The 358,237-nt window shown below is 72.0% G+C and carries 331 protein-coding genes, 3 tRNA genes and 2 pseudogenes (1 of these 336 running past the window's edge); 117 read left to right on the top strand and 219 right to left on the bottom strand.

Annotated features, from left to right (window positions below; all coding sequences use genetic code 11):
• The 3 genes from KZQ38_RS06100 to dxr form a co-directional block, all read right to left on the bottom strand.
• Window positions 1-201: flavodoxin-dependent (E)-4-hydroxy-3-methylbut-2-enyl-diphosphate synthase (locus tag KZQ38_RS06100; protein ID WP_219439190.1), on the bottom strand; the 201-nt coding region annotated here is incomplete at its 3' end.
• Between the two features lie 13 nt (window positions 202-214).
• Entirely contained in the window at window positions 215-1,408 is a 1,194-nt protein-coding gene (locus tag KZQ38_RS06095) for a M50 family metallopeptidase (protein ID WP_219439188.1), read from the bottom strand.
• A gap of 4 nt (window positions 1,409-1,412) precedes the next feature.
• On the bottom strand, window positions 1,413-2,633 hold the full coding sequence (dxr, locus tag KZQ38_RS06090; RefSeq protein ID WP_372452210.1) for a 1-deoxy-D-xylulose-5-phosphate reductoisomerase: 1,221 nt from the start codon (window positions 2,631-2,633) through the stop codon (window positions 1,413-1,415).
• A gap of 154 nt (window positions 2,634-2,787) precedes the next feature.
• Here dxr and KZQ38_RS06085 point away from each other — a divergent pair, with 154 nt between their 5' ends.
• Window positions 2,788-3,054, top strand: a complete 267-nt coding sequence (locus KZQ38_RS06085) for a GlsB/YeaQ/YmgE family stress response membrane protein (protein ID WP_219439184.1) — start codon at window positions 2,788-2,790, stop codon at window positions 3,052-3,054.
• Window positions 3,055-3,391: 337 nt separating this feature from the next.
• Here the strand turns inward: KZQ38_RS06085 and KZQ38_RS06080 are convergent, their stop codons facing one another.
• From KZQ38_RS06080 to KZQ38_RS06050, 7 genes are all read right to left on the bottom strand, one after another.
• Complete coding sequence (locus tag KZQ38_RS06080) at window positions 3,392-3,640, bottom strand: hypothetical protein (protein ID WP_219439182.1); 249 nt, start codon at window positions 3,638-3,640, stop codon at window positions 3,392-3,394.
• Window positions 3,637-4,287, bottom strand: coding sequence for a response regulator (locus tag KZQ38_RS06075; RefSeq protein WP_219439180.1), 651 nt, complete (start codon window positions 4,285-4,287; stop codon window positions 3,637-3,639). The genes KZQ38_RS06080 and KZQ38_RS06075 overlap by 4 nt, the downstream gene beginning before the upstream one ends.
• 57 nt (window positions 4,288-4,344) lie before the next feature.
• Window positions 4,345-5,985: a sensor histidine kinase gene (locus KZQ38_RS06070; RefSeq protein WP_308258257.1), complete on the bottom strand. Its 1,641-nt coding sequence runs from the start codon at window positions 5,983-5,985 to the stop codon at window positions 4,345-4,347.
• Between the two features lie 40 nt (window positions 5,986-6,025).
• On the bottom strand, window positions 6,026-6,835 hold the full coding sequence (locus KZQ38_RS06065) for an ABC transporter permease (RefSeq protein WP_219439177.1): 810 nt from the start codon (window positions 6,833-6,835) through the stop codon (window positions 6,026-6,028).
• Window positions 6,832-7,680, bottom strand: coding sequence for an ABC transporter permease (locus KZQ38_RS06060; protein WP_219439175.1), 849 nt, complete (start codon window positions 7,678-7,680; stop codon window positions 6,832-6,834). The genes KZQ38_RS06065 and KZQ38_RS06060 overlap by 4 nt, the downstream gene beginning before the upstream one ends.
• Window positions 7,681-7,866: 186 nt before the next feature.
• Window positions 7,867-9,012, bottom strand: a complete 1,146-nt coding sequence (locus KZQ38_RS06055) for a polyamine ABC transporter substrate-binding protein (protein ID WP_219439173.1) — start codon at window positions 9,010-9,012, stop codon at window positions 7,867-7,869.
• Window positions 9,009-10,172: an ABC transporter ATP-binding protein gene (locus KZQ38_RS06050; protein WP_219439171.1), complete on the bottom strand. Its 1,164-nt coding sequence runs from the start codon at window positions 10,170-10,172 to the stop codon at window positions 9,009-9,011. The genes KZQ38_RS06055 and KZQ38_RS06050 overlap by 4 nt, the downstream gene beginning before the upstream one ends.
• 140 nt (window positions 10,173-10,312) lie before the next feature.
• On the opposite strand from KZQ38_RS06050, the gene KZQ38_RS06045 reads away from it, so the two are divergent.
• Window positions 10,313-10,582, top strand: a complete 270-nt coding sequence (locus KZQ38_RS06045; RefSeq protein WP_219439169.1) for a DUF2631 domain-containing protein — start codon at window positions 10,313-10,315, stop codon at window positions 10,580-10,582.
• 250 nt (window positions 10,583-10,832) lie between these two features.
• Window positions 10,833-11,321 carry a beta-class carbonic anhydrase gene (locus KZQ38_RS06040; protein ID WP_219439167.1) on the top strand — a complete coding sequence of 163 codons (489 nt, stop codon included), beginning with the start codon at window positions 10,833-10,835 and terminating at the stop codon, window positions 11,319-11,321.
• 64 nt (window positions 11,322-11,385) lie between these two features.
• Here KZQ38_RS06040 and rlmN read toward each other — a convergent pair whose 3' ends face one another.
• Complete coding sequence (gene rlmN / locus KZQ38_RS06035) at window positions 11,386-12,495, bottom strand: dual-specificity RNA methyltransferase RlmN (protein WP_219439165.1); 1,110 nt, start codon at window positions 12,493-12,495, stop codon at window positions 11,386-11,388.
• 107 nt (window positions 12,496-12,602) lie between these two features.
• Here rlmN and KZQ38_RS06030 point away from each other — a divergent pair, with 107 nt between their 5' ends.
• Window positions 12,603-13,223, top strand: coding sequence for a PadR family transcriptional regulator (locus KZQ38_RS06030; protein ID WP_257900610.1), 621 nt, complete (start codon window positions 12,603-12,605; stop codon window positions 13,221-13,223).
• A gap of 1 nt (window position 13,224) precedes the next feature.
• On the opposite strand, the gene KZQ38_RS06025 is transcribed toward KZQ38_RS06030, so the two are convergent.
• Together KZQ38_RS06025 and KZQ38_RS06020 are read right to left on the bottom strand one after the other, a co-directional pair.
• Complete coding sequence (locus tag KZQ38_RS06025; RefSeq protein WP_219439163.1) at window positions 13,225-14,199, bottom strand: aldo/keto reductase; 975 nt, start codon at window positions 14,197-14,199, stop codon at window positions 13,225-13,227.
• Window positions 14,200-14,208: 9 nt separating this feature from the next.
• On the bottom strand, window positions 14,209-14,970 hold the full coding sequence (locus tag KZQ38_RS06020; RefSeq protein WP_219439161.1) for a class I SAM-dependent methyltransferase: 762 nt from the start codon (window positions 14,968-14,970) through the stop codon (window positions 14,209-14,211).
• A 166-nt stretch (window positions 14,971-15,136) separates the two neighbouring features.
• On the opposite strand from KZQ38_RS06020, the gene KZQ38_RS06015 reads away from it, so the two are divergent.
• Entirely contained in the window at window positions 15,137-15,892 is a 756-nt protein-coding gene (locus KZQ38_RS06015) for a VOC family protein (protein ID WP_308258256.1), read from the top strand.
• Between the two features lie 288 nt (window positions 15,893-16,180).
• On the opposite strand, the gene KZQ38_RS06010 is transcribed toward KZQ38_RS06015, so the two are convergent.
• The 5 genes from KZQ38_RS06010 to rpsB all read right to left on the bottom strand — a co-directional run bounded on the left by KZQ38_RS06010 (window position 16,181) and on the right by rpsB (window position 20,416).
• Window positions 16,181-17,029, bottom strand: a complete 849-nt coding sequence (locus KZQ38_RS06010) for a phosphatidate cytidylyltransferase (RefSeq protein ID WP_219439157.1) — start codon at window positions 17,027-17,029, stop codon at window positions 16,181-16,183.
• A 152-nt stretch (window positions 17,030-17,181) separates the two neighbouring features.
• Window positions 17,182-17,739, bottom strand: coding sequence for a ribosome recycling factor (gene frr / locus KZQ38_RS06005; RefSeq protein ID WP_219439155.1), 558 nt, complete (start codon window positions 17,737-17,739; stop codon window positions 17,182-17,184).
• Window positions 17,740-17,785: 46 nt separating this feature from the next.
• On the bottom strand, window positions 17,786-18,496 hold the full coding sequence (pyrH, locus tag KZQ38_RS06000) for a UMP kinase (RefSeq protein ID WP_219439442.1): 711 nt from the start codon (window positions 18,494-18,496) through the stop codon (window positions 17,786-17,788).
• A gap of 150 nt (window positions 18,497-18,646) precedes the next feature.
• Window positions 18,647-19,462, bottom strand: coding sequence for a translation elongation factor Ts (gene tsf, locus KZQ38_RS05995; protein WP_219439153.1), 816 nt, complete (start codon window positions 19,460-19,462; stop codon window positions 18,647-18,649).
• Window positions 19,463-19,552: 90 nt separating this feature from the next.
• Window positions 19,553-20,416: a 30S ribosomal protein S2 gene (gene rpsB, locus KZQ38_RS05990; protein ID WP_219439152.1), complete on the bottom strand. Its 864-nt coding sequence runs from the start codon at window positions 20,414-20,416 to the stop codon at window positions 19,553-19,555.
• A 359-nt stretch (window positions 20,417-20,775) separates the two neighbouring features.
• Here rpsB and KZQ38_RS05985 point away from each other — a divergent pair, with 359 nt between their 5' ends.
• The gene (locus KZQ38_RS05985) at window positions 20,776-21,240 is read left to right on the top strand and encodes a M23 family metallopeptidase (RefSeq protein WP_219439150.1); all 465 of its coding nucleotides are present in this window, start codon (window positions 20,776-20,778) and stop codon (window positions 21,238-21,240) included.
• 276 nt (window positions 21,241-21,516) lie between these two features.
• Here KZQ38_RS05985 and KZQ38_RS05980 read toward each other — a convergent pair whose 3' ends face one another.
• The 5 genes and pseudogenes from KZQ38_RS05980 to KZQ38_RS05960 form a co-directional block, all read right to left on the bottom strand.
• Window positions 21,517-22,344 carry a FliA/WhiG family RNA polymerase sigma factor gene (locus tag KZQ38_RS05980; RefSeq protein ID WP_219439440.1) on the bottom strand — a complete coding sequence of 276 codons (828 nt, stop codon included), beginning with the start codon at window positions 22,342-22,344 and terminating at the stop codon, window positions 21,517-21,519.
• Between the two features lie 181 nt (window positions 22,345-22,525).
• On the bottom strand, window positions 22,526-23,500 hold the full coding sequence (locus KZQ38_RS05975; protein WP_219439148.1) for a tyrosine recombinase XerC: 975 nt from the start codon (window positions 23,498-23,500) through the stop codon (window positions 22,526-22,528).
• 33 nt (window positions 23,501-23,533) lie between these two features.
• Window positions 23,534-24,679, bottom strand: a complete 1,146-nt coding sequence (dprA, locus tag KZQ38_RS05970; protein ID WP_219439146.1) for a DNA-processing protein DprA — start codon at window positions 24,677-24,679, stop codon at window positions 23,534-23,536.
• Window positions 24,672-24,878 carry a hypothetical protein gene (locus KZQ38_RS05965; protein ID WP_219439143.1) on the bottom strand — a complete coding sequence of 69 codons (207 nt, stop codon included), beginning with the start codon at window positions 24,876-24,878 and terminating at the stop codon, window positions 24,672-24,674. Before KZQ38_RS05965 ends, dprA begins: the two co-directional genes overlap by 8 nt.
• 685 nt (window positions 24,879-25,563) lie before the next feature.
• Window positions 25,564-26,445: pseudogene (locus KZQ38_RS05960) on the bottom strand (ATP-binding protein); the annotation flags it as partial.
• 163 nt (window positions 26,446-26,608) lie between these two features.
• Between KZQ38_RS05960 and KZQ38_RS05955 the strand changes: the two are divergent.
• Genes KZQ38_RS05955 through KZQ38_RS05945 form a run of 3 tightly spaced genes read left to right on the top strand, consistent with a single transcriptional unit; the run spans window position 26,609 to window position 30,593 of the window.
• A complete protein-coding gene (locus tag KZQ38_RS05955; protein WP_308258255.1) occupies window positions 26,609-27,733 on the top strand; it encodes a tyrosine-type recombinase/integrase in 1,125 nt (374 codons plus the stop codon).
• Window positions 27,730-28,068 carry a helix-turn-helix domain-containing protein gene (locus KZQ38_RS05950; RefSeq protein ID WP_219439141.1) on the top strand — a complete coding sequence of 113 codons (339 nt, stop codon included), beginning with the start codon at window positions 27,730-27,732 and terminating at the stop codon, window positions 28,066-28,068. Before KZQ38_RS05955 ends, KZQ38_RS05950 begins: the two co-directional genes overlap by 4 nt.
• Window positions 28,065-30,593, top strand: coding sequence for a site-specific integrase (locus KZQ38_RS05945; protein ID WP_219439139.1), 2,529 nt, complete (start codon window positions 28,065-28,067; stop codon window positions 30,591-30,593). The genes KZQ38_RS05950 and KZQ38_RS05945 overlap by 4 nt, the downstream gene beginning before the upstream one ends.
• Before the next feature lie 32 nt (window positions 30,594-30,625).
• Here KZQ38_RS05945 and KZQ38_RS05940 read toward each other — a convergent pair whose 3' ends face one another.
• A complete protein-coding gene (locus tag KZQ38_RS05940; RefSeq protein WP_219439137.1) occupies window positions 30,626-31,933 on the bottom strand; it encodes an AlbA family DNA-binding domain-containing protein in 1,308 nt (435 codons plus the stop codon).
• 175 nt (window positions 31,934-32,108) lie between these two features.
• Here KZQ38_RS05940 and KZQ38_RS05935 point away from each other — a divergent pair, with 175 nt between their 5' ends.
• From KZQ38_RS05935 to KZQ38_RS05925, 3 genes are read left to right on the top strand one after another with little or no spacing between them, the layout of a single operon-like run.
• The gene (locus KZQ38_RS05935) at window positions 32,109-32,435 is read left to right on the top strand and encodes a PadR family transcriptional regulator (protein WP_257900609.1); all 327 of its coding nucleotides are present in this window, start codon (window positions 32,109-32,111) and stop codon (window positions 32,433-32,435) included.
• 16 nt (window positions 32,436-32,451) lie between these two features.
• Window positions 32,452-32,946, top strand: coding sequence for a hypothetical protein (locus KZQ38_RS05930; protein WP_219439135.1), 495 nt, complete (start codon window positions 32,452-32,454; stop codon window positions 32,944-32,946).
• The gene (locus KZQ38_RS05925; RefSeq protein ID WP_219439134.1) at window positions 32,943-33,227 is read left to right on the top strand and encodes a hypothetical protein; all 285 of its coding nucleotides are present in this window, start codon (window positions 32,943-32,945) and stop codon (window positions 33,225-33,227) included. Before KZQ38_RS05930 ends, KZQ38_RS05925 begins: the two co-directional genes overlap by 4 nt.
• 67 nt (window positions 33,228-33,294) lie before the next feature.
• On the opposite strand, the pseudogene KZQ38_RS05920 reads toward KZQ38_RS05925, so the two are convergent.
• The 21 genes and pseudogenes from KZQ38_RS05920 to KZQ38_RS05820 all read right to left on the bottom strand — a co-directional run.
• A pseudogene (locus KZQ38_RS05920) lies at window positions 33,295-33,927 on the bottom strand (magnesium chelatase domain-containing protein); the annotation flags it as partial.
• Window position 33,928: 1 nt separating this feature from the next.
• Window positions 33,929-34,285, bottom strand: a complete 357-nt coding sequence (locus tag KZQ38_RS05915) for a YraN family protein (protein ID WP_219439130.1) — start codon at window positions 34,283-34,285, stop codon at window positions 33,929-33,931.
• Window positions 34,286-34,494: 209 nt separating this feature from the next.
• Window positions 34,495-34,818 carry a DUF2469 domain-containing protein gene (locus tag KZQ38_RS05910; protein WP_015104440.1) on the bottom strand — a complete coding sequence of 108 codons (324 nt, stop codon included), beginning with the start codon at window positions 34,816-34,818 and terminating at the stop codon, window positions 34,495-34,497.
• Window positions 34,818-35,612, bottom strand: a complete 795-nt coding sequence (locus KZQ38_RS05905) for a ribonuclease HII (protein ID WP_219439129.1) — start codon at window positions 35,610-35,612, stop codon at window positions 34,818-34,820. The genes KZQ38_RS05910 and KZQ38_RS05905 overlap by 1 nt, the downstream gene beginning before the upstream one ends.
• A 9-nt stretch (window positions 35,613-35,621) precedes the next feature.
• Window positions 35,622-36,530, bottom strand: coding sequence for a signal peptidase I (gene lepB, locus KZQ38_RS05900; RefSeq protein ID WP_219439127.1), 909 nt, complete (start codon window positions 36,528-36,530; stop codon window positions 35,622-35,624).
• A gap of 4 nt (window positions 36,531-36,534) precedes the next feature.
• The gene (gene lepB / locus KZQ38_RS05895; protein WP_219439125.1) at window positions 36,535-37,446 is read right to left on the bottom strand and encodes a signal peptidase I; all 912 of its coding nucleotides are present in this window, start codon (window positions 37,444-37,446) and stop codon (window positions 36,535-36,537) included.
• Between the two features lie 34 nt (window positions 37,447-37,480).
• On the bottom strand, window positions 37,481-37,840 hold the full coding sequence (rplS, locus tag KZQ38_RS05890; RefSeq protein ID WP_219439123.1) for a 50S ribosomal protein L19: 360 nt from the start codon (window positions 37,838-37,840) through the stop codon (window positions 37,481-37,483).
• 161 nt (window positions 37,841-38,001) lie between these two features.
• Window positions 38,002-38,742, bottom strand: coding sequence for a tRNA (guanosine(37)-N1)-methyltransferase TrmD (trmD, locus tag KZQ38_RS05885; RefSeq protein WP_219439121.1), 741 nt, complete (start codon window positions 38,740-38,742; stop codon window positions 38,002-38,004).
• Entirely contained in the window at window positions 38,732-39,250 is a 519-nt protein-coding gene (rimM, locus tag KZQ38_RS05880; RefSeq protein ID WP_219439120.1) for a ribosome maturation factor RimM, read from the bottom strand. Before rimM ends, trmD begins: the two co-directional genes overlap by 11 nt.
• Window positions 39,251-39,258: 8 nt before the next feature.
• Window positions 39,259-39,498 (bottom strand): RNA-binding protein, encoded by a 240-nt coding sequence (locus KZQ38_RS05875; RefSeq protein WP_219439118.1) that lies wholly within the window; start codon window positions 39,496-39,498, stop codon window positions 39,259-39,261.
• A complete protein-coding gene (gene rpsP / locus KZQ38_RS05870) occupies window positions 39,495-39,923 on the bottom strand; it encodes a 30S ribosomal protein S16 (protein WP_219439116.1) in 429 nt (142 codons plus the stop codon). Before rpsP ends, KZQ38_RS05875 begins: the two co-directional genes overlap by 4 nt.
• Before the next feature lie 151 nt (window positions 39,924-40,074).
• On the bottom strand, window positions 40,075-40,830 hold the full coding sequence (locus tag KZQ38_RS05865) for a LamB/YcsF family protein (RefSeq protein ID WP_219439114.1): 756 nt from the start codon (window positions 40,828-40,830) through the stop codon (window positions 40,075-40,077).
• On the bottom strand, window positions 40,827-41,603 hold the full coding sequence (locus tag KZQ38_RS05860) for a CPBP family intramembrane glutamic endopeptidase (protein ID WP_219439112.1): 777 nt from the start codon (window positions 41,601-41,603) through the stop codon (window positions 40,827-40,829). The genes KZQ38_RS05865 and KZQ38_RS05860 overlap by 4 nt, the downstream gene beginning before the upstream one ends.
• 14 nt (window positions 41,604-41,617) lie before the next feature.
• The gene (locus KZQ38_RS05855) at window positions 41,618-42,328 is read right to left on the bottom strand and encodes a CPBP family intramembrane glutamic endopeptidase (protein WP_219439110.1); all 711 of its coding nucleotides are present in this window, start codon (window positions 42,326-42,328) and stop codon (window positions 41,618-41,620) included.
• A gap of 71 nt (window positions 42,329-42,399) precedes the next feature.
• Complete coding sequence (locus KZQ38_RS05850; RefSeq protein ID WP_219439108.1) at window positions 42,400-43,473, bottom strand: amidohydrolase family protein; 1,074 nt, start codon at window positions 43,471-43,473, stop codon at window positions 42,400-42,402.
• The gene (gene ffh, locus KZQ38_RS05845; protein ID WP_219439106.1) at window positions 43,470-45,011 is read right to left on the bottom strand and encodes a signal recognition particle protein; all 1,542 of its coding nucleotides are present in this window, start codon (window positions 45,009-45,011) and stop codon (window positions 43,470-43,472) included. The genes KZQ38_RS05850 and ffh overlap by 4 nt, the downstream gene beginning before the upstream one ends.
• A 35-nt stretch (window positions 45,012-45,046) precedes the next feature.
• On the bottom strand, window positions 45,047-45,604 hold the full coding sequence (locus tag KZQ38_RS05840; RefSeq protein ID WP_257900608.1) for an ATP-binding protein: 558 nt from the start codon (window positions 45,602-45,604) through the stop codon (window positions 45,047-45,049).
• A 350-nt stretch (window positions 45,605-45,954) separates the two neighbouring features.
• Window positions 45,955-48,228, bottom strand: a complete 2,274-nt coding sequence (locus KZQ38_RS05835; RefSeq protein WP_219439102.1) for a [protein-PII] uridylyltransferase — start codon at window positions 48,226-48,228, stop codon at window positions 45,955-45,957.
• Window positions 48,229-48,236: 8 nt separating this feature from the next.
• Window positions 48,237-48,575, bottom strand: a complete 339-nt coding sequence (locus tag KZQ38_RS05830; protein ID WP_219439099.1) for a P-II family nitrogen regulator — start codon at window positions 48,573-48,575, stop codon at window positions 48,237-48,239.
• Window positions 48,514-49,836 (bottom strand): ammonium transporter, encoded by a 1,323-nt coding sequence (locus KZQ38_RS05825; protein ID WP_219439097.1) that lies wholly within the window; start codon window positions 49,834-49,836, stop codon window positions 48,514-48,516. The genes KZQ38_RS05830 and KZQ38_RS05825 overlap by 62 nt, the downstream gene beginning before the upstream one ends.
• Before the next feature lie 169 nt (window positions 49,837-50,005).
• Window positions 50,006-51,550, bottom strand: coding sequence for an alpha/beta hydrolase (locus KZQ38_RS05820; protein ID WP_219439096.1), 1,545 nt, complete (start codon window positions 51,548-51,550; stop codon window positions 50,006-50,008).
• A 249-nt stretch (window positions 51,551-51,799) separates the two neighbouring features.
• Between KZQ38_RS05820 and pucL the strand changes: the two genes are divergently transcribed.
• Window positions 51,800-52,660, top strand: a complete 861-nt coding sequence (pucL, locus tag KZQ38_RS05815; protein WP_219439094.1) for a factor-independent urate hydroxylase — start codon at window positions 51,800-51,802, stop codon at window positions 52,658-52,660.
• Between the two features lie 14 nt (window positions 52,661-52,674).
• On the opposite strand, the gene KZQ38_RS05810 is transcribed toward pucL, so the two are convergent.
• Genes KZQ38_RS05810 through aceB form a run of 3 tightly spaced genes read right to left on the bottom strand, consistent with a single transcriptional unit; the run spans window position 52,675 to window position 57,416 of the window.
• Window positions 52,675-53,211, bottom strand: a complete 537-nt coding sequence (locus tag KZQ38_RS05810) for a hypothetical protein (protein WP_219439092.1) — start codon at window positions 53,209-53,211, stop codon at window positions 52,675-52,677.
• Between the two features lie 5 nt (window positions 53,212-53,216).
• Complete coding sequence (locus KZQ38_RS05805) at window positions 53,217-55,826, bottom strand: CHAT domain-containing protein (RefSeq protein WP_219439090.1); 2,610 nt, start codon at window positions 55,824-55,826, stop codon at window positions 53,217-53,219.
• Window positions 55,827-55,886: 60 nt separating this feature from the next.
• Window positions 55,887-57,416 carry a malate synthase A gene (gene aceB / locus KZQ38_RS05800; protein ID WP_219439088.1) on the bottom strand — a complete coding sequence of 510 codons (1,530 nt, stop codon included), beginning with the start codon at window positions 57,414-57,416 and terminating at the stop codon, window positions 55,887-55,889.
• Between the two features lie 81 nt (window positions 57,417-57,497).
• On the opposite strand from aceB, the gene KZQ38_RS05795 reads away from it, so the two are divergent.
• Both KZQ38_RS05795 and KZQ38_RS05790 read left to right on the top strand, forming a co-directional pair.
• Complete coding sequence (locus KZQ38_RS05795) at window positions 57,498-58,250, top strand: IclR family transcriptional regulator (protein WP_219439086.1); 753 nt, start codon at window positions 57,498-57,500, stop codon at window positions 58,248-58,250.
• A gap of 47 nt (window positions 58,251-58,297) precedes the next feature.
• Window positions 58,298-58,663, top strand: a complete 366-nt coding sequence (locus KZQ38_RS05790; protein WP_219439084.1) for a hypothetical protein — start codon at window positions 58,298-58,300, stop codon at window positions 58,661-58,663.
• A gap of 9 nt (window positions 58,664-58,672) precedes the next feature.
• Here the strand turns inward: KZQ38_RS05790 and ftsY are convergent, their stop codons facing one another.
• Window positions 58,673-60,118: a signal recognition particle-docking protein FtsY gene (gene ftsY, locus KZQ38_RS05785; protein ID WP_219439082.1), complete on the bottom strand. Its 1,446-nt coding sequence runs from the start codon at window positions 60,116-60,118 to the stop codon at window positions 58,673-58,675.
• A gap of 114 nt (window positions 60,119-60,232) precedes the next feature.
• Between ftsY and KZQ38_RS05780 the strand changes: the two genes are divergently transcribed.
• Complete coding sequence (locus KZQ38_RS05780; protein WP_219439080.1) at window positions 60,233-61,354, top strand: anhydro-N-acetylmuramic acid kinase; 1,122 nt, start codon at window positions 60,233-60,235, stop codon at window positions 61,352-61,354.
• Complete coding sequence (locus KZQ38_RS05775; protein WP_219439078.1) at window positions 61,341-62,870, top strand: sodium:solute symporter; 1,530 nt, start codon at window positions 61,341-61,343, stop codon at window positions 62,868-62,870. Before KZQ38_RS05780 ends, KZQ38_RS05775 begins: the two co-directional genes overlap by 14 nt.
• 1 nt (window position 62,871) lies before the next feature.
• Here KZQ38_RS05775 and KZQ38_RS05770 read toward each other — a convergent pair whose 3' ends face one another.
• Entirely contained in the window at window positions 62,872-63,807 is a 936-nt protein-coding gene (locus KZQ38_RS05770) for a GNAT family N-acetyltransferase (RefSeq protein ID WP_219439076.1), read from the bottom strand.
• A gap of 479 nt (window positions 63,808-64,286) precedes the next feature.
• On the opposite strand from KZQ38_RS05770, the gene KZQ38_RS05765 reads away from it, so the two are divergent.
• Both KZQ38_RS05765 and KZQ38_RS05760 read left to right on the top strand, forming a co-directional pair.
• On the top strand, window positions 64,287-64,619 hold the full coding sequence (locus KZQ38_RS05765) for a hypothetical protein (protein WP_219439074.1): 333 nt from the start codon (window positions 64,287-64,289) through the stop codon (window positions 64,617-64,619).
• A 27-nt stretch (window positions 64,620-64,646) separates the two neighbouring features.
• Window positions 64,647-65,348 carry a lysophospholipid acyltransferase family protein gene (locus tag KZQ38_RS05760; RefSeq protein ID WP_219439072.1) on the top strand — a complete coding sequence of 234 codons (702 nt, stop codon included), beginning with the start codon at window positions 64,647-64,649 and terminating at the stop codon, window positions 65,346-65,348.
• Here KZQ38_RS05760 and smc read toward each other — a convergent pair.
• Window positions 65,345-68,947, bottom strand: a complete 3,603-nt coding sequence (gene smc, locus KZQ38_RS05755; protein ID WP_219439070.1) for a chromosome segregation protein SMC — start codon at window positions 68,945-68,947, stop codon at window positions 65,345-65,347. The genes KZQ38_RS05760 and smc overlap by 4 nt on opposite strands.
• Window positions 68,948-69,031: 84 nt before the next feature.
• Window positions 69,032-69,328 (bottom strand): acylphosphatase, encoded by a 297-nt coding sequence (locus KZQ38_RS05750; protein ID WP_219439068.1) that lies wholly within the window; start codon window positions 69,326-69,328, stop codon window positions 69,032-69,034.
• Window positions 69,329-69,365: 37 nt separating this feature from the next.
• Between KZQ38_RS05750 and KZQ38_RS05745 the strand changes: the two genes are divergently transcribed.
• The 3 genes from KZQ38_RS05745 (at window position 69,366) to KZQ38_RS05735 (ending at window position 71,225) form a co-directional block, all read left to right on the top strand.
• Window positions 69,366-70,070 (top strand): CAP domain-containing protein, encoded by a 705-nt coding sequence (locus tag KZQ38_RS05745; RefSeq protein ID WP_308258254.1) that lies wholly within the window; start codon window positions 69,366-69,368, stop codon window positions 70,068-70,070.
• Window positions 70,071-70,082: 12 nt separating this feature from the next.
• Complete coding sequence (locus tag KZQ38_RS05740; RefSeq protein WP_219439066.1) at window positions 70,083-70,619, top strand: hypothetical protein; 537 nt, start codon at window positions 70,083-70,085, stop codon at window positions 70,617-70,619.
• A 111-nt stretch (window positions 70,620-70,730) separates the two neighbouring features.
• A complete protein-coding gene (locus KZQ38_RS05735) occupies window positions 70,731-71,225 on the top strand; it encodes a hypothetical protein (RefSeq protein ID WP_219439064.1) in 495 nt (164 codons plus the stop codon).
• A gap of 4 nt (window positions 71,226-71,229) precedes the next feature.
• Here the strand turns inward: KZQ38_RS05735 and KZQ38_RS05730 are convergent, their stop codons facing one another.
• Window positions 71,230-71,790: a GNAT family N-acetyltransferase gene (locus KZQ38_RS05730; RefSeq protein WP_372452208.1), complete on the bottom strand. Its 561-nt coding sequence runs from the start codon at window positions 71,788-71,790 to the stop codon at window positions 71,230-71,232.
• A gap of 39 nt (window positions 71,791-71,829) precedes the next feature.
• Complete coding sequence (locus KZQ38_RS05725) at window positions 71,830-72,507, bottom strand: response regulator (RefSeq protein ID WP_219439062.1); 678 nt, start codon at window positions 72,505-72,507, stop codon at window positions 71,830-71,832.
• Window positions 72,508-72,762: 255 nt separating this feature from the next.
• On the opposite strand from KZQ38_RS05725, the gene KZQ38_RS05720 reads away from it, so the two are divergent.
• Window positions 72,763-73,200: a MarR family winged helix-turn-helix transcriptional regulator gene (locus KZQ38_RS05720; protein WP_219439060.1), complete on the top strand. Its 438-nt coding sequence runs from the start codon at window positions 72,763-72,765 to the stop codon at window positions 73,198-73,200.
• A gap of 30 nt (window positions 73,201-73,230) precedes the next feature.
• On the opposite strand, the gene mutM is transcribed toward KZQ38_RS05720, so the two are convergent.
• The 10 genes from mutM to KZQ38_RS05670 all read right to left on the bottom strand — a co-directional run bounded on the left by mutM (window position 73,231) and on the right by KZQ38_RS05670 (window position 82,737).
• Complete coding sequence (gene mutM, locus KZQ38_RS05715) at window positions 73,231-74,094, bottom strand: bifunctional DNA-formamidopyrimidine glycosylase/DNA-(apurinic or apyrimidinic site) lyase (RefSeq protein ID WP_219439058.1); 864 nt, start codon at window positions 74,092-74,094, stop codon at window positions 73,231-73,233.
• Window positions 74,095-74,103: 9 nt separating this feature from the next.
• Entirely contained in the window at window positions 74,104-74,322 is a 219-nt protein-coding gene (locus tag KZQ38_RS05710; RefSeq protein WP_219439056.1) for a hypothetical protein, read from the bottom strand.
• A gap of 5 nt (window positions 74,323-74,327) precedes the next feature.
• Window positions 74,328-75,128 (bottom strand): ribonuclease III, encoded by an 801-nt coding sequence (gene rnc, locus KZQ38_RS05705; protein WP_219439054.1) that lies wholly within the window; start codon window positions 75,126-75,128, stop codon window positions 74,328-74,330.
• A 28-nt stretch (window positions 75,129-75,156) separates the two neighbouring features.
• Complete coding sequence (rpmF, locus tag KZQ38_RS05700) at window positions 75,157-75,339, bottom strand: 50S ribosomal protein L32 (protein ID WP_219439052.1); 183 nt, start codon at window positions 75,337-75,339, stop codon at window positions 75,157-75,159.
• A 2-nt stretch (window positions 75,340-75,341) separates the two neighbouring features.
• Window positions 75,342-75,929 carry a YceD family protein gene (locus KZQ38_RS05695; RefSeq protein ID WP_219439050.1) on the bottom strand — a complete coding sequence of 196 codons (588 nt, stop codon included), beginning with the start codon at window positions 75,927-75,929 and terminating at the stop codon, window positions 75,342-75,344.
• Window positions 75,930-76,047: 118 nt separating this feature from the next.
• Window positions 76,048-76,776 (bottom strand): DivIVA domain-containing protein, encoded by a 729-nt coding sequence (locus KZQ38_RS05690; protein ID WP_219439048.1) that lies wholly within the window; start codon window positions 76,774-76,776, stop codon window positions 76,048-76,050.
• Between the two features lie 188 nt (window positions 76,777-76,964).
• Window positions 76,965-77,447, bottom strand: a complete 483-nt coding sequence (coaD, locus tag KZQ38_RS05685) for a pantetheine-phosphate adenylyltransferase (protein WP_219439046.1) — start codon at window positions 77,445-77,447, stop codon at window positions 76,965-76,967.
• 37 nt (window positions 77,448-77,484) lie between these two features.
• The gene (gene rsmD / locus KZQ38_RS05680) at window positions 77,485-78,057 is read right to left on the bottom strand and encodes a 16S rRNA (guanine(966)-N(2))-methyltransferase RsmD (protein WP_219439044.1); all 573 of its coding nucleotides are present in this window, start codon (window positions 78,055-78,057) and stop codon (window positions 77,485-77,487) included.
• 97 nt (window positions 78,058-78,154) lie between these two features.
• Window positions 78,155-79,237 carry an MBL fold metallo-hydrolase gene (locus KZQ38_RS05675; RefSeq protein WP_219439042.1) on the bottom strand — a complete coding sequence of 361 codons (1,083 nt, stop codon included), beginning with the start codon at window positions 79,235-79,237 and terminating at the stop codon, window positions 78,155-78,157.
• Window positions 79,238-79,359: 122 nt separating this feature from the next.
• Window positions 79,360-82,737 carry a pyruvate carboxylase gene (locus KZQ38_RS05670; protein ID WP_219439040.1) on the bottom strand — a complete coding sequence of 1,126 codons (3,378 nt, stop codon included), beginning with the start codon at window positions 82,735-82,737 and terminating at the stop codon, window positions 79,360-79,362.
• A 421-nt stretch (window positions 82,738-83,158) separates the two neighbouring features.
• On the opposite strand from KZQ38_RS05670, the gene KZQ38_RS05665 reads away from it, so the two are divergent.
• Window positions 83,159-84,547, top strand: a complete 1,389-nt coding sequence (locus tag KZQ38_RS05665) for a coiled-coil domain-containing protein (RefSeq protein WP_219439038.1) — start codon at window positions 83,159-83,161, stop codon at window positions 84,545-84,547.
• 182 nt (window positions 84,548-84,729) lie between these two features.
• On the opposite strand, the gene KZQ38_RS05660 is transcribed toward KZQ38_RS05665, so the two are convergent.
• From KZQ38_RS05660 to KZQ38_RS05645, 4 genes are read right to left on the bottom strand one after another with little or no spacing between them, the layout of a single operon-like run.
• Window positions 84,730-85,530, bottom strand: coding sequence for an SCO4651 family lipoprotein (locus KZQ38_RS05660; RefSeq protein WP_219439036.1), 801 nt, complete (start codon window positions 85,528-85,530; stop codon window positions 84,730-84,732).
• A 19-nt stretch (window positions 85,531-85,549) separates the two neighbouring features.
• Window positions 85,550-86,200, bottom strand: a complete 651-nt coding sequence (locus KZQ38_RS05655) for a hypothetical protein (RefSeq protein ID WP_219439034.1) — start codon at window positions 86,198-86,200, stop codon at window positions 85,550-85,552.
• A 2-nt stretch (window positions 86,201-86,202) separates the two neighbouring features.
• Window positions 86,203-89,094, bottom strand: a complete 2,892-nt coding sequence (locus KZQ38_RS05650; protein ID WP_219439032.1) for a helicase-related protein — start codon at window positions 89,092-89,094, stop codon at window positions 86,203-86,205.
• A gap of 14 nt (window positions 89,095-89,108) precedes the next feature.
• Window positions 89,109-90,698, bottom strand: coding sequence for a DAK2 domain-containing protein (locus tag KZQ38_RS05645; protein WP_219439030.1), 1,590 nt, complete (start codon window positions 90,696-90,698; stop codon window positions 89,109-89,111).
• Window positions 90,699-90,844: 146 nt separating this feature from the next.
• Between KZQ38_RS05645 and rpmB the strand changes: the two genes are divergently transcribed.
• On the top strand, window positions 90,845-91,036 hold the full coding sequence (rpmB, locus tag KZQ38_RS05640) for a 50S ribosomal protein L28 (protein ID WP_015804671.1): 192 nt from the start codon (window positions 90,845-90,847) through the stop codon (window positions 91,034-91,036).
• Window positions 91,037-91,119: 83 nt separating this feature from the next.
• On the opposite strand, the gene KZQ38_RS05635 is transcribed toward rpmB, so the two are convergent.
• On the bottom strand, window positions 91,120-91,701 hold the full coding sequence (locus tag KZQ38_RS05635) for a DUF3515 domain-containing protein (protein ID WP_219439028.1): 582 nt from the start codon (window positions 91,699-91,701) through the stop codon (window positions 91,120-91,122).
• A gap of 20 nt (window positions 91,702-91,721) precedes the next feature.
• The gene (locus KZQ38_RS05630; protein ID WP_219439026.1) at window positions 91,722-91,955 is read right to left on the bottom strand and encodes an Lrp/AsnC family transcriptional regulator; all 234 of its coding nucleotides are present in this window, start codon (window positions 91,953-91,955) and stop codon (window positions 91,722-91,724) included.
• 97 nt (window positions 91,956-92,052) lie between these two features.
• Between KZQ38_RS05630 and KZQ38_RS05625 the strand changes: the two genes are divergently transcribed.
• Entirely contained in the window at window positions 92,053-93,018 is a 966-nt protein-coding gene (locus tag KZQ38_RS05625) for a thiamine-phosphate kinase (protein ID WP_257900604.1), read from the top strand.
• Between the two features lie 14 nt (window positions 93,019-93,032).
• The gene (locus tag KZQ38_RS05620) at window positions 93,033-93,503 is read left to right on the top strand and encodes a GNAT family N-acetyltransferase (protein WP_219439025.1); all 471 of its coding nucleotides are present in this window, start codon (window positions 93,033-93,035) and stop codon (window positions 93,501-93,503) included.
• A gap of 45 nt (window positions 93,504-93,548) precedes the next feature.
• On the opposite strand, the gene KZQ38_RS05615 is transcribed toward KZQ38_RS05620, so the two are convergent.
• Window positions 93,549-94,151: a TetR-like C-terminal domain-containing protein gene (locus KZQ38_RS05615; protein ID WP_219439022.1), complete on the bottom strand. Its 603-nt coding sequence runs from the start codon at window positions 94,149-94,151 to the stop codon at window positions 93,549-93,551.
• 161 nt (window positions 94,152-94,312) lie between these two features.
• Between KZQ38_RS05615 and KZQ38_RS05610 the strand changes: the two genes are divergently transcribed.
• From KZQ38_RS05610 to KZQ38_RS05600, 3 genes are all read left to right on the top strand, one after another.
• Window positions 94,313-95,470, top strand: coding sequence for an MFS transporter (locus KZQ38_RS05610; protein WP_257900603.1), 1,158 nt, complete (start codon window positions 94,313-94,315; stop codon window positions 95,468-95,470).
• Between the two features lie 10 nt (window positions 95,471-95,480).
• A complete protein-coding gene (locus KZQ38_RS05605) occupies window positions 95,481-96,266 on the top strand; it encodes an alpha/beta fold hydrolase (protein ID WP_219439018.1) in 786 nt (261 codons plus the stop codon).
• Between the two features lie 75 nt (window positions 96,267-96,341).
• The gene (locus KZQ38_RS05600) at window positions 96,342-97,016 is read left to right on the top strand and encodes a uracil-DNA glycosylase (RefSeq protein WP_219439016.1); all 675 of its coding nucleotides are present in this window, start codon (window positions 96,342-96,344) and stop codon (window positions 97,014-97,016) included.
• 259 nt (window positions 97,017-97,275) lie between these two features.
• Here KZQ38_RS05600 and KZQ38_RS05595 read toward each other — a convergent pair whose 3' ends face one another.
• A complete protein-coding gene (locus tag KZQ38_RS05595) occupies window positions 97,276-98,343 on the bottom strand; it encodes a D-alanine--D-alanine ligase family protein (RefSeq protein WP_219439014.1) in 1,068 nt (355 codons plus the stop codon).
• 24 nt (window positions 98,344-98,367) lie between these two features.
• Window positions 98,368-99,762, bottom strand: coding sequence for a MocR-like pyridoxine biosynthesis transcription factor PdxR (gene pdxR / locus KZQ38_RS05590; RefSeq protein ID WP_219439013.1), 1,395 nt, complete (start codon window positions 99,760-99,762; stop codon window positions 98,368-98,370).
• Between the two features lie 67 nt (window positions 99,763-99,829).
• Between pdxR and KZQ38_RS05585 the strand changes: the two genes are divergently transcribed.
• Complete coding sequence (locus KZQ38_RS05585; protein WP_219439011.1) at window positions 99,830-100,477, top strand: pyridoxamine 5'-phosphate oxidase family protein; 648 nt, start codon at window positions 99,830-99,832, stop codon at window positions 100,475-100,477.
• Here KZQ38_RS05585 and KZQ38_RS05580 read toward each other — a convergent pair.
• The 4 genes from KZQ38_RS05580 to KZQ38_RS05565 all read right to left on the bottom strand — a co-directional run bounded on the left by KZQ38_RS05580 (window position 100,461) and on the right by KZQ38_RS05565 (window position 104,090).
• On the bottom strand, window positions 100,461-100,928 hold the full coding sequence (locus KZQ38_RS05580) for a cysteine dioxygenase (protein WP_219439009.1): 468 nt from the start codon (window positions 100,926-100,928) through the stop codon (window positions 100,461-100,463). The genes KZQ38_RS05585 and KZQ38_RS05580 overlap by 17 nt on opposite strands.
• 396 nt (window positions 100,929-101,324) lie before the next feature.
• Entirely contained in the window at window positions 101,325-102,389 is a 1,065-nt protein-coding gene (locus KZQ38_RS05575; protein WP_219439007.1) for a cystathionine gamma-lyase, read from the bottom strand.
• Window positions 102,386-103,372 carry an NAD(P)H-dependent glycerol-3-phosphate dehydrogenase gene (locus KZQ38_RS05570; protein ID WP_219439429.1) on the bottom strand — a complete coding sequence of 329 codons (987 nt, stop codon included), beginning with the start codon at window positions 103,370-103,372 and terminating at the stop codon, window positions 102,386-102,388. The genes KZQ38_RS05575 and KZQ38_RS05570 overlap by 4 nt, the downstream gene beginning before the upstream one ends.
• Before the next feature lie 19 nt (window positions 103,373-103,391).
• A complete protein-coding gene (locus tag KZQ38_RS05565; protein ID WP_219439004.1) occupies window positions 103,392-104,090 on the bottom strand; it encodes a lysophospholipid acyltransferase family protein in 699 nt (232 codons plus the stop codon).
• Window positions 104,091-104,161: 71 nt separating this feature from the next.
• On the opposite strand from KZQ38_RS05565, the gene cofC reads away from it, so the two are divergent.
• On the top strand, window positions 104,162-104,767 hold the full coding sequence (gene cofC / locus KZQ38_RS05560; RefSeq protein ID WP_372452207.1) for a 2-phospho-L-lactate guanylyltransferase: 606 nt from the start codon (window positions 104,162-104,164) through the stop codon (window positions 104,765-104,767).
• An 18-nt stretch (window positions 104,768-104,785) separates the two neighbouring features.
• Here the strand turns inward: cofC and KZQ38_RS05555 are convergent, their stop codons facing one another.
• Window positions 104,786-106,354, bottom strand: a complete 1,569-nt coding sequence (locus KZQ38_RS05555) for an LVIVD repeat-containing protein (RefSeq protein WP_219439001.1) — start codon at window positions 106,352-106,354, stop codon at window positions 104,786-104,788.
• Window positions 106,355-106,444: 90 nt separating this feature from the next.
• Here KZQ38_RS05555 and KZQ38_RS05550 point away from each other — a divergent pair, with 90 nt between their 5' ends.
• From KZQ38_RS05550 to KZQ38_RS05540, 3 genes are all read left to right on the top strand, one after another.
• The gene (locus KZQ38_RS05550; protein WP_219438999.1) at window positions 106,445-106,666 is read left to right on the top strand and encodes a hypothetical protein; all 222 of its coding nucleotides are present in this window, start codon (window positions 106,445-106,447) and stop codon (window positions 106,664-106,666) included.
• Window positions 106,667-106,762: 96 nt separating this feature from the next.
• Window positions 106,763-109,027, top strand: a complete 2,265-nt coding sequence (locus tag KZQ38_RS05545) for an RNA degradosome polyphosphate kinase (RefSeq protein ID WP_372452206.1) — start codon at window positions 106,763-106,765, stop codon at window positions 109,025-109,027.
• Window positions 109,027-109,938, top strand: a complete 912-nt coding sequence (locus KZQ38_RS05540; protein WP_308258266.1) for an NUDIX hydrolase — start codon at window positions 109,027-109,029, stop codon at window positions 109,936-109,938. The genes KZQ38_RS05545 and KZQ38_RS05540 overlap by 1 nt, the downstream gene beginning before the upstream one ends.
• A 714-nt stretch (window positions 109,939-110,652) precedes the next feature.
• Here the strand turns inward: KZQ38_RS05540 and KZQ38_RS05535 are convergent.
• The 3 genes from KZQ38_RS05535 to leuC all read right to left on the bottom strand — a co-directional run bounded on the left by KZQ38_RS05535 (window position 110,653) and on the right by leuC (window position 113,556).
• On the bottom strand, window positions 110,653-111,327 hold the full coding sequence (locus KZQ38_RS05535; RefSeq protein WP_219438993.1) for an HU family DNA-binding protein: 675 nt from the start codon (window positions 111,325-111,327) through the stop codon (window positions 110,653-110,655).
• 208 nt (window positions 111,328-111,535) lie between these two features.
• Window positions 111,536-112,138: a 3-isopropylmalate dehydratase small subunit gene (gene leuD, locus KZQ38_RS05530; RefSeq protein ID WP_219438991.1), complete on the bottom strand. Its 603-nt coding sequence runs from the start codon at window positions 112,136-112,138 to the stop codon at window positions 111,536-111,538.
• Window positions 112,139-112,143: 5 nt separating this feature from the next.
• Entirely contained in the window at window positions 112,144-113,556 is a 1,413-nt protein-coding gene (leuC, locus tag KZQ38_RS05525) for a 3-isopropylmalate dehydratase large subunit (protein ID WP_219438990.1), read from the bottom strand.
• A 69-nt stretch (window positions 113,557-113,625) separates the two neighbouring features.
• On the opposite strand from leuC, the gene KZQ38_RS05520 reads away from it, so the two are divergent.
• On the top strand, window positions 113,626-114,327 hold the full coding sequence (locus KZQ38_RS05520) for an IclR family transcriptional regulator (protein ID WP_219438988.1): 702 nt from the start codon (window positions 113,626-113,628) through the stop codon (window positions 114,325-114,327).
• Window positions 114,328-114,964: 637 nt separating this feature from the next.
• Here KZQ38_RS05520 and KZQ38_RS05515 read toward each other — a convergent pair.
• The 4 genes from KZQ38_RS05515 to gltX form a co-directional block, all read right to left on the bottom strand.
• Window positions 114,965-115,037 (bottom strand) — tRNA-Glu (locus tag KZQ38_RS05515).
• Between the two features lie 84 nt (window positions 115,038-115,121).
• Window positions 115,122-115,193: transfer RNA gene (locus KZQ38_RS05510), tRNA-Gln, on the bottom strand.
• Between the two features lie 113 nt (window positions 115,194-115,306).
• Window positions 115,307-116,044, bottom strand: a complete 738-nt coding sequence (locus KZQ38_RS05505; protein ID WP_308258253.1) for an HAD family hydrolase — start codon at window positions 116,042-116,044, stop codon at window positions 115,307-115,309.
• 104 nt (window positions 116,045-116,148) lie between these two features.
• On the bottom strand, window positions 116,149-117,627 hold the full coding sequence (gltX, locus tag KZQ38_RS05500; RefSeq protein ID WP_219438987.1) for a glutamate--tRNA ligase: 1,479 nt from the start codon (window positions 117,625-117,627) through the stop codon (window positions 116,149-116,151).
• An 88-nt stretch (window positions 117,628-117,715) separates the two neighbouring features.
• Here gltX and KZQ38_RS05495 point away from each other — a divergent pair, with 88 nt between their 5' ends.
• On the top strand, window positions 117,716-118,960 hold the full coding sequence (locus KZQ38_RS05495; protein ID WP_219438985.1) for an FAD-dependent oxidoreductase: 1,245 nt from the start codon (window positions 117,716-117,718) through the stop codon (window positions 118,958-118,960).
• Window positions 118,961-119,012: 52 nt separating this feature from the next.
• On the opposite strand, the gene KZQ38_RS05490 is transcribed toward KZQ38_RS05495, so the two are convergent.
• Window positions 119,013-119,783 (bottom strand): fumarylacetoacetate hydrolase family protein, encoded by a 771-nt coding sequence (locus KZQ38_RS05490; protein ID WP_219438983.1) that lies wholly within the window; start codon window positions 119,781-119,783, stop codon window positions 119,013-119,015.
• Window positions 119,784-119,839: 56 nt separating this feature from the next.
• On the opposite strand from KZQ38_RS05490, the gene KZQ38_RS05485 reads away from it, so the two are divergent.
• Window positions 119,840-120,430 (top strand): S1 family peptidase, encoded by a 591-nt coding sequence (locus KZQ38_RS05485; RefSeq protein ID WP_219438981.1) that lies wholly within the window; start codon window positions 119,840-119,842, stop codon window positions 120,428-120,430.
• Here the strand turns inward: KZQ38_RS05485 and cimA are convergent.
• The 8 genes from cimA to KZQ38_RS05445 form a co-directional block, all read right to left on the bottom strand.
• Window positions 120,420-122,006 (bottom strand): citramalate synthase, encoded by a 1,587-nt coding sequence (gene cimA, locus KZQ38_RS05480; RefSeq protein ID WP_219438979.1) that lies wholly within the window; start codon window positions 122,004-122,006, stop codon window positions 120,420-120,422. The genes KZQ38_RS05485 and cimA overlap by 11 nt on opposite strands.
• A 1,051-nt stretch (window positions 122,007-123,057) precedes the next feature.
• Entirely contained in the window at window positions 123,058-124,050 is a 993-nt protein-coding gene (locus KZQ38_RS05475) for an ABC transporter substrate-binding protein (RefSeq protein WP_219439425.1), read from the bottom strand.
• A gap of 5 nt (window positions 124,051-124,055) precedes the next feature.
• Window positions 124,056-124,820, bottom strand: coding sequence for a heme ABC transporter ATP-binding protein (locus KZQ38_RS05470; protein WP_219438977.1), 765 nt, complete (start codon window positions 124,818-124,820; stop codon window positions 124,056-124,058).
• Window positions 124,821-124,866: 46 nt separating this feature from the next.
• Window positions 124,867-125,889 carry a FecCD family ABC transporter permease gene (locus KZQ38_RS05465; RefSeq protein WP_308258252.1) on the bottom strand — a complete coding sequence of 341 codons (1,023 nt, stop codon included), beginning with the start codon at window positions 125,887-125,889 and terminating at the stop codon, window positions 124,867-124,869.
• Between the two features lie 370 nt (window positions 125,890-126,259).
• On the bottom strand, window positions 126,260-127,300 hold the full coding sequence (locus KZQ38_RS05460; RefSeq protein WP_219438973.1) for a 3-isopropylmalate dehydrogenase: 1,041 nt from the start codon (window positions 127,298-127,300) through the stop codon (window positions 126,260-126,262).
• Window positions 127,301-127,568: 268 nt separating this feature from the next.
• A complete protein-coding gene (locus KZQ38_RS05455; protein WP_219438971.1) occupies window positions 127,569-130,901 on the bottom strand; it encodes a S8 family serine peptidase in 3,333 nt (1,110 codons plus the stop codon).
• Between the two features lie 268 nt (window positions 130,902-131,169).
• Window positions 131,170-132,759, bottom strand: a complete 1,590-nt coding sequence (serA, locus tag KZQ38_RS05450) for a phosphoglycerate dehydrogenase (protein ID WP_219438970.1) — start codon at window positions 132,757-132,759, stop codon at window positions 131,170-131,172.
• Between the two features lie 213 nt (window positions 132,760-132,972).
• Window positions 132,973-134,103 (bottom strand): serine hydrolase domain-containing protein, encoded by a 1,131-nt coding sequence (locus tag KZQ38_RS05445; RefSeq protein ID WP_219438968.1) that lies wholly within the window; start codon window positions 134,101-134,103, stop codon window positions 132,973-132,975.
• Between the two features lie 187 nt (window positions 134,104-134,290).
• Between KZQ38_RS05445 and KZQ38_RS05440 the strand changes: the two genes are divergently transcribed.
• The gene (locus tag KZQ38_RS05440; RefSeq protein ID WP_219438966.1) at window positions 134,291-135,016 is read left to right on the top strand and encodes a GbsR/MarR family transcriptional regulator; all 726 of its coding nucleotides are present in this window, start codon (window positions 134,291-134,293) and stop codon (window positions 135,014-135,016) included.
• Window positions 135,017-135,020: 4 nt separating this feature from the next.
• Here KZQ38_RS05440 and KZQ38_RS05435 read toward each other — a convergent pair whose 3' ends face one another.
• From KZQ38_RS05435 to KZQ38_RS05420, 4 genes are all read right to left on the bottom strand, one after another.
• Window positions 135,021-135,290: a DUF397 domain-containing protein gene (locus KZQ38_RS05435; RefSeq protein ID WP_219438964.1), complete on the bottom strand. Its 270-nt coding sequence runs from the start codon at window positions 135,288-135,290 to the stop codon at window positions 135,021-135,023.
• 65 nt (window positions 135,291-135,355) lie between these two features.
• The gene (ilvC, locus tag KZQ38_RS05430) at window positions 135,356-136,369 is read right to left on the bottom strand and encodes a ketol-acid reductoisomerase (protein WP_219438963.1); all 1,014 of its coding nucleotides are present in this window, start codon (window positions 136,367-136,369) and stop codon (window positions 135,356-135,358) included.
• Between the two features lie 27 nt (window positions 136,370-136,396).
• Window positions 136,397-136,903 (bottom strand): acetolactate synthase small subunit, encoded by a 507-nt coding sequence (gene ilvN / locus KZQ38_RS05425; protein ID WP_219438961.1) that lies wholly within the window; start codon window positions 136,901-136,903, stop codon window positions 136,397-136,399.
• Between the two features lie 33 nt (window positions 136,904-136,936).
• Window positions 136,937-138,775 (bottom strand): acetolactate synthase large subunit, encoded by a 1,839-nt coding sequence (locus KZQ38_RS05420; protein ID WP_257900601.1) that lies wholly within the window; start codon window positions 138,773-138,775, stop codon window positions 136,937-136,939.
• 287 nt (window positions 138,776-139,062) lie between these two features.
• Between KZQ38_RS05420 and KZQ38_RS05415 the strand changes: the two genes are divergently transcribed.
• From KZQ38_RS05415 to ilvD, 3 genes are all read left to right on the top strand, one after another.
• Entirely contained in the window at window positions 139,063-139,614 is a 552-nt protein-coding gene (locus KZQ38_RS05415; protein WP_219438959.1) for a PH domain-containing protein, read from the top strand.
• A complete protein-coding gene (locus KZQ38_RS05410; protein ID WP_219438957.1) occupies window positions 139,611-140,045 on the top strand; it encodes a vitamin K epoxide reductase family protein in 435 nt (144 codons plus the stop codon). Before KZQ38_RS05415 ends, KZQ38_RS05410 begins: the two co-directional genes overlap by 4 nt.
• Before the next feature lie 79 nt (window positions 140,046-140,124).
• Window positions 140,125-141,969 carry a dihydroxy-acid dehydratase gene (gene ilvD / locus KZQ38_RS05405; protein WP_219438956.1) on the top strand — a complete coding sequence of 615 codons (1,845 nt, stop codon included), beginning with the start codon at window positions 140,125-140,127 and terminating at the stop codon, window positions 141,967-141,969.
• A 959-nt stretch (window positions 141,970-142,928) separates the two neighbouring features.
• On the opposite strand, the gene KZQ38_RS05400 is transcribed toward ilvD, so the two are convergent.
• Together KZQ38_RS05400 and KZQ38_RS05395 are read right to left on the bottom strand one after the other, a co-directional pair.
• Window positions 142,929-143,609 carry a DoxX family protein gene (locus tag KZQ38_RS05400; RefSeq protein ID WP_219438954.1) on the bottom strand — a complete coding sequence of 227 codons (681 nt, stop codon included), beginning with the start codon at window positions 143,607-143,609 and terminating at the stop codon, window positions 142,929-142,931.
• 72 nt (window positions 143,610-143,681) lie between these two features.
• On the bottom strand, window positions 143,682-144,599 hold the full coding sequence (locus tag KZQ38_RS05395; RefSeq protein WP_219438951.1) for a 2-hydroxyacid dehydrogenase: 918 nt from the start codon (window positions 144,597-144,599) through the stop codon (window positions 143,682-143,684).
• Between the two features lie 29 nt (window positions 144,600-144,628).
• Between KZQ38_RS05395 and KZQ38_RS36910 the strand changes: the two genes are divergently transcribed.
• Together KZQ38_RS36910 and KZQ38_RS05385 are read left to right on the top strand one after the other, a co-directional pair.
• The gene (locus KZQ38_RS36910) at window positions 144,629-145,414 is read left to right on the top strand and encodes an alpha/beta fold hydrolase (RefSeq protein WP_308258251.1); all 786 of its coding nucleotides are present in this window, start codon (window positions 144,629-144,631) and stop codon (window positions 145,412-145,414) included.
• 10 nt (window positions 145,415-145,424) lie between these two features.
• Window positions 145,425-146,609, top strand: coding sequence for a PQQ-dependent sugar dehydrogenase (locus tag KZQ38_RS05385; RefSeq protein WP_219438949.1), 1,185 nt, complete (start codon window positions 145,425-145,427; stop codon window positions 146,607-146,609).
• A 5-nt stretch (window positions 146,610-146,614) separates the two neighbouring features.
• Here the strand turns inward: KZQ38_RS05385 and KZQ38_RS05380 are convergent, their stop codons facing one another.
• From KZQ38_RS05380 to gatC, 6 genes are all read right to left on the bottom strand, one after another.
• Entirely contained in the window at window positions 146,615-149,230 is a 2,616-nt protein-coding gene (locus KZQ38_RS05380) for a CHAT domain-containing protein (RefSeq protein ID WP_219438948.1), read from the bottom strand.
• Window positions 149,231-149,297: 67 nt separating this feature from the next.
• The gene (locus tag KZQ38_RS05375) at window positions 149,298-149,606 is read right to left on the bottom strand and encodes a hypothetical protein (RefSeq protein WP_219438946.1); all 309 of its coding nucleotides are present in this window, start codon (window positions 149,604-149,606) and stop codon (window positions 149,298-149,300) included.
• An 848-nt stretch (window positions 149,607-150,454) separates the two neighbouring features.
• Window positions 150,455-151,957, bottom strand: coding sequence for an Asp-tRNA(Asn)/Glu-tRNA(Gln) amidotransferase subunit GatB (gene gatB, locus KZQ38_RS05370; protein ID WP_219438944.1), 1,503 nt, complete (start codon window positions 151,955-151,957; stop codon window positions 150,455-150,457).
• The gene (locus KZQ38_RS05365; RefSeq protein WP_219438943.1) at window positions 151,954-152,145 is read right to left on the bottom strand and encodes a hypothetical protein; all 192 of its coding nucleotides are present in this window, start codon (window positions 152,143-152,145) and stop codon (window positions 151,954-151,956) included. The genes gatB and KZQ38_RS05365 overlap by 4 nt, the downstream gene beginning before the upstream one ends.
• Window positions 152,142-153,641 carry an Asp-tRNA(Asn)/Glu-tRNA(Gln) amidotransferase subunit GatA gene (gatA, locus tag KZQ38_RS05360; RefSeq protein ID WP_219438941.1) on the bottom strand — a complete coding sequence of 500 codons (1,500 nt, stop codon included), beginning with the start codon at window positions 153,639-153,641 and terminating at the stop codon, window positions 152,142-152,144. The genes KZQ38_RS05365 and gatA overlap by 4 nt, the downstream gene beginning before the upstream one ends.
• Complete coding sequence (gene gatC / locus KZQ38_RS05355; protein WP_219438939.1) at window positions 153,638-153,937, bottom strand: Asp-tRNA(Asn)/Glu-tRNA(Gln) amidotransferase subunit GatC; 300 nt, start codon at window positions 153,935-153,937, stop codon at window positions 153,638-153,640. The genes gatA and gatC overlap by 4 nt, the downstream gene beginning before the upstream one ends.
• Window positions 153,938-154,146: 209 nt before the next feature.
• On the opposite strand from gatC, the gene KZQ38_RS05350 reads away from it, so the two are divergent.
• On the top strand, window positions 154,147-154,800 hold the full coding sequence (locus KZQ38_RS05350; protein ID WP_219438937.1) for an ACT domain-containing protein: 654 nt from the start codon (window positions 154,147-154,149) through the stop codon (window positions 154,798-154,800).
• On the opposite strand, the gene KZQ38_RS05345 is transcribed toward KZQ38_RS05350, so the two are convergent.
• The 5 genes from KZQ38_RS05345 to KZQ38_RS05325 form a co-directional block, all read right to left on the bottom strand.
• The gene (locus tag KZQ38_RS05345) at window positions 154,801-155,502 is read right to left on the bottom strand and encodes a 3-keto-5-aminohexanoate cleavage protein (protein ID WP_219438935.1); all 702 of its coding nucleotides are present in this window, start codon (window positions 155,500-155,502) and stop codon (window positions 154,801-154,803) included.
• A gap of 281 nt (window positions 155,503-155,783) precedes the next feature.
• Window positions 155,784-156,290, bottom strand: a complete 507-nt coding sequence (locus KZQ38_RS05340; RefSeq protein WP_219438933.1) for a GNAT family N-acetyltransferase — start codon at window positions 156,288-156,290, stop codon at window positions 155,784-155,786.
• A gap of 275 nt (window positions 156,291-156,565) precedes the next feature.
• The gene (gene ligA, locus KZQ38_RS05335; protein WP_219438931.1) at window positions 156,566-158,800 is read right to left on the bottom strand and encodes an NAD-dependent DNA ligase LigA; all 2,235 of its coding nucleotides are present in this window, start codon (window positions 158,798-158,800) and stop codon (window positions 156,566-156,568) included.
• Between the two features lie 31 nt (window positions 158,801-158,831).
• A complete protein-coding gene (locus KZQ38_RS05330; protein ID WP_219438930.1) occupies window positions 158,832-159,476 on the bottom strand; it encodes a hypothetical protein in 645 nt (214 codons plus the stop codon).
• Window positions 159,473-160,366: a LysR substrate-binding domain-containing protein gene (locus KZQ38_RS05325; RefSeq protein WP_219438928.1), complete on the bottom strand. Its 894-nt coding sequence runs from the start codon at window positions 160,364-160,366 to the stop codon at window positions 159,473-159,475. The genes KZQ38_RS05330 and KZQ38_RS05325 overlap by 4 nt, the downstream gene beginning before the upstream one ends.
• A 70-nt stretch (window positions 160,367-160,436) precedes the next feature.
• Here KZQ38_RS05325 and KZQ38_RS05320 point away from each other — a divergent pair, with 70 nt between their 5' ends.
• Window positions 160,437-161,225: a YeiH family protein gene (locus KZQ38_RS05320; RefSeq protein WP_372452205.1), complete on the top strand. Its 789-nt coding sequence runs from the start codon at window positions 160,437-160,439 to the stop codon at window positions 161,223-161,225.
• Here the strand turns inward: KZQ38_RS05320 and KZQ38_RS05315 are convergent.
• The 3 genes from KZQ38_RS05315 to KZQ38_RS05305 are packed head-to-tail and all read right to left on the bottom strand — an operon-like array spanning window position 161,201 to window position 164,485.
• Window positions 161,201-161,947: a succinate dehydrogenase/fumarate reductase iron-sulfur subunit gene (locus tag KZQ38_RS05315; RefSeq protein ID WP_219438926.1), complete on the bottom strand. Its 747-nt coding sequence runs from the start codon at window positions 161,945-161,947 to the stop codon at window positions 161,201-161,203. The two genes, KZQ38_RS05320 and KZQ38_RS05315, sit on opposite strands and share 25 nt — an antisense overlap.
• Entirely contained in the window at window positions 161,944-163,854 is a 1,911-nt protein-coding gene (locus KZQ38_RS05310; protein WP_219438924.1) for a fumarate reductase/succinate dehydrogenase flavoprotein subunit, read from the bottom strand. The genes KZQ38_RS05315 and KZQ38_RS05310 overlap by 4 nt, the downstream gene beginning before the upstream one ends.
• Before the next feature lies 1 nt (window position 163,855).
• Window positions 163,856-164,485 carry a succinate dehydrogenase cytochrome b subunit gene (locus KZQ38_RS05305; RefSeq protein ID WP_308258250.1) on the bottom strand — a complete coding sequence of 210 codons (630 nt, stop codon included), beginning with the start codon at window positions 164,483-164,485 and terminating at the stop codon, window positions 163,856-163,858.
• A gap of 72 nt (window positions 164,486-164,557) precedes the next feature.
• Between KZQ38_RS05305 and KZQ38_RS05300 the strand changes: the two genes are divergently transcribed.
• Together KZQ38_RS05300 and KZQ38_RS05295 are read left to right on the top strand one after the other, a co-directional pair.
• Window positions 164,558-165,463 carry a LysR family transcriptional regulator gene (locus tag KZQ38_RS05300; protein WP_219438921.1) on the top strand — a complete coding sequence of 302 codons (906 nt, stop codon included), beginning with the start codon at window positions 164,558-164,560 and terminating at the stop codon, window positions 165,461-165,463.
• A gap of 9 nt (window positions 165,464-165,472) precedes the next feature.
• Window positions 165,473-165,976 carry a GNAT family N-acetyltransferase gene (locus tag KZQ38_RS05295; protein WP_219438918.1) on the top strand — a complete coding sequence of 168 codons (504 nt, stop codon included), beginning with the start codon at window positions 165,473-165,475 and terminating at the stop codon, window positions 165,974-165,976.
• 691 nt (window positions 165,977-166,667) lie between these two features.
• Here the strand turns inward: KZQ38_RS05295 and KZQ38_RS05290 are convergent.
• A complete protein-coding gene (locus KZQ38_RS05290; RefSeq protein ID WP_219438916.1) occupies window positions 166,668-168,506 on the bottom strand; it encodes a glycoside hydrolase family 9 protein in 1,839 nt (612 codons plus the stop codon).
• Between the two features lie 85 nt (window positions 168,507-168,591).
• Window positions 168,592-169,602, bottom strand: a complete 1,011-nt coding sequence (locus tag KZQ38_RS05285; RefSeq protein ID WP_219438915.1) for a methionine synthase — start codon at window positions 169,600-169,602, stop codon at window positions 168,592-168,594.
• A gap of 207 nt (window positions 169,603-169,809) precedes the next feature.
• Here KZQ38_RS05285 and KZQ38_RS05280 point away from each other — a divergent pair, with 207 nt between their 5' ends.
• Both KZQ38_RS05280 and paaI read left to right on the top strand, forming a co-directional pair.
• Window positions 169,810-171,162 (top strand): cellulose binding domain-containing protein, encoded by a 1,353-nt coding sequence (locus KZQ38_RS05280; protein ID WP_219438912.1) that lies wholly within the window; start codon window positions 169,810-169,812, stop codon window positions 171,160-171,162.
• A 130-nt stretch (window positions 171,163-171,292) separates the two neighbouring features.
• On the top strand, window positions 171,293-171,685 hold the full coding sequence (paaI, locus tag KZQ38_RS05275) for a hydroxyphenylacetyl-CoA thioesterase PaaI (RefSeq protein ID WP_257900599.1): 393 nt from the start codon (window positions 171,293-171,295) through the stop codon (window positions 171,683-171,685).
• Here paaI and KZQ38_RS05270 read toward each other — a convergent pair.
• Both KZQ38_RS05270 and KZQ38_RS05265 read right to left on the bottom strand, forming a co-directional pair.
• Window positions 171,682-172,056 carry a hypothetical protein gene (locus KZQ38_RS05270; RefSeq protein WP_219438910.1) on the bottom strand — a complete coding sequence of 125 codons (375 nt, stop codon included), beginning with the start codon at window positions 172,054-172,056 and terminating at the stop codon, window positions 171,682-171,684. The two genes, paaI and KZQ38_RS05270, sit on opposite strands and share 4 nt — an antisense overlap.
• Before the next feature lie 83 nt (window positions 172,057-172,139).
• Window positions 172,140-173,324, bottom strand: coding sequence for a hypothetical protein (locus tag KZQ38_RS05265; RefSeq protein ID WP_219438908.1), 1,185 nt, complete (start codon window positions 173,322-173,324; stop codon window positions 172,140-172,142).
• 41 nt (window positions 173,325-173,365) lie between these two features.
• Between KZQ38_RS05265 and KZQ38_RS05260 the strand changes: the two genes are divergently transcribed.
• From KZQ38_RS05260 to KZQ38_RS05250, 3 genes are all read left to right on the top strand, one after another.
• Window positions 173,366-173,866 (top strand): DUF6584 family protein, encoded by a 501-nt coding sequence (locus tag KZQ38_RS05260; RefSeq protein WP_219438906.1) that lies wholly within the window; start codon window positions 173,366-173,368, stop codon window positions 173,864-173,866.
• Window positions 173,867-173,881: 15 nt separating this feature from the next.
• Window positions 173,882-174,748, top strand: coding sequence for a serine/threonine dehydratase (locus KZQ38_RS05255; RefSeq protein ID WP_219438904.1), 867 nt, complete (start codon window positions 173,882-173,884; stop codon window positions 174,746-174,748).
• Window positions 174,749-174,826: 78 nt separating this feature from the next.
• Window positions 174,827-175,501 (top strand): hypothetical protein, encoded by a 675-nt coding sequence (locus tag KZQ38_RS05250; RefSeq protein ID WP_219438902.1) that lies wholly within the window; start codon window positions 174,827-174,829, stop codon window positions 175,499-175,501.
• On the opposite strand, the gene mnmA is transcribed toward KZQ38_RS05250, so the two are convergent.
• The 7 genes from mnmA to KZQ38_RS05215 form a co-directional block, all read right to left on the bottom strand.
• A complete protein-coding gene (gene mnmA, locus KZQ38_RS05245; protein ID WP_219439416.1) occupies window positions 175,485-176,567 on the bottom strand; it encodes a tRNA 2-thiouridine(34) synthase MnmA in 1,083 nt (360 codons plus the stop codon). The two genes, KZQ38_RS05250 and mnmA, sit on opposite strands and share 17 nt — an antisense overlap.
• A 5-nt stretch (window positions 176,568-176,572) precedes the next feature.
• Complete coding sequence (locus tag KZQ38_RS05240; protein WP_219438900.1) at window positions 176,573-177,748, bottom strand: cysteine desulfurase family protein; 1,176 nt, start codon at window positions 177,746-177,748, stop codon at window positions 176,573-176,575.
• Window positions 177,748-179,127, bottom strand: coding sequence for an MFS transporter (locus tag KZQ38_RS05235; RefSeq protein WP_219438898.1), 1,380 nt, complete (start codon window positions 179,125-179,127; stop codon window positions 177,748-177,750). The genes KZQ38_RS05240 and KZQ38_RS05235 overlap by 1 nt, the downstream gene beginning before the upstream one ends.
• A gap of 94 nt (window positions 179,128-179,221) precedes the next feature.
• Window positions 179,222-180,100: a lysophospholipid acyltransferase family protein gene (locus KZQ38_RS05230; protein ID WP_219438883.1), complete on the bottom strand. Its 879-nt coding sequence runs from the start codon at window positions 180,098-180,100 to the stop codon at window positions 179,222-179,224.
• The gene (locus tag KZQ38_RS05225) at window positions 180,097-180,867 is read right to left on the bottom strand and encodes a GNAT family N-acetyltransferase (protein ID WP_219438881.1); all 771 of its coding nucleotides are present in this window, start codon (window positions 180,865-180,867) and stop codon (window positions 180,097-180,099) included. Before KZQ38_RS05225 ends, KZQ38_RS05230 begins: the two co-directional genes overlap by 4 nt.
• A 155-nt stretch (window positions 180,868-181,022) precedes the next feature.
• Window positions 181,023-181,982 carry an electron transfer flavoprotein subunit alpha/FixB family protein gene (locus KZQ38_RS05220; RefSeq protein ID WP_219438879.1) on the bottom strand — a complete coding sequence of 320 codons (960 nt, stop codon included), beginning with the start codon at window positions 181,980-181,982 and terminating at the stop codon, window positions 181,023-181,025.
• A 17-nt stretch (window positions 181,983-181,999) separates the two neighbouring features.
• On the bottom strand, window positions 182,000-182,782 hold the full coding sequence (locus tag KZQ38_RS05215) for an electron transfer flavoprotein subunit beta/FixA family protein (RefSeq protein WP_219438877.1): 783 nt from the start codon (window positions 182,780-182,782) through the stop codon (window positions 182,000-182,002).
• Between the two features lie 302 nt (window positions 182,783-183,084).
• Here KZQ38_RS05215 and KZQ38_RS05210 point away from each other — a divergent pair, with 302 nt between their 5' ends.
• Window positions 183,085-183,969, top strand: a complete 885-nt coding sequence (locus KZQ38_RS05210) for a DegV family protein (protein WP_219439414.1) — start codon at window positions 183,085-183,087, stop codon at window positions 183,967-183,969.
• 22 nt (window positions 183,970-183,991) lie between these two features.
• The gene (locus KZQ38_RS05205; protein ID WP_219438875.1) at window positions 183,992-184,135 is read left to right on the top strand and encodes a hypothetical protein; all 144 of its coding nucleotides are present in this window, start codon (window positions 183,992-183,994) and stop codon (window positions 184,133-184,135) included.
• On the opposite strand, the gene KZQ38_RS05200 is transcribed toward KZQ38_RS05205, so the two are convergent.
• Window positions 184,136-184,411, bottom strand: a complete 276-nt coding sequence (locus KZQ38_RS05200; RefSeq protein WP_219438873.1) for a hypothetical protein — start codon at window positions 184,409-184,411, stop codon at window positions 184,136-184,138.
• 7 nt (window positions 184,412-184,418) lie between these two features.
• Entirely contained in the window at window positions 184,419-184,883 is a 465-nt protein-coding gene (locus KZQ38_RS05195; protein ID WP_219438872.1) for a hypothetical protein, read from the bottom strand.
• Between the two features lie 397 nt (window positions 184,884-185,280).
• On the opposite strand from KZQ38_RS05195, the gene KZQ38_RS05190 reads away from it, so the two are divergent.
• From KZQ38_RS05190 to KZQ38_RS05180, 3 genes are read left to right on the top strand one after another with little or no spacing between them, the layout of a single operon-like run.
• Window positions 185,281-186,027 (top strand): class I SAM-dependent methyltransferase, encoded by a 747-nt coding sequence (locus KZQ38_RS05190; RefSeq protein ID WP_219438870.1) that lies wholly within the window; start codon window positions 185,281-185,283, stop codon window positions 186,025-186,027.
• Window positions 186,024-187,493, top strand: a complete 1,470-nt coding sequence (locus KZQ38_RS05185) for a 1,4-alpha-glucan branching protein domain-containing protein (RefSeq protein ID WP_219438868.1) — start codon at window positions 186,024-186,026, stop codon at window positions 187,491-187,493. The genes KZQ38_RS05190 and KZQ38_RS05185 overlap by 4 nt, the downstream gene beginning before the upstream one ends.
• A 37-nt stretch (window positions 187,494-187,530) precedes the next feature.
• The gene (locus tag KZQ38_RS05180; protein WP_219438866.1) at window positions 187,531-188,781 is read left to right on the top strand and encodes a glycosyltransferase family 4 protein; all 1,251 of its coding nucleotides are present in this window, start codon (window positions 187,531-187,533) and stop codon (window positions 188,779-188,781) included.
• A gap of 6 nt (window positions 188,782-188,787) precedes the next feature.
• Here the strand turns inward: KZQ38_RS05180 and KZQ38_RS05175 are convergent, their stop codons facing one another.
• Window positions 188,788-189,534: an acyltransferase gene (locus tag KZQ38_RS05175; protein WP_219438865.1), complete on the bottom strand. Its 747-nt coding sequence runs from the start codon at window positions 189,532-189,534 to the stop codon at window positions 188,788-188,790.
• A 432-nt stretch (window positions 189,535-189,966) separates the two neighbouring features.
• Between KZQ38_RS05175 and KZQ38_RS05170 the strand changes: the two genes are divergently transcribed.
• Entirely contained in the window at window positions 189,967-190,911 is a 945-nt protein-coding gene (locus tag KZQ38_RS05170) for a nucleoside hydrolase (RefSeq protein WP_219438863.1), read from the top strand.
• Here KZQ38_RS05170 and KZQ38_RS05165 read toward each other — a convergent pair.
• Genes KZQ38_RS05165 through KZQ38_RS05150 form a run of 4 tightly spaced genes read right to left on the bottom strand, consistent with a single transcriptional unit; the run spans window position 190,885 to window position 194,602 of the window.
• Window positions 190,885-192,039 carry a THUMP-like domain-containing protein gene (locus tag KZQ38_RS05165; RefSeq protein ID WP_219438861.1) on the bottom strand — a complete coding sequence of 385 codons (1,155 nt, stop codon included), beginning with the start codon at window positions 192,037-192,039 and terminating at the stop codon, window positions 190,885-190,887. The genes KZQ38_RS05170 and KZQ38_RS05165 overlap by 27 nt on opposite strands.
• Window positions 192,040-192,042: 3 nt before the next feature.
• Entirely contained in the window at window positions 192,043-192,993 is a 951-nt protein-coding gene (locus KZQ38_RS05160; RefSeq protein WP_308258249.1) for a methyltransferase domain-containing protein, read from the bottom strand.
• Window positions 192,994-193,006: 13 nt separating this feature from the next.
• On the bottom strand, window positions 193,007-193,786 hold the full coding sequence (locus tag KZQ38_RS05155; protein ID WP_219438859.1) for an enoyl-CoA hydratase/isomerase family protein: 780 nt from the start codon (window positions 193,784-193,786) through the stop codon (window positions 193,007-193,009).
• A 39-nt stretch (window positions 193,787-193,825) separates the two neighbouring features.
• On the bottom strand, window positions 193,826-194,602 hold the full coding sequence (locus tag KZQ38_RS05150) for an ABC transporter ATP-binding protein (protein ID WP_219439410.1): 777 nt from the start codon (window positions 194,600-194,602) through the stop codon (window positions 193,826-193,828).
• Between the two features lie 143 nt (window positions 194,603-194,745).
• On the opposite strand from KZQ38_RS05150, the gene glgX reads away from it, so the two are divergent.
• From glgX to KZQ38_RS05130, 4 genes are all read left to right on the top strand, one after another.
• On the top strand, window positions 194,746-196,863 hold the full coding sequence (gene glgX / locus KZQ38_RS05145) for a glycogen debranching protein GlgX (protein ID WP_219438857.1): 2,118 nt from the start codon (window positions 194,746-194,748) through the stop codon (window positions 196,861-196,863).
• Window positions 196,864-197,124: 261 nt separating this feature from the next.
• Window positions 197,125-197,703, top strand: a complete 579-nt coding sequence (locus tag KZQ38_RS05140; RefSeq protein WP_219438855.1) for a cysteine dioxygenase — start codon at window positions 197,125-197,127, stop codon at window positions 197,701-197,703.
• On the top strand, window positions 197,700-198,086 hold the full coding sequence (locus KZQ38_RS05135; RefSeq protein WP_219438853.1) for a rhodanese-like domain-containing protein: 387 nt from the start codon (window positions 197,700-197,702) through the stop codon (window positions 198,084-198,086). The genes KZQ38_RS05140 and KZQ38_RS05135 overlap by 4 nt, the downstream gene beginning before the upstream one ends.
• Before the next feature lie 110 nt (window positions 198,087-198,196).
• Entirely contained in the window at window positions 198,197-199,441 is a 1,245-nt protein-coding gene (locus KZQ38_RS05130; protein WP_257900597.1) for a tetratricopeptide repeat protein, read from the top strand.
• Between the two features lie 122 nt (window positions 199,442-199,563).
• On the opposite strand, the gene KZQ38_RS05125 is transcribed toward KZQ38_RS05130, so the two are convergent.
• Complete coding sequence (locus tag KZQ38_RS05125; RefSeq protein WP_219438851.1) at window positions 199,564-199,902, bottom strand: hypothetical protein; 339 nt, start codon at window positions 199,900-199,902, stop codon at window positions 199,564-199,566.
• 503 nt (window positions 199,903-200,405) lie between these two features.
• A complete protein-coding gene (gene glgP / locus KZQ38_RS05120) occupies window positions 200,406-202,976 on the bottom strand; it encodes an alpha-glucan family phosphorylase (protein WP_219438849.1) in 2,571 nt (856 codons plus the stop codon).
• A gap of 637 nt (window positions 202,977-203,613) precedes the next feature.
• On the opposite strand from glgP, the gene KZQ38_RS05115 reads away from it, so the two are divergent.
• The 4 genes from KZQ38_RS05115 (at window position 203,614) to glgB (ending at window position 210,978) form a co-directional block, all read left to right on the top strand.
• Complete coding sequence (locus KZQ38_RS05115; protein ID WP_219438847.1) at window positions 203,614-205,593, top strand: alpha-1,4-glucan--maltose-1-phosphate maltosyltransferase; 1,980 nt, start codon at window positions 203,614-203,616, stop codon at window positions 205,591-205,593.
• A 92-nt stretch (window positions 205,594-205,685) separates the two neighbouring features.
• Window positions 205,686-207,497 carry a maltose alpha-D-glucosyltransferase gene (gene treS, locus KZQ38_RS05110; protein ID WP_219438845.1) on the top strand — a complete coding sequence of 604 codons (1,812 nt, stop codon included), beginning with the start codon at window positions 205,686-205,688 and terminating at the stop codon, window positions 207,495-207,497.
• A 5-nt stretch (window positions 207,498-207,502) separates the two neighbouring features.
• A complete protein-coding gene (locus KZQ38_RS05105; RefSeq protein WP_219438843.1) occupies window positions 207,503-208,834 on the top strand; it encodes a maltokinase N-terminal cap-like domain-containing protein in 1,332 nt (443 codons plus the stop codon).
• Entirely contained in the window at window positions 208,831-210,978 is a 2,148-nt protein-coding gene (gene glgB / locus KZQ38_RS05100) for a 1,4-alpha-glucan branching protein GlgB (RefSeq protein WP_219438841.1), read from the top strand. The genes KZQ38_RS05105 and glgB overlap by 4 nt, the downstream gene beginning before the upstream one ends.
• Here glgB and KZQ38_RS05095 read toward each other — a convergent pair.
• From KZQ38_RS05095 to KZQ38_RS05085, 3 genes are read right to left on the bottom strand one after another with little or no spacing between them, the layout of a single operon-like run.
• A complete protein-coding gene (locus KZQ38_RS05095; protein ID WP_308258248.1) occupies window positions 210,965-211,696 on the bottom strand; it encodes a TolB-like translocation protein in 732 nt (243 codons plus the stop codon). The two genes, glgB and KZQ38_RS05095, sit on opposite strands and share 14 nt — an antisense overlap.
• Window positions 211,697-211,710: 14 nt before the next feature.
• Complete coding sequence (locus KZQ38_RS05090; protein WP_219438839.1) at window positions 211,711-212,898, bottom strand: MFS transporter; 1,188 nt, start codon at window positions 212,896-212,898, stop codon at window positions 211,711-211,713.
• Window positions 212,898-214,463, bottom strand: coding sequence for a discoidin domain-containing protein (locus tag KZQ38_RS05085; RefSeq protein WP_219438837.1), 1,566 nt, complete (start codon window positions 214,461-214,463; stop codon window positions 212,898-212,900). The genes KZQ38_RS05090 and KZQ38_RS05085 overlap by 1 nt, the downstream gene beginning before the upstream one ends.
• 482 nt (window positions 214,464-214,945) lie before the next feature.
• Here KZQ38_RS05085 and KZQ38_RS05080 point away from each other — a divergent pair, with 482 nt between their 5' ends.
• Together KZQ38_RS05080 and KZQ38_RS05075 are read left to right on the top strand one after the other, a co-directional pair.
• Entirely contained in the window at window positions 214,946-216,331 is a 1,386-nt protein-coding gene (locus KZQ38_RS05080; protein WP_219438835.1) for a neutral zinc metallopeptidase, read from the top strand.
• Between the two features lie 188 nt (window positions 216,332-216,519).
• Window positions 216,520-217,959: a neutral zinc metallopeptidase gene (locus KZQ38_RS05075; RefSeq protein WP_219438833.1), complete on the top strand. Its 1,440-nt coding sequence runs from the start codon at window positions 216,520-216,522 to the stop codon at window positions 217,957-217,959.
• 244 nt (window positions 217,960-218,203) lie between these two features.
• Here the strand turns inward: KZQ38_RS05075 and KZQ38_RS05070 are convergent, their stop codons facing one another.
• The 3 genes from KZQ38_RS05070 to KZQ38_RS05060 form a co-directional block, all read right to left on the bottom strand.
• A complete protein-coding gene (locus KZQ38_RS05070; protein ID WP_219438831.1) occupies window positions 218,204-219,157 on the bottom strand; it encodes a tetratricopeptide repeat protein in 954 nt (317 codons plus the stop codon).
• Window positions 219,158-219,282: 125 nt separating this feature from the next.
• Window positions 219,283-220,128 (bottom strand): SCO6745 family protein, encoded by an 846-nt coding sequence (locus KZQ38_RS05065; protein WP_219438829.1) that lies wholly within the window; start codon window positions 220,126-220,128, stop codon window positions 219,283-219,285.
• Between the two features lie 25 nt (window positions 220,129-220,153).
• The gene (locus KZQ38_RS05060; protein WP_219438827.1) at window positions 220,154-220,459 is read right to left on the bottom strand and encodes an MTH1187 family thiamine-binding protein; all 306 of its coding nucleotides are present in this window, start codon (window positions 220,457-220,459) and stop codon (window positions 220,154-220,156) included.
• Between the two features lie 38 nt (window positions 220,460-220,497).
• Between KZQ38_RS05060 and KZQ38_RS05055 the strand changes: the two genes are divergently transcribed.
• Window positions 220,498-221,001, top strand: a complete 504-nt coding sequence (locus tag KZQ38_RS05055; protein ID WP_219438825.1) for a MarR family winged helix-turn-helix transcriptional regulator — start codon at window positions 220,498-220,500, stop codon at window positions 220,999-221,001.
• 2 nt (window positions 221,002-221,003) lie between these two features.
• Here KZQ38_RS05055 and KZQ38_RS05050 read toward each other — a convergent pair whose 3' ends face one another.
• The 5 genes from KZQ38_RS05050 to KZQ38_RS05030 form a co-directional block, all read right to left on the bottom strand.
• Window positions 221,004-221,300, bottom strand: a complete 297-nt coding sequence (locus KZQ38_RS05050; protein WP_219438823.1) for a DUF3817 domain-containing protein — start codon at window positions 221,298-221,300, stop codon at window positions 221,004-221,006.
• A 396-nt stretch (window positions 221,301-221,696) separates the two neighbouring features.
• Entirely contained in the window at window positions 221,697-222,740 is a 1,044-nt protein-coding gene (locus tag KZQ38_RS05045; RefSeq protein WP_219438821.1) for an ABC transporter permease, read from the bottom strand.
• Complete coding sequence (locus tag KZQ38_RS05040) at window positions 222,737-223,651, bottom strand: ABC transporter ATP-binding protein (protein ID WP_219438819.1); 915 nt, start codon at window positions 223,649-223,651, stop codon at window positions 222,737-222,739. Before KZQ38_RS05040 ends, KZQ38_RS05045 begins: the two co-directional genes overlap by 4 nt.
• A gap of 159 nt (window positions 223,652-223,810) precedes the next feature.
• Window positions 223,811-226,087, bottom strand: coding sequence for a GH92 family glycosyl hydrolase (locus KZQ38_RS05035; RefSeq protein WP_308258247.1), 2,277 nt, complete (start codon window positions 226,085-226,087; stop codon window positions 223,811-223,813).
• A 51-nt stretch (window positions 226,088-226,138) separates the two neighbouring features.
• Window positions 226,139-229,348 carry a GH92 family glycosyl hydrolase gene (locus KZQ38_RS05030; RefSeq protein WP_308258246.1) on the bottom strand — a complete coding sequence of 1,070 codons (3,210 nt, stop codon included), beginning with the start codon at window positions 229,346-229,348 and terminating at the stop codon, window positions 226,139-226,141.
• 209 nt (window positions 229,349-229,557) lie between these two features.
• On the opposite strand from KZQ38_RS05030, the gene KZQ38_RS05025 reads away from it, so the two are divergent.
• The 5 genes from KZQ38_RS05025 to KZQ38_RS05005 are packed head-to-tail and all read left to right on the top strand — an operon-like array spanning window position 229,558 to window position 234,282.
• Complete coding sequence (locus KZQ38_RS05025) at window positions 229,558-230,541, top strand: LacI family DNA-binding transcriptional regulator (protein ID WP_219439400.1); 984 nt, start codon at window positions 229,558-229,560, stop codon at window positions 230,539-230,541.
• Window positions 230,538-231,533: a class I mannose-6-phosphate isomerase gene (locus KZQ38_RS05020; RefSeq protein WP_219438817.1), complete on the top strand. Its 996-nt coding sequence runs from the start codon at window positions 230,538-230,540 to the stop codon at window positions 231,531-231,533. Before KZQ38_RS05025 ends, KZQ38_RS05020 begins: the two co-directional genes overlap by 4 nt.
• 1 nt (window position 231,534) lies before the next feature.
• Window positions 231,535-232,296 carry an ATP-binding cassette domain-containing protein gene (locus KZQ38_RS05015; RefSeq protein ID WP_219438815.1) on the top strand — a complete coding sequence of 254 codons (762 nt, stop codon included), beginning with the start codon at window positions 231,535-231,537 and terminating at the stop codon, window positions 232,294-232,296.
• Entirely contained in the window at window positions 232,293-233,297 is a 1,005-nt protein-coding gene (locus KZQ38_RS05010) for an ABC transporter permease (protein ID WP_219438813.1), read from the top strand. Before KZQ38_RS05015 ends, KZQ38_RS05010 begins: the two co-directional genes overlap by 4 nt.
• A gap of 19 nt (window positions 233,298-233,316) precedes the next feature.
• Window positions 233,317-234,282: an ABC transporter substrate-binding protein gene (locus KZQ38_RS05005; RefSeq protein WP_219438811.1), complete on the top strand. Its 966-nt coding sequence runs from the start codon at window positions 233,317-233,319 to the stop codon at window positions 234,280-234,282.
• 130 nt (window positions 234,283-234,412) lie between these two features.
• Here KZQ38_RS05005 and KZQ38_RS05000 read toward each other — a convergent pair whose 3' ends face one another.
• A complete protein-coding gene (locus tag KZQ38_RS05000; protein WP_308258245.1) occupies window positions 234,413-235,417 on the bottom strand; it encodes a hypothetical protein in 1,005 nt (334 codons plus the stop codon).
• 129 nt (window positions 235,418-235,546) lie between these two features.
• Here KZQ38_RS05000 and KZQ38_RS04995 point away from each other — a divergent pair, with 129 nt between their 5' ends.
• Complete coding sequence (locus KZQ38_RS04995) at window positions 235,547-237,070, top strand: alpha/beta hydrolase (RefSeq protein WP_219438810.1); 1,524 nt, start codon at window positions 235,547-235,549, stop codon at window positions 237,068-237,070.
• A 38-nt stretch (window positions 237,071-237,108) separates the two neighbouring features.
• On the opposite strand, the gene KZQ38_RS04990 is transcribed toward KZQ38_RS04995, so the two are convergent.
• From KZQ38_RS04990 to KZQ38_RS04965, 6 genes are all read right to left on the bottom strand, one after another.
• Complete coding sequence (locus KZQ38_RS04990) at window positions 237,109-237,762, bottom strand: response regulator (RefSeq protein ID WP_219438808.1); 654 nt, start codon at window positions 237,760-237,762, stop codon at window positions 237,109-237,111.
• 9 nt (window positions 237,763-237,771) lie between these two features.
• A complete protein-coding gene (locus tag KZQ38_RS04985; RefSeq protein WP_219438806.1) occupies window positions 237,772-239,337 on the bottom strand; it encodes a sensor histidine kinase in 1,566 nt (521 codons plus the stop codon).
• Window positions 239,338-239,370: 33 nt separating this feature from the next.
• Window positions 239,371-239,769, bottom strand: a complete 399-nt coding sequence (locus KZQ38_RS04980) for a pyridoxamine 5'-phosphate oxidase family protein (RefSeq protein ID WP_219438804.1) — start codon at window positions 239,767-239,769, stop codon at window positions 239,371-239,373.
• A gap of 117 nt (window positions 239,770-239,886) precedes the next feature.
• Window positions 239,887-240,468 (bottom strand): hypothetical protein, encoded by a 582-nt coding sequence (locus tag KZQ38_RS04975; RefSeq protein WP_219438802.1) that lies wholly within the window; start codon window positions 240,466-240,468, stop codon window positions 239,887-239,889.
• The gene (meaB, locus tag KZQ38_RS04970) at window positions 240,465-241,424 is read right to left on the bottom strand and encodes a methylmalonyl Co-A mutase-associated GTPase MeaB (RefSeq protein ID WP_219438800.1); all 960 of its coding nucleotides are present in this window, start codon (window positions 241,422-241,424) and stop codon (window positions 240,465-240,467) included. Before meaB ends, KZQ38_RS04975 begins: the two co-directional genes overlap by 4 nt.
• 10 nt (window positions 241,425-241,434) lie before the next feature.
• On the bottom strand, window positions 241,435-242,616 hold the full coding sequence (locus KZQ38_RS04965; protein WP_219438798.1) for an acetyl-CoA C-acetyltransferase: 1,182 nt from the start codon (window positions 242,614-242,616) through the stop codon (window positions 241,435-241,437).
• Between the two features lie 125 nt (window positions 242,617-242,741).
• On the opposite strand from KZQ38_RS04965, the gene mce reads away from it, so the two are divergent.
• On the top strand, window positions 242,742-243,182 hold the full coding sequence (mce, locus tag KZQ38_RS04960; RefSeq protein ID WP_219438796.1) for a methylmalonyl-CoA epimerase: 441 nt from the start codon (window positions 242,742-242,744) through the stop codon (window positions 243,180-243,182).
• Here the strand turns inward: mce and KZQ38_RS04955 are convergent.
• Window positions 243,176-243,715 carry a TetR/AcrR family transcriptional regulator gene (locus tag KZQ38_RS04955; RefSeq protein WP_219438794.1) on the bottom strand — a complete coding sequence of 180 codons (540 nt, stop codon included), beginning with the start codon at window positions 243,713-243,715 and terminating at the stop codon, window positions 243,176-243,178. The genes mce and KZQ38_RS04955 overlap by 7 nt on opposite strands.
• Before the next feature lie 67 nt (window positions 243,716-243,782).
• Entirely contained in the window at window positions 243,783-244,169 is a 387-nt protein-coding gene (locus KZQ38_RS04950) for an SPW repeat protein (protein ID WP_219438792.1), read from the bottom strand.
• Window positions 244,170-244,357: 188 nt separating this feature from the next.
• On the opposite strand from KZQ38_RS04950, the gene ccrA reads away from it, so the two are divergent.
• Window positions 244,358-245,689 (top strand): crotonyl-CoA carboxylase/reductase, encoded by a 1,332-nt coding sequence (gene ccrA / locus KZQ38_RS04945; RefSeq protein WP_219438789.1) that lies wholly within the window; start codon window positions 244,358-244,360, stop codon window positions 245,687-245,689.
• Window positions 245,690-245,758: 69 nt separating this feature from the next.
• Window positions 245,759-246,979 (top strand): coiled-coil domain-containing protein, encoded by a 1,221-nt coding sequence (locus KZQ38_RS04940; RefSeq protein WP_219438787.1) that lies wholly within the window; start codon window positions 245,759-245,761, stop codon window positions 246,977-246,979.
• A gap of 8 nt (window positions 246,980-246,987) precedes the next feature.
• On the opposite strand, the gene KZQ38_RS04935 is transcribed toward KZQ38_RS04940, so the two are convergent.
• On the bottom strand, window positions 246,988-247,713 hold the full coding sequence (locus tag KZQ38_RS04935; RefSeq protein ID WP_219438785.1) for an alpha/beta fold hydrolase: 726 nt from the start codon (window positions 247,711-247,713) through the stop codon (window positions 246,988-246,990).
• A gap of 37 nt (window positions 247,714-247,750) precedes the next feature.
• Between KZQ38_RS04935 and KZQ38_RS04930 the strand changes: the two genes are divergently transcribed.
• On the top strand, window positions 247,751-248,281 hold the full coding sequence (locus tag KZQ38_RS04930) for a GNAT family N-acetyltransferase (protein WP_219438783.1): 531 nt from the start codon (window positions 247,751-247,753) through the stop codon (window positions 248,279-248,281).
• Here the strand turns inward: KZQ38_RS04930 and KZQ38_RS04925 are convergent.
• On the bottom strand, window positions 248,274-249,002 hold the full coding sequence (locus KZQ38_RS04925; protein ID WP_308258244.1) for an alpha/beta hydrolase: 729 nt from the start codon (window positions 249,000-249,002) through the stop codon (window positions 248,274-248,276). The genes KZQ38_RS04930 and KZQ38_RS04925 overlap by 8 nt on opposite strands.
• A gap of 523 nt (window positions 249,003-249,525) precedes the next feature.
• Window positions 249,526-249,819, bottom strand: a complete 294-nt coding sequence (locus KZQ38_RS35860) for an Rv1322 family protein (RefSeq protein WP_308258243.1) — start codon at window positions 249,817-249,819, stop codon at window positions 249,526-249,528.
• Window positions 249,820-249,871: 52 nt separating this feature from the next.
• Here KZQ38_RS35860 and KZQ38_RS04920 point away from each other — a divergent pair, with 52 nt between their 5' ends.
• Together KZQ38_RS04920 and KZQ38_RS04915 are read left to right on the top strand one after the other, a co-directional pair.
• Window positions 249,872-250,270, top strand: coding sequence for a hypothetical protein (locus KZQ38_RS04920; RefSeq protein WP_219438781.1), 399 nt, complete (start codon window positions 249,872-249,874; stop codon window positions 250,268-250,270).
• Between the two features lie 4 nt (window positions 250,271-250,274).
• Window positions 250,275-250,484, top strand: coding sequence for an FmdB family zinc ribbon protein (locus tag KZQ38_RS04915; RefSeq protein WP_219438779.1), 210 nt, complete (start codon window positions 250,275-250,277; stop codon window positions 250,482-250,484).
• Between the two features lie 273 nt (window positions 250,485-250,757).
• On the opposite strand, the gene KZQ38_RS04910 is transcribed toward KZQ38_RS04915, so the two are convergent.
• The 10 genes from KZQ38_RS04910 to KZQ38_RS04865 all read right to left on the bottom strand — a co-directional run bounded on the left by KZQ38_RS04910 (window position 250,758) and on the right by KZQ38_RS04865 (window position 261,010).
• Window positions 250,758-251,336 (bottom strand): DUF3558 family protein, encoded by a 579-nt coding sequence (locus tag KZQ38_RS04910; RefSeq protein WP_219438777.1) that lies wholly within the window; start codon window positions 251,334-251,336, stop codon window positions 250,758-250,760.
• A 37-nt stretch (window positions 251,337-251,373) separates the two neighbouring features.
• A complete protein-coding gene (locus KZQ38_RS04905) occupies window positions 251,374-253,143 on the bottom strand; it encodes a 3-hydroxyacyl-CoA dehydrogenase family protein (RefSeq protein WP_219438775.1) in 1,770 nt (589 codons plus the stop codon).
• Between the two features lie 125 nt (window positions 253,144-253,268).
• Entirely contained in the window at window positions 253,269-253,988 is a 720-nt protein-coding gene (gene dhaM / locus KZQ38_RS04900; RefSeq protein WP_219438773.1) for a dihydroxyacetone kinase phosphoryl donor subunit DhaM, read from the bottom strand.
• Window positions 253,985-254,614, bottom strand: coding sequence for a dihydroxyacetone kinase subunit DhaL (gene dhaL, locus KZQ38_RS04895; RefSeq protein WP_219438771.1), 630 nt, complete (start codon window positions 254,612-254,614; stop codon window positions 253,985-253,987). Before dhaL ends, dhaM begins: the two co-directional genes overlap by 4 nt.
• Complete coding sequence (gene dhaK / locus KZQ38_RS04890; RefSeq protein ID WP_219438769.1) at window positions 254,614-255,615, bottom strand: dihydroxyacetone kinase subunit DhaK; 1,002 nt, start codon at window positions 255,613-255,615, stop codon at window positions 254,614-254,616. Before dhaK ends, dhaL begins: the two co-directional genes overlap by 1 nt.
• Window positions 255,616-255,669: 54 nt before the next feature.
• Window positions 255,670-257,175 (bottom strand): aldehyde dehydrogenase family protein, encoded by a 1,506-nt coding sequence (locus tag KZQ38_RS04885; protein WP_219438767.1) that lies wholly within the window; start codon window positions 257,173-257,175, stop codon window positions 255,670-255,672.
• Window positions 257,176-257,244: 69 nt separating this feature from the next.
• On the bottom strand, window positions 257,245-258,243 hold the full coding sequence (locus KZQ38_RS04880; RefSeq protein WP_219438765.1) for a DUF3558 domain-containing protein: 999 nt from the start codon (window positions 258,241-258,243) through the stop codon (window positions 257,245-257,247).
• Between the two features lie 261 nt (window positions 258,244-258,504).
• A complete protein-coding gene (locus tag KZQ38_RS04875) occupies window positions 258,505-258,777 on the bottom strand; it encodes a hypothetical protein (protein WP_219438763.1) in 273 nt (90 codons plus the stop codon).
• Window positions 258,778-258,788: 11 nt separating this feature from the next.
• Complete coding sequence (locus KZQ38_RS04870; RefSeq protein ID WP_219438761.1) at window positions 258,789-260,474, bottom strand: sodium:solute symporter family protein; 1,686 nt, start codon at window positions 260,472-260,474, stop codon at window positions 258,789-258,791.
• Window positions 260,475-260,608: 134 nt separating this feature from the next.
• Entirely contained in the window at window positions 260,609-261,010 is a 402-nt protein-coding gene (locus tag KZQ38_RS04865; RefSeq protein WP_219438759.1) for a hypothetical protein, read from the bottom strand.
• A gap of 273 nt (window positions 261,011-261,283) precedes the next feature.
• Here KZQ38_RS04865 and KZQ38_RS04860 point away from each other — a divergent pair, with 273 nt between their 5' ends.
• Complete coding sequence (locus KZQ38_RS04860; protein WP_219438757.1) at window positions 261,284-261,985, top strand: hypothetical protein; 702 nt, start codon at window positions 261,284-261,286, stop codon at window positions 261,983-261,985.
• 10 nt (window positions 261,986-261,995) lie between these two features.
• On the opposite strand, the gene nucS is transcribed toward KZQ38_RS04860, so the two are convergent.
• Window positions 261,996-262,655 (bottom strand): endonuclease NucS, encoded by a 660-nt coding sequence (nucS, locus tag KZQ38_RS04855; RefSeq protein WP_219438755.1) that lies wholly within the window; start codon window positions 262,653-262,655, stop codon window positions 261,996-261,998.
• Between the two features lie 57 nt (window positions 262,656-262,712).
• On the opposite strand from nucS, the gene KZQ38_RS04850 reads away from it, so the two are divergent.
• Together KZQ38_RS04850 and KZQ38_RS04845 are read left to right on the top strand one after the other, a co-directional pair.
• Window positions 262,713-264,083 (top strand): amino acid permease, encoded by a 1,371-nt coding sequence (locus KZQ38_RS04850; RefSeq protein WP_308258242.1) that lies wholly within the window; start codon window positions 262,713-262,715, stop codon window positions 264,081-264,083.
• 2 nt (window positions 264,084-264,085) lie between these two features.
• Entirely contained in the window at window positions 264,086-264,622 is a 537-nt protein-coding gene (locus KZQ38_RS04845; protein WP_219438751.1) for an NUDIX domain-containing protein, read from the top strand.
• On the opposite strand, the gene KZQ38_RS04840 is transcribed toward KZQ38_RS04845, so the two are convergent.
• Together KZQ38_RS04840 and KZQ38_RS04835 are read right to left on the bottom strand one after the other, a co-directional pair.
• Window positions 264,619-265,392 carry an enoyl-CoA hydratase-related protein gene (locus KZQ38_RS04840; RefSeq protein ID WP_219438750.1) on the bottom strand — a complete coding sequence of 258 codons (774 nt, stop codon included), beginning with the start codon at window positions 265,390-265,392 and terminating at the stop codon, window positions 264,619-264,621. The two genes, KZQ38_RS04845 and KZQ38_RS04840, sit on opposite strands and share 4 nt — an antisense overlap.
• A 28-nt stretch (window positions 265,393-265,420) precedes the next feature.
• Window positions 265,421-266,362 carry a GlxA family transcriptional regulator gene (locus KZQ38_RS04835; RefSeq protein WP_219438748.1) on the bottom strand — a complete coding sequence of 314 codons (942 nt, stop codon included), beginning with the start codon at window positions 266,360-266,362 and terminating at the stop codon, window positions 265,421-265,423.
• A gap of 82 nt (window positions 266,363-266,444) precedes the next feature.
• On the opposite strand from KZQ38_RS04835, the gene KZQ38_RS04830 reads away from it, so the two are divergent.
• A complete protein-coding gene (locus KZQ38_RS04830) occupies window positions 266,445-266,966 on the top strand; it encodes a cysteine hydrolase family protein (RefSeq protein ID WP_219438746.1) in 522 nt (173 codons plus the stop codon).
• 350 nt (window positions 266,967-267,316) lie between these two features.
• Here the strand turns inward: KZQ38_RS04830 and KZQ38_RS04825 are convergent, their stop codons facing one another.
• A complete protein-coding gene (locus KZQ38_RS04825; protein WP_219438744.1) occupies window positions 267,317-269,308 on the bottom strand; it encodes a methylmalonyl-CoA mutase family protein in 1,992 nt (663 codons plus the stop codon).
• Window positions 269,309-269,408: 100 nt separating this feature from the next.
• On the opposite strand from KZQ38_RS04825, the gene KZQ38_RS04820 reads away from it, so the two are divergent.
• The gene (locus KZQ38_RS04820) at window positions 269,409-269,696 is read left to right on the top strand and encodes a hypothetical protein (RefSeq protein ID WP_219438742.1); all 288 of its coding nucleotides are present in this window, start codon (window positions 269,409-269,411) and stop codon (window positions 269,694-269,696) included.
• Window positions 269,697-269,725: 29 nt separating this feature from the next.
• Window positions 269,726-270,298: a DinB family protein gene (locus KZQ38_RS04815; protein ID WP_219438740.1), complete on the top strand. Its 573-nt coding sequence runs from the start codon at window positions 269,726-269,728 to the stop codon at window positions 270,296-270,298.
• A gap of 120 nt (window positions 270,299-270,418) precedes the next feature.
• On the opposite strand, the gene murA is transcribed toward KZQ38_RS04815, so the two are convergent.
• The gene (gene murA, locus KZQ38_RS04810) at window positions 270,419-271,681 is read right to left on the bottom strand and encodes a UDP-N-acetylglucosamine 1-carboxyvinyltransferase (RefSeq protein WP_219438738.1); all 1,263 of its coding nucleotides are present in this window, start codon (window positions 271,679-271,681) and stop codon (window positions 270,419-270,421) included.
• A gap of 87 nt (window positions 271,682-271,768) precedes the next feature.
• Between murA and KZQ38_RS04805 the strand changes: the two genes are divergently transcribed.
• Window positions 271,769-272,350 carry a cob(I)yrinic acid a,c-diamide adenosyltransferase gene (locus KZQ38_RS04805; protein ID WP_219438736.1) on the top strand — a complete coding sequence of 194 codons (582 nt, stop codon included), beginning with the start codon at window positions 271,769-271,771 and terminating at the stop codon, window positions 272,348-272,350.
• 392 nt (window positions 272,351-272,742) lie between these two features.
• Here KZQ38_RS04805 and KZQ38_RS04800 read toward each other — a convergent pair whose 3' ends face one another.
• Together KZQ38_RS04800 and KZQ38_RS04795 are read right to left on the bottom strand one after the other, a co-directional pair.
• Window positions 272,743-273,177 carry a DUF2550 domain-containing protein gene (locus tag KZQ38_RS04800; RefSeq protein WP_219438734.1) on the bottom strand — a complete coding sequence of 145 codons (435 nt, stop codon included), beginning with the start codon at window positions 273,175-273,177 and terminating at the stop codon, window positions 272,743-272,745.
• Between the two features lie 22 nt (window positions 273,178-273,199).
• Window positions 273,200-273,565 carry a F0F1 ATP synthase subunit epsilon gene (locus KZQ38_RS04795; protein WP_219438732.1) on the bottom strand — a complete coding sequence of 122 codons (366 nt, stop codon included), beginning with the start codon at window positions 273,563-273,565 and terminating at the stop codon, window positions 273,200-273,202.
• Between the two features lie 233 nt (window positions 273,566-273,798).
• Between KZQ38_RS04795 and KZQ38_RS04790 the strand changes: the two genes are divergently transcribed.
• Window positions 273,799-274,539, top strand: a complete 741-nt coding sequence (locus tag KZQ38_RS04790) for an IclR family transcriptional regulator (RefSeq protein WP_308258241.1) — start codon at window positions 273,799-273,801, stop codon at window positions 274,537-274,539.
• A gap of 123 nt (window positions 274,540-274,662) precedes the next feature.
• Here the strand turns inward: KZQ38_RS04790 and atpD are convergent, their stop codons facing one another.
• From atpD to rpmE, 15 genes are all read right to left on the bottom strand, one after another.
• Window positions 274,663-276,099 carry a F0F1 ATP synthase subunit beta gene (gene atpD, locus KZQ38_RS04785; RefSeq protein ID WP_219438728.1) on the bottom strand — a complete coding sequence of 479 codons (1,437 nt, stop codon included), beginning with the start codon at window positions 276,097-276,099 and terminating at the stop codon, window positions 274,663-274,665.
• Window positions 276,092-277,003, bottom strand: a complete 912-nt coding sequence (locus KZQ38_RS04780; protein ID WP_219438726.1) for a F0F1 ATP synthase subunit gamma — start codon at window positions 277,001-277,003, stop codon at window positions 276,092-276,094. Before KZQ38_RS04780 ends, atpD begins: the two co-directional genes overlap by 8 nt.
• Before the next feature lie 7 nt (window positions 277,004-277,010).
• Window positions 277,011-278,657 (bottom strand): F0F1 ATP synthase subunit alpha, encoded by a 1,647-nt coding sequence (gene atpA / locus KZQ38_RS04775; protein WP_219438724.1) that lies wholly within the window; start codon window positions 278,655-278,657, stop codon window positions 277,011-277,013.
• Between the two features lie 61 nt (window positions 278,658-278,718).
• Window positions 278,719-279,546 (bottom strand): F0F1 ATP synthase subunit delta, encoded by an 828-nt coding sequence (locus KZQ38_RS04770; protein ID WP_219438722.1) that lies wholly within the window; start codon window positions 279,544-279,546, stop codon window positions 278,719-278,721.
• A 10-nt stretch (window positions 279,547-279,556) separates the two neighbouring features.
• Entirely contained in the window at window positions 279,557-280,105 is a 549-nt protein-coding gene (locus KZQ38_RS04765) for a F0F1 ATP synthase subunit B (RefSeq protein WP_308258240.1), read from the bottom strand.
• Window positions 280,106-280,134: 29 nt separating this feature from the next.
• Complete coding sequence (locus KZQ38_RS04760; RefSeq protein WP_219438720.1) at window positions 280,135-280,386, bottom strand: ATP synthase subunit C-like protein; 252 nt, start codon at window positions 280,384-280,386, stop codon at window positions 280,135-280,137.
• Between the two features lie 61 nt (window positions 280,387-280,447).
• A complete protein-coding gene (gene atpB / locus KZQ38_RS04755; protein ID WP_219438718.1) occupies window positions 280,448-281,227 on the bottom strand; it encodes a F0F1 ATP synthase subunit A in 780 nt (259 codons plus the stop codon).
• Between the two features lie 149 nt (window positions 281,228-281,376).
• Window positions 281,377-281,814, bottom strand: coding sequence for a Cg1360 family ATP-synthase-associated protein (locus KZQ38_RS04750; protein ID WP_219438716.1), 438 nt, complete (start codon window positions 281,812-281,814; stop codon window positions 281,377-281,379).
• 290 nt (window positions 281,815-282,104) lie between these two features.
• Window positions 282,105-283,283: a glycosyltransferase family 4 protein gene (locus tag KZQ38_RS04745; RefSeq protein WP_219438714.1), complete on the bottom strand. Its 1,179-nt coding sequence runs from the start codon at window positions 283,281-283,283 to the stop codon at window positions 282,105-282,107.
• Window positions 283,284-283,353: 70 nt separating this feature from the next.
• On the bottom strand, window positions 283,354-284,004 hold the full coding sequence (locus KZQ38_RS04740) for an L-threonylcarbamoyladenylate synthase (RefSeq protein WP_219438712.1): 651 nt from the start codon (window positions 284,002-284,004) through the stop codon (window positions 283,354-283,356).
• 170 nt (window positions 284,005-284,174) lie between these two features.
• Complete coding sequence (gene prmC, locus KZQ38_RS04735; protein ID WP_219438710.1) at window positions 284,175-285,038, bottom strand: peptide chain release factor N(5)-glutamine methyltransferase; 864 nt, start codon at window positions 285,036-285,038, stop codon at window positions 284,175-284,177.
• A gap of 21 nt (window positions 285,039-285,059) precedes the next feature.
• The gene (gene lpdA / locus KZQ38_RS04730) at window positions 285,060-286,445 is read right to left on the bottom strand and encodes a dihydrolipoyl dehydrogenase (protein WP_219438708.1); all 1,386 of its coding nucleotides are present in this window, start codon (window positions 286,443-286,445) and stop codon (window positions 285,060-285,062) included.
• Between the two features lie 10 nt (window positions 286,446-286,455).
• Window positions 286,456-287,526 (bottom strand): acyl-CoA thioesterase/bile acid-CoA:amino acid N-acyltransferase family protein, encoded by a 1,071-nt coding sequence (locus KZQ38_RS04725; RefSeq protein WP_372452204.1) that lies wholly within the window; start codon window positions 287,524-287,526, stop codon window positions 286,456-286,458.
• A gap of 249 nt (window positions 287,527-287,775) precedes the next feature.
• Window positions 287,776-288,831 carry a peptide chain release factor 1 gene (prfA, locus tag KZQ38_RS04720; protein WP_219438704.1) on the bottom strand — a complete coding sequence of 352 codons (1,056 nt, stop codon included), beginning with the start codon at window positions 288,829-288,831 and terminating at the stop codon, window positions 287,776-287,778.
• A gap of 88 nt (window positions 288,832-288,919) precedes the next feature.
• Complete coding sequence (rpmE, locus tag KZQ38_RS04715) at window positions 288,920-289,135, bottom strand: 50S ribosomal protein L31 (protein ID WP_219438702.1); 216 nt, start codon at window positions 289,133-289,135, stop codon at window positions 288,920-288,922.
• Window positions 289,136-289,502: 367 nt separating this feature from the next.
• Here rpmE and KZQ38_RS04710 point away from each other — a divergent pair, with 367 nt between their 5' ends.
• Window positions 289,503-289,928, top strand: a complete 426-nt coding sequence (locus KZQ38_RS04710; RefSeq protein WP_219438700.1) for a hypothetical protein — start codon at window positions 289,503-289,505, stop codon at window positions 289,926-289,928.
• Window positions 289,929-290,452: 524 nt separating this feature from the next.
• On the opposite strand, the gene rho is transcribed toward KZQ38_RS04710, so the two are convergent.
• From rho to argS, 6 genes are all read right to left on the bottom strand, one after another.
• Window positions 290,453-292,657, bottom strand: coding sequence for a transcription termination factor Rho (rho, locus tag KZQ38_RS04705; protein WP_308258239.1), 2,205 nt, complete (start codon window positions 292,655-292,657; stop codon window positions 290,453-290,455).
• Window positions 292,658-293,001: 344 nt separating this feature from the next.
• Window positions 293,002-293,877, bottom strand: coding sequence for a homoserine kinase (gene thrB / locus KZQ38_RS04700; RefSeq protein ID WP_219438698.1), 876 nt, complete (start codon window positions 293,875-293,877; stop codon window positions 293,002-293,004).
• Complete coding sequence (thrC, locus tag KZQ38_RS04695) at window positions 293,874-294,950, bottom strand: threonine synthase (RefSeq protein WP_219438696.1); 1,077 nt, start codon at window positions 294,948-294,950, stop codon at window positions 293,874-293,876. The genes thrB and thrC overlap by 4 nt, the downstream gene beginning before the upstream one ends.
• Complete coding sequence (locus tag KZQ38_RS04690) at window positions 294,947-296,245, bottom strand: homoserine dehydrogenase (protein ID WP_219438694.1); 1,299 nt, start codon at window positions 296,243-296,245, stop codon at window positions 294,947-294,949. Before KZQ38_RS04690 ends, thrC begins: the two co-directional genes overlap by 4 nt.
• Window positions 296,246-296,248: 3 nt before the next feature.
• On the bottom strand, window positions 296,249-297,673 hold the full coding sequence (lysA, locus tag KZQ38_RS04685) for a diaminopimelate decarboxylase (protein WP_219438692.1): 1,425 nt from the start codon (window positions 297,671-297,673) through the stop codon (window positions 296,249-296,251).
• Window positions 297,673-299,322, bottom strand: coding sequence for an arginine--tRNA ligase (gene argS, locus KZQ38_RS04680; protein ID WP_219438690.1), 1,650 nt, complete (start codon window positions 299,320-299,322; stop codon window positions 297,673-297,675). Before argS ends, lysA begins: the two co-directional genes overlap by 1 nt.
• A gap of 183 nt (window positions 299,323-299,505) precedes the next feature.
• Here argS and KZQ38_RS04675 point away from each other — a divergent pair, with 183 nt between their 5' ends.
• Complete coding sequence (locus tag KZQ38_RS04675; protein ID WP_219438688.1) at window positions 299,506-300,324, top strand: thioredoxin-like domain-containing protein; 819 nt, start codon at window positions 299,506-299,508, stop codon at window positions 300,322-300,324.
• 2 nt (window positions 300,325-300,326) lie between these two features.
• On the top strand, window positions 300,327-301,013 hold the full coding sequence (locus KZQ38_RS04670) for a DUF305 domain-containing protein (protein ID WP_219438686.1): 687 nt from the start codon (window positions 300,327-300,329) through the stop codon (window positions 301,011-301,013).
• A gap of 310 nt (window positions 301,014-301,323) precedes the next feature.
• On the opposite strand, the gene KZQ38_RS04665 is transcribed toward KZQ38_RS04670, so the two are convergent.
• Window positions 301,324-302,679, bottom strand: a complete 1,356-nt coding sequence (locus KZQ38_RS04665) for a cytochrome P450 (RefSeq protein ID WP_219438685.1) — start codon at window positions 302,677-302,679, stop codon at window positions 301,324-301,326.
• Between the two features lie 165 nt (window positions 302,680-302,844).
• Between KZQ38_RS04665 and KZQ38_RS04660 the strand changes: the two genes are divergently transcribed.
• The 4 genes from KZQ38_RS04660 to KZQ38_RS04645 all read left to right on the top strand — a co-directional run bounded on the left by KZQ38_RS04660 (window position 302,845) and on the right by KZQ38_RS04645 (window position 308,222).
• On the top strand, window positions 302,845-303,663 hold the full coding sequence (locus KZQ38_RS04660) for an SAM-dependent methyltransferase (RefSeq protein ID WP_219438682.1): 819 nt from the start codon (window positions 302,845-302,847) through the stop codon (window positions 303,661-303,663).
• A 183-nt stretch (window positions 303,664-303,846) separates the two neighbouring features.
• Window positions 303,847-305,955: a putative bifunctional diguanylate cyclase/phosphodiesterase gene (locus tag KZQ38_RS04655; protein WP_219438680.1), complete on the top strand. Its 2,109-nt coding sequence runs from the start codon at window positions 303,847-303,849 to the stop codon at window positions 305,953-305,955.
• 263 nt (window positions 305,956-306,218) lie between these two features.
• Entirely contained in the window at window positions 306,219-306,986 is a 768-nt protein-coding gene (locus KZQ38_RS04650) for an MHYT domain-containing protein (protein WP_308258238.1), read from the top strand.
• Between the two features lie 204 nt (window positions 306,987-307,190).
• Window positions 307,191-308,222, top strand: coding sequence for a TRM11 family SAM-dependent methyltransferase (locus KZQ38_RS04645; protein WP_308258237.1), 1,032 nt, complete (start codon window positions 307,191-307,193; stop codon window positions 308,220-308,222).
• Between the two features lie 118 nt (window positions 308,223-308,340).
• Here the strand turns inward: KZQ38_RS04645 and KZQ38_RS04640 are convergent, their stop codons facing one another.
• Together KZQ38_RS04640 and KZQ38_RS04635 are read right to left on the bottom strand one after the other, a co-directional pair.
• Window positions 308,341-310,155, bottom strand: coding sequence for a hypothetical protein (locus KZQ38_RS04640; RefSeq protein ID WP_219438678.1), 1,815 nt, complete (start codon window positions 310,153-310,155; stop codon window positions 308,341-308,343).
• A gap of 5 nt (window positions 310,156-310,160) precedes the next feature.
• Window positions 310,161-310,958, bottom strand: coding sequence for a hypothetical protein (locus tag KZQ38_RS04635; protein ID WP_219438676.1), 798 nt, complete (start codon window positions 310,956-310,958; stop codon window positions 310,161-310,163).
• A 245-nt stretch (window positions 310,959-311,203) separates the two neighbouring features.
• Between KZQ38_RS04635 and KZQ38_RS04630 the strand changes: the two genes are divergently transcribed.
• The 11 genes from KZQ38_RS04630 (at window position 311,204) to KZQ38_RS04580 (ending at window position 320,630) form a co-directional block, all read left to right on the top strand.
• Window positions 311,204-311,728 (top strand): M15 family metallopeptidase, encoded by a 525-nt coding sequence (locus KZQ38_RS04630; RefSeq protein WP_219438674.1) that lies wholly within the window; start codon window positions 311,204-311,206, stop codon window positions 311,726-311,728.
• A 53-nt stretch (window positions 311,729-311,781) separates the two neighbouring features.
• Complete coding sequence (locus KZQ38_RS04625; protein ID WP_219438672.1) at window positions 311,782-312,471, top strand: response regulator; 690 nt, start codon at window positions 311,782-311,784, stop codon at window positions 312,469-312,471.
• On the top strand, window positions 312,468-313,877 hold the full coding sequence (locus KZQ38_RS04620) for a sensor histidine kinase (protein ID WP_308258236.1): 1,410 nt from the start codon (window positions 312,468-312,470) through the stop codon (window positions 313,875-313,877). Before KZQ38_RS04625 ends, KZQ38_RS04620 begins: the two co-directional genes overlap by 4 nt.
• A gap of 82 nt (window positions 313,878-313,959) precedes the next feature.
• Complete coding sequence (gene alr / locus KZQ38_RS04615; RefSeq protein WP_257900595.1) at window positions 313,960-315,096, top strand: alanine racemase; 1,137 nt, start codon at window positions 313,960-313,962, stop codon at window positions 315,094-315,096.
• Window positions 315,089-316,075, top strand: a complete 987-nt coding sequence (locus tag KZQ38_RS04610; RefSeq protein ID WP_219438670.1) for a D-alanine--D-alanine ligase family protein — start codon at window positions 315,089-315,091, stop codon at window positions 316,073-316,075. The genes alr and KZQ38_RS04610 overlap by 8 nt, the downstream gene beginning before the upstream one ends.
• Before the next feature lie 241 nt (window positions 316,076-316,316).
• The gene (locus KZQ38_RS04605; RefSeq protein ID WP_219438668.1) at window positions 316,317-316,703 is read left to right on the top strand and encodes a hypothetical protein; all 387 of its coding nucleotides are present in this window, start codon (window positions 316,317-316,319) and stop codon (window positions 316,701-316,703) included.
• 401 nt (window positions 316,704-317,104) lie between these two features.
• The gene (locus KZQ38_RS04600) at window positions 317,105-317,290 is read left to right on the top strand and encodes a hypothetical protein (protein WP_219438666.1); all 186 of its coding nucleotides are present in this window, start codon (window positions 317,105-317,107) and stop codon (window positions 317,288-317,290) included.
• A 51-nt stretch (window positions 317,291-317,341) separates the two neighbouring features.
• Complete coding sequence (locus KZQ38_RS04595; protein WP_219438664.1) at window positions 317,342-318,034, top strand: hypothetical protein; 693 nt, start codon at window positions 317,342-317,344, stop codon at window positions 318,032-318,034.
• The gene (locus tag KZQ38_RS04590) at window positions 318,031-318,936 is read left to right on the top strand and encodes a DUF6895 family protein (RefSeq protein ID WP_219438662.1); all 906 of its coding nucleotides are present in this window, start codon (window positions 318,031-318,033) and stop codon (window positions 318,934-318,936) included. The genes KZQ38_RS04595 and KZQ38_RS04590 overlap by 4 nt, the downstream gene beginning before the upstream one ends.
• On the top strand, window positions 318,933-319,922 hold the full coding sequence (locus KZQ38_RS04585) for a serine hydrolase domain-containing protein (RefSeq protein ID WP_219438660.1): 990 nt from the start codon (window positions 318,933-318,935) through the stop codon (window positions 319,920-319,922). Before KZQ38_RS04590 ends, KZQ38_RS04585 begins: the two co-directional genes overlap by 4 nt.
• Before the next feature lie 42 nt (window positions 319,923-319,964).
• A complete protein-coding gene (locus KZQ38_RS04580) occupies window positions 319,965-320,630 on the top strand; it encodes a DNA alkylation repair protein (protein ID WP_219438658.1) in 666 nt (221 codons plus the stop codon).
• Between the two features lie 6 nt (window positions 320,631-320,636).
• On the opposite strand, the gene KZQ38_RS04575 is transcribed toward KZQ38_RS04580, so the two are convergent.
• A complete protein-coding gene (locus tag KZQ38_RS04575) occupies window positions 320,637-321,035 on the bottom strand; it encodes a MerR family transcriptional regulator (RefSeq protein WP_219438656.1) in 399 nt (132 codons plus the stop codon).
• Window positions 321,036-321,084: 49 nt separating this feature from the next.
• On the opposite strand from KZQ38_RS04575, the gene KZQ38_RS04570 reads away from it, so the two are divergent.
• Window positions 321,085-321,951, top strand: coding sequence for an NAD(P)-dependent oxidoreductase (locus KZQ38_RS04570; RefSeq protein ID WP_219438654.1), 867 nt, complete (start codon window positions 321,085-321,087; stop codon window positions 321,949-321,951).
• A gap of 18 nt (window positions 321,952-321,969) precedes the next feature.
• On the opposite strand, the gene KZQ38_RS04565 is transcribed toward KZQ38_RS04570, so the two are convergent.
• The 15 genes from KZQ38_RS04565 to KZQ38_RS04495 form a co-directional block, all read right to left on the bottom strand.
• Window positions 321,970-324,366, bottom strand: a complete 2,397-nt coding sequence (locus tag KZQ38_RS04565; RefSeq protein WP_219438652.1) for a protein kinase domain-containing protein — start codon at window positions 324,364-324,366, stop codon at window positions 321,970-321,972.
• Window positions 324,363-325,343, bottom strand: coding sequence for a patatin-like phospholipase family protein (locus KZQ38_RS04560; protein ID WP_219438650.1), 981 nt, complete (start codon window positions 325,341-325,343; stop codon window positions 324,363-324,365). Before KZQ38_RS04560 ends, KZQ38_RS04565 begins: the two co-directional genes overlap by 4 nt.
• Before the next feature lie 174 nt (window positions 325,344-325,517).
• A complete protein-coding gene (locus tag KZQ38_RS04555) occupies window positions 325,518-325,997 on the bottom strand; it encodes a TY-Chap domain-containing protein (protein ID WP_219438648.1) in 480 nt (159 codons plus the stop codon).
• A gap of 104 nt (window positions 325,998-326,101) precedes the next feature.
• Window positions 326,102-326,383 (bottom strand): hypothetical protein, encoded by a 282-nt coding sequence (locus KZQ38_RS04550; protein WP_219438646.1) that lies wholly within the window; start codon window positions 326,381-326,383, stop codon window positions 326,102-326,104.
• 47 nt (window positions 326,384-326,430) lie between these two features.
• On the bottom strand, window positions 326,431-326,889 hold the full coding sequence (locus KZQ38_RS04545) for a hypothetical protein (RefSeq protein ID WP_219438644.1): 459 nt from the start codon (window positions 326,887-326,889) through the stop codon (window positions 326,431-326,433).
• 105 nt (window positions 326,890-326,994) lie between these two features.
• Window positions 326,995-328,680, bottom strand: a complete 1,686-nt coding sequence (locus KZQ38_RS04540; protein WP_219438642.1) for a hypothetical protein — start codon at window positions 328,678-328,680, stop codon at window positions 326,995-326,997.
• A gap of 10 nt (window positions 328,681-328,690) precedes the next feature.
• Window positions 328,691-329,128 (bottom strand): hypothetical protein, encoded by a 438-nt coding sequence (locus KZQ38_RS04535; RefSeq protein ID WP_219438640.1) that lies wholly within the window; start codon window positions 329,126-329,128, stop codon window positions 328,691-328,693.
• Window positions 329,125-332,658 (bottom strand): hypothetical protein, encoded by a 3,534-nt coding sequence (locus KZQ38_RS04530; RefSeq protein WP_219438638.1) that lies wholly within the window; start codon window positions 332,656-332,658, stop codon window positions 329,125-329,127. The genes KZQ38_RS04535 and KZQ38_RS04530 overlap by 4 nt, the downstream gene beginning before the upstream one ends.
• Complete coding sequence (locus tag KZQ38_RS04525) at window positions 332,655-334,817, bottom strand: hypothetical protein (protein WP_219438635.1); 2,163 nt, start codon at window positions 334,815-334,817, stop codon at window positions 332,655-332,657. The genes KZQ38_RS04530 and KZQ38_RS04525 overlap by 4 nt, the downstream gene beginning before the upstream one ends.
• 6 nt (window positions 334,818-334,823) lie before the next feature.
• Complete coding sequence (locus KZQ38_RS04520; protein ID WP_219438634.1) at window positions 334,824-339,071, bottom strand: DUF6603 domain-containing protein; 4,248 nt, start codon at window positions 339,069-339,071, stop codon at window positions 334,824-334,826.
• A gap of 24 nt (window positions 339,072-339,095) precedes the next feature.
• Entirely contained in the window at window positions 339,096-340,769 is a 1,674-nt protein-coding gene (locus KZQ38_RS04515) for a hypothetical protein (protein WP_219438632.1), read from the bottom strand.
• A 225-nt stretch (window positions 340,770-340,994) separates the two neighbouring features.
• Window positions 340,995-341,372, bottom strand: a complete 378-nt coding sequence (locus tag KZQ38_RS04510) for an SGNH/GDSL hydrolase family protein (protein ID WP_219438630.1) — start codon at window positions 341,370-341,372, stop codon at window positions 340,995-340,997.
• A 239-nt stretch (window positions 341,373-341,611) separates the two neighbouring features.
• Entirely contained in the window at window positions 341,612-342,355 is a 744-nt protein-coding gene (locus KZQ38_RS04505) for a metal-dependent hydrolase (RefSeq protein ID WP_219438628.1), read from the bottom strand.
• A gap of 16 nt (window positions 342,356-342,371) precedes the next feature.
• On the bottom strand, window positions 342,372-342,899 hold the full coding sequence (locus tag KZQ38_RS04500; RefSeq protein WP_219438626.1) for a hypothetical protein: 528 nt from the start codon (window positions 342,897-342,899) through the stop codon (window positions 342,372-342,374).
• Between the two features lie 42 nt (window positions 342,900-342,941).
• Window positions 342,942-343,943, bottom strand: a complete 1,002-nt coding sequence (locus KZQ38_RS04495; RefSeq protein ID WP_219438624.1) for a LacI family DNA-binding transcriptional regulator — start codon at window positions 343,941-343,943, stop codon at window positions 342,942-342,944.
• Between the two features lie 212 nt (window positions 343,944-344,155).
• On the opposite strand from KZQ38_RS04495, the gene KZQ38_RS04490 reads away from it, so the two are divergent.
• Genes KZQ38_RS04490 through KZQ38_RS04465 form a run of 6 tightly spaced genes read left to right on the top strand, consistent with a single transcriptional unit; the run spans window position 344,156 to window position 349,548 of the window.
• Window positions 344,156-345,190, top strand: a complete 1,035-nt coding sequence (locus KZQ38_RS04490) for an asparaginase (protein WP_219438623.1) — start codon at window positions 344,156-344,158, stop codon at window positions 345,188-345,190.
• The gene (locus KZQ38_RS04485) at window positions 345,187-346,065 is read left to right on the top strand and encodes a polysaccharide deacetylase family protein (RefSeq protein WP_219438621.1); all 879 of its coding nucleotides are present in this window, start codon (window positions 345,187-345,189) and stop codon (window positions 346,063-346,065) included. The genes KZQ38_RS04490 and KZQ38_RS04485 overlap by 4 nt, the downstream gene beginning before the upstream one ends.
• A 41-nt stretch (window positions 346,066-346,106) precedes the next feature.
• Complete coding sequence (locus KZQ38_RS04480; RefSeq protein ID WP_219438619.1) at window positions 346,107-347,453, top strand: MFS transporter; 1,347 nt, start codon at window positions 346,107-346,109, stop codon at window positions 347,451-347,453.
• A gap of 11 nt (window positions 347,454-347,464) precedes the next feature.
• The gene (locus KZQ38_RS04475) at window positions 347,465-348,262 is read left to right on the top strand and encodes an SDR family NAD(P)-dependent oxidoreductase (protein WP_219438617.1); all 798 of its coding nucleotides are present in this window, start codon (window positions 347,465-347,467) and stop codon (window positions 348,260-348,262) included.
• Window positions 348,263-348,288: 26 nt separating this feature from the next.
• A complete protein-coding gene (locus tag KZQ38_RS04470) occupies window positions 348,289-349,044 on the top strand; it encodes an SDR family NAD(P)-dependent oxidoreductase (RefSeq protein ID WP_219438615.1) in 756 nt (251 codons plus the stop codon).
• Between the two features lie 3 nt (window positions 349,045-349,047).
• Window positions 349,048-349,548, top strand: coding sequence for a hypothetical protein (locus KZQ38_RS04465; protein WP_219438613.1), 501 nt, complete (start codon window positions 349,048-349,050; stop codon window positions 349,546-349,548).
• 247 nt (window positions 349,549-349,795) lie between these two features.
• On the opposite strand, the gene KZQ38_RS04460 is transcribed toward KZQ38_RS04465, so the two are convergent.
• From KZQ38_RS04460 to KZQ38_RS04450, 3 genes are all read right to left on the bottom strand, one after another.
• Complete coding sequence (locus KZQ38_RS04460) at window positions 349,796-350,128, bottom strand: hypothetical protein (RefSeq protein WP_219438610.1); 333 nt, start codon at window positions 350,126-350,128, stop codon at window positions 349,796-349,798.
• A 210-nt stretch (window positions 350,129-350,338) separates the two neighbouring features.
• Window positions 350,339-351,673 (bottom strand): serine hydrolase domain-containing protein, encoded by a 1,335-nt coding sequence (locus tag KZQ38_RS04455; RefSeq protein ID WP_219438608.1) that lies wholly within the window; start codon window positions 351,671-351,673, stop codon window positions 350,339-350,341.
• Between the two features lie 195 nt (window positions 351,674-351,868).
• Window positions 351,869-351,940, bottom strand: a tRNA-Arg gene (locus KZQ38_RS04450).
• Between the two features lie 341 nt (window positions 351,941-352,281).
• On the opposite strand from KZQ38_RS04450, the gene KZQ38_RS04445 reads away from it, so the two are divergent.
• On the top strand, window positions 352,282-353,190 hold the full coding sequence (locus KZQ38_RS04445) for a cation diffusion facilitator family transporter (RefSeq protein WP_219438606.1): 909 nt from the start codon (window positions 352,282-352,284) through the stop codon (window positions 353,188-353,190).
• Here KZQ38_RS04445 and KZQ38_RS04440 read toward each other — a convergent pair.
• On the bottom strand, window positions 353,139-353,909 hold the full coding sequence (locus tag KZQ38_RS04440; protein ID WP_219438604.1) for an AraC family transcriptional regulator: 771 nt from the start codon (window positions 353,907-353,909) through the stop codon (window positions 353,139-353,141). The two genes, KZQ38_RS04445 and KZQ38_RS04440, sit on opposite strands and share 52 nt — an antisense overlap.
• A 63-nt stretch (window positions 353,910-353,972) precedes the next feature.
• Between KZQ38_RS04440 and KZQ38_RS04435 the strand changes: the two genes are divergently transcribed.
• The gene (locus tag KZQ38_RS04435) at window positions 353,973-354,533 is read left to right on the top strand and encodes a TIGR03086 family metal-binding protein (protein ID WP_219438602.1); all 561 of its coding nucleotides are present in this window, start codon (window positions 353,973-353,975) and stop codon (window positions 354,531-354,533) included.
• 7 nt (window positions 354,534-354,540) lie between these two features.
• Here KZQ38_RS04435 and KZQ38_RS04430 read toward each other — a convergent pair whose 3' ends face one another.
• Window positions 354,541-358,237, bottom strand: the 3' portion of a protein-coding gene (locus KZQ38_RS04430) for a GH92 family glycosyl hydrolase (protein WP_308258235.1). The gene runs 32 nt beyond the window's last position; 3,697 of the gene's 3,729 nt are visible here — the last part of the coding sequence; its start codon lies off the right edge, out of view; it ends in the stop codon at window positions 354,541-354,543.

Below are 358,237 nucleotides of genomic sequence, written 5' to 3'. Positions count from 1 at the left end.
ACACCCCGCCGCCGTCAACTCCGCGATCTGCTGCAACGTCGCGTTCACATCCGCCGTCACCGTCGTCGTCATCGACTGCACCGACACGGGGAACTCGCTGCCCACACCCACCGACCCGACCATCAGCTGCCGAGTCTTCCGACGCTCGGACAACACGGGAGGCGGCAATGCCGGAATCCCGAGCATCACGCCGTCACTCATGAACAAACACCTCTCACTGGAGCCGGATCGGGTTGACGATGTCCGCGGTCACGGTCAGCAGCGTCACGGCGCCACCGACGAAGATCACGAAGTAGGTGAGCGGCAGCAGCCGCAGGTAGTTCACCGGCGCGCCGGCGGGCATCCCGCGCAGCTTCCGGATCCAGTTTCGCACCCGCTCGTACAGGTTGACGGCGATGTGACCACCGTCAAGCGGCAGCAGGGGCAGGAGGTTGAACACGCCGACGAAGAAGTTCAGGCCGGCGAGCATCAGCCAGAAGAACGGCCACAGGCCCCGCTCGACCGCCTCACCGCCGAGCCGCGAGGCCCCGACCACGCTGACCGGCGACTCCAGGTCCCGCTCCGCGCCGCCGATGGCCTTGACCACGGCCGGGATCTTCTCCGGGAACTTCAGCAGCCCGTGCCAGGTGTTCACGAACATGTCACCCGTGTACCGGGCGGCACCGCCGACGGCCGTGAGCGCGTTGTACTGGAACTCGCGCTGCTGGACGACGCCGATCGCGCCGATCTCCCTGGTGTACACGGTGCCGTCTTTGCGCTTGTACTGACGGTCGACGCGCTCGACGTCGGCGGTCAGCGCCAGCGTCTCGCCGTCGCGCTTCACGGTGAACTCGGTCGGCCCGAACTTGTCGCGGGTCATGGTGAGCACGTCGGCCCAGTCCTTCGCCTGCGTGCCGCCGACCGCGACGATCTCGTCACCGGGCCGGAACCCGGCGCGCTGCGCGGGCGACGAGTCGCCGGGCGCGCAGTCGGCCTTGCTCACGCTCTGCACGCAGGGCGCCACCGACTCGATGACCGCCGTGTTGCGCAGGTTGGGCATACCCATCGTGGCGGCCATCACGTACAGGATGATGAAGCCGAGGATGAAGTGGGTGATGGAGCCCGCGGACAGCACCACGACCCGCTTCCAGGTCTTCTGCCGGTAGAAGGCGCGCTTCTGGTCCTCGGGCCGCACCTCCTCCAGCGCGGTCATGCCGGTGATCTCGCAGAACCCGCCGGCCGGGATCGCCTTCAGCCCGTACTCGGTCTCGCCGCGCCGGAACGACCAGATCTTCGGGCCGAACCCGATGAAGTACCGGGTCACCTTCATCCCGAACATCTTCGCGGTCGCGAGGTGGCCCAGCTCGTGCAGCGCGATCGAGATGCCGATCAGCAGCGCGAAGAGCAGAATGCCCAAAAAGAAGACCACGGTTTCAGTCCCTTCCAGACCTTACCGAAGCGGCCACCAGCTCCCGCGCGCGTGCGCGGGCCCACTCCTCGGCGGCGAGCACGTCGGCGACGTCGGCCGGTTCCCGCCGCCAGCCCTCCGCTTCCGCGAGCACCCGTTCCACCGTGTCCACGATGGACGTGAACGACGTGCCGCCGGCCAGGAACACCGCGACGGCCTCCTCGTTTGCAGCGTTGTAGACGGCGGGCAGGCAGCCCCCGCCGGAGCCCGCCTCCCGCGCCAGCCGGACCGCGGGGAAGACGGAGTCGTCCAGCGGTTCGAACGTCCAAGAGGTCGGTGAGTCGAAGGTACACGCGGCAGCGGCGCCCGGGACGCGGTCGGGCCACCCCAGGCCCAGCGCGATCGGCAACCGCATGTCCGGCGGGCTGGCCTGGGCGAGCGTCGACCCGTCGGTGAACACCACCATCGAGTGAACGATGGACTGCGGGTGAACCACCACGTCGATCCGCGGGTAGGGCACGCCGAACAGCAGGTGGGCCTCGATCAGCTCAAGGCCCTTGTTGACCAGCGTGGCCGAATTCACGGTGACCACGGGCCCCATGGACCACGTCGGGTGCGCCAACGCGTCCGCGGCCGTGACACCGGCCAACGACTCCCGCGTGCGCCCCCGGAACGGCCCGCCGGAGGCGGTCAGCACCAGCCGCGCCACCTCGTCCGGGCTCCCGCCGCGCAGGCACTGCGCGAGCGCGGAGTGCTCGGAGTCGACGGGCACGAGCTGCCCCGGCCGGGCCGCCTTGAGCACCAGCGGGCCACCGGCGATCAGGGACTCCTTGTTGGCCAGCGCCAGCGTGCCGCCGCGCTCCAGCACCCGCAGCGTCGGTTCCAGGCCGATGGACCCGGTGATGCCGTTGAGCGCCACATCAGCGGGCGCCGCTTCGACCAGGTCGACCATCGCCGAGGGCCCCGCGAGGATGCGGGGCAGCCGGAACTCGCCCCGCGAGTAACCGCGCTTCTGCGCCTCGGCGTACAGGGCCAACGTGACGTCCTCGACCGCGGTGGCCTTCGCCACGGCGATGACGGGAACCCCGAACTCGACGGCCTGCGCCGCCAACAACCCGGGATCGGAGCCGCCCGCGGCGAGCCCGACCACCGAGAAGCGGTCCCGATTGGCAGCGATGACGTCGAGAGCCTGGGTGCCGATGGAACCGGTCGACCCGAGGACCAGGACCGTTCGTGGAGTGCTCATCGCCACCATTGTTCCGGAACCAAGCTGATAGCCCGCACAGCGGTACTCAGGTCACAGAACGATAACGCAGGCGTGGGCTCACTCGAACGTGGGCAACCCCTGATCAAGCGCCCCACGGATTCCGCTCGTGGCGGCCCTCAGGAAGGAGACCCCCGTGGGCATCTTGGGTTGGATCGTCCTCGGCCTCATCGCAGGCGCCATCGCCAAGGCCATCATGCCTGGTCGCGACCCCGGCGGCATCATCATCACCATGCTGCTCGGCATCGTCGGCGCCATCGTCGGTGGGTTCATCGGACAAGCGCTGTTCAACACGGACATCAACACGTTCTTCAGCCTCAGCACTTGGCTCCTGGCCATCCTGGGCTCGCTGGTCGTACTGGGCATCTACCGCCTGGTGACCGGCAACCGTGCTCGCGCCTAGCGCGTCCCCCCCTCGCGCAGCGCGACCCCCAGCGCCCCCTCGACAACGCCGTCGAGGGGGCGCTCCCCACGCAAAACATCAACAGGCACCACGCGTGGGGAATACCCCGCACACGAGTCCCCCCGTCGTGTTCTCCCCGTATGGCCTGCGCGCCAGCGAACCGCGCTTTGCCAGGGAGGGCAAGCACGCTTTTCGCTTGCCCTCCCTGGCAAAGGGTGGTTGTCTCTGACCAGGCCATACGGGGAGAACACGACGGCGCTCTTGAATGTTCTCCTTGGCGGTCTGCCCGTCCGGCGAGGACGCTTTTAATCCCCCACCACAAACTCAATCGTCATCTTCATCCCACGTCATCTTCATCCCACCACCGAAACCGCGCCCGCCCGCCGGAGACCTCCAGATAAAACCCGCCAACAGCACCTTCGTCGTCAACCAGCCGGAACCCGCTCCCAGAGGAGCCACCGGAAAACACCTCGGCCACTCCTTCCACCCTCTCCACGAACACCCCGGTCATCCACGGGAAATCCCCGCCATCCACCAGGATCTCCGCGACGACCTCCCCCTCCCGGACCAGAGACCAGGCGCTCACCCGCTCAACCCGGCATCCCGGGCGAGCAACGCGGCCTGAACCCGGTTGGTCAACCCCAACTTCGCCAACAACCGGCTCACGTACGTCTTCACCGTGGCCTCACTCATGTGGAGCCGCTGACCCACATCGGCGTTGGACATCCCCAACCCCAACAACGCCAACACCTCCACCTCACGCTCCGTGAGCCCTTCGACCTGCCTCATGGCTTCCTGCCGCCGAGGCTGACCGACCTGCGCCACCATGCCGACCACCCGACTGGTCACCATGGGTGACAGGTACGCCTCCCCGGCGTGCACCGCGCGCACCGCGCGCAACAACTCCTCCGGCGCGGAGTCCTTCAGCAGGAACCCGGCCGCGCCGTCCGCCAACGCCCGCACGATGTTGTCGTCCTCGCCGAACGTGGTCAGCATGACGACCCGCACCCCCGGCGCGACGGCCCGCAACTCCCGCGCCGCGCCCAACCCGTCCAGCCGCGGCATCCGGATGTCGAGCACCGCGACGTCGACCCGCCGTTCCAACGCGAACTGGACGGCTTCCCGCCCGTCCCCCGCCTCGGCCACCAGCTCGATGTCGTCGGCGGTGCCGAGGATGGCTTTGATGCCCGCCCGCATCAACGGCTCGTCGTCGGCGATAAGTACCCGAATCACGCTCTCTCCTGTCGACAACCAGCCCCACCCCCCAACACACCCCCTAGAACACTTCGCTCACTGCCCTTCCAGATGGGTGCCCTTCTCCACGAGCTTCCCGTCCTTGAAGCAGAACCTCACCACCTTGACCGACGAACTGGAGAACTTCTGCTCGTCGGCCACCACGTACTCGCACCGCGACCCCGCGGGCTCCGGCGGCGCGTCGTCACGCAGTTTGGTTATCGGCGGCTCGGCACCCGTGGGGAGCTTCGCCCGCACAGCGCCCTCGTCATCCCCGACCTGCACCGACGCGTACATCTCGGGCGTCACGACCTTCGTCACCGTCTGCACGCCGAACCACGTGTAGCCGACCATCACCGCCACCACCACCAAGGCGGCGAGCACCATCGACCCGACACCGGCCCACTTGCGCACACCACGCGGCTTTTCCCGCTCGCCGGGCTCGTCCTCGACCGGCTCCGGCTCGTCACCGGCCGCCGGGCTCTCCTCGTACGGCAGCACGGCCGCGATCCGGAACCCGCCCGTGGGCAGCTCGCCGACGTGCAGCATCCCGCCCGCCAGCCGCACGCGCTCGCCGAGCCCGATCAACCCGAACCCGGCCCCGTCGGACGGCTTGTGCTGCCGCGGCGGGTTGTTGCGCACCTCGACCACCAGCGCGTCCGGCTCGTACTTGACGGTGACCTGCACGCTCGCGCCGGGCGCGTGCTTGCTGGCGTTGGTCAGCCCCTCCTGCGCGATCCGGTAGGCGGCGTGGCTGACCTTCGCGGGCAACGCGCGTGGCTGACCGCCACGCACGAGGCTGACCCGCACACCCGCCCGCCGCGCTCCCTCCACGAGTTCGTCGATCGCGTCGACGGTCCGCCGCGCCTGGTCCTCCTCGGGCTCGTCGCGCCGCAGCACGCCGATCACCCCGCGCAACTCCTCCATCGCCGTCAGCGCGGCGCTGCGCAACACCTGCACGGCCTCCCGCTGCCGCTCGCCGAGACCGGTGTCCAGCGCCAGCGCGCCCGCGTGCACGGAGATCAGGCTCAGCCGGTGGCCGAGGCTGTCGTGCATGTCCTGCGCGATCCGGTTGCGCTCCCGCAGCCGCACCTGCCGCGACACCATCTGGCGTTCCCGGACGAGGGTGCGCTCGCGGTCCTGCAACGCCGCTATCAACGCGTTCCGCTGCGCCGTGTACCGACCGACGAGGAACGGCAACGCCACCAGCATCCCGAACGCGGTGAACATCACCCACGCCCCGAACGGCCCCGACATCCCCGGCGCGGACGCGTCCCAGGTGACCACTCCCAGCCCCATGCCGAGGGCCGCGGTGGCGAGGGCGCGCTGCCACGACGCGATCCGGCAGCCGGCGGCGTAGGCCAGCATGATGGTCGTCACGACGCCACCGCGGTCGATGGTGAAGACCATCCATATCCCGATCAGCAGCGCTATCGCCGGGAAGGGCAGGCGCAGCAGGTAGATCGCGACGTACGCCACGCCGAGGCCCACGACCCACCACTGCACGGACCGGTCCTCGCCCACGAGCCAGCCCGGGTACACGTCGCACACCACGATCACGACGAGCGCCAGCAGCTCGCGCACCACGCGCTTCCAGGTCAGCTCGCGCAGGCGTGCCACGTGGGTGCGGAAGAACGCGGCGGGTGCCGTCCGGATGTCCAGGCCCTCCGGGCGCAGGCGCTGCGCAACAGACGTCACAAGGGACAACGTTAAAGAACCTCCCGGCGACCTGCGGCTTTCATTGGTCGCGGATCGCGCCGACGAAAGTTGACGCGCGTGCGCGCCTGCTCGCGATGACGACACCCGCGATGAGCAGGGTCGCGCTGACCGCCACCATGAGCGTGGACAACGCCACGATCTCCGGTGACACCCCGCGCTTGCTCGCTTGCGCGTAGACGAACACCGGCAACGTCGTCGACCCGACGCCCGTCAGGTAGCTGGACGTCACCACGTCGTCGAACGACAGCAGGAACGCGAACGCCGCACCCGCCGCCACGGCGGGTGCCACCAGCGGCAGCGTCACGGTGCGGAACGCGACCAGCGGTCCCGCGCCCAGGTCGGCGGCGGCCTCCTCCAGCCGGGCGTCCATACCCGCGACCCGCGCCCGCACGACCACCACCACGAAGCTCAGCGAGAACGCGACGTGCGCCGCGAGCAAGGCCCCGAAACCGAGCGGGATGCCGGCGAGCTTCACGCAGAACCCGAGCAGCGCGACACCCAGCACCACCTCGGGCACCACCAGCGGCAGGCTGAGCAGCACCGTCCACAGCCCGCGTCCCGGGAACGCGCGCCGCAGCCCGAACGCCGCCAACGTGCCGATGACCGTCGAGATGAGGGCGCTCGCGCCCGCCAGCCGCAGCGTCAGCCCCAGCGACTCCAGCACCCGGTCGTCCTCGAACAGCTCCGCGTACCACCGGGCCGAGAAGCCGGTGATCCGGCTCAGCGACCGCGACTCGTTGAAGGAGACCAGCGCCAACCACAGGATCGGGGCGTAGAGGAAGGCGAACACCAACCCCGCGACACCGGCCAGGACCCTCCGCCCGTTCACAGCACGTCCTCCCCGCGCCTGCCGCGCAGCACCAGCACGACCGCCACCAGCACCAGCAGCAGCACCGCCATCGCCGAACCCAGCGGCCAGTTGTTGCCGCCCCGGAACTGGTCGTCGATGACGCTGCCGAACGTCGACTGGTCCACCCCGCCCAGCAGCCGGGGCGTCACGAAGTCACCCGCCGCGGGCACCAGCACCAGCAGGGACCCGGCCAGCACGCCCGGGTACACGCCGGGCAGCACGATCCGCAGGAACGTCGACGCCCGCCCGTGGCCGAGGTCGTAGGACGCCTCCACCTGCCGGTGGTCGAACCGCTCGCACGCCACGTACAGCGGCAGCACCATGAACGGCAGGAACCCGTAGGTCAGCCCGAGCACGACCGCGCCGTGGGTGAGCAGGAACCCGCCGTCGCGGTCCAGCCCGACCACCCCGAGCAGCCGGTTCACCAGGCCGTCCCCGTCGAGCAACGCCTTCCACGCGTAGATCCGCGCCAGGTAGCTCGACCAGAACGGCACCAGCACGGCCGCCAGCAGGACCGTGCGGTACCGGCCGCCGTGCCGCGCGATGAACCACGCCAGCGGGAAGCCGAGCAGCAGGCACAGGGCGGTGGTGGCGGCGGCGTACGCCAGGGTGCGCCCGAAGATCGGCAGGAACGCGGGGTCGAGCGCGGTGAGGTACGCCCGCGTGGTCCACGGGAGCACCGCCCGCGCCACCCCGGTGTCGCGGGTGGCGAAGCTGAACTGGACCACCAGCGCCAGCGGCGCGATGAGGAACACGCCCAGCCAGAGGCCGGTGGGGGCGAGCAGACCGGTGGCGACGAGCCACCTGCGCCGGGTCGGGAGCACGAGGGCACATGATGCCACTCGCTCTGGCCACGCACCCCCGTCCGGCTCGGCCTCTCATCCAGCCCGGCCTCTCACCCAGCCCGACGTCCCACCCAGCCCGACGTCCCACCCAGCCCGGCCTCCCACCCAGCCCGGCACACACACCGTGCTTCCAGCCGGCGCGGGCCGCACCGGCCCCAACACGGATCAGCCCGTCTTGACCTTCGTCCAAGCGTCCGCGTACCGCGCCTCGACCTCCGGCCCGAGGTCCTTGGTGAACGGCAGCTTCGCGAGCTGCTCCGCCGGCGGGTACACCAGCGGGTCGTCCAGCAGCTCCCGGTCGATGTGTGCTTTGGCGGCCTCGTTGGGGCTGCCGTACCGGACGGCGTTGGCGAGCGCCGCGCCGACCTCCGGCCCGAGGACGTAGTCGATGAACTTGTGCGCGTTCGCGACGTGCGGCGCGTCCTTCGGGATGCACAGCAGGTCCACGTAGGACAACCCACCCTCGGTGGGGATGGCGTAGGCGATGTCCGGGTTGGCCCCACGCGCCTGGAACGCGTCGCCCGAGTACGCCTGCGCCAGCGGCACCTGCCCGCCGGTCAGCGGCTCGATCACGTCCGAGTTGATCTGACCGATCTTCTTCTTCAGGTCCAGCAGCACCGCGACCGCCTCGTCGAGGTGCTTCGGGTCGGTGGTGTTCGGGTCGTGCCCCGCCTTGAGCAGGCCCAGGGCGAGCGCGTCCCGCGCCTCGTCCAGGATGGTGCTGCGGCCCTGCGCGGCGGGCAGGTCGTAGGCCCCGAACCCGGTCACCTCGCCGAGCTGCGACTTGGCGTAGGCGAGACCCGTGGTGCCCCACGCCCACGGCACGGAGTACCTGTTGCCGGCGTCGTAGTCGGCTTCGGTGAACCGCTTGTCGAGGTTCTTCAGGTTCGGCAGCAGGTCGTGGTCGAGCGGCGTCAGCAGACCCGACCGCAGGAACCGCCGCAGGAAGTTGTCGCTCGGCACGACGAGGTCGTACCCCGCCGCGCCGGAGGCGATCTTGGCCTCCATCTCGTCGTTGGTGCTGAAGTTGTCGTAGGTGACCTCGATACCGCTGGCGGTCTTGAAGCCGGACAGGGTGTCCGGCGCGATGTAGTCCGTCCAGTTGTAGAAGTTGAGCTTCGGCTCGTCCTTGGCGTTGGTGGCCTTCGCGCCCGACGTGGGCGTGTTGTCCGCGTTCGGCGCTTCGCCGACACCGCACGCGCCCGTCGCGGCCAACGCGAAGAACGCCGTGGAGCGCAGCATGGTCCGGCGGGTGACCCGCGGGCTGTCCACGTCCCACAGGCGGGCGATCCGGAGGTTACGTCGAGTCATTCCGCTTTCTCCAACAGCACGGTGAAGTCGGGGTCCCAGGCCATGCGCACGGGTTGTCCCGGTGCGCCCGCGTCGTCGATGCGCCGGGTGTTCTGCACGAACGCGACCAGCTCGCCGCCACCGGGCACGTCGACCACGTACTGCGTCGATACCCCGGTGTACACGACGTCGCGCACCGTGCCGTTGAACACGCACCAGCCTGACGGCGGTTCACCGGCCTGGTCGTACAAGTGCACCTTTTCGGGGCGCACGGTCGCCGCGACGCGCTGACCGTGCCGCACTCCGCCGTTCAGCGGGGCACGCAGGCGCGTCACACCCGGCGCGGACAGCTCGACCCAGCGGCCGTCCACTCCGGACACCTCGGCGTCGAGGATGTTGGAGGTGCCGATGAACCCGGCCACGAACCGGGTCGCCGGGCGTTCGTACACGTCTTCCGGGTAACCGACCTGTTCCAGCTTCCCGGCGTTCATGACGGCGATCCGGTGCGACAGGACCAGGGCCTCTTCCTGGTCGTGCGTCACGTACAGGAACGTCGTGCCCACCTCGCGCTGGATGCGCATCAACTCGATCTGGAGTTCCTTGCGCAGCACGGCGTCCAGCGCGCCGAGCGGTTCGTCCAGCAGCAGCAGTTGCGGTCCGGCGGCGAGCGCGCGGGCGATCGCGACGCGTTGCTGCTGGCCGCCGGAGAGCTGCGCGGGCCTGCGCTTGGCGAACGGGCTGAGCCGCACCAGCTCCAGGTGCTCGCCGACGGTCTTCTTCAGCGCATCACCGCGGATGCCCTTGCGCTTCACCCCGTACGCCACGTTGTCCCACACGGACATGTGCGGGAACAGGGCGTACGACTGGAACACCGTGTTGACGTCCCGCCGGTACGGCGGCACGCCCACCATGTCCACGCCGTCCAGTTCGATGCGACCGGCGTCGGGGTGCTCGAACCCGGCGACCATGCGCAACAGCGTGGTCTTGCCGCAGCCGGACGGCCCGAGGACGGAGAAGAACTCGCCCTCGTGCACGCGCAGCGTGATGTCGTCCACCGCGGTCTGGTCCGCGAACCGCTTGGTCACCCCGTACAGGCCCACCTCCACGGGGGCGAACGTGTCGGGCGTTGGCTCCTCGGCCGGGTGGAACTCCGGTTCCGCGGAGCCGGGCTGGTCGGTCAATTCGTCGCCTTTCCGTGGTCAAACAGGCGGTGAGGGTAGACGCCGGTGCGGTGCCGCGCACCTCACGTCTCGCGCGCGCCCATCATGTGCGACGATTGGCCCCGTTGGTGACCGTGATCGGGTAGGAAGGTCGTGCGGCTGTGTCTACGTCGTCTTCGTCCACTGGACTGGACAAGCGTCCGACCGTCGACCCCCACGACGAGCCGTCGGCCGAGTGGGGTTGGCACGGCACCTTCCCCAAGGGCATCAGGATCGCGGGCTGGCTGTCGGTGCTCGCGACGTTCGCGCTGCTGATCGGCAACCACCACGGGCGCACCGAGGACATCTGGGTGATCGCGTTCGGCGCCGGCATGGCGTTGCTGCTCATCTGGGAGCAGGTCCGCAGCCGCACGTCCTGGCGCAAGCGGTAAGCCCACCGGCACCACCGACCTCGGATCGGCCTGGAATCACCTCGGCCACCGACTCACCACAACCCGAGGACCGTTCGGTAACAGGCCGTGACCAGCGGGTCCGGCTTCCCTCTCCTCGTCATCACGCATCCACCGCCCGGCGGAATTTCCCACCTCGTGAACGCCGGTTGCGCGGAAGTGCGTACGACAGTTGGCTCAGTGTCGCGCAGCGCACCCACCAACTCGCTCTCCGTGAGAGGAAGCACCCGCCATGTCCGTCACGGACGAACTCCTGGCCAACAACGCCGCCTACGTGGAGCAGTTCACGGGCCCGCTGCCGCTGCCGCCGTCGAAGCACGTCGCCGTCGTGGCGTGCATGGACGCCCGGCTCGACGTGTACCGCGCGCTGGGCTTGAACGAGGGCGAAGCACACGTGATCCGCAACGCGGGCGGTGTCGTCACCGAGGACGAGATCCGGTCGTTGGCGATCAGCCAGCGCCTGCTCGGCACCAAGGAGATCATCCTCATCCACCACACCGACTGCGGGATGCTGACGTTCACCGACGACGAGTTCAAGCGGGCGATCCAGGACGAGGTGGGCGTGAAACCGCCGTGGGCGGCGGAGGCGTTCAAGGACGTCGAGGAGGACGTGCGGCAGTCCGCGGCACGCATCCGGAACAGCCCGTACATCCCGGTGAAGGACTCGGTCCGCGGCTTCGTGTTCGACGTGGCCACCGGGAAACTGGCCGAGGTGGTCTGACCGCCTCCGCGGCGGCCGGCCCCCGACACCGGCCGCCGCACCCCGCAACACGAACCACCCCGCGTTACACGCCTTCCGCGGCGAGCTGACCACACGCCGCCGCGATCTCCTGACCGCGGGTGTCGCGCACGGTGCACTCCACGCCCTGCTCCTTGACCCGGCGGACGAACTCCCGCTCCACCGGCTTGGGCGACGCGTCCCACTTCGACCCCGGCGTCGGGTTCAGCGGGATGACGTTGACGTGCACGAGCTGCCCCAGGTGCCGACGCAGCACCTTGCCCAGCAGGTCCGCACGCCACCCCTGGTCGTTCACGTCCCGGATCAGGGCGTACTCGATCGAGACCCGGCGCCCGGTCCGGTCGGCGTACCCGCGGGCCGCCTCCAGCACCTCGGCGACCTTCCACCGCGTGTTCACCGGCACCAGCGTGTCGCGCAGCTCGTCGTCCGGCGTGTGCAGCGACACCGCCAGCCGGACCTGGAGGTTCTCCTCGGTCAGCCGGCGGATCGCGGGCACCAGCCCGACCGTCGACACCGTCACCGACCGCTGCGAGATGCCCAGCCCGGCGGGCGCGGGATCGCAGATGCGGTGCACCGCCTCCACCACGCGCTTGTAGTTCGCCAACGGCTCGCCCATGCCCATGAACACGATGTTCGACAGGCGTCCGGGGCCACCGGGCAGCTCGCCGTCCCGCATGGCCGCCGCGCCGCGGCGGACCTGGTCCACGATCTCCGCCGTCGACAGGTTCCGGGTCAGGCCGCCCTGCCCGGTGGCGCAGAACGGGCACGCCATGCCGCAGCCGGCCTGCGAGGAGATGCACAGCGTCGCCCGGTCGGGGTACCGCATGAGCACGGACTCGACCAGCGTGCCGTCGTGCGCGCGCAGCAACGTCTTGCGCGTCGTGCCGCCGTCGGCCTCGACGGCCCGCAGCTCGGTCCACAGCGGTGGCATGAGGTCGTGCACGAGCCGGTCCCGCGAGCCGGCCGGGATGTCGGTCATCTCGGCCGGGTCGACGGTCAGCCGGCTGAAGTAGTGGTTGGACAGCTGGGTGGCCCGGAACGGCTTCTCACCCAGCGCCGCAACAGCCTCTTTCCGCTGGTCGGCGGTGAGGTCGGCGAGGTGGCGCGGCGGCAGGCCGCGCTTGGGCGCGTCGAAGACGAGGGGAAGTGCAGTCATGACGTCATCCAGTGTCCCACGTCCGACCGACCAGTCTCACCGTTGCATCGCGACCCGTTCCGATATATCGTCGACACGTCACAAGGTATCGGAAACAAGGAGACGACATGCACCACGACCACCACTCCCACCACCACCGCCTGCTGCGCGACCGCGGTTTCGGCGATCCGCGCCGCGGCTTCGGCGGCTTCGGCCCGTTCGGGGGTCCGCCACCGCCGCCCGCCCCACCCGGGTTCTTCCCGGGCGGTCGCGGTCGCGGCAGGCAGCGCAAGGGGAACGTGCGCGCGGCAGTCATGGCCCTGCTGGCCGAACGCCCGATGCACGGCTACGAGATGATCCAGGAGATCGGCCAGCGCACGGACGGCCTCTGGCGGCCGAGCCCCGGTTCGGTCTACCCGACGCTGCAACTGCTGGCGGACGAAGGTCTCGTCGCGTCCAGCGAGGAGGCGGGCGGCAAGAAGCTGTTCACGCTCACCGAGACCGGGCAGGCGGAGGCCGCCAAGCTGGAGGGCGCGCCGCCGTGGCAGCAGGTCAACGACGAGATCGACCTGCACGCGGCCAAGCTGCGCACCGCGTCGCGGCACCTGGGCTCCGCGCTGGAGCAGATGGCCCACGCGGGCACGCGTGAGCAGAAGGCACGTGCCGTCGAGGTCCTCAACGAGTGCCGGCGCAAGCTCTACGCCATCCTCGGCGAGCTGGACGTCGAAGAGGACACCGACGACGAGTGAGCTACCAGCGGTCGTGCACCAGTGGCCGCACCAGCTCGTCGTAGACGGCGCGGACCTCGTCGTCCACCGACAGCGGCGCGAGACCCGCGGCGGCCGAGTTGGCGATGGCCTGCTCGGCGCCGCGGGCGCCGGGGATCACCACGGTGACGCCGGGCTGGTCCACGATCCACCGCAACGCGAACTGCGCCATGGTCATCCCCTCGGGCACCAACGCGCGCAACCGCTCCACGGCGGCCAGGCCCACCTCGTAGGGCACGCCGGAGAACGTCTCGCCGACGTCGAACGCCTCGCCGTTCCGGTTGAAGTTCCGGTGGTCGTCCGCGCCGAACACGGTGTCCACCCGGTACTTGCCGGACAGCAGCCCGGAGGCGAGCGGCACGCGGGCGATCACCGCCACCCCGGCCTCCGCCGCCGCGGGCAGCACTTCCTCCAACGGCTTGAGGCGCAACGCGTTCAGGATGATCTGGACGCTCGCCACCCCCGGCCGCGCGATGGCGGTCAGCGCTTCCGCGGTGGTCTCCACCGAGACGCCGTAGGCGGCGATCCGCCCGACGTCCACCATCTCGTCCAACGCGTCGAACACCTCGTCCGTCGAGTAGACGGGCGTCGGCGGGCAGTGCAACTGCACCAGGTCGAGCGTGTCGACGCCGAGGTTGGCCCGCGAGCGGTCGTTCCACGCCAGGAAGTTCGCCCGGTTGTAGTTCTCCGGCACCTGGTCGACCCGACGCCCCATCTTGGTGGCGACGAAGAGGTCTTCCCGCCGTTCCCGCAGGAATTTGCCGATCAACGCCTCGCTGCGGCCGTCGCCGTACACGTCGGCCGTGTCGAGGAAGTCGACCCCGGTGTCGACGGCGGCGTGCAGCACCGCCAACGCGTCGGGCTCGGCCACCTGCCCCCAGTCCGCGCCGAGCTGCCAGCAGCCCAGGCCGACCACGCCGAACCGCCGTCCCAACCTGCCCGCGTCGCGCGTCTCCACGCCCGAATCCTAGGCACGCGCCCCGCCCGGCAGCACGAGGCCGACCGGTTTACGTCGGGTGTGCACCCGGTACCCGACTTCGAACGACAACCCGGGAACGGCCGCGATGGCCCGTTCGGCGATCTTGGCCGAGAACTCGATCCGCAACACGGCCTCCAGGTCGTCCCGGCTCTCGAAGCGCCACAACGCCCGCACCCGTCGCATCGAGAACCCTTGGGCGACGAAGAACTCCTCGACCTCCGACGGCCGGTAACGCGGTTCGTCGGCGCACAACCACGGCCCATAGGGCTCAGCCGTACCATCGAGATCCACGATCGCCAACGTCCCACCCGGACGCAACACCCGGTCCGCCTCCCGCAGCCCGGGTTCACAGCCGGGACCGAAGAAGTACGCCGTGCGGGCGTGCACCAGGTCCGCCTCGCCGTCCCCCAGCGGCAACCGCTGCGCGGGAGCCGCGACCACGGAGGCGTTGGGCACCCCGACGACCCGCTCCCGCGCCCGCCGGACCAGCGGCGGATGCGGCTCGACCCCCACCACCCGCCGGGCCGTCCGGGCGAACACCGGCAGGTGGAACCCGTCGCCGCAGCCGACGTCCACGACGAGCCCGCCGGCCCAGTCGCACTCCTCGGCGAGCGCGGCCCAGATCGCGCCCGAGACGTCCTGCGCCCGGTTCTCGACCTCGTAGACCTCGGGCCAGTGCCAGATGTTCGGACTGGGCAGCACATCGGCGGACCGCACAGCCGCCAACGCGGCACGGACAATCCCTCTCACAACCCAGCACCCCTCACAACCCGACGCCCTTCACCAAGCAACACCCTTCACGAACCATCTCCAGAAGTCGTAGCGTGATCTTCCACCCAGCACGCAGGAGGCAACGGTGTCAATCGTCCCGAACACCCCCGCTCTCGCCGAACGACACCACGGGACGCCCTGCTGGGTGGAATTACCGACCGCCGACCTCCAGGCGTCGATCGACTTCTACACGGGCCTGTTCGGCTGGACCTACGCCGACGTCCAGGGGAGAGCGGTGGCCGTCGTGGGCGGGCTGCCGGTGGCCGAACTCCTGCCGGCCGACGGCGGTTTCGGCTGGACGCTCTACCTGCACACACCACACGCCAGAGCGACCGCGGAAAAGGCCCACGCCCTCGGCGGCCACGTGCTGCGCGAACCGGACGAGACCAGCACGCTGGTAGCGGACCCGACCGGCGGCATCATCGGCTTCCGCCACGTGCTGGCCGACTGGCTGTTCGCCACCAACGGCCACGGCACCTACGCCTGGGCGGAGCTGAACACCCGCGACGCACCCGCGGCGGACCACTTCTACCAGGAACTGTGCGGCTACGAGATAACCCAGATCGGCGACGGCCAAGCCGTCGACTACACCACCTGGTCGGTAGCCGGCACCCCAACCCTGGGCAGGCAACGCATGGGCAGGGCCTTCCCGGCCAACACCCCGGCCCACTGGATGACCTACTTCACCGCCGCGCCGGAAATCGGCACGGACTCGGTCGCCACCCGCGTGCTGGAACTGGGCGGACGCATCTCGGTAGAGCCCTACGACACCCCGTACGGCCGCGTAACAGCCGTAGTAGACCCCTCAGGCGCAACGTTCTCGGTAATCGACCCAACCCGAGCCGTCCCCTTGACCGACCAGGAAATCGGCGCCCCAGTAGACGACCCGTACGACGACTAACCCGCACACGCAGCAAGCACTCACACACACAGCAAGCACTCACAAACAGCAAGCACTCACAAACAGCAGCTCCGCTGCACACTCCAGCTCGCTGCGTGTCATCCCCGTATGGCCTGCGCGCCAGCGAACCGCGCTCGTTCCCAGGGCGCAAACACGCTCTTCGTTTGCGCCCTGGGAACGAGGGTGGTTGTCTTGACCAGGCCATACGGGGATGACACGCAGCCCGCCCTTCAAGGTCATCCTTGGCGGCCTGCCAAGCGGCGAGCGTCCGCTCTTAAACCCCGCACCTCACGGCACAAAGGCGTGCAACAACAACCACGACACCACAGCGGACGGCAGCAACGAGTCCATCCGATCCATCAACCCACCGTGGCCGGGCAACAGCGTCCCCATGTCCTTCAACCCGAGATCCCTCTTGATGAGGGATTCCACGAGATCCCCGGTCGTCGCGGTGACCACGAGCGCGGCCCCGAACAACGCCCCGTGCCACCACACGCCGTCCAACAGCAGGCCGACCGAGAGCCCGCCACCCACCATCCCGGCCACCATGGAGCCGGCGAAGCCCTCCCAGGACTTCTTGGGGCTGATCGACGGCGCCATCGGGTGCTTGCCGAAGAACACGCCCGCGGCGTACCCGCCGGTGTCCGAGAGCACCACTCCGATGAGGAAGCACAACACCCGCGCCACGCCGTCGTCGGCGACCACGAGCATCACCGCGAACGACGCGAACACCGCGACGTACACGACGGTGAAGATCGACGCGGTGACGTCCCGCAGATAACCGTCCGCGCCGTCCTTCAACCGCCAGATCAGGCACACGATGACGGTCACCACGAACGCGGCCAGCACACCGTCCCGACCGAACGGCCAGGCGAGCCACACCACCGCCTGGCCGCCGAGGAGGACGGGCACCAGCGCGACCCGGATGTCCGCGCCGCGCTTCAACGCCCCGGTCAACTCGTACATCGACACCGCCACGGCGACCGCGACGATGCCGACGAACAACTGCCGCACCGTGAACAACGCGAACAGGATGACCGCGCCCAGACCGACGCCCACGGCGATGGCCGAGCGCAAGTCCCGACCCGCGCGTGAAGCGCTCTTGCCGGCCGCGCCCTGCTCGCCACCGCCTGACACCTGTGCTCCTATCACGGCCGCCGGCCGAGGAAACCACGCGACGGCCCTCCGGACCGACCGCTCCTACCCGAACACCCGGGAACAGCCGAACACCCGGGAACAGCCGAACGCCCAAGCAGCACCCGAGCGCCCAGCCGCACCGCACCGCACCGTCAGACTTCCAGCAGCTCGGCTTCCTTGTGCTTCACCAGCTCGTCGACCTGGCCGACGTACCGGTGCGTCACGTTCTCCAGCTCCTTCTCCGCGCGGACGCCGTCGTCCTCGCCGACCTCGCCGTCCTTGACGAGGCGGTCGAGTTCCTCCTTGGCCTTCCGCCGGATGTTGCGGATGGAGACCTTGGCGTCCTCGCCCTTGCCCTTGGCGACCTTGACCATCTCGCGGCGGCGCTCCTCGGACAGCGCCGGGATGACCACGCGGATGACCACGCCGTCGTTGCTGGGGTTGACGCCCAGGTCGGAGTCCCGGATGGCCTTCTCGACCGAGTTGAGCTGGCTGGTGTCGTACGGCTTGATCACCGCCATCCGCGCCTCCGGGATGGCGACGCTGGCCAGCTGGTTCAACGGGGTCGGCGAACCGTAATACTCGACGACGATGCGGGAGAACATGGCGGGTGTAGCGCGGCCGGTGCGCACCGACGCCAGGTCTTCCTTCGCCACGGACACCGCTTTTTCCATTTTCTCCTCGGCGTCGAGGAGGGTCTCGTCGATCACGGCTGACTCCCTTGGTGTGCGAAGTTCTGCTCGAATCCCAGCAGGTCTAGAAGGACGGGCGACCACCGGGGGTGCTCACCAGCGTGCCGATCTTCTCACCACGCACGGCGCGCGCGATGTTCCCCTCGGTCAGCAGGTTGAACACCATGATCGGCATGTTGTTGTCCATGCACAGGCTGAACGCGGTGGCGTCCGCGACGTTCAGCCCCCGTTCGAGGACTTCGCGGTGGGTGATGTGGTCGAACATCAGCGCGTCCGGGTCCGTCCTGGGGTCGGCGGTGTAGATGCCGTCGACGGCCTTCGCCATCAGGACGACCTCGCAGCCGATCTCCAGCGCGCGCTGGGCGGCGGTGGTGTCGGTGGAGAAGTACGGCATACCCGCTCCGCCGCCGAAGATGACGACGCGCCCCTTCTCCAGGTGGCGCATGGCGCGGCGGGGGATGTAGGACTCGGCGACCTGGCCCATCGTGATGGCGGTCTGCACGCGGGTCTCGATGCCGTGCTCGCGTTCCAGGAAGTCCTGCAACGCGAGGCAGTTCATGACCGTGCCGAGCATTCCCATGTAGTCGGCCCGGCTGCGGTCCATGCCGCGCTGCTGGAGTTCGGCGCCCCGGAAGAAGTTGCCGCCACCGATGACGACGGCGACCTGGACCCCTGTTCGGACGACCGCGGCGATCTGGCGTGACACGGTCTGGACGACGTCGGGATCGACGCCGACACCGCCTCCGCCGAACATCTCGCCACCGAGTTTGAGCATGACCCGGCGGTAGCCGTGGCCTGGCTCCTCGTCAACCTCTGCGCTCACAGGTCCTCCTTTGGACACGGCCCCTCAACCCGGCCTCCGCACACGGCCCCGGACACGGCAAGGGCGGGGTTGCATCCTCGCGCAACCCCGCCCTCACGCGGATCAGACCTCGCCGACCTCGAACCGGGCGAAGCGGGTCACGGTGACACCGGCCTCGTCCAGCACCGCCTTGACCGTCTTCTTCGTCTCGGTCACGGACGGCTGCTCCAGCAGCACGACGTCCTTGAAGAAGCCGTTCACGCGGCCCTCGACGATCTTCGGCAGCGCGGCCTCCGGCTTGCCCTCCTCGCGGGAGGTCTCCTCGGCGATGCGGCGCTCGTTGGCGACCACGTCGGCCGGGACCTCGTCGCGGGTCAGGTAGCGGGGGCGCATCGCGGCGATCTGCATCGCGGCGCCACGCGCGGCTTCCTCGTTGTCACCGGTGTACTCGACCACGACGCCGACGGCGGGCGGCAGGTCCGCGGCACGGCGGTGCAGGTAGACGGTGACGGTGCCGTCGAAGACCGCGACCTTGGCCAGCTCCAGCTTCTCGCCGATCTTGGCGGAGAACTCCTGGACCACGGCGTCGACGCTCTTGCCGTCGAGGTCGGTGGCCTTGAGGACCTCGACGTCGGCCGGGCGGGCGGCCTGGGCGACCGCGATGATCTTGGAGGCCAGCTCCTGGAAGTCGGCGTTCTTGGCGACGAAGTCGGTCTCGCAGCGCAGCTCGATCATCACACCGTTCTCGGCGGCCACGAGGCCGTTCGAGGTGGTGCGCGCGGCGCGCTTGTCGACGTCCTTCGCACCCTTGATGCGCAGGATCTCGACCGCCTTGTCGAAGTCGCCGTCTGCCTCTTCGAGCGCCTTCTTGCAGTCCATCATGCCTGCGGCGGTCAGCTCGCGCAGGCGCTTCACGTCAGCGGCGGTGTAGTTCGCCATCGTGCGGTTGTCCGTTCCTTCTGCGGGATACGCGCGGGGGGGTGGATGCGGTTGCCGCGCCCCCGGAGCGGGGGCGCGGCACGCCGCGGGTCAGGACTGGGCGCTCTCGGTGCCCTCGGCGGGCGCGGCGGCAGGCGCGGCGGCGGCGGGCGCCTTCTCCGCGTCGGCGCCGACCAGCAGCTCCTGCTCCCACTCGGCCAGCGGCTCGTCGGTGCCGACACCCGGCTCGGGCTTGTCGGCGCCGTCCGCGACGTTGGTCCGCGCGCCGGAGCGGGCCATGAGGCCGGCGGCGGCGGCCTCGGCCACGACCTTGGTCAGCAGGGCGGCCGACCGGATGGCGTCGTCGTTGCCCGGGATCGGGTAGTCGACCTCGTCCGGGTCGCAGTTGGTGTCGAGGATCGCGACGATCGGAATGTTGAGCTTGCGCGCCTCACCGACCGCGATGTGCTCCTTCTTGGTGTCGACGATCCACACCGCGCTGGGCACCTTGGACATGTCGCGGATACCGCCGAGCGTGCGCTCCAGCTTGTCCTTCTCGCGGTTCATCATCAGGATTTCCTTCTTGGTGAAACCCTGGAAACCGCCGGTCTGCTCCATCGACTCCAGCTCCTTGAGCCGCTGGAGGCGCTTGTGCACCGTGGAGAAGTTCGTGAGCATCCCGCCCAGCCAACGCTGGTTCACGAAGGGCATGCCGACGCGCAGGGCCTCGTTGGCGATGGCCTCCTGCGCCTGCTTCTTCGTGCCGATGAACAGGATCGACCCGCCGTGCGCGACCGTTTCCTTGACGAACTCGTAAGCCCGGTCGATGTAGGTCAGCGTCTGCTGGAGGTCGATGATGTAGATGCCGTTGCGCTCGGTGAAGATGTAGCGCTTCATCTTCGGGTTCCAGCGGCGGGTCTGGTGCCCGAAGTGCACGCCGCTGTCGAGCAGCTGCTTCATGGTGACGACGGCCATGGCCGGGTTCGCACCTCTTCGATCAGGCGTGTCGGCTCTCGCCGGCACGCGTTCCGGTTCGTCGCGGCGGACCGGGTCGGGCCGCCGCCCTGGTGCCCCTGCCGCCGTCCGAACCGGAGTTGACCTCAGGACCGCCGGACGCCGTGACCCGACCACGGAAGTGATCAAAGTCTGCATTGGCACGCGAAGTCGCCCCGCACTCAGACGGGCCGCGGACCGAGTGTACGCCGACCCTCAGCCCGCACACGAACCGGCCTGGCGCTGTTCACCCGTCGAGTTGTCCACAGCCCGAGTCACGGCCATCCACAGGCCGACAAATTCTTCCCCGCCGGTGGCCGGCCCGGGGCAGGGTCGTACCCATGTCCCTGCTGCTGGCCCTGCTCCTGACCACCCTCCCCGCGCCCGCGCGGGTCGTGCACACCTGGCCCCTGCCGCCGCCTCACCCGGTGGTGAGGGCGTTCGAGCCACCCCCGACCCCGTACGGCCGCGGCCACCGGGGCGTGGACCTGGCGGCCCCGGAGAACACCGAGGTCCTGGCGTCCGCCGACGCGGTGGTGGCGTTCGCCGGGCGCGTGGGCACGCGCCAACTCATCTCCCTGTCCCACCCGAACGGCCTGCGCACCACCTACGAACCAGTGGTCCCGCTGGTCAAGGCCGGGCAGCCGGTGACCAGGGGCACCCGAATAGGCACCCTCACCCCGGGCCACCGGGGCTGCCGAACACCGTGCCTCCACTGGGGTGCGCACAAACCCAAGCCACCGCACCGCGAATACCTGAACCCCTTGAACCTCCTGGCCCGGGTCCGGCTGCTGCCCGCCTCCTGAAAAGTGTGCCGAGCCGGATCGGGCAGGGAGAGCCGACGCAATGCAAGGCACATCGAGCCGAGTCGGACCGGCCGAGTCGCCCTGACTTGGCATGATCGGCCCGCCCCACCGCGGTTCGATTCCAGTGCGCCCCGCCCAACGCGGTTTGATTCCAGTGCGGCTTGCTTCCAGTGCGACCCGGCGCGGCCCGGCCCACTCGGCCCGCCCCACCCGGTCCAGCCAAGCCCGACCGAGTCACCTCGACTCAGCCGACCTCTTCCCACCCAATGCGATCAGTCAACCCTCTAACTGCTCGTTCAACTTCGTCCGCAACCGGAGCACCGCCCTCGTGTGGAGCTGGCAGACGCGGGACTCGGTGACGCCCAGGACCTTGCCTATCTCGGCCAACGTCAGGTTCTCGAAGTAGTACAGCGTGACCACCACCCGGTCCCGCTCGGCGAGTTGCGCGATGGCGTCGGCGAGCTGCCGCCGGCTGTCCTGGTCGACCAGCGTCGCGATCGGGTCCTCCGCACCCTCGTCCGGCAGGGACTCGGCCAGTGACGCCCCCGCGCCACCCGCCGCGCGCCCGGCGGCGATCAGCTCGTCCAGCGCGACCACGCTGGTCAGCTGGAGCTGCGCGTACAGCTCACGCAGCTCACCGAGCCCGATCTTCAGCTCGGCGGCCAGCTCGCGGTCGGTCGGCGTCCGCTGCAACCGCGCGCCGAGGCGTTCCAACGCCCGCTCCACGTCCCGCGCCCGGCTGCGGACGGACCTGGGCACCCAGTCCTGCGACCGCAGGTCGTCGAGGATCGCGCCCCGGATGCGTTGCATCGCGTACGTCTCGAACTTGAGCCCTCGTTCGGGTTCGAACTTCTCGATCGCGTCGACCAGCCCGAAGATGCCCGACTGGATCAGGTCCGCCACGTCGACGTGCGCGGGCAGCCCGGTCCCGACCCGGCCCGCCACGTACTTGACCAGCGGCGCGTAGTGCAGGACCAACCGGTCCCGCAGGGCTTGTTCGCGGGAATCGCCATAGGTGTGCCAGAGCGCGATGATCCCGGCCTCGACGTCGTCCGCGGTGCGCGACTCGGACGCCGGGTGTGCGGGGCGGGCGGTCGAGGTCATGGTGTGCCGGTTGCCCGGGGGCTCGTCGTCGCCGGGTCCGGTGGTCGGGTCGTCGTCGGTGTGGTGACCGTTCGTCCGGGTCGGGGCGTGCGTGACCGAGCAGTGCGCCGCCGACGGCGTCCCGACGTGCGCGGCGGGTGGAGAGGTCACGGTTGCGGTCCGCGAACCTCCCCCTGCGACATCAGGAGCGGGGGTGGGTTCGGTCATGGATCGCCTTCAGCCGTTCGACAGTGACGTGTGTGTAGAGCTGAGTCGTTGCGAGCGTAGCGTGACCAAGAAGCTCTTGGACGGTGCGCAGGTCCGCTCCCCCTTCCAACAGGTGCGTAGCCGCGGAGTGCCGTAGGCCGTGCGGCCCGATGTCGACCGACTCGGGTACCGCACCCACTACATCGTGAACAACTCTTCTGGCGGTACGCGTGTCCAGCCTCCCGCCACGCGCGCCGAGCAGGAGTGCTCGCTGCGAACGCTCGTTGACCAGCGCCGACCTGCCGTGTTCCACCCAGCGCCGTACTGCCCGTTCGGCCGGTACGCCGAACGGCACAGTGCGTTCGCGCTTGCCCTTGCCCAGAACCCGTATCACCCTTTGGGAGTAGTCGATGTCGTCGAGGTCGAGACCGCACAACTCGGCGACTCGGACACCCGTCGCGTACAGCAACTCCACCACGGCTCGGTCACGCAGCGCAACCGGATCGCCCTGTTCCGCAGATACTTCCGCGATCGTCATCGCGGCCTCCGCCTGGTCCGGCCGCAGCACTGCGGGCAGGGTCCGGTGGGGCCGCGGAGCGACCAGCCGCGGGGCCGGGTCGTCCGCGAGCCGACCGGTCCGGGCCGCCCACGCGGTGAAGGTGCGGGCGGCGGCCGCGCGCCGCGCCAGCGTGGTCCGGCTCGCGCCCGCACCGCGCTGAGCGGCCAGCCACGAGCGCAGGCCGGCGAGGTCGATGGACTCCACGGCGACGTCGGCCGGGGTGCCGCCGGCCAGGTGGACCAGCAACGACACCACGTCGGAGAGGTACGCGCGGACGGTGTGCGGGGAGAGCGCCCGTTCCATCGCCAGGTGGCGTTCGTAATCGGCCAGGACCGATTCCACGTCGCCGGGCAGCTCACGGCGCAGCCCGACCAAGTCGACACGACGACCACGGCTGTGCGGCGGAGGCATAGCCCCTGACGCTGCGCCTCCGGGCGCTCTTGGTCAAGTAGCGCCACGCCAAGTCCCTTCGTGAGAGCGCTTCCACCCGGCGCCGTCCTCTTCCGCCAGGTCGACCTGCACGAGCTGCGGGAGCAGGCTCCGCACGCGTGCCGGGTCGACCCCGGACTCCACCGCGATCGCCTCCGGGGCCGCTCCCCGGTCGAGGGGCAGGGCCTCGAACACCCGCAGCGCCTCGCCCTGCGGCAGCCCGACCTCGGTGTTGCGCCGCGCCTCGACCAGGTCCACCCCGAGCCGCCCGGTGGACTCGATGACCTCGGCGACGCTGCTCACCGCCAGCGCCTCCCCGGACCGCAGGAGTTCGTGGCACCCGGACGAGGTCGCGGACGTGACCGGCCCCGGCACCGCCATCAGGACGCGGCCGAGCGCGGACGTCGACGCGGCGGTGTTCTTCGCACCGCTGCGCCGCCCGGCCTCGACCACGACGGTCCCCTCCCCGAGGGCCGCGATGAGGCGGTTCCTGGTCAGGAAGCGGTGGCGGGCCGGTTGCAGGCCGGGTGGGTACTCGCTCACCACCAGCCCCTGCTCGGCGATGCGGTCGAGCAGCCCCTTGTGGCCACGCGGGTAGGCGACGTCCACCCCGCACGCCAGCACCGCGATGGTCGGCCCGCCCGCCGCCATCGCGCCGCGGTGCGCGGCGCCGTCGATGCCGTACGCCGCGCCGGACACCACCGTGACACCCGCGTCGGCCAGGCCGTGCCCGAACTCGGCCGCGACGTGCTGCCCGTACCCGGAGGCCGCCCGACTGCCCACCACCGCGACCGCGCGCTCGGCCAGCACCGCCAGCTCGGCCTTCCCGCGCACCCACAGGGCCAGCGGCACGTGACCGCAGCGGAGGCCGTGCGCGGCGGCGATCTCCAGGGCGTTCAGCGACCACCGGGGCCACTCGTCGTCCTCGGGGACCACGAGCCGCCCGCCGACCGCGGCCACGGCGGCGAGGTCGGCTTCGGCCCGGTCCTCGGCACGCCGCGCGGCGATCTGGCTGGTCACCGCGGAGGGCACCTGACCACGCCGGACGCGGTCGGCCGCACGCACCGGACCGACCTCGGCGATGAAGGAGGCCAACGCCCCGGCCGGGGGTTCGGCCACGCGCGACAGGTAGGCGCGGGCCAGTCGCAGCGCGTCAGTCACCCCACACCCCCGAGGGCACCGGGCCGCACACCGGCCACCGCGTCCGGTCGCGTGGCACGCACCACCGGCAGCGGTGTGGCGCGGGGCGGCGCATCATCCGGAGAACGGCCAGCCACTCCCCCACGACCACACCGCACAGCCAGCCCTTGCGGCGGGTGCGGTGGACGTCGAGGTCGACGCACGCACGGGTACCGCGCACCGGCCCGCACTCGACCGGCCGAGCCACGCACCCGCAGGACAACGCGCTCTCCGGCTCGGAGCAGCACCTGTCGGCAGCACGCCGGGCGGCCGACCGCGCGCACCCGCGGACCGGTTCACCGGCACTCCTGGTCCGCCGGTTGGACGCCGAGCCGTGGTGATGGTGGCTGTCGGCCGCGGAACCGCAGGTCCTGCGCTGCCGGCAGTGGAGGGGAGCGGTGCGGTCGGACGGGTGGTCGGCGGGCGGGGTGGGCCGACGGCGCTCGGCCGGTGGGTCTTCGCCGGGCGGGTCCTGGTCGGGCGGGGGCTTCCGGAGTGGCGCGTGGTCGGGGGTGGCTTCGGCAGCTCCGGTTTCGGCGGGCGCGGTGAAGGGCTGTTCGGGGATGTGCCAGTCGAACGGGTGGGTTGCCGGGCGGGGGTTGATCGGGGTGGGGGTGGTCACGGGGTCGCTCCAGTGGTGAGTGGGTCGGTGGTCGGGGGTTCGGTGGTCGGGGGTTCATCGGCAGGGGCGCGGTGGGCTCCTACGCGCAGGCGTTCGCCCTGCCAGCCGAGGACCCAGCGGTTCAGGTCTTGGGGCGTGGCCAGGGGGCGGAGGCTGGGTTTGCGCTTCTCGCGGCGGGGTTCGGGTGGGGTGAAGCGGGGTGGGGGTGGGAGGCGGGTGATCTTCGGGAACGGGCGGGGTGGGGTCACGCCGTTCTCCTCTCGCGGAACTCCAGGGCGGCTGTCACGTGGTCCGGGGTGGGCTCGTCGGTTTCCGCCAGGTCGGCCAGGGTCCAGGCGACCCGCAGGCACCGGTCGGCGCCGCGACCGGTCATGGCGCCCGTCGCCAGCGCCCGGTCCACGGCGCGGGTGGTGGACCTGGGCAGGCCGAACTCCCGGCGCAGCGCGGGACCCGGCACCTCCGCGTTGGTGCGCCAGCCGTGTGCCGCCCAACGGCTCGACGCGCGGTCCCGCGCGCGGCGCACGCGTTCCCGCACCACGGCCGTCGTCTCGGGCGGCGACAGCTCCGGGCCGAGCATCACGGTCAGCGGGCGCATGGTGACCCGCAGGTCGACGCGGTCCAGCAGCGGACCGGAGAGCCTGCTCTGGTAACGGCGTTTCGCAGCGGGCAGGCAGACGCAGTCGACGTCCTTCGGCGGCGCGCACGGGCACGAGTTGGTCGCCAGCACGAGCTGGAACCGCGCCGGGTAGCGGGCTATGCCGTCACGCCGGGCGATGCGGACCTCGCCGTCCTCCAAGCACGTGCGCAACGCGTCCAGGCAACGCGTCCCGAACTCCGACGCCTCGTCGATGAACAACACACCCCGGTGCGCACGGCTCACCGCACCCGGTTTCGCCAGACCACCGCCGCCACCCACCAGGGCCTCCGCGGACGTCGAGGAGTGCAGCGACACGAACGGCGGCGCCGCCACCAGCGGTGTCTCCGGCGTGAGCAGACCGGCCACCGAGTGGATCGCCGTCACCGCGATCGCGTCCTCGCCCGACAACGGCGGCAGGAGGCCCACCAGGCGCTCGGCCAACATCGTCTTGCCCGTGCCCGGCGGCCCGCTGAGCAGGATGTGGTGCCCGAACCCGGAGAAGTTGCATCAGATGCGCGAGCCAACTGGCCGCAACTCGATGAACTGGACGGACATTAGCAGTCCGTATCACGCACGATGCAAGGTCCTGAACAGCAAGTTTGCACTGCATCAGTCATCAGATGCATGATTCGGTCGCTCTACGACGAGGCGGGTGGGCGTGGCGACAGAGACGTACGAGCCAGAGGGGTCGGCACGGTTGGTGCTGGTCAGCGGCGTGTCGCTGCTGCACGAGGAGGATGCAGTCGTCGAGGCGATGCTGACCGGGTGGGCCAGGCAGCAGGTGGGCGGGCGCGGGCTGGCGGACAAGACCGTCAAGAGGCGGGCGGGGGTGGTCCGCCGGTTCATGGAGTTCACCAACGAGTACCCGTGGAACTGGACCGCGGCTCATGTGGACGAGTGGTCGGCAGACCTGGTGGGAGTGTTGCGCCGGTCGAAGTCGACGATCCGCAACTACCACGACGCGCTGCGGTCGTTCGAGGGCTACCTGATCGCGCCGCAGTATCGGTGGATGCAGGAGTGCGAGGCGCGGTTCGGGACGCACCCCGCCCGGATCTGCTTCGAGTCGAACACGAGGGCCCACCTCGTGGACTACGAGGGCCGGCCCGAGCGGCGACCGATGACGCGGGAGGAGTTGCAGCGGTTCTTCGACTACGCCGACGACCGAGTGGACCGTGCTCTCAGGTCCGGCCGCAAGGGCGCGTTGACCGCCTACCGGGACGCCACCCTGTTCAAGGTCGCCTACGGCTGGGGGCTGCGCTGCACCGAGACCAGCAAGCTGGACGTCACCGACTGGCATCGCAACCCCAAGGCACCGGAGTTGGGCAAGTTCGGCGTATTGGAGGTCCGCTACGGCAAGGCGACGCGGGGTTCGCCGCCGAAGCGGCGCACCGTCCACAGTGTCATGCCCTGGGCGGTGGAGGCGGTCGAGGACTACGTGCTCAACGTCCGGCCGCGGTTCGGGTTCCCCGACCAGTCCGCGCTCTGGGTGACCGAGCGGGGCGGGCGGGTCCGGCCTGACGGGATCGAGCAGCGGTTCGCGGAATACCGTGACGCGCTCAAGATGCCGAAGGAACTGGTCCCGCACTGCCTGCGGCACTCTCACGTCACGCACCAGATCGAGGACGAGGCCGACCCGGGCTTCGTCCAGCGGCAGGTCGGGCACGCCTACCAGTCGACGACGGCGATCTACACCGGTGTCAGCGACGACTGGATGAACACGATGATGCGGCGGACGCTGGACAAGGCGTTGGCCACAGACGAGGAGCGGACGCGATGACGGCCAAGCTCGACTACTCCTGGAACCTGCGCAAGGTCATGGCCGATCGCGGCATGTTCTCGACCACCGACCTGCGGCCCCTGCTGGTCGAGCGGGGGATCGTGCTGTCGGCGAGCCAGGTCTATCGGCTGGTGGTCGACAAGCCCGAGCGGCTCAACCTCAAGGTCCTGGTCGCGTTGATGGACATCCTGGACTGCCAGATGACCGACCTGGTCGAGCCAATCGCCGCCCGCGCCGCCAAGCCCCGTAAGGCCGCCTCGGGGTCGGGCGGCGACACGGTCGCCGGCGGTCTGGGCACGTTGCGGCCGAAGCGGGCACGGATCGTCCCGGAATGACGGCTCGCATCCCGGGCTCCGGTCCGGGTTTCCTCGACGACCCCGATGCGGTGGTCCTGGCCCTGGTTGCCGAGGTCGAGCCCGCGCTCGACCAGGCCGCGGTCGCGGAGGCGCTCGTCCTGGCCGCGCCGACCAGGGCGCAGCGGCGCCGACTGGCCGCCGCGCTGCTCGAAGATCCCGACCTGCTCGTCTCGGGCCGCCCTCACGGGCCGCCGCAGATCGAGCGGTTGATCCGCGCGCTGCTGCCGCTGGGCGGCCGGGCTTTGGCGCTGCCGCGTTGCGGGCACTGCGGGCGGACGCAGAAGCTGTCCCAGCGCGACGGGGCGTTGAGGATCTGCGGCACCTGCGACCGGCGGCGGCGAGGCAGGGCGGAGCCCTGCACCTGTTGCGGGTCCACGGCCCAGGTCGCGGGCCGGGACCGGGACGGCCTGGCGCGCTGCCGGAACTGCCTGTCCCGTCCGGACGAGGACCCGGTCGCGGGGATCACCTCGGTGATCCTCCGGCTAAGCCCCGTCCACGACCCGCAGGGTTTGGAGGACCTCGTCCGCGCTGCGGTCCCGCAGCGGTTCCAGCTCCACCGGGTTCTCGCCGAACTGCGGGAACGTCCTGCTCTGCTCACCGGCGAAGGCGCGCACGGCTCGCCCCGGGTCAACGCGCTGATCCGCGCGCTGGTCGACGGAGGCGTCGACGGCGTCCTGCCGCCGCGCTGCCCCGGCTGCGCCCGCAGGACCGCGTTGACCCACCGACTGGACGGCCTGCGCTGCTGTCGACGCTGCTACGACGACCGCAATACCTGCACGGCCTGCGTCCGCTGCGGCCAACTCCGAGCGGTCGCCTCCCGCACTGCGAGCGGGGAGCCCGTCTGCGGGCCCTGCTATCGCAGCGACCCCGCCAACCACGAACCCTGCGCAGGCTGCGGGCGGGTCGCCCTGGTCCACCGGCACGACGGCGGGCCACCGTTCTGCCGCGCCTGCTTCCGGGCACCAACGGCGACCTGCTCGATCTGCCGGCGGGACAAGCCCTGCCACTTCGCCGACACCGACCACCCCCGCTGCGAACACTGCACGCGCATGGCACACCGACTCCCCTGTGGCCGCTGCGCTCGCACGCTGCCCATCTGGGCCAGGACCGAGGACGGGAAACCCCTCTGCAACTCCTGCAGCACCGTCCGCGCGCCCTGCCACGACTGCGGCCGCACCATGACGGTCAAAGGCCGGTCAGCCCAAGGGCCGCTTTGCGCGACCTGCTACCGACGGCACCCGGTGTCCTTCCGGCCCTGTGTCGACTGCGGGTCGACCGAACGCCTGCACCACCACGGCCTCTGCCCTGGCTGCGCGGCCCGCCAGCAGCTGTTGGCACTGCTCACCGGACCCGAGGCCACCCTGCCCGGCCACCTCGAACCGGTCTTCCACCTCCTCGCCGCAAGCGATCCGACAGCGCTGCTGCCCTGGCTCGGGAAGTCGGCCGCCCGCGCTGTCCTGGCCGCGGCAGCAAGCTCAGACAGGCCACTGACCCACGACGACCTGGACCGGCACCTGCCCAGCAAGGCCGTCGACCACCTGCGCAAGATCATGGTTGCGGGCAAAGTCCTGCCCGGTCGGGACGAATACGTCGTCCGGTTCGAGCAGTGGACCGCGACCGTCGTCACCGGGGTCGAGGACCCTCACGATCGGCGGGTGGTCCGCAGTTTCGCCACCTGGCACGTCCTGCGCAGGCTCCGCGCCCGCTCCGAGACACGTCATCTCCTGCAAGGGCAGGTCGACCAATGCCGAGCCGAGGTCCGCGCAGCCGTCGCCCTGGTCGTCTGGTTGCGGGCCAACGACAGCACGCTGGCCGACTGCACCCAGCACCACATCGACCGCTGGCTCACAGACGAACCCAGTACCACCCGACACGCCCGCGCCTTCCTGACCTGGGCACACCAGCACAAGCACGCCGGCGATGTCGAGATCCCGGCCCACTCCCCCGACGGCCGGATCGGCGACCGCATCGCCGACGACCACCGATGGGAACTGGTCCGGCAACTGCTGCACGACGACACGTTCGCGCTCGAAGACCGCGTCGCCGGCTTGATGGTCCTGCTCTTCGGCCAGACCCTGACCAGGATCGCCCGCCTGCGACGGGACCAGATCACCACCGACCGGACCGGGACCACCCGCATCAGGCTGGGCCAGTCACCGCTGGACCTGCCCTCGCCGCTCGATGACCTCGCCCTCCGCCTGGCGGGCGGGCACCACGGCCGCTACGTCCTCGGGCACCCCCCGGACCACCACTGGCTCTTCCCGGGCGCCCCAGGCCGCCCGCTCAGCACCGGCCGTCTCCGGGACCGACTGGCACACATCGGAGTCCGGGCACGCGCCGGGCGCAACGCCACCCTCATGGACCTGGCCGGACAGCTCCCCGCAGCCGTTCTCAGCAAGCTGCTCGGCATCCACATCAGCACGGCGGTCCACTGGACGAACCACGCCAGCGCACGCGACGCCGCCTACGCCGCCGAGGTCAGCCGCCGGAACCGCACCCACTGACAACCGTGTTGCGGCCCGGCAGGACGGCAGGCTCATTCGGGAATGCTCGAACCGCGCATCCCGAACTGCTGGCTGAGATCATCCGCGAGTTGACGGGCTACCCCCCGCAGCGCTGCAACGTCGTCATCGGCAGAGAACGACGCCTCCACAGCCAACAGGTGCCGGACCCCACGCGCCTCTTCAACAGGGGAATACCGCGAGTCCCGCGTCCCTCCGATCATCCGGTTGTCGATCGCCATCAGAGGGCGGATCGGCTGCACAGGACCGTAGTCCCACAGCACACTCGCAGAGGTCAAGATCGTCCCGACCCCACCGAGCTCGCGGACATGGGTCGACACCAACGCGATCGTCTCCGCGATCGCCGCATCGACGAGTCTGACTGGCACCGGCCTTGCATCGACGACACCCGAGACGCGGCCACGCAGGAACGTTGACATGCCCATCGCCACAGCGACGGAGCCATCGTGATGCAACTCCACGATGGCTCCATCGACCAGCTCACGGGGGTCGACCGAGGAGTGATTCGACCGGATGACCCAGCGACGCAGACCATTCCTCGGGTTGAGGATCGCACCCCTCGGCAGCAGTTCGTTCAACACCGGCACCCGGCCTTGCGACTTCCCGAACACCTCGTTGACCAGCTCTTCAGCCTTCACCACCGTCGCGGTTACCTGCTCGCGTTCCGGACGCCCGCTCAGCAAAGCCAATGGCGCGACGGGCCGAGCCGCCACCGCAACCCAGACCCCCTTCAGCAGGTCGATCTCAGGACGCAAGCCGTCGATCAACGCGCTCAGCGCCGCCCGATCGTCGCCCCGCCGGGTGAAGCGATCACGATAGGCACGCTCAAGTTGGCCCTCCGACATCCAGTTCGTGTCTGTCCCATAGCGATACGGCACACCCATCTCGTTCTTCTCGCCGATCACATGGGGCGCGTCCGGACTCGGCGGCACGAACACGACGATCAGGCCGGGAGCTCCGTCTTCGCCGTCGAGCGCCTCGATCCGCAGACCGTCGACCAACGGCCGCACATACCGGTTGGCGAACGACCTCAGAGCCTGCCGATCCCGCTCGCCATTCGGCACGCCGGTCAGCCCCACGGCGCGCTCGTTCTTCTCACGAACCCCATGAACGATCAGCCCGCCGCGGGTGTTGGCCATCGCCGCAACGTCCTTGGCGAACTCCAAGCGCTTCTTCTCGACCTCGGGAGGCAGCGCCTGTTTCCAGTCGAGGTCGTCAGCCTCGGCCACTCCCGCCTCGACCGCCTGGACCACCATGGCATGCGTCAGCGGAGTCGGCGAAAGACCCAACTCCGCATGGAGCCGTGACCACATGATCGGCATCACACGATGCTAACTGTCCCGGCCTCCGACCCTGCCCCACATCGAGCGAACTGCAGCAGATCGAATTCCGATGGTTACCCAAGCAAGGCGCGGAGTGGGTCACGAGCGATAACCCCTGGCCAGAACCTTCTCTAGCTAGGTAGCGATTTGAAGTCTAGTTAGGTAGAGTGAGTGCATGATCGGACCACGGATGACACCGCAGACGATCGCGGTGCTGCACGTGCTGCTGGAGGACCCGGCAACACCGCGCTACGGGCTCGACATCGCCCGCCAGGCCGGGCTCAAGACCGGCACCCTGCACCCGATCCTTCACCGCCTCCAGCAGGCCGGGCTGATCGAGAGCTTCTGGGAAGACCCCGCCGACCACGAAGACCAGGGCCGCCCGCGACGTCGTTACTACCGCTTCGTCGGCGAGGGAGCCACCCTGGCCTACCAGGCCATCGCACGAGCCGAAGCCACCGCCAGCAGCGTCCTGACGCTGCGTCCCCAGCCCGGACGCTGAGGAGAGGCACGGACCCATGCCGCACACCTCGCTGCGCATACAAGCGATCGTCTCCCTGACCTACTTCATCCTCAGCAGCGTTTGCTGCGGGCTTTTCGCCGTCATAATCCTCGATGGCGGGCTCGTCTTTGACGGCGATGGGGCGGGCAACGTTGCGTTCCCCACCGTCATGGCCGTCGGCCTGATCATCGTGAGCATCGCCAGTGGCCACACCTTCATCGTCACCCGCAGGATGAGAAGGGCCAGCAGCAACCCAACGAGAGCCCGCGGGGCATCAACGGCGATAGGTTCTGCATCTTCCAGGACTGAGCAGTCTCCGGAGTCCAGCGCTGTCGCGGTCGTCAGCCGACTACTTCCTGCAGATGTCAGGGACGAGTACCGCGAAGAGTGGACCGCATGGATGCTCGACCTGCGGGCCTGCGGCACACCCCGCGGCCGACGATGGATCGAACTCCTCACCATCCTGAACGCCGCCCTCCGGCATGCGGCACGGCGAGTGGTGGACCGATGAGGCGACCGTCGGCCAGGGTCGTTAAGACCATCGGCATGACCGGTGGCGCTGGTGGAATGGTGGCCGCCGCCCTGGCAGCGGGCTGGATCGGCGCCGCCCTGCTGATCATCGCCATCCTCGCGCCGATCATCGCGATCTGCTGGATCCTCGCCGACCCCGACCGCCCGCAACGACTCGCCCTGCTCGTCACCACCTGGCGCCACGGCACCACCACACCACCCCGACGAGCCACCACTACAAAGCCTCGGCACGCGAACAACGAACCATCTGCCACGAGCTGACGCCCGACACCTGGAACGAGCGTCAAAGCACCGAACTCCGCAAGGTCGAATATCCGGGGTTACCAACACCCGCCGCCGCGACCTCCAGCGCCCACCTGGCCTCCGGCTGACCCACCACGTCGGCCAGCTCCTTGCCCGGCGGCGCGGGCGGCGGGCCGGTCGCGGGCGCATCCGCCAACGCCGCGTCGTCACCGTTCAGCCAGGCGATGACGTCGGCCAACGTCGCCGCGCCACGCACCTCCACGCCCGCCACCAGCGCCGCCTCCGGCAGGGACGCCTCGGGCACCACCGCCCGCGCCAGACCCGCCCGCCGCGCCGCCAGCAACGCGGGCAGCACGCCCCGCACGGTGCGCAGCCGACCGTCCAACGCCAGTTCGCCGAGCAGGGCGGTGCCGCCCAGCCGCTCGCCCGGCACGGCCTGCGCCGCCGCCAGCACGACGCACGCCAACGCCAGGTCGTAGCCGGAACCGCCCTTGGGCAGGGTCGCCGGCGACAGGCCGAGGGTCACCCGCTGGGTCGGCCACGCGTGCGCGCTGTTGCGCACCGCGGCCCGGACGCGGTCCTTCGACTCGTGCAACGCCGCGTCGGGCAGGCCGAGCAGCTGGGTCCGGACCGAGCCCGCGCCCACGTCCGCCTCGATCTCCACCGGCACGCCGTCCACGCCGAACAACGCCACCGACCACGCACGCGCCAACGCCATCTCAGGCACCCCGCACGTGGTGCAGGCGGATCGGACCGGACCGCGGCCACAGGATGCCCACCAGGTCGCACCGGATCTCCAGGTGGTGCAGGCCGTGCGCGGCCCGCCAGCGGGCGGCCAACCCGCGCACGCGGGCCAGCTTGTCCGGTGTCACGGCCTCCAGCGGACCGTCGCGCCCCGTCCCGGACCGGCACTTGACCTCGCACACCACGAGCCGCGCGCGGTCGGTCGCCACGATGTCCAGCTCACCGGCCGGGCACCGCCAGTTCCGGGCCAGCACGGCCAGCCGCTCGCGCTCACGCAGGTAGCGGCACGCGACCTGCTCGCCCAGGCGCCCCAGTTGCTGCTTGGTCGGCATCACACTGCTCCGTTCGGTCGAACCGGTTGATCCGGTGTCGACTCTGCCGAAGCTGATCAGGTGTGGCCAACAGGTAATCGCAACCTGTGGATGCCGCCGGCGGGGCCTGTGGACAACTGCGCGGGAACCGCCGCCGAGCTGCGCAAACGGGTCGGGAAAGTCGAAAAGGGGCCCATCCGGTCAGGACGTGCCCCTCGCGACTGGGACGGTCAGGAGTTGAACGGACCGTCCTCCGGGAGCCGCAGGTCGGGCTTGTCCAGCTCTTCGACGTTCACGTCCTTGAACGTGATCACCCGGACGTTCTTCACGAAACGGGCGGGACGGTACATGTCCCACACCCACGCGTCGGACATCCGCACCTCGAAGTAGACCTCGCCGTCCGCGTTGCGGACCTGCACGTCCACCGAGTTGGCCAGGTAGAACCGCCGCTCGGTCTCCACGACGAACGAGAACTGGCTGACGATGTCGCGGTACTCCTTGTACAGCGACAACTCCATCTCGGTCTCGTACTTTTCGAGATCCTCTGCACTCATTACGCCTCCGCGCGGGTGCTCATCGAATCCGCGCCCCTCCTCGTCGCGAGCCTGCCACCGCTGATCTGCGGCGAGGTTCCATTCTGGACCACGCCGGCGGAAAGCACGTCACGCGCCACCCGGTGCGGCGCGGTCAACCCGTGCCGCGCCCCTGCCGAAGCCACGTTCGCATACGACCAGCGGTGCTCCGCGCTCGGCCCGTGTGCCCGCAACGCCGCGGTGTGCTCGGCCGTGCTGTACCCCTTGTGCACGTCGAACCCGTACACCGGGTACTGCTCGTGCAACTCCGCCATGATGCGGTCCCTGGTCACCTTGGCCAGCACGGACGCCGCCGCCACGCACGCCGCCACCCGGTCGCCCTTGACCACCGGCACGTTCGGCGCGGTCAGCCCCGGCACCGGGAAGCCGTCGGTCAGCACGTAGCCGGGGTGCTCGGACAACCGCGCCACCGCGCGCCGCATCCCCTCGATGTTCGCCACGTGCACGCCGAGCAGGTCGACCTCCCACGCCGGGAAGATGATCACCGCGTGGTCCACGGCGCGCTTGAGCACCAGGTCGTACATGCGGTCACGCGCCGCCGCCGTCAGCAGCTTGGAGTCGGTGAGCCCCTCGAACCGGGCCGCGTCACCGGGTCGGAGCACGCACGACGCCACCACCAGCGGTCCCGCGCACGCGCCGCGCCCGGCCTCGTCCACCCCGGCCACCGGGCCGAGGCCGCGCCGGTCCAGCGCGGCCTGGAAGGCCCAGATGCCCGCGGTCTGGCGGACCTGCGCGCGCGGCGGCTTGCGGATCACCACCCGACCCTATCCCAGCCGCGAACCGCGGAACCGGGACCTCACCCGCCTGCCCAGCAGCAGCACGGGCCAGGCCGCCGCCACGCCGATCCCGGCGGGCAGGACGTCCTGCCACGCGGGCGCGCCCAGCGCCACGGCCTGCGGGTCGTGGTCGTCCACCCCGCCCCACCGGGACGGCGGCAGCACGATCAGCCGGGCCTTGCCCACCACGTTGTCCACCGGCACCAGGCCGCCCAGCCGCCGGTCGCCCTGGCACCGCGAGTCGCACGAGTCGTTGCGGTTGTCGCCCATGACGAACAGGAAGCCCTCGGGGATCTTCAGCTCGTCGAACGACTCCTGGAACGTGCCGCGACCCGGCTCCCAGTAGATGTAGGGCTCGTCCAGCGGTTTGCCGTCCACCAGCACGCGGTTCTGCTCGTCGCAGCACTTGATGGTCTGGCCGCCCACGGCGATGATCCGCTTGACGAAGTCCTCCTTGCTCGCCGTCGGGATGCCGATCAGCGAGCCGAGCCCCTGGAAGAAGCTCGCCACCGGGTTGCTCGGCTCGGCGGGCGCGAAGTCCTGGTTGTTCCAGCTGTCGGGCCCGTGGAAGACGACGACGTCGCCGGGTCCGGGTTCGGTGAAGTCGTAGGTGAGCTTGTCGACCAGCACGCGGTCGCCGAAGCACGGCGCGGCGCAGCCGTGCAGCGTCTGCGCCATCGACTCCGACGGGATCATGTACACCCGCGCGAGGAAGGTCTGGATCAGGATCGCGAGCACGACGGCCACCACGATCAGGATCGGCAGCTCACGCCAGAACGACCCCTTCCGCTTCTTCTTCTGCGACCGCTTGCGGAACCAACCGCGCTTCTCCTCGTCGGGGGAGGAGTGCTCGGGGTCCTCGTCGGACGAACCGCGGGAAGGTGCGACGTCTACCACGCGGTCAGCGTACCGATCCGGTCTGTGAGGCCCTGGTCAACCGGGCCCGCAACCGGCGGCCGAGCAACAGCACCGGCCACGCCGCGGCGAGCCCGGCGCCAGCCGGGAGACCCGCCTGCCACGCGGGCGCGCTCAACGCCACGACCTGCGGGTTGTGGTCGCCCACCCCGCCCCACCTGGACGGCGGCAGCACGATCGCGCGTGCTTTGCCGATCACGTCGGACTCCGAAATCGTGCCGTTCACGCCGCCACCGCCCTGCCTGCGGGAGTCGGTGGAGTTGTTCCGGTTGTCCCCCATCACCCAAAGGTGTCCTTCGGGGACTTTCACCGGTTCGAACGAATCCTGCGCCTCCGGACCGATTCCGGGCTGCCAGTAGATGTACGGCTCGTCGAGCGGTTTGCCGTCCACGACCACGCGACCGCGCTCGTCGCAGCACTCGACGGTCTGGCCGCCGACGGCGATCACGCGCTTGACGAAGTCCCGCTCGTCCGGCGGGGCGAGGCCGATCAGGGACAGGCCCGATTGGAGGACGCGCACCACGGGGTTCTCGGACCGGTTGGACGTGAAGTCGTTGGCGGTCCACGCGGGCGGGCCCCGGAAGACCACCACTTCGCCGGGCTCGATGGCGCTGAAGTCGTAGACCAGCTTGTCGACCAGCACGCGGTCGCCGAAGCACGGGGAGGTGCAGCCGTGCAGCGTCTGCGCCATGGACGCCGACGGGATGACGTACACCCGTGCCAGGAACGTCTGGATCAGGACGGTGAGCACCAGCGCGGTGGCCAGCAGCACGAGGATCTCACGCCAGAGCGGAGCTTTTTTCTTCTTCCGGCCCCGAGCGCCCGATGCCGAGTCCGGAGTGGACTCGGCATCGGGTTCCTGACCGTCATCGGCGGAGTTGTGCGCTGGTTCTGCCACGGGGGGCAGGCTAGCGGTAAGGCGGGCAGCGGCCTCAGGAGGCCGGCTTGGCCTCGCGCTTCTCCTTGATCTTGGCGGCCTTGCCGCGCAGGTCGCGCAGGTAGTACAGCTTCGCGCGACGCACGTCGCCGCGGGAGGCGACCTCGATCTCGGCGATGTTCGGGGAGTGCACCGGGAAGGTGCGCTCGACGCCGACGCCGAACGAGACCTTGCGGACGGTGAAGGTCTCGCGGATGCCGCCGCCCTGGCGGCGGATCACGACGCCCTGGAACACCTGGACCCGCTCGCGGGAGCCCTCGATGACGCGGACGTGGACCTTCAGCGTGTCGCCCGGCCGGAAGCCCGGGATGTCGGAGCGCAGCGACTGGGCGTCAAGAGCGTCCAGGGTGTTCATCGGTGGTCCGTCCTCGTCCTCACGTGTATTGCGTACTCCCCCTGGGCACGTTCTAAGTCAAGTAACCGGCAAGGGGGCTGGCTTACGGCGCACGCCGGACGACCCGGGTGCAGCAACCTGTCCAGTGTGCCAGACGGGCGGCGTCCTGACGAAATCGGGGGTTAGCGCAACTCGTCCAGCAACTTCCGGTCGTGCTTGTCCAACGCGTCCTCGGGCAGGGCGTCGAGCAGTTCCGGCCGGCGTTCCCACGTGCGGCGAATGGCCTGGTCACGCCGCCAGCGGTCGATCAACCGGTGGTTGCCCGACCGCAGCACCTCGGGCACCGCCAGGTCGCGCCACACCTCCGGTCGGGTGTACGAGGGACCCTCCAGCAGGCCGTCGGAGAACGAGTCCTGCGCGGCCGAGTCCGGGTTGCCGAGCACGCCGGGCAGCAGCCGGACCACGGCCTCCACCACGACCAGCACCGCGACCTCGCCGCCGACCAGCACGTAGTCGCCGATGGACACCTCGTCCACGCGCATCCGGCGGGCCGCGTCGTCCACCACCCGCTGGTCGATGCCCTCGTACCGGCCGCACGCGAACACCAGCCGCGGTTCCGCGGCCAGCTCGTGCGCCAGCGCCTGGGTGAACGGCCGGCCGGCGGGCGTCGGCACGACCAGCCGCGGCGCGGGCTCGCCCGCGCACACGTCGTCCAGCGCGGCGCCCCACACCTGGGGTTTCATCACCATGCCGGGACCGCCGCCGTAGGGGCTGTCGTCGACGGCCTTGTGCACGTCGTGCGTCCAGTCCCGCAGGTCGTGCACGTCGACGCTGATCAGGCCCTTGTCGATGGCCTTGCCGAGCAGCGCGGCCCGCAGCGGGTCGAGGTACTCGGGGAAGATGGTGACCACGTCAATGCGCATCGAGCAGGCCCTCTGGCGGGTCCAGCACCACGCGCCCGCCCGTCACGTCGACGGTGGGCACGATCTGCCGCACGAACGGCACCAGCGCCTCGCCACCGCCCTCGCGGCGGAGCACCAGCAGCTCGCCGCCCGGACCGTGCACGACGTCCTGGACGGTGCCGACCACGGTGCCGTCGGCCAGCTCGGCGCGCAGACCGGCGAGCTGGTGGTCGTAGAACTCGTCCGGGTCACCGGTCGGCGGCAGGTCCTCGGTGCCCGCGAACAGCAGCGTCCCGCGAAGCGTCTCGGCGACGTCCCTGGTCAGGACCTCCTCGAAACGCACCAGCAGCCGCCCGGAGTGGTTCCGGGCGGCTGCGACGGTGAGGGTGCGGGACGTGCCGTCACGCAGCTTCGCGACCAGCGCCGAGCCACGCGCGAACCGCAGTTCGGGCGAGTCGGTGCGCACGTCCACGGCGAGTTCGCCGGTGATCCCGTGCGCCTTGGCCACACGGCCGACGACGACGTCCATGTGCGCGCTCAGCGGTCGGTGTCGACCACGTCGACGCGCACGCCACGACCACCGATACCGGCCATCACGGTGCGCAGGGCGTTCGCGGTGCGACCGCTGCGGCCGATCACCTTGCCGAGGTCGTCCGGGTGGACGTGCACCTCGAGCGTGCGCCCGCGCCGGGTCGTGACCAGGTTCACCCGGACGTCGTCCGGGTGGTCGACGATGCCCCGGACGAGATGTTCCAGGGCGTCAGCCAACAAGCTCACGCCTCGTCCTTGGGGGCCTCGGCCTCGTCGCTCTTCTTGGCGGCCTTCTTCTTCGGCGTGGTGGCCTCGGTCGACGGCGCGTCACCCGCGGCGGCGAGCGCGGCGGCGAACAGGTCCGCCTTGCTCGGCTTGGGCTCCTTGACCTTGAGGGTGCCCTCGGCGCCGGGCAGGCCCTTGAACTTCTGCCAGTCGCCGGTGATCTCCAGGATGCGCTGGACGGATTCGGTCGGCTGCGCGCCGACACCCAGCCAATACTGCGCCCGGTCGGTGTTCACCTCGATGAACGAGGGCTCTTCCTTCGGGTGGTACTTGCCGATCGTCTCGATGGCCTTGCCGTTGCGACGGGTGCGCGCGTCGGCGACGACGATCCGGTAGTACGGCTGACGGATCTTGCCAAGCCGCTGAAGCTTGATCTTGACGGCCACGGGTGTGGGTACTCCTCAGGCTCTCGTTTGCTCAGGTGCGGACACTCCTCGCCCGCGTGGGGCACGGGTGGGAGGGCCCAAAGGTCTGGGCGCCATGGCACGGTGAGAGGGACCGACCGCGGCGAACAACAGGCCATTCTGCCAGACGGGTCTACTCGGCCACGAATCGGCCCACGGCGACGCCCGCCCCCAGGAGTGCTTCCCGCACCGCTCGGGCGTGTTCCACGGCTCCTGGAGTGTCCCCGTGCAGGCAGATGGAGTCCACCTCGGTGGTGAGGGTCTCACCCGAAATCGCCACCAGTTCACCGCGCCGGGCAAGCCGCAGCACCTGCGTGAGCACCTGCTCCGTGTCCGTGAGGACCGCACCCGCCGTGCCGCGGGGCACCAACGCGCCTTCCGCCGTGTACGCGCGGTCGGCGAACGCCTCGCGCACCGCCCGCAACCCCGCCGCCGACGCGTGGTGCAGCAGGCGTGAGCCGGGCAGCCCCAGCACGGGCAGGTCGCCGAACGCCCGCACACCGCGCACGACGGCCTCGGCCTGCCTGTCGTGGTGCACGGTCGCGTTGTAGAGCGCGCCGTGCGGCTTCACGTAGGCCACCCGCGTGCCGGCCGCGCGGGCGCACGCGTCCAGGGCGCCGATCTGGTACAGCACCTCGTCCGCCAGCTCCGCGGGGTCGGCGTCGATGAACCGGCGGCCGAAGCCCGCCAGGTCCCGGTAGGACACCTGGGCGCCCACCGCGACACCGCGCTCGGCCGCCCGCGCGCACACCCGCCGCATGGTCGACGGGTCGCCCGCGTGGAAGCCGCACGCGACGTTCGCGCTGGTCACCACGTCCAGCAGGGCGTCGTCGTCGCCGAGCCGCCAGATGCCGAAACCCTCGCCGAGGTCGCTGTTGAGGTCGATCACCCCGGCATCACCCCCAATGACACGAGCAGCAGCGTAAGACCCGGCAGGAAGTTGTTGATCACGTGCGCCACGACGCTCGCCGTGAGCCGCCTCGTGAGCAGCCGCGCGATGCCGATCGGCAGGGCGATCACGATCAGCAGCGACGTGCGCAGCGGCTCCAGGTGGCTGGCCGCGAAGATCAGCGTGGTGAGCACCAGCGCCGCCCACTGGCTCCAGCCCTGGCGCTCGATCGCGCCCCACAGCAGGCCCCGGTAGATCAGCTCCTCGCAGATCGGGCCCACGAAGCACACGTAGACGAACATCGCGATGGCCGCGCCCGTCGGCAGCGCCGCGCCGTCCACCAGCTCGCCGATGGCGGACGTCGCGTTCTGGTCGCCGACGACGCGGGACCAGATCAACGCGGCCAGGTAGGTGAGCACCAGGCCGAGCAGGCCGAGCTTGAGGCCGATCTTGACGTCGGCCCAGTTCCAGCTCAGCCGCAGGTCGACCAGCGGCCCGTTGCCGCGCACGCGGGTGATCACCACGGCGACCGCGGCGGCCAGCACCGTCGGCACCATGGAGCCGATGAGGATGAACGGGACCGACGCGCCGAAGTCCGTGCCGTTGGTGCTCGCGATGGCGGTGATGAACACCGCCGAGAGCACGAACACCGCTTCGACCAAGAGGAACGCGCCGAACCCCCACCGCTGCCCCGCCCGCTCGGGCGACGGTTCGCGGCCGACCGCGCGGACTCCGGCGATCAGTCCGGTCGGGGGTTCATCCGGTGGGTTCACAGCAAACACCCTAGTCAGGAGGCGCCTACGTACAGGTAGACGGCGGGGAGCAGGTTGTTGGTCGCGTGTGCGACGACGCTCGCCGAGACGCGTCCGGTGATCATGCGCGCCGCGCCCAGGGCGAGCCCCTGGGCGAACAGGCTGATCGTGCGCCACGACTCCTCGTGCAGGAACGCGAAGATCAACGCGGTTAAGCCGAGGATGGCGAGCTTGGGGACCTTGTAGTGCTCCAAGGCGTTCCACAAGGCCCCGCGTGCGAGCAGTTCCTCCGTGAGAGGCGCTCCGACGAAGACGAACAGGGCCGCGATCGCCAACCACACCGAGCGACCGCCGGACAGCGATTCCACCCGGTCCAGGGAACTCCCGGACTCCCGGTAGAAGTGCAGCAGCACAACCCCGAGTACCCAGGCGGCCAGCAGCGACACACCACCGCACAGCAGGCCGACCTTGACGTCCCGTGCGCGGGGCACGAGGCCGTAGTCCCGGTTCGGGCCGTCACCACGCAGCCACGACACCACGACGGGGCCGAGGCCGAGCAGGACGTTGGGCAGGAAGAGCAACAGCAACAGCGGCCCGAGCACCGGTGGGTCGGTGATGTCGACCTCGGCGAACCGGTCGGCCGTGACCGCGGTGAAGACCAGCGTGGACAGGTGGTACCCGGCCAGGCCGGCGAAGAAGGCGAGGAAGCCCCAGTGCGCCCGCCCGGTGTCCCGCTGTTCTCCCACCCCTCCGAACGTAGCGCCCCGACCACGGGGCGCATCGCCCAGGGCGGCTCAAGATCACCCCGACGGACGGGTCAGAGGATGCGGCCCCGAAGCATCACCAGCGACGGGTGGCGCAACGCCGCCAGGTCCTCCCGGGGGTCTTCGTCGTACACCACGACGTCCGCCGCCGCGCCCTCCACCAACGACGGGAAGCCGAGCCACGCGCGTGCCGACCACGAGGCGGCGGCCAGCGCGTCGGTGCGCGACATGCCGATGCCGTGCAGCGCCTGGATCTCGTCCACGATCCGGCCGTGCCGGATGCCGCCGCCCGCGTCGGTGCCCGCGTAGACCGGGATGCCCGCCTCCACGGCCGCGGCGATGGTCGCCTTGTTGCGGGCGTGCAGGTCACGCATGTGGGCCGCGTACACGGGGTACTTGTCCTCGCCGGACGCCGCGATGTCGGGGAAGTTCTCGATGTTGATCAGCGTCGGCACCAGCGCCGTGCCCGCCGCGGCCATGGTGGCGATGGTGTCGTCGGTGAGGCCGGTGCCGTGCTCGACGCAGTCGATGCCGGCCGCGAGCAGGCCGGGCAGGGCGTCCTCGCCGAACACGTGGGCGGTCACCCGCGCGCCCGCCTCGTGCGCCACCTCCACCGCGCGCGCCAGCACGTCGTCCGGCCACAGCGGGGCCAGGTCGCCGGTCGCGCGGTCGATCCAGTCGCCGACCAGCTTCACCCAGCCGTCGCCGCGCGCGACCTGCTCGGCGACCACCGACGGCAGGTCCCGCACGTCCTCGACCTCGACGCCGAGGTACCTGATGTACCGCTTGGGGCGGCTGATGTGGCGCCCCGCGCGGATCAGCCGCGGCAGGTCCAGGCGCTCCTGGAGCGGCCGGGTGTCGATCGGCGAGCCGCAGTCGCGGATCAGCAGCGTGCCGGCGGCGCGGTCGAGCAACGCCTGCTCCACCGCCTCCGGCAGGTCCACCGCGCCCTGCGGGCCGAGGCCGACGTGGCAGTGCGCGTCGACCAGGCCCGGCACCAGGTACCCGCCGTCCACGACGGTCCGCGCGCCGGGCACCTCCTGCGTGCGGATGCGCCCGTTGACCACCCACAGGTCACGCGGTTCGCCGTCGGGCAGCACGACGCCGCGCAGGTGCAGGCCGGTCACTTCTTCGGGAACTTCAGCTTCGACGGGTCGAACCCGGGCGGGAGCTGGTCGAGGCCGCCCAGCCCCGGCGGCAGCTCGGGCACGCCGCCCGGCACGCCACCACCCGGCACGCCGCCGCCCGCGAACAGGCCGGGCGGGAACCCGCCGCGCACCTTCGGCGGCGTCGGGCCGCGGCCCTTGCCCTTCTTGCCCTTCTTCCCCTTGCCCTTCTTGGTGTTCCGGGCGCCCGGCAGCCCGAAGCGGCCGGCCATCTGGGACATCATCTTGCGGGCCTCGAAGAACCGGTTCACCAGGTCGTTGACATCGCTGACCCGGACGCCGGAGCCGTTCGCGATGCGCAGCCGGCGCGACGCGTTGATGATCTTCGGGTCGTCCCGCTCGGCGGGCGTCATGCCGCGGATGATCGCCTGCACGCGGTCCAGGTGCTTCTCGTCCAGGTTCGCGAGCTGGTCCTTCATCTGCCCCGCGCCGGGCAGCATCCCCAGCAGGTTCGCGATGGGGCCCATCTTGCGCAGGGTGAGCATCTGCTCCAGGAAGTCCTCCAGCGTGAGCTGGCCGGAACCCATCTTGACCGCGGCGGCCTCGGCCTGGTCCGCGTCGAACGCCTGCTCGGCCTGCTCGATCAGGGTGAGCACGTCACCCATGCCGAGGATGCGGGACGCCATCCGGTCCGGGTGGAAGACGTCGAAGTCCTCCAGCTTCTCGCCGTTGGACGCGAACAGGATCGGCTGGCCGGTCACCTCGCGCACGGACAGCGCGGCGCCACCGCGCGCGTCGCCGTCGAGCTTGGTGAGCACCACGCCGGTGAAGCCGACGCCGTCGCGGAACGCCGTCGCCGTGTTCACGGCGTCCTGGCCGATCATCGCGTCGACCACGAACAGCACCTCGTCGGGCTGCACGGCGGCGCGGATGTCGATCGCCTGGCGCATCATCTCCTCGTCGACGCCCAGGCGGCCCGCCGTGTCGACCACGACGATGTCGTGCTGCGCCCGCTTGGCCTCCTCGATGCCGCGGCGCGCCACGTCCACCGGGTCGCCGACGCCGTTGCCCGGCTCGGGTGCGAACACCGGCACACCGGCCCGCTCACCGACCACCTGGAGCTGCGTCACCGCGTTCGGGCGCTGCAAGTCGCACGCGACCAGCATCGGCGTGTGGCCCTGGCCCCGCAGCCACTTCGCCAGCTTGCCCGCGAGCGTCGTCTTGCCCGCGCCCTGGAGGCCCGCGAGCATGATCACGCTCGGCGGGTTCTTGGCCAGGTTCAGCCGCCGCGTCTCGCCGCCGAGGATCGCGACCAGTTCCTCGTTGACGATCTTGACGACCTGCTGGGCGGGGTTCAGGGCCTGCGAGACCTCCGCGCCCTTGGCCCGCTCCTTGACCTTGGCGATGAAGGTCCGGACGACCGGCAGCGCGACGTCCGCCTCCAGCAACGCCACCCGGATCTCCCGCGCGGTGGCGTCGATGTCGGCGTCGGACAGCCGCCCCTTGCCCCGCAGGTTCTGGAGGACCGAGGTGAGCCGGTCGGAAAGGGTGTTGAACACGTTGCCGCCAGACCTCGCACGTCGTTCGGACCGAATTACCACCCGCCAGGGTAGCCGCTCGGCACCACGGACAGCCGCAGCCGGTCGCCCCGGCGCAGCACGGTCAACCCGTGGAAGCCGCGGGGCGCCTGCCCGGCGGCGAAGCGCCGGCGCAACCGCCCGGCCCGCCGGACGTGCCGCGCGAACGACCCGCTGCGGATCACCCGACCGCGCCGCACCTGGCCCGCCAACGCCTCCTCGGCCGGGACGTCCAGCCACAGGAAGTGCCGGGGACGGCGGCCGACCAGCCCGGCGACGACCAACCCGGCCCGCGTGGAAGGGCGCGTGGAGGGCTCGTGGACCAACAGCAACCCGACCCCGAACACCGTGAACCACAGGATCCGGAACCGGTGGACCAGGTGCACCAGCGGCCGGTACAGCCGATACGGGACGCCGGGCAGCACACCCCTGAGGTAGCCGCGGACCTGGTCGGAGTCCAGCACGACGGCCGACGAGCCCCCCAGGTCGACCCCGGCCAACATCGTCGTCTTGCCCGCTCCGGGCAACCCGGCCAGCACGACCAGCGCACGCGGCGCTACGGCGACGGCGGTCATCGCATCCATACTAAAGAGACGTATCGGGCGCGTGGCAGTTCCCGCCACGCACTTGTTCCGCCCGTGGTGCGCTGTTGATCACTTCGCGCGGACGGACCGCGCGTGCGGCGCCTCGGCTTCGCGGTTGTCCCGCGCCCGGTCGTCGGTCTGCCCGTAGAGGTGGACGGCGACCACGGAATCGTGTCCCGACCCAAGGGCGGCCCAACCCCTCGATGGACCGCCCCCGGGCCATTCACCAGGTGACGCTCCCGCCCCCCTGCGCGGGACCCCCGCGTCACGGCATGAAGCCTGCCCTCCCCCATAGGGGTGAAGGCAGCGTGACCACCCGCATCGGTCCTGCGTAGACCTACTCACCGGGCCGCCGCGAGGACCGCCCGTTCCACCTCCCGCCGCCGACCGGCACCCAGCCCCGCGATGGCGAACGAGTCCACGACCGTCGTCCCGAGCGTGGCCACACGTGCCCACACCACGTCCACCCCGCACCGCTCCAACGCGCACGCCACGCGGTGCAGCAGGCCGATCCGGTCGGCCGCCCGCAGTTCCAGCACCACGGCGCCGGTCGCCTCGTGGTCGAACCACAGCACGCGTGGCGGGGGCGAATCGCGGGGCGGGCCGCCGTAGTCGCGTTCCTTCGCGGCCAGCCGGTCGGCCAGCGGGAGCGTCCCGTCGAGCGCACGCGCCAACTGCTCCCGCAGCAACGCCACGTCCGGCGGTGAGCCGAAGCGCGGCGCCGCCGCGAACACGTCCACCGCCACGCCCGCGTGCGCACGCAGCACCGCCGAGCGCACCTCCAGCGAGTGCAACGCCAGCACGCCTGCCGCCTTGGACAGCAGGCCCGGCCGGTCGGGCGCCACCACCGCGTACCCACCCCCGATCGCCCGGACGACCGGTCCACCGGCGGTGCGGGCCAGGGCACGCAGGTCCGGCGTGAGCGGTTCCGGCGGCGGGAGGGGTTGGCCGGCCATCGCGGCCCGGCAGCGGTTCACCAGGTCGCCGACCAGGGCCGCCCGCCAGTCCGTCCACGCGCCGGGACCGGTGGCGCGGGCGTCGGCTTCGGTGAGCGCGTGCAGCAGCTCCAGCAGCACCGGGTCGCCACCCAGCACGTGGACCACGCGCCGCACCGTCGCCTCGTCCGCGACGTCCCGCCGGGTCGCGGTGTGCGGCAGCAGCAGGTGGTGGCGCACGAGGGCGGCCAGCGTCGCGACGTCCTGCGACCGCAGGCCCAGCCGCCGCCCGACCTGCCGGGCGAGCGCCGCGCCGACCACCGAGTGGTCCCGGTCGCGGCCCTTGCCGAGGTCGTGCAGCAACGCGCCGAGCAGCAGCAGGTCGGGCCGGGACACGCGGGTCGCCGACCGGGCCGCGCACACCGCGGTCTCCACCAGGTGCCGGTCCACGGTCCACACGTGCGCGGCGTCGCGGGGCGGCAGGTCGCGGACCGCGCCCCACTCGGGGAACAGCCGACCCCACAGCCCGGTGCGGTCCAACGCCTCCACCACGTCGACCAGGCCCGCGCCGCTGCCGAGCAACGCCACCAACCCGTCCAGCGCCGCACGCGGCCACGGGCCACGCAGCTCGGGCGCGGACTCGGCGAGCCGCGCCAGCGCGCCCGGCGCGATCGGGCGCGAGCCACGCGCCGCCGCGGCGGCCACCCGCAGCAGCAGCACCGGATCGCGGTGCGGCACGGCGTCACGCGCCAGCGCCACCTCGTCACCGTGCAGCACGACGCCCTCGGCCAGCGGGCGGCGCGTCGGGACCCGTCGCGCCGGGAGCGCACCGGCACGCAACGCCACGTCCACCGCGTACCCGATGGTGCGTGCCGCCGACGACGTGGCGCGGGCCAGCGCGTACCGGTCCGCCAGGCCCAGCGCCGCCGCCACCTCGTCGCCGTCCTGCGCCCGCAGCACGTCCCGCGGCCCGCCCGCGACCCGGCGCAACTCGGTCCGCACGTCCAGCAGCAACCCGCGTGCCGCGTCGACCTCCGCCGGTGGCCGGTCGGTCAACCGCGCCACGGCCAACGCGTCGAGCAACGCCACGTCACGCAGCCCGCCCCGCCCGTGCTTGAGGTCCGGTTCCGCGCGGTGCGCGACCTCGCCGCCACGCGCCCACCGCCGCCGCGCCGACTCGACCACCTCGTCCAGCCTGGACCGCACGCCGGCGCGCCACGCCTGGCGCGCGCCCGCGGCGAGCCGGCCGCTGATCTCCGGGTCGCCCGCGACGTGCCGCAGCTCCAGCAACCCCAACGCGGTGCGCAGGTCGTCCGCCGCGACGCGCAACGCCTCGCCGACCGTGCGCACCGAGTGGTCCAGGCCGATGCCGGAGTTCCACAGCGGGTACCAGAGCCGCTCCGCCACGGCCTCCACGCCCGCACGGCCGTCGTGCACCAGCACGAGGTCCAGGTCCGAGTACGGCACCAACTCGCGTCTGCCCAGCCCGCCGACGGCGACCAGGGCGAGCCCGCCCGCCACGACACCGGACCGCGCCGCGTGCCCGACCAGCCAGAACTCGTGCAGGTCGACCAGCGCCGCACGCAGGGACCGCCCGGTGCGCCGGTGCGGTCCGGGCGCGAGCAGCCGGTCGCGGGCCCGCACCAGGTCGTCCGCCGCGGCGGCCTCCTCGTCACGCATCACGGCCGCTACAACGCGTCGGTCCCGCGCTCGCCGGTGCGCACCCGCACGACCGACTCGACCGGGGTCACCCAGACCTTGCCGTCGCCGATCTTGCCGGTCCGGGCGGCGTCCACCACGGCGTCGAGGACCTTCTCCACAACCGTGTCCTCGATCAACGCTTCCACGCGCAGCTTCGGGATGAAGTCCAATGTGTACTCCGCGCCCCGGTAGACCTCCGTGTGCCCCTTCTGCCTGCCGTAGCCCTGCACTTCGCTCACGGTCATGCCGAGCACGCCCAGTCGCTCAAGCGCCGCTTTCACCTCGTCCAGCGTGAACGGCTTGATGATCGCCGTGACCAGCTTCATGACCAGTCGCTCCCTTCAGGGGCGTGCCGCCACGCAACCCGAACTCGTAGGCGGTTTCCGCGTGCTCCGCCTCGTCTATGCCCGTGATCTCCGCTTCCTCGTCCACGCGGAAGCCGACCAGGGACTTCACCAGGTGGCCCAGCGCGAGGCTGACGACGAACGAGTAGGCGAGGACCGCCGACGCGCCGACCACCTGCCGCCAGAGCTGGTCCACGCCGCCGCCGTGGAACAGGCCCGCCACGCCCGCCGGTGCGCGGGGGTCGGCGAACAACCCGATCAGCACGGTGCCGGACAGCCCGCCGACCAGGTGCACGCCGACCACGTCCAACGCGTCGTCGAACCCGAACCGGTACTTCAGGCCGACCGCCAGGGCGCACAGCGCGCCGGTGACCGCGCCGATCGCGATCGCGCCGACCGGGGTGACCGCCGAGCACGCGGGCGTGATCGCGACCAGCCCCGCGACGACGCCGGACGCCGCGCCGAGCGTGGTGGCGCGGCCGTCGCGGACCCGTTCCGCGGCGAGCCAGGCGAGCACGGCCGCGGACGTGGCGACCAGCGTGTTGACGAACGTGACGCCGGCCGTGGTGTTGGCGGCGACCGCCGAGCCCGCGTTGAAGCCGAACCAGCCGAACCACAGCAGGCCCGCGCCGAGCACGACCAGCGGCAGGTTGTGCGGTTTCGGCCGGTCCCGCGGCCAGCCGACGCGCCTGCCGAGGACCAGCGCCAGCGCCAGCCCCGCGGCGCCCGCGTTGACGTGCACCGCCGTGCCGCCCGCGAAGTCGACGGCACGCAGGCCCCGCACGATCCAGCCGGTGGGGTCGAACACCCAGTGCGCCACCGGGAAGTAGGCGACGAGCGCCCACAGCGCCGCGAACAGCAGCCACGGCCCGAACCGGGCGCGGTCGGCGACCGCGCCGGAGACCAACGCCACCGCGATGATCGCGAACATCGCCTGGAACGCGGCGAACACCGTGGTCGGGACGGTGCCGGTGCGCGCGTCCGGACCGAGCAGCCCCTCCAGGCCGAAGAACTCGAACGGCCCGCCCAGCAACCCGCCGCCGATGTCCGGGCCGAACGCGGTCGAGTAGCCGACCAGCACCCAGAGCACACCGACGACGCCCATCGCGCCCAGGCTCATCATCATCATGTTGAGCACGCCCTTGGACCGGACCATGCCCCCGTAGAAGAAGGCGAGGCCCGGTGTCATCAGCAGCACGAGCGCGGCGCTGGTGAGCATCCAGGCGGTGTCCCCTGTGTCCACTGCGACCTCCACCTCGTATCGGAGATGCAGGGAGCATCGGGACCGCCTGTTTCCACGGGCCGCGCCGCGTGTTTCGCGGGCGTGAACTGTCCGGGTGCGGGTGTTACGGGTGCGTTTCACACGACGGAGGGCCGCCCCGCGGCAGTGGGACGGCCCTCCGCGTCGGGTGTCAGCCGAGCCAGCCCGGCACCGCCGGGTTCGGGCCGACCGGCACGCGCGGCACGCTCGTGGCACGCGCGACCGACGGCTGCGGTTCGACGGCGGCACAACGCGTCCCGTTGCGCGGAACCTCGCGGTCGATCAGGTAGGCGTCACTCGCGTTCACGGTGCAGTCGCTGCGGTCGTAGACGCCGTGGCCCCAGCCCTCGTAGGTGAGCAGGACCGTGGTGTCGCGGCTCTGGCGATGAGCTTCGACGGCCCACTCGTAACCCGTCGCCGGGTCGTGCAGGGCGTTCAGCATCAGGATCTTCGGGGCGTCCTTGATGCGCAGGCGGTGCTGCGGGTTGTTCACCTTCTCCGGCAGGCCGATGCAGCCGGAGATCGCGGTCTGGCCGAGGGTCGAGCCACGCATGTGGGGCGCGAGCCGCGTGGCCCGCCGGGTGAGGGCGGAGAACTCGCCGTAGCTCCGCACGCGCACGTTCCAGTCCTGGCAGAACACCGCCGGGAACGGGTTGTGGACCGCCTCGGCCGTGAACGCCTTCGGCACGGACCTGCCCGCGCCGATCGACACCAGCGCCTCGGACAGCTCCTGCCAGTTCGGGCCGTAGAACGCGCCGAACGCGGCGCCGATGATCGTGTCGGCGGTGATCTTGACGGTGGGGTCCTGGGGGTCGACGACCTCGCCGCGGTCCGCCTTGGCCAGCAGGGCGTCCCACGCCTTCGCCACGTCCTGTCCGTGCAGCGCGCAGGACGTGGTGCGGTCACACCACTTCACGAACTCGTTGAACGAGTCCTCGGCGGTGCGCGCCTCGGTCTCGTTGAACCCCCACGTGTCGATGCTGTGGTCCATGTTGGAGTCGATGATCATCGACCGGATGTTGCGCCCGTAGCGCTCGGCGTACTGCTGGCCGATGAGCGTGCCGTAGGAGACGCCGTAGTAGTTGATCTGGCGCTCACCGAGGGCGCGGCGCAGGGCGTCGATGTCGTTGATGACGCCGATGGTGTCGGCGTGGTCGTACATCGGCCCGCTCTGCGCGCGGCAGTCGGCGGCCAGCTCCCGGTTGTACCGGCCGAGCGCCTCGAAGCTCGCCCGGTCGGTCGGGGTGGCCGGCTGCCGGCGCAGGACGTCGAGCGAGCACTTGATCGGCTGACTGCGCGCGACACCACGCGGGTCGAAGCCGATGATGTCGAACCGCTCCTGGACCCGCTGACTGAAGTAGTTGTTCGCACCGAGGGCGAAGTCGACGCCGGAGCCGCCGGGACCGCCCGGGTTGATCAGCAGGACGCCGATCCGCTTGCCGGGGTCGGTGGCCTTGCGCCGGGCCACCGCGAGGTCGAAGCGCGCACCCCGCGGTTTCGACCAGTCGACGGGGAGGTTCACCGTGCCGCACTCGACGTCGGCGAGTTCGGGGCACGGTCGCCAGTCGATCGGCGCGGCGGTGAACGCCTCCGCCTCGGCCGTCCCACCCGGCTCGGCGGACGCGAACGACGTCATGCCGGCGACGAGCGCGATGGCCGTGCCCGCACCGCCTAACGCTCGGAAGATCAGTCTCACAGCTTCCACCCTCTCTCCTGATCACCCATTCGGGTTTTCGCAGGCTGTCAGGGCTTGTGATGACACACAACCGACTGAAGTCGGACGTGGAGTCCCACCGCAGGCTGACTACAAGACCGCCGTCGTGTGATCTCCCCGTAACGCCGCGTTATCACGCGTCACCAGCCGCGTCGTGGGAGTCCACATCGGACACGCGACGAAGCCCGCGAACCCGGGACAGGTGTTGACACGCCCTGGGAGAGTGGGTCGATGGGCATCGTCCTGGGACCGAACCAGTACGGGAAAGCCGAAATCCGACTCGTCACCGTGACCCGCGACGGCCCGGTGCACACCATCCGCGACCTCACGGTCACCACGTCGTTGCGAGGCGACCTCGCGGACGCCCACCTCAACGGGGACAACGCCGACGTCCTCCCCACGGACACGCAGAAGAACACCGCCTACGCGTTCGCGAAGGAAGCACCGGTCGGCGAGATCGAGGATTTCGCGCTGCGGCTCGCCCGGCACTTCGTGATCACGCAGCAGGCGATCACCCGTGCACGCGTCCTCGTCGAGGAGCACTCGTGGCAACGCATCAACGGCCACGACCACGCGTTCGTCCGCGGCAGCGGGGAACGGCGCACCGCCACCGCGACGGTCGACGGCGACCGGAGCAGGGTGGTGTCCGGGCTGACCGACCTGGTGGTGTTGAAGTCCGCCGGCTCCGAGTTCCACGGCTTCCCGCGTGACGGGTACACGACCCTGGCCGAGACCGACGACCGCGTCCTGGCGACGTCCGTGACCGCGCGCTGGCGGCACCAGGGTCCGGGTGTCGACTGGACCGCGAGCTTCACGCGGGTCCGCGCGGCGTTGCTGCGGACGTTCGCCGACCGGCGCAGCCTGTCGTTGCAGCAGACCCTGTACGAGATGGGGCGCGCGGCGGTGGAGACGGGCCCGGAGATCGCCGAGATCCGCATGTCGATGCCGAACAAGCACCACTTCGCGGTCGACCTGTCACCGTTCGGGCTGGAGAACCACAACGAGGTGTTCCACGCGGTGGACCGCCCGTACGGGCTCATCGAGGGCACCGTGCTGCGTGACGACGCCGAGGAACCCGGTGCCGCGTGGTGAGCGCACGCCCGCGTTCAGGCGTCCGTTTCCATCGCGCCGTGGAAGAGCACGCGGCGGCAGTGCGGCGGCTGCCCACCCGCACGGGGCAGGTGGAACGACGGTGGCGCGCACTTGCGGCACACGTAGCGCGGCACGGGCGCGTCCGGGTCGCCGACGCCCACCCCGTCCAGCAGGTCCAGCGGCAGGACCGCGGCGACCGCCGCGCGCGGCACCACGCCCACCGGCTGGTCGTCCCGCTCCACCAGCACGGACCGCAGCCCCTCCCGGCCCAGCAGCTCGGCGAGGTCGAGCAGTTCCGCCGCGGTCAGCTCGTCGGGATCGCCGCCGACCACCACCAGCGCCGGGAAGCGGTCCGCGACGGACGACAGCGTCCCGGTGAGGTCGCCCAGCTCGTCCAGCTCCCGCTCGCCGAGCACGCCCAGCGGGTTGCCGTCGGCGGTGACCACCACGATGAACTCGGCGTGCACCCGCTCGCGCGCGGCCTCGGCCTGCGGCAGCACCACGTCGTCCCGCACCACCACGTGGGTCCTGGTCAACGAAGACAACCGCACCGCCCTCACCGCCAATCACCGACGAGCACGAACGCCGCCCAATGGTAGGGATGCGCGAAGGGGCGCGCGGCGTAGTCCACGGGCGGTACCGATTCGGCTTTCACCACCAGCGCGGCACGCAGCCGGGCGGCCCGGGACCGCAGCCGCCGCGCCGGGTCGCCACGCGCTCCCGCGAGCACCGGCCCGACCTCCCCGCACGTCACCAACGCCGCGGCCACGTCGCCCGCGCCCGCCTCCGCGCCCGCCCGGTCGAGCAGCAGCCCGGCCACCGCGACCGGGTCGTCGGCGTGCGCCAGGCGTGCCTCGCAGTACGCCACCACACCCCGCGCGGTGGTCGCCGCGAGCGCCGACTGCGCGTCGCGCAACGCGACCGCGAGGTCCGCACCGCCACGCACCCGCGCGTAGAAGTCGGTCATCAGCAACGCCGTCGACAGGTGGTCCACCACCCACAGGCTCATCACCAGCGAGGGCACGCCCGCGTGCAGCACGGCCCGGACCAGGCCGGTCGACTCGTCGCCCGCGCGGGTGGCGCTCAACGTCACCAGGTTCGCGACCGGGCCGAGCCGGTCGAGGTCGTCGGCGCCCAACTCGCGCCCGTCGGCGAACCGGCCGCGGCACGCCAGGTGCACCAGGTCCGGCCCGGGTCCGGCGACGGCGGCCAGCAACCCCTCCCGGGACGCCGCCGCGCCCACCGCGGGCCGCGCGCCGAACAACGCCGCCACGAGACCCGCCTCGTACCGGGCGTGGGTGTGGTCGTCGTGCGGGTCGCCGAACACCACCGCGCTCCGCCACCGCCGGTCCGGCGCCTGTCGCCGGCACCGCAGCGACGACGCGCTCGGCACGTGGCACACCGGGTTGCGCGCCGACATCAACGCGTGCAGCGGAACGCGGTGCAACGGCCCGTGCGGCACGAGCAGCACGACGTCACCGGGCGCGCAGTGCTCGGCGATCGGCTCCACCAACGCGCCGAACGCCTCCGCGAACCCGACGTCGTCCATGGCCCGCACCGGGCCGTCGAAGAAGCGCCCGACGAGGTCGGCGAGGTCGGCGGCGGCCAGGTCCCACGCGTACACCTCGGGTACCGGGTCGTCCGGCGTCATCACGAACAACAGCGTCCGGTCCTCGGCGACGAAGAACTCCGCCAGCACGCAGTGGCCGTCCTCGGCGAGCAACGCGTGGATCTCCGCGCCCGACAACGTCGACACGGGCTCCCCGCCCGCCACCCGCCGCGACGCCCGGAACCGCTCGACCAGTTCCAGCGCCGCCGTGTGGTGGTCCTCCGCCAACGCCATCGCGACCGCTTCCGCGTACGCGGCCTGGAAATGCGCGTCGGGGCCGGGGGTGTCGGGCACCGGGTCCGCCGTGCCCGGCCGCCGCGCCGCCGGCAGCGCGTGGCCGAGCGCCGCGCGCACCGCCGCGTGACCGGGGTGGCGGTCGGCGAGCCGGGTGAGCGCGCGCACGGCGGCTTCGGCGTCGCCGTCCCGCGTGGCGAGGGCGTCCAGGTCGGCGATCGCGTCGTCCAGCCGCCCGGCCGCCTCGAACGCGGCGGCCCGCGCCAGCCGGGCCGAGGCGGACGCGTGCCGGTCGAGCTGCGCGCCGAAGTGGTGGGCGGCGGCGGTGAAATCGCCCTCCGCGAAGGCGATCTCGCCGAGCACGGCGTGTGCCGCGCCCGCGGCCGGCGGGTCGGCGGTGGCGGCGACGGCCAGCGCGGCGGTCCGCGCCTCGGCGGCGCGACCGGCGTCCAGCAGCACGTGCAGGCGCGTGATCCGGGCGTGGTCGGCGAGGTCCCGCGCCGCGCCCGCGTGCTCCACCACGGCGTCCAGGTCCGCCAACGCCGCGTCCGGCCGACCCGCGGCGATCAGCAGCCGGGCGCGGGCGTACCGGTAGTGGAGGTCGTCGGGCCGGCGGGCGATGGCGTCGCCGACGACGGCCAACGCCTCGTCCACGCGGCCCAGGGCGTGCAGTGCGCGACCCAGGTCCATCAACGCGCCGGGTCCGGGCGCGAGTTCGGTGAGGCGCGTGAACGCGCGGGCCGCCTCCTCGTGGTGCTCCTGCCGGGCCGCGGCGTGGCCGAGGAGGTGCCACGCCGTCGGGGCGTCCGGGAACGCCTCCGCCATCCGGTGGGCCAACGCCTCGGTCTCGACCAGTTTCCCGTGCCGGTGGTGCAGCAGGTCGGCGACGGCGGCCAGCACGTCGTGCACGGCGTCCGGCCGCGGCCCGGCCACCTCGAACCCGTCACCGCGGACACACCCGTTGTGCGGCAACAGGTCCAGGACCAGCTCGGCGTCACGCGCGGCGGCGTCCGCCCGGTCGGCCCGCACGTGCAACGCGGCCAGCCGCAGTGCCGCGCCGAGTTCCGCCGGGCGCGCGCCGGCCCGCTTCGCCAGCAACCGCAACGCCTCCCACGGCCCGGTCCGCTCGGCGGGCGGCAGCACGTCCTCGGTGAGGTCGTCCAGCTCACCGGTCAGGACCATCGCCCACGCCAGGGCGTCGTGGTCGCCGCGCCCGGCCCGGAGACGTGCTTCGACCAGTGCCCCGCCGACGATCAGCACGGCCTGGTCGTGGTTCCCCGCGGCGAGCGCCTGCCGCGCGCTCTCCAGGCGATCGGCGAACATGGGACCTCCGACGGGTGGTCGTCGCCCGTTGGTCGCCCACGGCCCGCAAGCCGTTACGCCTCAGTCGATCCGCTCGTACGCGGGGAGGGTCAGGAAGTCCACGAACTCGTCGGCCAGCGCGACTTGCTCGAACAGCTCGCACGCGAGGTCCAGGTGTTCGCCCGACAACGCCGCGCGGGTGTCCCGCAGCACGGAGCGGACCAGGTCGGCGGTGACCGGCGTGCCGTCCTCCAGCACGACGCCGTTGCGCACCCACTGCCACACCTGGGAGCGGGAGATCTCGGCGGTCGCGGCGTCCTCCATGAGGTCGTGGATCGCCGCCGCGCCGTTGCCGCCCAACCACGACAGCAGGTACCGCACGCCGACGTCCACCGCGCTCACCAGGCCCGCGCGCGTGACGCGACCGCCCGCCGACCCGAAGTCCAGCAACTGCTCGGCGGTCACCCGCACGTCCGCGCGCGTCACCCCGAGCTGGTTGGGCTCCGCGCCCAACCGCTCGTCGAAGACCTCCCGGCACACCGGCACCAGGTCCGGGTGGGCCACCCAGCTGCCGTCGAAGCCGTCGCCCGCCTCGCGGCGCTTGTCGTCGCGGACCTTGGCGAGCGCCCGTCGCGTGACCTCCGGGTTCCGCCGGTTGGGGATGAACGCCGCCATGCCGCCCATCGCGAACGCGCCGCGCTTGTGGCACGTGTGCACCAGCAGATCGGTGTAAGCACGCATGAACGGCGCCGTCATGGTCACGCTGTCGCGGTCCGGCAGCACGTGCTCCGGCCCGCGATCGCGGAAGTGCTTGACGATGCTGAACAAGTAGTCCCACCGGCCCGCGTTCAGACCCGAGGCGTGGTCGCGCAGCTCGTAGAGGATTTCTTCCATCTCGAACGCGGCGGGGATCGTCTCGATGAGGACGGTGGCGCGGATCGTGCCGTGCGGCACGCCGAGCCGTTCCTGGGCGTGGGTGAAGACGTCGTTCCAGAGCCGGGCTTCGAGGTGGCTCTCCAGCTTCGGCAGGTAGTAGTACGGCCGGCCGAGCGCGCCGTTGTGGAAGAAGTGCAGGCCGAAGTCGACCAACGCGCCCACGGCGGGCCGTCCGTCGATCTCGACGTGGCGCTCGGGCAGGTGCCAGCCACGCGGGCGGACCACGATGGTCGGGCGCTCGCCGTCGGTGAGCGCGTAGTGCCTGCCCTCGGGCGAGCGGTACTCGACCACGCCGCGTGCGGCGTCGCGGAGGTTCACCTGGCCGGCGACGACGTTGCGCCAGTGCGGCGTGTTCGCGTCCTCCAGGTCCGCCAGCCACACCTTCGCGCCCGAGTTGAGGGCGTTGACCGTCATCTTGCGCTCGGTCGGCCCGGTGATCTCGACGCGGCGGTCGCGCAGCGGCTCCGGCGCCTCGGCGACCCGCCAGTCGCCCTCGCGCACGGCGCGGGTCTCCGGCAGGAAACCCGGCGGCCGGCGCTCGGCCCGACGCGCGAGCAGGTCGTCGCGGGTGGCGGCGAAGGCGCGGTGCAGGTCGGCGACGAACGCCAGCGCCTCCGGCGTCAACACCTCCGCCCCGCGCTCCACATCGCCACCGAGCACGCGGACACCGGTCATGGGAACCCACCCTCCCTTGCGGCGACTTCTACCTAGCGGACTATAGTTTCCGCTGCGCGGAACGGCAAAGGGGTGGTCGGGATGGCACGGGAGTCCACGGGCGTGCAGTCCCTGCAACGCGCCTTCGGCCTGCTGGAGAGCCTGGCCGACGCGGGCGGCGAGGCGGGTCTGTCCGAGCTGGCCGCCACCACCGGCCTGCCGCTGCCGACCATCCACCGGCTCATCCGCACCCTCGTCACGCTCGGGTACGTGCGGCAGAACAGCAACCGCCGCTACGCGCTCGGCTCGCGCCTGATCAGGCTCGGCGACGGGGCGTCCCGGCAGTTCGGCACGTGGGCGCGGCCGTTCCTGGCACGCCTGGTGGACCAGGTGGGCGAGACCGCGAACCTGGCCGTGCTGGACGGCGACGAGGTGGTCTACGTGGCGCAGGTGCCGTCACGGCACTCCATGCGCATGTTCACCGAAGTCGGCAGACGGGTGCTCCCGCACGGCACGGGCGTGGGCAAGGCGATCCTGGCGCAACTGCCGCGTGACGACGTGCGGGCGCTGCTCCGGCGCACCGGGCTGCCCCCGTTCACCGCCAACACCATCACCGACGCCGCCGAGCTGCTGGCGGCGCTGGACCGGATCGCCGCGCGGGGTTACGCGCTGGACGAGAGCGAGCAGGAACTCGGCGTGCGGTGCGTCGCCGCGCCGCTGACCGGCGGGCCCGCACCGGCGGCGGTGTCGGTGTCCGGGCCGGAGGGCAGGCTCACGCCGGAGACCGTCGAGCGGATCGTCCCCGAGGTGCTGGCCGCCGCGCGGGAGCTGTCCGCGCACGCCGCTTCGGCGTGACGCACCCGGCCCGACCGCCCGTGCGCGGGCACGCGATGATCTCCGCCGTGGGAACGACGCATGAAGGGCGCACGCTGACCCTGCACTGGGACGACCGGCAGGTGGTCGGCAGGTGGAGCGACGGCGCCGAACTCGACCCCGTGCCGACCGCCGAGCCGGCGGACCGCGTGCGGTGGCTGGTGGAGCTGATCTCCGACTACCGCCGGGCCTACCCCGGCGCGCGGGTGCGGGCGACCAACCGCGCCGGGTGGCGGGAACCGGCCCGCGGCGTGGTGCGCCGGGCGACGCCCCGGCGGCAGCCGCCGCCCGCACCGCCCGCCCACGTCGTGTGGTCGGCCCTGCCGCCGCTGCACTACCACGTGACGCCCGAGTTCGGGCAGGTCAAGGAGTGCTGGCACCGCTGCTCCCCCTGACCGGGGTGCTCAGCCGAGCAGGGCGTCCACGAACGCCTCGGGCTCGAACGGCGCCAGGTGGTCCGCGCCCTCGCCCAGCCCGACCAGCTTCACCGGCACGCCCAGCTCGCGCTGGACCTGGAACACGATGCCGCCCTTGGCGGTGCCGTCCAGCTTGGTCAGCACGATCCCGGTCACGTCCACCACCTCGGCGAACACGCGCGCCTGGGTCAGGCCGTTCTGGCCCGTGGTGGCGTCCAGGACGAGCAGCACCTCGTCCACCGCGGCCTGCTTCTCCACGACCCGCTTGACCTTGCCCAGCTCGTCCATCAGGCCGGTCTTGGTGTGCAGCCGGCCCGCCGTGTCGACCAGCACCGTGTCGACGCCCGCCGCGACACCGCTCTTCACGGCCTCGAACGCGACCGACGCCGGGTCCGCGCCCTCCGCGCCGCGCACGGTGGTCGCGCCGACGCGCGAGCCCCACGTCTCCAGTTGGTCGGCCGCCGCGGCGCGGAACGTGTCCGCCGCGCCCAGCAGCACGGTGCGGCCGTCGGCCACCAGCACCCGGGCGAGCTTGCCCGTGGTGGTCGTCTTGCCGACGCCGTTGACGCCGACGACCAGCACCACGGCCGGCTTGCCGCCGTGCGGCACGGCGTGCACGGCGCGGTCCATCTCCGGGTGCAGCGCCTCGACCAGGACCTCCTTCAGCAGCGACCGCGCGTCGTCGGCCGAGCGGATGCCCCGCGCCGCGATCCGCTCCCGCAGGGCGGTCACGACCTGGTCGGTGACCGCCGCGCCGAGGTCCGCCAGCAGCAGCGTGTCCTCGACGTCGGTCCACGAGTCCTCGTCCAGGTCGCCCGCGCCGAGCAGCCCCAGCAGCCCCTGGCCGAAGGTCGACCGCGACCGGGCGAGCTTGCCCCGCAGCCGCTCCAACCGGCCCGTCGTGGGCTCGATCTCCTCGATCTCCGAGGACTCCTCGGGCAGCGGCACGTCCACGAACCCGCGCTTGACGGAGTCCCTGGGCACGGCGGCGTCGTCACCGACACCGGGCTGGCCGTCCACCTCGGTCCGGTCCGCGACCGGGTGGCGGACGGGCTCGGGCTCGGGCTTCACCGTCGGCTCGGGCTTCGCGGTCGGCTCGGGCTTGGCCGTCGGTTCAGGCGTCGGCTCAGGAGTCGGCTCGACCGGCGTCGGCGCGGCCTCGGGCTCGGCGGTCGGCTTCGGCTCGGCCTTCGGCTCGACCACCTCCGGCTTCGGGGCCGCGACGCCGCCGTCCACCGGTTCCGCCGGGCGCGTCGGCGGTGCGAAGGTGACCCCGCCCCCCGCCTGGTAGCCCTTGGGCTTCTCGATCCCTTCCCGCTCGGGTTCGGTCAGGCTGATGCGCCTGCGCTTGCTGAGCACGACGCCCGCGACGAGGGCGACCGCGAGCAGCGCCGCGACGACGACGACGATCCAGATCAAGAGCGTGGTGGACACCGCGCAATCCTCCCACGCCCCGACCGGTGACCCTCCAACGAACCAGGTCGACATCCGGCAACTTCTCAACAGAGACCCTTGCGCCTGCGGGCAGTGTGGAATAGGACACAGTGCGTGAGGGTGATCGGGCTCATCTCCGGCACGTCCATGGACGCCGTCGACGTGGCCGTCGGCGACTTCGAGCTGCACGACGGCGTCATCGTCCTGACGCCGGTGACGCACACCGAGGTCCCGTTCCCCCCGGACCTCCGCGAACCACCCACCTCCCCGGCCGCCCTGTGCGTGCTGGACACCCGCCTGGGGCAGCTGTTCGCCGAAGCCGCCCGGCCGCACGCCGCCGACCTGGTCGCCTCGCTGGGCCAGACCGCTCACCACCACGTCGAGGACGGCCGCTGCCTCGGCACCCTGCAACTCGGCCAGCCGGCCTGGATCGCCGAGGCGACCGGACTGCCGGTGGTCGCCGACTTCCGGGTCCGCGACGTCGCCGCCGGCGGGCACGGCGCGCCGCTCGCGAGCACCCTCGACGCGCTCTGGCTGGCCGGGCTGCCCGAACCGGGCACCGTCGCGCTCAACATCGGCGGCATCGCCAACATCACCCGAAGAACACCCGACCGTGTGATCGCCTACGACACCGGTCCGGGCAACGCGCTCATGGACGCCGCGATGACCGCCCTGTCCAACGGGCTGCGCACCCACGACACCGACGGGGAGTTCGCCGCCCGTGGCCGCGTCCACGCCGAACTCCTCGACCGCCTGCTGGCCGACCCGTACTACGCGCGGCCCGCGCCGAAGTCCACCGGCAAGGAGCACTTCAACCGCGCCTACCTCGACCGCGTCGCGGACGGGCTGGTGCTGCCCGCCGAAGACCTCCTCGCCACCCTCGTCGAACTCACCGCGCGCACCATCGCGGCCGAGTGCGCCGACGCGCCCGCCGTGCTCGGCTCCGGCGGCGGGATGCGCAACCCCGTCCTGGTGGACGCCCTGCGGACCAGGGTGAACCTGCGCACCAGCGACGAGCACGGCCTGCCCGCCGACGCCAAGGAGGGCTACCTCGCGGCCCTGCTCGGCTTCCTGGCCTGGCACGGGCTGCCCGCGAACGTGCCCACCGCGACCGGCGCGTCCGGTCCGCGACTGCTCGGTTCGCTCACGCCCGGCCGAGGCCCCCTGCGCCTGCCCGACCCTGCGGACACCCCTGTCACCGGGCTCAGAATCGGAGGAGACCGTGCGCGCACCTGATGTCGCCATCATCGTGGTTTTCCTGGTGGGAATGCCGTTGCTGGGGGTGTGGATCGGCGGCCGGCAGCGGTCCGCCGCGGACTACTTCGTCAGCGAGCGGCGCATCTCGTGGTGGGTCGTGTGCGTGTCCGTGGTGTCCGCCGAGACGTCGACGCTGACCGTGCTGTCCGTGCCGACCGTCGCGTACGGCGGGACGATGACGTTCCTGTCGCTGGCCGTCGGCTACCTGCTCGGCCGGATCGTGGTGTCGTTCGTGCTGCTGCCCAAGTACATCGCGGGGAACCTGGTCACCGCGTACGGGTTCCTCGGCACGCGGTTCGGCGACGGGCTCCGGAGCACCGCGTCCGTCACGTTCCTGGTGACCCGGCTGCTCGCGGACGGCCTGCGGCTGTTCGCCACCGCGATCCCGGTGAAGGTGGTGCTGGCCGCGTACGGCGTGGACGCCTCCTACTGGGCGATCATCGTCGTCCTCGGCCTCGCCATGGTCGTGTACAGCTTCCTGGGCGGTGTTCGCGCGGTCGTGTGGGTCGACGCCATCCAGATGCTCTGGTACGTGCTCGGCGCGGCGGTCGTGATCGTCGTGCTGGCCGGGCGGCTGCCGACGGGCTGGTTCTCCTCCGCCGCCGACGCCGGGAAGTTCCAGTTCTTGGACCTCGCCGCGAGCCCGTTCACGTCGCCCTACGCCATCGCCACCGCGTTCATCGGCGGTGCGGTGCTGTCCATGGCCTCGCACGGCGCGGATCAGCTGATCGTGCAACGGTTGATGGCCACCCGCGACGTGCGCGCGGCGCAGAAGGCGTTGATCGCCAGCGGCGTGGTGGTGTTCCTCCAGTTCGCCCTGTTCCTGTTCATCGGCGTGATGCTCTGGGCGTTCTACGGCGGTCTCGACCCGGTCAAGGGGCTCGGGCTGGCCAACGGCGACGAGTTGTTCGCCGGTTTCATCGTGCGGGACATGCCGTCCGGGCTGTCCGGCTTCGTGATCGCCGGCATCCTCGCCGCCGCGCTCAGCTCCTCGCTCGGCGCGCTCGCGTCGTCCACCGTCACGGACGTCTACCAACGCGTGGTGCGCCGTCCGCTGTCGGAGCGCGAGGTGTTGCGGCAGGGGCGCGTCTGGACGGTCGTGTGGGCCGGCCTGCTGATCGTGTGCGCCGGGTTGTTCGCGTCGTTGGCCAAGCGCGGCAACCCGATCGTCGAGCAGGGGTTGTCGATCGCCGGGTTCACCTACGGCGCGCTGCTCGGCGCGTTCCTCCTGGGCCTGCTGTTCCGGCGCGCGGCGCAAGCGGACGCGGTGGTGGCGTTCGTGGTGACCGTGGCGGTCATGGCGTTCGTGATCCTCGGTGTGAAGTTCGCGGGCACTTCGCCCGTGCTCGACTTCTCCACCACGACGAGCGCGAAACCGCTCGCCTATCCGTGGTACACCCCGTTGGGCGTGTTGGTGACGCTGGTCGTCGGCGGCCTGCTCTCGTTGCGGCACAAGGGACGCGTGTCACCGGAGCAGACCGCCGCGACCCCTTGACTCACGCCGCGCGACCGGCCCGGTACGCCACCAGCTCCAGGTGCAGCCGGAAGCCCAGCCGGTCGAACATCCGCCGCGAGGAGGCGTTGCCGACCAGGATCGACGCGGCGGCCTGCGGTCGCGCGCCGAACCGCTCGGCGAGCTTCCAGACCAGTTCGGTGACCAGCGCGGCGCCCACCCCGGCGCCGCGCACATCGGGCTCCACGGCGACGAAGTCCACGTAGAACTCACCGGGCTCGGCCTTGCCGGCGGCGTACCCGAGGACGCGCTCGCCGTCCATCGCCACCACCACGGTGTGACCGCGGCTCTCGTCCACCAGCTGTCGCCCGGACAGGTAGGTCTTGGGGAAGCAGCGCTCGTGCAGCACGGCCACGGCCTGGTGCACCGAGGCGTCGGTCGGCAGCACCCGCATCTCCCGCGCCGGGCCGGTGCGCGGACAGCCCGCGTCACGCAGCAGGAGGTTGCGCAGCCCGTCACCCGCCAAGACGTGGATGCCGCTCGCCCGTCCCGCCGTGAACCCGTGCCGCTGGGCGAACGCGGCGAGGCGGCGGTGCTCGGTGTGGCCGTAGACCTCGCGGTCGGCGATGTCGCGCAGCAGCGGCTCGGCCCGCGCGTACAGCGCATCGGCCGTCTGGTCCCAGATCCGGCTGCCCGCCGGGTGGTTCACCGGTACGTCCACGAACGGGCCGTGCAGGAACACGCGGCGCAGCTCGGTGTCCACCTCCACGCTGAGCACACCGCACAGGCGGCCCGAGTCGTCGGTGGCGACGACCGTGCACGACGGCCAGTCGGGTTCGAATTCGGCCAGTTCCTCGGTCAGCTCGCCGAGCGTCTCACCTAGGTAGCCGATGTGGTGCGCGGTGTCGGCTTGGAGCCGGACGAGCAGCGCCAGCACGGCGTCGAGGTCGTCCTGGCCGGCGAAACGGATGTCATACATGTCCGGAATAGTCACTCGCGGCGGGGTTGAACGCGAGGGAGTTTTCCACCCGCCCGGCCGGCACCACCCGGACTCGTTACCGCAGGCCCACCCCACCGCACACCCCGATCACGGCCCGCAGCCACCCGTTCACCGCCCGCCGATCCACCACACCACACCGCCCGCCGCCGCCCCCCGCCGATCCACCACCTCGCACCGCCCGCCGCACCGCGCCCGCCGACCCACCGCCGCACCCGCGCCCCACCCGCGCCGCCGCGACCGCCGACCCACCGCACCCCTCGCACCACACCGCCCAGCGCGCCCGCCGATCCCGCACCCCCCGCCGCGGATCACCCGTGCCCGCAACGCCAACCGCCCGCTCCGCACAGCGATCACCAGGTCACCGCCACCGTCCGGCGTGGCCGACGCGACGCCGCACCGCACACCCGAACAGCGCACCATCTCTTGCCGCACGACCTGGGGTGGTGGACCCTCAAAGGGTGAGTGAGGAAACGATCCAACTCGAACTCAACGACAGCGGGGTGGCGGTAGACCTGCCGATGCCTGCCAACCAGCGGGACCACGTGCAAGACGTCCCCTACCGGCCGGTGGAGTTCCGGGACGACGACCTGCCCAGCGCGCTCGAACGAGCATCGTCCTGGCTGCGGCAGACCCAGGACTGGCTGGGCGAGCCGGTCGACGTGATCGCGGTCCACCTGGACTACGACGACACCCAGGGTTCGCCCTACTACAACCTCAAGCTGCTGTGCAACGACGAGGATCTCGCCGGCGTGCCCCGCGTCGTGCGTGAGCACACGGTTACCCGCCAGTAGCGTACCGTCTGGGGTATGCCCCCAGGTGTGCCAGACCGCGTGTACCCGCCGGTGATCGCCGCGGCCAAGCTCATGTTCCGCGTGCTCGACCTCCGCATCACGGTGGACGGAGCACGGCACGTGCCGGCCACCGGCGGGGCGGTCCTGGCCGCCAACCACGTCAGCTACCTCGACTTCATCTTCGCCGGTCTCGCGGCGCAGCCGTCCCGTCGCCTGGTGCGGTTCATGGCCAAGCACGAGGTGTTCGAGCACCGCGTGTCCGGTCCCCTGATGCGTGGGATGCACCACATCCCCGTGAACCGGGCCGCCGGTCAGGACTCGTACCGGCAGGCGCTGGCGGCGCTGCGGGCCGGCGAAGTGGTCGGGATCTTCCCCGAAGCGACGATCAGCCGGTCGTTCACCGTGAAGGACGTCAAGAGCGGCGCGGTGCGCCTCGCCGCCGAGGCGGGCGTGCCCCTGCTGCCCACCGCCATCTGGGGCACGCAGCGGCTGTGGACCAAGGGCCGGCCCAAGCACCTCACGCAACGCCACGTGCCGGTGACGATCGTCGTCGGCGAACCCGTCGCGCCCACCACCGAGCACGACCTGCGCACGCGGATGCAGGAACTGCTGGACCAGGCGCAGGAGCGCTACCCGGACCCCGGCGAGGGCCGGTGGTGGCAGCCCGCCCACCGGGGTGGTCTCGCGCCGACCCCCGAGGAGGCCGCCGAGCTGGACGCCCGGCGTTAATCCCCGACCGGGGCCTTCGGCTTCAGCTCCTCCCGACCACGCAGGCGCTGCGAGATGACCTGGCTGATGCCGTCACCACGCATCGAGACGCCGTACAACGCGTCGGCGATCTCCATCGTCGGCTTCTGGTGGGTGATGATCAGCAGCTGCGAACGCTCGCGCAGCTGCTCGAACAGGCCGATCAGCCGGTGCAGGTTGGTGTCGTCCAACGCCGCCTCGACCTCGTCCATCACGTAGAACGGCGAGGGCCGCGCCCGGAAGATCGCCACCAGCATCGCCACCGCCGCCAACGACTTCTCCCCGCCCGACAGCAGGGACAGCCGCTTGACCTTCTTGCCCGGCGGACGTGCCTCCAGCTCGATGCCCGTGGTCAGCATGTCGTCGGGCTCGGTCAGCACCAACCGGCCCTCACCGCCCGGGAACAACACCTTGAACACGACCTCGAACTCACGCGCCACGTCCTCGTAGGCCGACGTGAAGACCTCCAGGATCTTGTCGTCGACCTCCTTCACCACGGTCAGCAGGTCGCGGCGGGTGGCCTTGATGTCCTCCAGCTGGTTGGACAGGAACTTGTACCGCTCCTCCAGCGCCGCGAACTCCTCCAGCGCCAACGGGTTCACCTTGCCCAGCAGGGAGAGGTCGCGCTCGGCGCGCTTGGCCCGCCGCGCCTGGGTGTCCCGGTCGAACGGGATCGGCTGCGGCGGCGTGACGGCCTCGCCCCGCTCCTTCGCCGCCTCGTACTCGGCGACCTCCTGCGTCGACGGCGGGATCGGCACGTCCGGGCCGTACTCGGCGACCAGGTCCTCCAGGCCGATGCCGAACTCCTCGGCGACCTTGGTCTCCAACTGCTCGATGCGCAGCCGCTGCTCGGCACGCAGCACCTCGTCCCGGTGCACGGCGTCGGTCAGCTTCTCCAGCTCCACCGACATCTCCCGCACCAGGCCGCGTACCTGCGCCAGGAACGTCTCGCGCTGCGCCTTGCGCTCCTGGGCGGCGTCGCGCTCCCGCGCCGCACGCGCCAGCGACACCGCGATCCGCTCCAACGCGGTCTCGCCGCCACGCACCACGGCCTTCGCCACGACCGCGCCACGCGCGCGGGCGGCGTGGGCCCGCCGCGCGCGCTCCCTGGCCTCCCGCTCGGCACGCGCCGCCCGCCGCAGGCCGTCCGCCTTGCCCTGCAACGCCCGCGCGCGCTCCTCGGCGGTGCGCAGGTGCAGCCGGGCGTCCACCTCGCCCTGCCTGGCCGCGGCCAGCTCGGCGGCGGCCTCGTCGCGCTGGGCCGTGTCGGGCTCGTCGTCCAGCGGCTGCTCCTCGGCGACCAGCAGCCGTTCCTCCAGCTCGCCGAGCTTGAGCAGGTTCTCCTCGCGGGACGCCTCGACCTTCGCCCGCTGGGCACGTGCCCGCTCCGCCTCCGCCTCCGCGGACCGCACGGCCGCCGCGAGCCGGTTCAGCCGCTCCGACGACCGGGCACGCCGCACCTTGGCCTCGTTGAGCTGCTCCTTGAGCGCGTTGACCTCGGCACGCCGCGCCTGCTGCTCGGCACGCGCGCCCGCCAGCGCCGCGGTCGACTGCTCCAGGGCGCGCTCGGCGAGCGCCAACGCCTCGGACGCCTCGTCGACGGCCGCCTGCACCTCGATCACGCTCTGGCTGCGGCCGGTGCCGCCGGCCGCCCAGTCCACGCCGAAGACGTCGCCGTCACGGGTCACCGCGCGCACCCGCGGGTCCGCCTCGACCAGCGACCACGCCGCGGGCATGTCGTCCACCACGGCCAGCCGGTCCAGCGCCCGGTCCAGCGCGGGACGCAACGCCTCGGGCGCGCGCACCAGCTCGACCGCCCACCGCGCGCCCGGCGGCAGGGCGGGCCACCCGGTCCGGTCCACCCGCCCCGGTCCGCCGACCAGCAACCCGGCCCGGCCCGCGTCCTGCTCCTTGAGCAGCTCCAGCGCGGCCAGCGCGTCCGCGCCGGACGACACCGCGACGGCGTCGGCGACCGGCCCGAGCGCGGCGGCCAGCGCCACCTCCTGCCCGGGCTCGACGGTGAGCAGCGCGGCCACCGAGCCGAGCAGGCCGGGCAGCCGGGACGCGAGCAACGCGCCCGCGCCGTCCTTGCGGGTCAGGCCCAGCGACAACGCGTCGACCCGCGCCTGCCACGACGCGATGTCGCGCTCGGCGGCGCGCTCGGCCTTCACCAGCTCCTCGACCCGGCCGCGGGCCGCCGCGTCGGCCTCCGCCGCCTGCCGGTGCCGCTCCTCGACGCCCGCGTCGTCCTCGTCCTCGGCACCGGTGGCCTCGCGTGCCTCGGCCAGCTCCTCCGCCGCCGCCTCGGCCCGCTGCACGGCCTCGGCGAGCACGGCCGACATCCGCTCGATCTCCTCGCCGGTCGCGGAGGTCTTCGAGCGCAACGCCTCCACCTGGCCGGACAACCGGGCCAGGCCCTCACGCCGGTCGGCGATGGCCCGCACGGCGGCCAGGTGCGCCTTCTCCGCCGCCTGCACCACGCGCTCCAGCTCGGCCCGCGTCTCGACGGCCTCGGCGAGACCGACGCGGGCCTCCGTCACGCCCTCCTGGAGTTCCTGCTCCAGCAGCGCCGTCTGCTCGGCCTCCGCCTCCAGCTCGTCCGGGTCGCGCCCGCCGCGTGGCGCGTCCACCACCGCCGACAGGTGCCGCTCGCGCTCCGCGGCCAGCCGCACCGTGCCACGCAGCCGCTCCTCCAGCGCGGACAGCCGGTACCAGGTGTCCTGGGCGCGCTGGAGCCTCGGCGCGTCGGCCGCGACCTGGTCCTCCAGCTCGTTCTGCTGCACCTGGGCCTGTTGCAGCGCCTGCTCCACCTCGGTGCGGCGGGCACGCGCGGCGGCCTCGTCCTGCTCCTCGCGGGCCAGCGCGGCGCGGCGCGTGACCAGGTCGTCGGCCAGCAGGCGCATCCGCGCGTCCCGCAGTTCGGACTGCACGACCTGCGCGCGGCGCGCGATCTCCGCCTGCTTGCCCAGCGGCTTGAGCTGGCGGCGCAGCTCGGCGGTCAGGTCGGTGAGGCGGGTCAGGTTGGCCTGCATCGCCTCCAGCTTCCGCAGCGCCTTCTCCTTGCGCTTGCGGTGCTTGAGGACGCCCGCGGCCTCCTCGACGAACGCCCGGCGCTCCTCCGGTTTCGACTCCAGGATCGCGGAGAGCTGGCCCTGGCCGACGATCACGTGCATCTCGCGGCCGATGCCGGAGTCCGACAGCAGCTCCTGGATGTCCATCAGGCGGCAGGAGCTGCCGTTGATCTCGTACTCGGTCGCGCCCTCGCGGAACATCCGGCGGGTGATCGACACCTCGGTGTACTCGATCGGCAGCACGCCGTCGGAGTTGTCGATGGTCAGCGTCACCTCGGCCCGACCGAGCGGCGCGCGGCCGGACGTGCCGGCGAAGATCACGTCCTCCATCTTGCCGCCGCGCAGGTCCTTCGCGCCCTGCGTGCCCATCACCCAGCGGAGCGCGTCGAGGACGTTGGACTTGCCGGACCCGTTCGGCCCGACGACGCAGGTGATGCCGGGTTCGAAGCGCAGCGTGGTAGCCGAGGCGAAGGACTTGAAACCCTTCAGCGTCAGGCTCTTGAGGTGCACCGGGGCAGAGTACCCGCGGGGGTGCCGCGAACGGCGGCAGGCACGCCGCCACGTGGCCCGCGGACCCACCGCGACCAGCGGTTTTCAGCGCTCCACGAAGCCGGTCAACCCGCCACGCGCCGCCGTCCACCGCTCCACGACGGAATCCACCCGGCCGGGTGCGCCGCCGGAGCGCAACGCGTCGACCAGCGCGCGGCACGCCGCCTCCGGCCCCTCGGCGTTGACCTCGACCCGGCCGTCCCGCAGGTTCGACGCGCTGCCGACCAGGCCCAGCTCAAGCGCCCTGGCCCGGGTCCACCACCGGAAACCGACCCCTTGGACGTGTCCGCGCACCCACGCGGTGAGCCGCACGTCCCGCTCTGCTCCAGCCACGGAACCCATCCTGACATTTCACCCGATAGTGGTACGGTGCGCGACCGTGACTGCGCGGCGCGTGAACCGACCCGTCGTGGGCGGACTCGTCGGGCTCCTGCTGGGCGCCGCGGGCGCGACCGGTGCGGCGTTCGCGAGCCCCGACCGGCTCGCCCCTTTCATCGCGCCCACCACAGCACAGGAGCCGCAGGTCGACAACCCGGGCATGGGTGGCGTCGGGTTACCCGCGCGCGAACCGGCCCCGAACACGCCCACGGCACCCACCGCCGCCGTTTCGCCCACCACGACGACGGTGGAAACCACGACCACCACGGCCGAGCCCACCACGACGACGGTGGAGACGACGACCGCGCCGACCACCACCGCCACACCGCCCAAGCCCGCGTCGGACGTGGAACGCGTCGTGAACCTGGTCAACGACGCACGCGCCGAGGCCGGCTGCGAGCCGCTGACGGTGGACGAACGGGCCGTGCGGTCCGCGCAGGGCCACAGCGACGACATGTCCGCCCGCGACTACTTCTCGCACACCACGCCGGAGGGGGTGGACTTCGCGCAGCGGATGCGCGAGGCGGGCCACCCCGGTCCGGGCGGCGAGAACATCGCGAAGGGCCAGCGGACGCCGGAAGCCGCCATGAAGTCGTGGATGAACTCGGACGGCCACCGCCGCAACATCCTGAACTGCGATTTCACCACCATCGGCGTGGGCGTGGCGACCGACGGCTGGTACTGGACGCAGAACTTCGGCTGGTAACGAGGAGCGCGTGTGACCGACGGGCTGTACGAGACACCGGAACCCGACCACCGCCGGTCGCGCGTGGCGCCGACCGCACTGCTGGCCGCCTCCGGCGTGCTGGTGGCGACGATCTTCGCGTCCGTCGCCTCGATCGCGGGCGCGACCGGCGAGAGCGCGTCACCGAGACCGACCACGCGCGAGAACGTGACGTCCCGCAACACCCTCACGACGGTGACGTCGACGCCCACGACGTCCGTCACGGCCACCACGACGTCGGAGAGCACCACGTCGTCCAGCGGGACGACGACCACCACGACCACGCCTCCGAGGCGACGCGTGACCACCGTGACCAACCCGGACGGCACGACGACCACCACGACCGTTGAGGACTCGGCACCGCCGCCGAAGGTCGAGCAGCCCACCACGACCACCACCAAGACGCCGGTGGTCACCACGACCACCACGCCGCCGGTGGACCCCACCTCGTCCACTCCGCCGCCCAGCGAGCCGCCGCCCGTGAGTGGAGCGGACGGGAGCACGCCCAACGAGGACGCCGCGGATCAGTGACGCTCCACCACACGAAGGTGTGGAGGATCGCTCGGATGATGCGGCGTCCCGCGCTTCTCGCCGATAACTCGAACAGTTGACCATCAAGCCGGGTTCCCACAGGGAGATGGTGTGTTCGAGCAAGATCGTCCGGCGGCGCCGAAGAGGAAGATCCCGTCGACGGCGCTGCTGGCGGGCGGCGGCGCGCTCGTCGCCACCGTCATCGTCACCCTGGCGTCCATGCTGGCCACGAACGGCGAGCCGGAGACCGCCCCGCCGCAGCCGCGCGCCGACCTGGAGGCGACCGCCGAGACCACGGTGCGCGTCGCCGCCGACGGCACCCCGTCCACGGTCGTGATCACGGTGTCCACGCGGGCCGGCAAACCGACCACCACCGAGCCGCCCGGCCCGGCGAAGCAGACGGGCGACGCCGCCGCCGCGCCGCGCCCGGTCGAGTCGCCGGCGCGGCCGACGGCGCAGGTGCCGGCACCGACCACCCGGACCGAGGAGGCCGCGCCGACGACGTCCCAACCGCAGAGCAACCCGCCGACGTCGTACCACCCGACCACCGAGCCGCCGTCGTCCGCCGCGACGACACCCGTGCCGACGTCGGAGGCGAAGCCGTAGCGGGCTACCAGACGTCGCCGCCGCGCCAGTCGCACGCGATCGGGCCGTCCAGGTCCGGCGCGGCGGTCACCGGCAGCACGAACAGGCCGCCGTCGTCGTCCGCGGTGCGCACCGGCCCGTCCGGGCCGAGCACCGACGTCGGCCCGCGCCACGGCACCCACCCGCGTGCGGCGTAGAAGTCCACCGCGTCCTCCGCCGCGCCCAGCGCGCCCACCTCGTACGCCCGCCGCAGCACGCCCTCCAGCGCGGTCATCACGGCCGCGCCGTGCCCGCGACCCCGCCGGTCGGCACGCACCGCGACGGCCTCCACGTAGCCCGTGCGCAACGCCCGACCGCCGGCCAGCAGCCGCCGCTGCACCACCGAACCGTGGCCGACGAGTTCGCCGTCCTCCCACACCAGGGCGTGCACACCGCCCAGCGCGTGGTCCCAGTCGTCGTCGCTGAACTCACCGTCGAACGCGTCGTCGCACAGCCGGCGTGCCGCCGCGAGCACCGCCGGGTCGATCTCGGCCGTGTGCGCCGTCGTGATCTCCATCAATCCGCCAATCCACTCGTTCGCCGTCATGATCACGCTACGTCGGCCGCGCAAGTGGAATGGCCCCCGTCACAGCTCGAACCGGTACCCCATGCCCGGCTCGGTCACCAGGTGCCGGGGGTGCGACGGCTCCGGCTCCAGCTTGCGGCGCAGCTGCGCCAGGTACACCCGCAGGTAGTGGGTCTCCTTCGCGTACTGCGGCCCCCACACCTCCTGGAGGAGCTGCCGCTGCGCGACCAGCCGACCCCGGTTGCGCGCCAGGACCTCCAGCAGGCCCCACTCGGTCGGCGTGAGGTGCACCTCCACGCCCTCCCGCACGACCTTCTTCGCCGCCAGGTCCACCGTGAACGACGAGGTCTCCACGACCGCGTCCTCCCCCTCGGTCACCGCGGAGCGCCGCACGGCCGCCCGCAGGCGGGCCAGCAGCTCGTCCATCCCGAACGGCTTGGTGACGTAGTCGTCGGCGCCCGCGTCGAGCGCCTCCACCTTGTCGGCGGAATCGGTGCGCGCGGACAGCACGATGATCGGCACCGACGTCCACCCGCGCAGGCCGGCGATGACCTCCGTGCCGTCCACGTCGGGCAGGCCCAGGTCGAGGACGACGACGTCCGGCTTGCCCTCGGCCGCGGCTTTCAGGGCGCCCGTGCCGTCGTGGGCGGTGAGCACCGAGTAACCACGCGCGGACAGGTTGATCCGCAACGCGCGCACGATCTGCGGTTCGTCGTCGACCACGAGCACCTTCGTCACGGTGTGACACTACTTCGGTCACGCGGTGAAGTGGCGGTAACGAGCGGGATTCTCACCTTCCTGATGGCGTCTTGACGCCCCTGAACAAGGCTTTTATGACGTTCTAACGCTTTGCTCACCGCACCGGTGCGGACAGCTTGAGTACATCCGGGTGCGAATGAATCAGTTCGCTGGACACCGGCGCGGCGATAGTGCGAATGTCCTGTCCGAATTCGGACGACTGCTCACGGTGGGTGAGCCGCGAGGAGGTCCTCGATGACCACAAGTGTGACCGACCAGGACGCGTTACAGCTCGTGGTCGCCGTGCACCGGCTGATCCGCAGCCTGCGCCTGTCCGCACCGGTGCGCCGGTTGCAGCCCACCCAGCTCCTGGTGCTGGCGGAGCTGGCCACGCAGGGACCGATGCGGATCGGCGAGATCGCGGTGCGGGCCCTGTGCTCGCAGCCGACGGCGACCACGGTGGTGACCGGCTTGGAATCCGGCGGTCTGGTGCGACGCGAGGCGGACCCGGCCGACGGGCGTGCCACGATCGTGGAACTGACCGGCGCGGGCCGCGAGACCATCGCGTCGCTCGCGCACGGCGAGGCGGAACTGCTGTCCCAGCGGTTGTCGCGCATGTCCGAAGAGGAACGCGACCACGTCCGCTCGGTCACGCCGCTGCTGCGCCGCCTCGCCGAACCGAAATCACGCTGAGCGGGCGACCGGGAACCGATCGCGCGGCGATCACGACGTGCCGCGTGGTCGGGGCTGGCAGCGCGGGCACGAGTAGGAAGACCGGTTCATGAACGGTTCGCGCACAATGGCCGTCCCGCACCGGGCGCACGGCTGGTTTTCCTGTCCGTAAACGTTCAGCGATCGGTCGAAGTACCCCGACTGCCCGTTGACGTTCACGTACAGCGCGTCGAACGACGTCCCGCCCTGCCCGAGCGCTTCCCGCATCACGTCCGTGGCGTGCGTGAGCAGTTCGGCGGCCTTCGGCCGGGTCAGGCGGTCGGTGGGCCGCAGGCTGTGCAGGCGGCTGCGCCACAACGCCTCGTCGGCGTAGATGTTGCCCACCCCGGACACCAGGGTCTGGTCCAGCAGCGCGCGCTTCACGTCGGTGCGCCGCCGCCGCAGCGCGGCCACCGCCGCGGCCGGGTCGAACAACGGGTCCATCGGGTCGCGCGCGATGTGCGCGACCGGTTCCGGCAGCGGCGTGCCGTCGACCTCCACCACCTCGGCGAGCAGGAGCCCGCCGAACGTCCGCTGGTCCACGAACCGCAGTTCCGAGCCGTCGTCGGCGAAGCGCACCCGGACCCGCAGGTGCTTCTCGTCGGGCGCGCCGACCGGCTGCACCAGCAGCTGGCCGCTCATCCCGAGGTGGGCGAGCACCGCGTCGCCGTCGGACAGGTCCACCCAGAGGTACTTGCCGCGCCGCCGGGCCGCGAGCATCGTGCGACCGGCCAACCGGGACGCGAAATCCACCGCACCGGGCAGGTGGCGGCGGATGGCGCGGGGGTGCAGGACCTCGACGGCGGCGACGGTCCGGCCGGCGACGTGCTCGTGCAGACCTCTGCGGACTACTTCGACCTCGGGCAGCTCGGGCACGTGCGGCGGTCAGTCCTCGGTCTCGTCCGCGGACTCCAGGTCCTCCAGCAGCTCGTACGCGGCGGCCTGGGGCTTGGTGGGCTTGAGCACCCAGCCACCGGCCTGCGCGGTGTCGCGGACCAGGACGAGGCCCTGGATGCCGCCGCTGCGGGTGGCGTTCAGCGGTCGGAGGGAGGAGTGGCGGTGGTCGCGCACGCGCCGGTTCGTCCGGACGTTCGTGGCATACATCGGCGTCAGTCTTCCTCGGTGGGTGAGGTCTGCGGCTTCGCCGAGCCCTTGGCGTGACCGTTCCCGGCAGCGGCTTCCTGCTCCGCCCGGACGCGCTCCGACAGCACGCGGTAGGCGGCCTCGGCCGCCTTCTGCTCGGCTTCCTTCTTCGTGCGACCGTCGCCGGTCCCGTGGGGCTGCCCGCCCACGAGCACCGTGGCGGTGAACTCCTTGCGGTGATCGGGGCCCTGGTCGTCGACCCGGTACTCGGGCACGCCCAGCCCCGCCGAGGCGGTGAGTTCCTGAAGACTGGTCTTCCAGTCCAACCCCGCACCCCGCAGCGGCGCCTCCGCCAGCAGCGGGTCGAACAGGTGGTGGACCAGTTGACGCGCGGTGTCGATGCCGAACTGGAGGTACACCGCGCCGATGACGGCTTCCAGGCCGTCCGCGAGGATGCTCGCCTTGTCCCTGCCCCCGGTCAGCTCCTCGCCGCGACCGAGCAGCAGGTGCCCGCCCAGGCCGTCGTCGCCCAGCCCGCGGGCCACGCCCGCCAGCGCGTGCATGTTCACCACGCTGGCGCGGAGCTTCGCGAGCTGACCCTCGGGCAGCTCGGGGTGCGTCCGGTACAGGTGGTCGGTGACGACCATCCCGAGCACCGCGTCCCCGAGGAACTCCAGTCGCTCGTTCGGCGGCAGGCCGCCGTTCTCGTACGCGTACGACCGGTGTGTCAGAGCGAGCGTCAGCAGCTCGGCGTCCAACTGGACGCCGAGCGCTTCGAGCAACGGGGCGCGGTCGGCGGACCGACCGCGCGACGACCTACCCCCCACTGTGCGGGCTACCTTCGCCTAGGAGGAATCAGGCCGACTGGACGACCTGGCGGCCGTCGTACTGGCCACAAGCCGGGCAGGCGACGTGCTGCGGCTTCGGCTGGCGGCACGCCCGGTTCGAGCAGGCCACCAGGTGCACGGCAGCGGTCTTCCACTGAGCGCGGCGCGAGCGCGTGTTCGAGCGCGACATCTTCCGCTTCGGGACGGCCACGACTAGTTCTCCTCTGGATTGTCACGATTCCCGCCGAACCGCTCCTGGAGAGCGGCCCAACGGGGGTCAATCGTCTCATGCCCGTGATCGGGGCCGAGATCGGCCAGCCTGCCGCCGCAGTCGACGCACAACCCGGGGCAGTCCGGCGAGCACAGCGGCACCTGCGGGAGGGCGAGCACGATGGCGTCCCGCACCACAGGTTCGAGGTCGACCAGGTCGTCGTGCAGCCGACTGACCTCGTCCTCCTCGGTGGTCTCGTCGGTGGTGCTGTCCGGGTAGGCGTACAACTCGGTCAGCTCCACCTCGACCTCGGCCGACAGCGGTTCCAGGCAGCGCGAGCACTCCCCTTCGACCGTCGTCGCGGCCGTGCCGGACACCAGCACGCCCTCGACCACCGATTCCAGCAGGAGGTCGAGTTCGACGTCGCCGCCCGGCGGCACCGCGATCACGCCGAGCAGGCCGAGGCCCGCCGCGGGGACCGAGCGCCGGAAGGTGCGGCTGGCGCCCGCGCGACGCCCGAGGTCCCTGGTGTCGATGACCCAGGGCCCGGTGGCTGCGGGACGCGCGGAGGCGTAGTGGTGTTCAGTCATGATTTCGGTGTTTGCCGTCGGGTGACTTACCACGACCAGCCGGTCAAGGGTACGGGACGAGGGGCGCGGACGTGAAATCGACCGGTCCGACGTCGTGCGGTCCGGAGGTCGTCGCAGGTCAGGAGCGCGCGGTCTCGTGGTAGTCGAACGGGGCCGCCGCACCCGTCACGGCCGGGCCGCGCAGGTGCGAGCGCCCCTTGCCGACCGAGCGGAGCGTGTGGGCGAGCAGGTCCTCGAAGTCGGCGAGCTTGCCGTCCACGTAGGCGTCGCACTCGCTGCGCAGCCGGGCCGCCTCCGCACGCGCCTCGTCCAGCACGCGCGCGGCCTCGGCGTGCGCGGCCCGCGTGACCTCGGTCTGGTCGACCAGCCGCGCCTGCTCGGCACGGCCCTCCTCCAGCGCGCGCTCGTAGTTGGCGCGGCCGGCCTGCACCATCCGGTCGGCCTCGGCGTGCGCGCGGCCCACCAGGTCCTCGTACTCCTGGCGGCCCGCCCCGATGGTGCGCTCGGCCTGGTCGGTCGCCTCGGCCACCATCCGCTCCGCGCGCGAACGCGCCTCGGACAGCATCCGCTCGGCCTCGTGCTGCGCCTCGGCGACCATCCGCTCCGCGTCCGAGCGGGCCTTGCTGGTGGCGGACTCCAGCTCGTGCTGGGCCTTGCCGATCAGCTCGTCGCGGTGGTCCAGCACGTCCTGGGCGTCGTCCAGCTCGGCCGGGATCGCGTCCCGCACGTCGTCGAGCAGTTCGAGCACGTCACCGCGCGGCACGACGCAGCCGGAGGTCATCGGCACGCCACGCGCTTCCTCGACGATCGTGACCAGCTCGTCGAGGGCCTCGAACACCCGGTACACGGCACACTCCCCACGCCCACACAGCGGTACCCGTCCTAGTGTGCCCTGCCGATCACCCGCTCGCGGGTAGATCGGCAAGGCGTGTCCCGGCGTCGGCGGGAGATGTCGACCATGACGCGGCCCGCGGCGGTGTGGTGACGGCCGGGTGGTGGTCCTCGTGCCGGCGAACGGTGCCCGCACGTGACCGGTCAGCGGCGCTCCGCGAGCCGGTGGGTGAGCCGCGCCATGATCGACGGCGGCAGCAGCGACGACACGTCGCCGCCGTACGTGGCGACGTCCTTGACCAGCGAGCTGGCCAGGAAGCTGTAGATGGGGTTGGTCGGCATGAAGAGCGTCTCGACGCCGGTGAGCTGGTGGTTCATCTGCGCCATCTGCAACTCGTAGTCGTAGTCGCTGACCGCGCGCAGGCCCTTCACGATGGCCCTGATGTCGTTCTCGCGGCAGTAGTCGACCAGCAGCCCGTGCCACGAGTCCACCCGCACGTTGGGCCACTGGGCGGTGACCTCGCGCAACATCTCGGTCCGCTCCTCGACCGAGAACAAGGTCTTCTTGTTCTTGTTGATGAGCACGGCGACGACGACCTCGTCGAAGAGCTTCGCCGCTCTCCCGATGATGTCCAGGTGTCCGTTGGTGGCCGGGTCGTAGGAGCCGGGGCACACGGCACGCGTCATGGTTTCGGACGGTAGCACCCGATCGGACGCGCCCCCTTCACTCGTGGTCCGCATCACCCGGGTACTCCGCCCAGAACAACGCCGTGTCCCCGTAACGCTTGCTGCGCAACGGTTCCAGCCCGGCCGGCCAGACCGGTTCGGCACCCCGCGCGGCCCGCTCCACGACCACCAGCGAGCCCGGCCCGACCCACCCGTTGCCGACGAGGTCGGCGAGCACCCGGCCGAGTTGCGCATCGGTGACCGCGTAGGGCGGGTCGGCGAGCACGACGTCGTAGGGCACGTCGGCGGGCGCGGAGACGGCGGCCTCGGCCGAGCGGTTGACGACGGTCGCGCCGGGCAGCCCGAGCGCCTTGGCGTTGCTCTTCAGGACGTCGGAGGCACGCTTGTCGGCTTCCACGAACGTGGCCGCCGCCGAGCCGCGCGACAACGCCTCGAACCCGAGCGCGCCGGAACCGGCGTAGAGGTCGAGCACCCGCGTGCCGTCGAGGTCGAGCACGGTTTCCAGCGAGCTGAACAACGCCTCCCGCACCCGCTCCGACGTGGGGCGCGTGCCGCGCGGCGGTACGAGCAGACGACGGCCACCGGCCGAGCCCGCGACGATCCTGGTCACCGCCCCATCCTCCCAGCCCGACCGGACCCCGCGCGCCCGACGCCCCCGGCCGAGCGGGTTCGGCGGACCGGAGAAGCCGACCCGCCGCGGTCCGCCGTCACGCCAGCGCCTGCCACCACCCGTCCACGGCGGGCGGGTCGGCCACGTCCACCCGCTCACCCGGCCGCGGCACCGCCAGCGGGACGTCCAGGGCCTTCGCCTCGCGCCACACCCGGTCCACCGGTTCGGTCCAGTCGTGGAACGCCAGGTTGAACGTCGCCCAGTGCACGGGGATCAGCAGCCCGCCCCGGACGTCGCGGTGCGCGGCCACGCCCTCCTCCGGCGTCATGTGGATGTCCGGCCACCCCGGCCCGTACGCGCCGATCTGGACCAGCGACGCGTCGAACGGCCCGTACCGCTCCCCGATCCGCCGGTAGCCGTCGAAGTAGCCGGTGTCACCGCTGTAGTACACGCGGTGCCGCGGCCCGATGACCGCCCACGACGCCCACAACGTCGGGTCGCGCCGCAGACCACGCCCGGAGAAGTGCTGCGCGGGCGTGGCGACCAGCCGCACGCCGGCCACCTCGTGGGACTCGTCCCAGTCGAGTTCGACGATCCGCTCCGCGGGCACCCGCCACCGCCGCAGGTGCGCCCCGATGCCCAGCGGCACGACGAAGACCGCCCGACCGGCCTCCGCCAGCACGCGCACGGTCGCGCGGTCCAGGTGGTCGTAGTGGTCGTGGGAGATGACCACCGCGTCCACCGGCCCGACCTCGCCGAGTTCGTGCGGCACGGGGTGCATCCGCTTCGGCCCCACCAACCGGGACGGCGAGCACCGCTCGCTCCACACCGGGTCGATCAGGATCCGCGCGCCGTCGATCTCCACCAAGGACGAGGCGTGCCCGTACCACGTGATGTGCAGCCCGTCCGCCGCGCCGACCGACGGCCGCACCAGGGGCACCTCGCCGACCGGGTGCCGCCGCTGGTCGCCGAACAGCAGCTCCCGCACCGTTTCCGCCGCACCGCCGGACGGCATGGTGCGGGTGGGCGCGGGGTTGCGGAACTTGCCTGCCCGGTACTGCGGTGAACGCCGCACGCGCTCCCCGCCCGGCCGCCCGCCCAGCGCGGCCGGCACGTCGCGCAACGCCCACGCGACCGCGCCCGCCGTCACGCCGAGCAGCGTTGCGGTGACCTTCTTCATGGCTCCTCCAACGGCTTCGGCCGGCAACCGGTTCCCGAGGCCCGGTTGATCGACCGGTCGGGTGAACCGCCGCGGGCCGGGCGCCCCGAGGGGACACCCGGCCCGCGGCCGACCAGGAGCGGTCAGTCCAGGACGATCAGCAGGTCGCCGCCCTCCACCTGCTGCACGCCGCCCACGGCGAGGCGCTTGACCACGCCCGCCCTCGGCGCGGTGATCGCGGCCTCCATCTTCATGGCCTCGATGGTCGCCACCGTCTGGCCGGCGTCGACCTGCTCGCCCTCCTCGACGTTGGGCGTGACCACGCCCGCGAACGGCGCGGCGACGTGGTCCGGGTTGCCCCGGTCGGCCTTCTCCGCCACCGGCACCTCGGCCGCGATGGACCGGTCGCGCACCTGGATCGGCCGCAGCTGCCCGTTCAGCGTCGCCATCACGGTCCGCATACCGCGCTCGTCGGCCTCGCCGATGGCCTCCAGCCCGATCAGCAGCCGGACGCCCGGCTCCAGGTCGACCGAATACTCCTCACCCGGTCGCAGGCCGTAGAAGAAGTCCTTGCTCCGCAGCACGCTCGTGTCGCCGTACGCCTCGCGATGCGCCAGGAACTCCTTGGTCGGCGCGGGGAACAGCAGGCGGTTGAGGGTGGCGCGGCGCGACCGCACCAGGCCCTCCTCGTCCTCCGGCGTCAGCTCGGCGACGCGCTTGGGCGCGGTGCGCCCCTGCAACGCCTTGGTGCGGAACGGCTCCGGCCAGCCGCCGGGCGGGTCGCCCAGCTCGCCGGACAGGAACCCGACGACCGAGGCGGGGATGTCGAACCGGTTCGGCTCCGCCTCGAAGTCCTCCGGCGACACGCCCGCGCCGACCAGGTGCAGCGCCAGGTCGCCGACCACCTTGGAGGACGGCGTCACCTTCACCAGCCGACCCAGGATGCGGTCGGCCGCGGCGTACATGGCCTCGATCTCCTCGAACTTCTGCCCGAGGCCGAGCGCGACCGCCTGGGTGCGCAGGTTGGACAGCTGCCCGCCGGGGATCTCGTGGCGGTACACGCGGCCGGTGGGACCGGGGATGCCGGACTCGAACGGCGCGTACACCTTGCGCACGGCCTCCCAGTACGGCTCCAGGTCGCACACCGCCCGGAGGTCCAGCCCGGTGGCGTGCTCGGTGTGGTCGGTGGCCGCGACGATCGCCGACAGCGGCGGCTGCGACGTGGTGCCCGCCATGGACGCCGCCGCGCCGTCCACCGCGTCCACACCGGACTGGATGGCCGCGAGGTACGTCGCGAGCTGGCCGCCCGCCGTGTCGTGCGTGTGCAGGTGCACGGGGAGGTCGAACTCCTTGCGCAGCGCGGTGATGAGCCGTGCCGCGGCGGGCGGGCGCAGCAGGCCCGCCATGTCCTTCACGGCCAGCACGTGCGCGCCCGCGCCCACGATCTGCTCGGCCAGCTTCAGGTAGTAGTCGAGCGTGTAGAGGCGCTCCTCCGGGTCGGACAGGTCGGCCGTGTAGCACAGGGCCACCTCGGCGACGGCCGTCCCGGTCTCGCGCACGGCCTCGATGGCGGGCCGCATCTGCTCGACGTCGTTGAGGGCGTCGAAGATGCGGAAGATGTCGATGCCGGTCTTGGTGGCCTCCTCGACGAACGCGGTGGTCACCGCCTCCGGGTACGGCGTGTAGCCCACCGTGTTCCGGCCGCGCAGCAGCATCTGGAGGGTGATGTTGGGCACGGCCTCCCGCAGCGCGGCGAGCCGTTCCCACGGGTCTTCGGCGAGGAAGCGCAGCGCCACGTCGTAAGTCGCGCCGCCCCACGCCTCCAACGACAGCAGTTGCGGCGTCATGCGCGCCACGTGCGGCGCGACGGCCAACAGGTCCTTGGTGCGCACACGGGTCGCCAACAGCGACTGGTGCGCGTCGCGGAACGTGGTGTCGGTGACGGCGAGGGTCTTGGACTCGCGCAGCCACCGCGCGAAGCCCTCCGGCCCGAGTTCGGTGAGCTTCTGCCTGGACCCGGCGGGCGGTTCGGCGGCCAGGTCGATGACGGGCAGCTTGTCCTTGGGGTCCACGGCGGACGGGCGCGGGCCGTTCGGCTTGTTCACCGTCACGTCCGCCAGGTACGTCAGCATCCGCGTGCCGCGGTCGGCGGAGTGCCGGGCGGTCAGCAGGTGGGGCCGCTTCTCGATGAACGACGTGGTGACGCGGCCCTCGTAGAAGTCCGGGTCGTCCAGCACCGCCTGGAGGAACGGGATGTTCGTGGACACGCCCCGGATGCGGAACTCGGCGACCGCGCGGCGGGCGCGGGCGACGGCGGCGGAGAACGTGCGACCGCGGCAGGTCAGCTTCACCAGCATGGAGTCGAAGTGCGCGCCGATCGCGGTGCCCGCGCCGGTCGTGCCGCCGTCCAGCCGGATGCCGGAGCCGCCGGGCGAGCGGTAGGCGCTGATCATGCCCGTGTCGGGGCGGAACCCGTTGGCCGGGTCCTCGGTGGTGATGCGGCACTGGAGGGCCGCGCCGCGCAGTTGCACGGTGTCCTGGCTGAGGCCGAGGTCGTCCAGGGTCTCGCCGGACGCGATGCGCATCTGGGACTGCACCAGGTCGACGTCGGTGACCTCTTCGGTGACCGTGTGCTCCACCTGGATGCGGGGGTTCATCTCGATGAAGACGTAGTTGCCGTTGGGGTCGAGCAGGAACTCGACGGTGCCCGCGTTGCGGTAGCCGATGTGGCGGGCGAACCGCACGGCGTCGCCGCAGATCCGCTCGCGCAGCTCCGGCGACAGGTTCGGGGCGGGCGCGATCTCGATGACCTTCTGGTGCCGGCGCTGCACCGAGCAGTCGCGCTCGAACAGGTGCATCACGTGGCCCTCGCCGTCGGCGAGGATCTGCACCTCGATGTGGCGGGGTTCCACCACGGCCTGCTCCAGGAACACGGTCGGGTCGCCGAACGCGGACTCCGCCTCGCGGGAGGCCGCTTCCAGCGCCTCGCGCAGCGCGGCGGGCTCGTCCACCTTGCGCATACCGCGGCCACCACCGCCCGCGACGGCCTTCACGAACACCGGGAAGTCGATGTCCTCGGCGGCGGCCAGCAGGGTGTCGATGTCGCTGGACGGTTGGCTCGACCTGAGCACCGGCAGGCCCGCCTCGCGGGCGGCGGCGATGGCGCGCGCCTTGTTGCCGGTCAGCTCCAGCACGTCGGCGGGCGGGCCGACGAACGTGATCCCGGCCTCGGCGCACGCCTTGGCGAGTTCCGGGTTCTCCGACAGGAAGCCGTAACCGGGGTAGACCGCGTCCGCGCCCGCCTTGCGCGCGGCCTTGATGATCTCCTCCACGGACAGGTAGGCGCGCACCGGGTGACCGGGCTCGCCGATCTCGTAGGACTCGTCGGCCTTCAGCCGGTGCAGCGAATTCCGGTCCTCGTGGGGGAAGACGGCAACCGTGCCGGCGCCCAGCTCATAGGCAGCGCGAAAAGCCCGGATCGCGATCTCGCCGCGGTTGGCGACAAGAACCTTGCGGAACATTCGGCGTTCCCTCCCAGGTCACTCGGCGGTCAATCAAGGCACGCTACCGTGCACGTCCCGCCCCTCGGGAGTTCCATCTCACGTGACGGACGTCATCGTGATCGTTCACTCATCCGGTCAAGGGCTGCGCCACCCGGGACGACCCGAGGATTGTCCCTTGCCGGACCGCCCGGCGCACCTCTCTGCCGAAGTGCTCACACTCCCGGCCGTGGACGTTCCGGTGAGTTCACGCTCGTTCACCCCTTCGAGCGACTTGCGGCACGCTCGAACACGTGTTCGAATAGACGCAACGTCGCAGGTCTGAGTACCTCCCACCACTGGTGGCGGTGTCATCGTCAGGAGCGGACGATCACCGAGCCGTTACACTGCGTTCGCTGTATCGGGTGACGGACCGTGTCGACTTCTCGGTAGGGTTGGGTGCATGGCCGGGGCTGAAGGGACTGGGCAGCCTGCTGCCCGCACCCACTTCGACGTTGTTCTGCGCGGTTACAACCAGCGGCAGGTCAACGAGCGCGTGACACGTCTCGAGTTCGACCTCAAGAACTCCACGAGATCACGCGACGCGGCCGTGGCCCAGGTGACCGAGCTGACCAAGGCGCTCAACAGCACCCGCGCCGAGCTGGACAAGGTCAAGTCCCAGCTGACGAGCCTCGCCAACAGCCCGGTCAACGCCTCCAACGTCACCGAGCGCGTCCAGGTGATGATGACCCTCGCCGAGGAGGAGATCGCCGACATCCGCCAGGCCGCGGTCGACCAGGCGAACGCCACCAGGGCCGAGGCCGAGCGGTTCGCCGCCGAGGGCCGTGCCGCCCACCAGCGGGCCATGGGCGAGCTGGAGGAGCGCCGCAAGCAGTTGGAGTCCCGCCACCAGCAGCGCGCCGCCGAGCTGGAGCAGCAGTACCAGGACCGCCGCGCGGAGTTGGAGCGGTCGCACGAGGAGCTGCGGGCCAAGCTGTCCGCGGAGCACGAGGCACTGGTCGCCGAGGCGACCGCGGAACGCGAACGCGCCGCCGCCGACCACGAGGCCAAGGTAGCCGCCCTCGACGCCCGCCGCGTCGAGCTGGACGCCAAGTACAAGGGCTACCACGACGACTTGGACAAGGAGTACGACGAACTCCGCACCACGCTCCGCAAGGAGCACGAGGCACACGTGGTGGAGGCCAAGGCCCAGGCGGCGAAGCTGCTGGAGCAGGCGCGGGCCGAGGTCGACGCGCTGAAGGCCGAGTCGGCGAAGCAGGTCGCCGAACTGGAGTCGGAGGCGCTGGCCAAGGCGGAGAAGGCCGTCGCCGACGCCAACGCGTACGCGGAGAAGACCACCACCGAGGCCGACGAGAAGGCCAAGCAGACCGTCACCGAGGCCGACGCCAAGGCCGAGCAGACCGTCACCGAGGCGAACGCCAGGGCAGAGCAGACGGTGGCCGAGGCGAACGCCAAGGCCGAACAGACCATCGCGGACGCGAACACCAAGGCCGAGCGAACCATCGCGGACGCGGACGCGAAGGCCGAGCAGACCGTCACCGAGGCGAACGCCAAGGCGGAGCAGACGATCGCCGACGCGGACGCCCACGCCGACCGCCGCATCACCGCCGCGGAGCGCAAGCTCACCGAGATGCACTCGGCGCACCAGGCCCTGACCGAGCAGTTCACCGCGGCCCAGGAGGCCGTCCGACGAGCGGTCGCCACGCTGGCGCCCCTGGACCTGGCCGCCGTGGACGCCGAACCGACCACCACGCCGACTCAGGACCCCGAAGGCGACGACCCGACCGGCGAACAGCCGACCGCGCAACTCCCGGTCCCCCAGGCGAAGTAGCCCCACCGGCCCCAGCACACCCACCGGGCCACCGGCAGCAGCGACCAACAGCGTCCCCTGCCTCGACCCATTCCGGCCGCGTCCGTCCGCGCGCAAAACCCACCCAGACCGCGGAACCCGCTTCCCCTGGAAGCCGGCGAACCGCACAGCCATCACCACAAGGCGTCCGCCGCCACCACCGGCTACTTGGGGAGCTGGTCGGCCGGCACGACCTCGGCCGCCGGCGGGGCGGTGACGTCGACCGGCTCGCCCCACCCGCTGAACCGCGTGGTGGACTGCTTGACCACCTTGCCGTTCAGCTCGAACCGGTACTCCGCCTTCAGCGGCGCGGAGGTGTCGTCCACCCAGGCGGTCGCGCGGATGGTCACGCCGTACTCGGCCAGTTGCGTGTGCTGGAGCTGGATGTCCGGGTCCTCGATGGCCTTCGCCATCTTCATCGGGTCCACCACCAGCTCGTACCGCGTGGTCGGGACGCCGTCCAGCTGCTCGCCCGCGCGGTTGGCGATCAGGGCGGCACGCGGCTGCACGTAGTCGAGTTCCGCCCCGACCTTCCCGCTCGGACCGAAACCACGCAGCAGGGCGTCGACCTCACCACCGCTCTGCGGCGAGTAGAAGCCCCACTTCTTGCCCTCGGGCATCGGGGCTCCCTCGACGTGCACGTACAAACCGTCCCGGGCGACCACCAGGTCCATGTCACGGGTCTGGCCGCCGGTGGTGACGCGCATCCGCATGGCGGCGGTGACGCCGTCCGGGTCATGGCGCAGCACGCCGTCCACGATGCTGCGCACCTCGGTCGCGTCACCGTCCGAGGCGAAACCCTCGGTGTGGAACCGGGCCGTCTTCAGGTCGGACCGGCGCTGCTCGACGTGTTCGGCCAGCACGGCCAGGTCGCCCTTCGGCGGCGTGGTCGGCGGTGCCGCCGCCTCACCGGACGAGCACGCGACCAGCGCGAACGGGACCAGGGCGAGCAGCAGACGGCGCACAGTGGGCCGACGATACCGCTCAGCCGACCAGGACCTGCCACTCGGGTCGCAACGGCGGCAGCACCAAACCCTCCTGCGCCAGGAAATCCGCCCGCCAACGGCCGATCTCGCGGGCCGAACGCAGGTAGCAGACCGTCGCCGCCACCACGCACCCCACGGCCAGCACCGCGGCGATCCCCGCCGGCCACCCGTCGTCACGCCACGCCCGCACCGCCGCCAACACCGGCAGCACCAGCACGGCCACGTCCAGCAACCGCCCCAGCAGGTTGCGCCACCACGGCCGGGTCGTCACGCGCACCCCGGCCGCCACCGCGGTGTCGTACTCGTCGGGCCCGTGCTCACGCAGCCGCGTCGCCTCCGCACGGCGGTCGCGCACCTCGACCAGCACACCCCACGACGTCGCCACGCCCAACGCCAGCAGCAGCACCGTCACGAGCTGGTACCCCCACGGCGCGCCCAGGTTCGCCCCGAACGACGCGAGCGCCGCGCCCAGCATCAGCACGCCCGCCTTCTTGCGCTCCGCCAGGTACCTCGTCGCCAACCACGCGGGCAGCAGCGACTCCACCACCATCCCGCGGACGTCGGGCCGGTCGTCCCGCAGCGCCCGCAGCTCGGCGCGCGCGTAGGCGATCTCCAGGGCACGGGCACGGGCTGGCGACAGTGGGCGCATGGCTATGCCTTCTCCAGGTATTCCGCCCGTTCCGCGTCGAGCAGGCCCTGCACGAGCGACGCGAGACCGGGGTGCCGGTCCAGGTCCGGGTCGTCGTCCACGACCCGCTGCGCGACCACCCGGGCGTCGGCGATCACGTCCTCGTCACGCAACAGCGACAGCATCTTCAACCCCGACCGCGTGCCCGACTGCGCCGCGCCGAGGACGTCGCCCTCGCGACGCAGCTCCAGGTCGAGCTGCGCCAGCTCGAAGCCGTCCAGGCTGGACTCGACCGCGCGCAGCCGCGCCATCGTCGGCGTGCCCCCGGGCAGCTCGGTGACCAGCAGGCACAGGCCCGGCGCGCTGCCCCGGCCGACCCGACCGCGCAGCTGGTGCAGCTGGCTCACGCCGAACCGGTCCGCGTCCATGATCACCATGACGGTGGCGTTGGGCACGTTCACGCCGACCTCGACCACGGTCGTGGCGACCAGCACCTGCACCTCGTTGCCGGCGAACGCCCGCATCACGGCGTCCTTCTCGTCCGGCGGCATCCGGCCGTGCAGGACGTCCACCCGCAGGCCGCGCAACGGGCCCTCGGCCAGGCGCTGCGCCACGTCCACCACGGCCAGCGGCGGCCGGCGGTCGGCACCGTCCTCCTTCGGCGGCTCGTCGCCGGACGGGTCCTCGGCCTCGCCGTCGCCGATGCGCGGGCACACCACGTACACCTGGTGGCCCTTGCCGACCTCCTCGCGGATGCGCTGCCACGCCCGGTCCAGCCACGCGGGCTTCTCCGCCACCGGCACCACGGACGTGCTGATCGGCGAACGCCCCCGCGGCAGCTCGCGCAACGCGGACACCTCCAGGTCGCCGTACACGGTCATGGCGACCGTCCGCGGGATCGGGGTCGCGGTCATCACCAGCACGTGCGGCGTGGACCCGCCGGGCCGGGCGCTGAGCGCGGCCCGCTGCTCGACGCCGAACCGGTGCTGCTCGTCCACCACGACCAGGCCGAGGTCGGCGAACTCCACCTTGTCCTGGATCAGGGCGTGCGTGCCGACCACGATCCCGGCCTCACCGGTGACGATCTCCAGCAACGCCTTCTTCCGCTGCGCGGCGGGCATCGAGCCGGTCAGCAACGCCACCCTGGTCGCGTGCTCCGCGCCACCCAGCTCACCGGCCCGGGCGAGGTCGCCGAGCAGCTCCCGCAGCGACCGCGCGTGCTGCGCGGCCAGCACCTCGGTGGGCGCGAGCATGGCGGCCTGCCGGCCCGCGTCCACGACCTGGAGCATCGCCCGCAACGCCACCATCGTGTTGTGCGTGACGATGAAGTGGTCGGTCACGTAGAGCCGCGACGGGTGCGCGACCGCGATGCACTGCACCGGTTTCACACCCACGTACTCGACGCGCTCGACGTAGCGGGCGGGCGGCGCGGTGCGGTCCAGCGCGTCGCGGAACGGCGGGAACTCCTCCGGCAGCCGCACGGTCACCTCGTGCGTCTCGTAGCCGTACCGCACGACCCCGGTGCCGCCCAGCGACTCCGCCAGCTCGCTCACGTACTCGACCAGGTGGGTGGACTCGGTGCGGAACACCACGTCCGTCCCGTCGCACCGGCCGCCGGTGGTGAGCAGGCCCTGCAACAGCTCGTGCCGCTCCTTGACCGGCGCGAGTTCCACGCAGTCCACGTCCGGCGCGACGACCATGGGCAACCGCCAGCGCGACGGGTCGTCGTGGCGGAGCAGGTCCTCGCGGATCTCGCGGAGCGCGACGACCTCGCCCGCGTGCGTCGCCCACAGGTGGTCCAGGTCGCACTCGACGGACTTCCCGTCGGACAGCACCACCCGGTAGACCTCGCGCTCGCCCTGCGGGAACACGCCGGTCACGGTGGTGGCCGAGCCGTCCTGGGTGATCACCTCGGTGCCGATCTCGACGTCGCCCATCGGCACGAAGCCCTCGGTGGTGAGCACCAGCGCGTCCAGCGGCTGCGCCTTGCCCGAGCCCACCTCGCCCTGGAGCAGGCGGTTCATCGGGTGCTCGCCGGACAGGTCGAGCGCGATCCGCTCGCCCACCTCCCGCTGGCCGGCCGTCAGCTCGAACGGCAGCCGCGCGTCGAACGCGTCCCGCACCAGCCCCGGCACGGGCGGGCACGCGGGCGCGGGCCGGGCGGTCGCCGAGCGGCGGCGGCGTGCCAGGGCCAGCTGCACGGCCATCGCCTCGTCCCACTTGAGGCGCTGCTGCGCCACGGCGATCGCGGCCCACCCGTCCGGCCGGTGGATGTCCCGCAGCGCGCGCTCCAGCGGCACCAGGCCGTGCTCGGCACGCAGGTCGGCGGGCAGCGGGTCCTCCTCCTCGGGCACGCCGTCCCACACCGCGAGCACCTGCTCGACGCAGTTGGACACGTTCCACGACTGGATGCCCTGCGCCGCCGGGTAGACGGGGATGAACGCGCCCGCGAACCGCGCGACCGCGTCGCCCTCGGCACCTCCAGCGCCCTCCGGGTCCCCTCCGTCGAGCACCTGGTAGTCGGGGTGCGCGAGCTGGAGCTTGCCGTTGAACACGCCGACCTTCCCCGCGAACATCGCCTCCCGACCGGGCAGCAGCTCCCGCTCGACCTTCCGCGACCCGCGCCCGAAGAACACCAGGTGCAGGTCGGACGAGCCGTCGGTGATCACCGCCTCCAGCAGCTCCCCGCTGCGGCTCTTCATCCGCCGCTGGCGCGCGCTCTTCACGCGGGCCTGCACGGTGACGTGCTCGCCCAGCTCCAGCCCCTTGATCTCGGTGAGCTTGCCGCGCTCGTCGTACCGCCGGGGGTAGTGCCGCAGCAGCTCGCCGACCGTGGTCAGCCCGAGGCCGCTCTCCAGCGCGTCGGCGCTCTTCTTCCCGAGCACCGACACCAGCTTTTCGTCGAAGGTCGTCATCCCGGCCTATTCAACTACTCGACTCCGACAACCAGGACAGCACCGGGCTGTCCGCCTTGGTACGCCGCCAGTTCCACCTCCGGGTGGGCGACCCGCAGGTGCTCCTCCAGCAGGTCGGCGAGCCCGTCCGGCGCGCCCTCGCCGAGCAGCGCGGTGACCAGCTCGCCACCGGCGGCCAGCATCCGGTCCACCAGGCGGCGGGACAGCCCGAGCGGGTCGCCCGGCCCCGGTTCGACCGCGACCACCTCGCCGTCCAGCATGGCGAGCAGGTCGCCGGGGCGGCAGCGGCCCGCCCAGGTGATCGCGTCGCGGTCGGACACCCGGACCTCACCGCGACGCGTCGCGGCGGCGGCCTCGGCCATCGCCACCACGTCGTCGCCGGGCCGCCGCGCCGGGTCGTGCACGGCCAGCGCGGACAACGCCTGCACCGGGGAGAACGTCGGCACCACGACCACGTCCTGACCCGCCTCGGCGGCCTGCGCCACCACCAGCTCCAGCGGTTCACGCAGCGCGGGGTCGCCGGGCAGCACGGTGACGTGCCGGGCACGCGTGCTGACCACCAGCGCCAGCAGGTCGGCCGGGTCGGCGGTGGGCGCGGCGGCCACCGCGCCCTCGGAGCGGAACAGCTCCAGCGCGCCGGCGCCCTCCACCAGCACCACCACGGCGCGGTCGCGGCCGAACCGGGGCGCCTGCGCGGCGATCTGGTCGGCGAACCGCGCCACCGTGATCCGGTGCGGCCGACCCGCCTCGACACCCGCCTCCACGGCCGCGCCGATGTCGTTGCAGTGCACGTGGACGGTCCACAGTCCCGCACCGTCGCCCACGACGGACACGCAGTCGCCCAGCGCGCTCAGCCGCCGCTTGAGCGCCGCCACGTCCGGTGTGCCGTCGAGCAGGTACATCACCTCGTACTCGAACTCGCCCGACCCGGCCTCGCGTGCCGTGGTGAGCGCTTCACGGGAGCGTGGCGGCGGCGCCGCGGTGGTCGTCTCGACCGGCTGCCCGGTGATCACCGCGACCAGGCTGTCCAGCAGCACCACGAGGCCCTTCGCACCCGCGTCCACGACACCGGCCTTGGCCAGCACGGCGAGTTGGCGCGGCGTGTCGGCCAACGCCTCCGCACCCGCCTTGGCGGCGGCCGTGACCACCTCGTCCAGGGCGTCGGACGGGCAGTCGCGGGCGGCCTCGGCGGCGGCGTGCAGGACGGTCAGCACGGTGCCGGGCACCGGCTTGGACACGGCGGCCGTGGCCAGTTCGTCGGCGCGGTGCAGTGCGCGGCGGATCGCCTGGCCGCCCGCCGTGGACGCGCCCTGCGCCGCCTCCGCGAGCCCGCGCAGGACCTGCGAGAGGATGACGCCGGAGTTGCCGCGCGCGCCCGCCAGCGCGCCCCGCGCGAGCGCGGCCAACGCCTGCCCGGCCGAGTCGGCGGGCGTCCGGAGCAGCGAGTCCTGCGCCGACCGCATGGTCTGGGACAGGTTGGTGCCGGTGTCGCCGTCCGGGACCGGGAACACGTTGATGCGGTCGATGTCGTCGCGGTTCGCATCCAGGGAACGGACGCAGGCGTCCGCCCACCGGCGCACCGCCACCGCGTCGAGTGCCTGCATGGCGGGGAGGGTATTCGACCCGGTTTGGTGGCGTCGCGGCCCACCGGCTACCCTGTCTGGGTTGCCATGCCCGGCTGAGGCTTGTGCACGCTTGCGCGCCCGCCGGGGCGTGAGTACCGCTGGAGAAACCTTAAGGAGTGGCTGACGTGGCTGCCGTGTGCGACGTCTGTGGCAAGGGGCCGGGCTTCGGCAAGTCGGTCTCGCACTCCCACCGACGCACCAACCGCCGGTGGAACCCGAACATCCAGACCGTGCGCGCGAAGGTGTCCTCTTCGCAGCGCCAGCGGCTGAACGTGTGCACCTCGTGCCTGAAGGCGGGCAAGGTGGTGCGCGGCTGAGGCCGCGTGCGGAAGCGTTGTCGAAGGCCCCCGGAACGCGTTCCGGGGGCCTTTCGGCGTGTGCCGCGTCGGCGTGTGCTCCGTCAGGAACCCTTGGTGTCCAACGGCACGGCGGGCAGCGCGTCCCGGACCGTGGTGGAGATGTCCTGGAGCGGGCCGGTGCCCGCGTCGGACGGCACGGTCAGCGCCACGTACACCGGGCGGTCCACGACGTACCAGGTGGCGTTGCCGCCCTCGGTGATCTCCAGCCACTGCACGTCGGAGATGACGCGCAGGGACGAGGTGGGCGTGAGGTCGCCCGGCCGGTCGAGGCCGCACCGCAGCACGATCGGCTCGTGCCGCGCGTCACCCCACGCGACCGCGCCGGGTGGCGCGGGCGACGCGAGTTCGCGGCGGGGCAGCGTCGCGCCGTTGGAGACCAGTTGCATGGGCAGCTTGCTCAGCAGGCCCCGGCACTCGTCGGCCTCCGCCCGCGGCGCGGGCACCGGCACGAGGGCCAGCGGGCCGGAGCGGTCCGAGGACGGGTCCGCCGGCTGTTCCTGACCGCCCGTGCCCAGGAAGAGCCCGACGGCCGCCACGCCCGCCGCCAGCAGCGCGGGCAGGCCGACGGCCACCGCGAGCAGGGGGCGGGGCAGCAGTGGGGTGGGTTCGGGTTCGGGTGCCACCCGGCTATGACAACACGGCGCTACAGGTGGACCACCGGGCAGGTCAGTGTTCGGGTGATGCCCTCCACGTTCTGGATGCGGGCGACCACGAGCTGTCCCAGCTGGTCGACGGTCTCGGACTCGGCGCGCACGATCACGTCGTACGGACCGGTGACGTCCTCCGCGGTGGTCACGCCGGGGATGCCGGAGATCTCGGCGGCCACGGCGGCTGCCTTTCCGACCTCGGTCTGGATGAGGATGTATGCGTGCACCACGGCGTGCCCCTTCGTCGTGACAGGTCAGGTCGGGGTAGGAACGTGTTCAGCAACGTACCCCAGTTGGGGTTCCGAATGCTCAGAACGGGAGGCAATCTTGCGTCCGGAGCCGCCGCAGAACGCGGACACGGTCGCTGAAGTGGGTGAGTTCGGTCTTATCCGCCGGGTGACGGCAGGTCGGACGCAGCCACCTACGACCCTCCTGGGGCCCGGTGACGACGCGGCCGTCGTGGCCGCGCCGGACGGGCGCGTCGTGGTCTCCACGGACGTCCTGGTGGAGGGCGTCCACTTCAGGCTCGACTGGTCGACTCCCGAGCAGGTGGGCCGCAAGGCGGCGGCCGTGAATTTGGCCGACGTGGCGGCCATGGGCGCCATGCCGACCGCTTTGCTGGTGGGGCTCGCGTGCCCGCCGGACACGCCGTCGTCGTTGATCGAGGGCGTGACGGCCGGGTTGTGGCAGGAGGCGAGCGCGGCGGGCGCGGGCGTGGTGGGCGGGGACATGGTGTCGTCCGCGACCCTGGTGATCTCCGTTACGGCGTTGGGCGACATGGGCGGCTACGAGCCGATCACCCGGTCGGGAGCCCAAGTGGGTGATGTTGTGGCGGTGTGCGGGCGGCTGGGTTGGGCGGCGGGCGGGCTGGCGGTGCTGGGGCGTGGTTTCCGGTCGCCGGTGGCCGTGGTCGGGGCGCAGCGGAACCCCGAACCGCCGTACTCCGCGGGACCGCAGGCGGCGGCGGCCGGCGCCACGGCGATGATCGACGTGTCCGACGGGTTGCTGGCCGACCTCGGGCACATCGCGGAGGAGTCGGGCATCGGCATCGACATCCGGACCGAGCTGCTGGAGGTCCACCCGCGACTGCTGGACGTGGCGTCGGCGCTGGGCGCGGACGCGCGGCACTGGGTGCTGACCGGGGGCGAGGACCACGCGTTGGCGGCGACGTTCCCGGAGCCCGCGGCGGTGCCCGAGGGGTGGCGCACCATCGGCACCGTGCGGCACGGCGGCGGCGTCACCGTGGACGGCCGCGCGTACGAGAAGCCCCCTGGTTGGGAGCACTGGCGGTAGGTAGCCTGACCGGTGTGGAAATATTCACGCGCGCGTATGATCATCCGGACTCGGCGAAGCTGATCGCGGACCTCCAGCAGGTCTTCGTGGTCCGCTACGGCGAGGCGGACCACACGCCCGTCGACGCCGCCCAGTTCGCCGCACCCCGCGGCCACTTCGTCGTCGGCTACCTCGACGGCGTGCCCGTCGCGTGCGGCGGGTGGCGGGCGCACGACGTGGCGGACGACCCGATCCGGCCCGGTGACGCCGAGATCAAGCGCATGTACACGGTGGACGCCGTGCGCGGCCGGGGCCTGTCGCGCCGGGTGCTGGCCGTGCTGGAGGACGCGGCGCGGGCCGCCGGCCGCACCCGCGTGGTCCTGGAGACCGGGCAGCGGCAGCCCGAGGCGATCCGGTTGTACGAGACGAGCGGGTACGCGCGCATCGACAACTTCGGCGTCTACCGGCACCACCCCGAGAGCCTCTGCTACGCGAAGGAGCTGTAGGGGGCCGCGCACCGCCGAACCGACCACGCGGTCTTCCCGGACGACCTACGTGGTGGTGCCACCGGGGCCGGCGTCGGCCGCTTCCGGCAGCAGGTGGGCCACGAGGGTGCGCGCCCATTCGGGAGTGGGGACGCGGTCGGTGAACACGGCCCGGTAGTAGAGCGGCGCGAGCAGGGCGTCGATGGTGCGGTCGACCTCCGGGACCTCGTTGCCCCGGCTCCGCTCGCGTTCGAGGATGGCTTCGAGCTGGTCCTGGCGCTCCTTGCGGCACACGGCCGCGCCCTGCTCGCCGCCGACGCCGATGGTGGCGCGCACGAGGGCCAGCGTGTCCGGGTCGCCGAGGTCCTTGGCGAGGTCCGCCGCGTACCGCTCCAGGTCGCCGCGGAGGCTGCCGGTGTCCGGGACCACGAAGCCGCCGGAGAAGCGACTGGTCGCCACGTCGGCGAGCAGGTCGCCCACGGAGCCCCAGCGGCGGTAGACCGTGGTGGCGTGCACGTCCGCGCGGGCGGCGATGAGCGGGATCGTCAGCTGGTCGGTGGTCCCGTCGGCGAGCAGGTCCCGGACGGCCTGGTGGACGGCCGAGCGAACCCGTGCCGACCGACCGCCGGGTCGGCTGTCGGCGCGGGATGCGGAGGTCGCGGCGGACATGTGGCCATTGTTGCACTGATCGCTGCGTTTTAATCGCAGCGATCAGTGCGTTTGTGTTAGCGTGGCCCCGCTAACGCAACGATCACTGCGAGGCTCGCATGTCCGTCCACGCGCTCGCCCCCTCCCCGCTCCGCCCACCGGCGTGGAAAGGCGCCTTCCCCATGGTGGCCGCCGTCCTCGTGCTCTTCCTGGCCGCGTCCAGCGCGCCGTCCCCGCTCTACGTGGTCTACCAGCAGCAGTGGCACTTCCCGGCCTGGGTGCTGACGCTCGTCTTCGCCCTCTACGTGTTCGGCCTGCTGGGCTCGCTGCTCGTCGTCGGAGCCCTGTCGGACCACCTCGGCCGCCGACCGGTGCTCGCCGCGGCGATCGCCCTGGAGGCGGTCGCGCTCGTGCTGTTCCTGGTCGCCGGGGACGTGGGCGTGCTCGCCGTCGCACGGGTGGTGCAGGGCATCGCGACCGGAGCGGCGACAACGACCCTGAGCGCCACCCTCGTCGACCTCGAACCGTCACGCGGGCGGGCCGGCGCCGTCACCGCCGTGGCGCCCCTGACCGGGCTCGCCCTCGGGGCCCTGGGCAGCGGCGTGCTCGTGCGGTTCGGCCCCGCGCCGACCCGGCTGGTCTACGCGGTGCTGCTGGGCGGGGTGCTGGTGGCGGCGATCGTCGTCGCCCGGCTGCCGGAGACGTCGCTCAAACGGCCGGGAGCGCTCGCGTCCCTGCGCCCGCGCATCGCGATGCCCGCGCACGTGCGCGCCGACGTCGTCCCGGTGGTGCCGGCGATGATCGCCACCTGGGCGCTGGCCGGCATGTACCTCTCGCTGGGCCCGTCCGTCGCGGCCGAACTGCTGGGCCTGCACAACCGCTTGACCGGCGGCGTCGTCGTGACGCTCCTCGCGGGCACCGGCGCGCTCACGGTCCTGCTCCTCCGCTCCCGCCCGGCGTCGTCGCTGCTGGCCCCGTCGTCCGCGGTTCTCGGGCTGGGCACCCTGGTGTCGCTCGCCGGGACGACCGGGGGCCTCGCCTGGCTCGCCGCGCTCGGCACGGTCGTGGCGGGCGTCGGTTTCGGCGCGTCGATGCTGGCGACGTTCGGCGTCGTCGCCGGGGCAGCCCGGCCGCACGAGCGCGGCGCGGTGTTCGCCATGGCCAACACGATCAGCTACCTGGGCAACAGCGTGCCCGCGGTGCTCGGCGGGATCGCGGTGACAGCACTGGGGTTGCGCACCGCCACCGTGATCTACGCGGTGGCGGTCGTGCTGATCACCTCGTCCGCCTTCGCCCTCCGCCTCAACCAGACCAGGACCCGGCGTCCTGCCGACAAGTGACGGGAAAACCATGACCACCAAGGAAAACCGCGAAGTGCGGCGCGCGGGCCACACGACGATCCGCTACACCGCGAGCGGCCCGGCCGGCGGGCCGACCCTGGCGCTCGTCCACGGCTGGGCCTGCGACCGCACCGACTTCGACGCGGTGGCCGACCACCTGCCCGAGCACCACCGCGTCCTCGCGATCGACCTGGCGGAGCACGGCGAGTCCCGCTCCACCAGGGACGTCTGGACGATCGAGGAGTTCGCCCGCGACGTGGCCGCGGTGCTGGAGGCGGAGTCCGCGGCGGACGCGGTCGTGGCCGGGCACTCCCTCGGCGGCGCGGTGGCCGTGGAGGCCGGCCGACTGCTCCCGGACGCGGTGGCGCACGTGGTGGCGCTCGACGCGTTGCACTACGACCTGTTCCCGGCGATGAGCGCGGACCGGGCCGACGCGGTGATCCGCCTGTTCCGCGACGACTTCCCGACGGCGGTGCGGCGACTCGTCGAGGGCGGCACCCCGGCGGGCGCCGACCCCGCTCTCGGCGAGCGGTACTTCCGGAAGATGGTCGCGGTGCGGCAACCCGCGGGCCTGCGTGCCATCGAATCCCTGATCCGCTGGGACATGGACGCTGTGCTGCGCGAGACGAGGCAGCCGGTCACCGCGTTCGCGATCCGCGATCTCGTCGCGCCGGCGGCGGTCGAACGCTACGCCGACCGCGTCGAGTTCGTCCTGGTGGACCTGGGCACCCACCACTTCCCGGTGGAGTCACCGGAGGGCACAGCGAAGCTGTTGGCCGGCGTGGTGACCGGCTAGCGGCCTTTCGCCGCCGAGGAACGTCTTGACCCACCGCGAAAATCTCCGCCGGACCGACTGGGATAGGGTCCCGCCGTGGCACGTCCGCTTGAGGAAGTCGTGGAAGCAGGCTGGGCGCGGGCACTCGCGCCGGTAGCCGATCGGATCGCCGAGATGGGCGAGTTCCTGCGCGCCGAGGTGGCCGCCGGGCGCACATACCTGCCGGCGGGGGAGAACGTGCTGCGCGCGTTCCAGCAACCGTTCCACTCGGTGCGGGTGCTGATCGTGGGCCAGGACCCGTACCCGACACCGGGGCACGCGGTGGGGTTGAGCTTCTCGGTGTCGCCGGAGACCCGGCCGATCCCCAAGAGCCTGACCAACATCTATCGCGAGTACATGGACGACCTGGGGCACCCCAAGCCGACCAACGGCGACCTGACGCCGTGGACCGAGCAGGGCGTGCTGCTGCTCAACAGGGCGCTCACCGTGCAGCCGGGCAAGTCGAACTCCCACCAGGGCAAGGGTTGGGAGGCGGTGACCGAACAGGCGATCAAGGCCCTGGCCGCGCGGGAGGAGCCCCTGGTGGCGATCCTGTGGGGACGCAACGCGCGCAACCTGAAGCCGATGCTGGCGCCGTTCCCGTGCGTCGAGTCGGCCCACCCGTCGCCCCTCTCGGCGGCGGCCGGGTTCTTCGGCTCGCGCCCGTTCAGCCGCGCCAACGAACTCCTCGTGCAGCAGGGCGCGGAACCGATCGACTGGAAGCTGCCCTAGCCGTCGGGGGCTCGACCACCACGCCGGGGTGACCGCCCCGGCGAGCCACCGGCCGGACAGTTCCCGGGGCGGGCACCCCCGCCCCGGAACCCCGCCCACTCCCCTGTCCGGGGTTGTCGAGCGGGCACCGGTGTGACGCTTGAGGAACAAGCGCGCCCCCGACCCCGCTGCCGGCGCCGATCCCGAACACCGGAACCGGTCCGCCGGCACCACTCCCGGACCCGCGACCCGGTCGTGGCGCACCAGCCGCCGGTGCGCCTCAGCGCAACCCCGTCCCCCGGGCGATCGCGGTCTCGACGAGGGTCGTCAGGAGGGTCGGGTAGTCCACCCCGGTCTCGGTCCACATCCGCGGGTACATGGAGATCGGCGTGAACCCGGGCATCGTGTTCACCTCGTTGATCACCAACTCGTCCCGCTCGGTGACGAAGAAGTCGACCCGCGCGAGCCCCTGGCAGTCGAGCGCGCGGAACGCCGTCACCGCCATCTCCCGCAACTCCCGCGCGATCGCGTCGTCCAGCTTCGCCGGGATGTCGAACTCGCACACGTCGTCCAGGTACTTGGCGTCGAAGTCGTACCAGTCGACCGCTCCCCCGACGATCCGCAGCTCCGCCGGCACGGACGCCTCGACGCGGCCGTCCGGGAACTCCAGCACGCCGCACTCGATCTCGCGCCCGACCACCGCCGCCTCGATGATGACCTTGGGGTCGGTCTTCCGGGCAAGCGCGATGGCGGCGTCCAACTGCGACCAGTCGACCACCTTGGAGATGCCGACGGACGACCCGGCACGCGCGGGCTTCACGAAGACCGGCAGGCCGAGGCGGTCGCGGTCGTCGGCCGACAGCGTCTCCTCGTCCCGACGCAGCACGGCCCACTCGCCGACGGGCAGACCCGCACCACGCAGCAGCCGCTTGGTGAACTCCTTGTCCATCGACACGGCGGACGCGAGCACGCCGGGCCCCACGTACGGGACGGACGCCAGCTCCAGCAGCCCCTGCACGGTGCCGTCCTCACCCCACGCCCCGTGCAGCACGGGGAACACCACGTCGACGTCCGCAAGCACCTCGTCGGGCGCGACGGGGACCAGCCGCCCGCCGGACACGGGCACCAACGCGTCGACGGTGGGCAGCTTCCGGTCGCGGACCTCCAGCGCCTTCGTGTCGTCGGCGCCGATCACCCAACGGCCCTCGTCGTGGGTGATGCCCACGGGCACGACCTCGAACCGGTCGCGGTCCAGGTGCGGGAGGATGCTGCCGGCGGACAGGCAGGAGACCATGTGCTCGCTGCTGCGCCCGCCGAACACCACGGCGACCTTGGTCTTTCGCGTCATGAACGCCGACCCTACCCGGATGGCTCAGCGCGCCGCCCGGACGGGACGCAGCAGGTCGGCCAGCACCGGCAACGCGGCGTGCAGCTGCTCGCGCGAGCACGCCCCGTACCCGATGGCGACCCCGAACACCCTGGGCCGCGCGGCGTGGTGCCGGGCGAGGCCGTCCAACCGCAGGCCGCGCTCCTCGGCCCGCACCAGCACCTCCCGCTCGGCACGGGCGTCCTCCAGCAGCACGACGACGTGCGCGCCGGCGTCGTCGCCGAGCACCGGCACGTCCGCGGCCTCCAACGCGGACGCCACCAGCGCACGCCGCTCCGCCAGCTCGCGGCGCAGCTTGCGCAGGTGCCTGCCGAGGTCGCCGGTGCGGGCGAGTTCCACCAGCACGCGCTGGCCGGCGGCGGACGGGCTGGTGCCGGTGCGGTCGCGGTGCGCGAGGATTTCGGCGGCGATGGGCTCGGGCGCGACCATCCACCCCGCGCCCAGCGTGGGCGTCAGGATCTTGCTGGTGGTGCCGAGGTGCACGACGACGTCCGGGGCGAGCGCCGCGAGCAGCGGCAGCGGCGCGACGTCGTAGCGGAGTTCGCCGTCGTAGTCGTCCTCCACGACCAGCCAGCCCTCGCGTCGTGCCCGTTCCACGAGGGCGACCCGGCGGGCGGCGGACATCCGACCGCCCATCGGGTACTGGTGGGCGGGCGAGCAGTACACGCCGCGCACGCCGTCCGGCACGCCGTCCACGAGCAGCCCTTCGGCGTCCACGGGCGCCTGGACGACCTTGATCCGCGCCGACCGCAACGCCCCGACGGCACGCTGGTAGCCGGGTTCCTCGACGGCGATCACGTCACCGGGCCGCAGCACGGTCGCCGCCAGCTCCACCAGCGCGGCGGTGGTGCCGCCGGTCGCCAGCACGAGTTCGGCGCTCAACCCGCCGTGCACGGCGAGCCCGCGGTGACGCAGCAGGTGCTCGGCGACGACCGCCCGGTACTCGGGCAGGCCACCGCGGTGCGGCCGGAACAACGGCAACGCGTCCGCCGCCGCCCGCCACGCCCGCCGCCACGCCGCCCGGTCGAGGCCCTCGGTCCACGGCGCGCCGGGTGCGAAGTCCACGAACTCCGGCGCGGGCGGCTGCGTGACGGCGCGACGCGGCCTGCCCTTGAGCGCGCCGGGCGGGGTGGTGGTGACGTAGGTGCCCGACCCGTGCCGACCCGCGATCCAGCCCTCGGCGTGCAGCTGCTCGTACGCCGCGGCGGTCACCGTGCGGCTGACGCCGAGCCGTTCGGCGAGGGCGCGGGTGGACGGCAGCCGGTCGCCGCTGCGCAGCCGCCCGTCCGCCGCCGCGGCGCGCAGGGCGTCCGCGAGCTGCACGGCCAGCGGTTCGCCCGAAGCGCGGTCCAGGGTCACGGGCAGCGCCGTCTCCACCAAAGTGGACTCCTCGAATACCTGGTAATTGGATCTTGAGGAGGTCCACTTTACCCGTGATGCTGAGCGGATGACGTTGTCACCGACGCCCCGCAGCACGGTGCGGCGAGGCCGCAAGCGCGCCGTGACCGAACGGGACGCCCTGCACGCCGTGCTCGACGCCGCCCTCGTCTGCCACCTCGCGGTGGTGGTGGACGGTGCGCCGCTGGTGCTGCCGACCGGCTTCGGCCGGGACGGCGACACCATCTACCTGCACGGTTCGACCGGCGCGCGCAGTATGCGCGAGGCGGCGACCGGCATCCCGGTGTGCGTGGCGGTCACGCTCGTGGACGGCGTGGTCTACGCGCGCTCGGTGTTCGACCACTCCATGAACTACCGGTCCGCGGTCATCCACGGCACGGCCGTCCCGGTCACCGACCCGGCGGCGAAGACCCACGCGCTGCGGGTGCTGACCGAGCACATAGCGCCCGGCTCGTGGGACTACGCCCGGCAGCCGAGCGCCAAGGAACTGGCCGCCACCACCGTGCTGGCCGTGGACCTGGCGGAGGCGTCGGTGAAGATCCGCACCGGCCCGCCCGGTGACGAGGACGAGGACGTCGCCGCCAACCGGGCGTGGGCCGGCGTGCTGCCGCTGCACACGTCGTGGGGCACTCCGGAGCCGGACCCGCTGCTGGTGGGCGAGTGGGACGTGCCGCCGCACGTCAGCGGGCGGAGGTAGCCCCGGCCACCGGGTCGTACCGGTAGGGGCGCATGGTGCGCCCGCCGTCGCGGTAGACGTGGATCGAGACGGCGGGGTCCGGTCCGTCGTTGCGCACCTGGTGCACGTAGTCGGGACCGAACACACGCGACTGGCCGGCCGTCAGGTGGTGCAGCACCTGGGTCCGGCCGGGCGCGACGATCTCCGTCAGCGAGCCGCTGACCAGGGTGAACGCGCCGGTGGACGGACCGTGGTCGTGCAGGTCGGTGTGCTGGCCGGGCAGCCAGCCCAGCAACCACACCTCCTGCTCGGCGGTCCGCTCGACCAGCGTCGAGAAGCGGTGCTCGGGGTCGTAGCGCAGCAGGTGGGCCCAGCGCTCGCGCCGTGCCGCCATGTCGAGCGCGATCCGCACGGGGTGCAGCGCGGCGTGCGACTGGGGCAGGGCGATCGTGTTCTCCGGGACGGCGAACATGGTTCCTTCTCGGGGTGTGCGGTTGGCGCGGGCGTCAGCCGCCCGCCGGTCGCGAGTCGCTCACCGGGAAGGACAGAGCGCGCTGGCCACCAGGCGGAGGTCGATGTGACCCCGGCCGGCGTTCAAAGCGCGGGAAGACATGCCGCAGAGGGTGGCAGGGACGTCCCGCACCGGCAACCGCGTCCCAGGGACTGGAACGCGGCTGCCCTCAGGCACCCGCGTCCCCACCACCGGGGCGGCAAGGCCGGCGCGGTCGGCACCCCGCGGCGCTCGAACGGGACTGTTCGGCCGGCCCGAGGAGAGGCCGGGCTCCAGGCGGAAGCGGCCGGGGCGACGACGTCCGGCCCGGCAGTGCCCGAGGGCCGCCGTTGCGGGCGGGAGACGGGCTTGTGGCGGTCAGAGGGCTGCCAGCACGTCCGCCACGAGGTCGGCCGTGTCCTCGCACCCCGCCGACAGCCGCACCAAGCCCTCGGGGACCGGGTCGCCCCACTGGGCCCTGCGGTCCAACGTCGTGTGCAGGCCGCCGAAGCTGGTCGACGCCGCCACCAACGCCGACCGGGACAGGAAGTCCGCCACCGCCGCCGCGTCACGCAACCGGAACGTCAGCACGCCGCCGAACCGGCGCATCTGCCGCGACGCCACCGCGAACGCCGGATCGTCCGGCGCACCCGGCCACCGCAACCCCGTCACCTCCGGCCGCCCCCGCAGCGCCGCGTACAGCGCCGCCGCGTTCTCCGCCTGCCGCGCCAACCGCAAGTCCAACGTGCCCAACCCGCGGTGCGCCAACCACACCTCGAACGGCCCGGGTATGGCGCCCGACGTGGTCCGCTCCGCCCGCACCCGCGCGGCCAGCTCGGCATCCACAGTGGACACGTGGCCGAGCAGCACGTCGGAGTGCCCGGCCACCGCCTTCGTGTCGCTGCTCACCACGACATCCGCCCCCAACGCCAACGGCCGCTGCCCGAGCGGGGTCGCCGTGGTGTTGTCGACGGCCACCAACGCACCCGCCGCGTGCGCCGCCGCCGACAACGCGGCGATGTCGCAGACGTCCATTCCGGGGTTCGACGGCGTCTCCAGCAACACCAACCGCACGCCCTCGAACGACGGGTACGGCCCGACCGTCGGCGCTTCCACCACCCGCACCGGCAACCCGGCCACCAACGTCCGGGTCAGGTAGTACCCGTCCGACGGGACCACCACCACGTCACCCGGCGCGAGCACCACGCGCGACAACGCCGAGATCGCCGCCATCCCGGACGGGAACAGCACGGCTTCACCGCCGTCCAACGCGCCGAGCGCCCCCTCCAACGCCTGCCACGTCGCGTTGTCCGACCGGCCGTACGCGTTCCCGCCGCCGAGGTGGTAGGCCGACGCGAACACCGGCCCCCCGAGGAACGGCTCGCCCGCCGCCGCCCGCACCGAGTGCACGACCCGCGTGCCGTCCCCGTACTCCGCGCTCACTGCCGCTCCGCCTTCCGCTCCCGCTCCAGCAGCGCGGCCGTCAGCGCGCGCGGGTCCAACCCCTCGTGGCACACCCGGTGCACCCCGTCGGTGATCGGCATGTCCACACCGATGCGCGCCGCCAGCTCCCGGATGGACGAGCACGACTTCACGCCCTCGGCGACCTGGCCGTGCGCGGCCTCCTGCGCCTGCGCCACGGTGTCACCACGCCCCAACCGCTCGCCGAACGACCGGTTTCGCGACAGCGGTGACGCGCACGTCGCCACCAGGTCGCCCAACCCGGCCAGGCCCGCGAAGGTGAGCGGGTCGGCGCCCAGCGCGGCGCCCAGCCGGGCGGTCTCGGCCAGGCCGCGGGTGATGATGGAGGCCATGGTGTTGTCGCCGAAACCCAGCCCGGCGGCCATGCCGCACGCCAGCGCGATGACGTTCTTGCACGCACCGCCCAGCTCGCAGCCCACCACGTCGGTGTTGGTGTAGGGCCGGAAGTACGAGTTGGAGCACGCGTGCTGGAACGCGACCGCCCGGTCGTGGTCGGTGCACGCGATGACCGTGGCGGTCGGCTGCCCGGCCGCGATCTCCTTCGCCAGGTTCGGCCCGGACACCACCGCCACGTGGTCCTCGGGCACCCCGGCGACCTCGCGGACCACCTCGCTCATCCGCTTGAGCGTCCCCAGCTCCACGCCCTTCGCGAGGCTCACCAGGGTCGCGCCGCGCGGCAACGCCGACCGCCACCGCTCCAGGTTCGCCCGCAGCGTCTGGCTGGGCACGCCGAGCACCACGGCGTCGGCACCCGCCAGCGCCCGCTCGGCGTCGTGCGTGGCGGACAGGTTGTCCGGCAGCACCGCGCCCGGCAGGTAGCCGGAGTTCACCCGGGTCCGCGTGACCTCCTCGGCCACCTCCGCCCGCCGCGCCCACAGCACGACGTCCGTGCCCGAGTCGGCCAGCACCTTCGCGAAGGCCGTGCCCCACGACCCCGCGCCCATCACCGCGACCCGCTCCACGTCAGCCCTTCTTGTAGAAGCCGTCGGGCGCGGTCTCCTGGCGGACGTCCGCCAGGAGGTCCTTCACCTCGCCCATGAGCAGGTCGGTCACCTCGCGCAGCAACGCCAGCGACTCGGGCTTGTCCCGGTGGGCGGACAGGTCGACCGGCGCGCCGACCCTGGTCACCACGGTCTTGCGCGGGAACGGCCGGAACTTCTTGCGGTAGTGGTCGTAGATGTCCCGGGTGCCCCACCGGGCGACCGGGATGACCGGGACGTCGTGCTGGAGCGCGAGCCGCGCCACGCCGGTGCGCGAGTTCATCGGCCAGCCGTCCGGGTCCTTGGTGATGGTGCCCTCCGGGTAGATCACCACCAGCAGGCCCTGCTCCAGCGCGGCGTGGGCGGCGCGCAGGCTCTGCTGCGCGTCGGCGGTGCCCCGGTAGACGGGGATCTGCCGCGCGCCCTTGATCACCGTGCCGAGCAGCGGCACGTTCCACAGGCTGTGCTTGGCCAGGAAGTGCGGCACGCGGCCCTGCTTGTGGGTGAACACCGCGTCGTACACCGGGTCCAGGTGGGACACGTGGTTCATCACGACCAGCGCGCCGCCGGTCCTCGGGATGCGTTCGGCGCCCTCGTTGCGCCGCCGCGCCAGCAGCGCGGTCGCCGGGTAGAAGACCGCCGCGGCGAGCCCCACCCAGAAGCCGCCCTTCTCCTTGGCCACCTGTTCTCCTCCGTGTCCGGTCGCACGCGGTCACCTGGAAGCCGCGAGCCCGTCAGGGGAGTATGGCTGTTGTGCGTGCCGACGTGGACCTCGTGGTGCCGGTGAAGACCCTTCGACGGGCGAAGACGCGGCTGGTCGGCGTGACCGACGACCGGCCCGCGCTGGCGCTCGCGTTCGCCCTGGACACCATCTCCGCCGCGTTGCCGGTGGTGCGCGGTGTGCTGGCCGTCACGGACGACCCGGAGGTGGCGGCGCGGTTGCGGGCCATCGGCGTGCCGTCGCTGCCCGGTCCGGAGGGGTTGAACGAGGCGCTGCGGTTCGGCGCGGGCGTGCTGCGCGCGCGGGACCCGCGCTCGGTGGTGGGCGCGCTCCAGGCCGACCTGCCCGCGCTGCGGACCGACGAGCTGAAGCTCGCCCTGGCCGCCGCGGACGGGCGGGCGTTCTGCCCGGACCGCCAGGGCACGGGCACGACGCTGCTGCTGTCCGCGCCCGGCGGCGACCTCGACCCGCGGTTCGGCGCGGGTTCGGCGCAGGCGCACGCGAGCGACGCGCGCACGCTGCTCGGGCCGTGGCCGTCGCTGCGCAACGACGTGGACACCGCGGAGGACCTGGAGCTGGCGACCGGCCTCGGGCTGGGGCCGCACTCCTCGGCGGTGCTGTGCCCGGTGGGCGGCTGAGGCCCACCGGGCGTCACCTCAGCAGCAGGCCGCGCCGTCCCCGCAGCCGCCGCCCCGCAGCATCGGGCACGCGAACCCGTAGTCCGGGTCCGGCGCCAGCGGCAAGCGCTTGCGCGGCGCGTCGGTGGACCGGAACGACGCCTGCGCCGGCGCCGTCTTCAACGTCACGTTGGTGTGGGTCTCCTGCGCGTCGTACGCGCCCTTGGAGAGCTTCAGCACCTCCACGCCGCGGCCGAAGTCGGCCACGAACACGCGGTCGCGGTGGAAGTACGGCGCCCACGACACCGCGCCCTCGGGCCGCCAGTACGCCACCTGGATCGGCTTGGTCGGGTCGGTGATGTCGAGGAACCGAGTGCCCTGCTCGTACCAGGAGTAGGCGACGATCCGCTGCTTCACGTCGAAGTAGTGCGCCGAGCAGAACACGTCCGGACCGGGCAGCGTGCCCTCCTGGTCGTCCGGGCTCCACACGCCGACCGTCTTCAGCGTGAACGGCTTGTCCGGGGTGGCCCGCCACGACTCGCCGCCGGTCGAACCGGTCAGCGACGAGATCACGAACCGGCCCTGGTCCTTGCACGTGGCCGACTCGAACGCCTCCTCGGTGTGCAGCAGGAGGCTGCCCGCCGGGTGCGCGCGGCTCGGCCGCGGCCCGTCCGCGAGGGTCCGGCCGACCGGGCGGAACGAGTTGTGCGCGAACGAGGTGGGCATGTCCAGCTTCGGCGCCGCGCCACCCGCGTACGCCACCGGGTCCACCGGGGTCGCCTCACGCCACTTGCCGCTCAACGGGTCCTTGTGCCACCCGCTCGTCCAGTACCCGCGGGTGCCGCCGGTGCCCGCCACCCACGCCACGCCCGCCGCGTCCACCTGGACGTCGTGCGTCATGTGCGTCTCGCCCTGGTTGCGGTTGAGGTCGACGTAGGTGGGCAACGTCTTCGGGTTGCGCGGGTCGCGCAGGTCGGTGACGAACACCTTGCCGGAACGGCGGTAGGTGTCCGGGTCGGTGGACGGCGTGCCGTCGTAGCCGGTGGTCCACAGGTACGTGCAGTCGTTGATGCACGTGGTGATGTGCCCGGTGCCCATCGACGCGAAGTTCAGCAGTTCGAGGTTGCCCGGGTCGGCGGCCGAGATGACGTACACGCCGGTGGGCCGCTCGCCGGGCGCCTGGCGGCCGAACGCGGTGCGCTCGCGGGCCAGGAACACCAGCTTGCGCTTGGCGTCGACGGTGACGTCCTCGTTCTCCCAGAACCGCTGCTCCGGGTCGTCACCGGGCAGCGCCAGCTCCTTCTTGGTCAGGTGGTCGAGCAGCTTCGGCTCGTCCGCCTTGGTCACGTCGTAGGTCTTGAGCCCGAACGTCCCGCTGACGAACGCCACGTCCCGGTGCCGGTACTGCGCGAAGTTGATGGAGATCGCGCCGGCGGTGTCCGGGATCGTCTTGCGCAGCTCGACGTTCTTCGCCGCCGGTGCGAGCCCGTTGCCCTGAGCCGCGACCGGCCGGTCCACGGGTGCGTCGGGGACTGGTGCCGCCGTCGCGCTGCCCAGGCCGACGAAGCCCAGCACCACCCCGGCGACCACCCCTGCCAGAACCCTCATGCCCCCACTCCTCTCGGTAATGGGCCTATCGCGGAGCGTCGCAGGTGCGCGACGCGGGCCACCACCCCCGATCGGCTAGCGTTGTCCGCCGTGGCGGAGCGGGAACCTCGGCAGCGGGCGGCCGAACAGGCGACGGTGAGCACGCACCACGCGGACGGCTCGGCGACCGTGCTGCGTGACGACGGCGTGCTCGTCGACGTGCCGGCGGACGCGGTCGCGGCGGGCGGCTGGCGGGTGCTGCGACCCGGTCAGCGGGTGACCGTGGAACGCGCGCCGGGAGGCGCGGTCACGGCGGTGCGCCGTCCGGTCTGACGCGGCTGCGCCGACCGCTCACATGTGACGCGGAGTTCATCCGCTCGTCGGTCGCGATGAGCGCGGCGCCCTCCAATGTGAGGGACAATGCGCATCGTGAGCACGGACAACAACCCCGACCAGCCCGCGCCGAAGCGACGCACGAGGACGCCGCGGACCCAGACCTCCGCGAGCACGCCACGCCGTCGTCCCCGTCCCGCCGCCCGCCGCGCCACCCCCGCGGCCGCGGCGCCGCCGGCCGAGTCGACGCAGCGGTCGTTCCCGAGTTCACCGCCGGCCGCCACCGCCTCCACCGAGCAGCAGGCGGACCTGCCGGACGACCGGTACTTCAACCGCGAGCTGTCGTGGCTGGACTTCAACGCCCGCGTGCTCGCGCTCGCCGAGGACTCCTCGCAACCGCTGCTGGAGCGGGCGAAGTTCCTGGCGATCTTCGCGTCGAACCTGGACGAGTTCTACATGGTGCGCGTGGCGGGCCTGAAGCGCCGCGACGAGACGGGCCTGTCGGTGCGCAGCGCGGACGGCCTCACGCCGCGCGAACAGCTCGCCGCCATCTCCAAGCGCACGCAGGAGCTGGTCGAGCAGCACGCCCGCGCGTTCCTCGACCACGTGCGGCCGGAGCTGGAGAAGCACGCCATCAGCATCGTGTCGTGGACGCAGCTCACCGACTTCGAGAAGCTGCGGCTGGCCAACTACTTCACCGACCAGGTGTTCCCGGTGCTGACGCCGCTCGCCGTGGACGCCGCACACCCGTTCCCCTACATCTCCGGCCTGTCGCTGAACCTGGCCGTGACGGTGCGGGACCCCGAGGGCGGCGCGGAGCGGTTCGCGCGCATCAAGGTGCCGGACAACGTGCCGCGCCTGGTCCGCGTCGAGCACGACCGGACCAGTCCGACCGCGACGTTCCTGCCGCTGGAGGAGCTGATCTCCGCGCACCTGGGCGAGCTGTTCGCGGGCATGGACATCATCGAGCACCACGCCTTCCGGGTCACCCGCAACGCGGACCTGGAGGTCGACGAGGACCGCGACGAGGACCTGCTGAAGTCGCTGGAGCGGGAACTCATGCGGCGGCGGTTCGGCCCGCCGGTCCGGCTGGAGATCGCCGACGACATGACCGAGCACATGCTGGAGCGGCTGCTGCGGGAGCTGGAGGTCGACCCGCACGACGTCGTCCAGGTGCCCGGCCTGCTGGACCTGTCGTGCCTGTGGCAGCTGTACGGCGTGGACCGCAAGCAGCTCAAGGACGCGCCGTTCGTGCCCGCGACGCCGCCCGCGTTCGGCGAGCGCGAGACCCCGAAGAGCATCTTCGCCACCCTGCGCGAGGGTGACGTGCTGGTGCATCACCCGTACGACTCGTTCTCCACGTCCGTGCAGCGGTTCATCGAGCAGGCAGCCGCCGACCCGCAGGTGCTCGCGATCAAGCAGACGCTCTACCGCACATCGGGTGACTCCCCGATCGTGGACGCGCTCATCGACGCCGCCGCGGCGGGCAAGCAGGTCGTCGCGCTGGTGGAGATCAAGGCCCGGTTCGACGAGCAGGCGAACATCAAGTGGGCGCGGGCGCTGGAGAAGGAGGGCGTGCACGTCGTCTACGGCCTCATGGGGTTGAAGACGCACTGCAAGACGTCGTTGGTGGTGCGCCAGGAGGGTTCGCGCATCCAGCGCTACTGCCACATCGGCACCGGCAACTACAACCCGAAGACGGCGCGCCTGTACGAGGACATCGGTCTGTTCACGGCGGAGCCGACGATCGGCGCGGACCTGACCGACCTGTTCAACGTCCTCACCGGTTACGCGCGCCAGGACCACTACCGCAGCCTGCTGGTCGCGCCCTACGGCGTGCGGCGCGGCATCGTGGAGCGCATCGAGCGGGAGGTGGAGCTGGCGCGCGCGGGTGAGCGCGCGGGCGTGCGGCTCAAGGTGAACTCGCTGGTGGACGAGCAGATCATCGATTCCCTCTACCGCGCGTCCCAGGCGGGTGTGCCGGTGGAGGTGGTGGTGCGCGGGGTGTGCGCGCTCAAGCCGGGCATCAAGGGCCTGTCGGAGAACATCCACGTGCGGTCGATCCTGGGCCGGTTCCTGGAGCACTCGCGGGTGGTGCACTTCGTCGGGTGCGGCGAGCACTGGATCGGCAGCGCCGACATGATGCACCGCAACCTGGACCGCCGGGTCGAGGTGATGCTGCGCGTGACGGACCCGAAGCTCACCGCGCAGCTGGACGACGTGATGGACTCGGCGCTGGAGCCGACCACCCGGTGCTGGGTGCTGCGACCGGACGGCGAGTGGGAGGCGTTCCCCTCGGACGGCACGCGGGTGCGCGACCACCAGACCGAGCTGCTGCGCGCGCACCGCGCACTCGCGTGATCCGCGCGGCGGGCGCGGTCCTGTGGCGGGACGGCCTCGTGGCCGTCGTGCACCGGCCGCGGTACGACGACTGGTCGCTGCCCAAGGGGAAGCTCGACGCGGGCGAGACGACGCCCGCGGCGGCCGTGCGGGAGGTGTGGGAGGAGACCGGTTACCGCGGTGTCCTCGGCAGGCACCTGAAGACCGTGTCCTACTCCGCGTTCGGCAAGCCGAAGGTGGTGGACTTCTTCAGCGCGCGGGCGGTCGACGGCGCGTTCGAGCCGAACGACGAGGTGGACGAGCTGCGCTGGCTGCCGGTGGCGGAGGCGGCGCGACTGGTCACCCGGGACACCGACCGCGCGGTGCTGGCGGAGTTCGCCGCGCAGCCCGCGGACCTGGCGACCGTGCTGCTGGTGCGGCACGCCAAGGCGGGCAAGCGGGACCACTGGCCGGGCGACGACGACCTGCGCCCGCTGAGTTCGGCCGGCTGGCGGCAGGCGGAGGGCCTGCGCGCCCTGCTGCCGCTGTGGTCGCCGTCCCGCGTGCACTCCGCGCCGCGGGTGCGGTGCGTGGAGACCGTGCAGGGGGTGGCGGACGACCTCGGCGTCGGCGTGCTGCTGGAACCCCGGCTGTCCGAGGAGGGCTACTGGCCGGACCGCGAGGCGGGCCTGGTGCGGTTGCTGGAGGTGGCGGACGGCGTGGGCGTGCCGGTGGTGTCCAGCCAGGGCGGCGTCATACCGGACCTGGTGTCGGCGCTGGCGTCGTTGTCCGGCCTGGCGGTGGGCGACGTGCCGTGCAAGAAGGGCAGCCTGTGGCTGCTCGCGTTCCGCCGGCCGGAGCCGGGGTGGTCCACTTCGGACGACTCGTCCGGGTGGCCCCGCCTGGTCGGCGCGCACTACCTCCCGAGCCCCCTGCCCGCGCCCCGTCCGTAGTCGACGCCGACCGCCCACCGGGTTCGTTCGCGGTACGCGCTGGGCCGAACGAGTGCGCCCGCGGGCACGCTCCGGAATGCGGCCTCAGCGACCCGCAGGCGCTCCCGTGCGACCCACCCGCTCTCCTTGTCCGGCACGTGCCCCCGGCGCCGCCCACAGGCCACCCAGCCCGACTCCACCACGCCGCGCGGAACGCGCCCGCGCGGCGCGGGTGCGTGGCGGGAATGTCCCGGCGCGACCGGTCGGAACGCCGCGGGCACGACCGGGGAACGTCTCGGTTCCGATTTGGTGTGCGGGCACTCCCGCCGCCACAACGGTGTGTTCCCATCGGCGGCTGATGGGTTACCGCCGAGCGGGCCCGAATGCCCCGGCACCCGAATGGCCGGTCGGCCGAATGCTCCGGCAACCCGAATGGCCCGGCGCCCCCGAATGCCCGATGAGACCGCGGAGCACGGACCCGAATGCCGGTCCGCGGGCAGACCCGATGTCCGACACCCCGGGCACGACTCCGTTGTCGGCACGGCTCCGCCATGCGGTTGCCGGCACAGCTCCACCGTGCGGTTGCCGGCACAGCTCCACCGTGCGGACACTCTTGGGGCTCCTTGGTGCGGACACGCTTAGGGCCCGGTACGCGTCCGCACCGGGCCCTGAGCGCGTGGGCACCGCTTGCCGTGCCGGGCCGAAGCCCGGCGTGGCGTCACTTCCGCCTCGGCCTCACTTCTTCGGCGCGGCCTTCCGGGTGGCCGGCTTCTTGGCCGCGGTGGTCTTCGCCGCGGTCGTGGTGGCCTTCGCCGTCGTCGCCTTGGCGGCGGCGGGCTTCTTCGCCGCCGCGGCCTTCGGGGCGGCGGCCTTGGTCGTGGCCGCCTTGGCCGTGGTCGCCTTCGCCGCGGCCGGGGCCTTGGCGGCGGCCGGCTTCGTGGCCGCGGTGGTCCGGCGGGTGGCCGGCGCCTTGGTCGCGGCCGCGGCCGTGCGCGCGGTGGTGCTGCGCGTCGCGCGCGTCGTGGTGGTGCGCGCGGTGGTGCTGCGGGTCGCCGGAGCCTTGGTGGAGGCGGCGGACTTCGCAGCGGCGGCCGTCTTGGCCGCGGGCTTGGCGGCGGCCACCTTCGGCAGCTTCTTCGTACCGCTGATGACGTCCTTGAACATCGTCCCGGCGCGGAACGCGGGGACGTTGGTCTTCTTGACCTTCACGGTCTCACCGGTGCGCGGGTTGCGAGCGGTGCGGGCCGCGCGGGCACGCTTCTCGAAGACACCGAAGCCGGTGATGTTGACCTTCTCGCCCTTGTGGACGCTGCGGACGATGACGTCGACGATGCCGTCAACGGCGGCGGCGGCGTTCTTCTTGTCGCCAAGGCGCTCGGCGAGCGCCTCGATGAGCTGGGCCTTGTTCACCTTCAGTCCCTCCCAGGACGCTCACGGCCCTAGTCGGGCCGACTGATTGCCCACGGTAAGCCCATATGCAAGGAAATACCAATCGCCACGCCAGATTTTTCGTTGTGGCGTGGGCAATTACGACCTGTCGAGGGACGCCGGATGGGCCCCGGACGGCCGGTCCGGGACCGGATTCCCGCTGGCAGGCGGAGAATCCGGCCCCGTCCGGCTACCGCACGGGCACCGGTTCGGTGGTGGGCAACCAACCGGCCCGGTTCCGCTCGAACGTGGTGATGTCATCGGCGTGCCGCAGGGTCAGGGCGATGTCGTCCAAACCCTCCAGCAGCCGCCAGCGGGTGTACTCGTCGATGGTGAAGGGGGCGGTGAAGTCCTTCGCCACAACGGTGTTCTTCGTCAGGTCGACGGTCACCGGGGTGCCGGGGTCGTTCTCCAGGACCTTCCAGAGCAATTCGACATCGGACTGCTCGCACTGGGCGGCCACGAGGCCCTGCTTGCCGGCGTTGCCCCGGAAGATGTCGGCGAACCGGGAGGAGATGACCACCCGGAAGCCGTAGTCCATCAACGCCCACACGGCGTGCTCGCGGGACGAACCGGTGCCGAAGTCGGGCCCGGCGACCAGCACGCTGCCCGCCCGGAACGGCTCCTGGTTGAGGACGAAGCCCTCGTCGCCGCGCCAGGCGGCGAACAGGCCGTCCTCGAACCCCGAGCGGGTGACGCGCTTGAGGTAGACGGCGGGGATGATCTGGTCGGTGTCCACGTTGGACCGGCGCAGCGGCACGCCGACCCCGGTGTGGGTGGTGAACGCTTCCATGCGGGCTAGCTCCTCGAAACCAGGTCGGCGGGGGACGACAGGGTGCCGCGCACGGCGGTCGCGGCGGCCACGAGTGGCGAAACCAGGTGGGTGCGGCCACCCTTGCCCTGCCTGCCCTCGAAGTTGCGGTTGGAGGTGGACGCGCTGCGCTCACCGGGCTTGAGCTGATCGGGGTTCATGCCCAGGCACATCGAGCACCCCGCCTGCCGCCATTCGGCGCCGGCGGCCAGGAACACCTCGTGCAGGCCCTCGGCCTCGGCCTGCGCCCGGACCCGCATGGAGCCGGGCACCACCAGCATCCGGACGCCGTCGGCGACCCGCTGACCGCGCAGGACGTCCGCCGCCGCACGCAGGTCCTCGATGCGGCCGTTCGTGCACGACCCGAGGAAGACGGTGTCGACGTGGATGTCGCGCAGCGGCGTGCCGGGCGCCAGCCCCATGTACGCCAGCGCCTTCTCCGCGGCGACCCGCTCGTTCTCGTCGACGATGGTCTCCGGGTCGGGCACGCGGTCGCCCAGCGGCAGGCCCTGGCCGGGGTTGGTGCCCCACGTGACGAACGGCGTCAGCTCGTCCGCGTCGAGGACGACCTCGGCGTCGAACTCCGCGCCCTCGTCGGTGCGCAGGGACTCCCAGTACGCGACGGCGGCGTCCCAGTCCGCGCCGGTCGGGGCGTGCGGACGCCCCTTGAGGTAGTCGAACGTGGTGCGGTCCGGCGCGATCATCCCGGCACGCGCGCCGGCTTCGATCGACATGTTGCAGATGGTCATGCGGGCTTCCATGGACAGCGCCTCGATCGCGCTCCCCCGGTACTCCAGCACGTACCCCTGACCGCCACCGGTGCCGATCTTCGCGATGACCGCGAGGATGACGTCCTTCGCCGTGACACCGGGCTTGAGGGCGCCCTCGACGGTGACGGCCATGGTCTTGAACGGCCTCAGCGGCAACGTCTGCGTGGCCATCACGTGCTCGACCTCGGACGTGCCGATGCCGAACGCCAGCGCGCCGAACGCGCCGTGCGTGGACGTGTGGCTGTCACCGCAGACGACCGTCATGCCCGGCTGGGTCAGGCCGAGCTGCGGCCCGACCACGTGGACGATGCCCTGCTCGGCGTCGCCCATCGGGTGCAGCCGGACGCCGAACTCGGCGCAGTTCTTCCGCAGCGTCTCGACCTGCGTCCGCGACACCGGGTCGGCGATCGGCAGTTCGATGTCGACCGTGGGGACGTTGTGGTCCTCGGTGGCGATGGTGAGGTCGGGGCGGCGGATGCGGCGGCCCGCCAGGCGCAACCCGTCGAACGCCTGTGGGCTGGTCACTTCGTGCAGCAGGTGGAGGTCGATGTAGAGCAGATCGGGCTCCGCACCACTGCCGTGGCGCACCACGTGTGCTTCCCACACCTTCTCCGCGAGCGTGCGGCTCATCGCTTCTCCCAGGATCTGGACGGCCGATAGATCTGGACTTCCCAGACAGTGGGAAGTTAGTATCGACTTGTGGGACAGCATAGCGGGATCGGCGTGCTCGACAAGGCAGTGGCTGTCTTGACCGCCGTGGCGAAGGATCCGTGTGGGCTCGCCGAGTTGTGCAACCGGACGGGCTTGCCCCGGGCGACCGCGCACCGGTTGGCCGTGGGGCTCGAAGTCCACCGGCTGCTGCGGCGCGGTTCGGACGGCCGGTGGCGTCCGGGCGCGGCGTTGGCGGAATTGGCGGGCGGGGCGACCGACCCGCTGCTGGACGCGGCTTCCTCGGTGCTGCCGAGGTTGCGCGACATCACGGGCGAGAGCGTCCAGTTGTACCGCCGGGATGGAATGCAGCGGATCTGCGTGTCGTCCGCGGAGCCGCCGAGCGGGCTGCGCGACACCGTCCCGGTTGGAGCGAGGCTGCCGATGACGGCGGGTTCGGGCGCGAAGGTGCTGGCGGCGTGGGCCGACCCGGGCACCCAGCGCTCGCTGCTGGCCGACGCGGTCTACGGCGAGCGAACCCTCCTGGAGGTCCGCCGCCGCGGCTGGGCGCAGAGCGTGGCGGAACGCGAGCCGGGCGTGGCCAGCGTTTCGGCCCCCGTGCGCGACAGCACGGGCTCCGTCGTGGCCGCCGTCTCCGTCTCCGGCCCCATCGACCGAATGGGCAGACGCCCGGGCGCCCGCTGGGCCGCCGACCTACTGGCCGCGGCAGAAGCCCTTCAGTCCCGCCTATAACCACACCCCATCCCCCAGAGCCTCGGAGTGCCCGCACTCCGAGGCTCACGCACACCCAGGGAACAGAAGGCCACACGCCAGCCAGCCACCAGCACTCACACCCGCCCCGCGCCCACCCGCCCCCGCGCCCACGCGGCAAGGACGGCCGCGACGGCCAAGACGGCCAAGACGGCCAAGGCAACGGCGGCGCGACGACTGCGGCGCGAGGGCGGCGCGGCGGCGAGGACGCGGCGGCGCGGCGGCGAGGGCGAGGCGCGGGCAGCGGCGAGGGCGAGGCGGCGCGAGCGGGGCGAGGCGGCGAGGGCGAGGCGGCGAGGGCGAGGCGCGGGCGGCGCGAGCGGGGCGGCGCGAGCGGGGCGGCGCGAGCGGGGCGCGGGCGGCACGGGCGCGGCGGCGGGGGTGGCCAAGGCAACCCTTGCAACCAATGTGGCGATCGCAACAAGGGATGCCAATGGGGCCAAGCAAACTCATGATGCCAATGGGACCAAGCCATCTCCAGATGCCAAGCCCACCCAGCACCCCCGACCACCCACCCCTCGGCGAAGCCGAGGAAAAAGGCGGGGTCCGGGGGCTCCGCCCCCGGTGTAATAGCGAAAGATCCCCGTGTCGCGCAGCGACACAGGGATCCCCCAATCTGTAGCCCCGATGGGATTCGAACCCACGCTACCGCCTTGAGAGGGCGGCGTCCTAGGCCGCTAGACGACGGGGCCCTAGGTTTTCGACCGGATCAAGCCCGGTCATTCAGTTTTTCGTACCTGCGGTAGCTTACCACATCTCTTTTCCACCGCCGGCAGCTGGGGTACCAGGACTCGAACCTAGACTAACTGAACCAGAATCAGTCGTGCTGCCAATTACACCATACCCCATTGGCTTTCCGATCAACTTCCCGTCCGCCTGGGCTTCGGGGGGCTGTCCGTTCCGCCGGGAGGAATAGTAGACCAAGAGCCCGGCGGAACGGAAATCGGGGGTCACCCGGGGGTCACGCGGTGGCCGCGGACAGCTCGCAGACGAGCAGTTCGGGCAGCTCAGACAGGCTGCTGATGGAGGTGATGCCCGCGGGCAGCGCTCCCTCCCGCGGTCCCTGCCGGTTGAGCCAGACGCCCTTCATGCCGGCGTCGCGGGCCCCGATCGCATCGGCGTGCAGGCGGTCCCCGATGTGCACCGTGTCGCACACGGGCACCCCGAGATCCGCACAAGCGGTGTCGAAGATCACGCGGTCCGGTTTCGCGGCGCCGACCTCACCCGCGATGAGGACGGTGTCGAAGTATTCGGCGAGGCCGAGCGCGGCGATCTTCACGCGCTGGTGCCTGCCGGAGGCGTTGCTCACGGCGGCGAGGGGCAGGCCGGTGGCGCGCAGCCACTCCAGGCACGGCACGACGTCGGGGAACAGCCGCCAGCCGGACGCGAGCACTTCCTGGCGGTGCAGCTCGCGCCGGGTCGCCTCGGCCAGGTCGATCTCCTCGCCGAGGGCGGCGAAGAAGGCGCGCGTGCGGATGTTGCGCATCGACTCGTATTCAAGTTCGCCCGCGAGCAGGCGGGCGCAGTGCTCGTCGGTGATGCGCTGCCACAACGACCAGTTGTCGGCGTTGCCGACCATCGCGGCGAGCGCGGCGCGCGACGAGGTGCTGTAGTCGACCAGGGTGTCGTCCACGTCGAGGCTCACCGCGCGGATCTCGCCGGTTCTCCGGGGGGTGAAAGTCGGGGCTGCGGTTGTCACCCAGTGAGGCTAGGTGCGACCGCCCCCCGTCCGACTCGACCAGAGAGGTGATATCTAGCGGTTCTTGCACGGTCAAGCACCCCTGAACCGCCCGAACGCACCAGTCACATTGCCCCGAGCGCCTTGCGCAATCGCCCGATCGAGCGGTCCCGACCGACCAGTTCCATGGACTCGTACAGGGGTGGCGAGACGGTGCGACCCGTCACGGCGACGCGCACCGGCGCGTACGCCTTGCGCGGCTTGAGACCCAATCCGTCCACAAGGGACTCCTTGAGCGCGGCCCCGATCGCGGCGGCCGTCCACTCCGGCAACGACTCCAACGCGGTGATGCTCGCCGTCAACACCGGACGCGCGTCCGCACCCAGCACCTGGGCCGCCGATTCCCCCTCCGGCGCGAACTCCGCTTCGTCCGCGAAGAGGAACCGCACCATCCCGGACGCCTCGGCCAGGACCACCAAACGCCCCTGCACCAGGGGGGCCACTTCGCGCAGCGCGGCCAACTGCTCGTCGGTCGGGTCCACCAGGACGCCGTCCTCCGCCAGCCGGGGCAGCACGCGCGCGATGAACTCCTCCACGGGCATCGCGCGCAGGTGCGCGGCGTTGACCGCCTCGGCCTTCTTCAGGTCGAACCGGACCGGTTTCGCGCTGATCCGCGCCAGGGAGAACATCGCCGCGAACTCGGCCGCGGTGAAGACGTCGTGGTCGTCCGCGGTGGACCAGCCCAGCAGCGCCAGGTAGTTCAGCAGCCCCTCGGGGAGGAATCCGCGACGTCGGTAGTAGGACAGGTCGGCACGCGGGTCCCGCTTGGACAGCTTCCGGTCGCCGTCGCCGAGCACGTGCGGGAGGTGGCCGAAGCGCGGCGTGGAATCGGCCGCGCCGATCCGGCGCAACGCGGCGTGCAGTCCCAGTTGGCGTGGCGTGGACGGCAGGTGGTCCGCGTCGCGCAGCACGTGCGTCACGCGCATGAGGGCGTCGTCGACCGGGTTGGTGAACGTGTGGAGCGGGTCGCCGTTCGCGCGGAACAGCACCGGGTCGGGCGTCGCGCCCGCCTTGACCGCCATCGCGCCGTGGACCAGGTCGTGCCACGCGATGTCCTCGTCCGCGAGGCGCAGGCGCAGCACCGGCGCACGCCCTTCCGCGCGGAACGCGGCCTTCCGCGCGTCGGTGAGGTCGCGGTCGTGGTTGTCGTAGCCGAGCTTCGGGTCCTGCCCGGCGGCCACGCGCCGGGCCGCGACCTCCGAGGCGGTGGAGAAGGACTCGTACAGCTCGCCCGCGTCGAGGAGGCGGCGGGCCAGGTCGGCGTAGATCGCGCGGCGCTCGCTCTGCCGGTACGGCCCGTGCGGTCCGCCGACCTCCGGGCCCTCGTCCCAGTCCAGGCCCAGCAGGCGCAACGCGTCCAGCACCCGCTCGCCCGACTCGCCGGGCGCGTCGACGTCCTCGATCCGGAGCACGAGCCGCCCGCCCGTGCGCCGGGCGTACGCCCAGTTGAACAGCGCCGTGCGGAGCAGGCCCACGTGCGGGGTGCCGGTCGGTGACGGGCAGAAGCGGACGCGGGCCTCGGTGACGACGGCCGGTGTGCTCATGACCCGGTCAGCGTATCCGCCTTGACCGGGGCCGGGGACAGGAGCATCCTAAGGTTATTCAACCCCTGTTGAAAATGAGGTGGGGACGATGGAGAGGACCACGATCGCCGTCGTCGGGGGCGGCCCGGCGGGCATGGTGCTGGCGTTGCTGCTGGCACGGGCGGGTGTCGACGTCACGGTGCTGGAGAAGCACGGCGACTTCCTGCGGGACTTCCGGGGCGACACGGTGCACGCGTCCACGCTGACGCTGCTGGACGAGCTGGGGCTCGGCCCGTCGTTCGCGGAGGTGCCGCACCAGATCGTCGAGAAGGCGCAGCTGCTGACCCGCGACGGGGTCGCCACGATGGCCGACCTGACGCGGTTGCCCGGCCCGCACAAGCACATCGCGTTCGTGCCGCAGTGGGACTTCCTGGACCTGCTCGCCGACGCGGCCAAACTAGAAAAGTCGTTCACGTTAAGGATGAACGCGGAGTTCACCGGTCTCCTGCGGAGCCGCGGTCGGGTCACCGGCGTCCGCTACGACTCGCCGGACGGGCCGCGGGAACTCGCCGCGGACCTGGTCGTCGCCGCCGACGGGCGCGGCTCGCTGGTGCGCCAGGAGGCCGGTCTGCCGACCCACTCGTTCGGCGTGCCGATGGACGTCTGGTGGTTCCGCCTGCCCCGGCACGAGGGCGAGCCGAACGCGGGCACCGGCCGGTTCGCCGCCGGCACCGCGATGGTGCTGATCCCGCGCGGCGACTACTTCCAGTGCGCGTTCCTGATCGGGAAGGGCGCCGACCGCAGGCTGCGCGCGCAGGGCGTGCAGGCGTTCCGCGACCGGGTCGGCCGGCTGATCCCGTGGCTGGCGGACCGCATGGCGACCGTCGAGTCGCTGGACGACGTGAAGCTGCTGGACGTGAAGCTGGACCGCCTGCGGCGCTGGCACGCCGACGGCGTGCTGTGCATCGGCGACGCGGCGCACGCGATGTCGCCCATCGGCGGCGTCGGCATCAACCTCGCCGTGCAGGACGCCGTGGCGGCGGCCCGCGTCATCGCCGGTCCCGCCCGGCGCGGCCGGATCACGCCGGACGTGCTGGCGAAGGTGCGGCGCAGGCGCTGGTTCCCGACCGTCGTGACCCAGGCGGCACAGCGGCGCATCCAGGACTCGTTCCTGCGGAACACCCTGACGGCGGAGGAGGGGGAGGTCCCGGACGTCCTGCCCCGGCCGCTGCGGGTCATGCAGCGCTTCCCGTGGCTCCAGGTCGTGCCGGCCTACGTCGTGGGCATCGGCCTGCGCCCGGAGCACGCGCCCGACTTCGCCCGCCGCGCGCCGAGCCGGATCGCGCGCACCTGAACCACCGGACACCTCGGGCGACCCCCGCGGGGGCCGCCCGAACCCACGTCCGCTACCGGTTCGCCACCGAGTTGGTCAGGGTGCCGAGGCCCTCCACCGTCACCGACACGGTCTGCCCGGCCGTGAGCGGCCCGACCCCGGCCGGCGTGCCGGTGAGGATCACGTCGAGCGGGCGCAGGGTCATCACCGACGAGATGTGCTCGATCAGGGCCGGGATGTCGTGCAGCAGCAGGGAGGTCCGCGAGTCCTGGCGCACGACGCCGTCGACCTCGGTCCGGATGGCGACGTCGGAGGCGTCGAACTCGGTCTCCACCCACGGGCCGAGCGGGCAGAAGGTGTCGAAGCCCTTCGCGCGCGTCCACTGGCCGTCGGCCTCCTGGAGGTCGCGGGCGGTGACGTCGTTCGCGATGGTGTAGCCGAGGATCGACTGCCGGGCGCGGTCGGCGGGGATGTCCCGGCCGCCGACACCGATGACGACCGCCAACTCACCTTCGAAGTCCACCCGCTCGGACGCGGCGGGCAGCTTGATGTCGGCGTTGGGCCCGATGACCGCCGTGTTCGGCTTGAGGAACATCAACGGGTGGTCCGGCACCTCGTGGCCGAGTTCGGCGGCGTGCTCGGCGTAGTTGCGGCCGATGCCCACGATCTTGGGCGGCAGGAAGGGCGCCAGCAGGCGGACGTCCGCGAGCGGCCACCGGCGGCCGGTGAACTTCGGGTTCGCGAACGGGTCGTCGGCGATCTCGACCGCGGTGAGGTCGTCACCGTCTCCTTCGATCGCGGCGAAAGCGAGGCCATCTGGCTGAGCGATACGGGCGATGCGCACGACAATCACCCTAACCGGCGGCTTGCCACACCACCCGGCGTGCCTAGCGTCGAACCATGAGAACCCTGCTCACCACCCTGGCCGCCCTGCTGCTGGCCATCACCGCGCCCACGGCCACCGCCGCGCCCGCCGCGGCCCCCGTCAAGCTGGAGGCAGGCAGCCAGCTACCCGGGACGCGTTGCGTGAACGGCTTCAACACCCACGGGCACCTCCTGGTGTCGCCGACGTGCGCCCGCGCCAACTCCACCCTGCCCGGCGTCGGTCCGGTCGTCGCGGTGCGCGACGCGTACGCCGTGGTGCGACTCGCCGAGCCGGAGAAGTGGTACCAGTCGCCCACCGTCGCGGGACGACCGGTGACCGGCAGCACGCCGGCCACCGTCGGCAGCAGCGTCTGCACGTCGTCCCGGACCTCGGGCTGGCACTGCGGGACCGTCCAGGCGCTGAACCAGTCCGTCTCGTACCCCGACGGGGTCGTCACCGGGCTGACCCGCACGAACCTGTGCGTGCAACCCGGTGACAGCTGGAACCCGGTCATCAGCGGCGGCAACGCGCAGGGCCACATCATCGGCGGCTCGCACTGCACCGCCTACTTCCTCCCGCTGAACCGGATCCTCAGCGCCGAGCAGCTCACCCTCGTCACGGCCTGACCCGGGTCGCCTTGTGCACGAGGGCATCGCAAAGGGCGAGCCAGCTGGCTTCGACGATGTTCCCGTGCACGCCGACCGTCGTCCACTCGCGCTCGCCGTCGGTGGACTCCACCAGTACGCGGGTGACGGCGTCGGTGCCGTGCTGGTCGGTCAGGATGCGCACCTTGTAATCACTCAGGTGAACACCGTCCAACCAGGACAGGTGCGGCAGCAACGCCTTGCGCAGAGCCGCGTCCAGCGCGTGCACCGGCCCGTTGCCCTCGGCGGTCGCGATGACCCGTTCCCCCGCCACGTGGACCTTCACCGTCGCCTCGGACACGATCGCGCCGTCCACCGCGTGGTCCAGCACCACCCGGTAGGACTCCAGCCGGAACGGCGGGGTGTCCAGTTCGGACACCTCGTTCTTGAGCAGCAGCTCCAGGGAGGCGTCGGCGGCTTCGAACGACCAGCCGCCCGCCTCCAGCTCCTTCACCTTCCGCACCGCGTTCGTCAGTGCTTCAGGCCGGCGGGCCAGGTCGATCCCGAACTCACGTCCCTTGAGTTCGAGACTGGCCCGACCCGCCATCTCGGTGACCAACACCCGCATGTCGTTGCCGACGGCGCCCGGGTCGATGTGGTTGTACAGCTCCGGGTCCACCTTGATCGCGCTCGCGTGCAGCCCCGCCTTGTGGGCGAAGGCCGAAGCCCCGACGTAGGCCTGGTGGGTGTCGGGTGCGATGTTCGCGATCTCGGCAACGGCATGGGAGACGCGGGTCGACTCGGCCAGGCTGTCGTGCGGTAGCACGTCCAGGCCGAGCTTGGTCACGAGGTTCCCGACGACGGCGAACAGGTCCGCGTTGCCCGCTCGCTCGCCGTAGCCGTTGGCGGTGCACTGGACGTGGGTCGCCCCCGCCTGCACCGCGGCGATCGTGTTCGCCACCGCGCAGGACGTGTCGTCCTGGCAGTGGATGCCGACGCGGAAGCCCGTGCGGGCGATCACGTCGGCGACGGTCTCCGCCAGCCCCAGGGGGAGCTGGCCGCCGTTGGTGTCGCAGAGGACGACGACGTCGGCGCCACCCTCCACAGCGGACTCCAGCGTCCGCAGCGCCGTGTCCGGGTCGAACGCGAAGCCGTCGAAGAAGTGCTCGGCGTCGAGGAAAACGCGCCGCCCCTCGTCCACGAGGAACTTGACGGTGTCGCGCACCATGGCGAAGTTCTCGGCGACGTCGGTCCGCAGCGCCAACTCCACGTGCCGCCGGTCGGACTTGGCGACCAACGTCACCACCGGTGCCTGCGATTCGACCAGGGCGCGCACCTGCTTGTCGTCCTGCACGCGGACACCCGGCTTGCGCGTGGACCCGAACGCCACCAACCGCGCGTTCTTCAGGGTCAACTCCCCGGCGGCGGCCCGTGCGAAGAACTCGGTGTCCTTCGGCATGGCGCCCGGCCAGCCGCCCTCGATGAACCCGACGCCGAACCCGTCCAGCAGCCGCGCGACGGCCAGCTTGTCCGTCACCGAGTAGGAGATGCCCTCGCGCTGGGCACCGTCTCGCAAGGTCGTGTCGTAGACGTGGAAGGAATCGCCGAGCGTGGTCACGGAGGGTCTCCTAGAAGAACGTGGAAAACAAAAAGACCCCCCGCAGGATGCGAGAGGTCAGCGCGCCGGGTGCTTGGGAAGCACCTACCCGGCGCGCTCGGAAATAATGATCACAGCGTGGAGAGCCACACCCCGATACTGCCACACCCTCCGACGCGCTACCAACCTGCGGACCCCTCTTCCCACAGTCTGAGCACACGCAAACGCCCGCCAACCGCCGGACTGGGGCGATAACGGGAGTTCGGTTCACGAATCGGGCGCATGGGCTGGGCTGGGAGGTGAGCGACAGGGCGGCCGAAGAGTCGCGGGGCACGAGCGGGGACGGAGCAGAGCGGAGGGGCGGGGGCGGGGCGGACCACGGGGACGCACCGGGGGCATGGGGGCACGGAGAGGTACGGGGGCACGAGGAGCGCGGAGAGGCGCGGGGGCAAGGAGTAGTGGGGTGCGAGGAGGCGGCCGAGGGGCGCACTCCGGAGCGGGACAACCCCAGGCGGAGGTCGGCCGGGCCGGAGCGGGACCGGGCGGCAGAACGGGCGGGGCTCCGGAACGGGCCGGGCGGGCGGGGCCGGGCGGAGCGGGGCCAGGCGGCAGAACGGGCCAGGCGGCAGAACGGGCCGGGCGGAGCAGGGGCCGGGCTGCGGATCGGACAGGCTGCGGAACGGGCGGGGCGGCAGAACGGGCGGGCGGAGCGGGGCCGGGCTGCGGAACGGACAGGCTGCGGAACGGGCGGGGCGGCAGAACGGGCGGGCGGAGCGGGGCCGGGCTGCGGAACGGACAGGCTGCGGATCGGACGGGCCGCAGTAAGGGCGAAGGGGGCAAGCCCGAAGCGGCCAGCGGGGAATCAGCGATCAGCTATGGGTCACCCCGTCGTGTTCTCCCCGTATGGCCTGCGCGCCAGCGAACCGCGCTTGGTCAGGGAGGGCAAGCACGCTTTTCGCTTGCCCTCCCTGACCAAGGGTGGTTGTCTCTGACCAGGCCATACGGGGAGAACACGACCCCACACTTCTCCTTGGCGGCCTGCCAAGCGGCGAGCGTCGCTTTTACCCCGCACTCACTCACCCGCAGCGAGGAACCGCGCAAACGCCTCAATGGCCGCCGCGTTGCGGGGACTCTCGACCAACGCCGTGTACGGCAGGACGAAGAACCTCTTGTCCCGCACCGCGGGCACCTCCCGCAACGGCGGGTACGACTCCAAGAACGCACGCTTCTGGTCGGACGTGCTCGCATCCCCGTCCGGGTAGTCGTTGATCAGGATGACCTCCGGCGCGCGGGACACGACAGCCTCCCACCCCACCGTCGTCCAACTGTCGTCCAGGTCGCCGAACACGTTGTCACCACCCGCCTTGCTGATGATGTCCTGCGGGGCGGCGTTGCGGCCGGAGGTGTAGGGCTGGTCCAGGCCGCTGTCGTACAGGAACACCTTGGGCCGCGGCTTGCCCGCCATCAGCCCCTCCGCGTCGGCGACCTGCCGCTGGTACCCCTTGATCAACTCCTCCGCCCGCTCGCTCACGCCGAACAACCGCCCGAGGTTGCGCAAGTCCGTGTACAGCGCCTCCAACGGCGGCATGATGCCGCGTTGCTTGCCCACCCCGTTCCGGCACGCCTCGGTGAGCTGGTAGGTCGCCACTCCGATGTCCTTCAACGCGTCCGGGGTGAACCCCGTGCTCTCGGAGAACCCGTAGCTCCAACCGGCGAACACGAAATCCGCCGACGCGCCCTGCACGACCTCTTTGTTGATCTTCGTGGCGAGCTTCGGCACCTTCGCGAAGTCGTCCTTCCACGGCGAGTCCGTGACGTCCTTGCTGTCGGCGATGACGTAACCGGCCATCCGATCCGCCAACCCCAGGGCGAACATCAGCTCGGCGATCCCCGTGTCGTTGGTGACGACCCGCCGCGGCGTCTTGTCGTAGGTGACGTCCACACCGCAGTTCCGGAGGGTCACCTTCTCCTCTCCCCCCGCCTCCTCGGCGACCGTCGCACCGCACCCGGCCGTCGTCGCGAGCAGCAGGGCGACCACCACCGCGGACCGCTTCCCGAAACGCACCGCACTCAAGGCAGAACCTCCTGGTGTTCGAACAACAACTGGGGCACCCCGCTCACCGGGTGGCGCACGACGTGCGCACGCACCCGGAAGACATCCGCCAGCACCTCGGGCGTCAGCACTTCCTCCGCCGTCCCGGACGCGACCACCCGCCCGGCGTCCAGCACGTGGATGCGGTCGCAGTACGCCGCCGCCAGGTTCAGGTCGTGCAACACCGCCAGCACCGTCACGCCCAACCCGCGCACCAGCGCCAGCACCGCCAACTGGTGGTTGATGTCCAGGTGGTTGGTGGGCTCGTCGAGCACCAGCACCCTGGGCTCCTGCGCGAGCGCCCGCGCGATCAGCACCCGCTGCCGCTCACCGCCGGACAGGCTGAGGAAGCTCCGGTCGGCCAGGTGCGCGGCGTCCACCCGGGACAACGCCGACGCGCAGACCTCCCGGTCCCGGGCGGTCTCGCGGTCGAACCCGCTCTGGTGCGGCAGCCGGCCCATCGCGACCACCTCGGCCACCGTGAAGTCGAACTCCACCTGGCTGTCCTGGGTGAGCGCGGCGAGCTGCCGGGCGGTGTCGCGGATCGACATCGCCGCCAGCGGGCGGCCGTCCAGCCGCACCGCGCCGCCGGACGGCGTCAGCGCCCGGTACACGCACCTCAACGTGGTCGACTTGCCGCTCCCGTTGGGACCGACGATGCCGTGCACCTCCCCCTTCCGCGCCGCGAACTCAACGCCACGCAGAATCCCGTCGACCACAACCCCGTCGACTTCGACGTCCATCCCCCCGCCAGAACCCCCACCAGAACTCCCACCAGAACCCCCCACGTCACTTACCTCCGAACACGTAGCCACGCCCCCGCATCAGGAACACGAAGCACGGCACACCCAACGCCGCCGTGATCACGCCCAACGGCAGTTCCTCCGGAGCGGCGAGGAGTCGGGCGGCGACGTCCACCCAGATCAGGAAGCACGCGCCGGCCAGCGGGGCGATGGTCAGCACGCGCCGGTGGTCCGCGCCCACGACCAGCCGGACGAGGTGCGGCAGCATCAACCCGACGAACCCGACCGCGCCGCTCACCGCGACCAGCACCCCCGTCATCGCGGCGGTCACGACGAACAACGTCTTCCGCGTCCGGGTCACGTCCACGCCGAGCGTCGTCGCCGTCTCGTCACCCATCGACATGGCGTTGAGCTGCTTGGCCCGCGTGCGCAGGTACACGGTGCCCGCGACGACCGTCACCGCCGCGGCGGGCAGCGACGCCCACGTCACGCCGCCGAGACTGCCCAGCAACCAGAACATCGCCGCCCGCGCCGCTTCGCCCCGCGGGGCCTGGAACACCAGCAGCATCGCGATCGCCGAGAACCCGTAGGCCATCGCGGTCCCGGTCAGCACCAGCCGCAACGGGGTCAGGCCACCACGCCGCGCGGCCAGGTACACCAGCGCCATGGCGATCAACGCCGACAGGAACGCCGCCGTCGACAACGCGTAGATGCCCAGGGACGCGAACAGGCCCATGGTGGCGACCGCGGTCGCGCCGACGCTCGCCCCGGACGAGATCCCGAGCACGTAGGGGTCGGCGAGGGCGTTGCGCACCATCGCCTGGATCGCGACGCCGACGACGCTCAACCCGGCCCCGACGACGGCCGCCAGCAGCACCCGCGGCAGCCGGATGTCCCAGACGATGCGGTAGGCGCCCGCCTCCGCGGCCTGGATGACGTCACCCACGACCGCGGCCTTCAGGAACCGGACGACGTCCGTGAACGGGACGCTCACCGGCCCGAGCGCGACCCCGCACACCACGGACAGCAGGAGCAGCGCGGTCAGCCCGGCGCACAGCCGCTTGGTCACCCGGTCACCTCTCGAACAGGTGGCCGTGCGGCACGCGGCCCGCGGGGACCGGCGCATCCGTCCCGCAGACCACGGCAGGAGTGGAGCTTCCTTCCACCGCCCGCGGGTGATCGGGCTCGCCCCCTCTCGGGGGCCTACCGTTGCGGGTCAGCGCCGGAATTCGACCGGACTTCCCCCACGGGCGGCTCCGGTGACCCTACGGCCTCTCCCCGCCAAAAGCCCAGCCACTCCCCTCAGATCACACGCGCTCTCTCACAGCCAACCCACCCGCACACACAGCCAACCCACCCTCACACACCAGCCAACCCACCCCCGCACAACGCGAAGGGCCGCCCCGACCCGCAGGTCGAGACGGCCCTCCGGCCAAAAATCAGGCCCCGGCGCGTGCGTTGGAGCTGACCAACGCCGCCAACCGGTCACCCACCGCGTACGTCGCACCCGGCGACGCGTGGTCACGCGTGGCCAGGTCGAACGCCACCGACGCCTCGATGCGCCGGGACGCCTCGTGCTCGCCCAGGTGGTCGAGCATGAGGGCCACGGACAACACCGCCGCCGTGGGGTCGGCGATGCCCTGCCCCGCGATGTCCGGCGCGCTGCCGTGCACCGGCTCGAACATGCTGGGGTTGCGCCGCGTCACGTCCAGGTTGCCGCTGGCCGCCAGTCCGATCCCGCCCGTCACCGCCGCCGCCAGGTCGGTGAGGATGTCGCCGAACAGGTTGTCGGTCACGATCACGTCGTACCGGGCCGGGTCGGTGACCAGGTGGATGGTCGCCGCGTCCACGTGCTGGTACGCCACGGTCACGTCCGGGTGCTGCAAGGACACCTCCTCCACCACGCGGGACCACAGGGACCCGGCGTGGGTGAGGACGTTGGTCTTGTGCACGAGCGTCAGGTGCTTGCGCGGCCGGTTGGCCGCTCGGGCGAACGCGTCCCGGACGACCCGCTCCACGCCGAACGACGTGTTGATCGACACCTCGGTGGCGATCTCGTGCGGGGTGTCCTTGCGCAGGAGGCCACCGTTGCCCGCGTACAGGCCCTCGGTGCCCTCGCGCACCACCACCATGTCGATCTCCGGTGGGTCGGCGATCGGGCTGCGCACGCCGGGGTACAGCCGGGCCGGGCGCAGGTTCACGTGGTGGTCGAGTTCGAAGCGGAGACGGAGCAGCAGTCCGCGTTCCAGGATGCCGCTGGGCACCGACGGGTCGCCCACGGCGCCCAGCAGGATCGCGTCGTGCTGGCGGAGTTCACCGAGCACGGACTCCGGCAACAACTCACCTGTGGCGTGCCAACGCGCCGCGCCGAGGTCGTAGCGGGTGATCTCAGCCGCTGGAACGACCTCACCGAGCACCTTCAGGGCTTCGGCGACGACCTCGGGCCCGATCCCGTCCCCTGGGATCACTGCGAGCCGCATCCACACACCTCCCAGGTATCAGTCCCATTGCGCGGGACTAGTTTCCTTTGCGAAAGGCTACCGGTCGCCGCCCCGTTCGCCGCACTCGGAACACACTTCAGTGGTCATGTCTCCCGTACTGCGGGACACCCGAACGGTTCAGTCGCCCCGAACGGGCGTCACCCGATGCGCGTAAACGGCTCTGGCCGGCCGGGAGCAGTCCCGACCGGCCAGAGCGGTGAACCGAGAACGACCGCCGGGCTCACGCCCCCGGTCGGCCGCTCGGGCGTCAGTCCGCCGAGCGGTTGTTCTTCGTGGCCTTCACCTTGACCACGTCCGCCTTGTCACCGGTGGCGTTGTGGTGGTTGAGCACGAGCAGGCTGTCCGTGCCGTCCTTCGCCAGCGCCGCCGCGTCGCGGTTGACGACCAGCGCGGTGCCCGGCCGGGCGAGGTAGGACAGCGCGGCGTCGCCGCCGCCCTGCACCCACAGGCCCGGCTTGAGCGGGTCGAACGACGCGGGCTCGTCGATCGAGTCGATCAGCCCGTTCGACGTGCCCGGCGCGACGTAGAAGCCGGAAACACCCGAGGTGTAGGAGATCCGCGAGGTGTCCGCGTTCGCGTCGACGCCCAGCGCGCTCAGCAGGACCGGCAGCACCACGACGTTGGTGTCGAAGACGTTGGTGTCCACGTCGCCGAACTGCCCGTTGACGGGCTGGATGTCGACGGTCGCGCCGGTGCGCAGGTCCTGCGTCACGGCCACCAGCAGGTCGGTGTCGGTCAGCTTGTTCGCGTACACCTCGTAGTCCGGCACACCGTCGCCCGTGGTGTCGATGTCGACGAACGGGATGGTGTTGTTGCCCAGGTTGTACCAGTTGCCCCAGGTCGCGATGCCGAACGCGAGCAGCGCGTTCTCCGGCTCACCCTGCGCCTTGGCCAGCGGCGCGGTGGACGTGACGCCCACGTACCGCAGGTCACCGCCCTTGGCGGTGTCGTTCAGGGTGCAGTTGGTGGTCACGTTGCGGCGGCACTCGCGCAGCTTCGGCGAGGTCTGCTGCAACTCCAGCACCGACACCAGCGACCGGTAGCCGGCCTGGTTGACGCCCCGGCCGGTCAGGTTCAGCACCGCCTGGGCGTCCTTGCCGCGGAAGGTCACCTTGTCCGGCGTGCTGATGTCCGCCGCCGGCTTCGGGGCCGAGTACACCGGCACGCGCAGCGCGACGGTCGAGCCGTTCTTCGGCGTGAAGACGACCCGCCCGGACGCGTCGGCCAGGAACTGGCGCGGCACGTCGAGGTGGTTGGCGACGACCGTCGGGTCGACCGTCTTGCGCAGGTCGCCCGGCTTGTCGATCTTCAGCGTGACCTTGACCCGCGCGACGCCCCGCGGCGACAGCCGGACGGTGCTCTGCGACAGCTCGTAGCGCACGCCCGGGATGGACGTGAGCTGCTCGTAGTTCACGGTGTAGTCGACCGTCTTGGTGGACTTGTTGACGACCTTGATGGTCTTGGAGAGCGACACCGGCTTGGACACCTCGACCACGCCGAACGACGCGCTCACCGCGCCCGGGTCGTCCTGCACGTACGCCAGCACCTGGTTGTCCAGGGCCGCCTTGCCGTCGATCCGGCCGGCGCCGACGCGGTTGGGCGCGTAGGTCTTGCCGTCGGCCTTCACGTCGGCGGACGCGCTGTTCATGATCCCGGCCTTGACCTCTTCCGGCGTCCAGTCCGGGTGGGTCTGGCGGACCAGGGCGGCGATGCCCGAGGTGTGCGGCGCGGCCATCGACGTGCCGCTGAGCACGGACGTCTTGTTGCCGGAGCCCACGGCGGCCGAGGCGATGGTGTCGCCGGGCGCGGCCACGTCGGGCTTCACGACCGGGCCGCGCACGCCGCGCGAGGTGAACGAGCTGGGCGTGTCGGTCAGCGCCGGGTCGGTGGTCGGCAGCACGGTGCGCAGGTCGCCCGCGAGGCGGACGGTCAGCGTGCCCGCGGCCAGCGCCGGCCGGACCGAGGCGGTCGCGGAGCCGGTGAGCTGGATGACCGGGATGACGGCGTTGCCCGCGATGCCCGCGCTGAAGTTCTCCAGCGTGGAGCTGAAGATCGAGCCGACCGCGCCCGCGTCGCTCACGTTGTTGGCGCGCGCGCCGGAACCGCAGCGGCGGCTGGCGTCGTTGTCGTCCCACTCCAGCCACGCGATCTTGCCCGCGACGGCGGCCTTGTCGGCGGCCGACAGCGGGAGGCAGCCGTCCAGGTTGTTCGGGTCGCTCAACGGCACCACGGGAGCGGTGACCTGCTTGCCCTCGTAGCCGTAGTTCTGGCTGTACTGACCCGCCTTGCGACCGGCGACACCCGCCGGCGCGGTCACCTCGGCCGCGTCGCGCAGCACATACGCGTCCCGCGTGCTGGCCACGGTCAGCGCCTCGGGGGTGCTGCCCGGCGAGCCGCCGACGTCGTACAGGTCGCCGCCGTTGCCCGCGGAGAACACGGTCACCACGTTGGAGGCGTTGAGCTTGCGGACGAACAGCGAGTCGGGGTCGTCCGGCGAGCCGTAGTCCTGGCCCAGCGACAGGTTGACCACGTCGAGGTGGTCGGAGAAGTCGCCGTCGCCGTCCGGGTCGAGCGCCCAGTCCAGGGCCTGCCCGGTGACGTTGGTCGAACCCTCGCAGCCGAACACCTTCAGCGCGTACAGCAGCGCCTTCGGCGCGGTGCCGGGTCCGATGCGCAGCGCGTCGAGCGCGGGACCGGTGAGCTTGGTGTAGTCGCCCTTGAAGGTCGAGCCGTCGGCGTTCACGCCGAAGCCCGCCGTGGTGCCGGCGACGTGCGTGCCGTGGCCGTTGCAGTCGATCGGGTTCGGGTCCGGCTTGGGCGTGTTGACGGCCGGGTCCGTGCTCGCGCCGTCGTAGCCGTTGCCCACGAAGTCGTAGCCGCCGACCACCTTGGCGGTCGGGAAGTACGACGCGTCCACCTTGGTCTCGTCGATGGCGCGGAACGCCTCGATGGTGCCCGGACCGCCGAAGTCGGCGTGCGTGTAGTCGATGCCGGTGTCGATGATGCCGACCCGGACGTCGTCACCGAGCTTGCCGTACCGCTCCCACGCCTTGAGCGTGTTGGTCAGCTGCACGGCGGACGAGTTCTGGCGGGACTTCGGCACCACCGTGCGCACCGACTTGACGTCGTCGCGCTGCGCCAGTTCGCGGACCTTCTCCGCGTCGGCCCGCACGACCACGCCGGGCACGCCGTTGGCGGTCCGGTAGACCTCCTTGGTGGCGCCGTCCTTGCCCTTCAGGTCCCGCACCACGGAGTCGGTCACCTTGGCGGTGTCGTTCTTCGTGGCCTTCGCGGCTTCCTTGGCCTGCTGCTTGGTCGCGCCCTGGTTGGTCTTCTCGGCGAAGGTGTCGACGGCCGGCTTGGCCTCCAACTCCACGAACGCCGTGACCTGACCTTGGGCCGCGGTCAAGCGCTTGCCCACCTTCAACCCCAGCTTGCCGGCGTCCAGTCCGCGTGCCGCGGGGACGGACTGGGCCGGCGGATCCTCCGCGGCCAGCGCCGTGCCGGCGGTCGAGCCCGCGACGAGTATCGCGGCCAACACCGGTACGGCTGATCTGGCGACAACGCGAGATCGACTCACAACGTGCCCCAACCGAGGTCTGGTACGACCCTGGCAGGCAGCGTCGCGTGCATCCGGTAGGGGTGGAGCCGCCCGCGTGGTGTCGTGCCCTCTACGACACCGGGTCAACCTCGTGGGTGGAACCTAATCGGTTCGCCGACCCTCGCGTTTAGACCGATCGAGTGACGGCACCAACAGATTTGGCCAGCAACGGTCAACCACCGACCCCGCCCGAGACCTGCGAATACACGCACGGGGCGGCCCGGTGGGCCGCCCCGGTCCGCCGACCTCAGTCGAAGTTGACCGAACGCGCGGTGTGGGCGCCCACGGCCGCGCCGATCGGGTTCAGCACGGCGGTGTCCACCGGCCGGTCCACGCGCAGCAGCATGTACGCGTCCGCACCGTCCTTGGACTGGCTGATCTGCGCCGCCTCCACGTTCACGCCCGCCTCGCCGAGCAGGGTGCCCACGGTGCCCATCACGCCCGGCCGGTCCGGGTACTCCAGCAGCAGCACGTTGCCCTCGGCACGCAGGTCGAACCCGCGACCGTTCACGCCCACCAGCTTCTCCACCTGGTCCAGGCCGCTCAGCGTGCCGGACACGGTGATCACCGCGCCGTCGGCCTGCACCGCGCGCACCGTCACCAGGCTGCGGTGGTTCGCGCTCTCCGGCTCCTTCACCAGGTCCACCGAGACGCCCAGCGACGCGGCGAGGCTCGGCGCGTTCACGAACGTCACCTGCTCCTCCACCACGCTGGAGAACACGCCGCGCAACGCGGCCAGCGGCAGCACCGCGACGTCCTCGTTGGACAGCTCGCCACGCACCTCGACCGTCACGCTCGTCGGCGCCTTCGCCGACAACGCCGCCACGACCGCGCCCAGCTTCTGCACCAGCGGCAGGTAGGGGCGGACCTCCTCGCCGACCACGCCGCCGCCCTGCACGTTCACCGCGTCGGGCACGAAGTCGCCGCGCAGCGCGAGCAGCACGGACTTCGCGACGTCCGTGCCCGCGCGGTCCTGCGCCTCGGCGGTGGACGCGCCCAGGTGCGGGGTGACGACCACGTTCGGCAGGCCGAACAGCGGGCTCTCGGTGGTCGGCTCGGTGCTGAACACGTCGATGCCGGCGGCGCCCACCCGGCCCTCCTTGAGGGCCTCGGCGAGCGCTTCCTCGTCGATCAGGCCGCCACGCGCGGCGTTCACGACGAGCACGCCGGGCTTGACCTTCGCGAGCTGCTCCGCCCCGATCAGTCCCTTGGTCTCGGGCGTCTTCGGCAAGTGGATGGAGATCGCGTCGGCGCGCTCCAGCAGCTCCTCCAGCGTCACCAGCTCGATGCCGAGCTGCGCCGCGCGCTGCGGGCTGACGTACGGGTCGTAGGCGATGAGCGTGGTGCCGAACGCGGCCAGGCGCGCGGCGAACAGCTGGCCGATCTTGCCGAGGCCGACCACGCCGACGGTCTTGCCGTTGATCTCGACGCCGTTGAACTTGCTGCGCTTCCACTCGTGGTTCTGGAGAGTGGCGTGCGCCTGCGGGATCTGGCGGGCCGCGGCGAGCAGCAGGGCCACCGCGTGCTCGGCGGCGCTGACGATGTTGGACGTCGGCGCGTTGACCACCATGACGCCCCGCTCGGTCGCGGCGGGCACCTCGACGTTGTCCAGCCCGACGCCCGCGCGGGCGACGACCTTGAGCTTCGTGGTGGCCGCGAACACCTCGCGGTCCACCTTGGTCGCGGAGCGGACCAGCAGCGCGTCGGCGTCGGCCACGGCCGCGAGCAGCGCCGGGCGGTCGGTGCCGTCGACGTGGCGCACGTCGATGTCCTCGCCGAAGACGTCGAGCACGGACGGGGCTAGCTTCTCGGCGATCAAGACAACGGGCTTGGTCACGGACGTGCTCCCGGGGGTCTGCGAACGGGTGGGGAGCGCGGGGCCGTCACAGCGAGCCGAGACCCGCGCGGCCGGCCACGGCGATGTGTCCGGGTTGTTAACGAGCATAGTCGGCGGGGCGACGCGTCCCGCCACCCGGGTGCCCTGTCCCACCTGCTGGTTTCCGGTACGAGCGTCCTGCTTCACCGGTCCGGGAGGGGGCGGCCACCGGCCTCATCCGCCGAGCGGAACGCCGAACCCCGCCGCGAACAGCCGGCGGACGACCTCCCAGGACCGCAGCTCGGTGTTGGTGTGGACGGAGATGGTCCGCCCGCGCTCGGGGTCGGCCACCGTGAAGAACATGGTCCCCCAGTAGCTGCCGCCCACGCCGCGCAGCACCCGGCCGTCGGTGACCGCGCGGTCGAACTCCAGCAGGCCCAGGCCGTACCGGGTGTGCGGCAGCCAGCCGGCGCCCTCGGTGGTCACCGTGGTCCACATCCGGCGGTGCTGGGCGGGCGGCAGCAGGTCGCCGCCGGCCAGCGCGCCCACCACGCGGATCATGTCGCCGGTGGTGGAGACGATGTTCGCGGGGAGCCACGAGGTGTCGAACTCGGTGACGTCGAGCGGTTCGAGCCCGGGGTCCTCCATGAACGACGCCCAGTTGTCCGGGGTGACCGCGGCGACGTCGGTGCCGTCCACGAAGAACTGCCAGGAGTACCCGCGCGCGTGCGGCTCGCGCAGGCGCACGTCCCCGGCGGAGCGCACGTAGGTGTCGGTGAGGCCGAGCGGTTCGACCACGCGGCGCTCGACCTCCTCGGCGAAGCTGTGGCCCGTGACCTTCTCGATGATCGCCTCGGCGAGGTAGAAGCCGCCGTTGGCGTACACGAAGCGCTCGCCGGGCGCGCCGACCGGCGGGCGAGACACCGTGATCCGGAACAGCTCCTCCGCGGTGAACGCCGCGAAGCGGTGCTCCTGGAAGGCGGCCCGGGTCGCGTAGCGGCGGGTGATCTCCGGCGCCAGACCCGTGGGGTGCAGGCCGGCGGTGTTGCCGAGCAGGTGCGCGATGGTGATCTTGTCGCCGTCGTAGCCGTTGACGTCGAGCACGCCCGGCAGCCACGTGTGCACCGGGTCGTCGACGCTCAGCCGGCCCTCGGCCTCCAGGCCCAGCAGCACCGCGGCCGTGAACGCCTTGCCGCCACTGCCGACCTGCGCGTGCTCGCCCCGCCGCCGCGGCGCGCCGGTGCCGAGGTCGGCCACGCCGGCGGTGCCGAACCAGGTCCGGTCGCCGTCCGCGACCTCCGCCACGATGCCCGGTACGCCGAACTCGGCCACCGCCTCGTCCAGCACCCGCCGCACGTCGATCATGTCCGCCCCCTTGTTGCTCCGATGCCTTTCCAACACCGCGAAAGTTATGTTGCATACACCGGGCGGTCAATCAGACTTTCTTGAAGCAACGCATGTTTCGGCAGCTCAACGGCCGGAATTCGTTGCGCGGTGCTGTGCGCTAATGCAATGATCGCGTTGCGTGAGATCACGACGTGGAGGAGTGCGGATGCCCGGGGAGCGGCTGACCCAGCAGGACCGGCGGCAGATCGCCGCCGGGTTGCGCGACGGGCTCACCTACGCCGCGATCGGCCGCCGCATCGGCCGGCCGACCTCGACCGTCACCCGCGAGGTGATGCGCAACGGCGGGCCGAACGACTACCGCGCGGACCTCGCCCACCGGGCGGGCACGCGCACCGAGCGGCGCACCGGCGCCGCACCGGTGCCGGCGGACCGCGCCGGCTTCGGCGGTCGCGACCCGCGGGTCGTGCACGGCGTGGCCGCGCACAGCGCTGAGCTGTTCACGCGGACCGGGTTGCCGAGGATGGCGGCACGGGTGCTCGCCGCGCTCCTCACCACCGACAGCGGGAGCCTCACCTCGGCCGAACTCGTGCGACGCCTGCGCGTCAGCCCGGCCTCCGTCTCCAAGGCGGTCAACTACCTGGAGGCGATCGGGGTGCTCCACCGCGACCGCGACCCACGAGGCCGCGCGGAGCGCTACGCCGTCCACGACGACGCGTGGTTCCAGGCCATCACGGTCGGTTCACGCATCGACGCCGAGATCGCCGCCGCCTGCCGGGCCGGTGCGCGCAGGCTCGGCGCGTCCACGCCCGCCGGCACGCGGCTCGATCACATGGGCCGCTTCCTCCAGCACGTCAGCGACGACCTGGTCCGCTCGGCCGAGCACTGGCGCGGTGTCCTCGCGGCGCGCCCCGACGACACCGCGACCCGCTGAGCGGCTACCACGGCTCGTCGAACTCGCCGTCCTTCACGCCCAGGATGAACGCCTCCCACTCGGCCGGGGTGAACACCAGCACCGTGCCGTCGGGTTGGGCGGAGTTGCGCATCGCCGTGTAGGTCACGCCGTCCGTGTGCTCGACGAACGCGATCTCGACGTGCTCGTCCTCGTCCTCCGCGCCCTCGTCGCTGCGGATCCAGTTCGCGCCGCTCAGGTCGAGGTTGCCACGCACGTGGGCCTTGTCGTCGTAGATCGGGGCGCTGTCGCTCATGCGGCTAGGTATACCGGAGCCCGCGGCGTCGGTGAACACCGCGGGCTCCGTCCTGCGAAACGGGATCAGGCCGTCTCGGTGATGGGCCGGTCGACCCACGACATGAGGCCGCGCAGCTTCTTGCCGACCTCCTCGATCGGGTGCTGCTCACCCTCCTGCTGGAGCTTCTTGTAGTTGCCGCGACCGGCGTCGTCCTCGTTCACCCACTCGGTGGCGAACGTGCCGTCCTGGATCTCGCCGAGGATCTTTCGCATCTCCTCCTTGACCGCGGGCGTGATGACGCGCGGGCCGCGGGTGAGGTCGCCGTACTCGGCGGTGTCCGAAATGGAGTACCGCATCCGCGCGATGCCGCCCTCGTACATGAGGTCGACGATCAGCTTCAGCTCGTGCAGGCACTCGAAGTAGGCGACCTCGGGCGCGTAGCCCGCCTCGGTCAGCACCTCGAAGCCCGCCTGCACCAGCGCCGACGCGCCACCGCACAGCACCGCCTGCTCACCGAACAGGTCGGTCTCGGTCTCCTCCTTGAACGTCGTCTTGATGACGCCCGCGCGGGTGCCGCCGATGCCCTTGGCGTAGCTCAGCGCCAGCGCCTGCGCGTTGCCCGAGGCGTCCTGCTCGACCGCGATCAGCGCGGGCACGCCCTTGCCGTCCACGAACTGCCGCCGCACCAGGTGGCCCGGCCCCTTCGGCGCGACCATGGCGACGTCCACGTTGGACGGAGCCTCGATCAGGCCGTAGCGGATGTTGAAGCCGTGGCCGAAGAACAGCGCGTCGCCGTCCTTCAGGTTCGGGGCGATGTCGTTGGCGTAGATGTGCCGCTGCGCGGTGTCCGGCGCCAGGACCATGATCAGGTCGGCCTCGGCCGCCGCCTCCGCCGGGGTGCGGACCGGCAGGCCCTCCTCCTCGGCCTTGGCGCGGGACTTCGAGCCCTCGGGGAGACCGATCCGCACGTCGACGCCGGAGTCGCGGAGGCTCAGCGCGTGCGCGTGGCCCTGGCTGCCGTAGCCGATCACCGCGACCTTGCGGCCCTGGATGACGCTCAGGTCGGCATCGTCGTCGTAGAAGATCTCGACGCTCACTGGTGGTACTTCCTTCCTACAACGGTTTCAGCGCACCGCGGTCGCGGTGATGGAGCGGGCGCCACGGCCGATGGCGACCATGCCGGACTGGACGATCTCGCGGAGCCCGTACGGCTCCAGCATCCTCAGCAGCGCGTCGAGCTTCTCGGACGTGCCGGTCGCCTCGACGGTGACCGCCTCCGGGGAGACGTCGACGACCTTCGCGCGGAACAGCTGCACGGTCTCGAGGACCTGGCTGCGGACGGTCGCGTCGGCGCGGACCTTCACCAGCAGCAGCTGGCGCTGGACCGACGCGGACGTCTCCAGCTCCACGATCTTGATCACGTTGATCAGCTTGTTGAGCTGCTTGGTGACCTGCTCCAGCGGCAGTTCCTCCACGGACACCACGATGGTCATCCGGGAGATGTCGGGGTGCTCGGTGCGGCCGACGGCGAGCGACTCGATGTTGAAGCCGCGCCGGGAGAACAGGCCCGCCACCCTGGCCAGGACACCGGGCTTGTCCTCGACCAGGACGCTCAGGGTGTGCCTCGTCATCTCACTCGTCCTCGTTCGTTCGGTACACGGGGCTCACTCGTCCTCGTCGAACAGCGGGCGGATGCCGCGGGCGGCCATGATCTCGCTGTTGCCGGTGCCCGCCGCGACCATCGGCCACACCTGGGCGTCCTTGCCGACCACGAAGTCGATCACCACCGGGCGGTCGTCGATCGCCATGGCCTGCTCGATCACCGCGTCCACCTCCTCCTTCGACTCGGCACGCAGCCCGGCGCAGCCCAGCGCCTCGGCCAGCAGCACGAAATCGGGGATGCGGTGCTTGTGCGTGCCCAGGTCCGTGTTGGAGTAGCGCTCGCCGTAGAACAGGGTCTGCCACTGGCGGACCATGCCCAGGTTGCCGTTGTTGATGACGGCGACCTTGATCGGGATGTTCTCGATGGCGCAGGTGGCCAGTTCCTGGTTGGTCATCTGGAAGCAGCCGTCGCCGTCGATCGCCCACACCTGGACGCCCGGCACGCCCGCCTTCGCGCCCATCGCCGCGGGCACCGCGAAACCCATCGTGCCCAGGCCGCCGGAGTTGATCCACGTGCGCGGGCGCTCGTACTTCACGAACTGCGCCGCCCACATCTGGTGCTGGCCGACACCCGCCGTGTACAGGGTGTCCGGCGGGGTCAGCGCACCGATCCGCTCGATGACGTACTGCGGCGACAGGGTGCCGTCGTCGGGCCAGTCGTAGCCCAGCGGGAACGTGCCGCGCAACGCGTCGAGCTGCTCCCACCACGCGGTGAGGTCGGTGGCGCGCCTCGTGTGCTCGCGCTCGGCGCGCACCGCGTCGATCAGCTCGGTGATGATCTCCTTGCAGTCGCCCACGATCGGCACGTCCGCGCGGCGGTTCTTGGAGATCTCCGCCGGGTCGATGTCGGCGTGCACCACCCGCGCGTCCGGTGCGAACGACGAGAGCTGGCCGGTGACCCGGTCGTCGAACCGCGCGCCCAGCGCCACCAGCAGGTCCGCCTTCTGCATCGCGGCCACCGCGGCGACCGTGCCGTGCATACCGGGCATACCCAGGTGCTGGCGGTGCGAGTCGGGGAACGCGCCACGCGCCATCAGCGTCGTGACGACCGGGATGCCGGTGTCCTCGGCCAGGCGCAGCAGCTCCTCCGACGCGTTCGCCTTGATCACGCCGCCACCCACGTACAGGACGGGTCGCCGTGCGGCGGCGATCAGCTTCGCCGCCTCGCGCACCTGCTTGCCGTGCGGCCGGGTGGTCGGGCGGTAGCCGGGCAGGCGCAGCTCCGGCGGCCAGGAGAAGGAGGTCATCTCCTGGAGCACGTCCTTGGGGATGTCCACCAGGACGGGGCCGGGCCGCCCGGTGGCCGCCAGGTGGAACGCCTCGGCGATCGCCCGCGGGATGTCCGCCGCGTCCGTGACCAGGAAGTTGTGCTTGGTGATCGGCATCGTGATGCCGCAGATGTCCGCTTCCTGGAACGCGTCGGTGCCGATCAGCGGGCGGGACTGCTGGCCGGTGATCGCGACCACCGGCACCGAGTCCATGTTGGCGTCCGCGAGCGGCGTCACCAGGTTCGTCGCGCCGGGGCCGGACGTCGCCATGCACACGCCGACCCGGCCGGTGGCCTGGGCGTAGCCGGTCGCGGCGTGACCCGCGCCCTGCTCGTGGCGCACCAGCACGTGGCGCACCTTCGTGGAGTCGAGGAGGGGGTCGTACGCAGGCAGGATCGTGCCGCCGGGAATGCCGAAGACCACCTCGCAGCCGACCGCTTCGAGCGAGCGGACGAGGGACTGGGCGCCGGTCACGCGGATCGGGGCGCCGCTCGGCGGGGCCGGTTTCGGCCGCGGTCCAGGGCGGGGCGACGGCGGCTCACCGGGAGCCGGTCGCGAGGTTGCGCTGGTCATCTGTCTGCCTCGTGGGTGTGGAGAATGCACGGTCCGGGCACGAAAAAACCCCCGCCAACCCGTACGGGTCGGACGAGGGTCGCGCGTCGACGCAGCTTGGTACCGCCTAGGCGTCGACGCGCCTGGGAAGTACGAGGACGAGGGTGCGCTGCATGGCGGTGACGTTAACCGTCAAACCGGAGGGGCGTCAACTGTGCGGGACGGCACTCCCGGATGGTGGACGCCTCGACCGGGTGAAGCCGGCCCGCCCGGGAAGCCCCCGCGCACCGGTGGCACCATGCCTGGACGTGGAGAAACTCATCTTCCGGATCCCCTCGCCGGCGCTGATCGCGGCCGGTGTCATCGCGATCTGCGCGACGCCGTTCGCGTGGGCCGCGCCCGGTCTCCAGGCCGTGTACCTGCTGCCCGCGGGTTTCGCGGTGTGGGTGCTGCGCAACCGGACCACGGTGGACCGGGAGCGGATCGCGGCCCGCGGCACGTTCCGCAAGCGGGTCGTGGCGTGGGACGACGTGCGGGCGATCAAGGTCGTGCCCAAGGGGTGGCTGAGCGCCGTGCTGGCGGACGACGAGCTGGTGCGCCTGCCCGCCGTCCGGGCCGGTCACCTGTCCGCGCTGGCCGCGGTGAGCGGTGGCCGCGTGCCCGACCCGAAGGCCACCACGCCCGATCCGCAGGCCACCGCCGAGCCGGACCCCGAGGCGACCACCACGCCGGACCCGGCGACCACCGGCCCGAAGGCCGCCGCCGAGCCTGGCCCGAAGGCCACCGCCGAACCCGGCCCGAAGGCCACCGCCACGCCTGCCCCGGAGGCGACGGCGCCGTCCGTAGAGTCGGCGGAGTGACTTCGCACACCCGGCCCCGCTGGGCGCCCGTCGTCAGCCTGGTGCTGTCGGTGGCGGGCCTCGCGGTCTCCGCCTACCTGACCGTCGCCCACTTCTCGGCGGACGCGTTGCTGTGCGCCGAGGGCGAGATCCTCGACTGCGGCACGGTCACCACCAGTGAGCAGTCGGTGTTCCTCGGCATCCCGGTGGCCATCCTCGGCCTCGCGTTCTTCGCGTTCCTGACGCTCGTGTGCCTGCCCGTGGCGTGGCGTGACCGCCGGCTGCGCTGGGTGCGGCTGGGCGCGGTGGGCGTCGGGGTGCTGTTCGTGGTGTACCTGGTGGCGGCCGAGTTCGTGCTCATCGGCAAGATCTGCCCGTGGTGCACGGTCGTGCACGTCATCACACTCGCACTGGCGGGTGTGCTGGTAACGGCGGCGATGCGGGAAGAGTAGCCTCTCAAGCACCGCTCCCGGACTCACGGCACCCACCACGTGCCTTTTCGCGACACAGCATTGAGAGACTGGAGGAGCCGTGCCACCGCTCCGTTCCCGCACGACGACCCACGGCCGCAACGCCGCCGGTGCCCGCGCCCTGTGGCGTGCGACCGGCATGACCGACGGTGATTTCGGCAAGCCGATCGTGGCCATCGCCAACTCGTACACGCAGTTCGTGCCGGGCCACGTGCACCTCCGCGACCTCGGCGACATCGTGGCGGAGGCCGTGCGCGAGGCGGGCGGCGTGCCGCGTGAGTTCCACACCATCGCCGTGGACGACGGCATCGCCATGGGGCACAGCGGGATGCTGTACTCGCTGCCGTCGCGCGAGATCATCGCCGACTCCGTGGAGTACATGGTCAACGCCCACCAGGCGGACGCGATCGTGTGCATCTCCAACTGCGACAAGATCACCCCCGGCATGTTGAACGCCGCCATGCGCCTGAACATCCCCGTGGTGTTCGTGTCCGGCGGGCCGATGGAAGCCGGCAAGGCCGTCGTGGTGGACGGTGTGGCCGTCGCGCCGACCGACCTGATCACGGCCATCGCGGCGTCCGCGTCCCCGCAGGTGGACGACGAGGGCCTGGCCACCGTGGAGCGGTCGGCGTGCCCGACGTGCGGGTCGTGCTCCGGCATGTTCACCGCGAACTCGATGAACTGCCTCACCGAGGCGCTCGGCCTGGCGCTGCCCGGCAACGGCTCGACGCTCGCGACGCACGCCGCGCGGCGGGAGCTGTTCGCGGAGGCCGGCCGGACCGTCGTGGAGCTGTGCCGGCGGTACTACGGGGAGGACGACGAGTCGGTCCTGCCGCGGTCCATCGCGAACCGCGCGGCGTTCGAGAACGCGATGGCGCTGGACATGGCGATGGGCGGCTCGACCAACACGGTCCTGCACATCCTCGCCGCCGCGCGGGAGGGCGAGATCGATTTCACGCTCGCCGACATCGACGCGGTGAGCAGGCGCGTGCCGTGCCTGTCGAAGGTCTCGCCGAACTCGGACTACCACATGGAGGACGTGCACCGGGCCGGCGGCATCCCCGCGCTGCTCGGTGAGCTGTGGCGGGGCGGGCTGCTCAACGAGGACGTCCGGTCCGTGCACTCGCCGGACCTGGCGTCGTGGCTGTCGGCGTGGGACGTCCGCGCGGCCGAGCCGTCCGACCGGGCCGTCGAGCTGTTCCACGCGGCGCCCGGCGGTGTCCGCACGACGCAGGCGTTCTCGACCACCAACCGCTGGTCGAAACTCGACACCGATGCCGCCGGTGGGTGCATCCGGGACGTCGAGCACGCGTACACGAAGGACGGCGGGCTGGCCGTCCTGCACGGCAACCTGGCCGAGCGCGGAGCCGTCATCAAGGCCGCCGGGGTGGACGAGGAGCTGTGGCGGTTCGAGGGGCCGGCTCGCGTCGTGGAATCGCAGGAGCAGGCCGTTTCGGTGATCCTGAACAAGGAAATCCAGCCGGGTGATGTCCTGGTCGTGCGTTACGAAGGCCCGGCGGGTGGTCCGGGAATGCAGGAAATGCTGCACCCGACGGCGTTCTTGAAGGGTGCCGGACTGGGCAAGAAATGCGCCCTCATCACCGACGGCCGCTTTTCCGGCGGGACGTCGGGCCTGTCCATCGGTCACGTCTCCCCCGAAGCCGCCGGTGGCGGTGTGATCGGGTTGGTGGAGGACGGGGACCGGATTCTGGTCGACGTGCACGAGCGCAAGCTGGAACTACTGGTGTCGGACGAGGTGCTGGCCGAGCGAAGGGCCAAGATGGAGGCGTCCGAGCGCCCCTGGCAACCCACCGACCGCGTCCGCCCGGTGACAGCCGCCCTGCGGGCTTACGCGCTGCTGGCCACTGACGCGTCGATGGGCGCGGTGCGCGACGTGAACCGGTAGCTGGGTCCTGAAGATCACCCCGTTCAGCGACATACACCACTCTGGACGGGGTGGTCTTCTTTTTTGCTTCGGGTTTCCCGAGCTTTGTGCGACTATAAGTTCGCCCTGGTGGGGGACGGTTTTCGGGCATATATCACGGGATGATTACGTTGCCGTAAACAAGGAGCGCGGCCACGGCGGGCGTCCCATCGCCACCCAGGCCCCCGGTCCACACCAGTCGCCTCCGCAGGCCCCCTCCGGGCCTCGCCGGGCCAGAGCCCCAGGGGCCTCGCCGGTCACCGCCAAGACCGGTCGGTCCCTGAAGGCGCGCGGGTACGTGGAGTCGGTGCCGCCCTCGGCGGACGGCTAGGCGGGCCAGTCAGCCGACGAGGTCGGCCTAGCCACGCTCCGGCGAGCCCACGCGAGCCTGGCCGGGCCGTCCTGCTCGCGCGCCCGGCCCGAGCGGCGCGGAGGCTCGGAGGCAGGTCGTCGGTCGAGCCCCGGCGCCAAGGCCGAAGGAGAGCCGGGTTTCGGCGGCCCGTTCCGCCGCCTGGCCGGGCTCCGGCTGGCATGAGCGCGTTGAGTGGGACAGCCCTTGGTTGGAGAGGCAGCTGCGGATGCCCACGCGCTGGGAGCGGTGCGGTGGGAGGCGACACGCGTCGCGGGGCGAAGCGGGCCGCAGGAGCGGAACGCGGGACCGGGCAGGAGCACGCGGGCAGAGCCAGCGGGGGGCGGAGCCAGCGGGGGGCGGAGCCAGCGGGGGGCGGAGCCAGCGGCGAGGGGAATCGGCGGTGGGGCGGGAAGCGGCGGCGTGGACCGGTGGCGGCTGGCGGGGCAGACGTAGCGGCAAGCGGGGCCAGTGGGGGCGGATGGAGGGCGGGATGCCGCGTGGGGCGGGAGGCGGAGCGGCAGGAGCGGAGGGCGGAGCGGCAGGGTGCGGGGTGGACGGGAACGGGAAGGTCGGGAACGGGGAGGTGGGGTTAGCGGAAGAGGAGGAGGGTCGTTGCGGTTGCGCCGGCTGTCAGCAGGAAGCAGAGGATGCCGCTCAGCAGGGGGCGGCGGAACCAGGGGCGGTTGTTGTCCAGGGACGCTCGGCCCGGGCCGGCGAACAGGAGGGCGAAGGCCATGGCCGCGTAGGCGACCTGTTGCTCCACCCCGTCCGGGTTCAGGAAACGGCGCGCCCCGTCAGGCGGGATCAGCTGCCCGCCGTACCTGATCGCCACCACGTTCGCCATCACGCCGAGCACCCCGGCCGCGGCCAGCGGGGTGAACAGGCCCAGCACCAGCAGACCGCCGCCCGCCAGCTCGGTGATCCCCACCACCCACGCGAACACCCCCGCCGACCGGTACCCCAGCGCCTCCAGCTCGGCGGCGAAACCGTCGATGCCCGGACCACCGAAGACGCCGAAGACCTTCTGCGCCCCGTGCCCCAGGAACACGCCGCCCAGCGCCACCCGCAACACCAGCAACCCCAGGTCGGCGCTGCCCGTCCACCGGAACGGCCGCCGCTCGACGGGCTCGTCCACAGGCACCGGCGCGAACCCGGACGTGTCGAACGTGTTCGTGTCCCGGTCGAACGGGCTCGCCGCGCTGAACGGCGTGGTACCCCGGCCGTAGCTGTCGTCGAAGTGGTGGGCGCCGCCCACGTCGTGACTGGTCACGCACCCGCACGCTAGGAGGTTCGGCGGACGAGCGCGAGCGTCCGTGCAGCCCCCTCCACTACGCCGAACGGCTCAATACTCGCCACGCACCAGGTTGCGCGGCTCCTCCCCGCGCGCGAACCGGGCCACCTCGTCGGCCACGACGGCGTACGCGCGCTCCCCCTGCCCGGCACACGACCCGGCCACGTGCGGCGTCAGGAACAACCCCGGCGCGCTCCACAGTGGATGGTCGGCGGGCAGCGGCTCGGGGTCGGTCACGTCCAGGGCGGCACGCAGGCGGCCCGTCGTCAGTTCCGCCAGCAACGCCCCGGTGTCCACGACGGCGCCCCGCGCGGCGTTCACGAGGATCGCCCCGTCCTTCATGCGGGACAGGAACGCGGCGTCCACCATGCCCTCGGTGGCGGCGGTGAGCGGGACGAAGAGCAGGACCGCGTCGTGGTCGCCGAGCAGGTCGGGCAGTTCCTCGAAACCACGCACGCCGTCGCGGGCGGTGCGCGCGACGAGGGTGGCGGTGGCGTCGAACGGCTCCAGCCGCCGCCGGAACTGCTCGCCGAGGTCGCCCGCCCCGACGACGAGGACCTTCTTGCCCTGCAACGTGTCCGTCGCGTGGTAGGCCCAGCGCCGCTCCACCCGGGCCCGTTCGAACGCCGGGAAGTCGCGGTACAGGGTGAGCAACGCGCCGATGGCCCACTCGGCGGTGCTGCCGCCGTGCGCGCCGCGGCACGTGGACAGCATCACCCCATCGGGCACTGTTCCGATGAACCGCTCGGCACCGGCGCTGAGCAGCTGCACGAGGCGCAGCTTGGGCAGCCGGGCGTAGAACGCGCGGGGGTCCGTGCTCTGCAAGAACTTGGGTACCAGCACTTCGGCGTCCTCGGCGCCGGGCGGCAGCTCGCTGTCGGCGGGCGAGTAGTGGACCGCGCGCACACCGGGGATGTCGGCCAGGGCGCGGACGCCGAGTTCGTCGGGGACCAGCACGGTAAGCGTCACACCCGCACGCTACGGCACACTGTCGGACCATGCGGGAGCGTGACGTGGTCTCCGCGGACGGCACGCGGATCCGGTCGGGTCGCACGGGCACGGGCCCGGACGTGTTGCTGGGCCCGGGTTTGGGCGCGGTGCCCGAGGTGCGGGACGGGCTGCCCGCGCGCGTGCACACCTGGCGCCCGCGGGAGGGCCCGCGCGTGGCGTTGGCGGACCACGTGGCGGACGCGCTGGCCGTGCTGGACGACGGCGGTGTGGAGCGGTGCGTGGTGGCGGGCTGGTCGCTGGGCGTGCCGGTGGCGGCGGAGCTGGCGGTGCGGCACCCGGCGCGGGTCTCGGGGCTGCTGCTGGTGGCGGGCGACCCGTTCGCGGCGCTGCCCGCCGGTGTGCGGCGGCTGGTGGGCGTGTCGGCGGCGACGGCGTTGCGGTTGGCGGGTCCGCTGCTGCACCGGGTGAAGGTGCCGGACGTGTCGTTGTCGCCGGTGGACGTGGTGCGCCGGTTCGCGGGGCACGACTGGGGCTGGTACTGCGCGCTGGCGTCGGCGCTGGACGACGCACCGCCGCGCCCGGACCTGACGGGCGTGACGTGCCCCACAACGGTGCTGGCGGGCCGGTTCGACCTGCCGTCGCCGCGCTGGTCGCTGGGCGCGGTGGCGGGGTTGCCGCAGGCACGCGTGCGGGTGCTGCCGAACACGCACTTCCTGCCGCTGGAGAACCCGCGGGCGGTGGCGGAGGAGTTGGCGCTGCTGCTGGTCCGGGCACGCGGGGTGGAGCGGGCGGTGGCGGACCTGCTCACCTCACGTTCACGGCGGCGCGCCTAGCCTGGGCGTCGTGCGTCGTCTCCGTGGACTGCTGATCGGCTCCGCCGTCGGCCTGCTGGCCGTCGGCTGCGCGAGCTTCCCGGAGCAGCCCGCGCCGACCGGGTGGAGCGCCGCGCCGCAGCTGACGCCGCAGGCGGGCCCGAAGCCGGAGCTGCCGGGCGAGATGCCGAAGGGCCCGGCGCAGGGCCAGCAGCCGGGGCAGTCGCCGACGCCGGTGCCGCCGCCGCAGGGCTGCAAGGACTTCAGCCCGGCCGTGGTGGGCACGTGCCTGTCGCCGGTGTCGGGTGTGGCGATGACGGACGTGAACCAGACGACGGGCGCGGTGACGGCGCTGGCGACGGAGCGGACCACGGGCCGGCTGGTGCGGGTGACGAAGGACGTGGACCCGGTGGTGGTGCACACGTTCGACGTGGACGCGTCGGGTGACGGTGGCCTGACGTCGTTGACGTTGTCGCCGACGTACCCGGAAGACCAGTTGGTGTACGTCTACCTGACGACGGCGACGGACAACCGGGTGGTGCGGATCGCGCCGGGTGACGTGCCGAAGGCGGTGTTGACGGGCATCCCGAAGGGACCGTCGAACAACCGCGGTTCGCTGGCCTACGACCGGACGGGCGCGTTGCTGGTGGCGACCGGCGACGCGGGCGACCCGGCGGCGGCGGCCGACCCGGAGTCGTTGGCGGGCAAGGTGTTGCGCATCGACTCGGCGGGGCAGCCGGCACGCGGCAACCCGACCGCGGGTTCGCGGGTGCTGTCGTCGGGGCTGCGCGCGCCGTCCGGGTTGTGCGTGTCGGGTGACGGCACGAAGACGTGGGTGACGGACGTGGGCGCGTCGGCGGACCTGCTGTACCGGGTGGAGGGTGGTAAGCCGCTGGGCGACCCGGCGTGGTCGTGGCCGGACAAGCCGGGGGTGACCGGCTGCGCGTCGCTGTCGGACGTGATGTGGGTCGGCACGGCGAAGACCGCGGGCACGCAGGTGATGCCGATGAGCCCGGACGGGAGCTTCACCGGCAAGCCGGAGCCGTACCTGGACAAGGAGACCGGTTTCGGGCGGGTGGGCGCGATGGTCATGGTGGACGACAACACGGCGTTGATCGGCACCGTGAACAAGGACCCGGGTGGTGCGCCGGTGTCCAGCGACGACCGCGTGGCGGTCATCGTGCGCATGAGCGGCCAGGACCGCGGCAAGGACTGAGCCGGTCAGCCCGAGCCGAGGCAGACGAACGGCCGGCGCAGCGGGTCGACGGCGATCGCTTCGGCGAGGGCGACGGCGGGTGACGCGCCCGCGGCGAGGTTGTGGTGGAAGTCGGCCATGGCTTCGGCGGACGGCGTGTCGCCGACGCGGCTGGACGCGGCGATGACGGTGCGCGCGCCGTTCGCGAGGAGCGCCCCGGCGAACCCGAGCGGTTCGTCACCGGGCCGGACGCGGTTGAGGGCGAGTTCGCAGGCGGCGAGCACGACCTGCCGGGGTGGGTGGCGGACGCTGCCGATCTCGTGGGCGAACAACGCTCCGTCGACGAGTTCGAGGCGGGAGAACAGGGCGTTCTCGGGTTCGTGCTCGCCGTGGGCGGCGATGTGGGCGAGTTCGACGCCGTCGAGGGCTTCGAGGACGACGTCCACCTTGGCGTCGACCTCGTCGAGGGTCTTGGCGTCGCGGTGGTAGCCGGCGAGGCGGTCGATCTCGCCCTGCGCCGCCTGGAGGTCGGGGCCGCGGACGAGGAGGACGCCGCTGACGGGTTCGCGGTCGGCGCGGGTGGTGGACAGCCAGGACGTGGCCGACGGCACGGCGGTGGTGGGCCGGTTGGCGCACGTCGGCAGCACGCCCCAGGGGACGACGTGGAGCGCGCCGGTGGGCACGACGACGAGTTCCCGGTCACCGATCATCGGCGCGAGGGGTCCCAGCAGGAACTGGTCGAGCTTCTCGGCCTCGCGGCGCGCGGAGGCGGAGATGACCTCGGCCAGCGGTGGCGGCAGGTGGTCGGGCGCGAGGGCGTTGAGGTCGGCGTGCAGGCGGCGGGCGCGTTCGGTGGCCTCGTCGGCGGAGCCGAGCCGCTTCATGCGGACCCGCCCGCCGGCCAGGACGACGGCGACGAGTTCTTCGCCGGACGCGGCGAAGCTGACCATGGCGCGGTCGCCGAGGCGGGCCATCACCTCGTCGGCGGTGGCGACGGGGCGGGGCCTGCCCCACGGGCTCTCGCTCCAGCCCAGGCGCATGGCGTCGCGCTGGCTGGCGGCGAGGCGTTCCTCCAGCTTGGCGGTGGGCAGTCCGTCGAGGCGGGCGCGCAGCAGGGCGCGGCTGAGCTGCCGCACCTCGGCGATCTTCTCGCGGAGCGCGGTGTCCGTTGTGGACTCGACGGGGTCGTAGCGGTAGAGCTGGGCGCGGGTGCGTTCCAGCCAGGTGAACAGGCGTTTGGCGACGGTGGGCGAGTCGCCGTCCTCCAGCACCAGGCGGACGGCGAGTTCGCCGAGTTCGCGGCCGTGGAGGGCGGTGCCGGAGACGAGTTCCAGGCCGCCCATGCGGTCGCGCATCCGGCCGAGTTCGGCGAGGCCCGCCTTGGCCTGGGCGAGCGCGACGCGCTTGTTGCCGCGGGCGAGCGCGAGTTCGGCGCGGCACAGGCGCAGCAGCATCCGGTGGTCGATGGGCGCGAACCGGCGGGTGTTGGCGACACCGCGCAGGAGGTCGGCGGCGCGGTCGACGTTGCCGTGCCGCACCTCGACCCGCGCGGCGAGCACGGTGGCGAGCTTGGCCTGGTCGTGCAGCTTGAGCGCGCTGAGCCGGGCGGCGAGTTCGAGGGCGCGGGCGAGCACGGACGGCGAGGAGCGGCGTGACTCGACGGCGCGGGTGCTGTCGACGCGCAGTTCGATGAGGCCGGCGACGGCCGCCCACGCGGGGCTGCCGCGCCGCACCAGGCGGCGTTGCGCGGAGCGCGCCATGCGGCGGGCCAGCACCAGGTCGCCGTCGGCGAGGGCGGCGGCGCCCCGGTACAGCTCGGCTTCGGCGACGTCCTGCCCGATGCGCTGCCTGCGCAGCTCGGGCAGGACCTCGTCCAGCAGGCGGCCCGCCTCGTCGGCGAGGCCGACGCTGATCATCGCCTCGGCCTGGTCGATGTTCAGGCGCAGCAGCAGGCCGGGTTCGAGGTCGCGGAACGCCCGGTTCGCCTCCTGGTAGCGGCGCAGCGCCTGCGGGATGTCGCCCGCCAGGCGCAGCACGTTGCCCAGCGCGTGGGTGCAGATGGCGGCACGCAGCGGCAGGTCGTGCTCGGCGGCGAGGTGGACGGCGCGGTTGAGGTCGCGCACGGCGTCGTCGATGCGGTGGATCTCGCCGTAGGCGTTGCCGCGGTTGGTGAGCGTGGTGACGAGGGACTGCACGACCTGGCCCGGGTCGCCGCCGTCGGCTTTGGTGCGCTCCAGGAGGCGTTCGTGGTGGGCGACGTCGAGGTCGACGTAGACGATGCCCTCTTCGATGCGGCCCACGCGGAACAGCAGGAAGCCCTGGACGCCGTTGACGAGGCTGGTCAGCTCGTCACGCAGCGGCCCCTCGGGCAGGCCGGTCAGTTCGGCGCGTGCGGCGGCCAACTGGCGCAACCCGTCCTCCAGGCCGTTGGTCTCGGCGAGGCAGAAGGACAGCGTGATCAGCAGCCGGATGCGGACCTCCAGCCGGCCGACCGGGTCCGCGTCCGCCCGTTCCAGCACCGCCAGGCCCCGGCGGAGGATGCGGGTCGCGGTCAGGTAGCGGTTCGCGGATGCGTTCGCCTTGCCCTTGCGGTGCAGTTCACGGGCATCCCCCACGGGATCGGCGGCCAGAGGCACTCTCATATGAGAGCACAAGCAGGCGAACCGCACTGCCACCCGTCCGGGTTCGGCAGTGCGGTCCGCCGGTTGTTCAGTTCTGCGCGGTGACCGGTTCCGTCTTGTGCGTCTGGTACGGGCCGCCCGCGGGGCGGACCGGACCGGTCTTCGCGGGCTCCGGCTCGTGCGGCTGGTACGGACCACCGTCGGGGTCGTCACCGCCCGCCGGCTCGCTGTGGGTCTGGTACGGGCCGCCCTGCGGGGTGACGCCGTCGGTGCCCACGGTCTGGACGCCCGCCCTCGCCGCGGTCAGCGCCACGGCGTCCGGCTCGACGCCGGTGTCGATGTCGGTGGCGATCGAGTCGATCTCCTCGACCAGCCTGGGATCGGTTTCAGCTGACATGCGTTGTCCTCCCCTACAACGGACTCCGGTGATCCCGGAGTGCCGGCTGTGATCTTTGATCATTCGGTGGCCCCCCGGCCCGACCGAACGGCTTAAGCCTGACACAGATGGACGCATCTTTGCGGGGCTAATTCACCGAGAGCGACCAGAACACGTACTTCTGACGGCCCTGACCTGGGCTAAGCGCTCTTTCGAGGATGCCTTTATCACTCGAACGGAGGAACGTGTTAACACAGAGAAGGCGACTCTCGGTCCGCAATAAGGGGGTGCACCGAACGACCGGTCATGTGGAATCACCACCGTCGGCACCCCCTCGGTCACTGTTCGCCACCCCCGGTCACGGGGTAGGCGGCGGCTTCGTGGTGAAAGACCGGGCGGGAGATCGTCAGATACCGGCGAGTGCCGTGTGGACGGTCACTTCGACGGATTTCCAAGCCCTGGCACACGACCGCGGAGCGGGCCCGTGAGCCCGCCCCGCGGTGGATGCGCATGTGGACCGCTCACTTGCGGACCGGGTCGACGGCGGCGCACCGCCTCGGAACCACCGGCTCGTGCGCCGTTCGGGGCAACGCGCCGAACGCGGTGGCCGTGTCGACGGCTCACCGTTCGGAGCAACACGCCACCCACGGGCAATCCGCATCGGTGGCCCGCCATCCGGAGCAAAGCGCCGGGTGCGGGAGCCCGCGCCGGAGGCACGCCGTTCAGGGCAACGCGCTGCCCGAGGCGGCCGTGTCGACGGAGCGCCGTCAGGAGCACAGGCCGTCGAGGCAGGGCACCGCGCGTGGCACGACGTTCGGAGCAACGGGCGGCACGCTGCTCGGAGCAACGCACCGCCCGCCGCGGCTCGGTCAGGAGCAGCGCGCGATGACCAGGTCGCGGACCTTCTTGGCGTCCGCCTGGCCCTTGGTGGCCTTCATGACCGCGCCGACGATCGCGCCCGCCGCCGCCACCTTGCCGTCGCGGATCTTCGCCGCCACGTCCGGCTGCGCCGCCAGCGCCTCGTCCACGGCCCGCTCCAGCGCCGAGTCGTCCGACACGACCTTCAGGCCGCGTGCCTCGACCACCGCTTCCGGCTCGCCCTCGCCCGCCAGCACGCCGGTCACCACCTCGCGCGCGAGCTTGTTGGTCAGCTCACCCGCGTTGACCAGCGCCACGACCCGCGCGATCTGCTCCGGGCTGATGCCCAGCTCGCCCAGCTCGACACCACGCGCGTTGGCCTCCTTGGTCAGGTAGGCCACCCACCACGAGCGGGCCTCGGCGGGTGTCGCGCCCGCCGCCACGGTGGCCGCGACGAGGTCCACCGCGCCCGCGTTCACCAGGTCCCGCAGCTCGGCGTCGGTCAGCGACCACTCCTGCTGCACCCGCCGGCGGCGCTCCCACGGCAGCTCCGGCAGGGTGCCGCGCAGCTCCTCGACCCAGTCGCGGGACGGGGCGATCGGCACCAGGTCGGGTTCCGGGAAGTACCGGTAGTCCTCGGCGGTCTCCTTGGTGCGGCCGGACGACGTGCCGCCGGTCGACTCGTCGAAGTGCCGCGTCTCCTGGACGACCGAGCCGCCGGAGGCCAGCACCGCCGCCTGCCGCGTCATCTCGAAGCGCACGGCGCGCTCCACGCTGCGCAGCGAGTTGACGTTCTTGGTCTCGGTGCGGGTGCCGAACACCTCGGCGCCCTTGGCCATCAACGACACGTTGGCGTCGCAACGCAGCGAGCCCTGGTCCATCCGCACGTCCGAGACGTCCAGCGCCTTGAGCAGGTCGCGCAGCGCGGTCACGTAGGCGCGGGCCACCTCGGGCGCGCGCGCGCCGGTGCCGGGGATCGGCTTGGTGACGATCTCGATCAGCGGCACGCCCGCGCGGTTGTAGTCCAGCAGCGAGTGGTCCGCGCCGTGGATGCGGCCCGTCGCGCCACCGACGTGGAGGGACTTGCCGGTGTCCTCCTCCATGTGCGCGCGCTCGATCTCGACCCGCACCACCTCGCCGTCGTCCAGCGTCACGTCGAGCCAGCCGTCGAACGCGATCGGCTCGTCGTACTGGGACGTCTGGAAGTTCTTCGGCATGTCCGGGTAGAAGTAGTTCTTCCGCGCGAACCGGCACCACTCCGCGATGGAGCAGTTCAACGCCAGCCCGATGCGGATCGCCGACTCCACCGCCTTGCCGTTGACGACCGGCAGCGCGCCCGGCAGGCCCAGGCACGTCGGGCAGACGTGCGTGTTGGGCTCGCCGCCGAACCTGTTGGCGCAGCCGCAGAACATCTTGGTGGCGGTGTGCAGCTCGACGTGCACCTCCAGGCCCAGCACCGGGTCGAACCGCTCGACGACCTCGGCGTAGTCCATCAGCTCGTCCACCGACGTCATGCCTTGCCGTCCTTCCGCAGGCTCCGGACGGCCAGCGCCGCACCGGTGATCGCCACCAGGATGCTCGCGACGGCGTTGGCCAGCGCCAGCTTGTCGTTCTTGCCGCGCGCCGCCTTCAGCGTGGAGAACGCGCTCGTCGCCGCGCCCACCGCGCCCGCCAGCGCGAAGATCCCGCGTGCCTTCTTCATCGCGCACCCGCCAGTTCCGGCACGCTCGCGAGCACGGTGCCGCGAGCCGCCTCGTAAGCCGCCGCCACCCGGTACATCCGGTGCTCCTGCAAGGCGGGCGCCATGATCTGGAGACCCACCGGCAGACCGTCCTCGTCGGACAGTCCGCTGGGCACGCTCATCGCGGGCGTGCCGGCCAGGTTCGCCGGGATCGTGCAGAGGTCCGCCTTGTACATCGCCATCGGGTCGTCGGCGCGCTCGCCGATCTTGAACGCCGTGGTGGGCGTCGTCGGCGACACCAGCACGTCGACCCGGCCGAACGCCTGCTCGAAGTCGCGCGTGATCAGCGTCCGCACCTTCTGCGCCGAGCCGTAGTAGGCGTCGTAGTAGCCCGACGACAACGCGTAGGTGCCGATCATGATGCGCCGCTTGACCTCCGCGCCGAAACCGCGGTCGCGGGTGATCGCCATGACCTCCTCGGCGCTGCGGGTGCCGTCGTCGCCGTGCCGCGCGCCGTACCGCATGGCGTCGAACCGGGCGAGGTTGGACGACGCCTCGCTGGGCGCGATCAGGTAGTAGGCGGGCAGCGCGTAGTCGAAGCTCGGGCACGACACCTCGACGACCTCCGCGCCCAGCTGCTTGAGCTGCGCCACGGCCGCCTCGAACGACCGCAGCACGCCCGGCTGGTAGCCGTCGCCGGAGAACTGGGTGACGACGCCGACCCGCACACCGGACAGGTCGCCGGTCACGCCCTCGCGCACCGCCGCCACGACCGGCGGGACGGGCGCGTTGATGGACGTGGAGTCCATCGGGTCGTAGCCGCCGATGACCTCGTGCAGCAGCGCGGCGTCCAGCACCGTGCGGGCGCACGGGCCGCCCTGGTCGAGGGACGACGAGAACGCCACCAGGCCGTAGCGGGACACGCCGCCGTAGGTGGGCTTCACGCCGACCGTGCCGGTGACCGCGCCGGGCTGGCGGATCGAGCCGCCGGTGTCGGTGCCGATCGCGAGCGGCGCCTCGAACGCGGCGAGGCTCGCCGACGAGCCGCCGCCCGACCCGCCGGGGATGCGGTCCAGGTCCCACGGGTTGCGGGTCGGGCCGTAGGCGGAGTTCTCGGTGGAGGAGCCCATCGCGAACTCGTCCATGTTGGTCTTGCCGAGGATCACCACGCCCGCCTCCCGGAGGCGGCGGGTGACCGTGGCGTCGTAGGGCGGGACCCAGCCTTCGAGCATCTTCGACCCGCACGTGGTCGGGATGCCCTCGGTGGCGAACACGTCCTTGAGGGCCAGCGGGACGCCCGCCAGCGGGCCGACCTCGCGGCCGGCGGCGACGTCGTCGTCGACCCGCCGGGCGGCGGCCAGCGCGCCCTCGGCGTCGACGTGCAGGAACGCGTGGACCGAGCCGTCGACCTCGGCGATCCGGTCGAGGTGGGCCTGCGCGACCTCCACCGCGGACACCTCACGGGCCGCGATCTTGGCCGCCAGTTCGGCGGCGGTGCTGCGGATCAAGTCGCTCATGCTTCCTCACCCAGGATGCGCGGAACGCGGAAGCGGCCGTCCTCGGCGGCGGGGGCACCCGCGAGCGCCTGCTGCTGACCGAGGCTGGGACGCACCACGTCCTCGCGGAACACGTTGGTCAGCGGAACGGCGTGCGAAGTGGGCGGGATGTCCGCGGTGGCGATGTCGCCCACCGTGGCCACCGACTGGAGGATCACGTCCAACTGGCCGGCGAACAGGTCAAGCTCGTCCTCGGTGACGGCGAGCCTGGCCAGGCGGGCCAGATGCGCGACCTCGTCGCGGGAGATGCTGGGCACCTCGTCAACCCCCGTGGGTCGTTTTAGCTCGGATTGGGACCCGACGAGTCTATGGGCAGGTCAGCGTCGGGTCTGACCGGGTTGTCGCGCCCGCGCGCGTGAGGGCGGGATTTTACCGCTCCGCCACGCGCCCGGTGGGTCGGAAAGCGAAGCCGCGTCTGCGAGAATCAGCGGCCGGTATGTCCGCGATACCTTGGAGGCGTTGCGCCGTGTCCTTCCTGATCCGGGTCCAGCTCCCGGACCGTCCCGGCACCCTGGGCGCGGTCGCTTCCGCGCTCGGCGAGATCGGGGCCGACATCCTCAGCGTGGACGTGGTGGAGCGCGGGCCCGGCCTGGCCATCGACGACCTGGTGGTGGAGTTGCCGTCCGGCCGGCTGCCGGACGTGCTGATCACCGCGGCGGAGTCCATCGAGGGTGTCGAGGTGGACGCCGTCCGGCCGTACGCGGGCGTGCTGGACACCCACCGGGAGCTGGAGCTGGTGGAGGAGGTCGCGGAGGAGCCGGCGCGGGGCCTGGAGGTGTTCACCGAGGGCGTCCCGAAGATCATCCGCGCCGGGTGGGCGGTGGTCCTGACGTCGGGCAGCTCGGGCGTGCACCGGCTGACCTCGTCCACGGCGGCGCCGGAGACCCGCATGGACGACCCGCCGTGGATGCCGCTGGCGCGGGCCACGGTGCTCGACGGCGAGGAGTCGTGGGTGCCGGAGACGTGGCGCGAGCTGGGCACCGAGCTGGCCGCCACGCCGCTCGGCAAGCCCGACCGGGTGCTGCTGGTCGGTCGGCCCGGCGGACCCATGTTCCGCGCCGCCGAGGTGGCGCGGCTGGCGCACCTGGCGGGCATCGTGTCGGTGGTCCTGCCCGACTGATCAGCGGGTGGCGTGGGCGACCAGTTCGGCGTTGTCGCGGGCCGGTGAGCCGTCCGGGTTGCGGAGGGTGTCCTCCAGGCCGATGCGGGTGTCCAGGCCCAGGCGGGCCGCGTGGGCCAGCACGGGCCAGGCGCTGTCGTCCTCGCCGTGCAGCAGGATCGGCACGTCGAGCGGTTCCAGGACGTTCAGCAGGGTCTCGACCTCGGCCGGGCCGTCGTCGGGTCGTGCTTCGGCGAGGACGCGCCGGGTGCCCGCGGGCAGGCCCGCGGCGACCAGGTCCCGCGCGGCGCGGGCGTGGAAGACGCCCAGTTCGATCCCGATGCCCGCCTCGTGCAGGGCGTGGGCCGTGTGCTGCCAGCCGTCCTCGTGGACGTTGACCGAGGCGACGTCCGGGCGGCCCGCCGCGAGGCCCGCCCAGCCGGCCACCAGCTCCGCCCGCCGCACCGCGTCGGGGACGATCCACGCGCCGGTCGTCACGCCCAGCTCGGCGGTCGGCACGGCGGCCCGCACCACCGCCACCGCGGTCGCCACCTCCGGGCCGGCCAGCACCTCCAGGCCGACCGCGTCGCGCGGGTGCAGGTGGAAGTGGCGGATGCCCAGTTCGGCGAGGGCGGCCACGTCGGCGGCGAGCTGCTGGGGCGTGACGGGCAGCGCCGGGTGGGCGCCGGGTGGGCGGGAACCGTTCAGGCAGACCTGGAGCACGCCGCTCAGCCTGGCATGGTCGACTGCCCGGGGCGAGCCCGGTCGGGGGTGGGACGCCCACCTGGCGGCGGCTCGGTCAGGGGTGGCCAGTTGTGGGAGGTCGGGGCCGGTCGGCGGTGGTCGGGGGCGGCGGGCAGGAGTCGGCGGGTCGGCGGCGGCGGAAGACAGCCGGGGTGACCGGCGGCGGTCGGGGCCGGCGGTGGTCGGCCGGGGTCGGTGCGCGGTCGACCGGGGGCGGGTCGGTCGGGCCGGATCGGGGCGACCGGTGGCCGGGCGTCGGCTCAGTCCAGTTCGAGGGCGAACGCGTAGGCGACGAGTCGCAGTTCCGGCACGGGGTTCCAGTCGCGCTCCGGGAACCGCCGGAACCCGAGCCGCCGGTACAGGCGGTGCGCCGTGGTCATGGTCTCGGCGCTGCTCATCACCACCCGACGCGCGCCCGCCTCCCTGGCACGCGCGACGACGGCACGCACCAACGCCTCCCCCACACCCCGACCGCGGGCTTCGGGGCGCACCGCGAGCATCCGGAACTCCAGTTCCCCGTCCCGGCTGACCTCGGCGTACGGGGAGCCGGGTCGGGCGATGGTGACCGTGCCGAGCAGGGTGTCCGCCACGTCCACGGCGACCAGCAGCTCCGCCTCCCGCGCCCGCGCGGTCGCGTCGGCCAGCTCGTCGGCGTACCCGCCGGTGTGGCTGTCGACGTACCGGTCGGCGTGGTAGGCGGCCACGGTGAGCACCCCGGCCTCCACCCACTCATCCGCACGCGCCGCCCTCACCACGACCTCGCCCATCACCCCGCCCCTCCCGCCGGTAACCGGTCCAGCCAAACGCCACCGGGGGGTTCGATCAAGGCACTTCGACCAACTCGGTCGAGCCGCCCGCCGAACACCGCGCGACGGCCCACCCGACACCCCCGACGGCCGCCTCGGCAGCCCGCCACTCGGCCCCACCACCGACCTCCCGGCTCGACGACCCGCACTCAGCCCGACCACGCCGATGCCCCGGCTCACGGTCCGCTGCGAGTTCGGCAGCCCGGCCGGGGCGGGCGGGGCCACCCGCACCTGGCCTAGGTGGGTTGTTCGGCCGGCGCGTCCGCCGGAGCCTTCACCGTCGCGTCACCGGCCGCCCCGGCCTCGTCCGCGGCGGGCGTGGCCGCCGCGTCCTCAGCCGCCGGCTCCTCCGCCACCACCGCCACGGCGCGGGCCGCTTCCGGACCCTCCGCCAGCAGCACCCGGAAGCCCGCCTCGTCGAGCACCGGCACCTTCAGCTGCACGGCCTTGTCCGCCTTGCTGCCCGGCGCCTCACCGACCACCACGAACGCCGTCTTCTTCGACACCGACCCGGCCGCCTTCCCGCCACGCGCGAGGATCGCCTCCTTCGCCGAGTCACGCGAGAAGCCCTCCAGCGAACCCGTCACCACGACCGACAACCCCTCCAGGTTGCGGGGCACCGAGTCGTCCCGGTCCTCGACCATGCGGACGCCCGCGGCGGCCCACTTGTGCACGATCGCCTGCCGCCACGGGGTTTCCACCCACTCCCGCACGGCCAGCGCGATCGTCGGGCCCACGCCCTCGGCGGCGGCCAGTTCCTCCTCCGTCGCGGAGCGGATGCGGTCCAGGGAGCCGAACTCGTGCGCCAGCGCGCGGGCCGCGGTGGGGCCGACGTGCCGGATGGACAACGCCACCAGCACCCTCCACAGCGGACGTCGCTTGACGGCCTCCAGGTTGTCCAGCAGCTTCACGGCGTTCGCCGTCAGCTCGCCGTGGATGGTGCGGAACAGGTCGACCTCGGCCAGCTTCGCCGCGTCCAGCCGGAACAGGTCGCCCTCGTCGGCGTACACGGGCGACTCGACCAGCGCCGTCGCGCCCTCCATGCCGAGCACCTCGATGTCCAGCGCGGACCGGGACGCCAGGTAGGCCAGGCGCTCGCGCAGCTGACCGGGGCACCCCTCGGCGTTGGGGCACCGGATGTCGACGTCGCCCTCCTTCATCGGCCGCAGCGCGTGGCCGCACTCGGGGCACGCCGCGGGCATCTCGAACTCCCGCGCGTCCTCCGGCCGGGCCGCCAGCACGGGGCCGAGCACCTCGGGGATGACGTCGCCCGCCTTGCGGATGACGATGCGGTCGCCGATCAGCACGCCCTTGCGCTTGACCTCGCTCGCGTTGTGCAGGGTCGCGCGCGCCACGGTGGAACCGGCCACCTTCACGGGCTCCATCACGGCGAACGGCGTGACCCGCCCGGTCCGCCCCACCTGGACCTTGATGTCCAGCAGGGTGGTCGTCGCCTCCTCCGGCGGGTACTTGAACGCGATCGCCCACCGCGGCGCGCGGGACGTGGTGCCGAGCCGCCGTTGCAGCGCGACCTCGTCGACCTTCACCACCACGCCGTCGATCTCGTGCACGGCGTCGTGGCGGTGCGCGCCCCAGTGCTCGACGTGCGCGTTGATCTCCTCGAACGTCTTGAGCACCGTGGTGTGCGAGGAAACCGGCAGCCCCCACGCGCGCAACGCCTCGTACGCCGCGGACTGGCGGGTCAGCTCGAAGCCCTCGCGCTTGCCTAGGCCGTGGCAGATCATCCGCAGCCGCCGGGACGCGGTGACCTTCGGGTCCTTCTGCCGCAGCGAGCCGGCCGCGGTGTTGCGGGGGTTCGCGAACGGCGGCCGGCCCGCCTCCACGAGCTTCGCGTTCAGCTCCAGGAAGTCCTCCACGGCGAAGAACACCTCGCCGCGCACCTCGACCAGCTCGGGCACGGGGTACTCGTCGGTGCCGGTGAGCACCTCGGGCACGTTCTCCAGCGTGCGGACGTTCAGCGTCACGTCCTCGCCGGTCCGCCCGTCGCCGCGAGTCAGCGCGCGCACCAGCCTGCCCCGCTCGTAGAGCAGGTTGATCGCCAACCCGTCGATCTTCAGCTCGCACAGGTAGTGCGCGTCGGACCCGACCTCCTTCTCCACCCGCTCGACCCACGCGCGCAGCTCGTCGGCGGAGAACACGTTGTCCAGGCTGAGCATCCGCTCCAGGTGGTCCACGGCGCGGAAGTCGGTGGAGAACGTGCCGCCGACCCGCTGGGTCGGCGAGTCGGGCGTGGCCAGCCCGGGGTGCTCGGCCTCCAGCGCCTCCAGCTCGCGCAGCAGCACGTCGAACTCGCCGTCACTGACCGTCGGCGCGTCCAGCACGTAGTAGCGGAACTGGTGGCCGCGGACCTCCTCGGCGAGCGCGGCGTGGCGGTCCCGCGCGGCGGCGGGCACGTCCTCCACGCCCTGCGCGGCACCGTTGGTCTGGTCGGGTGAGTCGCTGCTGGTCACGGGGTGAGCCTAACCAGGGGGTACGACATTTTCAGGCGGGCTCCGCGCCCAGCCCGCGCACGAGGTCGCGGAACTCCAGCAGGCCGATCGCGCCCACCGGCTCGGCGGGCGCGGTCTCCACGCGGCCCAGGCGCTCCGCCGCCAGCCTCTCACCGAGCGTGACGTCCAGCGGGAGGAACGTCATGGTGCGGCGTTGCGCCTCGTCCAGTTCGGCGAGCAGCGGGTGGAACACCGCCACGTCCACCAGGCCGTCGTCCACCAGGGCGGCCACGCGCACGTCGGCGAGCCGGATGCGGCGCGGACCCAGGTTGACCGTGACGCCGGTCGGGTCCGGCACGGGCGGCACCGAGTCGTGGTACTCCCAGATCATGTCCTCCGGCGGCGCGGCGGCCCGCCAGGCGTCGGTGTAGGGGCGCAGCCGCGGGTCCTCCTGCCCGCTGACGACCAGGGCGTAGATGGCGCGTTGGCCGCGCTCCAGGGTGAAGTGCAGGTCGGGGTGCACCGCGGCGACGAGGTCGCACAGCTCGTTCTCCACGCGGTGCGGCTCGTTGTCGCCGAGCGCCGCGCTCACCACCGGCAGCAGCTCGGACCACCGCCGCCAGAACGCCTCCGCCGCCTCGACCGGGTTGGGCAGGTGCACGGGTGACGGCTCGGTGCGGCGGCGGAACCAGCTCATGGGCCCATTGAACTACGGCGGACGGCCACCGCGAGGAGTTCCGCGGCAGGTCCCACCAGCCGCCGCCCGCCGGGCCACACGGCACGCAGCACGCGGCGCAGGTCCAGCCCGGCCACCGGCACCTCGACCAGGCGGCCGTCGGCCAGGTCGGCGGCCGCGGCGAGCACGCTGAGCACGGCGGGCGCGACACCCGCGACGACCGCGCCGCGCACGGCCGTCGTGGAGCCGAGTTCGAGGGCGGGCGGGCACGCGCCGGGCAGCGCCCGGTCCAGGGTGTCGCGGGTGCCGGAGCCGCGTTCACGCACCACGAGCGGGGTGGCGGCGAGTTCGGCGGCGGTCACCGGGCGCCTGGCCCAGCGGTGCCCCGGCGGCACGACCACGGCGAGCCGGTCGGTGGCGACCACGCGTGACGAGAGCCCGCGCAGCGGTCCGGGCGCCTCCACGAACCCGAGGTCGACCGCCCCTTCGCGGAGCAGCACCAGCACGGTCTCCGAGTTGGTGACGCGCAGGCCGACGTGCAGGTCGGGGCGGTCGCGGCGCAGTTCGCCGATCCACGTGGGCGCCAGGTGCTCGGCGACGGTCATGCTGGCCGCGACCCGCAGCTGCGCCGCGTGCTCCCGGCGCAGCGCCTCCGCGCCCGCGAGCAGCCCGGAGACCTCGTCCAGCACGCGTCGCGCCCGTTCGGACACGACGACACCCGCCGGGGTGAGCGCCGAGCCGCGCTTGCCCCGGTCCACCAGGACCAGGCCGAGCCGGCGCTCCAGGGTGGACAGCCGCTTGCTGGCCGACGGCTGCGCCACCCCGAGTTCCTGCGCGGCACGCCCGAGGCTGCCCAGCTCGCCGACCAGCACGAGCAGGCGCAACGACGCCAGGTCGGGTGGTTGGGTCATAGCCCGAGGGTATGACTTCATCGCCGATGTCCGCCTACCGGCGGCACGCCGCGGGGCAGAGCCTGGACCAGTGCTCATCGCCGCGCTCGTCCTGGGTGTCCTGGTCGGAGGGCGGGTGCCGGACCTCTCGTCCCCCACCCGCCGGCTGCTGCGCGCGGGGGTGGTGCTGCTCGGGTTGCAGTTGTCGCTGCCGCAGCTCGTCGCGCTCGGGCCGGGTGTGCTGGTGGCCGCCGTGGTGACGGTGGGCGCGACGTTCTTCGGCACGCTGTGGCTGGGTGCGCGGCTGCGGTTGCCGCGCGGGTTGACCCTGCTGGTGGCGAGCGGGTTCGCGATCTGCGGCGCGTCGGCGATCGCGGCCGTGTCGTCCGAGCGGGACGAGGAGCACGTGGCCACCGGGGTCGCCCTGGTCACGTTGTTCGGCACGGCCACCATGCTGGTGCTGCCGCTGCTCGGCGCGTCACCGGAGTGGATCGGGTTGAGCGTGCACGAGGTGGCGCAGGTCGCCGCCGCCGCGCCCGCCGGCGGCCTGGCCACGGCGATGGCGGTGAAGCTGAGCCGGGTGGTGCTGCTCGCGCCGATCGCGGCGGGCGTGAACCGGCGGCGCGGGCCGGTGGTGCCGTTGTTCCTGGTGGGTTTCCTGGCGATGGTGGCGGTGCGCTCGCTGGACGTGCTGCCGGGCGGCGCGCTGGAGTTCGCCAAGACCTCCGCCACCGTGCTGTTCGCGTTGGCGATGTTCGGGCTGGGCACGGCGGTCCGGCCGCGGAGCCTGCTCGCGACCGGACCCCGTGCCCTGCTGCTGGGCTTGGCGGCGACGCTGCTGGTGTGCTCGGTGTCCTACCTGTCGCTGCGGGTGGTGTGAGCACGCAGCAGGTCGGCGTTCAGGCGGGCGATGGTGGTCAGCGGGATGCCCTTGGGGCACACCGTCGTGCACTCGCCGGTGTTGGTGCAGCCGCCGAAGCCGAGGGCGTCGTGCTCCGCCACCATGTCCCGCGCCCGCGAGTACCGCTCCGGCTGACCCTGCGGCAGCACGCCGAGGTGGGTGGCCTTCGCCGCGGTGAACAACATCGCCGAGCCGTTCGGGCACGCCGCGACGCACGCGCCGCACCCGATGCACGCCGCCGCCTCGAACGCCGTGTCCGCGTCGGGCTTCGGCACGGGCGTGGCGTGGGCTTCGGGCGCGCTGCCCGTCGGCACGCTGATGTACCCGCCGGCGGCCACGATCCGGTCGAACGCACCCCGGTCCACCACCAGGTCGCGCACCACCGGGAACGGGTCGGCGCGCCACGGCTCCACGGTCAGCACGTCGCCGTCCTTGAAGTGCCGCAGGTGCAGTTGGCACGCCGTGGTCGCCTTCTGCGGGCCGTGCGCGACGCCGTTGATCATCACGCCGCACATGCCGCAGATGCCCTCGCGGCAGTCGTGGTCGAACGCCACGGGTTCCTCGCCGGCCAGGATGAGCCGTTCGTTCAGGACGTCCAACGCCTCCAGGAACGACATGTCCTCCGACAGGTCGTCGACCGGGTACTCCACGAGCCGGCCGGTCGCGCCGCTCTGCCGCCAGATCCGCAGGGTGAGTTTCACGCGTAGCTCCGGGTGCTCGGGCGGACGTGGTCGAAGGTCAGTTCTTCCTTGTGCAGCACGGGTTCCGCGCCGGTGAACTCCCACGCGGCGACGTAGGAGAAGCGGTCGTCGTCCCGCCTGGCCTCCCCGTCCGGCGTCTGGCTCTCGGTGCGGAAGTGGCCGCCGCAGGACTCCCCGCGGTGCAGGGCGTCCACGCACATCAGCTCGGCCAGTTCGAAGAAGTCCGCCACCCGGCCCGCCTTCTCCAGCTCCTGGTTCAGGCGCTCACCCGTGCCCGGCACCTTCACCCGCCGCCAGAACTCCTCACGCAGCTCGGGAATGCGCTCCAACGCCTTGCGCAGCCCGGCCTCGCTGCGCTCCATGCCGCACTCGTCCCACATCAGGCGCCCCAGCTCGCGGTGGAACGACTCGACCGTGCGGTCGCCGTCCACCGCGAGCAGGGTCTTCACCCGGCCGCGCACCTCGGACACCGTGTCCGCCACGGCCGGGTGGTCCTCGGAGAGGGGTTCGAAGGGCCCGTCGGCGAGGTAGTCGCCGATCACGCCGGGCAGCACGAAGTAGCCGTCCGCCAGTCCCTGCATCAACGCGCTCGCGCCCAGCCGGTTCGCGCCGTGGTCGGAGAAGTTCGCCTCGCCGATCACGTACAGGCCGGGGATGTTGGACCGCAGGTCGTAGTCCACCCACAGGCCGCCCATCGTGTAGTGCACGGCCGGGTAGATGCGCATCGGCACCTGGTAGGGGTCCTCGCCGGTGATGCGCTGGTACATCTCGAACAGGTTGCCGTAGCGCTCTTCCACGACGTGCGCGCCGAGGCGGCTGATCGCGTCCGCGAAGTCCAGGTACACGCCGCGCTTCTCATCGGAGATGTTCTTCGCCGCACGGGACGCGATGTCGCGTGGCACCAGGTTGCCGAAGCTCGGGTACATGCGCTCCAGGAAGTAGTCGCGCTCGGCGTCCGGGATCTGGTTGGGCGAACGGGTGTCCACCGGGTTCTTCGGCACCCACACGCGGCCGTCGTTGCGCAGCGACTCGCTCATCAAAGTCAGCTTCGACTGGTGGTCGCCGCTGATCGGGATGCACGTCGGGTGGATCTGGGTGAAGCACGGGTTCGCGAACAACGCGCCCCGGCGGTGCGCCCGCCAGATCGCGGTGGCGTTGCAGCCCTTGGCGTTGGTGGACAGGTGGAACACGTTGCCGTAACCGCCGGTGGCGAGCACGACGGCGTCCGCGATGTGCGTGGACACCTCACCCGTGACCAAGTCTCGCACCACGACGCCACGCGCCCGTCCGTCGGCGACGACGAGGTCCAGCATCTCGGTGCGCGGGTGCATCTCCACGCGGCCGGCGTCGACCTGCCGCTCCAGTGCCTGGTACGCGCCGAGCAGGAGCTGCTGACCGGTCTGGCCGCGGGCGTAGAAGGTGCGGGACACCTGCGCGCCGCCGAAGGACCGGGTGTCCAGCAGACCGCCGTACTCGCGGGCGAACGGCACGCCCTGCGCGACGCACTGGTCGATGATCTCCACGCTGATCTGCGCGAGCCGGTGCACGTTCGACTCGCGGGAGCGGAAGTCGCCGCCCTTCACCGTGTCGTAGAACAGGCGGTGCACGCTGTCGCCGTCGTTGCGGTAGTTCTTGGCGGCGTTGATGCCGCCCTGCGCGGCGATGCTGTGCGCGCGGCGCGGGCTGTCCTGGTAGCAGAACGACTTCACGCGGTAGCCGAGTTCGCCGAGCGTCGCGGCGGCGGCGCCGCCCGCGAGGCCCGTGCCGACGACGATCACCGTGCGGTTGCGGCGGTTGGCCGGGTTCACCAGGCGGGCGGAGAACCGCCTGCGGTCCCAGCGGGACTCGATCGGCCCGTCCGGGACCCGCTGGTCGGCGATCGGGGGTCCTTCGGTGTACAAGGGCATGTCAGCTCACCAATCCGGTGAAGACGGCGAAGGGAACGGAGAGGAATCCGGCGCAGATCACGATTGCCACGCCCAGGCCGAGCGCGCGGGACGTGGTCACGCCCAGCGTCTGCGTGGCGCTCCACACGCCGTGCCGGAGGTGGAAGCCCAGGGCCAGCACGGCGGCGGTGTAGGCCAGCACCACGTACCAGTGCTGGAAGTCGGCGACGACGTTGGCGTGGATCTCGCCCGGCACACCGTTCGGGTTCAGCACCCCGACGGTGAGGTCGAGCAGGTGGTAGACCACGAACAACGCGATGACCACGCCGCCCCAGCGCATCGTGCGCGCCGCGTAGGAACCCTGCACGACGCGCCGGTGCTCGTAGCGGCCACGTGCCTTGCGGGCCCGTGCGGTCAGTTGGTACGCGGCGACGAAGTGCAGCACGACGCAGGCGAGCAGTCCGACCCGTACCGGCCAGACCACCCCGATGTCACGCAGCCACCGCCCGTACGCGTCGAGCGCGCCCGGTCCGGCGAAGATCGACAGGTTCCCGACCATGTGCGCGACGACGTAGAGGAACAACGCGGCCCCGGTGACCGCCATGACGGCCTTCTTGCCGATCGTGCTGCGGTAAAGCCGGATCGTGTCCACGCGACCGACGCTAGGAACCGGGGTGACGAGTCGTCCAATACATCGTGAGCTTCCGGACGATAGCCTGGGGCTATGACGCTCCAGCAGCTCGCATACTTCCTGGCAGTGGCTCGGACGCGGCACTTCACCAAGGCCGCCGAGGAGGTGCGTGTGGCGCAGCCCTCACTGTCCAAGCAGATCCACGCGCTGGAGCGGGAACTCGGCGCCGAGCTGTTCAGCCGGGCCCGCGGCAACATCGCGCTGACGCCCGCGGGCGAGGCGCTGCTGCCGGTGGCGAGCCGCATCCTGTCCGATGTGGACACCGCGCGCCTGGAGGTCGCCGAACTCGTCGGGCTCAAGCGCGGCCGGGTGCGGGTCGGCGCGACGCCCAGCCTGTGCGGGAGCCTGTTCGCCGACGTCATCAAGCGTTACCACGACGCGCACCCGGGCATCCGCGTCACCGTCACCGAGGGCGGGTCGCGGGATCTGGTGAGCGCGCTGGAGGCGGGCGACCTGGACCTGGCGCTGGTGATCGTGTCGCCGGCGGACGCGAACCGCGCGCTCACCGTCGTGCCGGTGCTGCGGGAGGAGCTGGTCGTCGCCTCCGCGCGCCCGCTCGGCGTGCCGCGGCTGCGCATAACGGAACTGGCCGACCACCCGCTGGTGATGTTCCGCCCCGGCTACGACCTGCGCGACACGACGCTCGCCGCGTGCCGCGGCGCGGGTTTCGAGCCGCAGTTCGCCGTGGAGGGCGGCGAGATGGACGCCGTGCTGCGGTTCGTGGAGGTCGGGCTGGGCGTGGCGATCGTGCCGAGCACGGTGCTCGCCACCCGGTCGCTGCACGGCACGCCGCTCGCGCCGAGCAGCACCCGGACGGTGGGCCTGGCGCACCGGACGGACGTGGCGCCCACCTCGGCCGCGCGCGCGTTCCAGAGCGTCCTGCTGGGTTTCCTGCGTGGTGCGGAGATGCCCGCGGGCGTGCACCTGGCCACGCCGTAGGCTCGCGCGGTGCTGATCAGACGTGAGACACCCGACGACGTCGCGGCGATCACCGCCGTGACCGACGCCGCGTTCGCGGCCCGGCCCGGTGGCGAGGCGTGGCTGGTGACCGAGCTGCGTGCCGACGCGGGCTGGTTGCCGGCCCTGTCGCTGGTGGCCGAAGCGCCGACCGGCGAGATCGTGGGGCACGTGGTGTGCACACGGGCGACCGTGGCAGGCGAACCGGCCCTCGGCCTCGGACCGCTCGGCGTCCACCCGGACCACCAGCGGCGTGGTGTCGGGTCGGCGCTGGTGCACGCCGTGCTCGGCGCGGCCGACGCCCTGAACGAGCCGCTGGTGGCTTTGCTCGGCGAGCCCGCCTACTACGGGAGGTTCGGCTTCCGGCCCGCCGAGACCCTCGCCGTGACACCGCCGGTGGCGGAGTGGGGGCCGTACTTCCAGGTGCGGACCCTGCACTCCTACCGGGGACAGCGCGGACCGTTCCGGTACGCGGAGCCGTTCGAACGCCTCTAAGCCCTCAACACCGGCAACGGGGCGCGCGCTCCGCCGTGCAACGGCCCTCACAGGCCATAACGAGACGATGAGGAACCGAATGAAAACCGCCCCATCTCACTGAAAAACCACAGGTCAACAAGTGTCTTCCCTGCGCGAGCGGGGGTGCTCCGACCGACGCCACCCCGCCCGGCACGCCCCTGCTGTCTTCCCCGCGCGAGCGGGGGTGCTCCGCTGATGGGCGAGTTGGCGGAGCCGGACCGCAGGTCTTCTCCGCGCGAGCGGGGGTGTTCCCTCGTCGCCGCCCGCCCTTGGACGGCACCACCGTCTTCCCCGCGCGAGCGGGGGTGCTCCCTTCACTCCGGGGCGTCGCCGCACCGGAAGATGGTCTTCCCCGCGCGAGCGGGGGTGCTCCGTCCGCAGACTGGGTCCGCCTGGTCGACCTCCGGTCTTCCCCGCGCGGGCGGGGGTGCTCCCACGATGCTCTGGCCCTGAGTGGCGGCCTGGATGTCTTCCCCGCACGAGCGGGGGTGCCCCGGTCTTCCAGTTCGCCCGGAACACCAACGTGCGGCCTTTCCCGCGCGAGCGGGAGTGGTTCCTCTTCGGGGTAGAGCCGCTGGTGGTCCGCTTCGTCTTCCCCGCCAGCGGGTTCTCCCGCCCCGAAAGCGATCGTGTCCCCCCGGCGCGTCTCGCCGCGCCGGGGGGACACGCCTCAGGACAGGGTGAACGCCACCGCCGCAGTCGCCGTGAAGTCGATCGCCGGCTCCGAACTCGGCCACGAGCGCAGCTCGTCCAGGAACCGGGACGTGGCCGAGTCGAACTCCGCCGGGTACGACCGCGCGCACGGCACCGCGCCGTCGGGCAGCTCACCGAGCCCGTCGAACAACGCCGCCGCGTTCGGCCCGTTGATCACCGCGCCCACCAGCACCCGGTGACCGCCACCCGCGAGGTTCGCCGCCTGGTGGTGCGGGCACTCCGGGAACCGGCTGCCGACGCCGACGACGAGGGTGGTGCCCCACGCGTTCGCGCCGAGCGCGAAGTTGCGCTGCCCCACGCCGAACGCGTCGTAGCTCCGGTCACCGGTCAGCTCCCGGTGCAGCCGGGCCGTGGCGGCGAAGCCGAAGCTCCGCGTCGCCACGTCGAACGCCGCCACGTCGGCCGCCGTGCGGAAGGGGCTGCGTGCCGCCGCGTCCACCCCGGACCGGAGCTGCCGCCGCAGGTCGCCGAGCACCTGCGCCTCGGTCACCTCCGCGCCCGGCACGCCCGCGCGCAGCAGGCGGACCAGGTCGTAGTGGCCGAGCGCGCTGGTGTTGTAGACGTTGAGCGTGTCGGTGTCACCGCTCTTGAGGTAGACGGCGGCCCAATGGGTCGCGGCCCGCGCCCAGCCCGCGGCACGCGGGTCGTGCAGCGCCCGACCGGCCAGCGCGAGCTGCGTCGCCCCGAACTCCATGTCGTCGGCCCACGAGTCCTCGGGGTAGTAGGCGTGCGGGAACGCCGTCACCAGCTCGCCCACGCCCTCGGTCTTGGCCAACGCGAACAACGACGCCGCCCGCTCCAGGTGGGCGCGGGCCAGGCGCGGGTCGTGGCGCGCCTCCAGCTGGGCGGACAACGCGAACGCCGCGGTCACCCGGCCGACCAGGTTGGGGCTGATCCGCTCGCCCGGCTCGTTGGCCCGGAACACGGGGCGGTGCTTGATGAAGAACTTCTCGTCGCCCGGCCGCACGTCCAACGCGTCGTCGGCCTCGGGCAGCCGCCACACGTCGTGGTCGCCCACGAAACCGTGCTCGGGGCTGCCGGTGCCGATGCCGACCTGCGCGTAGAGGACCTTCGCGTCGGCGTCCCACACCTTGTCCAGCCAGCGCAGGCCGAACCGGGACTCGGCGTCCAGCGCCGGGTTGGCCCGCTCGCGCCGCGCGAACAGCAGGGACGCCGTCGCGTACGCCGAGGCGTGGGTGAACTTCACGAAGTCGCCCGCGTCGAACCAGCCGCCCTCGACGTCGACCCGGACGTCCGTCGGCCGCAGCGGTTCGGCCAGTTCGTCACCGCCGTCGCCGCGGAACACGGGTGTGGCGTACACGGTCGCGGAGCGGTCGGCGAGGTGGGCGGGCTCGCGACCGAGCCGTCCGGGCACGACGTCCGCGCCGTCCCGCTGCGCCTGGAAGAACTCGACGGTGCGGTCGGCGACCGGGCCGAACAGGTCGCGGCCGACGCGGAACGGCGGCGACGTCGTGCCCGCCGCCCGCACCCGGTACGTGCCCGCCCGCTCCAGGCCGGTGAAGTCGATCGGCTGCACGGCGCGGTACTTCGCGCTCCACGCGCCGAGCGACCCGCCGACGCGGCCGGACCACGCGGTGCGCCCGCGCTCGTCGATGACGGAGAACTGCCCGGACACCGCCGCGGGCGACATCAGGTACGCCCGCTTCGCCTCGGCCGTGCCGTAGCCGACCTGGTCGAGCCGAAGCTGCGCACCGGTCGGCGCGGCCTGCGCGGGCGCCGCCACCGCGACGGAACCGATCAGGGTGAGCACCGGCAGCCAACGTGGGAACCGCAACGGAACCTCCACTCCGGCCGGCGGCGGTGGCCTCAAGTTAAGAGACTTGCCTAATTGCGGGAAGACTAGCCGCCGGCCGGTGCGGTCACCAGCCCTCGGGCGGTTCCACGAACGCCTTGCCCAGGTCGCGGGTGAGCGACAACGCGCGGCGCACCCACGCGGCGCTCGCGCCGGCCAGCCCGCAGGAGGGCGTCGGCACGGCGTGCGTGCCGAGGATGGCGCGCGGGAAACCGAGGCGGTCCACCAGCTCCAGCGCCGGCCGGGCGACGCCGCGCAGGTCCGCCGGGCGGCCCGGGTCGGTGCTCGGCGTGAGGCCGAGGAACAACGTCGCGCGCTCCTCCCACGCCTCGCCGACCTCGTCCCACAACGCCGGGTCGAGCACCGACACGTCGAACGCGACGGCACGCGCGCCCGCGCCGCGCAGCAGCGAGATCGGCGGCCGGGGCGCGCAGCAGTGCACGACCACGTCCGCCGCGACGCCCTCGATCACGGACTCCAGCACCGCGCGTGCCTCCGGCTCGGGCACGGCGGGCACCGTGCCGAGCTTCGACGGCGTGGGCAGCAGGCCGCGCAGCACGGCGGGCAGCGAGGGTTCGTCGAGCTGGACGAGCACCCGCGCGCCGGTCCGCTTCGCCACCTCCGCCACGTGCCGGTTGAGGCCCTCGGTGAGCGATTCGGCGAACTCCCGCAACGCGCCCCGGTCGGTCAGCACGCGGTGCCCGCGTGCCAGCTCCACGTTGGCGGTGAGCGTCCACGGCCCGGCCGCCTGGATTTTCACCGTTGCCGGCGCGAGGCCGTCGGCCGCCTCCTCGAACGCGTCGAGGTCGTGGCGGAGCAGGTCCACCGCGCGCCGGTGGTCGCGCCCGGGGTGCGCGGCGGTCCGGTAGCCGGACGCCACCACCTCCACCGGCAGGTCGACCAGCAGGCCGGCGGTGCGGCCGATGACGTCCGCGCCGACACCGCGCGCGGGCAGTTCGGGCAGGTGGGGCAGGTCGGGGAGTTCGCCGAGCACGATCCGCGCGGCTTCCAGCGGGTCGACTCCGGGCAGCGATCCGATACCGGTCGCGGCGCCGGCGGGCCAGGGTGAGGCATCCACGGCGCACAGTCTCCCACCCCGGCCGCGCCGGCCCCGTTCGAGAGAAAAGGTCTAGACCCATTGACGAGGTGGTCTAGGCCACCTACCGTCACTGTGTCGGTGCCGACAGTTGCGACGCACCGCACGCGACGTGGTGTGGGGGCGTGCCGCGCCCCGCGCTCCCGCACCACTTCCAACCCCCGTCCCCCTGCCACGGGAGCAAGTGCGATGTCGAACAAGCGCAAAGGACTGGCGGCCCTGGCGGCCGGCGTGACCGCCGTGCTGGCCACCGGTCTCGTCCTCACCGCCCCGGCGGGCGCCGCGGCGAGCCCGACCGCCGCCTTCACCCAGGAGGCCACGTGGGGCTCCGGGTACCAGGGCAAGTACACGATCACCGCGGGCAGCAGCGCGCTGACCTCGTGGAAGTTGGAGTTCGACCTGCCGGCGGGCAGCAAGCCCGGGTCCTACTGGGACGCGACGCTGACCAGTTCCGGCGACCACCACACGTTCAGCAGCCGCGAGTACAACGGCTCCGTGGCAGCGGGCGCGTCGACGTCGTTCGGGTTCCTGGTGAACGGGACCGGCCTGCCGAGCAACTGCAAGCTCAACGGGCAGCCGTGCGCGGGTGGTGGGCAGACGACGACCACCACCACGACCACCACCACTACTTCGACCACCACCACGACCACGACGGACAACCCGCCCACGGGCAGCATCAAGTCCGCGCCGTACGTGGACATCACGATGCCGACGCCGTCGTTGGAGTCGGTGGCCAGGGCGACCGGGCAGAAGGTCTTCACGCTGGCGTTCGCGCTGGCGGACAGCTCCGGCTGCAACCCCGCGTGGGGTGGCACCATCCCGTTGAACGACAGCCGGATCATCAACGACGTCAAGGCGTTGAAGGCGCTCGGCGGTGACGTCATCGTCGCCACCGGCGGTGCCGCGGGTCCGTACCTGGAGTACACCTGCTCCACTGCGGACGCTCTGGTCGGGGCGTACAAGAAGGTCCTGGACGCCGTGGGCAGCAACCACTTGGACGTGGACGTCGAAGCGTCCATCCCGCACGACCTCGTCAACACGGCGTTGAAGAAGTTGCAGACCGAGCGCGGCACGGCCATCAGCTACACGATGCGCGTGCAGGGCGACGACTACGGCATGGACCCGTACTCGGTGCAGATCCTCCAGAACGCGGCGGCCAAGGGCCTCACCGTGCTGGTGAACCCGATGACCATGGAGTTCGGTTCCTCGCGTGCCGACTGGGGCGACGCGGTGATCGCCGCGGCCGAGGCGTCGCTGCGGCAGATGAAGCAGATCTGGCCCGGCAAGTCCGACGCCGAACTCAAGCGGCTGCTCGGCGTGACCCCCATGATCGGCCGCAACTTCAACGGCAAGATCTTCACCCAGGCACACGCCAACAAGCTCGTCTCGTGGGCCAACAGCAACCGCATCGGCCTGCTGGGCTTCTGGTCGGTGGGCCGCGACAACGGCTCCTGCCCGGGCGGCGGCATCTCCCCCACGTGCAGCAGCATCGCCCAGTCGCAGTACGAGTTCACCAACATCTTCAAGGGCTTCACCGCCTGACGGGCCACCCGGAGTTCCCCTGCCCGCCGCGGCCGGGTGCGGGCTGCCGATCCCGGTAGCCCGCACCCGGCCGCGGCGCGTGGCAGGCAGTCCGGGACACCGGCTCCCCCTGTCGCCTAGGGTGCGAATCATGGACGGACCCGCGCAGATGCTCGCCAACGACGCCGCGTCGACCGCTCTGGGCATCAAGGCGCTCGACCTGGCGGACGGCTCCGCCACGCTCACCATGACGATCACCGACCGGATGATCAACGGGCACGGCATCGCGCACGGCGGCTACGTGTTCCTGCTTGCCGACACGGCCTTCGCCTGCGCCTGCAACCGCCCCGGGTCGGTGACGGTCGCGGCGCAGGCGGAGATCGACTTCCTGCTGCCCGTGCACGTGGGGGACGAACTGGTGGCCACGGCCGCGGAGCGGGTCCGGTTCGGGCGGAGCGGGATCTACGACATCACCGTGCGCCGGGGTGACGAGGTGGTGGCGGAGTTCCGCGGCCGGAGCCGGACCCTGCGCGGACAGCCCTAGGCGCGCCGCAGGCCGAGCACCTGGAGCACCACGAAACCCAGCACCGCCACCGCTTGCGCGACGATCAGCAGAACACCGAGCCCGGTCACCGGGAACCAGCCCGCGAACGCCGTCAGGAAACTGTCCGAAACCCACACCAGGTTGCCCACGACCACCACGCCGACCAACGGCCGGACCGGTTTCACGCCGAGCAGGAAAACGCCCACGCCGTAAGCCACGAGGAACGCGCCGAGACCGACCACGAGACCACGGGGCAAACCCAGCGGCAAATCAACCAGCAGCGCCAGCACACCCAGTCCGCCCGACGCGACGCCGTCGAGCTTGAGGGCGAACCGGAGCAGACCACCATTGCGAACCTGAACTGTCGTCATGGCACCGAAGCTAGGCCCGGGAACGCTGCCGGCACGACGTCAAACGCTGCCAACCACTGCCGGTTCCAGCACGTCGACCTGGGCTAATCCACCGGGACGCCCCGCGCGAGGTCGGCGGCGACGAGTTTCGCACCCGCGTTCTGCCAGTTGTGCAGGGTCCGCTCCGGCACCTGGTTGACGAACCACGCCAACGCCTTCCGGGCGGTCGCGTCGAGGTCTTCCCGCTTGGTGCGCCGGGAATACGGGCGAACACCCACCACGTAGTAGAAGTACAGCGCGTTGTAGTGCCGCCACTCGTCACTGGTGCCGAATTCGCCGTCCCGCGGTTTGAGCCGTTGGATGCCTTCCGCGAGCAACGCCTTCAACTCCGCCGCCCGTTCCAGCGGCTGGTCCGGAGCACCACGCGCGGCGAGCCGGGAATCGATCTCGGGCAACCGCGTCAACGGGTTGGCGACGAGTTTCCCGAGGTCGCCGTAAGCGCTCAACGCGGCCCGGGTGGACTTCACGAAGTCGATGTCGCCCAACGCGGTCCGCCGGTCGAGCTTCGGCAGGGCCTCGGCGGCGGCCCGCAGTTCGGCGCGGTCCTGCGCCACGTCGGGCACGGCCACCCGGTCCACGAGCGCCGCCAGCGGGTTCGCCAGCACCTGCAACGCGATGGCGGCGGCGACCGTGCCGTACAGCAGCGGCGTCAGGCGGTCGTCCAGGAACAACGCCACCTGTCCGCCGAACACGGCCGCCATGCCCGCCGACGCGAGCAGCGACCGCAGCACGTCCGCGCGGATCGCCTCGCCCTCGTCCAACGCGTCGCGCACCGCCACCAGCAGGCCGAGCACCAGCAGGTCCACGCCGATCGCCGCGGTCAACCAGACCGACGGCGCGTACCCGGCGAGCACCAGCCCCGAACCGAGCAGGAACATCAGCGTCGCCGCGCTCAGCAGCACCCGCTTCTCCCGCACGTGCCGCAGCAGCACGAGCCCCAGGGGCGCCAGCACCGCGGGCGGCGCGAACCAGGCCACCGCCAGCAGCGGCAACGCGCTCCACCGCCACCACCGGTCGTACCGCTCGGGCAGCCAACAGGTGATCGCGCCGGTCCACGCCACCGCGGGCACCGCCGACACGACCGGTGGCACCGGCAGGGCGAGCGCCACCGCGTAGGCCAGCAGCCCGACGGCCGCGCGCCGCAGCAGCGGACGCCGCGGATTCCGCGCCACCAGGTACAGACCGAGCCACCAGGCCAGGCCGAACGCCACCACAGACACCCCGGTCACCGGAGGATCCTATGGTTGCGCGGACTGGGACCATGTGGCTCATGCCTGTCGAGCTGACGCTGCGCAAGGTCGCGGCAGAGGTCGAGCGCGGCGACCTGGCGAGCGTGCTGCGCGCCCGGCAGCGGCTGGTGGGCCTGGTCACCAGCTTCCCGGACCGGTTGGACCTGCGTGACCGGCTCGCCGACGTGTACCGGGTGCTGGGCGAACCCGCGCAGGCCGGGCGGTGGGCCTACCTCGCCGACGAGCGCGACGAGGCGGAGACGGCGGCGTTCGAACGCGCCTACCGCACGCCGGAGGCACGGCTCGCCGCGCTCAACTGGGTCAGCGGCGAGGCCACCACCGAGACGGCGCGCATCCGGTTGGCCGCGTTGCGCGGCGCGGTGTCCGAGCAGCTGCGCGCGGAGCTGGCGCGGGCCGACGACCGGGACTCGTCGTGGCCCACCAACATCCTCGTGCTGCTCGGCCTGGTCGTGGTCCTGCTGTGCTTCGTGGTGGGCGCCGTGACGCTGGTCATGTGGGTCTACAGGTGGGTCGCCGGCTAGGCGCATCCTGGGGCGGTGATCCCCGACGTCGCCGCTGCCGCCGAACGCACCCGCCCGCACGTCCGCCGCACGCCGCTGTGGCGGACGGAGGTCGACGGCCGACCCGTCCTGCTCAAGCTGGAGCACCTCCAGCTCACCGGTTCGTTCAAGCTGCGCGGCGCGGTGAACGCGTTGCTCGCGGCGGGTGTGCCGGACCGGGTGGTCACCGCGTCCGGCGGCAACCACGGCCTGGGCGTGGCGATGGCGGCCCGGCTGCTCGGCGCGCGGGCGACCGTGCACGTGCCGGTCGGCGCGCCCGAGGGCAAGGTGCGCCGGATCGAGGCGACGGGCGCGGAGCTGGTGCGCGTCGGTGCGACGTACGCGGAAGCGGTGGCGGCGGCGCGGGAGGTGCCCGGGTTCTACGTGGAGGCGTACGACCACCCGGACGTGATCGCCGGCCAGGGGACGGTGGCGGCGGAGGTCGTGGCGGACGCGCCGGACGTGGAGGTCATCGCGGTCGCCGTGGGCGGTGGCGGGCTGGCCGCGGGCACGGCGCTGGCCGGGCGGCACGTGGCGGCCGTGGAACCGGAGAACTGCCGTGCGCTGCACGACGCGTTGGCGGCCGGCGAGCCGGTGGACTCGGCGGTGGACTCCGTGGCGGCGTCGGCGCTGGGCGCGACGCGCGTCGGTCGCGTGCCGTTCGACGTGCTGCGGTCGGCGTCGGTGTCGTCGGTGCTCGTGAGCGACGCCGAACTGCTGGCCGCCCGGGACCGCCTGTGGGAGGAGTTCCGGTTGGCCGTGGAACCGGCCGCCGCCGTGCCGTTCGCGGCGTGGCTGCACGGGCGCGTGCCGGGGTTGGCGTGCGTCGTGCTGTGCGGCGCGAACACCGACTGGACGCCCTGAGTACGCGTGCCGACGTAGGACGCGAAGCCGCTCCCGGACCGACGGCGCGAGGAACGCGGATGAGCACCATTCGGTGACATGACTTCACGTGTCGCGTACCGGGTGGCGGCGGTCCTGTTCCTGGCCGGGTTGTGCCACCTCGCGGTGTTCTTCGTGGCGGGCGGCCCGTGGGAGGGGCCGGTGTCCTGGCGCAAGCCCGTGACGTTCGGGCTGTCGTTCGGGTTGACGCTGGCCACGTACACGTGGGTCGGCGGGCTCCTGCGGCTGCGGCCGGTGTGGGTGGCGGTGTTCACCGGTGCGTCGGTGCTGGAGGTGTCGTTGATCAGCCTCCAGGCGTGGCGCGGGGTGCCGTCCCACTTCAACGAGGCGACCGCGTTCGACACGGCGGTCACGCGGGTGTTGGCGTTCGGCGGGGTGTCGTTGATCGCGGCGGTGGTCGCGTTGGTGGTGACGGCGTTCCGGGCGGCGCACCTGCCGCCGAGCACGCGGTGGGCCGTGCGGGTCGGCGCGGCGAGCCTCGCGGTGGCCATGGCGTTCGGCGGGCTGATGATCGCCGAGCGCGGTGGTTCGTGGAAGCTGAGCCACGGCGTGGCCATGCACGGGGTGCTGGTGCTGCCCCTGCTGGCCTGGCTGCTGACCTTCACCCCGTGGCCGGAGGGCCGCCGCACCCGGGTCGTGGTCGCGGCTTGCGCCGCCTACGCCCTCCTGCTCGCCGGCGCGGCGGTGTTCAACGCGATCAGCCTGCCGAGCTGATGGTGGCGCTGGCCAGCACCAGGTCACCGGCCGCGTCGGGCCGGTACACCGCCACGGCCTGCCCCGGCGCGACACCGCTCAACGGCTCCCGCAGGTGCACCAGCAGCTCACCGCCGACGACCTCGGCCACCGCCGGCGCGAGCCCGCCGTGCGCACGCACCTGGGCGACGCACTCCACGGGGCCGTCGAAGTCGATCCGCGTCACGGGCCGGGCGGCGACGATCTCGGTCACCGCCAGCTTCTCGGCGGCGCCCACGCGGACGGTGCCGCTCACCGGCTCCAGCGACAACACGTACCGGGGGCGGCCGTCCGGCGCGGGCGCGTCGATGCCCAGGCCCTTGCGCTGACCGATGGTGAACTCGTGCACCCCGACGTGCTTGCCGAGCACGGCGCCGGTCTCGTCGTCCACCAGCAGGCCGGGCTGCTCGCCCAGCCGCTTGGTGAGGAACCCGCGGGTGTCGCCGTCGGGGATGAAGCAGATGTCGTGGCTGTCGGGCTTCTCGGCGACCTGGAGGCCACGGGCGGCGGCCTCGGCACGCACCTCCGGCTTGGTCGAACCACCCAGCGGGAACATGGCGTGCGAAAGCTGCTCGTGCGTCAACGACGCCAGCACGTACGACTGGTCCTTGCCGTCGTCGGCGCTGCGCCGCAGCTCCACCCGACCGCTCGCGGTGGACAGCCGGGCGTAGTGCCCGGTGCACACGGCGTCGAAGCCGAGCCCGATCGCCTTGTCCAGCAACGCCTCGAACTTGATCCGCTCGTTGCAGCGCAGGCACGGGTTGGGCGTCCGACCCGCCGCGTACTCGGCGACGAAGTCCTCCACCACGTCCTCGGTGAACCGCTCGGCGAAGTCCCAGACGTAGAACGGGATCCCCAGCACGTCGGCGGCACGGCGGGCGTCCCGCGCGTCCTCGACGGTGCAGCAGCCCCGCGCGCCGGTGCGCAACGTGCCCGGCTTGGCCGACAACGCGAGGTGCACGCCGGTCACGTCGTGCCCGGCCTCGACCGCCCGCGCCGCGGCTACGGCGGAGTCCACCCCGCCGCTCATCGCCGCCAGCACCCGCATCCCGCTCACACCTCCGCCTTGAGTCGCTTCATCCCCGCGATGCCCGCCGTGCGGGCGCGTTCCACCACCGGGCCGATCGCCTCGGCCAGTTCCCGGACCTCGGCCGCGGTCGACGTGTGCCCGAGCGAGAACCGCAGCGAGCCGCGTGCGGCCACCGGGTCCACGCCCATCGCCAGCAGCACGTGGCTGGGCTGCGCCACACCGGCCGTGCACGCCGAGCCGGTGGAGCACTCGATCCCCTTGGCGTCCAGCAGCATCAGCAGGCTGTCGCCCTCGCAGCCGGGGAACGTCAGGTGCGCGTTGCCGGGCAGCCGGTGCACCGGGTCGCCGTTCAGCACGACGTCCGGCACGACCCGCCGCACGGACGCCACCAGCTCGTCGCGCAGCGCGGCCAGCTCGTCGACCCGCGCGAGCTGCTCGGTCGTCGCGTGCCGCACCGCCGCGGCCAGGGCGACGACCGCCGGCACGTCCAGCGTGCCGGACCGCACGTCCCGCTCCTGGCCACCGCCGTGCAGCAGCGGTGTCGTCGCCACGTCCCGGCCCAGCAGCAGCACGCCCACACCGTAGGGTCCGCCGAGCTTGTGGCCGGTGAGCGTCAACGCGCTCGCGCCGGACTCCGTGAAGTCCACCGGCACCGCGCCGACGGCCTGCACGGCGTCGGTGTGGAACGGGATGCCGCGACCGGCCGCCAGCGCCGCCAGCTCGCGCACCGGGTTGACGGTGCCGACCTCGTTGTTCGCCCACATGGCCGTCACCAGGGCGACGTCGTCGCCCAGCGCGTCCGCCAGCGCCTCGGGGGTGATCCGCCCGTGCCGGTCGGGCTCCAGCCACGTGACTTCCGCGCCCTCGTGCTCGACCAGCCACTGCACGGTGTCCAGCACGGCGTGGTGCTCGACGCCGGACGCCACGACCCGCCGCCGCCGGTCGGTCCGCCGCGACCAGTACACGCCCTTCACGGCGAGGTTGTCGCTCTCCGTGCCGCCGCTGGTGAAGATGATCTCGGACGGCCGCGCGCCGAGCGCGTCGGCGATGTCCTCGCGGGCCTCCTCGACCGCGCGCCGCGCCCGCCGCCCGGAGGTGTGCAGCGACGAGGCGTTGCCCGTGGTGGACAACGCCTTGGTCATCGCCTCGATCGCCTCGGGGAGCATCGGGGTCGTGGCGGCATGGTCGAAGTAGGCCATCAGTCCTCCAGGGTAGCCCGGCCCAGCCTCCTCGTGAGCACGGCACCAAGGAGCGAGACGGCCGCCATCAGCAGGTCGAACGGCACCACGGCGGACGTGGGCGCGTCGGTGGACGCGAACGTGGTGATGAACACCCCACCGAGCCCGACGAGCAGGGCGGACCCCAGCATGTCGCTGATCTGGAGGGCGGCCGAGTTGAAACCCCGGTCGACCTCGCTGGACGAGGCCAGCGTGAGCACGCTGAGGCTGGCCATGGCGAGCCCCATGCCCGCCCCGGCCAACCCCCACAGGACGGGCGTGATCCACGCCGGGCCCCAATGGGGTGCGACGAGCGTCACGCCGCCGATGCCCACGGCGTTGAGCAGGAAACCCCACCGGACGAACGTGGCGCGAGGGGTGTTCGGCTTCCGCGCCTGCCACCAGGCCGCGCCGGACCAGCCGAGCGCGCTGAGCGTCAGCGGGATGCCGGCGGCGATCGCCGAGTACCCGTGCACGGACGCCAGGGTGAGCGGGATGAACGCCTCGACCGCGAAGAACGACCCGGCGAGCAGGCCGCGGGCCAGGATGGTCGCGGGCAGCCCGGCGGCGGCCTTCAGCGTGCCCCTGGGCAGCAGCACGGTCAGCGCGGGCACGAGCACCGCCAGCCCGGCCAGGCCGATCAGCAGGTGCACGCCGGTCGGGTGCTGCGCCGCCCAGCTCAGGCCGACCACGCCGGCACCGGCCGCGAGCGCGGCGAGCGGCAACCCGCGCCGCTGGTCGGACGCGGGCCGGTGCGCCGGCAGGTGCCGCAGCACGGGCACCAGCAGCAGCACGCCGAGCAGCACGAACGGGGCGAGCCCGAGGAACACCCACCGCCACGAGAACGCCTCGGTCAACCAGCCGGCGACCGCCGGGCCGACCAGCGACGGCACCACCCACGCGCTCGCCAGCAGGCCGAACACCGCGGGCCGGTCGCGCTCCGGGTAGACCAGACCGATGAGGACGTAGACGGCGACCACCTGCGCGCCGCCGCCGAGTCCCTGGAGGACGCGGCCGAGCAGGAGGACGGGCATGTCCTGCGCGAGCCCCGCCACGACCAGGCCGACCAGGAACGTGGCGGGTCCGACGAGCAGGCTGGGCCGGGGACCGCGCAGGTCGCTGAAGCGCCCGGAGAGGACCGTGGCGATCACGCTCGCGGCGAGGAACGCGAGGAACGGCCAGGCGTAGAGCCGCGCGCCGTCGAGTTCGGCGACCATGCGCGGCATCGCCGTGCTGACGCCCATGTTCTCGAAGGCCAGCAACGTGACGAGGAGGATGATCCCGGCCGTGGGTCCCCGGCGTTCCGGGGCCCACAGCCTGCTCTTGTGCGTGGACTCTCGTCCCGCGTCGGTCGTGGTCACGGCCTCATGTTTCAACCTCGACCAGGGTGTAGGTCAAGGTGGCGCCCGACAAGGCAGGGTGGGGGCGCGTAGGCGACCGCGCCCCCACCCGGGCTCAACCGGCGACCGCGGACCGCCGTGCGCTCCCGTGCACGCGTTGCACCGGCACGCGCAGGTCGTCGCCGTACAGCACGCGTTCCGACTCCCGCTGCACCAGGGCGGCCAGCTCGCGCCTGGTCGACGCGCGGCCGGGCGCGACCTCGTCCAGCACGTGCACCTCCACGACCAGCCCGCGCAGCCGCAGCACCCGCAGCAGGGAGCCGACGAGGGTGTCGGACCCGACGAACGCCGCCCGCGACGTCGGCCGTCCGTCCACGAGGTACCGGAGCACCACCGGGCGGACGGGCACGCCCGCGTCCAGCGCCGCCTGGAACAACGCGGGCCGGTAGCGGCCGGAGGCGAGGCCGCACCACGTGGTGCCCTCGGCGTGGATGCCGACCGCGGCGCCCTCCCGCAACGCGCCGGCCAGCTCCGCGACGGCGGCCGGCAGCCGGGACAGGCGTTCCCGGTCCAGGTAGACGGTGCGGGCGGCGGTGATCAGGCGGCCGAGCACGGGCCAGTCCCGGATCTCCCGCTTGGCCACCAGGCGGATCGGCTGCACGGCGTCGATGGCCAGTTCGTCCAGCCAGGACACGTGGTTGGACACGACGAGCACGCCGCGGCCGGGTGTCGCCTGGAACACGGGACCGCCGACCACCGACAGCTCCGCGCCGAACGCCCGCACCAGGGCGCGGAACCACCGGCGCAGCAGGGCTTCCCGGGCCCGGCCGCGGGTGACCGGGACGCCAAGCGCCACGAGCACCCCGCACAGCAGCACGGTCACCGCCGCGCACACCCGCCACGCCAGGCGGAACGCGCCCACCGCGGGCGCCGGGTGCTCCACGCACCCGTCGCCGCACGGTGACGTCGGCATCCAGGCGTGCGCGGTGGTCACGCCGTCTCCCCGAGGAAGAACTTCAGGTAGCGCTGGTCGACGTGCTCCATGCCGAGCAGCACCAGCAGGTCGGCGACGCCGAAGTCCTTGTCCAGCGCGGGCCGGCCGCAGACCCGCGCGCCGAGCCGCAGGTAACCCTTCAGCAGCGGCGGGAGGACGACCTTCGCGGGACGCGGCACGGCGTCCACGTCCCACGGCTTGCGTGGCGTCACGCGGTGCTCCTCGGGCGCGTAGTGCTTGGCACGCACCACGTCCCACACACCCGCCGCGTAGGAACCGCCGTCGTGCAGCGGCACGGAGGCGCAACCCACCAGCCACGAGTGGCCCGACAACAGCATGTAGCGGGCGATCCCGGCCCACACCAGCGACACGACGGCGCCGTTGCGGTGGTCGGGGTGGACGCAGGAGCGGCCGGTCTCGACCACGCCGGGCCGCAGCGCGGCGAGCCGAGTCAGGTCGAACTCGGTGTCCGAGTACAGCCCGCCCGCCTCGGCGGCCCGCTCGGGCGGCAGCATCCGGTAGGTGCCGACGATCTCGCCGGTCCGGTCGTCACGCACCACCAGGTGGTCGCAGTGCTCGTCGAACGGGTCGACGTCGTGGCCCGCCACCGGGGAGCGCAGGGTGGCGCCCATCTCGCCGGCGAAGACCTGGTGGCGCAGTCGCTGCGCGGCCACCACCTCGGCGCCGTCCCGGGCGACGAGCAGGGAGTAGCGCGGCGCGTCGGCGGCGGCGTCCCCGGTGCTGACAAGCAGTTGAGGCTGCGTCATGGAACTGGTGTACCGACCCGTTGGCGACCGACAGCAGGTCGTTCCGATGACGCATTAGTGGCAGGCCGGTTAAACCCTGGTGTGCTGGAATGCGGGAGGGCCGTTCCGGTGGGAAAACCGGAACGGCCCTCGTTATCGCGAAACCTTGATCGAAATCAGCCGCGGCGCTTGTCGACCTCTTCGGTGAGCTGCGGCGCGACGTTGAACAGGTCGCCCACGACGCCGTAGTCCGCGATCTCGAAGATGGGCGCTTCGGCGTCCTTGTTCACCGCGACGATCGTCTTCGACGTCTGCATACCCGCGCGGTGCTGGATCGCGCCCGAGATGCCCAGCGCGATGTAGAGCTGCGGCGAGACCGTCTTGCCGGTCTGGCCCACCTGGAACTGGTGCGGGTAGTAGCCGGAGTCGACGGCCGCGCGGGACGCGCCCACCGCCGCGCCCAGGCTGTCGGCGAGCTTCTCCACGACGGCGAAGCTCTCCGCCGACCCGACGCCGCGCCCGCCGGACACGACCACGGACGCCTCGGTCAGCTCGGGGCGGTCGCCGCCGACCACGGGTTCGCGGCCGGTCACGCGGGTCACCTTCGCGGCGTCCGCGGCGGGCAGCGCCACGACCTCCTCGACGGCCTCGCCGGGCGCTTCCTCGGCCTCCACGCCGCCGGGGCGGACGGTGATCACCGGTACGCCGGTGATCACCTTCGACTTCACGATGAACGCGCCACCGAAGATCGACTGGGTGCCCACGCCGTCGGCGTCGACGTCCACGACGTCCACCAGCAGGCCGGAGCCGAGGCGCGCGGCGAGCCGACCGGCCACCTCGCGGCCCTCGATGGTGGCGGCGACCAGCACGGCGGCGGGCGAACCGGCGCCCGCGACCGCGGCCAGCGCGTCGACCTTCGGGGTCACCAGGTGGTTGACCGCGTCGTCGGACTCCGCCACGTACACCTTGGCCGCGCCGTAGCGGGCCAGGGACTCCTTCACCTTGCCCGTCGTGCCGGGCGATCCGACCACCACCGCGGCCGGCTCGCCGAGACGGCGCGCGGCGGATAGCAGCTCATGGGTGACCTTCTTGACCTCGCCGTCGACGTGGTCGACGAGGACCAGGACCTCAGACATTTGTTCCCTCCTCGCCTTCAGATGAGCTTCTGGCCGACCAGGTACTCGGCGATCTGCCGACCACCGTCACCGGCGTCCTCGACGCGCTGACCGGCGCCGCGCGGCGGCTTCGGGGCCGCCTCCAGCACCCGCGACCACGCCGCGCCCAGGCCGACCTCGCCCGCGTCCAGCCCGAGGTCCGCGACGGTGAGCGTCGAGACGGGCTTCTTCTTGGCCGCCATGATGCCCTTGAACGAGGGGTAGCGCGGCTCGTTGATCTTCTCGGTCACGCTGACCACGGCGGGCAGGTTCGCCTCCAGGAAGGCGACGCCCTCGTCGGTCTCCCGCTCGGCCTTGATCACGCCGCCCTCGACGGTGACCTTGCGGACCTGGGTGACCTGGGGCAGGCCCAGCAGCTCGGCCAGGATCGCGGGCACGGCGCCCGCGCGGCCGTCGGTGGCCTCGTTGCCCGCGATGACGAGGTCGACGCCCTCGACCGTGCCGATCGCCTTCGCCAGGACCCTGGCGGTGGTCAGCACGTCGGAGCCGTGCAGGGATTCGTCGGAGACGTGGATCGCCTTGTCCGCGCCCATGGAGAGCGCCTTGCGGATCGCGTCGGTGGCGCGGTCGGGACCCATCGCGACGACGGTCACCTCGCCGCCGTGCGCCTCCTGGAGCAGCAGCGCTTCTTCCACCGCGCGCTCGTTGATCTCGTCGAGCACGGCGTCCGCGGATTCGCGGTCGAGGGTGTGGTCGGCGTCGGTGAGCTTGCGCTCGGACCAGGTGTCGGGCACCTGCTTGACCAGGACGACAATGTTCATGGGTCCTCTTCGACCTCCTGCGGACGGGCGGCGACGTACCGGGCGTCCGGTCGGGATCGTCCGGTCGCCGGGCGTTCGTGGTGTGTTCGTGACCCTGCCATGTCATCACCGCGTTGGCATGGTGGTGTCTGCCACCCGAATGTTACCCATGAGTAGCAGGGGTGCAAATGACGGTACGCACCCATAGCGCGTGACGATGCCCACAAGGAATATAGGGCCATTCGAGGGACATCGTGCGTGCCGACGGCAGCGTTACAGACAACGCCTGTGCTCGGCTAGGGTCCGAACACATGCCCGCAAAGATGCAGCACGGAAAGTCGCATCAACGCGTAGCCGTCGTGACCGACTCCACCGCGTGCCTGCCGGAGCAGCTCGCGGAGAAGCTCGGCATCACCGTGGCGCAGATCCAGGTCCGCATCGGCGACCTCGTGGACGACGAGGCACGCGTGCCGCTGACGAAACTGGTCGACGCCATGCGCGACCAGCAGGACGTCGCGACCGCGCCACCCGATCCCGGCGCGTTCTTCTGGACCTACGCCGACGCGGCGGCGGCGGGTGTCGAGGCGGTCGTGTCGCTGCACGTGTCGACCGACCTGTCCCGGACCGCCGAGGCGGCGCGGGAGGCGGCGGCGCAGGTGCAGGTGCCGGTGCACGTCGTGGACACGCGGACGTGCGGGATGAGCCTCGGCTACGCGGCCGTCGCGGCGGCCACCGCGGCGGCGGCGGGCGGTGACGCGCGGGCCGTGCTCTCGGTCGCGCAGCAGAGCTTCCGGCGCAGTTCGGAGCTGATGTACGTGGACACGCTGGAGTACCTGCGGCGCGGCGGGCGGATCGGCGCGGCGGCGGCGCTGCTCGGGTCGGCGTTGTCGGTGAAACCGTTGCTGACCATGGCCGACGGGCGCATCGCGCCGCTGGACCGCGTGCTCGGCGCGGACCGGGCGGTGCGGAAGATGGTCGACATCGCCGTCGACCGCGCGGGCGACGCCGAGGTGGACATCGCGGTGGAGCACTTCGACGCCCCGGAGCGGGCGCAGTCCGTGCTGGAGCAGTTGCGCGCCAAGCTGCCGAAGGTCAGGCGGTTCCTGCTCACCCAGGTCAGCTCCGCGATCGGCGCGCACATCGGGCCGGGCGCGCTCGGGGTGACCGTGTCGCCGGTGTGGGAACCGGCCGCGGGGTTTGCCCGTTGACGCGGTGGGGAAAGGAATGTGCATGGCTTCGCTGTTCAGCAGGATTTCCGCGTTCGCCCGCAGCCCGCAGGGCCGGCGGGTCACCGAGCAGCTCAAGCACGCCGCCCGGGACCCGCGCACCAAGGCAAAGATCCAGCAGGCGTTGAACCGCCTGCGCAAGCGCTGATCACCGGGACGTGCCCCGCCGCGCACCTTGGAACGCGCGGCGGGGCACGTCCAGTGAGCCCGTCAGCCGCTCGACCGGGAGGGTGGGCGGATCACCGCGCGGCGCGACGGATTCCCGACCGGGCGGCCACCGGCCCGGCACCGGTTCGTGGATGGGCCGGGTGGCGCAGTCGTCCGGCTCTTCCAGCTCGCGCCGGAGCATGTACGCGGTGAGCACGCACCCGGCCGCGAACGACAGTGCGCACAACCCGAAGACGAAGGCGATCGCGCCAGGCATAACGCTCCTACCCGCTGAGCACGTCCACCCGCGGCCCGCCGCCGTGCGGCGAAACCCGGACCGGACCGACCGCGGCCCGCGTGCTGATGGCCTCTTCCAGCACCCCTCCGGCGATCGGCACCCGCGCGACCGCCCCTCCCACCCGGTGCGCCCCGCGCCGCACCGCCGCGCTGCGCGAAACCGAAGCGGCGCAACCGACCCCGCCCCGCTCGACCGCCCCTCGCCGCCCGGTCACCCCGGCCGAACCACCGCACGCGCCCGTCCCCGCACGCCACCGGATCGGCTGCGCCGCGCGGAGGCCCGCCAGCGGCTCCTGCGTCGGCCGGACGTGGCCGGGCGGCTCCGGCTCGGCGGGTTCGCCGGGACGCGGCGGGGTCTGCGTCACCGCGGGCGGCGGTGCGGGACCACCGGACGCGGGGAACCCGGGCGCCGACGCGAGGCAGGCCGACAGGAGGAGCGGCCCCAGCCGCATCACGCCGCCGCCTTCTCGGCGTCACCCCGGCGCACTCGCGGTACGACGTCGAAACCCCCCGGAACGATCTTCGCACTCATGGCCGCTCCACATCGTTCGCAGATTGATCGAGCGTACCGAGGGCCGGCACGCCCCTCCACCGCGTGACCTTTCGGCAGCCGGTTCGCCGATCCACCGCGGTGCGGTCGTTTTACAGGAGAAACATCACCGTGGAAGATCAACCGTCAAGGAGGTTGAGTCACACGATGGTGTCATTTCGGAGAATCGGTCGAACCGGCAGGCAATACGCATGTGCGCTGACCCTCGGTAATTTCCACCGGGAAGGTCGCACGAATCCGTGACACCCGATCAGCACGCCGCTGCCTACCGACGAGTAACGCACGACTACCCTGGTCGGGTGACCGTCGAGCCGCTGCCCCTGACCGGCGAGCGCACCGTGCCCGGTATCCCGGTGGAGAACTACTGGTTCCGCCGGCACGAAGCCGCCTACCTCCACCTCGTGCGCCACTGCGCGGACGCGGTGGTGCTGGAGGCGGGCTGCGGCGAGGGCTACGGCGCGGCGTTGATCGCCCGGCACGCCACGCGCGTCATCGCCCTCGACTACGACGAGCAGACCGCCGCCCACGCCGCACGCGCCCACCCCGGACCGGCCGTGGTGCGCGGCAACCTGGCGTCGCTGCCGGTGCGCACCGCGAGCATCGACGTGGTGGCCAACCTCCAGGTCATCGAACACCTGTGGGACCAGGCCGGTTTCCTCGCCGAGTGCGCGCGGGTGCTGCGCCCCGGCGGCCGGCTGCTGGTCACCACGCCCAACCGGATCACCTTCTCCCCCGGCCGCGACACGCCGCTCAACCCCTTCCACACCCGCGAGCTGAACGCCGCCGAACTCGTGGAGTTGTTGCGGGACGCGGGTTTCACCGTCGAACGCGTGGCCGGGTTGCGGCACGGCCCCGCGCTGCGCGCGTGGGACGCCCGGTTCGGCGGCTCGCTGATCGACGCGCAGGTGGCGGTCGCGGTGGGCGGCGGCACGTGGCCCGCCGACCTGCTGGCCGCCGTGACGTCGGTGCGCAGCGCGGACTTCGAGATCGCCGACGACGACGTGGACGCGAGCCTCGACCTGGTCGCCGTGGCGGTCCGGCGGTGACCGCCGAGGGCACGTTCTGCCTGGTGCTGCACAGCCACCTGCCGTGGCTCGCGCACCACGGGGCCTGGCCGGTCGGCGAGGAGTGGCTGTACCAGGCGTGGGCGCACTCGTACCTGCCGGTGGTGGACCTGCTGGAGCGGTTCGCCGCCGAGGGGCGCTCGGACGTGCTGACGCTCGGCGTCACCCCCGTCCTCGCCGCCCAGCTCGACGACCCGTACTGCCTGCGCGGCGTGCACGCGTGGCTGGGCGACTGGCAGTTGCGCGCCCACGGCGCGGCGCCGCGGCTGCCCGACCTGGCCGCCCGCGAGCACCGCGCGGCGGCGTGGGCGCTGGAAGCGTTCGAAACCCGGTGGCGGCACGGTTTCTCGCCGGTGCTGCGGCCCCTCGTGGACGGCGGCGTGGTGGAACTGCTCGGCGGACCGGCCGCGCACCCGTTCCAACCGCTGCTGGACCCGAGGCTGCGTGCCTTCTCGCTCGACCTCGGCCGCGCCGACACCGCACGCCGGATCGGGCACGCGCCGGACGGCATCTGGGCGCCCGAGTGCGCCTACGCGCCCGGCATGGAGGACGGCTACGCGGCGGCCGGCGTGCGGCGCTTCCTGGTGGACGGGCCGTCGTTGCGCGGCGACACGGCCGCCGCCCGCCCGGTGGGCACGTCCGACGTGCTCTGCTTCGGCCGGGACCTGGAGGTCTCCTACCGGGTGTGGTCGCCCGACCGCGGCTACCCCGGCGACCCGGCGTACCGGGACTTCCACACCTACGACCACCCGAGCGGCCTGAAGCCGGCACGCGTCACGGGGCGCGGCGTGGCACCCGGGGACAAGCTCCCCTACGACCCGGAGGCCGCCGCGGCGGTGGTGCGGCGGGACGCGGCCGACTTCGTCGCCGCCGTCGTGCGCCGGCTGCGGGAGCTGAGGGAGCGGCACGGCCGGCCGTCGCTGGTGGTCGCCGCGTACGACACCGAGCTGTACGGGCACTGGTGGCACGAGGGTCCGGCGTGGCTGGAGGCCGTGCTGCGCGCCCTGCCCGAGGCGGGTGTCCGGGTGACGACGCTGCGCGGCGCGGTCGAGGCCGGGCACGTGGGACCGCCGGTGGAGATCCCGCCGTCGTCGTGGGGCGCGGGCAAGGAGTGGCACACGTGGCACGGCCCGCAGGTCGCGGACATCGTGGACCTCAACGCGGGCGTGCAGCGCGAGCTGCTGGACCTCGACCTGCCCGGCGCGACCCGCGACCCGGTCGCCGACCAGGCGGTGCGGGAGGCGTTGCTCGCGCTGTCCAGCGACTGGGCGTTCATGGTCACCAAGGACACCGCCGCCGACTACGCCCGCTACCGCGCGAAGGAGCACGCGGACCGGTTCGCCGAACTCGTCGCGCTGCGGCGGCACGGCGGCGGGCACGCGCGGGCCGCCGAGCTGCGGGCCGCGGACGGGCCGTTCGGCCACCTCGACGCGCGCGGGCTGCGTTGATGGCACCGCTCCACCCGACGGAATGCGAGGATGCGCCATGCGCGTGCTGATGTTGTCGTGGGAGTACCCGCCGGTCGTCGTGGGCGGGCTGGGCAGGCACGTGCACGCGCTGGCGACGCAACTGGCCGCGCAGGGTCACGACGTGGTGGTGCTGTGCCGGCAACCCGCGGGCACCGACGCCGCCACCCACCCCACGGCGGACACCGCGGTGGAGGGCGTGCGGCTGGTGCGCGTCGCCGAGGACCCGGCGCACCTGGTGTTCGAGCGCGACCTGGTGGCGTGGACGCTCGCCATGGGCCACGCGATGACCCGGGCCGGGCTGGCGTTGCTGCGCGACTGGCGGCCGGACGTCGTGCACGCCCACGACTGGCTGGTGACGCACCCGGCGATCGCGCTGGCCGAGGCGGCGGGCGTGCCGCTGGTGGCGACCGTGCACGCGACCGAGGCCGGGCGGCACAGCGGCTGGCTGTCGCAGGCGCTCAACCAGCAGGTGCACTCGGTGGAGTGGTGGCTCGCGAACCGGGCCGACGCGCTGATCACCTGCTCGGCCGCGATGCGGGCCGAGGTGGCGCACCTGTTCGAGGTCGACCCGGGCGGGATCACGGTGCTGCACAACGGGATCGAGCCGCGCCGGTGGCGGGTGCGGCCGGCGGACGTGGCGGCGGCGCGGGCCCGGTACGCCGCCGACGGCGCGCCGCTGCTGCTGTTCTTCGGGCGGCTGGAGTGGGAGAAGGGCGTGCAGGACCTGATCGCCGCGCTGCCCCGCGTCCGGCGGGCGCACCGGGGCGCGCGGCTGGTCGTCGCGGGTGGTGGCACGCACCGGGACTGGTTGGTGGAGCAGGCGCGCAAGCACCGGGTGCGGCGTGCGGTGGACTTCGCCGGGCACCTGCCGGACCGGTCGCTCGTGGCGGTGCTGGCGGCGGCGGACGCCGTCGTGCTGCCCAGCCGCTACGAGCCGTTCGGGATCGTGGCGCTGGAGGCCGCCGCGGCGGGCACGCCCCTCGTGGCGTCGACCGCGGGTGGTCTCGGCGAGGTGGTGCTGGACGGGGAGACCGGGTTGTCGTTCGCACCCGGTGACGTCGACGGCCTCGCCCGCGCGGTGCGGTCCGTGCTGGACGACCGGCCGGCGGCGGCCCGGCGCGCGAAGGCCGCCAAGGCACGCCTGGCGACGGACTTCGACTGGTCGCGGATCGCGTCCGGCACCGCGGCGGTGTACCGGTCGGCGGTCGCGGGCGAGCACCGGCCGCTCGGCCGGCCGAAGATCCCCACGGGCAACGCGTTCCTGTAGCGCTCCTCAGGAGTCGCGGCGCGCCTGCTCCAACGCCTCTCGGGCCTTGCGCGCCATGTCGGCCACGGCGGCGCGCCGGGTGGCGTCCGCCTCGTAGTCCGCGCGGCGGTCCTTCACCACGCGTGCCGGGATGCCGACCGCGACCTGGAAGTCGGGCACGTCGCCACGCACCACGGCGTGCGCGCCCAGCACGCAGCCCCGGCCCACCCGCGTGCCCCGGGTGACCGTGACCTTCGTGCCCAGCCAGCAGTCCGGTCCGATGCGGACCGGTGACTTCACGATGCCCTGGTCCTTGATCGGCAGGTTGATGTCCGCCGTCACGTGGTCGAAGTCGCAGATGTACACCCAGTCCGCGATCAGCGTGGCGGCGCCGATCTCCACGTCCAGGTAGCAGTTGACGGTGTTGTCCTTGCCGAACACGGCTTTGTCGCCGATCCGCAGCGAGCCCTCGTGGCAGCGGATGGCGTTGCCGTCGCCGATGTGCACCCAGCGGCCGATCTCCAGGCGGCCGTAGCCGGGTCGGCAGTGCAGTTCGACGTTCTTGCCGAGGAACACCATGCCGCGCAGCACCACGTGGGGGTTCGCCAGGCGGAACCGCAGCAGCCGCCAGTACCGCACGAGGTACCACGGGGTGTAGGCGCGGTGCCGCAGCACCCACTTCAGCGACGCCAGGGTGAGGAAGCGGGCCTGCGCCGGATCGCGGCGCGACCCGCGCCACCTGGCCCACACCGGCGCGCCCCACATGCTCGTCACGCGGGCACTCTAGCCGGCGGACCTCGGCGAACGGCTGGTAGGTCCTGTCCGCCAAGTCGGAGCGCGGCACGGACCTCTCCCCCGGCGCGGGAAGGCGGTGATGGGGAGGGAAGCTAATTATCAGGCAGGCTTCCTGAAAGTTTCACGAGGCGACAGCTCCCAGCACCCCCGCTAGCGCGCGAGAGCGGCGGTCAGGGCAGGGCGCTAATTATCAGGCAGGCTTCCTGAAAGTTTCGCGAGGCGACAGCTCCCGGCACCCCCCGCTGGCGCGCGAGGGCGGAGATCACGGCGGAGCGCTAACTATCAGGCAGGCTCCCTGAAAGTTTCGTGCCACTGCTCGTCGGTCAACCCACGCCCGCACCACCAACCCGAGACCACAGCAGACCAACCACGACACCTTCAAAGACACGCCCTAAGGCAGGATGGGCGCACGTGACCACCCCTCTCATCATCGACACCGACCCCGGTGTGGACGACGCGTTCGCGCTGGCCCTCGCGGTGGCCTCGCCCGAGGTCGACCTGATCGGCGTGACCACGGTCTTCGGCAACGTCTCACCGGAACTGACCACCCGCAACGCCCTGCGGCTGCTGGCGTTGCTCGGCCGCGAGGACGTGCCGGTCGCGGCGGGCGCGGCGCGGCCCCTGGTCCACCCCCAACCGCACGTGTCGCGGGCACACGGCGGCGACGGGCTCTCCGGCCACGCGGACACCCTGCCCGAGCCGACCCGCGGACCGGACGACCGGGACGCCGTCACGCTGCTCAAGGACCTGCTGGAGGCGGCCGACTCCCCGGTCACGGTGGTGCCGATCGGCCCGCTGACCAACATCGCCCTGCTGCTCGCCGCGCACCCGCACCTGAAGGAGCGGATCGCGCGGCTGGTGATCATGGGCGGCGGCGTGCGCGGCGGCAACATCACGGCGGTCGCGGAGTTCAACCTGTGGAGCGACCCCGAGGCCGCGCGCCGCGTGCTGGTGGAGGAGGACGTCCCGGTCACGCTGGTGCCGATGGACCTGACCCGGCGGTGCGCGGTGAGCGCCGCCTGGCTCGCCGAGCTGGCGGGCACGTCCGCGGTGGGCGCGAAGCTGGTCGGCCTCACGCCGGACTACCTGGCCACCTACCGCCGGTTCCTCGGCTGGGACGGCATGGCGCTGCACGACGCGGTGGCCGTGGCGGAGGCGGTGCGGCCCGGCCTGCTGGAGGTGCGGCGGCACCCGGTGGACGTGGAGTGCGCGTTCGGACCGGGCCGCGGCGGGCTGCTGGTCGACGAGCGGTTGGAGCACCAGGGCAGCGGGGTCGACATCGCCGTGGACGCGGACCTCGACGGGTTGCGCGCCTTCATCCTCGACCGGCTAAGTGCGCTCGGCGTGCGCCAGTAGGTAGGTGGGCGTGCGGCCGATCCGGGTCAGCACGACGGTCGCCTCCGCCGCACCGCTCGGCTTGAGCCTGCGGCGCAACGCGTTCGGGTCCACGTCGAGGCCGCGGACCAGGATCTCCAGCCTGCCGACGTCGTGGGCGCGCAGCACGGCCCGCAGCGACTTCTCCGCGTAGTGGCCGTGCGCCACGACCCGGAACGCGCGGATGCCGGGCGGCGGCTGCGGTCCGGTGAGGTACGCGATGCGCTCGTCGAGCTGCGCGAGGCCGTGGCGGGCGGCGTAGTGGCGGACCAGGCCCGCGCGCACCACCGCGCCGTCGGGGTCTACCAGCCACTCCGCGGGCGGGGTGACCGGGCAGTCGTCCGGCTCGGCGTCCGTGATCGTCCACTTCGGACCGCCCGTGCGCAGGACGGTGGCCCGCCTGGTCACGCCGGGCGTGGCCAGGCCGCGGGTCCACAGGCACGCCTCCCGCACCTGGCCGTCCAGGGACACCAGCTCCACCTCGTCGGCCCACGGCGCGACGGCGAAGTCCACGCCCGGCGCGCACTTCACGGCCAGGTCGCGACCCGCGCAGGCGGCGGCCAGCTCGTCCAGCGGCGGCGCGAAGTCGGCGGGTCGCCACGTGCGGCGGCCGGTGGCGTCACGCCGGGCCGGGTCGGCGAGCACCGGCACGTCCCGCGTCACGGGCCGCAACGCGTCGGCCCGCACCAGCGGCACGTCGTCGCCCAGGTTGTGCCGGGCCATGGCCAACCGCACCGGGTCCAGGTCCGACCCGACCGAACCGGCGGGCAGCGCCGCGAGGTCCGCGCCGACCGAGCAGGTCACGTCGTGCGCGACCCGACCCGCGAACCGCTCGGCGCGGTGCGCGGCGACCGGCCACGCGGTCGCCTGCTGCACGGCGTCGGCGGTGAACAACCCGTCCGCGAACGGCACCTTCCCCGCCGCCCGCCGCCGCAGCAGCACGGTTTCCAGCACGGCGGCGTGGTGGTCGGGCGACAACCGCTTCGCGAACGCCACGTCCGCGATCCGGTCGCCGTCGGCGAGCGGCAACGCGCCCACCGCGGCCAGCGCCTCGGCGCCGGCCGCGGAGCGCAGGTACTCGACGTCGTCGAGCCCGAACCGGTAACCCACCGGTCAGGCCGCGGGTTTCCGGCCGGTCACCGACACGTTGTAGAACACCTCGCGCGGCAACACCTTCGCGAGGACGTTCTCGTCCACCCAGGACAGCCGCTGCCACGTGCGGTAGGCGAACATCGCCCACCCGAAGCCCAGCTTGCCCTTCGGCACGGCCGCCTCGAACGTGCGCACCGGCCAGCCGAACAGGGCCGCCGACAGCTCCTCGGTGACCGCGCGCACCTCCGCCGCGCCCGCCGACCGGGCCGTGCGCTCCAGGTCCGACGGGTCGAACGTGTGCAGGTCCACGACGGCTTCCAGGGCCGCCGCCCGCGACGACTCGTCCAGCTCCTCCTGCGGTCGCCGCCAGTCGTTCAGCGGGCCGAGGCGGGTGACGTTCGTGGTCAGCCACCACGTCAACTGGCCGAGCTTGCGCGCGTAGAAGTTGCCGATGTCGGTGGGGTCGCCCGCGAACACGAACCGGCCGCCCGGCTTGAGCACGCGCAGCACCTCGCGCATCGCGGCCTCCACGTCCGGGATGTGGTGCAGCACCGCGTGCCCGACCACCAGGTCGAACGTGTTGTCGTCGTACGGGATGCGCTCGGCGTCGGCGACCCGGCCGTCCACCGGCAGGCCGAGGTTCTCGGCGTTGCGCAACGCCACCTCCACCATGCCCGGCGACAGGTCGGTCACCGAGCCGCGCTCGATCACGCCGCCCTGCATCAGGTTCAGCAGGAAGAAACCGGTGCCGGAACCCAGTTCCAGCGCGTGCCCGTACGGGCCGACGTCGCCCGCCACCGCGCGGAAGCGGTCCTTGGCGTAGGTGATGCAGCGCTCGTCGTACGAGATGGACCACTTCTCGTCGTACGTGCCCGCTTCCCAGTCGTGGTAGAGGACGTTGGCGAGCTTCGGGTCCCGGTAGGCCGCACGCACCTCTTCCTCGGTGGCGTGCGGGTTGGGCTTGGGGTCCACCGGGGGCACGGTCTCAGCGGCCACTGAACTTCGCCTTCCCGGGGCCGTTCTCGATGAACGACGCCATGCCGGTCTTCTGGTCCTCGGTCGCGAACAACGCGGCGAACAGCTGGCTCTCCAGCTTCAGGCCGCTGCCGAGGTCGGTGTCCAACCCGCCGTCGATGGCGGCCTTGGCCGCCGCGTACGCCCGGACCGGGCCGTTGACGAACTGACCCGCCCAGCGGCGGGCCGCCGCGAGCACGTCGTCCGGCGCGACGACCTCGTCCACCATGCCGATCCGCAGCGCCTCCTCGGCGCCGACGAACCGGCCGGTGTAGATGAGGTCCTTCGCGCGGGACGGGCCGATCAGGCGCGGCAGGCGCTGCGTGCCGCCCATGCCGGGGATGACCCCGAGCAGGACCTCCGGCTGGCCGACCTTGGCGTTGTCGCCCGCGATCCGCCGGTCCGCGCACAACGCCAGCTCGAAGCCGCCGCCCAGCGCGTAGCCGGTGATCGCCGCGACGGTGGGCTTCGGGATCTCCTCGACGGACCGCAGCGCCGACTGGAACGACCCGGCGCGGGCCGCCATCTCGGCGTAGGTCAGGTCGGCCATCTCCTTGATGTCCGCGCCGGCGGCGAACACCTTCGGGCCGCCGTGCAGGACCACCGAGTACACGTCGTCGCGGGTCGCCGCCTCCAGCGCCGCGCTCCGGATCTCCTCCTGGACCTGCCTGTTCAGCGCGTTCATCGGCGGGCGGTCCAGCCGGATGGTGCCGATGCCGTCCTCGACTTCGAGCTTCACGAACTCAGCCACAGGTCCTCCTCGACCCTCCGTCGGTAAGCGCCCCGCACGTTACCCCTGGGTAGCTTTGCGGCGCGCGAAGTACCGGTCCCCCGACTTCTGCAGCTCCAGCGGCTGGTCGAACGTCTTCGCCAGGTTCTCCTCGGTCAGCACGTCGTCGAGCAGGCCCTGCGCGACGACCGCGCCCCGGCGCAGCAGCAGGCCGTGGGTGAAGCCCGGCGGGATCTCCTCCACGTGGTGCGTGACCAGGACGGTCGCCGGCGCGTCCGGGTCCATCGCCAGCTCCGACAGCCGCGCCACCAGGTCCTCGCGCCCGCCCAGGTCCAGCCCGGCGGCGGGCTCGTCCATGAGCAGCAGCTCCGGGTCGGTCATCAGGGCACGCGCGATCAGCGTCCGCTTGCGCTCGCCCTCCGACAGCGTCCCGAAGGTGCGGTCGGCCAGGTGCCGGATGCCGAGCTGGTCGAGCAGCGCCGCCGCGCGCCCGGTGTCCAGCCGGTCGTACTCCTCGCGCCACCGGCCGAGCACGGCGTAACCCGCGCTCACCACCAGGTCGAGCACCTTCTCCTCGGCCGGGACGCGGCTGCCCAGCGCCGCCGAGCACAGCCCGATCCGGGGCCGCAGCTCGAACACGTCCGTCCGGCCCACCCGCTCGCCCAGCAGGTCCAGCTTCCCCTTGGTGGGGTGCAGCTCGGCCGCGGCGAGCCGCAGCAGCGTCGTCTTGCCCGCGCCGTTGGGCCCGAGCACCACCCAGCGCTCGTCCAGCTCCACGCCCCAGTCGACGTCCCCCACCAGCGTGGTCTTGCCCCGTCGAACCGAAACACCCTGCATGTGGATGACCAGATCTTCGTTTTCCACGCCTGTCCTCGCCCCGTCGATGCGTCGCCGCCGCCATTCTCGTGCAACGCCCGACGCGCGGGGGCGGCAGGGCCGTCGTCCCCAACGGCGGGCCCGATCCTGGGAGGATCGGGGGTATGGCAGTCGACACGTCCCTGCTCGCCGGCCGACCGTTCCCGCTGGGCGCCCACCCGGAGGCCGGTGGGGTGCGCTTCGCGGTGTCCGCCCCACCCGCCACCGCCGTCGAGGTGTGCTTGATCAGCGAAGACGGCTCGGAGGAACGCCTGGAGCTGACCGAGCGGACGTTCGGCGTCTGGCACGGCACCGTGTCCGGGATCACACCCGGCCAACGCTACGGGTACCGGGTGCACGGGCCGTACGACCCGGCGCGCGGGTTGCGCTGCAACCCGGCGAAGCTGCTGGTCGACCCGTACGCGACGAGGATCACGGGCGGGCTCACGTCGCTGGAGGCGGCGCTGGGCTACGTGGACGACCCGATGCACGGTCCGCCGTCGTCGGTCGACTCGCTGGGCAGCGTGCCGCTGTCCGTGGTGACGTCGCCGGGCGGGCCGGACACCGGCGTGAAACCGGACGTGCCGTTCGAGGAGGCCGTGGTCTACGAGCTGCACGTGCGGGGCTTCACCAAGCTGCACCCGGCGGTGCCACCGCACCTGCGCGGCACGTACCTGGGCCTCGCGCACCCGGCCGTGGTGGAGCACCTGGTGCGCCTCGGCGTGACCACCGTGGAGCTGTTGCCGGTGCACGCGTTCGTGGACGAGGCGGCGCTGATCAACGCGGGCAGGCACAACTACTGGGGCTACTCGCCGCTGAGCTACTTCGCGCCGCACCCCGGCTACGCGTCCGAACCGGGCCGGGAGGTCGAGGAGTTCCGGACCATGGTCGCCGCGCTGCACGCCGCCGGGCTGGAGGTCCTGGTCGACGTCGTGTTCAACCACACCTGCGAGGGCGGCCCGGACGGTCCGACGCTGTCCTTCCGCGGCTACGACGCGCCCGGCTACTACCTGCACATCGAGGGCGGCGGCACGCTCGACATCACCGGGTGCGGCAACACGCTGGAGTCCGGGTCGCCGCAGGTGGTGCGGCTGGTGACGGACTCGCTGCGGTACTGGACCGCGGAACTGGGCGTGGACGGGTTCCGGTTCGACCTGGCGTCCACGCTGGGCCGGCCGGGCGGCGGCGGGTTCGACCGGGCGTCGGCCATGCTCACCGCGATCACGGCGGACCCGGTGCTGTCCCGGTGCAAGCTGATCGCCGAGCCGTGGGACGCGACCGGCGACGGCTACCGGGTCGGTGACTTCGGCGTGCAGTGGGCCGAGTGGAACGGCCGGTACCGGGACACCGTGCGCGACTTCTGGCGCGGCCACACCGGCGTGCGCGACCTGGCCTACCGGCTGTCCGGCTCGTCCGACCTGTACGCCGACGACCTGCGCCGCCCGTGGCAGTCGATCAACTTCATCACCGCGCACGACGGTTTCACGCTGCGGGACCTGGTGTCGTACAACGAGAAGCACAACGAGGCCAACGGCGAGGACAACCGGGACGGCACGAACGACAACCGGTCGTGGAACTGCGGCGCCGAGGGCGAGACCACCGATCCGGAGGTGCTGGCGCTGCGGGCGCGCCAGGCGCGCAACCTGCTGGCCACGCTGCTGCTGTCGACCGGGACGCCGATGCTGACCGCGGGCGACGAGCTGTGGCGCACGCAGGGCGGCAACAACAACGCCTACTGCCTGGACGACGAGACGTCGTGGGTGCAGTGGAAGGTCGCCGACGAGGGCGAGGCGGTGCTCGCGTTCGCGCGGCGGGTGATCGGGGTGCGCGCGGCGAGCCCCGCGCTGCGCCAGCCGGAGTTCTTCGACGGGCGGACCACGCCGTCCGGCGCGCCCGACCTGGTGTGGTTCCGGCCGGACGGCGAGGAGATGGCGGAAACCGACTGGTTCGACGAGGGCCGGCGGTTCCTGGGGATGTGGATCGACGGTTCCACGTCGTTGTCGCGCACCCGTGAAGGTGAATTGGTTTCCGACGACTCGTGGTTGCTGTTGCTGCACTCCGGCGCGACCGCGATTTCCGTCACACTGCCCGACGCGGAGTACGGCGAGCGGTTCGAACCGGTGGTCGACACGACCACCGCCGACGGGTCGCCCGCCGTGCCGGAAGCACTGCTCCCCGGCACGTCGGTCGAGCTGGGACCGCGTTCGCTGTTGTTGCTGCGCGTGCCCGACGCGTCGGCGTGACCGTCGGTTTGCTCGGTTCCCGACGCAATCTTGGCTGGTGAGAGCGGGTGCGCGGGGGGCGGACCGCGTGGCACTATGCCGTCGTGGCCCGTCCGTTGCTCACTTGGCGTGACCGCACGATCGACCTCCTCCTCGTGGCGTCGTGCGGGTGTAGCCGGACGCGGCGCGGCAGCGGCACCTGACCGGCCGGTCCGGTCCCGCACTGCCCCGTCGCGTCTCGATCGCTACCCCGCACGATTTCGTAGCCATCAGGAGCGCGTTTTGACCACCGTTCTCCCGCACGCCGACCTCCACCCCGCGTTGGACGTCCCGCTGTTGCGCGACCTCATTCAGCCGACCCGTGAATTGTGGACCCCGCGGGAACTCCGCGATCTCACGTCGTTCGTGGCGAGCGAATTGACCACCCGACTGCTGTCGATCCTCGAATTCGACCCGGAACGCCGGTGGTGGGCCCGGCTCGGCCTCACCGAGGGCGTCGAGCTGTGGCTGCTGTCCTGGCTGCCCGGTCAGGGCACCGAGCCGCACGACCACGGCGGCGCGGCGGGCTCGTTCACCGTCCTCACCGGCGAGCTGGCCGAGGACTACCGTTACCCGGGCGGTCCCGTCCGGTCCGCCGCGCGGGGCGTGGGCTCCGCGATCGGGTTCGGTGCCGGCCGGGCCCACCAAGTGATCAACAAGGGCGTGGTGGGCGCGTCGAGCGTGCACGCCTACTCGCCACCGCTGGTGCCGACCCGGGAGTACCCGAGTCTGCTCGACATCCCGGCCGAGATCCCGCCGCTGCCCGCCCAGCGCCTGCCGCTGGAGCAGCTCCGGGTGCTCGCCGACCAGGAGGGGCCGTGAGCGCGGAGACGTTGTTGGCGGAGGCGCGGGCCGGCTTGCGCCGGGTCGCGCCGGAGGAGCTGGCCGGGCTCGCCGACGCCCTGGTCGTGGACATCCGACCACACCACAACCGGCTCGCCGAGGGCGAGGTGCCGGGTTCCGTGCCGGTGGAGCGGATCGTGCTGGAGTGGCGGCTCGACCCGGGCGGCGACCACCGGATCCCGGGTTTCGACGCGGGCACCACCGTGGTCGTCCTGTGCAACGAGGGGTACGCCTCCAGCCTCGCCGCACGCGACCTGCAACGGGTCGGCCTCCCGAACGCCACCGACCTGGTCGGCGGCTTCCGCGCGTACGCGGCGGCCGGCCTGCCGGTGCGCCCGGGCGCCACCCCCGCCATCACCTGACCGCTCGGCCGCTGCCCCCGGCCGGCGACTGTTCGCGGGCACGCGGATGCCCGCCGCCGGGCTCCGGCGGCGGCGGGAGTCCGGCCGCCTTCACTGCCGCGGCGCGATTCATGCGCAGGAAGTCGGGGTACGCCACGCCGCCCGGGATGACGTCCCCGTCGTGGTCCCGCGTACGCGCACGGCTCGACCCAGCCGCCGGTGCGGGGAACCGGGGCCGCGCCGCCCGCGTCAGCACGCTTGTGTGGAAGGTGCTGGCGGCGCTGGTCGTCATCGGGCTGGTCGTCCGGGAGCCGGGCGCGTGGGCGGCGAGTCTCGTCGGGGCCGCGTGCGGGCTGCTCGCCGGCATGGCGTTGTTGCAGCTCGGCCTGCTGGCGGGCGCGGCGGTGTGGCGGGTTCGGGTTTCGTCGCTCGTCATCGGCGTCGGTGGCGAGGTGCGCACCTGGAACTCGCCGCGGCGGCGGGTGGTGTTGCGGAACGTGCCGCTCATCCTGTCGGTCGGTCTCACGTCGGTGCGCGCGCCGGTGCGCCGCCGCCTGTGGCTGACCTCCCTCACCTCGGTCCTGATCACCGGGCTCGCCGTGGCGGCGACGTGGGTGCTGCTCGCGGGATCACCGCTCGGCCGGGGTGTCGCGCTCGCCTCCTCGGCCGTGCTGCTGCACGGCCTGCTGCCGCGGCGGGGCGCGGGCGGCACGTCGGCGGGCTGGTTCCTGTTCCGGCTGCCGCGCCTCACCGGCCGGGTGGTCGAGGAGTACGAGGCCACGCCGATGGTGAACGAGGTGTCCGACGCGCTCGCGGTGGGCGACCTGGACCGGGCCGAACGGGTCGCCGCCGAGCTGGTCGCCACGCACCCGACCCTGCTGGTGGCCATCGGCTCGCAGGTCGCGGTGCTCACCATGCGCACCCGCTACGCCGAGGCCCTGCACCTGGTGAGCAAGCTCGTCGGCCGCACCGACCTGGACCAGCGGGACATGGCGTTCGTGATGGCGGAAATGGCCAGTTCCACGGCCAACGCCATGGAAGCGGGCCAGTTGCCGGTGGAGGTCGGGATGGGCGCGGCGCGGCGGGCGGCGGACGGCGCCGTCCAGCTCGGTTACCCGAAGTACCGGTGCACCGGCACGTTGGCGCAGCTCGCCCTGCTGGAACAGGAACCGGACCGCGCGATCGAACTCGCCACCCAGGCGAAGCACACGAGTGAGAGCGCGCTCGGCCGGGCGGACGCGCTCGCCACCATCGCCCGCGCGCAGATGGCCGCCGGTGACAACGCGGCGGCGCGCCGCACGCTCACCGAAGCACGCGCACTGGCCGAATGGCTGCCCCGCGTCGCGGAAACCGCGGCCCGCCTTTCGATCAGCTGACCGGAAAAGGGGGCGGCACCGCACCGAGGGCGGGTGCGGTGCCGCGGTCCGTGAATTCCCGGGAAACCCGGGAGGCGGCGTGGTGCCCGGCGGCGGAGAGTCCGCCGGGTACCGCGTGCCGGTCAGCCGACCAGGTTGACCCACGGTGGCGTCACGGAGTTGCCGCTGCCGTTCCCGCCGTGGTTGCCGGGGCCGATGATGTTGCCCGCGCCGCCGTTGCTGTTGCCGTTGCCGCCGTTGTTGTTGTTGCCCACGTTGTTGCCGTTGCCGCCGATGTTGCCCGCGCCGGAGATGTTGCCGTTGCCTTCGTTCCACGTGTTGTCGGCCAGCGTCTTCACGGTCACCGCGAACAGCTGGGTGTCCAGCAGGTCCTTGTTCGGCGCGGAATCCGCGTGCGCGGGCGACCCGAGCAAACCGACCCCGAGCGCCGCGACGGCGACGAGGAACGCCTTCTTGATCATGCGTTATTCTCCCTAGGGATGCGCAACAATCCCGGCGGCCCGGCGGTATTCCCCCGCCGCGCTCTCCCGGCGGCACCGACGTTACTCACGAATGCGGGAACGCGGTGATCGGATCGCACTTCCAGGTGATCACGGAACGACGCGGAGTGCCCACCGGAAGCGTGATGGCGGAGGTGAACGGGCGGGCACAGCGGAATACCGCCGCACTGCGGGCAGCGGAGGGTGATCACCCGCGTCCAGCCGCTCCACCCCGCCGGCCCAGCACTCGTGATCACGCGTGAACGGCGTGACGTTCGGTGATCAACCCGCCGACGACGGTCCACACCGGACGGACCGGCGACAAGGGCCGGTCGAGAGTTCACCGGTTGCGCTGACGAACGGCCCCCGTTCGCTTGTCACGACCCGTGACAACGGCAGGTCGGCGAAGTGCCGCGCACCCGACGTGACGCGGCCTCCGCGCGCCCGTGGCCCGGCGGACCGGACCACGGGGGCACATCCGGTGTTTAACCGGCCAGCACGACCCGACCGAGTTCGGCCGGTGACGCGAGCAGGTCGTGGTGCGGCAGCACGCGCACCGTGTAGCCCACCGCGCCCGCGTGCGGCAGCGGCACCTCGATCTCGTAGTTGCCGTTGCCCGCGTACCGCATGGTCCGGGTGACCACGTCGTACAGCTCGTCCGAGTCGCCGACCTTGCCGAGCACGACCTGCACGTCCACCTCGGACGGTTCCAGCCCGGCCAGCTCGACCCGCGCCCGCACCTCGACCGGCGTGCCGAGCAGCGGCGCGGTGGAGCCGTTCAACGACATCTCGGATTCCAGCACGCGGACCCGCGGCCACGCCGCGCGCAACCGGTGCCGGTACGCCGCCAGCTCCTTCGCGCCGCGGAAGCCGTCACCCACCACCGAACCCGCCGACGCGGCGGCCGGTGCGTACAGGTTCTCCACGTACTCGCGCACCATGCGCGACGCCTGCACCGCCGGGCCCAGCGAGGCCAGGGTGTGCCGCACCATGGCCAGCCAGCGGGTGGGCACGCCGTTGTCGCCGCGGTCGTAGAACAGCGGCGCGACCTGGCTGCCCAGCAGGTCGTAGAGGGCCGCCGCCTCCAGGTCGTCGCGGCGGGTCGGGTCGGTGACGCCGTCCGCGGTGGGGATGGCCCAGCCGTTGCTGCCGTCGTACAGCTCGTCCCACCAGCCGTCGCGGATGGACAGGTTCAGTCCGCCGTTGAGCGCCGACTTCATGCCCGACGTGCCGCACGCCTCCAGCGGTCGCATCGGGTTGTTCAGCCACACGTCGCAGCCCCAGTACAGGTAGCGGGCCATCGACATGTCGTAGTCCGGCAGGAACACGATCCGGTGGCGCACGCCCGCGTCGTCCGCGAACCGCACGATCTGCTGGATCAACGCCTTGCCGCCGTCGTCGGCCGGGTGCGACTTGCCCGCCACCACCAGCTGCACCGGCCGCTCCGGGTGCAGCAGGAGCGCACGCAGCCGCTCCGGGTCGCGCAGCATCAGCGTGAGCCGCTTGTACGTGGGCACGCGCCGGGCGAAGCCGACGGTCAGCACGTCGGGGTCGAACACCGCGTCGGTCCACCCCAGCTCCAGGGCGGACGCGCCGCGCTGGAGCCACGACAGCCGGGTGCGGCGGCGCACCTCGTCCACCAGCTTGCGGCGCAGGTCGTTGCGCAGCTCCCACAGCCGCTGGTCGGTGACCGGCTCGAAACCGCGCAGCCCGACACCCGCGTCGTCGGACTCCCCGAGCAGGCGGCTCATCTCACCCGCCGCCCAGGTCGGGCCGTGCACGCCGTTGGTCACCGACCCGATCGGCACCTCGGTCACGTCGAAACCCGGCCACAGGCCGCGGAACATCTCCCGGCTGACCTCGCCGTGCAGCTTCGACACGCCGTTCGCCCGCTGCGCCAGCCGCAGGCCCATGTGGGCCATGTTGAACAGGCCCGGGTTCTCCTCCGCGCCCAGCGCGAGGATGCGCTGCGTGCTCACGCCCGGCAGCAGCGTCTCCGCGCCGAAGTAGTGCTGCACGAGGTCCACCGGGAACCGGTCGATGCCCGCGGGCACGGGGGTGTGCGTGGTGAACACGGTGCCCGCCCGCACCGCCGCCAGCGCCTGGTCGAAGTCGAGCCCCGCGCCGGTGACCAGCTCGCGGATGCGCTCCAGGCCGAGGAAGCCCGCGTGGCCCTCGTTGGTGTGGAACACCTCGGGGCTCGGGTGGCCGGTCAGCTCGCAGAACGTGCGCACGGCGCGCACGCCGCCCACGCCGGCCAGGATCTCCTGCCGGATGCGGTGGTCCTGGTCGCCGCCGTACAGGCGGTCCGTGACGCCGCGCAGGTCCTCGTCGTTCTCCTCGACGTCGGAGTCGAGCAGCAGCAGCGGGATGCGGCCGACCTGCGCCTTCCAGACCTTCGCGCGCAGCACGCGGTCGCCGGGCATGGCCACGTGCACCAGGATCGGCGCGCCGGACGGCTCGGTCAGCAGCTCCAGCGGCAGGCCGCGCGGGTCGAGCACCGGGTAGTGCTCGATCTGCCAGCCGTCCAGGGACAACGCCTGGCGGAAGTAGCCGGACCGGTAGAGCAGGCCCACGGCGATCAGCGGCACGCCGAGGTCGGACGCGGCCTTGAGGTGGTCGCCCGCCAGCACGCCCAGGCCGCCCGAGTAGTTCGGCAGGGCCTCGGTGACGCCGAACTCCATGGAGAAGTAGGCGACGGCCGTCGGCAGCGGGCTCAGCGCGTGGTCGCCGCGCTCGCGCCGCTGCCGCACCTCGTCCTGGCGGCGCTGGAACCAGCGCGGGCCGCTGGTGTAGCGGGTGAGGTCGTCGGCGAGGGCGCGGGTGTGGGCGAGGAACTGCTCGTCGCGCGCCAACGCCTCCAGCCGCTCCGGCGCGACCGTGGACAGCAGCCGCAGCGGGTCGGCGTCCCGCGACCAGAGCGCGGGTTCGATGGAGGCGAACAGGTCCTGGGTCGGCTGGTGCCACGTCCAGCGCAGGTTCGTGGCGAGCGTGCCCAGTGCGGACAGCGGCTCTGGCAGGCTGGCCCGGACGGTGAACCGGCGGAGTGCTCGCATGGCGTCGGACCTTATCCCCCATCCAGCGGTGCGGAGCAACGGTCACCCGAATCAACGCCGGGACCGATCCGGCTCGACCTGCGCGGACCGCGCCCGGGTGTTCCTTCGTACCCAGTCGGCGGGTCCCACCGCAACGCACCGCTGCGGCCCCGGGCGGAATCGACCCCGGGGCGGCGGTGCGCCGCCGCACCCCGACAGCGGTGGATCGTCCCGGGCGGCCGGCCCGCGGTGCACCACCGCGGGCCGCGCCCCGACCGGTGCACGGGTCGATCACCCTCGACGTGGTGTCGGCACGCACGCTCCTCTGTGGTCCGCCGGGACCGGTCGGTGTTGTTGATCCCCCGTTCACACCGCCGTTCCCGCCGCGCCCGCACCGCGAAAAGCGCCTCGCCCAGCATGGTCCACGCCCGCGCGGCGGCACCAGGTGATCATCACCCGGCGGGACGCCGCAACGCTCGCCCGTACGTGTGACAACCACTCCGGGGACTGGGAATCCGGTTCCTGATGGCGGGACTTGGTGTGCGAACCATCCGTACGGGGTAGGAACAGCGAGTACGGAGTCCCCGGTGACGCGATGTGCGACCGCTGCGGGCAAACTTGACCGTGCAAGCGTCACACCAGGAGAGGGGCGCTGCCGATGAGCGGACGACTCGGGATCGACGACGTCTCCCCGACCGTGAGCTGCGGCCGGTACCCGGCCAAGGCCGTGGTCGGCGAGCACGTCCCCGTCCAGGCGACGGTGTGGCGCGAGGGCCACGACGCCGTCGCCGCCACCGTCACGTGGCGGGGGCCGGGCGACCGGGTCGCGAGACAGACGCGGATGTCGCCGGTCGGCGTCGGGCTGGACCGCTGGACCGCCACGATCGTGCCGGACGGCGAGGGCGCCTGGACCTTCCGCGTGGACGCCTGGTCCGACCCGTGGGCCACGTGGCAGCACGCCGTGGAGGTGAAGATCGCCGCCGGCCAGGGCCCGGAGGACCTGCACAACGACCTGGAGACGGGCGCGCGCCTGCTGGACCGCGTGGCCCGCCGCCCGGACCGCAGGCGGGACAAGCCGCTGCTGGTGAACGCCGCCGCCGCGTTGCGCGACGAGGACCGCCCGCTGGCCGAGCGGGTCGCGCCGGCGCTGGCGCCGGAGGTCCGCCAGGTGATGCACGACCACCCGGTGCGCGACCTGATCACCAAGGGCCGGTCGCAGCAGCTCTGGGTGGACCGCCGGCGCGCCGCGTTCGGCTCCTGGTACGAGTTCTTCCCGCGCTCCACGGGCGGGGTGGACGAGACGGGTGTGCCGGTGCACGGCACGTTCGCCACGGCCGCCCGCGAACTGGACCGGGTCGCCGCGATGGGCTTCGACGTCGCCTACCTGCCGCCGATCCACCCGATCGGCCGGGTGAACCGCAAGGGCCCCAACAACACCCTCACCGCGACCGAGGACGACCCCGGCTCGACGTGGGCGATCGGCGCGGACGAGGGCGGCCACGACGCCGTGCACCCGCGGCTGGGCACCATCGAGGACTTCGACGCGTTCGTCGCCAGGGCGCACGAGTTGGGTCTGGAGGTGGCGCTGGACCTGGCCCTCCAGTGCGCGCCGGACCACCCGTGGGTGCTCAAGCACCCCGAGTGGTTCACCACCCGACCGGACGGCAGCATCGCGTACGCGGAGAACCCGCCGAAGAAGTACCAGGACATCTACCCGGTCAACTTCGACAACGACCCCCAGGGCATCTACAACGAGGTGCTGCGCGTCGTGCTGCACTGGGTCGACCACGGGGTGCGCATCTTCCGGGTCGACAACCCGCACACCAAGCCGCCGGACTTCTGGCAGTGGCTGATCCGCACCGTGAAGGACGCCCACCCGGACGTGCTGTTCCTGTCCGAGGCGTTCACCCGCCCGGCCCGGCTCTACGGGCTGGCGAAGCTCGGCTTCACGCAGAGCTACACGTACTTCACCTGGCGAACCACGAAGGAGGAGCTGACCGAGTTCGGGGTGGAGCTGGTCGAGCACTGGGACGAGGCCCGGCCGAACCTGTTCGTCAACACCCCGGACATCCTGCACGCGTCGTTGCAGCACGGCGGGCCGGGCATGTTCGCGCTGCGCGCCGCGCTCGCCGCCACCCTGTCCCCCACGTGGGGCGTGTACTCGGGGTACGAGCTGTTCGAGCACCAGGCGGTCCGCGAGGGCAGCGAGGAGTACCTGGACTCGGAGAAGTACCAGCTCCGCCCCCGCGACTACCGGCAGGCCCTCGCGGAGGGCCGCTCGCTGGAGCCGTGGCTGCGCAGGCTCAACGCCATCCGCCGCGCGCACCCCGCGTTGCAGCAGATGCGGACGCTGCGCTTCCACCACGTCGAGAACCCCGCGCTGATCGCCTACTCCAAACAGGACCCGGGCAGCGGCGACACCGTGGTCGTGGTGGTGAACCTGGACCCGCACGGCGCGCAGGACGGCACGCTGTGGCTCGACCTGCCCTCGCTCGGCTTCGACTGGCCGGAACGCCTGATCGCGCACGACGAGGTGACCGGCGAGACCTGGGACTGGGGCCAGGCCAACTACGTCCGCCTGGAGCCGTGGCGCGCGTCGGCGCACGTGGTGAGCGTGCAGCGCAGGTTCGGCAGCTAACACAGCGAAAACTCTCGACGCGCAGTCCCCGCGCACCGCGGCGCGAGGGACGGTCGACCGTACCCCCGACGAGGTGGGACGAGGTGGAGCAGATGGCAGAAGACCCGCGACCCGACGCCGCGCTGACCGGACTGGAGGGCGTGCCGCACACCGGCGAGGCCATCGGCGCGGACGGCCTGCTGGTCGAGCCGCAGGCGGAGGACTTCCGGTCGGCGAAGCTGGCGCCGCGCGAACCCGGCTGGTTCAAGGGCGCGGTGTTCTACGAGGTGCTGGTGCGCGCGTTCAGCGACTCGAACGGCGACGGCACCGGCGACCTGCGGGGCCTCGCGTCCCGGTTGGACTACCTGGAGTGGCTCGGCGTCGACTGCCTGTGGCTGCCGCCGTTCTACGCGTCGCCGCTGCGTGACGGCGGGTACGACATCTCCGACTTCCGGGCGGTGCTGCCCGAGTTCGGCTCGGTCGAGGACTTCGTCTACCTGCTGGACGAGGCGCACCGGCGGGGCATCCGGGTCATCACGGACCTGGTGCTCAACCACACCAGCGACGCGCACCCGTGGTTCCAGCAGTCCCGCGCCGAGCCCGACGGGCCGTACGGCGACTTCTACGTCTGGAGCGACGACGACCAGCGGTACGCCGACGCCCGCATCATCTTCGTGGACACCGAGTCCTCGAACTGGACCTACGACCCGGTGCGGGGCCAGTTCTACTGGCACCGCTTCTTCTCGCACCAGCCGGACCTGAACTTCGAGAACCCGGACGTGCAGGAGGCCATGCTGGACACCCTGCGGTTCTGGCTCGACCTCGGCATCGACGGGTTCCGGCTGGACGCCGTGCCCTACCTGTTCGAGCAGGAGGGCACCAACTGCGAGAACCTGCCGCGCACCCACGACTTCCTCAAGCGCTGCCGCAAGGTCGTCGACGACGAGTACCCCGGCCGCGTCCTGCTCGCCGAGGCCAACCAGTGGCCCAGCGACGTCGTCGAATACTTCGGCAACCCCGAGGTCGGCGGCGACGAGTGCCACATGGCGTTCCACTTCCCGCTCATGCCGCGCATCTTCATGTCGGTGCGCCGCGAGTCGCGGTTCCCGATCTCGGAGATCCTGGCCCAGACCCCGCAGATCCCCGACGGCTGCCAGTGGGGCATCTTCCTGCGCAACCACGACGAGCTGACGCTCGAAATGGTCACCGACGAAGAACGCGACTACATGTACGCCGAGTACGCCAAAGACCCCCGCATGAAGGCGAACATCGGCATCAGACGACGCCTGGCACCGCTCCTGGAGAACGACCGCAACCAGCAGGAGCTGTTCACCGCCATGCTGCTGTCGCTGCCCGGCTCGCCCGTCCTCTACTACGGCGACGAGATCGGCATGGGCGACAACATCTGGCTGGGCGACCGGGACGCCGTCCGCACCCCGATGCAGTGGACCCCGGACCGCAACGCGGGCTTCTCCTCCTGCGACCCCGGCCGCATCTACCTGCCGGTGATCATGGACCCGGTGTACGGCTACCAGGGCCTGAACGTGGAGGCGCAGCTCAACAACCAGTCGTCGCTGCTGAACTGGACCCGGCGGATGATCGAGGTGCGCAAGCAGCACCACGCGTTCGCCGACGGCGACTTCGCCGACCTGGGCGGCTCGAACCCGAGCGTGCTCGCCTACCGGCGGCGGTGGCGGCGGCCCGACGGGCACGAGGACATCGTGCTGTGCGTGAACAACCTGTCCCGGTTCCCGCAACCCGTCGAGCTGGACCTGACCGAGCACCGCGGCGCGCGGCCGGTCGAGCTGACCGGCGGGGTGCGGTTCCCCACCGTGGGCGAGCTGCCGTACCTGCTGACGCTGCCGGGCCACGGTTTCTACTGGTTCCAGCTGGTCGAGTCGGGCGACGAGGGCGAGACGAGGTGAGCGCGGTGACCGATCCCCACGACCTGGTCGACAAGGTGGTGGCCGAACTGCCCGAGCGGCTGCCCGCGCAGCGGTGGTTCGGCGGCAAGGACCGGCCGGTGACGTCGGTCCGCCCGCTGCGCACCACCGTGCTCGGCGAGGACCCGCTGCTGGTGCACCTGGTGGTGGAGGTGGCGCAGCCCGACCGGCGGGCGCCGTACCAGCTCCTGGTGACCGACCTGGCGGAGGACTACGACGCGACGGCCGACCCCGAGCTGGCGGGCAGGCTGCTGGACCTGGTGGCCGAGGGCGCCGAGGTGGACGGGTTGCGGTTCGCGCACGAACCGGGCGTGGAGCTGGAGGCGGGCCTGCGTGGTCGGCCGATCACCTCCGAGCAGAGCAACACGTCGCTGGTGTTCGGCAGCCAGTACATCCTGAAGCTGTTCCGCAAGCTGACCACCGGGGAGAACCCGGACCTGGTGCTGCACCGCGCGCTGCACCGCGTCGGCTGCGAGCACATCGCGCAGCCGCTGGGCTCGATCACCGGCGAGCTGGACGGCGAGCCGACCACGGTCGGGATGCTCCAGCAGTTCCTGCCCGACGCCGTGGACGGCTGGGCGATGGCCACCACCAGCGTGCGGGACCTGATGGCGGAGGGCGACCTGCACGCCGACGAGGTGGGCGGCGACTTCGCGGGCGAGGCGCAACGCCTCGGGCAGGCCGTGGCGACCGTCCACGCCGACCTGGAGCGCGCGCTCGGCACGCAGCGCGCGGACGCGGGCGACATCGACCGGACGGTGCGCAACATGGTGGCGCGGCTGGACTCGGTGGTCGCGGCGGTGCCGGAGCTGCGGCCGTACGTGCCCGCGTTGCGCGAGGCGTTCGACCGGGCGCGCGACACGCCCGGCGCGGTCGCCATCCAGCACATCCACGGCGACCTGCACCTGGGCCAGGTGCTGCGCACCGTGCAGGGCTGGCTGCTGATCGACTTCGAGGGCGAGCCGGGCGCGCCGATCGCCGAGCGCACCGCGTTGCGCTCCCCGCTGCGCGACGTGGCCGGGATGCTGCGATCCTTCGACTACGCGGCGCACCAGCTCCTCGTCGGTCAGCCGGAGGACCACCAGCTCGCGGTGCGGGCGCTGGAGTGGTCGCGGCGCAACCGCGCGGCGTTCACCGAGGGCTACGCGGAGGCGGCGGCCGAGTCGGTGGGCGACCCGCGCGGGCGCGGCTACCTGCTGCGGGCGTTCGAGCTGGACAAGGCGGTGTACGAGGTGTCCTACGAGTACGCGAACCGGCCGGAGTGGTTGACGGTGCCGCTGTCGTCGATCGCCCGGATCACTGGAGAGGGAGTGCGATGACCGAGGACGTGGACCGGCTGCTCTCCGGGTCGCACCACGACCCGCACTCGGTGCTCGGCGTGCACCACCTGCCGTCGGGCGAGGTGGTGGCGCGTGCGCTGCGGCCGGGCGCGTCCGCGGTGGCCGTGCTCGCCGGCGACAAGCGGTTCGACCTGGACCGGGCGGGTGACGGCCTGTTCGAGGGCGAGCTGCCCGAGCACCCCGGCGACTACCGGCTGGAGGTCGCCTACCCGGACACCGTGGTGGAGGTGGACGACCCGTACCGGTGGCTGCCCACGGTCGGCGAGTTGGACCTGCACCTGATCGGCGAGGGCAGGCACGAGCGGCTGTGGGACGTGCTGGGCGCGCACGTCCGGTCCTACGACACGGTGGCCGGCACGGTGACCGGCGTGTCGTTCGCGGTGTGGGCGCCGACCGCGCGCGGCGTGCGGGTGTGCGGCGACTTCGACGGCTGGGACGGCCGCGCGCACCCGCTGCGGTCGCTGGGCTCGTCCGGCGTGTGGGAGGTGTTCGTGCCCGGCATCCCGGAGGGGACGCGGTACAAGTTCCGCATCCTCGGCCGGGACGGCGGCTGGCACGAGAAGGCCGACCCGATGGCGTTCGCCACCGAGACACCGCCCGCGACGGCGTCGGTGGTGACGAGGTCGCGGCACGAGTGGACCGACGCCGAGTGGGAGAACCGGCGCGACGCCACGCGGTGGATCAACGCCCCGATGAGCGTGTACGAGGTGCACCTGGGGTCGTGGCGGCCGGGCCTGGGCTACCGCGAGCTGGCCGAGGAGCTGGCCGAGTACGTCGTGGAGTCCGGTTTCACGCACGTGGAGCTGATGCCGGTGGCCGAACACCCGTTCGGCGGGTCGTGGGGCTACCAGGTGACGTCGTACTACGCGCCCACGTCCCGGTTCGGCTCGCCGGACGACTTCCGGCACTTCGTGGACGTGCTGCACGGCCACGGCGTCGGCGTGATCATGGACTGGGTGCCCGCGCACTTCCCGCGCGACTCGTGGGCACTGGCCCGGTTCGACGGCACACCCCTGTACGAGCACGCCGACCCGCGCCGCGGCGAGCACCCCGACTGGGGCACGCTGGTCTTCGACTTCGGGCGCAACGAGGTCCGCAACTTCCTCGTCGCCAACGCCCTGTACTGGATCGAGGAGTTCCACATCGACGGCCTGCGCGTCGACGCGGTGGCCTCGATGCTGTACCTGGACTACTCCCGCCAGGAGGGCCAGTGGGCGCCCAACCAGTACGGCGGCCGGGAGAACCTGGACGCGGTGCGGTTCCTCCAGGAGCTGAACGCCACGGTCTACAAGCGGCACCCCGGCGTGGTCATGGTGGCGGAGGAGTCCACGGCGTGGCCGGGCGTCACGCGGCCGACGCACCTGGGCGGGCTCGGGTTCGGGTTCAAGTGGAACATGGGGTGGATGCACGACACGCTGCACTACCTGTCGCGTGAGCCGGTGCACCGGTCGTACCACCACAACGAGATCACGTTCTCCCTGGTGTACGCGTGGAGCGAGAACTTCGTGCTGCCGCTGTCGCACGACGAGGTGGTGCACGGCAAGGGCTCGCTGTGGCAGCGGATGCCGGGCGACGACTGGAACAAGGCGGCCGGGCTGCGGTCGCTGCTGGCGTTCATGTGGGCGCACCCCGGCAAGCAGCTGCTGTTCATGGGCGGCGAGTTCGGGCAGCGCGACGAGTGGTCGGAGTCGCGGTCGCTGGACTGGCACCTGCTGGACTCGCCGTTCCACGCGGGCGTCCGGTCGCTGGTGGGCGACCTGAACCGGGTCTACCGCGAGACACCCGCCCTCTACAGCGCGGACGGCAAACCCGAGGGCTTCTCGTGGATCGACGCGAACGACTCGGCGGGCAACGTGTTGAGCTTCCTGCGGATCGGCGAGGACGGCTCGGTGCTGGCGTGCGTGGCGAACTTCTCCGGCGGGCCGCACCTCGACTACCGGGTGGGCCTGCCGGTCGCGGGCCGCTGGCGCGAGGTCGTCAACACCGACTCGGAGACCTACGGCGGTTCGGGCGTGGGCAACCTCGGCGGTGTGGTGGCGGAGGAGGAGCCGTGGCACGGACGGCCCGCGTCGGCGGTGCTGCAACTGCCGCCCGCGGGCGTCCTGTGGCTCATGCCGGGGTGACCTCCCCGGAACCGTCGGCGGGCGCCCGCCAGGTGCGGCCGTCGTGCCGGTACGCCACGGTGCGGTCGTCCGGCCACACCGCCTGGTCGTCGACGCTGCGTTCCTCGGCCAGCGCGGTCTCGGCCATGGTTCGCAGGTCCAGCACGTGCAGCCGCCACGGTCCGGGCGACACCCGCTTCTTGAACACCAGCCGCGTGCCGTCCGGGGACAGCGACGGGCACTCCACGTTGTCCCGCAGCGCACGCGCCTCCCACGACCGGTAGTCGGCCTCGACCAGGTGCGTGCGGCCCCGGCTCGCCGCGGTGGCGTAGAACCGGGTGTCGTCGGCGGTGAACGTGACGCCCCAGAAGTTCAGGTCCGGGGCGCGGTAACGCTCCCCGGCCACGAACAGCGGGATGTCCTCGATCGACTTGCGCAGCTCGTCGTTCGCCGTGTCGAGGATTCCGGTGCGCGTGGAGAAACCCTCCGTGTTGTACGAGTCACCGGACACGAACACCGTCCACGACACCATCCGGCCGCTCGGCGACACCTGGAGCCTGCTCGGGATGCCCGGCAGCTCGTGCCGCACCTCCCGACCCCGCGCGGTCACCTTCAGCTCGACCATCGCGGGCAGGCCCGGCAGGGCGGTCAGGCACGCCTCCGTGCCCGCCGCCGCCGACGTCCGGGCGCACCCGCCCACCGCCTCCGCCGCGCGGCCCCGCGCGTGCACCACGTACACCGCGGCGGCCAGGATCAGGACGACAGCGGCCGCAACACCGATGCGCCAACCAGGACGGCGGCCAGCGCCCCGAGGGACACCGCCACCGCCGTTTGCGCTCCCCACAGCGTCCACATCGCTCCAAACAGGACAGAGGAAACCAGTTTCGCCAGCGCCTGACCGGTTTGCAGCACGGCCATGCCGCTGGTGCGCAGCTCGTCGGGCAGCACGGGCGCGGCGGCGGCCGGCAGCACGCCGTCGGTCGCCGCGTAGAACGCGCCGTGCAGCGCCAACACCACGAAGACGTTCACGTACGGCGTGAGCAGCAGCCCGAACGCCGCCGCGAGCGCCACGTGACCGGCGAGGAACACCGGCCACCGCCCGACCCGGTCCGCGAGCCTGCCCAGCGGCACGGCCAGCAGCAGGTACACCCCCGCCGTGCCCAGGGCCAGCAGCGGGAAGTGCACCGCGTCGAGCCGGAGTTCCTGTTGCAGCAGCAGGTACAGGAACGCGTCGCTCACGGTCACCGCGCCGAGCACCGCGGCCCAGCCGGTGATCCGGCGGAACCCCTTGCGCCACAGCGGCTTCAGCGACGGCCGGGCGGGCAGCGGCGACCGCCGGTCACGCACCAGCACGCCGAGCAGCACCACGCCGAGCACGGCGAAGCAGAAGCTGGTGACGAAGACGGCGTCGTACGAGCCGAGGCTCGCCCACAGCACGCCCATCGCGGCCAGCGGCCCGATGAACGCGCCCACCGTGTCCATCGCCCGGTGCACCCCGAACGCCCGGCCCAACGCGCCGGGCTCGCTGCTCAGCGAGATCAACGCGTCACGCGGCGCGGTGCGCAGGCCCTTGCCGGTCCGGTCGACGGCGAGCACGCCGCCCAGCGCCACCGGCGAGGACACCACCAGCAACCCGACCTTCGCCGCCGCCGACAGGCCGTAACCCGCCATCGCCACGGCCTTGCGGCGCTGCCACCGGTCGGCGGCGGCGCCACCCAGCAGGCGCACCACCGCGGTCACCCCGGAGTAGAGCCCGTCCAGCACACCGAACTGGAGCGGGCTCAACCCGAGCGCGACCACGAAGTACAGCGGCAGCACGGCCGTGACCATCTCCGAGGAGATGTCGGTGACCAGGCTGACCAGCCCGAGCGCGAGGACGTTGCGGGCTACCCGGCCCCGGTCGCCGGAGACCGGGGCCTGGCGCGCGGTCGCGATGTACATCAGCGGCAGGTGTAGGTCGGGGTGCTGTCGATGGCCTTGCCGTCCAGGCCGATGAGCTGCCACGAGTACGTGGTGTCGGTGAGCGTCAGCTTGAGCACCCCGTACGTGGACTTGGCGAACTCGGTGACGGCCGGGTTGGCGGACACCTTGTAAAGCGATGCGCCACCACCGCCGCCGATCACCGAGCGGAGGCCGTTGGGGTCCGCCTTGCCGCTCGCGTTGAGCGGCTTGAACCGCTCGTAGTGGTGGTCGTGCCCGCCCAGCACCAGGTCGGCCTTGTTGGCGACCAGGGTGTCCCACAGCCAGGCGCTGCTGGTGTTGTTGCCGTGCTCGCCGGAACTCCAGCGCGGGTGGTGGAAGTAGGCCGCCACGCAGCCCTTGTCGGTCGCGGCGAGGTCTCGCTTCAGCCACTCCTGCTGCGCGGTCGCCGCCTTGCCGGACTCGGTCGAGTCGAGCGCGACGAAGTGCCAGTTGCCGTGGTCCCAGGAGTAGTAGGTCTTGCCCTGCGGCGTGGCGATGGACCCGAAGTAGTTCTTGTAACCGCTCAGCGGCGGGCTGTCGTAGGTCTCGTGGTTGCCCGGCACCGGCTTGGTCTTGGCCTTGAACCGGCCCCAGGTCTTGTCGTAGTAGTTGCGGAAGTCGGACAGGTGCGCATCGTCGTACTGGTTGTCGCCCATGGTGATCACGGCGACCGGGTTCATCTGCTCGACCAGCTTGGCGGTCTTCGGGTGCACGCACGAGGAATCGCTCGACGTGCACTGCTCGGCGATGTCACCGGCCGCGGCGACGACGAACGAACCGCCGCTCGCACCGGTCGTGGCCCGGACGGTCGCGCTGGCGGGCGAGGTGTTGCCCGCCGCGTCCCGCGCCTTGACCGCGTACTCGTACGTGGTCCCCGGCGCGAGACCGCTGTCGGTGAAGGCCGTGCCGGTGGCGTCGCCGACCACCACGCCGTCGCGGAGCACGTCGTAGCCGACGACGCCCACGTCGTCCGTGGCGGCGTTCCAGGCGAGCGACGCGCTGTTCGCGGTCGTGCCGGTGACGCGGGGCGAGCCCGGTGCGGTCGGCGCGGTGGTGTCGCCGTTGCCCGGTCGGACGCCGAAGACCTCCAGCTCCCACAGCGAGTAGCCGTACTCGGTGGCCCGCTGCGTGCCGAGGATGCGCAGGTAGCGGCCCGAGTGCTTCAGGTTCTGGTGGTCGTCGGAGTCGCCGTCACCGGTGGAGCGGCTGCTGATGTCGGTCCACGACTTGGCGTCGTTGGACAGCTGGACCTGGTACTTGGTGGCGTACGCGGCCTCCCAGCGGAGCTTCACGCGGTGCACCTCGGCGACCGCGCCGAGGTCCACGGCGAGCCACTGGGGGTCGATGCCGGGCGCGCTGGCCCAGCGGGTGTCGGCGCGGCCGTCGACCGCGAACTGGGGTGCGTAGTCGGTGTCCTCCGCGGAGGACGCGGTTGTCGGCCGGTTCTGGGAGAGCAGGATGTCGGCGGGCGCGCTGGCCGCGGTCAGCGGTTGCACGACCAGGACGAGCAGGCCCACAGCGGCCAGTGGCGCTACTCGGCGCAAGGCTTTCTCCTCACGGTCCGGGGCGGCGGCTCAGGAGGGGAATTAGTTAGGAACCTTTCCTTACGGTAGGGCCCGGTCGCGTCACCGTCAACCGGTCGACCGCACCTCTGCCATCCGGACCGACCACACCGCACCCAACCGGCCCGACCGCCACCCCACCACCAGCCGGCTCGACCACCACCCGGATGGCCACCCGGCCCCGCTGCCCGGCTCGACCACCACCCGACCACCACCCGACCGGCACCCGACCGTCACCCGAACCGACCGCGAACCGACCGCGAACCAGCTCCGCCACCAGCCCGGCCTCCGACTCCGTCCCCACTCGGTCTCCAACTCGCTCCCACTCGGTCTCCAACTCGCTCCCACTCGGTCCCCCACTCGGTCCCCCACTCGCTCCCACCCGGTCCCCCACTCGCTCCCACTCGGTTCCCGGGTTGTTCGAGGGCACCCCAGCCAGCGGCTCCAGGCGGCACAATGGTGCGATGCGGCGCGCATCGGCTCGGCTGGTCCTGCTGGTTGCGGTGGTATCGACGGCGCTCGTGGCCACGGGGTGCACCCAGTTGGTCGACGGGCGCGCGGTGGCGGGCAAGGTGGTGGCCGGGGGCGGCGTCGACCCGGGGTTCATCCGGGGCACCGACGGCGGGACCATCGACCGGCTCGCGGGCACCGCGATCACCGACGTCGACGCGTTCTGGCAGGAGGCGTTCCCCGCCACGTTCGGCGAGAAGTGGCAGCCCCTCGACGGCGGGGTCTACTCGGTCGACACGTCCGACCCGTCCGCGAAACCCCCGCCGTGCACCGAGAAGGCGAGCGACGTCGAGGGCAACGCGTTCTACTGCCCGAGCGCCGACGCCATCGCGTGGGACCGCGCGGCGCTGCTGCCGGTGCTCCAGGACCGCTACGGCGACGCCGCCGTGGTCATCGTGCTGGCGCACGAGATGGGGCACGCCGTGCAGCGCCGGATGGGCATCACGCCGGAGGCCGAGCGGCGCGAACCGGAGAAGTACCCGACGATCCTCACCGAGGCGATGGCGGACTGCTTCGCCGGCACCTTCACCAAGTGGGTCAACGACGGCCGGTCCCAGCACCTCGACATCGGCGCGGACACCCTGGACGCGGCCGTCGGCGCACTGGTCAGCTTCCGCGACCCGGTCGGCACGTCACCGGCCGACCGGTCCGCGCACGGCAACGCGTTCGACCGGGTGTCCGCCTTCCAGGACGGCTACCAGCAGGGCGCGAAGTTCTGCGGCGCGATGACCGTGGAGAACCGGCCGTTCACGCAGAAGTCGTTCACCGACCTCGACGACCGCGACCGCGGCGGGAACCTGCCGTTCGCGGACATGCTCGACGCCATCACACCCGACCTCAACAACTTCTACTCGGCGCTCGTCACCGGCAAGGGCAAGACGTGGAACGCGCCGAAGAGCACGCCCGTGCGGCAGGAACCGGACTGCTCCGGCGACCAGGGCCCGGTGGCGTTCTGCCCGCGGGACGGTTCGGTGCAGGTGGAGGTCGCCGAGGACCTGCCGAAGCTGCACGCCAAGCTCGGCGACTACGCCACCGGTGTCCTGCTCGCGTCGCGTTACGGCCTCGCCGCGCGGGCCGCGCTGGGCGTGGAGGTGGCCGGCGGCGAGGCCGCGGCCGGCGCGCTCTGCCTGGCGGGCGCGTACACCCGCGAGGTGTTCGACCGCCGGCAGGGCTTCGGGCTCTCCCCCGGTGACCTCGACGAAGCCGTGCAGGTGTTGCTCGCCCACGACTACGCGGCCCGCGACGCGTCCGGCGGCGCCACCGTGGACTCGGGCTTCAAGCGCGTCGAGGTGTTCCGGGGCGGGGTGTTCGAGGGCGTCAAGGCGTGCGGCCTCGGCTAGGGCCTGTCCTCAGCGCGGGAGCGCGGCCCCGCCGGCGCGCGGAGACGGCGGTCAGGCAAGGCCCTGTCTTTCCGGCAGGCTCCCCGGAAGTTCCCGCGACATCGAGGACACGCCCTAGTTCCGTCACACGTTCGTGTGCGGCCAAGTAGGGTTCGGTCGACCGCACTGATCGGGATGGGGCTCCAGGCATGGCACGACGGGTGTACACGGTCGCGGCGCTCGTCGCGGTCGCCGCATTGACCGCCGGCTGCGCGCAGACCGTGAACGGCTTGCCACGCGCGGAGAAGCCGGACGTCTCGAAGGTCGCGGGTCTCGACATCACCACCGGCGAGAGCGGTCCGAAGCCCGGCGTGCCCGACGCGGACCTGTCCGTGGAGAACGGCGACGGCGGCGAGATGGACCGCTTGGCGATCAACGCGCTGGCCGACGTCGAGGAGTATTGGGCCGAGCAGCTGCCGAAGAACTTCGGCGGGCGCGGGTTCGAGCCGGTGAAGCGCCTGGTGTCGTACGACTCCACCGGTGACGGGGTGGAGATCTGCCGCACCAACACCAAGGGCGTCGCGAACGCGTTCTACTGCTCCCTGGACGACAGCATCGCCTGGGACCGCGGTGACCTGCTGCCCATGCTGGACGACGCGTTCGGCCCGATGGCCGTGGTGACCGTGCTGGCCCACGAGATGGGTCACGCCGTGCAGTACAAGCTGGGCGCCGACGGCGGCGTCAACCAGGCCACGCCGTCGATCATCAAGGAGCAGCAGGCGGACTGCTACGCCGGCAACTTCTTCCGGTGGATGGCCGAGGGGAAGTCCAAGCACTTCCGGATCTCCACCGGTCCCGGCCTCAACCAGGTCCTGGCCACCATGTTCTTCATCCGCGACGCGGCAGGCACGTCCGCCGAGAAGCAGGGCGCGCACGGCAGCGCGTTCGACCGCGTGGCCGCCTTCCAGTTCGGCTTCGGCGGTGACCCGAAGCGCTGCGCGGAGATCGACGACCAGGAGATCAAGACCCGCATCACCCAGCAGAAGTTCGACGTCAAGGACGTCGACACCGGCCAGGGCAAGGGCAACCCGAAGGTGGACGACCAGCGTTACCTGGACCTGCTGGAGGAAAGCCTCCGCAACGCGTACAAGCAGAGCGGCGCGACACCGCCCACGTTCACGTCGGGCGACAACAACTGCCCGGACGCGAAGGAAACCACCCCGGCCGCGTACTGCCCGGCGACCAACACCATCTCCATCGACCTCCCGGAACTGGTCCGCATCGGCACCCCGCCGAAACGCGGTCAGAAGGGCGGGATCGGCGACTTCGCCGCCTTCGCGGAGATCGCGTCCCGCTTCGCCCTGTCGATCCAGAAGGCCACCGGCTACCCGCTGGAGGGCCCCGCGGCCGGGCTGCGCACCGCCTGCCTGACCGGGGCGTGGGCCGGCACGACCACGGAACGCGCCGCCAAGCTGCGCCTTTCCTCGGGCGACCTGGACGAGGCCGTGGCCGAACTGCTGGCCGACCGCAGCCTCATCGCGGCAGACGTCAACGGCACCGTGGTCCCGTCGGGCTTCGCCCGGGTAGAAGCCTTCCGCGACGGCTTCTTCAACGGCTTCGGCCTCTGCACCCGCAAATACTCGGGCTGACCGGCCCACCTCGCTCGGCGGCGAAGCCACACACCCCGCCCCGCTGCGTGTCATCCCCGTATGGCCTGCGCGCCAGCGAACCGCGCTCGTTCCCTGAGCGCAAACACGCTTTTCGTTTGCGCTCAGGGAACGAGGGTGGTTGTCTTGACCAGGCCATACGGGGATGACACGCAGCCCGCCCTTGATGTCATCCTTGGCGGCCTGCCAAGCGGCGAGCGTTGCTTTTAATCCCGAGGGCACACCCTCAGAACAACGCCGAAGCCAGATTCCGCCGAGCCTTCGCCACCCGCTCATCATCGGCCGGGAACAACTCGAACAACCCGACCAGGTGCTCCCGCACCCGATCCCGGTCCTCCCCGAACACCCGGCGCACCGTGTCGATCAGCCGGCCGAACGCCTTCTCCACGTCCTGGCCCGCCAACTCGACGTCGGCCGCCGCGAGCTGCGCGTCCACGTCGTCCGGCCGGGCGTCGGCCGCCGCCACGGCGTCCGGCGTCAGGCTCTCCGCGCGAGCGGTGAAGCGGACCTGCGCGAGGGCGGCCTTGGCCTCGGCGTTGCCCGGTTCGGCGGCGAGGATGGCCTCGTAGCCGGCGATCGCCCCGTCGAAGTCACCACGCTCGAACGCCTCCTCGGCGGCCGTGAAGCGGGGGTCCTCCGGCTCCTCCACCTCACCACCGCCGACCGCGGCCTCGGCGGCCTTGATGCCCGGCAGGCGGTCGCGCAGCGCGTCCAGCAGCCGCGTGATCCACTGCTGGAACTCCGCCTCGGGCAGCGGCCCGGCGAACGCGTCCACGGGCTGCCCGGCGGCCACGGCTACGACCGTCGGCACCGACTGCACGCCGAACACCTGGCCCACGCGCGGGCTGGCGTCGAGGTCGACGCGGGCGAGCAACCACGCGCCACCGCCGGCCCGCGCGGCACGCTCCAAAACCGGGGAGAGCTGTCCAGCCTCGGGGCTCCACGACGCGGTCAGCTCCACCACGACGGGGATGTCCATCGATCGCTCGACGACCGACTGGAACGTGGCCTCGGTGACGTCGAGCACCCACGGGCTGGGCCCGCCGTCACCGGCCGACGGCGGGGCGGAGGCGGGGCGCTGACGGACGGCGTCGGCCCGTGCCTTCAGCGCGCCGAGGTCGACTGCCCCGGACAGCGCGGCGGACAGTGCAGCGGTCTTTCGAGGGTCAGGCCTTGTCACGGCTCCATCCTGGCACGAGTCCGCGTTCAGGGGAGCAAGTGGTGGTATCCAGCGGGTCGGCCCAACTCGCGGACGCGTGGCTCGACTCGGGCTCGACTCGGGCGCGACTCGTGGCTCAAATCAACTCAACCCAACGCCTCCACCACGTCCAACCCCAACGGATTCACGCGCATCGCCTCGTTCTGCCGCCCCAACGCCAACACCAGCGGCGTCATCAGGTCGAGGAACCGCGCCGTGCGCTCCTCGCCCAGCGCCCGCCACGGCCGCGCCGCGGCGTCGTCGGTCCGGCGCTCGATGTCGACCCGCAGCGCCTTCCCCTCGGCGGTCAGCCCACCCCCCGAGAACAACCCGCGCGACGCGAGCGCCGCCTCCGCACCGGCCCACTCCTCCTCGTCCCACCCGCGAGCGGTCCGGAGGTAGGCCGGGTCCAGCCCGTTGTCCGCGCCGAACAACACCAACGCCTCGCACGGCGCCAGGTCGGCCGCCACCAACGCCGCCACGTGCCCGTCCCCGCGCGACTCGCGCAGCGTCGTGCACGCCTGCCACAACGCCAGGTGCGGTTCCCCGGGCAGGTCCAACCCGGCGTTGGCCGCGCCGAGCACGCGACCCGCCAGCTCCGTCGAGCCCGCCGCCGCCACCGCCAACCCGGCCGCCTCCGCCACGTCCAGCGTCGGCAGCATCCGGCGCAGCGCGGCGTCCACGCCCTCCAACCGCGCCTCCAGGAACCGCTCCGGCGGGGCCACGGCCCACGCGGCGGGGAGTGCTCGGGCCACGCGCGTCGGGTGGAAGCTGTAGAACGCCGCCGTGACGGCCTCCGGGCCGACCGCGCCGAGCGGCGCGGCGCGCATCCCGAAGTACCCCATCCAACCGCCGCGGCAGCCCAGGGCATCGGTGACGGCCCTGGACTCCGGGGTGAAGTAGGTGACGTCGTGGTAGGTCTCGAACCGGATCCAGAGGTCGCGGGGCGTCATGAGCCCAAATTAGTAGGAAGGCCGACTACTCACCAGACCGAAGGAGCGCTTCCTCCACCCGCTCGACCTTGGCCGTGAGCTGCCCGGTGAAGCCCGGCCTGATGTCCGCCTTCAACACGAGCCCCACCCGGGGAGCCACCGCGCCCACCGCTTCGGTGGCCCGTTTCACGACGTCCATCACCTCGTCCCACTCCCCCTCAACCAGCGTGAACATCGCGTTGGTCTCGTTCGGCAGCCCGGACTCACGCACCACCCGAACCGCCTCCGCGACCGCTTCCGCAACGCTGTCGGACTCCCCGCCGAGCGGGCTGACGCTGAACGCGACGAGCACTGGTCCTCCCTTGACTAACCCACTGGTAGCTTCGGCGCATGACGTCCCAGCCGCTCCCGTTCGACCCCATCGCGCGCGCCGCCGAGCTGTGGGAGAAGCGGATCGGACCGTCGACCGCGATGGCCGCGGTGACCAGTGTCATGCGAGTGCAGCAGATCATCCAGTCCGCGGTGGACGCGGCCCTCAAACCGCACGGCCTCACGTTCGCCCGGTTCGAGGCGCTGGTGCTGCTGACGTTCGCCCGCACCGGGAGCCTCCCCATGCGGGTGATGGGCGAGCGGCTGCAACTCCACCCGACCAGCGTGACCAACATCGTGGACCGCCTGGAGGCCGACGGCCTGGTCCGCCGCAACCCGCACCCCACCGACCGGCGCACCACGCTGGTGGAGATCACGCCGGACGGGCTCGCGCGGCGGGAGGCGGCCACCGAGGCGGTGACGGAGGTGGGGTTCGGGCTCCGCGGGCTCACGGAGCGGCAGACCGAGCAGCTCACCGACCTGTTGGCCCGCGTGCGGCGGGCGGTCGGGGACTTCTCGGACTGATCTCAGCCGGTCGCGAGCTTCCCGGAGCGCATCGCCCACCGCTCGAAGAACACCGTCCCGAACGGGGGGATGCTGGCGACCAGCGCCCAGATCAGGGTGGCGCGGTTCCAGCGCTGCGCCATCATGAGGGCCGTGAGCACGTAGCCGACGAAGATCACGCCGTGGATCGGGCCGAAGATCTTCACGCCGATCTCGGGGCCCACCACGTACTTGAAGAACATGCCGATGAGGAGGCCGGCCCAGGAGACGGCTTCGGCCAGGGCGAGTGCGCGGAAACGACCTTCGGGGGTGGAGAGCATGAGCCTCATTGTGATCGGTGACGAGGCTCACGCTTGGGCAGGGTCGTGGTGTCGAATCGGGTTTCCCGTTCGCGGCACAGCGACTGGCGCGGCGGCTTCGCCCGGCTGCCGGTGCTTCCCGGGAAGCACCGGCCGAATTCGTCGGCCGCGTGAAGTGCTGCTCCTCAGGGGCTCGGGATTAAAAGCAACGCTCGCCGCTTGGCAGACCGCCAAGGATGACATCAAGAGCAGGCTGCGTGTCATCCCCGTATGGCCTGGTCAAGACAACCACCCTCGTTCCCTGAGCGCAAACGAAAAGCGTGTTTGCGCTCAGGGAACGAGCGCGGTTCGCTGCGCGCAGGCCATACGGGGATGACACGCAGCGGGCATCGGTGTGTGGGTTCCCCCACGGGGGGGTTAGTCCTCCCAGCGGAAGACCTTGGCGGCGATGAAGCCGACCACCAAGGTGAAGCCGATCAGTACCGCTGAGGGCAGGAGCAGGGCTTCTGCTCCCTTTCCCCGTACCAGGACGTCCAACATGCCGTCGTTCATGTGGCGCAACGGGAAGGCGTTCGACACGGCCTGGAGCCACGGCGGGGTGCTCTCCACCGGGAAGAAGGTGCCGGACAGGAAGGCCATCGGCATGGTGATCAGGTTCGCCGCGCCGCTGGCCGCCTCCTCCGTCTTGCAGAACGCGCCCACCAGCATCCCGATCGCGAAGAACGCCATGGTGCCCAGGATCAGCAACGGGATCGCCAGCCACCACTGCCCGGTCAGCTTGAGGCCGAACGGGGGCGTCAGGGCCACGGCCACGAACACCAAACCCTGGAGGAGGGCGGTGCCCACGCTGACCAGCACGCGCGAGCTGAGCACGGCCGTGGGGCCGACGGGGGCCAACCGGATTCGGCGCAGCACCTGCTTCTTGCGCCACGAGACCAGGGTCAGCGCCGAACCGAAGACGCCGGAGATCGCGACCGCCCAGGACAGGATGCCGGGCGTCAGGTACTGGATCGGCTTGAGGGAGGCGTCCTCCACCGGCTTCGCCGCGAACTCGAACGCGGGCGGTGTGTTGGTGGCGGCCACGTTGAGCTTGTCGACCACGCCCGAGACGATGCCGACGACGGTTTGCGCCTTGACCTGGTCGCTGGCGGCGAAGGTGAGGTCGACCCGGCCGTCACCCACGACCACCGCGGCGGGCAGGTCGCCGTCGTTCACCTTCTGCCGCGCCTGGTCGGGGTTGTCGAACTTCTCGAACTCCAGGACGCCGGTCTGGTCGAGCGCGGTGACCACGGGACCCTCGCCGACGACGGCGATCTTCGTCTTGTCGCCACCCGCGTCACCGAACAGCAGGCCGAACACCACGAGGAACATCAACGGGAACAGGAAGGCGAAGAACAGGGCCATCTTGTCGCGGAGGAAGCCCTTGACCATCGCCGCGGACAGGCTCTTGAACGCGGTCATGCCCGGTACTCCCGTCCGGTCAGGTTGAGGAACACGTCCTCCAACGTGGCCGTCCGCACCTGGAGGCCGTCGAGCGCACCGCGCTCGGCGAGCGCGGACAGCACCGGCGCGGGTTCGCGGGTCGAGATCGTCAGGGACGTCTCGTCCTCCTGCACGTGGTCGACGCCCTGGAACGCCTCGGCTTCCGCGACGGTGAGCGAACCGCGCTCCAGCGAGACGCGCGTGGGCGCGTCGAGACCGCGGATGAGCTTCGCGGGGGTGTCCATGGCGAGGATGCGACCCTTGTCCATGATGGCCACGCGGTCGCAGAGGATCTCGGCTTCGTCGAGGTAGTGCGTCGTGTAGACGATGGTCTTGCCGCGCTCCTGGATGGCACGCAGCACGTCCCACAGGTTGCGCCGCGCCTGCGGGTCGAGAGCGGCGGTCGGCTCGTCCAGGAACACCAGGTCCGGGTCGTGCACCAGGGCGCAGGCGATGGACAACCGCTGCCGCTGGCCGCCGGACAGCTTGTTCTCCGGGACGTTCGCCTTGTCGCTGAGGCCGACCAGCTCCAGCATCTCCGTCGCCTTCGCGGGCGGCACGCCGTAGAGCGAACCGAACGTCTCCAGTTGCTCGCGGGCGGTGAGCTTCTCGAAGAAGCTCGACGCCTGGAGCTGCACCCCGATCCGGGGCAGCAGCTTCGCGTTGCGCGGCCACGGCTGCGCGCCGAGCAGCGTCACCGAGCCCGAATCGGGCTCCCGCAACCCCTCCACGATCTCCAGCGTCGTGGTCTTGCCCGCGCCGTTCGGTCCGAGGATGCCGAAGAACTCCCCCTCGGCGACGGTGAACGAAACGCCGTCCACCGCTTTGAGATCGCCGTAGTGCTTGCGGATGTCCGCAACCTCCACGGCCTGTGTCCGTGCCCCTGTCATGGCCGGCACGGTAACCCGCCGTCCGGGTGGTTCAGGACCGGTCGGGTGGCCGAGCGACGAAAGTGAGCACAAGTCGCAACTTTCGGCGACTGCGCTGGTGGCGCTGCGCACCCGACCGTCCGCGCACGGTGAACTTGGTCGACTGCAGAGTGAAATCGGTCAACCGCAAGGGGAGCGCGGTGCGTCGTCGGGGCCGGTGCCCCAGGTCGCCGCGGCCGGATCGGCGGTGAGGGTGAACGCGATCTCCGCCCCGCCGGCGAGCACGGCGTGGTCGACCCAGACCCGGTTCCTCGGGACGTGGTCGACGCGCACGGACGAGACGTACTGGAGGCCGGGCGTGGCGTTCGCGGTGATCACCACCGGCTTGCCGGTGTGCAGCACGGCACGCTCGAACCTGGGCGCGTGCAGGAGGAACTGCCCGGTGCCCGGCACGGCCGGGTAGAGCCCGAGCGCGCTGAACACGTACCAGGCGGACATGGTGCCGAGGTCGTCGTTCCCGGTGACGCCGTTGGGCGCGTTGACGAACAGCGTCTGCGCGGCCCTGGTGACGGCGGAGGTCTTCCACGGTTGGCCGATCAACGTGTACATCCACGGCGCGTGCAGGTCCGGTTCGTTGTTGGGGTTGTACCGGAACTGGTTGTAGTAGTCGTACGGGCCGACCACCCACTTCTCGCGCACCGCGCGCGCGGGGTCCGCCACGAGGTCCGGGTAGGCGAAGAAGTCGTCCAGGCGGGCGGCGGCCCGTTCCCGTCCGCCCAGCAGCTCCAGCAGGCCCGGGATGTCGTGCTGGGCCAGCCACTGGTACTGCCACGCGGTCCCCTCGTGGAAACCGGGCCGCCCCTGCGGCGTGAACGGGGTGAGCCACCGGCCGTCGGCGGTCTTCGGGCGCGGGAAGCCCCGGAAACCGCGATCCGTGACCGTGCCGTCCCACAAGGCCCGGTGGTTGAGGGCGCGGCGGCGGAGCGCTTGGGCGTCCTCGTGGTGGCCGAGGGCGGCGGCCATGACCGACAGCGAGCAGTCGGCCAGGGCGTATTCGAGCGTGGCGGACGCGCCGTGGTGCGGGTCGACGTCCTGGCCCTTCTTCGGGAAGTCCTGGTCGTACTGGACGAACCCACTCGCCAGGTACGACCGGTTGCCCGCGCGGCCCTCGAACGGCGACGACGCGGGCGGCACGCCGTTGGCGTTGCGGAGCAACGCGCGGTACGCCCGGTCCTCCAACCCCTCCAGCGCGCCGAACCGCCACAGGTCCACCAGGAACGGCGTGACCGGGTCACCGGTCATCGTGTTCGTCTCCTGGTTCGCGTACGCCCAGCGGGGCAGCCAGCCGCCCTGCTCCTCGATCGCGAGGACCGAGCGGGCGATGTCCCGCGCCCGGTCGGGGCGCAGCAGCGCGATGAGCTGGTTGTGCGCGCGGTAGGTGTCCCACAGCGAGAAGAACTCGTGGTACGTCCAGCCCTCGGCGGTGTGGACGCGGTTGTCGAAACCCCGGTAGCGGCCGTCGATGTCGTTGCCGGTCAACGGTTGCAGCAGCACGTGGTACAGCGCGGTGTAGAACACGGTCCGGTCGTCGGCGTTGTCGGTCTCGACGGTGATCGAGCCGAGTTCGTCACGCCACGACGCCTGGGCCGCGGCGCGGAGTTCGTCGAACGTGCGGCCGGCCGCCTCCACCAGGTTCCGGGCCGCGCCGTCCGCGTCGACGTGGGAGATCGCGGTCGCGGCGGTCACCGGGCCGTCCCCGAACGCCACCCACTGACCACGCAGGCCCGCGCCGCCCTCGGCGCCGCCCCAGTTGCCGGTCCGGGTGAACGGCCGGTCGAACGTGGTGGTGAAGTGCGTGGTGTACGGCCTGCCGCCGCAGAACGCCTGCGACGTCACGGTTCCCGCCAGCGTGCGGTCGTCCACGACCCGGACGGAGCTGCCGGACACCGGCTCCTTGTCGTTGGCCTGCCCCACGTTCACCAGCACGTGGGGCGTCGCGCCCGCCGGGAAGGAGAACCGCTCCACGCCGGTGCGGGTGGTCGCGGTCGACTCGGCGGTGATGCCGGAGGCGAGCCGCACCCGGTAGTACCCGGCGGTGCCGACCTCGCCCGCGTGGTCGTAGCCGACGCCGTAACGGCGGTGGTCGAACGAGTCCGGCAGCGCGGTCGTCGGCAGGACCGACACCAGGCCGCCCTGCTCGTGGCAGCCCGCGCCGGACAGGAAGAAGTGCCCGAAACCGCGGATCACCGGGTCGTCGTACCGCCACCCCGCGTAGTGCGAGCCGATCGGGCTCGACTGGGCCATGCCGAACGGCGCGGACGCGCCCGGGAACGTGTTGCCGTCGTCCTTCGTGCCGATGAACGTGTTCACCGATTCGACCGGGTCCGTACGCGCGTGCGCCGCCACGGGCATCACCATAGCGGCCACCAGTGCGCTGACCAGGGCTGCGCGGAGCACCCGCCCACGGTATTGCCCCGGTTGCCGGGCGGCCACCCGGAGCACCCGCGCTCAGGCCAGGCCGATGGCGAAGACGTGGAACGTGCCACCGGTCACCCCCGCGGGCAGCGTCACCGACTTCACCGGCTTGCCGGACAACGCTATCGGCGCGGTCGCGAAGACGAACACCTTGAGCTGCTGCGCCTCGCCGCCGACGCTGTTCCGGTAGGGCATCGTGGCCACCACCCGGTTGTCGAACGACGGCGGCGTCGCGGAGTTGCCGCCCAGCGCCCAGTCCGAGAAGCCGACGTCCGCCTGCTGCGTCGTGCCGTCGGCGTAGGTGACGGTGAGCGTGCCGGACGCCCGGCCGCCCGCGGCGCTGCCGAGCAGGCCGAGCTTGGTGCCGGTGGCGTTCAGCACCACGGTCTGCCCGGACGCGTTGGCGTTGTCCGGCTCGCCGACCGGCGAACTCGGCCAGGTGTAGGGGATGCCGTCCCGCGACACCGTCGCACCGGGGCTCAACCCCTGCTCCCCCAGTGCTTTCCGGGAGTAGCTCCACCCGCTGCCGTCGAAGTTGCCGATCGCCTGGTCGTCGTCGGGCGAGGTGCCGGTGTTGTCGAACGCCGCGCGCAGGCTGCCCGGGTCGGCCACGAGCACCGACAGGGTGCTGCGCTGACCGTTGGAGAACACCACCGGCACGCGGTGGGTCCGCTCGGCGGCGTCCGGTGCGACGTCGACGCGGACCCGGTGGCCCGCCCGCTCGCCCGGTGGCGCGGTGATGCCGCCGCTCGCCGGGGTGACCGCGATCCCGGTGGGTGGCTGCGCGGACCAGGCGACACCGCCGCCCCGGCCGGAGAAGTCCTGCGCGCCGACCTCGACGACGCCGGTGCCGCCCGCGGGCAGCACCAGCCGGCCGGGCTGGAGGTACGTCTGCTGCCCGATCTCACCGTCCCGGAAGGACGGCGGCGCGTCGGCCGGGCCGGTGCCCCACGCGGTGGGCTCCGCGCCGAGCCCGAACTCCACCACGCCGCCGTTGGCGATCAGCGACTCCGGCAGCCAGGTGCGGGTCTGGGCACGGCCGTCGAGCTTCAGGTCACGCACGTGCACGCCGGTGCCCGAGGTCTTGAGCACGATCGGCTTGCCGTTCGGCCGGGTGATCGTGACCTCCTCGAACAGCGGGCTGTGCACGACCAGTTCCGCGCGGCCCGGGATCGCGGGGTACACGCCGAGCGCGGCCCACACGTACCAGGACGACATCTGGCCGAGGTCGTCGTTGCCGACCAGGCCGTCGGGACCGGGGCCGAACAGCTCGTCCACGGCCTTGCGCACCACGGCCTGCGTCTTGGCGGGCGCGCCGGCCCAGTTGTACAGCCACGGGGTGTGCATGACCGGTTCGTTGCCGAGGAACGCGTGCGGCTCGTTGGGACCGGCGTTCAGCTTGGTGAAGTAGAAGTCGAGCCGTTCGCGGACCTTCGCGTCACCGCCCATCGCGGTGAACAGGCCGCGTGCGTTGTAGGGCACCATCCACGTGTACTGGGCGGCGTTGCCCTCGACCCAGTTGTCCGGGCTCGCCGGGTTGAACGGCTCCACGAACGAACCGTCCCGGTTGCGTGCCTGCGTGTAGCCCGTGGCCGGGTTGAAGATGTTCTGCCAGTGCTGGGCACGTGCCATGAACGCCTGCCAGATCGCGCTGTCGCCGAGGCGGCGGGCGAGCTGGGCGATGGCGAAGTCGGCGGACGTGTACTCCAGGGTGGTGGCGGGCGCGCCCCACACGCCGCCGGTCGCGACCGGGACGTACCCGAGGTCCTGGTAGTCGCGCAGACCCGGGCGCTCCTGGTAGCCGTGCGTGGGTTGGGTCGCGCCGCGCAGCATGAGCAGCAACGCCTTGTTCGCGTCGAAGTCCTTGGCGCCGAAGGCGTACGCGGTCGACACCATCACGTGGTAGGGGTCGCCGACCATGACGCCGGTGTAGCCGTTGGCGACGGTCCAGCGGTCCCACGACCCGCCCTGCTCGGCGAACAACACCATGGACCGCACCATGTCCGCCGACTCCTTCGGCGCGAGCAGGGACAGCAGTTGCATCTCCGAGCGGTAGACGTCCCAACCGGAGAAGTTCGTGTAGACCGCGTGGCCCCCTTCGGCGGTGTGGAGGCGCCCGTCGAAGCCCGGGTACCGGCCGTCGACGTCGGAGAACACGTTGGGCTGCAACAGGGAGTGGTAGAGCGCGGTGTAGAAGGCGGTGCGCCGCGCATCCGTCCCGCCGGTGACCTCGACCTGGTTCAGCCGGTCGTTCCACGCCGCGCGCGCGGCGGTGCGGACGTCGTCGAACGACTTGCCCGCGCTCTCCGCTTCGAGGTTCCGCTTCGCGCCGTCGACCGAGACGAACGACAGGCCGACGTGCATCGTCACGTCCGGGTTGTCGAACGTGACCCAGCCGCCCGAGCCGGGACCCGCGACGGTGGTGTCCAGGGCGCCCGCGGTGCGCTCCTCGTGTTGAGCGGCGAGGGTTTTGCGCGCGTCGCCCAGGTCGCCGCGGCGGGGCGAGCCGCCGCGCTCGGTGGTCTTGCCGGGCGTCACCGCGCCGTTCTTCCACGTGCCGACGGACGCGAACGCCTGGTCGAACCGGGCGTGGAAGTACACCCGGTACCGGTGGTCCGCACCGCAGAACCGCCCGCTGGTGGCCCACCCGCTGATGCTGTCCGCGCCGATGGTGATCTCGGCGTCGTCGGCGCCCGCGATCGAGCCGGACGTGTTGACCAGCAACGTGGACGTGCTGCCGCCGGGGTAGGCGAACCGACCGACGCCGGTCCGCTGCGTGACGGTCAGGTCGACCCGCGTGCCGCTGTCCAGCGTCACGCCGTAGTGGCCGGGCGCGGCGGTCTCGTTGGCGTGCGAGAACGTCGACACGTAGCGGTTGGGGTCGGCGGCGGGCGACGTGGTCACCTCGCCCGCGAACGGCGTGATCGGGATGTCCTGGTACGTGGAGCAGCCCGCGCCGGACAGGTGGGTGAGGCTGAAGCCCTTGATCCGGTTGTCCGGGTAGTGGTAGCCGCCGTGCTGGCGGGTCACCGTGTCCGGGCTCCACTGCACCATCCCGAACGGGACGTCCGCGCCGGGGAAGGTGTTGCCCGCGCCGCCGCCGGTGCCGTGGTCGGGTCCACCCGGCTGGGTGCCGACGAACGGGTTCACCCAGCGCGCCGGGTCGTCCGGCTGCGCCTGCGCCGCGACCGGTTGGACCAGCGCGACTGCCACCAACGCCGCGGTCGCCAGAGCCGTCCTCACGGTGCCCTCCTCGTTGACAACGCTGTCCACGTACTTCGGGTAATCGCATACTTGCGGAGGGTGTCCGGGGTGCGTCAAGGCGCAGGACGGGTGTTGTCTCGTTCGGGACACCCCGAACCATTGACATCAGCCGGGGCCGGGTGTGTTATTCGCGGACTATGACAACGTTGTCCGCGATCGACCCGGAGCGGAAGGTCCGGCGCGCCACCATGAACGACGTGGCGCGGCTGGCGGGCGTGAGCATCAAGACGGTCTCGCGCGTGGTGAACGACGAGGCGGGCGTGCACCCGGCCACCGCGGACCGGGTGCTCGCGGCGATCGACCAGCTCGGGTTCCGGCGCAACCTCAGCGCGCGCAACCTGCGCCGCGGTTCGTCCACCGGCACGGTCGGCCTGGTGCTGGAGGACGTGGGCAACCCGTTCTACTCGGGCGTGACGCGGGCCGTGGAGGAGGTTTCCCGGCTGCGCGGCAGGCAGGTGATCACCGGTTCGTCGGATGAGGACCCGGCGCGCGAGCGCGAGCTGGCGCTGGAGTTCTGCTCGCGGCGCGTCGACGGGCTGCTCATCGTGCCCGCCGGGGTGCAGCACGCGTACCTGGTGCCGGAGATGCGCGCGGGCACGCCCGTGGTGTTCCTGGACCGGCCGGCGGGTGACGTCGTGGCGGACACCGTGCTGGTCGACAACGTCGGCGGCACCGCGGAAGCCGTGCGGCACCTGGCGTCGTTCGGGCACCGGCGGATCGCGTTCCTCGGCGACGCGCCGGACATCTACACCGCCGGCGAACGCCTGCGCGGGTTCCGCGAGGGGTGCGTGCGCGCGGGCGTGCGGTTCGACGAATCGCTGGTCGCGATGGGCCCGCACGACGCGGGTTCGGTGCGCGCGGCACTGCACCGCCTGACCACCGCCGCCGAACCGGCGACCGCCGTGGTGACCGGCAACAACCGGATCACGGTGCACGCGTTGCGCGCGCTGGCGGGCTCGGTGGCCCGGCCGGCGCTGGTGGGCTTCGACGACTTCGAGCTGGCGGACCTGCTCTCGCCGCCGGTGACCGTGCTCGCGCACGACGCGAGCGCGTTGGGCAGGGCGGCGGCGGAGCTGCTGCACGCCCGGCTGGACGGCGACGCGTCACCACCGCGGCGGGTGGTGCTGCCGGTGCGGCTGGTCGCCCGCGGGTCGGGCGAGGCGCGGCCATGAGCGTCGCGCCGGTCCTGCTGCCGGCCAACCAGCCCGCGCAGTTCTACCGGGGCGGAGCGGCGATCGCGGACCTGCGTGGCGACCCGGCGGCGGACGCCGGGCCCGAGGACTGGGTGGCGTCGACCACCACGTTGTTCGGCCGGGGCGAGGCGGGCCTGACCAGGCTGCCGGACGGGCGGTGGCTGCGTGACGCGGTGCGTGCCGACCCCGTGGCGTGGCTGGGCGACGCGCACGTGGCGGAGTTCGGCGCGGACACCGCGTTGCTGGTGAAGCTGCTCGACGCCGGGCAGCGGCTGCCGGTGCACTGCCACCCGTCGAACGCGTTCGCGGCCGAGCACCTGGCGTGCCGCCACGGCAAGACGGAGGCGTGGGTGGTGGTGGCGACGACGGGACCGGCGCCGACCGTGCACCTCGGTTTCCGCGAGGACGTGAGCCCCGCGGCGGTGGCCCGGTGGGTGTCCACCCAGGACTCGGCGGCCATGCTGGCGGCCCTGAACTCCGCCGTGGTCGAGCCCGGTGACGCGGTGCTCGTGCCGGCGGGCGTGCCGCACTCGATCGGCGAGGGCGTCTTCATCGTCGAACTCCAGCAGCCCACGGACTTCTCCGTCACGCTGGAGTGGGCGGGTTTCCTGCCCGACCCCGACGCGTGGCACCTCGGCCTGGGCCTGGACACCGCGCTGGGCTGCGTCGACCCGCGTGCGCACCGCGTCGGGGACCTGTTGACCCGCACCGGGTCGCGGGTCGCGCCGTCGGTGGGCCTGCTGCCCGCCGCCGCCGACCCGTTCTTCCGCGCCGACCGCCTGCACGTGTCCGGCTCTTACGTGCTCGACCCGTCGTTCGCCGTGCTGGTGGTCCTGGCGGGCTCCGGCGCGCTGGGCGACCTCCCCCTGCGCCGGGGCAGCACGGTGGTCGTGCCGCACGCGGCCGGCGGGGTCGTGCTGACCGGCGACCTGGTCGCCGTCCGCTGCCGTCCGCCCACCACCGGGAGCTGACATGGCCGAACCCCTGCTGGACGCCCGCGACCTGGTGAAGAACTACGGCGGTGTGCAGGCGCTGCGGGGTGCGTCGTTCACCGCGCACGAGGGCGAGGTGGTGTCCCTGATCGGGGACAACGGCGCGGGCAAGTCGACGCTGGTCAAGTGCCTGTCGGGCGTGGAGCAGCCGGACGCGGGCACGATCGCCTTCGCCGGTCGCGAGGTCGCCCTGCCCTCGCCCACCTCCGCCCGCGCGCTCGGCATCGAGACTGTGTACCAGGACCTGGCGGTCGCGCCGGACCTGGACCCGGCGGCGAACCTGTTCCTCGGCCGGGAGCTGCGCCGGGCCGGACCGCTCGGGTGGCTGGGCGTGCTGGACAAGAAGGAGATGCGTCGGCGCGCCGCGGCGGCGTTCCACGAACTCGGGGTGTCCATCCAGGACGTGGACGTGCCGATCGGCGCGTTGTCCGGCGGTCAGCGGCAGAGCGTCGCGGTGGCGCGCAGCGTCGTGTGGGCCGGTCGGCTGGTGTTCATGGACGAGCCGACCGCCGCGCTCGGCGTGGTGCAGCGGGAACGCGTGCTGGACGTGATCCGGCGCGTGCGGGACCGCGGCCTGGCGGTCGTGCTGATCAGCCACAACATGCCGGAGGTGCTGGCCGTGTCGGACCGGGTGGAGGTGCTGCGGCTCGGTCGCCGGGTGGCGCGGTTCACCGCGGCGGACACCACCGTGGAGGAGCTGGTCGGCGCGATGACCGGCGCGCTGTCCCAGGAGGACGCATGACCGACGTGCGGGGGCGCTCGTGGCGGCAGCGCCTGTTCGGCGCCAACACGTTGTGGATCGGGCTGGTGCTGCTGGCGCTCATCGCCGTGTTCGGCGCGATCCGCCCGGACGCGGTGCTGACCACGTTCACCTTGCAGACCACGCTGGTGGAGACGTCCGTCCTGCTGGTGTTGTCGGTCGGCATGACGTACGTGATCATCACGGCGGGCATCGACCTGTCGGTGGGCTCGGTGCTGGTCTTCTCCGGCGTCACCTCCGCCATGGCCATGAACGCGGTCAACGACGGCAACGCCACGGGCGCGGGGTGGGGCACCGTCCTGTTCGGACTGCTGGTCGCCCTGCTCAGCGGTGCGGCGTGGGGCCTGCTCAACGGCCTCCTGGTGGCCTGGACCCGCATACCGCCGCTGATCGTGACGCTCGGCTCGTTCGGCGCGGCGCTCGGCGCGGGCCAGTTGCTGTCCAACGGGTCCAACGTGAGCGGCGTGCCCGAGGTGCTGGCCGACGGCCTCGGCACCGGCACGTGGTTCGGCGTGCCCAACCTGGTCCTGCTGGCCGCCGCCGTCACGGCCGTCGGCGCGCTCGTGCTGGCCACCACCCGGTTCGGCAGGCACACCTACGCGATCGGCTCCAACGAGGAGGCCGCGCGGCGCGCCGGCATCGGCGTGACCGGGCACCTGGTGCGGGTCTACCTGCTGGCCGGTGTGCTGGCCGGGCTCGCGGGCTTCATGGCGCTGGCCTACTTCCGGGTCGCCTCCATCACCGGGCACGACACGGACAACCTCAACGCCATCGCGGGTGTCGTGCTCGGCGGCACCAGCCTGTTCGGCGGCGCGGGCTCCGTGGTCGGCACGGTGCTCGGCGTGTTCATCCCCGCCGTGCTGCGCAAGGGTTTCGTCATCGTCGGCGTGAACGTGTACTGGCAGCCCATCGCGGTGGCCATCGTGCTCGTCGCGGCGGTGTGGTTCGACCAGTCACGGCGGAAGGCGCGCAACCAACGGTAGGCGAAAGGTGCGGGAGACCATGTCAACGAGGACAGTTGCCCTGCTCGGGGCGGCCCTGCTGCTGACCGCGTGCGGTGGCGGTCAGATCGGCGACACCGGCGGCGGCCAGGACGCCAAGCGGATGGTGCTGATACCCGGTGTCGCCGCCGAACCGTTCTACATCTCCCTGGAGTGCGGGTTCCGGGAAGCGGCGGGCGCCGCGGGCTACGTGGTGGACGTGCAGGCGCCCGCCAAGTTCGACTCCACGCAGCAGACCCCGATCGTCACCGGTGTGCTGGCGAACAAACCGGGCGCGGTGCTGATCGCGCCGACCGACGACAAGGCCATGGCCGGGCCGATGAAGCAGCTCAAGGACGCGGGCATCAAGGTCGTCGAGGTGGACACCAAGCTGGAGGACACGTCGGTCGCGGTGTCCTCGATCTCGTCCGACAACGCGCAGGGCGGGCAGCTCGCCGCACGCACGCTGGCCCGGCTCGTCGGCGACCGGCCGGGTTCCGTGCTGGTGCTCAACACCAAGGCGGGCACGTCGACCACCGACGCCCGCGCGAAGGGCTTCGAGGACGAGGTCCGGAAGTTCCCCAACCTCAAGTACATCGGGCAGCAGTACACCGACAACGAACCGGACCAGGCGGCGTCGAAGGTGACCGCGACGCTGGCCGCGAACCCCGACCTGGTCGGCGTGTTCGCCACCAACCTGAACACCGGTGAGGGCGCGGCGACCGGCCTGCGCAACGCGGGCCGGACGGGCGAGGTGCAGCTCGTCGGTTTCGACGCGAGCCCCAAGCAGGTGGCGGACCTGCGTGGTGGTGTCGTGCAGGCGTTGATCGCGCAGGACCCGGCGACCATCGGCCGGACCGGTGTGGAGCAGGCCATCGCGGCGTTGGAGGGCCGCCACGTGCAGCGCGACGTGAGCACCGACCTGGTGGCGCTGACCAAGGACGACATGGCCGCCAACGAGAAGTTCTTCTACAAGCAGCGGTGCTAGCGGGAGCAGCCCCGATCCGGTTTCCCCGCACCGGCCCGGGCGTCGTCCGCGGGCACGCCACCGATGGGCGGTGGCGGGCCGGCGGGCGCCCGGTGCCCGCCGGGCGGTCGGCGGCGTGCCGCCGACCGGCTCAGGCGTCCAGGTACTTGTTGGCCAACTCGGAATACTCCTTCTCCAGGTCGTCGGCCAGGTAGGCGACGTACGCCCACGGCACGTCGTGCACGTGGTCGCGCATCCCGATCAGGTGCTTGCGCGCGCGTGGCGCGTCGTCGGCGAGCGCGAACGCCGCCGCGAACAGGTTGTGCGCCTGGAGCGAACGCGGGTGCGGGCGCGGGCGGGCCGCCTCCCACTTGTCCGCCGCCACCGCGATCTCGTCGCGGACCCGGCTGAAGTACCGCAGCTTCAACGTGGCGATCTTCAACGCGCTGCGTGCCTGCACGGCTTCCTCGAACTGCTCCAGGAAGATCTCGAAGTGCGCCAGCGGCAGCATCGCCACCACGGGGTCGCCGGGTTCCGCCGCGTCCGCGCTGCCCTGCGCGAACGCCATCATCTCCTCGGCCGAGCCACCCCACTTGGCGGCGAGGATCTGCAACCGCGTCCAGTGCGCCGGGTACAGCGACGGGCAGCGGGCCACGATTTCCCGCCACACCTCGTCCTTCTGGTCGCGGTCCACCTGGAGGCCGAGACCCGCGGTCTGGAGCTGCGCCCACGGCACCGCGTCGCGCGGCAGCAGCTTCGCCGCCTCGTGCAACGGGCCGACCGCCTTGCGCAACGTGCCGAAGAACACCTTGAAGCGGTCCTTGCCGACGTCGACGGCGCGGCCGGAACCGCGGATCGCCCACGCCTCGCGGATGAACGCCGTGCCCGCCAGCAACCAGAGGTCGGGGTCGGTGTTGGACTTCGCCAGCTCCAGCAACTCGTCGGCGTGGCCGATGGCGTGCTCGCCGAGCACCTCGACGCGCAGCGCCCGCAACTCGGGCTCGTCACGGCACTCCGCGAGCACGGTCGTCGCCGCCCTCAGGTGCCCCGCGTCCATCTCCTCCGCCGCGATGTCCAGGATCGCGTCGTCGTAGGTGTGGTCCCGCACCACCTCGCGGGCGACCGCGGCCGGTCGCCTCCTCCGGAAAATCCCCACCCCACCGACCTTACTTTCCCCGGCCGGCAACCGGCCTAGTTCTTTCGTAGAGCCGAACGCCAGCCTTTCTGCCGATGCCGCCCACCCCATCACACCGATGAAGTGGGTGTCATGACAGGAGGGGGTTACATGAGATCAACGGCAGTGCTCGTGTCCGCCATCGCGCTGACCGCCACGTTACCCGCGGTGGCGCAGGCCCAGGAGACCGCCGCTCCCGGACCGCTGCGCGACCAGGTGATCGCGTGGGGTCCGTGCACCGACCTCGGGGACGTGCCGGCCGCGCTGGAGTGCGGTTCCTACACCGCGCCGCAGGACTGGCGCAGCCCCGGCAACGGCAAGACGATCACCATCGCGGTCAGCCGGATCAAGCCGAAAAGCGGCCAGGCACGCGGCAGCGTCCTGACCAACCCGGGTGGTCCCGGTGGTCCCGGCCGCACCCTGCCGCTGCTCTACCTGGACCGCGCGAAGCTGGTCGACAACTTCGAGGTCATCGGCATCGACCCGCGCGGCACGGGCGCGAGCACCAACGTGACGTGCGGCAACTTCGACTTCATCACCCTGACCGACCCGCGTGACCGCAGCCGGGAGAACCTGCGGCTGCTCTACGACGGCGCGGCCCTGCAGGCGGCGGCGTGCCAACAGCGGTCGGGCGAGTTCGGCAAGGTCGTCAACACCGAGCAGACCGTGCGCGACCTCGACCTGCTGCGCCACCTGCTCGGCCGGGACAAGGTCAACTGGATCGGCTACTCCGGCGGCACCTGGCTGGGCGCGTACTACGCGACCTACTTCCCGAACCGCGTGGACAAGTTCGTGCTCGACTCCAACACCGAGTTCACCACGTCGTTCCAGGACATCTTCGACGAGTTCGGGCGCGGCTTCGAACGCCGGTTCCGGGTGGACTTCCTGCCGTGGGCGGCCAAGCACGACGACGTGTACCACCTGGGCACGACCGCCGAGCAGGTGCGGCGCAAGTACGAGGAGGCGCGGGCGAAGCTCGCCAAGGACCCGTTGCGGCTCCCCGACGGCACGGTGGTCGACGGCGTGCTGCTGGACCTGACGCTGGCCGGGGCGATGTACCAGAAGAACCGCTTCCCGGACGCGGCGGCGGCGCTGGCGCTGGTGGGCCAACCCGCGCCGCAGCCCGGCGCGGCGCTCGCCTCGGCGGTCCGGTACGCCGACGCGGCGAACGCCACGCTGTACGCCATCACGTGCAACGACACCCGGTTCAAGGGCGGCCGGGACTTCCTGGCGCGGGACGCCGAGCGGCTCGGCGCGCAGTACCCGCTGATGGGCTACTACCAGGTGCTCGCACCGTGCGCGTTCTGGGACCGGCCGGCGCTGGACCTGAAGACGCCGACCGGCAAGGGCGTGCCGCCGATCCTGATGGTGCAGTCGGTGCGCGACCCGGCGACGCCGGTCGAAGGCGCGCGGCGGGCGCACGAGCGGTTCGCGGGCTCACGCCTGCTCACCGTCACCGACGAGGGCGACCACGGCATCTACGGCTTCGGCAACCCCTGCGTGGACGACCTGGTCGAGTCGTTCATCGTCGACGGCAAGGTGCCGGCGGCGGACGTGACGTGTGCCGGGCAGCCGCTGCCCGAGCCGACCGCGGTGTCGAGCAGCACGCCGACCGCGGTACCCGGCTGGCTGTGACGCGGTGACCGCGGGCGTCCCACCGGGGCGCCCGCGGGTCACGAACCCGGCGCGCCGGACTGCCGTCGGCGCGCCGCGTACACGCCGGCCTCGGTCCGCCGGTCGAAGCCCAGCTTGTGCAGCAGCGACGAGACGTAGTTCTTCACCGTCTTCTCCGCCAGGAACAGGCGTTGCGCGATCTGCCGGTTGGTGAGGCCCTCGGCGATCAGGTCCAGGATGCGCCGCTCCTGCGGGCTCAGCGCCGCGTACCGCGGGTCCTCCACCGGCCCGCCGCGCAGCCGCTGCAACACGGTCGCCGTCACGCCGGAGTGCAGCAGCGAACCGCCCGCCGCCAACGTCCGGATCGCCGCCACCAGGTCGTTGCCGGACACCTGCTTGAGCATGTAACCGGCCGCGCCCGCCATGATCGCGCCGAACAACGCCTCGTCGTCGGAGTACGACGTGAGCATCAGGCACGCGGGTGGCGGCTGCACCGCGGACCGGATCTCGCGGCACACGGTGACACCGTCGCCGTCCGGCAGCCGCACGTCGATCACGGCCACGTCGGGGCGCACCGACGTCGCGGCGGACACGGCCGCCGACGCGTTCTCCGCCTCGCCCACGACCTCGATGTCCGGTTCGACGGCGAGCAACTGGTGAATGCCGCGCCGGACGATCTCGTGATCGTCGACGAGCAGCACCGAGATGGACATGAACCCTCCCTACCCTGAAGCCAGCGGCACGGACCACGTCACCGTGACACCCCGCCCCTCTGCCGAGCGGACCTCGCACGTGCCGCCCCATCGCGCCGCACGCGCGGCCATGTTCGCCAAGCCGCCGGTGTGCCGCGCACCGCCGACCGGCAACCCCGTGCCGTCGTCGGCGACCACCAGGCGCAACCCGGTCGCCTCTCGGTCCACCACGACCCGCACGTCCACCCGGCGGGCCGACGCGTGCCGGGCTGCGTTGGCCAGCGCCTCGCGCAACGTCGCCAGCAGGTCCGGCCGCACGTGGTCGGGCACCAGCGAGTCCAGCGGGCCGTCGGCCGCCAGCACCGGTTCGAAACCCAGCACCCGGCTGGAGTCCTGCACCACCCGCAGCAGCTGGCCGCGCAGCGACGCCGACCCGGCGGGCGGCTCCTGGAGCGAGAAGATCGTGCGCCGGATCTCCCGGATGGTCTGGTCGACCTCGCTCACGAAGTCCTTCAACCGCTCCGCCACCAGCGGCTGCTCCACCAGCCCGTTGAGGCTCTGGAGACCGAGGCCGAGCCCGAACAGCCGCTGCACCACCAGGTCGTGCAGGTCGCGGGCGATCCGGTCGCGGTCCTCCAGCACCGCGAGCCGCCGCCCCGCGCCGGTCGCGCGGGTGAACTCCAGGATCAACGCGGCCTGCCGGGCGAACGACTCGACCAGCGCCACGTCCGACGCGTCGAACGGGCGGTGGTCCCGCGCCCGCGCCACCATCAGCACGCCCAGCACCCGGTCGCCCGCGGCGAGCGGCACCACCACCACGGGCCCGATGCGGTCGAAGTGGCCGGGCAGGCCGTCCAGGACCTTGGTGCGGCCGGTGGCGAACACCTCGCGGCTGGCGCTGCCCTCGCGCGACACGGTGAACCCGCGCAGCTCGCCGTCCATCACCCGCACCGCCAGCACGCCGTGCGCGTCGGGCAGCGCGAGCACGGCGTTCACGCCGTCCGCGGCCAGCCGCGCCCGCACCGCCACCAGCCGCAGCGCGTCCCGGTCCGGCGCGCCGGTGAGCAGCGCGTTGGTCACCTCGTTGGACGCACGCAGCCACACCTCGCGCTGACGCGACTGCTCGTAGCGGCGGGCGTTCTCGATGGCGATGCCCGCCGCCGCGGCGACCGCCGTCACCACCTCGCGGTCGGCCCGCGTGAAGTCGGCGCCGTGCTCCTTGTCGGTCAGGTAGAGGTTGCCGAACACCTCGCCCCGGACGTGCACGGGCACGCCCAGGAAACCCGGCGCGGACGGGTCGAACGACGTGACGTCGAAGTCGACGTGCCGCGGCTCGTCGCCGGGGGCGAACTCCAGCAGCCGCCGGTCCGGGCCGACCACGGCGAGCGCGCCGTACCGCGCGCCGACGAGGTCGCACGACGACTCGACCACCCGGCGCAGCACGTCCGGCAGCGACAGGTCGCTGGCCAACGACACGACCGCGCCGAGGAGCTGCCGCATCCGCTCCTGGGAACCGACCACCTCGGCCGTGCGGTCGGTGAGCCGGCGCAACAGCTCGTCCAGGCGCGTCGCGTTCGAATCCGGGGAACCAGGCACCGACCAATCCCTCCGCGGGGGAGGGCTCCGAGGTTAGGGGATGCGCCGCCCGTAGAGCACCTCCAGCGCCACCACCAGGTAGTGGTCCCGCCTGCCGACACCGCGCGAGGCCAGCGGCAGGTCGCGCAGCCGGGCCAGCCGGCCCTCGTCGTCCACTTCGCTGACGTGCCCGACGGCCATCACCGACCAGCCGCGCGACAGGTCCGGCGCGATCTGGTCGATCTGGAACGCGGCGATGGTGTCCCGCGCGACCAGCGTGGCGCTCCCGTCCGGCACGCGGAGCACGACGGAATCCCCGTCGACCACGTAGACGACCGGGTGCACGACGGGCAACGCCTGGTCGGTGTAGACCAGCCGGCCGACGGCCGTGGTGGCCAGCAGCCTCAGGCACTCCTCGCGGGAGAGCACCTGGAGACCAACGGAGTCGTACATCGCACCTCTTCGTCCCCCAGTCGCCGGGCCACATCGTTCTGCGCGTGATCGGCCCTGCCTAGAGGCGGAAGTCCCGGCTTCGGTTGGCCACCCGGTCGGGTGACACCCGGCGGCGGGTCAGGAGAGGCCGACCGTGAAGCCCTCGTCCTGGACGCCCCGGTACAGGCCGGGCGCGAAGGCGAGCACGGCCCGCTCGATCACCGGCACGAGGTTGGCGGCGTCACCCAGCGGCAGCCGGTAGGTCCCGTCCGGGCGCGCCAGCGGCGCGAGGCCGGGGTGCCGCGCCGCGAACGGCCCGGGGTAGGCGGGCAGCAGGTCGAGCCGGACCATGGTCTTGCGGGTCAACGCGTCGGACAGCCGCACGACGCGTTCGACGGTCCGCGAGATCCGCACCGCGCCCAGGTCGGCCCACGGCACCGCCCACGGCGAGCCCTGCGGGTCGTCCCACCGGACGCCCTGCGGCTCGAAGACGAGCTTGCGCGGCCGGGACACCTTCTTCCAGCTCGCCACGGCGAGCAGCCCGATGCCGGTGAACGCCACGCCGATCACCAGGGCGATCGTCCCGCCGACCGCGGAACCGCCCGCGTACGCCGAGAACGCGCCGAACAAGGCCAACACCCCGAGGACACCGGCCACGGCGCCGCCGATCAGCACCCGCCGCGTGTCCCGCGCACCGATGTCGATCACGACCGGTGTCACGCGCCCACCCCCTCGACCAACTGGTCAGCCGCAGCGTAGGGGTCCAGCTCACCCGCCACGACCCGTTCGGCCAAGGTCGCCAGCGCCGTGCCGCCGCCCAGCCCGCCGAACCGGGACCGCAGCCGCGCCACGGCGATCGCCTCGATCTCGCCCGCCGCGCGCCGCGCCCGCCGCCGGGCCAGCTCACCGCGCCCGCACAGCCAGTCGTGGTGGGCGTCGATGGCGGCCACCACGTCGGCGATGCCCTCGCCACGGGTCGCCGCGGCACGCACCACGGGCGGACGCCACCGCGCGTCGCCCGGCCCACCCGGCGAGACCATGCGCTTCAGGTCGCGGACGGTGGCGTCCGCGCCGTCCCGGTCGGCCTTGTTCACCACGAGCACGTCGGCGACCTCCAGGATGCCCGCCTTCGCGGCCTGGACGCCGTCACCCATGCCGGGCGCGAGCAGCACCACGGTGGTGTCGGCCAGCGACACCACCTCCACCTCGGACTGGCCGACGCCGACGGTCTCCACCAGCACCACGTCGCAGCCCGCCGCGTCCAGCACGCGCAACGCCTGCGGCGTGGCCCAGGACAGGCCGCCGAGGTGGCCGCGGGTGGCCATGGACCGGATGAACACGCCGGGATCGGTGGCGTGCTCGCCCATCCGGACCCGGTCGCCGAGCAACGCGCCGCCGGAGAACGGCGACGACGGGTCCACGGCCAGCACGCCGACCCGCCTGCCGCGGGCCCGGTAGGCGGCGACGAGGGCGGAGGTGGACGTCGACTTGCCGACGCCGGGCGCGCCGGTCAGGCCGATCACCCGCGCGCGACCGGCGTGCGGCGCGAGCGCGCGGGCCACCTCCGGCAGCCGCGGACCGGCCTCCTCGACGAGGGACAGCAGCCTGGCGACCGCGCGCGGCTGGCCCGCCCGCGCGCGGTCGACCAGCTCCGCTACGTCCGCGGTGCGGGCCACATCCCGTACCTCAGGGCACGCGGATGATCAGGGCGTCGCCCTGGCCACCGCCACCGCACAGGGCCGCCGCGCCGACACCGCCGCCACGCCGCTTCAGCTCCAGGGCCAGGTGCAGCGCGATCCGGGCGCCCGACATGCCGATCGGGTGGCCGAGCGCGATCGCGCCGCCGTTGACGTTGACCTTGTCCTCGGCGATGCCGAGCTGCCGGGTGGAGACGATGCCGACCGCGGCGAACGCCTCGTTGATCTCGACCAGGTCGAGGTCGGCGGGCGTGATGCCCTCCTTGGCGCAGGCGGCCTTGATGGCGTTGGACGGCTGCTCGTGCAGGCTCGCGTCGGGACCCGCGACGACGCCGTGCGCGCCGATCTCGGCGAGCCACGTGAGGCCCAGCTCCTCGGCCTTGGCCTTGCTCATCACGACCACGGCCGCCGCGCCGTCGGAGATCTGCGACGCCGAGCCCGCGGTGATGGTGCCGTCGGCGGCGAAGGCGGGGCGCAGCCTGGCCAGCCCCTCGGGCGTGGTGTCGGGGCGCACGCCCTCGTCCGAGTCGACCAGCACCGGGTCGCCCTTGCGCTGCGGGATCGACACGGGGGCGATCTCCTCGGCGAACACGCCGTTCTCGGCGGCCTTGGCGGCGAGCTGGTGGGACCGCGCGGAGAACGCGTCCTGCTCCTCGCGGGTCACGCCGTAGCGGCCGTTGTGCTTCTCCGTGGACGCGCCCATGGCCACCTGGTCGAAGGCGCAGAACAGGCCGTCGTGGGCCATGTGGTCCTGGACGGTGACGTCGCCGTACTTGTAACCGCCACGCGACTTGGGCAGCAGGTGCGGCGCCTGGGTCATGGACTCCTGGCCGCCCGCGACCACGATGTCGAACTCGCCCGCGCGGATGAGCTGGTCGGCGAGGGCGATCGCGTCGATGCCCGACAGGCACACCTTGTTCACGGTGAGCGCGGGCACGGTCATCGGGATGCCCGCGTTGACGGCGGCCTGCCGCGCCGGGATCTGGCCCGCGCCCGCGGTCAGCACCTGGCCCATGATCACGTACTGGACCTGCTCGGGGGCGACGCCGGCCCGCTCCAGCGCGGCCTTGATGGCGACGCCGCCGAGCTGGGCCCCGGAGAAGTCCTTGAGCGATCCGAGCAGCCGTCCCATCGGGGTACGGGCCCCGGCGACGATGACGGAACCGGACACATCGGCCTCCACGAGCGTGTGTAAGCGGTTGTTAACTTGCCACGATACCCAGGGCTACTGGGCGGTACCCCTGTGAGGCGTCGCACAGCGCTCGCTGCACCGATTCCGCCGTTACTGTGCGTGCCATGCACGCAGAACTCCGCGACCTGGTGACCGCGATCGACCACGTCGGGATCGCCGTGCCCGACCTCGACGCCGCGATCGCGTTCCACCGGGAGAACTTCGGCCTGGCGGTCGTCCACCAGGAGGACAACGAGGAGCAGGGCGTCCGCGAGGCGATGCTGCGCGCGCCCGGCGACACCGGCGCGGGCACGGCCGTGCAGCTGCTCGCCCCGCTCACGCCGGAGTCGACCATCGCCAAGTTCATCGGCCGCTCCGGTCCCGGCCTCCAGCAGCTCGCCTACCGGGTGTCCGATGTGGACGCGGCGGCCGAGGCGTTGCGCGCCAGGGGGTTGCGCCTGCTGTACGAGAGCGCCAAGCGCGGCACGGCGAACAGCCGCGTCAACTTCGTGCACCCCAAGGACGCGGGCGGCGTGCTGGTGGAGCTGGTCGAGCCCGGTCACTGAAGCGCGGCGGCCACGAACGTCAGCTCCTGGTCCATCCGGTCGTCCTCGGGCGCGTGCCGGGCCACCGAGTGCCGGTAGCTCACGGCGAGCGCCAGCAACGCGGAGGCGCTGTCCACGTCCTTGCCCGCGACGGCGGGCCCGCCCGCGGCCAGGATCACCTCGCGGATCAGGTCCACCACCGCCCGGTACCGCGCGTGCAGCGCGTCCCGGACCGCGGTGTGCGTGTCGGCTTCCCGCCACAGCAGGTGGCTGAGCAGCGGTGACGAGGTGAGCCGGGCGTCGAGCGCGGCGACCAGGCCGCGCAGGCTCGCCGCGATGTCGCCCGCCACCACCACGCGGCGGGCGTCCACGGTGCCGTCCGGCAGCCGGTCCACCAGCGCGGCCAGCAGGTCGGGCTTGCGCCGGAAGTAGTAGTGCACGAGCCCCTTGGGCACCCCTGCGCGTTCCGCGACGCGCGAGGTGGGGGTGGCGTCGAAGCCGGACTCGGCGAACAACTCCTCGGCCGCGTCCAGGATGCGCTCCCGTGCGGTCAACGCTTCTCCTCCGCGATCACGGGCGGGGCCGCCCGCCCGGACGGCCCCGCTCGACCGGTGCCGACCCTCAGTGCGAACCGGCCAACCCGCCGCGCCCGCGGTGCGCGCCGTGCGCGCTGTGGGCCGCGTTCGCCGCGGGCATGGCCAGCAAACCGGCGGCGACCGTCAGGACGCCCCCGATCCACGACACCCATGCCGCCCCCGTCATGTCGCTGTAGCCCATCACCCACGGGGAGACGAACAACAACACACCGAGGACCACCTGGAACCACTCGCTGTACACCATCGCGGGCCTCGCGAGCGACACGAGCCCGTCGATGGCGATCAACGCACCGAGCACGATCATCGTCCACATCGCCGCGGTGGACGTGTCCATCACGAGGGGCGAGAGCAGCACGAGCGCGCCGATGACGACCTCCGCCCAGTCCTGCCACCTGGTCCACGCCTTGGTCATGACCTGCACCTCCGTCCTGGTTGTGGGACGGCACCGATGCTCCGCTTGGTTGGCCGCCCGGTCAAGAGTGGCCCGTTCGGGCAGACACCCAGTGCGATGGCTCACAGGTCGGGCGCTGAATCGGTTACCCGTGGGTAACGTCCGCCTCCCGAGCACCCCAAGCGACCACCCCAACGGGAGGCAACGCCGTGCAGAAGATCCTTGACGCCATCCTCGCTGATGAACTGGACGCCATCGGGTCGCTCGACGTACCGGGGAGCTACCGGGGCGTGACGGTGCACGCGGACGAGGTCGGGCTGTTCGAAGGGCGCGAGACCAAGGACAAGGACCCCCGCGAGTCGCTGCACCTGGACGAGGTCCCGACGCCGGAGCTGGGCCCCGGTGAGGCGCTGGTCGCCGTGATGGCGTCCGCGATCAACTACAACACGGTGTGGACGTCGATCTTCGAGCCGTTGTCCACGTTCGGCTTCCTCAAGCGGTACGGCCGCAGCTCGCCCCTGGCCGCCCGGCACGACCTGCCCTACCACGTCGTCGGCTCCGACCTGGCGGGCGTCGTGCTGCGCACCGGGCCCGGCGTGAACGCGTGGCGACCGGGCGACCGGGTCGTGGCGCACTGCCTGGACGTGCAGTTGGAGCACCCCGACGGCCACGGTGACACCATGCTCGACCCGGAGCAGCGGATCTGGGGCTTCGAGACCAACTTCGGCGGCCTCGCGGAGATCGCCCTGGTCAAGGCCAACCAGCTGATGCCCATGCCGCGCCACCTCACGTGGGAGGAGGCGGCCTCCCCCGGGCTGGTGAACTCCACCGCCTACCGGCAGCTCGTGTCGACCAACGGCGCGAACATGAAACAAGGGGACACCGTCCTCATCTGGGGTGCGTCCGGCGGTCTCGGCTCCTACGCGACGCAGTTCGCCCTCAACGGCGGCGCGACGCCCGTTTGCGTCGTGTCCTCCCCGGAAAAAGCCGAAATCTGCCGTCGGATGGGCGCCGAGCTGATCATCGACCGGTCCGCGGAGGGTTACCGGTTCTGGGCGGACGAGCACGAGCAGGACCCGAAGGAGTGGAAGCGCTTCGGCGCCCGCATCCGGGAGCTGACCGGCGGTGACGACCCGGACATCGTGTTCGAGCACCCCGGTCGGGAGACGTTCGGCGCGAGCGTGTTCGTGGCCAAGCGCGGCGGCACCATCGTCACGTGCGCGTCCACCAGCGGGTTCATGCACCAGTACGACAACCGTTACCTGTGGATGAACCTGAAGCGGGTCATCGGGTCGCACTTCGCGAACTACCGCGAGGCGTGGGAGGCCAACCGGTTGGTCGCCAAGGCGAAGATCCACCCGACACTGTCCAAGGTGTACTCGTTGGCCGACACCGGGCAGGCGGCCTGCGACGTGCACCGCAACGCGCACCAGGGCAAGGTCGGCGTGCTGTGCCTCGCGCCCGAGGAGGGCCTGGGCGTGCTCGACCACGGGCTGCGCTCGGCGCACCTGACCGAAATCAACCGTTTTCGGGGCGTGTAAAGCGAAAACGTGTGGTGGTGCGGGTGGCGGGGTGCCCCCCGCACCGCCGGAGCGGGTAGCGTGACCCCCATGGGCCTCGCTGACGACCGTGACCTCGTCCCCCTGGGATCCGGCTTCGACATCGTCAAACGCGGCTACGACCGCGCGCAGGTCGAGGACCACCTGGAGCGCCTCGACTCGGACCTCCGGCTGCTCGCCGCCGACCGGGACGCGGCGGTCTCGCAGACCAACGACCTGAGCCGCCAGCTCGAAGCGGCGCGCTCGGAGATGGCCGACCTGCGCGGGCAGGTCGAGCGGCTGTCCCTGCCGCCGACCACGCTGGAGGGCCTGAGCGAGCGGTTGCAGCGGATGCTGCGCCTCGCGCAGGACGAGGCCAACGAGATCAAGGCCCGCGCCGAGGCCGAGGGCGGGCACATCCGGGCCAAGGCCGAGAGCGACGCCGCCGCGCTGCGCACCCGGTACGAGAACCTGCTCGCCGAGCTGGACCAGCGGCGTGCCGACATGGAGGCCGAGCACCGGGGCGTGCTGGAGCAGGCCCGCGCCGAAGCGGACCGCATCGTGGGCGAGGCGCGTGACACCGCGGCCAAGCTGGACGAGGAGTCCCTCCAGCGCCGCACCACGGTCGAGGAGGACTTCGAGATCGCGATGGCCGCGCGGCGCGTCGAGTCGATGAAGCTGCTGGCCGAGCAGGAGGCGTCGAGCAAGGCGGAGGCCGAGCGGCGCGTCCGGGAGGCGGCGGAGGAAGCCGCCCGCGTGCGCGCGCAGATCGCGCAGGAGCAGGCGACGTCCAACGCGGAGGCGCAGCGCCTGGTGCGCGAGGCCACCGAGGAGGCCAACCGCAGGCGGCACGACTCCATCAGCGAGGCCACCGCGCGCGTGCAGGAGGCGACGGACGAGGCCAACCGCCGCGTCCGGGAGGCCACCGACGAGGCCAACCGCCGGGTCACGCAGGCGCAGCAGAAGGTGGACGCGTTGCGCCAGCTGCGCAACCGGCTGTCCCAGCAGCTCCACTCGGTCCGCACGGCGCTGCACGAGGTTACGCCGCTGCTCGACCCGTTGGAGGAGGAGCGCCCGCCGGCCCAGCCGGTCGGCGCGTCCCCGGCGGCCCCGTCCACGAAGGACGCCGCCCAGCCGGAGGCGGCTCCGGCTCCGGCCAAGCAGGCGGCTCCGGTCGACCCGCCGAACCAGCCGGACGCGAAGGCCGCCACCGACGGGAAGCCGGGTCCGGACGGGCCGACCCAGAAGATCACCCGTCCGACCCCGCCGAAGGCCCGGTCCGCCAAGCGCTGACCGCGCCGTCAGCGCCGTGCCACCGCGGGCTCGACCCGCTGCCACCACTCCCGCACGGCCGCCGCGAACGCCTCCGGCGCCTCGACCGGCGTGAGGTGGCCGACGCCAGGCAGCTCCACGTAGTCGGCACGCGGCAGGACGTCGGCCAGCTCCCGCGCGACCGCGGGCGGTGTCAACGCGTCCTCGCCGCCGACCAGGACCAGCGCGGGCACGTCGGCCGCCGCGAGCACGTCCCGCGAATCGGGCCGCGCCGCCATCGCCCGCTGCGCCCACGCCACCTCGGCGGCGGCCCGGCCGAGGATCAGCTCCCGCACCCGTGCCACCACCTCCGGCGCCGGTGCCGGCCCGAGCAGTCCGGGCAGGACCGCGTCCGGCACCCACCCGACGCCCTCGGCGAGCACCCGGTCCGCCATGGCGAGGCGGTTGGCCCGCGCCTCCGGGCCGTCGGCGGTGAACCGGGTGTCGGCGAGCACCAGCCCGGCGACCCGTTCGGGCGCTTCGCGCAACACCGCCATCGCCACGTAGCCACCCATCGAACACCCACCCACGACCACCCGTTCGAGACCGAGCACGTCCATCCGGGCGAGCACGTCGTGGGCGAGGGCGGTCAGGTCGGGGGTCCTTCCGTGACCATCGAGGTCGAGCGTCACATGGTCGAGTGACGTACGCACCCCGTCCCACATGCGTGAGTCGAACGGAAAAGCAGGCAGCAGCACCAACGGCGAAGTCTCCACACCCGGAATTGTCGGACCCCCTCACTACGTTCGTCCCATGACCCACGACCCGGAACTGATCCGCACCGACCGCCTGCTGCTCCGGCGGGTCGGTCCGGGTGACCTGCGTGCCGCGATCACCGTCCTGGCCGACCCGGAGGCCAACCGCTTCAACCGGGCGGGCACGCCCACGCCGGCGGGTGCGGCGGACCAGCTCGTGGAGTGGCAGGCGCACTGGGCGCGTGACGGCATCGGGTACTGGGCGGTGGTGCTGGCGGAGACGGGCGAGATCATCGGCTTCGGCGGCCTGCGCCACCACGAGCTGGACGGCGAGCCGACGTTCAACCTGTTCTACCGGTTACGGCCCCGGCACTGGGGTCGGGGCTACGCGCCCGAGATGGCGCGGGCGGCCGTCGAGTGGGCGGACCGGGAGCGGCCGGAGCGCCCCGTGGTGATCATCACCGACCTCGACAACAAGCCCTCCCAGCGCGTCGCGGAGAAGCTGGGCTTCGCGCACGTGGGCGACAGCACGACCGTCGACGGTCCGGTGCTGGTCTACCGGCGGGAGGGGGCGACGATGCTCACCTGACGTCGTTCGCAGGCGGCCAGGTGCGCGGTAGCGGCGTGGGCACCTCGGGCCGGACCGCGGCCACGATCGCGTCGAGCACCTCATCGGCCTGGCCGACCATGAGGTGCCCGGCGCCGGGGAAGTCGACCACCTCCGCGGTCGGCAGACCGGTGCCGAACCGCCGCCTGGCCTCGGCCGGCGGCAGGTGGTCGTCGTGCTCGGGCACCAGGCAGACCACCCGCTTGTCGGCCCACCGGGCGAGGTGGTCGTCCGTGCTCCACCGCAGGGGAGGCGAAACCAGGACCGCGCCCGCCACGCGCGGGTCACAGCCGTGCATCAACGCGAGGTCGGTGCCGAACGACCACCCGACCAACCAGATGTCCGAGAACCCCCGCCCGGCAACGAACTCCACGGCCGCCGCCACGTCGAACCGCTCGCCCACGGCGTTGTCGAAGGCCCCCTCGCTCCGCCCGCGCTCGGAAGCGGTGCCCCGGGTGTTGAACCGGAGCACCGCGAGGTCCGCCAACGCGGGCAACCGCCAGGCGGCCTTGCGCAACAAATGCGAATCCATCATGCCGCCCCGAGTGGGCAGCGGGTGCAACATGACCAACGCGGTCCGAGCCTCCCGTTCGGCGGGCACCGCCAACTCCCCCACCAGGCGAACCCCGTCACCGGCGGTCAACACCACCTCCTCCCGCCGAGCGGGCAGCACCGTGTTGGCCGAGATCCGAACGTCACCCACCTCGAACCCTCCTCACTCCAGCCCCCCGCCCAAACTCCCCGACCCCGCTCGACCTGGCCCGGCCCCACCTGCCACGCCCCAGGCGCATCACACCCCGCCGCACCGATCCCGTCCCTCCGCAGTTCTCCTCACCCCGCCCGCCTCACCCGGCCACGCCGCGCCCCGGCTCGCCGCACTGCGCTCGACCTCGCCTGTCGCGGCCTCGCCGCACCGGCCCCGCCCGGCGCACCCCGCGCGCCCTGCTCAGTCCTGCCGCTCCTTCTCGCCAGCGGCGCGTCGCCCTACCGCGGCCGACTCGACCCGGGATCGCCGCGCCGCGCCCCGTCCCGCCACCTCACCCGGCCGAGCTGCGCCCGACGCGCCCGGCCCTGCCGCGCGCCCAGCCGACCCGACCCCGTTCCACCGCACTCCGCGCTGCGTGCCTCCCCCTCGCCCTCTGCCACGGCGCGCCCCGCTCTACCGCGTCCGGCCCGGGGCGGCTGCCCCACCGGCCGTGCGTTCCCCGTGGGCGGGCGCGAGGGGTCTACCAGCGTTTCGAGGTCGGGCCGCGGCGGGTGCGGGAGGTCCAGCAGCCCTGGTGCCAGTGGCGGCGGTCTTCCACCGAGCCGTGGTCCGCGGCGGGCCAGGCGACTACGTGCGGGGTGCCCGGCTTGATCTCGTGGTCGCACCCGGGGCAGCGATAGGTCTTGGTGGTGGCGGTGCCCGAGATGTTCCGGACCATCCAGTCGCCGTCCGGGGCGTTTTCCGCACGTGCCCACGCGTGTCCGCCGACCGGTCGGGGTTCATCCGGGCGCTTGGGGCGGTTGCGGCGGGGCACGAGGTACCAGGGTAACTCCGATAGTCATTTGTGATCGCATACGGTCCACAGGGTGAACAGGTGGCAGCGGGCTGTGGTCGTGGTGCTGTTGTTGCTTGAGATGGCGATCGTGGCGCAACCCGCCGTACGAGCCGGGCTCGGGGAGTTACCCGGCCCCGAGGACTTCGCGACTCCGGAAGGGCTGGACCCACCACGTCGGCGGATGGTCGCGCCGGTACACGGGATGCTGCTCGCCTCGTGCATGATCCTGCTGGTCACGGCGGGCGCGGCGCTGGTCACGACGGTGCTCCGCCAGCGCTCCCGCTCCTGGGTCGCGACCTACACGGCCGCGCACGCCGCCGCGGCCGGCCTCGGCTGGGCGCACGGGATGCCGATCCTGACGCTGGTCGCCACGGTGGTGGCGGTCGCGGTGCCCGCGCTGGTGCTGCTGCCGAGGCAACCGCCACAATAGGGCCGTGCCCACCTACGAGTTCCGCTGCAAGACCTGCGGGTCGACCTTCGACGTGAAGCGCTCGATGAGCGACGCCTCCGCACCCGCCACGTGCCCGCGCGGGCACGACGACACGGTGAAGCTGCTGTCCATGGTCGGCGTCGGCGGCCTCGCCGCCCAGCCCGCCGGTGGCGGCGGTGGCGGCGGGTGCTGCGGCGGCGGCTGCTGTAGCTGACGCGCCACCCCGACCGCGCGAGAGCGGGATGACGCTGCCCGCGGGGATGGCGCTGCCCGCCGGATGACGCTGCCAGGAGGGCGGTGCCGCCGGCGAGGCGGCACTGCCGGCGAGGCGCCCGCCGTCGGCGAGCGTCGACGGAGCGGCACCGTCCACGAGGCGGCACTGCCCGCGAAGCAGCACCACCCGCGAGGCGGTCTGATCTCGCCGCGAGCAGCGCGGACAGCGGTCGAGCCCGGTCGTGCCTCGCGGGCTCCCGCCGGGACCGGCCGGCTAGCGGGTCGGTTCCTTCGACAGCAGGACCTCCGCGACCTTCTTCCCCTGCTCGCAGATCGCGCCGAAGCGGGCCGAGCCGTCGATCACGATGATCCCCACGCCGCCGCCCGCGTAGTCCATCACCAGCACGCAGGACGGCTGCACGGTGGTGTCCGTGGTCCGGTCGAAGTAGGTGACCTTCCGACCACCCACCTGGAACTCGCCGTTGTGCTGCTCCAGCGAGATCGACCGCCCGGCGCGGAAGCGGAGGGTCACGCCCACGTCCAGCTTGTCGACTGTCGTCTGCCACTTGCACGACTGGTCGAACTGCGTGTCGTAGCCGGTATCGGTCGGCGGGGCCGACTTGTCCTTCACGTCGTACGGCAGGTCCTTCCAGCTCAACAACGCGCAGTACGCGTTGTCCGCCTTCGGGTCCGCCGACGACCCGGACGTCGGCGTCGGGTCCGCCGAGTTGGACTGGAACGGCGGCTCGATGTCGAGCACGCCGGCCGACACCGGCGTGCCGTTCACCGTGTACGCGCAGCCCGACACCAGGCCGAGCGCCGCCACCAGGAGTGTGAGAACAACACGCCGCATGGCACCACCATGCCAAACCGACGTGCCCGGGTGGAACTCAGGTGTGGTCGCGGAAGCCCTTGCCGGTCTTGCGGCCCAGGCGGCCGGCGGTCACCAGGTGCTCCAGCAGCGGCGCGGGTGCGAGGCCCGCCTCCCGGAACTCCAGGTACAACGCCCGCTCGATCGCCAACGACACGTCGAGGCCGACAACGTCCAGCAGCTCGAACGGCCCCATCGGCAGCGAGCACCCGACCTTCATCGCGTGGTCGATGTCGTCCGCCGTCGCGTAGTGCGCCTCCAGCATCTTCACCGCGTCGTTCAGGTACGGGAACAGCAAGGCGTTGACGATGAACCCCGCCCGGTCGCGGCAGTGGACCGGGCGCTTGCCCAGGTCCAGGCACACCCGGCGCGCGGTGGCGACGACGTCCGGGGCCGTCGTGATCGTCTCCACCACCTCCACCAGCTCCATCACCGGCGCGGGGTTGAAGAAGTGCAGGCCGACGACGTCACCGGGCCGCGAGGTGGCCGCCGCGCACTCGACCACGGGCAGCGACGACGTGGTGGTGGCCAGCACCGCACCCGGCCTGCACACCTCGTCCAACGCCTGGAACACGGCCGTCTTCACCGCCAACTCCTCGGCGACGGCCTCCACCACCAGGTCGCAGGAGGCGAGGTCCGCGAACTCGACGGCGGGCGTCACGCGGGCCAGCGCCGCGTCCCGGTCGGCCGCCGCGAGCCTGCCTTTCACGACGGCCCGGTCCAACGACGCGCCGACCCGGCCGACCGCCGCCTCCGCCTTGTCCAGTGATCGGGCCCGCACGACCACGTCGTAGCCGCGCTTGGCGAACACCTCGGCGATACCGGTCGCCATGGTGCCCGTGCCGACGACGCCGACCCGCCGCACCTCGCGCGCGGAGGCGGGTTCGACGACGGCGACGGGGGCGTCGGGCACGACGGTCGGCGAATCCGGCCCGTCGTAGGTGTAGAAGCCACGCCCGCTCTTGCGGCCCAGCAGACCGGCGGTGACCATCTGCTTGAGCAGCGGCGCCGGTGCGTGCAGGCGGTCGCGGGACTGGCGGTACATCGTGCCCAGGATCTCGTGCGCCGTGTCCAGGCCGATGAGGTCGAGCAACGCCAACGGACCCATCGGGTAGCCGCAGCCGTAACGCATCGCCGCGTCGAGGTCTTCCCTTGAGGCGTAACGTGATTCGTACATGCGCACGGCGTGGTTGAGATAGCCGAACAACAACGCGTTGGCGATGAACCCCGCGCGGTCGCCGATGACGACCGGCGTCTTGCCCAGGGATTCCGCGAACGCCACCACGTCGTCCACCACGTCCGGCTCCGTGACGACCGTGCGGACCACCTCCACCAGCTTCAGCACCGGCGTCGGGTTGAAGAAGTGCAGGCCGACGACCTTGCCCGGCCGTCCGGTGCGGACACCGATCTCGGTGATCGACAACGCCGAGGTGTTGGAGGCGAAAACCGTGTCGGGACGGCAGATCCGGTCCAGTTCGGCGAACACGCCCGCCTTGAGCCCGACGCGCTCCGGCACGGCCTCCACGACGAGGTCGGCGTCGGACAGGGCGGTGAGCGACGTCGTGCAGGTGATCCGCGCGAGCAGAGCGGCGCGGGCCTCCGCGGTGAGCTTGCCCCTGGCCACCGCGCGGCCGGTGGAGTGCTCCAGGTGGCCGCGACCGCGGGTCACCCCCGCCTCGTCCACGTCCACCGCGACCACCGTGCGACCGGTCCGCGCGAGCACTTCCGCGATACCGGCGCCCATCGTGCCGAGCCCGACGACTCCGACCGTGCTGAACCGACGCGTCACCGAGTACCTCCCGCTCCGCGGAGTGGCTACCGGACGGTAACTCGCGCCCGACTATCCCACGGCCGTCGCGCGCGCTTCACGTGAGCTTCACCATCGGGATCGAGCAAGCAACCGGGCGGAGCAGGTCATTCGTCGAAGTTCCGCGCCGCGAGCGCGCTCACCCGGCGCACCGCTTCCGCCGCGTCCGGTCCGGTGGCCACGACCTCGACCCGCGCACCGCCCGGCGCGCCGAGACCCATCAGCGCGAGCACGCTGGCGGCGTCCGCCTCCTGCTCGCCGTAGCGGACGAGCACGCGGGCGTCGAGCCCGGCGAGCGCACGCGCGACCAGCGCGGCCGGTCGCGCGTGCAGGCCGACGTCGTTGGTGAGCACGACATCTGACCGCACGGCGTCCTCAGTGGACGGAGCGGGGACCTCGGCGTCACCGGCCGCGCCGGCGAGCGGGTCGGTGTCCGGAGCGGCGAAAGCCGGGGTGGCGCCCGCGTGGTACGCGGCGCGTGCCGCGGCGGCGACCTCGTCCGCCGAGGCACCGCCCTGGGCCGCCACGGCGGCGGCCACCGCGCCCTCCACCAACGGCGCGTCGGCGACCACCACGGGCGTGCCCGCCTCCTCCGCCGCCATCTCCGCGACCATCCGCGCGCTGCCCAGGTCGTACAGCACCACGACGCCACCGCCGGAATCGGCCCGGGAGATCGCCTCCGCCACCGCCGCGTAGTCCGTGCCCAGCCCGCCCGAGCCGTCGCCGCCGGACGGCGCGATCCGCACGTCCGGGGCCATCTGCCCGGCCAGCTCCGCCACGCCCTCCGCCAGCCGCCGGCTGTGCGACACCACCACCAGCCCGATCACCGCGCACCCCCGGCGAACGACCGCAGCAGCAACGACGTCGACCACGCGCCCGGGTCCAGGTGACCGGCACTGCGCTCACCCAGGTACGAGGCACGCCCCTTGCGCGCCACCAGCGGCTCCGTGGACCGCGCGCCCTCCTCCGCCGCACCGGCCGCCGCCGCCAGCACCGCCGCCACGTCCACACCGCCCTCCGCCACGTCCTCGGCGGCCGTCACCGCCGGGGTCAGGGCGTCGACCATCGTCTTGTCGCCGACCACCGCCTTGCCGCGCGCGACAACGCCCTCCAGCGCCGCCCGCAACGCACCCGCCACGAGTGCCGCGTCCAGCTCGGGCGCGTCGCCGACGGCCGTCGCCGCCCGCAGGAACGCCGTGCCGTACAACGGACCCGCCGCGCCGCCGACGGTGGAGATCAACGTGGTGGCCGCGAGCTTGAGCACCGCACCCGGCGTCGCGGGCGCCGAACCGTCCAGTTTGGACACCACGGCGGAGAAGCCGCGGTGCAGGTTCTCGCCGTGGTCGCCGTCGCCGATCGCCCGGTCCAGCCGCACCAGCTCCTCGCGGTGCTCCGCCACGACCACCGCCGCCGCCCGCAACGCGGCCACCACCTCGTCGGCCCCGCACCCCATCAGACACCCCACCGCAACGCCGGCGTGCGCACGGGCGCGTCCCACAGCTCCACCAGGTCGTCGTCCAGTTTCAGCACGGTGAAGCTCATCCCCTGCATCTCCAGGCTCGTCGTGTACGAACCGACCAGCCGCCGCTCCACGGTGACACCGCGCTCGGCGAGCAGCCGCTCGGCGATGCCGTGCGCCAGGTACAGCTCGATCAACGGCGTGCCGCCCATGCCGTTGGTGAACAGCAGCACCCGGTCCCCCGCGGTGAACGGGAGGTCTTCCAGGACCGGGTCGAGCAACGCGGGCACCAGCTCGTCGGCCGGCCGGAGCGGCACGCGCCGCCGACCCGGCTCGCCGTGGATGCCGATGCCCAGCTCGATCTCGTCGTCGCCGAGGGTGAAGCTCGGCTCGCCCGCGTGCGGCACGGTGCCCGGTGCGAGCGCGAGCCCCATCGAGCGCACCCGGCCGATCACCGAGCGCGCCAGCTCCTCGCACCCGTCCAGGTCCACGCCGCGCTCGGCGGCGGCGCCGACCAGCTTCTCCAGCAGCACGGTCCCGCCGACGCCCCGGCGGCCCGCGGTGTGCGCGGAGTCGGTGACCGCCACGTCGTCGTCGATCACGACGGTCCGCACGGCCAGGCCCTCGGCGGCGGCCAGTTCGGCGGCGGTCTCGAAGTTGAGGACGTCGCCGGTGTAGTTCTTCACGATCAGCAACGCCCCCGCGCCGCCGTCGGTGCGCGTCACGGCCTCCAGCACCTGGTCGGGCGTCGGCGAGGTGAACACCGGCCCGGGGCAGGCCGCGTCGAGCATCCCGCGCCCGACGAACCCGGCGTGCAGCGGCTCGTGGCCGGAACCGCCACCGGAGATCACCGCGACCTTGCGCGGCACGGGCGCGTCCGCGCGCACCACCACCGCCGGGTCGAGGTGGACGTCGAGCAGGTCGCCGTGCGCCGCGGCCATGCCCCGCAACGCGTCCGCCACCACCGTCGACGGATCGTTGATGATCTTCTTCATGGTGACCTCCATCCGCTGGTCACCACATTCCTACCCCAGCCGAACGGGCGGCGCTCAGCGCCCGTGCAACGCCTTCACCAGCCGCAGCACGTGTTTGATGGTGCGTGGCCCGCGCTCGTAGGTCATCGGGTCGAGCAACGCCCGGAACCGCTTGCGGGTGACCGAATGCGCGTAGGCGAACTCACGCAGCCCGTCCTCGCCGTGCACGCGCCCGAACCCCGACGCGCCGACACCGCCGAACGGCAACGCCGGCACGGACGCGTACGCCAGCACCGAGTTCACCGACACCATGCCGCACCGCAGCCGCGCCGCCAGCTCGTCGCCGCGGTTGCGGGAGAACACCGCCGCGCCGAGCCCGTAGGCCGACGCGTTGGCCCGCCGCACGGCTTCGTCGGCGTCGGCCACCCGGTTCACCACCAGCGTCGGCCCGAACGTCTCCTCGGTGACGGCCTTGGCGTCCTCCGGCACGTCCACCAGCACCACGGGTTCCACGTACGGCGGGCGGATCGACTCCATGCCGCCGACGACGGCCCGGCCGCCGCGCTCCAGGGCGTCGGCCACGTGCGCCCGGATGACGTCCACCTGCGCGGGCATGGTGATCGGCCCGAAGTCCGCGTTCGGCTCGCCACCGGGCCGCAGCTCGCGTGCCTTCGCCACCACGAGTTCGACGAACTCGTCGTGCACGGCGTCCGCCACGTACACCCGCTCCACGCCCGCGCACGTCTGGCCGGCGTTGAAGATGCCGCCCCACACGGCGGCCCGCGCGGCGGCCGGCACGTCCGCGTCCTCCGCCACGATCAACGCGTCCTTGCCGCCGCACTCCACCAGCACCGGCGTGAGCGTCGCGGCGCACGCCGCCATGACCTTCTTCCCGGTGGCCGTGGACCCGGTGAACGCGAGCTTGTCCACCCCGGCCGCGCACAGCGCCGCGCCGGTCTCGCCGAAACCCGTCACCACCTGGAGCACCGGGTGCTCCGGCACGACCTCGGCGAGCGTGTCCGCGAGGAACACGCCCACACCGGGGGTGAACTCACTGGGCTTGAACACCACGGCGTTGCCCGCGGCCAGCGCGTAGGCGATGGAACCCATGGGCGTGAACGCCGGGTAGTTCCACGGCCCGATCACGCCCACCACGCCCAGCGGCCGGTACTCCAGGGTCGCCGCGTGGTTGTACATCAGCGCGCCGGGTTTGACCCGACGCCTGCCCAGCGTCTTCGCCGCCTGCCTGGCCGCCCAGTGCAGGTGCTCGACCACCAGGGCGGTCTCGGTGCGCGCGTCGTCGGCGGACTTGCCGGTCTCCGCGCTGAGCAGCGACTGCCACTCGGGCAGCCGCCGGACCAGGGTCCGCCGCCACGCGTCGAGCCGCGCCCGCCGCCCGGCGAACCCGAGGTCGGCCCAGAACTCCGCCGCCGTCCGCGCCGCCGCGACCGCCGCGCGCACCTCCGCCTCGCCGTGCACCGGGTGGTGGGCCACGACCTCGCCGGTGCGCGGGTCGAGCGAGGCGAACCTCTTCCCCTCGTCGTCCGCCCGGAGGGGTTTCGGGGGTGCGGTCTGCGTCATGGGCCCTCCAAGGTGCGCGAAGGTGTTACCGAACAGTAACGGTTGGTCGCGCCGGCTGTCAGCCCTCGTTCACCCGCGCGGGATCCGCGGTGCCACGTCCTTGGCGAACGCCACCGCCGTCGCGCACCGGTCGAACTCCGACTTGCGCGGGCCCGCCGACTTCACCTCGACGATCTCGCCCTCCTCGCCGGTGTTGAAGCGCTGCACCCACTTCACCGAGCACGACGGGTAGGCACCGGAGTTGTCGAGCTGGTGGGCGGTGATGCCGCCGCCGAGGTCGACGTCCACCTGCTTCGCGTCGAACTTGCGGTCCGGCGGCACGAACGTGGAGCGCATGTCGAGCGTGATCTCCTTGCCGTCGCCCACCCACGAGCAGTTGTGCAGCCCGTACGGGTACTGACGGCTGTTCCCGCCGACCGCCGCCTCCACCGCCGGCTTGCCGGGCAGCGGGCACGGGTCGATCGTCACCAGCGAGTCCTTGGGCGGCGACTTCACCGCGACGCGCTCCTTGAGGCCCTTCACCACCGATTCGGCGACCTTGCGGCCGGGCGCGCACGCGTCGCCCTCCTTGTAGCCGATCTGGACGGTGACGCCCAGCGCCGGCTTCTCCTGGGTGATCACGGAGACGAAGCAGGCGCTGTTGTCGAGCGTCTGCTCGTAGCTCTTGAGCCCGGCGAGCTGCTTGTCCGCGTTCTTCAGCTCGGTGGTCATGGTCTGCCCGACCTCGACGGTGACCGCGAGGTCCTTGCCGGCGCGGTCCTCCATGAAGTTGGAGCAGCGGCTGAACCCGGTCGGTGACACGTCGCCGGGCTTGCCGAAGGTCTCCAGCACCTCCCGGTCGAGCAGCTTGCACGGGTCGACCAGGCGCAACTGGTCGGGCGCGAACGCCGGGTCCGCCGGCTGCCCGTCGGCCGACGCGGCGGTCGGCGGCACGCCGGTGGTCTCCGTCGCGTTCTCCGCGTTCGCCTGGATGGTGCTGCGCGGGTAGGGCCGGTGCTTGGCGAGGTCCGGGCCGGCGCAGGCGGACAGGACGAGGAGCGCGCACAGGACAGCGACGAGACGGGACACGGGAGCACCGTAGCGATCAGACCGGGAATTCGGGGCGGGATACCTGTGTTCGGCCTCACCACGGCACTCGGGAACGATTCAGAAGATCAACGCGCTGAACCTCGTGACAACCCCCGAAACGAGAGGAGCGCCGAGTTGCGCGACCGCATCCGCCGCGCCGTCCGCTGGTTCGACACCTGGACCGTGGAAGCCTTCAACCCCGTCCACCCGCGCCGCTGACGGCGTCCGGGTCACGAGGCGAGCAGCTCAACGGCGAGCTGTTCACCGCCCGGACCCCTCCCGCCCTGGCCCCTCCCGCCCTGTTCGGGCGGCATCCGGGACCACCACCGGCCGTGCGAACGCCCACAGCGCGAACAGCACCGCCAGCACGACCATCCCGACGCCCGCCCACAGGTTGATGTTCAACCCGTCGGCCTTGGCCAGGTCGGCGTCGTCGGTGAAGCCCAGCCCGACGACGGTCAGCACCACCCCGTACACCCCGAACAGCACCGCGATCACAAGCCGCAGGTCGAACAGACCGGCCTTGTGCGCCACGACGACCTCCCTCAGCCGAAGACGATGTTGAGCACGAGCGTCAGCACCAGCACACCGATGCCGAGCACGACCGGCGAGCGGTACCAGCCGGCGTTCTCACCGGTCGCCGAGTGCTTGCGGGTCTCCCTCGGCGTCAGGCTGTAGACCAGCCCGACCAGCCGCTCCTCGGGCACCGGCCGGGTGACCGTGGTGACCGCGACGCTGACCACGATGTCCACCGCGAACGCCACGCCCGCGCCGACGAAGCTCGCGCCCTGGCCCGGCAGGTGCAGCACGTCGGTCTCCGCGAGCACGAACACCAGCACCGCCGCGAGCGTGCCGGTGACCAGGCCGATCCAGCCCGCCGCCGCGGACATCCGCTTCCAGAACATGGCGAGGATGAACGTCGCGAACAACGGCGCGTTGAAGAACGAGAACAACGCCTGGATGTAGTCCATGATGTTGCCGTAACCGGCGGCCAGGAAGGCCGTGCCGATGGCGACCACCGTGCCGCCGATCGTGGCCAGCCGCCCGATTCGCAGGTAATACTCGTCGGGCCGGTCCTTCCGGATGTAGTCCTGCCACAGGTCGTAGGTGAACACGGTGTTGAACGACGACACGTTCGCCGCCACACCGGCCATGAAGGACGCGAGCAGACCCGTGATCGCGATGCCCAGCATCCCGTTCGGCAGCAGTTCCCCGATCAACGCGGGCAACGCGTTGTTGTAGACGATGCCGGAGCTGTCGTCACCGGCCTTGAGCGCTGCCAGCTCGGGCACGACCAGCGCCGCGATGATGCCGGGGATCACGACCACGAACGGGATCAGCGCCTTGGGGTACGCGCCGATGATCGGCGTGCGCCGGGCCGCCGACATGCTTTTCGCGGACAGCGCGCGCTGCACCTCCGCGAAGTTCGTGGTCCAGTAGCCGAACGAGAGCACGAAGCCCAGGCCGAACACGATGCCGATGACGCTGAGCACCGGGTTCTCGATGCCGGTCAGCTCGGTCGCGGGCCACGCGGACAGCTGCTCCTCGCCGCCCGGCCCGGCGGTCACCCGGTCCACCAGGCCCTGCCAGCCGCCGACCTTGTGCAGGCCCACGAGGGTGAGCGGCAGCAGCGCGGCGACGATGACGAAGAACTGGAGCACCTCGTTGTAGATCGCCGCGGACAGGCCGCCGAGCGTGGTGTAGACGAGGACGATCAACGCGGCGATGACGACCGACAGCGGGATCGGCCAGCCCAGCATCAGGTTGAGCAGGAACGCCAACGCGTACAGGTTGACGCCCGCGATCAGGACCTGCGCCACGGCGAAGCTGATCGCGTTGACCAGGTGCGCGCCCTTGCCGAACCGGCGGCGCAGGAACTCCGGGACGCTGCGGACCTTGGAGCCGTAGTAGAAGGGCATCATCACCAGGCCGAGGAACACCATGGCCGGGATCGCGCCGATCCAGTAGTAGTGCACGGTCGCCATGCCGTACTGGGCGCCGTTGGCGGCCATGCCGAGCAGTTCGATCGCGCCGAGGTTCGCGGAGATGAACGCGAGGCCCGTCACCCACGCGGGCAGGGAACGGCCGGACAGCAGGAAGTCGAGGCTCGACGACACCGAGCGGCGGGCCAGGAAGCCGATGCCGAGGACGAAGGCGAAGTAGATGGCGAGCAGGGCGTAATCGAGTGGTCCGGCGTCCAACCGGAGATCCGCCTGGGCGAGCACGGGCACCGTCGCCCACCTCCCTGTCCAACAAGGATCGTCAACACCGCACGGCGAGCACGCCGACCGTAATCCACATCGGGCATGTCCGCCGATCAGAACTACCCGCGGCTAAACCCCACGTGGGGCGGGGGTGCGCCTGGTCAGCGGGTGATGACGAACGGCGTCTCGGCGTAGAACGGGCCGGAGGTCGCGCCGATCAGGAACTGCGCGCCGGGCGGCGAGTCGCGGAACGAGTCGGGCACCGCCACCGGCGCGCCGGCGAACTTCCCGGCGCCGTCGCTCGTGGTCTCGCCGACGCGGCTGCCGTGGAAGGTGAACACGACCCGGCTGTTCGCCGGGTACCCCTCGCCGCTGAGCCGGACCTCCTCGCCCGCCCGCGCGGACTGCGGCTGGGCGGCGAGGTGGGCGATCGGTGCGGCGGTCGAGCTGCCCGCCGCCTGCGGCGCGGGCGACGGCAGGGCCTCCTGGGCGCACCCGGTCAACGCGGCGAGCGGCACGGTGAGCGACACGAGGAGGACCGATCGGGGTCTTCGTGCGGGCACCGCGCCTCCCACGTCCTTTTATCGGGCCGTCAGCGTATATCGCGGAATCCGCGCTGCCACGCGCCCGAACGGGGTACCGGATCATCCCGGAACACGCATTTGTGCGGAACGCAGTGCGAGGTGCCCGCCGCGTGGCGCGGTGTACCTTCCAGACTTGTGAACGCGCGCATCCCGGTGCAGGTGACGACCCGTCCGCACGTGACCTGGGTCCTGCGCGAACCGCGTCGCGCGTTCCCCCTTTCGCCGGTGTTGAAAATAGCCCGATCGGACCCGATGGCACTCGTTCCGGCGGGCCTTTTCTGCCTCATACCCACCTGGCCGCTCGCGTTGACGTGGGGACCGACCGGCGCGGCCGCGATGCTCGGCCTCTCCGCCGCGACACCGGTCGCCGGCTACGCGTTGGCGAAGCGCCGGGCGAAGGCGGCGCTCGGCCGGTTCTGGCGGCAGCCCTTCATCGACAGCCGGACGCTGCGTGCCGTGCCGCGGCCCCAGTACGACCTGCTGCACGACATGGCGACGAGCCTGCACGCGATGTGGACCAGCCGCGCCGCGCGGGCGGGCTGGCTGGCCGCCGACAAGCTGCGCGACGCGCACCACGCCGTGTGGGAGGCGTCGCTGCTGGTGCTCGGCAGCGTCGACGAGCACCACCTGCTGCGCGAGTCCGCGCAGTACGACCAGCTCAGCTCCCTGGTCCGGGAGCGGGCCGCCGAGCTGGCGAAGACCATGTCCGTCGCGGAGGAGGTGGCGGGGCGGCTGGCCGAGGCGAGCGCCAAGGTCGCCGAGGTGGACGACGTGCTGCGCGCGGAGGAGGAGCGCCGCGACCGCGAGCGCCACATCGCCCGGCTGGAGCGGGAGCTGACCAGCGGCACCGGCCCCCCGCCGCCCGAGGCGGCCCTGCCCACGTGGCAGGACGCGATGGACGCGGTCAACGCCCACGTGGACGGCGCGCTGACCGTCCTGTCCCTGGACCGGTGACCGCGGCCCGTCAGAACAGGCGGAACTCGTCGGACTCGACGCCGCGCAACGCGTCGTAGTCCAGCACCACGCAGCGGATGCCCCGGTCCTCGGCCAGGGTGCGTGCCTGCGGCTTGATCTGCTGCGCCGCGAACACACCCCGCACCGGCGCGAGCAGCGGGTCCCGGTTCAGCAGCTCCAGGTACCGCGTCAACTGCTCGACCCCGTCGATCTCGCCACGCCGCTTGATCTCCACCGCCACCGCGGCACCGTCGGCGTCCCGGCACATCAGGTCGACCGGGCCGATCGGCGTCGGGAACTCCCGCCGCACCAACGTCCACCCCTCGCCGAGCGTCGTCACGTGCTCCGCCAGCAGCTTCTGGAGATCCGCCTCCACACCGTCCTTCACCAGACCCGGCTCCGGGCCCAGCTCGTGCTTCGAGTCGTGCAGCACCTCGGCCAGCGTGATGACCAGCTTCTCCCCCGCCTTGTTCTGCACCACCCACATGTCCGGGTCCTCGATCAGCCAGCACGGCGGGCTCATCCAGTTCAGCGGCTTGAACGCCCGGTCGTCGGAGTGGATGGACACCGAGCCGTCGGCCTTGATCAGCAGCAGGCGCTGGGCCATCGGGAGGTGGGCGGTGAGGCGTCCGACGTAGTCGACCTGGCAGCGAGCGATGACGAGGCGCACAGCCCGACAGGCTACGGGGTGCGGCCACCGCGGCACCGGCAGGTACCGTCGGGCGCCGTGTCACTCCTCCGCACCAAGCCCGTGGACCGGCTCGCCGACGACAGCGCGCACACCTCGTTGCGCCGCACGCTCGGCCTCGTGCCGCTGGTCGCCCTCTCGGTCGGCGCGACGCTGGGCACCGGCATCTTCGTGGTGCTCGGCCAGGCGGCGCCGGTGGCGGGACCCGCGGTCGCGGTGTCGTTCGTGGTCGCGGCGCTGGCCGCGTTGTTCTCCGCGCTCTCCTACGCCGAGCTGGCGGGTGCGGTGCCGGTGTCCGGCTCCGCCTACTCGTACACGTACGCGACGCTCGGCGAGCTGGTCGCGTGGGTCTGCGGCTGGTGCCTGCTGCTGGAGTACGGCGTGTCGGTGGCGGCCGTGGCGGTCGGGTGGAGCGGTTACCTCAACGCGTTCCTCGACGCCACGCTGGGCGTCCAGCTGCCCGCCGCGCTGTCCGGCGAGGTGGTGAACCTGCCGGCCGCCGTGGTGGTGCTGCTGGCCACGGTCGTGCTGCTCGGCGGCGTGCGGGAGAGCGCGGCGGTGACCACGGTGACCACCGCGCTGAAGGTCCTGGTGCTGTTGTTCTTCGTGGTGGTGGCGGTGTTCGGGTTCAGCACCGAGCACCTGACGCCGTTCGCGCCCGCCGGGGTCGCGGGTGTGACGGGTGCGGCGTCGTTGGTGTTCTTCTCGTTCATCGGGTTCGACGCGGCGTCCACGGCGGGTGAGGAGGCACGCAACCCGCAACGCGATCTGCCGCGTGCCATCGTGATCTCGCTGGCCATCGTCACCGTGGTGTACGTGCTGGTGGCGTTGACCGCGGTGGGCGCGGTCGGCGTGGACGTGCTGAGCGGTTCGGACGCGTCGCTGGCGACCGTGCTCCAGCACCTGACGGACGAGAGCTGGCCCGCGACCGTGCTGTCCGCGGGCGCGGTGATCGCCATCGCGTCCGTCGTGCTCACCGTCCTCTACGGACAGACGCGGGTGCTGGTCGCGATGTCCCGCGACGGCCTGGTGCCGAAGGTGTTCGCCCGGGTCGGCACGCGGCGGGTGCCCACGGCGAACACCCTGATCGTCGGTGCGGTGGTGGCGCTGCTGGCGGCCCTGGTGCCGCTCGGGCAGCTCGCGGAGGCCACCAGCATCGGCACGCTGGTGGCGTTCGGGTTGGTCAACGTGGGCGTGATCGTGCTGCGGCGCACCCGGCCGGACCTGCCACGTGGTTTCCGGACGCCGTGGGTGCCGCTGGTGCCGTTGCTGGGGCTCGCCATGTGCGTCCTCCTGGTCACCGGCCTCGCGCCCGCCACGTGGTTGGCGTTCGGCATCTGGTCCGTGGTGGGCTTGGTGGTGTACTTCGCGTACGGACGACGCCACTCAGAGTTGGCACAGGGAGAGTGATCGTGGAGACCCTTGGCTCGCGTGAGGTTTACGCGAACCCGTGGATGACGGTCCGGGAGGACCCCATCCGGCGAGCGGACGGCACCACCGGCATCTACGGCGTGGTGGACAAACCCCACTACGCGCTGGTGATCCCGCTGGACGGGGAGCGGCTGCGGCTGGTCGAGCAGTACCGCTACCCGCTGGGGATGCGGCGCTGGGAGTTCCCCCAGGGCACCGCGCCGGAACTCGCCCACGAGGAACCCGTCGTGCTCGCCGAGCGCGAGCTGCGGGAGGAGACCGGGCTGCGGGCGGGCCGGATGGTCGAGCTGGGCCTGCTGGACGTCGCGCCCGGCATGACCAGCCAGCGCGGTCGGGTGTTCCTGGCGACCCAGTTGACCGAGGGCTTCCACGAGCGGGAGCACGAGGAGCAGGACATGCGCTCGGCGTGGTTCCCGCGCGCCGAGTTCGAGGCGATGATCGCGCGCAGCGAGATCACCGACGCCCAGTCGATCGCCGCCTACACCCTGCTCCTGCTGCACGAGCACGCGCAGCCCTAGTCGACCCAGTCCGCGGGCCTCTTCTCCAGGAACGACGCCATGCCCTCCTTCGCGGCGGGCGTCTGGGACGCCGCCGCCATCACCTCCACGGCGATGGCGTAGGCGTCCGCCTCGGGCCGGTCGAGCTGGGCGTACAGGGTCTGCTTGCCCAACGCCTTGCTCGCGCGGCTGCCGCGGGTGGCGCGCCGCATCAGGTCGGCCACCGCGTCGTCCAGCTCGGCCGCCGGCACCACGCGGTTCACCAGGCCCCACTGCTCGGCGGTGCGCGCGTCGACCACGTCACCGGTCAACGCCAGCTCCATCAGCCGCTTGCGGCCGACGGCACGCGCCACCGGCACGGCCGGCGTGTGGCAGAACCAGCCGCCCTTGCCGCCGGGCAGCGCGAAACCGGCCTCCTCGGACGCCACGGCCAGGTCGCAGGACGCGACGAGCTGGCAACCGGCCGCCGTCGCCAGGCCGTGCACGCGTGCGATCACCACCTGCGGCACGGACTCGATGGTCCGCATCAGGTCCGTGCACAGCGTCAGCAGCTCACGCACGCCTTCCAGGTCGCGCGCGGCGACGTCGGCGAAGTCGTGGCCCGCGGAGAAGACCGGGCCCTCGCCGGCCAGGACGACCCCGGCCGCGTCGGTCGCGGCGATCGCGTGGAACGCCGACCGCAACTCCGCCAGGTGCTCGGCGGACAACGAGTTCCGCTTGGCGGCGCGGTCCATCGTGACGCGGACGACGCCGTCCGCCTCCTCGACGCGGATGTGCTGGTATTCGGCCATGTCCCGACCGTAGTCGGCCGGGCAACCGTCACGGCACCCGGAACGTGCGGCGGTACGCGTCCGGCGCGACGCCGAGTTCCGCACGCAGCCGGCGCCGCAGGTTGGCGGCGGTGCCCAGGCCGGCGCGCTCGGCGACCCGGTGCACCGGCAGGTCGGTGGTCTCCAGCAGCCGCTGCGCGAGCAGCACCCGCTGGGTCTGGAGCCACCGGCCGGGCGTGCTGCCGGTGGCGGCGCGGAACGCCCGGTGGAAGGTCCGCTCGCTCAGCCCGGCGTGGCCCGCGAGGTCGGCCACGCCGATCGGCTCGGCCAGCCGGTCCACCGCCCAGTCCACGGTGGACGCGAGCCCGCCACGGCCGGCGCGGGCCGGCATCGGGGGCTCCACGTACTGCCGCTGCCCGCCCTCCCGCGTCGGCGGCATCACCAGTCGCCGCGCCAGCACGGCGGCGGTGTCCGCGCCGAGCGCCCGCCGCACCAGGTGCAGGCACAGGTCGAGCCCGCCGACCACGCCGGCGGACGTCAGCACGTCGCCCTCGTCGGCGTACAGCACGTCGCGGAGCACGTGGGCACGTGGCGCTTCCCGCGCCAACGCGTCCAGCAGCCGCCAGTGCGTCGTGGCGGTCCGCCCGTCCAGCAGCCCGGCGGCGGCGAGCGTGAACGCGCCGGAGCACAGCGCCGCGACCGTGCCGTCGAACGCACGCAACGCGCGCACCACGGCCGGCGGCACCTCGGCCGACGGGTCCACCCGGCCCGGCACCACCACCACGTCGCACCCACGCAGCCCGCTCAACCCGTGCGTGGCCGGGATGACGCCGAGCGGGTGGACGGGCGTGGCGACGCGGCCCGGCGCGCACATCCGCACCTCGAACGGGCCGATGCCGGCGTCCACGTGGTCCACGCCCCACACCTCGCCGACCACCGAGATGTCGAACACCCGGCTGCCCGGCAGCAACAAGACCCCGATGGTGCGCACGTGACCTCCCTGGCAGGAAAGTACCGGATCGCGCCACTCCTGCCACTCCCCCGAGCGGTGCCGCGCCCCGCACGATGGCCCCATGACCAACACCGCTCTGATCCTGATCGACGTGCAACGCGGCTTCGACGACCCGTTGTGGGGCAAGCGCGGCAACCCCGACGCGGAGGCCAACATCGCCGCCCTGCTGGCCGCGTGGACCGGGCCGCTGGTCCTGGTCCGCCACGACTCGACCGAGCCGGGTTCGCCGCTGCACCCCGGTGCCGACGGCAACCGGTTCAAGCCCGAACTCGACGGCGCGCGGCCGGACCTGGTGTTCGGCAAGAGCGTGCACTCCGCGTTCCACGGCGAAGTGGACCTGCACGCGTGGCTGACCGGGCGCGGCATCACCGACGTCGTGCTGGCGGGCATCCAGACCAACATGTGCGTCGAGACCACCGCCCGCGTCGGCAACAACCTCGGCTACCGGGTGCGGGTGGTGCTCGACGCGACGTACACCTTCGACCTCGACGGCCTGACCGCCGAAGACCTGACCCGCGCCACCGCGGCGAACCTGCGTGGCGGCCGGTTCGCAGAGATCGCGGCCACCGCGGACTTCCTCTAGGTCCTCGACGCCGGAGGAGCGGGGTGGCCAGGTCGAGCACGCCTGGTAACGAGATGACGATGAGCCGAATGAAAACTGCCCCACCGCGCAGTAAAGTCACAGGTCAACAAGCGTCTTCCCTGCGCCAGCGGGGGTGGTCCTCGGTGGTGGACAATCCGCTTGTCGGCGAACTGGTCTTCCCCGCGCCAGCGGGGGTGGTCCGCCGATCAACGACGAGTTGGGGCACCTCACCGGGTCTTCCCCGCGGCAGCGGGGGTGGTCCCGTCACGCGCCAGCGGTCGGCGGGCAGCACTTGGACTTCCCCGCGCCAGCGGGGTCGGGCCGCGCTCCGCGGGCCTTGCGGACGGCTCCTAGGCGAGGCCGCGGGCTTCGCGCACCACGGTCACGATCTCGTCCATGATCTGCGTCAGCTCGTAGTCCTTCGGCGTGAAGACGCGCGCGATGCCGCGTTCACGGAGCTTGTCGGCGTCGTCGGGCGGCACGATGCCCCCGACGACGACCGGCACGTCACCCGCACCGGCGGCACGCAAGCCGTCCACCACCGCGGGCACGACCTCCAGGTGCGATCCGGACAGCACGGACAACCCCACCACGTGCACGTCCTCCTGCACGGCAGCGGACACGATCTGTGCGGGTGTCAGCCGGATTCCCTGGTACACCACCTCGAACCCGACGTCCCGGGCACGCACCGCGACCTGCTCGGCCCCGTTGGAATGACCGTCCAAACCCGGTTTGCCGACCAGCATCCGCAGCCGCTCGCCCAGTTCGCCGCCAGTCACGCGCACGCGTTCCCGCACCCGTGCGATCTCCTCGCCCGCTTCGCCGGACACCGCGGCGGAAACACCCGTGGGCGCGCGGTACTCGCCGAACGCCGCCCGCAACGCCGACGCCCACTCGCCGGTCGTCACCCCGGCGCGGGCGCACGCGATGGTCGGCTCGACCAGGTTCCGGTCCGTCCCGGCCGCCGCCCGCAGGTCGGCCAGGGCGGACCGGGCCGCCGCGTCGTCCCGACCGGCACGCCACGCCCGCACCGCGTCGACGGCGTCCCGCTCGACCGCCGGGTCGATCGTCTCGACCGCCCGCGCGCCCTCCGCCTGCAACGGCGACGGCTCGGTGGTGGCGAACCGGTTCACGCCCACCACGACGTCCTCACCGGACTCCACCCGCCGCCGCCGCTCGGCCAGCGACGTCACCAGCGCCGACTTCATGTACCCGGACTCGACGGCGGCCACCGCGCCGCCCATCGCCTGCACCCGGTCGACCTCGGCCCGCGCGCCCGCCAGGATCTCCTCGACCTTGGCGGTCACCACCCGCGAGCCGGCGAAGAGGTCGTCGTACTCCAGCAGGTCCGTCTCGTAGGCGAGGACCTGCTGCATCCGCAGCGCCCACTGCTGGTCCCACGGGCGCGGCAGGCCCAACGCCTCGTTCCACGCGGGCAGTTGGATCGCGCGGGCACGTGCGTCGCGGGACAACGACACGGCCAGCATCTCCAGCACGATGCGCTGGACGTTGTTCTCGGGCTGCGCCTCGGTCAAACCGAGCGAGTTGACCTGCACGCCGTACCGGAACCGGCGGTGCTTCGGGTCCTCGATGCCGTACCGGTCGCGGGTGATCTCGTCCCACAGCTGGACGAACGCCCGCATCTTGCACATCTCCTCGACGAACCGCACCCCGGCGTTGACGAAGAACGAGATGCGCGCGACGACCTCCCCGCGCCGTTCCGCCGGCACCTGGCCGGAGTCGAACACCGAGTCCAGCACGGCGATCGCCGTCGACATGGCGTACGCGATCTCCTGCGCGGGCGTCGCACCGACCTCCTGGAGGTGGTACGAGCAGATGTTGATCGGGTTCCACCGGGGCGCGTTGGCCACGGTCCACGCCACCACGTCCGTCGTCAGCCGCAGGCTGGGACCGGGCGGGAACACGTACGTGCCGCGCGACAGGTACTCCTTGATGATGTCGTTCTGGGTGGTGCCGGCCAGCGCGGCGCGGTCGACGCCCTGTTCCTCCGCGACGCTGACGTAGAGCGCGAGCAACCACATGGCGGTCGCGTTGATGGTCATCGAGGTGTTCGCGTCGGCGAGGGGGATCTGGTCGAACAGGCGGCGCATGTCGCCGATGTGGCTGATGGGCACGCCGACCTTGCCCACCTCGCCCTTGGCCAACTCGTCGTCGGGGTCGTAACCGGTTTGCGTCGGCAGGTCGAAGGCCACGGACAGACCCGTCTGGCCCTTGGCGAGGTTGCGGCGGTAGAGGGCGTTCGACGCTGCGGCGCTGGAGTGCCCCGCATAGGTGCGCATCACCCACGGGCGGTCGCGTTCACGGTCGGCCGGGTAGGGCACGGCAACCTCCTACGACGTCGTTCCCCGCAGCGTACTGACGAGTAACACGGCCGCCGGCGTGCCGTTGCTCACTGAATCGGTGCTGGAGGACCATGGTCCGGTGACGGCGCTCTCGCAGGTCCTGCTGCTGGTCGTGGTCTTGGCGGCCCTCGGTTTCGTGCTCCGCTGGGCGTTCGGCAACGACCGGCGCGGCGTGCCCGACCACACCGGGGACGACTTCGGGTTGCTCACCGAGGTCGCGGTGGTGCCCACCCCCGAGGCGGCCGACGTGCTGGCCCGGCGACTGCGTGGCGCAGGTATCCGGACGAACGTCGTGCACCGCGGTGGGGCGCACCGCCTGCTCGTGTTCCCGGCCGACGTGGCCAACGCGAAACTGCTGCTGAGCTGATTGTCGTACCCCGCCGGCATCCTCGGCGGATGAGCCTGAAATCCGAGCTGCACCACTACCTGAACCAGGGCCGGACCGCCGTCCTGTGGAAGCTGGAGGGCCTGTCCGAGTACGACGCCCGCCGCCCGCTGACCCCGACGGGCACCAACCTGCTGGGCCTGGTGAAGCACCTGGCGATCGTGGAGAGCGGCTACTTCGGCGGCGTCTTCGGCCGGCCGTACCCCAAGGAGGCGCTCGACCCGGCCGAGGACGAGGAGAACTCGGACATGTGGGCCACCGAAGCCGAGTCGATGGAGTCGGTGATCGACTTCTACCGCCACGTCCAAGCGCACTCGGACGCCACCATCGAGGCGCTGGACCTGGACGCGCCGGGCTCCGTCCCGTGGTGGCCGGAGGAGCGCCGGGCGGTGACCCTGCACAAGATCCTGATCCACATGGCCACCGAAACCCACCGCCACGCGGGGCACGCCGACATCGTGCGGGAGCTGATCGACGGCGCGGTCGGCCACCGACCCGGCACCTCGAACCTGCCCGACGAGGACCGTGACTGGTGGCGGAACTACGTGGCGAACCTCGAACGGATCGCCCTGCGCTTCAAGTAAACCGCTGCCCGGCGCCCCGGCCCCGGAGGTCGGGGCCGGGCAGGGCCTCCCAGACGTCGACCACTCGATCAGGCTGGGTCAGGCGCCAATCAGGGTGGGCCAGGCATCGATCAGACGGAATCAGGCATCATCGGTCAGACGGTCCACCGTGGCTCCGAGCTTCCTCAGGTTCTCGACGAACCCCGGGTAGCCGCGCTCGATGTGGAACACCTCGTGCACCTCGGTCGACCCGTCGGCGCACAGACCGGCCAGCACGAGTCCCGCTCCCGCGCGGATGTCCGAGGCCCACACGGGCGCGCTGGACAGGCGTTCCACCCCGCGCACCACGGCGTGGTGGCCGTCCGTGCGGGCGTCGGCGCCCAGCCGCACCATCTCGTCGATGAACCGGAACCGGGCTTCGAACAGGTTCTCCGTGATCATCGAGGTGCCTTCGGACACGCTCGACAGGGCGATCGCGAACGGCTGGAGGTCGGTGGCGAAACCCGGGTAGGGCAGCGTCACGAAGTCGACCGACTGGGGCCGACCTCCCTGCACCACGCGGAACCCGTGGTCGAGGGTCGTGACCTCCGCGCCGGCCTCCCGCAGCTTCTCCAGCACCAGGTCCAGGTGGTGCGGGTCGACGCCGCGCACGGTGATGTCACCCCGCGTCATGGCCGCGGCGAAGGCCCAGGTCGCGCCGACGATCCGGTCACCGATGACGCGGTGCTCGGTCGGGCGCAGCGATTCGACGCCGTGCACGGTGAGGGTCGACGTGCCCGCACCCTCGATCTTCGCGCCCATCTCCTGGAGCATCACGCAGATGTCCACGATCTCGGGTTCGCGGGCGGCGTTGTCGATGACGGTGGTGCCGTTCGCGAGGACCGCGGCCATCAGGATGTTCTCGGTGGCGCCGACGCTCGGGAAGTCGAGCCAGATCTGCGCGCCGTGCAAGCCCTCGGCTTCGGCGACGACGCACCCGTGCTCGATCTCGCTGTGCGCGCCCAGCTTGCGCAGCCCGTTCTGGTGCATGTCCAACGGCCGCGAGCCGATCGCGTCACCACCGGGCAACGCCACCACGGCCCGCTTGCAGCGGCCGACGAGGGGACCCAGGACGCAGACCGACGCGCGCAGCTTGCCCATCGCCTCGGAGTCGGCCCGGTGGTTCAACGTGGCGGGGGTCGTGATGGTCACCACGTCACCGACCAGCTCGACCTCGCAGCCGAGGCTCCGCAGGACGTCGGCCATGAGCGGCACGTCCAAGATCTCCGGGCAGTTGGTGATGGTGGTCGTGCCCTCCGCCAGCAACGCGGCGGCCATCAGCTTCAACACGCTGTTCTTGGCACCGACGACCTCGACCTCGCCGACCAGCCGCGCACCGCCTTGAACCCGGAAGTGCTCGCTCACCAAGGAAACTCCTCTTGTCGGGACTGGGCGCAATCGTACGGACGCACTGAATCAAGCCAGTGCCCGGAGCCCCTTACAGTGCTTGATATGGCGGTTCACCTAACCAGGATCTACACGCGCGTGGGCGACGACGGCACCACGGGCCTCGGCGACTTCAGCCGCGTGCCGAAGACGTCCCCGAGGATTTCGGCTTACGCGGACGTGGACGAGACGAACGCCGCGCTCGGCGTGGCCCTGGCACTGGGCGACTTGGCGGACGACGTCGCCGAGGTCGTGCGCAAGGTGCAGAACGACCTGTTCGACGTCGGCGCGGACCTCTGCACCCCGGTCACACCGGACCCCAAGTACCCGCCGCTGCGCGTCACGCAGCCCTACATCGACCGCCTCGAAGCCTGGTGTGACGACTTCAACACCCGACTGGGCAAGCTCGACTCGTTCATCCTCAACGGCGGCACCCCCGGCGCGGCACTGCTCCACCAGGCCCGCACCATCGCCCGACGCGCGGAACGCAGCACGTGGTCCTTGGTGGAAGCAGAACCGGACCAAACGGGCACACTCCCAGCCAAATACCTGAACCGCTTGTCGGACTTGCTGTTCATCCTCGCGCGAGTGGCCAACCCGGACGGCGACGTACTGTGGCAACCCGGCGGCAACAACGCCGACGCCTGACTACCCGCACGCGCAGGTCCCCAACCCACGCACTCGGCAAGCCCGCCGGTCGCCGCCGGGTGGGCCGAACGGGACCCGAGGAGGTGCACCCAGGGCCGCGCACCCGGCAAGGCACAGCTGCGGCCTCTTCAGCCCCTATGTGTGCGGCGACCCCTATGTGTGCGGCCACGCCGCACGCCCCACCCCGCTGCGTGTCATCCCCGTATGGCCTGCGCGCCAGCGAACCGCGCTCGTTCCCAGGGCGCAAACACGCACTTCGTTTGCGCCCTGGGAACGAGGGTGGTTGTCTTGACCAGGCCATACGGGGATGACACGCAGCCCGCACTTCACGTCATCCTTGGCGGCCTGCCAAGCGGCGAGCGTCGCTTTTAAGCTTTCAACCGGTCGCGTCCTCAAGACGCCCAGGGAATAGACCGCCCCGGAGGCGCGGACTCCAGCCACGACAGGAAGCCGGTCAACGCGTCCGGCCCCATGGCGATCTCCACGGTCTCCCCACCCGCTCCACGACAGCGCAACACCACCGCACCCGTGGGCATGGCGTACGCCTCCGAAGCCGTGGGCTCCCGCCGGTCGTCGATCTCGAAGCCGTCCCGGTCGATCACGCGGTCCGGGCCGGTGCGCAGGCTGAGCACCCGGGACCACACGAACGCGTCCCCCCGGTAGTGGCCGACACCGAGGTGCCACCCCCGACCGTTGACGTCGATCCGCGTCCGCAGGGCGACGTGCACACCACCGGCGCGAAGCAGGCGGATCCGGCGCCACGCGAAGTAGGCGAGGACCACCACCGCGACGAACAGGACCACCCCGACGACTTCGGCGATCCCCACGGCGCTTGTCCGCTCGTCCGCGTCAGGCCGAGTGACCCGCGGCGCGCAGCCGCGCGATGGCCCTGGCGCGTTCCACCTCGTCCGCGTCGGCCAACGCCGAGCGGGCCTCCTCCACGTCGATCTCGTGGGCCAGCTCGGCGGCCTCGGCGAGGACGCTCACGCCGTCACCGGTCACCGACAGGAACCCGCCGTGCACGGCCGCGGTCACCAGCTCTCCACCGGCGGTGCGGATGCGCACGACGCCACCTTCGACGAGCTGGCCGAGCACCGGTTCGTGACCGGAGAGGATGCCGATCTCGCCCTCGGTCGTCTGCGCGACCACTGAGGTGGCCGTCCCGGACCACAGGAGTCGTTCCACGGCGACCAGCTGGACGGTCATCTCGGCCACGCGCATCTCCCTATGTCCCGGCGCTGTAGTCACCGCCAGTCTAAACGGTCACCCGAAGCGAGCGCCGCACCAGCCACCCTCAGCGGTCGGCTACGTTCGGTACCACCCTCCTGGTGGTCGCTCCAACGGTAGCCGAGTCACGCTCAAGCCCTTCCTCCCACCCCTTAAGGCCAGTTCAGCCCCACACGCAGTCGCGAGTGGACCCCGCACCGACGAGTGGGAGACTCCACGACGTGCCCGTTCCGAAGTCGCTCCTCGGTCGCGCGTTCACCTTGCTCTCCGTGTTCACCGCGGACCGGCCCACGGCGACGCTGTCCGAGTTGAGCCGCCACTCCGGGCTGCCGCTGAGCACCACGCACCGCCTGGTCCGCGAGCTGGTGGCGTGGCGCGCGCTGGACCGCGACGAGACGGGCCGCTTCACGATCGGCCTGCGCCTGTGGGAGCTGGGCGTGCTCTCCCCCGGCTCCCTCGACCTCCGCGACCGCGCGCTGCCCTACCTGGAAGACCTCTTCGACGTGACGCGGCACAACGTGCAACTGGCGATCCGGGACGGCCTGGAGGTGGTCTACGTGGAGCGCCTGGCGGCCAAGGACGCCGTCAGCGTGCTCACCAGGATGGGCTCGCGGATGCCGCTGCACGCCACCGGCGTCGGCCTGGTCCTGCTCGCCCACGCGCCGCACGAGGTCCAGGAGGACGCCCTGGCGGCTCCTCTCAAGCAGTACACCCGGCACACCGTCGTCAGCGCGGGCAAGCTCCGGGAGGTCCTCGCCGCCGTGCGCCGCGACGGTTACGCCGTCGCCGACCGGCAGATCGAGCCGATCACGTACTCCGTCGCGGCTCCCGTGCGCGGCCGGCGCGGGGACGTCGTGGCCGCCGTGTCCGTCGTCGTCCCCGTGGAAACCCGGACCGACACCGTCGTCCCCGCGGTCCGGGCGTGCGGCAGGGCGATCTCTCGCTCTCTGGGGTGGCGCTGACTCGCCGGCCCAGCCACCACAGCAACCCAGCCACCACAGCAACCCAGCCACCGCAACGCAAAGCCCGCCCGACCCCACGAGGGACCGGACGGGCTTCCGCGGTTGCTCAGACCCGCGCAGAACTCACTTGCCGGCGAGCTTCTTGGCGTTGGCCTCGACGTCGTCCAACCCGCCGCAGCTGAAGAACGCCTGCTCCGGGAAGTGGTCGAACTCGCCCTTGCAGACGCGGTCGAACGCCTCGACCGTGTCCTTGATCGACACGAACGACCCCGGCTGGCTGGTGAACTTCTCCGCGACGAAGAAGTTCTGGCCGAGGAAGCGCTCCAGGCGACGGGCGCGGCCGACGAGGACCTTGTCCTCCTCGGACAGCTCGTCCATGCCGAGGATGGCGATGATGTCCTGGAGTTCCTTGTACTTCTGGAGGATCCGCTTGACCTCCTGCGCCACCCGGTAGTGCTCGTCGCCGACGATCGACGGCTCCAGGATCCGGGAGGACGAGGACAGCGGGTCCACCGCCGGGTAGATGCCCTTCTGGGAGATCGGACGGGAAAGCTCCGTCGTCGCGTCCAGGTGGGCGAACGTGGTCGCCGGGGCGGGGTCGGTGTAGTCGTCCGCGGGCACGTAGATGGCCTGGAGCGACGTGATCGACTTACCCCGGGTGGAGGTGATGCGCTCCTGGAGCTCACCCATCTCGTCGGCCAGCGTCGGCTGGTAGCCCACGGCCGACGGCATCCGGCCCAGCAGGGTCGACACCTCGGAGCCGGCCTGGGTGAACCGGAAGATGTTGTCGATGAACAGCAGCACGTCCTGGTTCTGGACGTCGCGGAAGTATTCCGCCATGGTCAGCGCGGACAGCGCGACGCGCATACGCGTGCCGGGCGGCTCGTCCATCTGACCGAACACGAGGGCCGTGTCGTTGAGCACGCCCATCTCCTCCATCTCCAGGAGGAGGTCCGTGCCCTCACGGGTGCGCTCGCCGACGCCGGCGAACACCGACGTGCCGGAGAACTCGCGGGCGATACGGGTGATCATCTCCTGGATGAGCACCGTCTTGCCCACGCCCGCGCCGCCGAACAGGCCGATCTTGCCGCCCTTGACGTACGGGGTGAGGAGGTCGATGACCTTGATGCCCGTTTCCAGGATCTCGGTCTTGCCCTCCAGCTGGTCGAACGCGGGGGCCTTGCGGTGGATCTCCCACTGCTCGCCGTCGCGGCCGAGGCCCGGCGAGTCCAGGCAGTCGCCCAGCGCGTTGAACACGTGGCCCTTGACGACGTCGCCGACGGGCACCTTGATGGCGCTGCCGGTGTCGGACACGGTCGCGCCGCGCACCAGGCCGTCGGTCGGCTGCATGGAGATGGTGCGGACCAGGTTGTCACCCAGGTGCTGGGCGACCTCCAGGGTCAGCGTCTTGGCCACCGCTTCGTAGGTGATCTCGACGTGCAAGGCGTTGAACAACTCGGGGACCGCGTCGCGCGGGAACTCCACGTCGACGACGGCGCCAATCACCCGGACCACACGGCCGGTGCGGGTGGTGGTGGCAGTAGCACTCATGTCACTCATCACTTCCTGCGCCACCGGTAAGCGCGGAGGCGCCACCGACGATCTCGCTGATCTCCTGGGTGATCTGGGCCTGGCGGGCCGCGTTCGCCTGGCGGCTGAGGTTGCGCACCAGCTCGGTGGCGTTGTCCGTCGCCGCCTTCATCGCGGTCCGCCGGGCCGCCGACTCCGACGCCGCCGCTTCCAGCAGTGCCGAGAACAGCCTGGTCTTCACGTACTTGGGCAGCAGCGCGCCGAGCAGCGCTTCCGCGTTCGGCTCGAACGAGTACACCGACCGGATGCCGCGCTCGGCCGGGGCGTACTCGACCTCCATCGGCGCGATGCGCTTGGCGATCGGCTGCTGGCTGAGCATCGAGCGGAACTCGGTGTACACCACGTGCAGCTCGTCGACGCCCTGGCCGCCGTTCTCGGTGCCCTCCAGGAACGCCGGCACCACCACGTCGCCGATCTCGGCGGCGTTGACGTAGTACGGGAGCTGGGAGAACCCGGTCCAGTCGGCCGTGATGTCACGCCGGCGGAACCGGTAGTACCCGACGCCCTTGCGACCGACGACGTAGAGCACCGGCTCCTTGCCCTCGGACCGCAGCAGCGCGAGCAGCTCCTCGGTCGCCTTCAGCACGTTGGCGTTGTAGCCGCCGCACATGCCCTTGTCGCTGGTGACGACGATGACGCCGGCGCGCTTCGGCGCCTTGCGCTCGGTCAGCAGCGGGTGGTCGAGGTTGGCCGACGCGCTCGCCAGGGCGGAGAGCACGCCGGTGATCTCCTCGGCGTACGGGCGCGAGGCCGCCACCCGCGTCTGGGCCTTGGCCAGCCGCGAGGTGGCGATCAGCTCGTACGCCTTGGTGATCTTCTTGGTCGAGTTGACCGTCCGGATCCGCTGGCGCAGCTCTCGAATCTGTGCCGCCATGCCTACGTCACTTCTCGGCCGGAGCGGGTCGGTTGACCTTCACCGACTCGTGTCCGACCTTGTCGGCGTCCATCGCGTCCGCGGGCGCCTCGTTGACCACGTTGGCGCCGCCGGAGGCGGTGAACTGCTGCTTGAACGCGTTGACCGCATCCACGATGCGCTTCTCGGCGTCGTCGGACAACGTCTTCGCCTCGCGGATGCCGGAGAGGATGACGTCGTGGTTGCGGCGCACGTAGTCCAGGAACTCACCCTCGAACCGGCGGACGTCCGCCACCGGCACGGAGTCGAGGTGGCCCTTGGTGCCGAGGTAGATCGAGACGACCTGCTCCTCGACCGGCACCGGCGAGTATTGGCCCTGCTTGAGCAGCTCGACCAGGCGCGCGCCGCGGTCCAGCTGGGCGCGGGAGGCCGCGTCCAGGTCGGAGGCGAACGCGGAGAACGCCTCCAGCTCGCGGAACTGCGACAGGTCGAGGCGCAGCGAGCCGGAAACCTGCTTCATGGCCTTGATCTGCGCGGCGCCACCGACGCGGGACACCGAGATACCCACGTTGACGGCCGGGCGGACACCGGCGTTGAACAGGTCCGACTCCAGGAAGCACTGGCCGTCGGTGATCGAGATGACGTTGGTCGGGATGTAGGCCGACACGTCGTTCGCCTTGGTCTCGATGATCGGCAGACCGGTCATCGAGCCGCCGCCCATGGCGTCGGACAGCTTCGCGCAGCGCTCCAGCAGGCGCGAGTGCAAGTAGAAGACGTCGCCCGGGTACGCCTCGCGGCCCGGCGGGCGGCGCAGCAGCAGGGAGATGGCGCGGTACGCCTCGGCCTGCTTGGTCAGGTCGTCGAAGATGATCAGGACGTGCTTGCCCTGGTACATCCAGTGCTGGCCGATGGCCGAGCCGGTGTACGGGGCGAGCCACTTGAAGCCCGCGGAGTCGGACGCCGGCGCCGCCACGATCGTGGTGTACTCCAGCGCGCCCGCCTCCTCCAGCGCGGCCTTGACGCCCGCGATGGTGGAGCCCTTCTGGCCGACGGCGACGTAGACGCAGCGGACCTGCTGGTTCGGGTCGCCCGAGTCCCACGCCTTCTTCTGGTTGATGATCGTGTCGATGCAGACCGCGGTCTTGCCGGTCTTGCGGTCGCCGATGATCAGCTGGCGCTGGCCGCGGCCGATCGGGGTCATCGAGTCGATGGCCTTGATGCCGGTCTGCATCGGCTCGCCCACCGGCTGGCGCTCCAGGACGGTCGCCGCCTGGAGTTCCAGGGCGCGGTTGTCGTCGGCCACGATGTCGCCGAGGCCGTCGATGGGCTGGCCGAGGGGGTTGACCACCCGGCCGAGGAAGCCGTCGCCGACCGGGACGGAGAGCACCTGGCCGGTCCGCCGGACCTCCTGGCCCTCTTCGATCTTGTCGAAGTCGCCCAGGATGACCGCGCCGATCTCGCGCACTTCCAGGTTCAGGGCCACGCCGAGCACGCCGCCGGGGAACTCCAGCAGCTCGTTGGTCATGGTGCCGGGCAGACCCTCGACGATGGCGATGCCGTCGTAGGTCTCCGCGACGACGCCGACCTCTTCCCGGCTGACTTCCGGGGAGTAGGTCGAGACGTACTTCTCGATCGCACTGCGGATCTCGTCCGACGAGATCGTCAGCTCCGCCATGTCGTTCCTGCTCTCACTTCGTTAAAGGAAAGGGGCTTCGAGGGCCGCGGTTCCGGGTGGTTCAGCCGGCGAGGTCGCGGCGCAGGGCCGACAGCCGACCGGCCACGCTCCCGTCGATCACTTCGTCGCCGATCTTGATCACCAGACCGCCGCGCAGCGCGGGGTCCACCTCGACGTGCAGCGCGATCGGCCGCGAGTAGATGCGGGTGAGCGTGGCTTCGAGGCGTTCGCGCTGCCCCGCGTCCAGCTCGACCGCCGAGCGGACGTGGGCCACGGAGCGCTCGCGCCGCTTGGCCGCCAGCGCCGCGAGGTCGGCCAACCCGCCGACGACGCCCTGACCACGCGGTTCGCGCACCAGCTGGTCGACCAGGACCTTGGTGGTCTCGTCCACCTTGCCCGCGACGAGGCCGTCCAGCAGCGCCACCTTGCCGTCCGCGGGCGCCGCCGGGTCGGTCAGCGCCAGCTCCAGCTCGTGGTTGCCGGCGATGATCCGCCCGAGGCGGAACAGCTCGTCCTCCACGGAGTCGAGCTTGCCGTCCCGCTCGGCCCGCACCAGCAGCGTGGTGCGGGCGAGCGACTCGACGCCGTCGACCAGCTCACGCGGGCTGGACCAACGGGCCGTGACGACCGTGGCCAGCACCTGGAGCGCCCCGTCGGAGACCCTGCCGTCGAGCAGGCCGCGGAGCAGCTGCTCGCGACCGGCCGCCTCGGTGGAGGCGTCGGCCAGGGCCCGGCGCAGTGCGGGCTGCCTGCTCAGCAGCCCGACCACCGAGAACAGCTCCTGACCCAGCTCGGCCGGGGCGGCGCTGTTCCCGGCGCCATCCAGGACCTCCAGCAACCGCAGTTCAGCGGCGGCCAGCGCGTCCCGACTTGCGGCGTGCAGCGTCATCGACGTTCCCTCACTTGGCGGCCGGAGCCGACGTGTCGTCCAGGTCGGCGAGGAAGCGGTCGACGGTGCCCTTGCGGCGCACCTCGTCCTCCAGCGACTCGCCCACGACCCGGTCGGCCAGGTCGATCGCCAGCCTGCCCAGCTCGCCGCGCAGCTCCGCGACGATCTGCGCACGCTGGGTCTCCAGCTGGGTCTGGCCCTGCGCGACGATCCGCGCGGACTCCTCCTGCGCCTTGGCCCGCAGCTCGCTGATGATCTGCTCACCCTCGATGCGCGCGTCGTCGCGGATGCGGGCCGCCTCGGCACGGGCCTCGGCCAGCTGCGCCTTGTACTGCTCCAGCGTCTCCTGGGCCTGGGCCTGCGCCTGCTCCGCCTTCTCGATCCCGCCCTCGATCTTGGCGGCACGCTCGGCGTACAGCGCCTCGAACTTGGGCGACACGAACTTCTTGATGATGAAGAAGAGCAGCAGGAAGGCGACCAGGCCGATGATGATCTCGGACGTGTGCGGCAGGACAGGGTTTTGCCCACCCTCTGCGGCCACGACGAGTGAATTCACCACAACTTCCTCCTCACACGTCGGACGGACGGTCAGCCGGTGGCGAGGAAGTAGACGACGAAGCCGAGCAGGGCGAGCACCTCGACGAGGGCGAAGGTGGTCCACGCGAGGCTGAGCAGAACGCCCCGGGCCTCAGGCTGGCGAGCCGTGCCGTTGATGACCGAGGAGAAGATCATGCCGACGCCGAGGGCCGGACCGATGGCGGCGAGGCCGTAGCCGATCGCGGCCAGACCGGCGTCCGTCACGCCCTTGGCGGCTTCCTGAGCAAGAACGATAGCGCTCACTTGTGCTGTTCCCTTTCCAACTCGGTCCGCGAGTGCTCGCGGATCGGAGGCTTTGTGTTTTTCAGTGGTCCTCGGCCAGCGCCGCGCCGATGTAGTTGGCGGACAGCAGGGCGAAGATGTACGCCTGGAGCACCATGATCAGCGCCTCCAGGAAGGTCAGCGCAATGGCGAAGGCGAAGGCAACGGGTGCGACCACAACGGTGATGCCGCCGTTGAGCAGCAGGAACTCGCCGGCGATGGTGAAGACCATCAGCAGCAGGTGACCCGCGAACATGGCGGCGAACACCCGGATCGCCAGCGTGAGCGGGTTCAGGAAGAACTTCTGGAAGAACTCGATCGGCGTCAGCAGGATCAGCACGAACCACGGCGCGCCGGCCGGCACGGTCTGGTGCTTGAGGTAGCGCAGGAACCCGTGCCGCTTGATGCCGACGAAGTGGTATACCGGGTAGATGACCAGGACCGAGACCGCCAGCGGGAAACCGATGTGCGACATCGTCGGGAACTGGATGAACGGGACGATGCCGAACAGGTTGTTCACCAGGACGAACATGAACACGGTCAGCAGGAGGGGCACGAAGGGCTTGAAGTCCTTGGCGCCGATCTGCTCGCGGGCGATCGAGTTCCGGCCGACGTCGTAGACCGACTCGGCCACGAACTGGAACTTGCCGGGCACGAGCTTGAGGTTCCGCGAGCCCAGCAGGAAGAACGCACCGATGATGACGATCGAGAAGACCGCCAGCACCATCGGCTTGGTGACCTCGCCGAAGATCGGTGGGGGAAAGAAGTCCTTCACACCGGGCGCGACGAACTCGTCACCCGCGGCCAGCACCAACGTGGTCACTGTGTTCCTTCCGGTTCTCCCGGCCGGCGTTCACTCCGCCGGGGGAATCGTCACGATCGGGGCAAACGTACCTTACGCACCGCGCGCGCCCGCGAGAGGCACCCCATCCAGCAGGGACGTCCCGTGCGCGCGCACCGTACCAGCCTGGATCAGGAGTTCCCCGGAGCGGGGATGATCACCTGACTGCGGCTCCGCTTGGAAGCGCGGACCTCCATGAAGGTCGCCACGACGATGGTCGCGGCCATTGTCAGCGCCAGCGCGTTGACGTGCAGGACCGGGAACTTCCTCAGCAGCACCATCACCACCACGAGCAGGATGAGCTTCGCCAGGAAGCCGGCGAGCGCGGCGACCATGATGACCTGCACGGGCAGCGAGGCGGTGCGGTGCATCAGCCAGACCGTGATGAGCGAACAGGAGATGGCCAGCGCACCGCCGATGAGGGCGCCGATCAACCCGTCGGTCCCGGCCACCACGGTCCAGATCACCGCGGCGACGGCTACGGTGCCGAGCGCCACCCAGATGAGGCTGCGGAACATCTCACCCGCCAGCCGCTGGACGACCTTCTCGTGCGTCCACTCCTGACTCATGTCACCCCTTCCCACCGGTCGCAACCGAGTGTATGCGGCGCTCATGTCCGGCCTGACGCTCGGGGGTGGGGTGAGCGCTACTTCGCGAAGTCCGGGAGGTGCGGGGATGGGGTGATCGGGGCAGCGACGACGCCCGTGCGGCTCATCCGGGCCCGTCCCGTGCACCCCCGAATGGGCGTTATGTCCTGATCACCGTGCGTTGTCGAGTGTTCTCTTGATGTTCGCCACGAGCGAGCAGCGGTGCGTCTTAATTCACTCGGTGGGTTCAGCGGGGTGGCGGAGCCCACCGATCAGGACCGCCGCGCCTCGCGCAACCTCGGGATCGCCGACACCAGCAGCGCGAGCAGCAACCCGATCGCCAGGCACCACCCGACCACGGCCGCGTCGAACAACGTCAGCGCCACCGCGCCGAACGCCAGCACACCGGCCCACAAGTAGATCAGCAGCACGGCGCGGCGCTGCGAGTGGCCGATCTCCAGCAGCCGGTGGTGCAGGTGCATCTTGTCCGCGGAGAACGGGCTCTCACCGCGCCGTGTTCGCCGCACCACCGCCATCAGCAGGTCCAGCATCGGCACGAACAACACCGCCGCGACCACCAGCAGCGGCGACAGCAGGCCGAGCAGGTCGGCGGTCTCGATGGACTGGCCGGAACCGTCGATGGACCGGTAGTTCAGCTTGCCCGACGCCGACGTGACGGCGGCGGCCAGCATGAGGCCGATCAGCATCGAGCCCGAGTCGCCCATGAAGATCCGGGCCGGGTTGAAGTTGTGCGGCAGGAAGCCCAGGCACGCGCCGGCCAGCGTCGCCGCGATCAGCGCGGCCGGGTACGAGCCGACGTCGCCGCCGTTCTTCGCCAGCACGCCGATGCAGAACGCGCACGTGGCGGTCGCGGCGATCAGGCCGATGCCGGCGGCCAGGCCGTCCAGGCCGTCCACGAAGTTCATCGCGTTCACCATGGTGACCGCGAGCAGGACGGTCAGCAGCGCGCCCTGGTTCTGGTCCAGCACGAGCAACGAGCCGCGGCCGTCGCCGTCACCCCACGGCACCCAGAAGAACAACCACTGGAGGCCGAACAGGACGAGGATGCCCGCCGAGGTGACCTGGCCCGCGAGCTTCGTCAGCGAGTCCAGTTCGAACCGGTCGTCGAGCACGCCGACCAGCACGATCACGCCGCCGCCCGCGATGACCGCCCACGGGTCGTCGGAGAAGTCGAACGCGGCGCGCAGCACCGGGAGCTGGTGCGCCAGCAGCATCCCGCCGAGCACACCGCCGTACATGGCGAGGCCGCCCATGCGCGGCATGGGTTTGACGTGCACGTCCCGTTGGCGCGGGTAGGCCACCGCGCCGATCCGGAAGGCGAGCACGCGCACCAGGCCGACGAGGAGGAACGTGACGACGGCGGCGGTCAACGCGACGAGCAGGTACTCCCGCACCGGGAGGACGTTCGAGGTCTCGGGCAACGGGCCCACAGGTGCTAGCCCCTCGGGGATGGGGTTTCGGACGCTTCGGGCACCACGCTACTCCGATCGGGAAGATCCACTAGCGGGCGACCTCCACTTCGCCGCCCAGCACCTCGCGGATGTCCGCCAACGGCACCGCGCCCTCGCGCAGCACCAGCGGCTCGGGGCCGGTGAGGTCGACGATCGTGGACGCGACGTTCTCCTCCGACGGCCCGCCGTCCAGGTACACGCCGACGTTCTCGCCGAGCTGGTCCCACGCCTCCTGCGCGGTCGACGCGGGCGGGAAACCCGACTTGTTCGCGCTGGACACGGCCATCGGGCCCACGTCGCGCAGCAGCTCCAGGGCGACCGGGTGCAGCGGCATCCGCAGCATCACCGTGCCCCTGGTGTGCCCGAGGTCCCAGACCAGCGACGGCGCGTGCTGGAGGACCAGGGACAGCCCGCCCGGCCAGAACGCCTCGATCAGGGCGCGTGCCTGCCCCGGCACGGACAGCACGAGGCCGTCCACCGTGGACCAGGAGCCGACCAGCACCGGCACCGGCATGTCGGGGCCGCGGCCCTTCGCCTCCAGCAGGTAGCGGACGGCCTTGGCGTCGAACGCGTCGCAGCCGATGCCGTACACGGTGTCGGTGGGCAGGACCACCAGGCGCCCCGACCGCACCGCTCCGGCGGCGGCGGCGAGACCGGCTGTCCGGTCGGCGGGGACGGCGCAGTCGTAGAGGGTGCTCACGGTAGTGATCCTGGCACACCGGGTCTCGGGGCCTCCTGGTCGCCGGCAATCTCGGAGGGCAGCCGGCACCGCAGAGCCTCTCGGTAGCCGGCACCTCGGAGCGGCTTGGTAGCCGGCGCCGCAGAGCGGCTTGGTAGCCGGGCGCCTCGGAGCGGCTTGGTAGCCGGCGCCTACGAGCGCCGCGCCGTGGCGAACCGCGGCCGGCCCGCGAGGTCGGCGTGGTCGCGGACCCCGGTCAACACCCGCCGAGCGGAGAGCAGGGCCGGGACCGCCTCGCCGTGCGTGTCGTCGTGCTCGATGCCGACGTGCCCCCCGGGCTTGAGCAACCGCGCGGCGAGCCCCACCACCGAGCGGATGACGTCCAAGCCGTCCGCGCCGCTGAACACGGCCGCGTGCGGGTCGTGGTCGGCCACCTCGGGCGGCACGGGTGTGCCCTCGGGGACGTACGGCGGGTTGCACAGGACGAGGTCCACCGAGCCCTCCAGGTCGGGCAGCACGTCCGGCGCGGTGACGTCGCCGGCGTGCAGCCGGACCGGCGTGTCACCCGCGGCGGCACGTGCATCGGCGTTGCGCCGGGCCCACGCGAGGGCCACGGTGTCGCGTTCGACGGCGTGCACGGTGGCGCGCGGCAGCCGGTGGGCGACGGCGAGGGCGATCGCGCCGGAGCCCGTGCACAGGTCCACCACCACCGGGCGGTCCGCACCGGCCAACGTGGACAGTCCCCACTCGACCAGCAGCTCGGTTTCCGGGCGCGGGACGAACACACCGGGCCCGACGGCGAGGTCGACGCCCGCCAGGTGCGCGGTGCCGGTGAGGTGTTGCAGCGGGATGCGCGTGACGCGCTCCCGCACGATCCGGTGCAGCGCGTCCACCACCGGCGGGTCCACCAGCGGGATCAGCGGCAGCCTCGACCGCTCCACGCCCAGCACGTGCGCGGCGAGGAGTTCGGCGTCGACGCGGGGGCTCTCGACGCCCGCTGCGGCGAGCATTCGCTCGGCTTCCAGCACGGCCAGCCGCAGCGGGTGTCGGGTCATGGGGTGAGCCTAGCCCGCCCCTCAGAAGTTGATCATGTGACCGGCGAGGCCGTGCACCGCTTCCTTCACCGCTTCGCCGAGCGTCGGGTGGGCGTGGACGTTGCGGGCCACCTCGTGCACCGTCAGGTCCCACTGCTGCGCCAGGGTCAGCTCGGGCAGCAGTTCCGTCACGTCGGGCCCGATCAGGTGACCGCCCAGCAGCTCGCCGTACTTGGCGTCGCTGATCAGCTTCACGAAACCGGCCGAGTCGCCGATGCCGTGCGCCTTGCCGTTGGCGGTGAACGGGAACTTCGCGACCTTGACGTCGAAGCCCTGCTCCCGCGCCTGCGCCTCGGTGTAGCCGAAGCTCGCGATCTGCGGCTGGCAGTACGTGGCGCGCGGGATCATCACGAAGTCCAGCTCCATGGTCTCCGCGCCGGCGATGGTCTCCGCCGCGACGATGCCCATGGACTCGGCGGCGTGCGCCAGCATCAGCTTCGCCGTCACGTCGCCGATGGCGTAGATGTGCGGCACGTTCGTCCGCCCGCGACCGTCCACCGCGATCGCGCCGCGCTCGGTCAACCGGACACCGGTGTTCTCCAGGCCGTAGCCCTCCACCCGCGGCTGGAAACCGATGGCCTGCAACACCTTGTCCGCTTCGAGGACTTCCTCGGCGCCGTTCTTGGAGACGGTCACCCGGACCTTCGGGCCACTGTCGTCGATGGACTCCACGCGCGTGCCGGTGCGGACGTCGATGCCCAGCCGCTTGTACCGCTTCGCCAGCTCCGTGGACACCTCCACGTCCTCCAGCGGCACCACGCGGTCGAGGAATTCCACGATCGTGACCTTGACGCCGTAGTTGTGCAGCACGTAGGCGAACTCGACGCCGATCGCGCCCGCACCGGCGATGACGATGCTCTCCGGCAGCTCGGAGGAGAGGATCTGCTCCTCGTAGGTCACCACGCGCTCGGACAGCTTGGTGCCCGGCAGCAAGCGGGTGGTCGCACCGGCGGCGATGATGACGTTGTCGAACGTGACCCGCTCGTCGCCCACCTGGATGGTGTTGGCGTCCACGAACGTCCCGCGGCCGTTGTACTCCGTGATGCCGTTCTTCTTCATCAGGAAGTGCACGCCCTTGACGCGCCCGTCCGCCACCTTGCGGCTGCGGTCGAACGCCGCGCCGTAGTCGAACTTGACGGTGCCGTCGACCTGGATGCCGAAGGTCTTCTGCTCGTGCTGGAACAGGTGGGCCAGCTCGGCGTTGCGCAGCAGCGCCTTCGACGGGATGCAGCCCACGTTCAGGCAGACCCCGCCCCAGTAACGCTCCTCGATGACCGCCGTCTTCAGCCCGAGCTGGGCCGCCCGGATAGCGGCGACGTACCCGCCTGGCCCCGCACCGAGGACCACGACGTCAAAGTGTGCGCTCATGAACGACACACTAGGTGCCCAGTTGGTCCGACAAGAACTCGATGGTCCGACGCCACGCGTCCACGCGCGCGGCGGCCGTCGCGGCGGGCGTGCCGCCCGTCAGGAGCCGCACGCCGGGGCCCGGGACGGTGGTGGCCGTGGTCGGCCGGTGCGGCGGGCCGGCGATCAGGTGCCCTGCCTCCGGGTACACCACGTGCTCGTGCCGGAACGGGTGCGCGTGCGCGGTCAAGCGGCGTTCCGCGACCTCGCTCAACGCCGCGGACGGCGCTGTTTCGTCCGCACCGGGTGAGAGCAGCAACACACCGCCGGCGATGCGCTCCACCGGGATCTCGGCCGCCTCCGGGATGCCGTCCGACAGGTCGTACGCCAGGCGCAGCGGGATCGGCTCGCCGTTCACCACGCGGTGGCGGAGGTTTCCCTGGATCGTGTATGGCAAGTACGGCAATGGATCACCGCGGTAGGTCCACGCCGCCGCTTCGTGGTCCAGCTTCTGGAGGAGGCGCTTGCCCGGCCCGATGCACTGGGTGACCACGCCCGAGCCCGCGACGCTCACGGCGGCTTTGAGGGCGGGGAAGGTCGCGGCGGCCAGGAGTGCCAGTTCGCCGCCCCTTGAGCTGCCCAGGACGCCGATGGAGGTCGTTTCGGGGGTCAGGTGGTCGATCGCCGCGGCTACGTGCTCCAGGGGGACGTCCACGAGGTCTTCGGGGGTGTTCTCGTCGCCGTAGTACGTCAGGGCGAGGGTGGTGAAGCCGTGGCCGGCGAGCAGTGCCGCGTCCAGTTCCGGGCGGTCGCGGTTCCCCAGGACGATCACGCCCGGGGCGTTTGCGCCGGATCGGGTGAACTTGGTGGCCGAGAGCGCTGGGATCTCGGTCCTCGTTATGCCGTCCGGGATGTGGAGGCGTTCCACCTCGGTTCGGAGGTGGGTGGTGCTCGTGGTGACTTCGATGGTGATGTGGTGCGGGGTTGCTTCGCCGGGACGCATCGACCAGAACAACCCCATCGGGTCCACGCCCGAGTAGTCGCCGCTGATCGGCGCGTGCCTGGCGAGGTCCACCACGCCGCGCTCGTCGGCTCGGAACACCGCCTCGGCATGGCTCGCCTGGACCGGGGCCTCGGTTTGGTCCGGAGCTTTGGTTCGGCTTCTGTGGCCTGGAGCTTTGGTTCGGCTTCCGTGGACTGGAACCTCGGTTCGGCTCCCCTGGACTGGAGCCCTGGAGGAGACCCTGATCCTTGCCTCGGAGTCGGCGGGCAAGCCCAGCACGCGGACGTCCAGCGTGGCGTCCAGCGGAGCACGTTGAGCGACTGCGATTTCCGCCACGCTGCCCTCCGCTCAGCCCCCCGCGAGGCGCTCCGCCCGGTCTGCCGCGGCGAGGGCGTCGAGCACGGAGTCCAGGTCGCCGTCCAGGACCTGATCCAGGTTATGCGCTTTGTACCCGACCCGGTGGTCGGAGATGCGGGATTCCGGGAAGTTGTAGGTCCGCACCCGCTCGGACCGGTCCACCGTGCGGATCTGCGTGCGGCGGGCGTCCGACGCCTCCTGCTGCGCCCGCTCCTCGGCCAGCGCCTGGAGCCGCGCCTGGAGGACCTGCATCGCGCGGGCCTTGTTCTGGAGCTGGCTGCGCTCGTTCTGGCACGACACGACGATGCCCGTCGGCAGGTGCGTGATGCGCACCGCCGAGTCGGTGGTGTTGACGCTCTGCCCGCCCTTGCCGGACGACCGGAACACGTCCACCCGGAGGTCGTTCTCGTCGATCTCGATCTCGACGTCCTCGGTCTCCGGGAAGACCAGGACACCGGCCGCGCTGGTGTGGATGCGCCCCTGGCTCTCGGTCACCGGCACGCGCTGGACCCGGTGCACGCCGCCCTCGTACTTCAACCGCGACCAGACGCCGTCCGGGCCGTCGGCGCGGGACTTGATCGCCACCGTGACGTCCTTGAAGCCGCCCAGGTCGGAGTCGGTGCCGTCCAGCACCTCGGCCTTCCAGCCCTGGCGCTCCGCGTACCGCAGGTACATGCGCAGCAGGTCGCCCGCGAACAACGCCGACTCCTCGCCGCCCTCACCGGACTTGATCTCCAGCACCACGTCCGCCCCGTCGTGCGGGTCGCGCGGGAGGAGGAGTTCGGTCAGCCGCGCCTCGATCTTCGGGATGCGCTCGGTCAGCTCCGCCACCTCGTCCGCGAACGCCGAGTCCTCCGCGGCCAGCTCGCGTGCCGCCTCCAGGTCGCTGCGCGCGCCCTCCAGCTCGCGTGCCGTGCGGACGATCGGGGTCAGCTCGGCGTACCGCTTGCCCAGCTTGCGCGCACCCGCCTGGTCGGCGTGCACCGAGGGGTCGGCGAGCTTGGTCTCCAGCTCGGCGTGCTCGGCTAGCAGGGATTCCAGTGTCACGGCGGCGCTCCGGCTGTGGTGCGGAAGGGGTGAGAAGACGACAAAGGCGTCCACCCCTCCGGGGAGGAGGTGGACGCCGTGCGTGGAGCTACTTGCCCTTGCGCTTGCCGTAACGGGCCTCGAAGCGCGCGACCCGGCCACCGGTGTCGAGGATCTTCTGCTTACCGGTGTAGAACGGGTGGCAGTTCGAGCAGACCTCGACGTGGATGGAGCCGGAGGTCTTCGTGCTGTGCGTGGTGAACGTGTTCCCACAGCCGCAGGTGACCTCGGTCGTCACGTACTCGGGGTGAATGCCGGTCTTCAACGTCTTGTCCCTCTCTTCGGTGGCCGCCGGGTCCTCGGTGTTCCCTGAGGTGAACCGGAGCCGGACTCGACCTGACAGTGTGCCAGATGTGGTCTGCATGGGTGAAAACGCACTACCCGCCTGGGATGTTCCCCGGGGGGTGGCGTGTGGTGCCGGAGCGCGGTGCCGGAGCACGGTGCCGGAGCACGACCCCCGAAGCGCGGTGCCGGAGCGCGGCCCCAGAGCGCGGCCCCGGAGCGCGGAGCGACATCCCGGAGCGCGGAGAGTGGTGCCGCTTGTCGTAGCGGATCGACCATTTGGCGCATGAAGTAGCCGTTGGACTACTGAGAGCGGTCACGGGAGGCCCCGCCCCGGAAAACTGGCCCCCGTGCTGTGCGTATCCGGACGCCCGCTGCGGTTGGTGGCGTGGCTGGCTGTGCCGTTCCTGTTCGCCAGCGCTGTGCTGGGACTCACTGGGCTCGCCGGGTTGTTCGTCGGCGCCCCGCGGGACATCGGGTTGTCGAGTTCGCTGTTCGGCGCTTCGGTCGCGGTGGGGATCGGTGGCAGCGGACTGGTCGCCTGGCGTGGCACGTGGCAGCGGGTGTGGCTGCGGTGGGGTTGGCTCGGCGGGTGGCTGCTGCTCGGGATCGCGGTGGACGGTGTGAAGGTGCCGGTCGTCCTCGCGGTCGCGGTGGGTGTGCCGGTGGTGTTGCTGCTGGTGGGGCAGTGCATAGCGGAGCGGAGACGGACGGCTGAGGCCGGGTGCGAACAAGATAAGAGCGACGCTCGCCGCTTGGCAGGCCGCCAAGGATGACATCAAGGGCGGGCTGCGTGTCATCCCCGTATGGCCTGGTCAAGACAACCACCCTTGGTCAGGGAGGGCAAGCGAAAAGCGTGCTTGCCCTCCCTGACCAAGCGCGGTTCGCTGGCGCGCAGGCCATACGGGGATGACACGCAGCGAGCCGGAGTGCGCGGCGAAGCCGCGGAACGACTTGCCGGCAACCTCGCCTCGCCCCCGAGCGGTTATCCGCCCTACCGCACCACCGCCCAGCCCGGCCCCACCGCCACTCCCCGCCCCACCTCGCCACCACCAACCAGCCGGCCAGCCCCGCCGCATCTCACCCTGCCTGCCGCACCACCGCCGGCCAGCCGGCCCGACCCACCGCCACTCCCTCACTTCGCCGCACCACCACCAACCAGCCGGCCCCGCATCTCCCGTGCCGCACCGGCCCCCACCTCGTCACCCGCAAATGCGAGAGAGCCCCGCCGGGCCGGCGGGGCTCTCTCCTCTTACTGGCGTTGCGCGGGGCACGGCGCGACCGTGCCCCGTCCGGCGCGTCAGTCGTTGTCCGCGCCCGGGGTCGTCTTCGCCACCTGCATCAGGAACTCGATGTTGGTCCGGCTCTTGCGGAGACGGTCCAGCAGGAGGTCGATCGCCTGCTGGCTGTCCAGCGCGTGCAGGACGCGGCGGAGCTTGTGCATGACCGCCAGCTCATCGGGCGACAGGAGCAGGTCTTCCTTGCGCGTACCGGACGAGTCGACGTCCACGGCCGGGAAGGTGCGCTTGTCCGCGATCTTGCGGTCGAGCTTCAGCTCGGCGTTGCCGGTGCCCTTGAACTCCTCGAAGATCACGCTGTCACCGGCGGAACCCGTCTCGACCAGGGCGGTCGCGATCACCGTGAGGCTGCCGCCACCCTCGATGTTGCGCGCCGCGCCGAGGAAGCGCTTCGGCGGGTACAGGGCGGTCGAGTCGACACCACCGGACAGGATCCGGCCGCTCGCCGGGGCCGCCAGGTTGTAGGCGCGGCCGAGGCGGGTGATCGAGTCGAGCAGCACGACCACGTCGTGACCCATCTCGACCAGGCGCTTCGCCCGCTCGATGGCCAGCTCGGAGATCGTGGTGTGGTCCGACGGCGGCCGGTCGAAGGTCGAGGCGATGACCTCGCCCTTCACCGAGCGCTGCATGTCGGTGACCTCTTCCGGGCGCTCGTCCACCAGGACCACCATCAGGTGGCACTCCGGGTTGTTCTTCGTGATCGCGTTCGCGATCGACTGGAGAACGGACGTCTTGCCGGCCTTCGGCGGGGAGACGATGAGCGCGCGCTGCCCCTTGCCGATCGGCATCACCAGGTCGATGACGCGCGTCGTCAGGATGTGCGGCTCGGTCTCCAAGCGCAGGCGCTCGTTCGGGTAGAGCGGCGTCAGCTTGGTGAAGTCGGGGCGGTTCTTCGACTCCTCCGGGTCCAGGCCGTTGATCTTGTCGACGCGGACCAGCGGGTTGAACTTCTGCCGCTGCTGCTCGCCCTCGCGCGGCTGCCGGACGGCGCCGATGATGGCGTCACCGCGGCGCAGGCCGTACTTGCGGACGAGGGAGAGGGAGACGTAGACGTCGTTCGGCCCGGCGAGGTAGCCGGAAGTCCGCACGAACGCGTAGTTCTCCAGCACGTCCAGGATGCCCGCGACGGGCAGCAGGACGTCGTCCTCGCGCACCTCGGTGTCCGCGCCGCCACCCGTGCCGTCGCCACGACCACCACGACGCCGCCGGTCGCGGAACCGACGACCCCTGCGGCCACCGTCCTCGTCACCGTCGTCATCCGGCTGGCTGTGCTGCCGATTGCGATCCGAGCGGTCCGAGCGGTCCGACCTGTCGGACCTGTCGGAGCGATCGGACCTGTCGGAACGGTCCGAGCGGTCGCCCCTCTCGGAGCGGTCGTCGCGGTTGCGGTTGCGGTCCCGGCTGCCGCGCTCGCCTCGGTCGGAGCGCTCGCCGCGGTCGGAGCGGTCCGAGCGGTCGCCCCGTTCCGAACGGTCGGAGCGGTCGCCTCGGTCCGAGCGGTCCGTGCGCTGGTCGGCGCGGTCCTGCTGGGGCTGCGCCTGGGTGTCGGCCGTCGCGGGCTGGGTTTCCGGGGTGCCGGCCGGGCGGTTGGCGGAACGGCGGCGGCGGCTGTTGCGGCGGCTGCCCTCCTCCTCGCCTGCCGGGCGGTCGGCCACGTCCAGCTGCTGCTGGGTCGGCTTGTCCACCGGCTTGTCGCTGCCGGTGGTGGAGCCGGTCGTGGGCGCGGTTGCCTGGGTGTCCGCGGGCCGGCCGGGCGTGGTGGTCGTCGCCTGGCCGGCGGGTGCGCCGGACTGGGACTGGCCGTCCTGGGTGCCGCCGGTGGACTGGGCGCCGGTTGCGGCGCGGTCCGCTGCCGAGCGCGACGAAGCGGTCGCCCTGGTGGGGGCGGGCGCCTCGGCGGTCGCTTCGGCGGCGGCCTTGTCCTTCTTCGGCGGCGTCGCGGCACTGCCCCGACCGGAGGTGCCGCCCTGACGCTCCTTGATGGCCGCGATGAGGTCGCCCTTGCGGAGTCCGGCGGTGCCGGTGATGCCGAGCTGACCTGCGAGTTCACGAAGTTCGGCGAGCACCATGCCGGAGAGGCCGGCGCGCTTGCGCGGCGGGGCGCTGCCGTTCGAAGGGGTGGACAGAGCGTTCTCCTCGGCTCCGGAACTGGCAGCGGCGTTGGGAGCAGCTGGAGCTTCGCTGCTCAGCACATCAGTGTTGCTCACACATGTCCTTCCTGACCGGACCGCGCCTCCTACGCGGCCCAGCGGACCTGCCGTCCGACGGAATGCGGACTGGCAGTTTTCGCCTGCTCCAGAGGACCTCGGCGTGCGGAAACACGCGCGAAAACGGAGTCCACCGGCACGAGACGTTCTCGGTCACACGGCGAGCGGGTGCCTTCCAGCGCCAACCCCGTCCATACGGCACAGGGCCAAGTCACTGGAGGAATGCGATCCGGAGCGAGTGTCCGGGCACCACACCGGCGCCCGTGCGCGCGGTGACTGATGGCCCCGAGGGTAGACGGCGGTCCGGCCACGTGCAACAACCGGGGCGCGGCGCGTCGTGTCACTCAGCCGAGTGGCGCAACGCGCACTCCCGTCACATCAACCGGAACGTGGTGGGGTGTGAAACCGCTCACGTCCACCCCTTCGGGGAGCTTGCCGTCCTCGGGTAGTGCCAGGACCGTGGGTCCGGCACCCGAGACGGCAGCCGGCACTCCGGCTTCCCGTAGCGTCTTGACCAGCGCGAACGTCGCCGGCCAAGCCGCCTCCCGATACGTCTCGTGCAAGCGGTCGTCCAGGGCGGTGTGCAGCAGGGCCGGGTCGGTGGTCAACGCGTGCACGGCCAGCGCGGCCCGGCCGGCGGCGAACGCGGCGTCCCCGTGCGGCACGGCCGCCGGCAGCAGCCCGCGGGTCGTGCTCGTCTCCGATCGGTGGTTCGGGACCAGCGCCACGGGCGCGAGGTCCGGGTGCGGGTCGAGCCGCGCCGCGTGGAAGCGGTCACCCTCCGACCAGGCGATCACGACGCCGCCCAGCATCGCCGCCGCGGCGTTGTCGGCGTGCCCCTCGAACTCCGCGGCGAGTTGCAACGCGCTCGTGTCCAACTCGTGCCCGGCCAACGCGTATCCGGCCGCCACACCCGCCACCACGGCCGCCGACGAGGAGCCGAGGCCGCGGGCGTGCGGGATGGTGTTGTGGCAACGCAGGCGCAACCCCGGCACGTCGAGCGCGAACCGCGCGCACGCGGCGCGGAAGGCGCGCACCACGAGGTGACCCTCGTCGTCCGGCACGCCGTCCGCGCCCTGGCCCTCGACCTCGATGGCCAAGCCGCCCGCCGTGACCTCGAACTCCAGCTCGTCGTGCAGGCCCAGGGCCATGCCGAGGGCGTCGAAGCCGGAGCCGAGGTTCGCGGTGGACGCCGGGACGGTGACCCGGACGCCGGTCATGCCAGTTCCAGCGCGGTGGCGACCGCGCCGGGGTCGACCGGGACGGGCTCGACCTCGGCCATGCCGAGCAGCGCCGTGTCCGGGTCCTTCAACCCGTGGCCGGTCACCGTGCAGACGACCGTGGAGCCCTTCGGCAGCCGGCCGTCGGCGGCGGTGGCGAGCAGGCCCGCCACGCTGGTCGCGGAGGCGGGCTCCACGAAGATGCCGTCGTGCGCGGCCAGCAGCCGGTACGCCTCCAGGATGCGCTCGTCGGTGACGGCCTCGAACAGCCCGCCCGACTCCTCCTTCGCGGTGACCGCGCCCGCCCACGACGCGGGGCTGCCCACGCGGATCGCGGTCGCCACGGTCTCCGGGTTCGCCACCGGCTCGCCGAGCACCAGCGGCGCGGCGCCCGCGGCCTGGAAGCCGAACATGCGCGGCGCGGAGTCGGTGATCCCCTCGGCGCGGTAATCGGAGTAACCACGCCAGTACGCCGTGATGTTGCCCGCGTTGCCGACCGGCAGGCAGTGCACGTCCGGCGCGCGGCCCAGGACGTCGCAGATCTCCCACGCCGCCGTCTTCTGGCCGATCAGCCGGACCGGGTTCACCGAGTTCACCAGCGTCACCGGGTACTCGGCGGAGGTCTTGCGGGCCAGTTCGAGGCAGTCGTCGAAGTTGCCGTCGATCTGGAGGATGCGCGCGCCGTGCGCCACGGCCTGCGCGAGCTTGCCGAGCGCGATCTTGCCGCGCGGCACCAGCACGGCCGCGGTGAGGCCCGCCTTGGCCGCGTACGCGGCGGCCGACGCCGACGTGTTGCCGGTGGACGCGCAGATCACCGCCTTGATGCCGCTGGCCAGCGCGTGCGTCATGGCCACCGTCATGCCGCGGTCCTTGAACGAGCCGGTCGGGTTCGCGCCCTCCACCTTGACGTGGACCCGGCACCCGGTGACGTCGGACAGGTAGTCCGAGGCCACGAGCGGCGTGCCGCCCTCGTGGAGGGTGACGACCCGCGCGCCCTCCGGGAGTTCGATCCGGTCCGCGTAGGCGTGGATGATGCCGGGCCAGCCCGGCCGCACACCCGTTTGGATCGTCATGTCTCTTCGCCTTCCACCCGCATCACGCTGACCACTTCCCGAACCACGGGCAGTCCGCCGATTTTGTCCACGGTCGACCGCAGTGCCGCGTCGGTCGCGGCGTGGGTGACGATCACCAGTCCGGCGTCGTCCACCCGTCCCTCCTGCCGGACCGCGGCGATGCTCACGTCGTGCTCCGCGAACACCGCCGCGACCTGCGACAGCACACCCGGCTTGTCGGCCACGTCGAGGCTGATGTGGTACCGGGTGGGCGTCTGGCCCATCGGCCGCGCGGGCAGCGCGGCGTACGCCGACTCCCGCGGGCCGCGCCCGCCCTGCACCCGGTTGCGGGCCACGGCGACCAGGTCGCCGAGCACCGCGCTGGCCGTGGGCGCGCCACCCGCGCCCTTGCCGTAGAACATCATCTCGCCCGCCGCGTCGGCTTCCACGAACACCGCGTTGAACGCGCCGTGCACGCCCGCGAGCGGGTGCGTCCGGGGGATCATCGCCGGGTGCACGCGCACGGACACCGACTCCGCGCCGCCCTGGGTGACGCGCTCGCAGATGGCGAGCAGCTTCACGGTCCGGCCGAGGCCCTTCGCGGCGGCGATGTCGGCGGCGCTGACCGACGCGATGCCCTCGCGGTGCACCTCGGCGGCCGTCACGCGGCTGTGGAAGGCCAGCGACGCCAGGATCGCGGCCTTCGACGCGGCGTCGAACCCGTCCACGTCGGCGGTCGGGTCGGCCTCCGCGTAGCCGAGGCGGGTGGCCTCCTCCAGCGCCTCCCCGTAACCCGCGCCGGTGGCGTCCATGCCGGAGAGGATGAAGTTGGTGGTGCCGTTGACGATGCCCATCACCCGCGTGATGCGGTCACCCGCCAACGACTCGCGCAGCGGCCGGAGCAGCGGGATCGCACCCGCCACGGCCGCCTCGAAGTACAGGTCCGCGCCGGACCGGTCGGCCGCCTCGAACAGCTCGGCCGAGTGCTCGGCGAGCAGCGCCTTGTTGGCGGTGACCACCGACTTGCCCGCGTTGAGCGCCTTGAGCAGCCAGGTGCGCACCGGCTCGATGCCGCCGATGACCTCCACCACCACGTCGACGTCGGACTCCAGCAGCGCGTCGACGTCGGTGGTCAGCAGTTCGGCGGGCACCTCGCGGTGCTTGTTGGGCTTGCGCACCGCGATGCCGGCCAGCTCGACGGGCGCGCCGACGCGCGCGGTGAGGTCCGGCGCCTGGTCGGTCAGCAGGCGGACCACCTCGGTGCCGACCGTGCCGCAGCCGAGCAGCGCGACTTTGATCGGGGCAGGGGCAGGCACGTCTCATACCTCCAGGCGGAACAGGTCTTCCTCGGTCTCCCGGCGCAGCAGCAACCGGGACTGGCCGGCCGCGACGGCGGCGAGCGCCGGCCGCGGCAGCCGGTTGTAGCCGCTCGCCATCGAGTAGCAGTACGCGCCCGTGGCGGCGACCGCGATCAGGTCGCCGGGCGCGAGGTCGCCGGGCAGCCAGCAGTCGCGCACCACGACGTCGCCGGACTCGCAGTGCTTGCCGACCACGCGGCACAGCACGGCGGGCACGTCCGGCGTCGCCTTGCGGGACACCAGCTTGCAGTCGTAGACGGCGTCGTACAGGGCCGTGCGGATGTTGTCGCTCATGCCGCCGTCGACGCTGACGTAACGGCGCACCGCGCCCGCGTCGAGCTGCACGTCCTTGATGGTGCCCACCTCGTACACGGTGACCGTGCCCGGACCGACGACGGCCCGGCCCGGTTCGACCGCGATCTTCGGCATCGGCAGCCCGGCGTGCTCGCACTCCTTGGACACGATGTTGTGCAGCTGCCGCGCCAGCTCGGCGGGCGGCGGCGGGTCCTCGTCCGGCGTGTAGGCGATGCCGAGGCCGCCGCCGAGGTCGACGGTCGCCACGTGCTCCAGGACGTCGTCGCCGTGCTCGTCGCGGATCTCGGCGAGCAGGCCGACCACCCGGCGGGCCGCCACCTCGAAACCGCTCGCGTCGAAGATCTGCGAGCCGATGTGGCTGTGCAGGCCGATCAGGCGCAGGCCCTCGGACTTCAGCACCCGCCGGGCCGCCTCGGCGGCGTCGCCGGAGGACAGCGAGAAGCCGAACTTCTGGTCCTCGTGCGCGGTGGCGATGAACTCGTGGGTGTGCGCCTCCACGCCGACCGTCACCCGGATCATCACCGGCTGCACGCGCCCGCGCTCGCGGGCGAGCTGGTCCAGCCGCGCGATCTCGAAGAACGAGTCGAGCACCACCGCGCCGACACCCGCCTCCACGGCGGCGGTCAGCTCGGCGATCGACTTGTTGTTGCCGTGCAGCGCGATCCGCTCCGGCGGGAACTCGGCGCGCAGCGCGATGGCCAGCTCGCCACCGCTGCACACGTCGATGCTCAGCCCCTCCTCGGCGACCCACCGGGCCACCGCGACGGAGAGGAACGCCTTGGACGCGTAGTGCACCTGCGCCGGGTCGCCGAACGCCTCGGCGTGGTCGCGGCAGCGGGACCGGAAGTCGGCCTCGTCCATCACGAACAGCGGCGTGCCGTGCTCCTCGGCGAGGGCGCGCACGTCCACGCCGGCGAACGCCACCGCGCCGTCGTCGCGGCGGGCCGCGTTGCGCGGCCATACCTGCGGGTGCAGGTGGTCCAGCTCCTCCGCGGTGGACGGTCGGTTGCCCGCGGTGTTGGCGGGCACCAGGACGTCGGCGTGCCGGGGACCGGCCGGGTGCGCGCGCATCACATCCGCTCCGGGGCGGTCACGCCGAGCAGGCCGAGGCCGTTGGCGAACACCTGCTTGGCGGCGACGCACAGCTGGAGCCGCGCGCGCTGCACTTCGGTCGCCTCGTCGTCGCCACGCGGCAGCACGCGGCACTCCGGCGTGTCGTAGAACCGGTGCAGGGTGCCGGCCAGCTCCTCCAGGTAGCGGGCGACGCGGTGCGGTTCACGCAGCTCGGCGGCCGTGGCCACGACGCGCGGGAACTCGCCGACGGTGCGGATCAGGTCGCCCTCCCGGTCGTGGGTCAGCAGCTCGAACGACTCGTTCGGCGTCATGCCCAGGTCGGCCGCGTTGCGCAGCACCGAGCTGATCCGCGAGTGGGCGTACTGGACGTAGAAGACGGGGTTCTCGTTGCTGCGCTTGCGCAGCAGGTCGAGGTCGATGTCCAGGGTGGAGTCGACCGACGACCGGGTCATCGCGTAGCGGGCCGCGTCCACGCCGACCGCGTCCACCAGGTCCTGCATGGTGATGACGGTGCCCGCGCGCTTGCTCATCCGGACCGGCTTGCCGTCGCTGACCAGGTTCACCATCTGGCCGATCAGCACCTCGACGGTCCGCGGGTCGTCGCCGAGCGCCGCGGCGGCGGCCTTGAGCCTGCCGATGTAGCCGTGGTGGTCCGCACCGAGCATGTAGATGCACAGGTCGAAGCCGCGCGACCGCTTGTCCAGGAAGTAGGCGATGTCACCCGCGATGTACGCCGGGTCGCCGTCGCTCTTGACGACCACGCGGTCCTTGTCGTCGCCGTACTCGGTGGACCGCAGCCACCACGCGCCGTTCTCGAAGTACAGCCCGCCGGACGCCTTGAGCTGCTCGATGGCCTTGCCCACCGCGCCCGACTCGTGCAGCGAGTTCTCGTGGAAGTAGACGTCGAAGTCGGTGCCGAAGTCGTGCAGGTCCCGCTTGATCTCCTCGAACATGAGGTTCACGCCGATCCGGCGGAACACCTCGTGGCTGTCCTCGGCGGTGAGCGCGCCGGGCTCGCGCTTGAGCACCTCGGCCGCGATGTCGCCGATGTAGCCGCCCGCGTAGCCGTCCTCGGGCGCGGGCTCGCCCTTGGCGGCGGCGATCAGGGACCGCACGAAGCGGTCGATCTGCGCGCCGGCGTCGTTGAAGTAATACTCGCGGGTCACGTCGCCGCCGCTCGCGGCCAGCACGCGGCCGAGCGCGTCGCCGACCGCGGCCCAGCGGGTGCCGCCGAGGTGGACCGGGCCGGTGGGGTTCGCGGACACGAACTCCAGGTTGATCTTGACGCCGGCGAGCTGGTCGCCGCGGCCGTAGGCGTCGCCCGCGCGCAGCACCTCGCTGATGATCTCGCCCTGCGCGTCGGCGGCCAGGCGGATGTTCAGGAAGCCGGGACCCGCCACGTCGGCGGACGCGATCGCGGCGGTGCCGGCGAGCGCCTCCGCGAGCCACGTCGCCAGGTCGCGCGGCACGACGCCGACCTTCTTCGCGACCTGGAGCGCGAGGTTCGTGGCGTAGTCGCCGTGCTCGGGGTTGCGGGGTCGCTCGATGGTCACCGCGGTGGGGAGGGCGGCGGGGTCGAGGCCGCGGGCGGACAACACGTCCACGGCCGTCGCGCGGACCAGTTCAGCGAGCGCAGCGGGAGTCACCCGTTAAGTCTAGGGAAGTGTTCCCGCTGGTCTCGACGGGGATGGCGTCCCGAGGTGTGGGAACCGGTCGGACCGGGTAAGTGTTAACGGCCACACCACGTGAGCGGCAGTTGACGGCGATCCGACACGTTGTCCCTACACTGGCCCGCGGCATGGGCGTATGACGACTGACCTGAGGCGGACATGACCAGCGGCAAGAAGACTAAGGCCGCGCGCTCCAGCGTGGCGGCGGCGCGGTCCTCGGTGGTGGCGAAGAAGCCGAAGCCCTGGGGCACAATCATCGCGGTCATCGCCGTGTTGGCGCTGGCGGGCACGGTGTTCGGCTACGCGTACGCGCAGATCTCGGAGAAGAACGCCAACGAGGCCGCCCTGGCCAAGTGGAACCCCTCCGAGGACAACAAGGACCCCTCGGACCAGATCCAGGGCGTCACCAAGAAGGAGTACGCGGCCGGCAAGCACGTGCAGCCGACGCAGCGGGTGGCCTACGACCAGTCCCCGCCCTTCGGTGGTCCGCACGACGGCGCGTGGGCGAACTGCACCGGCATCGTGTACACGAAGGCCGTGCGCACCGAGAACATGGTCCACTCGCTGGAACACGGCGCGGTCTGGATCGCGTACAACCCGGACCAGGTGACGGGCGAGGCGCTGGACAAGCTCAAGCGGCGCGCGGACGGCAAGCAGTACACGATGCTGTCGCCGTACCCCGGCCTGGACAAGCCGATCTCCCTCCAGGCGTGGGGCCACCAGCTCAAGGTGGAGAGCGCCGACGACGAGCGGATCGACCAGTTCATCCAGTCGCTGCGCCGCAACCAGTACACCTACCCGGAGATCGGCGCGGCCTGCGACTCCACCACGTTCGACGTGGACAACCCGCCGCCGTTCGTGGCCGAGAAGCCGGGTGCCGACGCGGTCCCGATGGAGGGCGGCACGACCGACCAGGCCGAGACCGGCGGCACGCCGAGCGACATGCCCGTCGCGCCCACGACCCAGCCGAGCAGCTGACCTTGGCCTCTCCGGACACCGGGCAGCCGACGCGCGGCGCCACCGCCACCAGGGCCGTAGTGGTCACGGTGGCGGTGGTCGCCGTCCTGCTGCTCGGCGCGGCGGTCGGCCTGCTGATCAAGCTGCCCGGTTCCGACACGTCCGCCGCGCCCGCCAAGGACTCGGTGGACGTCGGCTTCGCGCAGGACATGTCGGTGCACCACCTCCAGGGCATCACCATGGCCAACACCGCGCGGGACAAGACGGAGAACCCGGCGATCCGCCAGCTCGCGTTCGACATCGAGTCGACGCAGTTGGAGCAGGTCGGCCGGATGAAGGGCTGGCTCACCCTGTGGGGTATGCCGGAGCAGTCGCCCGACGACACCCACATGAAGTGGATGGCGTCGTCCTCGCACGCGCACGGCAGCTCGGGCACGGCCACCGGCCAGACCGGGCTGATGCCCGGCATGGCCACGTCGGAGGAGCTGGCGCGACTGCGCTCGCTGTCCGGCGACCAGTTCGACGTGTACTTCCTGCAACTGATGCTCCGCCACCACCAGGGCGGCGCGCCGATGGCCCAGTACGGCGCCACGCACGCCGGGGTCCCGGTGGTCCGCACGCTCGCCGAGAACATGCTCAAGTCGCAGTCGAGCGAGAGCGAGTACATGAAGCAGCTCATAGCCGAACGCGGCGCCGCTCCCCTGCCCTAGCCGCCGGGGCGGAAACTTTCAGGAAGCCTGCCTGAAAGATCCCGCGGGCCGAAACTTTCAGGAAGCCTCCCTGATAGATCCCGCGGGCGAAACTTTCAGGAAGCCTCCCTGATAGATCCCGGCGGGTGCACCGGGCCGCCGAGCCGCCACCGCCGCTGCACTTGGCCACCGTCGCCGCACCTGGCCACCGCGTCGCCGCACTTGGCCGCCGCCAGGACACTTTGGCCGGCACCGCCGGGCTGCCTGGTCGCCGGGCCGCCGGGCGAAACTTTCAGGAAGCCTGCCTGAAAGATCCCGCGGGCCGAAACTTTCAGGGAGCCTCCCTGATAGTTCCCGCGGGCCGCGGCTCTCGGGGCACGGGCGTCATCAGCAGGTCCACCGGGTAGGCGGCGCTGGTGAACTTCTGCCGCGGCCGGCTGCCGGGCGCGGGCACCAGCCGCCAGCGCGCGGCGACCGTGGCCAGCGCGATGACGATCTCGGTCTGCGCGAAGACGTTGCCGAGGCACTGGCGGATACCGCCGCCGAACGGCACGAACGCGCCCTTGGGCAGCGCCGCCGCCCGATCCGACGTCCAGCGGTCGGGGTCGAAGCGTTCCGGGTCCGGGTAGTTCGCCGGGTCGTGGTGCACGGCGTGCGGGCTGATGATCACCTCGGCACCCGTCGGCAGCACGGTGCCCGCGAGGTCGACGGGCTCCAGGGCCCGGCGCATGAGCAACCAGATCGGGTACTTGCGCAGCACCTCGTTGACCACCTGGCGCAGGTAACCGAGCTTCGGCACGTCCGCCGCCGTCACCGGGCGCCCGGACAGCACCTCGTCCACCTCGCTGTGCACCCGGCGCTCCACGTCGGGGTTGCGCGCCAGCTCGTGGAACACCCAGCCCAGCGCGACGGCGGAGGTCTCGATGCCCGCCGCGAGCATGGTCACCACCTCGTCGTAGACCTGCTCGTCGGTCATGCCCTCGCCGGTCTCCTCGTCCTGGGCGAGCAGCAACGTGGACAGCAGGTCGCCCCGGTCGACGCGGTCGGCGCGCCAGCCGGCGACGACCTCCAGCACGATGGCCCGCATCCGCTCGGTGGCGCGGTCGAACCGGCGGTTGACCGGCAGCGGCAGCCGGGAGACGAAGCCCGGGGACAGGCCGCGCACCATGCCGTTGTTGGTGATGTCGAACACCGACCGGCGCAGCTCGGCGATGGCCCGCTGCCCCAGCTCGGTGGAGAACAGCACCTCGCCGACGATGGTCACGGCCAACGCCTGCATGTCGTGCTCCACGACGCGAACCTCCCCCGGCCGCCAGCTCGTCACGAGGTCGGTGGCGGCACGCACCATGGTCTCGGCGTAGCGGGTGATGCGGTCGCGGTGGAACGCGGGCTGCACCATCCGCCGCTGCCGGCGGTGGTAGGCGCCCTCGGAGAGCACCAGCCCGTTGCCCAGGAACGGCCGGAACCGCTCGAACATGATTCCCTTCCGGAACCGCGCGCCGTCGGTGACCAGGACCTGGTGCGTGAACCGCGGGCTGGTGACGAAATAAGTCGGCACGGGACCCAGGTGCACTTTCACGATCTCCCCGCGCTCGCGCAGGGACGAGGTGAATTCCGCGCGCCGCCGCAGCAGTGACACGGTGTGGCCGAGTAAGGGAAGCCGACCGGGCGCAATCGGGACGGACATCGTAACCCCTTGTGTGCATGATCCGAGAAACAACTACCGTAGGCGTCGTTCAGTCGAGCGTGGAGTGACCGATCGGGTGATACACGGGTCACGCTGATGGCCCAACTGGCGAAGACCGCGGATCGTTAAACTCTGGTGCTCCTCCGAGTCGAAGAAGGTGTACGCGTGGTCCGATCGGACTGGGTTCCGCAGACTGTCGACGTGTCCGTGCCGAGCATCGCGCGTGCTTACGACTTCATGCTGGGCGGCGCGCACAATTTCGCGGTCGACCGGGAGATCGCGCTGAAGATCGACCGGATGATGCCGGGCCTGCGGGCGGGCGCGCGGGTGAACCGGGCGTTCCTCGGCCGGGCGGTGCGGTTCATGGTCGACCAGGGCGTCCGGCAGTTCCTGGACATCGGCTCCGGCATCCCGACCGTGTCCAACGTGCACGAGGTGGCCCAGGGCATCGACCCGGAGTGCCGGGTGGTCTACGTGGACCGCGACCCCATCGCGGTCGCGCACAGCGAGCTGATGCTCGCCGACAACGACCGGGCGGCCATCGTGCGGGCCGACATGCGTGACGTGGCGGGCATCCTGGACAGCCCGCAGGCCCGCCGCCTGCTGGACCTGGACCAGCCCGTCGGCCTGCTGATGATGCTGATGCTGCACTGGATCCCGGACGAGTGGGACCCGGGCGCGCTGGTCGCCGCGTACCGGGACGCGCTGCCGGCGGGCAGCTACTTCGCCGCGAGCCACGTCAGCGCCGACCACGCGGGCCGGTCCATGCACCGGGCCGCCGAGATGATCAAGGACAGCGGCAGCCGCGACCAGATGACGGTGCGGTCGCACGCCGAGGTCCTGGCGTTGTTCGACGGCTTCGAACTCGTCGAGCCGGGACTGGTCGGGTGCGCCGAGTGGCGGCCGGGCGGCCCCGGCGACGTCTCCGACGTGCCGCTGATGAACATGCTGCTCTATGCGGGTGTGGGTCGCGTGATCCGGTGATCCCCCCATTAGCCGGATCAGCCGCCGTAACCCGCTCATTGCGGAAAACACGAGCACTCGACGTCATCCGAATCACATCGCCGAAACCACCGGGGTGCGTCCATTCACCCCGATGGTCGAGCGAATGCCGACATCGGGTAGGTAAACTGCCGCGCATCCTGGAATCAGAGCAGGGCGACGGGAATGGCTGACCCACTCCACCGACCGGACACCGAGCCGTCCGCACCCGTCCCGGACCCCGCCCGGGAGCGGGAATTGCTCGCGCGCAAGTGGGCGTACCGGATGGGCGGCGCGATCGTCGTGCCGCACACCAGGGAGCAGCTCGACTGCGAATTGCGCGGACGGCTGGACGCGTTGTGCGACGCGTTGCACGCCGAACCGCTCGCGGCCGACGCGCTGGAACGCCTCGGCGAAGAACTGGTGGGCATGGGCTACGTCGGCGAGCACGGCCTGCGCCGCACCACCGACGTGCTCGGCCGCGGCCTGCTCGGGCTCAGCGAGTTCCAGCCCGTCCCGGACCACGCGGAACGGATCGCGACCGGGCTCGGCGCGTTGGCCGCGGGCTTCCTCGCCGCGAACCGGCGGGCCGTGTTCGAGCAGCAGGAGAGCATGCAGCTCACCCTGCTCAAGGCGGTGCGGGACGCCAAGTGGCGGCTCCAGGAGAGCGAGGCGCGGTTCGACCAAGTCGTCACCTCGTCGGCGAGCGGCGTGCTGATCGTGGACCTCGCGGGCAACGTGGTCCGCGCCAACGCCGCGATCAGCGAGATCCTCGGCCGGTCGGCGGCCGAGCTGACCGAGCGCACCCTGTTCGACCTGGTGCACCCGGACTCGGTGACCGCGTTGCGCGAGGCGATGAAGCTGCTGCTGGAGGGCGGCCACGAGCGGATTCGCCAGTCGCAGCGGCTGCTGCGCAGCGACGGCGACGTCGCCCGCATCACGCTCACCACGTCGTTGCTGCGCGACGCCGACGACAAGCCCGCGCACTTCGTGACCGTCGTGGAGGACGGCACCGAGCTGATGCTGCTCCAGGGCGAGTTGAACCGGCAGGCGCTGCACGACGTGCTCACCGGCCTGCCCAACCGCCAGTTCTTCAGCACCTACCTGGAGAGCGCGCTGCGGCGGGCCGACCCCGTGCACGGCGTGACGTTGCTGCACCTGGACATCGACGCGTTCGGCATGGTGTGCAACAGCCTCGGCAGCCGCGCGGGCGAACGGCTGCTGGTGCACGTGGCACAGCGGTTGAAGGCGGCGCTCTCGGCGGAGAAGGCCATGGTCGCCCGGTTCGAGGGCGACGGGTTCGGCGTCCTCGTGGAGAACACCGAGCACACGCCGGACGTCGCGCGGATGGTGGCCGCGATCAACGAGGAGCTGGCCGAGCCGACCTTCGTGGACGGGCACGGGCTCGCCGTGTCGGCGAGCATCGGCGTGGTCCGCCGCCCACCGCGCGACCAGGAGCCCGCCGAGCTGCTGCGTGCCGCGGACCAGGCGCTGCGCCGGGCGAAGGCCGGGCGGCGCGGCCAGTGGGAGCTGTTCCACCCGCGGCAGGACGCGGCGGACCGGCGCGAGCAGGCGATGGCGGTCGGGATGCCCGGCGCGTGGGAGAACGGCGAGATCGGTGTCCGGTACCGACCGGTGACGGCGTTCGCGGGCGGGGTGGTGGGCGTCGAGGCGGTGCTGCACTGGGACCACCCGGAACGGGTGGTGCCGCACGCCGAGTGCGTGGCGCTGGCCGAGGAGACCGGTCTGGTGCTGCCGCTGGGCGCGTGGGTGCTGCGCGTGGCGGGCGGTCAGGCCCGGTGGTGGGCGCAGCGCGGTGGTTTCACCGCGCCGCTGGTCGTGCACCTGACGCCGGTGCAGTCGGGTGACGCGGACCTGGTGTCACGCGTGGTGCGGGCGTTGGAGGAGACCGGGTTGCGCCCGGAGCGGTTGGTGGTCGGGATGCCGGTGGGCGTGCTGCCGGTCGCCGAGGCCGTGGACAACCTGACCGTGCTGGCGGACATGGGCGTGGGCACGGCGCTGCACGACTTCGGGCTCGGCCCGGCGGACCTGGCGGCGCTGGCCGACCTGCCGGTGCGCACCGTCCGGGTGGCGGCGCGGCTGGTGGACCACCGGGCGCCGTACGTCCCGGCGCTGGTGTCGGCGGCGCGGGACAGCGGCGTGGCGGTGGTCGTGGACGGCGTGCGGACCGAGGAGCAGGCCGCGTGGTGGCGGGAGGCCGGCGCGGACGCCGGTTCCGGTGAGCACTTCGGCGCGCCGTGCCCGCCGGGCGACGTGGTGGCGCACTTCGGGTGAACGCGGGGCGCGGCGGGTCCGAACAATTACCGAAATGCGCCCGCCGCGGCGTGATCAGGCCCACGGCAACGCTCTGACGTGCACCGGAGCCGTGAAACCGATTTCACGGCCCGAATGCGGGGCAAACCGTCGCAATGTGATCACCATGCGTGAGTGTGTTGTGGAAAACATGCCTCATCCGGGTTAGTTGCGGTGGTTCGGCCGCCCCGTGGCGATCACAGTGTGGGTGATCGGGCGTCCTCTGCTGCCCACCTCCCAGATCGGTGGCTTCCGTGCACCACGACTCCATGCAGCACTTCGCGTCCGGCGCGTGGACGCTCGTCCTGGCCTTCGCCGTGTCGGTGATCGGCTCGTTGATCGGGCTGTCCTGCACGCGGCGGGCCCGGGGCGAGACCAGCCGCGCCGCGCGGTTCCGGTGGATCACGTTCGGCGCCGTCGCCATCGGCGGCGTCGCCATCTGGCTGATGCACTTCATCGCCATGCTCGGCTTCGACATCCCCGGCGCGGCGATCAAGTTCTCCACCGGGCTCACCGCCCTGTCCGCGCTGGTCGCCGTGGTCGTGGTGGGCATCGGCCTGGCGCTGGTCGCGTGGTCCGGGTTCACCCGGACGCGGCTGGTGATCGCGGGCGTGCTGGCCGGCACCGGCGTCGCGGGGATGCACTACCTCGGCATGTCGGCCATCCGCTTCAAGGGCCACCTCAACTACGACCCGTCGCTGGTGACGTTGTCCGTGGTGATCGCCATCGCCGCCGCGACGGCGGCGTTCTGGTTCACGCTGGTCGTGAAGACGCCGGGCGCGAGCGTCGCCGCGGGACTGGCCATGGCCGTCGCGGTGACGGGTATGCACTACACCGGGATGGCCGCGGTCAGCGTGACGCCCGACGTGTCCGTGCCCGCGCCGCAGGGCACCGACGTGTTCAACCTGGTGTTCCCGGTGTTCGTGATCAGCGGTGTGGTCGTCGGGGCGATGCTGTGGACGTTGTTCACCACCACCAAGTCGCTGAACGAGCCTGCCGGCTACGCGCGTTGACGCTGCGCTAAAGTCGGCCGCGTGAAGTTCTTCTTCTTCCGACTCTGACGCGACCGTCGGCGGGCTACGGGCATCCCCCTCGCCGGCGATGCGGGACGGCGGTGCGCCGTCCCGGTCGCGACGCGGAAGAAGATCCATGATCTCTCCCATTCCGGCGTGCGTGCGCGCCGGCGGTGAACCGCGTCCGGGCCCCGTTGTCCGGACGTGAAGGCCGTGCGCCTGCTGGCGCGCACGGTGCTGGGCGTGGAAGCGCTCGCCGCGGCGGAGGTCGCCGAATTCGGTGTGGTGCGGCGCATCGCGCCTCGCGAGGTGTGGTGGACGTGCCCCGAACCGGGTCCGCACGTGCTCGGGCTGCGGTGCGCGGACGACCTGTTCCTGCCCGCTGCCGCGGTGTCCGGGATCGGCCGCGCGCGAGCCGACCTGGGCCGGCTGACCGAGGCGGTGGCGGCGTTGGACGTCGCCGCCGTGGTCGCCCGGCGGGCCCGCTTCGGCAACCACGACCGGCCGCCCGCGGTGGACGTCTCGGCGTCGTACCTGGGTCGCCGCAACTACAACCGGTTCGACCTGGAGGACGCGGCGGGCGAACCGCTGGCCGCCGCGCTCGGCCTGCCCCTGCACCGCCGCCGCCACGGCGCGCCCGCGCCGCCGGGCAGCCTGTCGTGGCGGCTGACCGTCGCCGACGACCGGGCCGTGCTGGCGCTGCGCGTGGCCGCCACGCCGCTGCACCGCCGGGCCTACCGGCGGGCGTCCCGGCCGGGCGCGCTGCACCCGCCGCTGGCCGCCGCGATGCTGCGGCTGGCCGACGTGCGGCCCGGTGAGGTGTTGCTGGACCCGTTCTGCGGCACCGGGACCATCCCCCTGGAGGCGGGCGTGGCGGCCATCGGCGCGGACGCCGACCCGACCGCCATCGCCGCCGCCCGCGTCAACGAGGCCGCCCGGCCCGGAGGTCCCGGCGCCACCTGGCTGGTGGCCGACGCGGGACGGCTGCCGCTCGCCTCGGGCTCGGTCGACGTCGTGGTGACCAACCCGCCGTGGAACCGGCAGGTCCGGGCGGCAGGCGCGCTGGCCACCACCCCGGACCGCTTCTGGCGCGAGCTGGCGCGGGTCCTCACCCCGTCCGGCCGAGCCGTGCTGCTCCTACCGGAATCCGCCCCGCCACCCACCCTCCCCATCACCGACCGCCGTCGGGTGAGCCTCGCCGGACAGCACCCGGAGGTGATCACCGTGCGCCGATGACCCGTTGCGCCTTCCCGGCACACGCGGCGGCCGGTCCCGGGCACTCGCCCCGGAACCGGCCGCCGTAGTGCCGGGCACGCGGGTCGGGAGGCGCCTCCCGACCCGCCCGCTCACCCGGTCACTTCTTGGTCTTCGTGGTCTTGGTCTTGGTCTTCCCGGTCTTCTTGGTCTCGGTCTTCTTCGCGGGGGTGGTGGCCTTCGCGCCGGTGCCGCGCACCTTCGCGAGCCGGTCCTTGACACACGTGTCGTACCCGCCGCAGACCCGGTTCGCCTCCTCGTACTGCTTCTTCGCCACGGCCGGGTCCACCTTCGCCGTGGTCTGCTTCGGCTTCGTGGTGGTCTTCTTCGGCGTGGTCTTCTTCGGTGTGGCGTTCTTGGCACCCGTGGTGGTCTTCTTCGGAGCCGCAGCCTGCTGCCGCAGCTTCTTCACCCGGTCCTGCACACAGGTGTCGTAACCACCGCACTCGCGCCGCGCCTGCTGGTACAACGGATCAGCGTTCGACTTCTTCGCGTTCCGCTCCGCCTTCGCAACACCCTTCGCACTCTTGTCCCGCAGCTTCTTCACCCGGTCCTGCACACAGGTGTCGTAACCGCCGCACTCCCGCCGCGCCTGCTGGTACAACGGATCAGCGTTCGACTTCTTCGCGTTCCGCTCCGCCTTCGCAACACCCTTCGCACTCTTGTCCCGCAGCTTCTTCACCCGGTCCTGCACACAGGTGTCGTAACCACCGCACTCCCGCCGCGCCTGCTGGTACAACGGATCAGCGTTGGACTTCTTCGCTACCTTCCGCGCCTCGTCCAGGGACTTCTGGTACTTGATCAGGTCCGGCGCGATGGCCCGGGTGGTGCCGGAGGCGAACTCCTTCGACCCGTCGAACGCCCGCTTCCAGTCCTCGAAGTGGTTGTTGTCCTTCAGGTCCTGGTAGTCCGCGATGATCCGCTTGCGCAACTTCTCGTCCTGGAGGGCTTTCCGGTACCACTCCTGGTGCTTCGCATCCAGGTAGCCCCGGACGAGCAGCGAGCTGTTCTCCCCCACGACGGCAGAAGTAAGCCCGCTCCGCCCGCCACGAACACCGAGCGGCACCGGCGACTTCGGTCCGACGAACGGAGCCACCCGCCCGACCTTCGGCGCGACCGCCGTAGTGCCGGTCTTCGCCCCGGTCTTGGGCACCACGGCCGTCGTCCCGGTCTTCGGAACGACCGCCTTGGCACCGGTCTCGGGCTTGACCGCCTTGGTCCCGGGCGGCACCGTCTTCACGCCGGGCACGACGTTCTTCGTCTTCGCACCCTTCGACGGCTTGGCGTGCTTGGGCGTCACGGCCGTGCCCGTCGACGGCGACTTCGGCCCCTTGGGACCGCTCTTGGCGGGCGTGCCGCCGGTGTCGCCGTCATCGTCGCCATCGCCCTTGGCCTTGCGCTGGCGGTGTTCCTCGTAACAGGACAGACCGCACTCGTAGAGCCACTGGGCGATCGTGCTGGCCTTCACGCCCTGCGCGGGGTCCAGCGTCTTGCTGTCCAGGAGCTTCTTGCCCAGGCACTTGACCATGCACCGGATGACCTGGTTGATCTCCTTGTCCGACATGGACGAGTCGAACGGCACCCAGCGCTTGAGCACCTCCCCGGTCGCCTTGTCCCGGAACTTCACCACCACACCGCGTTTGACGTGCTTGCCCCGGTACGGCTCCTTGAAGATGCCCGCGTCGCGGTGCTTCCCGGCACTGCCGAACGGCCACAACCGGCGCGAGTCGGGGTCGCGGTGCTGCCCCTCGTACGACCCCTCCCGGCGGTGACCCGAACTCTGCCCGTCACCGGGCGGCGGGGTCTGGTCGGCCGACGCGATCGCCGGCGCGGTGAGCGCCACGCCCACCGCGACCACGACCGGCAACAGCCGGCGCAACCCCCGCCGCCACGGCGATTCCTGGACGTCGTCCACGCGGCTCACCACCCGACGTGCGAGACCGGTTCCGCGGTGACGACGTCGACGTGACCGCCGAGCCGCTCGTCCGGCACCGCGGGGGCAACCTCGCCGTCACCCACGTAGAAGTGGGAGAAATCGCCCACTCCGGACTCGAACGACTCCCGCTCGGGAGCCCGGTGCGGCTCGACGACCGCCGGTGCCGCGATCTCCGGCTCGGCGATCTCCGGCTCCGGCACGCGCCACTCCCGCACCCCCGCGGCAGCCGTTTCCACCACGGGTTCCGCCGCGGCCAACACCACCGGTTCCGACACCACCGGCTCCACAACCGGCTCGACCACGTCCACGACGGGCTCCACCACACCCAACTCGGCCACGGTGGCCGCCACCGTCTCCGCGACGATCGCGGACACGTCCGGCACCTCAACAGGCTCGACCGACCCGGACGACACGACCGGCACCGGCACCTCGACGGGCACCGGCACCTCAACCGGCACCGGCACCTCCACGGGCACCTCGACCGGCACCTCGACCACCGGCGCGGCCGACTCCTCGGCCGGCGTGGTGGCCTCCAGCCGCGCCAGGTCCTCCGCGCTGATCTCCGGGTACTCCTCGACCGGCGGCGCCGCCGCGGCCTGCTGGGCGACGATCGCACGAGCGGCCTCATCGGCCCCGTACGCCGTCCCGATGGCGTACGCGACAGCCCCCACGGCCACCGCCGAAGCGAACATCAGCGCGACACCCAACCACCGGGCCCGCACCGAGCCGTCCGGCGGCGTGGCGGTCTCCCGCCGGGCTGCCGGTATCGACTTCCTTGGCATCAGTCCGACATCCTTCCCCCCACACCGCCACCGGGCACGAACCACCCTGGGAAGTGGCGGTGGGGTCGCCGAGAAGGCAACCGCTTCCGCCGCCGGCGTGGGGCGTGATCGCGGTGTTCGGAACTGTCCCGAACAGCACGTATGCCGCTCACGAGCCCGAACGCGTGCGCACCGGTCACAGTTGGTCACACGGCTGTCATCGACCTGCGAACGCGGGCGCACAGTCGCCGTCGAACGTGGGGTCCATGAACACCCGCGATCGCGTCCTCCACCACGCCACCCGACTGCTCGCCCGCACCCTGCTGCCCGTCGCGTTCCTCCGCTCACCCCGCGACGCCCGGCGGACCGCAGCCCAGTGGGCGTTGGCGGCACGCTTCCCGCACGAGGACCTGACCGGCCTGGACGCCACCACGCGTGCCCGTTTCACCGAAGCACGCACGGACGCGCTGTGGGGTGACGGCGTGCTGATCGGGCTGACCTCCGGCCACCGGGACGCCGAGGAGCAGCAGCGGCTGTTCCTCGCCGAGGTGCGGCGGCTCGGGTCGGAGGCGGAGGCCCGCCGCTGGGTGCTGCCGCCGGAGGAGTCGAGTCACGTGCTGGGCACGGCCTTGGACGTCCGGCCGGTCGAGGGCGCTCGCTGGCTGGAGCGGCACGGGGCGCGTTACGGGTTGTTCCGCGTCTACGACAACGAGTGGTGGCACTTCGAGCACCTGCCGGAGCCGGGTGACCGGCCGCGGCTGCCGCACCCCGCCATGCGCCGATCGGCGTAACCGCTGGTATACCGTTGTCCGGACGGCCGTGCTACGAACGAGGAGCCCTACCAGTGTCGCGGTTGCTGCTCGTCGAGGACGACTCGGTGCTGGCCGAGGCGCTGTCCCGCGCGTTGCGCGGGCTGGGGCACGAGGTCGCGGTGGCGGCGACCGGTGAGCAGGCGCTGGAGCACCTGCTCGACCGGCGGGTGCCGACCGACCTGGTGCTGCTGGACGTGATGCTGCCCGGCGTGGACGGCTTCGAGGTGTGCCGCCGGGTCCGCGCGAGCGAGGCCGTCCCGCTGATCCTGCTGACCGCCCGCGGTGACGCGGTGGACGTGGTCGTGGGCCTGGAGTGCGGCGCCGACGACTACGTGGTGAAGCCGGTCGAGCCACGCGTGCTCGACGCGCGGGTCAAGGCGATCCTGCGGCGCGCCGTGCCCGCGCTGCCGCCGCGCCACGACGTGCACGTGGTCGGCGACCTGGAGCTGGACACCGTCGCCATGACGGTGACCAGGGCCGGGCGGGAGCTGAGCCTCACCTCCACGGAGATCCGGCTGCTGATCGAGTTCGTCGAGCACGCGGGCCAGGTGCTGAGCCGGCAGGCGCTGCTGCGGCGGGTCTGGGACTACGGGTACGCCGGCGACTCGCGCCTGGTGGACGCGGCGGTGGCCCGGCTGCGGGCGAAGATCGAGCCGGAGCCCGCCAACCCGACGCTGCTGCGCACCGTCCGCGGCTTCGGGTACCGCCTGGTCAAGCCGTGACCTGGCAGCCCGGCCTGCGGGCGGCCGTCGTGCTGACCGTGGCGCTGGTCACCGTGGTCACCACCGTCGCCATGGCGCTGACCACCTACCACCTCCAGGAGAGCACGACCAGGGACCGGTTCGCCGCCTCCGCCCGCGCCGGGTTCGACTCGGACGTCCAGCAGGCGCACCAGTTCCTCGTGCGCTCGGCGGAGTTCGACACGCACGTGTCGGGGGTGGCCGAGTACATGAGCGCCCGGCTCGGCCTCACCTGGGCGCTGGTCAACCTCACGCCCACGTCCGGCCCGGTGTCGACCGCGCGGGACGGTGCGTACGTCCCGGTCGCCGGCACCGCGCCCGGCCCGATCCCGGTGTCCACAGTGGACGAAGCACTCGCGCGGCGCGTGCCGTCCTACGAGATCGACACGCCGAACGGGCGGCAGCTCGCCATCGTCGGCGAGGTGGAGCCGGGCCTGCTGCTGGCCGAGTTCTACAGCACGCGCGGCATCGACGACGAACTCGCGACGCTGCGCTCCCGGCTCGCCGTCGTGGCCGTGCTGATCTCGTTGCTCGGCGGCGCGCTGGGCGTGCTGGCGGCACGGGGCGTCCAGCGCCGGGTGCGCACGGCCGCCCTCGCCGCGCGCCGGCTCGGCGGCGGCGACCTCACCACCAGGCTGCCCGTGCGTGGCCGCGACGAGCTGGCCGACCTCGCGGACTCGTTCAACGCGATGGCGCACCGCCTCGGTGAGTCCATCGAGCAGTTGCGCCAGAAGGACCAGCAGCAGCGGCGCTTCGTCGCCGACGTGGCGCACGACCTGCGCACCCCGGTGGCGTCCATGATCGCCGCCGCGGACGGCCTGCACAGCCCGGAGGCCGCGGACCGGGCGCGGTCGGCGGAACTGCTCGGCGCCCAGGCGCGGCGGTTGAGCGCGCTGGTCGAGGACCTGCTGGAGATGTCGCGGTTCGACGCGGGCGCGGCCGAGTTCCGGCCCGAGGTCGTGGACCTGGCGGCGCTGGCGGCGGACGCCGTCGAGCTGAGCGCGCCGGGCGCGGACCTCCCGGTGCGCCACCTCGGCGACCCCGTGGTGGTCGGCGACCCGCGCCGCCTGCACACCGTCGTCCGCAACCTGGTGAGCAACGCCGTGCGGCACGGCGCGTTCCCGATCACCGTGACCGTCGACGGCACGGACCCGGCGCGGGTGCGGGTGGTCGTCGCCGACTCCGGGCCCGGCCTGCCCGCCGAGCTGGCGCCGCACGTCTTCGACCGCTTCGTGCGTGGCGACCACGCCCGCAGCCAGACCGGCGGCAGCGGGCTCGGGCTGGCCATCGCGCGGGAGAACACCCGGCTGCACGGCGGCCGGCTGGAGGTCGCCCACGACGGCGGCGCGGTGTTCACGCTGACCGTGCCGCGCGGCGAAGTCGGGTGACCGTCACAGACCTGTCACCACCCGCGCACATCGCCGGGGCAGCCTCGGTGGGGCGATCGACCGTCCCACCGAGGAGGATCACTTGTACGTGGAGCACGCCGTCACCGCGGTGGCGGAGGCGCACGTCGACCTGACCGCCGTGTCGGGCAACGTGGCGTTGATCGGCCGCCACACCGACGCGCACGTGATGGCCGTGGTGAAGGCCGACGGCTTCGGCCACGGCGGCGTGCGGGTGGCACGCGCCGCCGTGACCGCCGGTGCGACGTGGCTGGGCGTCACGTCGTGCGCGGAGGCGTTGGAGATGCGTGACGCCGGGCTCACCACCCCCGTCCTGTGCTGGCTCACCGGACCGGGCCACGACTTCCGCGCGGTGATCGCGGCCGACGTGGACGTCGCGGTGTCGTCGGTGCCGCACCTGCGCTCCGTCGCCGAGGACGCCGCCCGGCTCGCGACGCGGGCCGCGGTGCACCTCAAGGCGGACACCGGCCTGTCACGCAACGGGGCGACGCCCCGCGACTGGGACGAGCTGGTCGCGGAGGCACGCCGGCGTGAACTGCTCGGGCAGGTGCGGGTGCGGGGCGTCTGGTCGCACCTGTCGCACGCCGACCAGCCCGGCCACCCGGCGGTGGCCGACCAGGCCCGCCTGTTCGACCGCCTGGTGCGCGTGGCCCGCGCCGCGGGGCTCGACCCGGAGCTGCGGCACCTGGCGAACTCGGCGGCGGCGCTGGACCGCCCCGACACCCACTACGACCTCGTGCGCGCGGGTATCGCGAGCTACGGCGTCGAACCGCTGCCCGACCGGTCGTTCGGCCTGCGCCCGGCCATGACGTTGCGCGCCGAGGTCGTCAACGCGAAGCAGGTGCCGGCGGGCACCGGCGTCTCCTACGGCCACCGCTACGCGACCCGCGTGGCGGGCACGCTCGCCCTGGTGCCGCTGGGCTTCGCGGACGGCGTGCCACGCGCGGCCGTCGGCGCCGAGGTGTGGGTGAACGGGGCACGCCACCCGGTGGCCGGTTCGGTCAGCATGGACCAGTTCGTGGTCGACGTCGGCGACGGCCGGGCCGACATCGGCGACGAGGTGGTCCTGTTCGGTCCCGGCGACCGCGGCGAGCCCACGGTCCTCGACTGGGCCCGGTGGGCACGCACGAACCCGCACGAGGTGCTGACCCGCATCGGTGCCCGCGTGCCCCGCCGCTACCGGGGCGTGGCCCGTGGCTGACCCGCGCGTGACGATCGCGGTCCTGTTCGGTGGTCGCAGCGGCGAGCACGAGGTGTCCCGCCGGTCGGCGGAGAGCGTGCTGGCCGCCCTCGACCCCGCGCGCTACGACGCCGTCCCCGTCGAGATAGACCGGGACGGCCGCTGGCGCGTCGGCGACCGCTCGTTGGGTGTTTTCGCCGCCCTGGAGGCGCTTCGCGCGGTCGACGTGGCGTTCCCGGTGCTGCACGGCCCGTACGGCGAGGACGGGACGGTGCAGGCGGCCCTTCAGTCGGCGGGCATCCCGTTCGTCGGCAACGGCGTCCTGGCAAGCGCCGTCGGCATGGACAAGGAGTACACCAAGAAGCTTCTCTCCGCCAACGGAATGGCGGTGGCGGACGGCGAAGTGCTGCACGCGCCGGACGATTCCGTGCCGGCGCACCGGCGCGCGGTCCTGGGTTTGCCGGTGTTCGTCAAACCGGCCCGCGCCGGTTCGAGCGTGGGCGTGTCCAAAGTGGATTCGTGGGGCGAGTTGGGCGCCGCGGTGCGCCGCGCCCGGCAGGCGGACGGCAAAGTGCTGGTGGAACGGGCCGTTCCGGGTCGGGAGATCGACGTCGGGGTGTTGGAGCTGCCGAGCGGTGAGCTGGTCGCCGGCCCACCGCTGGAAATCGGGGTCGAAGGGCGGGGCTTTTTCGACTTCGCGGCGAAGTACACCGACCGGGCCGCGGTGTTCACCGTGCCCGCCGTGCTGCCCGACCACGTCGCCGCGCACCTGCGCGACCTGGCCGTGCGGGCGTTCCGCGTGCTGGGCTGCCGCGGCCTGCTGCGGGTGGACTTCCTGCTGGGCGACGGCGACGAGCCGGTGGTCAACGAGGTGAACACGATGCCGGGCTTCACCACCGCGTCGCAGTACCCGAGGATGTGGCGGGCGGCGGGGCTGGACTACCCGGCGCTGGTCGACGCGCTGGTGGAAACCGCGCTGCGCCAGGCGACCGTCCACTGAAGACCGGCGGGCCCCCTGCCAGGGCACGAGCTGAAAGCCCTTCGGCAAACCGTTGGTGCAGAAGGGGAAACACGTCACTCACACGCAGGGCTTCCTCGGCACACGCCGTAGTTTCCGCTGGTGGCAGGCGAAAACGCCTGGTCAAACACGGTTCACCCGATACGGCGTCACCTGCTGCGTCGCCCGGGTCGGTCGACTAACCATGGCTCCCGGCAAGGCAAACCACTACCAAGGAGGTTCAATGCGTACGATCGTTCGCCTGATTGCCGCCGGTGCCCTGTCGTTGCCACTCGCCCTCGGTATCGCGGGCATCGCGTCCGCCGGTGAAGGCGCGGCCTTCCAGCACTCCACGACGGCCGCGGGCCCTGACGGCGCGCTGCTGTTCGAGGTCGCGGCGGGCTCCGGCCACGGTGGCTCGGCCTACCAGGAACTGATCTCCGTCGCGGGCCCGAACGGTGCCGCAAGCAGCCACACAGCTTCGTGGGCGCACGACGGCAGTTGGGGTCACCACCACGCTGACGGCGACGACCACCACCACGGCAGTGGCGCGCACTTCGGCCAGTCGCAGAACGCCGCCGGCGCTCAGGGCGCGTACCACAGCGACACGTCGAGCCATTCCCACGGGTGATCGCAGAGCAAACGAGATCAAGCTCGGGAGCGCACTCCGCGCTCCCGAGCTGCTGCGTCTCCCGGGCCCTCGCACGTACTGTTCACCAGCGCGCGAATTCGATCACGAACGCCACTCGGCGCGAATTCGATCACCAGCGCCCACACCCTTCCCCACCTGCGCTTACGGCAGACGAATAGATCGCCCAGCCGCTTTCTAAAACTTCCTTTACCGCAGCAAATGCGGATCTCCGGGAAGATCGGAATACGCGATCTGCAATTCACTCGTCAGTGTGAAGGGTGCTGCATTCCACCGAATTTCGACGGATGATCGGACCGTTGTGCAGGCTCGAACCCCAGAACACGCACAGCGCCCGGAGAGCAAACCGATCCGGGAATCACCATCGATTTCGAGGAGGCCCCATGTCCCGCCAGATCACCCTCCGCCCGGCCGCGGCACCGGAACTGACGTCCGCCCTGGACGCCCTGATGGCGGAGCCGGAGGAAGTCGTCAGCGACGCGACGCTCTACTCGCCACAGGCGGTCGGTGCGCTGCTGCTCGGCCTGCTCGCCTCGCCGAAGGTCCCCGAGGAGCCGAAGGGCAAGTGAGTCGGACCGGCGATTCGGGAGGGGAGTCCGGTGCAGTCGGACGGTTCTCTGGTGCGGACGTCGCTGGCTGACGCGGCCACCGCGTTGGCACGACACGTCCTCGACGCCCTGGACGGGGTCGGCGAAGTCGGCCTGGCCGACTGCGTGGACTCCCGCTCCGACGCCACCGCGGTCCTCGGCGCGGCCCGGCTGATCGGCGCGGACCTGTTCGCGCCACAGGTCCTGCTCGGCCGCGCCCTGGACCCGCGGGACGCCGAGTCCGTCATCGACTCGTTCGCCGTGTTCCCGCCCGTCATCGAGCCCGTCACGCCGGAACAGCGGGTGCGGGCCTGGCGGGACTGGGCCACGGCGAGGCTGCTGGCGCGGCTGGTCGGCACCGCCGAACCGGCCGTGCCGGTGGACAACACGCCGCTGGACGCGCACGACGACTGGCCGCGCTGGTCGGTCCGCGCCGCGCAGCTGTCCTCGCTGGCGCTGCCCGGTGTGGGCGGACCGGTGGTGGAGGCCGTGCGCTGCGGGCGGCAGGCGCTGGCCCGCGGCGTCACCAGGGCCCTGCTGCGGCGCGACCACGTGACGGCCGCCCGGCTCGCGCGGTGGGCCGCGTTGCTCGCCGGTACGGGCGTCGAGGTGCCGTTGGACCTGGCGCTGCTGCTGGAGCACATCCGGCTGCACGGCGGTGCGGGGCCGCGAATGCTGCTCGACCTGGCCATCGCCCGCCACGTGCTGGGACCGAGGGCCGCATGACCGCGCAAGTCGTCCGCACCGCGCACGAACTCTCCAGCCGGGCACTGGACTGGCTGTTCGCGCACCACGAACTCGGCGCGTTCCCGAGCGATCCCACGGCGGACCTGCCGGACGCGGACAAGGTGTACAAGCCGCTGGGCGAGGTGGCGCTCGCGGCGTCGATGGTGCTGCGCGAGGGCGTGGCGGGTCGGACCCGGCTCGCCGTCGCGCGGGAGCTGCTGGAGTTCGCCTGGCGCCAGATGTACGAGGGGAACCTGCTGTACGAGCGGCAGCTCCGGCACTCGCTGATCACCGACCCGCTGGAGACCTACGCGCACTTCTCGCGCAGCGGCTACCGGCACGAGGCGTTGGACGAACTGCTGACGCACAACGCCGCGGTGAACACCACCACCGAGATGGTGCCGAACCGGCGGATGGCCGTGGCCAACGCGCGTCGCGTGGTGGGCGTGGGCCCGGACGCCGACTGGTCGGCGTTGCTCCGCGCGACCTGGCTGGGCGGGACACCGCCGCCGTGGGCGATCGACTGGATGACCGCCTACCACGCGACGCACACGGTGTTCCACCACACCGACTGGGGCGCGCGCCCGGAGCTGCTGCCCGCGGACGTCGCCGAGTACCTGGCGACCTGGCTGCCGGTGTGGATCGAGGTGTGGGCCGAGGTGCGGCAGTGGGACCTGGTCGGCGAGCTGCTGATCGTCGGGCTGTGCCTGCCCGAGCCGCACTGCGACCCGCGGGAGTGGGAACGCCTGGCCACCGAGCAGCACGCCGACGGCCTCGTGCCGCGGGACGGTGACCCGGTGCCGGAGGACCGCGCACGCCGGTTCGACGACAACCAGCACACCGCCGTCGTGGCCGTGATCGCCGGTACCCTCGCCGTCTCCCGCCTGCTGGACCGCGCATGACGGTGGCCGGCGGGCACCTGGCCGACGTCCTCACCCCGCTGCTGTCCGCCGGACCGGGCGTGGCGACCGCCGCCCGGCACGGTGACCAGGAACTCGTCCTCGTCGGCGGCGTCACCGAGCGCGGCGGCAAGCGGCCGGTCCGGCTGGACACCCGGTTCGAGATCGGTTCGCTGACCAAGGTTTTCACCGGTCTGCTGCTGGCGGAGCTGGTCGCCCGCGGCGAGGTCCGGCCCGACGACCCGGTGGACCGCTACCTGCCGGTCCCGGCGCGCGGCATCACCCTGGAGCGGCTGGCCACGCACACCTCGGGACTGCCCCGCCTGCCACCGGGTCTGCTGCGCACGGCGGTGCCGTCCCCGCTCAACCCGTACCAGTCCTTCAGCGCCGCCCAGGTCCTGAACGCCTTGCGCCACACGGATTCCCGCCCGCCCGACGGCAAGGTCCGCTACTCGAACTTCGGCGTCGGGCTCCTCGGCCACGCCCTGTCCGCGGCGACCACGACGCGGTACGAAACCCTGCTGGCGGACCGGGTCCTCACCCCCCTTGGCCTGGCGGATACCGACTGCTCGCCCACCGACCAGGCCACCGGCCACTACCACCACCGCCCCACCCCGCCCTGGCGGATGCCCGGGATGCCCGCCGCGGGCGCCCTGCGCTCGACCGCGCCGGACCTGCTGCGCCACCTGACGGCTTACCTGACCCCGACCAGCACCCCGCTGGCGACGTCCCTGGCCGACAGCACCCGTCCCCGCGTTCCCCTGCCGGGCAAGGAGGACGACCACCTGTGCCTGTTCTGGAACCGCCGCCACCGCCCCGGCCGGACCATGATCTTCCACGGCGGGGCGACCCGCGGTTTCACCTCCTTCGCCGGCTACAGCCCCGAATCCCGCACCGCCCTGGTGGCCCTGACGAACACGGCTCCGGGGCTGCGCAACAGGTTCGTCCAACGCGCGTACGAAGCCCTCCACGCCCTCGCCACCGGTTGACGCCGTCATAGGCTGCACCCACCCGAAGGGCAGGAGGACGCGGTGACGGAGACGACGGTGGCCGAGGTGATGGCCGAGTTGGCCGCGCTGGAGGACCCGAAGATGCGCGAGGTCAACGAGAAGCACGGCGACGACCACGGCGTGAACCTCGGCAGGCTGCGTGCCCTCGCGAAGCGGCTGAAGACGCAGCAGGAGTTGGCGCGACGGCTCTGGGCCACGGGGGACACCGCAGCGCGGCTGCTGGCGCTCCTCATCTGCCGCCCCAAGGCGTTCGGGCGTGACGAGTTGGACGCCATGCTGCGCGAGGCGCGCACGCCCAAGGTGCACGACTGGCTGGTGAACTACGTGGTGAAGAAGGGTTCTCACGCCGAGGAACTGCGCCTGGCCTGGTCCGCCGACCCGGACCCCGTGGTCGCGAGCGCCGGTTGGGCGCTGACCGCGGAGCGCGTCGTGAAGAAGCCCGAGGGGCTTGACCTCGCGGCGTTGCTCGACGTCATCGAGGCCGAGCTGAAGGACGCCCCGGATCGCTTGCAGTGGGCCATGAACACCTGCCTGGCGCAGATCGGCATCACCCACGCCGAGCACCGCGCCCGCGCCGTCGACATCGGTGAGCGCCTGGAGGTGCTCAAGGACTACCCGACCCCGCCGAACTGCACGTCACCGTTCGCGCCCACCTGGATCGCCGAGGTGGTGCGCCGGCAGCGGTGACCCCGCTCAGGCGGGCACGGTCTCGGCGTCGAACGGCGGGTACCCGTCGCCACCCATCCGCTCGGCGGCGTCGATGTAGCCGGTGAGGGCGTCACGTGACCGCGCGAGCCGCGTCATCTGCTCGTCCAGCCGGTGCAGCCGCGACCGCATGGCGGCCAGCAGGTCGGGGCACCCGAACAACTCGGGCGCCTCCCCGACCGCGCACGGCAGCAGGTAAGCGATGTCCTCCGTGGACAGCCCGGCCCCGAGCAGGTGCCGGACCTGCTTCACCCGCAGCACGGCGTCCGCGCCGTACTCGCGGTAGCCGTTCGGACCGCGCTCCGCCTCCAGCAGCCCCTGGGCCTCGTAGTACCGCAACTGGTGGGCGTTGACGCCCGTCCGCCGCGCCAGTTCCCCGATCCGCATCGAAACCTCGCTTGACCTTCACACCGGTATCAACGTTGACGATGCTGCCATGGAGAACAACGCACCCGTGACGATCATCGGGCTGGGACTGATGGGACAGGCGCTCGCCGCCGCGTTCCTCAGGGCCGGCCACCCCACGACCGTGTGGAACCGCACCGCCGCCAAAGCCGACCGGCTGGTGGCCGACGGCGCGCGCCTCGCTCCCTCGGTGGACGACGCGCTCGCGGCCGGGCCGTTGGCGGTCATCTGCCTTACCGACTACCAAGCCGTGCACGACCTGCTCGACGGGAGCGGGATGGCCGGCAGGACGTTGGTCAACCTGACGTCGGGCAGCTCGGCCCAGGCCCGGGAGGCCGCGCGGTGGGCCGAGCAGCGCGGCGCGCGTTACCTGGACGGCGCGATCATGGCCATCCCGACCGCGATCGGCACCACCGACGCGGTGATCCTGCACAGCGGGCCGCGAGCGGACTTCGACGCGCATCGGTCGACGCTCGAAGCGCTGGGCACCGCCACCCACCTCGGCGCGGACCACGGACTCGCGTCGCTGTACGACGTGGCCGGTCTGGCGATGATGTGGAGCATCCTGAGCGCCTGGCTCCAGGGCGCCGCCATGCTCCGCGCCGCCGGTGTCGACGCCGCCACGTACACGCCGTTCGCCCAGCGGTTGGCCGTCGGCGTGGCCGGGTGGCTGCCCGGGTACGCCACGCAGGTCGACCGCGGCTCCTTCCCGGCCGAGGTGGCGACCCTGGAGACGGACGCGCGGGCGATGGCCCACCTGGTCGAGGAGTGCCTGGCGCTGGGTGTCAACGCCGAGCTGCCCGAACTGCTCAAGGCGATGGCCGACCGCGCGATCGCCGCCGGGCACGGCGGCGAGCAGTACCCCGTGTTGATCCAGGAGTTCGCCAAGCCCCGCTGACCGGCACGTCGGCCGGGATCAGTCCGGGTTCACCGGCACCGGCCGCACCGCCACGGGCCGGGGTTTGGGGCGGTAACCCGCCTCGGCCTCGTAGCGGAGGCGTTCGGCGGCCAGGAAGCAGCGGTTGAGGCCGGTGCGCACGTCCATCGCGTTGATCCCCGTCTTCAACACGTAGAACACGCCGACGTTCACCAGCGCCACGGACAACGCGTACACGTAGGTGTCGTGCAGCGTCCCGTTCACGATCAGGTACGCGAAGATCCACACCGTGACGCTGTACAACGTGATCGTCGGCCCCCACTGCCGGAAACCGTCGAGGCCGATGAGCTTCTGGTGCTCCGGCGGCACGGTGCTGAGCCGGTTCTTCCGCGCCAGCGCGAGGTAACGGGTCGCGAACGCCGCGCACAGCAGGTTGGAGAACACGACACCGGAGTAGCCGATCGCGGTGCCCCACGGCCAAGCGCTCGCGTCGACCAGGTTCACCCACAGGATCAACCACACCGCCCACGGCGCCATGAGCCGGATCGCGACCTCCGCCGCGATCCGCAACGGCGCGCCCGGCAACGCGGGCGAGCGCGCCACCAACGTCGTCACGCCGCCGAGGATGTTCTGGTAGTAGCGGACCGACGCCAGCGCGAAGCTCAAGCCGATGATGCGCGCGGGCAGGTTGGCCCGCACGGATTCCCCGCCCAGCTGGTACCCCGGCACGCGCAGGTCGTCGACGAACGGGATCACCCCGGGCGGCACGTCCCACGGGCGCAACAGCAACTGGATCGGCGGACCGAGCACGTCGATGCCCAGGTCGCGCAGGTACCACAACACGCACACCGTGAAGCTGAGGAAGTAGCTCAACGACGAGACGACCGAGAAGAACAGCAGCCACCGCGCGTGCATCGACCGCCGCGGGTCGTTCAGCACGCCCTGCTGCTTGCGCATCCGGTACACGCGACGACGCCGCTTGGGTTCGCGTGACGCCGGGAACAACGTCCGCACGGTCTCGAACACGGTGAACCGGTCGTAGGGGACGGCACGCGGGCGCAGGTCGGGGTCGTCCACCAACGCGGCCTGGGTGACGTCGAGTTCCTGCTCCAGCACCTGACGCAGGTAGTGGTAGACGTCGGCGTCCTCGATCGGCACCGGGAAGACCAGCAGCCGGCGGTCGGGGCGCACGTCGATCAGGTCCTCGATGACCCGGGCGATCAGCGGCGCCTGCCCGTAGAAGCGGTCCGGGATGGTGTCGTCGCGGTTCTCCCCGACGTCGCCGAGCGCGATCAGGATGCGGCCCAGCGAGTACAGGTCGGCCTTGGTGACGTCCTCGGAGTTGGCGCGCACCTCGGGCGCGACGTACACGCTCTGCGCGGTGTGCGTGCCGCCGAACGCACCGCTGTAGAGGTAGTTGCGGCCGAAGTCCACGAACGTCAGGTCGTAGGCGCGGCCGTCGCGGTCGGGGACGCGGCGGCGCACGATGACGTTGGTGGGCGACAGGTCCTCGTGCCGCTTGCCGGTGCGGTGCAGCTCGGCGAGCGCGGCCAGCAGCGGCAGGCCGATGCGGCGGATCAGGTCCAGCCGCACGTTCCCGGCCGGTGACGGCGTGCGCAGCCGGAACCGCCCGACCACGGGTAACTCGTTCTCCCGCTTCAGCTCCTCGATCTCTTCCGCGAGGGTGCGCCCCTCGGCGAAGTCCATGAGGATCCAGTTGTCCGTGCTCGCCCAGACCCGCACCATGTGGCCGACCGGCCGCCCGTGCTCGTCGAGCGCGTTGTGGTCCAGTTCATAGGACCGGGTTTTCGCCGCGATGACCGGGATGTCGGCGTAGGGGAACAACACGCACTTGAGGGCGAACTCGGTGCGCCGCGCGGTGACCCGCTCGGGCTTGCCGTGCAGCAGGAACGAGGTCGACCCGTGCCGGTGGAACTCGAACCGCGCGCCCCGCACGTTCTCCCACTCGGTGCCGACGTGCCGTTGGGCGTCCCGCGCCGGCGAGTACAGCTCCACCAACGCCTGCCGCACCGAGGCGTCCCGGACGAGGGCCTGGCACACGCCCCGGCAGTCGTGCTCGCGCCGCTCCTCACCCGCGTCGGCGGGTTCCATGGTGATCAGCGTGATCAGCAGGACCGAGAGGTAGCCGAACACGGCGGACTCACGTCGTTGGTGGCCACCCGCGCGACCGGTCTTGAAGCCCTGGCACCAGGTCGTCAACGCGGAGATGGCCACCGCGCGCTCGACACCCGCTTCGAGCTGGAACGACAGCTTGTCCAGCGGCACCCGCGCCAGCACCCGCCGCCAGTCGGCGCCGTTCGCGCACAGCTCGTGGATGTCGCGCAGGGCCTTGACTTCCGTTTCCCGGTCGCCCAACCGCAGGGCGTGCCGGAGCACCTGGCGCAGGACCTCGGTGCTCGGCGCCTCGACGGTCACCGCGGTCCCTCCGGCTCCGGCCGGTAGACGGTCATCCGGGGCACCACGACGACCTCCTCGCCCTCCAGCACCTCGTACGCCACCCGGTAGGCCGAACGCGCGCCGTCGAGCAGCTTCCCCCGGTCGACCTCGTGCCGCTTGACCTCGGGGGTGTCGGGCAGCGGCGCGAGGTCGAGGATCGCGGGTTCACCGGGGTGGTGCCTGCTGCGGGCCAGGTGCGGCCGGTCGTGCAGCCGGTACTCGTCCATCCCGGCGAGGAAACCGCTGCCCAGCCCGGGTTTGACCTTCTCCAGGTGCCGGGCGACGACCCGGTTGATCAGCGGCGTGCCGGAGCGCGGCGGAGCGATCGGCCGGGTGCTCAACGACAACACGTGCGTGCACCCGTCCAGCACCGCGGCGCGGAAGGGGTGGAACCGCAGCACACCGCCGTCGACCGCGCGTTGGCCGCGGAAGTCGGCGGTGCCCCGGATCGCCAGCGGCAGCCAGGTGCTGGCGCGCAACGCCGACCGCAGGTCCGCGGGCGAGTCGAAGTCGGCGACGTCCAGGGTGCTCAGCTCGTCGACGTTGGTGACCATGACGTGCAACCGCTGCGCCGCCGCGATGATCGCCGCGTAGTCCAGGGGCTTGCGGTGCGCCAGCACCTCTTCGAACACGTACTCCAGGTTCATCGGGCCGACGCCGCGCAGGACGCGCCGGAAGTCCAGGAACACGCCGGTGGTGAGGTCGTCGAAGTAGATGGACAGGGGGTACCAGGTGCGCCGGGTGATGAAGTACGCCCCGTTCACCGCGCCCGACGAGCACGCGTACACGTCGTCGAAGCAGTCGGCGAACCCCATGTCCTCCAAGGCGCTCAACATCGCGCCGGAAACCACGCCCCGCAGCCCGCCACCCTCGACCGCGAGCCCGACCTTGTACCCGTCGGTGCGCGCCCCGGGCGCACTGCCACTCGCCCGCCGGCGGTGCAGGACTTCACGCACCGGGTGGTCCACCGACCAATACGCGTGAGTCGCGCTCGTTTTCCCGCCACGCCCACCACTCGGCCACGCCATGCGACAACGCCTCCGGAAGAAACGCCAACGCGGCGACCTTAGCCGATCACCGCGCCGACGAGTCCCGGTTCACCCAATTCCAAGTGAAGGCGAATCAGTGCATCACTCGCGAACCGGCGGAATTCCCAGCCAGGGCAGGTCCAGGGAACTCTCGCCCCGGTCCCGGGCCGCGATCCGCTCGGGTGACCACGTCTCACCCGCCAACGGCCACTCGCCATTGCGCCATGCCTTGTACACCAACCCATCGGGGCCCGGCAGCCGGCAGGCGTCCCGCAACGCGACCACGCAGCGCTCGGCCAACGCGGAATACTCCGCGGCCACCGCGGGCAGCGGCAACGAGAACGACCAGTTCGGCGGGTCGAACTCCGACGGCGGCTCCCAGCCCGCCGCGGTCATACCACCGGAGTCCTCCTGGGAAACCACATCGGGCCCCGCCGCCTGGGCGTGCAACTCCTGTTTCCCGCCGGCGAACTGCACGTACTTGTGGGGATTGGCCTGCCAGTAGATGACGACGAAAACGCGATCACCGACATCCCGCAACGTCCGGGTGAGACCACCGCTGAAATCCGACCACTCAGGCACTTCGGCATTCCTCCATCCGGTAGGCCGCGGTCATCGCCCGCCACCGCGGGACGACCCTGACGCGAGTCGTCCTCGCTCGGAATCATGCCAGTGACCTCGTGGTCCTACGCCTCGTCGTCCGCCGAGTCGGTTCGGGCCTGACAGGCTTCCAGCGCCCAGCGCTGCCGGCCGTAGGCTTCGCGGAACTTCCGGTAGCACGTGGTCAGTTCGGCTGCCTCGCAGGCGTCATGGGCGATCCGCGGGTCGGCGTCGTGCTGCCCCACGGCGATGTCCATGCAGTCGCCGAAGGACCGCGCCTCGGGCGCGGCCGTGGCCGTTCCCGGTGCCAGAACGGCGGTCCCGACGAGGAAGGCGGTGACCAAGGTCTTGGACACGCTCACGAACACTGAAGTCTCCCAACAGGTGTCGAACGCGGACGGTGGTGGAGGACCGGTCAACCGATGCCGTAGATGTTGACGGTCACGTGACCGTCCTCGCCGTTGATCACGTAGGGCTCGTAGTGCCCGCGGTAGGGCAGGCAACCGTCGGCCAGCTGGTCGTCGGAGTCGGCGTCGCGCTCGGAGACGTAAGCACACACCTCCAGGACCGCGTCCTCGGTGAACGACACCTCCTCTTGAGCCGCACCCGTCGTGGGGTAACGCCAACGGGACGGGATCTGCTCGGTGCGGCCCTGGTGCCACAGCAGCCTGTCCTGGTCGGCCAACCGCAGGACGACCGCCCCGTACGGCTCGGGGTCACCGGACTCGCCGGGGTTGGCGAACTCGATCGAGAACACCACCCGCGTCTGCGGCGCAGCCCCGGCCGTGCCGGTCAACCCCAACAACCCCGCCGCCGCGACCACCGCTGCCCTGCCCAACCACCCGACGACCATGCCGACCTCCCCTTCCAACACCGATGACACCCGACCGTAGGCAGCCGACACCGCATTCGCCGCCGCCGACAAGGGAAACCGACCGCACAGGTGAAAACAGCCACGACCGGGCGACGGCAGCCGAGGTCAGTCGGCCGGTTCGACCTCTACCGCGTCGTGCTCGTCGGCAACGCCCTCATCGGCCAACGCCGGCGCGAGACTGATGCTCCCCGCGCCGAACGGAATCCACATCAGCCAGGCGTACTTGTAATCGGAGTCGTCGTCACCGCCGCTGTCGACGAAGTCCACGTAACAGGCGGCACCCTTTTTTACCGGGAGAACGGTGGTCGCGAAGGCGGTGGCCGCGGGGCTGTTGTGCTTCCGCGCGGTCGCCTCGACCGATTTCCCGCCGCTCACGAGCTTCACCATGGGGTTGCGGGACGCGCCGGTGCACTGCACGACGCCGATCGCGAGACCGGAGGTGGGCGCGGTGAACTTCTTCGTGGTGTTCCAGGTCAGCCCGAACGACTGCACGTCGCCCACCATGCTGGTCTTACCCGTGGCGGAGAGCAGGCCGGCGACGGAGAGCGACCCGTCCTTGGTGACCGTGACCCCGCCGGTGAACTCGGCTTTGATCGCCTTGAGCTTCCCGGTGCCGGTGACCGTCAGGTCGGTGTTGTCGCGCAGTTCGGTGTGGCTGTTGATCACCAACGGCTGCCGCGACGGCCCGCGCAAGTCCCTGATGCGCACCTTCTTGCCGCTCGCAATCGCGGTCAGGTCGCCCTGCACGGTGACGCCATCGGTCTGGAGGCCGTTCTTGATCACCAACTCCTCGCCCGACGGCCCTTGCAGCTCCCTGATGCGCACGACCTTCCCGTCGCCGACCGCGGACACGTTCCCCTTCGCCGTCAGCCCACCGGTTCCGGTGATGATCGAAGCGCTGGTGTCCGACTGGTCGAGGCTGTTGGTGACCTTGATCGGGGACCCGGCGCCGGACAGGGTGCGGATGGTCAGCGCCTTGGCGGTGTCCACGACCAGGTTGCTGACCACCTTGTCCGCCACCCCGAGCGTATGGACGCGGATGTCCGGTTCGGCGACCCGCACGTGGGTGGTCTGGTAGAGGTCCTTTTCCCCCAGAGTGGCCTTGAGGGTGAAGTTCGTGGCCTCCACCAGCGGTGGTGAGGTCCAGGTGCCGCCGGGGTTGGTCAGCTTCGGGCACTGGTCACCCTCCTGGTCCCGGTAGTACATCGTGTACTCGGCGTTCGTGGACCCCTCCCAGTGGAGTTTGACCTTTTCACCGCGGGCAATGATGGTTTTTTCGGGCCGCAACGAGTGCAGGAAGAACACGTCGTCGCGCTTGACCACCTCGACGCGCCCCTCGCGCTCGGTCCAGTCCCCACCGGCGGTCTTGGTCCGCTCGCCCACGACGATCGACACCGGACCCACCGCGCCGTTGACCTCGATGCCGGACAGCTTGACGTCCAACTGCCACGTGCCGTCGAACGTCGCGTCGTCGTCCGGGACGAGCGTGTACTCGGTCCGGTTCGGGTCGGTGGAATCCCGGGCGATGTTCCACTTCTTCCCGGTGCCGTCGATGACCACACCCGTGGACGGGTTGATCCGCTGCGGATCACCGGTCAACGCGGTGGCCTGCCGGCCGGTGGGTATCGAGATCCGCAGCTCCGAACAGTCGATCGGCCAACTGGCGGCGGGGTCCTTCTCCTTGCCGTAGACGAGGGTCAGCGTGGCGTAGGAGGGCTCCGCGAAGGTGCTCACCATCACGGGGTTCGGGTCGGTCGCCAGGACGGGCTTGATCAAGTTGTTGTCTGCCAACGGAACGCTCCTAGGTGATCGGGACTTGAGCGGTGCGGCTGGTCAGGGCGGCGGTCCCGGCGGCGGCGTGCTCGCTGATCCCGACCACCGCCGCGCCCACCGGGGCGGCGAGGTCGATCTCGAACACCACCGACCAGGTGCCGTTGAACGTGGCGGGCTCGTCCGGGACGCACTCCAGCCTCAGCACGGCCGGGTCGGTCCGGTCCGCGGCGATCCACCAGTGCCTGCCCTGCGCACGGCCGCGCACCGGGGTGACGCTCAGGTGCGGTGCGTGCCGCACCGCAGGATCGACGGGCACGGTCAGCACGAAGCCGTCACAGCGGACCTGTTCGGGGGCGGGACCGCCCACGGTGAGCCGGAGCCGCGTGCCGGGCGCGGTGGCGTCGGCGGCGGCCCGCGACCCCGCGTGGCCCTCCACCCGGTACGGCAGCAGCGGTCGGTCGTTCACGCGCCCTCCTCGGTCGGCCGCAGCAGCAGGTAGCCCGCGCGGGCGGTCGGCACGGGCTCGTCGACGCGGGCGGAGTCGTCGGAGGCCAGGATCGGCAGTTCGGCCCACGTGCCCTCGTCGACGGGTTCGGCCCAGGTCCACTCGCCGTGCCACCGGGCGGGTTTCGGCATCACCACGCCGTCCGGCGCGCCGACCGCGAGCAGCGGGTTGAGCCGGAACGCCGCCCGGATGCGCCGCAACGCCGCGCCGACCACCTCGGTGTCCACGCGCAACGCGGCGACCGGGAGGATGTCGGTGGTGGCGTGCACGGCGCTGTGCGGGCACATCAGCAGGGTCAGGTCCAGTGGTTCCGGTTCGCCGGAAAGCCTGGCCCGCAACCGGATGCCCGCCCCGGTGCCGATCGGCTCGACGTAGCCGCCCGTCCCGTCGGGGGTCACCGCGTGCAACGCCTCGTACTCGACGGGCGCGCCCGGCCGCGCGGCCTGGTAGTAACCGATCAGGCCGTCCTTGAGCCGTTCGGCGTCGCCGAGCCGGACCGTCCACCGCCAGTCCGGGTACGGCTCCGCCGGCGGGTCGAGCACCCGGTCCCACGCGGGGTCGGTGAGCAGCGGGCCACGCAGCTCCAGGCCGAGCGCGGCGCGGACGAGGGCGACCGGTCGGCCGACGAGCCGCAGCGGGGAGGTGTCCTCGCTCGGCGTGAGATCACTGATCCGCTCCAGGCTGGTGTTGATCGTGGCCATCAACGCGGCGAACGCGTCGGGTCCTCGGCCGAGCAACCCGAGGGCGAAGCCGGCCACGTGCGGGTAGGTCCTGGCGAACTCCTCGTCCGAGGGGTGACGCAACGGGGCGTGCGGCAACGGCGTCCAGGTGATCTCGCGGTTCCCCGACACGACCACCACGCGCAGCTCACCCAGCGGCAGGCCGTCGGGCGCGTGCACGAGGACGGTCCGGTCGAGGTGGTTGACCAGCAACCAGCCCACCACCGCGGTCTCGACCGGCTCGAACCGGACCCTGGTGTCGTGCAGCAGCCTCGGCGGGAGCTGGAGGAAGCGCTGCGGGCCGGGCGCGTCGGGGAAGATGGGCCGGTCCGGCAGCACGCTCGCGGCGCGGATCGGTGCGAACTGGATCGGCTGGGAACCCTGCGCGGCGACCTTGCGCAGGGTCTGGCCGAACCGGTCGACCACGTGCAGCTCGCGGAAGTAGAACTGGCCGCCGCGCACGGGTTGGAACCGCTGGTCTCGCCGGTCTCCCGCGCCGTCGGGTACGTAGTCGGTGTCCCCGACCAGCTCGACCAGGTCGTCGTCGCCGGCCAGCGCGACCGCGGTGGTGACCTGGGTCTGACCGTCACGCTGGAGCAGCCACTCGGTGAAGCCGTCCAGGCGCTGCGACAGGACCTTCAGCTCGGACACGTCGGCACGCAGCTCGTGCAACGCCGAAACCTGCTCCGGCGGTGCGTTCCCGGCCTGCCGGTCGGCCTGGCCGCGCAGCACGTAGGAGAGCGACGGCGTGAGGAACGCCCGGCCGGTGAAGTCGGTCCAACGCAGGCCGCCTTCCGAGTCGGAGTCGGGAGCGGGCTCGGCCCCGGTGCCGAGCCAGCGGTAACGCTCGCCGTCGAACTCCCAGTGCTCACCGCCGTCCCCGGCGTACGGGGTGGCGCAGTGGATGATCCGCCACTGCACGTACATCGGCAGCCACGGTTGCGACCACACCGCCAGGTACTCCGGCCACGGGCCCTCCGAGGAACCCGCGGGGTCGGCGGTGATCGCGTGCAACGCGGTCTCCCCGTCCACATCGGTGGTGGCCGCGCGTTCCAGCAACTCGAACTCCACGACCAGCGCCGCGCACGCCGGGGGCAGTCCGTCGCTGTGCGGCGGCATCGGTGCGGCGGGGTCCGTCTCGGCCCAGGTCCCGCCGATCTTCACCTCGGTGAGCAACGCGGACGGCAACCGGCACGGCAGCGGGTCGTCCTCGGCGCGGGCGAGCGGGTCGACCGGGCCGCAGTCGCTGAGCAGGACGACCGGGTCGGCAGGCCGGTGGAACCCGCCCAACGTCCTCCTGCGCAGCTCGTACTCGGACGTCAAACCCTTGCGGGCGGCGAAGTCCGCGATGGCGGCGGGCAGGTCGTCCGGGTTGTCGGCGTGCGGGATGCGTGCCCGTGCGGCGGTCAACGCGGCCAGTTGCGTCTCGACCTCGGCGTGTGCCGCCGCGATGCGCGCGTCCCACTCCTCCGGGTCCACGACGTAACCGGGCGGGCGGTATCCCTCCTCCGGCAGGTCCCGCAGCCACCGCAGGCTCCACAGCCGCCACCGCGCCGCCTCCAGCCGCGGCGGGATCAGGTCGTGGGCGGCCTGGTCGGCGTTCAGCTCGGCGACCCAGGCGGGCTGGTCGGGTGGCGGTGGCGGGGTCTCCGCCCCGTCCGGCGGTCGGGTGGTGACCTCCCAGACCTGGCCGCCGTCCCGTGCGGCGAACCACGAGGCGTGGGTCAGCTCGGCCAGGTCGATCTCGCCGTCGGCGGTGTCCAGGTCGTCCGGGTTGCCGTGGTAGAGCGCGTTGACCAGGTCGCCCACCCGCGCCGACCGCGTCTGGTGCGCCGCGAGCGCGGTGGCGGCGTCGGCGGTGGAGTGGCCGATCGCGACCTTCACCGCCTCGGGCGCGGGCTTGGTCGGCGGTGGCTGGTAACCGCGCTGCTGCCAGTGGATGCCGAGCGCGGTGCCCGCGTACCGGGTGTGCCGGACGGTCGCGGGCAGGTCGTCGGGCACGGCCCAGCCGAGCGCCGCGGCCACCGCGCGGACGTCGTCGGGGTCGGTGTCGGGCGGGAGCAGCTCGGGGACGTCCCGGGCGCGGCGCAGGACGTCGGCGTCGTCGTCGCTGTACCAGCCGACGACCTGGTAGCTGAGCGTGGCTTCCGGCGGGTGGTCCTCGTCCGGCGGTGTCAGGTCCGCGAGGGTGTCGTGGAACAGGAACACGTTGCCGTGGTACGGCGCGAACGCGGCGAACGCCGGGAGGCCGGGGCCGATCGCGGTGAGGAACAACGGGCGCGCGGGCGGTTCCTCCCACGGGCCGTCGGCCAACGCGTGAGCACGCCCGATGTAGTCCCGCCGCGGTTCGCCGGCGGGCGCGAACGGGTCGAGGTACTGGGTGAACGCCTCGATCCCGAGGTCGTCGTGCTTCTCCAGGTAGTCGCTCTGCACGAGCCACCCGGCGACCTTCCGCTCACCGCCCACCCGCGCGTACCGCACGACGAGCCACCGGTTGGGCACCAGGGGGAACACCGACTCCCCGGTCACCGGGTCGACGTGCCCGGCGGTCAACGCCTCGGGGAGCTGCCACTGCACGTGGACACCTTCGGAGTCCGGCACGTCGAAGATGTCGCCGTCCTCGTACGGCCCCGGTTCCGCGCCGAGCTTGAAGCGCGGGTCGAGTGTCATCCGGAACCGCGGCTGCCACCGCAGGAAGTCCTGCGCGCGGACGTCCTTGTTGACCATGAGCGCGTGCACCCGGACGGGCACGACCAGTTCGGTGTCGGTCACGGGGTCTCCTCGGTGGTGGCCCTGATCCGGACCTCGACGGGCGCGTTGACCAGTTGCAGGGCGAACTCGGCCGGCGTCAGGTCGGCGCGGTCGAGGGCTCCCGCCAGCGCGGGCACCAACCCCAGCAGGTCCAGCACGTCAGGGTCGCCCGGGGCGTCGCGCAGGTGGTCCTCGAAGACGGAGCCCCCGTCCGGGAACGAGCGCTCCAGCGGGTAGCCGAGGTCGGGGCCGGGGTCGAGGCCGCGCAGCGAGATCACCTCGCCGTGGTCGATCCCGAAGTGGATGCCCTGGCCGGGTTCCCGGATCACCACCTCGTCCGGGATCGCGTCGAACAAGCACAGCAGGACGTCGGGCGCCGGGTGGTCACGGCGCAGCTCGGTGACGGGCCTGCCCGACGCGGTGGCCGACAGGTCGAACACCGGCCAGGCCCGGACCAGCTCGGAGCGGATCAACACCCCGGCGGCAGCCCGCGGGCCGGTGCTCGTGGCGTCCACCTCGGCGGTGAGGGCGGCGTCGGCGACCACGTCCACCGCGGTGTGCACGCCGACGTCGCGGGCGCCGGCGACCAGCGACTCCACCCACTGCCGGTCCACCACGAAGAACCGCAGCGATTCCGGTGGCAGCAGGTCCTGGTGCGGGACGAGGTGGCGGAACGGCACGCCACGCAGCAATGCCAACCCGTCCAGCCAGGCGGACATCGTCCCGCCGCGCTCGCGGGCGACGTGGTGCAGCGGACGCAGCCGTTCGCCGGTCAACGCGCCGACACCCGCCCTGGTCCGCCGGGTCCGGACGCCGGGGGTCGCGGGCACGTCGGGCTCGGGGCGCTGCGGTGCGGCGAACGCGTCGACCAGCACGCGCCCGAGCCCGCCCGGCGTGGTGGCGCCCTCCAGGTGCGGGTCCCCGGCCACGGCGAGGATGCGGACCACCTCGTTGGCCAGTTCCCGGCGGGCGCGGGCGAGTTCGGCCGCGTAGGCGGGATCGCTGAGGGCCAGCACGCGGCCGAGCGTCCACGCCGCGGCGTAGGAGACGTCGAACAGGCCGTTCTCCGGCTCGAAGATCAACGCGTGGTCGGCGGTCGGGTGCGGGGTGCTCCGGCCCACCACCGGGACGCGCGGCACGGCGGCGGGTGCGCAGGGGCCGCGGTACCAGCCGAAGGTCAGCTCGCCCGAACCGACCCGGTACGGCACGGGCACGTACCCCAGCCACAGCCGCCGGGCGGCGTACTCGGCCGCGTCGCCGCTCACCCCGCCGCCGGGCCGCAACCGCGGTGCCAGGTTCTCGGGGTCGTCCCGCCCCGGGTCGGCCAGCGCGTCGAGCAGGCTCCGCGCGTCGAGGACGGCGGCGGCGTCGGACCGGAACGACCACGACCGCAACGAGCACAGCCGGACCGCCCGGTACTCGTCGGGCACCGCGTCGTCGCCGAGCAGTTCCTTCCAGCCCTCCAACGACACCAGGTGCACGGCGTACGCGCCGGTCGTGCGGGCGAACCGGTTGGCGGCGACCACCGCGTAGCGGCCCTCGGTCAGCACCTCGCCGTCGTCGAGCAACGCGGGCGCGGTGGTCACGTCACGCACGTGGGCGAGGTGACGCAGTTCGTCCAGGCGCGGCACGACCGCCGAGAAGACCTCCCTCGGCACGTCGATGGTCTTCGTGGTGCTCGCGGACACGGCGGCGTCGATGCCCTCGTCGGCGAGCGTCGGCCCGAGCACGTCATCTTCGGCGGGGTGCCGCAGTTCTTCCACGGTCCTGGGCACCGCGTCACCGCGGGCGTCCGGGTCGTCCGGCAGCTCCCCCGCGTGGAACACCAGCAACGCCAGCCACGGTTCGCGGACGGGCACGTCCTCCAGGGCGTGCCCGTCGGTCTCCCGCTCCCACGGCAGGACCGCCCGGTCGAGCGTGATGTGCGGCAGGGTCAGCCGGTAGTCCCCCTCGGCGCCCTCCGCCGGGTAGAGCGCGTGCACCGAGGACTCGTCCAGCACGAAGCGCGCCGCCCTGACCTCGAACCGCTCGACCACCTCGGGCAGTTCGTGGCCCGGGGTGGGCACCGGGTCCTCGCCCTTCTTGAGCACCTGGGCGGTTTCCACCGCGTAGACACCGGCGGTGGCGCGGGGTTGGTAGTAATCGTGGAAGCTGATGCTCAGGTCGGGCTGGGTCGGCAACGCGGCTCACCTCGGGGCGGTAGTGGTCAGCGGGCGGTCGGTGAAGGCGGTGGCCGCCAGCTCGGCGTAGCGGGTGAGCGGGCCGTCGGCGTCCGGGCCGAGCCCCATCGCCGTCAACGCCTCGTGGACGGCGGTCCGCCGGGTCGCCGTCCCGGCGATCCGGGTGATCTCGGTGATGCTGTCCGGGTCCTCCACCGGGGCGGGTCCCCTCGGCTCGGGGTCCTGGCCGGGCAGCCGGGAGGGTTCCAGCGCGTCCACGTCGAACGCCTCGGCGTCGATCGGCCCGAGCGCGGGTGCGAGGTCGGGCGGCGGCACGGCGAACCGCAGCCCGGTCAGGCAGTTCGGCACCTGCGGGTCCTCGGTGAGCGCGTCACCCGGCCTGGCCAGCGGGGCTCCCCACATGGCGCGGGGCAGGCCCTGGACGACCGCGGTGACGCTCCAGCCGTGCTCCCGGGGGTCGAACGGCTCGCCGTCGAGCCTGATCGTGACGACGTGCTCGCTGGTGGCCCCGGTCAACAGCATCGGCCGGATGTCCACCGACGTGGCGTCGGCGCGGGCGAACTCCTCGCCGTTGAGCGTGATCGTGGTGGCGGGCAGGTTGGCGAGCGTGGCCAGGGAGAACCCGTCGGAGGAGACCAGGGCGGGCTTCTCCTCGGCGGCACGCAGCGCCTTCTCCTCCTCGTCGACGTCGGCGAGCAGCCCGGACTCCGGGACGATCGCGATCGGCGACGGGAGCTGGGTGCTGAACTCGTCCCAGCCGATCGCCGGCGCGCTGCTCCGCGACGCGCCGATGCCGATGGTGAAGGAGATGAACCAGACCTTGACGCGCACGGTGCCGCCGATCGGCGGTCCCCACAGGGAGAGCCGGACGCCGACCTCCAGCGACACCCGCTTCCGCACGAACAACACCTTCACGGTGGCCGCGACCCCGACGGACAACCCCATGTCCAAGTCGAAGTAGAACGGCTTCCACCGCACCAGCACGTCGAGCCACGCGGTGAACCACGCCTCCAGTTGGATGCCGTGGCCGCGGTCGTAGCGGGCTTCCAGCCTGCCGCCCGCCATGAACGCGCCGTCGGTGACGGCCGCGTACACCTCGCCCCGGATCGACACGTCGCCGCGCTTCCACTCCCAGCCCACCCTCGGCGGTTGCGGGTAGTAGGCGGGGACGACGAACTTCGGGTGGTAGCCGCCCAGGGTGAACACGAACCCCCGGCCACCGCCGACCGCCGTGGTGTCCGTGCCCCAGATGTAGAGGGACAGGCCACCGGTCAGCCGCGCGTCGGGGTCCAGGACGTAGGAACCCGGGGCGATCAGGACGTCCATGAAGAACAGGTGGTGGGCCTCCCGGTAACCCATCGCCATGTCGACCACGACCCTGGCCAGCGGTCGTCCGCCGGACCGGTTCCGGGGCAGGTCGACGGTGGCCCGCGCCAGCAGCAGCACGTTCCACTCCCGGCCGCCCTCCACGAGCAGCAGCGCGCGGGCCTCCAGGAAGCGGAACGACGTGAACTCCAGCCCGCCCGCGCCCCAGAACTGCCCCTCGCGCGGGGTGATCCACCCGCCGGGGCCGACCAGCCGCTCCAGCGCGTCCGACGGGTCGCCGTCCTCGGACAGCCGCTGCACCAGGGGGAATTCGCCGACCTGGTCGACGGTCGGGGTCCGCACCGTCGAGTTCACGCCGAACCCGAGCGCCACCGAGGTGACGGTGAAGGCGGGCACCCCGAACAACCCGCCCCCGTTGCGGCTGCTGATCTCGCCGAACAGGAACAACGAGGTCCAGCCGTCGGTGCGCCGCGCGTAGCTGCCGACGGCCTCCAGCGCGAAGAACCCGGTCTCGACGGCGAGGCGGCCGGTGAACCACTCGCGGTAGTCGGGGTTCTCGCGGCGTTCCAGGACGCCGGACAACTTCACCGGCGGCTTGTCCATGAGCACGCCCGCGCCGCTCAGCACCGGCCGCACCCCGAACGAGCCGTCGACGCCGATCCCCAGGCCCAGCAGGACGAAGCGCACCGGCCCGAGCGCGAGTTCGGCGTCGAGCACGACGTGCGCGGCACCGGCGGCGTAGGACAACGCGATGCGGTGGAACCGGGCGGGGCCCAGTGCCAGGTCGAGCTGCCGCGTGGTGGACGTGCCGTTCGCGAGCGCCGCACCACCGGTGGTGATCGGCACCGCGAGCGGGTCCTGCGCCACACCCGCGATGCTGTGGTCGAGGACCAGCTCCAAGCCGCTCGGCAACCCGGCGGCGGGCAGTCCGGGCACCCCGCGGCCCACGAGGTCCTCGGCGGGCTCCAGCGCCGCGACGACGGCGGCCACCTGCTCGGGCGTCCACGCCGTCGCGGCGTACCGGAACCCGAGGCCGGTGAGCACGAGGTCGTGGTCCGCGGGCACCGCGCTGCCGACCACCGGCAGGTCCGAGGCCCGTGCCTCCAGGACACCACGCACGACGACCGCGCGGGCGCGCTCCTGCCCGGTGCCGGTGACCGCGCCGAGCACCCCGATCCGCTCGCCCGCCACGGCGACCGCGAACGTGCCCGTGGCGGGCGCGCAGGCGATCGTGACGCCTTCGACGTCGGGCCAGTCCAACGCCGCCAGGTGGTCGCGGACGCCGTCCACCCCGGGCACGAGTGCCCCGAGCAGGTCGAGGACGTCCACACCCGCCCCGGGATCGGCACGCCAGGACGCCGTCAGCGCGGTGCCGTTCGGGTCGGTGTCCAGGGTGAGCCGGTAGTCCATCCACGCGGGCTCCTCGGGCGTTCCGCCCGCCGGCAGCGTCAGCTCGCCCTCCACACCGCCGACCCACGTGGCGCCCTCCTTGGCGAACCGCACCCGCGCCCGCACCGAACCGGTCAGGTCGCCGGCGGGGAACTCACCGTCCAACGCGACCGCGAAGCTCCGGGCCGCCGGGTCGAACGTCGCGGTGACGCCGTGCAGGACGAGCCCGGCCAGCGCCGCCGGCAGGGGGATGCCCCAGGTGTCCCGCAGCCAGTCGGCGACCTCGGCGAGGGCGAGGCCGTGGGCACCCGCGGTCATCGACCAGCCACCGGCGGCCGTGCGGCGTGCCTCCAGCCGCAGCGGCATGTCCCCGATGGACAGCGACGCGCCGATCACCACGTCGTCGGGTGCGCCGCGTTGCCCCGCCAGTTCCAAGGTGAGCCCGTCGACGGTGAGCCCGTCGAAGAAGGTCCAGTCCGTGGCCAGCCCGCACGACAGGTCGTAAGCCAGGTCGCGGAGCCGGACGACCGCGACCAGGTGCGAGACGTGCACGCCCGCGGGGATGCCGCTGCCCGCGAGCCGGTCGCCGACCAGTTCCCCGGTCTCCGGCGGGTCCTCCAGGACGGCGGTGAGCACGAGGCTCGGCAGGTGCACGGTCGCGGACATCCGGTTGCCCAGGACGACCGCCGTCGCGCCGAGCCCGGCGGTGACGACGTGGCTCGCGGCCACACCCTCGCCGAGGTCGGGTTCGTCGTGACCGACACCGAACTCCACCCACAGGTCGTCCAGCACCACCACGCCGGGTACCAGCTCGCTGTTCGCGCCCACCAGCCCGGCACGCACCCGTGCCCAGCGGATGCCGTGCGCGTCGACCCGCACCAGCACGTCCAGCCCGGTGACCGCGCTCGCCGCCGGTATCTCGTCGGGCAGCACCAGTTCGGCCGGCTCGACCGGGCCGAACCCGGGCACGCCGACGAGGTCGGTGGTGCCGGGCAGGGTCAGCTCGGGCCCGAACGCGCCGAACAGCTCGACGCCGCTGTCGAGGTCCGAACCCCGGACCACCAGGCTGACGACCCGACCCGCCAGCGGGAAGGTCACCCCGGCCGCCACCCACGACGACGGGAGCGCCCCACCGGGGGCGACCCCGACGCCGAGCAGCACCACCAGCGCGTCGAACCCCAGGTCCCGCAACGCTCCCAGGTCGATCCGCAGGTACGGCACGTCCACCGACCAGCCGCTCAGCGGTGCCGCCACCCGGAGCCCGGTGACGTGCTCGTTGCCCTCCGCCAGGAACGTGACCTCCACGCCGCCGAGCACGCCGAGCCCGGCGAGCGCGACGTCACCGGTGAGGGTCAGCGAGCCCTCGTCGAAGGTGAACCCGGCCGCCATGACCAGATCGGCTCCACCCAGGTAGGAGTCGAAGAACTCCCGGGCGTCCGCCAGCGCGAGTTGGTCGAACGACAGGGTGAACGGGGCCGAGGCGCCTGCCGCGTCGCCGATCAGGTCCAGCAGCTCGGGCACGGTCAGGGCGTCGGACATCAAGCTCTCCCGGGGGGTTGTCGGTCAGGGTTTGGGCACGGGCGGCAGCGGGGCGGAAGCGGCTCGGCGGAAGCGCTCGTTGCCCCGGCTGTCCACGGGCGTGCCGGGGTGGGCGGCCACGTCGCGCGCGACCTCGGCGGCCCGGTCGCGCAGCTGCTGCGGCACCGTGCTCGTCGCGACGGTGACGGTCCGGATCGGTTGTCCCGTCAGGCAATTGGTCACCGGCGTGTCCCCGGGCCGCCACCCGTCCGCCGCGACGGCCTGCCCGGATTCCCAGGCGTTCAACGCCGCGACGTACTCGTCCAGGGGCACGACCGACTTCGGCTCGGCCGCCGCGAGGGCGGCACGCAGCGCGGTGTGCGGTGCCTGCCCGGTGAACGCGGCGTCGGGCAGGTCGGCACGCTTGACCGGCAGGTGCAGCCGGCGGTGCAGGTGGGCCTGGACCTCGCCGGAACCCGTCTGCTTGGACAGCGTGGGCACGTAGGACATCCGCGTCGGCAGCCCCAGTTGTCGGGCGAGCACGACCTCGTTGACGTCGCGGGTGGTCAGCCGGAGCTGCCGGACCAGCTCGGCCGCGGCGAGCGCGGCCTTTTCTTTCGGCTTGACCAGCTTCACCAGGCGCTGGACCTCGCCGTTCGCGGAGCTGTCGCTGTCGCGTTCGGCGACGGTCGGCCGGATGCGGCGGAGGTCGACCTCGACGTAGACGCCGTGGAACCACGCCGTGGTCAGGTCGGCGCCGTGCGTCCGGGCCTCCTCCAGGTGGACGATCGGCTTCTGGAAGACCACGCCCCCGGTCGGCTTCTCCGGCACGGGCATGACCGGGGCGAGGGCCTGCCGCGCGAGCACGACGAGTTCGCCGTGCAGCTTGACCATGTCCTCGATCCACTCCCGCTGCTCCACCGGGAGCTTCCGGAAGGCGGCGGCGTTCGCCGGGGCGAGCCAGGCGGTGAACTGGTGCGCGTCCCGCCCGGTCTCCGCCGTGAACAGGGCCGCGGCGAGCCCTTCCGGGCTCCCGGTCTTGGCCTTCCACACGTGATCGCCCTGGTTGAGGCTCCCCGACAACACGTGCACGGCGTGCACCAGCTCGTGACCGAGGACCAGCTCGGGTGCGAGCGCGACGCGGTCGATCAACACCCCGTTGCGCGGGCCGAACACGACGGTCGGGGCGGCGCCGAGCCCCGTCTCCGCGTCGGGTGCCCCGCCCGGCAGGACGTGGCAGTGGTCCTCGAACGTCTCGTCCTGGAGGATCACCACGTTGACGGGGACCTCGCGCTGCGGCTTGGCGGCGGTAACCGCTTTCCAGCGACGCGGGTTGACCCCGAACTTGGCGTCGTCCGGTCCGTAATCACCAGGCAGGGACTTGCTGCGTCGTTCGGGCAGCGGGTAGCCGGAGGCGAAGAACCCGATCAGCCTGCGCCCCGCGTCGGTGTTCTCCAGCCGGCGCACCAGGTGCTCGACCTCGTCGACGTACTCGGCGGGCGTCAGCGCCGGTCGCTCGGGGGCGTACTTGCGCCCCAGCTCCCGCAGCCGTCGAGCGGTCACCGCGGTGTCACCGGAGACCGCCACCCCGGGCCGGATCTCGACGGCGGGCAGCTGGGTCCCGTGGTCCCAGTCGATCAGGACGTTCCGGCGGCGGAAGGGCGGTTTCACCTTGCTCCCGCCCCCGCCCGCGATCACGCCGCTCCCGGGTACCAGCACGCAGGACCCCTTCCCCTCGGCCGCCGCCGAGGGGATCGGCGTGGTCCACCGAGGAGCCTTGCGTGTTGAAAACTTTTCACCAGCCCGGCGGCGGGTGCTTCACCCCGACGTGCGACGGGTTTCGGCGGTTCGGCCCAAGCGCTCCACGACCAGTAGCCGCCGCGGTGGACCCGTTCGGACCAACACTTATCGGAATACGTTGTGCCACAGGGGTTTCCGGCAGGCTCAGTCGCCGACGGCGTTGAGGATCGCCTGTGCGACGTGGTGGGCCGCGTTGCGGTGGCCCGCGGCGTTGGGGTGCACGAGGGAGAGCTGGTCGGAGCCGCGGGCGGTCAGGCCCTCCGCCCAGTTGTCCCCGTCGCAGACGCTGTGGCCCTGCGAGGACTCGTAGAGGTCGATGAACGTGGCGGCCTGCTGCGTGCCCGCCGACGCCTTGATGCGCTCGTTGAGCGGTTCGAGCACGTCCTGGCGCAGCCAGTCCAGGTCACCGCGGCTGAGCCGACCGAAGTGCTCGGTGCTGCCGACCCGGCACCGGGAGGTGTCGGCGGGGATGACCGTCGGGTATGCCCGCCGCCTGGACCGCCTTGGCGGTGCAGGAATCACCCAGTGCCGCCCACTGGAACTCCGCCCTGGCGGCGGGTTGCGCCCCGGCCGGCGACCCGACCGCGAGCACACCCGCGGCCAGCGTCGCCGACCAGCCCAACACGGCCGCACGTGTACCGAAACCCGTCACGATCCCTCCCAAGAGGACGATGCCGATATCGCTCCGACCGCAGGCACACGGCCGCCGCACCATCCACTTCGGACTCGGACAGTCACTCGTACGCGGGTGCCGACGCCGGTCAGCCGACCCAGGCGGCCAACGCCGGCCACATCCCGGGCAGCAGCAGCACACCCCCCACGACGCAGAACGGCCAGATCAGCAACCGCTCGACCGGACCACCCGTGCGGAACCGCAACAACGCGGGCAGCCGGACCTCGTACCAGGTCTCACCGCGGATCGGCACCGGCCACAGGAACGGGCAGCCGGAGCGGGTCAGGGCGTCGCCGAGGCAGTGCACCAGGCACCCCGCCCCGACCGCCCACCCGATCCACCCCGCGAGCACGGACAGCTCCCGCACCAGCGTCCCGTTGGCCAGCCACAGCAGCCCGACCAGCGCCACCACGACGGCCAGCCAGTCACCGAGCGCGTTCACCGCCAGCAACACCGCGAACGCCAGCACCACCCCGACCGCCCACGTGCCCATCGAACCGGTCGCCCAGTTGATCCACCACCCGAGGAGGGCCGCGAACGCCAACGTGTGCGTGGCGTGCCGGTGCTGCCCGGACACCGGTTCGTCACGCGGCCCCTTGGTGAGCTGGTAGAGGCCGCGGGAAGCACCCCGCGCCACCACCGACAGCAGTCCGGTGAGCGGCCCGACGAGCCGGGAGGCCCGGGAACCGGGGTGGTCGAGGTCCGGGACGAGCGCGGACCCGGCGGTGACGGCCGCGACCACCACCGCCTGCGGCAAGGTGTGCGCACCGAGCAGCGGCGCGAGGGCGAGACCGGCACACCACCCGGTCCCGGCATGGGTCTTCCCGAGCATTGCCCAGACCGTCCACTCAGGACCTGAGGTACCGATCGCGAGTGGCGTCGCGTGAACGACGGACCCGTTCACGTTGTCGCGCCCCAAGAGGAACGACGACGAACAGGAAAACCAACGACAGGAGCACGAGCGGCACACCGCCACCCAGCCCCGCCACGCCCTCGTCGAGGAACCCCAACACCGAGACCAGCACGCCGAGCAGCCCCAGCGCCCCGAGCACCACCCGCATCACCGTCACTGGGTACGGCACGGACAGCGCCACGTCGGCCTGCTCCACCAGCGGCCGGGCCAACCGGGCGTCCTCCACCGGCACGCCACGCCGCAGCGCACGCGAGACGACACGGCGCTGCCCGAAGTCCAAGCCGCGCAACGCGCTGGAACCCACCACCCGTCGGAACACCAGGGCCATGACGAGACCGAACACGGCACCCCAGATCAACCCGACCCACACGTTGTCACGCAGAACGCCTTGGCCGGCACCGAACAACCCGCCGGCGAACAACCCGAGCAGAACGACCTTGCCGTACCGGATCCGCTGCGCCACCCCGTTGATCTACCCCGTCGCGCTCGCGCCGAACCGTCCGGTTCAAGCGCCACTACGGGCGGGCCCGAGCGTGGACTGGCGGGCGACGAGGGTCGGCGGCAGCAGCACCGACTCGTTGTCCGGCCTGCCCTCGACCAACCCGATCAACGTCTGCGCGGCACGGGTGCCCATCTCACGCATCGGGGAGCGGACCGAGGTCAGCGCGACCGGCAGTTCGGCGGCCGGCGGCACGTCGTTGTAGCCGACGACGGCGACGTCCTCGCCGACCCGGAGCCCGGCGTCGCGCACCGCGCCCATCGCGCCGATGGCGGCGAAGTCGTTGACCGCGAACAACGCCGTCGGCCGGGGCGTGAGCCGCAGCAGGGACTCGGCCGCCGCGCGACCACCCGCCACGTCGAACGGCGACCGCAGCACCGCTTCCGCGGGTACCCCGACCCCGGCGGCGGCGCAGGCGTCGAGGAAGCCGCGCGTGCGTTCGACACCGGTGGAGGCGTACGGCTCGCCGGCGATCACGCCCAGCCGGGTGTGCCCCAGTTCCAGCAGGTGCTCGGCGGCCAACCGCCCGCCGAGCAGGTCGTCACAGGTCACCGAGAGCACGCCGGGCAGCCTGCGCGAGGTGAGCACGAGCTTCGTGCCGCGCTCCACCAGTTCCCCGACCAGCGTGGCGTCGGTGCGGGCGTCGCCGAGGATCAGCCCGGCCACCCGCGCGCCCAGCAGGGTGGCCACCCGGCCGCGCTGCACCTCGGGCCGGTCCTGGCTGTTGGCCACCACCGCGTGGTACCCCGCCTCCGCCGCGCCGTGCTCGATGCCCTCGTAGATGGTGGCGAGCACGATGTCGGTCAGCGACGGCACGACCACGCCGAGCATCCGGGACCGCCCGGTGCGCAGGCTGGCCGCGACCGGGTGGGGCAGGTAGCCGAGCCGGGTGGCCACCTCCCGGATGCGCTCGGCCGTCGCGCTGCCGACGCCCTCGCCGCCACGCAGCGCGCGGGAGACGGTCGTGGGGTGCACACCGGCCGCCGCCGCGACGTCGGCCAGCTTCACGGGCTCGGCTCCCCCGGCCGGCCCACCCCAGTCGCCACTCACCGTGTCGGTTCCTTCGCTCGTTGTCGCTAATACCGCCCGGTTCTCCGGCCGGTCGCGCACCAGGCTGCCAGAGTCACCGGTGGATGACGTTCGGGCTCAGCTCTTGACCTCGGACGAGCTAGCTCACATGATGCTTCGAAATCGATTGCGCAATCGTTAGCGGAGGACCTGTGCATCTCGTCCTGTTGGGCACCGGCGGAACCATCGCCACCCGGGCGACCGGCGGTGGCCGCGCCGTGCAGGTGGACGCGGCGGAACTGCTGCGGGCCGCCGACGCGGTCTGGCCCCGGCCCGACGGGGTGCGCGTCGAGCCGCTCGACGTGGCCGGGAGGGCGAGCTTCGCGGCCGGGCTCACCGACGTGCTCGACCTGGCCGCACGGGTCGCGTCCGCCGTCGCGACGGCCGACGGGGTGGTGGTCGCCCACGGCACCGACACGCTGGAGGAAAGCGCGTTCCTGGTCTCGTTGACGCACTCCTCGCCGGTGCCGGTGGTGTTCACCGGTGCGCAACGGCCCTTCGACGACCCGGCACCGGACGGTGCGCGCAATCTCGCCGCCGCCCTGCGCTGGGCGGCGTCACCGCAGGCCCGCGGCACCGGCGTGACCCTGGCCTTCGCCGACCAGGTCCTGCCCGTGGTCGGCGTGCGCAAGACGCACACCCTCGCCCTGCGCGCGTTCGCCGCGCCCGGACGCGGCCCGCTGGGTCAGGTGGACGAGGCCGGCGTCCGGGCCTTCGCCACCACCCGGCCCGCGCCGCTGCTGGAGCCGGGCGTGCGCGACCTGCCCCGCGTGGAGGTCGTCGGCCAGTACCTCGGCGCGGACGCCTCGGCCTTCGCCGACGCCCGGTCGCGAGGCGTGCGCGGGGTGGTCGTCGCCGGGTTCGGCTCCGGCAACACCACGCCGGAGGCCACCCGCGCGTGCCTGGACCTGCTCTCCGCCGGCATCCCGGTGCTGATCACCAGCCGGGTGGGCGCGGGGCCGGTGGTCGGCCTCTACGCCGGCGGCGGCGCCGACCTCGCCGCCGCGGGCGCCGTCTTCGCCGGTGACCTCTCGCCCTGGCAGGCCCGGCTGCTGCTGGCCGGCGTGCTGGCCGGGACCGCACCGGGCGACCTCGACGCGGTCCGGGACCGCTGCCTCGGTTGGCTCCGCGCGACCGGGACCGTCCCGGAACCCACACCATCACCCAGGAAGGACCCCGCACGATGACCAAGGAAATTCTCGTGGCGTACGGCGTCGACGTCGACGCGGTCGGCGGCTGGCTCGGCTCCTACGGCGGCGAGGACTCGCCGTGCGACATCTCGCGCGGCCTGTTCGCCGGCGAGGTCGGCGTGCCGCGCATGTTGGAGCTGTTCCGCCGCAAGGGGATTCCCAGCACCTGGTTCTGGCCCGGCCACTCGATCGAGACCTTCGCCCGCGAGTTCGACGCCTGCGTCGAGGCCGGCCACGAGATCGGCGTGCACGGCTACAGCCACGAGAACCCCATCGCGATGAGCCGGGAGCAGGAGTCCGCCGTCCTGGACCACTGCATCGAGCTGATCGAGACCCGTGCCGGCCGGCGCCCCACCGGTTACGTCGCGCCGTGGTGGGAGTTCTCGCCGGTCACCAACGAACTGCTGCTGGAGCGCGGCATCAAGTACGACCACTCCCTGATGCACCGCGACTTCGAGCCGTACTACGTGCGCGTCGGCGACAGCTGGACGAAGATCGACTACGACCGCCCCGCGCAGACGTGGATGAAGCCGCTGGAGCGCGGCGCGGAGACCGACCTGATCGAGATCCCCGCGTCCTGGTACCTCGACGACCTGCCCCCCATGATGTTCGTCAAGGCCAGCCCGAACAGCCACGGTTTCGTCAGCCCGCGCGACCTCGAGGTGATGTGGCGCGACCAGTTCGACTGGGTCTACCGCGAGTCCGAGTACGCCGTGTTCACCATGACCGTGCACCCCGACGTCTCCGGCCGGCCGCAGAACCTGCTGATGCACGAGCGGCTGATCGACTACATCTCCGGTCACGAGGGCGTCCGCTGGGTCCAGTTCGACGAGATCGCCGACGACTTCGCCGCCCGCAACCCCCGCCGCTGACGCGGCATCCCACCCCCTAACGCACCCCCGAAGGTTCCCCCATGTCCGAAAAACCCCGCGACCTCCTCCCACCCGGGGGTGCGCCGCTCGCACCGCGCATGGTGCGCCGCGTGTCGATCGTCTGCTTCCTCGCCTGGGTCTTCAGCGTCTTCGACCACACCCTCTTCGGCACGCTCCTCCCGCAGATCGCGGACGACTTCGGGTGGAGCGCGACGGAGAGCACCACGGTCGCGACCTGGGTAACCGCCGGCACCTTCGTGGTATCGCTCGCCGTCGGCCCGATGCTGGACCGCTTCGGCCGCAAGCCGGCACTGATGATCACCACCGCGGGTGCCGCGCTCACCTCCGGCTTCAGCGCGTTGGCCGGCGGCAAGCTCTCGATCATCCTGGTGCGCTCGTTCTCCGGCCTCGGCTACTCCGAGGAAGTGGTCAACAGCGTCTACCTGAACGAGGTGTACGGCCGCAAGGGCAAGCGCGGCTTCATGTACAGCTTCGTGCAGAGCGGGTGGCCGGTCGGCGCGCTGCTCGGCGCGCTGCTCACCGCGCTGCTGCTGCCCACCATCGGCTGGCGCGGGGTGTTCCTGTTCGCCACGTTCCCGGCACTGGTGATCGTGCTGCTGGCCTGGCGGCTGCCGGAGTCCCCGGTGTTCGTCAACCTGCGGCACGTGCGCAAGCTGCGCGCGGCCGGGCGTGACGCCGAAGCCGCCGAGGTCGCCAAGGCCGCGGGCATCGAGGACGAGCGCGGCGGCACCGTGCGCGAGTTGTTCGCGCCCGGCCTGCGGCGGCACACCATCAGCCTCTCCGCCGCCTGGCTGCTGAACTGGATGGCGATCCAGGTGTTCTCGGTGCTCGGCACCACCGTGCTGGTCGAGGCCAAGGGGGTGAGCTTCGACAGCGCGCTGGTGGTGCTGATCCTGGCCAACGCCGCCGGGTTCGGCGGCTACCTCTTCCACGGCTACCTGGGCGACCGGATCGGCCGCCGCCGCACCATCATCATCGGCTGGTCGATCGGCGCCGTGGCGATGACCGTGATGCTGCTCGGCCCGGCGAACGCCCCGTTCGTCATCGGCATGTACGCCCTGGGCCTGTTCTTCCTCACCGGCCCGTACGCCGCGCTGCTGTTCTACATGGGCGAGTCCTTCCCCGCACACCTGCGCGGCATCGGACCGAACACCGCGCACATCATGGGCCCGATCGGCGCGATCGTCGGCTCCGCCGTGCTCTCGCTGCTCGTCAGCGCCGGTGTGTCCATGACCGTCGCCGCCCTGAGCGCGGGCTCGCTGGGCCTGGCCGGCTCGGCGCTCGCGATGCTCGGCACCCGCCGGGTCAGCCAGTCCGACACCGAGGCCACGGCCGAACCCACCCCGTCCGCTCGAACCACCGTGTGAGGAGAAGTCCTTTGTCCACCGAGGAAACCACGCCGCGCGACGACGGTCTGCCGGGCAAGGTCGCCGTCATCAGCGGCGGTGTCAGCGGTATCGGCCTGGCGCTCGCGCAGTCCTACGCCCGGGCCGGTGTCGCCACCGTGCTGGGCTACTACCCCGGCGACCCGCATGACCCCGAGGAGGCCGTGCGCGCCGTCCGGGCGCAGGGCGGCCGGGTCCTGGCCGTGCCCGCCGACGTGCGTGACCGCGCGGCGGTCGAGGAGTTCGCCGAGACGGCCGTGCGCGAGTTCGGCCGGCTGGACATCGCCGTGGCCAACGCGGGCATCCTGCGCCAGGCCGAGCTGGCGGACCTGTCCGACGAGGACTGGCACGCGATGCTCGACGTCGACCTGACCGGCGTGCTCCGCGTGCTGCGCGCGGCACACGCCCGGATGACCTCCGGCGGGGCGATGGTCGCGGTGTCCTCGATCGCGGGCGGCGTCTACGGCTGGGACGGCCACGCCCACTACGCCGCCGCGAAGGCCGGTGTGCTCGGGCTGGTGCGCTCGCTGGGCGTGGAGCTGGCCCCGCGCGGCATCCGCGTGAACGCGGTGATCCCAGGCCTGATCGAGACGCCGCAGTCGCTGGACGCGGAGAACTCGCTCGGCCCGGAGGGGCTGCGTGCCGCGGGCGCGGGCATCCCCGCGGGTCGCGTGGGCCGGGCCGACGAGGTCGCCAGGGCGATCCGCTTCCTCACCTCCGACGACGCCGCCTACATCACCGGTCAGCAGCTCATCGTGGACGGTGGGCTCACCGTGCGGTTCCCGGACTGAGGCCGACCATGAGGAGGACTGACGAGATGACCGACGGAGCACTTGCCGGACGCCGGTGCCTGATCACCGGCGCCGCCAGCGGCATCGGCGCGGCGATCGCGGTGGCCTACGCCCGCGAGGGCGCGATCGTCGCGCTGGCCGACCGGGACGAGGCCGGGCTCGCCCGGACCCGGGCCGCGCTGCCCGGCGGCGGCGGGCAGCACACCCACCACGTGCTCGACCTGACCGACCCGGCCGAGGTCACGGCCACCGTGGACGCCGTGATCGAGTCGCACGGCGGCGTCGACGTGCTGGTGAACTGCGCCGGCATCCTCGACGAGACGCCGTTGGTGGAGATGGACCTCGCCACCTGGCAGCGGATGATCGACGTCGACCTGACGAGCGTGTTCCTGCTCTGCCGGGCCGTGGTGCCGCACATGCTCGCGGCCGGTGGCGGCCGGGTGGTCAACGTCGCCTCGCAGCTCGCGCAGAAGGGCGGCGCGGGGCTGACCCACTACTGCGCGGCCAAGGCCGGTGTCATCGGCTTCACCAAGGCGCTCGCCAGGGAGGTCTCGGACCGGGGCGTGCTGGTGAACGCGATCGCGCCGGGTCCGATCAGCACACCGCTGATCGACGGCCTGAGCGAGCAGTGGCGGCGGGACAAGGAGGCCGAACTCCCGCTGGGCAGGTTCGGGCTGGCCGAGGAGGTCGCGCCCACGGCCGTCCTGCTCGCCTCCGACCCGGGCGGCAACCTCTACACCGGGCAGACGCTCGGCCCCAACAGCGGCGACGTGATGGCCTGACCGGTGTGCGGGGCGTGTGGCGCGACGACGACCTCCTGGACCGAGCGGATCTCCCCGCTCGGTCCGGGTGCCGCGCGGCGGCGGGCCCGTGCCCTGAACACCGCGCTGGAACTGGCCGGCAGGCGCGTCCGGGTGGTGCCGTGGCACGGCGGGGGGCTCTCCCTGCGCACCCCGACCGGTTGGCACTACGAGCGTTCCCTGACCTCGGCGGCGCGTCGGCTCGGCCCCCTCGTCCCCGCGGCCGGCGACGACCCCAGCACCAGCGCGTGCTTGCCTGGTGACCGCGAGCCGGACGGGTTGGCCGTGTGGTGCGCGTTGGTGGCCGTATCCGACCACGGGCCGGTCACGCTTGCCTTGCCCGGTATGCGGGTGAGGTTGGCCGAGGACGTCGTGGTGGAGCACAGGTGTGGCACGGACTCCGTGCTGCACGCCCCGGCCGGCGCACGGCGACTGCTCGCCCACCTGCTGGCCCTGGCTCCGGCGGTGCCCTCCCCCGCCAGGTGACGGGGGAGTTTCCAGGGCACCCGGTTGTCCGCCGGCTCGCGCCGATGACCGTGCCGGTGTTGTTGGCACGGCACGCGTCCCACCGTCGGCGAGGTTCAGCGCACCGGCCACGTCACCGTTGTTGTTGTAGACCGTGCTATTCACGGTGAGGAAGTGGCGGCGGCCGAGCGCGCGGCCCGGTTCTCCCACCTCACCCGGTCGGTCAGTCGAACGCCCGACACCCGCGCGCTCCTTCGGCAGCCGTTCGTCAGCTCTCTCGGTACAACGTGTAGAACACACGCCCGTTGCGATCGACGTCGTCACCACGCGCCCAGATCGCCACCTGGTGGACACCACTGATCGGGACCCGGTCGTGGTAGGACATGTTCTCCGTACCGGTCGCCTTCTCCTCAGGCGTAGCCGTGTCGAGCTGGTAACAAACCCAAATCCCGTCCGAGTGACCGCCGTGGTCGCAGGCGAACAGCTCCAGGACGTACTTGCCGTCCGGTTCGAGGTTGTAGCGATCGGCGGAAGGCTCGTCCTTGGGTGCCGTTTTGGTGGCGATGAGGATGTTCTTCACTCCGGTGACCGATGACGTCATCGATGTGCTCCTTCGATCAGGCTTCTCCGTGGCAGGCCCGTCTTCCGCCCTCTCGGTCGCACAACACCGAGCGGCTGCGGATATCGCTGCGTTCCTCATCCCAGCACCGAGCCCGGTCGACTACCGGCAGAATCACCCTTTGAGGGACCGTTACCCACACCGTGGTGTGAAGCAGGAACGCGAGTGACCGAGCGCTATTGATCGGGATGGTCACCCACTGGCGAGGTCCCGGACGATCACCCGTCCGGTCAACCGCAGGAACCGGGCACGACCCGCCGCGTCGACGTCACCGAGGCCGTACACCACGTGCCGGCCTTCCCGCGGCACCACCGTGATCAACGCGTCCTCGTTCAGCGCGACCAGTTCAAGTTCCTCGTCCTCTTCATCCTCGTCCGACGAGGACATGTGAACCCACGTGTGGCCGTCGTCGTCCACGCGCACCACCCAAGTCCCCGCGGAGGACCGATACGTCCCGACCGCCCGGATCGCATCGACCGGCGGGGGGTTCTGCGGCGGCAACGGGAGTTCGGGCTGCGACAAGTCCGCCAGCTCGTGCAGCAGGTGCCTGAACACCTCGGTGAACACGGGGAACACGTCACCGCCGTTGGTCAGCATCGCCACCGCGACACCGGCGTCCGGTACGACGTGCACGAACGCCCGCTGCCCCATCGTGGAACCGCTGTGCTCCACCACGACTGGCCCGCCGTAGTCGGGCATCGACCAACCGAGGCCCCAACGCCCGCTCATCAGCCCCGGTTCGGATGCCTCGACTTGGGGTTCGCGCATCGCGGCGAACTCCGGCGTCGAGAGGTGGTGCCGCACGAAGGCGAGCAGGTCGCGCGCGCTCATCGCGAGCGTCGCGCCGGCGGGAGCGGTGGAGGGCACGAGCGACCACCTCTTCACCGGTTCGAGCGACCCAGTCACCCCCGCCCGCACATGCCCGACCGCGGGCATACCCAGGATCGCCTCGTCGGCGTGCGTCGCGGTGTGGGCCAAGCCGAGCGGGGTGATCAGGTGCTCGCGCAGCGCCTGGTTGTACGGCTTGCCGCGCAGCACCTCCACCAATCGGCCGAGCACCACGTAACCGCTGTTGCAGTACGAGAAGCGCTCACCCGGAGGGGAGAACTGGGCGGCCCCGGCGAGCGCTTCGACGTACTTGCGCACGGCGTCGTCGTTGCTGCCGGTGTCGGTCCAGATGTCCCCCTCGAACCCGCCCGTGTGAGTGAGCAGGTGGCGCACCGTCACTGTCCGGGTGGCGACCTCGTCGGCGAGCCGGAACCCGCCGAGGTACTCCACCACCGGCCGGTCCAACTCGACCGCTCCCTCGTGCACCAACCGCATCACCAGCGTCGCCGTCCACACCTTGGTGATCGAGCCGATCTGGAACATCGCGTCGCTGGTCACCGGCACCCCGGTGGCGAGATTGAGCACGCCGGTCACGGCGTCCACGACCTGCCCGTCCACCAGCACGGCCACCTGCGCGCCGGGCAGTCCGTGCCGAGCCGCGAGCCGAGGCAACGCCTCGCCGATCCACTCCTCGGCCACTTCCGCACCATGCCCCACCCGACGCCCCCCGTCCGTGCACGCGCGTCACGGAGCGTACTGCGCCCGTCACGTCGCACAGGGGACAAAGCGGTGGGGGGCCTGCCCATGACGGCACCAGCACCAGCGACACAGCCCACAACAAAAAGGGACCAGCAGTCACTCGCAACGAGTGACCAACTGATCCCATCCTTGTAGTGCCCCCGGCAGGATTCGAACCTGCGCACCCGCCTCCGGAGGGCGGTGCTCTATCCCCTGAGCTACGGGGGCCGCAGCTACGGGTGAAACCTTAGCAGGCCCGGAACGTCAAGTTGCACACCCCCCACCCTTCGAGCGCGCCACCGGGGCAGCGAGTCGCGACTACGGTCGCTGACCAGCGGATACGGTGACCAGCAACGCGCAGGAGCACAAAGGTTGCACATGCGTTTAGCCGACCACGCGCAGTGACAACCGACTTCCGACGCTGACGGGCACGCCACAAGCGGTGCCACGCTGAGCAACGGAAACATCACCAGCGCGTGATCACGAACCGGAGCGGGTAGTTCGGAGCTGGTGGTGAACCCACCCGGAGACCGGTTGCATTCATGCGCATACGACTATATGTTTCAGCTATGGGTCACGGTCACGGCCACGGAGTGTCGTCGGGGAGCGCCAAGCACCTCGGCCGGCTCTGGGTGGCGTTCGCCATCGGTGCGGCCTTCATGGGCGTCGAGTTCGCCGTCGGGTTCGCCACGCAATCGCTTGCGCTCATATCGGACGCCGCGCACATGCTTACTGACGTGCTGGGCGTCGGCATGGCCCTCGCGGCGATCATGCTGGCTCGGCGCGCCTCCTTCCGGGGCAGCCGGACGTTCGGCATGTACCGGGCGGAGGTGTTGGCCGCCCTTGCCAACGCCGTGTTGCTGTTCGGCGTCGCGGCCTACGTGGTGTTCGAAGCCTTCGGGCGCTTCGGCAACCCCCCGGAGGTCCCCGGCCTGCCGGTGATGCTGGCCGCGGCGGCGGGGTTGGTGGCCAACCTGGTCTCCTTCTTCATGCTCCGCGAGGGCGCCAAGGAGAGCATCAACGTCCGCGGCGCGTACCTGGAGGTGCTGGCGGACCTCGTCGGATCGGTCGGCGTGCTCATCAGCGGCGCGTTGACGTTGATCTTCGACTGGCGTTACGCGGACCCCGTGATGGGTGTCGCCATCGGCCTGTTCGTCCTGCCCCGCACGTGGAAGCTGGCCGCCGGCGCGTTGCGGATCCTCTTCCAGCACGCGCCGGCCCGCCTGGACGTCGCCGCGATGCAGGCCGAACTCGGCCGGCTGCCGGGCGTCGAGGAGGCGCACGACCTGCACGTCTGGACGCTCACCTCGGGCATGGAGGTCGCCTCGGCGCACCTCACCACCTGCGCGGACGCCGACCCCGCGCGGGTGCTCCAGGCCGCGCAGTCACTGCTGGCCGACCGGTACCACATCGAGCACGCCACGCTTCAGGTCGAACCGGGCTCGTCGGCGGAGCGCTGTCGCGAGATCTCGTGGTGATAGCGGGCCGCGTAACGCGTCGGGGTCTCGCCGAACAGGGCGGTGAAATCACGCACCAGGTGGGGCTGGTCGGCGTAGCCGAGTTCGCCGGCGAGCGCCGCCCAGTCCACCCGCGTGCCGGCCGCCATCCGCTGCGTGACCTCGTGCAGCCGGTACCGCCGGATCACCCACTTGGGACCGACGCCGACGTGCTCGGCGAACAACCGCTGTAGCCCGCGCGGGCTCAACCCGGTCTCGTCCGCCAGCTCGCCGACCCGCGCGATGTCCGGCCGCGCGATCACGGTGTCCACGACCCGCGCCGCCAGCTCGGCGTCCGGGTCGGGCTCCGGCAGGCACCCGCGCAGCACCTCCTCCACCGCCGCCGCGGTGGGCTCGCGCACGGGCGGCAGCATCGACGGCACCGTGCGGTCGGTGATGGTGCGGACCGGCGCACCGAGGAAACCCCGGAACCGACCGGGCCGGAACGCCACGCCGAACACGCTGCCGTCGCCGTCGAGCACGCGGTGCACGTGCCTGCTCGACACCCCGCTCACCGTCGCCCGCCCACCCTGCAACGCCAGGTGCACGTTGGGGTACGGCACGATCAACTGCCGGTACGGCCGGTCGTACGACCAACGCACCACCCAGTAACGGGCCACGTGCGCGGCGAGGTCGGGCGCGGGCGCGAGGAACTCGTGGCTCTGGTGCCGCCGCCAGTCCAGCTCCCGCTCGTCCCGCACGCCGACCAGCGTATGTCGCGTTTGTTCAAGACAACCGCCGCGGGCCCGACGTAGCGTGCGGCCATGCACACCGAACACCTGGTGGAACGGGCCGCCGAGCCGGTTCTGCGGATCATCGACGCCATCCGGCCCGACCAGCTCGGCGCGCCCACGCCGTGCGCGGAGTACGACGTCGCCGACCTGGTGCGCCACCTGTTGTTCTGGGGCCCGGCGCTGGAGGGCGCGGGCCGCAAGGAGCAGGTCGTCCCGGAGGGCGTCGAGTCCGATGTGGACCTCGACGGCTGGCAGGACCGGTTGAAGGAGCAGTTGCGGCGCACCGCGAGCGCCTGGGGCACGACCGCCGCGTGGGCAGGCACGACGCACATGGGCTCGCCACACGACATGCCCGCCGCGCTGGTGGGCGGCATGGTGGCCGGCGAGATCGCGGTGCACGGCTGGGACTTCGCGCGGAGCATCGGCGTGGACGCGGCGTGGGACGACGACCTGTTGGCGTTCCTGCACGGCGAGTTGACCGCCCACGCCGAGATGGGCCGCGAAATGGGCGTGTACGGCCCGGAGGTGCCGGTGCCCGCGGACGCGCCGCTGCTGGACCGGGTGGTCGCGCTCACCGGCCGGCAACCGTAGTCACAGGTCACGGCCTGGCCAGCAGCTCGACCTCGGCCAGGGTCACCGTGCCCGGGAACTCCAGCCGGTAGTGCCGGTACCGGCCCGGGTGGGCGACCTCGAACACCCGGGTCTGCCGACGCCAGCGGAACTCCTGCCCGGCACGTTCGTCCACAGTGGACCAAGCGACGCCGTCGCAGGAGCCCTTCAGCACCCAGTCCGCCGGGTCGCCCGACCCCCTGGCCGAGGTCAGGGTGTAGAACTCGACCTCCTCCCCGCGGCCGGCCACGTCGACTTGGAGCCACGACACCGCGGCGGACGTCCGGGAGGTGTCGTCCAGCAACGCGCGCACCGGGCCGGAGCCGACCGCGGTCGCCGACGACGTCACGTCCCGCAGCGGTCGGGGCGGTTCGGCGCCGGTGGTCGGCGACGGCGGCACGGCGTCCGGCCCGGTCGCCCACCGCGACGGCCGGTCGCCCATCTCGAACTCCAGCGTGCCGCCGGAGGCGATCTCGGCGTGTGGCAGGTATGCCTTGTCCCACGCCTTCCCGTTGACCCGCAAGGACTGCACGTAGATGTTGCGCGGGCTGTTGTTCGGGGCGCTCACCACCAGCGTGCCGCCGTTCTCCAGCCGCACGGTCGCCTTGGTGAACAGCGGTGAGCCGATCGCGTACCCCGCGCTGCCCATCCGCAACGGGTAGAAGCCCAACGCGCTGAACAGGTACCACGCCGACTGCTCGCCGTTGTCCTCGTCGCCGGGGTAGCCCTGGCCGATTTCGCTGCCCAGGTAAGTCCTGGCCAGGATCTCGCGGACCTTCTCCTGCGCCTTCCACGGCTGCCCGGCGTAGTCGTACATGTACGGGATGTGGTGCGACACCTGGTTGCTGTGCCCCAGCTGACCCATCCGCACGTCCCGCGCCTCGGTCATCTCGTGGATGACACCGCCGTAGGAGCCGGGGAACTTCGCGGTCTCCGGCGTGGCGAAGAACTCGTCCAGCTTGCGTGCCAACCCGTCCCGCCCGCCGTACAGGTTCGCCAGGCCCTGCCCGTCGTGCGGCACGGAGAACGCCATGTTCCAGCCGTTGGTCTCGGTGTAGTCGTACCCCCACTCACGCGGGTCGTACTCCCCCGCCGGGACGCGCCACGCGCCATCCGGTCGACGGCCCTGGAAGAAGCCGATGGCGGGGTCGAACAGGTGCACGTAGTTCCGCGCCCGGTCCGCGAAGTAGTCGTGCAGCACCAGGTACTCCGGGTCGCCGGTCCGGTCGTGCAACGCCTTGGCCATGGCGGCGATGCCGAAGTCGTTGACGCAGCCCTCGAGAGCCCACGACATGCCCTCGTCGGTCGCGGTGGACGTGTAGCCGGTGAAGATCGACGTGTCGAGGCCCTTCCGCCCGACGCCCGGGTCCGGCGGCGCGACGGTCGCGTTCTTCACGGCCGCCTCGAACGCCGCTTCGACGTCGAAACCCCGCACGCCCTTGACGTACGCGTCGGCGAACGCCACGTCGGAACTGGTGCCGGTCATCAGGTTCGCGTAGCCGGGCGACGACCAGCGGGACACCCAACCGCCGTCGCGGTACTGCTGCACGAACCCGTCGATCAGCTCACCGGCCAACGTCGGCGTGAACAGGCTGTAGGCGGGCCACGTCGTCCGGTAGGTGTCCCAGAAGCCGTTGTTCACGTAGATCCTGCCCGCCACGACCTGCGCACCGGTCCGCGTCGGGGAAGACGGCGCGGCGGGCCGCACCGGCGAGGCGTACCGGTACACCGGTTCGGCGGCCGTGCCGGTGTTCTCGAACCCGGAGTTCGGGTACAGGTGCAGCCGGTACAGGTTGGAGTACAACGTGGTGAGCTGGTCCGACGTCGCGCCCTCGACCTCCACCGCGCCGAGCAGGGCGTCCCACTGCCGACGGGCGCGCTCGCGCACCGTCTCGAACGTGTCCGAAGTGGACACCTCCAGGTCGAGGTTCCGCTTCGCCTGCTCGACGCTCAACAGCGACGTGGCGATCCGCAGCGTCACCGTCTTCTCGGTGGAGGTGTCGAACCGCAGGTAGCCCGCCACGTCGTCCCGGCCGACGCCGGTCAGCCGACCGCTCGCCATCACCGGTCGATCGACCTCGCCGTGCACGAACAACCGCGTGGCACCGGTCGACAGGCTGCTCTTGACGTCCGAGTACCCGGTCACCACGGTGCCGTCGAGGGTCAGGCCGCCGCTGTTGTTGACGTTGTCGAACACCAGGTTCGAGGTGTCGCCGGTGAACGTGAAGCGGAACACCGCGGCGTGGTCGGTGGGCGCGATCTCGACGCGCATCCCGTTCTCGAACGTCACGCCGTAGTAGTCGGCCCGCGCCACCTCGTTCTCGTGCCGGAACGGCAACGCGCGTCGCGCCCGGTCCGCGGTGGGCGTGCCGGTCGACGGCATCACCTGGAACGTCTGCCGGTCGCCCATCCACGGGCTCGGTTCGTGGCTCGCCGTGAACGCCTGCAACGTCGGCAGGTTGTCCCGGTTGTTCGCCCTGGCGTACTCGTAGAGCCAACCGGTGGAACCGGCGTTGGTCATCGGGGACCAGAAGTTGAAGCCGTGCGGCACAGCGGTGGCCGGGATGTTGTTGCCACGTGAGAACTTGCCGCTGGAGTGCGTGCCGCGCGTGGTGAGCACGTGGTCGGTCGGTCGGGTCCGGTCCACCGTGGTCGGCGCGGACCGCACGACGATGTCGTCGATCCAGCCGTTGAACGACGCCGGTCCGCTCGGGTTGTCGTACCCGACCAGGACGCGCCGGACCACCTTCCCGGCGGCCACCTCGCCGATCACGGACGCGACCCGGTTCCACTGGTTGGTGTAGAGCGATTTCGCCGCGCCCTGACCGCGTGGCGACAGCTCGAACCCGTGCTGGTCGCGCGCGCCGAGGTCGCTGAGGTACGTGCCGTCGGAGAACGCCAGGTCCACGGCGACGAACGTGCTCGGGTAGTCGAGGTCGTCGGTGAACGACGGGAACACCAGGTACGACAGCTCGGTGCGCGTGGTGACCGGGATGTCGACCGCGAACACCTTGTTGTAGGAGTACCCGCGCCCGGCGGCGACGTGCGTTCCCCGGTACCGCAAGGCTTTGCGGCCGGTGAAACCCGCGCCGGCCTTGGCGCCGTACCCGCCGACCGCGCCCCGGCCGGCGGTGGTGCGCATGTGGCGTGGCGGCGGTGTGATCGACCCGTCGGAGAACCGGATGTCCGCCAACTGGAGCAGTTCCACGCCACCCGCGTTGGCGGTGACGTCCAGCCGGTAGTACCGGTAGGCGGTGGTGTTGGCGACGTCGTAGACCCTGGTCCGGGAGCGCCCGCCGAACCCCTCGCCGCGGCGGCTGTCCAGCGCTGTCCACGTGCCGCCGTCGACCGAGCCGCGCAGCACCCAGTCCTTCGGGTCGCGTTCGGGCGCGTCGTCGGCCGAGGTCAGGGCGTACCGCCGCACGGCGACCGGTTCGGCGAACCCGAACCGCGCCCAGCCGGTGGCGGTGAACGCGAGCCACTTGGTCGCCGGGTCGCCGTCGACCAGGTTCTCCTTCACCTCGCCCGCCTCGGCGTTCTCGGCGTGCGCGGCCACGTCCACCACCAGGTCCGTGACGTCGCCGAGCAGGCCGGTCCGGTCGTCGCCGTCCACCCCGGAGGCCCGGGTGCGGCCGGCCGGGTCGGTCTCCACCGCGCTGGTCCACGTCGGCCGCGGCTCCCCGTCC

This window comes from Saccharothrix obliqua (assembly GCF_019375475.1).
GTDB lineage: Bacteria > Actinomycetota > Actinomycetes > Mycobacteriales > Pseudonocardiaceae > Actinosynnema > Actinosynnema obliqua.
This window is presented reverse-complemented; position numbering and strand designations above follow the sequence as displayed.

Coding starts and splice junctions, on each gene's coding strand:
- dxr (WP_372452210.1), bottom strand. CDS start 2,633: ATGAGCACTCCACGAACGGTCCTGGTCCTCGGGTCGACCGGTTCCATC.
- KZQ38_RS06055 (WP_219439173.1), bottom strand. CDS start 9,012: ATGACTCGACGTAACCTCCGGATCGCCCGCCTGTGGGACGTGGACAGC.
- KZQ38_RS06040 (WP_219439167.1), top strand. CDS start 10,833: ATGTCCGTCACGGACGAACTCCTGGCCAACAACGCCGCCTACGTGGAG.
- rlmN (WP_219439165.1), bottom strand. CDS start 12,495: ATGACTGCACTTCCCCTCGTCTTCGACGCGCCCAAGCGCGGCCTGCCG.
- KZQ38_RS06030 (WP_257900610.1), top strand. CDS start 12,603: ATGCACCACGACCACCACTCCCACCACCACCGCCTGCTGCGCGACCGC.
- pyrH (WP_219439442.1), bottom strand. CDS start 18,496: ATGCTCAAACTCGGTGGCGAGATGTTCGGCGGAGGCGGTGTCGGCGTC.
- tsf (WP_219439153.1), bottom strand. CDS start 19,462: ATGGCGAACTACACCGCCGCTGACGTGAAGCGCCTGCGCGAGCTGACC.
- rpsB (WP_219439152.1), bottom strand. CDS start 20,416: ATGGCCGTCGTCACCATGAAGCAGCTGCTCGACAGCGGCGTGCACTTC.
- KZQ38_RS05985 (WP_219439150.1), top strand. CDS start 20,776: ATGTCCCTGCTGCTGGCCCTGCTCCTGACCACCCTCCCCGCGCCCGCG.
- KZQ38_RS05980 (WP_219439440.1), bottom strand. CDS start 22,344: ATGACCTCGACCGCCCGCCCCGCACACCCGGCGTCCGAGTCGCGCACC.
- KZQ38_RS05975 (WP_219439148.1), bottom strand. CDS start 23,500: ATGCCTCCGCCGCACAGCCGTGGTCGTCGTGTCGACTTGGTCGGGCTG.
- KZQ38_RS05950 (WP_219439141.1), top strand. CDS start 27,730: ATGACGGCCAAGCTCGACTACTCCTGGAACCTGCGCAAGGTCATGGCC.
- KZQ38_RS05945 (WP_219439139.1), top strand. CDS start 28,065: ATGACGGCTCGCATCCCGGGCTCCGGTCCGGGTTTCCTCGACGACCCC.
- KZQ38_RS05940 (WP_219439137.1), bottom strand. CDS start 31,933: ATGCCGATCATGTGGTCACGGCTCCATGCGGAGTTGGGTCTTTCGCCG.
- KZQ38_RS05935 (WP_257900609.1), top strand. CDS start 32,109: ATGATCGGACCACGGATGACACCGCAGACGATCGCGGTGCTGCACGTG.
- KZQ38_RS05930 (WP_219439135.1), top strand. CDS start 32,452: ATGCCGCACACCTCGCTGCGCATACAAGCGATCGTCTCCCTGACCTAC.
- KZQ38_RS05925 (WP_219439134.1), top strand. CDS start 32,943: ATGAGGCGACCGTCGGCCAGGGTCGTTAAGACCATCGGCATGACCGGT.
- KZQ38_RS05915 (WP_219439130.1), bottom strand. CDS start 34,285: ATGCCGACCAAGCAGCAACTGGGGCGCCTGGGCGAGCAGGTCGCGTGC.
- KZQ38_RS05910 (WP_015104440.1), bottom strand. CDS start 34,818: ATGAGTGCAGAGGATCTCGAAAAGTACGAGACCGAGATGGAGTTGTCG.
- rplS (WP_219439123.1), bottom strand. CDS start 37,840: ATGAACACCCTGGACGCTCTTGACGCCCAGTCGCTGCGCTCCGACATC.
- trmD (WP_219439121.1), bottom strand. CDS start 38,742: ATGCGCATTGACGTGGTCACCATCTTCCCCGAGTACCTCGACCCGCTG.
- rimM (WP_219439120.1), bottom strand. CDS start 39,250: ATGGACGTCGTCGTCGGCCGTGTGGCCAAGGCGCACGGGATCACCGGC.
- KZQ38_RS05840 (WP_257900608.1), bottom strand. CDS start 45,604: ATGACCGCCGTCGCCGTAGCGCCGCGTGCGCTGGTCGTGCTGGCCGGG.
- KZQ38_RS05835 (WP_219439102.1), bottom strand. CDS start 48,228: ATGCGTGACGAGGAGGCCGCCGCGGCGGACGACCTGGTGCGGGCCCGC.
- KZQ38_RS05830 (WP_219439099.1), bottom strand. CDS start 48,575: ATGAAGCTGGTCACGGCGATCATCAAGCCGTTCACGCTGGACGAGGTG.
- pucL (WP_219439094.1), top strand. CDS start 51,800: ATGGGCATCGTCCTGGGACCGAACCAGTACGGGAAAGCCGAAATCCGA.
- KZQ38_RS05805 (WP_219439090.1), bottom strand. CDS start 55,826: ATGTTCGCCGATCGCCTGGAGAGCGCGCGGCAGGCGCTCGCCGCGGGG.
- aceB (WP_219439088.1), bottom strand. CDS start 57,416: ATGACCGGTGTCCGCGTGCTCGGTGGCGATGTGGAGCGCGGGGCGGAG.
- KZQ38_RS05795 (WP_219439086.1), top strand. CDS start 57,498: ATGGCACGGGAGTCCACGGGCGTGCAGTCCCTGCAACGCGCCTTCGGC.
- KZQ38_RS05770 (WP_219439076.1), bottom strand. CDS start 63,807: ATGTATGACATCCGTTTCGCCGGCCAGGACGACCTCGACGCCGTGCTG.
- KZQ38_RS05750 (WP_219439068.1), bottom strand. CDS start 69,328: ATGGGTTCCGTGGCTGGAGCAGAGCGGGACGTGCGGCTCACCGCGTGG.
- KZQ38_RS05730 (WP_372452208.1), bottom strand. CDS start 71,790: ATGACGGCGAACGAGTGGATTGGCGGATTGATGGAGATCACGACGGCG.
- KZQ38_RS05720 (WP_219439060.1), top strand. CDS start 72,763: ATGACCACAAGTGTGACCGACCAGGACGCGTTACAGCTCGTGGTCGCC.
- KZQ38_RS05710 (WP_219439056.1), bottom strand. CDS start 74,322: ATGTATGCCACGAACGTCCGGACGAACCGGCGCGTGCGCGACCACCGC.
- KZQ38_RS05695 (WP_219439050.1), bottom strand. CDS start 75,929: ATGACTGAACACCACTACGCCTCCGCGCGTCCCGCAGCCACCGGGCCC.
- coaD (WP_219439046.1), bottom strand. CDS start 77,447: ATGACGCGTGCCGTGTGCCCCGGCTCCTACGACCCGGCCACCAACGGA.
- KZQ38_RS05675 (WP_219439042.1), bottom strand. CDS start 79,237: ATGAAGAAGGTCACCGCAACGCTGCTCGGCGTGACGGCGGGCGCGGTC.
- KZQ38_RS05670 (WP_219439040.1), bottom strand. CDS start 82,737: ATGTTCCGCAAGGTTCTTGTCGCCAACCGCGGCGAGATCGCGATCCGG.
- KZQ38_RS05665 (WP_219439038.1), top strand. CDS start 83,159: ATGGCCGGGGCTGAAGGGACTGGGCAGCCTGCTGCCCGCACCCACTTC.
- KZQ38_RS05655 (WP_219439034.1), bottom strand. CDS start 86,200: ATGCGCCCACTGTCGCCAGCCCGTGCCCGTGCCCTGGAGATCGCCTAC.
- KZQ38_RS05650 (WP_219439032.1), bottom strand. CDS start 89,094: ATGACGACCTTCGACGAAAAGCTGGTGTCGGTGCTCGGGAAGAAGAGC.
- KZQ38_RS05645 (WP_219439030.1), bottom strand. CDS start 90,698: ATGCAGGCACTCGACGCGGTGGCGGTGCGCCGGTGGGCGGACGCCTGC.
- KZQ38_RS05615 (WP_219439022.1), bottom strand. CDS start 94,151: ATGTCCGCCGCGACCTCCGCATCCCGCGCCGACAGCCGACCCGGCGGT.
- KZQ38_RS05610 (WP_257900603.1), top strand. CDS start 94,313: ATGGTGGCCGCCGTCCTCGTGCTCTTCCTGGCCGCGTCCAGCGCGCCG.
- KZQ38_RS05605 (WP_219439018.1), top strand. CDS start 95,481: ATGACCACCAAGGAAAACCGCGAAGTGCGGCGCGCGGGCCACACGACG.
- KZQ38_RS05595 (WP_219439014.1), bottom strand. CDS start 98,343: ATGACGCGAAAGACCAAGGTCGCCGTGGTGTTCGGCGGGCGCAGCAGC.
- KZQ38_RS05585 (WP_219439011.1), top strand. CDS start 99,830: ATGACGTTGTCACCGACGCCCCGCAGCACGGTGCGGCGAGGCCGCAAG.
- KZQ38_RS05580 (WP_219439009.1), bottom strand. CDS start 100,928: ATGTTCGCCGTCCCGGAGAACACGATCGCCCTGCCCCAGTCGCACGCC.
- KZQ38_RS05570 (WP_219439429.1), bottom strand. CDS start 103,372: ATGGGCGCGGGGTCGTGGGGCACGGCCTTCGCGAAGGTGCTGGCCGAC.
- KZQ38_RS05555 (WP_219439001.1), bottom strand. CDS start 106,354: ATGAGGGTTCTGGCAGGGGTGGTCGCCGGGGTGGTGCTGGGCTTCGTC.
- leuD (WP_219438991.1), bottom strand. CDS start 112,138: ATGGAAGCGTTCACCACCCACACCGGGGTCGGCGTGCCGCTGCGCCGG.
- leuC (WP_219438990.1), bottom strand. CDS start 113,556: ATGAGCCGCACGCTCGCGGAGAAGGTGTGGGAAGCACACGTGGTGCGC.
- gltX (WP_219438987.1), bottom strand. CDS start 117,627: ATGAGCACACCGGCCGTCGTCACCGAGGCCCGCGTCCGCTTCTGCCCG.
- KZQ38_RS05495 (WP_219438985.1), top strand. CDS start 117,716: ATGGAGAGGACCACGATCGCCGTCGTCGGGGGCGGCCCGGCGGGCATG.
- KZQ38_RS05485 (WP_219438981.1), top strand. CDS start 119,840: ATGAGAACCCTGCTCACCACCCTGGCCGCCCTGCTGCTGGCCATCACC.
- KZQ38_RS05470 (WP_219438977.1), bottom strand. CDS start 124,820: ATGGACGTCGAAGTCGACGGGGTTGTGGTCGACGGGATTCTGCGTGGC.
- KZQ38_RS05460 (WP_219438973.1), bottom strand. CDS start 127,300: ATGCGGCTCGCAGTGATCCCAGGGGACGGGATCGGGCCCGAGGTCGTC.
- KZQ38_RS05445 (WP_219438968.1), bottom strand. CDS start 134,103: ATGATCGACGTGCGGCGGGTGCTGGACGAGGCGGTGGCCGAGTTCGGC.
- KZQ38_RS05440 (WP_219438966.1), top strand. CDS start 134,291: ATGCCCGGGGAGCGGCTGACCCAGCAGGACCGGCGGCAGATCGCCGCC.
- KZQ38_RS05435 (WP_219438964.1), bottom strand. CDS start 135,290: ATGAGCGACAGCGCCCCGATCTACGACGACAAGGCCCACGTGCGTGGC.
- ilvN (WP_219438961.1), bottom strand. CDS start 136,903: ATGACGAGGCACACCCTGAGCGTCCTGGTCGAGGACAAGCCCGGTGTC.
- KZQ38_RS05420 (WP_257900601.1), bottom strand. CDS start 138,775: ATGACCAGCGCAACCTCGCGACCGGCTCCCGGTGAGCCGCCGTCGCCC.
- KZQ38_RS36910 (WP_308258251.1), top strand. CDS start 144,629: ATGCGGGAGCGTGACGTGGTCTCCGCGGACGGCACGCGGATCCGGTCG.
- KZQ38_RS05380 (WP_219438948.1), bottom strand. CDS start 149,230: ATGAGAGTGCCTCTGGCCGCCGATCCCGTGGGGGATGCCCGTGAACTG.
- KZQ38_RS05375 (WP_219438946.1), bottom strand. CDS start 149,606: ATGTCAGCTGAAACCGATCCCAGGCTGGTCGAGGAGATCGACTCGATC.
- gatB (WP_219438944.1), bottom strand. CDS start 151,957: ATGACGTCGGTGGACGAGCTGATGGACTACGCCGAGGTCGTCGAGCGG.
- KZQ38_RS05365 (WP_219438943.1), bottom strand. CDS start 152,145: ATGAAGAAGGCACGCGGGATCTTCGCGCTGGCGGGCGCGGTGGGCGCG.
- gatA (WP_219438941.1), bottom strand. CDS start 153,641: ATGAGCGACTTGATCCGCAGCACCGCCGCCGAACTGGCGGCCAAGATC.
- KZQ38_RS05340 (WP_219438933.1), bottom strand. CDS start 156,290: ATGGGCGAGGTCGTGGTGAGGGCGGCGCGTGCGGATGAGTGGGTGGAG.
- KZQ38_RS05330 (WP_219438930.1), bottom strand. CDS start 159,476: ATGAGCTGGTTCCGCCGCCGCACCGAGCCGTCACCCGTGCACCTGCCC.
- KZQ38_RS05325 (WP_219438928.1), bottom strand. CDS start 160,366: ATGACCCAACCACCCGACCTGGCGTCGTTGCGCCTGCTCGTGCTGGTC.
- KZQ38_RS05310 (WP_219438924.1), bottom strand. CDS start 163,854: ATGCCCTTGTACACCGAAGGACCCCCGATCGCCGACCAGCGGGTCCCG.
- KZQ38_RS05300 (WP_219438921.1), top strand. CDS start 164,558: ATGACGCTCCAGCAGCTCGCATACTTCCTGGCAGTGGCTCGGACGCGG.
- KZQ38_RS05280 (WP_219438912.1), top strand. CDS start 169,810: ATGTCGAACAAGCGCAAAGGACTGGCGGCCCTGGCGGCCGGCGTGACC.
- paaI (WP_257900599.1), top strand. CDS start 171,293: ATGGACGGACCCGCGCAGATGCTCGCCAACGACGCCGCGTCGACCGCT.
- KZQ38_RS05270 (WP_219438910.1), bottom strand. CDS start 172,056: ATGACGACAGTTCAGGTTCGCAATGGTGGTCTGCTCCGGTTCGCCCTC.
- KZQ38_RS05260 (WP_219438906.1), top strand. CDS start 173,366: ATGCCTGTCGAGCTGACGCTGCGCAAGGTCGCGGCAGAGGTCGAGCGC.
- KZQ38_RS05250 (WP_219438902.1), top strand. CDS start 174,827: ATGACTTCACGTGTCGCGTACCGGGTGGCGGCGGTCCTGTTCCTGGCC.
- mnmA (WP_219439416.1), bottom strand. CDS start 176,567: ATGCGGGTGCTGGCGGCGATGAGCGGCGGGGTGGACTCCGCCGTAGCC.
- KZQ38_RS05240 (WP_219438900.1), bottom strand. CDS start 177,748: ATGGCCTACTTCGACCATGCCGCCACGACCCCGATGCTCCCCGAGGCG.
- KZQ38_RS05225 (WP_219438881.1), bottom strand. CDS start 180,867: ATGACGCAGCCTCAACTGCTTGTCAGCACCGGGGACGCCGCCGCCGAC.
- KZQ38_RS05220 (WP_219438879.1), bottom strand. CDS start 181,982: ATGTCTGAGGTCCTGGTCCTCGTCGACCACGTCGACGGCGAGGTCAAG.
- KZQ38_RS05215 (WP_219438877.1), bottom strand. CDS start 182,782: ATGAACATTGTCGTCCTGGTCAAGCAGGTGCCCGACACCTGGTCCGAG.
- KZQ38_RS05210 (WP_219439414.1), top strand. CDS start 183,085: ATGCAGCACGGAAAGTCGCATCAACGCGTAGCCGTCGTGACCGACTCC.
- KZQ38_RS05205 (WP_219438875.1), top strand. CDS start 183,992: ATGGCTTCGCTGTTCAGCAGGATTTCCGCGTTCGCCCGCAGCCCGCAG.
- KZQ38_RS05200 (WP_219438873.1), bottom strand. CDS start 184,411: ATGCCTGGCGCGATCGCCTTCGTCTTCGGGTTGTGCGCACTGTCGTTC.
- KZQ38_RS05195 (WP_219438872.1), bottom strand. CDS start 184,883: ATGCGGCTGGGGCCGCTCCTCCTGTCGGCCTGCCTCGCGTCGGCGCCC.
- KZQ38_RS05180 (WP_219438866.1), top strand. CDS start 187,531: ATGCGCGTGCTGATGTTGTCGTGGGAGTACCCGCCGGTCGTCGTGGGC.
- KZQ38_RS05150 (WP_219439410.1), bottom strand. CDS start 194,602: ATGCAGGGTGTTTCGGTTCGACGGGGCAAGACCACGCTGGTGGGGGAC.
- glgX (WP_219438857.1), top strand. CDS start 194,746: ATGGCAGTCGACACGTCCCTGCTCGCCGGCCGACCGTTCCCGCTGGGC.
- KZQ38_RS05130 (WP_257900597.1), top strand. CDS start 198,197: ATGCGCAGGAAGTCGGGGTACGCCACGCCGCCCGGGATGACGTCCCCG.
- KZQ38_RS05125 (WP_219438851.1), bottom strand. CDS start 199,902: ATGATCAAGAAGGCGTTCCTCGTCGCCGTCGCGGCGCTCGGGGTCGGT.
- glgP (WP_219438849.1), bottom strand. CDS start 202,976: ATGCGAGCACTCCGCCGGTTCACCGTCCGGGCCAGCCTGCCAGAGCCG.
- KZQ38_RS05115 (WP_219438847.1), top strand. CDS start 203,614: ATGAGCGGACGACTCGGGATCGACGACGTCTCCCCGACCGTGAGCTGC.
- treS (WP_219438845.1), top strand. CDS start 205,686: ATGGCAGAAGACCCGCGACCCGACGCCGCGCTGACCGGACTGGAGGGC.
- glgB (WP_219438841.1), top strand. CDS start 208,831: ATGACCGAGGACGTGGACCGGCTGCTCTCCGGGTCGCACCACGACCCG.
- KZQ38_RS05090 (WP_219438839.1), bottom strand. CDS start 212,898: ATGTACATCGCGACCGCGCGCCAGGCCCCGGTCTCCGGCGACCGGGGC.
- KZQ38_RS05080 (WP_219438835.1), top strand. CDS start 214,946: ATGCGGCGCGCATCGGCTCGGCTGGTCCTGCTGGTTGCGGTGGTATCG.
- KZQ38_RS05075 (WP_219438833.1), top strand. CDS start 216,520: ATGGCACGACGGGTGTACACGGTCGCGGCGCTCGTCGCGGTCGCCGCA.
- KZQ38_RS05065 (WP_219438829.1), bottom strand. CDS start 220,128: ATGACGCCCCGCGACCTCTGGATCCGGTTCGAGACCTACCACGACGTC.
- KZQ38_RS05055 (WP_219438825.1), top strand. CDS start 220,498: ATGACGTCCCAGCCGCTCCCGTTCGACCCCATCGCGCGCGCCGCCGAG.
- KZQ38_RS05050 (WP_219438823.1), bottom strand. CDS start 221,300: ATGCTCTCCACCCCCGAAGGTCGTTTCCGCGCACTCGCCCTGGCCGAA.
- KZQ38_RS05045 (WP_219438821.1), bottom strand. CDS start 222,740: ATGACCGCGTTCAAGAGCCTGTCCGCGGCGATGGTCAAGGGCTTCCTC.
- KZQ38_RS05040 (WP_219438819.1), bottom strand. CDS start 223,651: ATGACAGGGGCACGGACACAGGCCGTGGAGGTTGCGGACATCCGCAAG.
- KZQ38_RS05025 (WP_219439400.1), top strand. CDS start 229,558: ATGAACGACGTGGCGCGGCTGGCGGGCGTGAGCATCAAGACGGTCTCG.
- KZQ38_RS05020 (WP_219438817.1), top strand. CDS start 230,538: ATGAGCGTCGCGCCGGTCCTGCTGCCGGCCAACCAGCCCGCGCAGTTC.
- KZQ38_RS05015 (WP_219438815.1), top strand. CDS start 231,535: ATGGCCGAACCCCTGCTGGACGCCCGCGACCTGGTGAAGAACTACGGC.
- KZQ38_RS05010 (WP_219438813.1), top strand. CDS start 232,293: ATGACCGACGTGCGGGGGCGCTCGTGGCGGCAGCGCCTGTTCGGCGCC.
- KZQ38_RS05005 (WP_219438811.1), top strand. CDS start 233,317: ATGTCAACGAGGACAGTTGCCCTGCTCGGGGCGGCCCTGCTGCTGACC.
- KZQ38_RS04995 (WP_219438810.1), top strand. CDS start 235,547: ATGAGATCAACGGCAGTGCTCGTGTCCGCCATCGCGCTGACCGCCACG.
- KZQ38_RS04990 (WP_219438808.1), bottom strand. CDS start 237,762: ATGTCCATCTCGGTGCTGCTCGTCGACGATCACGAGATCGTCCGGCGC.
- KZQ38_RS04980 (WP_219438804.1), bottom strand. CDS start 239,769: ATGTACGACTCCGTTGGTCTCCAGGTGCTCTCCCGCGAGGAGTGCCTG.
- mce (WP_219438796.1), top strand. CDS start 242,742: ATGCACGCAGAACTCCGCGACCTGGTGACCGCGATCGACCACGTCGGG.
- KZQ38_RS04950 (WP_219438792.1), bottom strand. CDS start 244,169: ATGACCAAGGCGTGGACCAGGTGGCAGGACTGGGCGGAGGTCGTCATC.
- KZQ38_RS04940 (WP_219438787.1), top strand. CDS start 245,759: ATGGGCCTCGCTGACGACCGTGACCTCGTCCCCCTGGGATCCGGCTTC.
- KZQ38_RS04930 (WP_219438783.1), top strand. CDS start 247,751: ATGACCCACGACCCGGAACTGATCCGCACCGACCGCCTGCTGCTCCGG.
- KZQ38_RS04910 (WP_219438777.1), bottom strand. CDS start 251,336: ATGCGGCGTGTTGTTCTCACACTCCTGGTGGCGGCGCTCGGCCTGGTG.
- dhaL (WP_219438771.1), bottom strand. CDS start 254,614: ATGGGGTGCGGGGCCGACGAGGTGGTGGCCGCGTTGCGGGCGGCGGCG.
- dhaK (WP_219438769.1), bottom strand. CDS start 255,615: ATGAAGAAGATCATCAACGATCCGTCGACGGTGGTGGCGGACGCGTTG.
- KZQ38_RS04885 (WP_219438767.1), bottom strand. CDS start 257,175: ATGACGCAGACCGCACCCCCGAAACCCCTCCGGGCGGACGACGAGGGG.
- KZQ38_RS04860 (WP_219438757.1), top strand. CDS start 261,284: ATGGCACTCGTTCCGGCGGGCCTTTTCTGCCTCATACCCACCTGGCCG.
- KZQ38_RS04840 (WP_219438750.1), bottom strand. CDS start 265,392: ATGGCCGAATACCAGCACATCCGCGTCGAGGAGGCGGACGGCGTCGTC.
- KZQ38_RS04830 (WP_219438746.1), top strand. CDS start 266,445: ATGACCAACACCGCTCTGATCCTGATCGACGTGCAACGCGGCTTCGAC.
- KZQ38_RS04815 (WP_219438740.1), top strand. CDS start 269,726: ATGAGCCTGAAATCCGAGCTGCACCACTACCTGAACCAGGGCCGGACC.
- KZQ38_RS04805 (WP_219438736.1), top strand. CDS start 271,769: ATGGCGGTTCACCTAACCAGGATCTACACGCGCGTGGGCGACGACGGC.
- atpD (WP_219438728.1), bottom strand. CDS start 276,099: ATGAGTGACATGAGTGCTACTGCCACCACCACCCGCACCGGCCGTGTG.
- KZQ38_RS04780 (WP_219438726.1), bottom strand. CDS start 277,003: ATGGCGGCACAGATTCGAGAGCTGCGCCAGCGGATCCGGACGGTCAAC.
- atpA (WP_219438724.1), bottom strand. CDS start 278,657: ATGGCGGAGCTGACGATCTCGTCGGACGAGATCCGCAGTGCGATCGAG.
- KZQ38_RS04770 (WP_219438722.1), bottom strand. CDS start 279,546: ATGACGCTGCACGCCGCAAGTCGGGACGCGCTGGCCGCCGCTGAACTG.
- KZQ38_RS04750 (WP_219438716.1), bottom strand. CDS start 281,814: ATGAGTCAGGAGTGGACGCACGAGAAGGTCGTCCAGCGGCTGGCGGGT.
- prmC (WP_219438710.1), bottom strand. CDS start 285,038: ATGACCCGACACCCGCTGCGGCTGGCCGTGCTGGAAGCCGAGCGAATG.
- lpdA (WP_219438708.1), bottom strand. CDS start 286,445: ATGAGCGCACACTTTGACGTCGTGGTCCTCGGTGCGGGGCCAGGCGGG.
- thrB (WP_219438698.1), bottom strand. CDS start 293,877: ATGACCGGCGTCCGGGTCACCGTCCCGGCGTCCACCGCGAACCTCGGC.
- thrC (WP_219438696.1), bottom strand. CDS start 294,950: ATGACGATCCAAACGGGTGTGCGGCCGGGCTGGCCCGGCATCATCCAC.
- lysA (WP_219438692.1), bottom strand. CDS start 297,673: ATGCGCGCGCACCCGGCCGGTCCCCGGCACGCCGACGTCCTGGTGCCC.
- KZQ38_RS04675 (WP_219438688.1), top strand. CDS start 299,506: ATGACCAGCGGCAAGAAGACTAAGGCCGCGCGCTCCAGCGTGGCGGCG.
- KZQ38_RS04665 (WP_219438685.1), bottom strand. CDS start 302,679: ATGTCCGTCCCGATTGCGCCCGGTCGGCTTCCCTTACTCGGCCACACC.
- KZQ38_RS04655 (WP_219438680.1), top strand. CDS start 303,847: ATGGCTGACCCACTCCACCGACCGGACACCGAGCCGTCCGCACCCGTC.
- KZQ38_RS04635 (WP_219438676.1), bottom strand. CDS start 310,958: ATGCCAAGGAAGTCGATACCGGCAGCCCGGCGGGAGACCGCCACGCCG.
- KZQ38_RS04630 (WP_219438674.1), top strand. CDS start 311,204: ATGAACACCCGCGATCGCGTCCTCCACCACGCCACCCGACTGCTCGCC.
- KZQ38_RS04605 (WP_219438668.1), top strand. CDS start 316,317: ATGCGTACGATCGTTCGCCTGATTGCCGCCGGTGCCCTGTCGTTGCCA.
- KZQ38_RS04600 (WP_219438666.1), top strand. CDS start 317,105: ATGTCCCGCCAGATCACCCTCCGCCCGGCCGCGGCACCGGAACTGACG.
- KZQ38_RS04590 (WP_219438662.1), top strand. CDS start 318,031: ATGACCGCGCAAGTCGTCCGCACCGCGCACGAACTCTCCAGCCGGGCA.
- KZQ38_RS04585 (WP_219438660.1), top strand. CDS start 318,933: ATGACGGTGGCCGGCGGGCACCTGGCCGACGTCCTCACCCCGCTGCTG.
- KZQ38_RS04575 (WP_219438656.1), bottom strand. CDS start 321,035: ATGCGGATCGGGGAACTGGCGCGGCGGACGGGCGTCAACGCCCACCAG.
- KZQ38_RS04570 (WP_219438654.1), top strand. CDS start 321,085: ATGGAGAACAACGCACCCGTGACGATCATCGGGCTGGGACTGATGGGA.
- KZQ38_RS04520 (WP_219438634.1), bottom strand. CDS start 339,071: ATGTCCGACGCCCTGACCGTGCCCGAGCTGCTGGACCTGATCGGCGAC.
- KZQ38_RS04505 (WP_219438628.1), bottom strand. CDS start 342,355: ATGCTCGGGAAGACCCATGCCGGGACCGGGTGGTGTGCCGGTCTCGCC.
- KZQ38_RS04485 (WP_219438621.1), top strand. CDS start 345,187: ATGACCAAGGAAATTCTCGTGGCGTACGGCGTCGACGTCGACGCGGTC.
- KZQ38_RS04480 (WP_219438619.1), top strand. CDS start 346,107: ATGTCCGAAAAACCCCGCGACCTCCTCCCACCCGGGGGTGCGCCGCTC.
- KZQ38_RS04470 (WP_219438615.1), top strand. CDS start 348,289: ATGACCGACGGAGCACTTGCCGGACGCCGGTGCCTGATCACCGGCGCC.
- KZQ38_RS04460 (WP_219438610.1), bottom strand. CDS start 350,128: ATGACGTCATCGGTCACCGGAGTGAAGAACATCCTCATCGCCACCAAA.
- KZQ38_RS04445 (WP_219438606.1), top strand. CDS start 352,282: ATGGGTCACGGTCACGGCCACGGAGTGTCGTCGGGGAGCGCCAAGCAC.
- KZQ38_RS04435 (WP_219438602.1), top strand. CDS start 353,973: ATGCACACCGAACACCTGGTGGAACGGGCCGCCGAGCCGGTTCTGCGG.